This is a genomic window from Halomonas zincidurans B6 (assembly GCF_000731955.1).
Lineage (GTDB): Bacteria > Pseudomonadota > Gammaproteobacteria > Pseudomonadales > Halomonadaceae > Modicisalibacter > Modicisalibacter zincidurans.
Genome location: NZ_JNCK01000001.1, coordinates 3,119,852 through 3,546,937 on the forward strand (window position 1 = coordinate 3,119,852; position 427,086 = coordinate 3,546,937).

General features: G+C 63.1%; 375 protein-coding genes, 2 tRNA genes, 13 pseudogenes, 1 CRISPR repeat array and 1 riboswitch (1 of these 392 running past the window's edge). Of the genes and pseudogenes, 225 read left to right on the forward strand and 165 right to left on the reverse strand.

The annotated features are described in order from the left end of the window. The 5 genes from HALZIN_RS0114660 to rdgB form a co-directional block, all read right to left on the reverse strand. Positions 1–212, reverse strand: partial view of an HAD family hydrolase gene (locus HALZIN_RS0114660; RefSeq protein WP_231662943.1) — the start only. Its footprint begins 565 nt before the window's first position; 212 of the gene's 777 nt are visible here — the first part of the coding sequence; it begins with the start codon at positions 210–212; its stop codon lies beyond the left edge, outside the window. A gap of 152 nt (positions 213–364) precedes the next feature. Further along, complete coding sequence (locus HALZIN_RS0114665) at positions 365–1,216, reverse strand: 23S rRNA (adenine(2030)-N(6))-methyltransferase RlmJ (protein WP_031384942.1); 852 nt, start codon at positions 1,214–1,216, stop codon at positions 365–367. Between the two features lie 67 nt (positions 1,217–1,283). Further along, positions 1,284–1,958 carry a YiaD family glycine zipper/OmpA-like lipoprotein gene (locus HALZIN_RS18615; RefSeq protein ID WP_031384943.1) on the reverse strand — a complete coding sequence of 225 codons (675 nt, stop codon included), beginning with the start codon at positions 1,956–1,958 and terminating at the stop codon, positions 1,284–1,286. Between the two features lie 49 nt (positions 1,959–2,007). Beyond that, the gene (gene hemW, locus HALZIN_RS0114675; RefSeq protein ID WP_031384944.1) at positions 2,008–3,183 is read right to left on the reverse strand and encodes a radical SAM family heme chaperone HemW; all 1,176 of its coding nucleotides are present in this window, start codon (positions 3,181–3,183) and stop codon (positions 2,008–2,010) included. Next, on the reverse strand, positions 3,180–3,770 hold the full coding sequence (gene rdgB, locus HALZIN_RS0114680; protein ID WP_031384945.1) for an RdgB/HAM1 family non-canonical purine NTP pyrophosphatase: 591 nt from the start codon (positions 3,768–3,770) through the stop codon (positions 3,180–3,182). Before rdgB ends, hemW begins: the two co-directional genes overlap by 4 nt. 428 nt (positions 3,771–4,198) lie before the next feature. Here rdgB and HALZIN_RS0114685 point away from each other — a divergent pair, with 428 nt between their 5' ends. From HALZIN_RS0114685 to HALZIN_RS17650, 6 genes are all read left to right on the forward strand, one after another. Next, positions 4,199–4,867: a LuxR C-terminal-related transcriptional regulator gene (locus tag HALZIN_RS0114685; protein WP_031384946.1), complete on the forward strand. Its 669-nt coding sequence runs from the start codon at positions 4,199–4,201 to the stop codon at positions 4,865–4,867. A 45-nt stretch (positions 4,868–4,912) separates the two neighbouring features. Next, the gene (locus tag HALZIN_RS0114690) at positions 4,913–5,440 is read left to right on the forward strand and encodes a CsgE family curli-type amyloid fiber assembly protein (RefSeq protein ID WP_035575390.1); all 528 of its coding nucleotides are present in this window, start codon (positions 4,913–4,915) and stop codon (positions 5,438–5,440) included. A gap of 19 nt (positions 5,441–5,459) precedes the next feature. Then, entirely contained in the window at positions 5,460–5,864 is a 405-nt protein-coding gene (locus tag HALZIN_RS0114695; protein ID WP_031384948.1) for a curli assembly protein CsgF, read from the forward strand. 39 nt (positions 5,865–5,903) lie between these two features. Further along, a complete protein-coding gene (locus tag HALZIN_RS0114700) occupies positions 5,904–6,734 on the forward strand; it encodes a CsgG/HfaB family protein (RefSeq protein ID WP_031384949.1) in 831 nt (276 codons plus the stop codon). 363 nt (positions 6,735–7,097) lie between these two features. Beyond that, positions 7,098–7,673, forward strand: a complete 576-nt coding sequence (locus HALZIN_RS17645; protein ID WP_160171099.1) for a hypothetical protein — start codon at positions 7,098–7,100, stop codon at positions 7,671–7,673. A gap of 62 nt (positions 7,674–7,735) precedes the next feature. Continuing rightward, positions 7,736–8,407 (forward strand): hypothetical protein, encoded by a 672-nt coding sequence (locus tag HALZIN_RS17650; RefSeq protein WP_084173616.1) that lies wholly within the window; start codon positions 7,736–7,738, stop codon positions 8,405–8,407. Between the two features lie 85 nt (positions 8,408–8,492). Here HALZIN_RS17650 and HALZIN_RS17970 read toward each other — a convergent pair whose 3' ends face one another. From HALZIN_RS17970 to HALZIN_RS0114740, 7 genes are all read right to left on the reverse strand, one after another. Then, positions 8,493–8,861 carry a hypothetical protein gene (locus HALZIN_RS17970; RefSeq protein WP_150113125.1) on the reverse strand — a complete coding sequence of 123 codons (369 nt, stop codon included), beginning with the start codon at positions 8,859–8,861 and terminating at the stop codon, positions 8,493–8,495. Between the two features lie 83 nt (positions 8,862–8,944). Continuing rightward, positions 8,945–10,513 (reverse strand): bifunctional aminoglycoside phosphotransferase/ATP-binding protein, encoded by a 1,569-nt coding sequence (locus tag HALZIN_RS0114715; RefSeq protein WP_031384950.1) that lies wholly within the window; start codon positions 10,511–10,513, stop codon positions 8,945–8,947. A gap of 27 nt (positions 10,514–10,540) precedes the next feature. Then, positions 10,541–11,827: a glutamate-1-semialdehyde 2,1-aminomutase gene (gene hemL / locus HALZIN_RS0114720; RefSeq protein ID WP_031384951.1), complete on the reverse strand. Its 1,287-nt coding sequence runs from the start codon at positions 11,825–11,827 to the stop codon at positions 10,541–10,543. 75 nt (positions 11,828–11,902) lie between these two features. Then, a complete protein-coding gene (gene thiE / locus HALZIN_RS0114725; RefSeq protein WP_231662938.1) occupies positions 11,903–12,562 on the reverse strand; it encodes a thiamine phosphate synthase in 660 nt (219 codons plus the stop codon). Next, positions 12,559–13,392 (reverse strand): bifunctional hydroxymethylpyrimidine kinase/phosphomethylpyrimidine kinase, encoded by an 834-nt coding sequence (gene thiD / locus HALZIN_RS0114730; protein ID WP_031384953.1) that lies wholly within the window; start codon positions 13,390–13,392, stop codon positions 12,559–12,561. The genes thiE and thiD overlap by 4 nt, the downstream gene beginning before the upstream one ends. Continuing rightward, positions 13,392–13,823 carry a protoporphyrinogen oxidase HemJ gene (gene hemJ, locus HALZIN_RS0114735; RefSeq protein WP_031384954.1) on the reverse strand — a complete coding sequence of 144 codons (432 nt, stop codon included), beginning with the start codon at positions 13,821–13,823 and terminating at the stop codon, positions 13,392–13,394. The genes thiD and hemJ overlap by 1 nt, the downstream gene beginning before the upstream one ends. 66 nt (positions 13,824–13,889) lie before the next feature. Then, a complete protein-coding gene (locus tag HALZIN_RS0114740; RefSeq protein ID WP_031384955.1) occupies positions 13,890–15,638 on the reverse strand; it encodes a chloride channel protein in 1,749 nt (582 codons plus the stop codon). A gap of 223 nt (positions 15,639–15,861) precedes the next feature. Between HALZIN_RS0114740 and erpA the strand changes: the two genes are divergently transcribed. Then, positions 15,862–16,215, forward strand: a complete 354-nt coding sequence (gene erpA, locus HALZIN_RS0114745; RefSeq protein ID WP_031384956.1) for an iron-sulfur cluster insertion protein ErpA — start codon at positions 15,862–15,864, stop codon at positions 16,213–16,215. Between the two features lie 155 nt (positions 16,216–16,370). On the opposite strand, the gene HALZIN_RS0114750 is transcribed toward erpA, so the two are convergent. Next, a complete protein-coding gene (locus tag HALZIN_RS0114750) occupies positions 16,371–17,627 on the reverse strand; it encodes an ISL3 family transposase (protein ID WP_031384182.1) in 1,257 nt (418 codons plus the stop codon). A gap of 108 nt (positions 17,628–17,735) precedes the next feature. Here HALZIN_RS0114750 and HALZIN_RS0114755 point away from each other — a divergent pair, with 108 nt between their 5' ends. The 18 genes from HALZIN_RS0114755 (at position 17,736) to glmS (ending at position 35,784) form a co-directional block, all read left to right on the forward strand. Continuing rightward, on the forward strand, positions 17,736–18,476 hold the full coding sequence (locus tag HALZIN_RS0114755) for a transporter substrate-binding domain-containing protein (protein WP_051907543.1): 741 nt from the start codon (positions 17,736–17,738) through the stop codon (positions 18,474–18,476). A gap of 108 nt (positions 18,477–18,584) precedes the next feature. Beyond that, complete coding sequence (locus tag HALZIN_RS0114760) at positions 18,585–19,256, forward strand: amino acid ABC transporter permease (RefSeq protein WP_031384958.1); 672 nt, start codon at positions 18,585–18,587, stop codon at positions 19,254–19,256. Positions 19,257–19,266: 10 nt separating this feature from the next. Further along, a complete protein-coding gene (locus HALZIN_RS0114765; protein WP_031384959.1) occupies positions 19,267–20,046 on the forward strand; it encodes an amino acid ABC transporter ATP-binding protein in 780 nt (259 codons plus the stop codon). Between the two features lie 587 nt (positions 20,047–20,633). Beyond that, the gene (gene mnmG / locus HALZIN_RS0114770) at positions 20,634–22,553 is read left to right on the forward strand and encodes a tRNA uridine-5-carboxymethylaminomethyl(34) synthesis enzyme MnmG (RefSeq protein WP_031384960.1); all 1,920 of its coding nucleotides are present in this window, start codon (positions 20,634–20,636) and stop codon (positions 22,551–22,553) included. After that, on the forward strand, positions 22,550–23,176 hold the full coding sequence (gene rsmG, locus HALZIN_RS0114775) for a 16S rRNA (guanine(527)-N(7))-methyltransferase RsmG (protein ID WP_031384961.1): 627 nt from the start codon (positions 22,550–22,552) through the stop codon (positions 23,174–23,176). Before mnmG ends, rsmG begins: the two co-directional genes overlap by 4 nt. A gap of 40 nt (positions 23,177–23,216) precedes the next feature. Then, on the forward strand, positions 23,217–23,984 hold the full coding sequence (locus tag HALZIN_RS0114780) for a ParA family protein (protein WP_031384962.1): 768 nt from the start codon (positions 23,217–23,219) through the stop codon (positions 23,982–23,984). Between the two features lie 58 nt (positions 23,985–24,042). Then, on the forward strand, positions 24,043–24,957 hold the full coding sequence (locus tag HALZIN_RS0114785; protein WP_031384963.1) for a ParB/RepB/Spo0J family partition protein: 915 nt from the start codon (positions 24,043–24,045) through the stop codon (positions 24,955–24,957). 213 nt (positions 24,958–25,170) lie between these two features. After that, positions 25,171–25,566, forward strand: coding sequence for a F0F1 ATP synthase subunit I (locus HALZIN_RS0114790; RefSeq protein WP_031384964.1), 396 nt, complete (start codon positions 25,171–25,173; stop codon positions 25,564–25,566). Positions 25,567–25,581: 15 nt separating this feature from the next. Next, complete coding sequence (gene atpB / locus HALZIN_RS0114795) at positions 25,582–26,448, forward strand: F0F1 ATP synthase subunit A (protein WP_031384965.1); 867 nt, start codon at positions 25,582–25,584, stop codon at positions 26,446–26,448. Between the two features lie 60 nt (positions 26,449–26,508). Continuing rightward, positions 26,509–26,757, forward strand: a complete 249-nt coding sequence (atpE, locus tag HALZIN_RS0114800; protein ID WP_011508579.1) for a F0F1 ATP synthase subunit C — start codon at positions 26,509–26,511, stop codon at positions 26,755–26,757. A gap of 66 nt (positions 26,758–26,823) precedes the next feature. Then, positions 26,824–27,294: a F0F1 ATP synthase subunit B gene (locus HALZIN_RS0114805; RefSeq protein ID WP_031384966.1), complete on the forward strand. Its 471-nt coding sequence runs from the start codon at positions 26,824–26,826 to the stop codon at positions 27,292–27,294. A gap of 11 nt (positions 27,295–27,305) precedes the next feature. Then, complete coding sequence (locus HALZIN_RS0114810; protein WP_031384967.1) at positions 27,306–27,845, forward strand: F0F1 ATP synthase subunit delta; 540 nt, start codon at positions 27,306–27,308, stop codon at positions 27,843–27,845. 16 nt (positions 27,846–27,861) lie between these two features. Next, positions 27,862–29,406 carry a F0F1 ATP synthase subunit alpha gene (gene atpA / locus HALZIN_RS0114815; RefSeq protein ID WP_031384968.1) on the forward strand — a complete coding sequence of 515 codons (1,545 nt, stop codon included), beginning with the start codon at positions 27,862–27,864 and terminating at the stop codon, positions 29,404–29,406. Between the two features lie 66 nt (positions 29,407–29,472). After that, on the forward strand, positions 29,473–30,348 hold the full coding sequence (atpG, locus tag HALZIN_RS0114820; RefSeq protein ID WP_031384969.1) for a F0F1 ATP synthase subunit gamma: 876 nt from the start codon (positions 29,473–29,475) through the stop codon (positions 30,346–30,348). Positions 30,349–30,399: 51 nt separating this feature from the next. Then, positions 30,400–31,776, forward strand: a complete 1,377-nt coding sequence (atpD, locus tag HALZIN_RS0114825; RefSeq protein ID WP_031384970.1) for a F0F1 ATP synthase subunit beta — start codon at positions 30,400–30,402, stop codon at positions 31,774–31,776. Positions 31,777–31,800: 24 nt separating this feature from the next. Next, positions 31,801–32,229, forward strand: a complete 429-nt coding sequence (locus HALZIN_RS0114830; RefSeq protein WP_031384971.1) for a F0F1 ATP synthase subunit epsilon — start codon at positions 31,801–31,803, stop codon at positions 32,227–32,229. 333 nt (positions 32,230–32,562) lie between these two features. Next, complete coding sequence (gene glmU, locus HALZIN_RS0114835) at positions 32,563–33,936, forward strand: bifunctional UDP-N-acetylglucosamine diphosphorylase/glucosamine-1-phosphate N-acetyltransferase GlmU (protein WP_031384972.1); 1,374 nt, start codon at positions 32,563–32,565, stop codon at positions 33,934–33,936. Between the two features lie 12 nt (positions 33,937–33,948). Beyond that, positions 33,949–35,784, forward strand: a complete 1,836-nt coding sequence (glmS, locus tag HALZIN_RS0114840) for a glutamine--fructose-6-phosphate transaminase (isomerizing) (protein WP_031384973.1) — start codon at positions 33,949–33,951, stop codon at positions 35,782–35,784. 191 nt (positions 35,785–35,975) lie between these two features. Here glmS and HALZIN_RS18485 read toward each other — a convergent pair. The 7 genes and pseudogenes from HALZIN_RS18485 to HALZIN_RS0114865 form a co-directional block, all read right to left on the reverse strand. Continuing rightward, positions 35,976–36,155, reverse strand: a pseudogene (locus tag HALZIN_RS18485) (type II toxin-antitoxin system RelE/ParE family toxin); the annotation flags it as partial. A gap of 92 nt (positions 36,156–36,247) precedes the next feature. Further along, the gene (gene relB / locus HALZIN_RS0114845) at positions 36,248–36,445 is read right to left on the reverse strand and encodes a type II toxin-antitoxin system RelB family antitoxin (RefSeq protein WP_031384974.1); all 198 of its coding nucleotides are present in this window, start codon (positions 36,443–36,445) and stop codon (positions 36,248–36,250) included. Between the two features lie 252 nt (positions 36,446–36,697). Next, positions 36,698–38,170: an NAD-dependent succinate-semialdehyde dehydrogenase gene (locus HALZIN_RS0114850; RefSeq protein ID WP_031384975.1), complete on the reverse strand. Its 1,473-nt coding sequence runs from the start codon at positions 38,168–38,170 to the stop codon at positions 36,698–36,700. 20 nt (positions 38,171–38,190) lie between these two features. Next, positions 38,191–39,633, reverse strand: a complete 1,443-nt coding sequence (locus tag HALZIN_RS17660; RefSeq protein ID WP_201448202.1) for a purine-cytosine permease family protein — start codon at positions 39,631–39,633, stop codon at positions 38,191–38,193. Beyond that, positions 39,630–40,304, reverse strand: a complete 675-nt coding sequence (locus HALZIN_RS0114855; protein WP_031384976.1) for a cysteine hydrolase family protein — start codon at positions 40,302–40,304, stop codon at positions 39,630–39,632. The genes HALZIN_RS17660 and HALZIN_RS0114855 overlap by 4 nt, the downstream gene beginning before the upstream one ends. 89 nt (positions 40,305–40,393) lie before the next feature. Continuing rightward, on the reverse strand, positions 40,394–41,437 hold the full coding sequence (locus HALZIN_RS0114860; RefSeq protein WP_031384977.1) for an LLM class flavin-dependent oxidoreductase: 1,044 nt from the start codon (positions 41,435–41,437) through the stop codon (positions 40,394–40,396). A gap of 19 nt (positions 41,438–41,456) precedes the next feature. Continuing rightward, on the reverse strand, positions 41,457–43,037 hold the full coding sequence (locus tag HALZIN_RS0114865) for a BCCT family transporter (RefSeq protein ID WP_031384978.1): 1,581 nt from the start codon (positions 43,035–43,037) through the stop codon (positions 41,457–41,459). A gap of 364 nt (positions 43,038–43,401) precedes the next feature. Here HALZIN_RS0114865 and HALZIN_RS0114870 point away from each other — a divergent pair, with 364 nt between their 5' ends. From HALZIN_RS0114870 to HALZIN_RS0114900, 7 genes are read left to right on the forward strand one after another with little or no spacing between them, the layout of a single operon-like run. Continuing rightward, the gene (locus HALZIN_RS0114870) at positions 43,402–43,998 is read left to right on the forward strand and encodes an amino acid synthesis family protein (protein ID WP_031384979.1); all 597 of its coding nucleotides are present in this window, start codon (positions 43,402–43,404) and stop codon (positions 43,996–43,998) included. Further along, complete coding sequence (locus HALZIN_RS0114875; RefSeq protein WP_201448203.1) at positions 43,995–44,846, forward strand: alpha/beta fold hydrolase; 852 nt, start codon at positions 43,995–43,997, stop codon at positions 44,844–44,846. The genes HALZIN_RS0114870 and HALZIN_RS0114875 overlap by 4 nt, the downstream gene beginning before the upstream one ends. After that, on the forward strand, positions 44,843–46,321 hold the full coding sequence (locus HALZIN_RS0114880; RefSeq protein WP_031384981.1) for an aldehyde dehydrogenase: 1,479 nt from the start codon (positions 44,843–44,845) through the stop codon (positions 46,319–46,321). The genes HALZIN_RS0114875 and HALZIN_RS0114880 overlap by 4 nt, the downstream gene beginning before the upstream one ends. A gap of 14 nt (positions 46,322–46,335) precedes the next feature. Next, entirely contained in the window at positions 46,336–46,845 is a 510-nt protein-coding gene (locus HALZIN_RS0114885) for a flavin reductase family protein (RefSeq protein ID WP_031384982.1), read from the forward strand. A 10-nt stretch (positions 46,846–46,855) separates the two neighbouring features. Beyond that, the gene (gene pcaC / locus HALZIN_RS0114890) at positions 46,856–47,236 is read left to right on the forward strand and encodes a 4-carboxymuconolactone decarboxylase (protein WP_031384983.1); all 381 of its coding nucleotides are present in this window, start codon (positions 46,856–46,858) and stop codon (positions 47,234–47,236) included. A gap of 49 nt (positions 47,237–47,285) precedes the next feature. After that, positions 47,286–48,023: a GntR family transcriptional regulator gene (locus HALZIN_RS0114895; RefSeq protein ID WP_031384984.1), complete on the forward strand. Its 738-nt coding sequence runs from the start codon at positions 47,286–47,288 to the stop codon at positions 48,021–48,023. 9 nt (positions 48,024–48,032) lie between these two features. Beyond that, positions 48,033–48,590, forward strand: coding sequence for an NUDIX hydrolase (locus HALZIN_RS0114900; RefSeq protein ID WP_031384985.1), 558 nt, complete (start codon positions 48,033–48,035; stop codon positions 48,588–48,590). Between the two features lie 18 nt (positions 48,591–48,608). On the opposite strand, the gene ribBA is transcribed toward HALZIN_RS0114900, so the two are convergent. After that, positions 48,609–49,703 (reverse strand): bifunctional 3,4-dihydroxy-2-butanone-4-phosphate synthase/GTP cyclohydrolase II, encoded by a 1,095-nt coding sequence (gene ribBA, locus HALZIN_RS0114905; RefSeq protein WP_031384986.1) that lies wholly within the window; start codon positions 49,701–49,703, stop codon positions 48,609–48,611. 96 nt (positions 49,704–49,799) lie between these two features. Here ribBA and HALZIN_RS0114910 point away from each other — a divergent pair, with 96 nt between their 5' ends. The 8 genes and pseudogenes from HALZIN_RS0114910 to HALZIN_RS0114945 all read left to right on the forward strand — a co-directional run bounded on the left by HALZIN_RS0114910 (position 49,800) and on the right by HALZIN_RS0114945 (position 57,027). Then, a complete protein-coding gene (locus tag HALZIN_RS0114910) occupies positions 49,800–50,090 on the forward strand; it encodes a DUF1330 domain-containing protein (protein ID WP_031384987.1) in 291 nt (96 codons plus the stop codon). Positions 50,091–50,635: 545 nt separating this feature from the next. After that, positions 50,636–50,926: pseudogene (locus HALZIN_RS0114915) on the forward strand (DUF6444 domain-containing protein); the annotation flags it as partial. Between the two features lie 210 nt (positions 50,927–51,136). Beyond that, on the forward strand, positions 51,137–52,681 hold the full coding sequence (gene istA, locus HALZIN_RS0114920; RefSeq protein ID WP_031384989.1) for an IS21 family transposase: 1,545 nt from the start codon (positions 51,137–51,139) through the stop codon (positions 52,679–52,681). Between the two features lie 14 nt (positions 52,682–52,695). Beyond that, the gene (gene istB / locus HALZIN_RS0114925) at positions 52,696–53,451 is read left to right on the forward strand and encodes an IS21-like element helper ATPase IstB (RefSeq protein WP_031384990.1); all 756 of its coding nucleotides are present in this window, start codon (positions 52,696–52,698) and stop codon (positions 53,449–53,451) included. Positions 53,452–53,463: 12 nt separating this feature from the next. After that, positions 53,464–54,488 (forward strand): annotated as a pseudogene (gene tnpC / locus HALZIN_RS17175) (IS66 family transposase); the annotation flags it as partial. 330 nt (positions 54,489–54,818) lie between these two features. After that, complete coding sequence (locus tag HALZIN_RS17975; protein WP_150113126.1) at positions 54,819–55,415, forward strand: hypothetical protein; 597 nt, start codon at positions 54,819–54,821, stop codon at positions 55,413–55,415. 251 nt (positions 55,416–55,666) lie between these two features. Next, positions 55,667–56,095, forward strand: a complete 429-nt coding sequence (locus tag HALZIN_RS0114940; protein ID WP_031384992.1) for a phage holin family protein — start codon at positions 55,667–55,669, stop codon at positions 56,093–56,095. Further along, positions 56,092–57,027 (forward strand): YtxH domain-containing protein, encoded by a 936-nt coding sequence (locus HALZIN_RS0114945; RefSeq protein ID WP_051907547.1) that lies wholly within the window; start codon positions 56,092–56,094, stop codon positions 57,025–57,027. Before HALZIN_RS0114940 ends, HALZIN_RS0114945 begins: the two co-directional genes overlap by 4 nt. A 96-nt stretch (positions 57,028–57,123) precedes the next feature. Here HALZIN_RS0114945 and mltA read toward each other — a convergent pair whose 3' ends face one another. Continuing rightward, positions 57,124–58,089, reverse strand: a complete 966-nt coding sequence (mltA, locus tag HALZIN_RS0114950) for a murein transglycosylase A (protein WP_051907548.1) — start codon at positions 58,087–58,089, stop codon at positions 57,124–57,126. A 349-nt stretch (positions 58,090–58,438) separates the two neighbouring features. On the opposite strand from mltA, the gene HALZIN_RS17665 reads away from it, so the two are divergent. Both HALZIN_RS17665 and HALZIN_RS0114960 read left to right on the forward strand, forming a co-directional pair. Beyond that, a complete protein-coding gene (locus tag HALZIN_RS17665) occupies positions 58,439–59,038 on the forward strand; it encodes a DUF72 domain-containing protein (protein ID WP_422723639.1) in 600 nt (199 codons plus the stop codon). Between the two features lie 95 nt (positions 59,039–59,133). Next, positions 59,134–60,474, forward strand: a complete 1,341-nt coding sequence (locus tag HALZIN_RS0114960; RefSeq protein ID WP_031384996.1) for a sodium-dependent transporter — start codon at positions 59,134–59,136, stop codon at positions 60,472–60,474. A 92-nt stretch (positions 60,475–60,566) separates the two neighbouring features. On the opposite strand, the gene HALZIN_RS0114965 is transcribed toward HALZIN_RS0114960, so the two are convergent. After that, a complete protein-coding gene (locus tag HALZIN_RS0114965; protein ID WP_031384997.1) occupies positions 60,567–60,767 on the reverse strand; it encodes a PA3496 family putative envelope integrity protein in 201 nt (66 codons plus the stop codon). Positions 60,768–60,986: 219 nt separating this feature from the next. Here HALZIN_RS0114965 and hexR point away from each other — a divergent pair, with 219 nt between their 5' ends. The 3 genes from hexR to HALZIN_RS0114980 all read left to right on the forward strand — a co-directional run bounded on the left by hexR (position 60,987) and on the right by HALZIN_RS0114980 (position 65,534). Further along, positions 60,987–61,844, forward strand: a complete 858-nt coding sequence (hexR, locus tag HALZIN_RS0114970) for a transcriptional regulator HexR (protein ID WP_031384998.1) — start codon at positions 60,987–60,989, stop codon at positions 61,842–61,844. Between the two features lie 243 nt (positions 61,845–62,087). Continuing rightward, positions 62,088–64,325, forward strand: coding sequence for a DNA helicase II (gene uvrD / locus HALZIN_RS0114975; protein WP_031384999.1), 2,238 nt, complete (start codon positions 62,088–62,090; stop codon positions 64,323–64,325). Positions 64,326–64,445: 120 nt separating this feature from the next. Beyond that, a complete protein-coding gene (locus HALZIN_RS0114980; protein ID WP_031385000.1) occupies positions 64,446–65,534 on the forward strand; it encodes a TRAP transporter substrate-binding protein in 1,089 nt (362 codons plus the stop codon). Positions 65,535–65,544: 10 nt separating this feature from the next. Here the strand turns inward: HALZIN_RS0114980 and HALZIN_RS0114985 are convergent, their stop codons facing one another. Further along, positions 65,545–65,952 carry an acyl-CoA thioesterase gene (locus HALZIN_RS0114985; protein ID WP_031385001.1) on the reverse strand — a complete coding sequence of 136 codons (408 nt, stop codon included), beginning with the start codon at positions 65,950–65,952 and terminating at the stop codon, positions 65,545–65,547. 327 nt (positions 65,953–66,279) lie between these two features. Between HALZIN_RS0114985 and phoU the strand changes: the two genes are divergently transcribed. The 5 genes from phoU to HALZIN_RS0115010 all read left to right on the forward strand — a co-directional run bounded on the left by phoU (position 66,280) and on the right by HALZIN_RS0115010 (position 74,231). Beyond that, positions 66,280–67,008: a phosphate signaling complex protein PhoU gene (phoU, locus tag HALZIN_RS0114990; protein ID WP_031385002.1), complete on the forward strand. Its 729-nt coding sequence runs from the start codon at positions 66,280–66,282 to the stop codon at positions 67,006–67,008. A 57-nt stretch (positions 67,009–67,065) separates the two neighbouring features. Then, a complete protein-coding gene (gene cysZ, locus HALZIN_RS0114995; RefSeq protein WP_031385003.1) occupies positions 67,066–67,791 on the forward strand; it encodes a sulfate transporter CysZ in 726 nt (241 codons plus the stop codon). 236 nt (positions 67,792–68,027) lie between these two features. Continuing rightward, on the forward strand, positions 68,028–69,599 hold the full coding sequence (locus HALZIN_RS0115000) for a class I SAM-dependent DNA methyltransferase (RefSeq protein WP_031385004.1): 1,572 nt from the start codon (positions 68,028–68,030) through the stop codon (positions 69,597–69,599). Continuing rightward, the gene (locus HALZIN_RS0115005) at positions 69,589–70,914 is read left to right on the forward strand and encodes a restriction endonuclease subunit S (RefSeq protein WP_031385005.1); all 1,326 of its coding nucleotides are present in this window, start codon (positions 69,589–69,591) and stop codon (positions 70,912–70,914) included. Before HALZIN_RS0115000 ends, HALZIN_RS0115005 begins: the two co-directional genes overlap by 11 nt. Before the next feature lie 95 nt (positions 70,915–71,009). Next, positions 71,010–74,231: a type I restriction endonuclease subunit R gene (locus HALZIN_RS0115010; protein WP_031385006.1), complete on the forward strand. Its 3,222-nt coding sequence runs from the start codon at positions 71,010–71,012 to the stop codon at positions 74,229–74,231. An 87-nt stretch (positions 74,232–74,318) separates the two neighbouring features. Here the strand turns inward: HALZIN_RS0115010 and HALZIN_RS0115015 are convergent, their stop codons facing one another. The 6 genes from HALZIN_RS0115015 to HALZIN_RS0115040 form a co-directional block, all read right to left on the reverse strand. Beyond that, on the reverse strand, positions 74,319–74,780 hold the full coding sequence (locus tag HALZIN_RS0115015; protein WP_031385007.1) for an RES family NAD+ phosphorylase: 462 nt from the start codon (positions 74,778–74,780) through the stop codon (positions 74,319–74,321). After that, positions 74,777–75,193: an antitoxin Xre/MbcA/ParS toxin-binding domain-containing protein gene (locus HALZIN_RS0115020; RefSeq protein ID WP_031385008.1), complete on the reverse strand. Its 417-nt coding sequence runs from the start codon at positions 75,191–75,193 to the stop codon at positions 74,777–74,779. Before HALZIN_RS0115020 ends, HALZIN_RS0115015 begins: the two co-directional genes overlap by 4 nt. Positions 75,194–75,316: 123 nt before the next feature. Next, positions 75,317–76,663, reverse strand: coding sequence for a phosphate regulon sensor histidine kinase PhoR (gene phoR, locus HALZIN_RS0115025; protein WP_051907549.1), 1,347 nt, complete (start codon positions 76,661–76,663; stop codon positions 75,317–75,319). Between the two features lie 9 nt (positions 76,664–76,672). After that, the gene (phoB, locus tag HALZIN_RS0115030) at positions 76,673–77,362 is read right to left on the reverse strand and encodes a phosphate regulon transcriptional regulator PhoB (RefSeq protein ID WP_031385010.1); all 690 of its coding nucleotides are present in this window, start codon (positions 77,360–77,362) and stop codon (positions 76,673–76,675) included. A gap of 104 nt (positions 77,363–77,466) precedes the next feature. Further along, positions 77,467–78,372, reverse strand: a complete 906-nt coding sequence (gene ubiA, locus HALZIN_RS0115035; protein ID WP_031385011.1) for a 4-hydroxybenzoate octaprenyltransferase — start codon at positions 78,370–78,372, stop codon at positions 77,467–77,469. Between the two features lie 29 nt (positions 78,373–78,401). Then, positions 78,402–78,965 carry a chorismate--pyruvate lyase family protein gene (locus HALZIN_RS0115040; RefSeq protein WP_031385012.1) on the reverse strand — a complete coding sequence of 188 codons (564 nt, stop codon included), beginning with the start codon at positions 78,963–78,965 and terminating at the stop codon, positions 78,402–78,404. Positions 78,966–79,059: 94 nt separating this feature from the next. Between HALZIN_RS0115040 and HALZIN_RS0115045 the strand changes: the two genes are divergently transcribed. The 4 genes from HALZIN_RS0115045 (at position 79,060) to yccS (ending at position 83,352) form a co-directional block, all read left to right on the forward strand. Next, a complete protein-coding gene (locus tag HALZIN_RS0115045) occupies positions 79,060–80,223 on the forward strand; it encodes an FAD-dependent oxidoreductase (RefSeq protein ID WP_031385013.1) in 1,164 nt (387 codons plus the stop codon). A gap of 87 nt (positions 80,224–80,310) precedes the next feature. Next, positions 80,311–80,616, forward strand: a complete 306-nt coding sequence (locus HALZIN_RS0115050) for an HU family DNA-binding protein (RefSeq protein WP_474600444.1) — start codon at positions 80,311–80,313, stop codon at positions 80,614–80,616. Positions 80,617–80,717: 101 nt separating this feature from the next. Further along, positions 80,718–81,077 carry a hypothetical protein gene (locus HALZIN_RS0115055; RefSeq protein ID WP_031385015.1) on the forward strand — a complete coding sequence of 120 codons (360 nt, stop codon included), beginning with the start codon at positions 80,718–80,720 and terminating at the stop codon, positions 81,075–81,077. A 100-nt stretch (positions 81,078–81,177) separates the two neighbouring features. Further along, positions 81,178–83,352 carry a YccS family putative transporter gene (gene yccS, locus HALZIN_RS0115060; RefSeq protein ID WP_031385016.1) on the forward strand — a complete coding sequence of 725 codons (2,175 nt, stop codon included), beginning with the start codon at positions 81,178–81,180 and terminating at the stop codon, positions 83,350–83,352. Positions 83,353–83,375: 23 nt separating this feature from the next. Here the strand turns inward: yccS and recG are convergent, their stop codons facing one another. Both recG and HALZIN_RS0115070 read right to left on the reverse strand, forming a co-directional pair. Next, positions 83,376–85,436, reverse strand: coding sequence for an ATP-dependent DNA helicase RecG (gene recG / locus HALZIN_RS0115065; protein WP_031385017.1), 2,061 nt, complete (start codon positions 85,434–85,436; stop codon positions 83,376–83,378). Beyond that, entirely contained in the window at positions 85,433–86,359 is a 927-nt protein-coding gene (locus HALZIN_RS0115070) for a hydrogen peroxide-inducible genes activator (RefSeq protein ID WP_031385018.1), read from the reverse strand. Before HALZIN_RS0115070 ends, recG begins: the two co-directional genes overlap by 4 nt. Positions 86,360–86,428: 69 nt before the next feature. Here HALZIN_RS0115070 and HALZIN_RS0115075 point away from each other — a divergent pair, with 69 nt between their 5' ends. Next, positions 86,429–87,304 carry an SDR family oxidoreductase gene (locus tag HALZIN_RS0115075; protein WP_031385019.1) on the forward strand — a complete coding sequence of 292 codons (876 nt, stop codon included), beginning with the start codon at positions 86,429–86,431 and terminating at the stop codon, positions 87,302–87,304. A gap of 28 nt (positions 87,305–87,332) precedes the next feature. Here HALZIN_RS0115075 and HALZIN_RS0115080 read toward each other — a convergent pair whose 3' ends face one another. The 4 genes from HALZIN_RS0115080 to gmk all read right to left on the reverse strand — a co-directional run bounded on the left by HALZIN_RS0115080 (position 87,333) and on the right by gmk (position 91,051). Further along, a complete protein-coding gene (locus HALZIN_RS0115080) occupies positions 87,333–87,722 on the reverse strand; it encodes a RidA family protein (RefSeq protein WP_031385020.1) in 390 nt (129 codons plus the stop codon). A 117-nt stretch (positions 87,723–87,839) separates the two neighbouring features. Then, the gene (gene spoT, locus HALZIN_RS0115085; RefSeq protein ID WP_031385021.1) at positions 87,840–89,978 is read right to left on the reverse strand and encodes a bifunctional GTP diphosphokinase/guanosine-3',5'-bis pyrophosphate 3'-pyrophosphohydrolase; all 2,139 of its coding nucleotides are present in this window, start codon (positions 89,976–89,978) and stop codon (positions 87,840–87,842) included. 108 nt (positions 89,979–90,086) lie between these two features. Further along, positions 90,087–90,344, reverse strand: a complete 258-nt coding sequence (gene rpoZ, locus HALZIN_RS0115090) for a DNA-directed RNA polymerase subunit omega (RefSeq protein ID WP_031385022.1) — start codon at positions 90,342–90,344, stop codon at positions 90,087–90,089. A gap of 74 nt (positions 90,345–90,418) precedes the next feature. Then, positions 90,419–91,051, reverse strand: coding sequence for a guanylate kinase (gmk, locus tag HALZIN_RS0115095; RefSeq protein WP_031385023.1), 633 nt, complete (start codon positions 91,049–91,051; stop codon positions 90,419–90,421). 100 nt (positions 91,052–91,151) lie between these two features. On the opposite strand from gmk, the gene HALZIN_RS0115100 reads away from it, so the two are divergent. Beyond that, positions 91,152–92,354: an MFS transporter gene (locus HALZIN_RS0115100; RefSeq protein WP_031385024.1), complete on the forward strand. Its 1,203-nt coding sequence runs from the start codon at positions 91,152–91,154 to the stop codon at positions 92,352–92,354. A 20-nt stretch (positions 92,355–92,374) separates the two neighbouring features. Next, a complete protein-coding gene (gene pyrC, locus HALZIN_RS0115105; RefSeq protein ID WP_031385025.1) occupies positions 92,375–93,424 on the forward strand; it encodes a dihydroorotase in 1,050 nt (349 codons plus the stop codon). A 188-nt stretch (positions 93,425–93,612) separates the two neighbouring features. Here pyrC and HALZIN_RS18090 read toward each other — a convergent pair. The 10 genes and pseudogenes from HALZIN_RS18090 to HALZIN_RS0115155 form a co-directional block, all read right to left on the reverse strand. Then, positions 93,613–93,772, reverse strand: a pseudogene (locus HALZIN_RS18090) (transposase); the annotation flags it as partial. A gap of 61 nt (positions 93,773–93,833) precedes the next feature. After that, a complete protein-coding gene (locus HALZIN_RS0115115) occupies positions 93,834–96,881 on the reverse strand; it encodes a type III restriction-modification system endonuclease (protein WP_031385027.1) in 3,048 nt (1,015 codons plus the stop codon). Next, positions 96,878–97,939, reverse strand: a complete 1,062-nt coding sequence (locus HALZIN_RS0115120; protein WP_031384502.1) for a virulence RhuM family protein — start codon at positions 97,937–97,939, stop codon at positions 96,878–96,880. The genes HALZIN_RS0115115 and HALZIN_RS0115120 overlap by 4 nt, the downstream gene beginning before the upstream one ends. Next, positions 97,936–99,333, reverse strand: a complete 1,398-nt coding sequence (locus HALZIN_RS17670) for a site-specific DNA-methyltransferase (RefSeq protein WP_268871186.1) — start codon at positions 99,331–99,333, stop codon at positions 97,936–97,938. Before HALZIN_RS17670 ends, HALZIN_RS0115120 begins: the two co-directional genes overlap by 4 nt. A gap of 26 nt (positions 99,334–99,359) precedes the next feature. After that, a complete protein-coding gene (locus tag HALZIN_RS0115130) occupies positions 99,360–99,866 on the reverse strand; it encodes a hypothetical protein (protein ID WP_031385029.1) in 507 nt (168 codons plus the stop codon). 235 nt (positions 99,867–100,101) lie between these two features. Beyond that, a complete protein-coding gene (locus HALZIN_RS0115135) occupies positions 100,102–100,530 on the reverse strand; it encodes an organic hydroperoxide resistance protein (RefSeq protein ID WP_031385030.1) in 429 nt (142 codons plus the stop codon). Between the two features lie 92 nt (positions 100,531–100,622). Continuing rightward, positions 100,623–101,072 carry a MarR family winged helix-turn-helix transcriptional regulator gene (locus HALZIN_RS0115140; RefSeq protein WP_031385031.1) on the reverse strand — a complete coding sequence of 150 codons (450 nt, stop codon included), beginning with the start codon at positions 101,070–101,072 and terminating at the stop codon, positions 100,623–100,625. A gap of 58 nt (positions 101,073–101,130) precedes the next feature. Then, the gene (locus tag HALZIN_RS0115145; protein ID WP_031385032.1) at positions 101,131–101,439 is read right to left on the reverse strand and encodes an XRE family transcriptional regulator; all 309 of its coding nucleotides are present in this window, start codon (positions 101,437–101,439) and stop codon (positions 101,131–101,133) included. Continuing rightward, positions 101,436–102,782, reverse strand: coding sequence for a type II toxin-antitoxin system HipA family toxin (locus tag HALZIN_RS0115150; RefSeq protein WP_031385033.1), 1,347 nt, complete (start codon positions 102,780–102,782; stop codon positions 101,436–101,438). Before HALZIN_RS0115150 ends, HALZIN_RS0115145 begins: the two co-directional genes overlap by 4 nt. Before the next feature lie 122 nt (positions 102,783–102,904). Continuing rightward, positions 102,905–103,828: a LysR family transcriptional regulator gene (locus HALZIN_RS0115155; RefSeq protein ID WP_031385034.1), complete on the reverse strand. Its 924-nt coding sequence runs from the start codon at positions 103,826–103,828 to the stop codon at positions 102,905–102,907. 130 nt (positions 103,829–103,958) lie between these two features. Here HALZIN_RS0115155 and HALZIN_RS0115160 point away from each other — a divergent pair, with 130 nt between their 5' ends. After that, positions 103,959–105,017, forward strand: coding sequence for an SDR family oxidoreductase (locus tag HALZIN_RS0115160; RefSeq protein ID WP_031385035.1), 1,059 nt, complete (start codon positions 103,959–103,961; stop codon positions 105,015–105,017). Positions 105,018–105,310: 293 nt separating this feature from the next. Here HALZIN_RS0115160 and HALZIN_RS0115165 read toward each other — a convergent pair whose 3' ends face one another. The 3 genes from HALZIN_RS0115165 to HALZIN_RS0115175 form a co-directional block, all read right to left on the reverse strand. Beyond that, positions 105,311–106,153, reverse strand: a complete 843-nt coding sequence (locus HALZIN_RS0115165; protein WP_031385036.1) for an inositol monophosphatase family protein — start codon at positions 106,151–106,153, stop codon at positions 105,311–105,313. Positions 106,154–106,504: 351 nt separating this feature from the next. Further along, positions 106,505–106,891, reverse strand: coding sequence for a type II toxin-antitoxin system VapC family toxin (locus HALZIN_RS0115170; RefSeq protein ID WP_031385037.1), 387 nt, complete (start codon positions 106,889–106,891; stop codon positions 106,505–106,507). Position 106,892: 1 nt separating this feature from the next. Further along, positions 106,893–107,132 (reverse strand): type II toxin-antitoxin system Phd/YefM family antitoxin, encoded by a 240-nt coding sequence (locus HALZIN_RS0115175; protein WP_031385038.1) that lies wholly within the window; start codon positions 107,130–107,132, stop codon positions 106,893–106,895. Positions 107,133–107,875: 743 nt separating this feature from the next. On the opposite strand from HALZIN_RS0115175, the gene HALZIN_RS18490 reads away from it, so the two are divergent. The 5 genes from HALZIN_RS18490 (at position 107,876) to HALZIN_RS17980 (ending at position 110,426) form a co-directional block, all read left to right on the forward strand. Next, complete coding sequence (locus tag HALZIN_RS18490) at positions 107,876–108,238, forward strand: hypothetical protein (RefSeq protein ID WP_236254997.1); 363 nt, start codon at positions 107,876–107,878, stop codon at positions 108,236–108,238. Beyond that, positions 108,231–108,482, forward strand: a complete 252-nt coding sequence (locus HALZIN_RS0115185) for a hypothetical protein (protein WP_236254998.1) — start codon at positions 108,231–108,233, stop codon at positions 108,480–108,482. Before HALZIN_RS18490 ends, HALZIN_RS0115185 begins: the two co-directional genes overlap by 8 nt. Next, positions 108,479–108,718, forward strand: coding sequence for a hypothetical protein (locus HALZIN_RS0115190; protein WP_236254999.1), 240 nt, complete (start codon positions 108,479–108,481; stop codon positions 108,716–108,718). The genes HALZIN_RS0115185 and HALZIN_RS0115190 overlap by 4 nt, the downstream gene beginning before the upstream one ends. Positions 108,719–108,807: 89 nt before the next feature. Continuing rightward, a complete protein-coding gene (locus tag HALZIN_RS0115195; RefSeq protein ID WP_031384847.1) occupies positions 108,808–110,169 on the forward strand; it encodes an IS1380 family transposase in 1,362 nt (453 codons plus the stop codon). 35 nt (positions 110,170–110,204) lie between these two features. Continuing rightward, positions 110,205–110,426: a hypothetical protein gene (locus HALZIN_RS17980; protein ID WP_150113127.1), complete on the forward strand. Its 222-nt coding sequence runs from the start codon at positions 110,205–110,207 to the stop codon at positions 110,424–110,426. A 280-nt stretch (positions 110,427–110,706) separates the two neighbouring features. Here HALZIN_RS17980 and HALZIN_RS0115200 read toward each other — a convergent pair whose 3' ends face one another. The 19 genes from HALZIN_RS0115200 to mobI all read right to left on the reverse strand — a co-directional run bounded on the left by HALZIN_RS0115200 (position 110,707) and on the right by mobI (position 140,860). Continuing rightward, the gene (locus tag HALZIN_RS0115200) at positions 110,707–112,098 is read right to left on the reverse strand and encodes a hypothetical protein (protein ID WP_425563488.1); all 1,392 of its coding nucleotides are present in this window, start codon (positions 112,096–112,098) and stop codon (positions 110,707–110,709) included. Position 112,099: 1 nt separating this feature from the next. Next, a complete protein-coding gene (locus HALZIN_RS0115205) occupies positions 112,100–115,375 on the reverse strand; it encodes an AAA family ATPase (RefSeq protein ID WP_031385042.1) in 3,276 nt (1,091 codons plus the stop codon). An 11-nt stretch (positions 115,376–115,386) separates the two neighbouring features. After that, positions 115,387–116,631, reverse strand: a complete 1,245-nt coding sequence (locus HALZIN_RS0115210) for an exonuclease SbcCD subunit D C-terminal domain-containing protein (RefSeq protein WP_031385043.1) — start codon at positions 116,629–116,631, stop codon at positions 115,387–115,389. 52 nt (positions 116,632–116,683) lie between these two features. After that, the gene (locus HALZIN_RS0115215) at positions 116,684–118,213 is read right to left on the reverse strand and encodes an AAA family ATPase (protein WP_031385044.1); all 1,530 of its coding nucleotides are present in this window, start codon (positions 118,211–118,213) and stop codon (positions 116,684–116,686) included. 72 nt (positions 118,214–118,285) lie between these two features. Then, the gene (gene brxL / locus HALZIN_RS0115220; protein WP_031385045.1) at positions 118,286–120,355 is read right to left on the reverse strand and encodes a BREX system Lon protease-like protein BrxL; all 2,070 of its coding nucleotides are present in this window, start codon (positions 120,353–120,355) and stop codon (positions 118,286–118,288) included. Positions 120,356–120,367: 12 nt separating this feature from the next. After that, positions 120,368–122,866: a BREX-1 system phosphatase PglZ type A gene (gene pglZ / locus HALZIN_RS0115225; protein ID WP_031385046.1), complete on the reverse strand. Its 2,499-nt coding sequence runs from the start codon at positions 122,864–122,866 to the stop codon at positions 120,368–120,370. Then, positions 122,863–123,498 carry a retron system putative HNH endonuclease gene (locus HALZIN_RS0115230; RefSeq protein ID WP_031385047.1) on the reverse strand — a complete coding sequence of 212 codons (636 nt, stop codon included), beginning with the start codon at positions 123,496–123,498 and terminating at the stop codon, positions 122,863–122,865. The genes pglZ and HALZIN_RS0115230 overlap by 4 nt, the downstream gene beginning before the upstream one ends. Further along, positions 123,495–124,775, reverse strand: coding sequence for an AAA family ATPase (locus tag HALZIN_RS0115235; RefSeq protein ID WP_031385048.1), 1,281 nt, complete (start codon positions 124,773–124,775; stop codon positions 123,495–123,497). The genes HALZIN_RS0115230 and HALZIN_RS0115235 overlap by 4 nt, the downstream gene beginning before the upstream one ends. A 10-nt stretch (positions 124,776–124,785) precedes the next feature. Then, the gene (gene pglX / locus HALZIN_RS17985) at positions 124,786–126,531 is read right to left on the reverse strand and encodes a BREX-1 system adenine-specific DNA-methyltransferase PglX (RefSeq protein ID WP_150113128.1); all 1,746 of its coding nucleotides are present in this window, start codon (positions 126,529–126,531) and stop codon (positions 124,786–124,788) included. Beyond that, a complete protein-coding gene (locus tag HALZIN_RS0115245) occupies positions 126,524–128,635 on the reverse strand; it encodes an ATP-binding protein (protein WP_031385050.1) in 2,112 nt (703 codons plus the stop codon). The genes pglX (HALZIN_RS17985) and HALZIN_RS0115245 overlap by 8 nt, the downstream gene beginning before the upstream one ends. Beyond that, complete coding sequence (locus HALZIN_RS0115250) at positions 128,632–130,011, reverse strand: SIR2 family protein (RefSeq protein ID WP_031385051.1); 1,380 nt, start codon at positions 130,009–130,011, stop codon at positions 128,632–128,634. Before HALZIN_RS0115250 ends, HALZIN_RS0115245 begins: the two co-directional genes overlap by 4 nt. Next, entirely contained in the window at positions 130,008–131,234 is a 1,227-nt protein-coding gene (locus HALZIN_RS0115255; RefSeq protein WP_031385052.1) for a Shedu immune nuclease family protein, read from the reverse strand. Before HALZIN_RS0115255 ends, HALZIN_RS0115250 begins: the two co-directional genes overlap by 4 nt. A 118-nt stretch (positions 131,235–131,352) precedes the next feature. After that, positions 131,353–133,155: a BREX-1 system adenine-specific DNA-methyltransferase PglX gene (pglX, locus tag HALZIN_RS0115265; RefSeq protein ID WP_031385053.1), complete on the reverse strand. Its 1,803-nt coding sequence runs from the start codon at positions 133,153–133,155 to the stop codon at positions 131,353–131,355. An 84-nt stretch (positions 133,156–133,239) separates the two neighbouring features. Then, the gene (locus HALZIN_RS0115270; RefSeq protein ID WP_031385054.1) at positions 133,240–134,913 is read right to left on the reverse strand and encodes an ATP-binding protein; all 1,674 of its coding nucleotides are present in this window, start codon (positions 134,911–134,913) and stop codon (positions 133,240–133,242) included. Between the two features lie 40 nt (positions 134,914–134,953). Next, positions 134,954–138,535 carry a BREX system P-loop protein BrxC gene (gene brxC, locus HALZIN_RS0115275; RefSeq protein WP_031385055.1) on the reverse strand — a complete coding sequence of 1,194 codons (3,582 nt, stop codon included), beginning with the start codon at positions 138,533–138,535 and terminating at the stop codon, positions 134,954–134,956. Between the two features lie 43 nt (positions 138,536–138,578). Continuing rightward, positions 138,579–139,190, reverse strand: a complete 612-nt coding sequence (locus HALZIN_RS0115280; protein WP_022988851.1) for a DUF1788 domain-containing protein — start codon at positions 139,188–139,190, stop codon at positions 138,579–138,581. Next, positions 139,187–139,801, reverse strand: a complete 615-nt coding sequence (locus HALZIN_RS0115285; RefSeq protein WP_031385056.1) for a DUF1819 family protein — start codon at positions 139,799–139,801, stop codon at positions 139,187–139,189. The genes HALZIN_RS0115280 and HALZIN_RS0115285 overlap by 4 nt, the downstream gene beginning before the upstream one ends. Further along, positions 139,798–140,007, reverse strand: a complete 210-nt coding sequence (locus tag HALZIN_RS0115290) for a helix-turn-helix domain-containing protein (protein ID WP_031385057.1) — start codon at positions 140,005–140,007, stop codon at positions 139,798–139,800. Before HALZIN_RS0115290 ends, HALZIN_RS0115285 begins: the two co-directional genes overlap by 4 nt. A gap of 250 nt (positions 140,008–140,257) precedes the next feature. Next, entirely contained in the window at positions 140,258–140,860 is a 603-nt protein-coding gene (gene mobI, locus HALZIN_RS0115295) for a conjugative transfer protein MobI(A/C) (RefSeq protein WP_031385058.1), read from the reverse strand. 745 nt (positions 140,861–141,605) lie between these two features. Between mobI and HALZIN_RS17675 the strand changes: the two genes are divergently transcribed. Genes HALZIN_RS17675 through HALZIN_RS17680 form a run of 3 tightly spaced genes read left to right on the forward strand, consistent with a single transcriptional unit; the run spans position 141,606 to position 143,768 of the window. Beyond that, entirely contained in the window at positions 141,606–141,797 is a 192-nt protein-coding gene (locus HALZIN_RS17675) for a helix-turn-helix transcriptional regulator (RefSeq protein ID WP_031209892.1), read from the forward strand. Between the two features lie 11 nt (positions 141,798–141,808). Continuing rightward, a complete protein-coding gene (locus HALZIN_RS0115300) occupies positions 141,809–143,533 on the forward strand; it encodes a DUF927 domain-containing protein (RefSeq protein ID WP_022987608.1) in 1,725 nt (574 codons plus the stop codon). After that, entirely contained in the window at positions 143,526–143,768 is a 243-nt protein-coding gene (locus HALZIN_RS17680; protein ID WP_023008356.1) for a helix-turn-helix transcriptional regulator, read from the forward strand. The genes HALZIN_RS0115300 and HALZIN_RS17680 overlap by 8 nt, the downstream gene beginning before the upstream one ends. Before the next feature lie 10 nt (positions 143,769–143,778). On the opposite strand, the gene HALZIN_RS0115305 is transcribed toward HALZIN_RS17680, so the two are convergent. Further along, the gene (locus tag HALZIN_RS0115305; RefSeq protein ID WP_031385059.1) at positions 143,779–145,020 is read right to left on the reverse strand and encodes a tyrosine-type recombinase/integrase; all 1,242 of its coding nucleotides are present in this window, start codon (positions 145,018–145,020) and stop codon (positions 143,779–143,781) included. Positions 145,021–145,206: 186 nt separating this feature from the next. Continuing rightward, a complete protein-coding gene (locus HALZIN_RS0115310; protein ID WP_031385060.1) occupies positions 145,207–146,070 on the reverse strand; it encodes a YicC/YloC family endoribonuclease in 864 nt (287 codons plus the stop codon). Between the two features lie 155 nt (positions 146,071–146,225). Between HALZIN_RS0115310 and rph the strand changes: the two genes are divergently transcribed. After that, positions 146,226–146,963 carry a ribonuclease PH gene (gene rph / locus HALZIN_RS0115315; RefSeq protein ID WP_031385061.1) on the forward strand — a complete coding sequence of 246 codons (738 nt, stop codon included), beginning with the start codon at positions 146,226–146,228 and terminating at the stop codon, positions 146,961–146,963. Positions 146,964–147,068: 105 nt separating this feature from the next. Here the strand turns inward: rph and HALZIN_RS0115320 are convergent, their stop codons facing one another. Then, positions 147,069–147,836: an exodeoxyribonuclease III gene (locus HALZIN_RS0115320; protein ID WP_031385062.1), complete on the reverse strand. Its 768-nt coding sequence runs from the start codon at positions 147,834–147,836 to the stop codon at positions 147,069–147,071. Between the two features lie 177 nt (positions 147,837–148,013). Between HALZIN_RS0115320 and pyrE the strand changes: the two genes are divergently transcribed. From pyrE to HALZIN_RS16975, 5 genes are all read left to right on the forward strand, one after another. Further along, positions 148,014–148,697: an orotate phosphoribosyltransferase gene (gene pyrE, locus HALZIN_RS0115325; protein WP_031385063.1), complete on the forward strand. Its 684-nt coding sequence runs from the start codon at positions 148,014–148,016 to the stop codon at positions 148,695–148,697. A gap of 110 nt (positions 148,698–148,807) precedes the next feature. Then, positions 148,808–149,362, forward strand: coding sequence for a YfaZ family outer membrane protein (locus tag HALZIN_RS0115330; protein WP_031385064.1), 555 nt, complete (start codon positions 148,808–148,810; stop codon positions 149,360–149,362). A gap of 236 nt (positions 149,363–149,598) precedes the next feature. After that, positions 149,599–150,147 carry a tRNA (uridine(34)/cytosine(34)/5-carboxymethylaminomethyluridine(34)-2'-O)-methyltransferase TrmL gene (gene trmL / locus HALZIN_RS0115335; RefSeq protein WP_084173624.1) on the forward strand — a complete coding sequence of 183 codons (549 nt, stop codon included), beginning with the start codon at positions 149,599–149,601 and terminating at the stop codon, positions 150,145–150,147. Positions 150,148–150,150: 3 nt separating this feature from the next. Next, a complete protein-coding gene (gene rep, locus HALZIN_RS0115340; RefSeq protein WP_031385066.1) occupies positions 150,151–152,196 on the forward strand; it encodes a DNA helicase Rep in 2,046 nt (681 codons plus the stop codon). 101 nt (positions 152,197–152,297) lie between these two features. Next, entirely contained in the window at positions 152,298–155,822 is a 3,525-nt protein-coding gene (locus tag HALZIN_RS16975; protein WP_051907552.1) for a DEAD/DEAH box helicase, read from the forward strand. A gap of 50 nt (positions 155,823–155,872) precedes the next feature. On the opposite strand, the gene hepT is transcribed toward HALZIN_RS16975, so the two are convergent. From hepT to HALZIN_RS0115370, 5 genes are all read right to left on the reverse strand, one after another. Continuing rightward, positions 155,873–156,280: a type VII toxin-antitoxin system HepT family RNase toxin gene (gene hepT / locus HALZIN_RS0115350; RefSeq protein WP_201448205.1), complete on the reverse strand. Its 408-nt coding sequence runs from the start codon at positions 156,278–156,280 to the stop codon at positions 155,873–155,875. A gap of 79 nt (positions 156,281–156,359) precedes the next feature. Further along, a complete protein-coding gene (gene mntA, locus HALZIN_RS0115355) occupies positions 156,360–156,761 on the reverse strand; it encodes a type VII toxin-antitoxin system MntA family adenylyltransferase antitoxin (protein WP_051907553.1) in 402 nt (133 codons plus the stop codon). Positions 156,762–156,858: 97 nt separating this feature from the next. Next, positions 156,859–157,728 (reverse strand): hydroxyethylthiazole kinase, encoded by an 870-nt coding sequence (gene thiM, locus HALZIN_RS0115360; RefSeq protein WP_051907554.1) that lies wholly within the window; start codon positions 157,726–157,728, stop codon positions 156,859–156,861. 85 nt (positions 157,729–157,813) lie between these two features. After that, positions 157,814–159,175, reverse strand: coding sequence for an NCS1 family transporter (locus HALZIN_RS0115365; protein ID WP_031385071.1), 1,362 nt, complete (start codon positions 159,173–159,175; stop codon positions 157,814–157,816). A 150-nt stretch (positions 159,176–159,325) separates the two neighbouring features. Continuing rightward, positions 159,326–160,066, reverse strand: coding sequence for an aspartate/glutamate racemase family protein (locus HALZIN_RS0115370; protein ID WP_031385072.1), 741 nt, complete (start codon positions 160,064–160,066; stop codon positions 159,326–159,328). 287 nt (positions 160,067–160,353) lie between these two features. On the opposite strand from HALZIN_RS0115370, the gene puuE reads away from it, so the two are divergent. The 7 genes and pseudogenes from puuE to HALZIN_RS18495 form a co-directional block, all read left to right on the forward strand. Continuing rightward, positions 160,354–161,289, forward strand: a complete 936-nt coding sequence (puuE, locus tag HALZIN_RS0115375; protein ID WP_031385073.1) for an allantoinase PuuE — start codon at positions 160,354–160,356, stop codon at positions 161,287–161,289. A 35-nt stretch (positions 161,290–161,324) separates the two neighbouring features. Further along, positions 161,325–162,149: a bifunctional allantoicase/(S)-ureidoglycine aminohydrolase gene (locus HALZIN_RS0115380; protein WP_031385074.1), complete on the forward strand. Its 825-nt coding sequence runs from the start codon at positions 161,325–161,327 to the stop codon at positions 162,147–162,149. Between the two features lie 179 nt (positions 162,150–162,328). Continuing rightward, positions 162,329–162,817 (forward strand): ureidoglycolate lyase, encoded by a 489-nt coding sequence (locus tag HALZIN_RS0115385; protein ID WP_031385075.1) that lies wholly within the window; start codon positions 162,329–162,331, stop codon positions 162,815–162,817. A 230-nt stretch (positions 162,818–163,047) separates the two neighbouring features. Then, positions 163,048–164,826 (forward strand): glyoxylate carboligase, encoded by a 1,779-nt coding sequence (gene gcl, locus HALZIN_RS0115390; RefSeq protein WP_031385076.1) that lies wholly within the window; start codon positions 163,048–163,050, stop codon positions 164,824–164,826. Between the two features lie 74 nt (positions 164,827–164,900). Then, positions 164,901–165,707, forward strand: a complete 807-nt coding sequence (hyi, locus tag HALZIN_RS0115395) for a hydroxypyruvate isomerase (RefSeq protein ID WP_051907555.1) — start codon at positions 164,901–164,903, stop codon at positions 165,705–165,707. Positions 165,708–165,726: 19 nt separating this feature from the next. Then, positions 165,727–166,611, forward strand: coding sequence for a 2-hydroxy-3-oxopropionate reductase (locus HALZIN_RS0115400; protein WP_031385078.1), 885 nt, complete (start codon positions 165,727–165,729; stop codon positions 166,609–166,611). A gap of 110 nt (positions 166,612–166,721) precedes the next feature. Then, positions 166,722–166,914 (forward strand): annotated as a pseudogene (locus tag HALZIN_RS18495) (pyruvate kinase); the annotation flags it as partial. Positions 166,915–166,975: 61 nt separating this feature from the next. Here HALZIN_RS18495 and HALZIN_RS0115405 read toward each other — a convergent pair. The 6 genes from HALZIN_RS0115405 to HALZIN_RS0115430 form a co-directional block, all read right to left on the reverse strand. Continuing rightward, positions 166,976–167,683, reverse strand: coding sequence for a GntR family transcriptional regulator (locus HALZIN_RS0115405; RefSeq protein ID WP_084173626.1), 708 nt, complete (start codon positions 167,681–167,683; stop codon positions 166,976–166,978). 52 nt (positions 167,684–167,735) lie between these two features. Then, on the reverse strand, positions 167,736–168,557 hold the full coding sequence (locus tag HALZIN_RS0115410; protein WP_084173628.1) for an aspartate/glutamate racemase family protein: 822 nt from the start codon (positions 168,555–168,557) through the stop codon (positions 167,736–167,738). Positions 168,558–168,660: 103 nt separating this feature from the next. Beyond that, positions 168,661–169,941: a TRAP transporter large permease gene (locus tag HALZIN_RS0115415; protein ID WP_031385081.1), complete on the reverse strand. Its 1,281-nt coding sequence runs from the start codon at positions 169,939–169,941 to the stop codon at positions 168,661–168,663. Beyond that, positions 169,938–170,492: a TRAP transporter small permease gene (locus tag HALZIN_RS0115420; RefSeq protein ID WP_051907556.1), complete on the reverse strand. Its 555-nt coding sequence runs from the start codon at positions 170,490–170,492 to the stop codon at positions 169,938–169,940. The genes HALZIN_RS0115415 and HALZIN_RS0115420 overlap by 4 nt, the downstream gene beginning before the upstream one ends. Further along, positions 170,489–171,490, reverse strand: a complete 1,002-nt coding sequence (locus HALZIN_RS0115425) for a TRAP transporter substrate-binding protein (RefSeq protein WP_035575401.1) — start codon at positions 171,488–171,490, stop codon at positions 170,489–170,491. The genes HALZIN_RS0115420 and HALZIN_RS0115425 overlap by 4 nt, the downstream gene beginning before the upstream one ends. 250 nt (positions 171,491–171,740) lie before the next feature. Then, entirely contained in the window at positions 171,741–172,448 is a 708-nt protein-coding gene (locus tag HALZIN_RS0115430) for a GntR family transcriptional regulator (RefSeq protein ID WP_051907557.1), read from the reverse strand. Between the two features lie 194 nt (positions 172,449–172,642). Between HALZIN_RS0115430 and HALZIN_RS0115435 the strand changes: the two genes are divergently transcribed. The 5 genes from HALZIN_RS0115435 (at position 172,643) to hydA (ending at position 177,937) form a co-directional block, all read left to right on the forward strand. Further along, positions 172,643–173,380, forward strand: a complete 738-nt coding sequence (locus HALZIN_RS0115435) for a maleate cis-trans isomerase family protein (protein ID WP_031385085.1) — start codon at positions 172,643–172,645, stop codon at positions 173,378–173,380. Positions 173,381–173,448: 68 nt separating this feature from the next. Continuing rightward, positions 173,449–174,507: a TRAP transporter substrate-binding protein gene (locus tag HALZIN_RS0115440; RefSeq protein ID WP_051907558.1), complete on the forward strand. Its 1,059-nt coding sequence runs from the start codon at positions 173,449–173,451 to the stop codon at positions 174,505–174,507. Positions 174,508–174,563: 56 nt separating this feature from the next. Next, on the forward strand, positions 174,564–175,178 hold the full coding sequence (locus tag HALZIN_RS0115445; protein ID WP_051907559.1) for a TRAP transporter small permease subunit: 615 nt from the start codon (positions 174,564–174,566) through the stop codon (positions 175,176–175,178). Further along, on the forward strand, positions 175,175–176,476 hold the full coding sequence (locus tag HALZIN_RS0115450; RefSeq protein ID WP_031385088.1) for a TRAP transporter large permease: 1,302 nt from the start codon (positions 175,175–175,177) through the stop codon (positions 176,474–176,476). The genes HALZIN_RS0115445 and HALZIN_RS0115450 overlap by 4 nt, the downstream gene beginning before the upstream one ends. A gap of 33 nt (positions 176,477–176,509) precedes the next feature. Then, on the forward strand, positions 176,510–177,937 hold the full coding sequence (hydA, locus tag HALZIN_RS0115455) for a dihydropyrimidinase (RefSeq protein ID WP_031385089.1): 1,428 nt from the start codon (positions 176,510–176,512) through the stop codon (positions 177,935–177,937). Between the two features lie 146 nt (positions 177,938–178,083). On the opposite strand, the gene HALZIN_RS0115460 is transcribed toward hydA, so the two are convergent. From HALZIN_RS0115460 to HALZIN_RS0115470, 3 genes are all read right to left on the reverse strand, one after another. Next, positions 178,084–178,419: a hypothetical protein gene (locus HALZIN_RS0115460; RefSeq protein WP_031385090.1), complete on the reverse strand. Its 336-nt coding sequence runs from the start codon at positions 178,417–178,419 to the stop codon at positions 178,084–178,086. Positions 178,420–178,451: 32 nt separating this feature from the next. Further along, positions 178,452–178,640 (reverse strand): hypothetical protein, encoded by a 189-nt coding sequence (locus tag HALZIN_RS0115465; protein WP_031385091.1) that lies wholly within the window; start codon positions 178,638–178,640, stop codon positions 178,452–178,454. Between the two features lie 85 nt (positions 178,641–178,725). Continuing rightward, the gene (locus HALZIN_RS0115470) at positions 178,726–179,100 is read right to left on the reverse strand and encodes a MurR/RpiR family transcriptional regulator (RefSeq protein WP_051907560.1); all 375 of its coding nucleotides are present in this window, start codon (positions 179,098–179,100) and stop codon (positions 178,726–178,728) included. A 56-nt stretch (positions 179,101–179,156) separates the two neighbouring features. Here HALZIN_RS0115470 and HALZIN_RS0115475 point away from each other — a divergent pair, with 56 nt between their 5' ends. The 5 genes from HALZIN_RS0115475 to HALZIN_RS0115495 all read left to right on the forward strand — a co-directional run bounded on the left by HALZIN_RS0115475 (position 179,157) and on the right by HALZIN_RS0115495 (position 184,957). Beyond that, the gene (locus HALZIN_RS0115475; protein ID WP_236255000.1) at positions 179,157–180,413 is read left to right on the forward strand and encodes an amino acid deaminase; all 1,257 of its coding nucleotides are present in this window, start codon (positions 179,157–179,159) and stop codon (positions 180,411–180,413) included. A gap of 187 nt (positions 180,414–180,600) precedes the next feature. Continuing rightward, on the forward strand, positions 180,601–181,278 hold the full coding sequence (locus tag HALZIN_RS0115480) for a cupredoxin domain-containing protein (RefSeq protein ID WP_031385093.1): 678 nt from the start codon (positions 180,601–180,603) through the stop codon (positions 181,276–181,278). A 1-nt stretch (position 181,279) separates the two neighbouring features. Next, on the forward strand, positions 181,280–183,631 hold the full coding sequence (locus HALZIN_RS0115485; RefSeq protein WP_031385094.1) for a putative bifunctional diguanylate cyclase/phosphodiesterase: 2,352 nt from the start codon (positions 181,280–181,282) through the stop codon (positions 183,629–183,631). Positions 183,632–183,644: 13 nt separating this feature from the next. Next, positions 183,645–184,502 carry a DUF3034 family protein gene (locus HALZIN_RS0115490; RefSeq protein WP_150113129.1) on the forward strand — a complete coding sequence of 286 codons (858 nt, stop codon included), beginning with the start codon at positions 183,645–183,647 and terminating at the stop codon, positions 184,500–184,502. A 14-nt stretch (positions 184,503–184,516) separates the two neighbouring features. Then, the gene (locus tag HALZIN_RS0115495) at positions 184,517–184,957 is read left to right on the forward strand and encodes a group I truncated hemoglobin (RefSeq protein WP_031385096.1); all 441 of its coding nucleotides are present in this window, start codon (positions 184,517–184,519) and stop codon (positions 184,955–184,957) included. A gap of 68 nt (positions 184,958–185,025) precedes the next feature. Here the strand turns inward: HALZIN_RS0115495 and serA are convergent, their stop codons facing one another. Continuing rightward, the gene (gene serA, locus HALZIN_RS0115500) at positions 185,026–186,276 is read right to left on the reverse strand and encodes a phosphoglycerate dehydrogenase (RefSeq protein ID WP_031385097.1); all 1,251 of its coding nucleotides are present in this window, start codon (positions 186,274–186,276) and stop codon (positions 185,026–185,028) included. Positions 186,277–186,598: 322 nt separating this feature from the next. On the opposite strand from serA, the gene xseB reads away from it, so the two are divergent. The 5 genes from xseB to HALZIN_RS0115525 are packed head-to-tail and all read left to right on the forward strand — an operon-like array spanning position 186,599 to position 191,537. Further along, positions 186,599–186,892: an exodeoxyribonuclease VII small subunit gene (xseB, locus tag HALZIN_RS0115505; RefSeq protein ID WP_031385098.1), complete on the forward strand. Its 294-nt coding sequence runs from the start codon at positions 186,599–186,601 to the stop codon at positions 186,890–186,892. Beyond that, positions 186,882–187,772, forward strand: coding sequence for a farnesyl diphosphate synthase (locus tag HALZIN_RS0115510; RefSeq protein ID WP_051907561.1), 891 nt, complete (start codon positions 186,882–186,884; stop codon positions 187,770–187,772). The genes xseB and HALZIN_RS0115510 overlap by 11 nt, the downstream gene beginning before the upstream one ends. Before the next feature lie 9 nt (positions 187,773–187,781). Further along, entirely contained in the window at positions 187,782–189,722 is a 1,941-nt protein-coding gene (gene dxs / locus HALZIN_RS0115515) for a 1-deoxy-D-xylulose-5-phosphate synthase (RefSeq protein WP_031385100.1), read from the forward strand. 39 nt (positions 189,723–189,761) lie between these two features. Then, a complete protein-coding gene (gene djlA / locus HALZIN_RS0115520) occupies positions 189,762–190,532 on the forward strand; it encodes a co-chaperone DjlA (protein WP_031385101.1) in 771 nt (256 codons plus the stop codon). A 45-nt stretch (positions 190,533–190,577) separates the two neighbouring features. Continuing rightward, on the forward strand, positions 190,578–191,537 hold the full coding sequence (locus tag HALZIN_RS0115525) for an alpha/beta fold hydrolase (RefSeq protein WP_031385102.1): 960 nt from the start codon (positions 190,578–190,580) through the stop codon (positions 191,535–191,537). 193 nt (positions 191,538–191,730) lie between these two features. Here the strand turns inward: HALZIN_RS0115525 and trhA are convergent, their stop codons facing one another. Both trhA and ribA read right to left on the reverse strand, forming a co-directional pair. Then, positions 191,731–192,420 carry a PAQR family membrane homeostasis protein TrhA gene (gene trhA / locus HALZIN_RS0115530; protein WP_051907562.1) on the reverse strand — a complete coding sequence of 230 codons (690 nt, stop codon included), beginning with the start codon at positions 192,418–192,420 and terminating at the stop codon, positions 191,731–191,733. A gap of 45 nt (positions 192,421–192,465) precedes the next feature. Continuing rightward, positions 192,466–193,101, reverse strand: coding sequence for a GTP cyclohydrolase II (ribA, locus tag HALZIN_RS0115535; protein ID WP_031385104.1), 636 nt, complete (start codon positions 193,099–193,101; stop codon positions 192,466–192,468). Positions 193,102–193,283: 182 nt separating this feature from the next. On the opposite strand from ribA, the gene hemE reads away from it, so the two are divergent. From hemE to HALZIN_RS0115560, 5 genes are all read left to right on the forward strand, one after another. Next, positions 193,284–194,348 (forward strand): uroporphyrinogen decarboxylase, encoded by a 1,065-nt coding sequence (gene hemE, locus HALZIN_RS0115540; protein ID WP_031385105.1) that lies wholly within the window; start codon positions 193,284–193,286, stop codon positions 194,346–194,348. A 348-nt stretch (positions 194,349–194,696) separates the two neighbouring features. Beyond that, positions 194,697–195,725: an amino acid ABC transporter substrate-binding protein gene (locus tag HALZIN_RS0115545; RefSeq protein ID WP_031385106.1), complete on the forward strand. Its 1,029-nt coding sequence runs from the start codon at positions 194,697–194,699 to the stop codon at positions 195,723–195,725. Positions 195,726–195,799: 74 nt separating this feature from the next. Beyond that, positions 195,800–196,990, forward strand: a complete 1,191-nt coding sequence (locus HALZIN_RS0115550) for an amino acid ABC transporter permease (protein ID WP_031385107.1) — start codon at positions 195,800–195,802, stop codon at positions 196,988–196,990. Position 196,991: 1 nt separating this feature from the next. Further along, positions 196,992–198,101 (forward strand): amino acid ABC transporter permease, encoded by a 1,110-nt coding sequence (locus tag HALZIN_RS0115555; protein ID WP_031385108.1) that lies wholly within the window; start codon positions 196,992–196,994, stop codon positions 198,099–198,101. Between the two features lie 71 nt (positions 198,102–198,172). Then, the gene (locus HALZIN_RS0115560; RefSeq protein WP_031385109.1) at positions 198,173–198,943 is read left to right on the forward strand and encodes an amino acid ABC transporter ATP-binding protein; all 771 of its coding nucleotides are present in this window, start codon (positions 198,173–198,175) and stop codon (positions 198,941–198,943) included. A gap of 24 nt (positions 198,944–198,967) precedes the next feature. On the opposite strand, the gene HALZIN_RS0115565 is transcribed toward HALZIN_RS0115560, so the two are convergent. Beyond that, complete coding sequence (locus HALZIN_RS0115565) at positions 198,968–199,468, reverse strand: hypothetical protein (RefSeq protein ID WP_035575402.1); 501 nt, start codon at positions 199,466–199,468, stop codon at positions 198,968–198,970. 338 nt (positions 199,469–199,806) lie between these two features. Between HALZIN_RS0115565 and HALZIN_RS16980 the strand changes: the two are divergent. The 6 genes and pseudogenes from HALZIN_RS16980 to HALZIN_RS0115600 all read left to right on the forward strand — a co-directional run bounded on the left by HALZIN_RS16980 (position 199,807) and on the right by HALZIN_RS0115600 (position 205,828). Then, positions 199,807–200,231: pseudogene (locus tag HALZIN_RS16980) on the forward strand (pyridoxamine 5'-phosphate oxidase family protein). A 229-nt stretch (positions 200,232–200,460) separates the two neighbouring features. Further along, positions 200,461–201,336, forward strand: a complete 876-nt coding sequence (locus HALZIN_RS0115575; RefSeq protein WP_031385111.1) for a DMT family transporter — start codon at positions 200,461–200,463, stop codon at positions 201,334–201,336. Positions 201,337–201,469: 133 nt separating this feature from the next. Beyond that, the gene (locus HALZIN_RS17195; RefSeq protein ID WP_051907563.1) at positions 201,470–202,231 is read left to right on the forward strand and encodes a hypothetical protein; all 762 of its coding nucleotides are present in this window, start codon (positions 201,470–201,472) and stop codon (positions 202,229–202,231) included. 1 nt (position 202,232) lies between these two features. Then, the gene (locus HALZIN_RS0115590) at positions 202,233–203,261 is read left to right on the forward strand and encodes a substrate-binding domain-containing protein (protein ID WP_031385113.1); all 1,029 of its coding nucleotides are present in this window, start codon (positions 202,233–202,235) and stop codon (positions 203,259–203,261) included. After that, on the forward strand, positions 203,258–204,766 hold the full coding sequence (locus tag HALZIN_RS0115595) for an ABC transporter permease (RefSeq protein ID WP_031385114.1): 1,509 nt from the start codon (positions 203,258–203,260) through the stop codon (positions 204,764–204,766). The genes HALZIN_RS0115590 and HALZIN_RS0115595 overlap by 4 nt, the downstream gene beginning before the upstream one ends. A gap of 42 nt (positions 204,767–204,808) precedes the next feature. Beyond that, positions 204,809–205,828, forward strand: a complete 1,020-nt coding sequence (locus tag HALZIN_RS0115600; protein WP_031385115.1) for an ABC transporter ATP-binding protein — start codon at positions 204,809–204,811, stop codon at positions 205,826–205,828. A 219-nt stretch (positions 205,829–206,047) separates the two neighbouring features. On the opposite strand, the gene HALZIN_RS0115605 is transcribed toward HALZIN_RS0115600, so the two are convergent. From HALZIN_RS0115605 to HALZIN_RS0115640, 8 genes are all read right to left on the reverse strand, one after another. Beyond that, positions 206,048–206,350 carry a DsrE family protein gene (locus HALZIN_RS0115605; protein WP_031385116.1) on the reverse strand — a complete coding sequence of 101 codons (303 nt, stop codon included), beginning with the start codon at positions 206,348–206,350 and terminating at the stop codon, positions 206,048–206,050. Continuing rightward, a complete protein-coding gene (locus tag HALZIN_RS0115610; protein ID WP_084173630.1) occupies positions 206,347–207,159 on the reverse strand; it encodes an ABC transporter ATP-binding protein in 813 nt (270 codons plus the stop codon). The genes HALZIN_RS0115605 and HALZIN_RS0115610 overlap by 4 nt, the downstream gene beginning before the upstream one ends. Further along, a complete protein-coding gene (locus HALZIN_RS0115615; protein WP_031385118.1) occupies positions 207,147–207,908 on the reverse strand; it encodes an ABC transporter permease in 762 nt (253 codons plus the stop codon). The genes HALZIN_RS0115610 and HALZIN_RS0115615 overlap by 13 nt, the downstream gene beginning before the upstream one ends. Continuing rightward, on the reverse strand, positions 207,905–208,939 hold the full coding sequence (locus tag HALZIN_RS0115620) for an ABC transporter substrate-binding protein (protein WP_031385119.1): 1,035 nt from the start codon (positions 208,937–208,939) through the stop codon (positions 207,905–207,907). The genes HALZIN_RS0115615 and HALZIN_RS0115620 overlap by 4 nt, the downstream gene beginning before the upstream one ends. A gap of 462 nt (positions 208,940–209,401) precedes the next feature. Beyond that, the gene (locus HALZIN_RS0115625; protein WP_031385120.1) at positions 209,402–210,034 is read right to left on the reverse strand and encodes a peroxiredoxin; all 633 of its coding nucleotides are present in this window, start codon (positions 210,032–210,034) and stop codon (positions 209,402–209,404) included. Positions 210,035–210,233: 199 nt separating this feature from the next. Then, entirely contained in the window at positions 210,234–210,791 is a 558-nt protein-coding gene (locus tag HALZIN_RS0115630; RefSeq protein ID WP_031385121.1) for a ferritin-like domain-containing protein, read from the reverse strand. Between the two features lie 99 nt (positions 210,792–210,890). Further along, a complete protein-coding gene (locus HALZIN_RS0115635) occupies positions 210,891–211,082 on the reverse strand; it encodes a hypothetical protein (protein ID WP_031385122.1) in 192 nt (63 codons plus the stop codon). After that, a complete protein-coding gene (locus HALZIN_RS0115640; RefSeq protein ID WP_031385123.1) occupies positions 211,079–211,432 on the reverse strand; it encodes a DUF488 domain-containing protein in 354 nt (117 codons plus the stop codon). Before HALZIN_RS0115640 ends, HALZIN_RS0115635 begins: the two co-directional genes overlap by 4 nt. 364 nt (positions 211,433–211,796) lie before the next feature. On the opposite strand from HALZIN_RS0115640, the gene HALZIN_RS0115645 reads away from it, so the two are divergent. The 3 genes from HALZIN_RS0115645 to HALZIN_RS0115655 all read left to right on the forward strand — a co-directional run bounded on the left by HALZIN_RS0115645 (position 211,797) and on the right by HALZIN_RS0115655 (position 216,133). Beyond that, positions 211,797–212,759: an ABC transporter substrate-binding protein gene (locus HALZIN_RS0115645; protein WP_031385124.1), complete on the forward strand. Its 963-nt coding sequence runs from the start codon at positions 211,797–211,799 to the stop codon at positions 212,757–212,759. 473 nt (positions 212,760–213,232) lie between these two features. Continuing rightward, positions 213,233–214,132, forward strand: a complete 900-nt coding sequence (locus tag HALZIN_RS0115650; RefSeq protein WP_031385125.1) for an MBL fold metallo-hydrolase — start codon at positions 213,233–213,235, stop codon at positions 214,130–214,132. Between the two features lie 240 nt (positions 214,133–214,372). Then, positions 214,373–216,133, forward strand: coding sequence for a SulP family inorganic anion transporter (locus tag HALZIN_RS0115655; RefSeq protein ID WP_031385126.1), 1,761 nt, complete (start codon positions 214,373–214,375; stop codon positions 216,131–216,133). 123 nt (positions 216,134–216,256) lie between these two features. Here the strand turns inward: HALZIN_RS0115655 and HALZIN_RS0115660 are convergent, their stop codons facing one another. From HALZIN_RS0115660 to HALZIN_RS0115675, 4 genes and pseudogenes are all read right to left on the reverse strand, one after another. Continuing rightward, positions 216,257–217,426, reverse strand: a complete 1,170-nt coding sequence (locus HALZIN_RS0115660; RefSeq protein WP_035575404.1) for a lipocalin-like domain-containing protein — start codon at positions 217,424–217,426, stop codon at positions 216,257–216,259. Continuing rightward, entirely contained in the window at positions 217,423–219,993 is a 2,571-nt protein-coding gene (locus HALZIN_RS0115665) for an ABC transporter permease (RefSeq protein ID WP_051907564.1), read from the reverse strand. Before HALZIN_RS0115665 ends, HALZIN_RS0115660 begins: the two co-directional genes overlap by 4 nt. A gap of 152 nt (positions 219,994–220,145) precedes the next feature. Next, a pseudogene (locus HALZIN_RS0115670) lies at positions 220,146–220,655 on the reverse strand (ABC transporter ATP-binding protein); the annotation flags it as partial. A gap of 85 nt (positions 220,656–220,740) precedes the next feature. Beyond that, a complete protein-coding gene (locus HALZIN_RS0115675) occupies positions 220,741–221,670 on the reverse strand; it encodes a LysR substrate-binding domain-containing protein (RefSeq protein WP_031385130.1) in 930 nt (309 codons plus the stop codon). A 104-nt stretch (positions 221,671–221,774) separates the two neighbouring features. Between HALZIN_RS0115675 and HALZIN_RS0115680 the strand changes: the two genes are divergently transcribed. Further along, entirely contained in the window at positions 221,775–222,701 is a 927-nt protein-coding gene (locus HALZIN_RS0115680; protein ID WP_051907565.1) for a DMT family transporter, read from the forward strand. A gap of 37 nt (positions 222,702–222,738) precedes the next feature. On the opposite strand, the gene HALZIN_RS0115685 is transcribed toward HALZIN_RS0115680, so the two are convergent. From HALZIN_RS0115685 to HALZIN_RS18720, 5 genes are all read right to left on the reverse strand, one after another. Then, the gene (locus tag HALZIN_RS0115685) at positions 222,739–223,656 is read right to left on the reverse strand and encodes a metal ABC transporter solute-binding protein, Zn/Mn family (RefSeq protein ID WP_031385132.1); all 918 of its coding nucleotides are present in this window, start codon (positions 223,654–223,656) and stop codon (positions 222,739–222,741) included. A 40-nt stretch (positions 223,657–223,696) separates the two neighbouring features. Then, positions 223,697–224,650: a metal ABC transporter permease gene (locus HALZIN_RS0115690; protein WP_051907566.1), complete on the reverse strand. Its 954-nt coding sequence runs from the start codon at positions 224,648–224,650 to the stop codon at positions 223,697–223,699. After that, positions 224,647–225,402, reverse strand: coding sequence for a metal ABC transporter ATP-binding protein (locus HALZIN_RS0115695; protein WP_031385134.1), 756 nt, complete (start codon positions 225,400–225,402; stop codon positions 224,647–224,649). Before HALZIN_RS0115695 ends, HALZIN_RS0115690 begins: the two co-directional genes overlap by 4 nt. Further along, positions 225,402–225,548 (reverse strand): hypothetical protein, encoded by a 147-nt coding sequence (locus tag HALZIN_RS18230; protein ID WP_201448206.1) that lies wholly within the window; start codon positions 225,546–225,548, stop codon positions 225,402–225,404. The genes HALZIN_RS0115695 and HALZIN_RS18230 overlap by 1 nt, the downstream gene beginning before the upstream one ends. A 224-nt stretch (positions 225,549–225,772) precedes the next feature. Then, positions 225,773–225,934, reverse strand: a complete 162-nt coding sequence (locus HALZIN_RS18720) for an MgtC/SapB family protein (RefSeq protein ID WP_422723640.1) — start codon at positions 225,932–225,934, stop codon at positions 225,773–225,775. Positions 225,935–226,169: 235 nt separating this feature from the next. On the opposite strand from HALZIN_RS18720, the gene HALZIN_RS0115710 reads away from it, so the two are divergent. Then, positions 226,170–227,492: a hypothetical protein gene (locus HALZIN_RS0115710; protein WP_236255024.1), complete on the forward strand. Its 1,323-nt coding sequence runs from the start codon at positions 226,170–226,172 to the stop codon at positions 227,490–227,492. A gap of 301 nt (positions 227,493–227,793) precedes the next feature. Here HALZIN_RS0115710 and HALZIN_RS0115715 read toward each other — a convergent pair whose 3' ends face one another. Continuing rightward, positions 227,794–228,477: a hypothetical protein gene (locus HALZIN_RS0115715; RefSeq protein WP_031385136.1), complete on the reverse strand. Its 684-nt coding sequence runs from the start codon at positions 228,475–228,477 to the stop codon at positions 227,794–227,796. Positions 228,478–228,788: 311 nt separating this feature from the next. Here HALZIN_RS0115715 and betT point away from each other — a divergent pair, with 311 nt between their 5' ends. From betT to betC, 3 genes are all read left to right on the forward strand, one after another. Continuing rightward, on the forward strand, positions 228,789–230,852 hold the full coding sequence (gene betT / locus HALZIN_RS0115720) for a choline BCCT transporter BetT (protein ID WP_031385137.1): 2,064 nt from the start codon (positions 228,789–228,791) through the stop codon (positions 230,850–230,852). 234 nt (positions 230,853–231,086) lie between these two features. Beyond that, complete coding sequence (locus tag HALZIN_RS17700) at positions 231,087–231,506, forward strand: CRISPR-associated endonuclease Cas3'' (protein WP_231664325.1); 420 nt, start codon at positions 231,087–231,089, stop codon at positions 231,504–231,506. A gap of 409 nt (positions 231,507–231,915) precedes the next feature. After that, entirely contained in the window at positions 231,916–233,430 is a 1,515-nt protein-coding gene (gene betC / locus HALZIN_RS0115730; RefSeq protein ID WP_031385138.1) for a choline-sulfatase, read from the forward strand. 281 nt (positions 233,431–233,711) lie between these two features. Here the strand turns inward: betC and HALZIN_RS17705 are convergent. Together HALZIN_RS17705 and HALZIN_RS0115745 are read right to left on the reverse strand one after the other, a co-directional pair. Next, a pseudogene (locus HALZIN_RS17705) lies at positions 233,712–234,147 on the reverse strand (BCCT family transporter); the annotation flags it as partial. Positions 234,148–234,567: 420 nt separating this feature from the next. Beyond that, complete coding sequence (locus HALZIN_RS0115745; protein ID WP_031385141.1) at positions 234,568–235,854, reverse strand: aromatic ring-hydroxylating oxygenase subunit alpha; 1,287 nt, start codon at positions 235,852–235,854, stop codon at positions 234,568–234,570. Between the two features lie 356 nt (positions 235,855–236,210). On the opposite strand from HALZIN_RS0115745, the gene HALZIN_RS0115750 reads away from it, so the two are divergent. Continuing rightward, positions 236,211–237,317, forward strand: coding sequence for an FAD-binding oxidoreductase (locus HALZIN_RS0115750; protein WP_031385142.1), 1,107 nt, complete (start codon positions 236,211–236,213; stop codon positions 237,315–237,317). Positions 237,318–237,405: 88 nt separating this feature from the next. Here the strand turns inward: HALZIN_RS0115750 and fdhA are convergent, their stop codons facing one another. Then, on the reverse strand, positions 237,406–238,593 hold the full coding sequence (gene fdhA, locus HALZIN_RS0115755) for a formaldehyde dehydrogenase, glutathione-independent (protein ID WP_031385143.1): 1,188 nt from the start codon (positions 238,591–238,593) through the stop codon (positions 237,406–237,408). Positions 238,594–238,968: 375 nt separating this feature from the next. On the opposite strand from fdhA, the gene HALZIN_RS0115760 reads away from it, so the two are divergent. From HALZIN_RS0115760 to HALZIN_RS0115775, 4 genes are all read left to right on the forward strand, one after another. Continuing rightward, positions 238,969–239,289, forward strand: a complete 321-nt coding sequence (locus HALZIN_RS0115760; protein ID WP_150113131.1) for a hypothetical protein — start codon at positions 238,969–238,971, stop codon at positions 239,287–239,289. 22 nt (positions 239,290–239,311) lie between these two features. Beyond that, positions 239,312–240,520: a M24 family metallopeptidase gene (locus HALZIN_RS0115765; protein WP_031385145.1), complete on the forward strand. Its 1,209-nt coding sequence runs from the start codon at positions 239,312–239,314 to the stop codon at positions 240,518–240,520. 69 nt (positions 240,521–240,589) lie between these two features. Beyond that, positions 240,590–242,179: a BCCT family transporter gene (locus HALZIN_RS0115770; RefSeq protein WP_031385146.1), complete on the forward strand. Its 1,590-nt coding sequence runs from the start codon at positions 240,590–240,592 to the stop codon at positions 242,177–242,179. 77 nt (positions 242,180–242,256) lie between these two features. Beyond that, complete coding sequence (locus tag HALZIN_RS0115775; RefSeq protein WP_031385147.1) at positions 242,257–243,021, forward strand: creatininase; 765 nt, start codon at positions 242,257–242,259, stop codon at positions 243,019–243,021. A 112-nt stretch (positions 243,022–243,133) separates the two neighbouring features. Here the strand turns inward: HALZIN_RS0115775 and HALZIN_RS18620 are convergent, their stop codons facing one another. Then, the gene (locus tag HALZIN_RS18620; protein ID WP_328286642.1) at positions 243,134–243,745 is read right to left on the reverse strand and encodes a LysR family transcriptional regulator; all 612 of its coding nucleotides are present in this window, start codon (positions 243,743–243,745) and stop codon (positions 243,134–243,136) included. A 272-nt stretch (positions 243,746–244,017) separates the two neighbouring features. On the opposite strand from HALZIN_RS18620, the gene HALZIN_RS0115790 reads away from it, so the two are divergent. Further along, entirely contained in the window at positions 244,018–245,472 is a 1,455-nt protein-coding gene (locus HALZIN_RS0115790) for a sodium:solute symporter family protein (protein WP_031385149.1), read from the forward strand. A 44-nt stretch (positions 245,473–245,516) separates the two neighbouring features. On the opposite strand, the pseudogene HALZIN_RS17990 reads toward HALZIN_RS0115790, so the two are convergent. Both HALZIN_RS17990 and HALZIN_RS0115795 read right to left on the reverse strand, forming a co-directional pair. After that, a pseudogene (locus tag HALZIN_RS17990) lies at positions 245,517–245,641 on the reverse strand (2Fe-2S iron-sulfur cluster-binding protein); the annotation flags it as partial. Between the two features lie 245 nt (positions 245,642–245,886). After that, entirely contained in the window at positions 245,887–246,750 is an 864-nt protein-coding gene (locus HALZIN_RS0115795; protein ID WP_031385150.1) for a LysR family transcriptional regulator, read from the reverse strand. Between the two features lie 176 nt (positions 246,751–246,926). Between HALZIN_RS0115795 and HALZIN_RS0115800 the strand changes: the two genes are divergently transcribed. The 7 genes from HALZIN_RS0115800 (at position 246,927) to purU (ending at position 255,878) form a co-directional block, all read left to right on the forward strand. Further along, a complete protein-coding gene (locus tag HALZIN_RS0115800) occupies positions 246,927–247,964 on the forward strand; it encodes a GlxA family transcriptional regulator (RefSeq protein ID WP_031385151.1) in 1,038 nt (345 codons plus the stop codon). Between the two features lie 284 nt (positions 247,965–248,248). Further along, positions 248,249–249,556 (forward strand): serine hydroxymethyltransferase, encoded by a 1,308-nt coding sequence (gene glyA, locus HALZIN_RS0115805; RefSeq protein ID WP_031385152.1) that lies wholly within the window; start codon positions 248,249–248,251, stop codon positions 249,554–249,556. Positions 249,557–249,603: 47 nt separating this feature from the next. After that, positions 249,604–250,854, forward strand: a complete 1,251-nt coding sequence (locus tag HALZIN_RS0115810) for a sarcosine oxidase subunit beta family protein (protein ID WP_031385153.1) — start codon at positions 249,604–249,606, stop codon at positions 250,852–250,854. 12 nt (positions 250,855–250,866) lie between these two features. Further along, positions 250,867–251,259, forward strand: a complete 393-nt coding sequence (locus tag HALZIN_RS0115815; protein WP_031385154.1) for a sarcosine oxidase subunit delta — start codon at positions 250,867–250,869, stop codon at positions 251,257–251,259. Next, the gene (locus tag HALZIN_RS0115820; protein WP_031385155.1) at positions 251,256–254,330 is read left to right on the forward strand and encodes a sarcosine oxidase subunit alpha family protein; all 3,075 of its coding nucleotides are present in this window, start codon (positions 251,256–251,258) and stop codon (positions 254,328–254,330) included. Before HALZIN_RS0115815 ends, HALZIN_RS0115820 begins: the two co-directional genes overlap by 4 nt. Next, complete coding sequence (locus HALZIN_RS0115825) at positions 254,323–254,955, forward strand: sarcosine oxidase subunit gamma (RefSeq protein WP_031385156.1); 633 nt, start codon at positions 254,323–254,325, stop codon at positions 254,953–254,955. The genes HALZIN_RS0115820 and HALZIN_RS0115825 overlap by 8 nt, the downstream gene beginning before the upstream one ends. Positions 254,956–255,011: 56 nt before the next feature. Next, positions 255,012–255,878: a formyltetrahydrofolate deformylase gene (gene purU / locus HALZIN_RS0115830; protein WP_031385157.1), complete on the forward strand. Its 867-nt coding sequence runs from the start codon at positions 255,012–255,014 to the stop codon at positions 255,876–255,878. Positions 255,879–255,942: 64 nt separating this feature from the next. Here purU and HALZIN_RS0115835 read toward each other — a convergent pair whose 3' ends face one another. Beyond that, on the reverse strand, positions 255,943–257,979 hold the full coding sequence (locus tag HALZIN_RS0115835; RefSeq protein ID WP_031385158.1) for an NADH:flavin oxidoreductase: 2,037 nt from the start codon (positions 257,977–257,979) through the stop codon (positions 255,943–255,945). A 146-nt stretch (positions 257,980–258,125) separates the two neighbouring features. Between HALZIN_RS0115835 and HALZIN_RS0115840 the strand changes: the two genes are divergently transcribed. From HALZIN_RS0115840 to HALZIN_RS17715, 11 genes and pseudogenes are all read left to right on the forward strand, one after another. Further along, entirely contained in the window at positions 258,126–258,815 is a 690-nt protein-coding gene (locus tag HALZIN_RS0115840; RefSeq protein WP_031385159.1) for a TetR/AcrR family transcriptional regulator, read from the forward strand. Positions 258,816–259,134: 319 nt separating this feature from the next. Further along, positions 259,135–260,109: a type I-F CRISPR-associated endonuclease Cas1f gene (gene cas1f, locus HALZIN_RS0115850; protein WP_031385160.1), complete on the forward strand. Its 975-nt coding sequence runs from the start codon at positions 259,135–259,137 to the stop codon at positions 260,107–260,109. Then, on the forward strand, positions 260,106–263,021 hold the full coding sequence (cas3f, locus tag HALZIN_RS0115855; protein WP_236255003.1) for a type I-F CRISPR-associated helicase Cas3f: 2,916 nt from the start codon (positions 260,106–260,108) through the stop codon (positions 263,019–263,021). The genes cas1f and cas3f overlap by 4 nt, the downstream gene beginning before the upstream one ends. Before the next feature lie 111 nt (positions 263,022–263,132). Continuing rightward, a complete protein-coding gene (gene istA / locus HALZIN_RS0115860) occupies positions 263,133–264,656 on the forward strand; it encodes an IS21 family transposase (protein ID WP_031385162.1) in 1,524 nt (507 codons plus the stop codon). Continuing rightward, entirely contained in the window at positions 264,643–265,383 is a 741-nt protein-coding gene (gene istB / locus HALZIN_RS0115865) for an IS21-like element helper ATPase IstB (RefSeq protein ID WP_031385163.1), read from the forward strand. The genes istA (HALZIN_RS0115860) and istB (HALZIN_RS0115865) overlap by 14 nt, the downstream gene beginning before the upstream one ends. Before the next feature lie 84 nt (positions 265,384–265,467). After that, the gene (locus HALZIN_RS0115870) at positions 265,468–265,899 is read left to right on the forward strand and encodes a hypothetical protein (RefSeq protein WP_201448207.1); all 432 of its coding nucleotides are present in this window, start codon (positions 265,468–265,470) and stop codon (positions 265,897–265,899) included. An 84-nt stretch (positions 265,900–265,983) separates the two neighbouring features. Next, a complete protein-coding gene (csy1, locus tag HALZIN_RS0115875; protein ID WP_031385165.1) occupies positions 265,984–267,375 on the forward strand; it encodes a type I-F CRISPR-associated protein Csy1 in 1,392 nt (463 codons plus the stop codon). Further along, positions 267,362–268,354: a type I-F CRISPR-associated protein Csy2 gene (csy2, locus tag HALZIN_RS0115880; RefSeq protein ID WP_031385166.1), complete on the forward strand. Its 993-nt coding sequence runs from the start codon at positions 267,362–267,364 to the stop codon at positions 268,352–268,354. Before csy1 ends, csy2 begins: the two co-directional genes overlap by 14 nt. Positions 268,355–268,371: 17 nt before the next feature. Continuing rightward, positions 268,372–269,403 (forward strand): type I-F CRISPR-associated protein Csy3, encoded by a 1,032-nt coding sequence (gene csy3, locus HALZIN_RS0115885; protein WP_031385167.1) that lies wholly within the window; start codon positions 268,372–268,374, stop codon positions 269,401–269,403. Positions 269,404–269,406: 3 nt separating this feature from the next. Further along, on the forward strand, positions 269,407–269,976 hold the full coding sequence (gene cas6f, locus HALZIN_RS0115890; RefSeq protein ID WP_031385168.1) for a type I-F CRISPR-associated endoribonuclease Cas6/Csy4: 570 nt from the start codon (positions 269,407–269,409) through the stop codon (positions 269,974–269,976). 130 nt (positions 269,977–270,106) lie between these two features. Next, positions 270,107–275,721: direct repeats of the CRISPR family, unit length 28 nt; unit sequence GTTCGCTGCCGCCCAGGCAGCTCAGAAA. Positions 275,722–275,780: 59 nt separating this feature from the next. Beyond that, positions 275,781–276,079: pseudogene (locus HALZIN_RS17715) on the forward strand (transposase); the annotation flags it as partial. 77 nt (positions 276,080–276,156) lie between these two features. Here the strand turns inward: HALZIN_RS17715 and HALZIN_RS0115900 are convergent. Further along, complete coding sequence (locus HALZIN_RS0115900) at positions 276,157–277,092, reverse strand: LysR family transcriptional regulator (protein WP_051907569.1); 936 nt, start codon at positions 277,090–277,092, stop codon at positions 276,157–276,159. Between the two features lie 106 nt (positions 277,093–277,198). Between HALZIN_RS0115900 and HALZIN_RS0115905 the strand changes: the two genes are divergently transcribed. Together HALZIN_RS0115905 and HALZIN_RS0115910 are read left to right on the forward strand one after the other, a co-directional pair. Next, positions 277,199–278,086: a HalD/BesD family halogenase gene (locus tag HALZIN_RS0115905; RefSeq protein ID WP_031385170.1), complete on the forward strand. Its 888-nt coding sequence runs from the start codon at positions 277,199–277,201 to the stop codon at positions 278,084–278,086. Between the two features lie 67 nt (positions 278,087–278,153). After that, positions 278,154–279,437 carry a M24 family metallopeptidase gene (locus HALZIN_RS0115910; RefSeq protein WP_031385171.1) on the forward strand — a complete coding sequence of 428 codons (1,284 nt, stop codon included), beginning with the start codon at positions 278,154–278,156 and terminating at the stop codon, positions 279,435–279,437. 18 nt (positions 279,438–279,455) lie between these two features. On the opposite strand, the pseudogene HALZIN_RS18505 reads toward HALZIN_RS0115910, so the two are convergent. The 5 genes and pseudogenes from HALZIN_RS18505 to HALZIN_RS0115935 form a co-directional block, all read right to left on the reverse strand. Then, positions 279,456–280,562 (reverse strand): annotated as a pseudogene (locus tag HALZIN_RS18505) (IS5 family transposase). Positions 280,563–280,904: 342 nt separating this feature from the next. Further along, positions 280,905–281,219, reverse strand: a complete 315-nt coding sequence (locus tag HALZIN_RS17720) for a hypothetical protein (RefSeq protein WP_084173638.1) — start codon at positions 281,217–281,219, stop codon at positions 280,905–280,907. Between the two features lie 2 nt (positions 281,220–281,221). Beyond that, complete coding sequence (locus HALZIN_RS0115925) at positions 281,222–281,458, reverse strand: addiction module protein (protein ID WP_031385173.1); 237 nt, start codon at positions 281,456–281,458, stop codon at positions 281,222–281,224. Positions 281,459–281,586: 128 nt separating this feature from the next. Further along, complete coding sequence (locus HALZIN_RS0115930; protein WP_031385174.1) at positions 281,587–281,904, reverse strand: CcdB family protein; 318 nt, start codon at positions 281,902–281,904, stop codon at positions 281,587–281,589. Continuing rightward, on the reverse strand, positions 281,904–282,149 hold the full coding sequence (locus tag HALZIN_RS0115935) for a type II toxin-antitoxin system CcdA family antitoxin (protein WP_031385175.1): 246 nt from the start codon (positions 282,147–282,149) through the stop codon (positions 281,904–281,906). Before HALZIN_RS0115935 ends, HALZIN_RS0115930 begins: the two co-directional genes overlap by 1 nt. Positions 282,150–282,474: 325 nt before the next feature. Between HALZIN_RS0115935 and HALZIN_RS0115940 the strand changes: the two genes are divergently transcribed. Genes HALZIN_RS0115940 through tnpC (HALZIN_RS0115950) form a run of 3 tightly spaced genes read left to right on the forward strand, consistent with a single transcriptional unit; the run spans position 282,475 to position 284,682 of the window. Beyond that, complete coding sequence (locus tag HALZIN_RS0115940) at positions 282,475–282,684, forward strand: hypothetical protein (RefSeq protein WP_031382454.1); 210 nt, start codon at positions 282,475–282,477, stop codon at positions 282,682–282,684. Beyond that, a complete protein-coding gene (gene tnpB / locus HALZIN_RS0115945; protein WP_031382455.1) occupies positions 282,681–283,037 on the forward strand; it encodes an IS66 family insertion sequence element accessory protein TnpB in 357 nt (118 codons plus the stop codon). The genes HALZIN_RS0115940 and tnpB overlap by 4 nt, the downstream gene beginning before the upstream one ends. A 43-nt stretch (positions 283,038–283,080) precedes the next feature. Continuing rightward, positions 283,081–284,682, forward strand: a complete 1,602-nt coding sequence (gene tnpC, locus HALZIN_RS0115950) for an IS66 family transposase (protein ID WP_031382456.1) — start codon at positions 283,081–283,083, stop codon at positions 284,680–284,682. Here tnpC (HALZIN_RS0115950) and HALZIN_RS17725 read toward each other — a convergent pair. The 5 genes and pseudogenes from HALZIN_RS17725 to HALZIN_RS0115965 form a co-directional block, all read right to left on the reverse strand. Next, on the reverse strand, positions 284,671–285,222 hold the full coding sequence (locus HALZIN_RS17725; protein WP_201448209.1) for a restriction endonuclease subunit S: 552 nt from the start codon (positions 285,220–285,222) through the stop codon (positions 284,671–284,673). The two genes, tnpC (HALZIN_RS0115950) and HALZIN_RS17725, sit on opposite strands and share 12 nt — an antisense overlap. Continuing rightward, on the reverse strand, positions 285,219–286,199 hold the full coding sequence (locus HALZIN_RS0115955; RefSeq protein WP_035575407.1) for an Abi family protein: 981 nt from the start codon (positions 286,197–286,199) through the stop codon (positions 285,219–285,221). Before HALZIN_RS0115955 ends, HALZIN_RS17725 begins: the two co-directional genes overlap by 4 nt. A gap of 154 nt (positions 286,200–286,353) precedes the next feature. Further along, positions 286,354–288,402, reverse strand: coding sequence for a type I restriction-modification system subunit M (locus tag HALZIN_RS0115960; RefSeq protein WP_031385177.1), 2,049 nt, complete (start codon positions 288,400–288,402; stop codon positions 286,354–286,356). 187 nt (positions 288,403–288,589) lie between these two features. After that, a pseudogene (locus HALZIN_RS17995) lies at positions 288,590–288,787 on the reverse strand (IS1380 family transposase); the annotation flags it as partial. Between the two features lie 138 nt (positions 288,788–288,925). After that, positions 288,926–290,422: an alkaline phosphatase gene (locus HALZIN_RS0115965; RefSeq protein ID WP_031385178.1), complete on the reverse strand. Its 1,497-nt coding sequence runs from the start codon at positions 290,420–290,422 to the stop codon at positions 288,926–288,928. Between the two features lie 210 nt (positions 290,423–290,632). On the opposite strand from HALZIN_RS0115965, the gene tnpC (HALZIN_RS0115970) reads away from it, so the two are divergent. Next, positions 290,633–292,072: an IS66 family transposase gene (gene tnpC / locus HALZIN_RS0115970; RefSeq protein ID WP_031385179.1), complete on the forward strand. Its 1,440-nt coding sequence runs from the start codon at positions 290,633–290,635 to the stop codon at positions 292,070–292,072. Between the two features lie 111 nt (positions 292,073–292,183). Continuing rightward, positions 292,184–293,623 carry an IS66 family transposase gene (gene tnpC / locus HALZIN_RS0115975; protein ID WP_031383644.1) on the forward strand — a complete coding sequence of 480 codons (1,440 nt, stop codon included), beginning with the start codon at positions 292,184–292,186 and terminating at the stop codon, positions 293,621–293,623. Between the two features lie 73 nt (positions 293,624–293,696). Here tnpC (HALZIN_RS0115975) and HALZIN_RS0115980 read toward each other — a convergent pair whose 3' ends face one another. The 4 genes from HALZIN_RS0115980 to HALZIN_RS0115995 are packed head-to-tail and all read right to left on the reverse strand — an operon-like array spanning position 293,697 to position 297,478. Next, positions 293,697–294,407: a trimeric intracellular cation channel family protein gene (locus HALZIN_RS0115980; protein WP_084173640.1), complete on the reverse strand. Its 711-nt coding sequence runs from the start codon at positions 294,405–294,407 to the stop codon at positions 293,697–293,699. Between the two features lie 50 nt (positions 294,408–294,457). Further along, positions 294,458–295,795, reverse strand: coding sequence for an amidohydrolase (locus HALZIN_RS0115985; RefSeq protein ID WP_031385181.1), 1,338 nt, complete (start codon positions 295,793–295,795; stop codon positions 294,458–294,460). Positions 295,796–295,812: 17 nt separating this feature from the next. Beyond that, on the reverse strand, positions 295,813–297,273 hold the full coding sequence (locus tag HALZIN_RS0115990) for a sodium:solute symporter family protein (RefSeq protein WP_035575410.1): 1,461 nt from the start codon (positions 297,271–297,273) through the stop codon (positions 295,813–295,815). Next, a complete protein-coding gene (locus HALZIN_RS0115995; RefSeq protein ID WP_031385183.1) occupies positions 297,266–297,478 on the reverse strand; it encodes a hypothetical protein in 213 nt (70 codons plus the stop codon). Before HALZIN_RS0115995 ends, HALZIN_RS0115990 begins: the two co-directional genes overlap by 8 nt. Positions 297,479–297,631: 153 nt before the next feature. Here HALZIN_RS0115995 and HALZIN_RS0116000 point away from each other — a divergent pair, with 153 nt between their 5' ends. Next, positions 297,632–298,519, forward strand: coding sequence for a LysR family transcriptional regulator (locus HALZIN_RS0116000; protein WP_031385184.1), 888 nt, complete (start codon positions 297,632–297,634; stop codon positions 298,517–298,519). Positions 298,520–298,588: 69 nt separating this feature from the next. Here the strand turns inward: HALZIN_RS0116000 and HALZIN_RS0116005 are convergent, their stop codons facing one another. After that, positions 298,589–299,491 carry a LysR family transcriptional regulator gene (locus HALZIN_RS0116005; RefSeq protein WP_031385185.1) on the reverse strand — a complete coding sequence of 301 codons (903 nt, stop codon included), beginning with the start codon at positions 299,489–299,491 and terminating at the stop codon, positions 298,589–298,591. Positions 299,492–299,594: 103 nt separating this feature from the next. Between HALZIN_RS0116005 and HALZIN_RS0116010 the strand changes: the two genes are divergently transcribed. From HALZIN_RS0116010 to ltrA, 14 genes are all read left to right on the forward strand, one after another. Further along, positions 299,595–300,716, forward strand: a complete 1,122-nt coding sequence (locus HALZIN_RS0116010; protein WP_031385186.1) for a muconate/chloromuconate family cycloisomerase — start codon at positions 299,595–299,597, stop codon at positions 300,714–300,716. A 40-nt stretch (positions 300,717–300,756) separates the two neighbouring features. After that, the gene (catC, locus tag HALZIN_RS0116015) at positions 300,757–301,047 is read left to right on the forward strand and encodes a muconolactone Delta-isomerase (RefSeq protein WP_031385187.1); all 291 of its coding nucleotides are present in this window, start codon (positions 300,757–300,759) and stop codon (positions 301,045–301,047) included. Positions 301,048–301,118: 71 nt separating this feature from the next. Further along, a complete protein-coding gene (gene catA, locus HALZIN_RS0116020; protein ID WP_031385188.1) occupies positions 301,119–302,054 on the forward strand; it encodes a catechol 1,2-dioxygenase in 936 nt (311 codons plus the stop codon). Between the two features lie 130 nt (positions 302,055–302,184). Continuing rightward, positions 302,185–303,555 (forward strand): Rieske 2Fe-2S domain-containing protein, encoded by a 1,371-nt coding sequence (locus tag HALZIN_RS0116025; RefSeq protein ID WP_031385189.1) that lies wholly within the window; start codon positions 302,185–302,187, stop codon positions 303,553–303,555. Positions 303,556–303,568: 13 nt separating this feature from the next. Then, entirely contained in the window at positions 303,569–304,060 is a 492-nt protein-coding gene (gene benB, locus HALZIN_RS0116030) for a benzoate 1,2-dioxygenase small subunit (protein ID WP_031385190.1), read from the forward strand. A gap of 77 nt (positions 304,061–304,137) precedes the next feature. Next, positions 304,138–305,181 (forward strand): benzoate 1,2-dioxygenase electron transfer component BenC, encoded by a 1,044-nt coding sequence (gene benC, locus HALZIN_RS18000; RefSeq protein WP_031385191.1) that lies wholly within the window; start codon positions 304,138–304,140, stop codon positions 305,179–305,181. Continuing rightward, entirely contained in the window at positions 305,178–305,957 is a 780-nt protein-coding gene (gene benD / locus HALZIN_RS18005; RefSeq protein WP_031385192.1) for a benzoate diol dehydrogenase BenD, read from the forward strand. The genes benC and benD overlap by 4 nt, the downstream gene beginning before the upstream one ends. Positions 305,958–306,083: 126 nt before the next feature. Beyond that, positions 306,084–306,254: a hypothetical protein gene (locus tag HALZIN_RS18115; protein ID WP_160171103.1), complete on the forward strand. Its 171-nt coding sequence runs from the start codon at positions 306,084–306,086 to the stop codon at positions 306,252–306,254. Continuing rightward, positions 306,251–307,558, forward strand: a complete 1,308-nt coding sequence (salA, locus tag HALZIN_RS0116050) for a salicylate 1-monooxygenase (RefSeq protein WP_051907570.1) — start codon at positions 306,251–306,253, stop codon at positions 307,556–307,558. Before HALZIN_RS18115 ends, salA begins: the two co-directional genes overlap by 4 nt. Further along, positions 307,551–309,017, forward strand: coding sequence for a benzaldehyde dehydrogenase (locus HALZIN_RS0116055; protein WP_201448211.1), 1,467 nt, complete (start codon positions 307,551–307,553; stop codon positions 309,015–309,017). Before salA ends, HALZIN_RS0116055 begins: the two co-directional genes overlap by 8 nt. A 53-nt stretch (positions 309,018–309,070) precedes the next feature. Then, on the forward strand, positions 309,071–310,195 hold the full coding sequence (locus HALZIN_RS0116060; RefSeq protein ID WP_031385195.1) for an NAD(P)-dependent alcohol dehydrogenase: 1,125 nt from the start codon (positions 309,071–309,073) through the stop codon (positions 310,193–310,195). Positions 310,196–310,258: 63 nt separating this feature from the next. Further along, on the forward strand, positions 310,259–311,503 hold the full coding sequence (locus tag HALZIN_RS0116065) for a benzoate/H(+) symporter BenE family transporter (RefSeq protein WP_084173642.1): 1,245 nt from the start codon (positions 310,259–310,261) through the stop codon (positions 311,501–311,503). A 96-nt stretch (positions 311,504–311,599) separates the two neighbouring features. Next, positions 311,600–312,802: a benzoate/H(+) symporter BenE family transporter gene (locus HALZIN_RS0116070; protein WP_031385197.1), complete on the forward strand. Its 1,203-nt coding sequence runs from the start codon at positions 311,600–311,602 to the stop codon at positions 312,800–312,802. Between the two features lie 845 nt (positions 312,803–313,647). Further along, positions 313,648–314,871, forward strand: a complete 1,224-nt coding sequence (ltrA, locus tag HALZIN_RS0116075) for a group II intron reverse transcriptase/maturase (RefSeq protein ID WP_084173644.1) — start codon at positions 313,648–313,650, stop codon at positions 314,869–314,871. Here ltrA and HALZIN_RS18010 read toward each other — a convergent pair. Then, the gene (locus HALZIN_RS18010) at positions 314,825–315,328 is read right to left on the reverse strand and encodes a hypothetical protein (RefSeq protein WP_150113133.1); all 504 of its coding nucleotides are present in this window, start codon (positions 315,326–315,328) and stop codon (positions 314,825–314,827) included. The genes ltrA and HALZIN_RS18010 overlap by 47 nt on opposite strands. Positions 315,329–315,363: 35 nt before the next feature. Beyond that, entirely contained in the window at positions 315,364–316,725 is a 1,362-nt protein-coding gene (locus HALZIN_RS0116080; RefSeq protein ID WP_031384847.1) for an IS1380 family transposase, read from the reverse strand. 221 nt (positions 316,726–316,946) lie between these two features. Here HALZIN_RS0116080 and HALZIN_RS0116085 point away from each other — a divergent pair, with 221 nt between their 5' ends. The 7 genes from HALZIN_RS0116085 (at position 316,947) to etfB (ending at position 326,243) form a co-directional block, all read left to right on the forward strand. Continuing rightward, positions 316,947–317,912, forward strand: coding sequence for a zinc-binding metallopeptidase family protein (locus tag HALZIN_RS0116085; protein ID WP_031385199.1), 966 nt, complete (start codon positions 316,947–316,949; stop codon positions 317,910–317,912). A 315-nt stretch (positions 317,913–318,227) separates the two neighbouring features. After that, positions 318,228–319,205 carry a dipeptidase gene (locus HALZIN_RS0116090; RefSeq protein ID WP_031385200.1) on the forward strand — a complete coding sequence of 326 codons (978 nt, stop codon included), beginning with the start codon at positions 318,228–318,230 and terminating at the stop codon, positions 319,203–319,205. A 128-nt stretch (positions 319,206–319,333) separates the two neighbouring features. Beyond that, positions 319,334–319,879 (forward strand): 4-vinyl reductase, encoded by a 546-nt coding sequence (locus tag HALZIN_RS0116095; RefSeq protein WP_031385201.1) that lies wholly within the window; start codon positions 319,334–319,336, stop codon positions 319,877–319,879. Positions 319,880–319,895: 16 nt separating this feature from the next. Further along, positions 319,896–321,968, forward strand: coding sequence for a dimethylglycine demethylation protein DgcA (gene dgcA / locus HALZIN_RS0116100; RefSeq protein ID WP_031385202.1), 2,073 nt, complete (start codon positions 319,896–319,898; stop codon positions 321,966–321,968). Positions 321,969–322,073: 105 nt separating this feature from the next. Continuing rightward, positions 322,074–324,095 (forward strand): (Fe-S)-binding protein, encoded by a 2,022-nt coding sequence (locus tag HALZIN_RS0116105; protein ID WP_031385203.1) that lies wholly within the window; start codon positions 322,074–322,076, stop codon positions 324,093–324,095. Continuing rightward, on the forward strand, positions 324,092–325,444 hold the full coding sequence (locus tag HALZIN_RS0116110; protein ID WP_031385204.1) for an electron transfer flavoprotein subunit alpha/FixB family protein: 1,353 nt from the start codon (positions 324,092–324,094) through the stop codon (positions 325,442–325,444). Before HALZIN_RS0116105 ends, HALZIN_RS0116110 begins: the two co-directional genes overlap by 4 nt. Continuing rightward, a complete protein-coding gene (gene etfB / locus HALZIN_RS0116115; protein WP_031385205.1) occupies positions 325,434–326,243 on the forward strand; it encodes an electron transfer flavoprotein subunit beta in 810 nt (269 codons plus the stop codon). Before HALZIN_RS0116110 ends, etfB begins: the two co-directional genes overlap by 11 nt. A gap of 162 nt (positions 326,244–326,405) precedes the next feature. Here etfB and HALZIN_RS0116120 read toward each other — a convergent pair whose 3' ends face one another. From HALZIN_RS0116120 to HALZIN_RS0116150, 7 genes are all read right to left on the reverse strand, one after another. Continuing rightward, the gene (locus HALZIN_RS0116120) at positions 326,406–327,797 is read right to left on the reverse strand and encodes an alpha,alpha-trehalose-phosphate synthase (UDP-forming) (RefSeq protein WP_031385206.1); all 1,392 of its coding nucleotides are present in this window, start codon (positions 327,795–327,797) and stop codon (positions 326,406–326,408) included. After that, complete coding sequence (locus HALZIN_RS0116125) at positions 327,794–329,623, reverse strand: glycoside hydrolase family 15 protein (protein WP_051907572.1); 1,830 nt, start codon at positions 329,621–329,623, stop codon at positions 327,794–327,796. The genes HALZIN_RS0116120 and HALZIN_RS0116125 overlap by 4 nt, the downstream gene beginning before the upstream one ends. Then, positions 329,590–330,357: a trehalose-phosphatase gene (gene otsB, locus HALZIN_RS0116130; RefSeq protein WP_051907573.1), complete on the reverse strand. Its 768-nt coding sequence runs from the start codon at positions 330,355–330,357 to the stop codon at positions 329,590–329,592. The genes HALZIN_RS0116125 and otsB overlap by 34 nt, the downstream gene beginning before the upstream one ends. Before the next feature lie 193 nt (positions 330,358–330,550). Next, positions 330,551–330,727, reverse strand: a complete 177-nt coding sequence (locus HALZIN_RS18240) for a hypothetical protein (RefSeq protein ID WP_201448212.1) — start codon at positions 330,725–330,727, stop codon at positions 330,551–330,553. A 35-nt stretch (positions 330,728–330,762) separates the two neighbouring features. Beyond that, complete coding sequence (locus HALZIN_RS17000; RefSeq protein ID WP_035575414.1) at positions 330,763–330,966, reverse strand: hypothetical protein; 204 nt, start codon at positions 330,964–330,966, stop codon at positions 330,763–330,765. 79 nt (positions 330,967–331,045) lie between these two features. Further along, a complete protein-coding gene (locus HALZIN_RS0116145; RefSeq protein ID WP_031385209.1) occupies positions 331,046–331,351 on the reverse strand; it encodes a hypothetical protein in 306 nt (101 codons plus the stop codon). Positions 331,352–331,553: 202 nt separating this feature from the next. Beyond that, positions 331,554–332,477, reverse strand: a complete 924-nt coding sequence (locus tag HALZIN_RS0116150) for a LysR family transcriptional regulator (RefSeq protein ID WP_031385210.1) — start codon at positions 332,475–332,477, stop codon at positions 331,554–331,556. A gap of 102 nt (positions 332,478–332,579) precedes the next feature. Between HALZIN_RS0116150 and HALZIN_RS0116155 the strand changes: the two genes are divergently transcribed. Next, positions 332,580–333,041, forward strand: coding sequence for a DoxX family protein (locus HALZIN_RS0116155; RefSeq protein ID WP_031385211.1), 462 nt, complete (start codon positions 332,580–332,582; stop codon positions 333,039–333,041). A gap of 33 nt (positions 333,042–333,074) precedes the next feature. Beyond that, complete coding sequence (locus tag HALZIN_RS0116160) at positions 333,075–333,884, forward strand: DODA-type extradiol aromatic ring-opening family dioxygenase (RefSeq protein WP_031385212.1); 810 nt, start codon at positions 333,075–333,077, stop codon at positions 333,882–333,884. Positions 333,885–333,943: 59 nt separating this feature from the next. Here HALZIN_RS0116160 and typA read toward each other — a convergent pair whose 3' ends face one another. The 3 genes from typA to HALZIN_RS17210 form a co-directional block, all read right to left on the reverse strand. Further along, complete coding sequence (gene typA, locus HALZIN_RS0116165) at positions 333,944–335,770, reverse strand: translational GTPase TypA (protein WP_031385213.1); 1,827 nt, start codon at positions 335,768–335,770, stop codon at positions 333,944–333,946. Between the two features lie 92 nt (positions 335,771–335,862). Further along, positions 335,863–336,858 (reverse strand): polysaccharide deacetylase family protein, encoded by a 996-nt coding sequence (locus HALZIN_RS0116170; protein WP_031385214.1) that lies wholly within the window; start codon positions 336,856–336,858, stop codon positions 335,863–335,865. Between the two features lie 114 nt (positions 336,859–336,972). After that, complete coding sequence (locus HALZIN_RS17210) at positions 336,973–337,536, reverse strand: glycosyltransferase family protein (protein WP_150113134.1); 564 nt, start codon at positions 337,534–337,536, stop codon at positions 336,973–336,975. A gap of 612 nt (positions 337,537–338,148) precedes the next feature. Between HALZIN_RS17210 and glnA the strand changes: the two genes are divergently transcribed. From glnA to glnG, 4 genes are all read left to right on the forward strand, one after another. Beyond that, positions 338,149–339,555 (forward strand): glutamate--ammonia ligase, encoded by a 1,407-nt coding sequence (glnA, locus tag HALZIN_RS0116180; RefSeq protein WP_031385216.1) that lies wholly within the window; start codon positions 338,149–338,151, stop codon positions 339,553–339,555. A gap of 131 nt (positions 339,556–339,686) precedes the next feature. After that, positions 339,687–340,307 (forward strand): DUF4124 domain-containing protein, encoded by a 621-nt coding sequence (locus HALZIN_RS0116185; RefSeq protein ID WP_031385217.1) that lies wholly within the window; start codon positions 339,687–339,689, stop codon positions 340,305–340,307. 197 nt (positions 340,308–340,504) lie between these two features. Further along, on the forward strand, positions 340,505–341,548 hold the full coding sequence (gene glnL, locus HALZIN_RS0116190) for a nitrogen regulation protein NR(II) (protein ID WP_031385218.1): 1,044 nt from the start codon (positions 340,505–340,507) through the stop codon (positions 341,546–341,548). A gap of 87 nt (positions 341,549–341,635) precedes the next feature. Next, positions 341,636–343,045, forward strand: coding sequence for a nitrogen regulation protein NR(I) (gene glnG, locus HALZIN_RS0116195; protein WP_031385219.1), 1,410 nt, complete (start codon positions 341,636–341,638; stop codon positions 343,043–343,045). A 100-nt stretch (positions 343,046–343,145) separates the two neighbouring features. On the opposite strand, the gene HALZIN_RS0116205 is transcribed toward glnG, so the two are convergent. From HALZIN_RS0116205 to HALZIN_RS17735, 3 genes are read right to left on the reverse strand one after another with little or no spacing between them, the layout of a single operon-like run. After that, positions 343,146–343,472: a type II toxin-antitoxin system RelE/ParE family toxin gene (locus HALZIN_RS0116205; protein ID WP_031385220.1), complete on the reverse strand. Its 327-nt coding sequence runs from the start codon at positions 343,470–343,472 to the stop codon at positions 343,146–343,148. Then, positions 343,469–343,744, reverse strand: coding sequence for a type II toxin-antitoxin system Phd/YefM family antitoxin (locus tag HALZIN_RS0116210; protein ID WP_031385221.1), 276 nt, complete (start codon positions 343,742–343,744; stop codon positions 343,469–343,471). The genes HALZIN_RS0116205 and HALZIN_RS0116210 overlap by 4 nt, the downstream gene beginning before the upstream one ends. A gap of 55 nt (positions 343,745–343,799) precedes the next feature. Beyond that, the gene (locus HALZIN_RS17735; protein WP_084173646.1) at positions 343,800–344,180 is read right to left on the reverse strand and encodes a Wadjet anti-phage system protein JetD domain-containing protein; all 381 of its coding nucleotides are present in this window, start codon (positions 344,178–344,180) and stop codon (positions 343,800–343,802) included. Between the two features lie 201 nt (positions 344,181–344,381). Between HALZIN_RS17735 and HALZIN_RS0116220 the strand changes: the two genes are divergently transcribed. From HALZIN_RS0116220 to nrdF, 5 genes are all read left to right on the forward strand, one after another. Next, on the forward strand, positions 344,382–345,434 hold the full coding sequence (locus HALZIN_RS0116220) for a class I fructose-bisphosphate aldolase (protein ID WP_031385223.1): 1,053 nt from the start codon (positions 344,382–344,384) through the stop codon (positions 345,432–345,434). Positions 345,435–345,740: 306 nt separating this feature from the next. Next, entirely contained in the window at positions 345,741–345,962 is a 222-nt protein-coding gene (gene nrdH / locus HALZIN_RS0116225) for a glutaredoxin-like protein NrdH (RefSeq protein ID WP_031385224.1), read from the forward strand. Positions 345,963–346,034: 72 nt separating this feature from the next. Further along, positions 346,035–346,451: a class Ib ribonucleoside-diphosphate reductase assembly flavoprotein NrdI gene (gene nrdI, locus HALZIN_RS0116230; RefSeq protein WP_031385225.1), complete on the forward strand. Its 417-nt coding sequence runs from the start codon at positions 346,035–346,037 to the stop codon at positions 346,449–346,451. 7 nt (positions 346,452–346,458) lie between these two features. Then, positions 346,459–348,618, forward strand: coding sequence for a class 1b ribonucleoside-diphosphate reductase subunit alpha (gene nrdE, locus HALZIN_RS0116235; protein ID WP_084173732.1), 2,160 nt, complete (start codon positions 346,459–346,461; stop codon positions 348,616–348,618). A gap of 77 nt (positions 348,619–348,695) precedes the next feature. Beyond that, positions 348,696–349,676 carry a class 1b ribonucleoside-diphosphate reductase subunit beta gene (gene nrdF, locus HALZIN_RS0116240; RefSeq protein WP_031385227.1) on the forward strand — a complete coding sequence of 327 codons (981 nt, stop codon included), beginning with the start codon at positions 348,696–348,698 and terminating at the stop codon, positions 349,674–349,676. Between the two features lie 112 nt (positions 349,677–349,788). On the opposite strand, the gene tkt is transcribed toward nrdF, so the two are convergent. Further along, on the reverse strand, positions 349,789–351,789 hold the full coding sequence (gene tkt / locus HALZIN_RS0116245) for a transketolase (protein ID WP_031385228.1): 2,001 nt from the start codon (positions 351,787–351,789) through the stop codon (positions 349,789–349,791). Positions 351,790–352,152: 363 nt separating this feature from the next. Between tkt and metK the strand changes: the two genes are divergently transcribed. The 13 genes from metK to HALZIN_RS0116310 all read left to right on the forward strand — a co-directional run bounded on the left by metK (position 352,153) and on the right by HALZIN_RS0116310 (position 366,914). Next, a complete protein-coding gene (metK, locus tag HALZIN_RS0116250; protein ID WP_031385229.1) occupies positions 352,153–353,373 on the forward strand; it encodes a methionine adenosyltransferase in 1,221 nt (406 codons plus the stop codon). Between the two features lie 123 nt (positions 353,374–353,496). Beyond that, a complete protein-coding gene (locus HALZIN_RS17215) occupies positions 353,497–353,895 on the forward strand; it encodes a hypothetical protein (RefSeq protein WP_031385230.1) in 399 nt (132 codons plus the stop codon). Positions 353,896–354,032: 137 nt separating this feature from the next. Beyond that, a riboswitch (S-adenosyl-L-homocysteine riboswitch) is annotated at positions 354,033–354,124 on the forward strand. Between the two features lie 20 nt (positions 354,125–354,144). Next, entirely contained in the window at positions 354,145–355,557 is a 1,413-nt protein-coding gene (ahcY, locus tag HALZIN_RS0116260) for an adenosylhomocysteinase (protein WP_031385231.1), read from the forward strand. 102 nt (positions 355,558–355,659) lie between these two features. Then, the gene (locus HALZIN_RS0116265) at positions 355,660–356,895 is read left to right on the forward strand and encodes a cation:proton antiporter (protein WP_031385232.1); all 1,236 of its coding nucleotides are present in this window, start codon (positions 355,660–355,662) and stop codon (positions 356,893–356,895) included. Between the two features lie 187 nt (positions 356,896–357,082). Further along, positions 357,083–357,430: an NADH-quinone oxidoreductase subunit A gene (locus HALZIN_RS0116270; protein ID WP_031385233.1), complete on the forward strand. Its 348-nt coding sequence runs from the start codon at positions 357,083–357,085 to the stop codon at positions 357,428–357,430. After that, positions 357,421–358,710, forward strand: a complete 1,290-nt coding sequence (locus HALZIN_RS0116275) for an NADH-quinone oxidoreductase subunit D-related protein (RefSeq protein WP_150113137.1) — start codon at positions 357,421–357,423, stop codon at positions 358,708–358,710. Before HALZIN_RS0116270 ends, HALZIN_RS0116275 begins: the two co-directional genes overlap by 10 nt. Beyond that, a complete protein-coding gene (locus HALZIN_RS0116280; RefSeq protein WP_031385235.1) occupies positions 358,707–359,621 on the forward strand; it encodes a complex I subunit 1 family protein in 915 nt (304 codons plus the stop codon). Before HALZIN_RS0116275 ends, HALZIN_RS0116280 begins: the two co-directional genes overlap by 4 nt. Further along, positions 359,621–360,235, forward strand: a complete 615-nt coding sequence (locus HALZIN_RS0116285; protein WP_031385236.1) for an NADH-quinone oxidoreductase subunit J — start codon at positions 359,621–359,623, stop codon at positions 360,233–360,235. The genes HALZIN_RS0116280 and HALZIN_RS0116285 overlap by 1 nt, the downstream gene beginning before the upstream one ends. Positions 360,236–360,276: 41 nt before the next feature. After that, the gene (nuoK, locus tag HALZIN_RS0116290) at positions 360,277–360,582 is read left to right on the forward strand and encodes an NADH-quinone oxidoreductase subunit NuoK (RefSeq protein ID WP_031385237.1); all 306 of its coding nucleotides are present in this window, start codon (positions 360,277–360,279) and stop codon (positions 360,580–360,582) included. Continuing rightward, positions 360,582–362,450: an NADH-quinone oxidoreductase subunit 5 family protein gene (locus HALZIN_RS0116295; RefSeq protein WP_031385238.1), complete on the forward strand. Its 1,869-nt coding sequence runs from the start codon at positions 360,582–360,584 to the stop codon at positions 362,448–362,450. The genes nuoK and HALZIN_RS0116295 overlap by 1 nt, the downstream gene beginning before the upstream one ends. Then, the gene (locus tag HALZIN_RS0116300) at positions 362,447–363,931 is read left to right on the forward strand and encodes a complex I subunit 4 family protein (RefSeq protein WP_084173648.1); all 1,485 of its coding nucleotides are present in this window, start codon (positions 362,447–362,449) and stop codon (positions 363,929–363,931) included. Before HALZIN_RS0116295 ends, HALZIN_RS0116300 begins: the two co-directional genes overlap by 4 nt. Then, positions 363,931–365,337 (forward strand): NADH-quinone oxidoreductase subunit N, encoded by a 1,407-nt coding sequence (locus HALZIN_RS0116305; protein ID WP_031385240.1) that lies wholly within the window; start codon positions 363,931–363,933, stop codon positions 365,335–365,337. Before HALZIN_RS0116300 ends, HALZIN_RS0116305 begins: the two co-directional genes overlap by 1 nt. A 413-nt stretch (positions 365,338–365,750) precedes the next feature. Continuing rightward, entirely contained in the window at positions 365,751–366,914 is a 1,164-nt protein-coding gene (locus HALZIN_RS0116310) for a mandelate racemase/muconate lactonizing enzyme family protein (RefSeq protein ID WP_031385241.1), read from the forward strand. A 126-nt stretch (positions 366,915–367,040) separates the two neighbouring features. On the opposite strand, the gene HALZIN_RS0116315 is transcribed toward HALZIN_RS0116310, so the two are convergent. Further along, positions 367,041–367,970 (reverse strand): AEC family transporter, encoded by a 930-nt coding sequence (locus HALZIN_RS0116315; protein ID WP_031385242.1) that lies wholly within the window; start codon positions 367,968–367,970, stop codon positions 367,041–367,043. Between the two features lie 237 nt (positions 367,971–368,207). Between HALZIN_RS0116315 and metF the strand changes: the two genes are divergently transcribed. Beyond that, on the forward strand, positions 368,208–369,047 hold the full coding sequence (gene metF, locus HALZIN_RS0116320; RefSeq protein ID WP_031385243.1) for a methylenetetrahydrofolate reductase [NAD(P)H]: 840 nt from the start codon (positions 368,208–368,210) through the stop codon (positions 369,045–369,047). A 122-nt stretch (positions 369,048–369,169) separates the two neighbouring features. Here the strand turns inward: metF and HALZIN_RS0116325 are convergent, their stop codons facing one another. Continuing rightward, entirely contained in the window at positions 369,170–369,781 is a 612-nt protein-coding gene (locus HALZIN_RS0116325) for a superoxide dismutase (protein ID WP_031385244.1), read from the reverse strand. A gap of 466 nt (positions 369,782–370,247) precedes the next feature. On the opposite strand from HALZIN_RS0116325, the gene HALZIN_RS0116330 reads away from it, so the two are divergent. The 5 genes from HALZIN_RS0116330 to ilvN all read left to right on the forward strand — a co-directional run bounded on the left by HALZIN_RS0116330 (position 370,248) and on the right by ilvN (position 376,052). Next, positions 370,248–371,246: a TRAP transporter substrate-binding protein gene (locus tag HALZIN_RS0116330; protein WP_031385245.1), complete on the forward strand. Its 999-nt coding sequence runs from the start codon at positions 370,248–370,250 to the stop codon at positions 371,244–371,246. A 70-nt stretch (positions 371,247–371,316) separates the two neighbouring features. Continuing rightward, the gene (locus tag HALZIN_RS0116335; RefSeq protein ID WP_201448215.1) at positions 371,317–371,874 is read left to right on the forward strand and encodes a TRAP transporter small permease; all 558 of its coding nucleotides are present in this window, start codon (positions 371,317–371,319) and stop codon (positions 371,872–371,874) included. Continuing rightward, positions 371,871–373,253 carry a TRAP transporter large permease gene (locus HALZIN_RS0116340; protein ID WP_031385247.1) on the forward strand — a complete coding sequence of 461 codons (1,383 nt, stop codon included), beginning with the start codon at positions 371,871–371,873 and terminating at the stop codon, positions 373,251–373,253. The genes HALZIN_RS0116335 and HALZIN_RS0116340 overlap by 4 nt, the downstream gene beginning before the upstream one ends. A 583-nt stretch (positions 373,254–373,836) precedes the next feature. After that, positions 373,837–375,561 (forward strand): acetolactate synthase 3 large subunit, encoded by a 1,725-nt coding sequence (locus HALZIN_RS0116345; RefSeq protein ID WP_031385248.1) that lies wholly within the window; start codon positions 373,837–373,839, stop codon positions 375,559–375,561. Further along, on the forward strand, positions 375,561–376,052 hold the full coding sequence (gene ilvN / locus HALZIN_RS0116350; RefSeq protein ID WP_031385249.1) for an acetolactate synthase small subunit: 492 nt from the start codon (positions 375,561–375,563) through the stop codon (positions 376,050–376,052). The genes HALZIN_RS0116345 and ilvN overlap by 1 nt, the downstream gene beginning before the upstream one ends. 109 nt (positions 376,053–376,161) lie before the next feature. On the opposite strand, the gene recN is transcribed toward ilvN, so the two are convergent. Beyond that, on the reverse strand, positions 376,162–377,835 hold the full coding sequence (recN, locus tag HALZIN_RS0116355) for a DNA repair protein RecN (protein WP_031385250.1): 1,674 nt from the start codon (positions 377,833–377,835) through the stop codon (positions 376,162–376,164). 188 nt (positions 377,836–378,023) lie between these two features. Between recN and grpE the strand changes: the two genes are divergently transcribed. From grpE to greA, 8 genes are all read left to right on the forward strand, one after another. Further along, positions 378,024–378,665, forward strand: a complete 642-nt coding sequence (grpE, locus tag HALZIN_RS0116360) for a nucleotide exchange factor GrpE (protein ID WP_031385251.1) — start codon at positions 378,024–378,026, stop codon at positions 378,663–378,665. Positions 378,666–378,772: 107 nt separating this feature from the next. Then, positions 378,773–380,698: a molecular chaperone DnaK gene (gene dnaK / locus HALZIN_RS0116365; RefSeq protein ID WP_031385252.1), complete on the forward strand. Its 1,926-nt coding sequence runs from the start codon at positions 378,773–378,775 to the stop codon at positions 380,696–380,698. Between the two features lie 88 nt (positions 380,699–380,786). After that, on the forward strand, positions 380,787–381,926 hold the full coding sequence (dnaJ, locus tag HALZIN_RS0116370) for a molecular chaperone DnaJ (RefSeq protein WP_031385253.1): 1,140 nt from the start codon (positions 380,787–380,789) through the stop codon (positions 381,924–381,926). Between the two features lie 86 nt (positions 381,927–382,012). Continuing rightward, positions 382,013–382,966 (forward strand): DMT family transporter, encoded by a 954-nt coding sequence (locus tag HALZIN_RS0116375; protein ID WP_051907574.1) that lies wholly within the window; start codon positions 382,013–382,015, stop codon positions 382,964–382,966. A gap of 237 nt (positions 382,967–383,203) precedes the next feature. After that, positions 383,204–384,019 (forward strand): 4-hydroxy-tetrahydrodipicolinate reductase, encoded by an 816-nt coding sequence (gene dapB / locus HALZIN_RS0116380; protein ID WP_031385255.1) that lies wholly within the window; start codon positions 383,204–383,206, stop codon positions 384,017–384,019. Between the two features lie 314 nt (positions 384,020–384,333). Beyond that, on the forward strand, positions 384,334–385,479 hold the full coding sequence (gene carA / locus HALZIN_RS0116385) for a glutamine-hydrolyzing carbamoyl-phosphate synthase small subunit (protein WP_031385256.1): 1,146 nt from the start codon (positions 384,334–384,336) through the stop codon (positions 385,477–385,479). Positions 385,480–385,542: 63 nt separating this feature from the next. Then, positions 385,543–388,773 (forward strand): carbamoyl-phosphate synthase large subunit, encoded by a 3,231-nt coding sequence (carB, locus tag HALZIN_RS0116390; protein WP_031385257.1) that lies wholly within the window; start codon positions 385,543–385,545, stop codon positions 388,771–388,773. Further along, on the forward strand, positions 388,770–389,246 hold the full coding sequence (gene greA / locus HALZIN_RS0116395) for a transcription elongation factor GreA (RefSeq protein WP_031385258.1): 477 nt from the start codon (positions 388,770–388,772) through the stop codon (positions 389,244–389,246). The genes carB and greA overlap by 4 nt, the downstream gene beginning before the upstream one ends. 95 nt (positions 389,247–389,341) lie before the next feature. Here the strand turns inward: greA and yhbY are convergent, their stop codons facing one another. After that, positions 389,342–389,668, reverse strand: a complete 327-nt coding sequence (gene yhbY / locus HALZIN_RS0116400; RefSeq protein WP_031385259.1) for a ribosome assembly RNA-binding protein YhbY — start codon at positions 389,666–389,668, stop codon at positions 389,342–389,344. Between the two features lie 212 nt (positions 389,669–389,880). On the opposite strand from yhbY, the gene rlmE reads away from it, so the two are divergent. From rlmE to pnp, 15 genes are all read left to right on the forward strand, one after another. Beyond that, a complete protein-coding gene (gene rlmE / locus HALZIN_RS0116405) occupies positions 389,881–390,555 on the forward strand; it encodes a 23S rRNA (uridine(2552)-2'-O)-methyltransferase RlmE (RefSeq protein ID WP_236255004.1) in 675 nt (224 codons plus the stop codon). A 91-nt stretch (positions 390,556–390,646) separates the two neighbouring features. Next, complete coding sequence (gene ftsH / locus HALZIN_RS0116410; RefSeq protein WP_031385261.1) at positions 390,647–392,617, forward strand: ATP-dependent zinc metalloprotease FtsH; 1,971 nt, start codon at positions 390,647–390,649, stop codon at positions 392,615–392,617. 121 nt (positions 392,618–392,738) lie between these two features. Then, on the forward strand, positions 392,739–393,602 hold the full coding sequence (gene folP, locus HALZIN_RS0116415) for a dihydropteroate synthase (protein ID WP_031385262.1): 864 nt from the start codon (positions 392,739–392,741) through the stop codon (positions 393,600–393,602). After that, on the forward strand, positions 393,599–394,948 hold the full coding sequence (gene glmM, locus HALZIN_RS0116420) for a phosphoglucosamine mutase (RefSeq protein WP_031385263.1): 1,350 nt from the start codon (positions 393,599–393,601) through the stop codon (positions 394,946–394,948). Before folP ends, glmM begins: the two co-directional genes overlap by 4 nt. 71 nt (positions 394,949–395,019) lie before the next feature. Continuing rightward, a complete protein-coding gene (gene tpiA / locus HALZIN_RS0116425; RefSeq protein WP_031385264.1) occupies positions 395,020–395,769 on the forward strand; it encodes a triose-phosphate isomerase in 750 nt (249 codons plus the stop codon). A gap of 2 nt (positions 395,770–395,771) precedes the next feature. Then, positions 395,772–396,134: a preprotein translocase subunit SecG gene (secG, locus tag HALZIN_RS0116430; protein ID WP_031385265.1), complete on the forward strand. Its 363-nt coding sequence runs from the start codon at positions 395,772–395,774 to the stop codon at positions 396,132–396,134. Positions 396,135–396,256: 122 nt separating this feature from the next. After that, positions 396,257–396,343 (forward strand) — tRNA-Leu (locus tag HALZIN_RS0116435). A 109-nt stretch (positions 396,344–396,452) separates the two neighbouring features. Beyond that, positions 396,453–396,529, forward strand: a tRNA-Met gene (locus tag HALZIN_RS0116440). 157 nt (positions 396,530–396,686) lie between these two features. Further along, positions 396,687–397,148 carry a ribosome maturation factor RimP gene (gene rimP, locus HALZIN_RS0116445; RefSeq protein ID WP_031385266.1) on the forward strand — a complete coding sequence of 154 codons (462 nt, stop codon included), beginning with the start codon at positions 396,687–396,689 and terminating at the stop codon, positions 397,146–397,148. 28 nt (positions 397,149–397,176) lie between these two features. Beyond that, entirely contained in the window at positions 397,177–398,670 is a 1,494-nt protein-coding gene (nusA, locus tag HALZIN_RS0116450) for a transcription termination factor NusA (protein ID WP_031385267.1), read from the forward strand. A 27-nt stretch (positions 398,671–398,697) separates the two neighbouring features. Next, on the forward strand, positions 398,698–401,268 hold the full coding sequence (gene infB / locus HALZIN_RS0116455) for a translation initiation factor IF-2 (RefSeq protein ID WP_031385268.1): 2,571 nt from the start codon (positions 398,698–398,700) through the stop codon (positions 401,266–401,268). 45 nt (positions 401,269–401,313) lie between these two features. Continuing rightward, the gene (rbfA, locus tag HALZIN_RS0116460; protein ID WP_031385269.1) at positions 401,314–401,721 is read left to right on the forward strand and encodes a 30S ribosome-binding factor RbfA; all 408 of its coding nucleotides are present in this window, start codon (positions 401,314–401,316) and stop codon (positions 401,719–401,721) included. Next, entirely contained in the window at positions 401,721–402,629 is a 909-nt protein-coding gene (truB, locus tag HALZIN_RS0116465) for a tRNA pseudouridine(55) synthase TruB (protein ID WP_031385270.1), read from the forward strand. Before rbfA ends, truB begins: the two co-directional genes overlap by 1 nt. A gap of 112 nt (positions 402,630–402,741) precedes the next feature. Beyond that, positions 402,742–403,011: a 30S ribosomal protein S15 gene (rpsO, locus tag HALZIN_RS0116470; protein WP_031385271.1), complete on the forward strand. Its 270-nt coding sequence runs from the start codon at positions 402,742–402,744 to the stop codon at positions 403,009–403,011. A gap of 155 nt (positions 403,012–403,166) precedes the next feature. Next, positions 403,167–405,290, forward strand: a complete 2,124-nt coding sequence (pnp, locus tag HALZIN_RS0116475; RefSeq protein WP_031385272.1) for a polyribonucleotide nucleotidyltransferase — start codon at positions 403,167–403,169, stop codon at positions 405,288–405,290. A gap of 120 nt (positions 405,291–405,410) precedes the next feature. Here the strand turns inward: pnp and hisC are convergent, their stop codons facing one another. Beyond that, the gene (gene hisC, locus HALZIN_RS0116480; RefSeq protein WP_031385273.1) at positions 405,411–406,466 is read right to left on the reverse strand and encodes a histidinol-phosphate transaminase; all 1,056 of its coding nucleotides are present in this window, start codon (positions 406,464–406,466) and stop codon (positions 405,411–405,413) included. A 172-nt stretch (positions 406,467–406,638) separates the two neighbouring features. Here hisC and HALZIN_RS0116485 point away from each other — a divergent pair, with 172 nt between their 5' ends. Continuing rightward, entirely contained in the window at positions 406,639–407,526 is an 888-nt protein-coding gene (locus tag HALZIN_RS0116485) for an AEC family transporter (protein WP_031385274.1), read from the forward strand. Between the two features lie 82 nt (positions 407,527–407,608). On the opposite strand, the gene HALZIN_RS0116490 is transcribed toward HALZIN_RS0116485, so the two are convergent. The 8 genes from HALZIN_RS0116490 to dksA form a co-directional block, all read right to left on the reverse strand. Then, a complete protein-coding gene (locus HALZIN_RS0116490) occupies positions 407,609–408,787 on the reverse strand; it encodes an acetyl-CoA C-acetyltransferase (RefSeq protein ID WP_031385275.1) in 1,179 nt (392 codons plus the stop codon). A gap of 145 nt (positions 408,788–408,932) precedes the next feature. After that, on the reverse strand, positions 408,933–409,784 hold the full coding sequence (gene panC, locus HALZIN_RS0116495; RefSeq protein ID WP_031385276.1) for a pantoate--beta-alanine ligase: 852 nt from the start codon (positions 409,782–409,784) through the stop codon (positions 408,933–408,935). Further along, a complete protein-coding gene (gene panB / locus HALZIN_RS0116500) occupies positions 409,784–410,575 on the reverse strand; it encodes a 3-methyl-2-oxobutanoate hydroxymethyltransferase (protein ID WP_031385277.1) in 792 nt (263 codons plus the stop codon). Before panB ends, panC begins: the two co-directional genes overlap by 1 nt. A 148-nt stretch (positions 410,576–410,723) precedes the next feature. Continuing rightward, on the reverse strand, positions 410,724–411,224 hold the full coding sequence (gene folK / locus HALZIN_RS0116505; RefSeq protein ID WP_035575422.1) for a 2-amino-4-hydroxy-6-hydroxymethyldihydropteridine diphosphokinase: 501 nt from the start codon (positions 411,222–411,224) through the stop codon (positions 410,724–410,726). Between the two features lie 4 nt (positions 411,225–411,228). After that, the gene (gene pcnB, locus HALZIN_RS0116510) at positions 411,229–412,644 is read right to left on the reverse strand and encodes a polynucleotide adenylyltransferase PcnB (RefSeq protein WP_031385279.1); all 1,416 of its coding nucleotides are present in this window, start codon (positions 412,642–412,644) and stop codon (positions 411,229–411,231) included. A gap of 934 nt (positions 412,645–413,578) precedes the next feature. Then, positions 413,579–414,970, reverse strand: a complete 1,392-nt coding sequence (locus HALZIN_RS0116515; protein ID WP_031385280.1) for a sigma-54-dependent transcriptional regulator — start codon at positions 414,968–414,970, stop codon at positions 413,579–413,581. Between the two features lie 208 nt (positions 414,971–415,178). After that, positions 415,179–416,069 (reverse strand): tRNA glutamyl-Q(34) synthetase GluQRS, encoded by an 891-nt coding sequence (gene gluQRS / locus HALZIN_RS0116520; RefSeq protein WP_031385281.1) that lies wholly within the window; start codon positions 416,067–416,069, stop codon positions 415,179–415,181. 184 nt (positions 416,070–416,253) lie between these two features. Further along, positions 416,254–416,691, reverse strand: coding sequence for an RNA polymerase-binding protein DksA (gene dksA / locus HALZIN_RS0116525; protein WP_031385282.1), 438 nt, complete (start codon positions 416,689–416,691; stop codon positions 416,254–416,256). Between the two features lie 399 nt (positions 416,692–417,090). On the opposite strand from dksA, the pseudogene HALZIN_RS18725 reads away from it, so the two are divergent. Then, positions 417,091–417,249: pseudogene (locus HALZIN_RS18725) on the forward strand (aminotransferase); the annotation flags it as partial. Position 417,250: 1 nt separating this feature from the next. After that, on the forward strand, positions 417,251–418,009 hold the full coding sequence (gene sfsA / locus HALZIN_RS0116535) for a DNA/RNA nuclease SfsA (RefSeq protein WP_031385284.1): 759 nt from the start codon (positions 417,251–417,253) through the stop codon (positions 418,007–418,009). Here the strand turns inward: sfsA and metW are convergent. From metW to HALZIN_RS0116560, 5 genes are all read right to left on the reverse strand, one after another. Beyond that, a complete protein-coding gene (gene metW, locus HALZIN_RS0116540; protein WP_031385285.1) occupies positions 417,993–418,589 on the reverse strand; it encodes a methionine biosynthesis protein MetW in 597 nt (198 codons plus the stop codon). The two genes, sfsA and metW, sit on opposite strands and share 17 nt — an antisense overlap. Continuing rightward, on the reverse strand, positions 418,589–419,746 hold the full coding sequence (gene metX / locus HALZIN_RS0116545; RefSeq protein WP_031385286.1) for a homoserine O-succinyltransferase MetX: 1,158 nt from the start codon (positions 419,744–419,746) through the stop codon (positions 418,589–418,591). The genes metW and metX overlap by 1 nt, the downstream gene beginning before the upstream one ends. 84 nt (positions 419,747–419,830) lie before the next feature. After that, positions 419,831–420,421 carry a YggT family protein gene (locus HALZIN_RS0116550; protein ID WP_031385287.1) on the reverse strand — a complete coding sequence of 197 codons (591 nt, stop codon included), beginning with the start codon at positions 420,419–420,421 and terminating at the stop codon, positions 419,831–419,833. A 233-nt stretch (positions 420,422–420,654) separates the two neighbouring features. Beyond that, on the reverse strand, positions 420,655–421,482 hold the full coding sequence (proC, locus tag HALZIN_RS0116555) for a pyrroline-5-carboxylate reductase (RefSeq protein ID WP_031385288.1): 828 nt from the start codon (positions 421,480–421,482) through the stop codon (positions 420,655–420,657). A gap of 67 nt (positions 421,483–421,549) precedes the next feature. Then, positions 421,550–422,257, reverse strand: a complete 708-nt coding sequence (locus HALZIN_RS0116560; RefSeq protein WP_031385289.1) for a YggS family pyridoxal phosphate-dependent enzyme — start codon at positions 422,255–422,257, stop codon at positions 421,550–421,552. Between the two features lie 40 nt (positions 422,258–422,297). Here HALZIN_RS0116560 and HALZIN_RS0116565 point away from each other — a divergent pair, with 40 nt between their 5' ends. Then, on the forward strand, positions 422,298–423,347 hold the full coding sequence (locus HALZIN_RS0116565) for a type IV pilus twitching motility protein PilT (protein ID WP_031385290.1): 1,050 nt from the start codon (positions 422,298–422,300) through the stop codon (positions 423,345–423,347). Positions 423,348–423,365: 18 nt separating this feature from the next. Further along, the gene (locus tag HALZIN_RS0116570) at positions 423,366–424,514 is read left to right on the forward strand and encodes a PilT/PilU family type 4a pilus ATPase (protein ID WP_031385291.1); all 1,149 of its coding nucleotides are present in this window, start codon (positions 423,366–423,368) and stop codon (positions 424,512–424,514) included. 30 nt (positions 424,515–424,544) lie between these two features. Here the strand turns inward: HALZIN_RS0116570 and HALZIN_RS0116575 are convergent, their stop codons facing one another. Continuing rightward, positions 424,545–425,663, reverse strand: a complete 1,119-nt coding sequence (locus HALZIN_RS0116575; RefSeq protein WP_031385292.1) for an anhydro-N-acetylmuramic acid kinase — start codon at positions 425,661–425,663, stop codon at positions 424,545–424,547. 121 nt (positions 425,664–425,784) lie between these two features. Here HALZIN_RS0116575 and tyrS point away from each other — a divergent pair, with 121 nt between their 5' ends. Beyond that, positions 425,785–426,996, forward strand: a complete 1,212-nt coding sequence (tyrS, locus tag HALZIN_RS0116580) for a tyrosine--tRNA ligase (RefSeq protein WP_031385293.1) — start codon at positions 425,785–425,787, stop codon at positions 426,994–426,996. Positions 426,997–427,086 lie beyond the last annotated feature (90 nt).

The following is a 427,086-nucleotide window of genomic DNA, read 5'->3' on the forward strand; positions in this document are numbered from 1 at the left end:
TAGGCGGCCAGCGGAAAACGCTGCGTATAGCGGTCGTGCTCGGCGAACAGCTCGCCGAGCGGCGAGGCGCCCAGCCAATCGGCCAGCGCCGCGTCGAGCCAGGCATAGTGCGTCGACTCGGCATGCTCCATCACCGGCCGGTTGTCCCACAGCGTGTCGTCAAGATCGAAGGTCAACGCCTCGATGCGGGCATGATCTGTCATCGCGTTCATGGGCGCTCCGGGAATCCATCGTCATTTGCCGTCATGTACGAATCTGCCATAGATCGGCCTCGGGCACTTGCGGGTCCGACGTCGTAGCGGGGGTAACGGCTTGCGAAAATGCACGCCCAAGACCCTAGGAGTTTCTTCATCGGCAGTAACCGTTATTCCGCCACCCACCAACCGGCTCGCTGGCGAGCCGGCGGCCCGAATAGCGGCAGCAGGCAGGCCAGCGCCTCCTCGAGCTCGTCGCCCAGCCCCCAGGGCGGATTGAGCACCAGCAGGCCGCTGCCGTACATGCCGTGCGTCGCGCTATCCAGTGAATGCACCTCGAACTCGCTGCGCCAGACCTTGCGTAGTTCGGCCTTGCGGACCGCCTCGAGCAGCGTCGTGTGACGCCCCGCCGGCAGCAACGGGTACCAGAGCATGACTACCGCGTGGCGCGCCTTGCGGGCAACGAAGCGTAGCGACTCGGCCACTTCGGCGTATTCAGCCTTGCGTTCGTAGCTCGGATCGATCAGCACGCACAAGCGGGGCGTCGCGACCGGTAGCACACGCTGCAGCCCGGCCAGACCATCGCCATGGATCCGCCTGGCCGCCTGCAAGAGCGGCTGGCCCTCGAGGTGATCATGCTCACCGGGATGCAGCTCGAACAGCGATAGTCGATCGTGGCTTCTCAGGCCCTGAGCCAGCCACCATGGCGAGCCGGGGTAATGGCTGAGCGCCTTTGCGCCAGGCTGCAGGCGCTGCAAGGCCGCCAACCAGTCATCGAGCAGTTCATGGCAGCCCGAGAGCGCCTGACGCGCCGACCATAGCGTCCCCACACCCGTTTCATACTCCTTGAGCTTCTGCGTCTCGGGTTCGGCAAGGCGATACAGGCCACGGCCGGCATGCGCATCAATATACGTAACAGGTGATTTTTTACGTAACATATGACGCACCAGGGAGAGCAGCGCCAGATGCTTGTGAATGTCGGCAAAGTTGCCGGCATGATAGGCATGTTGGTAAGCGAGCATGTGTCGTCCTGCGTAAAGAGCCCACCGTCGGCGAGACGATGGGCTCGTTGACAATCGCTGCCGACGTTTACTGCTGCTGGATCGGCGTTACGATAACCTCGACACGACGGTTCCGGGCACGACCCTGTTCGGTATCGTTGCTGGCGACCGGACGGCTTTCGCCATAGCCGACCCGGCTGAGACGTTGGCTTTCCACCCCGCCCTGAACCAGGTAGTCGCCGACCGCCGCGGCACGCCGCTCGGAGAGCTGCTGGTTATAGGCCTCGGCGCCGGTACTGTCGGTATAGCCCGCGACGGTGATACGCGTTTCGGGATACTGGCGAAGCACGGCGGTCACGTCATTGAGCGCCTGACGAGCCTCGCCGGACAACTCACTGGAATCGACACCGAACGTCACCTGATTGGGCATGTTGAGGACGATGTCGTTGCCCTGACGGTCAACACCGATGCCGGTGCCCTGGAGGCGCTCGCGCAGCTGCTGTTCCTGACGATCCATGTAATAACCGATGCCACCACCGGCAGCGGCACCCACCGCCGCGCCGATGGCCGCACGATCGCGCCGGCTCGCGGTGCTATCGCCACTCAGCAAGCCCGCCACGGCGCCTACGGCCGCGCCGATGCCCGCGCCGGTGGCGGTATTGTTGCGCTGGGTGTCACCGGCCTGAGGGTTGGTCGTGCTGCAACCGCCAAGCGCCAGCACGCTCGCCAACGGTATGGCCATCCAGAGTCGTTTATCGATCATCCTGAACAAAACTCCTATTTTCCTGGTTTGCTTTATCGCTTGCAAAGGATCACTCGGCTTCATCGAGCATGCCCAGCAAGTCGTTCAAGAATAACAGACCCGTCGGGGTCGCCTGCAGCCGCTCGTCGGAATCCATCAGCAGTCCCTTCTTGCGTGCCTGCTGCAAGTGTCGCTCGAGTACGGCGGGTGAACGTCCGGTGTGGGCCGACCACAACGTCAGCGGTACACCCTCCATCAGGCGCAGGGCGTTCATGGCGAACTCGAGCGGTAGCTCGTCGGCTTCAACGCGCCGGCGGTCGGCAATGAAACCGCGCGGGTCGTCATGGCGACGCAAGTAGGCATCGGGCTGACGGCTCTTCCAGCGCCGTTCCACGATCAGCTCGGCATGTTCGTTCCAGGCACTCAGCTTGCCATGGGCGCCCGCGCCGATGCCCAGATAGTCGCCGAACTGCCAGTAATTGAGATTATGCCTGGACACCCTACCCGGCCGGGCATAGGCGGATATCTCGTAACGAACCAGGCCTGCCGACTCGAGGCGCTGATGACCGGCATCCTGGATTGCCCAGAGCGTCTCGTCGTGGGGCAACACCGGCGGCTTAACGTAGAATTCCGTGTTGGGTTCGAGGGTCAGCTGATACCAGGAGAGGTGCTCGGGCGACAGCGACAGGGCCTGGTCGATGTCGGCCAGGGCCCGCTCGATATCCTGCCCCGGCAGGCCGTGCATCAGGTCCAGATTGATGTTGTCGAAACCCGCCCGCCGCGCGCTACCCACGGCTCGGTAAGCCTCGTCACCGCTATGAATTCGCCCCAGTTCCGCCAACTGTTCCGGCTGAAAGCTTTGAATGCCCAGCGACAGACGATTGATACCGGCCGCGCGAAAACCCTCGAAACGCGACTGCTCCACGGTGCCGGGGTTGGCTTCCAGAGTGATCTCGCAATCCTCGTGAAAGGCCAGGCGCTGGTGTAATCCCTCGAGCAACTGGTGAAAGAAATCAGGCGACATCAAGCTCGGCGTACCGCCGCCGATAAAGACACTCTGCACTGCACGCTCGCCCACCAGCGCCAGATCGCCGTCCAGATCGGCGAACAGTGCCGCAAGATAGTCCTGTTCGGGGAGCGCGGCATTACGGCCGACCCCATGGGAGTTGAAATCGCAGTAAGGACACTTGCGCACGCACCACGGCACATGGACGTACAGCGATAAAGCGGGTAGCGGTAGCGTCAAGACACCTGCTCCAGGAGCGCACGAAGTGCGCGACCGCGATGGCTGAGTTGATTCTTTTCGCCAGCGCTCAGTTCAGCGGCGCTCATCCCGCGCTCCGGAACCCAGAACAGCGAATCGTAGCCGAAACCGCCCTCGCCCCGCGGATACGCCAGTATCTCGCCGGCCCAGCGTGTCTGGACGATGCGCGGGACAGGGTCCTCGGCGTGGCGCAGCCACACCAGTACGCACCAGTAACTGGCTGTGCGCTGGCCTTCGGGAACATCCGCCAGTGCTTCAAGCAGCTTGCGGTTATTGGCAGCGTCACTCTTGGGTTCACCGGCATAACGGGCCGAGTGGATGCCCGGCACACCGTCCAGCGCATCCACCGCCAGTCCGGAATCGTCGGCCAGCGCGGGACGGCCACTGATGCGGCAGGCATGTCGGGCCTTGATCAGCGCATTTTCCAGAAATGTCAGTCCTGTCTCATCGGCCTCACTGACGTCATACTCACCTTGTGGCTCTATGTGGTAGCCCAGCGGCTCCAGCAGGTGCCTGAACTCATTCAGCTTGCCGGGGTTGCCGCTGGCCAGTACCAGGGATTTTTCCATGTGCTTGTGCTCTTGAATGGGTCTATACCCATTCTAAAGGCCGAGGAGCTTGACCGCGAACAGCTTTCAGTCAGCAAGAAGGCTATCCAAAAGTGTGGCAAACATAATACTTACTGAATTAGAAAAATAATCCTTATCTAGCTAAAAATTATTGCTTAAAAAGGATTACTGAGCTGATTTTTTGCCTACCCAGGTCTTGTATCCGTCGAAAGCGACAACAAAGTTGACCTTTAAAAGCTTATTAGGAAATAGATTTTATAAAAAAATCATAATTATTAATTATCATATATCAAAAATGCATAAGCAATAGTTTGTAACTTAACTTTACAAAAAATGAAAATAGTACAACGCTCAGTCAAGCCTAAGCATGAGTGCGCAGGGACAGCAATAAAACTCAAAGATCGGCCCATACTTCGGGAGCAATAAAAATGAGCCAAGGGAACGCAACAATCATTCTGGTCACTGACTGCAACCCACAAACGCAGCTATTCATGGAGTACATCGCCGAACGACTGGATTGCCCGATTTCGGCGGTGGCCCCGCACGATACGCAGGAAACCCTCGAAAGCGGCAAGACCCTGATCCTCCTGGATGCCGATCATGTCGATGAGAGCAGCATGCAGCAATGGCACACCAAGGCTGCCGAGAGCGAATCCATGACCCTGGCGGCTATCAACCTGCGCGACGAGGACCATGCCGCCGATGTGCTCTCTTCACTGCACTTGAAGGGCGTCTTCTATCGTCGTGACAGCATGGCACTCATCTGCAAGGGCATCGGTGCCCTTCTGGATGATGATCTGTGGATGTCTCGTTCGCTGATGACGCGATTGATCGAGTTCTACCGTCGTCAGCAGCTCAATGCCTATCGGCCCGTCTGCGGCCTGACCCACCGTGAACTCGAGATCATCGGCCTGCTGGGTTCGGGCGCATCCAATACCGAAATTGCCGATAAGCTGTTCGTCAGCGAGCACACCGTCAAGTCTCATCTGTACAACATCTTCCGAAAGATCAAGGTGCATAACCGCATCCAGGCCATGAACTGGGCACGACAGAATCTGGGCGCACCGCCACCGGCACAAGCCACCAGAAAACGCTAGCCAATTCTCATGGAATGAGCCGAACGCATAAAACGGTAGCTGCACATGACCAATAAAACCAAACGCTGGATTGCCTTCAGAGATATTTTTCTGACAATCCTGTTGACGCTGTTCAGCATGGTAGCTAATGCGCAGGATGCGATTACAGCACCCGACCAGAGCAAAGAAGCGATTAAGGATCCATCGGGAATCAATCGACTCGAAAGCCCCGATGGCCCGAAGATCGAGTCCAGCTACAACGGCAGCAGTGAATTGACCGGCGTGCTGGTCGATCGCACGCTCACTGTGATGGGTCAGAATTTCTATCGGGCATTCAGCCAAATCGGCATGGCACGTCCGATCATTCGCGGGGCAACATTAACGATCCATGAAAGACCGGATGCTCGCTGGGGCATCCAGCTCTGGATTACCGAAGGCTCGCGTATGTATTTCCGTACGCAACTGTCACCACGGCTCAGCGACGCCAATGATATAGCACGGCAAGCAATCGATATTGTTGAGAAGGCCATTCTGAAACGACGGCTTTCGGCGGCCTTGAATCCAAGTATCGATCTTGGAAAAGAAGAATTCTGATTCTGAATGGAGAATGAACATGAAAACTCTGAAAGCCGCTGCCTTTAGCCTGCTATGCGCTTCGCCCCTGGCGAGCGCCGGCGAGCTGATCTATCAACCCATCAACCCCTCCTTTGGTGGCGACCCTTTCAATGGCAGCTATCTACTGGGAAAGGCACAAGCACAGGATACCAATAAGGATCCCAGTGCCTCCCGTTACGAGCCAATGACAACGACTGAACGTCTGGTCCAGAGTTTGCAAAGCAGCCTGGTTAATCAACTGATACGTGATGTCAATAGTGGAGAAGTCGAACAGGGCGTCTTTGACACCAGCGAGTTCGGTGTGGTGATCAACGACGATGGCGGTCAATTGAGCATTGATGTCACCGACAAGATCACGGGTGATGTGACTACCATCAATGTCGGTGGCCTGGCGGACTTTTAAAAATCCAGTAACCAATAATTTATAACCAGGGAACGAGACATGAAGTTAATATTTTTGTGCTTGGCACTTATAAGCCTCAGCGGCTGTGCCAGCATGGTAGCCAACTCGGAAGGGCTGCAGGGCGAGCCCGCAACACTCACCCCCCGCAGCGGAACCTATCAGGACCTGATCGCACTGCCGCCGCCAGCCGGCAAGATTTACGCGTCAGTCTATGACTTTCGCGATATGACCGGTCAATATAAACCCGCGCCTGCCAGTACTTTTTCCACGGCGGTAACCCAAGGGGCCGCCGCCATGCTCACCGGGGCGCTGGCCGATTCGGGCTGGTTCATTCCGTTGGAGCGTGTCGGGCTACAGAATTTGTTGACCGAGCGACGCATCATCCGCGCCGAGTTCGAGCGTTTCGGCCAGCCCGATACATTGCCGTCGTTACGCGCGGCATCAGTCATGTTAGAAGGTGGCATCATCGCCTACGAATCGAATATCCGTACCGGCGGTGCGGGGGCCGAATACTTCGGCATCGGCGCCTCGGGGCAATATCAAGTCGACCAGGTAACCGTGAACCTGCGCGCCATCGAAATTTCCTCGGGTGAAGTACTGGCCAATGTCACTACCACCAAGACCATCTATTCCAAGGAGCTACGGGCCGGCGTCTACCGGTTCATTGATTTCAGTCGCCTGCTGGAAGCCGAAGCCGGTATCACCAATAACGAACCGGTCCAACTTGCCGTCATGTCAGCGATCGAATCATCGGTCATCCATCTGATCGCCCGTGGAGTGACTACCAACCTATGGAATCTACCTGAAGGCACGGATATCCAGGGCACCATTCTCGGCGAATATCTGGAAGCCCCGACCCCCATGCTTTGATCTCTCCTGTGATGAAGGCGGCAGGCTCAGCCTGCCGCCTCTAGCTCGAGCCAGTTTCTCCCACCCTGTCGATCGAAGCCAGTAACGTAAGTAATCAAGCTTTCAAGTGAGACAATCCAAGCCTCCCAAACCACTCTGACAGCACTCTTGAATCGGCATCAATTATTCAAACCTCATTAGTACCAGTAATTCAATACCAACAATATTGAAGTTTTAATTAAATATTAAAATTTGGCACTAGAAAAACAATCCTTATAATTGGCTAATATTTCTTATGGAAAAAGCCTCCAAATGTATCAAACTGTACATATAGGGTTAAGAAAAATTACATCTTGTAATAAAACAGATGGAACGCGGAATATCATGAGCGCGACGCATAAATTAATCTGGAAACATAACTACGCTAGGATGTTTGCGCCCTCGCTATGTGTGCTTTTACTGATGGCATTAAGCCAAGTGACTCATGCGCAGGAACCAAACCTGAAAAATGAAAATAATAGCAACCCCGGACGGGAAAAAATACAGATTTTCATTGCTGCCCCAGGGTTGCAATCTTCTTTTGCATGGCCAAACTCTTGGCGTAGCAATAGCAGCGTTATTACCCAGGTGGGTAACGGTAACCAGGCTCGTGTAGACCAGCGGCGTGATAGGACAAATTTTGATTACGGTAATAATGCAAAAATTTATCAAAATGGTAACTATAACGAAGCCAACATTATCCAGTCGGGCGGCAACAATATCGGCTTGATTGGTCAGATAGGTAATGGCCATCAAGCAACAATCGAGCAATCCGGCAACAGCTTCGAAGCCCAAGTCAATCAATATGGCTATCAGAGCGAAATTAATATTTCACAATCGGGAAGTGCCCAGCGCAGCATATCCGTGAGCCAAAGAGCCAATTCGGGTGCTACTGCGCCGGTTACTATCCGTACAAACTGAACAAGCCAACTTGTTCAGCAACCTAAGCAATACCAAGTCAACTGAAGGAAAGGGAACCACACATGAAAATGCAGCTTACTTCACTCGCCGCCGCCGCTGTTATGCTATCAATGGCCTCATTAGCTATGGCAGGCAGTACTTCTAATATTAATCAAGAAGGGGCAGGTCATTTTTCAGATGTTGATCAGCAGGGCGCATCAGAATCAAAAATCGATCAATCTGGTGGTGGGGATGATGCGCGAGTAAAGCAGATTGGCACAAGTTATTCTGAAATCAATCAGGTCGGCGGCGGCAATGCTGCTGATGTGAATCAGAATGGCCAAAGTTCATACTCCCAAGTAAACCAGTATGATGTTAATAACACAGCCGATATTACTCAAACTGGCAACAATCTTTGGTCACGCGTCAACCAAGCCGAAGGAAGAAACGGTCATGGTAATTACGCTGAGGTTGATCAGCGCTCATGGGAGAATGATTCAAATATCACACAACTCAGGAGCGATAACGAAGCATACGTTAAACAGTATGGCGCCTATAACGAATCTGATATTCTCCAAGCTGGTGGAAACGAAGCTTATATAGGGCAGTATGACGACAACAATACCTCTTATGTATCCCAATATACTTCTGGCGGTGATGCTAACTACACTAAAGTCACACAAAGCAGCAACTATAACTATTCTTCTGTTGCTCAGCGCGGCACAGGTAACGAAACTGTAGTTTACCAACACTAAAATAGTCATTAATAGCCTCGTGATAAGCGAGGCTATTATTTTTTATTTTCAATCCTAATTTAAGAATTACGTTCACATAAAATTGCTAACGAACTGAAATTTTAACCTCACTCCCCTTGCCCTGAGTCGACGAACGCGAGCGATTGCCATCCTTGCGAATCTCGATTTCAATCCGTCCCGAGTCATTCAGCACCGTTACAGTCCCGGCAATCGCTTCACCGCTATAGGCATAACTGGCCGGAACACTACCTGACTCCTCGAATTGCTGCTGCTTACCATTACTGCCGTTTACCGTCCAGGTTGCGCTATAGCGCGTTTCGTCGGTTCCGGTGATATTGATTTGAATGTTGTTCTCCGCATCCGATGCTGCTGACGACATATCGCCTCCCCATGCTGTGCTGATGGCGCCAAGACATGCCGTCAGCAGTATTAAGCGTCGCAACCCGTTTGGCATGATCTCTCCTGTTAACAGGACGTATCCGAGACAGCCAGAGGCAATTTTTCCTGTCCGCCTACAGACTCGGCTTCGTCATGGAATTACAAAAGACGCAATCGCTCCTGAATCAGCCCCACCAACGTCAGGTTGGCATTCTCGGCGGTGGTGTCCAGATGCAACAGGTGCAGCCGCTCATCCTCTTCGAAGGCTTCGAAATCGCGCTGCTGGCGCTCGAGCACGGCCAAACCGGCTTCCGAGGGATCGCCCCCACGCTTGGCACGCTTGACGATGCGAGCCCGCAACGTCTGATCATCGGCTTCGAAACTGACCATCAACACCGGCAATCCCCGCGCTTCGGCCTGTTGGCGCAGCAAGTCGCGCTGCTCGCGCTTCAGGCAGGTCGCGTCGATACATACCGGAAAGCCGGCCTCCAACAGTACGCCACTCAGTTGCGCCAGGCGTCGATAGGTCTGCTCGGTGGCTTGGCGGTTGTAGATATCCACCTCCGCCTGTCCGGTCTCGGCCTGTGGATTAAAGCCATACAGCCGCTTGCGCTCGACGTCGGAACGTAACCGGATTCCACCCAGGCGCTGGACCATCTCGCCGGTGAAACGGCTCTTGCCGCTGCCCGACACGCCCACCCCGATAACCAGATAAGGAAAGTTGAATTCGGCGTACTGCCCGGCCAGGGCGATGTAGCGGCGATAATCGGCCATGATCGCCTGGCGGTCGACGCGGTGCAGTTCCGGCTGGTGATAGCCCAGCATCGCCACCTTGGCGCGTACCAGCGCACGATACAGCTTGTAGAAAGGCAACAGCCGCACCAACGTGTAATCGCCCGACAGTTCCAGATAGCGATTCAGGGTGTGATTGGCGAACGTCTGCTCGCCGCGCGCCTCGAGATCCATGAGCAGGAAGGCAAGGTCGCTGCCGACATCGTTCCAGCGCAGCTCATCATTGTACTCGATACCATCGAAGAGCAGTACCTGACCCTCGTGCTGGACGGCATTGCCCAGATGGACGTCGCCGTGGGTTTCGCGCACGAAGCCTTCGCGATGGCGCCGATCGAACTCGCCGGCCAGCCGTTCGAAGGCTTCCGTCACCCAGGTGCTGAGATGTTCGAGGCGGCGCTGATCGGCGCCGCTCGGCAATCGCGCTGCGATCAGCTCGAACTCGCGGGTGAGGATGGCCCGCAGTGCATTCCGCGAGCCATGATCACTCTCGGAGGACAGGCACTCGGCGCCTTCATGAAACGCCACCAACTGGTCGACCAGATTGTCGAGCAATTCCAGCGAGAGTTCGCCGCTGGCCTGCAAGTGGCTGAAAAGATGGCGATTGCTGAACTGACGCATCTTCACGGCGTATTCGAAGGGCGCACTGGCGTCGTTGACCCGGGGGCGCTTTTCATCGCCGGACAGCGCCACCACGCCGAGATACAGATTGGGCGACAAGCGGCGATTGAGGCGCACCTCCTGCTCGCACAAGCGCAGGCGCTTTTCGCATGTGGAAAAGTCCAGGAAGCTGCCGTAATCGAGGGGCTTCTTGATCTTGTAGGCGAAATCGCCGGTCAGCACGATCCACGAAATGTGCGTTTCGAAGACCTCGATGGCCGTGACCGGGTGGTCGTAGCACACGGGGTCTCTGAGGGCATCGATCATCACCTGGCTCACGGCAGTCTCCGACAGTCTGCAAATGGTTCAGCTTGCCATCCCCGCAAAAACGCCCGCCGCGGCGTCCAGCGTCTGACGGATATCCTCATCGCCATGGGCGCTCGACATGAAGCCGGCCTCGAAGGGCGAGGGCGCCAGGTAGACGCCATGGTCGAGCATCGCGACGAAGAAGCGGCAAAACTGAGCGGCGTCGCAGGCGGTCGCCTGGGCGAAATTCTCGACCCGGGACTGGCCGGTAAAGAAGACTCCGAACATGCCTCCGGCTCGCTGCGTGATCAGTTCGATACCGGCATCGGCGGCGCGCTGCTCGAGCCCGTCGCACAAGGTTGCCACCCGTGCGGCCAACGCCTCGTGGAAACCCGGCTCGCGCACCTTGCCGAGCAGCGTGACCCCGGCGGCCATGGCCAGCGGATTGCCGGACAGCGTACCGGCCTGATAGACCGGCCCCAGCGGCGAGATCTGCGCCATGATTGCCTGCTTGCCACCGAAGGCGCCCACCGGCATGCCGCCACCGACGATCTTGCCCAGGCAGGTCAGATCCGGGGTCACCGCGTAATGCGCCTGAGCGCCGCCCAGCGCAACGCGAAAACCGGTCATCACCTCGTCGAAGATCAGTACGCTGGCGTACTGGTCGCAGCGTTCGCGCAGCGCCTCGAGAAAGCCCGGCTTCGGCGGGATGCAATTCATGTTGCCGGCGACCGGTTCAACGATCAGCCCGGCGATCTCGTCGCCGATCTCGGCGAAACAGGCATCCAGCGCGTCGATGTCGTTGTAGGGCAGGGTGATGGTGTGCTCGGCGAGCGAGACAGGGATGCCCGGCGAACTCGGCTCGCCATGGGTCAGCGCCCCCGAGCCGGCCTTGACCAGCAACGAGTCGGTATGGCCGTGGTAGTTGCCCTCGAACTTGACGATCTTGTCGCGCCCGGTATAACCACGCGCCAGACGCACCGCCGACATCGTCGCTTCGGTGCCGGAATTGACCATCCGCACCATCTCGATCGACGGAATGATCTCGCAGATCAGATCCGCCATGGTGGTCTCGATGGCGGTCGGCGTGCCGAACGACAGCCCGGCATCGAGCCGCTCGCGCACCGCGCCGAGCACCTCGGGGTCGGCATGGCCGGTGATCATCGGCCCCCACGAACCGACGTAGTCGATGTAGCGCTTGCCCTCGACGTCGAACAGATAGGCGCCCTGGGCGCGTTCCATGAACAGCGGCGGACGATCCATGCCCTTGAAGGCCCTGACCGGTGAATTCACGCCCCCCGGGATATGCCGGCAGGCCTGTTCGAAAAGTTCGGCGGATGTGGTCATGTCGGCCTCGCGTCAGGTTTGTGGATAACTCTCTGGACAGTTGGAATAACTTACGGTTGGCAGCTTGTGGACAACCTATGCGTAACCGGCATGCTGCCGCAACCCGGCGACACGGCCAGTCGGGTCGTCACCGCCGAATACCGCGTAAACCGTCGCCAGCAGGTCGCCCCCGGCATGCCGCACCCTGGCCACATTGTCGACGTCCAGCCCACCGATGGCCACCCGCGGCAGGCCGAAGCGCGCCGCCTCGGCGAGCAGTTCAAGTGGCGCCGGCGAAGCCTCGGGCTTGGTCTGCGAGGCGAAGAAGCGGCCGAAGGCCAGGTAGCTGGCGCCTGCTGCGGCGGCCCGCTCGGCGATGGCCAGACTGGCATAGCAGCTGGCGCCGATGATCGGTTCGCTGCCGAGTAGACGGCGCGCCTCGTCCAGCGAAGTATCTTGCTCGCCGAGATGCAGGCCGACGCCGTCGAAGCCGGCCACGCGCAAGCGACGCGTCAGCGCGAGGTCGTCGTTGATGATCAGCGGCACGTCGAAGCGCCGGCACAGGGCGGCCAGTGCCTGCGATTGTCGCCAGCGGCGTGCGTCGTCGGTGGACTTGTCGCGATACTGCAGCAGCGCCAGGCCGCCCTGCAACGCCGCCTCACAGGCCGCGATCAATCGCTCATCGTCGGGCAACAGGCTGCTGTCGGTAATCGCGTAGATACCCCGCTGCCAGCTCATGCTTCGTTGCCAACTCATAGACTGTCTTCCTCGACGGTGAACGGCGTCGGCTGCTGCCACAGCCGACGCGGCAGGACTTGGCCATTGCCGCCTGGCCGCCAGCCGTGACGCAGGCTGTGCCAGGCAAAACGCTGGGCCTGTTCGCAAGCGCTTACCAAGCGTTCGCCGGCCGCCAGCCGGGCGGCCAATGCGGAGGCCAGGGTACAGCCGGAGCCATGGTAGTGATTCGCCAGCCGCGGCCATTGCCATTGGCGGCTACTGTCGGGCGTGTGCAGGGTATGCACCACCTGGTCGGCAGCGGTGCCGGGGACCGGCTCGTCGGTGGCGGTGATCAGCAACGCCTGGCAGCCCAGCGACAGCAGCTCGACGACGCGCTCGACATCCTCGCTCTGATTACCGGCCAGACGCGCCAGCTCGCGGCGATTGGGAGTCAATACATCGACCAGCGGCAGCAGCCGGCGGCGCAGGTCGTCGACCAGCTCGCGGGAACTCAGTTCGCTGCCGCCGCCGGCGCTGAGTACCGGATCGATCACCACCGGTACCCCAGGGCAGGCGCGGATCACGTCCTCCACGGCATCGAGGGTTTGCTCGGCGGCGATCAGACCCACCTTGATCGCAGCGATCTCGAACTCGTCGAGCAGCGGCCAGACCATGTCGCGCACGCTATCGCCGGGGCACGGCATGACCCGCAGTACATCGCGGGTAGTCTGTACCGTCAGACTGGTCGGCACGGTGAGCGCCCAGCCGCCACAGGCGGCGATCGCCTCGCCATCGGCGATCAGTCCGGCGCCGCCGGTGGGGTCGTGGCCGCCCAGCGCGAGCACCACGGGAAGCTTGGCATCGTGCATCAGAACGGCTTCACCACGACCAGGATGAGGATCAGCACCAACGCAATGGTCGGTGCCTCGTTGAAGGCCCGGAAGAAGCGCTCCGACTTTTCGCAGGTACCCGCTGCCAGGCGCTTCATGTAGACCAGGCACATATGGTGGTAGCCGATCAACGCAGCGACCAGCAGCAATTTGGCATGCAGCCAGGCTTGTGTGAGGAAACCGGGCACCAGGTAGATCAGCCAACCGCCGAACAGCACCACGGCGATCATCGAGGGAGTCATGATCGCGCGATACAGCTTGCGCTCCATCACCTTGAAATAGTCGATGGCTTGCGTATCGCCCTTGTCACGTGCCTGGGCGTGGTAGACGAATAGTCGCGGCAGGTAGAACAGCGCCGCGAACCAGGTCACCACGGCCAACAGGTGAAGGGCTTTTATCCATGGATACATGGCATCTCCTCGATAGGACTGGCTGAATTCAGCGCTTGTAACGCCAATCAGGGCTTGTAGCGCCGGTCAGGGTTTATAGCGATAGTAGCTCTCGATGGCGCTGCGGGTGATGATACCGGAAATCTTCTGGATCATCGGCGCCGTGGTGTGCTGAACGTAGAGCGCGTCGACGCCATAGTCGTTGAGACGATCGAAGGCTTCGCTGAGCGTCGCCTGGAGATGAATGGGCGCCAGCTCGAGGCGCTGACCGGGGATTTCCAGCAGATCGATACCGCGCTCATCGAGCTCCTGCTCGTCGAGCAGCGCCCGCGCCAGGTCGGCGGCCTTGAGCGCCAAGGGCGACTTGTCGTCGCTGGAACGGATGATCACCAGCCAGGTGGGCTTGTCGTCGAGCAACTTGCGCGCCTGCTCGGGGGTGATCCTGCGCTGGGTGCGCGCCACGCTGCGTTCCATCACCGCCGGCACCGCGACCCGCGACAGCGCCTGCATCAATGGCTGCTGCAACCGATGCAGGCCATGCTGCGTCTGGGTCACGAAGAATCCCTGGCATCCACAGATCTGACGTGAAGTGAGCATCGCCACCGCCACCGACAACATGCCCGGCAGGATGATATTGGGATTGTGGGTCAGCTCGAGCAGTGCCATCAGCGCCGCCAACGGCGCCTGCAGCACCGCCCCCATCATCGCCGCCATGCCCAGCATGGCGTAGAACGTGGCATCGGAGGCGACCTGTGGCCACAGCCAGCCTCCCAGCATCCCGCACAGCGCCCCCGCAGCGGCACCCACCACCAGTATCGGCCCGATGATGCTGACCGACACGCCACAGGCAACGGCGCCGGCGGTCAGCAACAGCTTGCCGATGGCAACGGCCACCAGAACGTCCGTGGCCACGTTGCCGGCCAATGCGGCACCCAGCGTGTCATAGCCCATGCCCTGGACCTGGGGATACCACCAGGCCACGGCGCCGACGCTCACACCGACCAAGGCCAGGCGCAACCATCCCGGCACGGACTTCAGGTATGCGTCGCTGCGGGCCATGTGGACGAACAGACCGGCAAGCAGCCCGATGATCAAGGCGGTGACGATGATCCACGGTAAGTCGATCAACGATCCCAGGCTCACCGGCGGCACCTGGAAGGCCGGCGTGCTGCCGTAAACCAGCTGCGCGACCACCGCTCCCGTGCTCGATGCCAGGATCACCGGCAGGAAACCGGCCGTGGTGTATTCCATCATCACCACTTCCATGGCGAAGATGACCCCGGCGATGGGTGTGTTGAATGACACCGCGATGCCTGCGGCCGTGCCGCACCCGACCAACACCCGCAAGCTGTTGTGAGGCAGGCGCAGACCCTGACCAAGCCCACTGGAGGCCGCCGCAGCGAGATGGATAGCCGGCCCCTCGCGCCCGGCAGAGAGCCCGCCGACGACGGAAACGATCCCGATCCACCACTGGTTGATCCAGTTGCGTAGCGGAAAACGACCCTGATGATAACTGAGCCGATCGATGACATGAGCAACGCCGATCTTGCGTGCCTGGCGTGGCTGGCGCCACAGCCAGACGCCGATCAGCGTGACCGCGGCGATCGGCAACAGCGAGCGCAGGTAGGGCGACAGTGCCTCGAAGGATTCGATGTTGCCTTGTGGCATCAGCAGCCAGGCACCCACGCCGAGAAGCAACCGGAAGATGACCATCACGCCACCGGTCACCAGACCCGATGCAACCCCGAGCACACAGAGCTGGGGCAGCGCGTCGACACTGGCCAACTGGCGACGAAAACGCTCGAGGCTAAGATCGGGCAAGGGCAGACGAGGCAAGACATGTTCCTTACAGTCTGGCTGGGAAGACTGGCGATTAGGCCAGAGAAGTCACCCACACCCTGTGTATCATATTTCAAGGTCAACGTCTTAGCCGCCGGCGGCCACTTGTGCGCTGGCAAAAGTTGACCCTTTTGCTGGGGATTGTGGATAATTGGCCCAGTCACCGACGAAAGTAAGTCACCGACGAAATAAGTCACTCACGGATTCCTGGAGGCCCCACATGAGCGGTGCCGCATCCTTCGCCCCCACGCCGTTGCTGATGACCGATTCGGCCGTTCATCGCCTGCGCGCGCTGGCCGACGAGGAGAGCAATACGTCCCTCAAACTGCGCGTCTACGTCACCGGCGGCGGCTGCTCGGGCTTTCAATACGGCTTCGATTTCGCCGACACCGTCGCCGAGGACGATACCCTGATCGAGATCAATGACGTCGCGATGGTCGTGGATCCGCTGTCCTATCAGTATCTGGTCGGCTCGACCGTCGACTTCGAGGAAGGACTGGCCGGCGCGCGGTTTCTGATCAAGAACCCCAATGCCAGCTCGACCTGCGGCTGCGGCGCCTCGTTCATGGTCTGAACCGCCGGTTCCTACATCGACCGAGTCAAGGCTCGCACCAACCCCTGCTTGACGGCTTCCCGGGAACTCGCCAAGGTAAAAGGCGTGTTCCAATGAATAAAATTTCCAACTGGGGAACCCCATGAAAAGCAATACATTCAAGGCTCTTCGACGTTTCATGTGGATTTGGCCTGATCCAGCAGGCTCCCCACCGGGCTGCCAATCAGATAGATCATGGTGATGAAGTAGCCCTCGTTGCGGTACCCGCGAGCCCGTGATCGGGCGGCTTGAAACAAGCTGTTCATCCCTTCCAGTCGTGCATTGGTCAGCGCCGATAGCCAGCGCCGAATGACCCGGTCGGCATGCCGTTCCAGGGTGTTCAACGCCTTCCTGACCGGCGCCAACAGGGCCTTGTCCGCGATCGCCTCCCGGGCGAAATTAAGGAAGTGGGTGATCCGCCAGCGGGCCCCGCGAGGGGTGGGCGCCTGCTGAATCCAGCGCAGCTTCTCCTTGATGATCCAGGCATCGGCCGTGGCGCTTTCGTCAGCCAGCAGTTCCTGCAAGGCGGTGATCTGGTGGGGCGTCAGGTTGTCGGATTCCGCGTTGCGCAGGACGGCCCAGCGCAGGTGCTTGGGGTGTGGCTGTTCGCGCCGCTCACGCTTTCTGACCTCATCCAGGGCGCGCGTGAAGGTCTGCACGATATGAAACCAGTCAACGGTGACCTCGGCGTTGGGTAACTGCGCTTCCACACCCTTGAGGAACGCCGGCGACATGTCGCAGACCACCTCCAGCACGTTGCCGGGATCGCCCTGATGCGCGGCCAGGAAGTCGCTGAAGGCCTCGACCGTGGCCTTGCCACGGCCCGGCACGGCGAAGAGCACGGGCTCGGTCTTGCGCTGCATGTCGAGGAACACGGTGACGTAACGATGGCCGCGCTTGGCCGCGGTTTCATCCAAGCCCACGGCCTTGACCTCGGATAAATCGAGTTGCTCGAGCATGCAACCGACATAGTGATGCACGATGCGCCACAGACGCTTGTCGGTGATCTCGATCAGGCGGGCGGCGGCCAGCACCGGCATCTCCCGGACCAGGGCCATGGCGGCCTGCTCGAACAGCAGGGTGAAGTCGCTCCCGGGACGCGCCCAGGGCACCTCGACACGTTTGATGCCATGTTCGGGACACTTGGCGCGGGGCACCCGAGCATGCAGGTAACAGTGATGCTGAAAGAAGTTCAGATGGCGCCAGGTCCTGGTGGTGAAGTCATGCGCAGGACAGGCCTTGCCGCACTCAGGGCAGGGGTAAAGACTACCTCGCTCGGCTTCGACATGGAGGTCCAGACGGTGAGGTGACACGGCAGTATCCAGGTGCTGATCCTTGAGAGTCCAAGGTGCTTCAAGGCCCAGGCCAAGGGTCAGAATCTGCGTACTGTTCATGTCCTGCCTCCTGTCCATGTGGAGGTCATATCCTGGCCCAGTTCAAGGGACGAATTCCACACCCAACGACGAAGAGCCACATTCAAGCAGGCTACACTGATTACCGCCATGGCCTTGGGACTGGGCATTTCGGCCTTGGCGCCCGCCCAGGAAACTGTCAGCGCCGTTACCGACCCGAGCTTCGTGCCGTTCGAAATGATGGACAAGGAAAGCGGCGAGATGGTCGGTTTCGACATGGACATCCTGCGCGAAGTGGCCAAGCGTGCCGGTTTCGACATCAACCTGCGCACCATGGATTTCAACGGCATCATCCCTGCCGTGCAGACCGGCAATGCCGACCTGGCCATCGCCGGCATCACCATCACCGATGAACGCGAGAAGATCGTCGACTTCAGCGATCCCTACTATGACTCGGGCCTGCGCATCCTGGTGGCCGCCAGCAACGACAAGGTCGACGAGCTGAGCGATCTGGAAGGCATGAGCATCGGCACCAAGATCGGCTCCACCAGCTACGACTATCTTCAGAAAAATCTCGGCGACAGTGCCGAAATCAAGCCCTACCCGGGCAGTGCCGACATGTACTTGGCGTTGATGGGGGGTAGCGTCGACGCGGTGTTCTATGATGCACCCAACGTCGGCTACTTCGCCAAGACCCAGGGTGAAGGCAGGGCCAAGGTCGTCGGCCCACTCTACGAGGGCCAGCAGTACGGTATCGCCTTCACCTCCGGCAGCCAGTGGCTGGAGCCCACCAACAAGGCGCTGGCTGCCATGAAGAAAGATGGCACCTACGACGAAATCTACACAAAGTGGTTCGGCGAGGCGCCCAACCAGGACAATACCGCCAAGTAACCACGCGCCGTTAGTCACGGGGCCGGGTGGCCGAAGCGCGCCCGGCCCCGCTTCGTTTCATGCCCAACAGGCGCTCCGTTGGCGGGGCGCCCATCCGGAGACCACGACGTGGACGTCACTTTCCAGTTCGACTGGCAGGCGGCCATCGCCTCGATCCCTTATCTCCTCGAGGGGATCCCCTGGACGCTGCTGATCTCGTTCGGTGGCCTGGCCATCGGCTTCATCATCGGCATCGTCTTCGGCCTGCTACGCATCAATCCGATCCGCCTGCTGCGCTGGCCGGCGATCGCCTACATCGAAATCTTCCGCGGCACCCCGGTACTCGTCCAGGTGCTGTTCATCTTCTATGGCCTGCCACAGGTCATCGGCGGCCCGATCAATGCGCTCACCGCCGGCATCGCCGCCATCGCCCTCAATTCCGGTGCGTACATCTCGGAAATCGTCCGTGGCGGCGTGCAATCGATCGAGAAGGGTCAGCGCGAGGCCGGCCTGTCGCTGGGCTTGTCGCGCACCCAGGCATTTCGCTACATCATCTGGCCACAAGCCCTGCGACGCATGATTCCGGCACTCGGCAACCAGGGCATCGTCAGCATCAAGGACACCTCGCTGTTCTCGGTGATCGGCGTCGGCGAGCTTGTTCGCCAGGGTCAGATCTACATTGCCACCACTTTCACTGCGCTGGAGGTCTACTTCATGGTCGCGCTGATGTATCTGGCGATCACTCTGAGCCTGTCATTCGCCCTGCGGCTGCTCGAGCGCCGCGGTCTGGTCGGCCAATAAGGAACACGCCATGAACGATTCACAGCGTCACGAGGCCCTCCACAAGGCGCCCATCGTCAAGATGGACAAGGTCAACAAGCATTTCGGTTCGCTGCACGTCATGCAGGACATCGATCTCGAGGTGGCCCCCGGCGAGGTGGTGGTGATCGTCGGTGCCAGCGGCTCCGGCAAGTCGACCCTGATTCGCTGCGTCAACGGTCTCGAGGAGTTCCAGAGCGGCGCCATCGAAGTCGACGGCAATCAGCTGTTGCCCTACGGCAAGAGCGGCAGGTCGCTACAGACCATTCGCACCGAAGTCGGCATGGTCTTCCAGCAGTTCAACCTGTTTCCGCATCTGTCGGTGCGCGACAACGTCACCCTGGCACCGCTCAAGGTACGTGGCTGGAATCGCCAGCATTCGACCGAGATCGCCGACCGGCTGCTCGAGCGGGTCGGCATCAGCGATCAGGCCGACAAGTATCCCAGCCAGCTCTCCGGCGGCCAGCAGCAGCGCGTCGCCCTGGCCCGGGCGCTGGCCATGGAACCGCGCTTGATGCTGTTCGACGAGCCGACCTCGGCGCTCGACCCGGAGATGATCGGTGAAGTGCTCGATGCCATGCGCGAGCTGGCCAACGAGGGTATGACGATGATGATCGTCACTCACGAGATGGGCTTCGCCCGGGAAGTCGCCGACCGGGTGATCTTCGTCCATGGCGGCCGCATCGTCGAGCAGGGCCCGCCGGACGAGATCTTCGACAACCCCCGCCACGAACGTACGCAATCCTTCCTCGCGCGAGTGCTCAAGCACTGACCGTTCGACTTTGCCCAGGCAGGCAATGAGCAATCGTTCGCCTGCCTGGACGCAGCGACTCCCTCGATTTCCAGAATCCACCTCACCAAGAAGCCGCCCACAGCGGCTTTTTTGGCTTGTGGATAAGATTTTCTGCCAGCCGCCTCGAATCGGGCCGCAAGCCGTATCGCAGGCGGTTTCCACACTTCGAGACAGGGCTGTTGATCATTACCGGCAATGCCCCGGTACGTATCGGTGGATAAACGGGGTACAATCTCGGCTGTGGATATCCGGGCCATCCATCCACAGTCTCACGACAGCCTGTACCGTTCCGGTCGACTTGTTTTGCAATGCACCATCAACAATGCAAATTTTTGTTTTTGCTACTTTAAAAGTACTTTTCCACAAAAAATGTCCACACCAGTAGTAACAACCACAACAGAACTTCTTCTTTATATATCTACGTTGTTATTGATAGTCGTACGCTCAGCGCGTTGTGTCCAAGGCGGTGTGGAAAACCCCTGACGGTTACCCACAGGGACGTTATACTGGCGCGCTTCATCACACTCGCCAGAACGTACGCGCACCGCGCAAGTCGAGGTAAAAACGTGGATTATCCCAACCGCTTCGATGTCATCGTCATCGGCGGTGGTCATGCGGGAACGGAAGCCGCATTGGCCGCTGCCCGCATGGGTTGCCAGACGCTGCTGCTGACGCACAACATCGAGACGCTCGGACAGATGTCCTGCAATCCGGCCATCGGCGGCATCGGCAAGAGCCACCTGGTCAAGGAGATCGACGCCCTGGGCGGCGCGATGGGGCTGGCAACCGACCAGGCCGGTATCCAGTTCCGGGTACTCAATGCCCGCAAGGGACCGGCGGTGCGCGCCACGCGTGCCCAGGCCGACCGTGTTCGCTACAAGGCGTCGATTCGCGGCCTTCTGGAGAACCAGCCCAACCTGACGCTGTTCCAGCAGGGGGTGGATGACCTGATCGTCGACGGCGACACTGTCCGCGGCGCGGTGACCCAGACCGGAATCCGCTTTCTCGGTGAAACCGTGGTGCTGTGTACCGGCACCTTCCTCGGCGGCATCATCCACATCGGTCTGGATACCCATACCGGCGGCCGTGCCGGCGACCCGCCGGCCAATGCCCTGGCACAACGCCTGCGGGCACTGCCGTTTCGTGTCGATCGGCTCAAGACCGGCACACCGCCGCGCATCGATGCCAAGAGCGTCGACTTCAGCGTCCTCGAGGAGCAGCCCGGCGACGCGCCTAGCCCGCTAATGTCCTACATGGGTTCGCACGCGATGCATCCGCGTCAGGTGAGTTGTCACATCGCCCATACCAACGCGCACACCCACGAGATCATCTTCGCCAACCTCGACCGCTCGCCGATGTATTCCGGCGTGATCGAGGGCGTCGGGCCGCGCTATTGCCCGTCGATCGAGGACAAGGTCCATCGCTTCGCCGACAAGGCGAGCCATCAGGTATTCATCGAACCCGAGGGACTGGAGACCAACGAGCTCTACCCCAACGGCATATCCACCTCGCTGCCGTTCGACGTGCAGCTCGAGGTGGTGCGCTCGATCAGGGGGCTGGAAAACGCCCATATCACCCGTCCGGGCTACGCCATCGAATACGATTTCTTCGATCCGCGCGATCTCCGGCATTCGCTGGAAACCAGATTTATCCATAACCTGTTTTTCGCCGGACAGATCAACGGCACCACGGGTTACGAGGAGGCCGGCGCCCAGGGACTGCTGGCCGGCGTCAACGCCGCACTGCGCGTGCGCGGTGAAGCCAGCTGGTGTCCGCGCCGCGACGAGGCCTACCTTGGCGTGCTGGTCGACGATCTGATCAGCATGGGCACCCAGGAGCCCTACCGCATGTTCACCTCCCGCGCCGAATACCGCTTGCTGTTGCGCGAGGACAACGCCGATCTGCGGCTTACCGAGACCGGACGTTCGCTGGGGCTGGTCGACGATGCCCGCTGGGCGGCGTTCAGCGCCAAGCGCGAGGCGATCGTCGTCGAGCAGGCGCGGCTCAAGGCGACCTGGATTCAGCCGGGCTCGAGCGAAGCCGGGCAACTCGCCGCCAAGTTGCCCAAACCGCTTAATCGCGAGTACAACCTGCTCGAGCTGCTCAAGCGTCCGGAGCTGAACTACGCCGACCTCGTCACTCTCAAAGGCCAGCTCAACGGCGAGGACGTGACCGACGAGCGCGTCGCCGAACAGGTCCAGATCCAGGCCAAGTATCAAGGCTACATCGAGCGTCAGCAGGGCGAGATCGACAAGCTCAAGCGCCACGAGGCGACGCCGCTGCCGGCCGATCTCGATTACACCCGGGTCGAGGGGTTGTCCAACGAGATTCGCGACAAGCTCAATGCGGCTCGCCCGGAGACGCTGGCGCAGGCCGGGCGCATCTCGGGAGTTACCCCGGCGGCGGTATCGCTCCTGCTGATCTACCTGAAGAAGCGCCGGCTGGTGGGTGACGCCCGCGGCGGCGATCGCGCGGTGAATGCATGACACCGGGCTGCGAATGGCTGCTCGACAGCGGTCTCGACGAACTGCGCATCGGCGCCGACGGCCAGGCCCGCGAGCGGCTGCTGGCACTGCTGGCGTTATTGCACAAGTGGAACCGCGCCTATAACCTCACCGCAGTGCGCGACCCCGAGACCATGGTCACCCGGCATCTGCTCGACAGCGCCTCGGTGGCGGCGGCGGTGCGCGGCCCCCGGCTGCTGGATGTCGGCGCCGGGCCCGGATTGCCCGGGCTGGTGCTGGCGATTCTCGATCCGGCGCTCGCCGTGACGCTGCTCGACAGCAACGGCAAGAAGGTGCGCTTCCAGCGTCAGGCGGTGCTCGAACTGGGGCTTGCCAACGTCGCGCCGGTACAGACCCGGGTCGAGGATTACACGGCCACACCGTTCGACCAGATCATTTCGCGGGCCTTCGCCAGCCTGGCCGACTTCGTCGCCCTCAGCGACCGGCTGCTGGCCGTTGACGGCGAATGGCTGGCGATGAAGGGGCCGGCCTGCGAGGATGAGGTCAGCCGGTTGCCGGCCTCGGTCGTGCTCGGCGAGCGCTGTCGCCTTAACGTGCCCGGCGATTCGGCCGTCCGCCACCTGCTGCACCTGCGTCGACGCTAGCCGGCGACTTGGGGATCATCGTCGAGATAGGGAGTCACCCGTGACCAAGATCATCGCCTTGACCAACCAGAAGGGCGGCGTTGGCAAGACCACTACCGCGGTCAACCTGGCGGCCTGCCTGGCGGCGCTCGATCGCCGCGTGCTGCTGGTGGATCTCGATCCGCAGGGCCACGCCACCATGGGCAGCGGGGTCGACAAGCATGAACTGGACGGCAGCGTGCTCGACGTGTTGCTCGGCGAGAAGCGCGCCGCCGAGGTGATTCTCGACTGCCCCGAGGCCGGCTACGCGCTGTTGCCGGGCAATGCCGACCTGACCGCCGCCGAGGTCGATCTGCTCGACCGCGAGGGTCGCGAGCGTTGTCTGCACGAGGCGATCAGCGGCGTGGCCAGCGAATACGACGTGGTGCTGATCGACTGCCCGCCGTCGCTCAACATGCTCACCGTCAATGGCCTGACCGCCGCCGATGGCGTGCTGATTCCGTTGCAGTGCGAGTTCTATGCCCTCGAGGGGCTCTCGGCGCTGCTCGATACCGTCGAGCAGATCCAGGCCAGCGTGAATCCCGCGCTGCAGGTATTCGGCATCGTCCGCACCATGTACGACAACCGCAACAGCCTGACCCGCGACGTCACCAAGCAGTTGCGTGAATACTTCGGCGATACCCTGCTCAAGGCCGCCATTCCCCGCAACGTGCGGGTCGCCGAGGCGCCCAGTCATGGCCTGCCGGTGACCAAGTATGCGCGCTTCTCGCGTGGCAGCCAGGCCCACCGGGTACTGGCCAAGGAACTCATCCGTCGCCTTTCGCTATGACCTGTCGTCATCAATCGGCCAACCTTGCCGAGCCGGGCCAACAATCAAGGAGCGCCCCATGACTCGTAAACGTGCCCTGGGCCGTGGCCTGGATGCCCTGATCGGGGCGAACGCCCGTCGCCGCGACCTGCTCGATACCGATGTGCAGATCGATGGGCCGCTGGAAAGCCGCGAGGAGCCACCGTCGGCAAACGGCGAAGAGCGGCTGGCGCGTCTGCCGCTGGGTCAGCTGAGTCGCGGCAAATATCAGCCGCGTCGCGAGATCCAGCCGGAAGCGCTCGAGGAGCTCACCGACTCGATCCGCAGCCAGGGCGTGATGCAGCCGATCGTGGTGCGCCCGATCGGCGAGGATCGCTACGAGATCATCGCCGGCGAGCGACGCTGGCGGGCCGCCCAGCTTGCCGAGCTCGACACCATCCCGGCGGTGGTGCGCGAGGTCAGCGACCAGAGTGCGTTGGCGCTGGCGCTGATCGAGAACATCCAGCGCGAGAATCTCAACCCGGTCGAGGAAGCCATGGCGCTCAAGCGTCTGCTCGAGGAGTTCGAGCTGACCCAGCAGCAGGTCGCCGACGCGGTGGGCAAGTCCCGCGCCCAGGTCGCCAACCTGCTGCGGCTGCTCGCGCTCGATCCCGAGGTGCAGACGCTGCTCGAGCGCGGCGATCTCGACATGGGACATGCCCGGGCGCTGCTGGTACTGCCCGCGGCGAAACAGCGCAAGGCCGCCCACGAGGTGGTCAACAACGATCTCACCGTGCGTCAGACCGAAGCGCTGGTGAAGAAGTACCAGGAGGGCAAGTCCGCGGAAAAACCGCCCGCCAGGCCCTCGACCGACGTGGCGCGGCTGGAGAGCAAGCTCGGCGATCTGCTCGGTGCGCCGGTGAAGATCCGCCACGGTCAGGGCGGCAAGGGCCGGGTAACCATTCACTACGCCAGTCTCGACGAGCTCGACGGCATCCTCGGGCACATCCGCTGAACCGGGACGACGGATTCTTAGTTAGCCTGTTAACAGGTTTTTCCCGACGATCCTCGCGCTTCGGTCGTAAGGTCGTCCAACTTCGCGTAAATTAGCCGCAGACTCGGTTGAAGGCGGCACGCCGCTTCCCTATAATCCGCCGAGGTCTGACGCCGAGGGTGCGTCGGGTTCGGATTGAAGCTGCGAATGGCGCCGCACAACACGTGAGACTCTATGCCTGATCCGTTACCGGCCCAGATAAAGCGCCCTCAGTTCAAGCGTCTATTGATAGCTCAGACGGCGGTCGTGCTGGTCGCGACGATTATCGGAGCTATCCTGTCAGGCGCAGCAGCGGTTTCGGCATTGTTCGGTGGTCTGGTTTGCCTGCTGCCCAGTGCCTATTTTGCCTGGCGTGCCTTTCGTTATCAGGGGGCTCGATTCGCCAGGGATATCGTCAAGAGTTTCTACCGTGCCGAGGCCGGCAAGTTCGGTTTGACGGCGGCATTGTTTGCCCTGGTGTTCATTGCAGTGCCCCCTTCAAACCCCGCTTTATTCTTTGGCGCTTACGTGGCGACGCTAAGCACGCAGTGGCTGGGCCCCTGGCTGCTGCAACGCCCGTCGCACATCTGACATCGAGGCAGTGCAATGGCAAAAGGCGACAATCTAACGCCCACGGCGTACATCGAGCACCATTTGCAGAACCTGACCTTCGGTCTGCATCCGGAAAACGGCTGGTCATTCGCCAAGAATGCAGAACAAGCCGCCGAAATGGGCTTCTGGGCGATCCACGTCGACACCATGGCCTGGTCGATCGGTCTGGGCATCCTGTTCCTGTGGATTTTTCGCAAGGCCGCCAAGATGGCGAGCACCGGCGTGCCCGGGGGGCTGCAGAATTTCGTCGAGATGATGGTCGAGTTCGTCGACAATTCGGTGAAGGAGACCTTTCATGGCCGCAGCAAGCTGATTGCGCCGCTGTCATTGACGATCCTGTGCTGGATCTTCCTGATGAACCTGATGGATCTGGTGCCGGTCGATTTTCTGCCGACGCTGGCGCAGAAGGTCGGTGTGATGTTCGGCGCCGACCCATCGAGTGTGTATTTCAAGGTGGTGCCGACCACTGATATCAATGTCACCCTGGGCATGTCGCTGTCGGTCTTCGCGTTGATCATCTTCTACGCGATTCGCTCCAAGGGGGTCTCGGGTTTTATCGCCGAATTGACGCTGCATCCGTTCAATACCCCCAACAAGTTTTTTCAAGTTCTGCTGATACCTGCCAACTTCCTGCTCGAGGTGGTGACGTTGCTGGCGCGGCCGATTTCGCTGGCGCTGCGTCTGTTCGGTAACCTCTATGCCGGTGAGTTGATCTTCATCCTGATTGGCCTGCTCGGTCTGTGGCAGCTGCCGTTGTATTTTCCCTGGGCGGTCTTCCATATCCTGATCATCGTTCTTCAGGCGTTTATCTTCATGATGCTGACGATCGTCTATCTGAGCATGGCGACCGAAGAGCATTAACCATGTAATCCCATTAACCCGTAACCCGCTAAACCACTTGACTTGAAATTGGAGTGAACCATGGAAGCACAAGTTCTGGGCATGACCGCTATCGCCGTGTCTCTGCTGATTGGCCTGGGTGCCCTGGGTACCGCCATCGGCTTCGGTATTCTGGGTGGCAAGTTCCTCGAGGGCGCTGCACGCCAGCCGGAGATGATTCCGCAACTGCAGGTGAAGATGTTCATCGTCGCCGGCCTGCTCGACGCCGTGACCATGATCGGTGTCGGTATCGCGCTGTTCTTCACCTTCGCCAACCCGTTTGTCGGTTAAATCACGGGCGGTCGCAAGACCTTCCGGGACGTTAACCCACAAACCTGTGAAGCGAGAGGTGCTGGCGTGAATCTGAACCTAACCCTGATCGGTCAGGCCATTGCCTTCGCGGTGTTCGTCTGGTTCTGCATGAAGTACGTATGGCCTCCGGTCATACAGGCGCTGCAGGAACGCCAGAAGAAGATCGCCGATGGCCTGGACGCTGCCAGCCGTGCCGCCCGCGACCTCGAAGTGGCCCAGGAACAGGCCAACGAGACGTTGCGCGAGAGCAAGGAACAGGCAGCCGAGATCCTTGAACAGGCCCACAAGCGGTCCAACCAGCTGGTCGAGGAGGCGCGCGAAAACGCCCGCCAGGAGGGCGAGCGGCTGGTGGCCAACGCCCGTTCCGAGATCGAGCAGGAAATCAACCGCGCGAAGGAAGAGCTGCGTTCGCAGGTGGCGCGACTCGCCGTCGAAGGGGCGGAACGCATCCTGGAATCCTCCATCGACGAGGCCAAACATCGCGAGCTCGTCGACAAGCTCGCCGCCGAGCTCTGAGGAGGTGACCCATGGCTGAGACGTCTACCGTCGCCCGGCCCTACGCCAAGGCGGCGTTCGAGTTCGCGCACGCCCAAGGGCAGCTCAAGGCCTGGTCCGAGATGCTGACATTGGCGGCCCGCGTGGTCGCCGATGACGACATGCAATCCCGCGTGCTGGGCAACCCCCGGTTGTCCGGCGACGACAAGGCCGATGTGATCGTCGGCGTCGGCGGTGAGGCATTCGGCGAGGAAGCGACGAACTTCCTGCGGATTCTGGGCCAGAAGAACCGCCTGGCGGCGCTGCCGGCCATCGCCGAGCAATTCGAACTGCTCAAGGCGCAGCAGGAGAAGCGCATGGACGTGACCATCGTCTCTGCCTACCCGCTCGACGCCACGCAGCAAGAAACGCTCGCGAGTGCCCTGGCCAAGCGCCTGAACCGCGAAATCTCCATTACCACTCAGGTGGACAGTGCCCTGCTGGGCGGCGTCATCCTGCGTGCCGGCGACACCGTCATCGACGGTTCGGTACGCGGTCGACTGGCCCGCTTGCGCGATTCACTTTCCGTCTGAGTTTGAGGGACATGGCATGCAGCAACTGAATCCTTCCGAAATCAGCGACATCATCAAACAGCGTATCGAGAAGCTGGATGTCGCATCCGAAGCCCGTAACCAGGGCACCATCGTCAGCGTTTCCGACGGCATCGTGAAGATTCACGGTCTGGCGGACGCGATGTTCGGCGAGATGATCGAATTCCCCGGCAGCATCTTCGGCATGGTGCTCAACCTCGAGCGCGACAACGTCGGCGCCGTGGTGCTCGGCGACTACCAGGAGCTCGAAGAGGGCATGACCGCGCAGTGTACCGGTCGCATCCTCGAAGTACCGGTGGGCCCCGAGCTGGTCGGTCGCGTGGTCGACGCGCTGGGCACGCCCATCGACGGCAAGGGCGAGATCAACGCCAAGCTGAGCGACGCGGTCGAAAAGGTCGCGCCGGGCGTGATCACCCGCCAGTCCGTCGACGAGCCGATCCAGACCGGTCTCAAGTCGATCGACGCCATGGTGCCGATCGGCCGCGGTCAGCGTGAGCTGATCATCGGCGATCGCCAGATCGGCAAGTCCGCCATCGCGGTTGATACCATCATCAACCAGAAGGGCAAGGGCGTTACCTGCATCTACGTGGCGGTGGGCCAGAAGCAGTCGACCATCGCCAGCGTGGTGCGCAAGCTTGAAGAGCACGGTGCGATGGAGCACACCATCGTCGTCGCCGCCGGCGCCGCCGACCCGGCCGCGATGCAGTTCCTGGCGCCCTACGCCGGCTGCACGATGGGTGAATACTTCCGCGATCGCGGCGAAGACGCGCTGATCGTCTACGACGATCTGACCAAGCAGGCCTGGGCCTACCGCCAGATCTCGCTGCTGCTGCGCCGCCCGCCGGGTCGCGAAGCCTACCCGGGCGACGTCTTCTACCTGCACTCGCGGCTGCTCGAGCGCGCCGCGCGGGTCAACGTCGACTACGTCGAGAAGTTCACCAATGGTGAAGTCACCGGCAAGACCGGCTCGCTGACCGCACTGCCGCTGATCGAGACCCAGGGCGGCGACGTCTCGGCATTCGTACCGACCAACGTGATCTCGATCACCGACGGCCAGATCTTCCTCGAGACGGGGCTGTTCAACTCGGGCATCCGCCCGGCGATCAACGCCGGCCTGTCGGTGTCCCGCGTGGGTGGCTCGGCGCAGACCAAGATCATCAAGAAGCTGGGCGGCGGCGTGCGTCTGGCGCTGGCCCAGTATCGCGAACTGGCGGCGTTCTCGCAGTTCGCCTCGGATCTCGACGAAGCCACCCGCAAGCAGCTCGAACATGGCCAGCGAGTCACCGAGCTGATGAAGCAGAAGCAGTACTCGCCGATGTCCGTCGCGGAGATGGCGCTGTCGCTGTTCGCTGCCAACGAAGGCTTCCTGGATGATGTCGACGTCAGCAAGGTGCTGGACTTCGAGAGCGCGCTGCACGACTACATGAAGTCGGAAAACGGCGAGCTGCTCGACAAGATCAACCAGACCGGCGACTACAGCGACGAGATCAAGCAAGGTCTCAAGTCCGGCGTCGAGCAATTCAAGGCTACTCAGACCTGGTGATCGTTCGGGCCCGCTACACGGCGGGCCCGAGATTTCCCTGAGGGGCCACGAATAAGGTAGATCGCGATGGCAGCTGCAAAAGAGATTCGCACCCAGATCGGGAGCATCAAGAATACGCAGAAGATCACCAGCGCCATGGAAATGGTCGCTGCGTCGAAGATGCGTAAGGCGCAAGAGCGGATGTGGGCCAGCCAGCCGTATGCCAAGCAGATCCGCAAGGTCGTCGGTCACGTCGCCCGGGCCAACCCCGAGTACCGTCACCCGTACACCCTCGAGCGCGAGGTCGAACGGATCGGTTACATCGTGGTGTCCAGCGACCGCGGCCTGGCCGGTGGCTTGAACGTCAATCTGTTCAAGACCCTGGTCAGGGATGCCCGCGAATGGCGTGACAAGGGCGCCGAGATCGACTTCGTCGCTATCGGCGCCAAGGCCGGAACCTTCTTTCGCAATCATGGCGGCAATTTGCTCGCCGCCAAGAGCGGACTCGGCGAGTCGCCGGAGCCGAAGGATCTGATCGGTAGCGTCAAGGTGATGCTCGACGCCTTCGATGAAGGCACGCTCGACCGGATCAACGTGGTGTACAACGAGTTCGTCAACACCATGTCGCAGAAGCCGGTGGTGCGCCAACTGGTGCCGCTGGCCACTTCCGACGAGGGTGGCGACGAGGAACAAAACCGTCCCGACAGCTGGGACTACCTGTATGAGCCGGATGCCCAGGACCTGCTCGACAAGCTGCTCAAGCGCTATGTCGAGGCCCAGGTCTATCAGGCGGTGGTCGAGAATGCAGCCTGCGAGCAGGCGGCGCGCATGATCGCGATGAAGAACGCGACCGACAACGCCGGCGACCTGATCGACGATTTGCAACTGGTGTACAACAAGGCCCGTCAGGCGGCCATTACCCAGGAAATCTCCGAGATCGTAAGTGGCGCCGCCGCGGTATAGCGCGCCGGTGAGGCTAAGCAGGTTTCATTTGCAGGTATAAGAGGAACCAAGATGAGCGGACGTATCGTACAAATCATCGGCGCGGTGATTGACGTAGAGTTTCCGCGGGACGACGTGCCCAAGGTCTACGACGCGCTGAAGGTCTCGGAAACCGGGACCGTTCTCGAAGTCCAGCAGCAGCTGGGCGATGGCGTGGTGCGAGCCATCGCCATGGGCTCCACCGAAGGCCTGAAGCGTGGCTATGAAGTCACCAACAGCGGCACGGCGATCTCGGTGCCGGTGGGCAAGGCCACGCTGGGGCGGATCATGAACGTGCTCGGCGAGCCGATCGATGAAGCCGGCGAGATCGGCGAAGAAGAGCGCATGCCGATCCACCGCAAGGCGCCGACTTACGCCGAGCAGGCGGCGTCCAACGAGCTGCTCGAGACCGGCATCAAGGTCATCGATCTGGTCTGCCCGTTCGCCAAGGGCGGCAAGGTCGGCCTGTTCGGCGGCGCCGGTGTCGGCAAGACCGTCAACATGATGGAGCTGATCCGCAATATCGCCACCGAGCACAGCGGTTACTCGGTGTTCGCCGGGGTCGGCGAGCGGACCCGCGAGGGCAACGACTTCTACTACGAGATGCAGGAGTCCAACGTTCTCGATAAGGTCTCGCTGGTCTACGGCCAGATGAACGAGCCGCCGGGCAACCGCCTGCGCGTGGCGCTGACCGGGCTGACCGTCGCCGAGAAGTTCCGCGACGAAGGCCGCGACGTGCTGCTGTTCATCGACAACATCTACCGCTACACGCTGGCGGGGACCGAAGTCTCGGCGCTGCTGGGCCGCATGCCCTCCGCGGTCGGTTACCAGCCGACGCTGGCCGAGGAGATGGGGGTGCTGCAGGAGCGCATCACCTCGACCAAGACCGGCTCGATCACCTCCGTGCAGGCCGTCTACGTGCCCGCGGACGACTTGACCGATCCGTCGCCGGCGACCACCTTCGCCCACCTCGACGCCACCGTGGTACTGGCGCGCTCGATCGCCGAGCTGGGCATCTACCCGGCCATCGATCCGCTGGATTCCACCTCGCGTCAGCTCGACCCGCTGGTGGTCGGCGACGAGCATTACGACACCGCGCGCGGCGTGCAGAACGTGCTGCAGCGTTACAAGGAGCTCAAGGACATCATCGCGATCCTGGGGATGGACGAGCTGTCCGACGAGGACAAGCAGTCGGTCAACCGGGCGCGCAAGATCCAGCGCTTCCTGTCGCAGCCGTTCTTCGTCGCCGAGGTCTTCACCGGCGCACCCGGCAAGTACGTGTCGCTGAAGGACACCATTCGTGGTTTCCAGGGGATCCTCAACGGCGAGTACGACGAGCTGCCGGAACAGGCTTTCTACATGGTTGGCACCATCGACGAGGCTGTCGAGAAAGCCAACAAGATGAAGTAAGCCGTCCACCAGGGGGATCAAGGTATGGCGAACAGCTTCCAATGCGAGATCGTCAGCGCCGAACGCTCGATCTTCTCCGGCGAGATCCGCCAGATCGTCGCCGCGGGGATGATGGGCGACCTGGGCATCATGCCCGGTCATGCGCCGCTGCTGACCGAGCTCAAGCCGGGTCCGCTGCGGATCCTCGGCGAGGATGGCGAGGAGAGCATCTACTATGTCGACGGCGGTTTCATCGAAGTCCAGCCGACGCTGGTATCGGTGCTCGCCGACAGTGCGGTGCGCGCGCGCGACCTCGACGAGGCCGAGGCCGAGTCGGCGCGCCAGGAGGCGCAGAAGTCGCTCAACGAGAAACAGTCGGACCTGGACTATACCCGGGCCGCGGCGGAGCTCGCCGAGGCGGTGGCCAAGCTGCGCACCCTCGATCAGCTGCGCCGCTTGGGCGGCAAGCGCTGATCCGCGCAAAGGCTGCAATGAATACCCCGTGGGCCGCCACGGGGTATTTTTTTGTCTGGCTGAAGCCGGCGGTACATGAACGACCCTCAACAAGGCTTATGCCTATAAGCCGGTCGAGTCCGACAAGGCGGGACGGGGTTACGGCAAAACGCTGAAACAAGGCAGGCAATGGTCGCGATCGCCTGCTGGCGTTGGTAGCGTCAGGCGCTGCGCCGTAGAATGTCACGCAAGCGATCGGCGGTAATCTGGAACGCGGTACGTTGCAACAGCGCGGTACTTTGCAACGACGCGGTACTTTGCAACGACCCGGTACTTTGCAACATAGGAGCGGTAATGACTCTCGATGTAGTGATCCTGGCGGCGGGCCAGGGGACACGGATGCGTTCGGCACGGCCCAAGGTACTGCACGAGCTGGCGGGCAGGCCGCTGATCAATCATGTCATCGCCACCGCGTCCGGCCTCGAGGACGCTCGGCTGCACGTGGTGATCGGTCACGGCGGCGAGCAGGTCCGCGAGGCGCTCGCCGACGCCGAGGTCAATTTCGTCGTCCAGGCCGAACAGAGGGGCACCGGCCATGCCGTGGCCCAGGCGCTCGAGGGGCTCGGCGATGGCAAGGTGCTGGTGTTGTACGCCGACGTGCCGCTGATTCGCCGTGACACGCTGGCGGCGCTGCTCGAGCGGGTCGGCGAGCAGTGCATGGGCCTGCTTACCGTCGAGCTGAACGAGCCCGCCGGCTACGGGCGCATCAAGCGTGACGCCGGCGGCGAGGCGGTGGCGATCGTCGAGCACAAGGACGCCAGCGCCGAGGAGCGCGCCATCGGCGAGTGCAATACCGGGATCATGGCGATGACGGCCGCGCACCTGCGGCGCTGGTTGCCGCAGCTCTCGGCCGATAACGCGCAGGGCGAATACTACCTGACCGACGTGATTGCCATGGCCGCCGCCGAAGGCACCGCGATCGCCACCACCCAGCCCGGCTCGCCCGGCGAGGTCGAGGGCATCAACGACCGCGTCCAGCTGGCGCGCCTGGAGCGCGTCTATCAGGCCGGCGAGGCCGAGCGGTTGATGCGCGAGGGCGTGGCACTGGCCGATCCGGCGCGCCTCGACGTGCGCGGCGAACTGCTCTGCGCGCGCGACGTCGTCATCGACGTCGGCTGTGTCTTCGCGGGTCGCGTCGAGATAGCCGGTGACGTGAGGGTGGGGCCTTACTGCGTGATCCGCGACAGCCGCATCGGCCCGGGCAGCGTGATCGAGGCGCATAGCGTGATCGATGGCGCGGTGATCGACGGCGATAGCCAGATCGGCCCGTTCGCGCGGCTGCGTCCCGGTACGCAGCTGGCGCGCGGCGCCAAGGTCGGCAACTTCGTTGAAACCAAGAACGCCACGCTCGGCGAGGGCGCCAAGATCAACCATCTCAGCTACGTCGGCGACGCGCGGCTGGGTCGTGGCGTCAATGTGGGCGCCGGCACCATCACCTGCAACTACGACGGCGCCAACAAGCACCGTACCGAAATCGGCGATCATGCCTTCATCGGCTCCAATACCGCGCTGGTGGCGCCGGTATCGGTGGGCGAGGGGGCGACCGTGGGGGCCGGTTCCACGATCAGCAAGGATGTCGAGGCCGGCGCGCTGGCACTGGCGCGTGGTCGTCAGATCAGCAAGTCCGACTGGGTGCGACCGCAGAAGTCGCCCAAGCGCGATCATTGAGGAGTAGCGAACATGTGTGGAATCGTTGGCGCCGTTGCCGAGCGCAATGTGCAGGAGATCCTGCTCGAGGGCCTGCGACGGCTCGAGTACCGGGGGTACGATTCGGCGGGCTTGGCGGTGCTGTCCGACGATGCGCGGCTCAATCGCCAGCGAGCGATCGGCAAGGTCGCGGCTCTCGAGCAGCGCCTGCACGAGGCGCCGCTGATCGGTACGGTGGGCATTGCCCATACACGCTGGGCGACCCATGGTCGGCCCAACGAGGAGAATGCCCATCCTCACCAGTCCGGCGAGAGCCTGGCGGTGGTGCACAACGGCATCATCGAGAACTTCGAGCCGCTCAAGCGTGAACTCGAGGGCCAGGGTTACGTCTTCACCTCGCAGACCGACACCGAGGTCGTCGCGCATCTGCTGGCGCGTGAATTCAATCGTACCCAGGACCTGCTCGCGGCGGTACAGACGGTGGTCGCGACCCTCGATGGCGCCTATGCGCTGGCGGTTCTCCACAGGGCCCAGCCCGACGTGATCGTCGGTGCCCGCCAGGGCAGCCCGCTGGTCGTCGGGGTCGGTATCGGCGAAAGCTTTCTGGCATCGGATCCGATGGCCTTGTTGCCGGTCACGGATCGTTTCATCTACCTCCAGGAAGGCGATGTGGTGCGTATCGCTCGCGGCGAGCCGGTAGCCGTCTTCGATCGTCGTGGCGAGCGTCAGCAGCGCAGCGTGCAGACCTACGAGCATGGCGACGGCACGGTCACCAAGGGCGGCTATCGGCATTTCATGCTCAAGGAGATCCACGAGCAGCCGCAGGTCATTGCCGCCGCGCTGGAAGGCCGGCTCAGCGAGCGTCACGCGCTGATCAAGAGCTTCGGCAGCGAGGCCGAGGCGGTATTCGCCGAAGCCCGCCAGATCCATATCATCGCCTGTGGCACCAGCTATCACGCCGGGCTGGTGGCACGCTACTGGCTGGAAAGATACGCCGGCATCCCCACCCAGGTCGAGGTCGCTTCGGAGTATCGCTATCGTCGGGTCGTGGTTCCCGAGGGAACGCTGTTCGTGACCCTCTCGCAGTCCGGTGAAACCGCCGACACGCTGGCCGCCCTGCGCTTCGCTCGTGAGCGCGGTTACCTGGCCAGCCTGGCGATCTGCAACGTGCCGGGCAGTTCGCTGGTACGCGAGTCGGATCTGGCGCTGATGACGCATGCCGGCCCCGAAATCGGCGTGGCCTCGACCAAGGCGTTCACCACTCAGTTGGTCGCGCTGATGCTGTTGACGCTATCGCTGGGACGATTGCGCGGCATGGACGAAACCCGCGAGAGCGAGATCGTCCAGGCCCTGCATGGCTTGCCCCAGGCCATCTCTCAGGTGCTCGGCCTGGACGGCGCCATCGAGGAACTGGCCATGGCCTTTGCCGAGAAGGAACATGCGCTGTTCCTCGGCCGCGGCGCGCACTTCCCGATCGCCCTGGAGGGCGCGCTCAAGCTCAAGGAAATTTCCTACATCCACGCCGAAGCCTACCCGGCCGGCGAGCTCAAGCACGGTCCGCTGGCACTGATCGACAGCGACATGCCGGTGATTTCCGTCGCCCCCAACGACGAGCTGCTCGAGAAACTCAAGTCCAACCTTCAGGAGGTTCGCGCCCGCGGTGGCGAGCTGTTCGTGTTCGCCGACGAGGCGGTTGCCCTGGAAGAGGCGGAAGGCGTCACCGTGATGCGACTTGCGCACATCGACGAGGCGCTGGCACCGATTCTCTACACCGTGCCGCTGCAGTTGCTTTCCTACCATGTCGCCGTGCTCAAGGGCACCGACGTCGATCAGCCGCGCAACCTGGCCAAGTCGGTTACCGTCGAATAAGTTGTCGGGCGGCTATGACCAACTGTTGGGAAATGAAAATATAGATTCATCCTCTTTGTTCTCATAACCCATTGATTCATCGTGAACGCACGGGAGTGCCAAGGTCCAAAGTATCATCCTATGGGACTGAGCATGGAACACCGTGCCCAACAATCAAGCCAGTGTCCCGGCCAAGGCCTCGCCCTGGCGGGTCAAGGGTAGTTTTGGCGAGCGTGAACTACGGACGTGACTTCGATGCGGTCAGTTACCTGGTAGACCACGATAAAATTCGGATGGGCCACGATCTCCCGTGTGCCTGATACGCGGCCGACTCGGTGAAGGTAGGGGTGCTCTGCTACCGACTCTACTATGGATTCTAGGCGGCCACGGAGCCGCTTGGCGGCCTATGGGTCACGTGCAGCGATGTAGGAGACAATTTCTAGCAGGTCTGCGATTGCATCGTCATGCCAGTGGATCGGCAGCGTCACGAATCCGCGCCGCCCTGGTGCTTCTTCGCCTCAGCAATGATCGCGTCTGACTTGGCCATGACCTGATCATGGGGCATTCCTCGGCCAGGGTTGTCGATGCTGTGCTGTACCTTGGTATGGAACCAGCGGTCGTAGCTATCGGCCTGCTCCTGCGTCTCGAACTCCGAGACGATGGGGTCTAGCTGGGTGCTCATAGGGCTACCTCCTCGGTTGCTACCAGTCTAATCGGAGTCGTCCGGTTTGTCGCTCCTGAGTGCTTGAACAGTCCTTGTTGCGAGCAAGCGCGCCAGTAGCTCCGGCTCGTTGATTGCATGCAAGGATGAATCTTTATTTTCAAGATGACACTTTATTCTCATCCCACACCTGAGAGGTATCTATGGAAGGGCGGCCCGAATTGCCAGGCCACCTCTTCGCGGGGCGCGTTCGCCGCGCATCCAACCTCTTATTCAGTCATCGATTCCACCCATGCAGATATATTTTATTTCCAGGTAGTCATCGACACCGTACTTGGAACCTTCGCGACCGAGACCTGACTCCTTGATGCCACCGAAGGGGGTCGCCTCATTGCTTATGGCCACTTCATTCACCCCTACCATGCCGTACTCGATGCTCTCGGAGACACGCCAGGCTCGGCCGATATCACGGGTGTAGAGGTAGGAGGCGAGCCCTACTTCGGTATCGTTGGCCATGGCAATGGCTTCGGCTTCATCCTTGAAGCGAAAGATCGGTGCCACCGGCCCGAAGATCTCTTCTCGGAACACGCGCATCCGACTATCCACATGGGTCAATACGGTGGGCTGATAGAAGCACGCGCCCTGGCTATCGGGCGCCCCGCCGGTAGTCGCCACTGCGCCCCCTGCTAGCGCGCTCTCAACCATGGCGTGAACATCCTTAACTGCGGCTTCGTTCACCAACGGTCCCATGGTGACGCTCGCGTCCAGGCCATTGCCCAGCGTGAACTCGTTCACCTTGGCGGTGAATTTCTCGACGAAGGCATCGTAAACGCCGTCCTGTACTAGGATGCGGTTGGCACAAATACAGGTCTGCCCCGCATTGCGATATTTGGAGGCCAGCGCGCCGGCGACGGCCTTGTCCAGGTTGGCATCGTCGAACACGATGATCGGCGCATTACCTCCCAGTTCCATCGATACCTTCTTAACGCTATCGGCGCACTGCTTGAGCAGCAGCTTGCCTACCGGCGTCGAGCCGGTGAACGTCAGCTTACGCACGGCCGGGTTACTGGTCAGTTCGTTACCGATGGCGCTGGAGCTGGAGCTTGAACCCACTACCAAATTCAGTACCCCAGCAGGCACACCGGCACGCTCGGCCAGCTCGATCATCGCGAGTGCCGAGAGTGGTGTTTCCTTGGCCGGCTTGATGACGAAGGTACAGCCCACCGCCAGTGCCGGCCCAGCCTTGCGTGCCAGCATGGCATTGGGAAAGTTCCACGGCGTGATCGCCGCCACCACACCCACCGGTTGCCGGGTGGTCATCAGGCGACGGTCGTTGGCGATGGTCGGAATCACATCGCCATAGACGCGTTTGGCCTCCTCGGCGAACCACTCGATGAAGGATGCACCGTAGGCTACCTCGCCCCTGGCTTCGGCAAGCGGCTTGCCCTGCTCGCTGGTCATGATCAACGCCAGGTCGTCCTGATGTTGCATCATCAGGTCGTGCCAGCGGCGCAGGATGACGCTGCGTTCCTTGGCGGTCCGGGCTTGCCAGGCCGGCATCGCGCGCTGGGCCGCCTCGATGGCGAGCCGGGTTTCCGCGGCACCTACGCTGGCCACCCGGGCGATCACTTCGCCGGTAGCCGGATTAGTCACCTCGAAGGTGTCTCCCTGGGCTCCGTCCACCCACTGACCATCGATATAGGCCTGTGTTTTCAACAGGCCGGGGTCCGTCAATTGCAGTGTCATTTTCAGCCTCAAAATTGGATTTAGGGTGAGCAGGTTTTCGCTTTTCTATCCGGAAGAGAAACAATGGCATAAACCACTGCGGTAAGAAGTACCGTTGGATACACAGCTCCGGTATAATCCGCAAGAAGTGGCAAATCAACCATCAACAAATACGCGACAACACCCACGACCCATACTGCGACCGCCTTCAGATTAACCCCTTTATAGTACCAGTAAACACCACCTTCTTTTTCCAAGCTATTTACATCATATTTTCTTTTTCGAATAAAAAAATAATCAGAAATAAGAATTCCAAGCAATGCGCTCAGCGCCATCCCTACATAACTCAGGAACCACATGAAAGCTCCTAGAAAACTATCCATGTAAAGCGGAATAAGCATAAGTACACCGGATAGGATGGTAACCGTCCATATGGCATGTAGTGGCTTCAATTTTTTCGTCACATTGGTCACTGATATCCCAGCTGCCATTAGATTGACAACATTGGTAGTCACGCTAGCAACGATGATAAACACCAGTGCGACCCAACCAAGCCCCATCCCGCTAACGAGCGAGCTAGGATCAGAATTATCTGGATTAAACTCCCCTGTAGCCAAGGCAACTCCGATGGTTGCAACAACACCTACAAAGATAAACCACACCAATGAGACAGTCGCACCGATAAGAGGGGCTAACGTCGCCGACTTTGAAGTTCGGGTATATCGCGTAAATTCGGCTATCCCAAGCACCCACGCCAAACTGAATGCAGCCATGATGTCTACTGCTGTTCCAGTTTTCATTGTATTTTCCGGGGAGGGCCTCCAAGCCATGATATCTGTAAGGGAATGTTGCTTAAAAACGATGAAAGTAACTAATGCACCTAACGCAAGTATAATAAAAACCCCTGCCCTTTCAACAATCTTCACCGATTTACGGCCAAGAGATACGGCAATGAAATTCAACGCACTCATGAATATTATCCCTACTATCATCGGCCCAGTACTCCCCGGCTCTCCGAACGAGGCCCAGCCAAATAATTCTGAAAATATAATACTCATGGAAATTACAGCAATAAACGTATTTACAACTGCCCACCCTGTAAACACAATTGTGTTCAATAAAGTGGGTAGGGCGCTACCCTTAACACCGAATGCCGGACGCGTCAGAGCCATTGTTGAGACGCCAATTTTAAACCCCATCAGCCCAACAAGCGCAAGAACAAGATAGGCTATCGGATTGGCGATTAAAGCGACAATGATGGCTCCGCCAAACGTGGCACCGGCAACAGACCCACCTAAATACCAAGACGCATTATTAGTATTCGCCCCAAACCATAAGAACACCATGTCCCAGAACCCCATGTTCCTTTGTCGCATGGGAACTTCCTCTGTTGCATAGTACTCCACGGAGGTTTCACTCAAACTCTCGCTGCCTTGGGCTACTTTGCTTTGACTTACATTTTGTTTTAGTCCCATAACCGTCATCTACCTATCGCTTGTTGTATTTTATCAAAAGCATCTCTCATGCTTTCTGGAGTAAAGCTCAATTCATCAGGCACGTGAGACTCCCACACATAATGCTCTTTCCCTAACAGCATATTTTTCAGCTGAATCGATTCCCAAACCCTTATATCGTATATCCAATTTGCCATTATTAAGATGGCAGCCATATGCGCTCCTTCCGTCGTAGCCCCACATATGTCATTAACGATATTGACTTGATAATCTCGTGAATAGGCATCCAGCACCGTAGACAACACGCAGACATCCGTAAGAACCCCGCCAACCATCAAATGCTCAACACCCAGTTCTTGAAGCACTGCATCTAAATTTGAGCCAAAAAAACCACTATAGCGATATTTGTCAATCACGATGTCATTTTTCGCGGGCGACAATTCATCAAGTATCTCAACGGCCTTTGTATGAGAATTATAATAAATCGGATTTCCAGCCTCTTTTACCGGCTCATTGTTTGCCAAACCAATGCCATCGGATCGGTTTATATGGCGCGTATAAATAACAGGAATGCCCAGCTCTCGACATGTTTTTTCGAGAGCTTTCGTTCCTTTTATTATATCTTCCAGACCAACAACGTCAGAGGTCCCCTCCTCTTTTTGAAGGTCTATCAAGAGCAATGCTGTTTTTTTTATTTCCAAGCCTTTCTCCTTTAAAGCCAGAGGAATCTCAGTCTGCTATTAATTGGTGCCAAGCTGCGAACGCCTTGCTTAGCACCAACCGCCATCACTCAACGAAAGTGCGGCACGACCTCGCGGATGAACAGCTCCAGCGAGCGCTTCTTCTCCTCGAAGGGCAGCGTATTGTCGGTCCAGAAGCTGTATTCGGTGATGCCCAGTCTTTCGTAGTGCTTGAGCCGCTCGACGAGTTCCGCCGGCGTGCCGATCATCATGTTGCGACGCAGGCTGTCGAGGTCGAACTCGGGGTTGTCGGCGACGGACGCCGGCGAGACGGGATCGATGAAGCCGTCGACCGCCGCCTGGTCGTTCTTGAACCAGGCCAGGAAGTAGCGATAGAAGCGATTGAGGGCCTCGGCGCCCCGACGCCAGCCTTCCGGCTCGCCCTCTTCGTGGACGAAGGTATGCCGCAGCAGCATCAGGTCGGGCCGCGCGACGTCGGGGTGGTTGTCACAGGCGGTGTCGAACTTGCGCGCCAGGTCGGCCACTTCCTCGTCGCCCTTCATCAACGCCGTGACCATCACGTTGCAGCCATTGGCGACCGCAAAGTCGTGGGAGTTGGGGTCGCGGGCGGCGATCCACATCGGCGGCAACGCGGCCTGCACCGGCTTGGGCACACTGGTCGTGGTGGGGAAGCGATAGACCTCGCCTTCATGGGCGTAGTCGCCCTGCCACAGCCGGCGGATCGCCGGCACCATCTCGCGCAAGGCCTGCCCGCCATCCGCCGCCGACATGCCATCGACGAGACGATCGAACTCGAACTGATAGGCGCCCCGCGCGATGCCGAACTCCAGGCGACCCTCGCTGATCACGTCGAGCATCGCCGCCTCGCCGGCGAGGCGCACCGGGTCCCAGAACGGCGCGACGAAGGTGCCGGCGCCGAGGCGGATGCGCTCGGTCTTGCCCGCCAGGTAGGCCAGCTGGGCCAGCGGGCTCGGCGACGAGGTGAATTGCATGCCGTGGTGCTCACCGATCCAGGCGGTGCGAAAGCCCCCCGCCTCGGCGATCTTCACCAGCTCGCAGAGTTCCTCGAACAGCTGCCGATGGTCCTGTTGCGCGTGGTAGCGCTCCATGTGCACGAAAAGCGAAAACTGCATCTCTATTCTCCCGATGTCGTCAGGGTGTCTCGGTCAGGCGGGTGTTCATCGCCGCCTCGCCGGCGGCCTCTTCGCGCAGTGCCTTGATCATGCAGTAGCACATGATCAGCAGCGCCAGCGAGAATGGCAGGGCCGCAGCGATGGCTGCCGTCTGCAGGGCCTCCAGGCCACCGGCCAGCAACAGCACCGCCGAGGTGGCGCCGAGCCCCAGGCCCCAGATCACGCGATAGAGCTGCGGCGGATGCGGATTGCCCTTGGCCAGAATGGTGCAGATGACCAGGGTCCCTGAGTCGGCGGACGTCACGAACCAGGTGACGATCATCAGTGTCGCCATGGCGGTCATAAAGCCTGTGGCCCAGGGTACGTCAAGCGCTTCGATGGTTTGGAACAGCACCTTGGTGACGTTCTCGTTAGCCACTGAGGCCAGGTCGACACCACCGAATAACTGCAGATGTAACGCAGTACCGCCGAAGATCACGATCCATGCGGTGGCACCTAGGGTTGCAGCCAGCATGCCACCGAAGAGCACTTCACGAATGGTACGGCCGCGGGAAATACGGGCGATGAACATACCGACGTAGGGGCCCCAGGACAGCCACCAGCCCCAATAGAACAGCGTCCACCAGCCCTGCCACTGGCTCTCGGGGTCGGGGTCGGTCCAGAACCCCATGCTGACGATGTTGGCCAGATAATCGCCCAGGCTGGTAGTGAACATGGTCAACAGGAACACGGTGGGGCCGGCCAGCACGAAAAAGGCGAACAGGATCATGCTGAGATGAATGTTCCATTCGCTGAGCAGGCGGATCCCCTTCTTGAGCCCCGACACCGCCGAAAGGGTCGCCGCCACGGTCACCCCCATCACCAGCAGCACCTGATTGGTACTGGAGATTTCCAGACCGAACAGGCTATTGAGGCCGGCATTCATTTGCGACACGCCAAGCCCCAGGGTGGTAGCGGTGCCGAACAGCGTTGCAAAGATCGCTAGCAGGTCGATGGCGTGCCCGATCGGCCCGTAAATGCGCTCACCGAGCAAGGGGTAGAACGCCGAACGAATGGTCATCGGCAGGCCGCGCCGGTAGGCGAAATAGGCGAGGATGGTGCCGACCAGGATATAGATCGCCCAGCCGTGCAGGCCCCAGTGGAAGATGGTGATGCGCAGGGCGGTCTGCGCCGCCGCCAGGGTGTTGGGTTCGACCCCGGCCATGGCGATGAAGGGGTTGCCCTGCAGATGGGTGAGCGGCTCGGCGATGCTCCAGAACAGCAACCCGGTACCCACCGCGGCACTGAACAGCATGGCGAACCAAGTGAAATTAGAGAACTCGGGGCGTTCGTCGTCGCGCCCCAGGCGCAGCTTGCCATACGGGCTGACGATGATGGCGATGGCGACGATCAGCACCACGTTGACCGTGAGGATGTAGTACCAGCCGAGCTCCTGCTCGATGAACTGCTTCACGCCCTGGTAGAGGCTATTGGCCAAGGTCGGCTGGAGCACGGTGAATAGCACGAAGGCGATTACCATCGCTATCGAGGCGATCGCCAGGGTCCTGTCCACGCCGGCGAACACACCGCGGCTTGACGTGACCTGTCTAGAGTCTTGCATGAGGGCACTCTCCCTAAATGGGACTTTTGTAGTTATCGCTGGCGCCTGGACGCCGCACGAATCCAAAGCGTTATCGAGCCGCCTGCGCAACTCACTGCGCAGAGCGTGTTGGCTGTCGTTTATATTGGTATACCATATTACGGCATGCAAAGACTTTTTTCTTCCACGCACCCTGCCAGTGACCGGAGCTCACTACTTTATTATTAAATTTCATATGCTTACCTATTATTAAATTCGCTATTCCCGTAGATCGTCAGGCGGTCCTCCGGCATATATCCATTGCTGGTTTTGGATTTTGGTATTACGGTATACCAAAAGCACAGAGGCCTCGGCACGCTGCCAGGTCGCCACCCGGGAGAGAGCGATGAGCTTCGAGATCCGCAAGATAGTGACCTACCGCGAGACGACCTACATCGAGGGCGGCAAGCCGGGGGAGCGCCCCGTCACCCAGCTTGGCGTCGCCGCCGTGATCGCCAACCCGTGGCACGACCAAGGCTTCGTCGAGGACCTGGGCCCGGAGATCCGCAGCGGCTGCTCGGCGCTGGGCGAGCGCATCGTCGAGCGGGTGCTGAAGGAAATCGACGGCGAGACCATCGAGGCGTATGGCAAGGCGGCGGTGGTGGGTGCCGATGGCGAGATCGAGCATGCCTCAGCGATCATCCATACCCTGCGCTTCGGCAACCACTTCCGCGACGCAGTAGGCGCCAAGAGCTACCTGAGCTTCACCAACAAGCGTGGCGCGCCGGGCACCTCGATCCAGATTCCCATGATGCACAAGCACGACGAGGGCTATCGCTCGCACTACATCACCCTGGAGATGCGCATCGAGGACGCGCCGCGCCATGACGAGATCGTGGTGGCCCTGGGCGCCGCCGACGGCGGCCGCCTGCATCCGCGCATCGGCAACCGTTATCAGGATCTGCAGGAACTGGCCGCCGAGGCCGAGCAGTCCGGCGTATGAGCGAGGGGAACGTCGCCATGGACCTCACCCACGCCCAGCACAGCCCCGACGGCACGCGCTACTGGCGCCAGGGCCGGGGCGCGCCGCTGGTGCTCGTCCACGGCGTGGGCCTCGACGCGCGCATGTGGCGAGCCCAAGTCGATGCCCTGGCGCGCGAGCATGAGGTCATCGCCTATGACATGCTCGGCCACGGCGACAGCCCCCTGCCGGCAGCGGCAGCCGGGCTGGACGACTACGCCGATCAGTTGGCGACGCTGCTCGATCATCTGGCGCTCGAGCGTGTCGCCGTGGTCGGCTTCTCGATGGGCGGCCTGGTGGCCCGTGCCTTCGCACTACGCCACCCGCAGCGTCTGACGGCGATGGTGATACTCTCCAGCGTCTTTCGGCGCGATGCCGGCCAGCGTGCCGGGGTGCGCCAACGCCTGGCCCAGGCCCGCGAACAGGGCCCGGCAGCCAACGTCGATGAGGCCCTGAAACGCTGGTTCAGCCCGGACTTTCGCCGCAGCCACCCGGAGCGAGTCGCGGCAATTCATGCCACTGTCACCAACAACCATCCCGAGGGGTACTATCGCAGCTACGCGCTGTTCGGCACCCAGGACGACTTCGCCGCCGACCGGCTCGCCACGATCCACGCCCCGGTGCTGGTCGCCACCGGCGAGCTGGACCCGGGCTCCACGCCCCAGATGACACGCGCACTGGCCGACTGCCTGCCCAACGCCGAGGCCCATATCCTGCCCGGCCAGCGGCACATGGTACCTGTGGAGGCGCCCGAGGCGGTCAATGCACTGCTGCGGCGCTTCCTGGCCAGTGTCGATTCCCAGTATGCACCCAAGGAGGTTTCCCGATGAGCCTGGAAACACACCAGATGTGGATCGGCGGCGAGTGGGTCTCGTCCCGCGCCGGCGCCACCTTCGACAGCTACGACCCGGCCACCGGCGAGGCCTGGTGCCGCCTGCCCGATGCCAACACCCAAGACGTCGACGACGCCGTGCAGGCCGCTCAGCGCGCCTTCGAGGCGCCGGCCTGGGCCGGGCTCAGCGCCACCGTACGCGGCAAGCTGCTGCATCGGCTCGGCGTGCTGATCGCCGAGCACGGCGAAGAACTCGCCCAGCTGGAAAGCCGCGACAACGGCAAGCTGATTCGCGAGACACGCGGCCAGGTCGGTTACCTTCCTGAGTTCTTCTATTATTTTGCCGGACTGGCCGACAAGGTGGTCGGCGAGACGCTACCGCTCGATAAGCCGGACATGTTCGGTGCCACCGTGCGCGTACCGCTCGGCGTGGTCGCGGCGATCATTCCCTGGAACAGCCCGCTCTACCTGACCGCGATCAAGCTGGCACCGGCGCTGGCCGCCGGCAACACGGTGGTCATCAAGCCTTCGGAGCACGCCTCGGCCAGCCTCATCGCGCTGATGCGCCTGGTTGAGCAGGCCGGCTTTCCGTCCGGCGTGGTCAATCTGGTCACCGGGTTCGGCCCGACCACCGGCGCGGCGCTGACCGGCCACTCGCTGGTGCGCAAGATCGCCTTCACCGGCGGTGCCGGCGCCGCTCGCCATGTGGTGCGCAACAGCGCCGAGAACTTCGCCAAGCTGTCGCTGGAGCTCGGCGGCAAGTCGCCCAACATCCTGTTCGAGGACGTCGATCTGGACAGCGCCATCAACGGCGTGGTGGCCGGCGTGTTCGCCGCGGCCGGGCAGAGCTGCGTGGCCGGCTCGCGGCTGCTGGTCCAGCGCAGCATCTACACCGAGGTCGTCGAACGCCTGCGCGAGCGCGCCAGCACCATTCGCATCGGCGACCCGGCCGATGCCGAGACCGAGATGGGCCCGATGGCGACCCAGGCGCAGCGCGACGTGGTCGAGCGCATGGTCGCCCAGGCCCAGGCCGACGGCGCACGCCTGATCCACGGCGGCAAGCGCCCGGACATCGCCCGCGGCTGGTACTACACCCCGACCATTCTGGCCTGCGAGTCGCACGCCATGCCGATCATGCAGGAGGAGGTCTTCGGACCGGTGGTGGCGGTGATCCCCTTCGATGACGAAGCCGAGGCACTGCGCCTGGCCAACGACACCGAATACGGCCTGGCCGCCGGCATTTGGACCCGGGACATCGGCCGCGCCCATCGCCTGGTGCGCGACATCCGCGCCGGCATCCTGTGGGTCAATACCTACCGTGCGGTCTCGGCCATGGCGCCCATCGGCGGCTTCGGCGCCAGCGGCTACGGCCGCGAGTGCGGCATCGACGCCGTGCACGACTACACCGAGCTCAAGGCGATGTGGATCAACCTGTCCACCCAGCCCATGCCCGATCCCTTCATCATGCGTTGAGAGCGAACAGACCCATGATCGATAGCCAAGCCTACAAGCAAGTTCTCGGCGCCTTTCCCACCGGCGTCACCGTGGTGACCGCGCTTGATGCCAACGACCGCCTGGTGGGTTTCACCGCCAGCGCCTTCTCGGCGGTGTCGATGGACCCGCCGCTGGTGCTGGTCTGCCCCAGCCTCGGCTCGGACTCCTACCCGGTCATCCGCGACAGCGGCCACTTCGCCATCCATATCCTCGGTCACGAGCAGGAGAGCATCGCCTACCGCTTCGCCAGCAAGGGCAGCGACAAGACCAAGGGCATCGCCTGGCACCGCTCCGCCCATGGCAATGCACTGCTCGACGGGGCCGCGGCCTACCTGGAGTGCCGACTGTGGGAAGACTACCCGGGCGGCGATCACGCCATCCTGGTCGGTGAAGTGCAGGCGCTTTGGGTCGACACCGCCGAGCAGGCCGACCCGCTGCTTTACTGTCGTGGCAAGATGGGCAAGCTGCCACCGACTTTGAGCCTGATGGCCGCCACCGCCTGAGGAGAACCACATGACACAAGACCGTTTCGAACGCGGCCTGGACAAACGCCGCCGCGTGCTTGGCGCCGACTACGTCGACCAGTCGATGCGCAACGCCGACGATTTCACCCGACCGCTCCAGCAGCTGGTCACCGAGTACTGCTGGGGCGAGGTCTGGCAGCGCGAGGGGCTCAGTGATCGCGACCGCAGCATGATAAACTTGGCCATGATCACCGCCCTGAATCGCCCCCACGAGCTGCGTCTGCACGTGCGTGGGGCGATCAACAACGGCCTTAGCGTCGAGGAGATACGCGAGATTCTGCTGCAGACCGCGATCTACTGTGGCGTGCCGGCCGCCATCGATGCCTTCCGTCAGGCCCGCGAGGTGCTGACCGAGATGGGCGAGATCTAGGCCAGCGGCCAGCCCGGCCACGGCGCCACCACGGACGAGGGAGAGAGCTATGCAACGAATGCCGCTGGACGACAGCCTGAAGGTGACACGCAACCAGCCCACCCTGCGGGAGATGGTGCTCGACAAGTTGCGCGGCGCGATCATGAGCTTTCAGTTGCTCCCCGGGGATCGCCTGGTCGAGCGCGACCTGTGCGACCGCCTCGGCGTCAGCCGCACCTCAGTACGCGAGGCGTTGCGCCATCTCGAAGCCGAGGGGCTGGTGGAGCATAGCGGCAGCCGCGGCCCGCGGGTCGCCGTCATCACCCTGGAGGACGCCCGCGACATCTACGAACTGCGCTGCGTGCTCGAGAGCATGGTCGTGCAACTGTTCACCCAGAAGGCCAATCGCCGCCAGATGGGGGAACTCGACCGGGTCTGGGAAATCCTCAAGGACGCCCTGCGCAGCGGCCAGACCCTCGACATCGTCGAGGCGGTCAGCGATTTCTACGGCGTGCTCTACGACGGGGCCGGCAACCGCGTCGCCGGCCAGTTCCTCAGCCAGTTGCAGGCCCGAGTCAGCTATCTGCGCGCCACCTCGGTGTCCCAGGAGGAGCGTTACACCGACAGCTTCCGCGAGATGGCACGCATCGTCGAGGCGATCAAGGCCCGCGACCCGGCCGCCGCCCACGAGGCCTGTGTGGCGCATATCCAGGCCGCCGCCAAGGTCGCCTTGGCGGCGCTGGCCGCCAAGAGTGGCCAGACCGAAGAGACAATCCCCCCGCCACTGCGCGTCGAGACCAGCCTGTAAGAGGCACCCATGCCCCACTACTGCTGCCGCTGCGGCCATCACCCCCTGGTTCGCCGGGTTCCCGACGGGGACACGCACGAGCGCGATTGCTGTAGCACCTGCGGTTACATTGCCTACGACAATCCCCGCGTGATCGCCGGCGCCATCCTCGAGCGCGAGGGTCGCTTGCTGCTCTGCCAGCGCGGCATCCCGCCCCGGGTCGGCACCTGGACCCTGCCGGCGGGTTTCATGGAGCGTGGCGAAAGCGTCGAGGAAACAGCCCACCGAGAGGTATGGGAGGAAACCGGGATTCATGCCGAGATCCTCACCCCCTACTCGATCTTTAGCGTACCGCCGACCAACGAGCTCTACATCATCTACCGCGCGCGGCTGCTGGGATGGAACGATGCACCGGGTCATGAGACCCAGGCCGTGGACTGGTTCCGCGCCGAGGAAATCCCCTGGGACGCGATTTTCTATCCGGCCATCCGCCAGATCCTCGAGCGCTATATCGACGAGCACGCTGGCGGCACCTATGGCATCTACACCGGCAGCATGGAGAGCGGCACCATCCATTTCATGCGCTGATCGCTGGTGCCCATCGCCTTAGGGCGAAACGACCTCGACCACTTCCAGTTCGAAGCCCGCCAGGCCCTTGTAGTTCAGCGGTGCGCCCATCAGGCGCAGCTTGCCGACGCCGAGATCGGCGAGGATCTGCGAGCCGGTGCCGGTGGTGGAGTAGCACCGCGGTGGGTTCTCCACCGCTGGCTGGTTGAGTCGGGTGGCGCGCGACAGCAGGCTCTGCGACGACTCATGACTGGCCAGGATCACCACCACCCCATGCCGCGCCTCGGCCACCGCCTCCAGCGCCGACCATAACGACCAGGCCCGGGGGCCCTGATACTCGGCCCCCACCAGGTCTCGCAGAGGGTCCATGGCATGCACCCGCACCAGGGTCGGCCGCACGCTGCCCAGTTCCCCCATGGTCAAGGCGAGGTGCGCCTCGCCGCTGATGGTGTCCTCGTAGGTATGCAGGGTGAACTCGCCATGCACCGTCTGCAGCGGCTCCTGCCCGGTATGCACGACGGTCTTCTCGGTCGCCAGGCGATACTGGATCAGATCGGCTATGGTACCGATGCGCAGGCCGTTACGGTGGGCAAAGGCCTCCAGCTCGGGGCGCCGCGCCATGCTGCCATCGTCGTTCATGATCTCGACGATTACCGCGGCCGGTTCGTGGCCGGCTAGGCGCGCCAGATCACAGCCCGCCTCGGTGTGGCCGGCACGACTCAATACGCCGCCAGCGCGGGCACGCAGCGGAAAGATATGCCCGGGCTGCACCAGGTCGCGCGGGTGGGCCTCGGGCGCCACCGCCGCGCGCACCGTGGTCGCCCGGTCCGCCGCGGAGATACCGGTGGTCACGCCCTCGCGCGCCTCGATGGACACGGTGAACGCTGTGGCGAAGCTGGCGCCGTTGTTCTCGACCATCGGCGTCAGCCCCAGCTGCTCGCAGCGCACACCGGTCAGCGTCAGGCAGATCAGGCCCCGGGCGTGGGTGGCCATGAAATTGATCGCCTCGGGGGTGACGTGCTCGGCGGCCATGACCAGGTCGCCCTCGTTCTCGCGATCCTCGTCGTCGAGCAGGATGACCATTCGCCCTTGGCGAATGTCATCGATGATGTCCTCGATACGATCGAATGCCATAACAGTCCGGCCCTGCAGAAGTGGGTGATAAGCAGCACGTGTCAAACGCCCGCATTTTGGCATACCATAATACAAACGACCACCGCCGGAGGACACATGCCCAAGGGTTATTGGATCGCCAAGGTCAGCGTGACCGACCCACAACGCTATGCCGCCTACCAGGTGCTCGCGCCCGAGGCGCTGAATCGATACGGTGCACGCTTTCTAGCGCGAGGTGGGGAGCGGATCGTCCTCGAGGGAGGCGAAACGCCAGAGCGCTGCGTCATCCTCGAATTCCCCAGCTACCAGCAGGCGCTCGCCTGTTATCACTCCGAGGCCTACCAGCGCGCCAAGGCCGCGCGCCAGGACGCTGCCGACGTGGAGATCGTTATCACCGAGGGGTTATAAGACCCCCTGACACGTCAGTTCCATCTCATCCTGCTAGACACCTGTGCCGGTGTCCGATAACCGAGTGTCAGCAACGGCGCTATAAGTCCGTTTACGAAATAGCTGCAATCACCATGCGCTAAGAAAATCATCTTGACCCAAGCATGCAAAAAAGCTGACTTCGCTCATTAGCTCTATCTATTGCACTACATTGGCAGCAGCTACTGAATCGCCCCGGAAATTCTAGACACCCGCCAAGCTCTAGAAATAGCGCCGTTCGTAATCGACCGGTGACAGGTCATCACTCGTGCCGTGACGGCGCTACGCTCATGCCTCCCGCGGCCTTATGTCAAAAATCGGTCCATTCCTCTGCGGTCTCGGGGCGCGGGCTTGCTGCCGCTTTACACGAAGCGGTAGGGAAAGAGAGGCGGCTCGCCATAGCGCAGCATTCGTGTGTGGCGATCAAGATTGGGTGTAACTATTCAGGTGGTTTCGGATAAGGAGTCGCCAATCCTCTGTTTTTTCTGGCACAGTGTGCCCAAACAACCGGCACGCCATGCGATGACATGACCATCAGCGACATCAACGTCGACGAGGCCCTGGAACGGGTCCGGCAGCAGCTCAAGGAAGACCGCACGGTCTCCCCGTCGCTGCGTGCCGCCATCGACGTGCTGATGCTGCTGGTCAAGCTCATGGCCGACCGGCTGGCCACCGGCAGCCGCAACAGCAGCAAGCCACCGTCCCAGGATCCCAACCGCCAGCGCCGCTCGCGTGCCAAAGGCGAACGCCGTCCCGGCGGGCAGCCAGGGCATGCGGGCAAGACGTTGGCGCCGGTGACGGATCCCGACGAGGTGGTTGCATATTCCGGCCCATCGTGACCGACCATTCCGTTTGAACGTGACCGCCTGTTCCGGGTGATCGTGACCGCTCATTCCGTTTTATCGTGACCGATTTCGGGTAGTTTTCCGTAATCACCGGTCACGTTCCTCCGGAATCACTGCCAAAGCGCTGGAATTCTTCAACTTAATCCGACATACCCGTTCTTTTTTCAACACGAGGAAGAGCGGATGCCGGCAACGAGGATTTCCGTGCGACAGATTATCGAGGTCTTGCGCCTCAAGTACGAAGCGGGCCTGAGCCATGAGCGCATCGCCCGCGCCTGCGGTCTCTCCAAAGGTGTTGTGGGCAAGTATGTCAGCCTGGCCCAAGCTCAGGGCATCACCTGGCCGTTGCCGGAAGGCACGGACGAAGCGCGGCTGGAAGCCCAGCTGTTCCCGGCCAAGACGCCGCCTGCACGCTTTGCCGAGCCCGACTACTTCCAGGTTCACCAGGAACTCAAGACCAAGGGCGTCACCCTGCAACTGCTGTGGGCCGAGTATGTGGAACGCCACGGCGACAAGGCTCGCCGGTACAGTCAGTTCTGTCATCATTACCGGCTCTGGCGTGGCCGGCAGCGGCGCAGCATGCGCCAGGTTCACCGGGCCGGTGAGAAGATCTTTATCGACTACTGCGGCCCCACGGTTCCGGTGGTGGATCGCAGCACCGGCGAGATGCGTAAGGCCCAGGTCTTTGTGGCGGTGCTGGGCGCGTCCAGTTATACCTTCGCCGAGGCCACCTGGAGCCAGTCCCTGCCGGACTGGATCGCCTCCCATCAGCGGATGCTGACGTTCTACGGCGGGGTAGCTGAACTGTTGGTTCCCGATAACCTCAAGGCAGCGGTCACCAAGGCGGACCGCTACAGCCCGAAGATCAATGAGACCTACGCCGAACTGGCCGCCCACTACCAGACCGCTGTATTACCGGCACGCCCCTACAAACCCAAGGACAAGGCGAAGGCGGAAGCCGCCGTACTGCTGGTCGAGCGCTGGATCCTGGCCCGGTTACGACATCAGACGTTCTTCTCCCTGGCCGAGCTAAACGCAGCCATCGCCGGGTTGTTACCGGCGCTGAACCAGCGTCCGTTCCAGGGGCGGAGCGAGAGCCGCCAGAGCCTGTTCGAGACACTGGACCGACCCGCACTCAGGTCGCTACCCGCGACGCCCTACGTCTACGCCGAGTGGCGCAAGGCACGACCGGGCATCGACTACCACATCGAGATCGACAAACGCCTGTACAGCGTGCCTCACGCTCTGGTGGGCGTAAAACTGGACGTACGCGCCACCGATACCGCCGTGGAAGTCATGCACAAGGGACAGCGGGTTGCCCTGCATCCTCGGCATGGCAAGAGCCGCTTCGTCACCCTGACCGAGCACATGCCCAAGGCGCACCAAGCCCACCAGAACTGGTCTCCCGGGCGGTTCCTGAACTGGGCCACTGACATCGGCCCCGCCACGCTCGACGTGGTGCAGCGCCAGCTCAAGGATCGCCCGCATCCAGAGCATGGCTACCGGGCCTGCCTGGGGCTGTTGAACCTGAGCCGACGTTACAGCCGTGACCGGCTTGAGCAGGCCTGTGCACGGGCGCTGTCCATCAACTCGGCCAGCTACCAGAGCATCACCTCGATCCTGAAGCAGGGGCTGGACCAGCTCCCGCTGCCCTTGACTGAAGAGGAACCGGAACTGACCGACCTGCCCGTCCACACCAACGTTCGCGGCCCCCGCTACTACCACTGATCCCGGAGAAACTGATGCTGACTCAAAATACCCTCGAGGCCCTGCGCCAACTCAAGCTGACCGGCATGTGCGATGCCCTGGAACAGCAGCGGGCACAGCCCGACACCCACGACCTGGCGTTCGAGGAACGCCTGGCCCTGTTGGTGGACCGCGAAGTGCTGCACCGCGAAAGCCGGCGACTGGAGCGGCTGCTCAGGGCCGCCCGACTGCGCATGCCGGCCTGCATCGAAGACATCGACTACCGCCATCCACGGGGGCTGGAGCGCTCCCGCATGGCAGGGCTGGCCAGCTGTGACTGGACCCGACAGTCCCTGAACCTGTGCATCACCGGCCCCACCGGTTCCGGCAAGACCTGGCTGGCGTGTGCCCTGGGTAATCAGGCTTGCCGGCAGGGCCTCTCGGTACGCTACCTGCGGGTCCCGCGCCTGTTCGAACAGCTGCGCATCGCTCACGGCGATGGCAGCTACGCCCGGCTGATGAACCAGCTGATGAAGACCGATCTGCTGATCCTGGATGACTGGGGCATGCAGAAGGTCACGGCACCGCAACGGCAGGACCTGATGGAGGTGATCGAGGACCGACATGGCCGGGGCTCAACACTCATTGCCAGCCAGCTACCCACCGAACACTGGCATGACTACATCGGCTCCGCGACACTGGCCGACGCTATCCTGGACCGACTCCTGCACGGCGCTCATCGACTCAATCTGAAAGGGGAATCACTGAGAAAAGCCCAAGCACAAAAAGCGGAATCGGTTGACCCAACGTGACCGCTCAGAGTACAAAACCGACTCCAGCGTGATGGCCGCGTGCAAACCGGTCACGATCACCGGAATGACCGGTCACGTTCGCCGGAATATGCAGTGGTCAAGCTCCGCGTCGATCGCCGGCGTTTGCCCACAGGGCGCACCTATCGCAGCGTTGGCGTCGAGACCCGCCAGGTGCAGGACATCGTGATCCAGGCCGTGGTCACCGAGTACCAGGCCGAGATAGTGGAAGATGACCAGGGGCAGCGCCATGTGGCGCCGTTTCCCGAAGGGGTGACGCGGCCCATCCAGTATGGCCCGCGCCTCAAGGCACACGCGGTCTATCTCTCGCAGTACCAGCTGCTGCCCTATGCGCGCATTCGGGAGTTGCTGGCCTCGCAGTGTGGCCTGGCGTTGAGCACCGGCACGCTGTTCGCCTTCAACCAGGAGGCCTACCAGCGGGCCGAGACGTTCGCCGAGTGGGCGGTCCCGGCGCTACGCCAAGCGCCCACCGTGCATGCCGATGAAACCGGGATGCAGGTCGGCGGCCAGCGTTACTGGCTGCACAGTGCCTCCAATGACGGCCTGACCTGGTTGGCCCCGCACCCCAAGCGCGGCCAGGAGGCGATGGACGCCATCGGCGTATTGCCCCTGGTGCGTGGCGTGCTGGTACATGATCACTGGAAGCCCTACTACCGCTACCCGGATTGCCGGCACGCCCTGTGCAACGCCCACCACCTGCGGGAATTGACGGCGGCCTGGGAAAACGACCACCAGCACTGGGCCAAGTCGCTCCATGACCTGCTGTTGGCCATGAACCGAGCCCCGCTGCCCCCTTCACCAACAACCAGGGGGAGCGCGACCTGCGAATGACCAAGGTGCAGCAGAAGATCTCGGGCTGTTTTCGCGCCTGGGAGGGCGCCGAGATCTTCTGCCGGATGCGCCGCTTCCTCTCGACCGCGGTCAAGCAAGGCATGGCGGCGCATACGGCGCTGGAGCAACTGTTTGCCGGCGAGGTGCCCACCTTCATGCGACAGGATGACCAGGATCAGGCGGCATGAGCTGAATAGTTACGATACTTTAACAACCTGATTGGTCAAATAATGATCATTTCAGGTGGTTTTATCGTAATATAGGATGACACTTTATTCTCATCCCACAGCAACCCTGGTTGTAGCCTGCCGGGATCGCTTGCTTGCTGTTTGGTCCAGAGATTCATTCTGGCGTGCCGTCCGCTGCTTCATGGATGGCTTCCCGCGCCCGTCCGGCCACTTGGTAATAAAGAGGCTTGTTGACAGATAGGTAATGAAAACTATTTTGAGGAGTATGGAAGCGGTCATGAATCCAACAGTTAAAGTTAATTTAACTTGGATTAAATAGGGAGATACCACATGACAGAGCCAGAAGAGCATAAGAGCCAATACACTCGTTCACCGGGAGTTACTCAAGATTCACCGGACGTTACTTCTTCGACTAGAGGCAGTGAATCGAGTACCGGCGAAAATCTTGGCAGAGACTCATCCCATCAGCATGAAGCCAAGGAAAAGGGTCGCGAAACCGCCGATAAGGTCAGAAACGCCGCGCGAACGAAAGCCGAAGGCATGTTCGACGAGCAGAAGTGGGTGTTCGCGGACCATACCGAAAGGATGTCGACGGTATTCCGCAAGATGGCGAAAGAGTTCGATGAACAGGACCAGCACTATTTTTCCGTTTACGCTCATAATATTGCCCGCTGCACGGACGCCCTGTCTCAGCGGTTAAGGGAGCAAGACTTAGGCAGTCTCGTCAACCAGGTCCAGCGTTATAGCCAACGCCAACCGGCGATCTTTCTGGGCGGCGCGATTGCCGTCGGATTCTTTTTGGCACGTTTTTTGAACAGTTCTCAGCGTACCACGGACCATGCTCCCCAAGCCGGTAATCCAGTGGCCTCATCGGGCATGGCGGAACCCGGCAATACCAGCGGCACTCCGAATGCCAGTGCTTACTGAGGTTTGCTGGCGAACTCGCCAATTTACTAACACCACACGTTTATTACCGCTTTTATCGCAACGAGCATGAACTGCAAGAGGCTGTCTGTAGCAAGAGGCTATCTGTAGCAAGAGGCTATCTGTAGCAAGAGGCTATCTGTAGCAAGAGGCTATCTGTAAGTAATTATTTTTGCTGATTTTCATGAGCGGGCCTTGCGGCCCATGAGCTAGAACGCTTGAACGGTTCATTGATAGCCAGGGAGGCTAGAGGTATGGATACGGAGAACAGGAATACGCGGGAAGGCAATTCGTTAGGTTCGCTTATTTCGACCGTGACCCAGGAAGTCACCGCCCTTATCCGCAATGAAGTCGAGCTTGCCAAAGCCGAGATACGCCAGAAAACCTCGCAACTCGGGACCGGCATCGGTTCGGTCGCGGCAGGGGGCGGTGTCCTGCTGTGCGGCTTTCTCGTCTTGCTCGCCTCGGCGGTGTTCGGCCTGAACATCGTGGTGCAGGCCATGTGGCTTTCCACACTGATCGTCGGTGCGATCGTGGTTATCGTCGGGTTCATCATGCTTCAGGGCGGCAAGAAGAAGCTGAAAGCCACTAATCTGACCCCCGACAGGACCATGGCCAGTCTTCAGAAGGACCAGGGGATGGCGAAACGGCACCAGAGCCAGGCTAAGGAGCAGCTGAAATGAGCGAACGGCGCAATCAGCGTAACCCTGAAGAGATCGAAGCGGATATCGCACAACACCGTGAGCGGTTGGATGAGTCTCTGGAAGAACTCGAGGAAAGATATTCTCCCCAGCAGTTGATCAACAGGACGTTCGATTACGTGCGTCATGGAGGGGCCAACGAGTTTGCAGCCAACCTGGGCGAGACCATCAAGCAGAACCCGGCCCCATTTATGGTCACCAGTGTGGGGCTGGGTTGGCTGATATGGTCGTCGCAGCGCAGCGCGAACGGCCGGCCCCACTCCGGGAACGGGACTCGTGGCGTGGAAGGTTATTACCCATCGAAACCGGTAGCCACCACGAGCGGTAATGATTCGCAAGGCCATGGTCGTACGGCCGCGGCCAAGGAAAAGGCACAGCATATGTCCGATAAGGCACAGCATATGTCCGGTAGCATCAAGGACCGAGCTCGGGGAATGTCGGATGGCATGCGCGAGCGCACCTCGCGGGCCAGGGCCGGTTCACGAAATGCCATGCACGGCGCCTCGAGCAGAGCGCAGAGTGTGGGTCAGCAAACGACCCATTTCATCAAGGAGCATCCGGTGATGGCCGGCGCGCTGGGCATCGCCCTCGGTGCGGCCATCGGCAGCCTGCTGCCCTCGACGCGCACCGAGGATGAACGCCTGGGAGCGATGCGCGACAAGACGGTCGATCGGGCTACCGAAGAGGGTGAGCGCTATGCCGAGGAAGCCCGCGCCAAGGCGAATGAAAAGGCCGAGCAGGCAGGCAGCCAGAATAGCGCGGAATCGGGCCGCTCCGGATCGGGTGGGGCTTCTGAAACGGGCGGAAACAGCGCCTTCAGAGAAGCCACCACCCCCGGCTCCGCAGCGGAGGCGACCGAGCCTCGGCAATCCGGCGTGAACGGCGACGATTCTCGCTCAGGCGGCAGTCGTTGACGATGAGCCATTGACGATAGTGGCAGGTGGCAACAACCGGGAGCCAGGCTCCCGGTTGTTGCGTCTGACTGTGATTTCCTTGAATAACGAGCGCGTTTAACGCGTTCTGGGCATCAATACCCAAATCTTTCCGGGCTGTTTCATGCGACCGGCATTTTCGCCGGCTTCGTCGCCGTAACCCCAGAAGAAGTCGGCCCGTACCGAGCCCTTGATGGCGCTACCGGTGTCCTGAGCGACCATCAGCCGCCTTAGCGGCTCCTCGGAGAGCGGCTGCGTGGTGGCCAGGAATACCGGCGCCCCCAGCGGAATGCGCGAAGGGTCGACGGCGAGGCTGCGCTGCGAGGTCAGCGGCACCCCCAGCGCGCCGACCGGGCCTTCGCTGGTGGCCTGGGGATCGATGCCTCGCGACTGGAAGAACACCATGCGGGGATTGACGTCGAGCGCGCTTTCGGCCTGCTGAGGGTTACGCCGCGCCCAGTCGCGTATGCCGGCGAGCGTTGCCTCGCCGGGCGTGATCTCCCCGCGATCGATCAGCGCCCGGGCGAACGAGCGGAATGGCTGGTTATTGGTACCCGCGAAGCCCACCCGCATCATGCCGCCCTCGGCCAGCTCGACACGCCCCGAGCCCTGAATCTGCAGGTAGGCGGCTTCCACGGGATCATCGACCCAGACCAGTTCCTGGCCACGCAGGACCCCCGAGGCCAGCAATTCGGCGCGCGGTGGGCGAGTCTTGCCGGGGGTTTGCGCCCAAGCCGCCGGCAGGCGATAGAGCGGTATCTGATAGCGTCCATGACGCTGAAGCGATCCCTGCAGGCGCGGCTCGTAATAACCGGTGATCGTGCCGGTGGTCGAGCCGTCGTCGTTGATCATCAGATAAGGCGCGAAGCGCTGCTCGAAGAAACGGATGATGGCACGATTGTCGAGCGGATCGACGCGCCGGGCGTCGGCGCAGACGCCGCTCCAGGCGGGCTTGTCGGCGAGTCGGGTGCAACTGGCGCGAAAGGCGCTCCAGGCACTGATGGCATTGTCCTGCGGCCAGCCGGGCAGGGCCTGCCACGACATCGGCTGCATCCGTCCGTTGAGATCGCCTCCGGCCGAGGGCGGCGGGGCTGGCGAAGGGGGGCGACTGCTGCAGGCGGCCAGCAGCAGCAAGAGACACAATCCAGCAAGGCGTGAGCCGAATTTATGGGGTAGGCCGGACGATCGCCGGTCGATAGCCAGATTGCGCACGCAGATTACCTTTGTTCCGTTCTCTGAAAGCGGCCGCTACCCGGCCGGCCGTCAGCGATTATAGGCCAAGCCGGGCGTTACGCTATACGCCAAGGGTCGCGGCACTCTAACCGGGCTCCCAGGGTGGGGTATAGTAAGGCTGATAATGGCAGCGAGCACAGAGGGCCGCCTCGGGCCGTTGATGATTCAGTTGCCGCGTGACTTCGGCCATGACGAGTTGCCCCGGTTGGCCGCATTGCTCGAGCGCTGGCCACGGAATATTCCCTGCGCCGTCGAGGTCAGGGCCAGTGGATTTTTCCACAAGGGGGCTGGCGAACAGCAACTCAACCGCTTGTTGATAAGTCACGGCGTCGATCGTGTGATGCTCGACGTCAGGCCGCTGTTCTCGACACCCTCCGGCAGCGACTCACGCCTGTTCAAGGCCCGGGATGAAAAGCCGCGACGCCCGCCACATGTGCTTTCCACGCCAGATCGGCCGATCGTCCGCTTTATCGGACATCTTGACACGGCCATCAATCAGCGTTATTTCGCGCCCTGGATCGAGCGCCTTAGCCTGTGGATAAAACAGGGGAAAAGCCCTTTTCTCTTTGTGCATGCACCGGACAATCGCGAGGCGCCGCAGTTGGCAAGGCACTTTTATTCATGGCTCGCGAGCGGGCAGGCATTACCGGCACTTCCCGGTTCCCGGGGAGTATCAAACGTCGCTTTTCTAAGGCATCAAGGGAAAAGCGTGGGCTATCGGACTGGCCATCGGCCTCGTCATCGGATAGTTTTGTCGTGAACTTATGGCCGCGCAGCTTCAATTCGTGGCAACAACAAGACAAGCGTCGCCTCTCGATGAAGGATTGGCGACGATAGGCGATATCAGGGTACAAAATGGCAAAAATCTCCCACGCGCAGTGGTCCTCGAAGCTGACTTTCATACTGGCCGCCACGGGTTCCGCCGTCGGCCTGGGTAATATCTGGAAATTTCCCTATATGGTGGGCGAGAGCGGTGGCGCTGCCTTCGTGCTCGTCTACCTGATCTGTATCGCCTTGGTGGGCTTGCCCATTCTGGTCGCCGAATGGTTGATGGGCCGCCGCGGCCAGAAGAACCCCATCAATACCATGGCGGATCTGGCCGAGCGGGAAGGGCGCAGCAAGGCTTGGGTCCTGATGGGCATCAGCGGCGTGCTGGGGGCCTTCCTCATTCTGTCGTTCTATAGCGTGATCGGTGGCTGGTCGCTTTTCTACACGCTGGGCTCCGTCACCGGGTCCTTCAGCGGCCAGGATGCCGATGGCATCGGCGCGCTGTTCGACGATCTGCTGGCCAGTCCGGGAACGCTGCTGCTATGGCATTCGGTATTCATGGTGCTGGTCATCGGCATCGTTGCTCGCGGCGTGACCTTGGGCCTGGAGGGGGCGGTACGCACCCTGATGCCGGCTCTGGGCATCATATTGGTAGTGCTGGTGGGCTACGGTCTCTTTTCGGGCTATTTCGGCGAAGCCCTCGTCTTCATGTTCAACCCCGATTGGGGAGCACTGGACGGCGACGTGGTGCTGGCCGCCATGGGGCAGGCGTTCTTCACCCTGTCGCTGGGGATGGGCATCATGATGGCTTACGGCTCCTATCTCGGAGCGGACGTCGACCTGCTCGGCACCGCCCGTACAGTGATCATCCTCGATACGCTGTTCGCCCTGATCGCGGGCCTGGCGATCTTCCCCATCGTGTTCGCCAACGGCCTCGATCCGAGTTCGGGGCCGGGCTTGATCTTCGTGACCCTGCCCCTGGCCTTCGGCAACATGACCGGTGGCGTGATCATCGGGCTGCTGTTCTTCCTGCTGCTCACCTTCGCGGCCTTGACCTCGGCGATCTCGCTGCTCGAACCGGTCGTGGAGACCGTCGAGGAGCGTACGCCGCTGTCCCGGGTCGGTGCGACGCTGGTGGCCGGAGCGGCGACCTGGGCCCTGGGCATCGCGGCGCTGCTCTCCTTCAATGCCTGGTCCGAGGTCAGCATTCTGGGGCTGAGCATCTTCGACTTCCTGGACACACTGACCAGCAAGTACCTGCTGCCCTTGACCGGCCTGCTGGCGGTGGTATTCGTCGGCTGGTTCCTGGATGGCGACAAGGTGCGCCGAGAGCTGAGACTCGGGGAGACCGGAAGCAAGTTGTGGACCTTGATCACCCGTTTTATTGCGCCCATCGGGGTCGTGGTGGTCTTTATCAGCAGTTTGTAGGAGGGCGGACCAGCCCCGACACGCCATTTCGGCCCCGACCGATCGGGCCGAAATGGCAATGCCGAGCGTGGCGTCAGCGCGGCACGGCAGGACTACTGCATGAGATCGTCGAAGTCGGCGATATCGCGCTCGAGACGCTTTATCTCGTTATGCATCTCGATGCCGCGGCGGGCCCTGAGATAACGGACGGTGGCGTTCTGCTTGCGCGATTCATGATCGGCGACTTCAAGGTCCATGAAAATGTCGAGGAGTTCACGTTTCACGGCGCCAAGCTGTTGCGTTGCGTTAGGCATGATCGACTCTCCTTTCTTCTTGCGGTGTCACTGTGACAGCTTTTTTACTATACCCCAGTTGACAAAACCGCGACATTGGCGTCCAAGAACGCGTTTTAACGCTTGATTGCCGGTGCAGGGTCGGTCAGCCTGAGCGGACGCGATCGCGACCCGGCGGCTGCCTTCCGTTCGTCAGGGCGCTACTTTCCATGCCGCAAGGCCATCACCGAGGAGCCCGCCGTGAGCCGTGCCCTGTTCGATGAAATGAGACGTCGCATGGAGCTGTTCCGGCGCTCCGAGCAGAAGGTCGCGCGCTTCGTGCTGCGCAATCCCGATGAAGTGATCCACATGCGCATCGTCGATCTGGCTACCGAAGCCAAGGTCAGCGAGCCGACGGTGGTGCGTTTCTGTCGCGCGCTGGGCTGCGACGGCTTCCAGGACTTCAAGCTCAAGCTGGCGCAGATGCTGGCCACCGGCAGCCAGTTCGCGCAGTTCTCGATGAACGACAGCGACAGCGTCGCCGAGTTTTCCCACAGCATCTTCGATTCCACCGTGGGCACGCTGCTGTCGATACGCGATCGCCTCGACAACGAGGCGCTGGGCCGCGCGGTCAACGCCCTGGCGATGGCCAACCGGGTGGAATTCTATGGCTTCGGGGCGTCGGGGGCGGTGGCCTTCGATGCCCAGCACAAGTTCTTCCGCCTGCAGATCTCGACATCGGCCTATGCCGACCCGCACATGCAGAACATGTCGGCGGCGACCCTCAAGGAGGGCGACGTGGTGGTGGCCATCTCGCAGACCGGGCGCACCCGGGCGCTGGTCGACAGCGTGCGCCTGGCGCGCGAGACCGGGGCCACGGTGATCGGCCTGTGTCCCAGCGCTACGCCGCTGGCCGAGGAAGTCGGCCTGCCGCTGTATATCGACGTCCACGAGGACACCGAGATCTACACGCCGATGAGCTCGCGCATCGCTCATCTGGTGCTGATCGACGTGCTGGCGGTGGGCGTGGCCAAGACCCGCGGGCCGCATCTCACCGAGCAACTCAAGGCGGTCAAGCGCAGCCTCAATCCGCTGCGCTTTCCCGAACAGGAATCATAAGCTGTAAGCTATAAGCTATAAGCTATAAGCTATATGTTAAAACCTGGCACAAGCTACATGGCTTACGGCTTACGGCTTACGGCTTACGGCTTACGGCTTACGGCTTGCGGCTTGCGGCTTGCGGCTTGCGGCTTGCGGCTTGCGGCTTGCGGCTTGCGGCTTACGGCTTGCGGCTTGCGGCTCCCCGCCGAAGGCGGCGGATATGCTAAGCTGGGCGTCCATTTCGACACCCCGAACATTCCCATGGACGACGTTTCGCCGGGCGACGTTTCGCCGCTTCTCGACGCTCTCAACCCTGCCCAGCGCGAGGCCGTCAGCGCACCGATGGGCAACATGCTGGTGCTGGCCGGCGCCGGCTCGGGCAAGACCCGGGTGCTGGTTCACCGCATCGCCTGGCTGATGCAGGTCGAGCAGCTCTCGCCCTACGCGATTCTCGCCGTGACCTTCACCAACAAGGCGGCCCGCGAGATGCGCACCCGCCTCGAGGCGCTGCTGGGCCTGTCGTTGCGCAACATCTGGGTCGGCACCTTCCACTCCATCGCCCATCGCCTGCTGCGCACCCACTGGCAGGACGCGAGGCTGCCCCAGCACTTCCAGATCATCGATAGCGACGACCAGCTGCGCCTGATCAAGCGGCTGCTCAAGGACCACGACATCGACGACGAGCGCTATCCGCCGCGTCAGGTCCAGCATTTCATCTCGGGCTGCAAGGAGGAGGGCCTGCGTGCGCACCAGGTGCAGACCCACGGCGACGTCTACCTGGGCCAGATGGTCGAACTCTACGAGCGCTACCAGCTGACCTGCGAGCGCGGCGGGCTGGTCGACTTCGGCGAACTGCTGCTCAGAAGCCTCGAGCTGTTGCGCGACAATCCGCGGCTGCTGGCCCACTACCGCGAGCGCTTCGCCCACCTGCTGGTCGACGAGTTCCAGGACACCAACACCCTGCAGTACGCCTGGCTCAAGCTGCTGGCCGGCGACAGCGCCGGGCTCACCGTGGTCGGCGATGACGATCAGTCGATCTACGGCTGGCGCGGGGCACGGGTCGAGAACATCCGCCGCTTCGAGCAGGAGTTCGCCAATACCCGTACCGTGCGTCTCGAGCAGAACTACCGCTCGACCAGCGCGATCCTCGATGCCGCCAACGCGCTGATCAGCCACAATGCCGGGCGCATGGGCAAGGAGCTGTGGACCGCCGGCGCCAAGGGCGAGCCGATCTCGGTGTATGCCGGCGTCAACGACCTGGACGAGGCGCGCTTCATCGTCGACACCATCAAGGCCAAGCTCGACGAGGGCTTCAATCGCCGCGAAGTGGCGATCCTGTATCGCTCCAATGCCCAGTCGCGGGTGCTCGAGGAGACACTGATCCGCCAGGGCATGCCGTATCGCATCTACGGCGGCCAGCGCTTCTACGAGCGCCTGGAGATCAAGAACGCACTGGCCTACCTGCGCCTGCTGATCAACCGCGAGGACGACGCCTCGCTGGAGCGAGTGATCAACGTGCCGGCGCGCGGCATCGGCACCCGCACCGTGGAGATCCTGCGCGAGCGGGCCCGCGATCACGGCGTCTCGCTGTGGCAGGCGCTGCATGACAGCGTCAGCGACGGCACCTGCAAGGGCCGCGCCGGCAACGCGCTCACGGCGTTCGCCAACCTGATCGAGCGTCTCGACAACGAGACCGCGGGAATGGCGCTTTACGAGATCATCACCCACGTCAACGCGGTCACCGGGCTGATCGAGCACCACCGCAGCGATAAGGGCGAGAAGGGCAGTCAGTCCAAAGGAGAAATGCGGGTCGAGAACCTCGAGGAACTGGTCAACGCCGCGCGGGCCTTCACCCAGGGCGACGCCATGAACCTCGCGGAAGTCGGCGAGGGCAGCGCGGCGCTTGCGCCGTTTCTTGCCGAGGCGGCGCTCAACGCCGGCGATCACGAGGCCGACGAGTTCGAGGACTGCGTGCAGTTGATGACCCTGCACTCGGCCAAGGGTCTGGAGTTCCCCATCGTGTTCGTCGCCGGCGTCGAGGAAGGGCTGTTCCCGCACAAGATGTCGCTGGAAGAGCCGGGGCGCCTCGAGGAGGAGCGCCGGTTGTGCTACGTCGGCGTGACCCGCGCCATGCACAAGCTCTACCTGACCCACGCCGAGATGCGTCGCCTGCATGGCAAGGAAACCTTCCAGCGCCCGTCGCGATTCATCCGCGAACTGCCCGAGGAACTGCTCGAGGAGGTGCGCCTGCGCGGCCAGATCTCGCGTCCGGTCACCGCGACGCGCGCGGGGCGCGGCCTGTCGCAGCAGACCACGGTCTCGGCCGGCGACGACCTGCCCGCGCTGTCGCTGGGCCAGCGGGTCAGCCATCCGCTGTTCGGCGAAGGCGTGATCCTCAATGCCGAGGGTCAGGGCGAGCGGGCCCGGGTTCACGTCAGCTTCGAGGGCGAAGGCGACAAGTGGCTGGTGCTGGGCTTCGCCAAGTTGACGCCGCTCTGACGCCATGCCCAGACGCCGCCTATTCGCTTGCCCCTGAAAACGCCCTTCGCGCATACTCCGAAACGGAGCTTTGCGCCCCTCGGGGGCCAAACAGAACAATCACCTGGAGTCACGCCCGTGATGCAACGTCGCAAGTTTCTTACCGCGCTCGGCGCCGGTGCCGCCGGCGCGGTCGCCGCCCCCTTCGTTTCCACCGCTCGCGCGCAGGACACCGTGCGCTGGAAGATGGTCACCTCCTGGCCCAAGAATTTTCCGGCGCTGGGTACCGGCGCCAACGATTTCGCCAAGCGCATCGGCGAGCTGTCCGGCGGACGCATGCAGGTCGATGTCTATGGCGCCGGCGAGATGGTTCCCGCCCTGGAAGTGTTCGACGCGGTGTCGTCGGGCACCGCACAAATGGGCCACTCGGCCTCCTACTATTGGCTCGGCAAGGTTCCGGCGGCGCAATATTTCACCGCCGTGCCGTTCGGCATGAACACCACCGAAACCAACGCCTGGCTGTACCAGGGCGGCGGCTTGAAACTGTGGGACGACCTCTACGCCGAGTACAATCTCAAGCCGTTCGCGGTGGGCAACACCGGCACTCAGATGGCCGGCTGGTTCAAGCAGGAGATCGACTCGCTGGAGGACATGCAGGGGCTCAAGATCCGCCTTCCCGGGCTTGCCGGCGAGGTCATGAACCGCATCGGCGCCACGGCGCTGACCATTCCCGGTTCGGAGATCTTCACCTCGATGCAGACCGGCGTGCTCGACGCCGCCGACTGGGTAGGGCCCTACAACGACCTGGCCTTCGGTCTGTATCAGGTTGCTGACTACTACTACACCTCGGCATGGAACGAGCCCAGCGCGATACTCGAGGGAACCGTCAATCTCGAGGCCTGGCAAGCGCTGCCCGACGATCTCAAGATCGTGGTCGCCGAGGCGGCGCGCAGCGCCAATCTGGCGATGATCGATGAATTCACATTGCGCAACGCCGAGGCGCTCAAGACGCTGGTCGACGAGCATGGCGTCAAGCTGCGCTCGCTGCCCGACGACGTGCTCAAGGCGCTGTACGGGGCCTCGCAGAAGGTGCTCGAGAAGCAGGCGGCAAGCGATCCCGCCTCGGCCAAGATCTATGAGTCGTATCGCGCCTTCCAGCAGCGCATTCGGCCGTACACCGATATCGGCGAGTTCGCCTATCTCAAGAACCGCGCCTTGGTGCGCGGCTAGGCGGCCGGGGTCAGGGCTCGGTCGGTACCGCGCGGATGCGCCCGTTGTCGTCCAGCGCGACCATCACGAAGCGTGCCTCGGTAACCTTGTAGAGCTCGTCGGGGTTGCGTTCGTGGGGCGAGCGTATCCATACCTCGGCATCGATGGTGATCGAGCTGTGACCGATATCGCGCACGGCGGTGAAGATGTTGACCACCGAGCCGATACGCACCGGGCACAGAAAATCCATCGATTCGACGGCCACCGTGGCGGTGCGCCCATGGGCCAGGCGGCCGGCGCACAGCTCGGCGGCCTGGTCCATTTGATCGATCAACCAGCCGCCGCTGATATCGCCGTAGAAATTGGTGTCCTGGCGCCGCGCCAGGACCTTCAGGGTCAGATCGCCCTGCGGGGCCGGTACGTCATCGAGGTCGGTCATGCTCGCTCCTATCCAGCGCTTGTTGTTATCCACCTGCTCGGCCTCATCTTAAACGGCGGGCGGCCCGCTCGACCACTCTCCCATCGGCCCCGGCGACGTGGCAAGTGCGCTGCCACTGGTGTCGACGGTGATCGGGGCTTAACCTGACTGCAATATTTCTGCGGCAACATCTGCGGGCACATCACCGTGGCCTGCATCGCGAGGAGCTTCGCTAGCGTTGTCTGACATCCACAGCTGTCCACTCATTCGCGCCTGACGCGCACCGAAAATTACATCACCGGCCGCCTGAACTGAGCGTTTACAAACCCTCGCGGCCCCGGAGGAAACATGGATATCACCAGCGATACTCACAGTCAGCACATTTCCAACCAGTTCAACCAGGAGCTCGAGGCGCTCAAGACCCATTTGATGGCGATGGGCGGGCTGGTCGAGAAGCAGGTCCAGGACGCCATCTCGGCGCTGCTCGAGGGCGACAGCCGGCTGGCCGAGCAGGTCCGCGACAACGACACCGCGGTCAACGACATGCAGCTCAGGATCGACGAGGAGTGCACCCGGGTGCTGGCGCGCCGCCAGCCGGCGGCCTCCGACCTGCGCCTGGTGCTGGCGGTGATTCGCGCCACCTCGGATCTCGAGCGGATCGGCGACGAGGCCAACAAGATCGCCCGCAACGCGCTGGCACTGGCCGAATCGGGGCGCTCGGCGCGCGGCTTCGTCGAAGTCCGCCACATCAGCGAGCACGTGCGCGGCATGGTCCGCGACGCGCTGACCGCCTTCGCCCGTTTCGATACCGAACTGGCGCTCAAGGTGGTCCGCGAGGACGACGCGGTGGACAGCGAATACACCTCGGCGATGCGCTCGCTGGTGACCTTCATGATGGAGGACCCGCGCTCGATCACCTCGATCTTGAGCGTGATGTGGATCCTGCGCGCGCTGGAGCGCATCGGCGATCACGCCGACAATCTCGCCGAGTACGTCATCTACCTGGTCAAGGGCCTGGACATTCGCCATAGCGACGTCGGCGCGCTTGACGAGCAGGGGTTGGGCAGTAAAGGTTAGGCCTCGTCCGCCGCCGCGCTGGCGGCCTACTTGTACGTCGGCCTACGGATCGCTGTCATGCTCAACGCCTTTGGCGCCCTGGCGCAGGGCACCCGGCTGGTACTCTCGCCGGGCCTGCGCCGTTACGTGTTTCTGCCGGTCGTCGCCAACCTGGCGCTCTACGTCGGCACCATCGTCTATCTGCTGAACAATTTCGGCGGCTGGCTCGATTACTGGATGCTCAAGGTGCCGGGCTGGCTCAGCTGGCTCGAGTGGCTGATCTGGCCGCTGCTGGTGGTCAGCCTGGTGGTGGTGGCGTTCTTCACCTTCACGCTGGTCTCCAGCCTGATCGCCGCGCCGTTCTACGGCTTTCTCGCCGAGAAGGTCGAGATCCGGCTCACTGGCCAACCGCCCGTCGACGAGCGCAGCCTGATGCGCGGCGGGCTCGACGCGCTGGGCCGCGAACTCATCAAGCTGGGTTACATCCTGCCGCGCATGGCGCTGCTGTTCCTGATCGGCTTCGTGCCCGGACTCAACCTGGCGATGCCGTTCCTGTGGGCGGCGTTTTCGGCGTGGATGATGGCGATCACCTACCTCGATTACCCCATGGACAACAATCGCGTGGCCTTCGCCGACATGCGCCGCCGGCTGCGCGCGCGCTGGTGGCCGACGCTGACCTTCGGTGGCTGGGTGCTGGCGGCGACCTGGCTGCCGCTGATCAATCTGATACTGCTGCCCGGCGCGGTGGCCGGGGCGGTGTTGATGTGGCAGCAGCACTATCGCCAGCTGCCGGTGCGTACGTGAGTCACTAGCTTACTTTCGAACTCGGCTCGGCCATGCTCGGGGCGGTCATCAACGCGCTTGGATGCACGTCCATGCGCGATCCATAGCGTGTGCGCCTTGCCTATGCCTGCCTGAAGGCTTTCTGGCGTTTCGACGGGCTCCCGGAGCCTCGAGCATTTCCGCTATACTCCAGGCATTTTTTCTTACCGCGGCCGGGCACCGCGCCGGCCGGATTTTCACAGAGAGCAGTCACCGTCATGGCCAAAGCGCAAGCAAGCAACAAGCCCGCCAAGGGCTTTGAAGAAACCCTGTGGGACAGCGCCAACAAGCTGCGCGGCAGTGTGGAATCGGCCGAGTACAAGCACGTGGTGCTGAGCCTGATCTTTCTGAAGTTCATCAGCGACAAGTTCGAGCAGCAAAAGCAGCGCGTGATCGACCACTACGGCGCGGACTACGTCGACATGGTCGACTTCTACGCTCAGGACAACGTCTTCTATCTGCCGGAAGAGGCGCGCTGGGAATACATCCAGAAAAACGCCAAGCAGGACAACCTGGCGCTTACGATCGACACCGCCATGCGCACGGTGGAGAAGAACAACGCGACGCTTGCCGGCGCCTTGCCCGACAACTACTTTTCGCGGCTCGATCTGAGCGCCAGCAAGCTCGCCTCGCTGATCGACACCATCGACAATATCGAGACCATCGCCAAGGCGCAGCACCAGAGCGAAGAGGATATCGTCGGACGGGTCTACGAGTATTTTCTCGGCAAGTTTGCCGCCAACGAGGGCCAGCGCGGCGGCGAATTCTATACCCCCAAGAGCGTGGTGACGCTGCTGGTGGAGATGCTCGAACCCTATCAGGGCAAGATCTACGACCCCTGCTGCGGGTCGGGCGGAATGTTCGTGCAGTCGCTCAAGTTCATCGAGGCGCACAAGGGTAGCCGCCTCGCCGTCTCGATCTACGGGCAGGAGTACGCCAACACCACCCGCAAGCTGGCCAAGATGAACCTCGCGATTCGCGGCATCGCCGGCAACCTGGGCGAAGCGGCGGCGGACAGCTTCTTTCGCGACCAGCACCCCGATCTCAAGGCCGATTTCATCCTCGCCAACCCGCCCTTCAACCAGAGCCAATGGCGCGCCCCGGCCGAGTTGACCGACGACCCGCGCTGGGCCGACTTCGACGTGCCGCCCACCGGCAACGCCAACTACGCCTGGATCTTGCACATGCTCTCCAAGCTGAGCCACCAGGGCGCGGCCGGTTTCGTGATGGCCAACGGCTCGATGAGTTCGAGCACCAGCGGCGAGGGCAAGATTCGCCAGCAACTGATCGAGGATGACCTGGTCGAGTGCATGATCGCGCTGCCGGGGCAGCTGTTCTTCACCACCCAGATTCCGGTCTGCCTGTGGTTCCTCACCAACAGCAAGCAGGCCAACGCGGCGAAAGGCTACCGCGACCGCGAGGATGAAACGCTGTTCATCGACGCCCGCCAGCTGGGCAGCATGATCAGCCGCAAGCAGAAGGACCTGAGCGACGACGACATCGCCACCATCGCCCGCACCTTCCACGCCTGGCGCGGCCAGCCGGAGGCCGGCGTCTATGAAGACATCGCCGGTTTCTGCAAGAGCGCGAGCTTCGACGAGATCAAGGGTCACGATTTCGTGCTCACCCCCGGGCGCTACGTCGGCGCCGCCGAAGTCGAGGACGACGGCATTCCCTTCGAGACCAGGATGGCCGAACTGACGACCCGGCTCGGCGAGCAGTTTGCCGAGTCGGCGAAATTGGAGAAGCAGATCAAGCAGAATCTGGCGGGGTTGGGTTATGGAATTTAAATGGCTAGAAACCCAATTAGGCGAGTTTATAGAATTGAAGAGGGGCTACGATCTTCCTAACAAAGATCGTGCAGAGGGAGATGTTGAAATTATCTCTTCATCTGGGTCGAGCGGCTTTCACTCTAAAGCAAAGGTGAAAGGGCCCGGAGTTGTAACAGGTCGATATGGAACCATCGGTAAAGTTTTTTATTCTGAAAGCGATTTCTGGCCATTAAACACAACGCTCTATGTAAAAGATTTCAAAGGCAATCATCCTGAGTTTGTTTATTATTTTTTAAAAACACTGAATTTCTTGCAGTATAGCGACAAAGCTGCAGTTCCTGGGGTTAATAGAAACCATCTGCATAAAACTTGGATTAAAGTGCCTGCAGATTCCTCAGGTCAAAGAAAAATAGCTGAGAGCTTATCTGCTCTAGACAAAAAAATCACTCTCAACACACAAATCAACCAGACCCTCGAACAGATGGCCCAGGCGCTGTTCAAAAGCTGGTTCGTCGACTTCGACCCGGTGATCGACAACGCGCTGGAAGCGGGTAACCCGATTCCCGAGCCGCTGGCGGAGCGCGCTGCCAAGCGGCAGGCAATGTGGGCCGCTGACAATGAGGCGGCTCCTGAGCGCCTGCCGGCCGAGACGCGCCGGCTATTTCCCGATCGGTTCGAGGAAGATGAGGCGTTGGGATGGGTGCCGGCGGGATGGAGTAGTGGCTGTATAAGCGATATTAGCGAGATAAATGCTAAGTCATGGACGGCTAAAAACAGCCCGCCCTCTGTTGAATACGTCGATTTAGCAAATACTAAAAACGGTGTTATTGAAGAAACAGCTTGTTTTGGTTTTGATGAGGCACCCTCGCGTGCTCGTCGAGTACTGTCTCCGGGAGATACTATTGTTGGCACTGTTCGCCCCGGCAATCGTTCCTATGCACTTATCGGAGAAGCTCATGGTCAGCTAACGGGTAGCACTGGATTTGCAGTATTGACACCAAAATCAAAAGAATTGGTTGAGTTTGTATATCTGGCGATAACTAGGGACGAGGTTATAGAAGAATTTGCGCGCCTAGCTGATGGCGGGGCGTACCCTGCAATAAAGCCGTCGGTCGTTACAGAAGTTAAAATTGTAATTCCTGGGTATAGTGTGTTGCTTTGCTTTAATAAATTGCTGGCCCCGATGTTTACAAAGCGCCAATCCAATTTTTGCGATAATTACACTTTAAAAAAACTCCGCGACACCCTGCTCCCCAAGCTGCTCTCCGGCGAACTCCAGTTGCCGGACGCCGAAGCGGCGGTTGACGCCGCGCTGGAGGCGGAAACCGCATGAACCAGACCACCCGCGTGCGCTGAGCGCTGCGGCTCAAGGCCCGAATAGATAAGCCGATAATTCTATGTTGATCCAATAACAGACGGCGTGAGTGCATGAAGTTCACCGAAGCGAAACTGGAAGCGGCCATCATCGCCCTGCTCGGCGAGCAGGGCTATCCCCACCGGCTGGGCGCGAGCATCGAGCGCGCACCGGACGCCGTGCTGATCGAGGCCGATCTGCGCGACTTCCTGCAAATGCGCTACGGTGATGCCGGCATTACCCCGGGCGAAATCGAATCGGTCATCGCGCGCCTCAAGGGGCTTTCGCCGGGCGATCTTTACGAGAGCAACAAGACCTTCTGCGGCTGGCTGGCGGATGGCTTTGTGCTCAAGCGTGAAGATCCCGCCCGACAGGATCTGCACGTTCAGCTGTTCGACGACGCGGGGCTCGAACGGCTCGGCGCCCGGCCCCATGCCGAGCCACTGGCGCAGGTGGCCGAGCCGCCGGAGGCGTATACGGCGGACACCAACCGCTATGCGCTGGTCAGCCAGTTGAAGATCGAGGGCAAGGAGAACGTCCGCATTCCCGATGCAATTCTCTATATCAATGGCCTGCCGCTGGTGGTGTTCGAGTTCAAGAGCGCCATCGGCGAGCATCAGACCTCCATTTTTGAAGCCTACAAACAGCTGACCGTTCGCTACCGGCGCGATATTCCCCAGCTTTTCGTCTTCAACGCGCTGTGCGTGATCAGCGACGGCGTGAATTCGCGAATGGGCAGCCTCTTTGCGCCCTACGAGTCCTTCTATAGCTGGCGCAAGGTGAGCGGCTTCGATTCCGTCGACAAGGAGGGTATCGATTCGCTGCACACCATGCTGCGGGGGCTTTTCGACCGGGATCGGCTGCGGCTGGTACTGCGCGATTTCATCTTCTTTCCCGACAAGTCCCATCAGGACGAGAAGATCGTCTGCCGCTATCCGCAGTTCTATGCGGTCAACAAGCTCTATCACAGCATCATGGCCGCACAGCGGCCCGCGGGCGATGGCAAGGGCGGCACCTATTTCGGCGCGACCGGTTGTGGCAAGAGTTACACCATGCAGTTTCTGGCCCGGCGCTTGATGAAGAGCCTGGCGTTTGCAAGCCCGACCCTCGTGCTGATCACCGATCGCGCGGACCTCGATGACCAGCTGTCGCGGCAGTTCACCAACGTGCGGGGCTATATCGGTGATGACACTATCGTCGAGGTCCAGAGCCGTGAGCATCTACGCGAGCAGCTGGCCGGACGCCGCAGCGGTGGCGTGTTCCTGACCACGATCCACAAGTTCACCGAAGACACGAAGCTTCTGACCGAGCGCAGCAACGTGATCTGCATCTCGGATGAAGCGCACCGCAGCCAGATCAATCTGGATCAAAAGGTGCAGATCACCGAACAGGGGGTGCGCAAGGCCTACGGCTTCGCCTTCTATCTGCACCGCTCGCTGCCCAACGCCACCTACGTCGGTTTCAGCGGCACGCCGATCGACGCCACGCTGGACGTGTTCGGCGCGGTGGTCGACAGCTACACCATGAGCGAGTCGGTCAACGACGAGATCACCGTGCGCATCGTCTATGAAGGTCGCGCCGCCAAGGTGACGCTGGACGATGCCCGGCTGCGCAAAATCGAAAGCTATTACGACGAGTGCGCCAAGGCCGGCAGCAACGAGCATCAGATCGAGGAGAGCAAGAAGGCGATGGCCTCGATGAACTCGATTCTGGGCGATTCGGATCGTATCCGGGTGCTGGCCGAGGATTTCGTGGCCCACTACGAGCGTCGCCTGGAAGAAGGCTCGACCGTGCGCGGCAAGGCGATGTTCGTCTCCAGTAGCCGCGAAATCGCCTGGCAGCTTTACCAGGAGATTCAGGCATTGCGGCCTGGGTGGTTCGAGGTCAGAGACTTCGAAGCGGGCAACGAACCCACCGCAATCGAGCGTGAGAAGCTCAAGCCCATGGCGCGGGTCAACCTGGTCATGACGCGGGGCAAGAACGACGCGAAAGCGCTCTACGATCTGCTCGGCAGCAAGGAGTACCGCAAGACGCTGGATCTACAGTTCAAGAACGAGAAGTCCAACTTCAAGATCGCCATCGTGGTCGATATGTGGCTGACCGGCTTCGATGTGCCGAGCCTCGACACGCTGTATATCGACAAACCCGTGCAGCGCCACAACCTGATCCAGACCATCTCGCGGGTCAATCGCAACTACGCGGGCAAGGACAAGGGCCTGGTAGTCGATTACATCGGCATCAAGCGTCAGATGAATCAGGCGCTGGCGCAGTTCTCGAAGGCCGATGAAACCAGCTTCGAAGATATCCAGACCTCGCTGATCGCGGTGAAGAACGATCTGGATCTGCTGGCGACATTGATGCATGGCTTCGACGACAGCGGCTATTTCCAGGGCGAGCCGTTGGTCCAGCTCGATTGCCTCAACCGTGCTGCCGAATTCGTGCTGAGTGTGGGCAAGCGCGAAAAGCGCTTCATGACGTTGGTCAAACGGCTCAAGACGGCTTATGACGTCTGTTGTGGCAGCGAGAAGCTGAGTCAGGTTGAGCGCGATCGGGTGCATTTCCATCTCGCGGTGCGTTCGATCGTCTTCAAGCTGACCAAGGGCGACGCGCCGGATACCGCGCAGATGAATGCCCGGGTGCGGGAGATGATCAGTGAAGCGCTGCGCGCTGACGGCGTCGAAGCGGTTTTTGCGCTGGGCGAGGAGAGCGCCGAGAAGATCGATCTCTTCGACGAGGATTACTTGGCCCGCCTGGACAAGATCAAGCTGCCCAATACCAAGATTGAGCTACTGAAGCAGCTGCTGGCAAAAGCGCTCAACGAGTTCAAGAAGACCAACCAGCACAAGGCGATCGAGTTCTCGAAGAAGTTTCGCTCACTGGTGGAACTCTACAACGAGCGCAAGGAAGATGACGCCTTTACCAGCGAGGTCCATCAGGAGGCGGTCGATAGTTTCCTGGAACTGATGGAGCAACTGAAGCAGGAGATGGGCTCGTTCGAAGCACTGGGGATTACCGTCGAGGAGAAGGCGTTCTACGACATCCTCAAGGCCGTCGCGGTGAAGTACCAGTTCCCCTATGAAGAACAGCGGCTGCTCACCCTGGCGGCCGAGGTCAAGGCGGTCGTCGATGACAAGACGAAGTACCCGGACTGGAACAACCGGCAGGACATCAGGGCTTCGCTCCGCGTCGAGCTGATCATGCTGTTGTCCAGAAACGGCTATCCCCCGGTAACCCACGCCGAAGTCTATCGAGACGTGTTCGAGCAGGCGGAAAACTTCAAGAAATACAGTGCATAGGCAACTACTGAGCGAAGAATTTTGCTTGCCTGCCTGTAAGGCATGGCAGCGTCTCGTCGCCTTCCGGCAGACCGGCTTCAGTCATCCTCAACCCTCGGCCGGGAACAATCGCGGATCGGGGGGGAACTCGAAGTGGGTCAACGTGACCTTGGCCGCGTCGGGATGGAGCGGGTTGAAAAGGTAGTTGCAGTTGTGGGGGACGATCACGGTTGGCACTTGCAGCAGCAGGGTCTTCGCTTCCTTCAGCCAGGCATCGCCGATGCCTCGGGTGGTAGCCGGCTCGTCGCTCCATTGTGCCGGCAGGCTGCCGCGGGCATCTCGCACACTGGCGATTTGGGGCAGATCGACACGCAGCAGCGTGAACGCCTCCGGCAGCTCATCCAGGCTCAGCTCGAAATGCACGAGCACCTCCAGGAGAGCGGTGGCCGGACAATCGGCAAGGTACACGACCGGGCGCCCCTTATGGTGCCAGCGCCCCGCTACCTGGGTCCCACCAATGCCGGAAAGATCCTTGAAATTCGAGATGCGCCACAGGGTTTGCCTCGTCACGCGGCGAACCCATGGCGTAGCTGCTCCAGGAGCTGCCCGGCGGCAATGTAGCCTGGCGTTGTCGCGATGGCCTCCAGGGCGCTGATGCCACCCAGCGCTTTTCTGGGCTTCTGCAACCATCGGGAGGCTTTCTCCTGACTGCCAAAGACCTCCTCGGCGAGCAGAATGATCCTGCCGGCGCGATACAGGCGATCGCCTTCCGCCGGGGAGAGCGTCTCGCCCCGGGAGCGGCGATGGCTCAGCGTGCGCGGCTTTATAATGCCCAGACCCACGACGTCTACCCCATGCTTGGCTAGCCGGTCGAGGGCCACCAGTGGCACTCCTTGGCGGATCAGTTCATCGGCCTGCACGCCACGACGCCCACCCATGAGCAGGGTGACTTCGTTTTCAACGTCGCTATCGAGTGCTTGCATATTCAACTTCCAGGCTCTGGCAATATGCCTAAGAGAATAAGGCATGTTGCCGAAACGCCCAAGTCGCTCTCAATCGGTGCTCATCAATCGATGCCCATGCAGCCAGTGGTCTTGGGATCACACCTAATCGGACGTGCTGCGCATGGCGTTCGGCGTTTCGCCGGCTTCCGGCAGGTATAGCCGCGCGGCGGGAAACACGCAGCGAAACAGCGCGCCTTTGCCGGGCTGCGAGACGATCTCCAGCTGCGCGTCGTGGCGCAGCAGCACGTGCTTGACGATCGCCAGCCCCAGCCCGGTGCCGCCGGTGGCCTTGCTGCGGCCCTGATCGACGCGGTAGAAGCGCTCGGTCAGTCGCGGGATATGCACCGGGTCGATGCCTTCGCCGTTGTCCTCGACCTCCAGGGCGGCGCCGTCCCGCCAGGGCCGCCAGCGCAGCGTGATGGTCGATTCCGGCGGCGTGTAGCGCACCGCGTTGAAGGCCAGGTTGGACAGCGCGCTGTGCAGTTCCTGCTCGATGCCGGCGAGTCCCCGGTGCGTGTCGGTCTCGATGCGCACGACATGCCCTGCTTCGCTCAGCGCGCGGGTATCGGCGGCGACCTGCTCGAGCAGCGCGGCGACGTCGACGCGGCTTTCCTGTTCCAGGCGATGATCGGTTTCCAGCCGCGACAATAGCAGCAGGTCGTTGACCAGATTCTGCATGCGCGTGGTCTGCTCCTGCATCTGGGTCAGGCCGCGTTGCCAGCGCGGCGGCAACTGCTCCTCCGGCATGTCCTCGGTCAGGGCGGCGTAGGTTTCCAGGTAGCCGGAAAGCACGGTCAGCGGCGTGCGCAGCTCGTGGGAAACGTTGGCGACGAAGTCGCGGCGCATCTGCTCGAGGCGGTGCAGGCGGGTGATGTCGCGAGCCATCACCAGCCGTTCGTCGTCGCCGTAGAGAGTGATCTGAAACTGCAGGATCAGGTCGTCGCGCAGCGGCGAGGGCAGTGTCAGCGGCTCGCGGTAGTCGCGAGCATTGAAATAGTCGACGAAACGCGGCGAACGCAGCAGGTTGGTGATGTGCTGGCCGCGATCGTGGCGGGTCTGCAGGCCGAGCATGCGCTCGGCGGCGCTGTTCCACCACTCCAGGTCGCCACGGCTGTCGAGCATCACCACGCTGTCGCGCATCGCCTCGGAGGATTCCTGGACGCGGCGGATCACGTCGCGCAGGCGCTGCTGGGTCAGCCGCTGGCTCTTCTGGTACTTGTACAGCCGATCGAACAGATCGCCCCACACGCCGCTGCCCACCGGCGGCTCGCGCCCGGGATGATAGGTCAACCAGACGTACAGCTCGCGCAGATGGCGCAGGTGAATGAACAAGAACAGCCCCAGCCCGACCGCCAGCCCCCAGCCCGGCTCGCCGAGCACCCAGCCCAACAGCCCCAGCCCGCCGACCAGATAGCCCAGCCGCCAGAGTTCGTTGGTCCAGTAGTACATCGCGGTCCCTCAGAGTCTGGCCGAGAAGCGATAGCCGGTCCCGCGCACGGTCTGGATCAGGTGCTGATGGGGCTCGCCGAGCGCCTTGCGCAGGCGGCGGATATGCACGTCGACGGTGCGCTCCTCGACGTAGACGTTGCCGCCCCACACCTGGTCGAGCAGTTGGCCGCGGGTATAGGCGCGCTCCTGGTGGGTCATGAAGAACTGCAGCAGGCGGTACTCGGTGGGGCCGATCTCCAGCGACTGGCCATGCGCGGAGACCCGATGGCTGGCCGGGTCGAGCGTGAGTCCCTCGACCTCGACCGCGTCCTCGATACCGCGCGGCGTGGTCCGGCGCAGCACCGCCTTGAGCCGGGCGACCAGCTCGCGCGGCGAGAACGGCTTGGTGATGTAGTCGTCGGCGCCGGCCTCGAGGCCGAGGATCTTGTTGTCCTCCTCGCTCTTGGCGGTGAGCAGGATGATCGGCAGCTCGGCGGTGGTTTCCTCGCGCTTGAGCCGCCGCGCCAGCTCGATGCCGCTGGTGCCGGGCATCATCCAGTCGAGCAGCAGCAGATCGGGCTGATCGTCGACGATCAGGGCGTGGGCGCTCTGCGCGTTGTCGGCCTCGAGCACGCGATAATCGGCCATCTCCAGCGCCACGGCAATCATCTCGCGGATCGCGGACTCGTCATCGACGATCAGTACGGTCTTGGATGTCATGTTGCCGGGCCTCCACCAATGACAGGTCGATGACGATTACACCGTCTCGACATGACAAGCTTGTGACAAGCGCCGCGCCGCTGCAATCCTGGCGTGGCGGGAAGTCACCCGGCGCTCGGCCACAGCGTCAACGCCAGGCCGGCCCACAGCACCAGTCCCGCCCAGTGGTTGTTGAGAAACGCCCGGAAGCAGCGCTCCCGCGAGCGCTCGCGAATCAGCCAGTGCTGGTAGACGAAGATCAGCGCCATGGCCGCGAGGCCGGCCCAGAAGAACCCGCCCAGCGCCTGGCGGGTGCCGACCACCGCCAGCAGCGTCAGCGTGGCGAGTTGCAACAGGCCGATCATCAGCCGGTCGTAGTGGCCGAACAGCACCGCGGTGGACTTGATGCCGATCCTGAGATCGTCGTCGCGGTCGACCATCGCGTACTGGGTGTCGTAGGCCACCGTCCACGCCACGTTGGCGAAGAACAGCAGCCAGGCGTCGGCCGGCAACTCGCCGAGTACCGCGCCGAAGGCCATGGGGATCGCCCACGAGAAGGCCGCGCCGAGGAATAGCTGCGGCCAGTGGGTGTAGCGCTTCATGAACGGGTAGATGAACGCCAGCGCCACGCCGCCCAGCGACAGCATGATGGTGAACGGATTGGTCAGGTAGACCAGCACGAAGGCAAGCGCCACCAGCACGCCGAACAGCACCTTGGCCTCGCCCTCGCCGATTCGCCCGGTGGCCAGCGGCCGGTCCCGGGTGCGCTTGACGTGGCCGTCGAAATGGCGATCGGCGTAGTCGTTGATCACGCAGCCCGCGGCGCGCATCACGTACACCCCGGCGATGAAGATCAGCAGCGTGGCGCGCTCGGGCAGGCCCTCGGCGGCGATCCACAGCGCCCACAGCGTCGGCCACATCAACAGCCAGGTGCCGATCGGCCGGTCGAGGCGGGTCAGCTGCAGGAAAGCGGGCAGGCGCGCCGGGCTGAAGCGCGCAAGGCCGGTGGGGGGCGAGCTGGGTTGCTGCATGAGTGCCTCCGGAGACGATCCCCGCTAGTCTAGCGTTTGGCCAGCCCCAGTTCATCCGCCATGCGTACCAGGAAGAATTCCTGCACCAGCACCGCGAAACGCCCGTGACGCAGCAACGAGCGGCGCGACCAGCACGTCTCGCAGAGTCCCGCTTCGCCGTGCAGGGCGGGCGGCTGGCGGATGATCTCGATCGGACCGCGGACCAGCCCCGGCTGGCGAAACAGCCAACTGCCCAGCGAGCGCTCGCCGAGCTGATTGAGGCGTTGGCCGCGCAGGCTGGCGAGTCGCGCCACCGAGCGGGCGACGACCCAGGGCCGGCCGCCGACACACAGCGCCACCTCGCGACACCAGACCCGCTGGCCGGGCGCGATGCCCAGCGCCCGCGCTTCGTCGGCGCGGGCGCGCGCGATGCGCTGCGTCAACAGACGTACCCGGAAGTCGCCGCCGCCGGCCGCGACCAGCCGCCTCGTCAGCGAGTCGCGGCTCGCCAGCCACTGCCACCAGGCCGGGCTCATCGCCATGCGCCAGGCCGCCGCGGGGCGCCAACGGGGCCAGCGTGGCGGTGCGGCATGGCGGGGCTGGGCCTCGTGCACGGTGCTCTCCTGTGGTCTCGGGCCGGGTCAGATTGGGCGCGCTAGTGTACCATGGGCGGCCCACTCCACGGCCTAGGAGCCTGTCGGACTGCGCATGAATGCACCCCTGACCATCCTCGGCAGCGGCATGGCCGGACTGGGCCTGGCTCGCCAGCTACGTGCCCGCCAGCCCGGCCGGCCGATCACCCTGATCACCGCCGACGGCGGCGACGAGTATGCCAAGCCGCTGCTCTCCACCGGCTTCGCCAAGCGCCTGGCACCGGGTGCGCTGGCCACGCGCTCGGCGCTGGCCGTGGCCGACGAACTGCAGCTGGTGGTACGCACCTATACCCGGGTCGAGGCGCTCGATCCGGCCGCGCGCGAGCTGCACATCGGGGCCGAACGGCTGGCCTACAGTGAGCTGGTGATCGCCACCGGCGCCGCGCCGCAGCCACCCTTCGCGATCGATGCGGCGCTCAGGCACCGGCGGGTGTTCACGATCAACGACCTCGACGACTATCGCGCCTTTCATGCCGCGCTCACCGCACTCGAGCGGCCGGCACGGGTCGCCATCGTCGGCGCGGGCCTGGTGGGTTGCGAGTACGCCAACGATCTGGCCGCCGGCGGACACGGCGTGGCGCTGGTGGCCCCGGAAAGCGCACCGCTGGCGCGCCTGCTGCCCGAGCCGCTGGGCCGGGCGCTGGCCGGGGAGCTGGCCGCTGCCGGCATCGATCTGCACCTGGGGCGCAGCGTGACCGCGCTCGCCCACGACGGCAGCGACCTGCGCCTGGCGCTGGACGACGGCCACGGTCTGGACGCCGATCTGGTGCTGGTCGCCACCGGCCTGGCGCCGCGCCGCGAGCTGGCGCACGCGGCCGGACTCGAGACCAGCGCGGCGGGCATCCATACCGACCGTCAGCTGCGCACCTCGGCGCCGGGGATCTACGCGCTGGGCGACGTGGCCTGCGTCGACGGGATCAATGCGATGTACGTGCAGCCGCTGCAGGCCAGCGTCAAGGCGCTGGCGGCGACGCTGGCCGGCACCCCGAGCGCGGTGCGCTACGGGCCATGGCCGGTGATCGTCAAGACGCCGTGCTGCCCGGTGGTCGCGCTGCCCCCGCGCACAGCCCCCGCGCGCTGGCGGATCGAGGGCCAAGGCAGCGATTTGACCGCGCTTGCCGAGGACGAAAACGAGCGTTTAATGGGCTTTGCGTTGACAGGCGCCTGCGTGCGGCGGAAAGTCGAACTGGCGCGGGCCGCACCGGCATTGCTAATCTAGTGGCGTCATATCGCCCGCCGGCCTGCCGGCCGCGGTTACATCGCACACACCCACGACATGAAAAACAACAAGCGGCGGTAGCGACCGCTGTCTTATCAGCCAAATCAGGAGGGCTTTATGCGCAAGCCAGAACTCGCGGCGGCGATCGCCGAGCGTGCCGATCTTTCCAAGGACAAGGCCAGTCAGGTACTCAACGTCATCCTCGACGAGATCACCGGTACCGTGGCCAAGGGCCAGGACGTGTCATTGATCGGCTTCGGCTCCTTCACCGTGCGCGAGCGGGCGGCCCGTACCGGCAAGAACCCGCAGACCGGCGAGTCGCTGACCATCCCGGCCAGCAAGACCGTCGCCTTCAAGGCCGGCAAGGCCCTCAAGGACGCCGTCTCCAAGTAGACGGCGTGTTGCGGAGAACCCGCTGACCCGGGTTTCTCCGCCAGGCCGGCTGCCCGGCAGCCGGCACGCGCTCTGCGCTCATCGTCAATTCTGGATGCTTCATGAAGCTGCGAATGCTGCTGTGGCTACTCGGCTGGATGCTCAAGCGCGCGCGTCGCCGTCAGGGGCGCTTTGGCGAGCTGCTGCGCGACAACGGCCGCCTCGACTGGGGCATCGCCACCGAGGACCTGCGCATCGCCCGGCACTATCGAATGACCGCCGAAGCTATCGACAGCGCACCCGGGCTGCCGGTGGATCTCGATCTGGAACTGCGCTTTCGCGACGCCGACAGCGCCCTGGCCATTCTCAAGAAACCCACCCAGCGGGCCTTTCTCGACGGCATGATCGACGGCCGGGTCCGGCTGGTCGGCGACTCCCGCGATCTGCAACGTCTGCAGAAGCTGCTCGGCCAGCTGCGCTGAGCGAGCGATTATCCGCACGACTCGAACGGTGATTGACGTTAAACTAAAGTCGTAGTTTGGAGAAGCCAGCCCTTCCCGCAACAGGACACGATTTCCGCTTATGTTGCCCCGCCTGCTCGATCAGCCGCTCAGACGCCTGTGGACCCTGGATACCTTCGCCTACAGCCTGCGGGTGTTCATTGCGCTGGTCGGGGCGCTGCTGGTCTGCTGGCAGCTCGGCGACATGGCCAAGCTGATCCCGCTGTTTCTGGGCATCATCGCCAGTGCGCTGGCCGAGACCGACGACAGCTGGCAGGGCCGACTCAAGGCGCTGGGCGCGACTCTCGCCTGCTTCAGCATCGCCGCGCTGTCGGTGGAAATGCTGTTCGGCTACCCCTGGGCGTTCGCCGTGGGCCTGGCGCTGTCGACGTTCGCCATGACCATGCTCGGTGCGGTGGGCCAGCGCTACGCCACCATTGCCTACGCCACGCTGATCCTGGCGATCTATACCATGATCGATCTTGAGCGTCATGACAGCGTGGCGCTCGGCGAGCTGTGGCGCGAGCCGTTGCTGCTGGTGATCGGTGCGGCCTGGTACGGCGTGATCTCGGTGGTCTGGTGCGCGCTGTTCTCGCGCCAGCCGCTCAAGCTGAGCATGGCGCTGGTGTTTCGCGAGCTGGGCGAGTACCTGCGCCTCAAGGCGCTGTTGTTCGAACCGCTGCGCGGACTCGACATCGAGGCCCGCCGGCTGGCGCTGGCCGAGCAGAACGGCCGGGTGGTCAATGCCCTGAACCAGGCCAAGGAGATGATCTTCCGGCGCCTCGAGGGCCAGCGCAGCGCGCACAAGCTCAATCGCTACCTGCGGCTGTACTTCATCGCCCAGGACATCCACGAGCGCGCCAGCTCCTCGCACTACCCCTACGGTGAGCTGGCCGAGGCGTTCTTTCATCACGATGTGCTGTTTCGCTGCCAGCGGCTGCTCGACCAGCAGGGCCGGGGCTGCCGCTCGCTGGCCCGGGCGCTGCTGATGCGCCGGCCGTTCGAGCATGGTCAGAGCGAACAGGCGCTGCGCGATCTGAGCGCCTCGCTCGACTACCTGCATGCCCAGCGGCGCCCCGAATGGCGCGGACTGCTGCACTCGCTGGACGCGCTGGCCGACAACCTGGCCACCCTCGAGCACCAGCTGAGCGGGGCGCAGAACCCCGACGCCCGCGACGAGCATCCAGACAGCAGCCTGTACGACCGCTCGCCGCGCGGGCTGCGCGACGTGCGCGACCGCCTCCTGTCGCACCTTACCCCGGCCTCGCCGATCTTCCGTCATGCCCTGCGGTTGTCGGTGACGCTGATGGTCGGTTACGGCGTGCTGCACCTGGTGCATCCCGCCCAGGGCTACTGGATCCTGCTCACCAGCCTGTTCGTGTGCCGGCCCAATTTTGGCGCTACGCGGCGTTTCTTGTGGCAGCGCATCGTCGGCACGGTGGTCGGGCTGGTCGCCGGCTGGGCGCTGATCTCGCTGTTTCCCGGCCAACTGATCCAGTTGTCGATCGCGGTACTCGCCGGGGTGGTGTTCTTCGCCAGCCGGACGCGGCACTACATCGTCGCCACCGCCGCCATCACGCTGCTGGTGCTGTGCAGCTTCAATCAGGTGGGCGACGGCTTCGGGCTGATCTGGCCACGGCTGTTCGATACCCTGGTCGGGGCACTGATCGCCGGCCTGGCGGTGATGCTGATCCTGCCCGACTGGCAGGGCCGGCGGCTGCATCGCCAGGGTGCCGAGACGCTCATCGCCAGCGTGCGCTACCTGCGCGAGATCGTCAGCCAGTACATCGGCGGCAAGCAGGACGATCTCGACTACCGGCTGGCGCGGCGCAACGCCCACAACGCCGACGCCGCGCTGTCCACACTGCTCGCCAACGTGCGCCTGGAGCCCGGGCATTTCCGCAAGGACGCCGAGGTCGGCTTTCGCTTCCTTGGCCATTCGCACACCCTGCTCAGCTATCTTTCGGCGCTCGGCGCGCATCGCGGCGAGACCCGCGCGCTGGCCGACGACGCCACGCTGCGCCAGGCCGCCGAGGCGATCGGCGACGATCTCGAGGCGATCGCCGGGCGGCTGCGCGAACGCGGCACGATGCCGGCGCTGGATGATGCCGAAGCGCGCGGCCTGGCGCTGCAGGCCCAGGCGATGGAGGAAAGCAGCGAGGAGCGCCGCTTGCTGCAGACTCAGCTGTCATTGATCAGCCGTCAACTGGTGGCGCTGCGCGATGCGGCGGCGCGGCTGGCGGCCCAGGAGGGCTGAGCGAGACGTAGTAAGGGCGCGTCTCACACCTGGCCGTAGCGGCCCGCTTCCTCGCCCAGCCAGCGGCGGATCAGCGGCGCGCTGGCATCCGGCGCTTCCTCGAGCAGCGCCCGGGCCAGCGGGCTGACGCGCTCGAGCAGATCGCGGTCGCGCTCCAGATCGGCGATCTTCATCTGCGCCAGGCCGGTCTGGCGGGTGCCCAGCACTTCGCCGGGGCCGCGCAGCTCGAGATCCTTCTCGGCGATGCGAAAGCCGTCGGTGGTCTCGCGCATCACCCCCAGCCGCTCGCGGGAGTGCGCCGACAGCGGCGGCCGGTAGAGCAGCACGCAGAAACTCTCGGTATCGCCGCGCCCCACCCGCCCGCGTAACTGATGAAGCTGCGACAACCCCAGGCGTTCGGGATTCTCGATGATCATCAGGCTGGCGTTGGGCACGTCGACGCCGACCTCGATCACCGTGGTGGCGACCAGCAGGTCGAGCTCGCCGCGCTTGAAGGCGTCCATCACCGCGGCCTTCTCGGCGGCCTTCATGCGCCCGTGGACCAGGCCGACGGCGAGTGCCGGCAGCGCCTCGGTCAGCGCGTCGCGGGTCGCTTCGGCAGCCTGGCACTGCAATGCCTCTGACTCCTCGATCAGCGTGCAGACCCAGTAGGCCTGGCGACCGGCGTCGCAGGCCCGGCGAATGCGCTCGACCACCTCGGGGCGGCGTTCGTCGGGCACCGCCACGGTCTGCACCGGGGTGCGCCCCGGCGGCAGCTCGTCGATCACCGACAGGTCGAGATCGGCGTAGGCGCTCATCGCCAGGGTGCGCGGGATCGGCGTGGCGGTCATGATCAGCTGATGCGGGGTCAGCCCGCCGGCTTCGCCCTTCTGGCGCAGCGCCAGGCGCTGGTGGACGCCGAAGCGATGCTGCTCGTCGACGATCGCCAGGCCCAGGCGCTGGAAGTGCACGTCCTCCTGGAACAGCGCATGAGTGCCCACCACTACCTGCGCCCGGCCGTCGGCGATCGCCGCCTTGGTGTCGAGGCGCGCCTTGCCCTTGAGCTTGCCGGCCAGCCAGGCGACGTCGATGCCCAGCGGCGTGAACCAGTCGCGGAAATTGCGAAAATGCTGCTCGGCGAGGATCTCGGTGGGCGCCATGACCGCCGCCTGGCAACCGCCGGCGATGGCGGCCAGCGCGGCCAGCGCGGCGACCACCGTCTTGCCCGAGCCGACGTCGCCCTGCACCAGGCGCAGCATCGGCTGGGCGGTTTCCAGGTCGCGGGCGATCTCGTCGAGCACCCTCCGCTGGGCGCCGGTCAGCGAGAACGGCAGCTGGGCGACGAAGCGCGTCTGCAGGCCGCGGCCGCTGGGCAGCGGCGGCGCGCCGTCGGCCTGGATGCGCAGGCGCACCTGACGCAGGCTGAGCTGGTGGGCGAGCAGCTCTTCCAGGGCCAGCCGGCGCTGGGTGGGGTGGGTGCCGGCGGCGAGCCGCTCGAGATCGGGGTAACGCAGGCAGGCGTGCAGCTCGGGTAGCCGGAAGCGTTCGCGCAGCGGTTCGGGAATGCCGTCGGGCAGCGCCTGCGGCGCGCCGGCAAGGATTTTCAGGGCCTGGCCGATCAGTCCGCGCAGGCGCGGCTGGGTCAGCCCCACGGTGGTCGGGTAGATCGGCGTCAGATGGTCCTCGACCGGGGTCTCGCCGGATTTCAGCAGGCGATACTCGGGATGATAGATCTCGAGCCCGGTGGCGCCGGCGCGCGCCTCGCCGAAGCAGCGCACGTGCGCTCCGGGGGCGAACTGCTGCTGCTGGGCCGGCGAGAAGTGGAAAAACCGCAGGCTGATGATCCCCGAGCCATCCTTGAGCCGCACCAGCAGGCTGCGTCGGCGGCCCTTGACCACGTCGGCGGCGGCCACCTCGCCCTCGACCACGCCCTCCATGCCGGCGCGCAGGGTGCCGATCGGGGTGATCCGCGTGCGATCCTGATAGCGCAGCGGCAGATGGAACAACAGGTCGCCGAGCGTATCGATGCGCAGCCGCGCCAACTTGGCGGAGAGCGCCTCGCCGACCCCGTCGAGCGCGTTGACCGGTTGGTCGAGCTCGCTCATGCCGGCACAGGGTCGACATGACGCTGCTGGCAGGCGTCGATCGCCGCGATCAGCGCATCGATCGCCTTGGGCCGCGGGAAGCTGGCCCGCCAGGCGATCGCCACGGTACGGCTGGGCGCGGTGGGTGTGAAGGGCCGGCTCTCGAGCAATCCGGACTCGTAATGATTGGTGCCGATCGCCGAGCGCGGCAGCACGGTGACGCCGAGCTTGGAGGCGACCATGTGGCGGATCGTCTCCAGCGAGCCGCCTTCGGCGGTCAAGGTGTTGCTCGGGCTGTTGAGGTGGGTGCCGATCGCCGGGCAGGCCTCGAGGATTTGATCGCGGAAGCAATGGCCCTCGCCGAGCAGCAGCAGGCGCTCGTCGAGCAGGTTCTCCTTGTCGATGGTCGCCTTGCGCGTCCAGGGATGATCGCTGGGCATCAGCACTTCGAAGGGCTCCTCATAGAGCGCTCGCGTGACCACGTCGGCCTCGGTGAACGGCAGCGCGACGATGATCGCGTCGAGCTCGCCGCTTCTGAGCTTGCGGCGCAGCTCGGCGGTGAAGCTCTCCTCGATGTACAGCGGCATCTGCGGCGCGCTGCGTGACAGCTCGGGGATCAGGTAGGGGAATAAGTAGGGGCCGATGGTGTAGATCGCACCGATGCGCAACGGGCTGGCCAGCTGATCCTTGCCTTCGTTGGCCAGCTCGCGGATCACGCTGGCCTGCTCGAGCACGCGCTGGGCCTGGCTTATCACCTTCTCGCCCAGCGGCGTGACCTGGACGGTGGACTTGGAGCGCTCGAACAACGCCACCCCCAGCTCCTCTTCGAGTTTCTTCACGGCCACCGACAGCGTGGGCTGCGAGACGAAGCAGCGCTCGGCGGCACGCCCGAAGTGGCGCTCCTGCGCCAAGGTTACGATGTAGCGAAGTTCTGTTAGAGTCATGAGTGGGGCCGAGAGGGCTATCCTATTGCATCGATGAATGACTTCGTTTTACCAAGGAGCCAGGTAAAGGTGAAGAATACGAGTCTTATTCTGGGCTGCGGCGACATCGGAACGACGCTGGGCCTGCAGCTGGCGGAAGCCGGTCATCGCGTGATCGGCGTGCGTCGCCATCCGCAATCCCTCGACGATACGCCGATCGAGCCATTGGCGCTCGATCTCAACGATTCGGCGGCGCTTGCGCAGCTGCCCGAGGCCGACATTATCGTTTATGTGGCCAGCGCCGACCATTTCGATGAAACGGCCTATCGGGCCGCTTACCTCGATGGCCTCAAGGCGGTGCTCGACGAGTTCGGCCGGCGCGAGGCGGCACCCAAGCGGGTGTTTTTCGTGTCCTCGACCGGGGTCTATGCCCAGCAGGACGGCGAACAGGTCGACGAGCACTCCCCGACCGAGCCGCACGGCTTTTCCGGGCAACTGATGCTGGCCGCCGAGCAGGCGCTGCAGGCGCACTCGCTGCCGGGCACCGTGGTGCGCTTCTCGGGCATCTACGGGCCCGGCCGCGACCGGCTGATCCAGCAGGTGCGCGAGGGCCGCATGGGCGCGGCGATTCCGCCGATGTATACCAACCGCATCCATCGCGACGATTGCGCCGGAGTGCTTGCCCACCTGATCGAAATGACGCTGGCCGAGCGCGAGATCGACACGCTCTACCTGGCCAGCGACTGCGAGCCGGTGCCATTGCACGAGGTCACCGCCTGGCTGGCGCAGCGGCTCAGGGTCGAGTCGAGCGCAACCATGCAGTCGCCGCTCAAGCGCCGCTCGAGCAAGCGCTGCAACAACACCCGGCTGTGCGAGACCGGCTACCGCTTTCGTTACCCGACCTTCCGCGAAGGCTACGCCGAACTGCTGGCCACCGGCGCCGCGACCCGCCCCGAGAAGGCCTGAGCGGCGCAGCGCCCTGTCGGCGACGAGGCTAGTCGCCGATCACCATGATTGCCTCGGCCTCGACCTGGCTGCCCTTGGGCAGCGCCGTGACGCCGACCGCCGCGCGCGCCGGGTAGGGCGACTCGAAGAATTCCTCCATGACCGTGTTGACCTTGGCGAAGTCGTCCAGATCGACCAGATAGAGGTTGAGCTTGACGATGTCCTGCAGCGAGCCGGCGGCCTCCTCGCAGACCGCGGCAAGATTCTTGAACACCTGGCGGGCCTGGGCCTGAATATCGCCGTCGACAAGTTCCATGCGCTGCGGATCGAGCGGGATCTGCCCCGACAGATAGATGGTGTTGCCGGCCTTGATGGCCTGCGAATAGGGGCCGATGGCGGCGGGCGCCTTGTCGGTCTGGATGACGGCCTTGTTGCTCATGGCGAGACTCCTTCAGTTATCGTTGTGCCTGGCCGGGGCCAGGCAACGCTTGCGAGAACACAGCAAAAACGCAACGCCCGCCCCGCCGCCGTCGGGCGGCGGGGCGGGCGAGATGCTTCAGTTGGGGATGCGGTTGATGCGACTGACGTGCGGCAGGTTGCGGATCCGCTTGATGATGCGTGCCAGATGCACCCGGTCGCGCACCGAGAGCGTGAGGTTGATGATCGATAGCCGCGCGTCGCGCTCCTCGATGCCCACTCGCTCGATATTGGCGTCGGCATCGGTGACCAGTCCGGCCAGTTCGGCGACCAGCCCGCGGCGCGTCTCCATGGCGATGCGCAGCGCCACCGGGAAATCGCCGCTGACCTCGTCCGCCCACTCCAGCGCGTACAGCTTGTCGGGATCGCTGCGCAGTTCGCGCACGTTGCGGCATACATTGCGGTGGACGACGATGCCCTTGCCCACCGACAGGTGGCCGATGATCGCATCGCCGGGCAGCGGGTGACAGCAGCGTGCGAAACTCAGCACCATGCCCTCGGTGCCGCTGATGACCATCGGGCCGGTCTGGTTGCCCTGGCCGCCGAGGCCTACGTTATCGGCCTCGGCGACCGGCTGCTCGGCCAGCTGGCGGGCGATGACATAGGCCATGCGCGTGCCCATGCCGATCGATTCCAGCAGGTCGTCGGGCGCCTTGAGCTCGAGCGCCTTGAGCAGCGCCGACAGCCGTGCCTCGGGTAGCTCCTCGAGGCTGGTGTCGAAGTCGGCCAATGCCTTGTTGAGCAGCCGCCGGCCGAGATGGATCGATTCGTTACGCTGCTGGTGCTTGAGCGCGTGACGGATCGCCGAGCGCGCCTTGGCGGTGATCACGAACGACAGCCAGGCGAGGTTGGGGCGCGCCCCGGGGGCGGTGATGATCTCCAGTGTCTGGCCGCTTTCCAGGCGGCTCGACAGCGGCGCCAGGTGGCGGTCGATGCGGCAGGCGATGCAGCTGTTGCCGATGTCGGTGTGCACGGTGTAGGCGAAATCGACCGCGGTGGCGCCCTGCGGCAGCTCCATGATATCGCCCTTGGGCGTGAACACGTAGATATCGTCGGGAAACAGGTCGTTCTTGACGTGTTCGATGAACTCCAGCGAGTTGCCGGCATGGCGCTGCATCTCGAGCAGCCCGCGCACCCACTCGCGGGCCCGGGCGTGGCTGCCGGCGGCGATCGGCCGATCGGTCTGGCCGGCCTTGTACAGCCAGTGCGCGGCGATGCCGTTGTTGGCCATCGCCTCCATCTCGCGAGTGCGGATCTGCACCTCGATGGGCATGCCGTTGGCGCCGAACAGCGTGGTGTGCAGACTCTGGTAGCCGTTGGCCTTGGGAATCGCGATGTAATCCTTGAAGCGCCCCGGAACCGGCTTGTAGAGGTTGTGCACCGCGCCGAGGATGCGATAGCAGGTGTCGACGTCGTCGGTGATGATGCGAAAGCCGAACACGTCCATGATCTCGGCGAACGGCTTGCGCTGGTCGCGCATCTTGCGATAGATCGACAGCAGGTGCTTCTGGCGACCGATCACCGTGCCCGGCAGCGCGTCGTCGTCGAGGCAGTTCTGCAGGCTGGTCTGAACCTGGCGGATCATCGTCCGGCGGTTGCCGCGGGCCATCGACACGGCGCGCTTGATGCGCTCGGCGCGCATCGGATAGATCGCCTGGAACGACAGATCCTCGAGCTCGATGCGGATGGTGTTGATGCCCAGCCGCCCGGCAATGCGGGCGTAGATCTCGAGCGTCTCGCGGGCGATGCGACGCTTCTTGTCGGGACGCAGCGCGCCCAGCGTGCGCATGTTGTGCAGTCGATCGGCGAGCTTGACGATGATCACTCGAATATCCTGGGACATCGCCAGGACCATCTTCTGGAAGTTCTCGGCCTGGGCGACTGCCTTGTCCTCGAAGGTGATCTGGGTCAGCTTCGAGACGCCGTCGACCAGCTCGGCGACCGGTTCGCCGAACTGTTGGGCCAGCGCTTCCTTGGTGACGCCGGTGTCCTCGATCACGTCGTGCAGCATGGCGGCCATTAGGCTCTGATGGTCCATGTGCATGTTGGCGAGGATATTGGAGACGGCGAGCGGGTGGGTGACGTAGGGCTCGCCGGAGCGGCGGCGCTGGCCGTCGTGGGCCTGTTCGGCGTAGTAGAAGGCGCGCTTGACCTGCTGGATCTCGTCCTGCGGGAGATATCCGCCGAGGCGGTCGGCCAAGTCATCGATGGTAAACATACAGCGCGCCTATTGGGTTAAGCCCTGACGTTGAAGCCCCTGACGTTAAAACCCGGTGCCTGGCGCGTTGCGGCAAGCCGCATGACGCCGCCAAGGCGACGGCGGGCCTCAGGACTCCGGGTCGTAGCTGGGCTCGGGGCGCGAGGGGCGTATGGGGGCTTCCACCGGCTCGTTGAGCACGTTCTCGTCGATCTGACCGGCGGCGATCTCGCGCAGCGCCATCACGGTGGGCTTGTCGTTTTCCCACGGCAGGCGGGCATCGCGGGTGCCGCGAGCCAGCTGACGGGCGCGCTGGGTGGAGATCATCACCAGCTTGAAACGGTTTTCGACGTGGTCGAGACAATCTTCTACGGTAACTCGCGCCATGGACGGTATTCCTGACTTGGCCGATAAAGCATGATTCGGGGGCGCGATCGCGTCGCGCGGTAGGACAGATCAGTCTACTCGACCCCCTCGATGCGTGACAAGAGCGCTTGTAGCAGGGCGCCGTGGCGTTCGCGCACCCGTGCGAGCCGCGAGCGCTCGGCGAGTACCAGGCCGCCCAGCTGGGCCAGCGCGTCGTCGAAGTCGTCGTTGATGATCACGTGCTGGTATTCGTCGAAGTGCGACATCTCGCTGACCGCGTCGCGCATGCGCCGGGCGATCACCTCGGGGCCGTCGGTACCGCGCGAGGCCAGCCGCTGATGGAGCGCCTCCCGCGAGGGCGGCAGAATGAACAGCGAGACCGCTCCGGGTATCTGCTCGCGGACCTGACGCGCGCCCTGCCAGTCGATCTCGAGGATCACGTCCTCGCCGGCGGCGAGGCGCGCCTGGACCGCCGGGCGCGAGGTGCCGTAGTCGTTGTCGAAGACCCGTGCATGTTCGAAGAAGTCGCCGCGCTCGACCATGCGCTCGAAGGTCGCGACGTCCACGAAGTGGTAGTTGACGCCGTCGACTTCGCCGGGGCGCATGGCCCGGGTGGTGTGCGACACCGAGACCTGGATGCCGTCGAGGCGTTCGATCAGTGCGCGCACCAGGCTGGTCTTGCCGGCGCCCGACGGCGCCGAGACGATGTAAAGCGTGCCATGGGACATAACGGGTCCGATTGAGCCGGTTCAAAGGAGCCGTAAATTATCGCATATTGTCGCGCTGGCTCTACACTAACCCGACCGATTCGCAACCTTAAGGACGCTCATGGCTTTCGCCACCGCTTCTTCCCCTGCCGGGCGTTCGCCGGCGCGGGCCTTTCTGGGCGCCGCTTTCGCCTTTCTGGTGATCATGCTGGGAACCACGCTGCCCACGCCGCTGTACCCGCTCTATCAGGCGCAGTACGGCTTCTCGCAGCTGATCATCACGGTAATCTTCGCCGCCTACGCGGTGGGGGTGATGGGTGCGCTGATCGTGACCGGGCGCTGGTCCGACCAGCTCGGCCGGCGCCCGCTGCTGTTCGCCGGGCTGGTTGCCGCGGCACTGAGCGATGCGTTGTTCCTGGCCAGCGATGGCTTGGCGCCGTTGCTGGTGGCGCGGGTCGTCTCGGGGATCTCCGCGGGGATCTTCACCGGCACGGCGACGGTGGCGGTGATCGAGCTGGCGCCGCCGGCCTGGCGGCGTTCGGCGACCTTCGCCGCCACCGCCGTCAACATGGGCGGGCTGGGCCTGGGCCCGGTGATCGCGGGGCTGCTCGGCGAGTACGTGGAGTGGCCGTTGCACTTGGCCTACGCCGTGCATCTGGGCCTGCTGGCGTTGGCGGTGGTCGCCGTCGCCTACGCCCCGGAAACGGTGACGCGCCCGGCGCGGCCGCGGTTGCGCATGCAGCGTCTGCGCGTGCCGGATACGGTGCGCGGGGTGTTCCTGCCGGCGGCGATCGCCGGGTTCGCCGGCTTCGCGGTGCTGGGCTTTTTCACCGCCACCGCGCCGGCCTTCATGCAACAGGTGCTGGGTCAGTCCAACCTGGCGCTGATCGGGCTGGTCGCCGGGTCGGTGTTCTTCGCCTCGACGCTGGGCCAACTGATGCAGGGCCGGCTGCCGGCGGCCTGGCGCTTGCCGCTGGGCTGCGCGGTGGTCATCGTCGGGGCAGCGCTGGTCGGCCTCGGCATCGCCCTGGCGACAATGGGGCTGTTTCTCGGTGGGGCGTTGATCGCCGGGTTCGGCCAAGGCATCGGCTTTCGCGCCGGGCTGGGCGCCATCGCCGCGGCGAGCCCGGCCGACCAGCGCGGTTCGGTGACCTCGACCTTCTTCGTGATCGCCTACGTGGCGCTGTCGATCCCGGTGGTGGGCATCGGCCTGGTCTCGCGTTCGATCGGCCTGGCGCCGACCGGGGTGGGATTCGCCGGCTTCGTGGCGCTGCTTTCCGGCGTGGCGCTGGTATTATTGCTGCGCCGTTCGCCCCCGGCCTAATCGATCTACAGGAGTCCGCCATGACCGTCCCCACCACGCTGCGCATCCGCCGCCCCGACGACTGGCACCTTCACCTGCGCGACGGCGAGCTGATGGCGGCGGTGCTGCCCTATACCAGCGCCGTATACGGCCGGGCGATCGTGATGCCCAACCTGGCGCCGCCGGTGACCACGGTGGCCGCCGCCGCGGCCTACCGCCGGCGCATCCTCGACGCGCTGCCCGCCGGGCATGACTTCACGCCGCTGATGACCTGCTACCTGAGCGAGAGCGTCACCGCCGACGAGCTCGAGCGCGGCTATCGCGAGGGCGTGTTCACCGCCGCCAAGCTCTACCCGGCCAACGCCACCACCAACTCCGCCCACGGCATTCGCGACGTCACGGCGATCTATCCGCTGTGCGAGGTCATGCAGCGCATCGGCATGCCGCTGCTGATCCACGGCGAGGTGACCCGCGCCGAGGTGGACATCTTCGATCGCGAGAAGGTCTTCATCGACACGGTGATGGCGCCGCTGCGGCGCGCCTTCCCCGAGCTCAAGATCGTCTTCGAGCACATCACCACCGGCGACGCCGCGCAGTACGTGCAGGCGGGCGACGACTGCCTGGCGGCGACGATCACCCCGCAGCACCTGGCCCACAATCGCAACGACATGCTGGTCGGCGGCATTCGCCCGCACCTGTACTGCCTGCCGATCCTCAAGCGCGGCAGCCATCAGCAGGCACTGCGCGCGGCGATCGCCAGCGGTCATCCACGCTTCTTCCTGGGCACCGACTCGGCGCCGCATCTGGCCCACACCAAGGAGACCGCCTGCGGCTGCGCCGGGGTGTTCAACGCGCCGACCGCGCTCGAGGTCTATGCCACGGTATTCGAGGAGGAGGGCGCGCTCGACTACTTCGAGGCGTTCTGTTCCGAGAACGGTCCGCGCTTCTATGGCCTGGCACTCAACCAGGGCCACGTCGAGTTGACCCGTCAGGCGCAGACGGTGACCGAATCGATTAGCTGCGGCGGCGAACGCCTGGTGCCGTTTCGCGCCGGCGAGTCGTTGGCCTGGCGGCTGACTGCCGAGCGCTGAACGCTCTTATGCTTAAGTCGTAATTCTGCAGGAATCACCCTGTTTCAATGAACCGCCGACAATACCGGACGCGCGGCCACGAGAGTCACGCGTCCTGCACGGATGCAGGCACCGCCGGCCATCCTTGCAATAGAGAGCTTTCATATGAGCGATGCCGCTTCGTCATCGGCGCCCTTGCCCAGAGCATCTGGCAGGCAGCGCCCTTCGGCACGGGCTTGCTTGCGCCACGTGTAGACGGTGCCCAGCGAGCTCCCTTCCTGCTCCGCGATCACCTGCGGGGAGAGGTTGCGGGGAGGCAGCAGCTTGGCTACCACGGCTTGCCGGCGCTCCCTCGGAGTAACGAGGCATGAGTGTCTCCTTTCGCCCCCTGGTCGGTTTATAAGGGTATCAGAGGGTGCTATCTCTCTATCTAACGGACTAGATCCAGCAGCTTGCCGAAAGAATCCACAACATCATATTGCACCTTAGCTGTCGCGATTGTTTCGAAGAACTCAGTGGCACATCTGATCTTGGCCTGCTCGATTTCACGCAGCTCCAGCGATGACATGCTGCCCTTGGTCTCGGCCACGAAGTAGACATGCTTGACGTCATTTTCGCTGAAGGCGATGGCCCAGTCAGGGTTGTAGTTGCCCACTGGCGTCGGGATGAAGAAGCTTTTCGGCAGCTTGGCGTAGACCACCACCTCCTTGCCAGTGTCGAGCTCTTCGACGAAGTCCCGCTCGATCCTGGAATCGGTCACCACGTAGTCGAAGACGTGGCGGTTGGCCTTGTAGGCTCGATCCAGCTGGTTCTCCGACTTCTCGAGAGTGAAGATTTCCCGACTGTGCTGCTCGTTGAGCGGGTCATAGCTGATGTGCTCGACCACCATGCTGGCCTTCTGCTCGTTGATCAGCCTGGCGGCCTGGGCCATGAAGTCCTCGGGGTTCATCTGGTACTGCTTGAAGGTCTTCGGCTGAACCTTGGAGAGAATCGTCGCCACGGTGCGCCGCGTCAGCTGCGTGGCCTCGGCCAAGCGGCCGATCAGGTCGTACTGGACTGCCGAATGCAGCGTTCCGTTATACTTGACACGCTCGCTCTCGTTGACGGTGAAGGCCTGCCCGCTGGTCAGGTCCTGGTAGCTGGCTTCCGCCTTCTGGCTGCCGCGCTCTACATGATACTCCAGACGTTTTACTTTGAGCTTCAGGTCCAGATAGCCCACGCACTTCTCAATCAGCTCGTCAGAGTCGAAGCTGACGGAGTAGGCCGCCTTGCGGTTGATGCGCTCCCAGAGCTGCTGAAATTCTTTCTTGTGGAAGTTGTCATTGAGCGGGTTCAACTTTGCCTTGCGGCCATCCTCGATGTGCGGCAACTGGGCGTTGCTGAAGACGCTGTCGATCAGCTGGAAGATCTGCTTTGCATGAGGCTGCAGCGGCTCCGGCAGCTCGGCCAAGGTGGCGTTCTCCTTAGCCTGGTGGTAGGCCTCGGTGATGTGGTCTGCGCTATCCGTATAGTCGTGCTTGAGTAAGTAACGATAGATCTCCTTGGCCATGGCCGGCGTGACCTCGATCTCGCCGTCATTCGACACGAGCAGCTTGCCGGTAAAGTAGGCCTCATCGGCGACCCGTGGGCGTTCAGAGAGCTCGTTGCTGATGTCGCGCTGCAAGGCGCTGACGAAGTCCTTGTAGCTCTCGCTGGCGACCACCGTCAGCTCATTGATGTCGTGCGCCGTCATGGGGTCGTCCATGCGGTCCCCCAGTTGGTTGACCGCCAGACGCAAGCCGCGTCCGACCTCCTGACGCCGGGAGATGGAGTTATCGCTGTGCTTCAGCGTGCAGATGACGAACACGTTGGGATTGTCCCAGCCCTCCCGCAGTGCGGAGTGGGAGAAGATGAAGCGCGTAGGCTCCTCGAAGGAGAGCAGGCGCTCCTTGTCCTTCAGGATCAGGTCGTAGGCATCGACATCGTCCGTCTCGGTGGAACGCGCCTTGGTTCTGGGGTCGACGAGGCGCTTGGACTTCTTGTCGATGGAGAAGTAGCCGTTGTGGGTGCTTGATGCGCTGATGCCCTTCAGGTAGCGATTGTACGCGCTATCCTCCAGAGTCAGCACCTGATTGAGCTGGCGGTTGTACTCCTCCTCGAAGATCCGGGCGTACTCACCCAGCACTTCACCGCCCTCATCGTACTGGCGATACTTGGCCACCTCATCGATGAAGAACAGCGTGAGCACCTTGACGCCTTGGGAGAACAGCCGTTGCTCCTTCTTGAAGTGCGCCTTGACCGCCTCGCGGATCTGGATCTGGCGCAGCGCCTTCTCGGTGACGTCGACGGTCACCTCTCCGGCGGTGAGCTCGACGCCGTTGGTGAAGCTGAGCTGGTCTACGCGAGCGTCAATATCCGAGACGACGAACCCCTTGTACTGATCCAGCCCACCCGATAGCTCATGTAAGTTGTCGCCCTTGCCCAGCTTGCGGCGTTTGCGCTTCACGCCGCTGGCCGACTTTTCCTCGTACTCGACCCATGCGACAGGGGGCTTGTTCTTGGCCGTCTCGATGTTCTCCAGATAGAGGTAGGCATCGGTGCCAGTGAGGCCCTTGGTGGTGACGCCATGCACCGAGATCTTCTTCACCAGCTTCTGGTTGTAGGCGTCCAGGGCGTCCAGGCGGTGGATCTTGTTGTAGGTCGTTTTATGGGTGGCCGAGTAGCGCACGATGAACAGGGGGCTGAACTCGCTCAGTGAGCCGAGCGTCTTGCCCCCTTCCATCTTCTGCGGCTCATCCAGGAACAGGATCGGCCGGTTGGCTTTGATCACGTCGATGGGGCGCCGCGACTGGAAGTCGTCCAGCTCGTCGTAGATGCGGCGGTTATCGGCGCCACGGGAGTTGAAGGCCTGCACGTTGATGACCATCACGCTGATGCCGGCATCCGAGGAGAAGCTCTCCAGGTTGTGCAGCTGCTTCGAGTTGTAGATGAAGAAGCGCGCCTTCTCTCCGTAGCTCTCCAGGAAATGGTCGGCGGTGATCTGTAGCGACTTGTAGACCCCTTCTCGTATGGCGATGCTCGGCACCACCACGATGAACTTGCTCCACCCGTAGCGCTGCTTCAGCTCGAACATGCTCTTCAGGTAGACGTAGGTCTTGCCGGTGCCGGTCTCCATCTCCACGTCCAGGTTGTAGGGGCAGCCGGTCTTGTCGTCCTTCTTCAGGCCGTCGGAGAGCGGCAGGTTCTGGCGGCGCTGCACGGTCCGGATGTTGTTCAGCAGCTCAAGCTCCGTCAGCTCCAGCGCGGCGTTCTTGAAGCCGGCATCGTCGGGATCTGGCGAGGCGTACATATCACGCTGCAGCGGCTGCGCCAGAGGGATGGTTTCGCCAGGGTCGATACGGTAGCGGATACCGCTGCTGAAGGGCTGGCCAGTAAAGCAATCCGCCAGCGCCTCGACGGCCCTTGTCTGGTATTGCTGAGTCTTGAACTTGAGCTTCATGACGTTTCACCCTCCCCGCCTTGCTCCGTATCACCATCCTTGAGAATGCGGTCAAAATCGCTCTCGAATAGACGATCCTGCAAGATGCGAAACTTTTCGAATTCGCTTTCCGCAAACGCCTTGGCGAGCTTGGCGGTTACCTTCCCGCTATCCTGCAACACCTCACGATCATCGAATTCCAGGAACATATCCAAACGCTTCGCCCAATCCTCCATCGTCATGGGGATGTTGCGGCGAGCGCGCTCCTCGGCAAGATCCAGGTAGGCATTGACGATTCGCCCCAGCGACTCCAACTCCTGCTGCGTCAGGTAGTTCTTGGCAATCGCCACATCCGTCTTGACCACCTTGCCAGCCGGCGCGTTACCCCATGAGGTAAGGCCCATGTGCGGCTTGTCGCTATCTGCCCTGGCCTGGATTAGCTCGGCAGCGGTATGGCCGTGGATGGCAAAATGGAGCTTGTTCTGAACCTTGGCAAAAAAGGCCTTGGTCGTAGGCGCTGCGGGGTTGTAATCCACACTGGTGGTGTAGATATCGGTGATCTTCTGATAAAAGCGCCGTTCACTGAGCCGAATCTCTCGAATCTCGGCCAGCAGATGCTCGAAGTAGTCTTCCCCCAGGAAGCTGCCGTTTTCCATCCGCTGCTTGTCAATGACATAGCCCCTGACAGCAAACTGCTTGAGCACCTGGGTTGCCCACTGCCGGAACTGTGTGGCGCGGATCGAGTTGACCCGGTAACCGACCGAAATAATGGCATCCAGATTGTAGTGCTCCAGCGTGCGAGTGACCTCACGCGGCCCTTCCTGCTGAACCGTTCGGAATTTCCTAACGGTTGCCTCCTGGGTGAGCTCCTCCTCACGATAAATATTCTTGAGGTGCTCATTGATCGTCGGCTTGGTGACCCCGAAAAGCTCGGCGATGAGTTTCTGCGAGAGCCAGATAGTGCCATTCTCGTAGCGGGCCTCTATGCTTTGCTCCCCACTCTGCCCGGTGAAGATGAGGAACTCCGCTGTGCTGTTGCGAATCAACCGGCCACCTTGTGGATGCTTATCCTGGGTCATAGCACCTTCACCTCAGTATTGGGCGACTTCTGGGCGAAGATCTGCTCGACGTTGATCTTGACGCTGTCGCTGGTAAAGCCGGCATCGCGGAACACCACGCGCAGCGGCTCGTACTCGGCGAGCTGCTTGACGAATGCCTCGTCGATATCCAGATCGAAGCAGGCGGCCAGCGCCATATGCTTCTCGGCCCCGTCGACGAAGAAGACAGTTTTTCCGTCAATGTCCTGGCGGGAGATGGGAAGCGACAAGTCTACCCCCCAGTCCAGCAAGATCTGGAAGAGCAGGTCTTCTGAACTCCGGCCCTCGCGGATATTATCAACATTTTCAGACAACAGGTCTTGAGAGAGCACGTCAGGTCTGTAATAGACATCTTCAAGATTAGAGCTGTCGACTTTTAATACACGAAAGCCGACATCAAGGGGACTTCCATGCAGACCAGTTTCATTCTGGATTTCATTTCCAGCACGGCGGATACGCTCTTTACCAATGTCTGCTATCGTAGCCATTCCTAGATTTTGAGCAGCTTTTCCATGTGGCTTTGTATTATCAATGGGCTCAGGCATTTGAATCATGATAAATGGACCAGGGCTCATTGAAGCTAGACGAGCGTGCGCTGTTGAGCAAGAGCCAGCGAAAAAATCGAGACATAAGTCGTCAGGTTGCAGGCCTGCAACCTGAAACATTCTGTCTATTAGCTTCAGTGGCTTTGCTGTGTCAAAGGGAGCGACTCCATTGAACAACCCTTTTAGCTCACTTGCCGCAGAGCGGGTATTCCCAACATCTTCGCTAAACCAAATTGTCTCTGGTGCTCGGCCAGATTGATCTTCCAAGTAAATCTTTCTAATTATCCGCGACTCATCAGTTGAGAAAACGATCTCACCATCTTGAATCTTTTTCTTGATTGTTGCTTTTTTCCACCGCCAGCCATTTTCTGGCGGATCTATAGTCTTTTCTGATGGAGTGACAATAGGGAAAATTAAGTTTGGTCGATAAAGGGCATTCCTTACATCCCCGGCGCGCCATGGGCCCCTTGGATCGTCATCAGGGTTGGAGTAATTCTTATTATCTTTTTCGGTGCGCTCTAAAGGTTGCACAACATACTCATCTGACCTGCTATAACATAAAATATGATTGTGGTGGACTGAGAACAGTTGCGTATATCCTTTTGGTTGCACGCTATGCTGCCAAACAATGTTTGCTACTAAATTGTTTTCACCAAACACCTCATCGCAAATATGCCGCAAGCTCGACGACTCACAATCATCGATACTGATAAAAATCACGCCATCTGGTCTAAGGAGGTTTCGAGCCAACCTGATGCGAGAATGCATCATTGTTAGCCAATCAGAGCCTTCCTTTCTGCACCGGCACCGGAGCCTGCAGAAAGGGCTCACGATGCTTTAATTTTAAAATCAACAACTTAAATAGAATTTCGTTCAGTCTCTTTCTGCAGAGCCGCCGTTTCTTTCTGCAGACCTTTCTGCATCAGCCTCTGCCAGCCGCCATTCCGGCGTACCGCGGCTGCCGGCATGCAGATCTGGCCAGCGCGTCGCAGCTTGGTCAGGATGTTTCTCACCTTGGCCTTCTTTTTTGGCTCATCCAGAGCATCGCTGAGCTTGTCCCACAGCAGGGTGTCAATCTCCTGGCGGCCAGCGGAGCCGAACTTGGCCAGGTAGTCGGTCACCAGCTTGGCGTAAAAGGCGTCATCCTGCCCGCGTGTGTGGATGTACTGAGCCTTGGTCGCTGTTGCGGTAGCGATCTCGGCGGAGACGCGCAGGTTGGGCTGCCGGCCTTCGATCAGCTTGGCGCGGCGCAGACGGCTCGCCATCTCCTTGTCGAGCGGCAGTACGGTCTGCGGCTGGTATTTCTTGATGACCAGCGTGCCGGCGAACGCCGTCACCGCCATGGCTATGAGAAACGCGACCATGATCGAATCCCTGGGTTATTGGAGTCGACACGGTAGACAGCGTCGGCGGAGCGAGGCTATTGCGTTATCGCTATGCCCGCATCGCGTTTTTGCATGTCACGATAACTTTTTGAAATTTAATCGATAATATCCGGTAGAAGTCTTATTTCGACCCGTGTTGCGACCAAAGATGTAACGGCTCGAGCCATCTCTCGATGCCTCGGGCCGTCAGTTTTCAGCCAAAGCTAGGCGATGCCTACACTTCGACGTTCAGGGTCACATCGATGTTGCCGCGAGTGGCGTTGGAGTACGGGCAGACCTGATGGGCCTTCTCGACCAGCGCTTCGGCTTGTTCCCGATCCATGCCCGGGAGCTTCACCGTCAGCGTCGCTTCGATGCCGAAACCCTCGCCCTTGGGGCCGATGCCGACTTCACCCTGGATCCGGGTATCGTCGGGCAGCTTGGCCTTCTCTTTCGAGGCGACCAGTTTCAGTGCGCCGATGAAGCAGGCGGAGTAGCCGGCCGCGAACAGCTGCTCCGGGTTGGTGCCGTCATCGCCGGCGCCCCCCAGCTCCTTGGGCGTCGACAGTTTGAGATCGATGGCACCGTCGGCGGCGGTGGCCCGGCCGTCGCGGCCGCCAGTGACAGTCGCTTCGGCACGGTAGAGGACTTTATCGAGTGACATGGTGAAACTCCTTTCGGGTTGATAATCGCGGTCTATTGAATCGTGCGCGATCTATTTGGGTAAAAATGTTCTTCGCCAATCGTGCGAACGCTTCACTGAGTGTCGAGTCGCTGACGCAGCCCATGCAACGCGTCGCGCAGCTCGGCGGCTTCCTCGGGTGTGCACTGGCCCGCACAGCCGGCGGCATGGGGGATCGCCTTGGCCTGCTCGCGCAGCGAACGGCCCTTCTCGGTCAAGGCGATCTCGACCTGGCGTTCATCCTGGCGCGAGCGCTGCCGGGTGATGAGCGCCGCCGCTTCCAGCCGTTTCAGCAGCGGCGTCAGCGTGGCCGAATCCAGATAGAGTTGCTCGCCGATCTCCGATACCGTCTGCCGGTCCCGCTGCCACAGCACCAGCATGGTCAGGTACTGGGGATAGGTCAGATCGAGCTCGCGCAGCAGACCGCGGTAGAGCTTGTTCATCGCCAACTGAGTCGAATAGAGCGCGAAGCAGAGCTGCGATTCCAGGGCCAGCGTGTCGTCGGTATCGTTGCGTGTCGTCATGCGGCCAATCTATATCGCGCACGACTCAATCGCTAATTAGGTTTTGCTATGAAGGTGATCACGAGGAGGATCGCGTCAACAGACGCTGGCGGGTCGACCGATCACGCGGGAGCAACCCCACGCTGAGCCCGAAAGGGCGAAAGGCGCGATTGAGAGAACCCAGTGATTGGGTCCCGCTGTCGTTCTCGATGGCCGAGAGCGTCCGGCGGCTCACCGACGCCAGTGCGGCATAGCGGGTCTGGTTCATCTCCAGAACCTCCCGGCGCAGTCGTTTCAGCAGTGCTCCCGTGGTGATTTTTTCCTCGAACAGCTGGTCGAGCAGATCGAACAGCAGCGCTTCGCGTTCCTGGGGAGAAAGACGGCTCATGTCAGCCCCCAGGCATCGAGTTTTCCGTCGAGATAATCGAACCCTAGCGCGGGCAGATCGAGAATCGAATTCGGAACGCCTCGCTGCCGCAGGCGAGCCTTCAGGCCTTTCAATCGTCTTCCCAGCTGGCGAAGCTCGGCGAGCAGGTCGTCGGCGGGAACCAGCGGATCGAGCCGTTGAGCGATCCCTTGCCAGTCGAAACGGCCGCCTTCTTCGTACGGCGCGCCCCATTGTGTGGTGCGTATGATGCCTTCGGGGTCCGCCTTCATGGGCGCGAAATCATAGACCGGCGCCAGCCCCAGGCCATCGGGCCGCTTGATCATCGCGGTATTGCGGCCATGATTGTCCGAGTTGCCGAAAGCGACGTTGAGAAGATCCCGCTTGACCCACTCCACGACGAAACGGGAAACGTCGAAGGGTTCGCCCATTTCTCTGACGCGATATTGCTGCTGACACTTGGCAACCAGCGTGTCGATCGCTTCGAAATGATTGAGGAAAGTGCCCGGAGGCTTCTCCAGCAGCGAATAAAGCGACTCCAGACCGAAGAGTGTGCGTTCTCCTTCGATGAAATCCACATCGAATCGAGGCAGCCAGAGGCTGGGGTAGCGTCCCCCTTCGATGAGTTCCATACCGCGGATATCGATGGTATCGACGCCCAGCGCCTGCAGCTCGTGATAGTAGTGGTACTCCGCGCGTAGAATGTTGCAATCCATGTCCGAGCGTTGCCCACGGGGGAATTTCACCAGGTAATGCGCATCGGTATTGCGGGGATCGTCCTGCCAGGTATCGATCCAGATCTCATCCAGCGGGCTGCGACGCAGCAGTAGTTTGGGTGCTTCACCGCCAGCGCCGGTCGCACCACCGCCGGCGGCGCCCACCTGCTGGGCGTATTCCAGAAAGTCGGTATGGCGTTCCACGACATCGTCCAGCGTGAATCGATGATGTTTCAGCTGGCTACCCGCCGGCAGTTGGGGCAGTGCCTGCTTGATGCGCAGGTTGCCAACGGGCGCTATCGTGCCTTGGGCCAGCAAGGCGTGATCCTGCTCATGCGGGGGAAGTGACTGAAGCCCCAGTCGATTGACCCAGTAACGACGGCTGGCCCCCGACGGCATGATGTCGTCGAGCATGGCGAACCAGTTCTTCCGGCGATACAGCAGCATCAGTTCGACCGGCAGATTCAGACTGCAGGCGTGCTCGTCGTCCCGGCCCATCCAGTCGATGGCGTAATCGGTCGAGTAGCCCAGCGCAATCGTGCCGCGTCGACCCGCCTTCGGATCGTCGATCTGAAGTTCTGCGGCATCGTGCCATTGGCCATGATGGAACAACTGTATCGTCAGTGACATATCGAGTGTGCTGGGTAAATTATTGCTCAAATTTAACATGCCCGACTGTGGATGAGCTATTTTTTGCTCATAAAATGCTTTTCTCGCCATTAGTGAGAAATAAAGTGCTCAAAATGGCGATGTCATCGCCAGCGATCCCAATGCGGGGTGGGGCCGATCGTTTCGAATAGGTGATCGAGGAAGGCGCGCACCTTGCGGGTGTGCAGACGGCGCTGCGCGTACAGCACGTGAATGTCGCGGCGGCCGGGCATGACCTCGCCGCGCCACGCTTCAAGCAGCGGCACCAGTTCCCCCCGCGAGAGCGCATCGCCGATCAGCCAGGTCGGAAACAACACCAGCCCCTGGCCCAGCAGCGCGGCGCGCACCAGGCTGTCGGCGTCGTTGCTATACAGGTTTCCGTCGACCTCGAAGGGAGTCGCCGACGGCTGTCCGGACTGCTGAAAGTACCAACGCTGACGCCCCATTTCGCCTTGATAGAGCAGGCATTCGTGACGGCTCAACGCTTCCGGGGTCGCCGGTGTGCCGCAACGTTGCAAATAGCTCGGCGCGGCGGCGACCACATAGTTCATGGCCGCCAGGCGGCGCGCCACCAGCGTGGAGTCGGACAGCGTGCCGACCCGAAAGGTGACATCGATGCCCTCGCGCACCGGGTCGGTGATCTGGTCGGTGAGCATCAGCTCGGCCTTGATGGCCGGGTAGCGACGCTGGAAGCGGTGCAGAACCGGCACGATCTGGCGCTGGCCGAAGGCGACCGGGGCGTTGACCCGCAGTACGCCACCGGGCTCGGCTTCGGGGGCGGTCAGCGCTTCGGTGGCCAGATCGAGTCGCTCGAGTATCTCGCGAACTTCCTGATAGTAGCGCCAGCCCGCCTCGGTCAGGGTGACGGCCCGAGTGTGGCGATACAGCAGCGGCTGGCCCAGCGCCTCTTCCAACGCGCTGATCTGGCGCGATACCGACGACACCGCGCGGTGGAAGTGGCGTGCGGTGGCGGTGAAGCTGCCGGTCGCGGCGACGCGCTCGAATGTGCGTAATGCATTGAGATCCATCGAGTTGCACCTTGCGCAATAAATATTTTCCATACTTTCGATTGTAGCAACGATGGGACGCTACCAGACTCCCCTCATCGATTCGGCATGTCCGCCGAGTCTCTATCCGTTTCGAAGGAGGGTATGGATCATGCGTAAAGGTACCGCGCTCGTGGTCGGCGCCACCGGGATCACCGGCGGCAATCTGGCGGCGTATCTGGTGGCCAGCGGCTGGACCGTCTACGGCCTGTCGCGTCGCGCCAGCGAGCAGAGCGGGGTGATTCCCGTCGCCGCCGATCTGCTGGACGAAGCCGCCACCGAGCAGGCGTTGGCCGGCCTGCCGATCACCCACGTCTTCTACTGCACCTGGATTCGTCGCGACAACGAGAAGGCCAACGTCGAGGCCAACAGCCAGATGATGCGCAACCTGTTCGCCGGACTCGACAGCGACAAGCTCGATCACGCCTCGCTGGTGACCGGCACCAAGCAGTATCTGGGTTCGTTCGAAGCCTACGGCAGCGGGCGTATCGAAACCCCGTTCCGCGAATCCGAGCCGCGCGTGCCGGGTGACAACTTCTACTATGCGCTGGAAGACGTGCTGTTCGAAGCCGCCGAGCGTCACGGCTTCAACTGGAACGTGCACCGCCCGCATACGGTGATTGGCTATGCACGCGGCAACGCCATGAACATGGGCACGACGATCGCCGTCTACGCCTCGATCTGCAAGGAAACCGGCAAGCCGTTCGTGTTCCCCGGCTCGCGGACCCAGTGGAATGCGCTCACCGACATGACCGATGCGCTGGTGCTGGCGCGGCAGATGGAGTGGGCGGCGACCGCGCCGGGCGTGGCCAATCAGGCCTTCAATGCCGTCAATGGCGACGTCTTCCGCTGGCGCCGGATGTGGCGCGAGATCGGCGAGTACTTTGATCTGGAGGTGTCGGATTGCCCCGAGACGCCCCAGCCGCTCGACGAGCAGATGGCGGGAGCCGAAGCCACCTGGCGCGAGATCGCCGCGAAGCACGATTTGATCGAACCGGATGTCGCCAATCTGGCGTCCTGGTGGCACACCGATGCCGATCTGGGTCGCGATCAGGAGTGTGTCAACGACACCACCAAGTGCCGCGACTTCGGCTTCGACCATTTGCGCGAGACGCGGGCGGCGTTTGTCGATCTGTTCGCCCGCCTGCGTGCCGAGCGGATCATTCCCTGATTCGGTCTGTCTGACCGGTTTGTCCCGACTGGCTATTGAAAAGAAAACCGGCGCCGAGAAGGCGCCGGTTTTCGTCGTCATGGAGCGTCAATGGTGGCCAGGTCACTATGCTCTGCTTGAAAAGTCGACGAGCGAAGGCCAGGCAAGGCAAAAATTGGCGAAATAGCGGAGTTTACGAGGTGTAAATGAGCACGTGACTCGCTCCGCTCGCCCTTCGGGCCGTCCTTCGGACGTTCTGAACTGAAGTTCAGTGAGCCAATTTTTAACGCCGTCTGGGCGAGTGCAGGCACTTTTCAGACCAGAAACGTGAACTTCTCGCGCAGCGCTTCCCAAAGCTCGCGCGAGCTGGCCGCCAGCACCGTGCCCTGGTGAATCGTCGGCCGATAGGGTGTGCCGTCGAGCAGCGCCGAATAGCCGCCGGCTTCGGCGTGGATCATCAGGCCCGCGGCGTGATCCCACGGCATCAGCTTGCCGGCGAGCATGAAGTCGACATGGCCGAAGGCCATGGTGCGGTATTCGTGGCAGGCGCAGCCGAACGCCATCATCCGCTGCACATCGGGAAAGGTGGCGGCGAGCTGATACTGCTGGGGTTTGGGGAACAGCCTGATCGAGGTAGCGCCGACCATCTCGGCGATGTCGGTGGTGTCGGAAACGCTCAGGCGACGCTGGGTGCCGTCGGGTCGGCCGAAGAACGCGCCCTCGCCGCGGCGGGCGACGACCCAGTCGTCGGCCAGCGGATCGTAGAGCAGCCCGAAGATCGTCTCGCCGAAGCTCGTCGCCGCCAGAATCACCCCGAACTGATTGAGCCCGCGGGCGAAGTTCCAGGTGCCGTCGACCGGATCGACGATCAGCGCCAGCTCGGCCCCGGCGATGTCCGCAAGCTGTGCGTCACCCGCCGCGACGGCCTCCTCGCCGATGATCGTCGCCGTCGGCAGCAGCTCGGCAATGGCCTGGCTGATCATCCGCTCCGCGCCCTGGTCGGCGTCGGTCACCAGGTCGTCCGGCGCGCTCTTCGAGCGGATCGCGTCCTCGGAGAGGTTGCGAAAGCGCGGCAGGATCTCCGCCCTGGCGGCGTGGCGGACGGTCTCGATGAGTTGCTGCTGTTGGCTTGGCGTGATGGTGCTGGCGGTCGTCATGGGGGTTCCTGTCGTGTCGGCGGTTGTTATCAGGATACTCGCTTACGTCAAAAAGATCGCAAGACCGCAGGCGGCGTTTTGTTGTCACCAGCAACCGTTCGATAAGGAACTGGAAATGAGCTTGGCCATTAACACTGGCAGCGCTCGGCAGCTGGACAAGGTGCTGGATGATCAGTTGGGTGCGGTGCTGAAGGGCATGGAAAAGAATCGGGCGGGCCTGCGCAAGCTGCCAGGTGCGGCGCACGAGGTCTATGAGAATACCGAAGCTGGCACGCTGGAGCGTCGTCCTGCTCCCAGGCCGAGTACAGCCTGTCGTTCCGGTACAAGATCGCGTTTTCGACTCCGCCGAGTTCAAACCCGACGAATCGGGCCAGGATAGCGAGCGATCAGCTCATCCGCCGTCAGCAGAAGAAAGCCTTCGGACTCGGCCTGAGCGACCAGAATGCGATCGAAGGGATCTTTATGAATGTCTGGTAAGTGGCTGACAGCCAGGGTGTGTTGATAGGTAATCGGTAGTTCCCGATAACCGTTCTCGATCAGGCCGCGACGCAGCAGGTGAGGGTTCACCTGAAAGTCCGGGCGCTGCAGACCGGTCTTGATAACGATCTCCCAGAGACTGGCCGCGCTGAAATATAGTTCGTTATCCTCATCGTTAATGAGCCTGATCGCTTCACTCGAGAGGCGGTCTGGCTCTGCGGCTGCCCAAAGTAGGATATGTGTGTCCAGGATCAGATTCATTTCAGCCCTCGAACAGGTCGGCTATCTCGTTTTGACCCATGCGGTCGAAATCTTCCGGGACCTTGAATTGGTCTTTCATGAAGCCAAGCCGTTTCTGCTGGTCGGCATCCGGACTGTTGATGGCTGTTACCTTGGCGATCGGCTTGCCAGCTCTGGCAATGACGAATCCTTCCCCCTGCGCTGCTTTGGCCAGGAGCTGGGAAAGTCGCGTCTTGGCTTCGTGGATGTTGACGGTTTCCATAAGGCTGCCTTCCCATGGCCTGGTTCAATAAACTTAGTCTATGCGAAACTACCGAGCCTGTCTCCACTGAGCCTTGCCATCACTCGATGTTCTGGATCTGCTCAAAGAATAATAAATTAAAATCCTTTAAAAACAGATGTTTACATTATTTTTGCATCGATATTCGCCCAGCACTACCCATTTTACTACCCATGGATAGAAACTTTATCTCTGATTGGCCCAATCGGTTACTACCCACGATTATAAACTGGGATAAGTGGGAAACTGGGAATTTCTGATCCTTTTCCGATTTACCAACACCTTGTCTCAACCGAAAAAACCTGCTGGCAAGTCTAGCAAGATCGGCACTCCCGATGCACCACTGCTGATACATCGAAGTTTGTACTGAAAGTACAAACCATTGATTTTATTAAATATTTTTTGATTTTCCTCTTGCGTATTTGAAACTTCGTGCAAGTATTTTAGAAAACGCAGGAGTTCAAAATGACCAAGTTGAAGACCATTTGTTTTGCTGTAACTACAGCCGCGCTCGCGGGTTGCGCTGCTACGCCTCGACACTATGACGACGAATCGTCCCGCGCACTGAACCTGGCCCGTGCCGGGGGCGTCTACGATCAGGACCTTCGAGACTCACCAGGCGGGACGCGCTCGTACCGAAAGAGTTTGTTGGTAAGCGCCCTCAACCTGGCCAGTCTGGCCACCTCATTAGATGCGCCACTCCATCATCTTACGGGCACCCGCTCATGCTGTGGTCGGTAACAGCCGAGCGATATGGCTGTTTCGATAGCAACTGCATCATCGCCTACAACATCCAACAGCCGAATCACTGGAAGACACCAAGCTATGTCATCGGCGGTGAAGCTGCCAGTTACAACATCGCTGCCAACCACCCCGAGAAATACTCCCGACTGGTATTTCGGCAGTCCGGCCATGAACTCACCTTTCCAGTAGATGAATTCTATGGCGCTGTCAGCGCCGGCATGCCTCCCTGGATAGTGATGTACTTTCCACCGAACACCGTGATCCAGGACGGCGAGCCGCTCCCCTATCCGGTGTTGTATGAACAGGGCCAACAGCTGATGTTCAGGGAGCCCGACCATGAGTGACTGGCACGATGAACTTGAGTTGGCACTGCTGCCGCTGGAGGACCTGAGAGTCGATAGTGTCTACATGACCTTTGTGATCAGCAATGCCCTGAGCGAGCGAGGCATCTTCCATCAATGCCGGATCGGATACGCGGAGGACCGACTGAGCCGAATGACCACCGCTCCCCATTGCTGGGTCGAGCTCGAACAAAGAAGGACGACACCGGTTTCACCGACTCCATTCTACGAGCGGTCAACGCCATGATGCTCGACATGCTGGCTGCCGTGGCCCGCAAAGATTACGAAGACCGCCGGCGCCGGCAGTTCCAGGGCATCCATAAAGCAAAAACGGAGGGTAAGTACCAGGGGCGGCAGCCAGACCTGAAGCGCAGGCAACACATCGCCAGCCTTCTCAAGAGCGGCCACAGCTACAGCGAAATCCAGGAGATACTGAGCTGCTCCCGGCACTTGATTGCGTCTGTCGCCAAAGAACAAACCTGAATCCGTGAGACTGACCCCCCCTGCAGCGCTTCTAACCTACTGACCTGCATGGCAATATAGCGAATATCGTCATTCACCCAGACAGTGCCATGCCCAACGTCACGTTTCGCGCCAGTCGCCGTACCCTCACCAGCCACGCCGGGCTATCCATCATCGGGCAGTGCCTTGAGATCGCCGGCGTCGACAGCATCGACGGTCGCTTCCCCACCACGCTGGGCATGCGCACCAGCGACGTGGTCAAGAGCTATCTGGGCCTGCTGTGTCTGGGCATGAGCGACTATGACGCCATCGAGAATTTCCGCCGCGACAAACCGTTCCAGCACCTGCTGGCCCTGCAGAAGGTGCCGAGCTCCGCCACGCTGCGCCAACGGCTGGAGAAGCTCGCCGCCAATGATCTGCAGGCACGTACCGCGACTTGGTCCACCACCTTGCTGTCGCTGGTGGAAGCACCGATCACCGCCGAGAAGACGCATGTCTGTCTGGACATCGACACCTTCGTCATGGACAACAGCAACTCGCACAAGGAGGGCGTCTCGCGGACCTACCAGAAGGTCGATGGCTACACGCCGATCGCCGCCTATCTGGGCAATGAAGGCTGGTGCCTGGGCCTGGAGCTGCGTCCCGGCAAACAGCACACCATGAAGGAGAGCAACGCCTTCCTGGAGCGGGTGCTGCCACGCGCCCAGGGCCTGACCGAGCAACCGATCCTGGTCCGCGAGGACAGCGGCTTCGACAGCCAGGCGCATCTGGCCCTTCTCGAACGGCAGCGGCAGGCCTTTGCCGACGAGGGCCGGCGGCTCGACTACCTCGTCAAATGGAACCCGCGGGACTCGGCCAAGGCCGATCTCGCCACCTGGTGCGCCGTCGCCGAAGACTGCTGGCAAGAAGAGCTGCGCCCCGGCAAGCGCCAGGCGTTGTGGACACAGACCGTCTCGATCCGCGATGGCCAGACCGAGGTCGAGGTCAGGCGTGTGATGCGCCTGGTGGAGCGCACCGCCGATCGCGATGGCCAGCTGCTGCTCGAACCGGACTATGAGCTGGAAGGCTGGTGGACCAGCCTGGACGAGGCGCCGGAGGCGGTGATCCAGCGCTATCAGGCGCATGCCACCCATGAGCAGTTTCACAGCGAGATCAAGACCGATCTCGACCTGGAGCGTCTGCCCTCGGGCAAGTTCGCCACCAACGACCTGATCCTGCATCTCGCCCAGCTGGCCTATAACATCCTGCGTCTGATGGGGCAACTGGGCATGACTGGCGAGCTGAGCCCGGTGCGCCATCCCGCCAAGCGGCGCCGGATACGCACCGTATTGCAGGAACTGGTCCATCGTGCCGCCGTGGTAGTCCACAAGGCCCGTCAGATCATCCTCGATTTCGGGCAGGACATTGGCCGCATGACGGTGTTGAACACCCTGCGGAGCCGGCTGCGTTACCCGCGAGGATCGCCCTGCTGATCGCCTGTCGGGGAATGTCACTTGGAAGAGGGCTGATGGTCACCAGCAGCCAGCATCGCCATGCCCGGCGGGTAGAAATGCATGACAAAACGGATCATCGTCGCCGGCCGACGCGGCAATGGTTGGCCATCGCAGACATGCGTTCGGCGATTGAGACGGGATCGGAGGTCAAAAAATGCTCGCTGGCGGTGATAGGGAAAGTGCCGACGCCGGCTTCACGGATTCAGGAACAAAGACAGGCCGCTGCTGCGGCTTGAAACCAACAAAGTGCCCTAAAAGGGCAATCAACTATTGGAGACCTGAATATGCTGAACCTATCTGCCACACTGATTGCATTCCTGAGCTTTGTCGCGGTTGTGCTTTTTATCTGCGTTATCGCCTACCGCAACGCCGAGCGACTGGAAGCGTTTGTGGAGCGAAAGTTTCCAAAAAGCGCTTCCCGACCGAACCGTAGCCACGAATAAATATTGGGCAAACTGTTGTTCGCTGCCGTTTCCATTATCCGCAGTCTTCGCGCTTTGACTCAACCGGACAGGTTCATTCCGGCTGCCAGGAGCAATCTACCCAGTGCTCTTTATAGCGTTTCACAAAGTTTTTCATCTCGCGAATGTTAGCGGCAGGTTCTCGGCAGGCTCGGGCACAGGTAGAAACGACATCCTGGTAGAACTTCGGAGCGACAGCCCTAACGCCGTCATAATTCATAAGCAGCTCCGGAAGGCGCTCCGTGATTTTGGCTCCACGGGGCGCCATCACGAGGCTTGGGGGCTCTCCATAGGTGTTGATCAACACGTATCGCCAGCTGGGGTCTGCGGCACCTTGGCGTGGGACTATCTCACAGGGGCGTGCATCTCCGCCGCCGGATATGCCTTCATAGACTTCCTTAAGGGCCAGTGGTTTGTGGGCTATCAGGACATAAGGCCCAGCCTCTACATATCTGCCCATTCGTTCGTCGTACTCGATGCCGAGCAATGCTTCCAGGTCAAAACGCGCATGCCGGTCAAGGGACACCTTTCCCGAGGTGAACCATTGAAGTTCCCGCAGGGTGATCCCGGCCCGCCTGGCAATCTCTGCAGGTGGATTGGGCCAGCACGCCACGAGGTTCTTGGCAATCTCGGCCGCGTTGTCATAGTCACTGTCATCCCAGAAATCATCATCCTCGACGATATCCTCCGGTGCCTTCTCACCTGTCAGCAGCCAGGTACTGCCATCAAACCTATCCAGAGCCAAATATCGGGGCTTACAGGGCGGTAGCGAGGTCTCCCAGGATGACAGCCATGGACCGGGTTTCCAGTCGAGCCCACCGGTCGCTGTAGGCACCGGCACTTGCACCGGTAACGCCAGCCACTGCTGGATTCTGTCTTCAACCTCACGGTTATTCACACCTCTGTGACCACCCCTGACACGAAAGTCGTGCTCATCCTGAGCGTACCGGCAAAGGGCCTGGATGGATCCGGCAGGAGACCGGTCTTTTCCGTTGTGCTTCCTCAGCGGCCACCGGCTGGAGTCCTGGGCTGAACGCAGAGACGCTGGGAGGGATTTCTCCTTGGCGTCGGCGACCTCAACCTGGACTCCGATTTTTGCCATGTCCTCTACCAGCCTAGGGCTGGCCGTCGCGATGTGGCGGTTGACCCGAAGGGTGTCGGGGCAACCACGCAAGCCTTCCGCGTTACGCCATGCATCCAGGAGAACATCCTGGAAAGCTCTGGGTTGATCGACTGGAGTGAACGTCATCCAGCGAATGGGCAACCCGCTAACAGTAATGCCATAGAGTATGAGGGGGCTGAGCCCGTACCGATTCGCGTCCTTGATCTTGATCGGGTCCCGCACTGACACAATGCCATGCTCCGGATGGTGGAAAAGGAACTTGGCAATCGCTACGTAGAAATGATGTTCTCGTGGTGAAAGCATCGCCTGTCGATTCATTTTCAAGTTAACCTGCCTCTACGGCCCGCTCTGTAGCGCTCAGCCCGCCGCATCCCGGCCCCGATATCTGGCTTCTCCCGCCAGTTTGAGGTGTAACCTGGATCTGCGTGCTGATACGCTCCTTCAAGGCAGGCACGTGTGAAATAACGCCGATCAGCTTGCCGTCCTGCTGCAGACCCGAGAGAGTTTCCAAGGCAGTATCAAGGGCTTCATCGTCCAGCGTGCCAAAGCCTTCATCCAGGAACAGCGAGTCCACACGGACATTCTTGCTGGCCATATGGGACAGACCCAGAGCCAGGGAGAGACTGACGATAAAGCTTTCACCACCGGAAAGATTCTTCGTGGGCCGAATCTCCCCAGCCTGGTAGTTGTCAACCACGTTGAGCTCCAGGGGCTGAGCATCATGACGGACCAGCAAGTAGCGGTCGGTCATTTTTTGCAGTTGTCTGTTGGCGTGGCCAATCATCATTTCGAAGGTCAACCCCTGGGCAAAGTTTCTATATTTTTTACCGTCTGCGGATCCGATCAATTCGTGCAGGTTTTCCCACCTGCGACACTCTTTGCCCTGGGCCTCAATAGCCGCTTGTTTCTCTTTTATCCTCTCTTTGGCGGCCGTATTTTCGCTCAGCTTGTGCTTGAGACCGGCAATGATGTCCCGCAATTCCCTCAGAGACTCCTCGTACTCCTTGAATTGGGGTTCGAGCTCTTCCAGAGATTTGTCGGTCACTTTTCGGGCCATCTCTGTGGCCAAGCGCGTCTCCCGATCCTTTTGCCTGGCTTTCAGATCTGTTTGACGCTCATCCAGTTCATTGGCCTTAACCGCCAGCTCACCTCTCCGCTCAGAGGTCAATCTGGCTCCCAGAAACTGTTCTTCATCTGAAAAACCAACTGGCGTAAGTGCTTCGGAGAAATCAGTTTCCATCCTTCCCAGTTCCGGCTCTCGCTGGTCGATCCGCTTTCTCAGGGATTCGACATGGGCCTTTGCGGTATGCCACCTTTGCTGTAGTTGATTATGCTGATCTCTGGCCTGCCTCTCGGCAACTTCGGTGTCAAATACCGCCTTATTCAAACCGCGCTCTTCTTCGTCGGGATTCCTGTCGTCGTAAAGTGCTTTGCGCTCATCATTTCCTGCGGCAAATTCCGTTTTCAGTGTTTCCAGGCGCTCCCGTTTTTCGGCAAGGGAAGTGCTTTGGGTTTCGATAACCGCATCCAGTCTCTTGATCTCACTGTCGAGGTCGGCAACCTGTTTCTCGATGTCTGCCTTCTTCTTGACTTGGGCCTGCCATTCCTTCAGCCGTGCTTTGAGGGTCTCGAGCAGCGATGAAATGTCCGTTTCAGGGATGTTCTCAATACCAAGCGGCAGGAGCCTGGAGGAAACGGCGTGCCTGCGTTCGGCAAAGTCTGCACGGAGCTTTTCCAAGCTGCCCTTTACCTCGGCAAGTGTTCTTTCGGCGGCCTTTTTGTCATTAGCCGCCGCTGACTCCAGCTTTTCAGCCTCCGTCAGGTTTTTACGGGCCAAGCTTTCAGCTACTTCGAGCTTCTTGATGGCGGCTTCCTGATCCTCGGCTTTGTTGATCAGTTTGGTCAGCGCTTCAATCTTCTGTTCGGTTTCATCAGAGGCAGGCACATTCCCTTCTGCGAAGGGATGCTCGGTGGCCCCACAAAGTGGGCAGGGCTTGCCGTCTTCCAGTTTCGCCCGGTGATCTTCAAGCTCCGCTATTTTCGTCAGGAAGGCCATTTCACGCAGCAGAGTTTCCTTCTCCGTGCGATATTCGCGCAGCAAGCGGCCCCCCAGTAGCTGGCTCAAAACATCTTTGCCTTGCTGAAGCTGCTTTGATGCGTCCTCCAGCTCCTGCTTCCGAATGCCGGATTGCTTCTGACAGTCGTCGAGTGACGTTGTCGCCTGTTTCAAAGCGTTCTCGGCCGTTTCTTGATCGCTCTCTTTTTGAAGGGCTTCGCTTTGCCTAAAGAGCAGGCCTCTCAACTGCTCTTCAACACCAGCCAGGCCGCCGATCAGCCATTCATCCCGGGCATGCTCCTTGAGATACCCTTCAACAAGCTCCAATGCCTGTTGGGCCTTAATACGCTTCTCCTGTTCCTTGAGCCGGGTTTGTGTATCTGCGTCAATCTTTGCCGAATCCTTCTTGCAGGCCTCATCACCCGCCGTAACTGCCTTTTCCTGATCGGCAAGCTTCTGATCGAGGGAGCGAACCTTTTGCAATATCGGTGCGGCCGCTTTCAGCTCTTCTTTGGCCCGAGCGGTTTGTTGCTCAGCCGCGCTCATCGTCTCGGCTTGCTCCTTGGCGGAGGATTCCAATCCAGGGAGCGCCTCTTCCTCAGTTTTCAATGCCTCTCTGTCATCTGCCTGCTGTTTGCGGGTGACCATAAGCGTTGCATATACGCCATCAAGCGAGGAGGCACTCAAAGCCCGGTTGAGCCTTTCACGATCGGGCTTGAACGCCCTAATATCAACATGCAGCTTGCTCTCCTCATCGGCAAGATTGACGATTTCCTTCTTTAATCCATCGATGATGGAGAGCCAGGCAATGGCCTTTCCGGCCTCGGCGGACTTGGCGGCGAGGTCTGTCTCCTCCTTCTGCCTTGTCTCGAGTGTCTGCGCAATCTCTTGTTCCTGCTCCGGCTCGAGAATCGCGATGCCTGCTGTTTCAGCCTGCAGTAGGCTCAGCTTTTCTCGCTCTTCTCGCTGTCGCTCATGGACGCGAACGGATATCTGGCTGTAGATCTCTGTGCCCGTGATCTGCTCCAGGATCGGAGCCCGATCATCCGGTGCCGCCTGAAGGAACGCGGCGAAGCCGCCCTGGGCAAGCAACATGGAACGGGTAAAACGATCAAAGTCCATACCGGTAGCCGACTCGATCTGGTCGGCTACACCTCTCATCTTGGATTCGAAGATCTCGCCGGAATCAGCATTGGCAATTTCATGTTTCGGAGCCTGGAGCTCGCCATCCGGCTTCTTGCGTGCCCGATGTTGGCTCCAATGACAGCGGTAACGCCCACTCTGGGTTTCGAAGGTCACCTCGGCAAAACATTCGCCGGTCTGCCGGGACATGATTTCGTTTCCGCTCTTGGTAACCTTGTTCAGGCGAGGCGTCCGCCCATAGAGGGCAAGACAGATAGCATCGAGGATCGTAGTCTTACCCGCGCCGGTCGGGCCGGTAATGGCGAAGATGCCGTCAGACGCGAAGGCTGGGTGCATCAGGTCGATTTCCCACTCGCCTACCAGGGAGTTCAGGTTTTTGAAGCGTACCTGCAGTATTCTCATCGACAGCCCCTCTATTCCGCTTTCACGTCGTCTTCATAGAGAGACGAAACAGTTTCCTGGTAGGCCCGTAGCAGTTCGGGCCGCTGGTCTTCAGGCACTTCATGAACGGCTAGGCAGCGCTCGAACACGTCGCTCACATCCAGGTCGTCGAGTGTCTCCTCTTCATGGATTTGTCCCAGCACGTGGTCGATGATGCGGTTGTTTTTGATCCGGAGGATCTCCACTCCAGTGCCAGAGACGGCGGTCTCCAGACGTTCGCGCAGGTCGCCAATGACCTCCTCACCTTCGTAGATGACTTCGACCCAGCCTTGAAAGTCTGTTGCCGACAGCTCGATCATACGGCTTGAGATGCTCTCCCAGTCTCCCTTAACGCGCTCCAGCTTTTGAAACACTGGCACGTCGATCAGTTGCACGGATGGCGGCTTGCCCTGGCCCTCTTCATGATTAAAAACAACCAGGCAAACGCTCTTTTGCTGTTTTGCCTCCCCGAACCCCATGGGCAGAGGGGAGCCACTGTACCTGATGGTCTCTAGGCCATTCACCTTCTGAGGGACGTGGAGGTGTCCAAGCGCCAGATAGTCAAAGCTCGCTGGAAAAATCCCGGCCGTCACATGAGCCAGGGAGCCAACGTAGAGTTCGCGTACACCATCACCATCGACGGTTTGTCCGCCGGCAGTAAACAGGTGCCCCATGGCCACAATGGGAATATCCACTCCGAGTTCCTCACGTTTCTGCTCAGCGAAGGCGGCGACTTCGGCGTAATGAGACCGGATCCCCGCAAGTAGTTTCCCCTCCTTGTCCTCGACACTCTCACCCGCCTCCGCCACCCGGATATCCCTGTCCCGGAGGTAGGGCACGGCGCAAACAATCAGCTCCGGAGCGTTCAGCTCACTGCGGAGCACCAGCACTTCGTCTTCCAGGGACTCAGAGCTACTGCCGACCACGTGGACATTCAGCGCTTTGAGCAGCTCCCTGGGGGCATTGAGGAAGGAAGGCGAATCGTGGTTGCCCGCGATAACGACAACATGCCGGCAGGAAGAGGCAGCCACCCGGCACAGGAACCGATAATAGAGCTCCTGGGCACGATTGCTCGGAGCGCTGGTGTCAAAGACATCACCGGCCACCAGCAGAGCATCGATTTCATTCTGCTGAATCGTCTCCGCCAGCCAGGTCAGAAAGGAATCGAACTCCTCGTAACGTTTTCTGCCGTAAAGAGTTCGGCCGATATGCCAGTCGGATGTGTGGAGGATTTTCATTTAGCCTCCTTTTCTAGCCACGGAAAACACAAAATTGCATGGAAGAAAAAGGCTAAGCATTTTGCTTCCCAACGATAAAGGTTCGCATTTCACTTATGGATTGCCGCAACTCTTCGGCTGTAAATCTCTGGTTCCGAGTATTTTCAGGGTGATGAATCTGGTGTCGGATATACTCACTCAGGATTATCTGAATCTCTGAAACATTTCCTTTCCAATCTTTCTTGTAGGCGCGATTAGACTTTCCATTTTTATATTCAGACAACCATCCTTCGCTCTCAATATATCCATACAACTCATTGTGATAGCCGTCGTCTGCTTCATTGAAGGCAAGGAAGTTTACTTCGTTGAGTGATGGGTATGGCAGATTATGTCTTTCGACAGTGACCACTTCTTTGCTCTGCTCCCCTTTTATTAACTTCAAATGTTCAAAATCCAACATTTTTACAATCGAAGGACTATGAGTCGTTAAAATTATCTGGGTGTGTTGGATCTTAGATAGCTCAATAAAAGCATCAATGAGTTTTTTCTGGTGATCAGGGTGCTGTGATGTTTCCGGCTCCTCAATTGCGTAAATGATGTCAGGAACATTTTTCTCTTTTTTTCTTCTCTCGGCTTCAGCTCTGAAAAAGTTCAACAAAACAAGCCGTTTCACGCCGCTTCCACGCTTATTTATTGGAATATCTTCATCGCCCGAAATAGAGACATTTTTAAAAACATCAGCCCATTTCAGAGTCTCCGCAGAAGGGATGACCGGATTCAAGCTGTTAGCAATTTCCGGGTTCATCTCTTTTAGCTTTTCCAGCGTTCGATCAGCGACCTCTTTAAGCTTAAAATCAACTTCAATTGCAACTTTATTGAGCGAAGATTGAATGGATGTGTCCTTCAAGATTTCTTGAACAGCGAGTTTCATGGGGTCTTGAATTTCACTGTCGCCATCACTATTTTTTCGGTCGGACTGAAATAGGGAATATAGTGGCATGTAGTTTTTGAGCTGATCCCAAATGTTCTTTGCATCTTCTTTAGTTACATCGATTTCAATATCCTGAAGCTGAAGATCTTCAGAAAAATGTTGCCAAATGGCTTTACGCATGACGGAATTTTTCTTTTGATCATCACAGAGGATTGAGTCTTTCTTAATGATCGCTTGCAAATCCTTCTGCCTTTTAAGTAGCAAATCAGCACAAGCGGGATTTAAGGGATGATGAGCCTTTACAGATACCTTTTCCTTCCCTGCACTCGGGTAAGTTTTGACGATCTCCAGTTTTCCTTGCCTATTCAGTAAATACTCATCTTGAAGCGTTGTTGCATTTGTACTGTCAATCACCAAACTGGTCGGCAAGTCCTCAAAAACAACAGCAATGCAGATAGCACTATTCTCCTCAGCAAGCCCTTGTTTGTTAATGTCCTCCTTATCCAGTTTTATTACTCCCTTGCTTTCATTGAAGAATACGTCAAGCGCCTCAAGAACAGTTGATTTGCCAACATCGTTTTTTCCAACAAATACTGTAAGTTCATCCAAATCAATGATTGTTTCGTCTTTATAGCCTCGAAAGTTTGCAATTTTAACCTGTGATATTTTCATTTGAACGCCCTTCTTGTTCGTGCGTTTTCTGCTAATCGTGGTCGTAACGGCTTTTGATTTTGCTTGCTCTTTTCAATAGCCATTGTCAGATTCTCCGGTTTTAATAAACGTCACCTCAAAGGCCTTGCTGGACCGAAACTGCTGCAACCTATTGGCAAACGCAAAGGCCTCATTCATCTCGTAGTGCTGGAAGATGTCCAACCCCCGATCCAGCGATATCTTCCAGCCGTGGTCCGTAACGATATGACGTGCGTGAATGGTGCCGCTTTCGTCAAACTCCCAGGTGAAGTCGATGCCCACGGTGCAAGCGGATTCTTGGATCTTTTCGAAACTCTCGTCTTGCAGATCACCCTTGAACTCGTCCCGGACGGTGACGAGGTGAACCGCCACTTCATCTTCCTCGGCCTTGTTCTTCACGATGGCCTCGAGAAACTCCATGAAATTGCGGATCTGGTAGAAAAGCCGGATGTAGGGGTCTGTGACGGTGATCTTGCTGGCTCCTTTCAGGTATGCGCCAAACAAGCCGTCGAATGAGATACCCTTTTGGTTCTCCTGGAAAGTCAGGTGTTTTTCCTCCAGCACAGGCTCAGGGGCGCGAGGCTCTCTGGGCTCGCCACCATTAACCTCTGCTGCTGGCTCAGGCTCTAATCCCCCGTCATCAGGGGTAGACACTGTCTGATGGTAGTAACCGGGGTACTCTTCTTCCTCAAGTGTCGTGACCAGTATTTCCTGGCCTTCCTGGTCCTGATAGGAAAATCGGACTTCGCCGTAAGTAGTATCAATCCGCTGTAACTGGTCCTTGACCCGCTTGCGCCCCTCGATGGCAAAACGCAGCACTTCTTCAACCTCATCCCTGGTTGCTCCGCCCTGGGGGAACAGGATCTTCATCAAGCCGGAAAAGGTCTTATTGATACCGTCCCGGTCTCGGGTCGAGATATCCGAAGAAAGGGTAAAGTGCTCCCGGTATTGATCGGAATAATCGTAGTTCCGCATCGAGCGCAGGATTTCTGCAAGGTAGTCCACCACGAAGCCATAGCCGTCGGAGAACATCTCGCCCCGGATGATGTCGACCTCCCACCCGGGGATGTAGAAGTGGATACGGTCCAGAAAGGCAGAATCGTAGAACTTGTCCGGCAACTCATCGAACAGGTCCGAATGCTTCAGCATGTAAGGAACGGTATGCCGGGTGTTCCCCACGAACACCATGGACGCCTCGGCGCCCAAGGTTTCCACGCCCCGGGAGAAGGACTTGTTGGCCATGTAGTTCTTCATGATGTCGACGAGTGCCTTGTCTACTCGCTTCTGCTTGCCGGCGAACTCGTCGAAGGCCACGCAATCCCAGTAGCCCACCAGGCCGATCTTGCCGCTGGAGTTATTCACAAACAACTTGGGTACGGTGACTTCACCACCCGATACCAGGATCCCATGGGGCGAGAATTCGGAGTAAACGTGGGATTTACCCGTCCCCTTGGGGCCAAGTTCAATAAGGTTGTAGTTCCGCTCGCAAAACGGAATCAAGCGGACCAGCTGGGTTAGCTTGCTGCGCCGTCCGAACATCTCCGGGTTAAAGCCGATGCTCTGTATCAGCAGGTCAATCCACTCATCGGTGCTGAACTGCTGCCGCGCGGCAACGTAGGCGTCGTAGTCGAAGTGGGATAGCTGAATCGGCTTGAGGGTGGACAGAATCCAGGGGCTGACGTTCTGGTCTTCAGAAAATACGTATTCGATGTCCGCAATGCACCAGACGCCGCTTACCAGCAGTTTGGGGTGGGCCTTCACGGTCCCAGAATCCACCAATACCTTCTTGATTCCCAGGTTGGAAAACTGCGCCTCGTAGGCATCCGTCTTCTCATTCAGGGCCACGCTGATCTTATCGATGACCTTGTAGCGCCCCTTTTCCTTGATATTCGAGCGCACCAGCCCGGCCTCGTTGCGGTGGACATAGTGCTTGGCCAGAATCTCCTTGACCGTCTCGATACCGGTCTGAATCGTGGCCTCGTCGTTAGTGGCGCAGTACTGGCCGAGCAGATACTCCAGCACATATGAGGGGACGATGGCGTTGCCCTTGACCGTTTTCACCAGGTCTTTGCGCACCACCAACCCTTGGAAGTGCTCGTTGATCTTTTGGTCAAGCGTGCTCATTGGCTATAACCCTCAGAAATCAAAATCGCTGGTAAAGGAGCGCCGCATCAAATATCGGAGCGACTTGTATTCCTTGTAGTGGGAGGTGCCGGCGTGCTGCTCTTCCAGCTTTAGGAAGACCTCCTGGCCGTTGGCCTCGTCCGCCTTGCGGCTGAGCACAAAGCGCACCTGAAGCTCCCGCTCGCGGGGGTTCTCCGAGGTCAGGTCAAACGACAGTTCGTGACTGTCCGAAATCAACTCCCCTGACTGGGTATAAATCCCGGCCCGCAGGTGGCGAGGCTGTACCTTCTCGGTAACCGGCCCGGACTGATACAAGGTGACGGCCAGTTGGCCGGAAGTGATCACCGAGCTGGCCCCACGCAGGATGTCCACCTCAACGGCGCTGACATCGCTCTGGCGCTTCTTGTTAACCTTCAGGACCGGAATCACAACTTCCTGAAGGGATGCGCCGCCATGCACAAAGCGGCTGCCAGAGCCTTTAAGGCGCAGCCGGTTGATGGACTTGGGAATCTGCACTTCCATATCGCCATCCAGCCCAAGCTGCTCGGACGAGAAGTGATGGAAGGCCGGAGAGGCGGACAGCCCCTTACCCAGCACGAACCGACGGTCCCGGTAGCGAATATCATCGCCAGAAACGGCATCGCCCAGGAAATCACTCTCATCCAGCTCACGGTTCTGGTAAATAAAGCCATGGTCAGCGGTGATCAGCAGGTTATTGGCGTTGGCCGCCGTGAGCTTCTTGATCAGTCGAATCAGGTCATCCAGGGTTTGTTCTGCGGCTTCAAAGGCCTGCCCCTCTGAATGCATCTTGTCGCCGGTGTGATCGATGCGGTTGTGGTAGATGTACAGCACATCATTACCCTTGAGCAGCTCACGGCTGTCTTCCCGGTTGAGCTGCATAAAATCCTCCGCCTTGACGGCCTGGCCCCGACCATCCAAGGCGGCCTGCAGGATTTTGGTACGGTTGACCGTACCCTGTGAGCTTTGGCCATCCACCAGTACCGTACCGGTATCGTTGTCGGCAATCGCCAAGGACTTGTTGGGCAGCAGTGCCGCCATACCGAGCTGCGTATAGCTGGGAAGGGTCGAGAGTGCCGGTTCAAGCTCCGCGCTGTAGCGATCTTCCTGCCGGATAAGGCCCAGCAGCTCATCACCAATCTCGTAGCGCATGGCGTCGGAAATGATCACGCAGATCCGCTTGTCCTTGCGCAGGTACGGGCGAACCCAGTACTCGAAAAAGGCCTTTTGCTGAATGACCGGATAGGCCTCCCAGCGCGTCACTGCGTCCACGTGAACCTGAAAACCATCGCCCAGCTTGAGCAGATAGTTGTTGGAATACAGATTCTCCACCTGCTCACTGAGTTCGCCCATCAACGAGGCCTGGCCGGACATGCGCACATGGTAGGTAAACTTGCGGTAGAGCTGATCCAGCTGGTACCAGGAGCGGCTGTATCGCTGGACGCCCTCTGAGAGGCTGTCCATGGTGAGACGAGCCTCACCCAGCATCTGGACAAAGCGCGCCGCAAACTCAATGGCTTCATACAGATGGCGGAACTCCCCGTACCAATGGCCCTGGCGCCGCTGCCGCACCCACAGTGCCACATCGCCACTAGTGACCGTGCGGCCAACCACCGCCCGCACCAGGTCACTGATAATCTTCTGATCGATTAGCCGGAAGTAGTCCAGCTCAACCAGGTCCCGGAAGTCCCGTTTACCGAGATCCTGCTCAATGCCCAGCACCCCGGCACACTCGGCAGACAGGGTTTCAAACCCCTGCTCGAACTGCCGGCTGTCTTTCCAGCGCTTGAGGAACACCAGGGCATCGCCGGTCAGTTTGACCTCGCCATCGGTACCCATGGCGTAGCAGGATTTGAACAGCTCGATCACAAAGTCGCGCAGGCTGGGTTCACTGGCCTCGTAGCCGTAGAAACGGGTCAGTTGTTCCCAAAGGAAGCTGTCCAGACCACAGCGCTCAATCAGCCGAATGCCATCATCACGCTCTTCCGCCAGTTGCTGCAGCAGGGTTTCCACCACCGAGTCCATACGAGGCTCACTGCCGGCACACACGGCCAGCATCTTCAGGCGCAGCTGGCCGGCGGTATCGTCCGGCTTCAGCAACTTCTTCAGTGCCTCCTTGCGCTTGATCGCCTGAAAGAACTCCGTATGGGCCTGAGCTATCTCGGCGAACTCCAGGCCCAACTCCAACTCGGACAGCCAGATGGCCACCTGGTCGGTCCGGAACTCGCCGTGGGTCAGCTGTACGTCCAGCAACCAGTTATCCAGATCCTCCGGTTGCGGCCCCTCCTTGTACAACAAGAATCTCTGTTCCGGTGACTCCCGAAGGATGCGATATTTCAGGCCGTACTCGTTGTTGGCGAGCTCCAGTTTCTCCACGTCCGGAATGGAAACCGCCTCGAAGTCACCGCGCAGCTCCTGCTTGCTGTCATACCAGAACACGACCCGGTGCCGCTCGAATAATTTTTTTAACGCCTGGGAAATTCGGTTACTCATGCGGCTGCGTAGTCTCCAAACAAATATTTGATAGTGGTCCAGAACTCACTGAAACGGCCGTCTGCTCCCATGGTTAAATAGCCCGACACGAACCTGCTCAGCTCGTCATGAGTCAAACTATCATCAAGGAAAGGCTCAATTGCGCCAGCCCTCAACTCACTCAGCTTGGGCAGGTTCAGACCCAGCCTGGTAATGGTTTCACGGGCCGCCCGGTCGTTACTGTCAGCAGGTTTAATCCAACCATCACCTTCAAAACCAAACCGGTGCTCACAACTCGCATCCAGCGGAGATATCAACAGCTCAGGATCAAACCAGTCGCCTTTGAGGTTACCGCAGTGGCGGGGCTCCCCTTTTCTGATCTGCTTTTGGCAAGAACACAAAAGATTGCCGTAATCCAACGGATCCACTGCCGGGTCACTCTGGGGCCGGAAGTGCTCTATGTGGGAATCACCCTCGGTTAACCGGCGTTCACAATAGCAGCAGATGTAGCCCTGCTCCTGCATCAACGCTCCCTTAACCGAAGCTTTTGTGTCACCGCTAAGGTCGTCATAGGTGGGCTGCCAGTCTTCATTGGTTAGAGCCCTCCATTGCGTATAAGCTTCAGGTTCGTGGCGCTTCTCCACATACTTCATCGGCCAATCAGCTCCTTGCGTTTGATCAGCACCTTGGCTTTAACCAGTTCCGGATCTTCGCCAATGTCTCGTTCCAATTCAGCAATGCCTTCTCTGGCAGTATCAAGCTCGCCATCATTGATTTGCCCGTAAATAGCTCGAAGAGCATCTTCCACTTGGTCAGGGCGTGTGGTCTCAAGGCCCATCAGATCTTCAAGTACCCTGTCCACCGTCTTCCCGTAGGACTCATTCGGGCGAACAATCTCCAATTCCCCGGCATCTGTCATGTTCATAAGGAACAGATTCTCCGGTTTCACATGGGTAATTACATGCGGTGAATGAGTGGAGATAAAAAACTGACAGTTCGGGAAAACCGCCCTCAAACTGGGCACCACCAAGCGCTGCCATTTCGGATGCAGGTGCAGATCAATTTCATCGATCATCACAATGCCATCTCCCAGCAGCGGATCTTCTCGCTCCGGGTTGGCTATGGCCATGCGCCTGGCAAGGTCGCCAACCATAGCCATCAAGCATTTTTCGCCATCGGAAAGCTGGTTTACTGTGAGTCGCTGGCCTTTCTTCGTTACCTCCATCCGCAGCGGTTGGCGCCTTACGGTCAGGTTTTGGAAGTCCGGCATGAAAATCTCAAGGGCCCGCCGCACCGCCGTTAGCTGCGAATCCGGGAACTCGAAATCGTCCGGCTTGATCAGATCATCTATGTATTTACGGTTCTCGTTCTCAAGGTCTTCACGCTCCCGGAACCATTCAAAGAAAGTACGGAAGTTGGCGCCACTGGTTAGCGACTCCTCGTAAGCAGAAAGAAGCCCGAACTGATGCTTTTCTCGGATACGCAGTGGAATATCCAACACAGCGCGATTCACCGGGTAGTAAGCAAACAAGGGGATGTTTACCTTCCCGTTGTGCTCGGTGATGCCGGCCTGAATACCCTTGGCCGTTTCGGATGCAGAAATCAGAACAGAGGCCAGGTCCTTTTTGCTGTACCCCTTACGCACCTTCGCCAGGTTCCAGCCGAAGGAAGTACCCTCATCACATAGCTGAATGGCCAGATTGGCGGAGGATTCACCATTCCTGATATCGGATTCGGCAATCGGACGCCCAGACGCACCCGCATGCTTAATCCGATTCGCCAGCCAGGACAGCATGATGGCCGAGGCATCCAGAATGCTGGATTTACCCGTGCCATTCATGCCGACAAACACATTAAGCTTGTCATCCAGATCCAGCGGTAGATCTTGAGCGCCACGAAAGCGCTGCAAGGTTAGTTTGTTGATATGCATGCCTGTGCTCCTAGCCAGAGAGGCCGGTAATCTTCTTTAAAGCTTCGCCAAATTTCGGATAATTGGTCTTCACCCCGTCATCGAGATCAATTTCCACCTGCTCGGTAGCCAGGGGATAAAGTACATCCCGCTCGTAGTCATCCAGCTCGGCGAGGATTTTGTTGATCTTCTCGATCTCTTTCAGGGCCTTGGTCTTCTCACCCTGGGAAGCCCCAGCACTGATACTGACGGCTTCCAGATGGCTTTTTCGGGCTTTCAGCTTCTCGTCTTTGAAATCGCGCAGATACTCCAGCACCGTGCCTACTGTGTGGGGCTGGTAGCGGTGCACATAAATCAGCGCATTGAAGGAACCTTTGGGTGAGGAGAACAACCAGTAGATGGGCCGTTTCTTGTAACGGCGCACGTGGTCGTTGTAGAAGTCTTTCAGGAAGTATTTGCGGATATCCTTGCCTAGTGCCTGCTCGACAAAGCGGAGGTTTTCGTCATAGTGTTCTTCGCCAAAGGCGATGCGCAGGAATTCACGGAAGCGCTCGGTTATATCGTCGGTGAACCAGTCACCGTCGAGCATGGGGATGACGTTATCCTCATCTGCCTGGAAGCTCGGCTCTGGGATCTGCTTCAAGTAATCATCTACGGTCTCACCCTGATTGGCGAGAATCAGGCCCGGTTTGTCCAGCGCGTACCGGCCAAATATGCAGCCCACGGCGTAGGAGACCATCTCGCGCATAGTGTCGCCCAGCAGCAGCGCCTCCAGCTCTTCCTCACTTTTACTGTTGCCGTAGCGGTAGTGGGGGTTGCAGGTCAGAGTGACCTCCTCCAGCGGTACATCTGGTGTCAGCTCATTCTGCAGACCGTAGGCATCGATGAAGATTCGGTTATTCTCTTCCTCCAAGCGTTGCATTTCCTGTGTTCTTTTGCGCCAGTGAGAGCGGAGCTTTTGGTAGGTCCTTTCTAAACTAGGCTGCCAGAAATCAGCATTCAGTAGGGGTAGATTAGAAAAATCCCACGAACCTTCATAGGAATCCCAATCTCTGGCTGCGATATCGATAAGCGTTATTGAGTTGGTTTTTGGAAATACCTCTAAGACGGGTAGCTTCTGGATTGCTCCGACTTCGTAACTCAAACTCTGGCTAGTAAACGAAAGAAGATAACTAGTAACTTTGCTATTCAAAAAACCAATAGCATTACGCAGATCAAAATCAGATGTAGAAAACAATCCAGGCCCTTTATGGCCAAATATTTGCCCCGGATCCTGCCAACGAAATGATGGCATGCCGCCAGATATAAGTGACCATGCAACCATTTCCTTGAAGTAAAACTTTATGTTTTTTATCGTTCGAGTGACAGAGCCATACAGAGATTCCGCATACTCTTTCACTTCTGAACCATCGTTTTCCCAATTAATAATAAATTCGTTATTTCCATACCATCGTCTTACGGCACCACCTTTAACAAAAGGGATCCACTTCTTGAGTGAACGGTCGTCTTCATTATCTTCAGAAGTTTTTAATGCGCAATCGTTAATCGCCACTTCATGCCACAGCCGAAGAAATCGTTGATCATCACTCGTTGCAAGCCCTTGTCTTGGGGAGGAGATATCACCCAAATACCCACCACTTGAAAAAAGTTTTACAGCCCGCTGGCTTACCCAGTAAGAGATTGGGTTGCCAGGGATCTTCTTAAAATCCGCGGCAGAGGCCTGGAAGAAATAGTTGTCAATAGGTTGACTGGTATCGCTTGCCTGTCTGTTACTCATCGCCTTTCTCCGAATCTAGCTCCTCAGCTGATATATTGACCTGCTGCCAATCATCCGCAATCGCCTTCCAATCTACCTCGCGCTCGACTGTCTCGCCGTCACTATCCTGACCTGACCATACGGCCCAAAAATCAGGATCATCCGATTTTGGTCGATGATGCTCAGGAAGTTGGTTCATCTGCACCAGTACCGGCAGCTCCGATGCCCAGCCGAGCAAAATGGCGTGTCGGGAGGGGAGCGAGGGCAAGTCCCGCAACAGGCCTCGCAAATTATCGGGCACAAGCTTGTGGACCAACTCCTGGTCGCGGTCGTTACTGATGCGATGCATCAGGAAACTATTGCACTGAGAAAGTACTGTGGGAGAAAGCTCACTAGGACGTTGCGAGGACAGCACTAAGCCCAACCCGAACTTGCGGCCCTCGCGGGCTATCTTCTCAAATATCTGGCAGCAAATAGTTGCCGAATTCTGATTTTCAGCGCCGTCGTTATAGCGCTTAATGAAGGTATGTGCTTCCTCCATTACCATTACCGTAGGTAAGATTTCGCCTCGGTTCAGGTTGCGGTAACGTTGCTGCGCCTCCAGTGTCATGCGGGCGATGACTGCAGTGATGATATGCACTACCTCTGCCGGCACCAGTGAGAGGTCAATTACGGTGATGGAACCATTAGATGCTTGGTTATCTCCAATATGGCTCTCAAGCCATTCGGCCAAGGATGCCTCTTCAGTACCCGTAACGATTCGTTTGACCCTTGCATCCGATAACATGGTCCGAATACGCATAATCAGAAAATCGAAAAACTGCGCATTAGTTTCTTGGCCTGCCAGTGCCTCTAAGTGATCGGCGAACTGAGCGCCGTCAAATTCTATAGGTGAGTCCTCATTAGGACCTTCCTGATAAACTGCTCCACCTAAGGTAGTGAGGAATCTTTGAAAATGAGCGATAACTTCTTCTACCGCTGTCGCTGGAAAATCGTTGTATCCAGTTTGGCCGTTCTGTTTACGGAACGTTTGTCGTGGGCGATCCAGTAGGGATTGCACCTTAGAAGCAAGAAATTCCAAGCTCTCCCTTTGATCAATGAACTCACGTGAAAATGCTTCAAGATCCTCAATAAATATCGGAAGCTTGGGTCCGAACTTCCAGCCCTCATACGTTTCACCGTTACGGACTTGCGACTTCAAAGTGATAAGGATGGAACTGAGTTTTCGGCGTAGAAGGAACACAGTATCTTCGGCGGCTTCGGAACTACTGCGCATTTCCCGAAGAGCTCTGCGTAGCAGCGGCCGTTGTGCACGTTCACTCGCCTGAGTAAATGCACTCCACTCTTCGCTATTCCAGAACCATAGCGGCACTTGCAGTTGTTCGATGCCTTCACTGGGCTCGACGGCACATACGCGCACATCACCCAGTCCTTCAAACGCATTAGCGTACTCTCCATTCGGATCGAGTACGATGAAGCGGGCGTTTGGCTTCTCGCCCCGTTTCCTTTCTGCGGCTTCCAAAGACCAACGGATCAAGCCGGCAACCGAGCAGGATTTTCCGCTACCAGTGTTCCCGAGGACAGCCAAATGGCGACCGAACAACCGGTCCGGGTCAACCGCGACTTCAGCGTTCGCGGCCAGCGGGCTGGTGCCGATTATTACGTGGCGGTTATCGCCTGACTCGACGATGGCGCGTAGTTGATTTTGTGTGGGGAGCACGACCGAATCACCCACGGTGGGATAGCTCTCGACACCGCGTCGGAAACGATATTTCTCTTGGCCGCTCGCTTCGCTGCCATCGTAATACAGACAGCCCAATGGATTCAGGCTCATCTTGCGCAGAGGATAAGGCAGGTCCACTAGGCCAAAGTCCTGCATGCCTCGGCGTTTGGGATACTGCGAGCGCTCGATAGTGATCCACTCCACTTGGGCGACCATGTGGCCTTCGTCACTGGGGATCAGCACATAGCCGTTAATGCGAGGAAATGGACGCGGTGTGCCCGTGTTGAGGGCAACACCATCGGGAGCATCTATTTCCAGCAGGACTTTAATTTCATCGGGCGAGACAAAATCAATGGTTCCGATGCGCAGAGAGTCAGCGTAAGCCAGTGGAGACAGGCTCATAGCGAGTCCCCCCTTTCAGTAGGCTGATCCTTTCCTGACGGGTTTTGATCACCTGGCCGTTCCGTTCCCCATCGTTGCTTAAGCAACTCGCTCATACGGAAAGTCGTCTTGTCGATGGCGGCCTTGGGCAAGTAGTTTTCAGTCAGTGTGCTCAGGTCGGCCAGTGCCGGACCGATCAGCAAACTAATTTGTGATGGCCTGCCTATCTCCTTGTAGGTCTGCATGATGCGACCGAGCGGGTCGTCGTAAGAGATAACGACCAGATGGGTTGAGGGGATGGTGAGCATATCTCGGATTACGCGATTGATATGCTCATCGCCAAAACTGTAACCGTAGGTCACCAGTGTACTGTTAGGACGGCATACGGCTGCTGCGAGATCGCGAAACAGCTCCACGTAGGGGTAATCTGCGGTTTCTCTATCCTTGGCTGCGTTTGGATAGATCATTAATTTCTGGGCAGTGGCGTCACCAAGACCAGGGGCTTGTAAATAGGGTTCGACGCTGCCGGCGCCGAAAGGCAAACCGAAACGGCGAATGTCTTTGCCGGTCTGCAACCAGTCCACCGAGCCATGCAACTTGGTATAGCGCGCTACGCCTTCCAGATAGCGTGGCTCACCGCGAATACCGGGTGGGTTGTAGTGCATGTCCAGATCCAGACGCGAAGAGCGGAAGATCGGCATGAGGTTGCCCAGAAAACGGTCCAGCAGGTGCAATCCAGCCAGCTCTGCTCCGGCTTCTATCAGCCGGTCGTAGTTGGTGGTAAAAATGTTCAGGCGATCACGAACCCCGGTGCGGCTTGCAAAGCTCATCAGAAAGGTGACCAGCGTATTGAAAGCCTGCTCGCGCCTTGCTTCTTCCGACGAAGCAATTGACGTTTCGTTTTTCAGTATCGAGGCTGAAAAATCCTCAAGGGTTTTTTCGATACGCTCTTTCAACGCTCCGCTCTTGTCCGATTCGACGATTTCCATGCCACGCAGTAGTTCGTTCGCAACACGCAGATCATCCTCGATATTGGCTTCCGCTCGCCCCACCTTGGGCGCTTCTTTGTCTGCCGCTGCAAAAATTTTCTCGCCTAGATCACCAAAGTCATATCCAGATCGATCCATTCCATGTGCACCAGAGCCCGTAGCAATACGGTGCACGGCATGGGTTATTCCGGAACCAATCAACAGCGAGAGGTGCTCCGACTGGACCAGTGAGGTCAGCCAAGGCTCGATGCGGTTTCGCAGATCTTTCTGATCGAACTCTTCAGACTTCAACCAGGAAGCATGTGTTCCCGCCTGTAGCCTAAAATTGTCGCCGTCCGACGCAAACTGAAGTGGCCCATGCTCATCTCGAACCTTGAGGATATTAAGCGGTTCTTTTTTCTCGCTCATTGTGAACTCCCTCCGGATACTCGCTGCTTCATCATGGCAATGATATTTTCCACTCTGCGCAGCAGATCATCGTAGGTCATGATGTCGACCATGTTGGCGTATTTGCGGCGGATGATTTCGAAGTCAAAACGCTGCTCATCAGTGAAGTCTTTGTCACGCCCCAGCAGGATGAGGGCCTTGGGATTTGTGATCTTCATTTGAATATCGACCGGGAGCTCGCTCTTGTGCTTTTTGTATATTTCCTGCTCACCGGTACAACCCCACTTGCTGAGGTGGAACAGGTACTTTTCGGCCTGCATGACGGCTCCGGCCAGTTCGGTTCTCGGTGTATGGTTGTCCCGGTACTTGTGGCGAGATAGCAATGCATTTGAAAAAGGCTTCTTGACCTCGATAATATCGACGCTTCCATTGGCATCAACCAGCATCAGGTCTATGTAGCGGTTGGTTGCCCGGCCCGGCTTCGAGTAAAAATCCTTGATCTGGACGTTTTCTAGAACAGCGATGTACTTGGGGAAGATGAAAAGCAACAGGTCCAGGATTTTCCTCTGCCAGTCCTTTTCCTGGTATTCCTCAGCTTCCCGCAGCATCTCTTTCAGCTCGGCGTGGATGTATTCGAACTTTTGCAGCTCGAAGGTCTCTAGAAGACCTCCCCGAGATGAGGTGACAAGCCTGGACTTTTTCTCCAAGTATTTGTTGAGGTGCCGCTCTGCATCCGAAAGGGTTCCGAAATAATCCTTCAGCACCCGGGCAATACGTGATCGGGCGTAGTGGGTCAGCTCAGTGCTTGTCGGAAATGTCTTCATAAGCTGATCAAAATCAGCCAGCGGAATCGCGCTTTCGTCAGCGCCACCTACTATGATGGGCTCATCGATCAACTCATCAATTTTGCGGAAAATCGAAATATCCCGGTTGGCAACAAAAGTTCGCGGCTCTAGCTTCATTGCCCGGTCGAGCCGCAAATCGTACTTCAGCCCCAGAACATCTTTGTTAACTTTGTAATAGTCACCCTCGGATACGCCCAGTACGAATACGCGTTCACTGTCGTCGTCAATCTGGAGCGGCTTGCCTATCGAGGCCAGACCGGCGTTTGTGAAGGTGAACGTTCTGCGCAGCGTGACGCTGCCATCATGTCTGAGCTTTTCATCCAGCCAGTGGGTATCGTTGAATCGATCAGGCTGGTAAGTCAGCAGCAAGCGGGCTTGTTCCTTGAATATCCCGATCACAGCCTGCCTCCTCTGTCCGCGTTTATTTCGCCCACAGTAGTGTTAGTGCCCGACAAGAACTTTATGGTCAGGTCGGTGACGGTGGCGAAATCGTCGGAGCGGAAATTACAGGTCATGCTTACCGGCTCCGCTCAACGGCCTTGGCCATCATGGCCATCTTCTCAGCTTCCGAATTGCCATCGACCAACCGGAGAAACGCGCCTCGATAGTGCGGCTTATGGGTGTTCTCTAGCACGAAAGCAGTCGTTGAGACCACTTCGCCACCGATGCTGTCAAAGGCTCGCGCTCCTAGATGGGCCATCGACAAAATAGTGTGCTGATCGAGAATGCGACCGCGCAAAGCCTCGAAGGAAGACAGAAACATCCAGCTCTGCATCGTGATCATGGCGACAGCGCCGCCAGTTACCGCCATATCCAGATTACGTTCTGTGAACATGGCAAACAGGTCGGACTTGCTCTTTGGGTAGTTCTCCTTGGCCCAGGCGCCAAGCCGTCCATTCATACCCTTACCGCCCATATAGGGCGGATTGGCGACGACCACGGCGTAGCGCGGGCTCAAGGCTTCGGCCATACGCAGTACTTTCAGTACTTTGCTGTGCGTGTCGGCCAGGAACAGGTTGCTACCCAGGTTCTTTGTCTCCAGCTCGGCCAGCACGTCAGTCACGTTGGTAAGCTTGGGCAAGATCAGGGAGCCGAAGCTGTCAGCTTCCTCGAACTGTTGCAAGGTTTCACGTAAGCCTTGGGTGAACAGGTCGCGGCCCACGGCGCTCATGTACTCTTCCAGTTCATCTGGAGTGAAGCTAACTTTTTCCAACACGCAGATGTTGGGCTTGATGCCTTTGTTGAAAAAACGCCGCTGACGCGCTCGGGCTTTCATGGTCAGAGCGAAGGCGGCCAGCTCACCGGCGCGTTCATCCAGCTCAATACCATAAAGGTTGTGTGTCAGGATCTTTTCCGGGATTTCGGACGGCTCGCAGCCTTCTTCTTCATAAATGGCGTAGAGCAGATCGAAAGCATAGGTCAGCATATGGCCGGAGCCGCAGGCTGGGTCGCAAACCTTGAGCTCTTCCGGGCCTTCGATTTTCAGAAAATCGGCCTCAGCCTCGTCCGGAGGAATGTAATACTCCATCTGATCCACCAAGGCTGAATTTGGTCTGTTAAGCATCCACAAGCGGCCGAGCGAGTTATCCACCAGGTATCGCACAATCCAGTGCGGCGTGAAAAGCTGGGTGGCGGCGGGGATATTGGCCGGTGTGATTTTCTGATTCTTCTTCAGCGCCTCGAATACTTGATCCTTTTTCTCAGAGATATAGAACTGGTACAGCCAGCCGATCACCTCAACATCCTCACAGGCGTCCGGCGTCATGGCTTCGCGGGTGTAGGCCAGAATTGAGTTACCCGAAAGCAAATCATCCGGCATCAACAGCTCGGTGTAGTCGTCAATACGTTCGAACAGGAACGGCATCGCGCTGTACCAATAGTTACAGGCCGCGACGACCAGCAGGCGATAGGCTTCCCCTTGGGGATCCTGGCTGGGCATTTTGCCATCGAGCAGGGCGAAGACCCGTTTTCGGGTGTTTTCCACGACCATCTCTTCATCGATATGGCCCATCTTGGCATCCGCCAGGATCTCGGGCTGAAACTGCCCCTCGGCGGGCGAGACCACGCCGATGCGGTTATATCGGTTCACGTCCATAAACCGCAGGGCTACGAGCCGGTTGAACCAGATATACGCCACCCGCTCGACAACCTGTCCTTTACCCTGCTCGGCTATCGCATCTTCCAGCTTTTTGATGGCCAATGGGCTTTCCCGCCGGGCGGGGCTTTCTTCGGCCAATACCAGCTTTAGCTTGGCGCCGACCTGTTCAATCAGGCTGCGGCGGGCGAACTGGGCGAATTTTCTGAGTTTTGCGGTTTCCATCGATTCATGCCTTGGTTTTGATCGTGACCGAGCGATATACGCTGACGCCTATATGAGCGCATATATTTACGCTGAGCGCATAAATTAACGCGCGCGCTTGTAAATAGCCCCTTTACGCTCGCCTATTTGCTCGATTTCTCCCCTTTTCTTCAATCTGGCCAACAACTTGTAGGCTTGATCCGGGCTGATATGGCACAGCTCAACCACGTCAGCACGCTTGATGCTGCCGTGCGTATCAATAAAGCTCATGACCATCTGCTCTTGCTGAATAGGATCAAACCCTGCCTGGCGCACATAGGCGGCCTTTTGCCCCGCCCCCCGGTACACCTTGGCGCTCAAGGTGTAGGTGCGGCCTTTTCCGGTGCCGTGGGCTTCCACCATGCCGGCTTCCACCAGTTTTTCCAGGGTGCCCCGGACCACGGTTTCGGGCTTCTGCACGGACTTGGCCAGGTCTGCCGTTCTTAAACGCCGTTCATTGCGCAGTCGGGACAGGATAATCAGGCTGTCAATGGGCATGGCGGCGCCGGTCTGTTCCTCGCGCTCGACGATCATGCGCAGGAACTCGGCGTCCGCGTCTGCCGCGCTCATACGCACAGAAACGGTGTGAGCGGACGACATGGAGTAGTCGGGAGCGGTACGCCCGTAACGGAGCATGCCTTCGAAGATCCGGTCGATGCCCCGGCCCGTGCGTTCGGCCAAGCCGATGCGCTTGATGATGTCGGCCAGCAATGGGTTACGGGAGCGAGGGTCAGCCACCAGCAGGTTGTCCAGATTAACGCCCTCCACAAAACCACCGGGATTGCTGATGCTCAGGCCGTCGTCGTCCAGTTTGACGTGTACGGCGCCCAGGGCGCTGTAGTCGCGGTGAACCAGAGCGTTCACGAAGGCTTCTCGGAAGGCCCGGCGGTCGAAGTTGGGGATGGGCACGCGAAACAGCCCGACCTGAATCTCCTCTTCCTCCACCCGGGCGCGGAATAGCACTTCGACCTCTTCGAAGGTCTCCAGCAGCGGTTTGCGGTAGAACTCATTGACCAACACATCGGTACCGCGCAGCACCTGGAAGGCTACCTCGTGGGAGGGCAGGTGTTGCCGGAGCTGCATTCCGTTCCCCAGCAGCAACAGGCCTGCAACCGTGGGGCGGCGCATGCCTCCCACGCTCACAGTCAGCCCCAGGGCGCCGTCCAGCTCATCGTCCGCCAGTGGCATCAGGCTCTGGTCGCCGCCGTACTTCTTGATGGCGTTGCGGATTCGGATGCGCTGAATCGGGTCCAGGTCCTCAACCGCCAGGTTTTCTACCGGCAACGCAGAGGGATCCGTCACCCCCAGGCTGGACTGGCGCTGAACAAACTCATGGGGGTAGAAGGGCACGGCCTCCGGAGTGCCGTCCATTCTCAGGCGCCGACGTTGCAGCAGGCCATCCGAGGTCGACACCAGCTGCCGGGACTTGGGAACCTGGATCCTGGCAATAGGTTGCCCCTCCAGCTCCAGGGCCTCAATGCGCACGGCCAGCGAGGGGATGGTCTTATTGGCAATCAGTGCGGGCAGGCCGGCGAGGTTGCGGTGGTTGGCATGCAGCCCAGTTGGGGTGCCGTCGTCTTCAACGCCCAGGAACAGGTCGCCGCCCTCGGTGTTGGCCAGGGCCACCACCGCGGCCACCAGATCCCGGTCCGGCAGGCTTTTGACGTCGCTCTTGAACTCGACGGCAAGGTTCTCGCCGCCGTGAATGAGTGCCTGGATTTCCTGTTCGGCTTGGTGCATGGCTATCCCCAACATCGACCGGTTAGACGGTTCGGCACGCTTAGATCTGGACCTTGCGTCCTTGCTGGACTTCTGCCAGCAGGGCTTCGCGCAGGGCATTCAGATAGCGGTCCACGTCACCCTCGTTGGCCAACCAGGCCTTGTCGAACGCGACACGGAGGTTGCGGGTGTGAACGTAGTCGGCGGGCGATTCCTTGACCTCGTGAGGCCCCCCGTCATTCTGGTCTTCACTCTGGCCACCTGGGGGCTGATCGGGGTCGTCTGCCGGTGCTGATTTCTGATTGGCCAGCGCCACCATTTTGCCCAGCAGCTTCTGGTAGCCCTCTTCTTCAAAGTACCGGGTCCGGTCCTTGATCACGGCAATCAGGCGCTCCTGTCCGATGTAATCGACCAGATCCCGGAACGGTTTATTGAGCTCATCCTGGCGCGGTTCCGGCAGGGACTGGTATTCGTCCATGCTCTGCATGCGCTCCTGCATGGTCTTCAGGGACGTTTCTGCCTGGGAGCGGGTTTGCTGCACTTTCTCGTCGATGCGCTCTTGCAGGCTATCCAGTTGGCCCTTGAGCTGCTGAATGCGATTCCCTTTGTAGCAGTTGGGGTCGTTCAGGATGGTGCGGATCTGCTCGATCTCATCCCCGGACACATAGATGAAGTTAGGCTCCTGGCTCTGCAGGAGGGACCGAGCCTGGTTGTAGATGTCTTTTTGTGAGCCCCCCATGAATTTGCGGATGGGGTCGATGACATCTTCTTTCAGGTCCAGCAGTTGGTCTTCCTGCTTGCCCAATTCCGTCAGGTGCCAGGTGTAGGGCTTTCCGGCGACTTCTTTCAGCGTCACCAGGGCAGGTTTCAAGGCATTGAGAAACGGGTACTGGTCGACCTGCGCTATCCTCCGGTCCAGGTCGTGGTACATGTCCTGGAAGGCTTCGCCGGCCTCTTTACCCAGGGCCTTGGCTTCGCTGCTGCGGGGCGGGCTGTCGAAGAAGTCCTCGTAGAATGACTTGAGGGCTCGGACCTGAGAGGCGGTGAACTCAATCTGTGGTTCCAGCACCACGTTGCCGTGGCCGTGAGTGTTACGCAGGGCGCGCTCCAGCTCGCTGTCCTCCAGGATATTCCCGTCGAGACGAACTTCCACCTTGCCACGGGCACACAGGTTGGCCAGGGTGCAGAGAATCGCGGCGTAATACCAGCCGTAGGGTTTGCGTTCGAACTTTTCCAGCAGGCTCTTGAGGGTGGTGCGAACACCGCCCCGGTTGTTGCTCTGAATGAACGCCAGCACCTCCTGCTCGGATTCCGCCAGGGCCGTGGCGTCGTTACCGAAAAGGCCATCGTCTGTACGGTTGAGGCAATTGCTGATGTCGTTTTCCGCGTAGGAAACGCCGCGCAACATGCGGAGGTTGGGGTAAGCCCGTGAAATCAGCTCATGGAAGCCCCGAATAATGCGGGTCTGGGGGTCCTCATTCGCCACTTCCACATCAGCGCCGCCAATGAGCAACTTGGACTTGCCAATGAGGGTCTGAACCTGCTGCCGGAGCCTGGCCTCGCGCTCACGGTTCTGAAAGCCCTTGTCATTCAGGATCCGCTTGACGGCTTCCTGCTGGGTAACGGAGATGTTCTGCTTGATGTACTTCTCGGTGCGCTTGAACATGAGCAGGTCCCGCACCAGGCGCTCGTCCGACGGCATGAGCACGAACAGCTCGTCCGCCTTGTAGGTCGAGGCTGTACGGAGCATTTGCTCGTTGTCAGTATGCTCGTGGAACGGGCTGATGACATTGATCGAGAGCTCGTATTCACGCCCATGCAGACGATCATCCAGTTTGCGCGAATAGGAGTAGTCCTGCCCCTGGTTTTGGGAGGAACCGGCGTCATAGCGGATTTTGCGCTGTTTTATAACAAAGTCGAAAACGATCTTTTCCAGCTCGTCCGCAACGTCCGATGACTCAACCTCTGTGTTCTTGATCTCCTGCTCGACGTCCTTTTCCTCGTCCGTCAGGTACTCATACTGGTCCCCGTTTCTCTGTATGTAGGTCTGCTGCTCCAGAAGGCTCAGGGCTTCCTCGACCTTGGTGCGAAGTGCCGGCAGATCCTGATCGAAGGCATCCAGCATCAGCACGCAAAGGTTGCGCACCGTGGGCTTGAATTCCTTGACATATTTGACCAGGAACAGGGCCTTCAGCAACCGGATAGCGAAGGCATTATCGAGGTGGTTTTCGGCCTGAATAATCGCCCGCTGTATTTGTGATTTCAGTGCGGAGCGGATGCCTTCAAACATCAGGTCAAAGGTGGCCAGCTGGCCCACCTCATGGTTGCCGATGTGGATGGCCACCTGCTGGAAAACCCCCAGCATGGAGCGCTCACCGACAGAACTGTGTTTACCCTCGAAGGCGTTGTGCTGCGACAGGTTCTGGATCGCCGATTGAAACAGCGCGAACTGGTAGGGGACGAAGGGGTAGCTGTGGATGAAGTGGTCCCTGTCCCGGAAGTTCCGGTAGGTGGCCGATCCATCCGCGAAGTCAAACAGGGTTTTGAAGTTGTTTGCCTGCGCGTGATAGACGTCCGACAGCTGATTGACACCATCTTCGGTCTTTGTCAGCAGGCGTTTCTGGATTACTTCCGCGACGTCCGCGCTGGAGAGCTTCATGCGGTTATTGAACCGCGCCTGAATTTTCGAGAAGTCGTGGCCCTGCTGCTTGCCCATTTCGCCAACCACGTTTTTCATTTCTTCCTGGGCGGTGACGATAATCCAGGCCCGGCCCCGACACTTGGTTGCGAGGCTCTCGGCAATAGTTTGCAGGTTGGTCATCAGCTTGGTGTTGTCGGCAATGTACTGGCCGACCTCGTCCACAAAGAAGTTCAGACGGAACTCTTTGTGGCCACCCTCTTTTGCCTGCTTCTCGATATAGGCATTCACATTGTCCGCGAAGTCTTCAATTGAAACGCGGTATTCGCTGCGGTACTTGTCCAGAATGCCCGCTGCCGACTGCGGGTCGCCACCGGTCACAGCGGCGTAGGCTTTGGCAATATTCGGGCCTTCCAGAAGGGCTTGCTCCCGGCCTTTCTGCCAGGGGCGGCCGGCGATGGCCTCGTACTCGGCTTTGAACTGCTCGTACAGGCCACGGCCGTCCAGATCGCGCTCAAACTGGGCGATGTGCCCTTGTTTGCCGTAGTAGCCGCACATTTCGTCAAAGACTTTAACGAACACGGCCAGAAGCGCATCGATCTGGGTTTTGCTGATGACATCGGCTTTCTGATCGATGTTGAACAGAATGCTTTTCGCCGGTATCGAGACAGCTCGCTTCAGGTCGCCCCGGAGAATTTCATTCTCGCTGCACTTGGGAAGGAACAGGTCCAGGGTTGTAGCACCGTCCATTTCCCGGTTTTCAAGCAAAAGGGCCAGCATCTTGAGGAGGTGCGACTTACCTGAGCCGAAGAAGCCGGATACCCAGACCCCGTTCGCCCCTTCGTAGTTGTTGTAGGCGTCCAGGAACTCTTCGAGGCGTTTCTCGACTTCGTTGGTCAGTACGTATTCTTCAATTTCGAGGCGAAGACTGGCTTCATCGTCGGCTTTGATAACGCCTTCAATGGGGCGGTCAACGGGCTTTAGAAAAATATTCTTCAATGTCATTGTACTTTCCCTTAATGATTACGCCTCGAATCGTATCGTCCGCTCAGGCTTCGTAATGAAAGATGTTGAACGCACGGTAGTACTTGTCGTCATGCAGCCTGCCGAACAGATCCAGAGATGCACCGGTTTCCAGCGAGTGGGTATAGGAGCCCGGGAAGAACATCACCGTTGGCTGGTCTTTGGCGGTGCTCTGCAAGTTGTTGAGCACGTTGTGGGAGCGTATGTAGGGGAAGACCTCCCCCACCCCTGAGAGAAACAGCACGTCAAACTCAACGGACTGGAGCTTTGCCGCAATAGCGGGCACCAAATGGGCTTCCGGGTCCAGCACTCCCTGTAGCAGTTCTTTCAGCTGATCCTTTGAGACCGTGGGCTCGAGCTCCAACACCTGCTCCCAGATGTCTCTTTCTTTCAAAATATCGACGGCCAGGTCATACAGATTGATGCTCAGGATCCGGATGCCCGCCTGCTCCAGTCGGTTAACCAACTGCCGCTGAAGACGCTCCATTTCGACCGCTTCTTCAGGCCGGTAGGGACAGATGAAGAAAGGCACTTCATTACCCAGCCCCTGTTTGTTCAGGAATCGCTGGCCGGAAACCACGCTGAACAGGTGCTGGAGTCGCTCCTGCATCGGCATTTTGGCAATGTCCTTTTTCAAGCTGACATCCCCCTGATATCGGATTCATAGACTGGGAAGTAGAAAAACTCGTCAGGATTGTTCTGACGCAGCAACTCAACCAGCCTGGGGCTTAGCAGAACTGCGTTTATGGTTTTGTCCTTAGCTAACAACCCTGCCTCCCGCAGCATTCTGAACAGGACCTGTCGCAATTTATCGCGCGTTGAGGCGCTGGCATTATCCAGTTCGTCATGCCATTCCGATTTACGGTTATAGAAGGCATCGAAATCCTCAAAACTGAGATCCAGCTTCATCGCGACAAACCGTTCGCGTAGCACTTCCACCGCAAAGTCCGCGATAAAGCGGTACAGGCGGCACACGGCAACCCACAGAAGGTGAGCCTGGTCCTGGTGGTTTGCCTCGGCCAGGAAAGTCAGTTCGCTTTCGGTCAATGTCTTCAGGCGTGCAATCGCCTCTCTACAGGTGCGCTTTGCCGTGCTTTCCGTTCTGGCCTGTAGCAGGTTGTCATGTAGAGCTTGAGCCCGCACCTCTTCCCAGTCACGGAGCGACAGGTACAGATCGGCCAGCTTCACCGATTCTCGGTGATACAGGCTGCCGGACGTGAAGGAGATGCGATACCGGCCTTGGGTCATTCGGAACGCTCGCCCCTGCTCGTTTCGGCGGCTCCACCGCCCTTGACCCACTCATCCACTTCGATTTTTTTGAACTTCCAAAATCGCCCCATGCGGTGGGCGGGCATTGCGTGCTTGTCGATCCAGCGGTACACGGTGTCATTGCTGACACCGAGGTGCTTGCCAATTTCGTCTACAGATAACCAGCGATCTTCCATCTCGGCCATGTTTTCGCTTCCTATGGGCGATGGTGTTGCCACCTCATCTGAGGTGGCACGGTCTCATGGGCGAAGCAGCCCTACACTACATTGACTGATCAATGTATAGAGGTACCACGCTGCATTCAACCGATTTGACCCGGATAGACCAGCAAAGAACGGCATATATAGCCACCTGAAATCTGGGCGATCCCATCAATAGCCCCACGCAATCAGCACCTGCGGTGTGAGCGGCATGCCTTTTACCGCCAAACAGCCCTCATCCCTCCTCGCTTGAGGGGCTTGCACTCCCGCTGGCAGCCTCCTTCAGTCCACCGAGGTGCTCCTCCAGATCTTTCAGGAGGCGTTCGCTTTTCCGCACGATTCGACAAAGCTCCGCCTGGTTGGCATTGAGCCTTCGCAACATTTCAAAACCGTCCTCAGTTTCCATGATGAGCGGTTTCTCCCAATCCTGTGCCCGCGTGAAGGCTGGTTTGTGATAGCGGAACCGACCTTCTTTGCGGATGTACTCACTGAACACTGATCGTCCCTCGCCGCTCTTCTTCTGGACGAAGCGATTGTAGTACCAGGACAACTCCAGCTTTCTTCTCCGGAGTCGGACGCGGCAGCCGAAGTGCCCGGGATAGCCGGGTGTCTGGTCGGTACGATGCGCGATGTTGTGGGACCAGAAGTGATCACAGAGCCGCTGCGCCAGATAGCGGTACCTCGCTTGCTCCACGTCCGCTTGCTGGTGAATCGCCGTCAGAAACTGACGGCATTGCGTTATGGCGGCTTTGATACCACGTTGGTGGTTCACATTTTGGGCTCGGCTGACCGCCTCCCACTCTTCGCAGATTTCCTGGTGGGTCATTCGTTTGCTCATGGCTGGCTCCTCGCTATGGATTTGCCATCAATCGTAAGCAACTGAGTGCTTGGAGCTGCCATGCGCTTTTGCCTTTTTCGGACGAAAAGACGGGGTTGGAGGCAGATTCCTTCCCCAAGCCATGGGACCTTTCCATTCCTGTCCACGTAACTACCTGATTTGGGACTTTGCCGCTGCGCTCCCACACTCCATGAAATAGCTCGCATGGGCTGAAGGGTCCGCGTTCCATTATTTATTTGGGACCCACAGCTTTAGCTGCTGTGACGGTACCGGTATGCGGCGGCTTGATGGAAACGCACAGACCGTCGTCGCCACAAGGATTCCCTCTATTTCCTTAGGGTACGGACAAAGGGCTTGGCAGAGTCCTTTTGGAGCCCCGGTATGATGCGGGCCTGTTCGGCGAAATAGCAGGGTCTCGAGAAGGTTCTTTAAGAGGCTGTTTGGATCACGTCCAGCATTGACTTTCACATGTGAAAGTCAATGCGCATTACCGCTTCACAAAATGATGCCGTGATGGTAGCGGGTGACAGCGGTTGTTCACATTTTCACCAGATTTCGCCCGAAAACCGATGAGGCTCCCATGAAAATCGCCTTAATGACAGAAGTTAACCTTTAATTTCATCTAGTTATAATTTTTTCCTCTTTGCGCCCAAAATGGCCAATTTCACGGTTCTGGTCCTGACTCCTGATTACTAATAATCACTCCTGCCGTTAATCAACGAACCAGGAGTAGATAATGAAACACATGTTTTCTAGCGAGACCAACGAGCGCTTGCTCACATACGAAGAAGTGTGCGCCGTCACTCAGCTATCGCAAGCCACGCTACGTCGATACGTCCGATCAGGTCGCTTCCCCGCCCCCATCAAGCCAAACCCGCAAGGTCGAGCCGTCAGGTTTCGGATCCAGGATGTTAGAAACTGGCTGGATCGGTTGTGACGGAGGGGCAAATGAAATTTCAATTGAGAGACTCTGGCCTGTACTGCTTCAGCTCTGATGAATGGCAAAGAGTTGGTGGATGGATTGAGGTTATTGCCAGAACCCGACTCTCCAACAAGAAGCACGGTCACGGTGCGCTGCTGCAGTGGAAAAATATGGACAACGTCCTGCTCCGCGAGGTGGTGTATGCGCGCAACCTGAACGGCGATAACGCCCGACAGATACGGGAGCTGCTCGTGGACAGCGGCTATCCGCTGGAGCCTGGCAATATCAGTTGGGCACGACTACAACGCTACCTGCTTGAGGAAATGGCAAAGGCGCCGCCGGCCACAACCGTCGACCGTACAGGTTGGCACGGCCCCATCTTCGCGACGAGTAGCTGGACGGCAGGTCAGGCGGATGAGCAGCACTACTTCGTCGGGCAGCTATCAACCTCCCCTCTACTTCAGGAAAACGGTTCTCTCCAGGATTGGCAAGCTCAAGTGGGGAAGCTGTGTGAGGGCAACCCGCTGGCGATGTTCAGCATTGGGGTAGCCCTTGCGGCACCACTGCTGAAGCATGCGGAGATTGAAAATGGGGCTTTTCACTTCGGCGGCAATAGCTCCAGCGGTAAAACGACACTACTGCAGGCGGCCGCGAGCGTGTGTGGTGCACCAACGTTTGTGCGGAACTGGGTATCGACTGCCAATGGCTTGGCAGCCGTGGCTGCTGAGCACAATGACATGTTGCTGGCATTGGATGAAATTGGCCTGGCGCGCCCGGAAGATGTCGATGTAGCGACGTATCATATAATGACCGGTGCCAGTAAGTTGCGTGCGAATATATCAGGGGACCTTACTGCACAAACGCACTGGCGAACTCTGGCTTTAAGTACCGGTGAGGTATGGCTATCGGAAGTATTTCAGGAAATAGGCAAGTCGGTTAAAGCCGGCCAAGAAACCCGACTTGTCGAGATTCCGATTTTTGGGAGGTTTGGAGCCTTTGACAAGTTGCATGGATTCAACAGTGCCCAAGAGTTCGTGGACACGTTGAAAAGCCGTACCGGGCACTACCACGGCACACTGTTCCGGCACTGGCTCGAGCGTCTTACAGAAGATGTGAATGACCTACCCAGCTACATCCAGAATGAGGTTGCCCGGTTGACGGAGCAATGGAAGACCCCTCATATGGCTTCGCAAGTCGTCCGAGTGATCAGGCGGTTCGCACTGATCACCGCTGCACTATGCCTGGCATGTCGGAACTATCTCCTCCCCTGGACGGAAGCGGAGTCGGTTCGAGCAGTACACCAAGTCGTTGGAGCCTGGCTTCGGAGCCGGGGTCACATCTTCAATTCGGAGGAGTACCGCCTGTTGGCCCGCCTTCGCGATGCTATTTACAAATGGAATCACCGTCTCGTTGACATAGAGCGGGGGGATTACGGAAGAGCAATTGGTCTGCGACGCAAAGTGGCCGGTGAGACGCAGTGGCTGATACCCAAAAATACTCTTATCAAGGAGCTTGGCCTTCGAAGTCGATACACCCGGGAAATTGAGCCGCTGATCCAGAGAGATTTCCTGGAAACCAATGAACAGAGCCGTGGCACCATGAAAATCAAGCTACGGGATCGATCGGAGCGTTTTTTCGCCCTGTGGCCTGATCGCATCAAGGCGTATTGGGAAGCGCTACCGGATGGAGATGGACTTTCCCAGTTTCCCACTTATCCCAGTGTTGATTCGGAGGTAACGGAGAATGAGTAACAAGACCTTCAGTCCGCCTTCGGAGGAGGTGCGCGCCAAGCTGCTGGCTCGTTCTGGACAGTGTGAGCGGCTGGTTCGGGAGTCGGACCGTCGAGCGATTACAGCCGTCAGCCGGACGCAGTGGTGGACCTTGGAACGAAAGCGAGTGGCTCCGGCACGACTCAAGCTGGGATGCAACTCAGTGGCCTGGCGCCTGTCGGATCTGTTGGCCTGGATTGAGCAACAAGGGGCCTGATCTGGCCCCTTTACCCTCCAGAGCTGACTTCACCTCTCACGATGGGCGCCAGCCACTCGCAGAGCGCCTCGTGAGCCTTTCTTCGTTCTTCAAAGTACGCATGCTTGTTATAAACCCGGTCCGTCCGGTTGCCGGGCAGTTGATTCAGGCAGCGCTGAGCCAGATTGTCATCAAAACCAAGCTTGCCCAGCTTCGTCCTGGCCGTGCCACGCAGATCGTGGACGCGGCGCTTGTCGAATGAGAAGAGTTTTTTCTCAAAGAGCTTTTTGAGCGCATGGTTCAGCGTGTTTTCACACACATGCGGAGTCCGTGCCTTTTTACTGATCCTGCGAGCTGGAAATACCCACTCACTACCGCAGGAACGTACCTTCAGCTCATTCAGCCATTCCACGGCGGGCTCCGCCAACGGGATATCGATGGCCCTTCTCTTTTTGGTCCTTTCCTCGGGCAGGTACCAGATACGGTTCTCCAGATCGAATTCCGACCAAGGCGCTGCCAGAAGCTCCATTTTTCTCGTACAGGTCGCAATCAACAAAGCACAGGCCAGGTAGTTTTCACGGCTGAACTGCGCCGGAATAACCCGGAGCTTGTTGAAGAACTCAATGACCTCTTCCTCATTCATCGGGTAGTTGGCGGCCTTCTCCTCCCCACCGGCATCCCTGGGGCGGAATGGCGAGGCGGGATTGAACCGGGTGACGTCCAGTTTGATGCCATGATCAAACAGGTTCCTCAGCAGACGCATCAAGTCATTTGAGAGGGTCGGGCGGGGCTTATTGTCGTCATAGCCGTTAGCGACGTCGCGCAGAATTTCACTGATATCCACTGGCCGGATCTTTTCCAGCTCCACCTTCCCGATGCGCCAAGCCACCTCGCGTTCGTACAGGCTCTTCTCTTTCTGGTGGGACGCAATTTCTCGTTTGCGAAGCTCGTAGTAGTCCGCGTACAGGTCATTGAGCGTTTTGAAGGGGTTTTGGTTGACCTTCTGCCGCTCCTGAACCGGGTCAGCACCCTCACGCTTGATCGCCAACCTCAGCTTCGCCGCCTCATCACGGGCGTCGGCCAGTGACCAGTCGTCCACTTTGCCGATGGTGTATTCACGCCGGAGCTTGGTAGCTGGAGTGGTGTAGCGCAGCATCCAGTAAGCGTCGCCGCGCTTCGGGGTCATGAGGTAGAGGCCGTTGCCGTCGGCATGCCGAACGGATGGCTTCTCTTTGATCAATTTCTTGACGGTTTTGTCGTGTAGCTTGCCCACTTTCCTGCCTTAAAACAAATTGGGGAGTACAATCTCGCTGATACAATATAGCGAGAAAATACTCCCCAATCTACTACCCATCACTACCCAAACTTGGCAGAACTTGCACGAACGCGGTGACCGTCAAAATTACATAACTATTTGATTTTTAAAGTGCTAAAGAACAACGACAAACACCCAAGAACATCACTCTATGTTCTGCACCTGCTCTCTCATCTGCTCGATCAGCACCTTGAGTTCCACCGCGCAGCGGGTGGTGTCGGCGACCACCGCCTTGGAGGAGAGCGTATTGGCCTCGCGGTTGAGCTCCTGCATCAGGAAGTCGAGGCGGCGGCCGATCGGGCCTTTCTGCTTGAGCTGGCGTTCGATTTCGGCGATGTGGATTTCCAGCCGGTCTAACTCTTCGTCGACGTCGGCCTTCTGGGCGAGCAGGGCGATTTCGGCTTCGAGGCGTTGCGGGTCGAGCTCGGCCTTGAACGCTTCGAGGCGTTCGATCAGCTGGTTGCGCTGACGTTCGAGGATCTGGGGGAGCAGTTCGCGCACCGTGACGACCTGCGCGCGCACGCCGTCGAGCCGGCTGCGAATCAGCTCGGCGAGGCGTTCGCCCTCTCGGGCGCGCCCGGCGATCAAATCGTCGAGCGCGGCATCGAACAGTATCAGCGCCTCGCGCTTGACGGTATCGAGATCGGCGCCCCGGGCGTCGACCACACCGGGATGATCGAGCAGCGCCAGGGCATCGGGCATCGGCGCGTCGGGCAGCTCGGCGCGGACCTCGTGCAGGGCGCGGGACAGTTCGGCGAGACGCTCGCGGTTGACGCTCAGCGATTCGCCGGCGGCGGCGGGATCGAAGCGCAGCTGGCATTCGATCTTGCCCCGCGCCAGGCGGGTACGCAGGGCCTCGCGGAAGGCGGGCTCGAGGTCGCGCAGGCTCTCGGGAAGACGAAAATGCGGCTCCAGGTAGCGCTGGTTCACCGAGCGCAGTTCCAGCTGCAGGCTGCCCCAGGCGGCATCCAGGGTCTGCCGGCTGAAGGCGGTCATGCTATAGGCCATGCGAATTCCTCGAAGACAACGGTGAAAGAGTGCGTCCAGGCGGTTCGCCGGAACATTGCTCAGTGTAACGGATCGACGCGGGTCAAGCGTGTAGAATGGCCGTCCACCGGGAGCTTCGCTCCGACGATTACCCAGCCAAGCGATTGAGAGGTGACATGCGCCCAGCGGCCATACGACCCAGCGGACGACAGCCCGATCAGCCCCGCGAGATCCAGCTGATCCGCGACTATACCCGCCACGCCGAAGGTTCGGTGCTGGTGGCCTTCGGTGATACCCAGGTGCTGTGCAACGCCAGCGTCGAAGCCGGCGTGCCGCGCTGGCTGCGCGGCAAGGGCCAGGGCTGGATCACCGCCGAGTACGGCATGCTGCCGCGCGCCACGCACAGCCGCAGCGGACGCGAGGCGACCCGTGGCAAGCAGGGCGGACGCACGCTGGAGATCCAGCGGCTGATCGGCCGCTCGCTGCGCGCGGCGGTCAATCTCAAGAAGCTCGGCGAATTCACCATCACCGTCGACTGCGACGTGATCCAGGCCGACGGCGGCACGCGCACGGCGTCGATCACCGGCGGCTGCGTGGCGCTGGTCGATGCCATCCGCTATCTGCAGCGCGAGAAGCAGATCAAGACCGACCCGTTCAAGCAGCTGGTCAGTTCTGTGTCGGTGGGCGTCTACAAGGGCACGCCGGTGGTCGATCTCGACTACCCCGAAGACAGCGCCGCGGGTACCGACATGAACGTGGTGATGACCGAGGACGGCGGGCTGATCGAGGTGCAGGGCACCGCCGAGACGGCGGCGTTCTCGCGCGACGAACTCAACGCCATGCTCGACCTGGCCGAGAAGGCCGGCCAGAGCCTGTTCGAGCATCAGCGCGAGGCGCTGCAGATTCGTCGTTGAGCCTGACGCGGGTTCCATCGCCGCCCTGCGAAAACGCCGGCTCAGGAGCCGGCGTTTTCGTGGGCGCTCGAAGGTGACGGGCGACGCGAGACCGAAGAAGCGTGTTCAGAGCGTCAGGTCGTACTCGACGATCAGCGGGGCGAACTCGGAGAAGGTCGCCTCGCGGTCGATCCAGGCGTCGACCACGTGACGGCGGAAGTTGGGGCCGACGATCTGGTAGTCGATGCGCCAGCCTTCCTGACGGCTGCGCGGCACGTCCTGATCGAGCTTGGGCCACCAGGTGTATTCGCCGGCATCGCGGTTGACTTCGCGGAAGGTGTCGATGAAGCCGGTAGGGCCGAACATCTGATCCATCCAGGCGCGCTCCTCGGGCTTGAAACCGGGGGTCGTCTGGTTGTCGGCCCAGTTCGCCAGGTCGACGGTCTTGTGGGCGATGTGCCAGGTGCCGCAGATGATGTACTCGCGGCGCTTGCGGGCCATCTTCGACAGGTATTCCTGATACTGGCTCATGAAGCTCTGCTTGGCGGTGTAGTCGCTGCCGTCGGGCATCAGGAAGCTGGCGATGCTGAAGCGGTCGTAATCGGCCTGCAGGAAGCGGGCCTCGTTGTCGCACTGCTCGAAGCCCAGCCCGTACATGATCGCCTTGGGGATCTTGCGACAGTACAGGCCGACCCCGGAGAAGCCGTCCTGCTCGGCATCGAGGAAATAGCCCTCGTAGCCTTCGGGATAGAGGATGCTGTCGTCGAGCTCGAAACTCTTGGCCTTCAGGTTCTGCACGCAGACGACATCGACATCCTGATCGGCCAGCCAATCGAGAAACCCTCGCTCGACCGCGGCACGAATTCCATTGACGTTGATGCTGGCGATTTTCATACATGGTCCCTTTTTCGTCGCGCGTGTATGATACCTGAGCTTTCGACGTTTGGGTAAATGACCCGAGGCAATCATTCGTTTAAAGCGCTCTCGTGTTTCAGAGTAGCCATTCGCGTCGAACCGTCACCCCGTCAGCCGTCTAGACAGTCAAGCAGTCTCTAAACAAGAGGAAGCCCCGTGGCCGGCCAGCTGCAAGCCTACCAGCGCGACTTCATCGCCTTCGCCATCGAGCAGGGCGTGCTCAAGTTCGGCGAGTTCACCCTCAAGTCGGGTCGCGTCAGCCCCTATTTCTTCAATGCCGGCCTTTTCAAGAGCGGTGCCGCCCTGGCGCGCCTCGGCCGTTGCTACGCCCAGGCCATCGCCGACAGCGGGCTCCAGGCCGAGGTGCTGTTCGGCCCCGCCTACAAGGGCATTCCGCTGGGCACCGCCACCGCCGTGGCGCTGGCCGAGCATCACGGTCGCGACCTGCCGTTCGCCTTCAACCGCAAGGAGGCCAAGGCCCATGGCGAGGGTGGCCAGATCGTCGGCGCCGCGCTCACCGGGCGGGTGCTGATCGTCGACGACGTGATCACCGCCGGCACCGCGATCGGCGAGGTCATGACGCTGATCGAATCGGCCGGCGCCAGCGCCGCCGGGGTGGTGATCGCCCTCGATCGCCAGGAGTGCGGCCAGGCCGACGGCGAGATGACCCGCCATAGCGCCATCCAGGAAGTCGAGGCGCGTTACGCCATGCCGGTGGTCAGCATCGTCACGCTCGATCAGGTGCTCGCCTACCTCGAGCAGTACGCCGGCAGCGAGCTTCAGCCGCATGCCGAGGCGATCCGCGACTACCGTGCCCGCTATGGGGTGCTGGCGCGCTGAGGGGGCGGGGAATTTGTTTAAAAACACCGTTTGATAACGCCGCCGTATCTGCCATAGTTGAATGGCAAGCCCACTCGTTGCAAGCCTATTCATTGCAAGGACATGCAGTCATGATCAAGTCATTCGGTTTGGCCCTTTCATCCGCCGGGCTCCTGCTGGCCGGTCATCAGGCCATGGCGCTCAGCGTTTCCGCCAGCGGCGGCCCGAACTCTCAGGGCATCGAAGCCAGCCAGACGGTCTTCCCCACCCTGCGCGCCGGGGTCGGCTATTTCACTTCCGACGACAGCGGCGAGGATGCCGATTTCTATTCCGGCTCGCTGATGTTCACGCCCTACCTGCCGGGCATCGATCTGGCGGTGGGCGGCCGCTACCAGTATCAGGACACGGCCTATGGCGACGGCGGCGGCCTGGGGCTGGGCGGCTCGGCGTTCGTCGACACGCCGATTCCGCTGACCTCGGTGGGTGGCTACGGCTTCTACACCCCCAAGGGGCTGAGCCACGGCGATATCGACAAGAGCTACGAATACGGTGCCCAGGCGCGCGTCAATATCGTCTCGCAGACCTATCTCTACGGCGGTTATCGTTACTACCGCACGGAGTTCGACGACCGCGGCGAGCATACGCTGCACAGCGGTCCGACGTTCGGCGTCAGCATCGGTTTCTGATGAGATACTGAGCTACGAGCTACGAGCTACGAGCTACGAGCTACGAGCTACGAGCTACGAGCTACGAGCCTTGGCGCCGGCTCCTCCGGGGCGCTGTAAAGCGCATTCGAGCGCTAGGTTCGGAGCGCCATAAAACGCTGGGTCCGGAGCGCCATAAAGAGTCATTCGGGGCGCCGATTGCGTATCATGCGTTACGACTCGCTGCCACCCGGCGTCGCCATCGGCTCAGGACTTTCATGCTCGATATCGTGCTCTTCGAACCCGAGATTCCGCCCAATACCGGCAACCTGATCCGGCTGTGCGCCAACACCGGGTTCCGCCTGCACTTGATCGAGCCGCTGGGCTTTACGCTGGACGACAAGCGCCTGCGCCGCGCCGGGCTGGATTACCACGAATGGGCGCGGGTGACGGTGCATGCCGACTGGTCGGCGTTCCTGCGCGACATCGCCCCCGAGCGGGTCTTCGCAATTTCCACCCGCGGGCGCACCGGCTACCATGAGCCGGCCTACAAGCCCGGCGATGCGCTGGTGTTCGGGCCCGAGACCCGCGGCCTGCCGCAGGCGATGCTCGACGCCCTGCCGGCGGAACAGCGACTGCGCCTGCCGATGCTGCCCGACAGCCGCAGTCTCAATCTGTCCAACGCCGCGGCGATCCTGGTCTACGAGGCCTGGCGCCAGCTTGAATTCGTTGGGGCCGGCCTTCCGGGGGCCGAAACCGGGAGCGAGCACCCGGCAGCCGATTCGACGGGCATACCAGACACAGCCGGAAACGCCGGCGACGAGTAACCGATGTCTATTCAGCAACGTCTCGCCACGCTCAACCCGCGCCAGCAGGAAGCGGTGCGCTTCATCGACGGCCCCTGCCTGGTGCTGGCCGGCGCCGGCTCGGGAAAGACCAGCGTGATCACCTCGAAGATCGCCTACCTGGTCCAGGAGTGCGGCATGAGCGCGCGGCGGATCGCCGCGGTGACCTTCACCAACAAGGCGGCGCGCGAGATGAAGGAGCGCGTCGGCCAGTTGCTCAAGGGCCGCGAGGGCCACGGCCTGACGGTGTCGACCTTTCATACCCTGGGGTTGAACATCATTCGCGGTGAGCTCAAGACGCTGGGCTACAAGCCGGGCTTCTCGCTGTTCGACCCCGAGGACGCCAAGGCGCTGCTGCGCGACCTGATGCAGAAGGACGCCCAGGTCGACGCCGACCAGATCAATCGCGTGCAGGGCCAGATTTCCACCTGGAAGAACGACCTGGTGCTGCCCGGTCAGGCGCTGTCGCACGCCGCCGACGAGGACGAGCAGTACGCGGCGCGGCTCTACGAAGCCTACGGCCGCCACCTCAAGGCCTACAACGCGGTCGATTTCGACGACCTGATCATGCTGCCGGTGGTGCTGCTCTCGAACGATCCCGAGGCGCTGGCGCGCTGGCGGCGCAAGATCCACTACATGCTGGTCGACGAGTACCAGGACACCAACATCAGCCAGTACCAGCTGGTACGGTTGCTGATGGCCGAGCGCGGCACCTTTACCGTGGTCGGCGACGACGACCAGTCGATCTACGCCTGGCGTGGCGCGCGCCCCGAGAATCTGGTTACCCTCGGCGAGGACTTCCCGCGCCTGCGGGTGATCAAGCTCGAGCAGAACTACCGCTCGACGCAGCTGATCCTGCGTGCCGCCAACACGCTGATTGCCAACAACCCCCACGTCTACGACAAGGCGCTGTGGTCGGACAAGGGCGTCGGCGCGCCGATCCGCATCGTCGTCAATCGTCACGAGGAAGCCGAGGCCGAGCGGGTGGCCAGCGAGATCCTCACCCGGCGCATCAAGGAGCGTGCCGAATGGCGCGACTTCGCGGTGCTCTATCGCGGCAACTTCCAGGCCCGGCTGCTGGAATTGAAACTCCAGCACTACCAGATTCCCTACAAGCTCTCCGGTGGCACCTCGTTCTTCTCGCGGGGCGAGATCAAGGACGCCATGGCCTACCTGCGGCTGCTGATCAACCCCGGCGACGACAACGCCTTCCTGCGCATCGTCAACGTGCCGCGCCGCGAGATCGGCCCGGGAACGCTCGAGAAGCTCGCCAACTATGCCACCGAGCGGGGCCAGTCGCTGTTCGCCGCCTGCCACGAAATGGGCCTCGAGCAGGTGCTGCCGGCCCGGGCCGTCGAGCGCTTGGGGCGCTTCACCCACTTCATCGACGGCGTGCGCAAGCGCATGGACCAGAATGAGGCGATCAGCGCGATCCGCGAGATGCTGCGCGACATGGACTACGAGGCCTGGCTTTACCAGAACGCCAGCGCGCCGACAGTCGCCGAGCGGCGCATGGCCAACGTCTGGATCCTCATCGACCAGCTCGAGAAGTCGATGCAGCGCGAGGCCGGCGACGACGAGGCCAGCGAGGAGACCGACGACGTCGAGTCGGCGATCTCGCGGCTGGTGCTGCGCGATATCCTCGAGCAGCAGGCCGAGGAGGACGACTCCGACCGCATCCAGCTGCTGACGCTGCACGCCGCCAAGGGCCTGGAGTTCCCCCACGTCTATGTGATGGGCCTCGAGGAGGAGTTGCTGCCGCACCGCAACGCCATCGAGCTCGACACCGTCGAGGAGGAGCGCCGGCTGGCCTACGTGGGCATCACCCGTGCCCGCCAGACGCTGACCCTGACCCTGGCTCGCCAGCGCAAGACCTACGGCGAGCTGATGGACTGCACGCCCAGCCGCTTTCTCGACGAGTTGCCGGCCGACGACCTGGAGTGGGAGGGCCGCGCCGACAAGGAAGATCCCGACAAGAAGCAGGCCCGCGGCAAGGATGCCATCGCCGGGCTGCGCTCGCTGCTGGGCTGAGGTGGACAACGCCCGCCCGGCCCATGCGAGTCGGCGGAGTTGCCAGTATCCGCCTGGTTCGCTCTCATAGCCTCTTTGAATGATCATGCCGAGGAGTCCCCGTGTCCGATCATCGCCATGTCGACCCCGCTATGACGCTGTTCACCGCCCTGCATCAGGCCGGTTGGCAGGATTTTTTCGACCCGGCTTCGCTGGAGCGCGGCCTGCGTTATGCCCGGCAAGGCCGCGTGGCCAGTGACCTGAGCCTGGCCTTTGAACACGACCAAGACTTGATCCTACTACTCAGCGGGGAGGTGGCGGGCAGCCGCAAGCAGGCTTATTTCACCGAGGTGGAAGTGTATGCGCACGACTCCAGAGGGCTCTTCTCCGACTGCAGCTGCCCGGTCGGCTCCGGTTGCAAGCATGCGGTGGCGCTGATTCAGACCTTTCTGGATCAGCTGAACAAGGAGACCAAGGTTGTTGCCGACAACCGGGTGGAAAGGGATTCGCCACGTGCAGCACACGCGCCAGCCGACACCAGAGGCACGCTGACCCGCGAGTGGGAGACTTGGCTGGAGTGGCTGCAGAATCCCCCAGGCACAGCACCAGGCGCTGAGTGTGTCGGCACGCAGTACCGGCTCGGACTGTTTCTGGATACCGCGAACCACTACGCCAGCGGAGCGATCCTCAAGGTGCTGCCGGTGTGGCTGCGTCCCTCGCGGCAGAGCAAGCGCGGTAACGGGTGGGTTTCGCCGAAGGTCATCGAGGTGCGCGGTTCGGGCGAGCTGATACCCGTGCCCGAGGCGGGCTGGAACCCCGAGCAGGAAGAGGCGATTGACCGGTTGCTGCATGGCGAAGTCGGTACCCATTGGAGCAGCGACCATCGCCAGTGGGCGGTGATGTCGCACGCCTTCCAGGTGCGCGGCCTGTGGTCGCTGCTGGAGAGCGATGAGCCGCCGCTGCTGTTCTTTCGCAAGCAGACCGGCAAGCAACTCGAGTTCGGAGCCGACGGCTGGCTGGCGCCGAGCTGGCAACCTGATGCCGAGGGCGTACAACACCTTCAGGCGACGACTCAGCCGGAAGGGCTGCTATCGGCTGAGGCGCTCATCGCCAGAGCGGGGCGCGGGCTCTGCTACATCGATCCTGCGCGTGGCCGATTCGGGCGCCTTGGGGGCGACCCCGAACTGCTGGTGGGGCTGCGTCGCGCACCGCCGCTGCCGCCAGCGATGAGCGAGTGGCTGGGCGAGCGGCTGCGCAAGACACCGGCCCTGGCCGCCAGGCTGCCGGCGCCGAAGCGGGTCGAGGAGCACACCCTGGCGGATGTCGCGCCACGCCTCAAGGTCACCATGCGGGTGGTGGAAGGCCAACTGGGGTTTCGCGACGGCGTGGCGGTTGCGCGCTGGTTCCGCGTGGGTGCCGGCGTGGTGGGTTTCGATTACGACGGCATGGAGGTGGCCCCTGAAGAGGGCGAAACGGCCCAGCTCTTCCATGCCGGTCAGCGGGTCACCATCAAGCGCAACAAGGCGGCGGAGCTGGCGCTGGTACGCAGCCTGCCGCCGGGCATGGTGGCTCTGGAGCGGCTGAGTCAGGCTCATCAACCACCGGCCTTTCTGGACCTGCCAAGCTGGTCGCTATTGCTGCCCGTTGCTGGCAAGCCGCCGTCCCGCGCCGCCGAGTGGCCCACTCATCTGGCCAAACCGGATGACTGGTGGCCAATGATTGCCGAACTGCGCCAAGCGGGCTGTCGGGTCGAGTTCAGTGACGAGTTCCCGCCGGAGCCGCGCTATATCGAGCCGGACGCCTGGCACGGCGAGCTGGAGCCGGCGGGTAACGGATGGTTCGATCTGGCGCTGGATATCGAGGTGGGGGGCGAGCGACTCAATTTGCTGCCGATCCTGCGCCAGTTGCTCATGGATCCGACTTTCCCGCTGGAAGTCGCGCCAGACGAGCCCGAGGAGGCGAGCTGGGAGCTGGCGCTGGATGAGCAGCGTCGCCTCGCGCTGCCGCTGTCACGGTTGCGCGCGCTGATGGCGCCGATTCTCGACTGGCTGAATGACGAGACCGACCCGCAAGCGGCGCTCAAGCTGCCGGTCTCCGCGGCCGAGCGCGTGGCACCGCTGGCCGAGCACGAGCGCTGGGCGGGTCGCGAAGATGTCACCCTCCTGGCCCGCCGCCTGCGCGAGCTGCCCGCCAGCCTGCCGGCACCGCAAGGCTTCACCGGCGAGTTGCGCGACTACCAGGCTCGTGGTATCGCCTGGATGCGCTTTCTCGCCGAGCTGGGTACCGGCGGCATCCTGGCCGATGACATGGGCCTGGGCAAGACCGTGCAAGTGCTGGCCCATGTGCTCGACGAGCGTGCCCGCGGCGCGCTGCAGGGGCCAGTGCTGGTGGTAGCGCCCACCAGCCTGGTGGGCAACTGGTGTGCCGAGGCGGCACGCTTTGCGCCGCAACTCGCGGTGCTGGCGCTGCAGGGCGGCAAGGCTCAGCGCCAGCGTCAGATCGACGAAAAACTGGCCACGGCCGATCTGGTGGTCACCACCTACCCGCTGTTGATCCGCGATCTTGATCGCTTGTGCGAGGTGGCGTTCGGGCTGTTGGTGTTGGACGAAGCGCAGGCGATCAAGAACGCCGCCAGCCAGACGGCGCAGGCGGTGCGTGGAGTCAACGCCGGGCGCGCCCTGGCGATGACCGGCACGCCGCTGGAGAACCATCTGGGCGAGCTGTGGGCGCAGCTCGACGCCGTGGCGCCGGGGGCGCTGGGCAGCCAGCAGTGGTTCGGTCGGCACTTTCGCACGCCGATCGAGAAGGACAGCGACGTGGCGCTGCGCGGGCGCCTTGCGCGGCGCATCGCCCCGCTGATGCTGCGACGTACCAAGCAGCAGGTGCTGACCGAGCTGCCCGAGAAGACCGAGAGCCGTCGCGAGATCACCCTGGCCGGCAGCCAGCGCGAGCTCTACGAGAGCCTGCGCCTGGCCCAGCACCAGCGGGTACAGCAGGCCATCGCCGAGCGTGGCCTGGCCGGCTCCGGCATCGTGATGCTCGATGCGCTGCTCAAGCTGCGCCAGGTGTGCTGCGACCCGCGCCTGGTCAAGCTCGACAGCGCAAGCAAGGTGAAGCGCTCGGCCAAGCTGGAGCAGCTGCGCGAGATTCTGCCGTCGCTGGTCGAGGAGGGGCGGCGCATTCTGGTGTTTTCGCAGTTTACCGAGATGCTGGGCCTGATTGGCCAAGCCCTGGAGCGCGACGGTATCTCTTACACCACGCTGACCGGCGATACGCCGGGCAAGACCCGCACTCAGCGGGTGGCGCTGTTCCAGCAGGGCGAGATACCGGTGTTCTTGATTAGCCTCAAGGCCGGCGGCACGGGCCTCAACCTCACCGCGGCGGACACCGTGATCCACTACGATCCCTGGTGGAATCCCGCGGTGGAGGCTCAGGCCACCGGTCGCGCCCATCGCCTGGGCCAGCAGAACCCGGTGTTCGTCTACAAGCTGGTGTGCGCCGGTACGGTGGAAGAGCGCATCCTCGGCCTGCAGGCGCGCAAGGCGGATCTTGCCGCCTCGATCCTGGAGGGCGGCACCGAGCGCAAGAGCGACGGTCCGCTGTTCGATGAGGAGGATCTGGCGCTGCTGTTCGCGCCGGTGGCGTAGAAGGTCGAGAAAGAGTTCCGGTTTTCGTGAGGCGGCTGTTGTCGAAGCCGCTAGTCAGTCCGCAATTGCCGCTCGGCGAAATCGAGCAGCGACCGGTAATCGCGCTGACGGATAATGGCCTTGACGATCTCGGCATCCAGATTCAGGTAATCGTGGACCAGGGCGTTGCGCAGGCCGATGATCTTGTTCCATGGCGTACCGCTACGGTCATGGTTCAGGCTCTGTAGCTTGGAGAAGGCCTGTCGGGCATCGCTGGGGACCACGACACCCAGCGACTTCAAGCGTTGTTTGGCGATGCCAATGCAGGCTTCGGTGAGCAGCTGCAGGTTGCGCTCCGCGGCACGGTAGAGCAGTGCATTCAATCCCTCGGGCGTGCTGGCGGCCTGGTGCAGCTGCTCGAGTTCCTCGGCCAGGGTGGCCAGATGCTCCCGCATGGCGTCGATGTATTCGGTTTCCACGTGATGCATACCTGTCGATTCAAGCCGTCATTCAAGCCGTCATTCAAGCCGTCATTCAAGCCGTCATTCAAGCCGTCATTCAAGCATAGTGCCGCTGATGATACTGGTGATCGATCTCCCACATCGAGGTGATGCGTTGTTCTTCACGAATCAGACGCAGCTTATCGTTGGCGAGCAGTACCCGGCCGGTGCGGTTCACTGCATGAGCCAAGGGGAGCGGCGCCAGGTTGATGTCCACGATGGAAAGTTGATCTTCCGAAAGGCCCAGTTCGTCCTGCCAGGTTTGTGCCAGCAGTTGGGGGCGTAGACGGCGTTCCAGGGCGTCCTTTTCGAAAGTGCGAAAGGCCACGGCAAGATCGTAGTCGCTGCCCTCGTTGGCAGTTCCCTTGGCGCGAGAGCCATAGAGCCACAACACGGCGATTTCATCGTTCCCGGCCGCCAGCTCGGCGAGACCCTGCAGTATGTCTGTCTGGTCGGGCATCATGGTTCCTTGGTAATCCAGCGCCTGTGTTGGCGACAGTCTAGCATTGTGGATGCGGATCAACGCTCACTAAGCAGGGCCGCTCAATGGCCATGGATCAATCGCCGGCCAACCACTCGGTGACGAGGCGTTGCTCGGCGAAGCCGGCCAGGTCGAGTGCGGGGTCGGCCAGTGCATCCAGCCAGGCCACCGCGAAGCTGCCCGGCCCGGCGGCGTGGGCTTCGGCCCGCTCGGCCGCTGCCGCGGCATGTACATGGGCGGCGAGCATGGCCCCGACGACGTCGTCGCAGACCGCGGCGTAGGCGGCGGCTATTGCCCCCAGCGCGCAGCCGCTGCCGGTCATGCGCGCCTGCCAGGCGCTGCCGCCGTCGAGGCGCAGCTCGAGCGGGCATGCCCGGCCATCGTTGTCGGCCCGCGCCACCAGGCGATCCTGCACCCCGGAAACCGCCACGCCGCCGCACCGCGCGAGCAATCGGCGGGCGGCGTCGCGGGCCTCCGCGCTGGCACGCGCGCTGTCGACGCCGCGCCCGCCGCCTTCCGCCTGACCACCCAGGGCGATGACCTCGGCGGCGTTGCCACGCAATAGCGTCGGCCGGTGCGCCAGCAGTTCCTCGGCCCAATGGCGGCGCAGCGTCAGCGCGCCGGCGCCCACCGGGTCGAGCACCCAAGGCACGCCCACCTCGCCGGTCGCGGCGATGGCGCGATGCATCGCCTCGATCTGGTGGTCGCTGGGGGTGCCCTGGTTGACCAGCACGGCGCCGGCCTGGCGCGCCACGTCGGCGGCTTCCTGGGGATGATCGGCCATCACCGGCGCAGCGCCGATCGCCAGCAGGGTGTTGGCGACCACGTTGATGGTGACCCGGTTGGTCAGGCAGTGAACCAGCGGCGAGCGCTCTTTCAAGCGCCGGTGAGCCTCGCTCACCGTCTGCGGTGTCGGGGGCTGGGCGGCGCACTTGCGTATGGTCATGGCGGCTCCCTGTCGCGAAGAGGAAACGGTACCGGCCAGCATGCCGCTGGCCGGTACCGGGCTCCCTACAGGATAGCGTGTCGAGCTAGTCGCGAAAGCGCCGGCAGGCCGGCCAGTGCTTCATCAGCAGGTAGTAGGTGAGGCCGGCGGGGGCGAGGCTGATGTACCACCCCAGATCCGTGAACGCGACCGCCGCCGCGAAGCCGACCAAGGAAGCGATGATGGCCGCTGGGTTAATGCCGCGATACGGGCCGTCCTTGTCGTACAGGGCGGTAAGGTCCAGGCTGCGGCGACGGGTGAGGTAGTAGTCGACCACCATGACGGCGAAGATCGGGCCGAGGAAGGCGGAGTAGATCTGGATAAACAGCTGCAGTCCGGCGGCGGAGTCGGGTTGCACCAGCTTCCAGGGGAAGGTGGCCACGGCGAGCAGCCCCACCAGGATGGTGGAGGTCTTGAAGGGGAGCTTGAAGACGTCCATGAATACGTAGGTCGGCGGCACCACGTTGTTGAGCACGTTGGTGGTGACCTGGGCGAAGGCGATGAACAGCAGGGTGGTGACCAGCAGCAGGGTGTTGTCCGTCGCGTTGCTGAACACGTCGATTGGATCGACCGTCCCCGTTGCACCCGAGACCATGAAACCGATCAGGCCCATGAACAGGGTGACCGGCAGAATGGCCATGGTATAGATGGTGGTTATCAGACCCGGGCCAGTATCGCGCACGTGCTCCCGAGAGTAGTCGCTGACGTTGAGCATCATGGTCGCGTAGATCCCCAGGTACAGCATGGTCGCAGACCAGAATGGCGCCCCCCATGTGCCCTCGATGTCGACCAGGTTGGCCCCGATTTGGTCACCGTATCGGTTGATAACGCTGATGAACATGTAGACCAAGGAGGCCAGGATGAAGACACTGCCGATGTTCTCCAGCCACTTGATGCCCTTGAATCCGAAGACCGACAGGCCGATCTGGAGCCCCTGGAAGACGATGAACCAGGCGACAATGTTGTCGAAGCCGAACAGGGTGGCCGTCACCAGGTTGAGGGCGCCCGCGCCGATCCAACTCTGGAATCCGTACCACACCAAGGCGGGGATGGCCCGCACCAGGCCGGGGATCTTGGTGCCAGCCATGCCGAAGGCGCTGCGCGCCTGGACCACGAAGGGGATGCCGTACTTGTGGCCGGCGGCGCCGTTGATGGCGAGTCCGATGCCGATAACCAGGCATCCGATGCTGACAGCCAGCACCGCCTGGAGCAGGTTCAAGGTCCCGACCAGGCTGGATCCGACGGTGAACGTCCCGATAGAGACGCACCCACCCATCCAGGCTGCCAGGTAGGAGGTGCGCCCCATGATGCGGGTCTTCTGCGGTGCCAGGGATTCGTCGCCGGGGGCCTTGGTCGCCGTGGCGACGGCGTCGGGCGCCGCCCCGGGCTGGGAGGTCGAAGTGGTCATACGTTGCCTCGCGGTGATTGCCGGTTTGTTGTCGTCGCCGCAAGCGGCGGGTCTTGGGTCTGAGGCGTGCTGCGTCGTTGTTGTAATTGATTGGCGTGTCGGATTTCTGGGTCTTGGGTGGCACCTTGTGTCGTAAGGTTGGCGGGCTCGTCAGTGGCGCGCGTCGCTCCAGTCGGCGAACCGGCCGCTGAACGGCTTGGGTCGTGGAAACGCCAGGTCGCCGTGCTTGCTGGTGTGAAGGCCCAGCCCGACCAGCGCCTCGGCGAGCTTGACCGAGGCGGTCACGCCCTCGATCACCGGCAGACCCACGGCGTCGCTGATCCGCCCGGTGAGATCGGCCATGCCGCCGCAGCCCAGCACGATCGAGCCGATGCCGTCCTCGTCGCGGGCGCGCCGGCACTCGGCGACGATGCGCTCGAAGGCCGCCTCATTGTTGTCTTCCAGTTCGAGCACCGGAATCTCGGCGGCACGCACCCGCCGGCAGTGGCCGGCGAAGCCGTAACTGGCGAGCAGGTGCTCGGCGATGATCGCGGTGCGCCCCAGCGTGGTGACCACCGAAAAGCGCGTGCTGACCAGCGTGGCCATGTGGAAGGCGGCTTCGGCGATGCCGATCACCGGCGCCCGGGTCAGCTCGCGCGCGGCCATCAGCCCGGGGTCGCCGAAGCAGGCGACGATATAGGCGTCGACCGATTCGCGCTCGCCGCGGCGCACCTCCTCGGCGACGCCGACCGCGCTGATCGCCTCGTCGAAGTGGCTCTCGATCGACACCGGGCCGTCCTGTGGGTTGACCGCGCTGATGCGCGTGCCCGGCGCGGCGATCGCCTCGGCGGCTTTGCCGATCCTGGCGGTCATGCTGGCGGTGGTGTTGGGATTGATGACGCGAATGTGCACGGTTGTCTCGCGGCTGAAGGCCGGCCTCACCTGGTTGTCTACGATATGAAAATACTTTGTACACAAAAGTTAGAGGCCGCTGGCAGCGAATGCAAGCAAAGAAGCGTTGGCCAGGCAGGAAGGTGTCAACGCGTCGTGGAGGATTCGCCGACTTGGCTGAGACCAGGACAAGAGCCAAGTCCAGCGTCCGGGAACGGCTTGCCGTGGAGGCGCGTTAGGCGCTAGGTTAGCCTTGTATACATTGGTCCCGGGCACTCGCCGCCTGTACAACGACAAGGAAAACCGTCATGTCTCTATCGGATGCCGCCTACCCCCGCGATCTGATCGGCTACGGCCGCACGCCACCGCAGGCCGACTGGCCGGGCAAGGCGCGCATCGCCGTGCAGTTCGTGCTCAACTACGAGGAGGGCGGCGAGAGCTGCGTGCTCCACGGCGACAGCCACTCCGAGCAATTCCTCTCCGAGATCGTCGGCGCGGCGGCCTATCCCGAGCGCCACATGAGCATGGAGTCGATCTACGAGTACGGCTCGCGGGCCGGTGTATGGCGGGTGCTGCGCGAGTTCGAGCGGCGCGGCCTGCCGCTTACCGTGTTCGGCGTGGCGATGGCTCTCGAGCGCAACCCCGAGGTCGCCCGGGCGTTCAAGGAACTGGGTCACGAAGTCGCCTGCCACGGCTACCGCTGGATCCACTACCAGAACGTGCCGGAGACGATAGAGCGCGACCACATGCGCCGGGCGGTCGAGATCTTCGAGTCGCTCTACGGCGAGAAACCGCTGGGCTGGTATACCGGCCGCGACAGCCCCAACACCCGGCGGCTGCTGCTCGACCGGGGCGGTTTTCTCTACGACAGTGATTACTACGGCGACGACCTGCCGTTCTGGAGCGACGTCAAGGACAGCCAGGGCCAGACGCACCGCCACCTGATCGTGCCCTATACGCTGGATACCAACGACATGCGCTTCGCCTCGCCCACCGGCTTCGACCACGGCGAGCCCTTCTTCCAGTATCTGCGCGATGCCTTCGACGTGCTCTATGAAGAAGGCGCGGAGACCCCCAAGATGCTGTCGATCGGCCTGCACTGCCGGCTGGTCGGGCGCCCCGGGCGCTTCCGCGCGCTGCAGCGCTTCCTCGATCACCTCGAGGCCCACGACCGGGTGTGGATAACCCGGCGTGTGGATATCGCCCGCCACTGGGCCGAGCATCATCCCGCGTCGCGCGGTTGAAGCGCTCGACCACCGTCAACGTTTCAAGGTAAGCCATGACACAACCGACCTATTACGCCCCACACGGCGGGCTGCCGCCGCAGACCCAACTGCTTTCGGACCGGGCGGTGTTCACCGAGGCCTACGCGATCATCCCCAAGGGCGTGATGCGTGACATCGTGACCAGCAACCTGCCGTTCTGGGACAGGACGCGGCTGTGGGTGCTGTCGCGGCCGCTGTCGGGCTTCGCCGAGACGTTCTCGCAATACATCATGGAAGTCGCCCCGGGCGGTGGCAGCGACAAGCCCGAGCTCGACCCGGCGGCCGAAGGCGTGCTATTCGTGGTCGAGGGCGAATTGAGCCTGACCCTGGCCGGTGAGCATCACATCCTGCAGCCGGGCGGCTATGCGTTCATCCCCCCGGGCTGCGACTGGCGGGTGCGCAACGAAGCCGATAGCGAGGTGCGCTTCCACTGGATTCGCAAGGCCTACGAGCGCGTCGAGGGCATCGCGACGCCCGAGCCGTTCATCGCCAACGAAGTCGACATCGAGCCGCTGGTGATGCCCGATACCGACGGCAAATGGAGCACCACGCGCTTCGTCGACCCTGGCGACATGCGCCACGACATGCACGTCAACATCGTCAACTTCGAGCCCGGCGGGGTGATTCCCTTCGACGAGACCCACGTCATGGAACACGGTCTCTACGTGCTCGAGGGCAAAGCGGTCTATCACCTCAACCAGGACTGGGTCGAAGTCGAGGCCGGCGACTACCTATGGCTGCGCGCGTTCTGTCCGCAGGCCTGCTACGCCGGCGGCCCGGGGCGCTTTCGCTATCTGCTCTATAAGGACGTCAACCGGCACATGAAATTGTGCCTGTAAAACTGTCTGCGCTCGGTCATGCAGTGTTGAAGATCAACTCGGGCGCGAGTCCGATCAAAATGCTCATTTACGACTTGTAAACTCGTGTGCGAGCCCAGTCCGCTTTTCGCCGATCTTCGCCTCGCCTGACCTTCGCTCGCCTAGTTTTACGAGACGTAGAATCGAACAGGGTTATGAACATGCTCGAACTCACCGCCCAGCCCCTCACCAACGAGGCCTTCGCGCCCTTCGGCGATGTCATCGACACGCGTACGGCCGAGTACTTTCACATCAACGCCGGGCGCACACGGCGCTATCACGACCTGGCCAGGGTCGAGACGCTGGGTGACGAGGCGCGCGCCCTGATCAGTATCTTCGTCAGCCAGCCGGTCACGCTGCCGCTGACGCTGGACTTCCTGGAGCGCCATCCCTTGGGCAGCCAGGCGTTCATGCCGCTGCACGAGGAGCGCTTTCTGGTCGTCGTAGCGCCGCCCGGCGAGACCATCGATCCGGCCGGCATGCGCGCCTTCGTCACCGACGGCCGGCAGGGCGTCAACTACCGCGCCGGCACCTGGCACGCCATTCAGTCGGTGCTCGAGCGCGAAGGCGAGTTCCTGGTGGTCGACCGCGGCGGGCCGGGCGACAACTGCGACGAGCACCCCCTGGCCGCACGCATCAGCCTGGCTTGATCATCATTTCATAATATTGGAAATATATTCTATATAATGGGTTCGGCATGATTCGCCGGACCCATTTTTCGTGAATATCGCCCAATATTAGTGGTTTATATGGTGTTTTTCCTGGTTTTCTTCACTGCTTGCATTTAATGGAAAATATTTCCATTAAATATTGACAGCCGTTGCGGCGATGCCTAGCTTGAGGTCAACAATAACGACCAAATCTCTCAGGAGGACCGCTCGTGACCAGGATGACCGCAGCAGAAGCCGCCGTTCACGTGCTCAGGAAGGAAGGCGTCGATGTCGCCTTCGGCCTGCCCGGCGCCGCTATCAACCCCTTCTATGCCGCCATGCGCAAGGTGGGCGGTGTCGATCACGTGCTCGCGCGCCACGTCGAGGGCGCCTCGCACATGGCCGAGGGCTACACGCGCACCAAGCCCGGCAACATCGGCGTGTGCATAGGCACCTCTGGCCCGGCCGGTACCGACATGATCACCGGGCTCTACTCGGCCTCCGCCGACTCCATCCCGATCCTGTGCATCACCGGCCAGGCGCCGTCGAGCAAGCTGCACAAGGAAGACTTCCAGGCGGTGAATATCACGGCCATCGCCGGCCCGGTGACCAAGTGGGCGATCACCGTGCTCGAGCCGGCTCAGGTGCCGCGTGCCTTCCAGCGGGCCTTCCAGCTGATGCGCTCCTCGCGACCCGGCCCGGTGTTGATCGACCTGCCGATCGACGTGCAGATGACCGAGATCGAGTTCGACCCGGACACCTACGAGCCGCTGCCGGCCTACAAGCCGAGCGCCTCGCGCGTCCAGATCGAGAAGGCACTGGAGATGCTCAACGAATCGGACAAGCCGCTGCTGGTGGCCGGTGGCGGCATCATCAACGCCGATGCCAGCGAGCTGCTCACCGAGTACGCAGAGATCACCGGTGTGCCGGTCATCCCGACCCTGATGGGCTGGGGTACCATCCCTGACGATCACAAGCTGATGGCCGGCATGGTCGGACTGCAGACCTCGCACCGCTACGGCAACGCGACCATGCTCGAGTCCGACTTCGTGATGGGCATCGGCAATCGCTGGGCCAATCGCCATACCGGTGACGTCGCCAGCTACACCGAAGGCCGCAAGTTCGTTCACGTGGACATCGAGCCGACCCAGATCGGGCGTATCTTCGGCCCGGACTACGGCATCGTTTCCGACGCCAAGGCGGCACTCGAGTTGTTTGTCGAGGTGGCCAAGGAATGGAAAGCCGAAGGCAAGCTCAAGGATCGCAGCGCCTGGGCCGAGGAGTGCCAGGAGCGCAAGCGTACCCTGCTGCGCAAGACCGACTTCGACAACGTGCCGGTCAAGCCGCAACGCGTCTATCAGGAAATGAACAAGGCCTTCGGCAAGAACACCCGCTACGTCACTGCCATCGGGCTGTCGCAGATCGCCGGGGCCCAGTTCCTGCACGTCTACAAGCCGCGTCACTGGATCAACTGCGGCCAGGCCGGCCCGCTGGGCTGGACGATTCCCGCTGCCCTGGGCGTGCGTCGTGCCGACCCGGAGGCCGACATCGTGGCGCTGTCCGGCGACTACGACTTCCAGTTCATGATCGAGGAGCTGGCCGTGGGGGCGCAGTTCAACCTGCCCTACATCCATGTGCTGGTGAACAACTCCTACCTGGGGCTGATTCGCCAGGCGCAGCGCAACTTCGACATGGACTACTGCGTGCAACTGTCGTTCGAGAACATCAACTGCCCCGAGATCAACGGCTACGGCGTGGACCACGTCGCCGTGGTCGAGGGTCTGGGCTGCAAGGCGATCCGCGTCACCGAGCCGGATCAGATCGGCCCGGCCTTCGAGCAGGCTCGCGAGCTGATGAAGCAGTACCGCGTGCCGGTGGTGGTCGAGGTTATCCTCGAGCGCATCACCAACATCGCCATGAGCGGCAAGGGGCTGGCCGACGTCAACGAATTCGAATTGTTGGCCGAGAACGTCTCCGACGCCCCGACGTCGATCGTGTCACTCACCTGAGCCACTGGCGCAGTGCCGGCCCTGCGCCGGCACTGCACCCATAATAAAGACCAAGCGCAAGAATAGGAGGCAACATGCCCAAGTTTGCTGCCAATCTCAGCATGCTGTTCACCGAGGAGGACTTCCTCGACCGCTTCAAGGCCGCCGCCGGTGCCGGCTTCAAGGGTGTCGAGTATCTCTTCCCGTATGACTACGAGCCTGGGCAGATCAAGGAGCGCCTGGAGGCCAATGGGCTGACCCAGGTATTGTTCAACCTGCCGGCCGGTGACTGGGGTGCCGGTGAGCGCGGGATCGGCTGCCACCCGGATCGTCTCGAGGAATTCCGCGCCGGGGTCGACCGCGCCATCAAGTACGCCAAGGTTTTGGGCAACACCCAGGTCAACTGCCTGGCGGGTATCAAGCCCGACGGCGTCAGCGACGACGAGGCCCGCAAGACGCTGGCCGACAACCTGCGCTTCGCCGCCGACAAGCTGGCCGCCGAAGGCATCCTGCTGATCGCCGAGCCGGTCAACACCCGCGACATCCCGGGCTTCTTTCTCAACCGTACCGAGCAGGCCCTGGCGCTGTTCGACGAGGTGGGCAGCGACAACCTCAAGCTGCAGTATGACATCTACCATATGCAGATCATGGAAGGGGACCTGGCCCCGACCCTCGAGACGCACCTTGATCGCATCGCCCACGTGCAGCTGGCCGACAACCCGGGCCGCCACGAACCGGGCACCGGCGAGATCAACTATCCGTTCCTGTTCGCCCACATCGACCGGCTGGGCTATGACGGCTGGATCGGTTGCGAATACAAGCCCAAGGCCTCCACCACCGAGGGGCTGGGCTGGCTGGATGGCGCGCTGAGCGCGCTCCGACAACGCATTCATCCTTACTGAGGCAGCGAGGAGACAGATTATGAGCAAGATCGGTTTCATCGGCCTGGGCATCATGGGCCGTCCCATGGCGGGTCACCTGCTCGACGCCGGCCACGAGCTGGCCACCGTCAAGCGCGACAAGCTGCTGGCCAGCGAGCTGGCCGACAAGGGCATGCAGGAGCTGGCCGACCCCAGGGCGGTCGCCGAGGCCTCCGAGGTGATCATCACCATGGTGCCGGACACCCCCGACGTCGAGCAGGTGCTGTTCGGCGAAGGCGGGGTGATCAAGGGGCTCAAGCCCGGCACCCTGGTGATCGACATGAGCTCGATCGCCCCGCTGGCCACCCAGGAGTTCGCCCAGCGCATCGAGGCGGCCGGCGGCGAATACGTCGACGCACCGGTCTCCGGCGGTGAGGGCGGCGCGATCAACGCTGCGCTGACGATCATGGTCGGCGCCACCGAGGAAGGCTTCGAGCGCGCCAACCCGCTGCTCGAACTCATGGGCAAGACCATCACCCACATCGGCGGCCACGGCGCCGGCCAGACCTGCAAGGTGGCCAACCAGATCGTCGTCGCGCTGACCATCGAGGCAGTGGCCGAAGGCCTGCTGTTCGCCTCGAAGGCCGGTGCCGACGTCGCCAAGGTGCGCGAGTCGCTGCTCGGCGGCCTGGCCCAGTCGAAGATCCTCGACGTCCATGGCCAGCGCATGATCGATCGCACCTTCGACCCGGGCTTCAAGATCAAGCTGCACCAGAAGGACCTCAACCTGGCGCTGGAGGGTGCGCGCAGCCTCGATCTGGCGCTGCCCGGCACCGCCAATGCCCAGCAACTGTTTCAGGCCTGTGCCGCCCACGACGGCGCCGACTGGGACCACGCCGGCATGGTGCGGGCCCTCGAGGCACTGGCCAACCACGAAATCGAGTGACCCTCGCGCGGGCCGCCCGGCCCGCATCCCTTCCCCGTGGTTTACGGCCCGCCGCCCTTGTGTTCCACCGCGGACGCACCGTGGTGTTCGCCGTTGCCAACCAACGGGTCGGTGCGATAGCTATCGCCTGCATGATCGCCACGGGGCTACACGCCGCTGATCGGCTCGCGCATTCGCTCGGGGTTGCCGATCGTCGGACTGGCTCACAGCCCATCGTCAAGCCTGGCGGATCATGTAATCCTGACCCGCGGCGATGCCATAAGCGCGCATGGTGGTACCAGCACGCTGAAGATTCTGATGTGAGTCGGACGAGTGAGGGGCTTGGTAACAGCTTGCTGGATAATCATCGGAAAATCGATTGGTATCAACGCGTATTAATGGCGGCAATGACATCGCCGGTATGCTGGACATGCTCCCCCAGTAGCCGCCTGGCGCGCTCGCCGTCGCGTGCCTTGAGTGCCTCGAGGATGGCGCGGTGCTCGTCGGTGGATTCCTGCCAGCGGCCGAGGCGGTCCAGCGCCAGATACCGGGCACGCTCCAGGCGGCCGAGCAGCCGGCGGTGGGTCTCCTCGAGGATAGGGTTCTTGGCGCCGGCCACCAGCAGGGCGTGGATGCGCTGGTTGAGCGCGAAGTAGCCGTTCCGGTCGCCCTTCGCATGGAGTCTCTCGAGCCGCTCCTGAAGGGCCTCCAGCTGCTTGAGCTCGGTGTTGGTCATGCGCTCGGCGGCCAGGCCCACGGCCAGGCTCTCGATGCCGGCCTCGACCTCGAAGAGGTGCTCCAGCTCGGTCGGGTCGATGCGGGTCACCACGGCGTTGCGGTTGCGCCGCAGGATGATGAGACCCTCGTTAGCCAGTCGCTTGATGGCCTCACGCAGCGGCGTGCGCGAGATGCCCAACTGCTCGCACAGCGTCGGCTCGATGATCCGCTCGCCCGGGGCCAACTCGCCGTGCACGATCATCCGTTGCAGGATGGGATAGGCTTCCTGGGCCAGCGAGGTGGTCTGGATGCGCCGCCGGCCGGCGGTCGCACTGCCGCCGTCGTCGACGACGGACGCCTCGGTGTCCGTGGTCATGGCATGGCCTCCTTGGGTCGAGGGGTCGCGAGGCGCGAGGGCCGGGATGCGTTCAGTATACGGTGCACGGCCGGGAACGGAGAAGCCGCCGGGGCGGCCTCCGCGCCCGTGGCGGGGCCTGGGTGGCGAGCGGCTGGCGACCGACCAGCCGCGACAGGGCCTCGGGCAGGCCGCGGCAGTCCTTGGCGGGGGGCGCGGCGAAGCTGCCGCCCCGGGCGACGGCAGGGGCCAGGTCGACCATCGCCTGGGCCTGGTGGAGGGCGCAGGTCACGCCGTCCAGGGCCGCTACCGGCAGACGGTGGGCCACCGTACGGGCGAGCCCCGCCAGGGGCGCGCCGGCCAGGATCAGCACGTCGGCACCGTCCTCGGTCACGGCCCGCTCGGCCAGCGCCACCAGGCGCTCGCCCTGATCCTCCTGGACGCGGCCGATGTGGGCCAATGGCTCGTCCAGGGCGCGGATGCTGGCCAGCCGGTCGGTGAAGCCGTAGGCGGCGATGGTCTCCCGGTACCAGGCCTGGATGCGTTGGGAGATGGCGATCACCGAGAAGCGGCTGCCCTGCTGGCAGGCGCTGACCAGGGCGGATTCGGTCATGCCGACCACCGGTATCGGCAGGATTTCGCGTAGAGCGACCAGCCCGGGGTCGCCGAAGGCCGCGACCACTACCGCATCATGCGCGGCGTAACGTGCGGCGGCGATTTGCATGGCCGCATAGCCGCCGATCAGTGCTTCGGCTCTAGTTTCGATGTAGGCGACGCCGAAGGGGGCGGTGGCCAGGGTCAGTTCGGTGCCGGGGCGGATGCTGCGTCGCGCCTCGGCCTCGATCAGGCGAGTCACGTCCGTGGAGATGTTGGGGTTGATGACGAGGAGTTTCATGGCGTGTTCTCTTGTCGTTCCTTGTAATCGTCGGTGCGGCGGGCAAGGGGCCCTGGCCCCGCCCGCGAGGGGCGGGGACGCATGACGCTTGATGGGGAATGGATCAGTAGCCCAGGGCGCGGGGCAGCCAGGTGACGAGGCCGGGGAAGGCAATGCAGGCAATCAGCACCACGTACTGGAAGGCGATGAACGGCCAGACGCTCTTCATCAGCTCGTTGAGGCTGATCTTGGAGATGCCGCACATCACGAACAGCAGCACCCCCACCGGTGGCGTCATCATGCCCACCACCAGGTTCATCACGAACAGGAAGCCGAACAGCAGCGGGTCGATGCCGTAGGCCAGGGCGATCGGGGCCAGCAGTGGCACCAGCATGATGTAGGCGGCATTCGACTCGATGAACATGCCCACCCCGATCAGCAGCGCCATCACCAGCAGCAGGAACATCAGCGGATCGGCGGTGACCCCCTGGATCCAGTTGGTGAGCTGCATCGGGATCAGGTCGATGGTGAAGGCGAAGGTCATGGTGGAGGCGAAGGCGATCAGCGCGCCGACCATGGCGGCGGTCACCGCGGCATTGAACATCGCCCTGGGCAGGTCGGCCAGGTGCAGCTGGCGGGTCACGAAGAAACCGATCAGCAGCGCGTAGACCACGGCGATGGCGGCCCCCTCGGTAGGGGTGAAGGCCCCGACGACGATGCCGCCGACCACCACGATGGGCATCAACAGGATCGGCAGGGCGCGCCAGGTCTGCACCAGCACGTGCCTGAGGCCGATCTCGCCGCCGGCCAGCGGGTAGCGACGGCGCATGGCGATGAAGCTGGCCAGCCCCATGAAGCCCACGGCCAGGATGATGCCGGGCACCACGCCGGCCATGAACAGCCCGCCCACCGAGACCGAGGAGCCGGCCATCAGCGCATAGACGATCATGGCATTGCTGGGCGGGATGATGGCGCCCAGGTTGGCGGCCGAGGCGACCACGGCGCTGCTGTAGCCGGTGTCGTACTGCTGGCGCATGGACGGCACCAGCGAGCTGCCCAGGGCGCTGGCGCTGGCCACGGCGGCACCGCTGACCGCGGCCAGCACCATGCCGGCGACGATGGCGACGTGGGCGAGGCCGCCATGGACGCGGCCGATCAGCGAGTTGGCGAAATCCACCAGGCGCTGGAGAATGCCGGCAGCGACCATCAGCTCGCCGGCCAGCATGAACAGCGGGATGGCCATCAGCGGGAAGCTGTTGACCGAGTACATCATGCGCTGGGGCAGCACCGCGAAGTCCATGCCGCCGACGTAGAGACCGACCAGCGAGGCCAGCCCCAGGGCGAAGGCCAGCGGCATGCGCAGCAGGGCGAAGCCCAGGAAGGTGAAGATGATGGCCGGGGTCATGATGTGGCTCCTCCACGGCTTTCGGGGGCGCTGGGCAGCGGTTCCAGTCGACAGGCCTGGGCGATCAGGTGCAGGCAGCCATGCCCGGCACAGATCAGCACGGCGATGTAGAAGACGGCGGCGGTGACCGGCAGGGTCGGCATCAGTTGTTGCCACTTGTCGACCACGGCGCCGAGGCTGATCCAGCACAGCGCGGCCATTAACACCGCGGCGACCAGCGCCATCAGTCGGGCCAGCCGTTCCTGGAGGGCCTGCGGCAGCAGGCCGACCAAGGCGTCGATGCCGACGTGGATGCCCACCTTGATGCCGTGGGGGATGGCCAGGAAGATCGCCCAGACGAAGAACAGGCGCGACAGCTCGTCAGCGGAGTCGATGGAGGTGCCAAGCACGTAGCGGGCGAACACCTGGGCCGAGACCAGCAGGGTCATCAGGGCCATGGCAATAAGGATGGTGTAATAGGAGGCGCGATCGAGCAGCGCCAGGCCATGCAGGAAGTGCCGCTTGAAGGGGCTGGAGGCGTACGCCTCCAGCCGATGCCAGGCGGGTGTCATGACGCGAGCTCCTCGAGCACCCGGTCGACGATGTCCGCGCCGATCTTGTCGCGCAGGTCATCGACCACGCCCTGGCTGGCCTCGCGCAGCGCGCTGCGGGTCTCGTCGTTGATCGGAGTGAACTGCATGCCGCGCTCGATCAGGGTCTCGCGGGCGGCCGCGTCTTCCTCGGCGGCGGTCTGGCGCTGCCAGGCCACGGCCTCGTCCATGGCGGCCTGAACGGCCTGCTGCTGTGACTCGCTCAGCGCCTCGAACTTGTCGCGGTTGGCGACCACCACGATGTAGTCATAGAAGTGCCGGGTGTCCGAGAGGTACTGCTGCACTTCGTCGAAGCGCTTGGTGCTGATGATGCTGTAGGGGTTCTCCTGCCCATCCAGCACGCCCTGCTGCAGGGCGCCGTAGACTTCCTTGATGTCCATCGACACCGGGTTGGCACCCAGCGCGCGGAAGGTGTCGATATGGGTCTGGTTGGGCTGCAGGCGGATCTTGAGGTTCTGGAAGTCTTCGATGGTTTCGAGCGGCCGCACGTCGTTGGTGACGTTGCGAAAGCCCAGTTCCATGTAACCCAGTGCAGTGAAGCCGGCCGCGGCGAGCTTCTCGTCGAGCAGGTCGCCGATTTCGCCATCGATCAGCGCGAAGGCCTCCTCGCGATTATCGAAGACGAAGGGCAGGCTCAGGGCCTCGAGTTCCGGCACGATGCGCGACAGGTAGGAGACGCCGATCCAAGTGCCCATGATGGCTCCGGAGCTGACCTGGTCGACATTCTCGCTGGCCCCGCCGAGCTGCATGTTGGGGAACAGCTGGGCGGTCAGCTCGCCGTCGGTGCGCTCGGCCAGCTGCTCCTGGAAGATTTCCATGGCCCGGCTGCTGGAGTGATCGCCGGTGAAGTTGCCACCGAAGCGCAGCGTCTCGGCGCTGGCCAGCAGGGGCGTGGACAAGCCCATGGCCATCAACAGGGCGGAACAGTAGCGGGTGAAGCGCGTTGTTGTTGTCGTCATGCGATTGTCCTCGGTTGGGATGCTTCGGTGGATGCGGTCGTGACCGCGATCCCTTTTGACCATAGACCCGAGAAATTTGAAATTCAAAACTTTGGATACTATTTTTTTAAAAAATGATATATATCAATTTATTATGTTTTTTAAAATCTTGAATGAGGAATGAAGAATGAGGAATGAGGAATGAGAGACGAGAAGGAGAGGTTCCGCGGCCGGCGAAAACGGTGACGGCCGGCGGAGCCAGGCAGGAGAGTCAGCCCTGACGAAGGCCCTGGAGGACGGCGTTGCCGGTCTTGTGCATGTGCAGGCTCAGCGCATCGGAAAGCGCCTGAGCGTCGCGGCGTTCCAGCGCCTCGACGAAGTATTCGTGCTCTCGGGCGGATTCCTCCCAGCGTCCCAACTGCATATTGGCAGCATAGCGGGCACGGGTGATCTTCAGTGACAAAGACGTCTCCAGATCCAGAAGCACACGATTCCCGGCGATCTCGGTGAGTCGGCGATGAATGGCCTGATTGACCTGGAAGTATTCGTGACGTTGATTGGCGTGGAAGTGCTCCATCATGCGCTCGTGCAGGGTGCGGATTTCAGTGATTTCGGCATCGCTGGCGCGCGTTGCCAGCAGTGAACCGGAAAGGCGTTCCAGTGACGCCATGACCTCGAACAGATCGGCGACCTCGGCCGGATCCACCACGGTGACCTTGGCGCCGCGATTGGACAGCAGCTCCACCAGCCCCTCGTTGGCCAGTACCTTGAGTGCCTGGCGCAACGGGGTCGGCGATACCTCGAAGGCATCGCACAGTTGCCGCTCGGAGATGCGGCTGCCCGGGGGAAGTTCACCTTCCAGGACCATTTCCCGAAGGCGCTCGGTGACCGCCTCGTAGAGGGTGTGGCGGCGCAGCGGTGTCGCCCGCGATGAGGTGTCGGCTCGGTCTTCGAACTTGATGGATGGTGTCTCTGACATTGGCGTGCTCCTTGTCTCGTGATTATCGGCGTCGGCGTGCGTCCTTCTGGCAGCGCGCAAAAAGCCGTTTGCAAAATTCTAGCGCTGTGCAATGCTGAAGTCAGGGAAGAAATTTGGAATTCCAAATTTCAAATCCCGTTTGGCAATGCCGACAGGCCAACAACAAACACAATGATGACAAGGATCTCTTCCGTATGGATCGCACGCTCATCGGTATGCTCACGCCCTCCTCCAATACCGTGCTGGAGCCCTACACCAGCGCGATGTTGCTGGAGCTGATGCCCGAAGTCACGGCGCACTTCCAACGCTTCACGGTCACGGAGATTTCCATGCGCGAGCAGGCGCTCGCTCAGTTCGATCCCGCCCCGCAACTCGCGGCGGCCCAGTTGCTCAACGACGCCCGCATGGATGTGATCGCCTGGAACGGCACGTCGTCCAGCTGGCTCGGCTTCGAGGCCGATCGTCGGCTGTGCGCGGCGATCACCGAGGCCACCGGTGTACCGGCGACCTCCAGCGTACTGGCGCTCAACGAGGTGCTGGCTCGCACTGAGGTGACCCGGCTGGGCCTGGTGACGCCCTACCTGGATGACATCCAGGCGGCGATCATTGCCAACTATCGGGCCGCCGGGCATGAGGTGGTCGCCGAGCGCCATCTCGACGATCGTGGCAACTTCTCCTTTTCCGAGTACGACGAGGCCACCCTGGTCGGGTTGGTGCGCGAGGTCGCCGAGGCACGTCCACAGGCGATCACGATCCTCTGCACCAATCTGCGCGGGGCCGGGATCGTCGCCGAACTCGAGCGAGAACTCGGCATTCCCATCTACGACTCGGTCAGCGTGACGGTCTGGATGTGTCTGAAGCTGGCGGGTGTCGATCCGGCTCGTATCACCGGCTGGGGGATGCTGTTCGCCGATCCCCGGTTACGGGACTGATTCGACGACTGCTTCCCCGACGAAACGCTGACCGACAATAACAAACCAATCGGCAATGAGGGACAACAATGCGATCTACAACATTCAAAAACGTCATGCTGGGTGCTTTCCTGATCTCTGGCCTGGTGCTGGGCGGTCTCGCCCAGGCCGAGATCCAACTGCGAGTGGTGGGAAATTTCTCCGGTAACAAGAAGCAGGTGGACGGTGTCGAGCGGCCGTTCTTTGCCAAGCTCGATGCGCGCGACGACATGCGCGTGACCTACAATACCATGGACGCCATCGGACTCGAGGCGGCCGATGCGCTGCGCAACCTGCGCTCCGGCGCCTTCGATGTGATGTCGGTGCAGATCGGCATGGCCTCCCGCGACGATCCTTTCTTCGAAGGCGTCGACCTGGCGGGCGTGGCCCAGAATCTCGACGAACAGCGCGAGGTGGTCGATGCGATTCGCGAGAAGATGGACGCGCGCCTTCAAGAGCGCTTCAACGCCAAGCTGATGACGCTGTGGCCGTTCGGTCCGCAGATGCTGTTCTGCAATGGCGACATCGAAGGCCTAGACGATCTGCAGGGCAAGAAGGTGCGCGTGTTCACGCCCTCCATGTCGCGTCTGGTGGAAGGCCTGGGGGCGACGCCGGTGACCCTGCAGTTCAGCGAGGTCTATCTCGCGCTGCAACGTGGCGTGGCCGATTGCGGCGTGACTGCGCCCACCGCCGCCAATAGCGGAAAGTGGCCTGAGGTCACCACCCACTTGGTGCCGCTACCGCTGTCCTTCTCCGTTCAGGGGCATTTCATGAACTTGGATGCCTGGAATCGCCTCGATGCGGCCCAGCAGGAAGAACTGACCGCGGCATTCAAGGAAATGGAAAAGCAGATGTGGGATCTCGCCCGTGACGTCAACGACGACGCCATCGCCTGCAGTACCGGCCAGGATTCCTGCCAGGACCACACCGCCTACGACATGACCCTGGTCGACATCGACGACTCGTCCTCGCAGCTGGTGAGCGAGGTCGCCAGTGAAGCGGTGCTGCCGGTCTGGGGCGAGCAGTGCAACGCGCAGTATCCCGAGTGCACCCAGGTATGGAACGAGACCGTGGGTGACGTGACCGGCTTCCAGATTCAGCGGCCGTAATCGCCGGCGGCAGGGGGCATTGGCCCTCTGCCGCGGCATCTTGGGAGACTTTCTTGATGCTGACGCAGAAATTCCAACTGGCCGCCCACAAGTTGGCCCATGGCGCGGCCATTGCGGCGGGTTATGCCGCCCTGGGCCTGTCGCTATTGATTGCCTTCGAGGTAATAGCGCGCAAATTCTTCAACTTTTCCTTGCAGGGCGTCGACGAGATCGGTGGCTACGTGCTGGCCATCGGCGTGGCCTTCAGCTTCGCCTATGCCTTGCTGCATCGTGCCCATACCCGGGTCGACATGCTGTTGGTCAAGCTACCGGTGCCTCTGCGCGCCTTCCTGAACACGCTGGCCATGCTGCTGCTGGCAGCCTTTGCCGCCTTCATGCTATGGCGGGCTGTCGAGACGCTACGCGAGACCCTGGAATTCGGCAGCCGCGCCAGCACGCCGCTGCAGACGCCGCTGTGGATTCCCCAGACCCTGTGGGGCCTGGGTCTTGGCGTGTTCGCCTTGCTGGCGGTGCTGCTGGCACTACGTGCTCTAAGTCTATTGCTGCACGGTTGTTTCGCGTCCATCAACGGCGAGTTCGATCCCCGCTCCGCGGATGATGAACTGGACGAGGCGCGTCAGGACTACGGCGCCAGCGTGCCCGAATCTCAGCAGAGGAGAAGCCCCTCATGATCGGTGCTTTCGAGGTCATGATTGGATTTTTCATCATGCTGGGCATGATGGCTCTGGGGATCCACGTCGCGGTGGCGATCTTTTTCGTGGCGGTGCTAGCGACGTTGATGTTTCTCGGCCTGCCGCTGCTGTACTCCTTCGGCGATACCCTGTGGGGCACACTCAATGACTTCATCCTCACGGCGATACCGCTATTCATTCTGTTGGGGGAGCTACTGCTGCGTAGCGGTGTGACCGAGCGCATGTACAGCGCCCTGTCGGTATGGCTCAACCGTCTGCCCGGTGGCCTTTTGCACACCAACATCGGCGCCTCTTCGGTATTCGCCGCCATGTCCGGCTCCTCGGTAGCCACCGCCGCCACCATCGGCACCGTGGCCTTGCCGGCCTTCGCCGAACGCGGCTACAGCGAGCGTCTAGCGCTGGGCACGCTGGCCGCGGGAGCGACGCTCGGCATTTTGATTCCACCCAGCATCAACATGATCATCTACGGCGCGATCACCAACACCTCGATCGGCAAGCTGTTCATTGCGGGGATCTTGCCTGGATTAGCTTTGGCTGGGGCCTTTATGCTGGCGATCATGGCCTTCAGCCTGCTGCGTCCCGGGGTGGCTGGAGAGCGCGAAGCGCGTGTTCCATTGCGCAAGCGCCTGGCGTCGCTGGTGGACCTGTTACCGCCGACTTTCGTCTTCGCCATTGTCATGGGCAGCATCTACGGTGGCTGGGCCACCCCCACCGAGGCGGCGGCGCTGGGAGTGGTGGCCGCATCGGTAGTGGCGGCCCTCAACCGCAAGCTGACCGTCAAGATGCTGCATGAGTGCTTCCTGTCCATGGCGCGCACCACGGCGATGATCATGCTGATCATCGTCGCCGCTTTCTTCCTCAACTACATCGTCGGCATCCTGGGAATCCCCAACACCCTGACGCGTTGGGTCGCGGACCTGGGGCTCTCGCCCATGGGGCTGATCCTGGCACTGGTGATCTTCTACCTGGTGCTGGGCTGCTTCCTCGAGACGCTCTCGATGATGATCGCCACCGTGCCCATCGTGGTACCCATGGTCGTGCAGTTCGGCTTCGACCCGGTGTGGTTCGGTATCTTCCTGGTGATCATGATGGAAATCTCGCTGATCACCCCGCCCATTGGCATGAACCTTTACGTGGTCCAGGGGGTGCGCGGCAAGGGCTCGATTGCCGATGTGATGCTCGGCAGTCTGCCGTTTCTCGCCATCATGCTGGCCTTCGTGGCGCTGATCATCGTCTGGCCGGGGCTGGTGCTGTGGTTGCCCAATGCCATGGGCTGACGCTATATCACGACATCAATGGGACTCGTAATCATGCGTTTCGACACCTTGATAAAAAACGCTCTGATCATTACTGCGGTCGACCGTTTCTCCGCCGACATCGGCATTCATGGCGGGCGTATTACGGCCTTGGGGCGGGATCTCGGCGAGGCCGATGACATCATCGATGCCGAAGGCCTATGGGTGCTGCCCGGCGGCATCGACGCCCATTGCCATCTGGATCAGCCCCTCGGCGATGGCGCGGTGATGGCCGACGACTTCCATAGCGGCACACGCTCGGCGGCGGCGGGAGGCACCACCACGGTGATTCCCTTCGCCGCTCAGCACAAGGGGCAGTCGCTGCGCGCCGCGGTGGAGGATTATCATCGGCGCAGCGAAGGCAAGGCCTTCATCGATTATGCCTTCCACATGATCGTCACCGATCCCAACGAAACGGTATTGAAGGAAGAGCTACCGGCGCTGATCGAGGAGGGCTACAGCTCCTTCAAGATCTACATGACCTACGATGATCTCAGGCTCAACGACCGCGAGATCCTCAATGTGCTGGCCCTGGCGCGGCGTGAGGGGGCCATGGTCATGGTGCATGCGGAGAATGCCGACTGCATCGCCTACCTGGCCGAGCTGCTTACCGAAAGCGGCCAGACCGGGCCCTATTACCACGGCGTGGCGCATTCGAGCATCGGCGAGCGTGAGGCGTCCCATCGGGCGATTTCGTTGGCGGAGCTGGTCGACGTGCCGGTGCTGATCGTCCACGTCTCCGGCCCCGAGGCCATCGAGCAGATTCGCTGGGCCCAGAACCGGGGACTGCGCGTCTACGGCGAGACCTGCCCGCAGTACCTGATGCTCACCGCTGCCGACCTGGACCGCGACGGCTTCGACGGCGCCAAGTACGTGTGCAGCCCGCCGCCCCGCGACCCGGCGGCCCAGGAAGCGGTCTGGCAGGGGTTGGAGACTGGCGTGTTCCAGGTGTTCTCCTCGGATCACGCGCCGTTTCGCTTCGACGATCCCCAGGGCAAGAAGCTGCACGGCGAACACGCCCACTTCGAGCACATTCCCAACGGCATTCCCGGCCTCGAGACGCGCCTGCCGATCCTGTTCTCCGAAGGCGTGGTCAAGCAGCGCATCGACGTCACCCGCTTCGTCGCGCTGACCGCGACCAATCCGGCCAAGATCTACGGGCTCTACCCGCGCAAGGGCACCATCGCCATCGGCAGTGATGCCGACCTGACCCTATGGGACGCGGCGGCGAAGAGCACCATACGCAACGCCGAGCTGCACCACGCCGTCGACTACACGCCCTACGAGGGACTGGAGCTCACCGGCAAGCCGGTTCTGACCCTGTGCCGTGGCCGGATGGTGTCCCGAAATGGCCAGCCCACCGCTGCGCCGGGCGACGGTATCTTCCTGCACTGCGACAGGCCGCAGCCGGCGCGCCCGCGTGGCGAGGCCAAAGGGTTCTGAGCTTGTCTCAGGGCGAAGGCATGTTGCCCTGAGGCCAAGCCGTCCAGGGGTAGTGCGCGACGATCTCGCGAATGACTTCGTCGAACAAAGCGAAAGCGGCCCCGGCGGTGCCGGGGCCATTGGCGAGCCGCTGAAGAGGCGCTCGGTCAGCTGGCCGGCGGGGCGCTCGGCTGGGTCAGCGTCGCCTTGGGGGCGCGCTCCATGCGCTCGCGCTCCTGGTCGAGCTTGGCCAGTGCCTCGGCCTCGCTGACCCGCGAGGCCGGCGTGGCCAGGCTGGCCACTACACCACCCAGCGTGGCGACCACGACGGCAGGAATGCTGGGGTTGCCCCAGAAGTCGCTCCAGCTGTCGTTCGAAATGACCGCCAGCGAGGTGACCGAGGCACTAATCAGGCTGGCTACCGCCCCTTGCCAGTTGTAGCGCGGCCAGAAGCGGCCCAGCATGCCGCACACGAACAGCCCGGCGAGCACCGTCGAGATCATCTTGGTGATATAGCTGATGACGTTGTCCGAGGTCAGCGCGAAGGCGCGGCGGCATCCACCGCGTCGGCGTAGGCCTCGAAGCTCGGGTAGCGGAAGTCCTCGGCGCGGCCCAGCAGGTTCATCGGGTCGGGCACGTCACCGCTGAGCGCCCCCGGCGCGGCGCTGATCCCGCAGTTGCCGACCACCACCGGGGTCACCCCCTGCGAGAGCTTGGGCAGCATCCCGGGGGGCGGATGACGTGGGTGTCGTCGTGGGTATGCACGTCGACGATCCAGGCGCCGCGGATCAGGGTGTCGTAACGCATGCTCAGTCCCCCAGCGGTTGGCGGTTGTCACCGCCGCGGTGGGCGTCGAGGGTGATCTTGAGCCGGCGCAGCTTGATGCGCGAGCGGTCCTGATGGCGCAGCGCCAATTCGAGGGCCAGCACGTCGATGGCGGCGAGCATGGCGTAGCGCGACGCCGAGGGGTGGTAGATGAAGTCGGTCTCGCGGGCCACCACCGGCAGCACCACGTCGCTGGGCTCCAGCGACGAGGCGACCATCCGCGGCAGCAGCGACTGCGGGTAGGCGCTGATCGCGTAGCCCAGCCGCACCAGCCGAAACTGCAGCTGCTGGGTGAGCATCGTCGAACTGCCGCCGGCGCCGAACGTGAGGATCTGGCGCGCGCCGTCGAGCAGTTCCACGGCACCGGCGACGGCGAACAGGGCGCCAGCCCGGGAGGAGGGGTATGAGAGAACCGATGACTGAACCGATGAGTGAACCGGCCAAGCGCAAGGCAATAAGCAACAAGGGCACGCCCGAGACGGGGCGCTCGCTGCTGAATGGGGTCAGCCTGCCGGCGGCGGCGATCTTCGAGGCGCCGCTTTCGCACAATCTGGCCTGGATGCAACGCTTCGCCGAGGCGCATGGCGCGCATCTCGCACCGCACGGCAAGACCACCATGACCCCGGCGCTGTTCAGGCGCCAGCTCGAGGCCGGCGCCTGGGGCATCACCCTGGCGACCGCCCCGCAGTGCCGCGCGGCCTTCGCCAGCGGCGTACCGCGCCTGTTGCTGGCCAATCAGCTGGTCGGCGAGGCCAACATGGCGATCGTCGCCGGGCTGATCGAGGCCGGCGCCGAGTTCTACTGCGTGGTCGACGGCGAGGCCAACGCCCGCGCGCTGGGACGGTTCTTCGCCGCGCGCGGGTTGACGCTCAACGTGCTGATCGAACTGGGTGTGCCCGGCGGGCGCACCGGCTGCCGCTCGCCGGAGCGGGTGTTCGAACTGGCGCGTCTGGTCGACGCCGAACCGGCGTTGCAACTGGCCGGCATGGAGGGCTACGAGGGCGTCGTGACTGACGCGTCGCAGGGCGCCGACCCGGTGCCGGCGATTCGGGATTATGCCGCACGGCTGGTCGAGTGCGCGCAGCGCCTCGATCGCGACGGCTTGATCGGTGTCGGCGAGCCGCTCGTCACCGCCTCGGGCTCGGCCTGGTACGACCTGATCGCCGAGGCCTTCGACGCCGCCGAACTGCGCGAGCGCTTCACGCCGGTGCTGCGCCCGGGCTGCTACGTGGTTCACGACCATGGCCTCTATCGTCAGGCCCAGCGCGGCGTGCTGGCGCGCCGCCCGGACCTGCACGAGGGGTTAAAGCCCGCGCTCGAGGTGTTCGCCCAGGTGCAGTCGCTGCCCGAGCCGGGACTGGCGATCGTCGCCCTGGGCAAGCGCGACATCGGCTTCGACCAGTTGCCCGAGCCGCTGCGTCGCTATCGAGAGCAAGGGCCGCGCGAGGGCGGCCGCGCCGACGAGACGCTGAGCGTCGCCGGCTGGCGGCTGACCCGGCTGATGGACCAGCACGCCTTCATCGAGCTGCCCGCGGGAAGCGACGACGTCGCGGTCGGCGACATCGTCGCCTTCGGCGCCTCGCACCCCTGCCTGACCTTCGACAAGTGGCGCCAGGTGCTGCTGGTCGACGACGCGCTTAGCGTTCGTGAGATGATGGAAACCCGATTTTGAGCGCCTGCGGCACCGCGGACTGGAGGCGGCGGGGCGTACTTTGTATGCCGGGCTGGGCGTGGAGTTCTGAGCCGGCCGAGGTGCCGCTGACGCTTCTCGTGAGTGGCGGCGCCTCAAGTTTGCCCCGGCTTCGGCCGATATCGCTGTGATGGGGCGATAGCAGTCTCGGCAAACGGCAGGAGGGGTGATGGCTCACAAGGCGCGTTGGATTGCATGGCTGGCATGGCCGCTGGCGCTGGTCTGCGTGACGCCGGCGTTGGCGGCAACGGTGACCGTCACGGACTCAGCCACCGGGCGTCCTTTGGCGGATGCGGTGGTCGAGGTCTATGCGTCGGGCACCATGCCGGTAGAACGCGATGCGCCTGCGTATGAAATGATGCAGCGTCAGACAACCTTCATTCCCTACGTGCTGGCGGTGCCGGTCGGTGCCGCCGTGGAATTTCCCAATCGTGACACCACGCGCCACCAGGCCTATTCCTTCTCGCCGGCCCATCCGTTCAATCTGGATCTCTTTCTGCGTGAGACTCCGCCGCCGGAGTATTTCGACAAGCCTGGCGTGGTGGTGGTGGGCTGCAATATTCACGATTCCATGCAGGCATTCATCATCGTCAGCGAGGCGCCCTATTTCGCCAAGACCGGCGACGACGGCACGGTGTCATTCGACTTGCCACCCGGTAACCATCGCCTGCGCATATGGCATCCGAAACTGGAAGACACCCACTACGAGTGGTGGGAGGGCGAGCTAGCGGGCAATACGTCACGCAGCGTGGCGCTGACGCTCAACGCCAGCCTGCCGGCGGTGGAAAAGCCCTCGGCGCTGGAGCGGCGTTTCCAGCAGGCCCTGCAACAGCGGCAGTCGAACTGACATGTCGTTTCGCCGGCGCTTGCTACTGGTCATGCTGGCGGTGGTGTGCGTCGCTCAGTTGGTGACGGCCGCCGCCACCTTGCTGACCATCCGCCAGGATGTGTTGCAAAAGGGTGAGCAGGAGTTGGATGTCAGCCTCGGCGTTATGCGTCAGCTACTCGATGAGCGTGGCCAGCAGCTACGCAACAACGTGGCCATCCTGACCGCGGATTTTGGCTTCAAAAGTGCTATCAGCTCGCAGGATGTCGGCACTCTGGCAAGCGTTCTTGCCAATCATGGCGCGCGTGCTGGTGCCGATATCGTGCTGTTGGCCGACCCCAAGGGCGATATCCTCGCCAGCAGCAACCATGCCCCCGGCACCCCGATCGGGTTTTCCCGACTATGGCAGCAGGCCCAGCGCGATGGTCAGGCGATCGGCGTAATCCTTGAGGCGGACCTGCCCTATCAGTTCGTGCTGCTGCCGGTGGGCGCGCCCAATCTGGTGGGCTGGGTGGGAATGGGCTTTTTACTCGATGGTCAACTGGCCGACGAGATCGGCCGCTTGACCCGTTTGCAGGTCAGCTTTCTGGTGGATGGCGGTGCGCCGGCGGGAAGCGCTGCAACGAAGTATGTCGCCGGTGCGCTGAAAAGCCAGCCGGACACCGCTATCGCCGGCTTGGCCGCCTCGCTGGCGCAAGGAAGCTACTTGAAGCACAGTGGTCTCGACGAATCGCTGGATGCCCTGACGCGGGCGGCGCTACTGAAGGAAGATGATTCCGCGGGGGCGGATGCGGGACGGGTCTATGCCATTATCCAGAACCCGTGGACCGACCTGCTGGCGATCTTCCAGGCATTGAGCTGGCAGTTGCTGGCCATCTTTGCGTTGACGCTGCTGCTGACCGTGCTGGCCGCCGCCATCAGTGCGCGGGGCATATCATTACCCTTGATGAGGTTGGCCGAAGCCGCTCAGCGTATCGGCCGCGGTGAGCGACTCGAGGGAATGCGGGTTGCCTCTCAGGGTGAGCTAGGCATGTTGGCCAACACCCTGATGACCATGCAAGAGGACATTGCCGAGCGCGAGCGACAGCAATTGTATCAGGCTTGTCACGACCAGCTGACCGACCTTGCCAATCGTCACTCGGCGCAGCAGGACATCGATGCCGCCGCGGCCCGTGAGCTGCCGTTTACGCTGTTGCGGCTGTCGATCAGCGGCTTTCGCGATATCAACGACACCTTCGGCTACGCCACGGGCGACCAAGTGCTGGTGCGGCTCGCCCAACGTCTGCGCGAGTTGCCGGCGCCGCTGCGCCAGGCCTACCGCCTGGGCGGCGATGAGTTCCTGCTGACCATCGACGGCCCCCAGACCCAGGACGATTGGCTGAAGGCGGTACGCAAGCGTCTTGCCCAGCCTATCGAGCTCGACCATGGCGCGCTGCGGCTCAAGCTGGTCTATGGCGAGGTAAACTTTCCACGCCACGGCAGCAATGGCTACTTGTTGTTGAGACGCGCGGAGGTCGCCATGGACATGGCGCAGCAGGCCAACCTCGGTTACCTGCGCTACATGGAAGGCCAGGACGAACAGCATCTGCGCCAGTTGACCCTGGCTCGCGATCTGCAGGAGGCGGCGGCGCGTCAGCAACTGAGCCTGGTCTATCAGCCCAAGATCGCCGCCGCAGGCGGTGAGCTGGTTTCTTTCGAGGCGCTGATGCGCTGGCGGCATCCCGAGCTGGGATTCATTGCGCCGGACGAATTCATCGCCCTGGCCGAGCGCTCCGGTTTCATCGGCCGGCTGACCCAGTGGATGCTCCACACGGTATGTCGTCAACTGGCCGACTGGCAGCGTCAGGGGCAGTGCGTGAACGTGGCGATCAACCTGTCGGCCCAGGACGTGGTTGATCCGGGTCTGCCGGGAATGGTCCGGCAGGCGCTCGACGAGCACGGCCTGGATGCCGGGCGGCTGGCGCTGGAAGTCACCGAGAGCGCGATCATCCAGGATCCCACGCTGGCTCGTACCATGCTCGGCGAGCTTTGCGACAGCGGCCTGCACATCGCCATCGACGACTACGGCACCGGCTATTCGTCGCTGTCGCAGCTCAAGAGCCTGCCGGTTCGCGAGTTGAAGATCGACAAGTCGTTCATCCTCAAGCTCGATCAGCAGTCCGACGACCGGATCATCGTGCGTTCGACCATCGAGCTTGGCCACAACCTGGGGCTCGAGGTGGTTGCCGAAGGCGTCGAGACCCTAGCCTCTCGCGAACTGCTGACGGCGCTGGGCTGCGACTATCTGCAGGGCTATCTGATTTCACGTCCCTTGCCGGCCGAGCAGGTGCTCGACTGGATCGACACCTATCGACGCTGCAAGGCCGACACTTGACCCGGAAATCACCATGATGCATCAGAACTTGAAGTGCCTCGCCCTGGCGGCCGGGCTGAGTGTGGCAGCGCTGATGGCGACCTCGGCCGAGGCGGGCAGCCGCCTGCTGGCGACTGGCGGAGTCACCCAGATCGAGGGTGCGGCGGGTGGGGGCCTCTCGCCATGGGGCGTGCTGGCCGGCACCGCCAGCGATACCGAAGTGGCGGTGACTGCCAGCGCGAGCGCGGCCGAGCTCGACGACTACGGGCTGCGGGTCGAGGGCGTGGCATTCAACTGGCGCGACCGGCTCGAAGTCTCCTATGCCCGTCAGCATCTCGATCTCGATACCCTGGGTGGCGATCTCGAGCAGGCAATCTACGGCGCCAAGCTGCGGCTGTTCGGCGACCCGCTCTACCACCCCTGGGGCAGCTGGAGCCTCGGCATCCAGCACAAGCGGCTCCGCGAAGGGCAGGCGCTGGCCCGCGCGGTGGGGGCCGAGGCGACCCAGGGCAATGACGTCTATCTGGCCGGCAGCAAGCTGCTGTTCGATGCGGTGGCCGGACGCAACCTGCTGGTCAATTTGACGCTGCGCTCGACCCGGGCCAACCAGGGTGGATTGCTGGGCTTCGGCGGCGATCGCGAATCGGAGCGCTCGCTGGTGATGGAAGGTTCGCTGGGGCTGTTCCTGACTCCCCGCTGGGTGGTAGGCATGGAGTATCGCCAGAAACCCGACAATCTCGGCTTTGCCGAGGAGGACGCCTGGCAGGATCTGTTCACGGCGGTATTCATCGACAAGCATGTCTCGTTGACCGGCGCGTGGCTCGATCTCGGCGACATCGCCGGGCTCGACAATCAGCGCGGCGGCTATCTGTCGCTGCAATTGGCCTTTTGATCGGGAGTACGACAATGACTCGCCTGCGTAGCGCTTTTCTCGTCCTTGTGTTGCTGTTGGCCGGCTGTGCCGGCTCGGGCGCCAAACCGCCACCGACACTGTATCAACAGCTCGGCGGCGAAGCGGGCGTTAGCGCCATCGTCGAGGACTTCGCCTATCGGGTCGCCGACGACCCGCAACTGGTGGGATTCTTCGCCAATACCAACATCGACCACCTGGTGGCGTCGCTGGAACAGCAGTTCTGCGCGGTCAGCGACGGCCCCTGCGTCTATCAGGGCCCGCCGATGGACAAGGTGCACCAGTACATGGGCATTCGCGAGACCGATTTCAATCGGCTGGTCGGCAAGTTGCAGGCGGCGTTGCTGGCACAGGGCGTACCCGCCGCGGCGCGCAATCAACTGCTCAAGCGCCTGGCAGCGATGCATGACGATGTGATGCGTCGTCAAGACGGCTAAAGCGGGCAAAGGCCCCGACAGGCAGCATGCCAGGGCGGGTGGGTATGGCTGGAAGTTTAAGCGGCGGCTTACTCTTCGAAATTGGTTTGCGAATAGAGCGCGCGGGTGCGCAGGGTGTGATCGACCTGCTTGATCGCCTCCAGCGCCTGGGCGCCGTAGGCCTTGTCGACGTCGACCACCACGTAGCCGACCTGCGGGTTGGTCTGCAGGAACTGGCCGGCGATGTTGATGCCGTTCTCGGACAGCACGCGGTTGATCTCGGAGAGCACCCCGGGCACGTTGTCGTGGATGTGCAGCAGGCGGTGCTTGTCCGGGTGGGCGGGCAGCGCCACCTCGGGGAAGTTGACCGAAGTGATGGTGGTGCCGTTGTCGGAGTAGGTGATCAGCTTCTCGGCGACCTCGATGCCGATGTTCTCCTGGGCCTCGAGGGTCGAGCCGCCGATGTGCGGAGTGAGGATCACGTTCTCGAGCCCGCGCAGCGGCGAGACGAACTCCTCGGCGTTGGCCTTGGGCTCGACCGGGAAGACGTCGATCGCCGCGCCCAGCAGCCGGCCGCTGTTGAGCGCCTCGGCGAGCTCCTCGATCACCACCACGCTGCCGCGCGAGGCGTTGATCAGGATGCTGCCCTGCTTCATCAGCGCCAGCTGTTCCTTGCCGATCATCCAGCGCGTCGAGGGCAGGTCGGGGACGTGCAGGCTGACCACGTCGGCGCGCGCCAGCAACTCTTGCAGGCTGCCGACCTGGCGGGCGTTGCCCATGCCCAGCTTGGTGATGGTGTCGTAGAAGATCACGTCGAGGCCCACCGACTCGGCGAGCACCGACAGCTGGGCGCCGATGTTGCCGTAGCCGACGATGCCCAGCGTCTTGCCGCGCGCCTCGTGAGCGTTCTTGGCCGACTTCAGCCAGCCGCCCTGATGCGCGCGGGCGCTCTTCTCGGGGATCCCGCGCAGCAGCATGATCGATTCGGCCAGCACCAGTTCCGCCACCGAGCGGGTGTTGGAGTAGGGCGCGTTGAACACCGGAATGCCGCGCGCCAGGGCGGCGTCGAGATCGACCTGGTTGGTGCCGATGCAGAAGCAGCCCACCGCGGTGAGCTTCTCGGCGGCGGCGAACACCCGCGCGTTGAGCTGGGTGCGCGAACGAATGCCGATGAAGTGGACGTCGCGGATCTTGTCGATCAGCGTGTCCTCGTCCAGTGAGGTCTGCAGATGCTCGATATTGGTGTAACCGGCGTTCAGGAAGTTATCCACCGCCGACTGATGAATGCCCTCAAGCAGCAGGATCTTGATCTTGCTCTTGTCCAGGGACGTTTTGGCCATTGTCGGTTCAACCCTTTTCGTCGCTGACGACGCGCTCGTTGGTGGGAAAGCGACCCGTTGGCTCCGGCTGAAAGAGGCCGCGACCGGTGGCAGGCCAAGCCAGGCAAGGGGTAGCGCAACAGGGCGCCTATCGTAGCACAGCGCCGGCGGGCGACGATGAAAATGCCGCAGCTTGACCATGAGCCCGGTTGATAGGGCGTGTCGGGCCAGCGCCTGCAGGCCGTGTCGGGGCAGGCACCCCGTTGCACAGCGTGTATACTGTCCGGCCAGACCCGTGCGGGCCGGCCATGCGGGCAGGCCCGTTTCGATGAGCGAGAATGGCATGCCAGACAAGGACCCCGCAGCGCCCGCGGATCGCGAGGCGCCGCCCGAGGATTTCGCCGCCACCCTGGAGCGGCTCGAGGCGCTGGTCGGCCAGCTCGAAGCCGGCGAGCTGACGCTGGAGGCGTCGCTGGCGGCCTTCGAGCAGGGCGTGCGGTTGACCCGCGATGCCCAGCGCCGGCTCGATGCCGCCGAGCTCCAGGTCCAGGCGCTGGTCGAACAGCCCGACGGACGCTTCGAAGCGACGCCGTTCACGGCTCCCAATCCGCCCTCGGAGAGCGGCAATGATCGATGAAACCATGGAATGGCCGCTGCGCCTGAGTGCCGATCAGGCGCGCATCAATGCCGAGCTCGAGGAGCTCTTCGCCCATCGCGACACGCCCGCCGATCGGCTCGAGGCGGCGATGCGCTACGCCGTGCTGGGCAACGGCAAGCGCCTGCGCGCGGTGCTGGTGTACACCGCCGGGCGCGCGCTGGGCGCCGACGATGAAACGCTCGATCCGGCGGCGGTGGCGATCGAACTGATCCATGCCTATTCGCTGGTCCACGACGACCTGCCGGCGATGGACGACGACGACCTGCGGCGTGGCCAGCCCACGGTGCACAAGGCCTTCGACGAGGCCACCGCGATTCTCGCCGGCGACGCCTTGCAGACGCTGGCCTTCGAATGGCTGGCCGACGCCGGCCATGGGCGGCTGGCGGCGATGATCCGGGTGTTGGCCCAGGCCGCCGGCCGCGATGGCATGGTCGCCGGCCAGGCGCTCGACCTGGGCGTGGTCGGCGGGCGCATCGACGCCGAGGCGCTGGCCCAGATCCATCGCTACAAGACCGGCGCGCTGATTCGCGCCGCGGTGCTGCTGGGCGGGCTGACGGCGGTGCCGATGAGCGACCCGCGACTGCAGCACCTGGAGCGTTACGCCAGCGCCATCGGCCTGGCCTTCCAGATCCATGACGACATTCTCGATGTCACCGGCGATACCGCCACGCTGGGCAAGGCCTCGGGCGCCGACGCCGCCCGCGACAAACCCTCCTATCCGGCCCTGATGGGCCTCGAGGCGGCTCGCGCCAAGGCCGACGAGCTGCTCGACGAGGCGCTGGCGGTGATCGCCCCGCTGGGCGAGGCCGGTGAGCCGTTGGCCGGTCTGGCCCGCTACATGATCGAGCGCGACTATTAAAGAGCCCTTATGAAGCTGTTCGACGAGATTCCTGTCGAGCGCCCGGCGACGCCGTTGCTCGACACCATCGATACGCCCGCCGCGCTGCGTGCCATGAACGCGGCCCAGCTCGATACGCTGGCCGATGAGCTGCGCGCCTACCTGCTCTACAGCGTGGGCTGCAGCGGTGGCCACTTCGGCGCCGGGCTGGGCGTGGTCGAGCTGACCATCGCCCTGCATCACGCCCTCGAGACGCCCCACGACCGAGTCGTCTGGGATGTCGGCCACCAGGCCTACCCGCACAAGATCCTCACCGGGCGCCGCGAGGCGATGCACAGCATCCGCCAGTTCGGCGGGCTGGCGGCGTTTCCGCGTCGCGCCGAGTCGCAGTACGACACCTTCGGCGTCGGCCATTCCAGCACCTCGATCAGCGCCGCGCTGGGCATGGCGCTGGCCGCGCGCACCCGCGGCGAGAAGCGCCGGGTGTGCGCGGTGATCGGCGACGGCGCGCTGACCGCCGGGATGGCCTTCGAGGCGCTGGCCCACGCCGGCCACGTCGACGCCAACCTGCTGGTGGTGCTCAATGACAACGAGATGTCGATCTCCGAGAACGTCGGCGGCATGGCCAGCTACCTGGCGCACATCTTCTCCAGCAAGACCTACATCAGCGTGCGCGAGGGCGGCAAGAAGGTACTCTCGCGGCTGCCCGGCGCGCTCGAGCTGGCGCGGCGCACCGAGGAACACATGAAGGGCATGGTCAGCCCGGCGACGCTGTTCGAGGAGATGGGCTTCAACTACATCGGCCCGATCGACGGTCACGATCTGCCGGGATTGGTGCAGACGCTGCGCAACCTGCGCGATCTCGACGGCCCGCAGTTTCTGCACATCAAGACCTGCAAGGGCAAGGGCTTCCGCCCGGCGGAGGCCGACCCGATCGGCTATCACGCCATCACCAAGCTCGAGAAGGGCGCCCCTGAACCGGCGCCGAAGGTGGAGCCGCTGTCGCCCAGCGACCAGCCCCCGGTAGTCCTCAGGGCCGAGCCGCGCAAGTATTGCAACGTGTTCGGCGACTGGCTGTGCGACATGGCCGCCGCCGATGCGCGGTTGATCGGCATCACCCCGGCGATGCGCGAAGGCTCCGACCTGGTGCGCTTCTCCAGGGAGTATCCCGAGCGCTACTACGACGTGGCGATCGCCGAGCAGCACGCGCTGACCCTGGCTGCCGGCTTCGCCTGCGAGGGCATGAAGCCGGTGGTGGCGATCTATTCGACCTTCCTGCAACGCGGCTACGACCAGCTGATCCATGACATCGCCGTGCAGCACCTCGACGTGACCTTCGCCATTGACCGCGCCGGGCTGGTCGGCGAGGACGGCCCGACCCATCACGGTGCGCTGGATCTTTCCTACCTGCGCTGCGTGCCGGGCCTGGTGATCCTGGCGCCGGCCGACGAGGCCGAATGCCGGGCGATGCTCAGCACCGCCTATCATCATATCGGCCCCGCGGCGGTACGCTATCCGCGCGGCAAGGGCCCCGGCTCACTGCTGCCCGAGAGTCTGGAGACTCTCGAGATCGGCCGCGCCGAGGCGCGTCGGACAGGCGGCGGCGACGTCGCCCTGCTGGCCTTCGGCAGTCTCAACGGCCCGGCCGCCGAGGTCGCCGAACGCCTCGACGCCACGCATATCAACATGCGCTCGGTGAAACCGCTGGACCGTCAGGCGGTGCTCGACGCGGCGCGCGCTCATCGGCTGGTGGTGACCCTCGAGGAGAGCGTGATCGCCGGCGGCGCGGGTAGTGGCGTCAACGAACTGTTGGCCGCCGAGGGCGTGCAGGTGGCATTGCTCAACCTGGGCCTGCCCGATGCCTTCGTCGAGCACGGCAAGCCCGGCGAGCTGCTTAAGTCCTGCGGGCTTGATGCCGGCGGCATCGAGGCATCGATTCGCCGTCGGCTGGCCGCCGATCCTTCATCATGAATCGGCGCACCCGCGTCTGACACAGCACACGAGGACACCATGGCAATCCTGATCGGGGCGATTCTGGGGTACATGATCGGCCGCTGGCCGGGGCTGTTGATCGGCGCGCTGCTCGGCTACTGGCTCGGCCGGCGCCTGGCCCGCGGCATCGGCGTCGCCCGGGTCGCCCAGTTGCAGATGCAGTTTCTGGATTCGACCTTCGCGGTGATGGGCTGCATCTGCAAGGCCGACGGCCAGGTCACCGACGCCGAGGTCCAGGTCGCCGAGACGCTGTTCACGCGCATGCGCATGAGCGGCGACATGCGCAACCGCGCCCGCGACGCCTTCGAGCGCGGCAAGGCCGACGACTTCGATCTCGACGCCGAGCTCGCCGAGGTACGGCGCGTCACCCGCGGCCAGCGTGCGTTGCTGCAGGTATTCCTGCAGGTCCAGCTGTCGGCGATCGCCGCCGACGGCAAGCTCGACCCGGCCGAGCACGAGATGATCCTGCGGGTGGCCCGCGGGCTGGGCTGCTCGGAGGCCGAGATCGCCCAGATCGAGGCGATGCTGCGTGGCGAGGCCGGCCAGGCGGGCGGTGGGCCGCCGTCCGGCCAGGCCCTGGAGGACGCCTACCGGGTACTCGGCGTCGAGCGCGACGCCAGCGATGCCGAGCTCAAGCGCGCCTATCGCCGGCTGATGAGTCAGAACCATCCCGACAAGCTGGCCGGCAAGGGCCTGCCCGAGAGCATGCGCGAGATCGCCGAGGCGCGGACCCGCGAGATCACTCACGCCTACGACCAGATCAAGCAGGCCCGCGCCGCCGGCAGTTGATCGCCGCCGGCGGGGCCGGGCAGAGGTAGAGCGAGGAGAGCACACATGGGCAACATTCTGCTGGCGCTGGGCGTCGTTCTGCTGGCGGCCAGCGCGCTGGGCCTGTGGGGGCTGCATCGCTTCAGCGCGCGCCTCGCCCGCCGCGCCGAGGCCGACGTGCCGCCGGCCGGGCGCTTCGTCGACACGCCCGAGGGGCGCGTGCATCTGGTCGAAGCCGGCCAGGGGCCGCCGCTGGTGCTGATCCACGGGCTGGGCGGGCAGCTGCAGCACTTCACCTACGCCCTGGTCGAGCGGTTGGCCGGCGACTTTCATGTGATCGTCGTGGACCGGCCCGGCTCGGGCTACTCCGAGCGCAGCGCAGACGATGCCGGCCTCGCCACCCAGGCCCGGCAGATTCGCGCTGCCTGGCGCGCCTTGGGCGTCGAGCGGCCATGGCTGGTCGGCCATTCGCTGGGCGGCGCGGTGGCGCTGGCGCTGGCCGAGGACTATCCCGACGAGGTGGCGGGTCTGGCGCTGCTGGCGCCGTTGACCGCTCAGGAAGCCGAGGTGCCGCCGGCCTTTCGCGGCATGGCGATCCGCTCGCCGCGCTGGCGACGCATCGTCGCCGACACCTTTGCCGCGCCGCTCGGCGTGCGCTATGCATCGCGCCTGCTGGCCGCGATCTTCGCCCCCGAGCCGGTGCCCGCCGACTTTGCGACACGCGGCGGCGGCCTGCTGGCGATGCGCCCGCAAGCCTTCTACGCCAACTCGAGCGATCTGGTGATGCTCGAGAGCGACTTGCCGGCACTGATTCGCCGTTATCCTGAGCTGCGCCTGCCGGTGACGATCCTGTTCGGCGAGCGCGACCGGATACTCGACCCGGCACGCCACGGCACGGCCGTGCGAGGCAAGGTGCCCGGCCTGAGCGTGGAGACCCTGCCTGGTGCGGGCCACATGCTGCCGCTCACCCGCCCCGACGAGACCGCGGCGTTCATCCGCCGGGTGGTGGCCCGAGCCTGCGAATGATTCGACCTGGTCGTCTGTGGCCTGGATGTTGCCTCAGGTGCCGTGATGATCGCGCGGATAATGGGTTTCACAGAGGTTTGTCCGATTGAGCGCCGTACCGGGGTGTACGGTCGAGTGAGGCAGAAATTGTCTGTGGAATCAAAGAGCAAGCGAGGGCGCGAGCGACCTGGTGCACTATTCGGGTTAGGGCGCCTCAGGCCTGGGGCGCGAGCACCGCGGTGTAGACCGCGAAGTAGTGAAACACGCTGCCGCCGAGCACGAACAGATGCCAGATGGCGTGGTGGAAGGGGATCGCGCGGATCGCGTAGAACACCACGCCCAGCGTGTAGGTGATGCCGCCGGCCACCAGCAGCGTAATGCTGGTATCGGAGAGATAGGTGCCCATGGCGTCGCTGGCGAGCACGATCAGCCAGCCCATCACCAGGTAGACCGCCACCCGCAGCACGCCGAAGCGCTGCGGCCAGATCAGCTTGAGGGCGATGCCGCCGATCGCCAGCGACCAGATGACGGCGAACAGCGTCCAACCCAGCGGGCCGCGCAGATTGACCAGTAAAAAGGGCGTGTAGGTACCGGCGATCAGCGCGTAGATCGCGCAATGATCGACCACCTTGAGCGCGCGCTTGAGGCGTGGCCGGCGCACGCCGTGGTAGAGCGTCGAGGCGCTGTAGAGCAGCACCAGAGTGGCGCCGTAGAGGCTGACGCCGACGATCTTCCAGGGGTCGACGTGGGTGGCGAGGCTGGCCAGCGCGATCAGCACCACCATGCCGGCCAGGGCGAGGGCCGCGCCGATGCCGTGACTGATGCAGTGCAGCAGCTCCTCGAGCAGACTGTAGGCATCGTCGCCCGGATGAGCGGTCGTATTGCGCAAACGGGAATCGGGCATTGCCTTGGCTCCTCGTTGGAAACGAAAACCCCCGACGGGCCCGCTTCAGGGCTTGCGCCGGCTTTCCACGTCGCCCGCCGGGGTGAAATCCTCCAGCGCCATCAAATGGCCGAGCTTGCCGGCCTTGGTCGACAGATAATGTTCGTTGTGGGGGTTGCGGCCGGTGGTTAGCGCCAGTCGCTCGCTGATGGTCACGCCGTCACGGGTCAGGGCGTCGACCTTGCGCGGGTTGTTGGTCATCAGCTTCAGCGAGCGCACGCCGAGGTGCTCGAGCATCGGCACGCACAGATCGTAGCGGCGCAGGTCGGCGTTGAATCCCAGGTGCTCGTTGGCCTCGACGGTGTCGTAGCCCTGGTCCTGCAGATGATAGGCGCGGATCTTGTTGAGCAGGCCGATGCCGCGACCTTCCTGGCGCAGGTAGAGCAGCACGCCGCGGCCCTCGGCGGCGATCCGCTTGAGCGCTTCCTGGAGCTGGTAGCCGCAGTCGCAGCGCATCGAGAACAGCGCGTCGCCGGTCAGGCACTCCGAATGCACGCGGCCGAGCACCGCCTCGCCGATCGACACGTCGCCCAGCGTCAGGGCGATATGGTCCTTGCCCGTCGCTTCGTCCTCGAAGCCGTGCATGGTGAAGGTGGCCCAGGGCGTGGGCAGTTGGGAGGCGGCGATGAAGCGTATCGTCACGATGATCCTCGACTGCGAACCGGCGGGCACCAGCGCCCGGCCGATGTAAACGACCCATGATAGCAGGTTAGTGGGCATGGCTCATCAGCGGCGCGTCGTGTTGGGTGCCCATAGGCAAGGGGGCGTCGGATGCCCGGCCATCCGCTACAATTGGCGCAAACTCACGAGTCGACGAGAGCCCGATGGAACTTCACAACGACCGCCTTCTTCGCGCCCTGGCCCGCCAGCCGGTGGATCGCACTCCGGTATGGATGATGCGCCAGGCCGGGCGTTATCTGCCCGAGTACCGCCGGGTGCGCGGCGAGGCCGGCAGCTTCATGGACCTGTGCCGGGATACCGCGCGGGCCTGCGAGGTCACCCTGCAGCCGCTCGAGCGCTACCCGCTGGATGCCGCGATCCTGTTTTCCGACATCCTGACCATCCCCGACGCGATGGGCCTGGGGCTGTACTTCGAGACCGGCGAGGGCCCCAAGTTCAAAAAACCGGTGCGTACCCAGGCCGATGTCGAGGCGCTGAGCCTGCCCGACACCCAGCGCGATCTCGATTACGTGATGAACGCCGTCGCCGCGGTGCGTCGCGAACTCAATGGCCGGACGCCGCTGATCGGTTTCTCGGGCAGTCCCTGGACGCTTGCCACCTACATGGTCGAGGGCGCCTCGAGCAAGGACTTCCGCCACGTCAAGGGCATGCTCTACGGCAATCCCGAGGCGATGCACCAGTTGCTCGACCTGCTGGCCCAGGCGGTCACCGACTATCTCAATGCGCAGATTCGCGCCGGCGCCCAGGTCGTGCAGATCTTCGATACCTGGGGCGGCACGCTGTCGACGCCGGCCTATCGGGAATTCTCGCTGCGCTACATGGAGCAGATCGTCGCCGGGCTGATCCGCGAACACGAGGGTCGTCATGTACCGGTGATCCTGTTCACCAAGAACGGCGGCCAGTGGCTCGAGCATCTCGCCGCCAGCGGCGCCGATGCGCTGGGCCTGGACTGGACCACCGAGCTCAGCGACGCCCGCGAGCGGGTCGGCCATCGCGTGGCGCTGCAGGGCAATCTCGACCCCAACGTGCTGTTCGCCCGGCCGGCGGCGATTCGCGCCGAGGTGGCGCGGATACTCGACAGCTACGGCGCCGGTCCGGGGCATGTCTTCAACCTGGGCCATGGCATCAGCCAGTTCACCGAGCCCGAGCGGGTCAGCGCCTTCCTCGAGGCGCTCCACGAACTCAGCCCGGCCTATCATGCCGACTGAGCGTGTGGCGCAGGCGATGACTCGCCATCGCCGCTGGCTGGCGCTGGTGCCTGGCGACGCTTGTGCCGGGCGCGTGGCTGACCCGTCCGGCGTGTCACGCGTTCTTCGAGTGGCGCGCGCATGCGGCGTGCTTGGCATTTCTCGAGCGCATCATCCTGGTGCCTGCCGCCAGCCTGCTGCGACTTTGCGGCGCGTCGGCTCTGGCGCTGACAGTGCCTGGTTGCGTTGGGTCTACGTTGACTGAAGGTGACTTAAGGATAGGCGACAGATTGGAACACTCCTTGCTAGCGTTATAGGGCCATGCTTGAGCATGCACTCAAATGACAACGCAAGGGAGTCGATTCCACTATGCGACACAAGAACAAGAGCCTGTTACTGCTGTCTGCCGCCGTGCTGGCTGCCTCCGTGGCCTCCCAGGCCCAGGCGGCCATGCTCGACGACGTCAAGAGTAACGGCGAGTTCCGCTGCGGCGTGAGTACCGGTCTGCCCGGTTTCTCCGCACCGGACGAGAACGGCAACTGGCAGGGGCTCGACGTGGAAGTCTGTCGCGGCGTTGCGGCCGCCGTATTCGGCGATCCACAGGCCGTGAGCTTCACTCCGCTGACCGCCAAGGAGCGCTTCACCGCGCTGCAATCCGGCGAAATCGACGTACTGTCGCGCAACACGACCTGGACCGCGACCCGCGACAACTCCCTGGGTCTGAACTTCGCCGGTACCAGCTTCTACGACGGCCAGGGCTTTTTGATCCGCAAGGAGCTGGGCATCAACAGCGCCACCGAGCTCGACGGCGCCTCGATCTGTGTGCAGTCCGGCACCACCACCGAACTCAACATGGCCGATTACTTCAAGGCCAACGACATGCAATTCCAGCAGGTCGCTTTCGACACCACCGACCAGACCGCGCAGGGCTTCGACAGCGGCCGCTGCGACGTACTGACTTCCGATTCCTCGCAGCTCGCCGCGCTGCGTCTGCAGCTCCAGGACCCGTCCAGCGTCAAGATCCTTCCCGAGCGTATCTCCAAGGAGCCGCTAGGCCCCGTGGTGCGCCAGGGCGACGATCAGTGGTTCGATATCGTCAAGTGGTCGCTGTTCGCCATGCTCAACGCCGAGGAACTGGGCGTGACCAGCGAGAACGTCGACGACATGAAGGCCAACCCGCCGAATCCCGATGTCGCGCGCCTGCTGGGTACCGACGGTCGCTACGGCGAGCAGCTCGGCCTGAGCAACGACTGGGCTTACAACATCATCAAGCTGGTGGGCAACTACGGCGAGATCTACGCCAAGACCGTGGGCGCCGATTCGCCGCTGGAGATCGAGCGCGGCATCAACGCCCTGTGGACGGACGGCGGCATCCAGTACGCTCCGCCGATTCGCTAAGCGCGACGTGATGTCCTCGCACCGCACGCCGTGAGCGTGCGGTGCATTTATTCTGCCCGAAGTAGAGACATTCCATGTTGCGTCCATCCACTTCCACCTCCCGCCGCGGGCGTGGTCCCCTGTGGCGTGATCCGGCCATCCGCGCCCTGATGGTGCAGATCGCGCTGTTCGTGGGGCTGGCTGTCGTCATTGGCTTTTTGGTCCACAATACGCTGGCCAACCTCGAGGCGCGCGGCATCCGTACCGGCTTCGACTTCCTCGGCGAGCGTGCGGGCTTCTCGATTCCACAGACGCCGATCGACTATTCCAGCGACGATTCCTACGGCCGCACCTTCGTCATCGGACTGCTCAACACGCTGCTGGTCTCGGCGCTGGGCATCATTGCCGCGACGATCATCGGCTTCACGGTGGGCATCGCCCGGCTCTCGCCCAACTGGCTGCTGGCCAAGCTGGCGGCGATCTACGTCGAAGTGTTCCGCAACATACCGCTGCTGGTACAGATCCTGTTCTGGTATTTTGCGGTTTTGCGCTCGCTGCCCTCGCCACGGCAGAGCCTGTCGTTGTTCGAGGCTTTGTATTTCAACGTGCGTGGCCTGGTGATGCCGGCCCCGCAGCCCCTGGAGGGCTTCGCCGCCACGCCCTGGGCGTTGCTGGTGGCGATCGTCGCCGCCGTGGCGCTGGGGATCTTCGCGCGCAAGCGTCAGGCCGCCACCGGCAAGGCGCTGCCCGTCTATTGGTTGGGCGCGGCGATCATCGTCGGTTTGCCGTTGATCGTGTTCGTGACCACCGGCATGCCGCTGGAATGGTCGATGCCCGAGATGACCGGCTTCAACTTTCGCGGCGGCATCAACGTCATGCCGGAACTGATGGCGCTATGGCTGGCATTGTCAGTCTATACCGCGGCGTTCATCGCCGAGATCGTGCGTTCGGGCATCCAGTCAGTACCCCACGGCCAGACCGAGGCCGCGCACTCGCTGAGCCTGCCGGGGGGGATCGCGCTGCGCAAGGTCGTGATTCCCCAGGCAATGCGCGTTATCGTGCCGCAGTTGACCAGCCAGTACCTGAACCTGATCAAGAATTCGTCGCTGGCCACCGCCATCGGCTATCCCGATATCGTCGCGGTATTCGCCGGCACCACGCTCAACCAGACTGGCCAGGCGATCGAGATCATCGCCATGACCATGGCCGTGTATCTGCTCATCAGTCTGATGGTATCGCTGCTGATGAACATCTATAACGCGCGCACGCTGCTCAAGGAGCGTTGAGATGGCCTCGACTATCAATCCCGTCCGTACCCCAATGATCGAGGCCCGCCAACCGCCCAACCAGAGCCGAGGTCTGGTCGGCTGGCTGCGTGCCAACCTGTTCTCCAGTCCCGTCAACTCGATCGTCTCGGTCGTCACCATCGTGTTGTTGGTTCGGTTGATCTGGCCGTTTCTGGAGTGGAGCTTGTTTGACGCCGACTGGCTCGGCACCACCCGCGAGGACTGCAGCGGCGACGGCGCCTGCTGGGTGTTCATCTCGGCGCGCTTCGAGTCGATCGTCTACGGCTTCTACCCGGACGTGGCGCGTTGGCGGGTCGATATCGTGTTCGCCTTGATGGCGCTGCTGATCGCCTGGCTGGCGATCCCGCGCTTGCCGGTCAAGCGTTGGGTGGGGCTGTTCACTCTGGTCGGTTTTCCGGTCATCGCCTATTTCCTGCTCCTCGGCGGCAGCTTCGGGCTGCTGTACGTACCGACCCGCGAATGGGGCGGGCTGATGCTGACGCTGACCATCGCCACGGTGGGCATCGTCGGCTCCCTGCCGCTGGGTGTGCTGCTGGCGCTCGGCCGGCGCTCGAAAATGCCGCTGATCAAGGGCGTGAGCGTGATCTTCATCGAGTTCTGGCGCGGTGTGCCGCTGATCACCGTGCTGTTCATGGCCTCGGTGATGTTGCCGCTGTTCGTGCCGTCGGAGATCGAATTCGACAAGCTGCTGCGTGCGCTGATCGGCATCATGTTCTTCTGGAGCGCCTACATGGCGGAGGTGGTCCGCGGCGGCCTGCAGGCGATCGACAAAGGCCAGAACGAGGCCGGCCAGGCGCTGGGTCTGGGCTACTGGCGGCGTATGGCGCTGATCATCCTGCCGCAGGCGCTGAAACTGGTCATTCCCGGCATCGTCAACACCTTCATCGCGCTGTTCAAGGATACTTCGCTGGTGCTGATCATCGGCCTGTTCGACCTGCTGGCGATTATCCGCGCGGGGCTGACCGACACCAACTGGCTGGGCTTCGCGATGGAAGGCTATGTGTTCGCGGCGCTGGTGTTCTGGATCTTCTGCTTTGGCATGTCGCGCTACAGCCAATACATCGAGCGCCGGCTGCACACCGGGCATTAGCATCGGCCAGTCGTCATCTCAAGGCGCCGCATGGACATACAACAAGACAATCCATTTCAGGAAGCACCTGCATGAGCGAAGCAACTGCCTCAAAGGACAACGGCACCGAGCCGATGATCGAGATCCAGCAGCTCAACAAGTGGTACGGCGATTTCCACGTGCTGCGCGATATCGACCTGACCGTCAAGCGTGGCGAGCGGATCGTCATCTGCGGGCCCTCGGGGTCCGGCAAGTCGACGCTGATCCGCTGCATCAACCACCTCGAGGCTCACCAGCAGGGTGATATCCTCGTCGGTGGCGTGCACATGACTCAGGACATCAAGCGCATCGAGCAGATCCGCCGCCAGGTGGGCATGGTGTTCCAGCACTTCAATCTATTTCCGCATCTCACGGTGCTCGAGAACTGCTGCCTGGCGCAGGTCTGGGTGCAGAGACAGCCGCGCCGCGAGGCCGAGAAGAGCGCCATGAAATACCTCGAGCGGGTACAGATCGCCGATCAGGCCAAGAAATATCCGGGCCAGCTGTCCGGCGGCCAGCAGCAGCGCGTGGCGATCGCTCGCGCGCTGTGCATGCGCCCCGAGGTGATGCTGTTCGACGAGCCGACCTCGGCGCTCGACCCGGAGATGATCAAGGAGGTGCTCGACGTCATGGTCGAACTGGCCCATGAGGGCATGACCATGCTCTGCGTGACCCACGAGATGGGCTTCGCCAAGACCGTCGCCGACCGGGTGATCTTCATGGACCAGGGCCAGATCATCGAGCAGGCGCCGCCCGAGACGTTCTTCAACAATCCGCAATCCGAGCGCACCCAGCTGTTCCTCAGCCAGATCCTCGGTCACTGACGTCGCACCGCGCCACACCCATCGCTACAGGCTGGGCTCCTGGCGGGACGGGGCGCCCTTGTTGCTGCGCGATGCCTTGCCTTCCTCGTCCAGCGCCTGGCGCGCCGAGAAGGGGCGACGAGGCTGAACGACCCGGACATTGCCGACGGCTTCCTCGTCCAGGATGGCGGGCTCGGTTGCGGGCCTGGCCTCGCTGACCCAGGCGCTGTCGGGGTCGTGAATCGCCGGTCGCCGGTCGAAGGCGCGCGTCACCACGGCGCCTGGGCCTTGGCGCAAGCCGGCGAGATGGTAGGGCAGCATCAACAGCTCGGCGAGCAGCCGCAGGCCGACCAGCGCCAGCAGCCACAGGCCGGTATCCAGCACCAGCGTCGGCCAGCGCTCGGCCCACGAGCCGCCGGCCAGCAACGGGCTGCGCATCGCCAGCCAGGCGAGTCCGGCGATCACCAGCGTGAGTTGGGCCACCACGTGGCAGAACACCAGGGTGCGCCGCGGCAGCGGGCGGCGCAGAAGCAAAAAATTGCGCATCGTGCTGTTTCTCTCCGATTGAATCTTCACGCATGACGGCGCGGTCGCTTTTCGGCAGTCCTTGCCGGTTAACCGATACTAACAGCTAAGCATGAAGGGAGAGAAACGCCTTTCAGGCGTTCGAGATCGGGCATGGCGGTCTCCTGGTGGCGTCGCTTGCAGCATAGCGTCTGCGATGTTTGCCACGCAGCATTCGCGGGACTAGGCTCAGCGGTGCAAGGAGCCAAGGAGCGTCGCGAGCCCGGGCGTTCCGCTATCCACCGGGAAGGAGGCGTTCGATGTCGAGCCCCGAGCACAAGCAGAAGATCTGGAAACTGATCAGCGACATCAAGGTCGGCATGCTGGTGACGCTGGACGGCCCGCAGCCGCGCGCCCGGCCGATGCATCTGGTCCAGGACGCCTACGACGGCACGCTGTGGTTCTACACCCGGCGCAGCGCCGAGAGGTCTTCGAGACCCAGGCCGACCAGGACGTGTGCCTCAGCTTTTCCGACCAGGAGGAGGGCGTGTATGTCTCGCTGTCCGGCACGGCGCGGCTCAACGACGATCGCGCGTTGATCGACAAGTACTGGAATCCGTTCGTCGCCGCCTGGTTTGCCGACGGCAAGGACGATCCCGACCTGACGCTGATGGAGATCAAGGTCGCGTTCGGCGAGCACTGGAAGGCCCGCGAGAGCAAGGTGTTCCAGCTCTACGAGGTCGCCAAGGCCAACGTCAAGAAGGGCAGCCAGCCCGATATGGGCGAGAACGAGAAGTTCGGCTGATTCTAGCGACCCGCAGCGTCATCCCCCACGCCCGGCTTTGTAGCCGGGCGTTTTTGTTGATCGGCATGCACCATCGCGGTGCGCTGCGCTTTCGGCTATGCTCGGGGGCCGGTCGCTCGGCCGGTAACCGTCATTCGGCGATACGCCCGGTTGTTGCATGGCGATGGCGGCTGACGCTGGGTGTCGCCACGTCATCGTCCGTCGTGGATCGCCGTTCGTGGAGAGTGCCATGTCCTCGTCGCTGCTGGGAATCCTGATCATGTGCGCGGGCGTGCTGTGCCTGGCGCTGGGCGATGCGATCTCGAAATGGCTGGGCGGCAGCTTCGACCCGATCCAGATCATCTTCTTTCGCACGCTGGTCTCGCTGCCGCTGATCGCTTTGCTGGCACGCTTCAATGGCGGCTGGGCCTCGCTCAAGACGCATCGCCCGGGCGTGCACCTGCTGCGCGGGTTGATCTTCACCGGCACCATGTTCTTCTTCGTCACCGGGCTGACCCTGCTGCCGCTCGCCGAGACCACGGCGATCGCCTTCGCCGCACCGCTGTTCGTCACCCTGCTCTCCGGGCCACTGCTCAAGGAGCGCGTCGAGGCGGTACCGTTCGTCGCTTCGCTGGTCGGCTTCGGCGGGGTGCTGATCGTGGTGCGGCCCGGCGCGGCGGGCTTTCAGTGGGGCGCGCTGATCGTCGTCGGCGCGGCGGTATGCTATGCGCTGATGATGATCACCGCGCGGCTCTATGGCGGCAAGGAGCGGCTGTGGGCGATGGTCTTCTACGCCACATTGGTGCCGATGCTGGTCAGTGCCGCCCTGCTGCCCGGCGTCTGGCGGACGCCGCACGGGCTGCACTGGCTGGGCTTTCTCGCCGCGGGGGTTCTCGGCGTGGGCGCGATTTCGTGCATCACCCTGGCCTTTCGTTACGCGCCGGCGGCGCTGGCCGCCCCTTTCGACTACACGGCGATGGTCTGGGCGGTACTGCTCGGCTGGTGGCTGTGGGGCGAAGTGCCGGACGTCTGGGTATTCGTCGGCGCCGGGGTGATCATAGCCAGCGGCGTGGCGATCGCCGTGCATGAGCGCCGGGTAGCGATCAAGGCGCGCCCATCGACATGAACGCCGGGTACTAGCGGCGACAAGAAAGTTGTGTCAAAGCTGGAAGTTAATAATAATCATTGTTATAAGATATTTCACCGCATGACGATTCATGCCGTGCCAACCGCAACGACAACAGAGACAGGAGTGACGCATGACACAGCGACACAATACGGGGTGGCTCAAGGTGTGCAGCCAGTCGGCGATGGGCCTTGTCCTGGGTGCCGTCGTCGGTACGGCCCAGGCGAGTGGAACGATGAGCGGCTATCAGGACGATGTCGAGTCCCTCGACGCTGCTCTGGGCAGCCTCGTCGAGTCCTACCGTGCCGATACGCAAACCGGCGACGAACTGGCGACCTTCAAGCAGCAGTGGGAGAGCGTCGAGTATCACGAGGCCGTGGAAGACAACGCCAAGCCGCTGTACCCGCTCATCTGGCAGGCCATAGGTCAACTCGAGAACACGCTGGACGACTCGGCGGCGCCGTCGGCGGTGGAAAGCGCCGCGAACCGTGTGCGGGCCACGTTGTGGCAGGGCCTCGGTGCCTTGCGACTGGCGACGTCCAAAGCCGCCGGGCAACCCCAGGAGGGCTCGGCTGAGAGTGGCGAGACGCCGATCACGGCTATCAAGGAGGCGCTCGATGAGGCACTGGGCGAGTATTACGAAGGCGAAATCGACGAGGCCAAGACGCTGGTCAGTGACGCCTACATGCAGCGTTTCGAGGGCCTCGAGGGTGGACTGATCGAGCTCGATCCCGAGCTGGTCGAAGGGCTCGAGGAAGACTTCAACGCGAGCTTGCCGAATGCCATGGAGAGCGGCAAGGACGAGCAGGTCGCCACGCTGGTAAAATCGATGAAGGCGCGGCTCGATCAGAGCCGCGAATTGCTTGCCGGACAGGAAACGGTCGAGGTCTTTTGACATGGACAGGCGAACCTTGCTGAAATCGGGCCTGGCATTGGGGTTGCTGGGCCCGGCGCGGGTCTTGGCAGCCTCCCAGGAGGCCCAGGCACTCTCGGTCGACGCCTTGCCCGAGCTGAAGGGTAGCCTGACCCTCTATCTGGGACGCGGTGAAGGGGGGCTGTACGAGACGCTCATCGAGGCAATCCGTAAGCGCAACCCGCAACTGGATCTCAACGTCCGGCGCGGGCCATCGGCGTCGCTGGCCAACACCTTGGTCGCCGAACATCAGGCCGGTGTGCAGCGGGCGGATGCCTTCTGGTCGATCGATGCCAGTTCGCTGGGACTGGTCGTCGACCAGGGGATGGCGCGAGCGGTGCCCGAGGCCTTGCGTGCGCCGGTCCGCGAGCCGTTTAGTGCTGACGCCTGGGTGCCGATCTCCGGACGCATCCGTACGCTGCCCTTCAATCCCCAGCGTGTCACGGCCGAGCGGCTGCCCGACGACATCATGGCCTTCGCCGACAGCGACCTGAAACTCGGTTGGGCACCGGCCTACGGTGCCTTTCAGTCGTTTCTGACGGCGATGCGCCTGCTCGAGGGTGAACAGCGCACCCTCGAGTGGCTACGGGGGGTCAAGCAGCGGGCCACCAGCTATGCTGGCGAGTTCGGCGTGGTAATGGCGGTGGAGCGTGGCGAGATCGATGCGGGTTTCGCCAATCACTATTACACGCTGCGTCTCAAACAGGGCAAGCCGTCGGCCTCGGTGGCCCTGGGCTTCACCGACGGCGATGCAGGCTCGCTGGTCAATGCCTCGGGCGTGGCACTGTTGAGCGACAATCCTGCCGCCGCCGGCCTGGTGCGTTATCTGCAAACTCAGCAGGCGCAGCGGTTTCTGGCCGAGGAAGCCTTCGAATTGCCGATGGTCAAAGGTGTGGCGATGCCCGCTGGACTGCCGCCGATGAGCGATATTAATCCTCCCCAGGTGGAACTTTCGCAGCTGGCTGACCTGCGGCCAACGTTGGCGCTGATGCGCGAAGCCGGTGTGCTGTGACGCCATCGCGGGTCAATGTATGGCTGAGCGGGCTTGTCGCGGCGGTGATCCTGGCCCCGGTGGCGGTGCTGTTCATGTTGAGCCTGAGTGCGGATGTCGACTTGGCTGGGCAGATCGCGGCCATCACCGTCAATTCCCTGGCGCTGGCGCTGCTGACGGTGCTGGGCTCCGTGGCGATCGGCGTGCCGTTGGCGTTGGTCACCAGTTATGCCGACCTTCCGGGGCGACGTTTCTGGGTGGCGACGCTTTCCGCGCCGCTGGCGGTGCCCAGCTATCTCGGCGCGTTCGCGTTCTTCGCTGCCTTTGGTCCGGGAGGCGAGTTGAGTGTGCTCAGCGGGTTGCCGCTGCCGCCGGTCAAGGGACTGGCGGGTGCCACCTTGGTGATGACCCTGTATACCTTTCCTTTCGTGCTGCTCAGCACCCGGGCGGCGCTGGCCGGGCTGGACGTCAGTGTGCTCGAGGCGGCGCGCACGTTGGGCATGCCGCTGCCCACGGCATTGTGGAAAGTGGTCTTGCCTCGCGTACGTAACGGCATTGCTGCGGGTGCGCTGCTGGTGGCGTTGTACACGCTCTCGGATTTCGGCACGCCGGCGCTTCTTCAACTGGATACCTTCACCCGGGTGATCTTCGTCGAGTACAACGCCTTTGGTCTCGATCGGGCGGCATTGCTGTCGTTGCAGCTGCTGGGCTTTGTCGCGCTGATCCTGTTGCTCGAGTCACGACTCAGGGCGTCGCGCGAACGCCCCGGCAGGACAATGACCCTCAAGTTGCCCGGTGCGATAAAGGTGCTTTGTCTGGTCGGCGCCAGCGTGATCGTGCTCGCGGCGCTGGCCTTGCCGGTGGCGATCTTCACTCTCTGGCTGGTCCGCGACGGGGCCGTCGGCTTCGATCCCGGCTACTTGTTGAATTCCGTGTATGTCTCGCTGCTGGCCGCCGTAGCGACCGTCCTGGTGGCCCTGCCGGTCGCCTTTGCAGCCTCGGCAGGGCGGCTTGGACGACTGTTCGAGCGCATCACCTATCTTGGCTTTGGCATCCCGGGTATCGTGCTGGGCACCGCGCTGGTATATCTGGGCTTGCAGCTGAGCTTTCTCTATCAGACCGTGACGCTGCTGGTGGTCGCCTACATGATCCGCTTCCTGCCGCTGGCGGTGGGTGCCGTACGCGCGACGCTGGCTCGGCGTAACAACGACCTGACCGGCGCGGCGCGCAGTCTGGGTGCCTCGCCTTTCGAGGTGTTCCGGCGGATCAGTCTGCCGCTGAGCCTGCCGGGGCTGGTCGCTGGCGCGGCACTGGTGTTTCTGGAGGCAATGCGCGAACTGCCCGCCACGCTGATGTTGCGTCCCACCGGGTTCGAGACCATCGGTACCTATCTATGGCGTACCTATGAGGCCGGTTACTTCGGGCGTGGGGCGATTCCCGGTCTGTTGTTGATGCTGGTCTCGGCCGTGGCGGTGATGATGATGGTGCTGGGCGAGGGGCGTCTGTCCCGGCGTCACTCCCGCTAGCCGCCAGGCTCGAATCCATTCAGGCGTTCAGGTGACGAGACGATGCTGACACTGCGAAACATGGGCGTGTGTTATGGACAGACAAGTGTTGTCAGCGGGCTCGACCTGACCCTTGGCGACGGGGAGATTTTAACCCTGGTCGGCCCCACCGGATGCGGCAAGTCGACGACTCTGCGCGCTATCGCCGGGCTGGAGCCGCTCAGCGAGGGCTCGTTGACACTGGCTGGCATGCAGATCGACAAGCACCGTTTCGTGGTCCCGGAAAAACGCGGTATCGGCATGGTATTCCAGGATTTCGCGCTGTTCCCGCACTTGAATGTCGAGCAGAACATCGGCTTTCGCGTCAAACGGCGCCAGCCCGTCGACTACTGGCTAGCGGTGCTGGGCATCGAAACGCTGCGCAAGGCCATGCCGGAGACGCTCTCGGGCGGCCAGAAGCAGCGGGTAGCGCTGGCTCGCGCGCTGGCGCACTCGCCTTCCCTGGTGCTGCTCGACGAGCCGCTGTCCAATCTGGATGCCGCGCTCAAGGACAGCCTGCGCTATGTGATCCGCGATGCGCTGAAGACAGCGAACGTGCCTGCCATCTGGGTGACCCACGACCAGGCCGAGGCGCTCTCGGTCGGTGACCGGGTAGGCATCATGCAGGCCGGTCGGCTGGCACAGATTGGCACCCCCGAAGCATGCTTTCGTGAGCCGGCCGATCGGTTCGTGGCTACCTTTCTCGGCGATGCGGCCTTCCTGCCCGGGCGGCGCTGCGGCGAGACGGTGCAGACCGTGCTGGGCAAGCTGCCCGTCACTGCCAAGGACGGGCCGAAAGAGTCGATGGAGTGCGTCGATTTGCTGGTGCGTCCGGACGACATCGGCCTGGCGCCGGCCGCCCCGGGAAACGCCTGCATCGACTGGATGCGCTACGAGGGCGAGCAGCGTCTGTTCGGGGTCACGCTCGACGACGGCACCGTACTCAAGAGTCGTCAGAATCACGAATGCCCGCTGCTGGCGGGTGAGCGAGTCGCGGCCCGCATCGTCGCCCGCCATCCGCTGGCGATGTTTGCGGCACAGTAATCCAGGCTGCCGAGCCGGACACCGACAATCGCAGATAGTGGTTAATCGAATAAAAGGATGAACAATGATTCCTTAAAAGCATCCGCGGCTTGCCACTAACCTATGTCGCCCCGAGCAGCTCAACGAGCTTGCCGAGACCATCGTCGCGATCCAGCGCGAGCGCTATCTGGCGTCGGTAACCACTCGGCGGCTACGGCAACGCGCGGGCCGGCGGCCGGCTTAGGCGTGGATATACCTCCAGCCCTCGGCCTGCCATTCGGCCAAGGCAACCACGGCGGCCTCGACCTCCTCGTGGCCGGCGGTGTTGTCGAGCCCTTGGGCGATCAGCGAGTTGCGGCACAGGTGCAGCCAGGAATCGGCCACCGGGTCGGGTTCAGCCAGGGCGACGGCCACCGCGGCGCCGTTGGCGACGATACGCACCTGGGCGTCGTCGTGCACCTTGACCAGGTTGCGGGCGTTACGCCGGGCGCGGGCCAGGCTGTCGGCGGTGGGGGCATGCAGGAGGACGCGTAGCGAGCTCATGAGGAACTCTCCTGGGGGGTGGAAGTGGGCGTATCGATGCCGATATGGCGCTCGAGCCGATGAATGTATTCGCGGAACGCCGGGTGTTCGCGGCGCCCTGACAGCGGCAGGTCGACGGCAACGATTTCGCTGACCCGCGCCGGCTCGCCCTCGCCGGGCTTGCCGAGCACCACCACGCGATCGGCGAGCAGTACCGCCTCCTCGATATCGTGGGTGACGAAGAGGATTGCCGCCTCGCTGCGCCGGCGCAATTCGCCGAGCTCGACCTGCAGGCGCTGGCGGGTCAGGGCGTCGAGTGCCGAGAACGGTTCATCCATGAACAGCACCCGGGGTTTTACCGCCAGTGCCCGGGCGATGCCCACGCGTTGCTGCTGGCCACCGGACAGGGTTCGCGGCCAGCGCTCGGCGAACGCCTCGAGGCCCACCAGGGCAAGCTGCTCCAGGGCCCGTGAGCGGCGCTCGCGGCGCGACAATGCCAGCCCCTCGAGACCCAGTTCGACATTGCCACGTACCTGGCGCCACGGAAACAGTCGCGGCGCCTGGAAGACCATCGACCACGGACGCGTGGCCGGCTCGTCGACGGCCGGCAAGTTCACCGTGCCGCGTTGCGGCGTTAGCAGCCCGGCCAGCGCGCGCAGCAGGGTCGACTTGCCGACCCCCGAGACACCGACCACGGCGACGAACTCGCGCGGCGCGATGTCGAGGCTGACGTCGTCGAGGACCACCTCGCCGGCGAAACCCAGGCGCACGCCACGCGCCTGCAGCACCGGCCGGCCGGGCGCCGGCGATGAAAGGCTCAGCTCTGCCACCGCAGGATCCTCCGCTGGATGCTCATGAACAGGAAGTCAAACAGCGCATAGAGCGCGGCGATCGTCAGCATGTAAACCACCACGATGTCGGTGGCGAGTAGGCCCGAGGCCTCCATCATCCGCTGGCCGATGCCGGGGATGCCGAACAGCTCGGCGGCGACTACCGTCATCCAGCCCTGGCCGAATCCGGCGCGAAGGCCGCCGAGAATGCCCGGTGCCGCCGCCGGCAGGCTGACCTTGCACAGCCGCGCCATGAAGCGCCCCTGACCGAAGGCCTGGGCGACTTCATAATAGCCGTCGTCCACCGCGCGTACCGCGCTATAGCTGGCGAAGTAGTTGATCCAGAACACGCCGATGCTGATGATGAATGCTGCCGCGGTCTCGGTGACGCCGAACCAGATGATCGCGAACGGGATCCACGCCAGCGGCGGGATCGGTCGTAGCAGTCGGGCCAACCAGCTTTGGATGGCGTCAAAAGTGGGCTCGAGCGCCGCGCCGACGCCCACCGCGATGCCCAGCAGCGAGCCGATCGCCAGGCCGGTGCTGTAGTGCGAGAGGCTGGCCAGCACCACATCGAGCCAGATGCCGTCGCGAATCTCGGCCCAGAACTCGGTGGGGATACTCGAGGGCAACGGCACCAGGTTGCCCGGCAGCAGGCCGAGGCGCAGGGCCAGTTCCCACAACGCCACCAGGCTGATGAGGCCGGCGGCACTGAGCAGGGTGCGTCGATGGTGGGACAGGCGCGTCATGGCGCCTCGGTCCCGAGCTCCTGAATGACCGCGTCATACACCGAGGTGTCGAACAGCGCGTCGACATCGACCGATTTCTTGAGGATGCCGGTGCGCTGCTGGAAGTCGGCCATGGTCTGCGTGGCGTCGACGATGGCGTGCGGGTCGGCGAGATAGTTGGACGACGGAGAGGCCAGCGCGGCCTTGACGGTATCTTCGCTGATCAGCCGCTTGCCGACGAACTCGCGCACGTAGGGTGCGGCCTCGTCGGGCCGTTCCTCGAGCAGGCGAGTGGCGCGCACGTGCAGCGCGACCAGCTTGCGGATCGCCTCGGGGTGATCTGCCATGACCGACTCGCGCACCGCCAACACCGCGCCGGGCTGATTAGGCAGCATGTCGCTGCCACGCGCCACCACCCGGGCGTCGGGATCACGCTGCTGGACCACGCTGAGGATTGGCTCGAGGGTCGAGGCGGCATCCACCGCGCCGGCGAGCAGCGACTGTTGGACGCGATCGGCGCCCATGGTGACGATATCGACCGCGTCGGAGTCGACGCCGGCCTGCTCCTGCAGCCAATAGCGCAGCACGGTGTAAGGTACCGAGCCGGCGGGGAAAGTGGCGATCTTGGGCTTGCGACCGTATTCCTCGGTGAAGCGGGCGATCGCTGCCGCCGGGTCGTTGCCGTCAAAGGCCTCGGCGAAGTCGCCGCGGGCGATCAGGCCGATCTGTTCCTCAATGCTGGCGGCCAGCACCTTGATCGGCACGCCGTTGGCGCGGGCCACCATCGCCGGACCGATGCCGAAGTTCACCACGTCGAGCTTGCCCGAGGCCAGTGCCTGGACCATCGCCGGGCCGCTGGAGAAACGCGTCAACTTGAGATTCAGCCCCGCCTCGTCGGTCCAGCCTGCGCCCTCCATGACGAACAGCTGGGCCACCGGCAGGATCGGCATGTAGCCGACCTCGAGGGAGGTCTCGTCGTCCTCGGCCAACGCCAGGGTCGGCAGCGTAACGGCCAGCGCAAGCGCGCAGAACAGGTGAAATAGGCGTTGCATCTCAGTCCTCCCGGGGAATCACGAATCTGGGAGGTGACTATAGCGACTGGCTGGGGTTCGAGGAAAATCCTCGCTCTACGATTTTCTTATATCTTTATGCGTTAGGGCCTGTTGACGTTTCAGCGTGAACCGCGTTGCTGCGCCAAAGGGCGCCAGGCAAGACGCGGGATGCAGGCAAGGGTTGTTTCCTTGCCAAGTCCCGCAACGCCGCATGGCGTCCTTTGACGCGCAACCCAACGGGACGGGGTCCATTGGGTGCAGTACTGCGTTGTTCGTCGCTCATTGGGAATAACCCAACCACGCTCCTCTCGCCTTGTTCTACACCCAATGGGCCTCCGTCGCGGCCGCGACGAAACGTCAACAGGCCCTAACTTCCGTGCGTGGCCAGCAGGGTGGCCATCGCGGACAGCGCCGGGAAGAGAAAAGGAGGAGTCGAGTCCCGGCCGGGGCCGGGACGTGGGCTCACTTGTCGAGCTTGACCATGCGCAGATAGGGTTTCTTCTCGTCCCAGCCCTGCGGGAACAGCTCCTTGGCCTGCTCGTTGCTCACCGCGGGCACGATGATGCAGTCGTCACCCTCGGTCCAGTTGACCGGCGTGGCGACCTTATGCCCGTCGGTCAGTTGCAGGCTGTCGATGACCCGCAGGATCTCGGCGAAGTTGCGACCGGTGCTGGCCGGGTAGGTGATGGTCAGGCGGATCTTCTTGTTAGGGTCGATGATGAACACCGAACGCACCGTCAGGGTATCGTTGGCGTTGGGGTGAATCATGTCGTAAAGATCGCTGACCGAGCGGTCGGCATCGGCGAGCAGCGGGAAATTCAGGCCGTAGCCCTGGGTTTCCTGGATGTCGCCGGCCCAGTTGCGGTGATCGTCGACCGGGTCCACCGACAGGCCGATGGCCTTGACGTTGCGCTTGTCGAACTCCGGCTTCAGGCGCGATACCTCACCGAGCTCGGTGGTGCAGACCGGGGTGAAATCCTTGGGGTGCGAAAACAGGATGACCCAGCTGTCGCCGGCCCATTCATGGAACTTGATCGGGCCTTCCGTGCTGTCCTGGGTGAAATCCGGGGCGGTATCGCCTAGATGCAGTGCCATGACGTGCTCCTTGAACATGACCAGTGAATGGCTTATTCGCTTTGCCGATATAAGCGCTTCGCTACTATGACATCGGGTCGGCCCTTGGGGGAAACAACCCTTGAGGCTATATAAATAGCCGGATGGTATGACTTAAGGCGCACCTGGCGTGACTCGCAGGACGATGCCGGCCGGCACGCCATTCAAGGTGGCAACGCGCTCAGGCGTTGCTCTGATTAAGCCTGTCCAGGCCTTCGAGCAGCCCGGCCATGTCGTCGGCGTGCTCCTCTTCCTGGGCGAGGATGTCTTCCATGATGCGCCGCGAGGTGGGATCGTTCTCGCCCAGGTAATTGACGATCTCGCGGTAACTGTCGATGGCGATGCGCTCGGCGATCAGGTCCTCCTTGATCATCTCCTTGAGCGAGTCGCCCTCGACATACTCGGCGTGCGCGCGGGTCTGGATGCCCTCCGGCGAAAAGTTGGGCGCGCCACCCAACTGGACGATGCGCGCGGCAAGCCAGTCGGCATGCTGCTGCTCTTGTTGGGCGTGTTCGAGGAACTCCTCGGCGGCGATATGCGCACTGAGCCCGTCGGCCATGTAGTAGTGGCGCTTGTAGCGCAGGTAGCAGACGATCTCGGTGGCCAGCGCCTCGTTGAGCAGGTTGATGACATTCTCGCGATCAGCGCGATAACCCTCAGTGACCGCGCCGCGCTCGATATGCTGGCGGGCGCGTTCGCGAATCGTCTTGATGTCGGTTAGAAACGGTTGGTCGGCCACGGTTGCTCTCCTTGTCGCGTCGGTGTGCCTGTGCCTATGCAGCGTAGAACATTCATCGCGAAGCGCGCGATGCCATGATGATTTTGCGCCTGGTTCGGTTCAAAGGTCGCCGGGTGGCGCGGAATCGATCAGGTTTTCCAGGTCGAGCATCTGGATGGCGCTGATGGCCGCCTCCAGCGCACCTTCGCTGCACAGGCCGGCGATTGCCGCTTCCTCATGGCCCGCCAGGGCGGCGGCGACGCAGGCGTCGCGTACGCGGGCGGCCAGTGCCAGGCGCTCGGCATCTTTCATTCGCTGTCCTCCAGATGCTCCTTGAGTACCCGGGCATTGTTGTGCTCGACATCGCGGGCGGCGAACAGCAGCGTCAGCCCGTCGCGGCGGGCATGCTCGCGCAGTCGCGCCAGCGTGTCAGCATCGCTTTCGCGCAACTCGGAGCGATAGGCTCGATAAAACTCGGTCCAGCGCTCCGGGTCGTGGCCGTACCATTGACGCAACGACTTCGAGGGCGCCAGCTCCCGGCACCATTCGTCCAGTGCGGCATCGCACTTGGCGACGCCCCGCGGCCACATCCCGTCGACGAGCACGCGGTAGCCGTCCTCGTCGCAAGCCGAGTCATAGATTCGCTTCAGGCCTACGTTCATAAGCGCTCCTCCTGGGTCGCCGTGCCCATCCTGCATCGCCTCCGGCGAGCGTGCTCGGTAGCAGGGTACGACACTCATCCTGGCACTGGGGGTTTAGCAGAGCATGTGCCTTTTGGCATCATCATGCCAATGGCCGAATAGTCAACTTCGCAGACAGTTCACTTCATCGCATAACATTTGACGCGTACGACGGCGATCGCTGGGCGGCTACTTTCATAGGGCGGCTACTTCCGTGACATCGAGGCGTCGTGACAGTGGGTCCGGCGGCGGTTGAAAATCGACAACGGAGAGTCAACGGCGCAAAGGATAAAACAATGTTATTGTTGTACCGATATACAATAAACCCTGATTAAGGAGACTGCTCATGTCCCTATCCCATCGTGCCAATAGACTGATCGTTGGTGCCCTGGCCAGCGCATCGCTGAGCCTGTCCGGCAGCGTGTTCGCGCAGGAAGACCCCGCCATTACCTTTTCCGCGCCGCCCTGGCCCGGGGTGACCATGAAGACCGAGATCGCCTCGCAGCTGTTCGAGGCGCTGGGCTATCAACCGAGCACCAAGCAGCTCGGCGCCCAGATCTCCTACGAAGCGCTCAACCTCGGTGAAGTCGATGCCTTCTTCGGCGCCTGGCTGCCGGCCCAGCAGGGCATGTACGACACCGTCAACGCCAAGGGCAGCCTGGCCGATCTGGGCAACAACGTCGACGGCGCGCGGATGGGCTTCGCGGTGCCCCGCTACGTCGCCGAGGCCGGCGTGAGTTCGGCGCGTGACATCGACAAGCCGGAGTTCGCCGAGAAGTTCGGCCGCGAGATGTTCTCCATCGAGCCCGGCTCGGCGACCAGTGATATCCTCAACGGCGCGGTCGCGGACGATACCTACGGCATGGGCGACTGGAACCTGCGCGAAGCCTCCACGCCGGCGATGCTCAGTGCGGTGGACAATGCGACCAGCAATAAAGAGTGGATACTGTTCTACGGCTGGACACCGCACTGGATGAACATCGAATACGACATCGTCTATCTTGACGATCCTGAGAACCTGTTCGGCCCCGGCGGCGGCAGCAGCGACGTGCGTACCCTGCTCAACAGCGATTTCGCCGACAGCCACCCCAACGCCAGGAAACTGCTCGATCAGATGGTCTTCAGCGCCGACGACCAGAGTCAGCTGATCCTCGACTTCAGCTACAAGGAGCGCGATGCCGACAAGGTTGCCGTGGAGTGGATGCAGAACAACGCCGACAAGCTCAAGGCCTACCTCGACGGCGTGACCACGCGGGACGGCGAGCCCGCCTGGCCGGTGGTTCAGAAGGCGTTCGACCTGAAATCCTGAGCGCTTGACTGAAAGCGCTTCGCGACACCGACGCGGCCCCCCCCCCCCCCCCCCCCGCACGCCGGTGTTGGCCATCAACGCCGGTTCGACGATCTCGATCCAGCAGCCGTCCGGGTCCTTGACCCGCAACATGCTGTGGTTGAGCGTAAAGCCCGCGGTTTCCTGGGGGGCGTGGGGCTCGACGCCCGGGTGTTGCTCGGTGAATAGCGCCATGCAGTGCTCCTGACAATGAGACGGACGGTTCACAGACCAGCATAGCCCGGGTAGGGGCGTGGCACAGCCGGCGAAGCGTGCCGGGGATGATAGCCAAGTGAGTCAGCTGAATGCGAGTTATCAGACTGGCGGCAATCTGTGCACCTTGGGTGCGTCGATAGCAGCATAGTATGCAAGCAGGAATTTTTATTTCTAAAAAATATAACAATATAACTAAAATAGCGCTATCCTGAGGAAAATTCTTTCCCCGAGGAGGCACCATGCAGACCTTCGCACTCTCGAAAGGCCAGCCCAATGTCGCTGGCTTTTTCGATCCCCGCACCTTCAGCGTTCAGTACGTCGTCAGCGACCCCGCCACGCGGCGTTGCGCGATCATCGATCCGGTACTGGATTACGATGAGAAGTCCGGGACGACGGCGACGTTCCAGGCCGATGAGCTGCTGGCCTACATCGAGCGCGAGGGGCTCGATGTCGAGTGGATTCTGGATACCCACCCGCACGCGGATCACTTCTCCGCTGCGCGCTACCTGCATGACAAGACTGGCGCGCCCACCGCCATCGGCCGGCCGGTGACCCAGGTGCAGGCGCTATGGAAGGAAATCTACAACTGGCCGGATCTGAAGGATGACGGCAGCCAGTGGGACCGTCTGTTCGACGAAGGGGACACCTTCAAGCTGGGCGAGATCGAGTGCCGCGTGATGCACTCGCCGGGTCACACGCTGGCCTCGATTACCTACGTGGTCGGCGACGCCGCCTTCGTTCACGACACCCTGTTTCAGCCCGACTTCGGTACCGCCCGTGCCGACTTTCCTGGTGGCAGCGCCCATCAGCTGTGGCATTCGATTCAGGCGATCCTCGCTCTGCCCGACGAGACGCGCCTGTTCACCGGTCACGACTACATGCCCGACGGCCGCGAACCGCAGTGGGAAAGCACGGTGCGCGAGCAGCGCGAGACCAATAAGCATCGCCTGGGCGAGAGCAGCGAGGCCGCGTACGTCGAGCTGCGCAAGCGTCGCGACAGCGAATTGCCGATGCCGAAGCTGATCCTGCACGCGCTGCAGGTCAACATTCTCGGCGGGCGCCTCCCCGAGCCGGAGGACAACGGCAAGCGCTATCTGAAATTGCCGTTCGACGCCCTGGAAGGTGCCGCTTGGGAGTAATGAGGAGGGTCGCCTCATGACGTCGATTCAATGAACGGGAGACAGCCTTCTGGCTCGACCAGACTACACGGCCAACCAGGCTCGGCTGGAACATCAAGGCGCAGCAGCTCCTCTTCAGCTACTGGAACCTGATGCTCAAGGGGCACGAATGGCTGGCCAAGCCGCAGGCGCGCTCTTGATCGAGGCCGTCGGCATGAATCCCCGGCTGCGACATGGCTCGGATAGCGAGGCCGGCAAATCATGAATCAGCCGCATAAAGCCGGGTTGGCACGCTGGTTCCCGATCCTGGACTGGGGGCGGCATTACAACGGCGAGTTGCTGAGCGAGGATCTGCTGGCGGCCATCATCGTGGCGCTGATGCTGATCCCGCAGGCGCTGGCCTATGCCATGCTGGCGGGACTCCCGCCGGTGGTGGGGCTGTACGCGAGTCTCGTGCCGCTGGTCGTCTATACCCTGCTGGGGAGTAGCACGACGCTCTCCGTCGGCCCGATGGCGGTGGTGTCGTTGATGACGGCGTCGGCGTTGTCGCAGGTTGCCGAATCGGGATCGCAGGACTATGTCGCCGCGGCTTTGGTGCTGGCGCTACTCTCCGGTGCCATTCTGCTGATCATGGGGCTCTTCCGGCTGGGTTTTCTGGTCAACTTCCTGAGTCACCCGGTTATGACCGGGTTCGTCACGGCGTCTGGCATTCTGATCGCCGCGAGTCAGCTAAAGCAACTGCTCGGTGTCGACCTCTCCGGCTCGACGCTGCCGGCGTTGTTGTCCCAGCTACCCTCGGCGCTGGACGGGGTTAGCCTGCCGACGGTAATCATCGGGCTGGGGTCGCTCCTGCTGTTGTGGCTGATACGGCGGTGGGGCAAGCCCGCGCTGCAACGCTGCCGTGTGCCGGCCAGGGCGGCGGGGGTACTGGTCAAGCTGGCGCCCATCGCCACCATCGTATTGGCGGCGTGGGTTGCCGGTGCGGCGGGGTGGTTGGGCCGCGAGGTTGCCGTCATCGGCGAGATCCCCGCCGGGCTGCCACCGCTGACCCTGCCCGACTGGGAGCCGGAGTTGTGGCGATCGTTGATCGGCTCGGCGGTGCTGATCAGCATTGTCGGCTACGTGGAGTCGGTCTCGGTGGCACAGGCGCTGGCGGTGCGCCGCGGCGAGCGCGTCGATCCGGATCAGGAACTGATCGGGCTCGGCGGGGCCAACCTGGCGGCCTCGGTCACCGGAGGGATGCCGATCACCGGCGGATTTTCCCGCTCCGTCGTCAACTTCGATGCCGGCGCTCGCACGCCGGCCTCCAGCGCGTTCACCGCTGTGGGCATCGCGCTGGCCATGCTGTTTCTGTCGCCCTGGCTGAGGGAACTGCCGATGGCGACGCTGGCGGCAACCATCGTTATCGCGACCCTCTCGCTGATCGATCTGCCGGCTTTCGCTCGTGTCTGGCGCTATGCTCGCGGCGAGGGCATCGCCATGGTGGCGACGGCACTGGCGACACTGATGCTGGGCGTTGACGTAGGTATCCTGGTCGGCGTCGCCATGTCGCTGGCGCTGCATCTCTACGGCACCAGCCGACCGCACAGTGCGGAAGTCGGCCGCATCCCCGGCACCGAACATTTCCGCAATGTCCGCCGTCATGCCGTGGAGACCGATGTCGGTATCGCCATCCTGCGCGTTGATGAAAGCCTGTATTTTGCCAACGTCCGTTATCTGGAGGACTGGGTCACGGCAGTAATCAATCGTGACCCGCCGCCACGCGATCTGGTGCTGGCCTGTCAGGCGATCAATGTCATCGATGCCACCGCACTGGAGAGTCTCGAGGCGCTCAATCGGCGTCTTCGGGACCGGCAAATCGGGCTGCATCTCGCCGAGGTCAAAGGGCCGGTGATGGACAGGTTGAGTCGTACCGAGCTGGTCGAGACGCTCAATGGCCGGGTCTTTCTGAGCACCTTCGATGCCTGGTGCGCGCTGCATGGCCGCGAGTCGGCGCCCCTGTCGACACCGGTCACCGCATAGGGGCGTTCAAAGGCGCGCTGGCGACGATCGACTACGCCGCCGTGAACGTGTCAATGAACGCGTTATGGGAATCGCGCTCGCTGGAAGGTGGCGTGCGGTCGTTGTCGACCAGGGCTTATCGGTTCAATAGCCGGTCATCTCCAGATAGCCCACGCCGGCGTGGCTGCCTGAGACCGAGACCATGCCCTCCCAGTAGGCGAACGAGGTGTCCATCCATTGGTCGGGATTCACTGCGCGCACCGTGACGTCGACGCCACGACCGGGCACCTCGAGGCGCCAGACGGTGGGCAGCCGGCGCCCGGCGACCTCGCGGGTCGCCTGCGGCGTCAGGCGCAGCGTGTCTGCGCCGAGCGGTGTGACGCGACCATCGGCGCTGATCCAGCTGCCGGACAGATAATCGCCGCCGCCCTCACCGGCGCCGCGCAGCCGGAATGCCATCAGCTTGGCGCCGCCGTCGAGATGCAGCGAGAACCAGTCCCAGCCCTGCTGGCCGGGGCCCAGCAGCTGGCTGCTCCATTCGCGATCCAGCCAGGCGCGGCCGCTCACCGTGATCGGCTCGCCCTTCACCTCAAGCGTGCCGCTGACCCGGTAGAACGGTTGGCTGTAATAGATCGAGCCCTGACCGTCGGCGGATTTCTGGCTGAAGCCGGCAGCGCCGTGTGCCACCAGCGGGCCCTGGGCATCGAGCGCCAGATCGTAGGCGAAGTTCTCGCCGGCGGCGCGCACCCGTAGCTGATCGAGCGCGGCGCCCGTCGAGGCGTCGTCGCTCGCGGCATCCGCCGGCGCGGCGAGCGTCCAGTCGTCCAGCCAGGCGGCGAACGGGGCGGTCTCGACGCCGGCCTGGCCGCGGGTGTCGTCCAGCGACATGCCACGCGCGAAGCGCTCGGCTTCGAAGTGCTGGCGGGACGTGGAGAGCGCGGCGTGGGCCATCCACAGCTGGCGACTCGCCCAGGGCGAGTCGGCGTTGGGGAAGTCGACGGCGCCGGGCGGCGCCAGCGCCTGGCGAAACAGCGTCCATTGCACGCCGAATGGCCGGCCGTCGTCGCTCTCGAGATTGGCGGTCAGATACCACCACTCGATGCGATAGTCGGGGTGGGTGCCGTGATCGGCGGGAAAGTCGAGCGTGATCCCCGGGCGCGCCTCGGCGAAGCCCGCCGCCGCTGGGTCACCGAGCCCGGCGTAGCCGCTCGAAGCGGGAGAATCCTGTGTCGTCCACGGTCGCCAGGCGGCGACGCTGGCGACCAGCACGACCGCCAGCAGCGCCCCGAAGAGTATCCATTGTCGCCGGGTCATGTCGCCGCGAACTCCTCGAGCAGTTGGCGGGGCGGGCTGCGCCATAGCCGCCGCGCCGGCAAAAGCGCCGCGCTGGCGGCGACCAGCACCGCCAACGCCAGGGTGATGGCCATTTCGTCGGGAAAAAGATGCAGCGGCAGGCGCCAGCCGAACGCCGCGACGTTGATCACCGCGACCAGCGCCCAGGCCAGGGCGATGCCCAGCGGCAGCGCCACCAGTGCGGTGGCCAGTGCCGCGCCGACCAGCTGGCCGAGCTGCACCGCGACCAGCCGCGAGCGCGGCACGCCGAGCGCCCAGAGCGGCGCGAGCTGGGCGCGCCGCACGCCGGCCTGGGCCAGCAGCGTGGTCAGCAGGGCCAGCGCCGCGACTGCCAGGGTCAGCGCGTTGAGCGCGCGGGTGATGGCGAAGGTGCGCTCGAAGACTGCCTTCGAGGTGGCCTTGAGCCGGCGCTGGTCGGTGAGTACCTCGCCGGAAATCGCCAGCTCCTCGGTGAGCCCGCTGCGCAGCCGCTCAAGCGCGGCATCGCGGGCCGCGCCGCTCGCGCTGCCCGCGGCGAGCACCACGCCCAGGCTGCCCGGCGGCGCGTCGAACTCGCGAGCCAGCCGCGCGGTGGGCATGACGATCTCGCCATGCGGATTGCCGTAGTCGGGGTAGATCGCGGCGATGGTCAGGCGGCGTTCGCGCCGGTCGGAGCCGCGCAGGGTCAGCGTTTCGCCGGCGTGTAAGCCGCGACGCCGGGCGAGCTGTTCGTTGATGAATACCGCGCCCTCGCGCAACGCCTGCCAGGCCGCCTCGCGGCCGGCGACACTGGATAGCAGCGGCCACTGGCGGGTCAGCGCCGGCGCCGGGTGGATGCCGAACAGCGCCACCGGCACGGCGCGTTCAGGCGTAGTGGCTGCTGTGCCGAGCACTAGCGTGGCCTGGGCCTGGCGCGCCGGCAGCAGCGTGGCGACTTCGGGCTGTGCGGCCAGCCAGTCGCGGAGCCTGGCGTAGTCGCCCTCCTCGGGGTGGACGTAAATATCGGCGAGCAGGCGTTGGTCGAGCCAATCGAGGAAAGTCAGCCGAAAGCCGCCGACCATGCTGCTCACCCCCAGGTTGGCGGCCAGCGCCAGCAGCAGCGCCATCATCGCCAGTTGCAGGCGCGGCAACTGGAGCTGCAGGTCGGCCACCGCCCACTGCCACAGCGGCCGGCGGCGCAGCGCGCGGCTGGCGAGCTGCAGCGCCATGGCGAGCAGCGCCGGCAGCCACAGCGCCACGCCGAGCAGCGCCGCGGTGACCATCGCGAAGCCGGCGATCAGCGTCGTCCGGCCGCCTTGAGCGAGCGGCGCACCGCCCGAGGCACTCAGCCATAGGCCGAGACCCAGCGCGCCGATCAGCAGCCCGCTGCCGGCCAGCGCCTGGCGTCGCCATTGCCGGCCCAGCCGCGCGCGCCAGGCCTGGGCCTGGCCCAGCGTCAGCACCTCGAGCCGGGCGACTCGCCACAGCACGCCGGAACCGGCGGTGGCCAGCCCGCCGAGGGTGATCGCCAAGCTGCCCAGCCAGTAGTACCAGGGCAGCGCAAGTTGGCCGCTCACCCGGCTGTCGTAGAGCGCGTCGAGGCTGGCGGCGACGTCCGGCAGCAGCCAGCGGGCCAGCGCCACGCCGCTGAGGATGCCGGCGAGCGCGCCGATCAGGCCGATCGCCAGTAACTCAACGATCAGCGCGCCGACCAGGGTGCGTGCCGGCACGCCCAGCGCGCGCAGCGTGCGCATCAGCCCCAGGCGCTGCTCGAGCGCCAGGCCCAGCGCGGCATGGACGATAAACAGCCCCACCACCAGCGCCAGCAGGCCCATCGCGGTGAGGTTGAGATGGAAGCTATCGGCGAGCTGGCCGGGGGAGGCCAGTTGGCGCGCGGAGATACGCACCAGATGCTCGGGTAGCGCGAACGTCGCCGACGGGGCGACGACCAGCCGGGTCAGTCGCCGGTCGAGCCCCAGCAGCGACTGGGCGACGCCGATGTCGGTGACCAGGGTGGCGGGCGGCAGGCTGGGGTCGTTTTCCACCGGCGGCAGCCGCGGGTCGGCGCGGGCGGCGGCGGCGACATCCGGCGCGGCGCGCAAACGGTGCGGCGGCAGCAACCAGTCGCGCAGTGCCGCGGCGCTGCTCTGCTGGCGCGCCAGGCCCGAGTCGCCGGGCAGCGTCAGCGGATCGATACCCAGCAGCGTCACCGTCGTTTTGTCATCCGGGGCGTCGCCCGTCAGGCTCAGCCGGCCCTCGACCAGCGGCGAGACCGGCGCGCCGGCACGACGTAGCGACAGGTAGTCGTCAAGGGTCAGCGCCTCGCCGTCGCGGCGCTCGATGCGGTCGAGCTGGTTCTCGAACAGCGCCTCGGCACGGGCGTAGCTGTCGCGGGCGGAGGCGTTGATCGCCTGCACGCCGCTCCACAGCGCACTGGCGACCCACAGCCCGAGCAGCAGCATGGCGAGCTGGCCGGGGTGACGGCGGTAATGCGACAGCAGCGTGGCTAAAGTGGTGACGAACACGCTGGTGGCGAACACGCCGCGGGCATGAGCGGCGGGCGCGCTCATGCGTCGTCGTCGGCCAGCCGACCGCGCTGCAAATGCACGCAGCGGTCGAGCGGGGCGGCGACCCGCGCGCTGTGGGTGACCATCAGCAGCGCGCAGCCGCTTTCGGCGATCAGTGCCTGCAGCAGCGCCAGTACGTCGTCGGCGGCGGCTTCGTCGAGGTTGCCGGTGGGCTCGTCGGCGAGCAGCAGATCGGGGCGTGCGGCTAGCGCGCGACCGATCGCCAGGCGCTGCTGCTGGCCGCCGGAGAGTTGTTCGGGGTAGCGCCCTTCGAGATCGGCGAGCCCCAGCCGGGCCAGCAGGTGCTGCGTCCAGGCCGGGTCCTCGCGCTTGGCGAGGCGCGCCTGCAGGGTCAGGTTGTCGGCCACCGACAGGCTGGGCACCAGATGGAACTGCTGAAAGACCAGCCCCAGGCGCTGGCGGCGCAGCGCGCTGCGCCGGGTCTCGTCGAGCGCCGAGAGGCGCTCGCCGCCCAACAGGATTTCGCCGCGATCGGGCACGTCGAGCCCGGCGGCGAGATGCAAAAGGGTCGACTTGCCGCTGCCCGACTCGCCCATTAGCGCGAGGCTTTCGCCGCGAGTGAGGCGCAGGTCGACGCCATCGAGCACGTAAAGCGGGCCTTGCGGGGTCGGGTAGCTCTTGGTGACGTCGGTCAGTTGCAGCATGGCATTGTCTTGTCGGCGCGTGTCCCCGCACAGTAGCAAAGGCTATGGATTAGCGCGTGTGGCGATCGTCTATTGCGACCGGGTTTCAGTATTCCCGCTGCAGGCTCTCCGGCGTGGTGAGGATGTCCGTCAGCCATTTTAGCACCTTGTCCACGGCCGGGCGGTCGCTGGCATGACGCGCGCGATACACCGACATGCCCGTTGGCATGTCGACACTCTCGATCACCGGGCGCACCAGCTCGCCACGGCGGACGAGCTGGCCGATCCCGCCGTAGCCGAGACAGATGCCCTGGCCGCTCATTGCCGCCTGCAGCATGACCGGGTAGCTATTGAACACCGTGCCGCTGTGTGACGGCGGGGGCGGTCGTGGACAGCCGACCCGTTCGAACCAGGTCCGCCAGTCCATCCATTGGTCGCCGCTGGCTTCCCGATAGTGCAACAGCGGGCGCGCCAGAAGCGACTCGAGCGTCCAGGCGTGCGGCTCGGCCAATGCTGGGCTGCAAACCGGAAAGACCTCATCGCGCACCGACAGCGTCGGGGCCAGCAGTCCGCTGGGGCGATCGGTGCACTGCATCGCCAGGTCGAAGGACTCCAGGGCCTGGACCAGTGGCTGGCTCGAGGCGTTGATGCGCACCGAAATCTCGGAATAACGGCGATTGAAGTCGCCCAGGCGGGGAATCAGCCAATACATCGCGACATAGAGCTCGGCGAACAGCACCACTTCGTGCGCGGGCTGGCGATGGCGCAGACGCTCGGCGCCACCGGCGATCTCGTCGAGGCCGCCGCGCACGGCCTCGGCGAACGCGCGCCCCGCCTCGGTCAACACGACCTGCCGATGGCGGCGTTCGAACAGCGTCGTCCCGAGCGCCTCTTCCATCGCGCGGATGCGACGGCTGATGGCCGCCTGGGTGAGGTTCAGCTCCTGGGCGGCGCGCAAGAAACTCTGGTGGCGGGCAGCCGCCTCGAAAGGCAGCAGGCTGGAAAGGGGCGGTAGCGCCTGGCGCAGTCGGCTCATGGCTGGCTTGATCTCCAGTAAAGCGAAGCGACTCGAAAGTCGTGTGAGGCAAGACCTCTATCCAGTCACACTTTACGCCAGCTATCGCAACCAGGGGAGGTCCGATGAGCTACCCGGCCACCGTTAGAGCCGTTGAGGCCCGCGCCGTCGCCGCCATCGTGATCGCTTCGCTGACGATCGCGTTGCATGACGCCTTGGTCAAGCGAATCAACGACGAACTCGGCATCTGGCAGCTGTATCTGCTGCGGGCGCTGTTCGCACTGCCGCTATTGACCGCACTGATGCGCATGCGCGGCGTTTCGCTGCGCCCCCGCCGCGCCGGCTGGGTGGCATTGCGTAGCCTGCTGATGGTGACGATGTGGGGGTTTTTCTATGCCGCCCTGGCACAGCTGAGCCTGCCGGTAGTGGCCGCCACCGCTTATACCTTCCCGCTGTTGCTGGCGCTGATGGCGGCGTGGCTGCCCGAGGAGCATCTCGACGCTCGACGGCTGCTCGCGGTGATCGTCGGCTTTATCGGCGTGCTGCTGATGCTGCGGCCGGGGCCGGAGGGCTTGTCGCCGTGGAGCCTGCTGCCGCTGGGGAGCGCGCTGTGCTATGCCCTGGCGGCACTGGTGACGCGCTATCGCTGCGTGGACGAACCGCCGCTGGTGATGTCGCTGGGGCTGAATCTGGGCTTCGTCGTGGCCGGGGTCCTGGGGCTGGCGGTAGTGGCCGGGATCGATGCGCAAAGCGTAACCGCCCAGCCTTTCATTCTCAGCGGCTGGCAGCCGGTAGGGGCCGGGCTGTGGAGCTTGATGGCGCTGCTGGGCGTGCTAATCGTCACCGCCAGTTCGCTGACGGCGCAGGCATTCCAGCAGGGCCGGCCGACCCTGATCGCCACCTGCGATTACAGCTATCTGCCGTTCGCGGCGCTGTGCAGCGGGGTGCTGGTGGGCGAGTGGCCCGGCCCGGCGACGCTCGCCGGCATGGCGCTGATCATCGGAGCCGGGATCTTGGCGATACATGCCCGGAAAGGGGAACGGCCCGAGTGAAGACCCGGGCGCCCCGCGCGACGCGTGCGGCGATCGTCTATTGCGATGCGGCGTCGCCGCTCAGGCCGTCGTGTATGGTCTGCGCGTTGTGGCGCATCATGCCGACGTAGCTGCCGGCCTCGCCGTCGCTGGCCAGCGCCCCGGAGTAGAGCGTTCCGGCGACCGGCAGGTCGGCTTCCTCGGCGAGCTGGCGGATCAGTGCGGGGCTGGTAATGTTCTCGTAGAACAGCGCCGGTACCTGATTGTCCTCGATGAAGTCGACCAGACGCGCCAGCTCGGCGGCGGCCGGTTCGGCGGCGGTGTTGAGCCCCACCGGCGACAGGAAGCGCACGTCGTAGGCCGCGCCGAAGTACGCGAAGGTGTCATGGCCGCTGACCACGGTACGCTGCTCGGCGGGGATGGCGCTCATCAGCTCGCGAATCTCTGAGTCCAGGGCGTCGAGCGCTTCCAGGTAGCGCTGGGCGGCGGTGCGGTAATCCTCGGCGTGCTGCGGGTCGACCTCGGTCAGGCCATCGCGGATATTGACGACATACTGCTCGGCGCGCGCCACGTCCAGCCAGGCGTGGGGGTCGAGCTCGCCCTGGCCGTGATCACGGTCGGCGCCGCTGAAGGCCAGCGGCTCGATGCCGTCGGTGGCGGTCACCGTGACGCCCTGGTAGTTGCCGGCGTCGAGCAAGCGGTTCATCCAGCCCTCGAACTGCAGGCCGTTGAAGACCACCAGGTCGGCCTCGGCGAGTTTGCGGGCGTCGGCCGGGCTGGGGCTGTAGACGTGACTGTCGCTGTCGGGGCCGACCAGCGAGGTGACCGTGACGTGCTCGCCGCCGACCTGCTCGACCATGTCGGCGAGCACGCTGAAACTGGTGACCACGTTCAGCGACTCGCGGGCCTGGGCACTGCCGGCGGCGCCCAGCGCGAGGGCGCCGCAAATCAGGCCGGAAAGGAGTCGGTGATGCATGACGGTTGTTCCTCGTGATTGCAGGGCAAAACGGTATCGATCAGCGCGTCGAGGCGCTCTCTCGACCAGCACTCTCTCGACCAGCACTCTCTCGATCAGCGCTCTCGCCGTCGGCGCTTTCCAGCGGCGTCGCGGTGCGTCGCCAGCGCGCCAACAGGCTGTGATAGCGGCCGCCCAGCGCGGAAAGGAGGTACACGGCGCCGGCCAGCAGGATGATGCTCGGCCCCGAGGGCAGGCTGAAGTGATACGACAGCAGCAGCCCGCCGGTACTGGCGAACAGCGCGATCAGCACGGCCAGGCCGATCAGCCCCTCGAGGCGCTTCGACCAGAAGCGCGCGGCGGTCGCCGGCAGCATCATCAGGCCCACCGCCATCAGCGTGCCCAGGGTCTGGAAGCCGGCGGTCAGATTGAGCACCACCAGGCCCAGGAACACGCCCTGGATCAGCCCGCTGCGCACGCCCTGGCCGCGCAGGAACAGCGGGTCGAGGCACTCGACGACCAGCGCGCGGAAGCTCAGCGCGAGAACCACCACGGTGACGCTGCACACCGCGGCGATCAGCCACAGCGCGGTAGTGTCGACGGCCAGGATCGAGCCGAACAGCACGTGGGTCAGGTCGACGCTGCTGCCGCCCAGCGAGACGAGCATCACCCCGGCGGCCAGCGAGATCAGATAGAAGCTGGCCATCGCCGCGTCCTCGCGGTGACCGGTGAGCTGCGAGACGCCGCCCGCCAGCCCGGCGACCACCAGCCCCGAGAGGATGCCGCCGAGGCTCATCGCCGGCAGCGAGAAGCCGCCGAGCAGAAAGCCCAGCGCCACGCCGGGCAGGATGGCGTGGGCCATGGCGTCGCCGATCAGGCTCATGCCGCGCAGCATCAAAAACACCCCCAGCGGCGGCGCGGCCAGCGACAGCGCCAGCCCGGCGATCAGCGCGCGGCGCATGAAGCCGTAATCGTTGAGCGGGGCGAGCAGCAAGCTATTGAGCGTGTCGATCATCGGGCGGCCCCCGGCGTTTTCAATCCCGATACGTTCAATGGCAGACGCGACGCGCGGGCACTGTCGGCATCGACGCCCGCGTCGATGCCGTAGTCGGCGAGCAGTTCGCGGGGCTCGCGCCAATGACCGTGGCCGCCGGCCAGTTGCAGCACGCAGCCGGCCAGCGCGGCGAGTTGGTCAAGATCGTGAAGCACGACGATGATGGTGGTGCCCTGGGCGGCCATCTCGCGCAGCACCTCGGCGATCACCCCGACGGTCTCGCTGTCGACGTTGGCGAACGGCTCGTCGAGCAGCAGCAGTTCGGCCTCCTGCATCAGCGTGCGGCCCAGCAACGCGCGCTGACGCTGGCCGCCGGAGAGCTCGCCGAGCGGACGGTGGGCGAGTCGCGAGATGCCCAGACGCTGCATGACCGTGCGGGCCTGGCGGTAGTGCGCCGGGTTGTAGCCCTTGAAGGCGCCGCGCACCGGCCAGCAACCGGTCATCACCAGCTCCTCGACGCTCATCGGAAAGCTCAGGTCCAGCGCCAGCTGCTGGGGCAGCCAGGCGCGCCGTTCACGCGGTACCTGACAGTCGATGCGCCCGGCCACCGGTGGCAGCACGCCCATGATCGCCTGGATCAGGGTGCTCTTGCCGGCGCCGTTGGCGCCGATCAACGCGGTGATGGCGGCGTCGGGGAAGGCGCCGTCGAGGTGTTCGATCACGCTGCGCCCGCCCTGGGCGAGTTGCAGGTCGTCGAGTCGCAAACGCGCCATCAGCCGAGCGCTCCGTTGGCCCAGGCCACCGCCAGCCACAACAGCGCCAGCGGGGCGAGCGCCATCGTGAGCCGGCGGCGCGCCGAGAGCGACATCAGCGAGAAATGACAGGGCCCATCGGGCTGGTGACGGTGTCGGTGTGCCATGCGAATACGTTCTTGGGTTGAATCAGTGGAAAAATCTGGAAAGGTTATAACATAACAAAACGCGCGCTGGCCAGCCGCAATCGCACAGCGGCTGGGCGGGCTCAGTAGCGGATGTTCACCCCGACCCGGTTGGGCGTGAGCACCCAGGCGTATTGATAGTCGAGGCGATTGTCGCCCAGCGACAGCGTGGCGGGCTGGAAGCGGTTGAGCGCGGCGCCGGCCTCTCAGTACTTACGGCTTAACCTGTCTTCAATCAGGCCGATTACGTACAGTATCAGCACGACGATCACCGCCAGTGCAACGGCCAGGACATGCATGCCAAGGCCCGCCACGATGCCGAGTCCGGCCGTAAACAAGACTGACGCCGCTGTCGTCGAGGGCTTCACGCAGCAACGCGTCGCTGTCGCTGATGGTGCGCTGGCCGCACAGCTCGACACCGACAGCGGCGTTGCGAAACGGAATCCAAGGGAATACGCTTTCACCTATAGCGGATGGTCTTCTGAAATAGCGGATGGTCTTCTGAAGTCAGGTTCTTGGTGGAACGTACTGACTTTCCAAGAGAATGCCATCCGCTATCTGCGTTTTCAGGTCGGTCTTATGGATAAGGCGGATAATGTCACTATGTCGAAAGCAAATGCGTCATCATCCGGTATACAAACAGGACAAGTTCTGCCGATAGCCATCGCTGTAGCGCTGTTGCTGCCGGCGCTGGCGCTGCTGTTGCTCGGCTTTGAGCCGGCTCCTCTTTTACGCGTCCTGGTCTTCGGTGCCGCCTTCATAGGGGCTGCACTGCTGCTTACCTGGGGAGCCGAACTGGCTCAGCTGGACCTCCCGCAGGGGCTGGCGGTCGCAATTCTGGCTTTTATTGCGATTCTTCCTGAATACGCGGTTGACCTGCTGTTTGCCTGGCAGGCCGCCGCCGACCCCTCTAAGGCGTCGCTGGCGCTGGCGAACATGACCGGGGCCAACCGACTGTTGATCGGTATCGGTTGGTCGCTCATCGTCATTGTCGGGGCGATTGGCGCCCGCCGTGCCTTCAAGAAGAATTCAAAATCTGACAAGTCATCGCGCAAGAGCTCTGACTCGACCGGCAGCTCCTGCTATAGCATGCAGCTGAGCCGGCTGGCTGCCGTCGATGTCGTGCTGCTGGGTTTTATATCGCTGTATATGCTGCAAATGCTGGTTCGTTCATCGCTGACCTTAGTGGACACCATTGTGCTGTTCGGAGCATTCGGTTTCTACGTATGGCGCCTATGGCGCGCGCCCAAGGAAGAGCCGGAATTTATCGGACCGCCGGCACTCATCAGTACATGGCGGCCGGCCTTGCGGCGGACTGCGACGATAGGGCTTATGGCAGTTGCGGCCGCAGTAATCCTGTTGTCGGCAGAGCCGTTTTCCAGCTCGCTGGTCATGGCTGGCAACCAGCTCGGCATACAGGAGTTCCTGATGGTGCAGTGGATAGCACCGTTAGCTACCGAGAGCGCGGAGCTTATCCCGGCAGCCATTTTTGCATGGCGTCAAAGTGCCGACGAAGGGCTGGGAACCCTGCTTTCATCTAAAATCAATCAGTGGACACTGCTGGTAGGAGCTATCCCGGTTACATACTCGCTGTCGGGCGGAACACTGAGCGGTCTCCCTATCGACACCATGCAGCAGCAGGAAATATTCCTGACCGCCGCACAATCCATCTTTGCGGTGCTTCTGCTTATCAACCTGCGGCTCAATACGCGTGAAGCCGGTCTGATCCTGACGCTGTTCCTGGCCGACTTCGCTGCCAGCGTCACCCTGTCCCCGGACGAGCAAATCTGGGCGCGCCTGGGCTTTTCAAGCCTGTACCTGATACTGGCAATCGGGATCGCGATTAAACGCCGTCGCCTGTTCGCTCCGGCCATACGGGACAGTGTAATGATCGATCCGAAGCAACTGGCCCGTGAGAGTTCATAACAAACAACACATTATCTTAACGCAGCATACGTCAGCCATTCAAAGAGAGCCAAACGCCGGGAAACCAGGGGTCTGTCCCCTGTTGTCTCGGATAGTGTGTTCAATATATGGAGAAGTTGGCTACAGGGTACAGCGACATCAGCGAAAAATGACAGGCCCATCGGGCCGGTGACGGTGTCGGTGTGCCATACGGGTACGTTCTTGATTGAACCGGTGGAAGAAGCCGAAAAGGTTATAACATAACAAAAACGCGCGCTGACCAGCCGCAAGGACCGCTGGTATGCAGTGCGGCTGGGCGGGCTCAGTAGCGGATGTTCACCCCGACCCGGTTGGGTGTGAGCACCCAGGCGTATTGATAATCGAGGCGATTGTCGCCCAGTGACAGCGTGGCGGGCTGGAAGCGGTTGAGCGCGGCGCCGGCCTGGGTCGGCTGGGTCCAGATCTGCATCTCGCCGACCAGCATGCCGGTGGCGAAGTTGACCAGACCATCGCGCGGACGATCGTCGCCGACGCCGATCGCCAGCCCGCCGAGGGTGTTGACCACCAGCGAGTCGAGCCGCGCCCGCCAGGCGTGCCGGGTACGCTCCTCGGCGGCGGTGGCACGCATCAGTTCGCGGGCCTCAACGAGCGCCTGGCCATCGCCCCGCTCGGCCAGCGTCTCGAAGCGCCGATGCGCCGCCGGATGCGGCTGCGGGTTGGCGATCACTCCGCCCAGCGCCAGCGCCGATTTCACCGCGCCGACCCGGCCGTCGAAGCGGTCTTCATCGTCGTCGGCTTCGCTGGCCTGGTAGATATTATTGGCCAGGCTGGCGGCGTAGATGCCGCCCCAGCCGTAACGCCACAGCGTCGCCTGGCGCTCGCCGCGGGCCAGAGCGTCGTCGTAGGTCTCCCACTCGGTGGCGGTCGGCTGCGCCGTCGCGGTGGCGCTCAGCAGATAACTAAAAAGCAGGGCGCTACACAGCGAAGCGGTACGTGGGGCGGGCATCGGAGACTCCTTGTCGTCTAGGGGCATGCACGGCAATGTGCGGTGAAGTATAGAGGAAACGTCCTCGGAGACGCGCCCTGCCGGCGAATTGCGGCTCGGGCCTTGACTCAGTCATAAATAATTGTTTCCGTGCGACGCTCAAACGATAAGCAGTTTTTTTCCGTATTGCTTCTAAGCTAATAGCTGCGGAAGTGGCTTACATACCCCGACATCGATAGGGCAGCGGGCGCATGTCGGTGGTGTGCGTGCCGAGCTTCGTGTGTGCCGCTATCGTGAACGCAAACCTTGCCTGAACCAAATCAGGAACTCCTATGACGACACAATCCAATAACGAGGCGCCGCCGCGCGACCGCCTCAATGGGCCGGTGTTCTACAGCTCGGTGGTCGGCATCGTCGCCTTCTCGCTGTGGGCGATGATTGCCACCGATCAGGCCAACACAGTCATCAACGCCATCCTCGGCTGGATCGCCAATACCTTCGGTTGGTACTACTTCCTGACCGTGGTGATCTACCTGGTCTTCGTGATCTACCTGGGGTTGTCGCGCTACGGCAACATCCGCCTGGGGCCCGAGCACTCGCGACCCGACTTCAACATCTTCTCGTGGTCGGCGATGCTGTTCTCCGCGGGGATCGGCATCGGGGTGATCTTCTTCGCCCTGGCCGAGCCGCTGACCCAATTCTACAACGCGCCCAACGCGCCTGAGGACCAGGTCGCCGCGGCGCGTCACGCCATGGAGCTGACCTTCCTGCACTGGGGGCTTTCCGGTTGGGGCATCTACACCCTGGTGGGCATGGCGCTGGCCTTCTTCAGCTATCGCCACAACCTGCCACTGACCATTAGCAGCGCGCTCTACCCGATCTTCGGCGACAAGATCTACGGCATGATCGGCCATGTGGTCGACACCGCCGCGGTGCTGGGCACGGTATTCGGCATCGCCGCCAGCCTGGGCATCGGCGTGATTCAGCTCAACTTCGGGCTGGACTACATGTTCGGCATTCCCGAAAGCACCTGGACCCAGGTCGTGCTGGTGCTGGCCATCGTGCTGTTCGCGACGATCTCCGCGGTGACCGGGGTGGAGCGCGGCATTCGCCGGCTTTCCGAGTTCAACATCCTGCTCGCGGTACTACTGCTGCTGTTCGTGCTGTTCGCCGGCAAGACGATCTTCCTGCTCAACGCGCTGGTGATGAACGTCGGCGACTACCTGTCCAACTTCATCAGCCTGTCGTTCAACACTTATGCCTTCGACCGGCCGACCCAGTGGCTGAACGGCTGGACGCTGTTCTTCTGGGCCTGGTGGATCGCCTGGGGGCCGTTCGTCGGGCTGTTCCTGGCGCGCATCTCGCGTGGCCGCACCATTCGCACCTTCGTGCTCGGCACCATGACGCTGCCGATCATCTTCATGTTCCTGTGGATGTCGTTGCTGGGTAACAGCGCCATCGACATGGCGATCAACGGCGCTACCGAATTCGGCCAGCAGGTGATGGCTAACCCGCCGTCCGGCATCTACCTGTTCCTCGAACAATATCCCTGGCCGATCTTCACGACCATTGCGGTGAGCATCCTGGCGATCGTGTTCTTCATTACCTCGGGGGATTCCGGGGCGCTGGTGCTTTCGAACTTCACCTCGAAGCTCAAGAACGTCAACAGCGATGCGCCGATCTGGATGCGCATCCTGTGGTCGGCGGTGATCGGCATCCTGACGTTGTCGCTGCTGCTCGCCGGCGGCTTGAGCACGCTGCAGAGCGCGGTGGTGATCACCGGCCTGCCGTTCTCGATCGTGCTGTTCTTCATGATGGCCGGGCTGCTCAAGGCGCTGAAACTCGAAGCCTTCAAGGAAGACAGCCGGCGCCTGAGCCTGGCCGGTCAGCTCTCGGGGCGTACCGGTAGCGGTGGCGAGCGCGATTCGCGCAACTGGCAGCAGCGCTTGAAGCGCGCCATGAGCTTCCCCGACAAGAAGCAGGCGCGGCGCTTCATGGACGAGACCTGCAAGCCGGCCATGGAAGCCGTGCGCGATTCGCTGCAGGAGCAGGGGGCGTCAGCCGAGATCCGCGAAGGCGAACAGAACGGCGACGACTACCTGTCGCTCAATGTCGACTTCGAGGACGAGCAGAATTTCACCTACCAGATCTGGAGTCAGGGCTTCGCGACGCCGGGGTTCGCCATGCACGCCCCGCACGCCGATTCGCGCTATTACCGGCTGGAGGTCTACCTGCTCGAGGGGAGTCAGGGCTACGATCTGATGGGCTACACTCGCGAACAGGTGATCGGCGACATCCTCGACCAGTACGAACTGCACATGCAGTTCCTGCACCTGAACCGGCTGGATCCGGGGCATACCAACATGCCCGACAGCCCGGAACAGCCGCCCTCGTAGGGCGAATCGGTGGGCCGATATTCGGCCCACCTTGCTGTATAAGAAGCTGAACCCCCCGGTCGCGATGCGGCCGGGGGTTCTTGCGTGGCTATCGTTTAGTTGTAAGTGATTTCATACAAATGCAGTTTTACGATAAAAGCGCTGTAAAAGCTTGGTAAGGTTAAGTAGCTTTGGTTGTATGACTCATGAGATGGCTAATAAATAACAACGACGTCGCGCAGGGATAAAAGCCGTATGTTTTACGCTCACTCCACCATGGATAGCTCCAAGGCTGATTGGCAAACATTGGCGAGTCATCTGAGCGATGTCGGCAAAATGGCCGCACAGCGCGCGGAGCGGTTTGGTGCAGGACCTTGGGGGGAAGCCGCAGGTCTACTTCATGATCTCGGTAAGTACTCAGTTCCTTTCCAGCGGCGTCTGGAAGGCTCGCCTGAGCGAGTAGACCACTCCACAGCTGGTGCGCATATCGCGATAGAGAAATACCCGAAAGTTGGCTACTTGTTGGCCTACCTGGTTGCTGGCCATCATGCCGGGCTGGCTAATGGTCGCGATACTGGGGAGCGCACGCCATTGGAGATGCGCCTAGGAGTCCGTCGGGCTTGGCCGATCGTCACGAGAAGCACGGGTTTCGAGTCGAATTTATCGATCGATTGAGGCCAATAGCGCGCTATTTAACGAAATGGATCGATGGAATTGGCCGAAAGACCGGGATTCGCAGTAGGTCAGTGTCAAGTCCGACGGGCTCCTAGAGGCGGATTTACCCCCGCTTGAGCAAGGGTGGGAAAAGGAGATCAACTTACCCGATAAGTTGCTACCGCCATCGCACTTCCAGATGTGTCGGGATCGAGGCTTCTTTCAATACGCTTTCTTGGCGCGAATAGTGTTTTCCTGTCTGGTCGCCAGACGCTTACGGCAAGCACGCTGGTTTTTTCTGCCTCGGCTATTGTCGGTGGCCTGAGACCCGGCTGAGCTGGGGCTTTGCCCCTGAATAAATCATTTGTGCCGATTTGCCCTCCGAGAGCAAGCTGAGGTTTCTTCAGTTAACAACAACCCGGAGATGGCAATGACAAAACCCAATATTCTGGTGCTGATGGCCGATCAGGTTAACGGGACACTGTTTGAGGATGGCCCGGCAGATTTTCTGCACATGCCGAACTTGAAGGCGCTGGCCGAGCGCTCGGTACGCTTTCGCAATGCCTATACCCCTAGCTATCTCTGTGCTCCCGGGCGTGCGGCCTTCATGTCGGGCCAGCTTCCCTCGCGCACCGGAGTCTATGACAACGCCGCCGAGTTCCCATCGAGCATTCCGACCTGGGCGCACCACCTGCGCCGCGCAGGCTATCAGACGTGTCTTTCAGGCAAGATGCATTACGTCGGCCCGGATCAGCTACACGGCTTCGAGTCGCGTCTGACTACTGATGTCTATCCGCCCGACTTTGGCTGGACGCCGGACTATCGCAAACCCGGCGTACGCATTGACTGGTGGTATCACAACCTGGGCTCGGTGACCGGGGCCGGTGTGGCCGAGATCTCCAATCAAATGGAGTATGACGACGAGGTGGCCTTCCACGCCGAACAGAAGCTCTATGATCTCGCGCGTGGCCAGGACGAACGTCCCTGGGCGTTATGCGTAAGTTTCACCCACCCGCACGACCCTTATGTAGCGCGACGCAAGTACTGGGATCTCTACAATGACTGCGAGCATCTCGAGCCCAAGATAGGCGAGATTCCCTACGACGAGCAGGATGCTCACTCGCAACGTATCTTCGATGCCAACGACTATACCCAGTTCGACATACAGCCCGAGAATATCCGCCGCGCGCGCCAAGGGTATTTTGCCAATCTCTCTTACATCGACGACAAGGTGGGTGGCATTCTCGACGTGCTCGAACGCACCCGAATGCTCGATAACACGATTATCATGTTCGTCTCCGATCATGGCGACATGCTCGGGGAGCGCGGCTTGTGGTTCAAGATGAGTCCCTTCGAAGGCTCCTCACGGGTACCGCTGATGATCAGCGCGCCGGGACTCGAATCGAAGCGCATCGATACCCCGGTTTCCGCGCTTGATGTCAATCCGACGCTGGCCGATCTGGTCGGCATCGACCTGAGTGCCATTGCCGATTGGACCGACGGGGAATCGCTGCTGCCACTGATCAAGGGCGAAGAGCGCGATACGCCGGTTTACCTGGAGTACGCCGCCGAGGGCAGCTACGCGCCGCTGGTCACCATTCGTCATCGGCAGTGGAAGTTCAACCATTGCGAGCTCGATCCGCCACAGTTGTTCAACCTTGAAGAAGATCCGCACGAGTTGAACAATCTGGCCGAGGATCCGGCGCATGCCGAACGGCTCGCCGACTTCCAGCAGCAATGCCGCGAGCGCTGGGACATGGCGCGCTTCGACGCCGAGGTGCGCGAGAGCCAGGCGCGTCGGCTGATCGTCTACGAAGCACTGCGCAACGGCCACTTCTATCCTTGGGATTACCAGCCGCTGCAGGTGGCCTCGGAACGCTACATGCGCAACCACATGGATCTCAACGTACTCGAGGAGGCCCAGCGTTTTCCACGCGGAGAGTGAGCGCCTTTCGGTCAGGTAACGCTTGGTCGCGCCTCGGCGATGCTTACAAGGCGGGCCGGTCGTTATTACCGGCACGGGATCCAGCCGGGTGCAGGTAAAAACCCACCGATTTCTTCGGTGGGTTCTTTCTGCGAGTCGTCTACGCGCTGAAGGGGAATGGCGATTCGGATGTCACACGGATTCAAGGCGCGCCAGAGCCTTCCATGACCAGCGATGCCATGACAGCGAAAGAGGAACCGCCCTTGAGGCGGTCCCGTTACGCGTGAGGCTATTCGGCTTTTTTACAGCGAAGTGGGCCTGAGCGCCTTGGCAAGTTGCCGCTGTTCCTTGTGGAGCCCCACGTACAGGCTGAAGCACATCACCAGGAGCACTACGGTAAAGGGCAGCCCCGTCGCCACGGCGCCCGCCTGGAGCGCGCCCAGGGCTGTGCTGCCACCGCCGTATAGCAGCACACCGGCGATCACGCCTTTGTTCGAGCATATAGAACATCGCCAGCGACACATCGCCGATGCCATTGGCCAGCTCACCGACACCGTTGGCCGCCTGATGCAGCGCAGTGCCGCCAAAGGTACTCATCCATACCAGCGTGACCAGCGTCGGCACCAACAGCACGGCGATCAGGAATTCGCGTACCGTACGCCCACGGGACACCCGGGCAATGAACATGCCGACGAACGGTGACCAGGAGATCCACCATGCCCAGTAGAAGATCGACCAGTCCTTGGCCAATCCCAACTGGGCGTTGGCGGCATCGGGGTAGACCAGGGCATAGACGATAAACAGCAGGATGATGACAGCAGAAAGCGGGAAGACGGGGTTGTGAAAGTCCAGCCCATGACCTGCTTGTTGTCCTGGCCGGTAGCCAGGACCGGCTCCTCTTGGTCCATAAGTCGTCCTCTTTTAGTTGTTGTGCAAGCCGCAAGCCGCACGCCGTTGCGGCAGGGACGGCCGCATTGCATTCTTGGCTGAGACGGTCCGCTGTGGTTGTTTGAAACCGACGCCGGCTTAACTACCGTCGCGCGTATGGCGCATCGCTTGTTGATCGCCGTTGCGTGTTTGAGACGTGGCCGCCCGACAGGCTGCCAGGAAAACACTGGCCCGCGCTTGAGCGGGCCAGACGATGAAACGCGGAGGGTGTCAGCCTTGCGCCAGGTGCAGGGAGGGCACCTCATGGCCGAGGTTGCTCAGCATCCGCTCGCTGTACCAGTCGATGAAGTCGATGACCCCGAATTCGTAGGTCTGCGAGTAGGGGCCGGGCTGATAGGCCAGCGAATTGATGCCGCGCTGATTCTCCTCGGCCAGGCGCCGGTCCTGGTCGTTGGTGGCGTCCCACACCCGGCGCAGCTGTTCGGGGTCGTAATCGACGCCTGCCACGGCATCCTTGTGCACCAGCCACTTGGTGGTGACCACGGTCTGCTGCGGACCCAGCGGCAGCACCCGGAACACCACGGCGTGATCGCCCATGAAATGGTTCCAGGAATTGGGCAGATGCAGGATGCGCAGCGAGCCCATGTCCGGATTCGTCAGGCGCCCCATCAGTTTCTTGCAGCCCGGCTGGCCATCCAGGGTCATCGACACGGTGCCGTCGAGCAGCGGCGTGCGGGTCAAGCGGTTGCGCTTGCCGAAGCGCTTGAGCTGCCAGGGCACGTGATCAAAGTCCCAGTCGGTCTGCTTGCGTGCGACCAGGGCCTTGTAGGCCGGGGTGGCGCGCGGATCGTCGGTGTCGTCGAACTCCTGCAGCGAGTTGAGCAGTTCCGGATGAGCCCCGTTGCAGTGATAGCACTCGCGGTTGTTCTCGACCACCAGCTTCCAGTTGGCCTGCTCGACGATGCTCGATTCCGCGGCGACCTTGACGTGCTCCATCTGGTAGGGCTCGAGATAGTGCTCCAGCGTGACCAGGAAATCGTCGATCGCCGGCGGTTCGTCGGCCAGGTTGATGAACATGAAGCCGCCGGCGGTCCTGACGTTGACCGGCTTCAAGCCGTAGCTGGCGAGATCGAAGTCGCCGCCCATGTCGCTGCCGGCGAACAGCAGCCGGCCATCGAGTTCGTAGGTCCACTGGTGATAGCCGCACACCAGCTTGGCCACCTTGCCCTTGTCCTTCACGCACAGCCGCGAGCCGCGGTGGCGGCAGACGTTATGGAAGGCATGCACCTTGCCCTCGGCGCCGCGCACCACGATCACCGGGTTGTCGCCGATGTCCAGGGTCATGAAGTTGCCCTTGGCGGGGATCTCGCAGGTCATGCCGGCAAACAGCCACTCCTTTTCGAAGATCTCCTGCATGTCGAGCGCGAACAGCCGCGCATCGTTGTAGAACGGCTGGGGCAACGAGAAGTTGCGTGCTCGGTTGCTGAGCATGTCGGCGGTCGCCTCACGCGCGGCGACCAGGGGATCCTCCAACTGGGAACGGGCAATCAGGTCCATATCAACGGTCCTCATCAATCGCCGCCTCCCCGCGAGGACGACGATACGGTCATTGGGGTTTGTTATCGGTGGGCATGTGCCGCGCACGACGCTCGGATGCCGGCTCTGGGATGTTGGCGAGTGTGGAGCATGCGTAATGAAAGGAGTTATCTGCCGGCGACATCAGCCGGTGTCACGGCGACGCGGGGGAGGATTCCGTGGCTCGCGGGTGGATGTGCGAGGCATGTCCGTGTCGCTGGCAGGCAAGTCGGTCGTGCGTCGCATGCGCAGAATGCGAGCATGAATAGGCGTTGGCGCATCAACGACGCTGAAGCGCCGACGGAGGCGTAGCCACGGCACTGCCAGGCAGAGACGACATGACAATGAACTTCTTCAACCCGGTCACTACCCAGACCTGGACCAACGGCCGTCACAACGTCCGCTGCGTCAAGGTGATTCAGGAAACCTGGGATGTGCGCACCTTTTGCTTCATGGCCGAACAGCCGGTGCTGTTCTTCTTCAAGCCGGGACAGTTCGTCACCCTGGAGCTGGAGATCGAGGGCGAGCAGATCATGCGCTCCTATACCATCTCCAGTTCGCCGTCGATTCCCTACAGCTTTTCGATTTCCGTCAAGCGCATGCCGGGCGGCAAGGTCTCCAGCTGGCTGCACGACAACATGAAGGTCGGCGACGAGCTGGCGGTGCACGGCCCGGTGGGCAACTTCAACGTGATGGACTTTCCCGCCGACAAGGTGCTGTTCCTGTCCGGCGGGGTGGGCATCACGCCGCTGATGTCGATGACGCGCTGGTTCTTCGACACCAATGCCAACGTCGACGTCGAGTTCATCCACAGTGCACGGGCACCGCGCGATGTCATCTACCACCGCGAGCTGGTACACATGTTCTCGCGGATCCCCGCGTTCAAGCTGCACGTGGTGTGCGAGAACAAGGACGACATCGGCGAGGCCTGGGCCGGCTATCGCGGCTACCTGACCCAGCCGATGCTGGAGCTGATGGCCCCGGACTACCTCGAACGCGAGATCTTCTGCTGCGGCCCCACGCCGTACATGAACGCAGTCAAGCGCATCCTGCGCGATAACGGCTTCGACATGAGCCACTATCACGAGGAGTCGTTCGGCGCCACGCCGGTCGAGGTCCAGGAGGAGGTGCTGGAGCTCGCCGAGCAGGCCGAGGCCGCCGCCGAGGAAGTCGATTACGCGGATCTGCTGTGTGTCGAATTTGCCAGCTCGGGAAAGAGCGTGCGTATCCAGCCTAGCGAAACGGTTCATGCGGCTGCATCGAAACTCGGCCTGCACATCCCCAAGGCATGCGGCATGGGAATCTGCGGTACCTGCCGCGTCGGGCTCAAGTCCGGAGAGGTGGAGATGGATCACAACGGCGGGATCACCGACGAGGATATCGAAGAGGGGTATATCCTGTCCTGCTGCAGCCGACCCAAGGGCAACCTGGTCGTCGACTTCTAGCCGAGCGACAGAGGAAAACCGTGGGAATCAAGAAAGCCAACCCCATGGGGGTTGGCTTGATCGCGTCAGGGGGGCGAATTCGCAGCGGTTACGCCGCGCCCAGCAGCCCGTGCGGATCGAGCACGAACTTGCTGGCCGCACCGGAATCGAATTGCTGGTAACCCTGCGGTGCGTCTTCCAGTGAAATGACCTGGGCGTTGACGATCTCGGCGATGTTGAGCCTGCCATGCAGGATCGCCTGCATCAGCTGACGGTTGTACTGCACCACCGGCGTCTGCCCGGTGTGGAAGGAGTGAGCCTTGGCCCAGCCCAGGCCGAAGCGCAGGCTCAGGTTGCCGGTCTGGGCCGCCTGCTCCGTCGCGCCGGGATCTTCGGTGACGTACAACCCGGGAATACCGATCGAACCGGCTTCGCGGGTCACCTCCATCATCTGGTTGAGCACCACGGCGGGCTGCTCCTTGCCGCCATGACCCACCGCCTCGAAGCCGACCGCGTCGATGGCGCTGTCCACCTGGGGCTCGCCGACGATCGCCGCGATCATCTCGCCCAGCCGGTCGTGCTTGCCAAGATCCACCGGCTCGAAGCCCATCTTGCGGGCATGTTCCAGGCGCTGCTGGTTGAAGTCGCCGATCATCACCACGGCGGCGCCCAGCAGGCGTGCCGAGGCCGCTGCCGCCAGGCCCACCGGCCCGGCGCCTGCCACATACACCGTCGAGCCGACGCCGACCTTGGCGTTCAATGCGCCGTGGAAGCCGGTCGGCAGGATGTCGCTCAACATGGTCAGATCGCGAATATTGGCCATGGCCTGGTCGCGATCGGGAAACTTGAGCAGATTGAAGTCGGCGTACGGCACCATGACATAGCGCGCCTGGCCGCCCACCCAGCCGCCCATGTCGACATAGCCGTAGGCACCGCCGGCCCGATCGTCGTTGACGTGCAGGCAGACGCCGGTATGCCCTTCCTTGCAGGTACGGCAGCGCCCGCAGGCGACATTGAAGGGCACCGAGACGAGGTCGCCGATATCGAGAAACTCGACGTCCTTGCCCTTTTCGATCACCTCGCCGGTGATCTCGTGACCCAGCACCATGCCGGACGGCGCTGTGGTTCGGCCCCGCACCATGTGCTGGTCCGAGCCGCAGATATTGGTGGAGACGACTTTCAGAATGACCCCATGCTCGATGGCGCGGCCATTGGGCGCTTCCATCCGGGGGTAGGCAATATCCTGCACTTCGACGTTGCCCGGACCGATATAAACGACACCGCGATTGTCCGACATGCTGATTCCTCTTGTTTGTATGTCGTTGCCTTGGATTCGAGATACAGCCGGAACTGGTTGAATGGCTGGTATCGGTAGTTCCTAGCTTGGCTCCAACAGAGTGGAACAGGCCCGCAGGAGGGAGTTGTCTATCGACGACGTCTGGCAATGCAATGACGACGCAGGCAAGCGAGGCCGACCGGCGCACCTCAGCAGGGTGCCTAGTTGGTCTGTAACGAACGTTTCAGGTGAGCGGCTCTTCATTCAGAGCATGGATAATGCCATTCAAGCCCTTGAAAGGAATAAGCATTACTTACAGAAATGCCTGCATTTGGACTAGTTATTTGCGTTGAGAAGGCGCCCTTGACGATAGTCAGTCAAGGCGGGAGCAAAGGCATGAACATGAAAGTCTGGGCATTGGTTTTCAGGGTTAAAGAAAAAGCGGCCGCTGGTCTGATGCCAAGAGGGCTGCAACGTGATGCAGACGCTGCGCTCAGGATAAAGGCTTCTTATGCGGCCAGTCTTTCAGGGGTGAAGCTAGTTGGTTTTGAAGTTCTGGTGGAAGAAGAGGAGTTTCCTCAGGTAATAAGAGTAATAAGGGTTTTGGAAAAGGATCACAATCTATCTTTGTTCGAGTTTTCTGCCAGAAGCGAAGCGGCAGCCGATGGTGCTTTTTCAATAAAGATCGGGTCGAAACCTACAATTAATGTGGCGTAAAATCAAGCAAGAGGAGAAGGAAATGCAGCTTCCATCCATCATTGAAATCTCTAACGGGGAAAAAGTAACATCAACTTTTTCGGGTGCCGAAATGCGCGGTCGCCTCGATAAGTTGAGAAGCTATATGGCGGACAACGGTGTCGATGCCGTGGTTATGACTTCCTATCACAACATCAACTACTTCACCGATTTCGTCTACTGCAAGTTCGGCCGCGACTACGGCCTGGTCATCACCCAGGACACCTTCACCACGGTGACCGCCAACATCGACGGCGGTCAGCCCTATCGTCGCACCCGCCTGGGTGACAACATCGTCTACACCGACTGGCAGAAGGACAACTTCTTCAAGGCCATCAAGCAGCTGTGCGAAGGCAGCAAGCGCGTGGGCATCGAGTACGACCACGTCACCCTGCAGAACCAGCAGAAGCTCAAGGATGCCCTGGGTGGCGTCGAGTTTGTCGACATCGGCGTGCCCACCATGCGGATGCGCATGGTCAAGTCGGTCGAGGAGATCGCGCTGATTCGCCAGGGTGCTCGGATCGCCGACGTGGGCGGCGTGGCTGTGCGCGATGCCATCCATGCCGGTGTGCCGGAGTACGAGGTGTCGCTGGCCGGTCAGGCCGCCATGGTGCGCGAGATCGCCAAGACCTACCCCAACAGCGAGCTGATGGATACCTGGGTGTGGTTCCAGTCCGGTATCAACACCGACGGCGCCCATAACCCGGTGACCAGCCGCCGTGTGCAGCCCGGCGATATCCTCAGCCTGAACACCTTCCCGATGATCTCCGGCTACTACACGGCCCTGGAGCGCACCCTGTTCCTCGGCCATGCCTCCGATGAGCATCTGCGCCTGTGGGAGGTGAACTGCGAGGTTCACCGCCGCGGCCAGGAACTGATCAAGCCCGGCGTGCGTTGCTGCGACATTGCCCATGAGCTCAACGAGATCTTCGCCAAACACGACCTGCTCAAGTACCGCACCTTCGGTTACGGCCATTCCTTCGGGACGCTGAGCCATTACTACGGTCGCGAGGCGGGCCTGGAGCTGCGCGAGGATGTCGAGACCGTGCTCGAACCCAACATGGTCATCTCCATGGAGCCGATGATCATGGTGCCGGAAGGCCAGCCGGGTGCCGGCGGCTACCGCGAGCACGATATTCTGGTGGTCAACGAGCATAGTGCCGAGAATATCACCGGCTTCCCGTATGGCCCGGAGCACAACATCGTGAAATAACAGACGGAAACGAAAGGGGAGCCAACACTCCCCTGCTATTTCCCATTAAAAAAACAACGGGAGCTGTCTATGATCCTGCATTCTGGGCCCTTCAGGGGCATCAATCCTTGGGTGACGGTGATATCGCTACTCATTGTCACTGCCTTCATCCTCTTCTCCATTCTCGTACCCGACGCCTTTCTGCGCCTAATCAACCTCGGGCGAACCTACATCACTCTCTATCTCAACTGGTGGTACGTGGGTCTTGCCGCGTCTTTCCTGGCTTTTTTGACGTACCTTGCCTTCAGCAAGCACGGCAATATCAAGCTTGGTGCCCCTGGCGACAAGCCGGAGTTCAGCTATTTCGCCTGGTTCGCCATGCTCTACGCGGCAGGACAAGGCATCGGCATCATTTTCTGGTCGATTGCCGAGCCGGTGATGCATTTCTCGGGGGGAACGCCGTTTTCCGAGGCGGTGGGCAATGCCGAGGCAGCCACGGTGGCGATGCGACTCGCTTACTTCCACTGGGGCTTCAACGCCTGGGCGATTTACTGCATCGTGGCCCTGGGCCTGGCGCTGATGGCCTATCGCTATAATAAACCTCTGAGTATTCGCTATACCCTCTATCCCTTGCTGGGCGAGAAGGTCAACGGCTGGATCGGCAATCTCATCGACGTGATCGCCATCTTCGCCACCCTGTTCGGCATCGCCACGTCCCTGGGGCTGGGCGTTCAGCAGATCAACGCGGGCATCAACTTTCTGTGGGAGGTTCCAGTAACGGTCCAGGTTCAGGTGGTGCTGATTGCGATCATCTCCGTACTGGCCTTGATTTCGGTCATGACGGGGCTCAAGCGCGGCATCAAGTACCTCTCTATTGCCAACATGTATCTGACCTTCGTGGTGCTGGCTTTCTTCTTCCTCTTCGGGCCGACCCGCTACATCATCACCAACATGTTCGATTCCTTCGGTGACTACCTGTTTAACCTGATACCGCTCAACTTCTATGCTGGTTCCACGGAGCTGGCCAGGAACCAAGGTGGTAGCTGGCAGGATGTCTGGCAGGGCTGGTGGACCATTTTCTATTGGGGCTGGTGGATATCCTGGTCTCCCTTCGTCGGTGTGTTTATCGCTCGTGTCTCCAGGGGCCGGACCATTCGCGAGTTTATCTTCGGTGTCATCGGCGTATCGGGCCTGCTTTCCTTCGTGTGGATATCTGCCTATGGTGGCTCGGCGCTGTACGTCGAACTGTTCGGCGACGGCGGTATTTCCGAAGCCGTCAGCGGTAATGTTTCGTTGGCCTTATTCGCCACATTTCAGGCGATTGATCCGGGCGTGGTGGGCATGATCATCGGCTTCATCGGTGCCGTTCTGGTCTCGACCTACTTCATCACATCATCGGATTCCGGGACGCTCGTCATTACCACCATTCTCAGCGAAGGTGAGCCGCACCCCCTGAGACGCCACCGCGTGACCTGGGGGGTGATACAAGGGGTCGTCGCTGCCGTGCTGCTGGTAGCCGGCGGCACCGCGGCACTGACCTCGTTGCAGACAGGGGCGATACTCGCGGCCTTGCCTTTCTCGATCATCATGGCGCTGATCGCCATATCGATCAACAAGGCGCTGAATGATGAGTATTATGCCCGGGAGCATGCCATGGTGGCGGTAAAGGATCCGGTATAACGCCTGCCCCGTCGCCGACCTTTCTTCAAGGTCGGCGGCTGGACCGCAATGAACCGAGAAATGACGAGTGAGTGTTTATGTGCAACGTGAAACTGGAAAATATGGACTGGATTTCCTATCGGGAAGCCATCCAGGACGGTCGTTGCAGGATCATCCTGCCGGTCGGGGCCATCGAGCAGCATGGCCCGCACATGTCCCTCAACCCGGACGTGCTGATTCCCAGCCATATCGCCGAGCAGGTGGCCCAGCAATGCGACGACGTGTTGGTGGCGCCGGCCATCGCCTACGGCTACAAGTCCCAGGTGAAGTCCGGCGGTGGCAATTTCTTTCCCGGCACCACCTGCGTTTCGGGGAGCGCCCTCGAGCAGTATGTCTACGATGTACTGATGGCCTATGTGAATCACGGCAACCGCGAGTTCGTTCTGATCAATGGCCATTTCGAGAATTCCATGTTCCTGTGCGAAGCCGCCGACAAGCTGGTCAAGCAGTGCACGCTACGTGGCCTGGAGGTCAGGGTCTATCTGCTTTCCTACTGGGATTACATCAGCGAAGAGACCATCGCCAAGGTATTCCCCGACGGCTTCACCGGCTGGGCCGTGGAACACGGTGGCATCCTGGAAACCTCGATCATGCTCGAGATTCACCCGGCACTTGTCGATATGGACAGGGCGGTGCATGTGGATCCGGCGACTTTCCCGCCTTACGACGTATTCCCCGCAGATCCGAGCTGGGTGGCCGAGAGCGGTACTCTGTCGTCGCCGGTGAAGGCTACGGCGGAAAAGGGCCGCCTGATACTCGATGAGTGTCTCAAGGGAATCGCCCGGCAACTGCGCAGCGCCTAGCGAAGGACGGGGCTGCCGAACTCATTCTTCTCCAGGTTGGCCAGTCCGGCACGCAGGAAGTCGAAGACGTATCGGCTGGTCACGCTCAGTTCTCGCTCGCGGTAGTGGAGATCTATGCTGACCGCTCCAGTTTTGGCAGGCTATCTGCTTCAAGCACATTGGATAGATGAGGTGGCACGACATAAGTGGCTATGGCGGCCAACCCGAGACTTTCTTCTACTATCGAGATGATCCAGGCCAACTCATCTATGCGGTAGTCGCGGCTATCCCGATCCTCCCGAGACCTTTCGGGCTCCATGATCAAGCCGATGTCGTATTGATGCTTCTGAAAGCGCTGATAGATAATCTTGCTGATATCGCAGTCTACCTCGACCATGATATCCGGGTAGGTGCGCGTAAGGTTTCTAACAGCCTTGGGCGGGAAGACAAGCTCAAAATCATTTGTGACTCCCAGTCTGGCACGGCCGGAAATATGCTCCCCTTTTAAGTGCGAAGCTGTACAGTCATTGACCTCGAGTATCTGCTTGGATGCCTGATAGAGATATTCACCATCTTCGGTTGTCTCAAGGCTGGATCCTCTCAGGAATACTTGGGTATAGAGAAGCGACTCAAGCTTCTTGACCTGGAGGCTAATGGCAGGCTGTGACTCCCCAAGAAATTCGCCAGCACTGGTTAATGCTCTATATCCTTGGTTATAAATGGTATTCTTATAATATCTGTCGATATGCCCTTATGTTGCATTCATTGATAGACGTTATGATGGCATTTATTTTTCAAATTTGTCGACGGGTTCCACGTGAAATAGCTTGAGGAATGACTTCGGAGGAAGTGTGAAAAATCCCTATGATTTTGGCCAACAAAAAAGGATAAGATATGAATTCCTGGGTATTAACCACTTTTTTAATATTGACAGGCTATATGCTTGTTCATGCCGGGGCAACTTACCTGCGTCGCGAACTCAAGCGCAAACAACAAGAGCACAGGAGGTAGTCGGCGATGGATTCCTACAAGCTATTCAACTGGGGACTTCTGTTTCTCACCTTCGGCCTGATGATCTACCTGGGCTTCCTTTCGTCCAGAATGATGAAGAAGGGCGATGAAGGAGGCTTTCTCGTCGCCGGGCGTTCGCTGGGCGCCTTCGTCGGCGCCAGTACCATCGTTGCTACCGGCTTCAGTGGCTGGGGGTTCATGGGCTCGCCAGGCGTGACCTATCAATTCGGGGCGATAGAGGTGCTCGGCAACTTCTTCTTCGCGCCGGCGATGATGATAGCGGTGCTGTATTTCGCGCGCTTCTTGCAGCGCAAGGCAGCGGACATGGGCAGCAACACGATTCCCGAGTATATCGCCCAGATTCATGGCGGCGGCAATATGGGCCGGCTTGTACAAGGGGTCGCGGCGCTCATCACCATCCTGCTGCTGCTGGTGTTCCTGACCAGCCAGATCAAGGCCGTCGGCCTGCTGGGCGCGAGCTGGCTGGGCATTGACCTGACCCAGAGCGCCCTGCTGATGGTCGGCGTTATCATCCTCTATACCATGCTGGGCGGCCTCGCTGCGGTGGCCTGGACCGATACCGTGATGGTCTGCGGCATGTCGGTTGCCGCTGTGCTCATAATGGTGCAGATCTTCGGCAGCGTGAACCTGGGGGAGTGGGAAGCCTCGCTCAATGCCATCGACCCGGAACTCCTGAATCCTGCCACCGGGGGGCCCTATGGCGATAGCGTGGCGACAGTATTCCTGGTGCTGCCCTATGCCTTCCTGTTTGCCGCGGTGCTGCCGTTCATGGCTATACGCTTCCTGGCCTTCAAACCGGACGTCAAGCTGCACAAGGCGGGTGTCTATGTGGCGATTCTGGGGGCTTTACTCAGCCTGGTGCCGCTGGTTGGCCTCTATGTCAGGGCCCAGGTGCCCGACCTGGCGGACCCGGATAATGCCATGCCGGTGTATCTGGAGCAGTTCATGCCGCCGGCGCTGGAAGGGCTGATAACACTGTTCATCCTGTTCGCCATGAAGTCTACCGCCAACTCACTGCTGCACACCGTGGCCTCGGCGACCTCTCATGACCTGCGCCTGGCGATTTTCAGCCACGCCTTCAAGAGCGCCGCGCTGGTGCTGTGGATCAACCGCTTCGCGGTGGTCATCCTGGGCGTGGTTGCGCTTTTGATGATGCTCTATGCACCGCCCTTCATGCTTTCGTGGCTGGGTATCCTGGGCACCGGCACCCTGCTGGCCAGTATGATCGGACCGGTGTTCATCTCCACCTTCTGGCAGGGCTCGGCCTGGGGCGCGCTGGTCGCCATGCTGACCGGCTTCGGCACCAGCGGCTACATGATGCTGTTCGCCGATGTGGGCTGGCTGATCGGGCCGCTGACCGGCTGTGTGGTGTCTTCGGTTTGCTACATCGGTGTTTCGTTGGTGACCAAACGCGTCGCCTTTCAGAGAGCATCGATATAACGTGGTTACCGCCAAAAAGCCGGGAGATAAAACGAATAGAGTCCGGTGATGCCGCCATTATGATCCATTACCACGTGGCCGAATCTGAGCCCATCCGGCAGGTGCCACAGATGCCCATGCCACAGGCCTTGGGAATATGCAGGCCGAGCTTGGCGGCTACAACCTGAACCTCGGGCTCTGAAATCGAGTTTAACTCACTGAGCCGGTGCATGGTTCAGGTTGACACACAGGGGACGTTTCAGGCATCTGACAGCCTCTGACAGCCCTGGCTTGTCACCCATCGGGGGTTCATGCTCGAGAATGACGTGCCCGAAGTGTCACCCTGAAGGCACCTGGCTTGCCGGCCATTATCTGACCGGCAGGTCAGTTTGCTATACGTATGCCGGCACTACCCGAGGGGAAGCAAGCCGCCGGTCACAGGTTGGCAATCCCCGATCTCAGAAAATCCAATACATGTCTTGAGGCTACGTTTAGTTCGGGTTCCTTGTAGTGAAGCCCGATGCAAACTTGCTCAAGGGAAGGAAGGTTCACGGTGCTCCCTACATGCTTGAGGTGGTCAGGTATGACGGAGCTAGCCATGGCGGTGATGCCGAGCCCTTCCTCCACTGCCGAAAAAATACCGAGCAGACTGGTGCTGGTATACATGAAACGATAGGAGTATTCCTGGGCCCGCAGCGCCCCTTCCATGATCGATCGATAGATGCATCCCTGTGGATAGGCGATTAGAGGAACCGGATCATCATCGTAGTTGGCCAAATGGCCTTCCTTGTAGACCCACTCGAGATGCTCCAGGCGGTAGTCTCGTGAATCCCTGCTCTCGCTCTCCTTCTCTCGCTCCATGGCCAGGGCGATATCGTAGTGTCCTTTCTGATAGCGCTGAAGGATCACCTTGCTGATCTCACAGTCCACCTCGATGAGGATGTTGGGGTAGACTCTTGAAAGATTTCTCAACGCCTTGGGGAGAAATGCCAGCTCGAAGTCGTTGGGTATGCCGAGACGGACTTTTCCCGAGACATTTTCACCTCTTACCTTGGCGATGATCTGGTCATTGATCTCCAGGATCTGTCTGGCTGCTTGGTAAAGATATTCTCCATCCTCGGTCAATTCCAGACTGGAGCCCCTGAGAAAGATCTTGGTATTGAGGATCTCCTCCAGCTTCTTGACCTGAAGACTGATGGCTGGCTGGGACCGGCCAAGCAACTCACCGGCACTGGTAAAACCGCCCAGGTCCTTGATCGTGATGAACGTTCTCAACAAGTCTGTAGGTATATTTGTCATCGTTCAGCCACAGAGTGATAGGTTTGAATTTCGAGTTTCTACTTTATTATGTTATGTAGCGCTCAGTTCATCCCTTCACCGTACTTTCGTGTCGTACAGCCGGATGGCAGGATACGCTAAATGCCCGGCCTGTCTCCGGGGGCGCGTGACGCCACGCCATGATGCCAGGAGCAATGATGAACCTCTCTCCCCGGGATGAACCCCTTTCCGTGGGCTTCGTCCTGTTGCACCGTTTCACGCTGCTGCCGTTTGCTGCCTTCGTCGATTGCCTGCGCCTGGCCGCCGACGAGGGGGATCGCAGCCGACAGTTGCGTTGCCATTGGACCTTCATGACCAGCACCGGCGAGCCGGCCCTGTCCAGCTGCGGCGCGACCGTCTCGCCCTGCGTGACATTCCGGGACCCGACCGAGTTCGACTATATCGTGGTCATCGGCGGCGTGCAGGATGAAAAGGCCCGTAGGGATGCCATGGCACTGGCCTACCTGCGTCGGGCGGCCGGTGCCGGGGTTCCACTGGTGGGGCTGTGTACCGGGGTCTTCGCCCTGATCCAGGCGGGGTTGATGACGGGGAGGCGTTGCTGTGTCAGTTGGTATCACCATCGAGACATGATTCAACGCTTCCCCGCCATCGAGCCGGTGGCCGATCGCTTGTTTGTCGACGACGGTGACCAAATCACCTGCGCGGGAGGTGCCGCGGCGGCGGACCTGGCGGCCTATCTGATCGAACGTCACCTGGGCAAGGCGTGGGCCATGAAGAGCCTGCATATCATGCTACTCGAGGAGGCTCGGGATGGCACGCAGCCTCAGCCGCAGCCGGTGGTCTTCGGCAAGATCGAGGACCGTCTGGTGCGCCGTTCTCTCGCGGTGCTCGAGCAACACCTGGGCGAAGCCATGTCGATGGACGTGCTGGCCGAGCGGGTGGGGACCTCGCGGCGCAATCTGGAACGCCGGTTTCGCGAGACGCTGGGTGTCGGTCCGCAAAAGTTCGCCCGGGACCTGCGCCTGCGCTACGGACTATGGCTGCTTCATTATACCGGCAAGAGCGTCACCGAGATCGGCGAGCGCTGCGGCTTCGCCGATACCGCACATTTCTCCCGCCACTTCCGCAGCGCTTTCGGCGTAACCCCGTCGGAAATGCGCAAACGTGCCAACGAGACCGGCCGCGATCAGGTCGACCCCTTCTTCCTGCATGTCGAGGGCCGCCCGGCACTCTAAGTGGTATCCCTTATCGTCGCGGCTCCTTGCGACTCAGGCATCCCGCCCCGGTCATCCCGGCGGTTGAAACGGGGCGATGACAAATCCCGCCATGGCCAGGACATTCAGCAAGCCTGTCGCATTTATTCAATCATTGGCGCGTCGGCTACCCTTTAATCAAGGCATGGGCTGGATGTGCCGGACAGCCGTTATCGAGGCATAAGGATTTCAAATTTTTCCCGTCTGCCGGTTGCCGATAGATTCAAGAGGCCTTCTGCCTACCACCAAAACAAGAGGATCCCGACATGAATCAGGTTGGTCTTGCCGCTTACGATTCCCAGGTCGCCGCCGCTATCGCCGATGAAAGCGCACGCCAGGAAGCGCACATCGAGCTGATCGCTTCCGAGAACTACGCCAGTCGCGCCGTGATGGAGGCCCAGGGCACCCAGTTGACCAACAAGTACGCCGAGGGCTATCCGGGCAAGCGCTATTACGGCGGCTGCGAGTTCGTCGACAAGGTCGAGACGCTGGCCATCGAGCGCGCCTGCGATCTGTTCGGCGCCGATTACGCCAACGTCCAGCCGCACTCCGGCGCCCAGGCCAACGCGGCGGTGTTCATGGCGCTGATCAAGCCCGGCGATACCGTGCTGGGCATGAGCCTGGCTCACGGCGGGCACCTGACCCACGGCGCCGCGCCGAACTTTTCCGGCAAGCACTACCATGCCGTGCAGTACGGGCTGAACCCCGACACCGGCGAGATCGACTACGCCGAAGTCGAACGCCTGGCGAAAAGCCATCGGCCCAAAATGATCATTGCCGGCTTCTCCGCCTATGCGCGAGTGGTCGACTGGCGGCGTTTTCGCACTATCGCCGACGAGGTCGGGGCCTATCTGATGGTCGACATGGCGCATGTCGCCGGGCTGGTCGCCGCCGGGCTCTACCCCAGCCCGCTGGCGCATGCCCACGTGGTGACCACCACCACCCACAAGACGCTGCGCGGCCCGCGCGGCGGGCTGATCCTGGCGGCGAACGCCGATGAGGCGCTGGTCAAGAAGCTCAACGGCGCGGTGTTCCCGGGCCAGCAGGGCGGCCCGCTGATGCACGTGATCGCCGCCAAGGCCGTGGCTTTCAAGGAAGCCATGAGCCAGGCGTTCGTCAACTACCAGCACCAGGTCATCAGCAATGCCCGCGCCATGGCGCAGGTCTTCGTCGAGCGCGGTTTTGATGTCGTCTCCGGCGGTACCGACGACCACCTGTTCCTGGTCTCGCTGATCAAGCAGGGCGTGACCGGCAAGGACGCGGATGCCGCGCTGGGCCGGGCGCACATTACCGTCAACAAGAACGCCGTGCCCAACGACCCGCAGAGCCCGTTCGTCACCTCGGGGCTGCGCATCGGCACCCCGGCGGTCACCACCCGCGGCTTCGGCGAGGCCGATTGCGAACAGCTGGCCGGCTGGATCTGCGACATCCTCGATGGACTCGCCGATCAGAGCGATACCGGGGCGGTGGAAGCCGAGGTGCGCGACAAGGTGGCCTCGCTGTGCGCGCGCTATCCGGTGTATGGCGACGCCCAGAACAGCGAGCCGGCCGAGAGCGCAACCTCAGTAGCCTGAGCCTGACCGTCAGCGGGCTCCGAGGGGGCCGATCGAGGAGAAAGTCCATGCAACGCTATTCCGGCTTCGGGTTGGTCAAGCACGCGCTCAGCCATCATGAAAACTGGCAGCGCCAGTGGCGCAATCCCACGCCCAAGAAAGACTACGACGTGATCATCGTCGGCGGCGGCGGCCACGGCCTGGCCACCGCCTACTACCTGGCCAAGGAGCACGGCATCACCAACGTGGCGGTGATCGAGAAGGGCTGGCTGGGCGGCGGCAATACGGCTCGTAATACGACGATCGTGCGTTCCAACTATCTGTGGGACGAGTCGGCGGCGCTCTACGAGCATTCCATGAAACTCTGGGAGGGGCTGTCGCAGGATCTCAACTACAACGTGATGTTCTCGCAACGCGGGGTGTTGAACCTCGGCCATACCCTGCAGGACATGCGCGACATCCAGCGCCGGGTGAATGCCAACCGCCTCAACGGCATCGACAGCGAGGCGCTCGACGCTCGCCAGGTGCAGGAAATCGTGCCGATCCTCGACTGCTCGAAGCGCGCACGCTACCCGGTGATGGGCGCCTCCTGGCAGCCGCGCGCCGGGGTGGCGCGCCACGATGCGGTGGCCTGGGGGTTCGCCCGCGGCGCCGACGCACGTGGCGTCGACATCCTCCAGCAGACCGAGGTCACCGGCTTCAAGATCCTCGATGGCCGGGTGATCGGCGTGCATACCAACCGCGGCGACATCGGCGCCAAGACCGTGGGTTGCGTGGCGGCCGGCAACTCCGGCGTGCTGGCCAGGATGGCCGGCTTCAAGCTGCCGCTGGAGTCGCATCCCCTGCAGGCGCTGGTCTCGGAGCCGCTCAAGCCGATTCTCGACACGGTGGTGATGTCCAACCACGTGCATGGCTACATCAGCCAGTCGGACAAGGGCGACCTGGTCATCGGCGCCGGCATCGACGGTTATCTCGGCTACGGCCAGCGCGGCAGCTACTCGACGGTGGAGCATACCCTGCAGGCGATCGTCGAGATGTTCCCGATCTTCTCGCGGGTGCGCATGAACCGCCAATGGGGCGGCATCGTCGATACCTGCCCCGACGCCTGCCCGATCCTCTCGGCCACCCCGGTCAAGGGACTCTACTTCAACTGCGGCTGGGGCACCGGTGGCTTCAAGGCCACGCCGGGCTCGGGCCACGTGTTCGCCGCCAGCCTGGCCAAGGGCGAGATGCATCCGATTGCCGCGCCGTTCTCCATCGACCGCTTCCACTCGGGGGCGCTGGTCGACGAACACGGTGCCGCGGGCGTCGCGCACTAAGGAGACACTGTCATGTTCCATATCTATTGCCCGTACTGCGAAGAGCACCGCGAGGAAGAGGAGTTTCATCCCAAGGGCCAGGCGCATATCGCCCGCCCGGCGGAGCCCGAGGCCTGCTCCGACGAGCAGTGGGGCGATTACCTGTTCTTCCGCGACAACCCGCGGGGCGTGCACCACGAGCTGTGGGTGCACGCCATCGGCTGCCGCAAGTTCTTCAACATCACCCGACACACCGCGAACTACGAGATCCTCGAGACCTACCGGATGGGCGAGCAGCCGACGATCACCGCCGAGAGCCTGGCGTGTGGCGAGAAAGCCGGTAACGTGCAGGTCGCCGAGGGCGGCCAGCAGACCGTGGGAGCCAGCGACGCCGCCCTGGCGTCGGTCAAGGGAGCGCAGGCATGAGCCAGTCATCATCACAGCCCAACCGTCTGGCGCAAGGCGGCCAGGTCGATCGCTCGCGCACGCTGAACTTCACCTTCAACGGCAAGCGTTACGTCGGCCACCCCGGCGATACCCTGGCCTCGGCGCTGCTGGCCAACGGCGTCGACGTCGTCAACCGCAGCTTCAAGTACTCGCGCCCGCGCGGGATCGTCGCCGCCGGGGCGGAGGAGCCCAATGCGGTGGTCCAGCTCGGCGCGACCGAGGCCGCCCAGGTGCCCAACGTGCGCGCCACCCAGCAGGCGCTCTACGAGGGGCTCACGGCGCGCAGCACCAACGGCTGGCCCAACGTCCAGCGCGATCTGATGGGCATGGTCGGCAAGCTCAGTGGCGCCTTCATGCCGCCGGGCTTCTACTACAAGACCTTCATGGCCCCGGCCTCGCTGTGGATGACCTACGAGAAGTACATCCGCAAGGGCGCCGGCCTGGGCAACAGCCCCGGCGAGCCCGACCCGGACAGCTACGACCATCTCAACCAGCACTGCGACGTGCTGGTCATCGGCGCCGGCCCGGCGGGCCTGGCCGCCGCGCTCACGGCGGCGCGCAGCGGGGTACGGGTGATCCTGTGCGACGAACAGGAGGCGATGGGCGGTTCGCTGCTGGATAGCCGCGAGCGGATCGACGAGGCGCCCGCGGGGCAATGGGTCGACCGCGTGCTCGACGAACTCGGCAGCCTGGAAAACGTGACATTGCTGCCGCGTACCACCGCCAACGGCTATCACGATCATAACTTCGTGACCCTGCACGAGCGCCGCACCGAGCACCTGGCCGACAGCGCGCCGACCCGCGACGGGCGCCGCCAGGTACGCTCGCGCCTGCATCGGGTGCGGGCCGGCCAGGTGGTGCTGGCCACCGGCGCCCATGAGCGCCCGCTGGTCTACGCCAACAACGACGTGCCCGGCAATCTGCTGGCCGGGGCCGTATCCAGCTACATCCGTCGCTACGGCGTGGTGCCGGGCAACAAGCTGGTGCTGTCCGCGACCAACGACCATGCCTACCGCGCCGCGCTGGACTGGCATGAGCTGGGCAAGTCGGCCGGCCGCGAGGTGGTGGCGATCGTCGACGCCCGCGCCAACCCCGACGGCGAGCTCGTCGAACAGGCGCGGGCGCTGGGCATTCGCGTCATCACCGGCAGCGCGGTGATCGAGGCCAAGGGTGCCAACCGTGTCAGCGCCGCCCGCGTGGCGAAGATCGATGCTCAGCTGTTCAAGCTGGCAGGCCGGGTCGAAGAACTGGCTTGCGATACCATCGCCAGCTCCGGCGGCTACAGCCCGGTCATTCATCTCTCCTCGCACACCGGTACGCGCCCGACGTGGCGCGACGACATTCTCGGCTTCGTGCCGGGCACGCTGAAGGGCATGACCCCGGCGGGCGGTGCGCAGGGCGTCTACTCGCTGGCGGCGGTGATCGCCGACGGCAGCGATGCCGGCAGCCAGGCGGTCCAGGCCAATGGGCAGTCGGCGGAGCCTTTCGAGGCGCCGCATGTGGCGCCCATCCGTGAAGGAGCGAGCGTGGCGCTCTATCAGGTGCCCCACGAAAAGCCGACCCTGCGGGCGCCCAAGCAGTTCGTCGACCTGCAGAATGACGTCAGCGCGGCAGGCATCGAAGTGGCCACCCGCGAGGGCTTCGAGTCCATCGAACACGTCAAGCGCTACACGGTGATGGGCTTCGGCACCGACCAGGGCAAGCTCGGCAACATCAACGGCATGGCGGTCGTCGCCCGCTGTCTGAGGCGATCGATTCCCGAGGTGGGCACGACCGTGTTCCGGCCCAACTACACGCCGGTCACCTTCGGCGCCATCGTCGGCCGCCACTGTCGCGAGCTGTTCGATCCCGAGCGCTACACCGCGCTGCATCAGTGGCATGTCGAGCAGGGCGCCGAGTTCGAGGATGTCGGGCAGTGGAAGCGCCCGTGGTACTTTCCACAACAACGCCGCGCAGAGAACGGCGAGCGTCTGGAGACGATGGAGGAAGCGGTAGCCCGCGAATGCCTGGCGGTGCGCGAGCGGGTCGGCATCCTCGATGCATCGACCCTGGGCAAGATCGATATCCAGGGGCCGGATGCCCGCGAGTTCCTGGGCCGCGTCTACACCAACAAGTGGGCCAAGCTGGCGCCGGGCCGGGTCCGCTATGGGCTGATGTGCAAGGACGACGGCATGCTCATGGACGACGGCACCACCAGCTGCCTGGGCGAAAACCATTTCCTGATGACCACCACTACCGGCGGCGCCGCCGGCGTGCTGGAGTGGCTGGAACTCTGGCATCAGACGGAGTGGCCGGAGCTGCAGGTCTACTTCAATTCGGTGACCGATCACTGGGCGACCATGACCGTGACCGGGCCCGACGCCCGCAAGCTGCTGGCCGAGATCACCGACATCGATCTTGACCGCGAGGCGTTCAAGTTTATGGACTGGCGCGAGGGCACGGTCGCCGGCGTGCCGGCCCGGGTCTTCCGGATCTCCTTCACCGGCGAGCTGTCCTTCGAGATCAACGTCCAGGCCAATTACGCCATGCACGTCTGGAAAACCCTGTTCGAGCACGGCGAGCAATACCAGCTGACGCCCTACGGCACCGAGACCATGCACGTACTGCGGGCCGAAAAAGGGTTGATCATCGTCGGCCAGGATACCGACGGCTCGGTCACCCCCGAGGATCTGGGCATGCAGTGGGCGATCGGTTATGACAAGCCGTACTCGTGGATCGGCAAGCGGGCCCTGTCGCGCTCCGATACCCGGCGCACCGACCGCAAGCAGTTCGTCGGCCTGAAGCCCAAGGACCCCAAGGTGGTGCTGGAGGAGGGCGCCCAGATCGTCTTCGACCCCAAGCAGGCCATCCCCATGGTCATGTCGGGTCACGTGACGTCCAGCTATTACAGCCCCTCGCTGGGACAGGGCTTCGCCCTGGCGGTCGTCAAAGGCGGTCACGAGCGCATGGGCGACACCGTCTACTTGCCGATGGTCGATGGCACCGTCCACGAGGCCGAAATCGTCAGCCCCGTCTTCATCGATCCCAAGGGAGAGCGCCAGAATGTCTGAGGTCAGAGAATTCGATACCCGGCCTGCCGGGCACCCGAGCGCCGAGTCGCCGCTGGCGTGGTCCTTTCATCGGCAGACGCCGCCTCGTGAAGCCAATGCGGGCGTGGCGCTGCGCGAGCACGCCTTCCTCGATCACCTGATCTTGCGCGGCGGCGCCATCGTGCTGGACGAGGCCGTGCGCGAAGTGCTGGGCCTCGCGTTGCCGGCCCGGCCCAACACGCTGACGCTGGATGACGGCGGGGAGCGTTCGATTCAATGGCTGTCGCCCGACGAGTGGCTGGTCATCGTGCCCGCCGGCGAGGCGTTTGCGCTGGAGCGCCGCCTGCGCCAGGCGCTGGGTCAGGCACACTTCAGCATCGTCAATGTCGGCGGCGGGCAGACCCTCGTCGAACTCTCGGGGCCGCAGGCCCGCGAGGTGTTGATGAAGTCCACGACCTACGATGTACATCCGCAGGCGTTCCCGGTGGGCAAGGGCGTCAGCGTGGTGTTCGCCAAGGCTTCGGTGGTGCTGCGCCGGCCGCGCGAGGATGTCTGGGAGCTCGTGGTGCGGCGCAGCTTCGCCGACTACTGCTATCGCTGGTTGCTGGATGCGGCTGAAGAGTTCGGCGCCAGCGTGGAGCGCTGATAGCCAGGCCGGCCCCGTGCCGGCCTTTCTAATTAGTCGATAACAAGTGGGACGTCATGAGCCGAATGGCCGATACCTGGATACTTGCCGCCCAGTGCCCCAGCCGTCTGGGCACGGTGGATGTGGTGACGCGTTTCTTGAAAGAGCAGCACTGCTACATCACCGAGCTCAACTCGTTCGACGATCGGCTGGGCGGGCGCTTTTTCATTCGCGCCGAGTTCCGCCCCGAACTGAAAGGCTTCCACGACGAGGCGTTTCAGCAAGCCTTTGCGCCGCGGGCCGCCGAGTTCGCCATGGAGTTCGAGCTGACCCCGCCGGGCAAGCGCACCGGGACCGTGATTCTCGTCTCCAAGGCCGATCACTGCCTGAACGATCTGCTCTATCGCTATCGCATCGGCCAGTTGCCACTGGATATTCGCGCGGTGATTTCCAACCATCCCGACCTCGAGCCGCTGGCGGCATGGCATGGCCTGCCCTATCACCACCTGCCGGTGACCGCCGAGACCAAGCCGCAGCAGGAGGCGCAGATCCAGGCAATCATCGAGCAGAGCGGGGCGGAGCTGGTGGTGCTGGCGCGCTACATGCAGGTGCTGTCGCCGGCCATGTGCGAGCGGCTGGCGGGGCGCGCCATCAATATCCACCATTCGCTGCTGCCCGGCTTCAAGGGCGCCAGGCCGTATCACCAGGCCTACGAGAAGGGCGTCAAGCTGGTCGGCGCGACGGCGCACTACATCAACAACGACCTCGACGAAGGGCCGATCATCGCCCAGGGCGTCGAGCCGGTCGATCACGCTCACTACCCGGAAGACCTGGTGGCCAAGGGGCGGGATGTCGAATGCCTGACCCTGGCTCGCGGCATTGGCTATCATCTCGAGCGTCGCGTATTCCTGCATGCGGGGCGCACGGTGGTGCTGGGCAACTGACGTGCCGGAGGGCCGATGCGCGAGATGCCATCGGCCCCGGGTGACGCGGCAATCTTACAGGGCCTCACAGGTCCTTGACCAACCTGAGTGCATCGTAAATGGCCGCATGGGTGTTGCGGTGAGCAATCGCGTCGCCGATTCGGAATAGCTGAAACGTGCCGTCCGGGTTGGTGTCGAGCGCCTGCGCTCTGCCGGCGATCAGGTCGTCGTAGTCGACCGCGCCCCGGTTGCTCGACAGCGGCTTGAGTTCCTCGTAGAGATCGTCCATCGGCAGGGTGCCGAAGTTGACCACCACCTGATCCACGCGGCGTTCCAGATCAAGCTGGGTATAGTCGCTGCTGATCGAGGCCACCAGGTCGCTGCCATCGCGGCGGATGCCGGTCAGCCGGAAGGTCGGCGTGAAGGTGACGTCAAGCTTCTGCAGGGCGCGCATGTAGGGAACCAGGTTCATGGCCATCACTTCCGGCGCCAGGGCGCGGTCGGCGGTCATGTACTCCACCTTGCTGCCCGCCTGGGCAATGATCTCCGCCGCCTGCAACGCGGTATGGTCGCCGGCGTCGTCGTAGACGAGCACATTGCTGCCCGGCTTGGCGTGGCCGGAGAGGATGTCCCAACCCGTCACCGCCAGTTCGTTGCCTTCCGCCAGCGCCTGCTCGTTGGGCAGGCCGCCGGTCGCCACGATGACCACGTCGGGTGACTCGGCGAGCACTTCGTCGTTTTCCGCGAACACGTTGAAATGGAAGGTGACGCCCATCGCCTGGCAGCGCTCGATGCGCCAGTCGACGATGCCCATCATCTCGCGGCGGCGCTCGCTCTGCGCGGTCAGGCGAATCTGCCCGCCCGGCGCGTCGGCGGCCTCGAACACCACGACCTCGTGGCCGCGCTCGGCGGCCACCCGAGCCGCTTCCAGCCCGCCGGGCCCGCTGCCGACCACCACCACCTTGCGCCGGGTTGCGGCGGGGGTAATGGTGTGCGGCAGGGTGGTTTCGCGACCGGTCGCCGCATTGTGGATGCAATACGCCGCCCCGCCCTGATAGATGCGGTCGAGACAGTAGTTGGCGCCGACGCAGGGGCGGATTTCCGCTTCGCGCCCCTCGATCACCTTCTTCATCAGATGCGGGTCGGCCATATGGGCGCGGGTCATGCCGATCATGTCCACCTTGCCGGAGGCGATCGCATGGCGCGCCGTGGCGACGTCCTGGATCTTGGCGCCATGGAAGGTGGGGAAGTCGACCTCGCGCTTGATCTCGCCGGCGAAGTCCAGGTGCGGCGCGCTGGGCATGCCCTGGATCGGGATGACGTCGGTCAGCCCGGGGTCGGTATCGATGTGCCCCTTCACCACGTTGAGGAAATCCACCAGGCCGCTGTCCTTCAACCGGTGTGAGATCGCCATGCCGTCGCGGGCATCGATGCCTCCCGGCAGGCACTCGTCGCCGGTATAGCGCACGCCCAGCAGGAACGTGTCGCCGACCCGCTCGCGGATGCTGGCGAGCACCTCGAAGGTGAAGCGCAGCCGGTTTTCCAGGCTGCCGCCGTAGGGCCCGTCGAGCTCGTTGGTCAGCGGCGACCAGAACTGATCCATCAGATGGCCGTAGGCCTGGATCTCGAGGCCATCGAGACCGGCGGCGTGCATGCGCTCGGCGGCGTCCGCATAATCCGCGATCAGCCGCTCGATGTCCCAGAGTTCCGCCTTCTTGGGATAGGCGCGGTGGGAGGCCTCGCGGTGATTCGACGCCGAGACGATCGGCAGCCAGTCGCCCTTGTCCCAACGGGTGCGGCGGCCCAGGTGGGTCAGCTGGATCATCACCGCCGTGCCATGTTCGTGGCAGGCATCGGTCAGCTCGCGCATCCACGGCACCACTTCATCCTTGTAGGCGAGGATGTTGTTGAAGACCGGCGGGCTGTCCCGCGACACCGCCGCGGAACCCGCCGTCATGGTGAGTGCCACGCCGCCCTTGGCGCGTTCCACATGATAGGCCCGGTACAGCGCCTTGGGCATGCCGTCTTCGGGGTAGGCGGGTTCGTGCGAGGTCAGCATGACCCGGTTCTTCAGCGTCAGGTGCTTGAGTTGCAGGGGCTGCAGCAGAGGATCGTTTTTCACGGCGAGCGCTCTTTATTGTTCTGATATCGAATCAAGCTAGTCTTCTCTGTACACTGGTGTCAACAATGGTGACATCGATGTACAGGGCGTACAGAGGGCATCGCTGCCAAGTATCATTGCCTAGGGGAAAACGGAGAGCAAACTGAGTGAAAAGCGACCGCCCCACTACCAACCGGATTGCCTGGATCGATGCGGCGTACGACTTGCTGATCGACGCCGGCGTCGGCGCCGTCAAGATCGTCCCGCTGGCCAAGAAGCTGGGCGCGTCGCGCACTAGTTTCTATTGGTTGTTCAAGGAGCGCGAAGAGGTTCTTGATGCACTGCTGGAACGCTGGGAACGCCGCAATACCTACGCGCTGGTCTTGCAGACCGAGAAGTATGCCTCGTCGATCGTCGAGGCCATGCTGAATGTCTTCGACTGCTGGTTCGATCCCGCTCTCTTCGACTCGGAGTTCGAGTACGCCGTCAGGAGCTGGAGCTTGCAGGATCGCGCCGTCGCCGGGCGGGTCCGCCGGGCCGACGAGCAGCGCCTGCAAGCGCTGCAGGCGATGTTCATCCGCTACGGCTATGACTCAGCGGAAGCCGATACCCGGGCCCGGACCGTGTACCTGATCCAGATCGGCTACATCTCGATGCATACCCAGGAGACCCGGGACACACGCATCAGCCGCGTGGCCCAGTACGTCGCCATCTTTACCGGGCAACCCTGCGTGCCCGCCGATCTGGAGCGTTTCGCCGCACGGCACACGGCCCGGTTTTCCGGCGAGGAATTGGCGGCTGCACAACGGCAGATGGCTCAAGAACCGGCAATCGACGCTGGGACTCATCGGGGGTGACGGCTGGCTTGGCAGCGCGCTGGTGGTAGAGAGCCCGACAGGGCTGAAACATTACACCACCGGTCCCCCGGCGACGGCGAGCCCGGAGGCTCGCCGTCTTCGCGATGGCCGCGGTCTCAGCCCTTGTTGGCGGCCTGGGCGGCGTCGATCACATCCTGTCCGATCTCGTCGGCGAATTCCTTCCACACCGGTTTCAGCAACCGGCCGGAAAATTCCCCTGGTGTTTTATCCATGGGGTAGTCGGGCTCAATCGACTTTGCTTATATGTGGGTAACAGAGCGTAATCGGTTGTAGCCGCTACTCCAATGCCGGAGGTTCCATGGATGATTTATCACCGTCGGATCTAAAGACGATCCTGCACTCGAAACGCGCGAATCTGTATTACCTCCAGCACTGCCGGGTCCTGGTCAATGGCGGCCGTGTCGAGTATGTCACCGACGAGGGCAAGCAATCGCGCTACTGGAACATTCCCATCGCCAACACCACTTCGTTATTGCTTGGTACGGGTACCTCGATTACCCAGGCGGCGATGCGTGAGCTGGCCAAGGCCGGTGTCTTGGTCGGCTTTTGCGGTGGTGGCGGGACGCCGCTTTTCGCGGCCAATGAAGTGGACGTGGATGTCGCCTGGTTGACCCCGCAGAGCGAATACCGGCCCACGGAGTATCTACAGCATTGGGTGCGCTTCTGGTTCGATGACGGCAAGCGCCTCGAGGCGGCCCGTGCTTTCCAGATGGCGCGGCTATCGCGCATCGAATCGCTCTGGCAAGGTCGGCCGCTCAAGGAAGCGGGTTTTGATATATCCGCCCAGCACTTGAGTGATGCATTGGCACAACACCGAGAAGCGATTGCCGGTGCATCCGATACCGTGGAGTTACTGACGCTCGAGGCGCGTTTGACCAAGACGTTGTTCAAGCTGGCGGCCCAGGCGGTGACGTATGGCCAGTTCACGCGTGCCAAGCGAGGCAGTGGGACCGATCCCGCGAATCGGTTTCTCGATCATGGCAATTATCTCGCCTACGGGCTGGCGGCAACGGCGACCTGGGTGCTGGGAATTCCCCATGGTCTGGCGGTATTACATGGCAAGACTCGCCGGGGCGGCTTGGTCTTCGACGTCGCGGACCTGGTCAAGGACGCCATCATCCTCCCGCAAGCGTTCCTGTCGGCCATGCGAGGCGACGAGGAACAAGAGTTTCGCCAGGCGTGCATTGAGAGGCTGACGCGCACCGAATCCCTCGATTTCATGATCGACACGCTCAAAGCCGTGGCCCTCGAGCTTGGAGGGCCTGACACATGAATGTGCTGCTGGTTTCCCAGTGCAACAAGAACGCGCTCAAGGAAACGCGGCGCATTCTCGACCAGTTCGCCGAACGCCGGGGAGAGCGTACCTGGCAAACCCCGATTACGCTCGAAGGGCTCGACACACTAAGGAAATTGCTACGCAAGACGGCGCGCAAGAATACCGCCGTGGCGTGCCACTGGATTCGCGGCCACGACCACAGCGAGCTGGTATGGGTGGTAGGCGATGCCAAGCGCTTCAATCTACAAGGGGCGGTGCCGACCAATACGACGTCGCGCGATATTCTCCGCCGCGAAGACGAAAACGACTGGCACAGTGGCGAAGATATACTGTTGCTGGCGTCCATGGCGGCACTGTTGCACGACTTGGGGAAAGCGACCGTAGCGTTCCAGCAACGCCTGCAAGGGAAATTGGAAGGGCGCAATCTGTACCGCCATGAGTGGGTGTCGCTGCGGCTTTTCCAAGCTTTCGTCGGGAATGACGATGACGCGACCTGGTTAATGCGGCTCGCCGAAGGCCGCTATCAAACGCAAGACTGGCTAAAGGCACTGGAGTGCGATGGGCTCGACCCCGAGCCCTCCGCCATATTCCGCCGCTTGCCGCCATTAGCGGCGGCGCTTGGCTGGTTGGTCATCAGTCACCATCGTTTACCTCTCAAGCCTCCCGATGACACGTCGGACCCGGCGACACGCTGGGGGAGCAGCAATGTCACGCTGCAAATGGAACAGTTGGATGATCTGCTAGGGCTCATCGACGCGCAATGGAATGAAATTCCCTCGACGCAAGAGCCGGCACGCATCACCCCCTATTGGCAATTCAAGCATGGCCTACCGGTGGACACGCGGCGTTGGCGGGAGCGGGCGGCCAAGCAAGCAAAGCGCCTATTGGCGCGTCTTTCCGGCGACGCAAGTTGGCTCGATAGCCCTTATGTCATGCATCTCTCCCGCCTGTGTCTGATGCTTGCCGATCATCACTACTCAAGCCTTGAAGACCCAACGCATCGTGTGGCCGGTGAGCCGCAGTATCCGCTGGTCGCCAATACCGTGCGCAAGACGGGGCAACCCAATCAATTGCTGGACGAACATATTCTGGGTGTCGAGAAGCATGCGGCAGTGGTTGCGCGGGCGCTCCCCAGTGTGGATAGCCATCTGCCACGCTTGGCACGACATAAAGGCTTCCGCAAACGTAGTAACCATGCGCGTTTCCGCTGGCAGGACAAGGCGTTCGATCTGGCCCAGTCGCTGCGTGAGCGCAGCCAGCGCCAAGGTTTCTTCGGTATCAACATGGCCTCCACGGGCTGCGGCAAGACACTGGCCAATGGACGTATCCTGTATGCGCTGGCCGACCCGGAGCAGGGCGCACGCTTTAGTATCGCGCTGGGGCTGCGCACGCTCACGCTGCAAACCGGCCAAGCCTTGCGTGAACGCCTCAACCTGGGAGAAGATGATCTCGCAGTGCGTGTCGGCGGCAGTGCCAATAAAGCCCTTTTCGATCACTACGAGCGTGAAGCCGAGGCCAGCGGTTCCGCCTCTCGGCAGGGGCTGATCGATGAAGACGCTCACGTCGTGTTCGAGGGCAACTTCGAGAGCCATCCGCTGCTCAAACGGCTGGGAGAGGAACCAGGGACACGCTCGCTGGTGGCCGCTCCCATTCTGGTATGCACCGTGGATCACTTGGTGCCGGCGACCGAAAGCACGCGAGGGGGCCAGCAAATCGTCCCCATGTTGCGTCTGATGAGCAGTGACCTGGTGCTTGATGAAATCGACGACTTCGATATTAACGATCTACCCGCGCTAACACGGTTGGTCCATTGGGCGGGGCTGCTTGGTTCGCGCGTGTTGCTGTCATCGGCCACCTTGCCCCCCGCCCTGGTGCGGGGGTTGTACGACGCCTACCGCAGTGGGCGCGAAGCGTACCAGCGCCATCGCGGCGAGCCTGGCTTGCCGGTGGATATTTGTTGCGCGTGGTTCGACGAAAATGACCGTCAGCATCATGATTGTGCCGATGGTGACGCGTTCAGCGCCGCGCATGCCGCCTTTGCCGAACGTCGGCTCAAGCGCTTGGCCGATAGCCCTGTGCGGCGGCGGGGGGAGCTCATCCCCATGCCGCCTCTGGGGAAACGGCCGGAAGAAATTCGCGCTGGCCTGGCCACATTGCTACGTGATCAAGCTGCTCAGCTACACGAGCGCCTCCATTCTTGTGATCCGAACACGGGCAAGCGCGTGAGCTTTGGCCTGATACGCATGGCCAATATCGACCCATTGGTGGATGTCGCTACCGAACTGTTTCGACTAGGCGCCCTCGATGGCCAACGGATTCACCTTTGTGTCTATCATTCCCGCCATCCGCTCGTCATGCGCTCGGCGATCGAACGACGCCTGGACCAAACGCTGCAACGTGCCGAGCCGGACCGAGTGTTCGAGCAGGCCGACATTCGGCGTTTACTCGATGGCAGTGACGAAGCCGATCATTTGTTTATCGTTCTAGGCTCGCCGGTAACCGAAGTCGGTCGCGACCACGATTACGACTGGGCGATTGTCGAGCCTTCCTCCATGCGCTCGATCATCCAGTTGGCAGGGCGTGTATGGCGCCATCGCGACAAACGCTGCGACACGCCGAACATTCAGCTCCTGGATACCAACCTCAGTCACCTGGAAAAACCTGGAGAACTTGCATTCCAACGCCCGGGGATCGAGACCGGTGAGGCTTGGCGACTCAGTAGTCACTCGTTGAGCGCGCTGCTCACGCCGGATGAATATCAGATCATCGACGCCCGGCCACGCGTGCTGGCGCGCGAGACGCTATCCCCACGCGATAGCCTGGTCGATCTGGAGCACCAGCGACTGATAACCCAAATGCTGGAGCCGCCCACCCAGCCGCTGACCAATGTTAATGGCCAAGTAAAGTGACCCAGTACCGGCCAACGCTTTTGACCCACCCCCGAGGTGGCAGCGCTGCCACCATCCACCTACCGTGTCGGCTCAGCCAAGGGTCGGGACGGAGATGTGAAGGATTGGGGAATGATTCACAAGATCAAAGCGTTACATGATGACGGACAGGGCCTGTCGATCCGCGCCATCGGCCAGGAGCTGGGCCTCTCCCGTAACACCGTGCGCAAGTACCTGCGCCAGGACGTAGCCGCCATCGAGGCGGCGCAGTCGAACCGGGAGCGCGAGAAGAAGCTCGATGCCCATCGCGACTACATCGCCTACCTGCTGCGCACCTTCCCTCGGCTGAGCAGCGTCAAGGTCGCCCGCAAGCTGCGTGAGAAGGTCGGGGAGCTGGCGGTTTCGGAGCGCACCCTGCGCCGTTACGTGCAGCAGGTGAAGAGCACCGTCGCCAGCCGACAGCGGCGCTACTACGAGCCGGTGCTCGACATGGTCCCCGGTGTGCAGTGCCAGGTGGATCCGGGCGAGCTGCGCGAGGTGAAGATCGGCGGCGAGCCGCGAACGCTGTACTTCGTGGTGTTCGTGCTCTCTTACTCGCGTCTGACCTACGTCGGTGTCAGTCTCTCGCCGCTCGACACCCTCACCTTCATCCGCCTGCACGACGAGGCCTTCCGCTACTTCGGCGGCCTGCCCGAGGAGTGCGTTTACGACCAGACCAAGATGGTGGTGATCAGCGAGCAGTTCCGCGAGCTGAAGGTGAACCAGCGCTTTCATGAGTACGCCACTACCGCTGGCTTCCGGATCCATGCCTGCTGTGGCTACGACCCGGAGAGCAAGGGTAAGGTCGAGGCCGGGGTGAAGTACGCCAAGCAGGACGCTTTCTACGCCGAGACCTTCCGCGACGAGGCCGACCTGCGCCGCCATGTGCAGCAGTGGCTCGATGAGGTCGCCAACGTGCGCACTCACGGCACCACCGGCCGGCAGCCGAGGGTCCACTTCGAGGCCGAGGAGCGGGCGCATCTTGGGCCCTACCTGACGCCGGCCTGTGTGGCGCGAGGCGTCGACGACCTGGCCCCGCGTAAGGTCGACAAGACCGGGCTGATCGCCTGGAAGGCCAACAAGTACTCGGTGCCCATGGCCTACCAGCAGGGGCGTGTCGGCGCCCGGGAAGAGGACGACCGCCTGGCGATTCACGACCTGGAGAGCGGTGACGAGATTGCCACCCATTCGCTGCACCTGGGCACGGGTCGTACGCGGCGCAACGAGAACCACTACCGCGATCACCGCCAGCAGGAGGCGGAGCTTGAGCAGGCCATCGAGCGGTGCCTCGGCGAGCCCTTGGGAGGCCAGCTCTGTGCGCGCCTGCGCGAGAGCATGCCGCGCCACTATAGAGACCAGCTGCGGGGCGCCAGGAAGCTGCTGGAAGGCGAGCCCGAGCTGGACCGGGTACTGATCGGCGACTGGGTCACCCGTGAGCGCCTCACCGCCGGCGGGCTCAAGGAGCGCCTGGCGGCGGCCCGGCTGGCCAAGGCGCGTGGGCGGGATCGCGACGCCGATGCCCCGGCGGGCCCCGTCACGCCGCCCCCGGACCTGAGCCAGTACGCCCGACTTGGCCGCTCCAGCGGCCAGCAGGAGGTGACCCATGGGGCAACTTGAGTTGACCGCCGGGCGCTACCGCAGCCTGCGCCTCGGCGCCATCGCCGGGGATCTCACCGTCCTGCTGGCCCAGGCCGAGGCCAACGAGGTCTCCTACCTGGCTTTCGCCGACATGCTGGTCGAGCACGAGCGCCAGACCCGTGAAGCCAAGCGAATCGACCTCTACCGGCGTCAGGCCGGTTTCCCCAGCGACAAGCGGCTGGAGGGGTTCGACTACCGGCACCAGACCACCATTACCAAGCGCCAAGTCAGCGCTCTGCTCGACTTCGCCTTCCTCGACAACCGCGAGAACCTGGTGTTCATCGGCCCGCCGGGCGTGGGCAAGACCCACTTGGCCATCGGCATCGGTCAGAAGGCCATCGAGGCTGGCTACCGGGTGCTGTTCCGCAACGCCCTGGACCTGGTCGAGGAGTTGGAACTCGCCGAGATGAAGGGCGCGCTGAAGAAGACGCTGCACAAGCTCGCCAAGGTCGACGCCTTGGTGATCGATGAGCTGGGCTACTTGCCGATGAGCCGGCAGGCGCGCTACGCGCTGTTCCAGCTGATCAACCGGTTCTATGAGCACCGCTCGCTGATCATCACCACCAACAAGGACTTTACCAGCTGGGGAGAGTTCTTCCACGACGACAACGTGGCGGTGCCAATCGTTGACCGGATCATCCACCACTCGCACCTCTACCTGCTCGGCGGGGAGAGCTATCGGCTGAAGCAGAAGGCGCTCAGCTGACGATCACGGGTGGGTCATTTTTGTTGGCCACTGGTGGGTCACTTCTGATGGCCATTGACAACCAAGAAAGAACGCAGGTTGGGCATGAAACCGTCGCCACCTCCCTTGGGCGCCTATAGCTGGTATGCCATGCCGCGCATGCACCTGACCGGCGTGCTCACCCAGCGTCAGCGTTTTCGCCAACCCACTCAGACCGACGTAGCACTCGCGTTATTGCCCGACGAGGGCGGCGAAACCTGGACGTTGCATCGCGTGGAAGACGGTGCCAAGCGTGGTGAAACGCTCTACGTGGAAGTCGAAGAAAGCCTGATGGCGCGGATAGACCTGGAGCATGAACGGGGCGAGCGCATTCAGCCCTGGGGCGCCGATGACTACCTGACCGCGCTTGCCGATCTCGCCGAGGACCTGGATATCTCGCTCGATAAAGCCGCACGCACCTTCGGCATCGTCAATGCGCCCGAGAGCACGCATGGCTGGCGCTACCATCCCGTGCTGGGGTTTGTGAAGAAGAGATGAGTGAATTGGTCAATAAATCAATATAAGGTAAACGGTAAATTATTATTAATTCAATGAGTGTATCGATTAAGGTGATCTATGGCAATGACACAACAAGCAGCAGGGATACGCGAAGTCATCGAGCGCTTCATGAAGGAGCGCTTCGATACCAAAGCGGAAAAGCTGGCCCCCGATGATCCCAAGTACCAAGCGCTGGTTGAACAGTTCCAGCGTGATACCTGGCTCAACGATGCTGCAAGCAGGATTCTATCATCTATGCGAGGTGAGAATCCGATAAAGTTTGCAACGCATACGGTCAAGGCTATCCATCCTGATGCTAGAGGCACTAACCTTTGGTGTCGAGAACGAAGTGATGATAGGTCGAACTTCGTTGGTACAGCCTCGTTAGGCAATGACTATTTTGTAGATATTGTTGGTAATGCGGCTTATAAGTTGAACGAATACAAGTTTTTGCTTCTTTTTGCGCCGAATGGGGAGCGGCTTTTAGATCTTGCGATGCAAGGAGATCAAGAGTTCTGCCAGGCAATCGGTGGCAGTCAAGAAGATGGGGAAAATTTAGCAAAGATATTTTCTAAGTTAGCACAGCCTGGCGCAGTATCTCACACCCTTGCCAAGCAAGTGTACTGGCTGACAGGCGAAGATGCGGTCGAGGATGACGACTTCCATCTACTGGCGCCGCTCTATGCGACCTCGCTGGCGCATCAGGTGTTTCAGACGATCAATCGTGATCGTTTCAGCGACGAGGCCAAGGAAGCGCGCAAGTCCAAACGAGAAGGGAAGCTGGGCGAACAAGAAGTGCATGACTATCCCAATATTGCTTCACAGAAGATGGGCGGCACCAAGCCACAGAATATCTCGCAACTGAATAGCGAGCGAGGCGGTAATAATTACTTGCTGGCCTCGTTACCACCTCGCTGGAACGTACGCGATATTCGTCCACCGCTAAAGGTTGAGTCGGTACTATCCGACCCCGGAATATTTGGTTGGCGCAAGGACGTGCGGTCGTTGGTGAGTGACCTGAAGCGCTTTCTGGAAACCAACCCCAACACGGATATGCATACCCGTGATCTGCGCGATGATTACACCGCGATGATTCTGGATGAACTCGCGCTGTTTACGATGGAGATGCATGAACTCTCGCCGGGCTGGAGTGCTGACGAGAACTGTCGCCTGTCGATGGAAGAAGCTTTCTGGCTTGATCCTGGCCGCACACAGGACGATAGCGACTTTCGTGAAGTGCGCAATAACACCGACTGGCCCGGCGAGATTCGGCGACGATTCGCCAACTGGCTCAACAAGGCGCTTGGCGGCAAGTTGCCCTTGGGCGATGTGGAGTTTCGGCATTGGCACCAGGAACTTGCTCGGGATGCGTCCCATCAGCGCTTGCTGGATAGTGATCGTCGCTGGATGAAAGCCTTGATGGACGACCTGGAAAGTATCGACGATTGGGGGGAGGAAGGTAATGAGCAACGTTAATAACCTTCTGATACTGCCGCGTCTCCGCATACAAAACGCTAACGCGATTTCGAGCCCGATGACGTGGGGCTTTCCGGCCATGAGTGCTTTTGTGGGCATGATGCAAGCGTTGGAACGCAAGCTCGCCGCAGCGGACATCAACGTATCGTTGGATCGTATTGGGGTGGTGTGCCATGACGTCGAGGCGCAAGCGACCGAGGGCGGTTACACCCGCGCCTTTCACCTCACGCGTAATCCCCTTTCAACACATGCCGAGAAACAGAAAATAAATACGGATGGAAGCTTTACGACGCCTTCCTTTGTTGAAGAGGGGCGCATGCACCTGGATATCACCCTGATATTCGCTATCGATGCCAAGGCGTCGGATGAACAGCGCCAGCATATTGCGCAACAGGCGGGGAATATCGTGGCCGGTATGCGCATAGCGGGTGGCAGCGTGATGCCGAATCCGCGTGTTTCCCCGGATCGGCAACGCCCGATGTGGATCGCATTGGATGACGACTCGAGTGAGCGTGAAGCGCGATTCAAGCGTTTGAAGCGTCGTTGGTTGCCAGGGTTCGCCTTGGTGTTACGCGATGATCGTCTGGCTGAACACACCGAGACGCTTCAAGCCCAAGATGAAAACGCCACAGCGCTGGATGCCTGGCTTGACCTTTCGCGCCTCAACCACGAATGCCAGGTCGATTCCGAGAGTGATCAGGTGCAGTGGGGAGTACGACGCCCTTACCCCGGTTGGTTGGTGCCGCTTCCGGTCGGTTATGGCGCCATCTCGGAACAGTTCGAGCCAGGTAGCGTGGCGAATACGCGAGATACGCAGATCCCGTTTCGCTTCGTGGAAAGCATTTATTCCATCGGTCAATGGATTAGTCCTCACCGTTTGACGTGTCCCGAAGACTTGCTCTGGTACGTCGATAACGATCTCGATGCCGGCCTTTATCGCCTTAACAACGACTATGCCCAGCGTGCACATAGCGCTTAATGACAAGGAGCCCAATAATGGCTAAGAAAGACGACGCTTTGAAAACCGCTTCCGTTCTCGCCTTCGAGCGCAAGCTCGATCCCTCCGATGCGCTGTTGTACGCCGGGCAGTGGTCCCAGCGCGACACACTGGACGATTGGAAGCCGGTTACGGTTCGTGAGAAGTCGGTACGCGGCACGATCTCCAACCGCCTCAAGGCCAAGGAGCAAGATCCTGCGAAGCTCGATGCCACAATCGAGAATCCCAACCTCCAGACCGTCGATGTCGCCACCTTGCCCCATGACACCGACACGCTGATGGCACGTTTCACATTGCGGGTGCTTGGTGGTGCGGGTACCCCTTCGGCGTGCAACAACGCCGACTATCAAGCCAAGTTGCAACAGGCCGTTGCGGACTATGTGAAGGCGCAAGGGTTTGGTGAACTGGCGCGGCGTTATGCCCAAAACCTGGCGAATGGGCGTTTTTTGTGGCGTAACCGTGTCGGCGCCGAGCAAGTTGAAGTGCGTATTCGGCGCATGGAAAAAGGCCACGTCGCCAAAGAATGGACATTCGATGCACTGAGTTTGTCGCTTCGCGGCTTTGACGGTGATACGCAGACTTCGGAGCTGACGCAGGATATTGCAGACGCTCTCGCGGGTGAGCGTCACTTGATTTTGGAAGTCATCGCCTTTGCGCATGTCGGCATGGGGCAAGAGGTCTTCCCCTCGCAAGAACTGATTCTGGAGCGTGGGCGCGGTGACAAGAGCAAGACACTGTATCAAGTAGGTGGCGTGGCCGGCATTCACTCCCAGAAGCTGGGCAATGCCATTCGTACCATCGATACCTGGTATCCAGCGCGGGAAGATGGCAGTGACCTCGGCCCCATCGCTGTCGAGCCTTATGGCTCCGTGACCACTCAGGGCAGCGCCTATCGCCAGCCCAAGCAGAAGGTGGACTTCTACTCGCTGCTGGATAACTGGATGCTCAAGGACCAAGTGCCGGATACCTCGCAACAGCACTTCGTTATGGCGACCTTGATCCGTGGCGGTGTCTTCGGCGAAGCGGGGTAAGCCATGGATCATTATCTCGATATTCGGTTACGACCGGATCCAGAGTTTCCGGCGTCAATGCTGATGAACGCACTCTACAGTAAGCTCCATCGGGCCCTTTTTGATCTGCAGGCCGATGATATCGGCGTGAGCCTGCCCGACCACAAGACCGGCGTGCGTGCGCGCACGCCGGGGGATCGGCTTCGGCTACACGCGCAGCAGAGCCGTCTTGAACAGCTCATGGCGCTCCCGTGGCTGGCGGGGATGCGTGACCATGTCGAGTTGGCGGACATTGCGCCGGTTCCGGCGGAAGTGAGTCATCGCCGCGTGGTACGCCGGCAGTTCAATACGGGCGGGCCGAGTCGGGTCAAGCGTTACGCGCGTCGGCACGACATCAGCGATGAAGAAGCGCGCCAATGCATGTCGGCATCTGCTGAGCGCAAGATCTCATTGCCGTTCGTACAAGTGAACAGCCGATCCAGTGGCCAGCGTTTTGCGCTGTTTATCGAGCACGGGCAACTGCAAGCCACACGGGTAGCAGGGCGCTTCAATCACTACGGGCTGAGCCGTGAAGCGACAGTGCCATGGTTTTGACCCTTTTTGGGGAGGCTCTATAGCACCCTTTTTAAATCAACAACCTAGCGCCACCTCCTGTGTAAGGGTGTGGCGCTTTCTTTAGGTGAATGCTCTTTAACAATTAGGCATTTAGCTGTGATAAGCTCTAGTTCGCTGCCGCCCAGGCAGCTCAGAAAACCTGGGCGAACGAGTTTCGCCTGATCCGCCAGTTCGCTGCCGCCCAGGCAGCTCAGAAAAGCGCCACTTGGATAGCCGAGACATGGACCTGGTTCGCTGCCGCCCAGGCAGCTCAGAAAACCGGCGTGGCGGCGAGTACCTCGACGGACACGTTCGCTGCCGCCCAGGCAGCTCAGAAATGGCACCCCGGCACCGAAAAGTGGCGGGCAAGGTTCGCTGCCGCCCAGGCAGCTCAGAAATTGCCTACGCCATCGCCAGCGCCTTTAAGTGCGTTCGCTGCCGCCCAGGCAGCTCAGAAACAGCTCGATGCGCCCGTATTTCGTCGGGTCGTGTTCGCTGCCGCCCAGGCAGCTCAGAAATGGATCAACGGCAATGGCTATACAAAAAAGCCGTTCGCTGCCGCCCAGGCAGCTCAGAAAGAGGATATTTCTCGACTCACGCTCCGGAAGAGGTTCGCTGCCGCCCAGGCAGCTCAGAAAGAAACAGCAACTCCCGGTTGAGCGACGAAACCGTTCGCTGCCGCCCAGGCAGCTCAGAAATGAGAGCGTGCTGTCGATGAACAGGGGCTGTACGTTCGCTGCCGCCCAGGCAGCTCAGAAAAATCGATGCACGAGTTTGGGCTGCTTCTTGCCGTTCGCTGCCGCCCAGGCAGCTCAGAAAACGCCTGCCCCGCCTCACCCTCGGCGTAGGGTGTTCGCTGCCGCCCAGGCAGCTCAGAAAAAGGGATCCCCGATTCGCCGAACACACCGGAAGTTCGCTGCCGCCCAGGCAGCTCAGAAATTGCGCGAGAACATGTCGACCAGCGAGCTACAGTTCGCTGCCGCCCAGGCAGCTCAGAAAAACGAGCGTGTCAAGGCGGATACAGCCAAGTTGTTCGCTGCCGCCCAGGCAGCTCAGAAATTGCGCGTCTGCTTAATACGTGCTGTGAGTATGTTCGCTGCCGCCCAGGCAGCTCAGAAAAGCCGAAAAACATGGACGACCCGACCGGCAGCGTTCGCTGCCGCCCAGGCAGCTCAGAAAAGAACAGCATCAGCGACCTGATGGGCGAGCCCGTTCGCTGCCGCCCAGGCAGCTCAGAAAGGTACCGCTATCGCCTTTGCGCGTGACTGCTGGTTCGCTGCCGCCCAGGCAGCTCAGAAAGCCGACTTCGGTCGTTTCCATACTTCGATGCCGTTCGCTGCCGCCCAGGCAGCTCAGAAACTAGAAACTCAGGCCGCACAGTTCATGGATCTGGTTCGCTGCCGCCCAGGCAGCTCAGAAAAGAAACTGAGATGCGGGACCGAATTGGATCGTGTTCGCTGCCGCCCAGGCAGCTCAGAAAGAAACCCTGCAGATAGAACGTCGCACATTGGTGTTCGCTGCCGCCCAGGCAGCTCAGAAAGCGAACGTGTATTGCCTGTCCTGCGCAAGGAAGTTCGCTGCCGCCCAGGCAGCTCAGAAATAACCGGTAGTAGACCTTCTGAGTGCCCAGTCGTTCGCTGCCGCCCAGGCAGCTCAGAAATGTACCGCCCGTTACCAGCCACGACAGATAGCGTTCGCTGCCGCCCAGGCAGCTCAGAAATTGACAGAAATCGGCTACAGTGATCACACCAAGTTCGCTGCCGCCCAGGCAGCTCAGAAATGGACGAGGAGTCGCGCCGGGTGATGAGTGTCGTTCGCTGCCGCCCAGGCAGCTCAGAAAACGCGAGCCGCAGAGTCGCGGAGCAACAGAGCGTTCGCTGCCGCCCAGGCAGCTCAGAAAAGGCACGACGGACGGAACTTATCCGTCGACTTGTTCGCTGCCGCCCAGGCAGCTCAGAAACAGCGCGAGAAGCGCCAACAGCGCCTGGCCGGGTTCGCTGCCGCCCAGGCAGCTCAGAAATGAAACAGGATGCCCGGCGGCACGGTCTTGCCGTTCGCTGCCGCCCAGGCAGCTCAGAAAAAGAAGGGCCGGCGTTTCGAAATCATCGTCGCGTTCGCTGCCGCCCAGGCAGCTCAGAAAAACGTCAGCGCCGCAGAAGCTCGTCGCCTCGCTGTTCGCTGCCGCCCAGGCAGCTCAGAAATTGACCGAATCCGACGACGCCGCCGAAGCTGCGTTCGCTGCCGCCCAGGCAGCTCAGAAAGGCATAAGACGCCGCGGCCTCGATGGTCGGGTGTTCGCTGCCGCCCAGGCAGCTCAGAAAATCACCTTCTACGGCGTGCCCGAGGCCAGCACGTTCGCTGCCGCCCAGGCAGCTCAGAAATGGCATGGGCGAGCGCCAGGCGTGCATCGTTGGTTCGCTGCCGCCCAGGCAGCTCAGAAAACCGCCGAGCAGCTCGAAACCCTGCGCTATCTGTTCGCTGCCGCCCAGGCAGCTCAGAAATCAGGATGCCGGTACCGTTCCGGCCATCTCCTGTTCGCTGCCGCCCAGGCAGCTCAGAAATCCTGGCGGGCGCGCTCGGCGTCCTCGGCGCGGTTCGCTGCCGCCCAGGCAGCTCAGAAAGCGCAACGATGGCCGATTTCTTCGCTTCACCGGTTCGCTGCCGCCCAGGCAGCTCAGAAAAATCACGATTGCGCTGGTGATTGTGGAAACCAGTTCGCTGCCGCCCAGGCAGCTCAGAAACCCTTACTTCATTAGATAGACGGCCAGCAGCAGTTCGCTGCCGCCCAGGCAGCTCAGAAATGGCCGTGGGCATCGCTGAATCGTGCCGCTTTGTTCGCTGCCGCCCAGGCAGCTCAGAAAACCATTCGCAGGTAGCGAGGCGTGACGCCCAGTGTTCGCTGCCGCCCAGGCAGCTCAGAAATGCTCAAGGTGCGCCCCTATTGGCGCTATCTGGTTCGCTGCCGCCCAGGCAGCTCAGAAATGGCTACCCTGAATACCCACGTTGCCCAGCATGTTAGCTGCCGCCCAGGCAGCTCAGAAATCACCCTGCTTTCGCTCAACCCGGCCGGGCTGGTTCGCTGCCGCCCAGGCAGCTCAGAAAGAGATGGGCCGCGTCGGCGATGTACTGACGGCGTTCGCTGCCGCCCAGGCAGCTCAGAAACTGGTGCAAGCCGATGGCCTGGGCCGCGACAGCGTTCGCTGCCGCCCAGGCAGCTCAGAAAACTGGACCCCCGCCGACTGCGCGGATTTCACAGTTCGCTGCCGCCCAGGCAGCTCAGAAAAACGCGGCATCTAGTCACATAAAAGCGATCTAGTTCGCTGCCGCCCAGGCAGCTCAGAAATACCTGATCTACAAGAACTGGGGCGCGATCAGGTTCGCTGCCGCCCAGGCAGCTCAGAAAAGCATCCGTGACCGGTACCGCCGTCGCCTTTGGTTCGCTGCCGCCCAGGCAGCTCAGAAAGGCACGCTGAAAGACACCCTCACCACCATCGGGTTCGCTGCCGCCCAGGCAGCTCAGAAAGCGAACAGGGCGACTCACCACCGTCTACGAGCGTTCGCTGCCGCCCAGGCAGCTCAGAAAAGTAGCCGGACGCGGCCGCTGTCTGCTTGGGAGTTCGCTGCCGCCCAGGCAGCTCAGAAAGTGTCTGACACCTGCATGACGAAGCGGATCGTGTTCGCTGCCGCCCAGGCAGCTCAGAAAACGACGACCGAGCTAGGCTTCGTCGAGAAAGCGTTCGCTGCCGCCCAGGCAGCTCAGAAAAGTACTCCCGGGCGATGAAGCGGCACAGCGCCGTTCGCTGCCGCCCAGGCAGCTCAGAAACGGTTGCGTTCCCGCGCTCCCGTTCCCCTCGGGTTCGCTGCCGCCCAGGCAGCTCAGAAATGAGTTAATCTCAGAGTACTAAGACATCTACCAGTTCGCTGCCGCCCAGGCAGCTCAGAAAATGAGCCGCATGAACAAGCAGTCTTCGCATAGGTTCGCTGCCGCCCAGGCAGCTCAGAAATAGTCGGTCTCGCCCCGCACCCGCTTCGAGACGTTCGCTGCCGCCCAGGCAGCTCAGAAAAGGTCGAGACGATCATCGAGGATCCGGCCACCGTTCGCTGCCGCCCAGGCAGCTCAGAAATCACCGCGCCCGACGTCACCGTCGACAGCCCCGTTCGCTGCCGCCCAGGCAGCTCAGAAAAAGAGGCGGCGGGGCGTGCCGACACCCTGGCAGTTCGCTGCCGCCCAGGCAGCTCAGAAATATCCCGATGGGCACGCTCTCCACCCTTGCTGGTTCGCTGCCGCCCAGGCAGCTCAGAAACAGCGAACCGATGCCGGCGAGACCCTGCCGACGTTCGCTGCCGCCCAGGCAGCTCAGAAAATGGAGCGCCAGAACGATCAGCAGCAGTTCACGTTCGCTGCCGCCCAGGCAGCTCAGAAAAAATAGCACGAGCATTGCGATTTTGGACGCTCGTTCGCTGCCGCCCAGGCAGCTCAGAAATGTAACGCTTGGTGCTGCATTGCAACCATCCGGTTCGCTGCCGCCCAGGCAGCTCAGAAATGCTACGCGACCGCCGAATCACTCGATCCCGAGTTCGCTGCCGCCCAGGCAGCTCAGAAATGGTATTGCGTAGTCCCGGGATCGGTACCCACGTTCGCTGCCGCCCAGGCAGCTCAGAAAGTCGCGCTGGCCCTGTTGGGGCGGCTGTTGGCGTTCGCTGCCGCCCAGGCAGCTCAGAAATGGCCATTGTGCCGGGGCGCTTTCGTTTGCAGGTTCGCTGCCGCCCAGGCAGCTCAGAAATCGCCATTGGCGAGCTCAACGGTCCGTGACCCGTTCGCTGCCGCCCAGGCAGCTCAGAAATACAGCGAGCGCAACGAGATCAAGGGCGACTTGTTCGCTGCCGCCCAGGCAGCTCAGAAAAGATCCGTGAGCAGGCTGAGCAGAAAGCTCGCGTTCGCTGCCGCCCAGGCAGCTCAGAAATGATGGACAACATTAAGGCAAAGGTGAAGTAAGTTCGCTGCCGCCCAGGCAGCTCAGAAATGCTGCAGCGCTGCCAGGGCCCCGCTCTCCTTGTTCGCTGCCGCCCAGGCAGCTCAGAAATTGACACGCTCGTTGGTGCTTTCCAGGCATTCTGTTCGCTGCCGCCCAGGCAGCTCAGAAACTGAGCGTCTGCTTAATACGTGCTGCGAGTATGTTCGCTGCCGCCCAGGCAGCTCAGAAAACGTCACGCCTCGAGTCACTATTGCAAGGCGCGTTCGCTGCCGCCCAGGCAGCTCAGAAAAACCAGCTGCACGCCAACGCCAGAGACGGCGTGTTCGCTGCCGCCCAGGCAGCTCAGAAAGCCAGCGCACAACGCCAGTTATCCACAACCTCGTTCGCTGCCGCCCAGGCAGCTCAGAAATTCGCAAAAAGATCAACGACACGCTGGGCACGGTTCGCTGCCGCCCAGGCAGCTCAGAAATTGACGACCCGGTCGTACCAATCCAGGTCGTCGTTCGCTGCCGCCCAGGCAGCTCAGAAATGATCTACGACGGCCGCATTCGCGAGGCCATCGTTCGCTGCCGCCCAGGCAGCTCAGAAAACATTGCAAAGCTCATGCGCTGCCGGTTCTTGGTTCGCTGCCGCCCAGGCAGCTCAGAAATCACCCCGTCGTCGTCATGCGCGAGCCGCCGCGTTCGCTGCCGCCCAGGCAGCTCAGAAAACCAAGAAGCTCCGCACGCTGTTTAGGTGGCAGTTCGCTGCCGCCCAGGCAGCTCAGAAACTAAAGGACGGGGTTTTTCGCGTTGCGGGGTGGACGGTTTGCTCCTTTTGCAGTATGTAGTGGTGGACTCTTCATTCGGTGATACCGCCCTGAGCGGATTGGTGGCCGGCCGTGACTATCCACGCACGTACCGTGAGTTCGTTGAGATGTATCCTGACGGTGCGGCCTGCGCTGCGTGGTTGGGCCAATTGCGTTGGCCCAGTGGCTTTGTCTGCCCGGCGTGCGGGACTGCTGCGTCGCCATGGCAGCACTCGTGGGGTGCCTCGTGTGCTCGTCCTGCCGCCATCAGGGAACAGTGACCGCTGGAACCCTCCTGGACAAGACGCGGACGCCGCTGACCACTTGGTTTGAGGCCAGCCGCAGCCTCGTATTCCGTCGGCTGCTCGAACAAGCCGTTGTCACCGGGCCTGTGACGCAAGCGCAGGTGACCCATGGCTATGACTGGTGACCACAAGATGTGGGGGGTGGAGGAGCAAACCGCCCACCCCGCTTGGGCAATATCTCCAAATCCACACTCTCCACGCTTTGCATCCCGGTCACAGTGGCCGCCAGGTCCGTACAGAAACTATCGAACGCTTCGCTCATGTGACCGGGGCTTCGATGAAGTTCGATTTCGATATACCCCAGGTCGGGCAGCCCTTCATCATCGCCGATGATCCGGCAGCCGGCGGGTACGCTACGTGGTGTCTTGACGGTCATGGCCAGGCCGCTCTGTACCGCGACGTTGATGCCGGTCGGCGATTGACTGATGTAGCGCACGTCCCACTGTCGTTCGTCTCTTCCCAGCGCCGCCAGGGCATGGGCGCGAAAGATACACCCCTCGGGGTTCAGGGCCAGCGGCAGGCGCTGCCAGTCGGCGGGGTCGGTGTCATCGGCGATGACCCAGACCATCGGCTCGCGGCCCAGCAATTCCCCGGTGTGCGTGGGTCCATGCCGCACCGCCAGGACGATGTCCAGCAGCCCCTCCTGGAAGCGAGCAATCAGGTTGGCGCTGATATCGCAATAGATCTCGATATGCACGGGCGAATGGGAATCGGCGAAGCGCGGTAGCAGGCTGGGTAGATAGGCGCTCGCCTGCTCCTCGGAAATGCCCAACCTGATCAGTTCACGCCGATTGTCGGCCCCCATCATGCGCTGGGCGTCGTCCTGCAACTTCAATATCTGCCGGGCGTAGGGCAGCAGCCTTTCGCCCGACGGGGTGAGCAGCACGCTGCGGCTGGTGCGCTCGAACAGCGACTCGCCCATGCGATCCTCGAGCCGCTTGATCTGCAGGCTGACCGCCGACTGGGTACGACAGAGAATCTTGCCGGCGGCGCTGAAGCCTTCACATTCGGCGACGGCCACGAAGGCACGCAGCAGGTCCGTATCCATCGTCTATGAGCCCCTGAAATTGATCGTATCTGAATCATTCATTTCTATTATCAGATTTCACGCCCTAGGCTGACACGGTGTCAAGATCGCGACCAGGAGACATCGCATGCACGCTACCGCCGACACCCGGCCGGACAGTCCCTCGTTGGAGGGCCTCGTCGATCTGGCGCGCTACCCGCTGACCGATCTTTCGAGTTCCGCCGGGCAAGCGCTGATCGAGCGTTGTCGTGAACAACTGGCCGACGACGGCTGCGTCGTGCTGCCGCGCTTCGTGCCGGACCAGGCGCTCGACCGCCTCGAGCGCGAGACCGAACGGCTCTCGCCGGCGGCGCATTACAACCAGAACGAAACCAATCCCTACAACTCCGACGGCGATCCCGGCCTGCCGGCCTCACACCCCAAGAACCGCTTCGGCGACCGCACCAACGGCTTCGTCGCCGGGGACCGGATCGATCGTGACACCATCATCCGCCAGGTCTACCAGCATCCGGATTTTCAGCGCTTCATCGCCGCGGTGGTGGGCATCGAGACGATTCATGAATACGCCGACCCGCTGGCGGATCTGGTCGTCAACGTGCTGCGCGAAGGCTGCCAGCACCCCTGGCACTACGACACCAACGAATTCATCGTCACCATGATGACGCGCCAGTCCGAGGGTGGTGGCCGGTTCGAGTACGCGCCGGGTATCCGCAGCCCCGAGGGGGAGAACTTCGAGGCGGTTCAGTCGGTGCTGGACGGCGACCGCAGCCGCCTGAAGACGCTGGACCTGCAGCCGGGCGACCTGCAGGTGTTCTTCGGCCGTTACTCGCTGCATCGCGTGACCCCGGTCGAGGGCACCCGCGAGCGGCACACGGTGATCTTCGCCTATGCCAAGGAGCCGGGCTTCGTCGGCCGCCCCGAGCGCGCCCAGCGCATCTTCGGGCGCATGGCGCCGGTGCATGAGCGCATGCTCGACGAGGGCCGGACCCAGCGCAGCGACAATCTCGCTGACTGAACGCAGGCCCCTGTTTCGACGCCCGGCGGTCCCTCGCCGGGCGCTGCTTTTGCCCAAAAGGATTGCCATGAACCGTATCGAATCCGCCCGGCTCAGCGACAGCGAGCCGTCGTCCATCCCGGTCGTCCCCTCGGCGCCGATGGCCAATACCGACAGCATCCCCACCGCCTTCGATCCGCTGCAACTGCGCGGTGGGCGCCTGGCGCGCCTGCGCGCGATGATGGCCGAGCAGGGCTATGCCGCGCTGGTGCTGTTCGACCCCTACAACCAGCGCTACGCCACCGGCTCGCGCAACATGTTCGGCTACTTCCTGCGCAACTCGACGCGCTACATCTACGTGCCGCTCGAGGGGCCGGTGATCCTCTTCGAATACCCGGGCAGCGCCCACGTCTCGACCTGGCTCGAGACCATCGACGAGGCGCGCACCTCCAAGGTGGTGTGGTCGGCGGTCAACCAGCGCGACAACCTGTCTTCGGACCCGTTCGGCATCGAGATCGCCGAGCTGATGGAAGCGCACGGCAAGGGCAACAAGAAGATCGGCCTGGACCGCTGCGCGCTGAACCTGGCCCGCTCGCTGGAGGCCCAGGGGCTCGAGGTGTTCGATTGCATGCAGGACACTCTGCATTGCCGGCGCATCAAGACCCCCGAGGAAATCGCCTGCCTGGCGCAGTCGATGGCGGGTTGCGAGGCCGCGGTCGCCGAAGTCGAAGCGGCAATCAAGCCCGGCGTGCGCGAAAACGACCTGTTCGCCACGCTCTACGGCAACGTCATCCAGCAGGGCGGCGAGTTCATCGAGACCCGCCTGCTCTCCTCGGGCCCGCGCACCAACCCTTGGTTCAACGAAGCCAGCGACCGGGTCATCCGCGCCGGCGAACTGGTGGCGCTGGATACCGATACCATCGGCTGCCACGGCTACTATTCGGACTTCTCGCGCACCTTCCACGTCGGCCCGGGCCGCCCCAGCGGCTACCAGCAGAGCCTCTACCGGATGGCCTACGAGCAGGTCCATCACAACATGCAGATCCTCAAGCCGGGCATGAGCTACCGCGAGATCGCCGAAAACGCCTGGAAGATTCCCGAGCGCTTTCTCGACCGTCGCTACCCGTCGATCATCCACGGCGTGGGCATGCACGGCGAGACGCCGCTGGTCGCCCACCACATGGATTTCGACCGTTTCTCCAAGGACGGCGTGCTCGAACCCGGCATGGTGGTCTCGGTGGAGAGCTACATCGGCGAGGTCAGCGCCGCCGACGGCGTCAAGCTCGAGGAGGAGGTGCTGGTCACCGACACCGGCATCGAGAAGCTCTCGCGCTATCCGTTCGATGAAGCCCTACTCGGCAGGGAGTTTTGAGAGGGTGTTTACAAATTATCAAGACAGGCGAGTTAATCGGTTAAGCAACTGACGACCCGCTGCCAGCCAGACCCAAGCCTCAGAAACGTCGACACGCCGGTCGTGATGCATCACCAGCCGCCGAGCCTTTTCGATCCAGGCATGAGTGCGCTCGACGACCCAGCGTTTCGGGAGCACCCAGAAGCCGTTGGCATCTGGCTGGCGCATGAACAGGTCTCCCTGGCCCGGTGTGCACCAACGGCCCACATTGGCGTTGGCGGGATGGTGCACGACCTCGACCGCAATGTCGTGCCGCTGGCGGATTGTCTGCGCACAGCGCCCTGCATAGCCCGCATCAACAAAAACCTTTGATATTCAGGCATATTTTTCCATGCCATTGGCCATCACAGGATGTGCGCCGTCACGGTCTTGTACGCTGGCGGCCGTCACGCTTACGGCAAGTATCAGCCCCAGGGTGTCGACCAGGACATGGCGCTTGCGGCCTTTGACCTTCTTCCCGGCATCGTAGCCACTCGTCCCACCTTGCGGCGAACTCCGCGTCGACTGGGCATCCAGAACAGCCGCGCTAGGCATTTGAGTACGCCCCTCACGCTCCCGCCATTGAATGCGTAACCGGTCGTGCATCTGCTCGAACTTGCCCTGTTGGCTCCATCGGCGAAACGTCCGGTACACGTTCTGCCAGGCGGGAAAGTCCTTGGGCAGCATTCGCCACGAGCATCCACTGCGGACCACGTAGCAACATGCATCGACCAACAGGCGACGAGGATAGCGAGGCGGTGTGCCACGATCGCCATCACTCTCGAAAATGTCGGCCACGAGGCGCCACTCCTCGTCGGTGAGCGAGCTGGGGTAGCGCTGTCCTGGCTGTTGCCGACGGTGGGCCGGCCGATAGCCATAACGCTGTTCCAACTCACCTTGAGGGGGTGGCAGCGTCGCCTGTTCACGTCGAATGCCCATCTCGTCCAAGCGCCTGCGTACGGTCATGTGGTGCACAGAGAGGCCCGTACGCGTGCAAAAGGCCTCGGTGATCTCGTCCAGCGTGGCAAGCGGCATCTCCTCAACTAACTGGCGTAACAGGCGCTTCTCCGCGTCACCGACCTTCCTGGGTCGACCGCCTTTCGACATGGATTCCTCTCCCCTGAAGGTAAGGCCCCATCGTCTCAATCACCTATTGTTTTTGTAAACATCTTCTTAAGGGCTTGATGACATAAACAATGGGCGAGGCGGTGAGGTTTATAGTCCCTCACCCTGGCGGTAGCGTGGTCGAAATGGTATGCGGGAGAGTGGGGAGAGCGGTGGCGACCAACCCGACTGTGCCGACAAAAGAAGCATGCGCGGTTATTGGTGCTATATAGCGAGATGAAGTGCATGGTCATTGGAAATCAGAGGGTTGGGTGCGCAGTATAAGAATCTTGAATGCGCGCGCTCGTTCAAGATTCTTATACGAGCGCGCTATCTAATCACCTGTTAGGGCTGACTGCGCTCCTGCCAATAGCCAGGTTTTCGGGAGTGGTGAGCGACAGCGATTACGACGGCTTCTTCCGGCAATTCGATTGCGACGATATCGTAGGGGAAACGTTCGAGAATCAGTCGTTTTGCACCAGTGTCGCCGGCTTCTTTGGGGAGGGGTGATAAGGGGATGAAGTTTTCTTCAATAACATCGATGGCAGCGTCAACAGCAGCGGAGAACTCGGCTCCGAGTCCAGCTTGCTCTGATTCGTACCACGCTGCGGCTTCTATCGCTTCCTGCGAGGCTTCTTCCAGTATCCTTACTATTCGCAACGTTACTGGCCTATCCTCGCTCGCATCTTCGTTCGGAATTCTTCGCGGCTAAGCAGCGTGGCCTTTCCGCTTTGAACCTTGGACACACGGCGAACAATTTCATCGTTCCAAGCTTTTTCAACAGAGTCGTCACGGGGGCCGTCCAAGCTCATTATAAGCTCGCGAGCCAGCGCTGCACGTTCTGACTCGGAGAGCGTCGAAATCTGGGAGCGTAAGTGATTAAATGCTTCGGTGGTCATGGTGCCTCCGCGAATGACGATACAGTTATGCTATCCCGATCCGAAAGCCCTAACAAGGCCATTAAGTTTGTTCCGGGCCTTCGGCCCTCCATCGGACGCCCTTGTCAGGGCGCCGCTTATGGCTGGCGTTAAATACCAGTGATAGCGAAATCTAGAGCTCCAACAATCTGGTCTGTGAAATGGGAGAGGGAGCCAACCGGGTTCTTGAGATGCTTTCCAGGGACTGAGGAAATTTGCGGTGTTAGCAATAGTAGTTCTTGATCGGCGAAGGTGATTTCCGGTGTGAGGCCTTGCATGGCTTGGCTGCCAAAGGCGAAGCGTTTACCCAAAGGGATGACGATACGCGTTGCGAGCTCTCTCAGCAGAGGGCTTTGAACATCCACCAGGTATGGGTAATACGCCTTGCTGGTTCGGCTGGGGTTCGGATAAACGTCGAACTGAGCCATCAAAACTCCCGAAATTTATCCCCGAAACAGCCATGCTGTTCGACGAACTCATTGTAGCTTTTGATCGCTGCCCGGTTTTCTTCAACCCATTGGTCAGCCTCGCGCTTCGCCAACTCCTCTTGCAATGCTCGCTCCAGAGTGGCCGAGAGGTTGATGTTCAGAGCGCGAGTTTTTTGCAGCAAATCGCTGTTAACTGACAGATTCGCGGCTTTTTTCGGTGCAGCTGTGTTGTAGAGTTCGGCCATGATAGCCTCCGGTTACAGTAACGCTTGAGCTTTTAGCTTATGCGCATGGTAATGCGCATGCAAGCGCGTTCAGCCACTGTTCGTATCGACGTTTGCCGGTGTGGCGGCCTTTCAGCGCCCCGAGCTTTGGTGAGTGGTCTACACGCACGGCTGAACGCCACGCCCGCGCCGATTCACTGAGCGCCATGTTAGTCGGTGTTAAGTCGTGCTAGTGTGACGTCCTGCAAATAAACAGTACAATAATGGTAAGCGCTCCACAAACCCCATCTTCTGCCGCTGAATAGTGTCCGTCAGACTGGTGTCACCCGATTCCAAGGAGGACACCATGACTGACCTGACCTCGACACAGGCCTTCTGGCTGGGCCATCTGTTCCATGCTTCCTCTCGGCACCTGTCGCTGAGCGAGTACGCCGCGGAGCAAGGGCTGGAGCTGGCGTCACTGCTGGCGTGGGAAAAGCGCCTGGTGGTGCAGAATGTGCCGGTGCCACCTCGCCATCGGCCGCTGCGCTTCGTCGCCGTGGAGGTGGCCCGATGATTCGGCCGGACACCGGACTGCGGGTCTACCTGTGCCGTGAGCCGGTCGATATGCGCAAGCAGATCGACGGGCTGGCCCTGCTCGTTCAGGAGGCCATGGAGCTCAACCCCTTCGAGGAAGCGGTGTTCGTGTTCGGCAACCGCCAGCGCGACAAGGTGAAGCTGCTGTTCTGGGAACGTAACGGCTTCGTGGTCTGGTACAAGCGCCTGGAACGGGAGCGCTTCAAGTGGCCCGACCGGCTGGAGGACGACACCGTCTCCCTGTCCGGCCAGGAACTGAACTGGCTGCTCGACGGCTACGACCTCAGTGCCATGCAGCCCCACAAGGCCTTGGATTTTCAGTCGGTTGGCTGACATTTTTGCTGCTGTCAGCAGGCCGTTTTGGTAAAATATCAGGATGACATCCCACGCTTTCTCACCCCCTGATTCCCGCTCTCAGCTGCAGCGCCAAGTGCGTTCTCAGCAGGAGGAGATCGCGCGTCTTCATCAGTTGATGGAGAAGAAGGAGGCTCAGTGGGAAGCCACCAAGGCGGCGCTTTTCGAGCAGTTCCGCCTGGCCATCGAGCGTCAGTTTGGCCCCTCCACCGAAAAATACCGTGTCGCGCAGGGGGATCTGCTCATCAACGAGGCCGAAGCGGCGGTCGACGAGGAAGACGCCAACGCTCAGGATGACGCGACCGACGACGAGGAGGACGCGCCGACCGAGCCCCGTCAGCCGGTCAAGCGCCGCAGCCGTGGCGGTCGGGTGGCTCTGCCTCCTGAGTTGCCGCGCGTCGAAGTCGTGCATGAGCTGCCCGAAGATGCCCGTCACTGCCACGATGACGGCACCGAGCTCAAGGAGATCGGCCAGGAGGTCAGCGAAGAGCTGCATGTCGTGCCGGCGCGGGTCGAGGTGATCCGCCATGTACGCGTCAAGTACGGCTGCCCGGCCTGCGAAGAGGGCGTGCAGATCGCCCCGGCACCGGCCAAGCTGCTGCCCAGGAGCAACGCCAGCGCCACCTTGCTGGCCTACGTGGCCACCGCCAAGTACCAGGACGCCTTGCCGCTCTATCGCCAGAGCCGGATCCTTGCTCGGCACGGTGCCGAGATCCCGCGCAACACCCTGGCGCGCTGGATGGTGCTGGTCGGCGAGCGGCTGATGCCCCTGGTTGAGGTCCTCCGACAGCAGCTGCTGCAGAGTCCGCTGATCCACATGGATGAGACCACGCTGCAGGTCAACGCCGAAGCCGACCGGCCGGCGAGCGCCACCTCCTACATGTGGCTGCAGCGCGGCGGCCCACCGAGCCAGCAGGTGGTGCTGTTCGACTACGACGCCAGCCGAGCGGGTCGGGTGCCGGTGCGCCTGCTGGGCGACTATGGCGGTCGCCTGGTCACCGACGGCTACGAGGGCTATGCCGAGGTGGTGCGGAAAAACGGCATCATCCATGCCGGCTGCTGGGCGCACGCCCGTCGCAAGTTCGTCGAGGCCCAGAAGGTGCAGCCCAAGGGCAAGACCGGCAAGGCCGACTGGGCGCTCAACCAGATCCGCAAGCTCTACGCCGTGGAGAAGCAGGCCAGGGCCCTGGAGCCCGAGGCGCGCCGGGCGCTGCGCGAGCAGAAGAGTCGCCCCCTGATCACCCAGCTGCGCACCTGGCTCGGCAAGTCGCTGACGCAGGTGCTGCCGAAAAGCGCACTGGGCAGGGCGCTGCACTACCTGGATGGCCAGTGGCAGCGCCTGACCCGCTTCCTCGATGACGGCCTGATCCCGCTGGACAACAACGCCGCGGAAAATGCTATTCGTCCCTTTGTCGTCGGCCGAAAGAACTGGCTCTTCAGCCATACACCGAGCGGTGCGCGGGCCAGCGCGGCGATCTACAGCCTGATCGAGACGGCGAAGGCCAACGGCCTCTCGCCCTACGAGTACCTGCAGTTCGTGTTCGAGACCCTGCCGACACTCGGCGAGGATGACGATCTCGACACGCTGCTCCCCTGGCGCTGGAAAGAGACTCTACCGGTCTGACTCAGGCCCAACAGATGGGGTTCGTGGATCGCTTACAAAATTTCTCAAGAAATCATCTGGTACTCGTTTCTGACCACCAGCACCGTACATATGCGATTCACCCAGCTCTCTAAAAGGCCGAGAGGAAATTACCCGGTAGAGATACTGACCGGTTACCTGTGTTGCATTTGGACGTGCGACTGTAAGTTCAGTCGTACCAAACCCTACCTCCTCACGCAGGCCCCGCATGATAGCTCCCTTGCCATTTTCAAAGCAGGGGGTGATTTTCGCAAAGGTAACGTCGCCTTCGCTGAAGTAAGTGTACCCATCAATTACGTCGCCAATAGGGCGAGATTGTGTAAGATCAAGAGAGCCTTCCTCGCCAACGGCCTCCATCGGAATGAAGCTGACTTCCCTTGTATCCGGCAAGTGTCGAACTTCCGACTTCGAGGGGTTGAGCGTGGCAATAAACCGCATGCGCTTGATTTGCCAATGAACCGGAACCTCCCCCAGCCATTCGACACCGGAGTCCTTGTGCTCGGGATATTGCGGAAAACTCATCTATCCACCTCCGGCCTTGCATTGTTCACGGCGTCCCGCCAGAGCGCTTCGTGTTCCCAGCCTTTCGGAAACCCCATATGGGGCTTGGAGACATGGGAGTATTGATCGAGTAGTGTCACGAGACGCTCGGCCCAACGGCTGGTAGGTGACACGACTTGCATCAGCGATTCCATCACCACCAGCTGCATATAGAGTCGACGGCGCGGGTCGAGACGCTGCTGCGGATGCTCTCTGGAGCCTGTTTCGATCATAGGTGGAATGGAAGGCCAATCCGCCGGGGCTTTCCTGGGCATCTCGGGGCGACTGCCGAACTCCCGGTTCCAGACCCGGCCATGGTGAGCGCAGACGTTGCGCAGGTCGGAGAGACTACGAAACCATGAGCGCAGAACAGGGAGTTTCCAGCCGAAATGGCGCTCGATACGCTGGGTATCCTCGGGAAGCCGCAGCCTGGCCAGCAGGGTCGAGACCTCTTTGAAGGTCAGCAGCTCCACGGCCATCCAGATGGGCGGTTGATTAGGCGCTGCCCAGTACTTCCTGCGATAGTGGGCCAGGAAGGTCTCGATCTCCCGCCCCTTGGCCGCGTTTTCCAGCTTCTCCAACAGCCACCCATGGTTGTAACGGGTGTCAAAGATGCCGGGGTCCAGGTAGCCGTGAGGGCCATGGTGCTCGGCCAGGGTATTGGTCAACTGGTCACGTAGCGCGACCTCCAGCCGCTCGATGGCATCAAGCAGCAGCAATCGCAGCTCGCGATCGAAGACATAGAGTCGCAGCACATCCTCGAAAGAGGCGCCCTCCAAGAAGCGGTGCTCTTGGAGGCCTGGCTGGTAGAAGGGGCGCGTGTAGGCTGAAAGGCGGAAATAGCTGATGTTGGCCAAGTAGTGACGTACCCGAGCCTCGTCGGGTATCGCCAGGCCACGGCTGCATAGCGTTGCGATCTGCTCTTCAATGCTGCGCGCAGGCTTGTGGAAGTCGCTCACACACGGCCTCCAGGCACAAAAAACCCGCCAAAGTGTGCTTCCGTGAGAGGCATGGCGGGTGTGTTGCCCGCAATACTAGGCTTTCCAGCAGAAAGCGTCAATGCGAATATCGTGCACAGCGCAGACGTGCGAGGAGAGGACAACAGGCCCATCGTCATGCCGACAGCTCCTCGATCATCGCCTTGATCCGGTCGGTGCAGGCTTTCAGGTCGGCGTCGATCTCGTCCAAAGGACGCGGCGGCACGAACGTGTAGAAGTGCCGGTTGAAGGGAATTTCGAAGCCGACGATACCGATGCGGCCATCCAGTTCGTCGCGTTTGCCTTCGTCGATCCAGGCATCGGGTACGTGAGGCTGCACCTCGCGCTTGAAGTAGTCGAATACCGACTCGTCAAGTGGCACGTTTTCAAAGTCGCGCAGGCTGGTGTCCGGCTCGGGATTGCCATTCTTGTTGGTGCAGATGTCCGCTTCCGAATCGCGCTCGGAGAGGGCGTTGAGAACGGCCTTGAGCGCCGGGGCACCGAGCTTGACGTGCTCTTGTTGCAGTTCGGCCTTGAGCGCGGCTTTCAGGGCCTTGGTGAAGGCGTCACGGTTGCGGTAGAGCGTAGTATCCCCATCCAGCGAGCGGCACGCCGTCAGGATCGCCTGTTGCTCGGCCTCATCAAGCTTCTGGAGGGGCTTCTCGTCGAGAAGCTTGCCGATGCGCTCGGGGCTGGCCTGGAAGTTGAGGCGCAGCGGGCGCTCCACGGTGATGCGCCGATAGCCGAACGCCTCGACCGGGAAGATCTTGCTCTCCTCGGTTTCCTCAAATACCCCGAACAGGCGCACGATCTCTTCGATGTTGCGGTCGTCGATGAACTGGCGCTTGCTGCCCAGCGACTTGCGCATCTTGCTGTAGCGCTCGGTGGCGTTGATCAGCTGCACCTTGCCCCGGCGCTCGTCCGGCTTGCTGTTGGAGAGAATCCACACGTAGGTGGCGATGCCGGTGTTGTAGAACATGTCGGTGGGCAGCGCGACGATGGCCTCGACCAGATCGTGCTGAAGTAGATAACGACGAATCTCGGACTCCCCGCTGCCGGCTCCGCCGGTGAATAGCGGCGAACCATTGAGGATGATGCCGATACGTGAGCCGCCGTCCTCGCGGGGGTCGGCCGCTCCCGGCATCCTGCCTTCCGCGGCACTTGTGCGTCCCTGCACATCGCGCATCTTGCTGACCAGGTGCATCAGAAACAGCAGCGAGCCATCCGACACCCGCGGCAGGCCGGGGCCGAAGCGACCATCGTAGCCGCGCTGCTTGTGCTCGTCGGTAACCTGCTTCTGGACCTTCTTCCACTCTACGCCGAACGGCGGATTGGCGAGCATGAAGTCGAACTTCTCGCCGGCCAGCTGATCGTCGGAGAGCGTGTTGCCCAGCTTGATCTGCGAAACGTCCTGGCCCTTGATCAGCATGTCCGCCTTGCAGATGGCGTAGGATTCGGGGTTCAGCTCCTGACCATGCAGCGAGACGGTGACGTTCTCGCTGACTTGCTGGACGTATTCATCGCTTTCGGAGAGGAAGCCGCCCGTGCCGGCGGTGGGGTCGTAAACGGTGACGATACGGTGCGGACGCAGCTTGTCGTCGCGCCCGGTGAGCGCCAGCGAGGTGGTCAGGTGCACCACATCGCGCGGGGTGAAGTGCTCCCCGGCTGTGTCATTGGAGCTCTCGGCGAACTTGCGGATCAGCTCCTCGAAGATCACGCCCATGCCGTAATTGCTGATACGTTGGGGATGTAAATCAATGCTCGCGAAACGCTGCATCACCTGATAGAGCAGGTTGCTGGCGCTGAGTTGCTGGACAAATTCCTCGAAGTGGAAGTGTTCGAAGATCTCGCGGGCGTCCTGGCTGAATGCCTGCACATAGCTCATCAGGTCGTCGGCGGGCTGGGTATCGGAGAGCGTGGCCAGACTCAGCGGCGAGGCGTTGAAGAACGGCTGACTGGCGGCGCGCAGCAGCAGCTTCTCGCGCACCGCCTCGGGTTTGCTGACGTGTTCCTGAGCGGCATCCAGAACCTGCACCTTGGTTGGCTCAAGCACGCACTCCAGGCGGCGCAATAGCGTGAACGGCAGGATGATGCGCCCGTACTGAGATTGTCTAAAATCGCCGCGCAGCAGGTCGGCGACGGACCAGATGAAGGCGGCCGTCTGAGAATGGCTTTCGGTGCTCACTGAATGTTCCCCGATGTCGATGCTGTGCTTCGCTGTAACGTCATGATACAGGGCTAAGGCCACTTAACGGCAAGCTGACTAACCGACCTCAAGAGCGATATGAAGTGGTCCAATTGGAGCGGACACCCCGATAAGCCTCATAATGGAGGCAGTGGAGGTGTTCATGAACAAGAAGACTCGACGTCGGTTTTCCGGTTAATTCAAGGCGGAGGCGCAGCGGGTGGCGCGGATCGACCAGAGTGTCTTCAAGCGCGTCGATCACGCCACTGCTGTCGAGGGCTTCACGCAGCAGCAAGGCGCCGCTGTCGCTGGTGGTGCGCTGGCCAAGCTCAACGCGAATGGACCCGTGGCAGGGCGGAATCCAGGGAGATACGCTTTCACCCATGGCGGATGGTCATCTGAAGTCAGGTTGTTGTAATAACTCACTGATTTATAAAAAGAAAACCACTCGCCATCTCATTTCCAGGCCGCCCTCATGAATAAGCCGGGATGAATAGCGACCCCCTTGCGTTGCCGCCGACCCTTATTGGGTGGCGGCGTGAAGCATCACGTTGAAGAGGTAGTTCTGCTCGATCTGGCCGTCGATCAGCTGCGACCACGGCCCCTTGGCGTAAACCGCCACATCTGCGGGCGAGTGGGACTCGGAGTCCTGCGGGATCAGTGCAAGCTGCTGATAGTCCAGCGCGGTTGCTTCTTGCTGGGTCACCACCGGGCGCCCCCCGTCAGGCCCGGCAGGCGCGCCTTCAGCGAGAATCGAGCTTTCCCCGTCGCCATACACGGCGGCGGTGTAGGGCTTGCCGTCCCCGGCCAGGTTGGGCTCGTCCAGCGCCTCGATGCCCTCGTTGTTGACCTGCATGCAGAGGCCGAGAATGTTCGAGCCGCGCCCGCAATAGCCGTTGAAGGCCAGCCCGTGGCTATGGTCGGCGGTGACGATGATCAGCGTGTCCTCGTCGTTGGTCATCTCGTCGACCAGTGCCACCGTGCGCGCGAATTCGGCTCCGTCCGTCACGGCGCGGGCGAGGTTGGTGCCGTGGTTGGCGTGGTCGACGCGTCCGCCCTCGATCTGCATGAAGAAGCCATTGTCGCCGGCCTTCGCCTGAAGATTCTTCAGCGCGATCCGGGTCATCTCCGAGAGCGACGGCTCGTCTTCGCGGTCGGCCTCGTAGGCCATGTGGCTGCTTTCGAAGAGCCCCAGGATCGGGGCTGAGCCGTCGGTAGGCAGATCGGCGGCCGTCGCGGCGTTCCAGGCATAGGCGGCGCCCATCTTCTTGGCTGCGTCGATCAGGTTGCGCCCGTCCTGACGGCGGCCGTCGTCGCCCTCGTCGCCCGTCGCGTCGGCAGGAAGGAAGCTGCGGCGCCCGCCGCCCATGGCGACATCGATGCGGCCGGCCTTCATCGCCTCGAGGAGCTGATCGGCGATATCTTTCTGGGTACTGCAGCCTTCGGGCACGGACGCCTCGAAGTCGCGGTCCACGCTGTGGGCGTAGGCTGCCGCAGGCGTGGCGTGGGTGACGCGCGTGGTGGTAACGATGCCGACCTCCTTGCCGAGATCGGTGAAGACCTCGGAGGCCGTTGCGACCGCGTTGCCCGGCAGGGTCGAGCAGTCGCCGCGATTGACGTTGGCGTTGACGCCCAGCACCCCGATGTCGGTCTTCACGCCGCTCATCATGGCGGTGCCGGTGCCCGCCGAGTCCGGCGTCTGCGCGTTGACGTTGTAGGTCTTGACCAGCCCGGCGGACGGAAATTGCTCCTGAGGCAGCGCGTAGTCGTCGCCGTAGCCGCCTGCCTGCTGGCCCATGAAGACGCGCGTGGCATAGTTGGTGGCCACGCCGTTGCCGTCGGCGATCATGATGATCACGTTCTTGGCGGTGTTGGTGTTCGGCTGCTGGGCCAGTTCGGCGTCAAGGCGCTTCTGACCGGCCTTGTACCAGTCGCTGTCGGCCTGGGGAAGGTCAACCTCCTGCGCCAGGACCGGTGTGGCGGCGAGAGTGGCGGCAAGTGCGATATACGAGGCTTTCATGGGCCCCCTCCTGTTTCAACGAGTGATTGCTACGTGAAGCCCGGCGTGCCCAATCCCGGCCCCGGTACCAGGCAGACGGTAATCAGCGGATGTAACAATCGTGTGAATGCAACAGGGTTTGTAACTATTTAGGTGGTTCTGAATTAGGGTCGCCAACCAGCTGATTTCTCTGGCATGGTGTCCCGAGATACCACTACGCCATGCGGTGACATGACCATCAGCGACATCAACGTCGACGAGGCCCTGGAACGGGTCCGGCAGCAGCTCAAGGAAGACCGCACGGTCTCCCCGTCGCTGCGTGCCGCCATCGACGTGCTGATGCTGCTGGTCAAGCTCATGGCCGACCGGTTGGCCACCGGCAGCCGCAACAGCAGCAAGCCACCGTCCCAGGATCCCAACCGCCAGCGCCGCTCGCGCGCCAAAGGCGAACGCCGTCCCGGTGGGCAGCCAGGGCATGCGGGCAAGACGTTGGCGCCGGTGACGAACCCCGACGAGGTGGTCAAGCTCCGCGTCGATCGTCGGCATCTGCCTACAGGGCGCACCTATCGCAGCATTGGCGTCGAGACCCGCCAGGTGCAGGACATCGTGATCCAGGCCGTGGTCACCGAGTACCAGGCCGAGATAGTGGAAGATGACCAGAGGCAGCGCCATGTGGCGCCATTCCCCGAGGGTGTGACGCGGCCCATCCAGTATGGGCCGCGCCTCAAGGCACACGCGGTCTATCTCTCGCAGTACCAGCTGCTGCCCTATGCGCGCATTCGGGAGCTGCTCACCTCGCAGTGTGGCCTGTCGTTGAGCACCGGCACGCTGTTCGCCTTCAACCAGGAGGCCTACCAGCGGGCCGAGGCGTTCGCCGAGTGGGTGGTCCCGGCGCTACGCCAAGCGCCCACCGTGCATGCCCGGTATGAAGTGATGCAGGTGGGCGGCAAGCGTTACTGGCTGCACAGTGCCTCCAATGACGCCCTGACCTGGTTGGCCCCGCATCCCAAGCGCGGCCAGGAGGCGATGGATGCCATCGGCGTATTGCCCTTCGTGTGTGGCGTGCTGGTGCATGATCATTGGAAGCCCTACTACCGCTACTCGGATTGCCGGCATGTCCTGTGCAATGCCCATCACCTGCGGGAATTGACGGCGGTCTGGGAAAACGACCACCAGCGCTGGGCCAAGTCGCTCCATGACCTGCTGTTGGCCATGAGCCGAGCGGTGGATGCCGCCGGCGACTGCCTCTGCGCCGATGAGGCCCAGCGCTGGCGAGCACGTTACCGACGCTGCCTGGCGGCGGGCGACGCCGAGTGCCCGCCACCGGCAAAGCCACCGCCCGGGACGCGCGGGCGTGCCAAACGCACAAAAGCGCGCAACCTGCTGGAACGTCTCCAGGCGTACGAGGACGACGTGCTGCGTTTTCTCGAGGATCCCGCCGCGCCTTTCACCAACAACCAGGGGGAGCGCGACCTGCGGATGACCAAGGTACAGCAGAAGATCTCGGGCTGTTTTCGCGCCTGGGAGGGCGCCGAGATCTTCTGCCGGATGCGCAGCTTCCTCTCCACCGCGGTCAAGCAAGGCATGGCGGCGCATACGGCGCTGGAGCAACTGTTTGCCGGCGAGGTGCCCACCTTCATGCGACAGGACGACCAGGATCAGGCGGCATGAGCTGAATAGTTACCAGGGTTGTAACTATTCAGGTGGTTCTGAATTAGGGTCGCCAACCACCTGATTTCTCTGGCATAGTACGCACATCCGCCCACTACGCCATGCGGTGACATGACCATCAGCGACATCAACGTCGACGAGGCCCTGGAACGGGTCCGGCAGCAGCTCAAGGAAGACCGCACGGTCTCCCCGTCGCTGCGTGCCGCCATCGACGTGCTGATGCTGCTGGTCAAGCTCATGGCCGACCGGTTGGCCACCGGCAGCCGCAACAGCAGCAAGCCACCGTCCCAGGATCCCAACCGCCAGCGCCGCTCGCGCGCCAAAGGCGAACGCCGTCCCGGTGGGCAGCCAGGGCATGCGGGCAAGACGTTGGCGCCGGTGACGAACCCCGACGAGGTGGTCAAGCTCCGCGTCGATCGTCGGCATCTGCCTACAGGGCGCACCTATCGCAGCATTGGCGTCGAGACCCGCCAGGTGCAGGACATCGTGATCCAGGCCGTGGTCACCGAGTACCAGGCCGAGATAGTGGAAGATGACCAGAGGCAGCGCCATGTGGCGCCATTCCCCGAGGGTGTGACGCGGCCCATCCAGTATGGGCCGCGCCTCAAGGCACACGCGGTCTATCTCTCGCAGTACCAGCTGCTGCCCTATGCGCGCATTCGGGAGCTGCTCACCTCGCAGTGTGGCCTGTCGTTGAGCACCGGCACGCTGTTCGCCTTCAACCAGGAGGCCTACCAGCGGGCCGAGGCGTTCGCCGAGTGGGTGGTCCCGGCGCTACGCCAAGCGCCCACCGTGCATGCCGATGAAACCGGGATGCAGGTGGGCGGCAAGCGTTACTGGCTGCACAGTGCCTCCAATGACGCCCTGACCTGGTTGGCCCCGCATCCCAAGCGCGGCCAGGAGGCGATGGATGCCATCGGCGTATTGCCCTTCGTGTGTGGCGTGCTGGTGCATGATCATTGGAAGCCCTACTACCGCTACTCGGATTGCCGGCATGTCCTGTGCAATGCCCATCACCTGCGGGAATTGACGGCGGTCTGGGAAAACGACCACCAGCGCTGGGCCAAGTCGCTCCATGACCTGCTGTTGGCCATGAGCCGAGCGGTGGATGCCGCCGGCGACTGCCTCTGCGCCGATGAGGCCCAGCGCTGGCGAGCACGTTACCGACGCTGCCTGGCGGCGGGCGACGCCGAGTGCCCGCCACCGGCAAAGCCACCGCCCGGGACGCGCGGGCGTGCCAAACGCACAAAAGCGCGCAACCTGCTGGAACGTCTCCAGGCGTACGAGGACGACGTGCTGCGTTTTCTCGAGGATCCCGCCGCGCCTTTCACCAACAACCAGGGGGAGCGCGACCTGCGGATGACCAAGGTGCAGCAGAAGATCTCGGGCTGTTTTCGCGCCTGGGAGGGCGCCGAGATCTTCTGCCGGATGCGCAGCTTCCTCTCCACCGCGGTCAAGCAAGGCATGGCGGCGCATACGGCGCTGGAGCAACTGTTTGCCGGCGAGGTGCCCACCTTCATGCGACAGGACGACCAGGATCAGGCGGCATGAGCTGAATAGTTACCCAGGGTTTTTCGATTCGGACAAGCTGGCTGAGCCTTATGCGTAACAAGGCAGCCATTTATCATCTGCGGCGGCGTCCAGGCGGAATCAGCCGTACGCGCGCCTTTACGCGGGGTTTGCTTGTCGCCTCGTGCTTTATCGAGGCCCCGGGTGACGAAGTGATCCAGGCAAATATAGGCAAGGATAGATGCCAATAAATGGCACTGAGGCGTAGCGTCAGGATAACGCCTATGGCCATGGCGACAGCCAGGTAGGGGGGAATCGGCAGGGTGTCGAAAACAACGTACGTGGTGGCACCAGCAATCGAGGCCGTGGCGTAGATTTCCTGGCGCAGCACCATCGGCACACGGCGAGCCAGCACATCACGCAGCATGCCGCCAGCGACACCGGTCAACACTCCCATGAGTACGGCAACGATACCCGCATGATCCAGCGCCAATGCCTTGTGAGCGCCGATGATGGTGAAGAGCGCCAGGCCGAAGGCGTCCAGCACCGGCAGAACGATACGCGAGAGCCGGTGAATATAATGAAAGCCCACGATCGATAACGTGACGGTGACAATGACTACCCATAGGTAGGTGGGGTCGGATACCCAGAACACCGGACGCACGCCGAGTAACAGATCGCGCAATGTCCCGCCGCCAATCCCGGTGACGGCGGCCAGCACCAGCATGCCGAAGGGGTCCATCCGCGAGCGGCAGGCCAGGATGACGCCCGAGAGCGCGAAGACGACCACACCCGCCAAGTCCAGCCAGTAGACCCATCCTGTCAATCTGCTGCTCCTCGGTTGCTTTGCCAGCCATTTTCAAGGCTGGAGTATTATCAATTCCCGTCATTATAGACGCACGTGTTCAGGCAGCCGAGCGCCCCGGCGGCCAGGGCCTCGATACCGGTGCGCAGCGTTACCTCGTTGCCCGGGAAGTAATAGGGCGAGTGCGGCATCTCCAGGTGACGCATCTTCTCCGCAACACTCTTGCCTGACGTCTCGGCCCAGCGCTCCTTGGGGGTCGCTCCGATGAACCAGTAGACGGAGGGAATGTCCTCGCCACTGAAGCCGCCCGCCTCGGCATTGGCGAAGTACGGAAAATCCTCGCTGCCATTGAGGCGCGGCATCTCGTAGAGGTTCGCCTCGCCGAAGTGTTCGGCATGGGCCCGGCGCACCCGCTCCACCGTCTCCGAATCGTTGTGCAGGGCGAGGGTCTCGTTGAGCACGCGGAATTCGGGGGGCTTGGGCGAGCGCCCGGCCTCGCACTCGGCGCGGATGATGCGCTCGATGGCCGCCACCACCTGGCGGTGCAGGGCGTTGTCGAAGCTGCGGATGTTGATCTCGAGCTCCGCCGAATGGGGGATGATGTTGGCCTGGGTGCCGGCGTGCAGCTTGCCGACGGTGACCACCACGGTCTCTTCCGGCGGCACCTCCCGCGAGACGATGGTCTGCAGGCGAGTGACCACATGGGCGGCGATCACCACCGGGTCCACCGTCTGGGCGGGCATGGAGCCGTGACCGCCGGCCCCATGAATCGTCACCGCCAGGTTGGTGCAGGCGGCCATGGCGCTACCGGCCCGATGGCCGACGGTGCCGGCCAGCGCCGGCATGTTGTGCTGGCCGAGGATGATGTCCGGCCGGGCGAAGCGCGTGTAGAGGCCGTCGTCCAGCATGGCCCTGGCCCCACCGAAGATCTCCTCGGCGGGCTGGCAGATCAGCATCAGGGTGCCGGACCAGCGTTCCTTCAGCCCCGCCATCACTGCGGCGGTGCCCACCACGCAGCTGCTGTGCAGGTCGTGGCCGCAGGCGTGCATCAGCGGCACCGTGCCGCTCTCGGTCTCCACGGTGCGCGTGCTGGCGAACTCGAGGCCGGTATCCTCCTTGATCGGCAGGGCGTCCATGTCGCCGCGCAGCATCACCGTGGGGCCCTCGCCGTTCTTCAGCAGCGCCACCACGCCGGTGCCGCCCACGCCGCGGGTTACCTCATAGCCCAGCGCCTCCAGGGCCTCGGCGAGGCGGGCGCTGGTCTCGTGCTCCTGGAAGGGCAACTCGGGATACTGGTGAATCTGGCGGTACAGCGCCTGAACGTTGTCGAGGGTCGCCTCCACCTGGGCGCCGATGGCGCCCTTGAGGTCGATGCCCTTGGGGTCAAGCGTATCGGTTTGCGTCGTCATCATAGTCTCCCGGGGTCTTAGTGGCTGTTGCGGATCTGGGGCTGGTGGTCGTGCGTGGCGCGATTGACACGCTGCCAGGCGGCGACCACAGCCACGTTCAGCAGCATCGCCCAGACGCCGGCGTGCCAGCCCAGCGGCGAGCTCCACACGAAGTCCATCAGCAGGTAGGCCAGGCTGCCTACCAGTGCCCCGGCCATCACGCTGGCGCGGCGCAGCCGCGGCAGGAACAGCGCCCCCAGCACCATCGGGAAGAGCTGCACGATCAGGCCATAGGCGGTGAGCAGTATCATCACCAGCGAGCCGGGGTTGAGCAGCGCGATCAGATAGGCGATCAGCGACAGCCCCAGCACGCTCCAGCGGGTGGCGCTCACCGTGGCCTTCTCGCTTGAGTGCTTCATGACGGTGGGGCCCATGACGTCGCGCACCAGCACGACGGCCGCGGTATGGGCCAGGTTGGCCCCGGTGGACATGGCGGCCGCCAGCGCGCCGGAGAGCATCAGGCCGATGACCCAGGGCGAGAAGTTGGCCACCTCCATCACCATCTTCAGCAGCACGGTGTCGGAGCGCTCCAGCGGGGCATCGGCGAACGCCAGGATGCCGGCGAAGCCGATGAACAGCAGCGGCACCAGCAGGTAGGCGTAGAGCGGATAGAAGACGCTCACCTTGCGCAGGGTCTTGCCGCTGTCGGCCGAGTAGAACTTCATGAACAGGTGCGGCCACATGGCGCCGCCGAAGGCGCTGACCAGCACGGCGGTGCTGAAGTAGCCCCAGCCCATGCCGGTGGCACCGGGCATGGTGAGGTACTCCGGCGCCTGTTGCTGGAGCTGGGTGAACATCTCCCCCACCCCGCCGTAGAGGCGCTCGGGGATGGCCAGGCCGAGGAACCAGGCGATGGCGATCATCATCACGCCCTGCACCAGGTTGGTCCAGCCGATGCCGCTCAGGCCGCTGGTGAAGACGTAGGCCGCCACCACCAGGAAGGCCAGCAGGCCACCCAGCCAGAAGGGCACCGCACCGTCGGTGGCGGCCTGGAACAGCAGGCCGGCACCGGCGATCTGGATGGTCAGGTAGGGCACCAGCGCGACCACGCCGATCACCCCGGCGAGCATGCCCAGCGGCCGGCTCTGGTAGTGGTCGGCGATCATGTCGCCCTGGGTCAGGTAGCCGCGTTCGCGGCCCAGCTTCGCCACCCGCGGCCCCAGGGCCCAGATGGTGATCGGCACCAGCGACAGGTAGGCCAGGATATAGAATGCCGGCGCGCCTTGCTGGTAGGCCCAGCCCGGCGTGCCGAGGAAGGCGAAGGCGGAGAAGATCTCGGCGCCCAGGATGAAGAACAGGATCACCACGCCGACGTGGCGTCCGCCGGCGACATAGCCCTCAAGGCTCGAGCTCGCCTGGCCCCGGGCGCGCAGGCCCACGGCCAGCACCATCACCAGGTAGGCCAGGGTGATGCCGATGACGATGGTGGTATCACTCATGGCGGCCACCCCCGTGACGGACGACGAAGGCGACCCACATGCCGGCGAAGAGCACCAGCATCCACAGGGTGTACCAGAAGAACAGGAAGGGCAGGCCGAGCACGATGGGCTCGATACGGTTGGCGATCAGGGCACCGGGCCAGATCATGGCCAGGGTGCATGCCGCGAAGTGCAGCGCGGTCAGCAGGTGATAGGTCTTGTTCATGGGAGAATCCAGCTCGCCGAGGCGAGTCTTGTTGTGGGTTGTCTCTAGACTATGAAACGCCTTGTTCGATATAAAAAATATAAGTTTGGCATCGCTGACATGCCATATTGATATGGATAACGTGGTATCCCCCTGGATAAGACGAGACGACCCGTGGAATTTCGCCAACTCAGCTATTTCATTGCCGTTTCGGAGACCGGCTCGATCTCCGCGGCCAGCCGCCAGGTACACGTCGCCCAGCCGGCGCTGACCCGACAGATTCGACTCTTGGAGGAGGACCTGGGCACCCGACTGCTGGAGCGTCATGCCCGTGGGGTCAGCTTGACGGTGGCCGGCCAGGCGCTCTACGACGAGGCTGTGCAGTTGCTCGATTCGCGCGCTAGGATTCGGGCACGTCTGGCGGCACTGGGCACCGGGCTGATCGGCAAGGTCAGCCTGGGGGTAACCGTGACGCATCTATGGGTCCCGCAAGTCGCGGGATTGTTGGGCAGCTACCGGCAGCGTTACCCGCAGGTCGGCTTCGAGGTCTTCCCGCTGCTCTCCGGCCCCCAGCTCGATCGTCTCCGTGAAGGCACGCTGGATGCTGGCATCCTCTACCTGGACAGTGCCGAACAGCCCGGCCTTGCGACCCGCCTGCTGCAGCACGACCACCTGATGCTGGCCGTGCCTGACGCCTCGCCGTGGGCGACAGAGCCACCGAGTCGGCTGGGAGAGCTGAGCGATGCCGACTTCGTCTGGGGCTTTCGCAGCGTCTCCCCGGTCTACTACGACCGGGTGATGGCGCATTTCGCGCGGCTCAGCTTCGCGCCGCGGGTGGTTCAGTACGGCGCCGACAACATCACCATCCTGAGCATGGTCGCCGCCGGGCTGGGTATTGCCATCGTGCCCTCGGCCAGCCGCGCCCACCCCATGCCCGGCATCCGCTTCGTGCACTTGGCGGAACTCGATGCCTGCGACATGCCGCTGTGGGTCGCCTGGAACAACAGCAATGATTCTCCCGCGTTGCATAACCTCATCGAGATGATCGGCACCGCGCAATGAGTCGCTCGTTCAGAGCCGAAGTCATCGGGTCTGATCATTCCATCGACGGCCGCCGGTTGAGCGCGGCGGTCACGGATAGCGCCCGCTGCGGCGGTTTTCCACGAGTATGTCGAGAATGGCGTTGGCGGCCAGCATGACCTCCGTGGGCGCTTCACCCTTGCGCCGGCTGCATAGAATCGGGCAGGTAATGTTTGTGTCCGCGAGATAGCTGTAGACGATGCCCCGGCGCGTCAGTTGGCTGACCTGTTCGGGCACTAGCGTAATTCCCAATCCCGAAACCACCAGGCCCAGCGCGGTCTGCAATTCATTGGCCTCCTGAGAGACGCGCACCTTCAGCCCGCGCCGCCGAAACAGACCGAGCATCATGTCGGCCAAGCTGGGGCGCGGCTTGGCCGGGTAGATAATCAAGGGAAACTCGGCGAGCTCGGACAATGACGGCGTCTTGCCGTCTAGCGGATGCCCGGCCGGCAGCGCCACCATCATCGGTTCCTCGAACAGTACCTCTTGCTCGACCTCCTCATCGTCGATCCTCAGTCGGCCGAAGCCCATGTCGATACGCCCGGCCTTGAGCGCCTGGATTTGTTGCACGGTGGTCAATTCGGCCAGTGTCAACTCGACGTCATCCTTTTGTCTCAATTCTCGGACCAGGCGCGGTAACTGGCCGTAGAACACCGAGGGCACGAAGCCGACGCCGAACAGCTGGCGTTTGCTGCGTGCCAGGCGACGGGTCGCGGCAACGGTGGCCTCGAGCTTGTCCAGTATCTGCAGGGTATGCTCATGAAAGAACTGGCCGGCCGGGGTGAAGGCCAGTCCCCGCGGGCTGCGGACAAACAGCCTGACGCCCAGCTCTTCTTCCAAATTGTTGATCTGTCTGGTTAAAGGCGGCTGGGCCATGTGTAGTCTGCGGGCCGCTCGGGTGAGGTTGAGCTCCTCGGCGACGACGCGGAAATAGCGCAGATGGCGTAGCTCCATGATACCTCCAGGGTATGGATGGCAACTCAAACGATATTGGTTCCTCGGCCGCGCGGCAATCAAACTCACCCCAATCGTTGTTATAGCCGTTTGTCCGGGAGCCCTGATGTCCAGCATTGAATCCATCGAGACGCTATTGGTCGACTTGCCGACCATCCGGCCGCACAAGCTGTCGATGACCACCATGGCTTGCCAGACGCTGGTGCTCGTGCGCATGCGTCATTCGGATGGCATCGAAGGGCTGGGCGAGGGCACCACCATCGGTGGGTTGAGCTACGGCCCGGAGAGCCCCGAAAGCATCAAGCGCAACATCGATAGCTACCTGGCGCCGCTGCTCATCGGGCAGCCGTCGGCCAACCTCAACGCCCTGCGCGCACGCCTGCAACGCCACGCGCGCGGCAACGCGATCGCCAAGTCGGCGCTCGAAACCGCATTGCTCGACGCCCAGGGCAAGCGCCTGGGGCTGAGCGTCGCCGAGCTGCTGGGCGGGGCTCGTCAAGAGCACCTGCCGGTGCTGTGGACACTGGCCAGTGGCGATACCCACAAGGATATCGACGAAGCCTTCCAGCGTCTCGACGACCGCCGCCATTGCGACTTCAAGCTCAAGATCGGCGCCAACGCCGTGGCCGACGACGTCCGCCACGTGGCGGCCATCAAGGCCGCACTGGGCGAGCGTGCCAGTGTGCGCGTCGACGTCAATCAGGCCTGGGACGAGGCGAGTGCCGTGCGCGGCATCGCCGCCCTGCAGGACGCCGGCATCGAGCTGATCGAACAGCCGGTCGCGGCCTGTCATCACGCCGCGCTGATCCGCCTGGCAAGCCGATTCCAGGTGCCGATGCTCGCCGACGAGGCGGTACAGGATGCCCACGACGGCTTCGCCCTGGCGGCCGGTGGGTTCAGCGGCGCCTACGCGCTGAAGATCGCCAAGGCGGCCGGTCCGCGTGGCGCGCTCGAACTGGCGCACGTCGCCCGGGCCGCGGGTATCGGCCTGTACGGCGGCACCATGCTCGAAGGCACGATCGGCACGGCGGCCGCGCTGCATGCCTGGGCGACGTTGGACGACCTGGTCTGGGGTAGCGAGATGTTCGGCCCGCTGCTGCTCACCGACGACATCGTCGCCGAGCCGCTGTACTACCACGACTTCGGCGTCGACCTGCCGCGCGGCCCGGGGCTGGGCGTTCGGCTCGACGAAGACAAGCTGGCGTACTACCGGCGCAAGCATTGACGCGCCGCGAAGCCTGACATCGACTCAAAAGGAGAGACCCATGCTCTTTCAGGTGGAAATGACCGTGCTGTTGCCGCCGGAGATGCCGGCCGAGCGCGCCGCCGAGATCAAGGCCGCCGAGAAGGCCTACGCCCAGGACCTGCAACGCCAGGGCAAGTGGCGGCATCTGTGGCGGGTCGCCGGCAGCTACGCCAACGTCAGCATCTTCGACGTCGAGGACAACGCCGAGTTGCAGGAGATCGTCGGCAACCTGCCGCTGTTCCCCTACATGCAAGTCAGCGTCAAGCCGCTGTGCCGCCATCCGTCCGCAGTCCGCGAGGACGATAGCTGACGCCGACCGAGCACGCCATACGCCCGCCGGTAGCGGGTATAAAACGACAAGATGAGAGATGAGGTGAAGCCATGAACGTCAAGATTTTCGACACCCCCGAAGTCCAGGACTTCCTCACGGCCGTCAGCGGCTTCGACCAGGCGGGCGGCAACGATCGCGCCAAGCAGATCATGCATCGCCTGCTGTCGGATCTTTACCGGCTGATCGACGACTTCGACGTCACTCCCGAGGAGTACTGGGCGACCGTCAATTTGCTCAACGAGCTGGGCGCCGAGAAGCAGGTGGGCCTGCTCTCGCCGGGGCTGGGTTTCGATCACTACCTGGACATGCGCATGGACGCCGCCGATGAACAGGCACGGCTGGATGGCGGCACGCCGCGCACCATCGAAGGGCCGCTGTACGTGGCCGGCGCCCCGGTCGCCGAGGGCGAGGCGCGCATGGACGACGGCTCTGATACCGACGCCGAGGTGATGTGGCTCACCGGCCAGGTGCGCGATACCGCCGGCCAGCCGATCCCGGGCGCCCAGGTCGAGATCTGGCACGCCGACTCCAAGGGCAACTACTCCTTCTTCGACCCGTCGCAGTCGGACTACAACCTGCGGCGCACCATCCTGGCGGATGCCGAAGGGCGCTACCGGGTGCGCAGCATCATCCCCTCCGGCTACGGCGTGCCGCCGGAAAGCCCCACCGATCAGGTGCTCTCCGCGCTGGGCCGGCATGGCCAGCGCCCGGCGCATATCCACTACTTCGTCTCCGCGCCGGGGCATAAGCACCTGACCACCCAGATCAACCTGGCTGGCGACGCGTACACCTTTGATGACTTCGCCTTCGCCACCCGCGAGGAACTGGTCATCGAGGGCACGCGCATCGAGGATGCCGCCGAGGTCGCCAAGCGTGGCCTGGAAGGCCCGTTCACCGAGGTGGTGTTCGACGTCGAGCTGGCGCCGACCGAGGCGCGCGAATTGCAGGATCGCCACAAGCGACCGCGCGCCCTCGAACAGGCCTGAAGCCGCTTTCGATACGCCACGACCTTTTCAATGCGAGCCGGCGCCATCGCCATGAGCGATGGGTTGGGGACGCCATGTCCCGAGGACGCCGGCCTGTAGAAAGGACTTGTCGAGAAACAGGAGCAAGATCATGACCTCACAGCTTGATCGTCTCGAGACCCGCGTTCGCGGTGCGGTGGTCGACGACCCGGAGAACGGCGTCTTCCGTTGCCATCGCAGCATGTTCACCGACCCGGCGTTCTTCGCGCTGGAAATGAAGCACATCTTCGAGGGCAACTGGGTGTTTCTGGCCCACGAGAGCCAGCTCGCCGAGCCCGGCGACTACATGACCGTGACCATCGGCCGCCAGCCGGTGATTCTCACCCGCGACAAGCAGGGCGAGCTGCACGCGATGCTCAACGCCTGTGCCCACCGCGGCGCCACCCTGTGCCGCAAGAAACGCGGCAACAAGGGCACCTTCACCTGCCCGTTCCACGGCTGGTCGTTCAAGAACGACGGCAAGCTGCTCAAAGCCAAGAACGAGAAGACCGGCGCCTACCCGGAAGGCTTCAAGCAGGACGGCTCGCACGACCTCAAGCGTCTCGCACGCTTCGAGAGCTATCGCGGCTTCCTGTTCGGCAGCCTGAGCGCCGACGTCAAGCCGCTCGCGGAGCATCTCGGCGAGACCACCAAGGTCATCGACAACATCGTCGACCAGGCGCCGGAGGGGATCGAGATACTGCGCGGCACCTCGTCGTACACCTTCAACGGCAACTGGAAGCTGGGCGCCGAGAACGGGGCCGATGGTTACCATGTCAGCACCGTGCACTGGAACTACTCCTCGACCATGGATCGGCGCAACTACGACGCCGGCGGCACCAAGGCGGTGGACGCCAACGGCTGGTCGAAGAGTCAGGGCGGGTTCTACTCGTTCGAGAACGGCCACATGATGCTGTGGACGCGGCTGCTCAACCCGGAGGTGCGTCCCGTCTACAACCAGAAGGACAAGCTCGAGACCGAGCTGGGCGAGGCCCGGGCCGATTCGATCGTCAACCAGACCCGCAACCTCTGCCTCTACCCCAACGTCTACCTGATGGATCAGTTCTCGACCCAGATCCGGGTGATCCGTCCGCTGGCCGTGGACAAGAGCGAGGTCACCATCTACTGCTTCGCGCCCAAGGGCGAGTCGGCCGAGAGCCGTGCGCTGCGAATCCGTCAGTACGAGGATTTCTTCAACGTCAGCGGCATGGGCACGCCCGACGATCTCGAGGAGTTCCGGGGCTGCCAGACCGGTTACCAGGCTTCACTGGCCGAGTGGAACGACCTGAGTCGCGGCGCCGAGCAGTGGATCGACGGCGCCGACGACAACGCCCAGGCCATCGACATGAAACCGCTGCTCAGCGGGGCGTCACCGGAGGACGAGGGCCTCTATGTGATGCACCACAAGCACTGGGTCGCCGAGATGCTGCGTGCCATCGACAAGGAACGCAGCCAGTTCATCGCCACCGCGCCGGCATCCTGAGGAGGGCTTCACCATGGATATGAACTTTCTCGACATTCAGGCCTTCATTCATCGCGAAGCGCGCCTGCTCGACGACCGCGACTGGGACGCCTGGCTCGAATGCTACAGCAAGGACGTGGTGTTCTGGATGCCGGCCTGGGACGACGACGACCGGCTGACCGAGGACCCGCAGTCCGAGATCTCGCTGATCTACTATCCCAATCGCGAGGGGCTCGAGGACCGCATCTATCGCATCAAGACCGAGCGCAGCGGGGCGACCAGCATTCCCGAGCCGCGTACCACCCACCAGGTCTCCAATCTGGAGGTGCTGAGCCAGGCGGGTGACAAGGTCGAACTGCGCTTCAACTGGCACACCCTGAGCCATCGCTATCAGCAGACCAACGCCTACTTCGGCACATCCTTCTACACCCTGGACGTGTCCGGCGGGCAGCCGCTGATCGAAAAGAAAGTCGTGATACTGAATAACGATTACATCCACCAGGTCATCGATATCTACCACATCTGATCTGGGCGCACGACCCGGTCCTTGCGGCCGGGGCACGCCGGCCGGACCATCGAGACCGGTGGAGGAGGAGAACGACCATGAGCTATACGATTGCACTCAACTTCGAGGACGGCGTCACCCGTTTCATCGGTTGCAAGGAGGGCGAGACCGTCCTCGACGCCGCCTACCGGCAGAAGGTCAACCTGCCGATGGACTGCTCCGACGGGGTCTGCGGCACCTGCAAGGGCCTATGCGAGAAGGGCGAGTTCGACCTGGGTGACGAGTATCTGGATGACGCGCTCTCCGACGAGGAAGCGGCCGATGGCCTGGTCCTGACCTGCCAGATGGTGCCGTCCTCCGATTGCGTGATCCAGGTGCCGGTGGCCTCGGCCCTGTGCAAGACTGCGGTCGGCAAGGTCGAGGGAACCGTGGCCATGGTCGAGCCGCTTTCCGAGGACAGCATCGAGCTGGCCATCGACCTGGACGAGGGCGCCGAGCTGGCCTTCCTGCCCGGCCAGTACATCCACATCGATGTCCCGGGTACCGGCGAGCACCGCTCCTACTCCTTCAGTTCCCGGCCGGGTGACTCGCGGGCCACCTTCCTGATCCGCAACGTGCCCGACGGCCTGATGAGCGGCTATCTCACCGACCGGTGCCAGCCGGGCGAGCGGCTCTCGCTGACCGGGCCGATGGGCAGCTTCTACCTGCGCGAGATCACCCGCCCGGTGCTGATGCTGGCCGGCGGCACCGGGCTGGCGCCCTTCCTGTCGATGCTCGAGCACCTGTCCCGGAAGCGGGAAGAAGGGCAAGGCTGCGAGCAGCCGATACACCTGATCTACGGCGTCAACAAGGACGATCACCTGGTCAAGACCGACGTCCTGGACGCGTTCCAGGAGCAACTGCCGAGCTTCAGCTACACCACCGTGGTGGCCGACGAGGCGAGCGAGCATCCGCGCAAGGGCTACGTCACCCATCACATGGACGCCGAGGTGCTTCACGACGGCGATGTCGACGTCTATCTGTGCGGCCCGCCGCCCATGGTCGATGCCGTGCTCAAGCACTTCGATACGCAGGGCATCGCCCCGCAGAGCTTCCACTACGAGAAGTTCACGCCCAACCAGGCCTCGGAGGAAGCGGCATGATGCGTTTCCAGGATCAGGTGATGGTGATCACCGGCGCCGCTCAGGGCATCGGACGGCGGGTCGCCGAACGGGCCGGGGCAGAGGGCGGGCGCCTGGTACTGGTCGATCGTGCCGAGGTCGTCGACGAGGTCGTGGCAACGATCCGCGAGCAGGGCGGCGAGGCGATCGCCGTCCGGGCCGATCTCGAGACCTTCGCGGGGGCCGAAGCGGCGATCAACGAAGCCTGCGCGCACTTCGGCCGGATCGACGTGCTGATCAACAACGTCGGCGGGGCGATCAACTTCAAGCCGTTCACCGAGTTCAGCGCCGACGAGATCTCGGCCGAGATCAACCGCTCGCTGATGCCCACCCTGTGGTGCTGCCGAGCGGTGCTGCCGACGATGGTCGCCCAGGGCGAGGGCGTGATCGTCAACGTCTCCTCGGCGGCGACCCGCGGCATCCATCGCATTCCCTACTCGGCGGCCAAGGGCGGGGTCAACGCCCTGACCGCCTCGCTGGCCTTCGAGGTTGCCGAGCACGGCATCCGCGTGGTCGCCACCGCCCCGGGCGGAACCGAGGCACCGCCGCGGCGCATCTCGCGCGGTACGCCCGAACCGCGCAACGACCGGGAACGGGCGTGGTTCCAGGCGCATATCGACCAGACCCGGCAGAGCTGCCTGTTCGACCGCTACGGCACCCTGGACGAGATGGCCGCGCCGATCCTGTTCCTGGCTTCCCGCGAGGCCAGCTACATCACCGGCAGTGTGTTGCCCGTCGCCGGCGGCGATCTCGGCTAGGCCGCGCTGAAAAGGCCGGCGGTCGGCAATGCTGCGGTGACCGATGAACGCCGGCCATGCGGCGGCCCCGGGGCGGGCGTCGATTCCATGGCCGGATATCCATGACAACAGTGCCAGGAGCTCAGCATGAAACAGGCCGAACAGGGCGTCGTACTGCAGCATCTGCCCGTCGACGAGATTCATGATCCCGACATCGCCAACGTCAGCAAGGGGCTCGTCGCCGGTATTGCCGGCCTGCCCCCTATTCGCACCGGGTCCGCTGCCGGGCTCGCTGGGTATCAAGGAGGCTGGTCATGACACAGGTCCCAACATCCGCACGCCTCAGGGTCGGTATCGTCGGTGGTGGCATCGGCGGAGTGGCCTTGGCCATCGCCCTGTCGCGCCGGGCGGACCTCGACGTGACACTTTTCGAGTCGGCCCCGGCATTCTCCGAAATCGGCGCCGGTGTCTCGTTCGGCCCCAACGCGGTGCGCGCCATCGAGCGACTCGAACTTGGCGAGGCCTACCGTCGGGTGGCCGATGGTTCGCCGGCGCCGTTCGAGGACGTGTGGTTCGAATGGCGACACGGCGCCGATGACCGCTATATCACTGCCACCCTGGCGCCGGGTTGTGGTCAGTCTTCGGTGCATCGCGCCGATTTTCTCGACAGCCTGGTGACCTGTCTGCCCGACGGTATCGCCCGTTTCGGCAAGCGCTGCTGTGAGGTGATCCAGCGAGAGGATGGTGTTCGCCTGTCGTTCAGCGATGGTATCCACGCCGAGTGCGATGTGGCGATCGGCTGCGACGGCATCAAGTCGGTCGTGCGTGGACATGTGCTGCCTGTCGAGGACGACGGCGACACCGGCCCGCGTTTCAGCGGCACTTACGCCTATCGAGGATTGATCCCGCGGAAGTCGCTCGAAGCCGAACTCTCGCGTCGGGGCGCGAGCGAGCGCCTGGCTCAAGTGCCGCAGATGCTGCTGGGCCAGGACCGTCACATCCTGACCTTTCCGGTCAAGGAGGGCGAGGTGGTCAACGTGGTGGCGTTCGAGACCGACAGTGCCCAGCCCCGCCCCCGTGCCGCCGTGACGGATGCCTGGGTCGAGGAGGTGTCGCAAGCGCAGATGCTGGCAGCCTTTGCCGACTGGGGCGATGCGACGCAGGCGATTCTGGGCTGCATCGAAAAGCCCACGCGCTGGGCGTTGCACGACATCGCACCGCTGTCGCACTACCACCGTGGGCGGGTGCTGCTGATCGGCGACGCCGCCCACGCGATGCTGCCGCATCAGGGCGCCGGCGCCGGTCAGGCGCTGGAAGACGCCTGGGTACTGAGCGAGCTGCTGGGCGATACCGCCTGTGACCGGGATCGGGTCAGTGCGGTATTGGCCGAGTTCGACCGGGTGCGCCGCCCGCACGCGAGCGAGGTGCAGCGAACCTCGTTCGAGGCCGGCGAACTCTACGAACGGCGCGGGCCCTGGCGTGACTGCGCTGACGCCGAACTCGCCCGCGAGCTGGAAACCCGCTTCGACTGGCTGTGGTCCGCCGACCCCGAGCGCGTTGTGACAGCGATACAGGCCACGATGGCGAATGCCCACCCCACCATGGAGCATGACAATGGCTGAAGAGCACCTGCTGGATTCGTCACTCTGGAAGGAACGTCTATTTACCGGGCACTGGGTCGAGGGCAACGGCGAGGCGCTGACCGTGCGCGCCCCGGGCAGCGGCGAGACGCTGGGACGGGCGGCCACCGGGGACGCCGCCCAGGTCGCCATCGCCGCTCAAGCCGGCCGGGACGCCGCCGCCGAGTGGTTCGAACACCCCTACGACGACCGGGCCGAGGTGCTGCGCCAGGCCGCCCGGCTGACCGAAACGCACCGTCAGGAGATCGAGCGGTGGCTGGTGCTCGAGAGCGGCTCGACACCGGCCAAGGCCGCGTTCGAAGTCATGCTGACGATCAAGGCGCTGCACAAGGCCTCGGAGCTGCCGTCGACGGCGGCTGGCGAGGTGCTGCCGTCGACGCCCGGTCGACTGAGCCTGGCCCGGCGGCGACCGCTGGGTGTGGTCGGCGTGATCGCGCCGTTCAACTTCCCGCTGTATCTGGCCATTCGCGCGGTGGCGCCGGCACTGGCGCTGGGCAATGGCGTGGTGCTCAAGCCCGATCCGCGCACCACGGTGTGCGGCGGCTTCTCCATCGCGCGGCTTTTCGAGCGGGCAGGCCTTCCGGCCGGTGTGCTGTCGGTGCTGCCGGGCGGCCGCGAGGTCGGTTCGGCGCTGGTCGAGGACGAGAACATCGCGATGATCCAGTTCACCGGCTCCACCGCCGCCGGGCGCAAGATCGGCGAACGCGCCGGCGCTCAGCTCAAGAAGGTCTCGCTGGAACTGGGCGGCAAGAACGCGCTTATCGTGCTGGACGATGCCGACATCGAGCAGGCGGTCAGCAACGCCAGTTGGGGCACCTATCTGCACCAGGGGCAGATCTGCATGTCCTGCGGCCGCATTCTGGTCCATCGGACCATCTACGACACCTTCGTCGAGCGGCTGACCGAGCGGGCGCGGGGCCTGAGCGTCGGCGACCCGGCCATCGAAGACGTGGCCCTCGGCCCCCTGATCGATGAGGGCCAGCGCGATCATGCCGTCGACCTGCTGGCCCGCGCCCGCGAGGCCGGGGCGAGCGTCCGGGTCGGCGGCGAGACCCGGGGGCTCTTTTTCCAGCCGGCGGTGGTCTGCGATGTGACGCCCGACAACCCGCTCTTTCACGAGGAAACCTTCGCGCCCGTGGCCGTGGTCATTCCCTTCGACAGCGACGACGAGGCGGTGCGCCTTGCCAACGACACCGAGTACGGCCTGTCCGCCGGCGTGATTTCCCGTGATGTCGGGCGCGCCCTGCGACTGGGCGAGCGGCTCAATACCGGGCTCTTGCACATCAACGACCAGACCGTCGATGACGAAGTGATCAATCCCTTCGGCGGCGTCGGGGCCTCCGGCAACGGCACCGCGGTCGGCGGCCCGGCCAATCTCGACGAATTCACCCAGTGGCAGTGGCTGACGCTGAAAAGCGAGGCGCCGGTCTATCCGTTGTAAACGTTCGCGCACGGCAGGAACCGGGCGCGTTTGATCCGACATCGAGGTGACTCATGACAACCAGCAATCAGATAGCCATCAAGGCAGCGGTAACGCGGGAAAAGGGCGGCGCGTTTCAACTGGAGGACATGACGCTCAGGGCGCCCCGCGAAGACGAGGTGCTGGTGCGGATCGTAGCTACCGGCATGTGCCATACCGACCTGATCGTGCGCGATCAGCTCTACCCGGTGCCGCTGCCGGCGGTACTGGGCCATGAAGGCGCCGGCGTGGTCGAGGCGGTGGGCCCGGCGGTGCACTCGCTCGAGGTCGGCGATCACGTGGTGCTGAGCTACGCCCACTGCGGCGATTGCCGACCCTGCGATGCGGGCTACGCCTCCTATTGCGACGAGTTCTTTGCCCGCAATTTCAGCGGCGCCGGCCCCGACGGACAGCAGGCGCTCCGTGACGCCAGCGGCCAGCCCGTGCACGATCATTTCTTCGGTCAGTCCTCCTTTGCCACCTACGCACTGAGTCGTGAAAACAACGCCGTGCGCGTGAGCCGGGAGGCGCCGCTCGAGCTTCTGGGCCCGCTCGGGTGCGGCATTCAGACCGGCGCCGGCGCGGTCATCAATACGCTGGGCGTCACGCCCGGCAGCCGCTTCTGTGCCTTCGGCGCCGGTGCGGTCGGGCTCTCCGCGGTCATGGCCGCCCGCGTCGCCGGCGCCACCACCATCATCGCCGTCGACATGATCGATTCCCGTCTCGAACTGGCCCTGGCGCTGGGCGCGACCCACGTGATCAATGCCGGCAAGGAATCCGTGGTCGAGCGCGTTCGCGAGCTGAGCGATGGCGGCGTGAACTTCGCGCTGGAATCGACGGGGCGGCCCGAGGTCCTGCGCCAGGGCGTCGATGCGCTCGGCGGCCTGGGCGTGCTCGGGGTGGTGGGGGCGCCGGCGCTGGGTACCGAAGCCGCGTTCGACGTCAACGACCTGCTGCTGGGCGGCAAGAGCATCCGCGGCATCGTCGAGGGCGACAGCGTGGCCCGGCGCTTCATCCCGCAGCTGGTCGAGCTGCACATGCAGGGGCGCTTTCCGTTCGATCGACTGGTGAAGTTCTACGACTTCGCCGACATCGAACAGGCAGCCGCCGACAGTGAAAAAGGAATCACGCTGAAGCCGGTCCTGCGGCTGTCGCGCTGACAGGGAGCGCCATTGCCGGGAAAGGCGCCGTCATTTATTCCAACAACAATCCGGGAGCACACCATGAAACATCTCGAAAAAGGCATCAGTCTGCGCCACGCACCTGCCGACTTCCTCAGAGATCTCAACGCCGACAACTTCAGCGCCGGCCTGGTGGCCGGTATCTTCGGTCTCAGCGCCGGTATCATCCATATCAGCGCCGGCATCGCCGCCGGACTCCCCAAGGAGTTCACCTTGCTGTGGGTGATCAGCTACCTTTTCATCAACGGCCTGTTCGGACTTTTTCTCCCGGCCTACTATCGGCTGCCGCTGCCGATGGCCAACTCCATTCCGGGGGCGCTGCTGTTTGCGGCCATCATCCCCACCGTAGGACTCAATGAGGCCCTGGGAGCGACGCTGATCGCCGGGGCGATCTCGCTGGTCGTCGGCCTGGCCGGGTGGATGAGCCTGGTCATGCGGCTGATCCCGATGCCCATCGTCATGGGCATGGTCGCGGGCATCCTGCTCAAGTTCGGCACCAACATGGTGATGCCGCTTCAGAACGCCATGCTGCCGGCGGTGGTGATGATTCTGGCCTTCTTCATGGCGCCGCGCTTTCTGCGCCGGGTGCCGCCGCTGGTCGTCGCCCTGCTGGTCGGGGTCGCCTACATGGCGCTCTCCGGGGCCGACTTCTCCGGGGTAACGTTCTCGATCAAGTTCCCCGAGTTCATCGTGCCCACGTTCACCCTGGAGGCTTTCCTGGCCTATGGGCTGCCGCTGGCGCTGATCCTGGTGGGCATGGAGACGCCGGCCGGCGTGGGCCTGGTGAAAGGCATGGGCTATCGCGAGGTGCCGGCCAACGGCATCACCGCCGTGGGTGGCATCGGCACCATGGTTTCGGCCTTCTTCAACCTGCACAGCACCTGCATCGCCGCGCCGATGACCGGCATCTGCTCTTCTCCAGAGTCGGGCGCTCACGACAAGCGCTGGGTGGCCGCGGTGATCGTCGGCATCATCTTCGTGGTGGCGGCCCCCTTCTACGGCTTCGTGTTCAGCCTGATCGAGGCGATGCCCAGCTACTTCATCGCCATCATCGCCGGCCTGGCGCTGCTGCGGGTGATCGGCTCGGCGATGCACATCACCTTCTCCGGCAAGCATGAGGTGGGCGCGATGTTCTCCTTTCTGATTGCGGTCTCGGGCCTGGAGATCCTGGGGATCGGCTCCTCCTTCTGGGCCCTGGTGCTGGGGGCGGGGCTGTCGATGCTCGTCGAGTTCAAGGACTTCGAATTCAGCCGTCGGGATCGGGTCGCGGACGAACCCGCGGCGTGACGCCGGGTGGGCGGACCCATCAGAGATTTCCGGTATCCTCCTTGGCCTGCGAGCCGTCCTGACAGCGCGGGCCTTTTTTGCGCTTCGAGGTGAGACATGCAGTTGCACAGGGACTGGTCGGTGTCGGCGACCACGGCGGGCTTTCTGGCCGTGCTGATCTCCTACGCCGGCCCGCTGGCGATCTTCTTTCAGGCCGCCCAGAGCGCCAATATTTCCCCGGCGATGATGACTTCCTGGGTGTGGGCCATCTCGCTGGGCGCGGCGATCTCGGGCATCGTGCTGAGCGCGTGGCTGAAGGTGCCGGTAATCACTGCCTGGTCGGCACCCGGTACCGCGCTGCTGGTCACGCTGTTTCCCGAACTGTCGCTCAACGAGGCGGTGGGTGCCTACCTGACCGCCGCACTGATCATCCTGGCGGTCGGCGTCACGGGCACCTTCGATCGGCTGATGCAGGCGCTACCCCGGGGTATCGCGGCAGGCATGATGGCAGGCATTCTATTCCAGTTCGGGCTGGGCGCCTTCCAGGCCATTGAAGGCACGCCCGCGCTGGCGCTGGGCATGCTGATGGCCTATCTGCTGTTCAAGCGCCTGGTGCCACGCTACTGCCTGATCCTGCTGTTGATCACCGGCGCCGGCCTGGCCGTCGGCTTGGAGGATGCCGCGTTGGGCGGTTTGCGCTGGCAACTGGCGTCGCCGATGTTCATCGCTCCCGAATGGAGCTGGCAAGCCACGCTGAGTCTGGCGATTCCGCTGGTGCTGGTGAGCCTGACGGGGCAATTCCTGCCGGGCATGGCGATCATGCGCGGGGCCGGCTATCACACCCGTGCCCGACCGATCATCGCTGTGACCAGCCTGACCTCGCTGGTCACGGCACTGTTCGGCGGTATCACCACGGTTGTGGCGGCGATCACCGCGGCGATCTGCACCGGCAAGGATGCCCACCCGGACCCCGACAAGCGCTATGTCGCCGGCATCGCCAACGGCTTGTTCTATCTGGTCGGTGGATCCTTCGCGGGCACTATCGTTGCCCTGTTCACCGTGTTGCCGGGAGCGTTCGTTGCCGTGCTGGCCGGCCTGGCATTGATCGGGGCGATCAGCGGCAACATCATGACGGTGATCGAGGCCGAGGATCATCGCGAGGCCTCCGTCATCACCTTCCTGGTCACCGCCTCGGGCCTGAGCCTTTTTGGTCTGGGCGCCGCCTTCTGGGGCGTGGTGATCGGTTGCGTGGCTTACGCGTTACTGCATCATCGTTACCGCAAGCGTCGAAACTATCACCGGCAGTTCGTTTCCAAGTAACCCGGACCTTCTTTTAAATGGTTCTTCGCAGATCAGCGTGAAACGTCAAGGCCTCGCTATTGGGAATAAATTGCCTCCCACGCGACCCGGCCTGGATGGCCATTTGGACCATGGGGCCGGGGATTTTTGTGGGAGGGAACTTGTTCCCGATTGGCGCCGCAGGCGCCCGGCATGGCCGGGAAGGTACAGTGCCCGCCGCCATCGCGAATACATTCGCTCCCAGTGCGCCCGTGAAGGCGTGCACACAACTCGGTGGAAGTCCGAGTCGGGGTAAGCCATGGCCCCGTAGTCGAAGGTAACTGCGTCGCCGCGAGGCGGGGTGGAGAGCAACCGGAGGCGAACTGGCGGTCCGTAGGATGACGAACTCGATTCGGCCGGGTCAGGTGGCGAGCTTGCTGGGAGACAGCGAAGCCTGAAACGCACCCGTCGCGCTGGGGTGGCGGCTAAAGCGACGGCGGGACCTGCCAGGTGGTTGGAGGCGGAACGTCAGGAAGGGTGCACGAGATAAGCGGGGAGTCCTAGTCACCGAGGTGACGGCGGCCAGGGGTCAGAGCCTTCATAGTACCGGCGTGCGGATCACGCCTTGGCCACGGCTCATCCCGGCGAAAGCAGGGATCTAGAGATGCGGGAGTGCTAACTCTGCCTACCGCCAAGACGCCGTACAGGAGGCGCAGAGAACAGAACCTGTGCCGAGGGAAGGGAGGCAGGAAGATGGATGCGAGAGACGACCAGAGATGAGCGAACGCAACAGCACAGCATCGATAGTGTCCCCCCGTGGGACTAAGCAAGGTGCGTCATCCCCCGCCGCTATGGCGGGGGTTGACCGCTCAATCTGGACGGACCGCATGTTGGCGGCGCTGGATAACGGCGTCAAAGGACGTAAATGGTTCAGCCTGATCGACAAGGTACACCGCTCGTCGACCCTAGCGAGTGCCTGGCTACAGGTCTACCGCAACCAGGGTGCAGCGGGGGTCGATCGGCAAAGCGTGTCACGCTTCGCCGCGCAGTCCGGACGCCACCTTGAGGAGCTCCAGGCCGACCTGGCGGCGGGGCGGTACCGCCCACAGGCGGTGCGGCGGATCGAGATCCCCAAGGGCGACGGCAAGACACGCCCGTTGGCTATCCCTACCGTCAAGGACCGCATCGTTCAGGCGGCGCTCAAGCGTGTCATCGAACCGATTCTCGAGCACGAGTTCCTGCCGATGAGCTATGGCTTCCGACCAGGAAGAGGCTGCAAGGACGCCTTGCGGGCCGTCGATGATGGCCTCAAGGCCGGCATGACCTGGGGGGTCGACGCCGACCTGCAGGGTTACTTCGACAGCATCCCGCATGACCGCCTCATGAGCCGTGTTGAGGAACGGCTCAGCGATGGTCGGTTGTTGTCACTGCTGCGTGCCTGGCTGACGCAGGACATCGTTAGCGAGATGAACTGCTGGAGCCCCACCGCGGGAGCGCCGCAAGGAGCGATCATCAGCCCCTTGCTGGCGAATCTCTACCTGCACCCGCTGGACCAGGAGATGACCCAGCGCGGCTATCGCATGGTGCGGTATGCCGACGACTTTGTCATCCTCTGTTACAGCGAGCAGGAGGCCCGGCAGGCCCTGGCCCACGTGCAGGACTGGGTGATGACGAATGGCCTGACCCTGCACCCCGACAAGCCCCATATCGGTGACTGTCGACAACGCGGCGAGGGCTTCGACTTCCTGGGCTACCGCTTCGAGGCGGGAAAGCGCTGGGTACGTAGGAAGAGTCTCAGAGCCTTCAAGGACAAGGTGAGAAGCAAGACGCGGCGGACGGAAGGCAAGAGTCTGCGGCAGATCATCGCCTCACTCAATCCTCTGCTAAGAGGCTGGTTCGGCTACTTCCGACACGCCTATCGGACAACGTTCCGGCCGTTGGATGGCTTCATCCGCCGACGGCTTCGCGCCATCCTGCGCAAGCAGGAGAAACGCCCTGGGCGTGGCAACACCGGAACAGACACGCGACGTTGGCCCAATAGGTTCTTCGCCGCTGCCGGGCTTTTCACCCTAGCCGAAGCCTGGCAGCAAGCGAGCCAATCACGATGTTGAAACCATCGACTGGAGAGCCGTGTGCGGGAGAACCGCACGCACGGTTCGGAGGGCGGGGAGGCGAAGCCTTCCCGACCCCTATCAAGGACAAGCTAACCGGCAGGGGGCTGTGGGAGGGAGCTTGTTCGCGATGATCTGTGCCGCATTTCCCGGCAAAATGCGATGAACCTTTTAAATGACTAACATCTGCCAGCTTTATCAATGACAATAAACATTGAAAATGGGTGTTAAAAATAGCCATCAAAGCGCTGGCATTTATATTTTCCTGAATCCGTGAAGCCGGCGTCGGCACTTTCCCTATCACCGCCAGCGAGCATTTTTTGACCTCCGATCCCGTCTCAATCGCCGAACGCATGTCTGCGATGGCCAACCATTGCCGCGTCGGCCGGCGACGATGATCCGTTTTGTCATGCATTTCTACCCGCCGGGCATGGCGATGCTGGCTGCTGGTGACCATCAGCCCTCTTCCAAGTGACATTCCCCGACAGGCGATCAGCAGGGCGATCCTCGCGGGTAACGCAGCCGGCTCCGCAGGGTGTTCAACACCGTCATGCGGCCAATGTCCTGCCCGAAATCGAGGATGATCTGACGGGCCTTGTGGACTACCACGGCGGCACGATGGACCAGTTCCTGCAATACGGTGCGTATCCGGCGCCGCTTGGCGGGATGGCGCACCGGGCTCAGCTCGCCAGTCATGCCCAGTTGCCCCATCAGACGCAGGATGTTATAGGCCAGCTGGGCGAGATGCAGGATCAGGTCGTTGGTGGCGAACTTGCCCGAGGGCAGACGCTCCAGGTCGAGATCGGTCTTGATCTCGCTGTGAAACTGCTCATGGGTGGCATGCGCCTGATAGCGCTGGATCACCGCCTCCGGCGCCTCGTCCAGGCTGGTCCACCAGCCTTCCAGCTCATAGTCCGGTTCGAGCAGCAGCTGGCCATCGCGATCGGCGGTGCGCTCCACCAGGCGCATCACACGCCTGACCTCGACCTCGGTCTGGCCATCGCGGATCGAGACGGTCTGTGTCCACAACGCCTGGCGCTTGCCGGGGCGCAGCTCTTCTTGCCAGCAGTCTTCGGCGACGGCGCACCAGGTGGCGAGATCGGCCTTGGCCGAGTCCCGCGGGTTCCATTTGACGAGGTAGTCGAGCCGCCGGCCCTCGTCGGCAAAGGCCTGCCGCTGCCGTTCGAGAAGGGCCAGATGCGCCTGGCTGTCGAAGCCGCTGTCCTCGCGGACCAGGATCGGTTGCTCGGTCAGGCCCTGGGCGCGTGGCAGCACCCGCTCCAGGAAGGCGTTGCTCTCCTTCATGGTGTGCTGTTTGCCGGGACGCAGCTCCAGGCCCAGGCACCAGCCTTCATTGCCCAGATAGGCGGCGATCGGCGTGTAGCCATCGACCTTCTGGTAGGTCCGCGAGACGCCCTCCTTGTGCGAGTTGCTGTTGTCCATGACGAAGGTGTCGATGTCCAGACAGACATGCGTCTTCTCGGCGGTGATCGGTGCTTCCACCAGCGACAGCAAGGTGGTGGACCAAGTCGCGGTACGTGCCTGCAGATCATTGGCGGCGAGCTTCTCCAGCCGTTGGCGCAGCGTGGCGGAGCTCGGCACCTTCTGCAGGGCCAGCAGGTGCTGGAACGGTTTGTCGCGGCGGAAATTCTCGATGGCGTCATAGTCGCTCATGCCCAGACACAGCAGGCCCAGATAGCTCTTGACCACGTCGCTGGTGCGCATGCCCAGCGTGGTGGGGAAGCGACCGTCGATGCTGTCGACGCCGGCGATCTCAAGGCACTGCCCGATGATGGATAGCCCGGCGTGGCTGGTGAGGGTACGGCGACTGGCGCGAAACGTGACGTTGGGCATGGCACTGTCTGGGTGAATGACGATATTCGCTATATTGCCATGCAGGTCAGTAGGTTAGAAGCGCTGCAGGGGGGGTCAGTCTCACGGATTCAGGATTTTGTTATGTTTCACGGTTACTTGCCGACAGCGTCGTGGAAAATTGCAATTCGCTTTAAAGCGGGAGGCAGCTATGCTTAACATCTGTCCTTCGACCTTGCTGCCCCTGCTACGGAATTTTTGATATGCGCGTTTTTTCCAACCCCGTCGGCTCGGGCTCACTGTGGTTCGACAACCTCGCCACCGCCGATGGCACGCCCGTAGCTTACGACCCGCAGGCGCGGGCCTTCCTGCCCACGCCACCGTTCTGTGCCAATCGCGAGGTGATCGGCTGTAACTGGATCGCTCCCGAGCAGGGCGCATTCTGCCAGTCGTGTGCAATGACCGCACTTGCCCCGGACCCTGAAATACCCGATGCCATTCCCAACTGGGCGCAGACCGAGGCCGCCAAGCGCCGGGTACTCGATAATCTGGGTCGCTGGCACTGGTTCCGGCCCGAGGATCCGGGCGTGCGTCCCCTTTTTCACATGCTCGCCGAAGGACCGACTCCGGTGCCCATGGGGCATGTCGAGGGCGTGGTGACCATCAGCGTGGCCGAGGCGGACCCGGTGCTGCGGACGACCCGTCGACAGGCGCTGAAAGAGCCCTACCGAACCATGATTGGCCATATGCGCCATGAAATAGCGCATATGCTCTGGTGGCGGCTCAGCTTGCGCGGCGATTTTCTCGACGCTTTTCGGGCCATGTTCGGCGACGAGCGTGCGGATTACCCGGCCGCACTCCAGCATCACTACGATGACGGCCCGCCGCCCGACTGGGAGCAACGCTTTTTGACCACCTACGCTTCTGCCCACCCCCACGAGGACTGGGCAGAGACCACGGCGCACCTGCTGCACCTGACCGATATCGCCGACAGCTTCGTTGCGGCGGGTCTGGCGTCGCCCCAGTTGCCGAGCCCCAGCTGGGACCCGTATGCGGAACCCGATGCCGAACGCCTGATCTATGTCGCTGCGTCGCTCGCCGTGGGAATCAACAACGTCAATCGCTCGATGGGGCTATCGGATCTCTATCCATTCGTGCTGTCGGATGTCTCACGCCGCAAGCTCGCCTTCGTGCATGACTGGTTGCGCCGGGGCGCTCAGGGGCGCTGACGCTTTCAGCGCCCGGGGGCTGGCTGTGCCGTGTCCGGTGAGCGCTGGCCCATGCGAAGGGGGAGCCGACGTTTGCCAGCGTGCCGCTGACCAACGGATGGCGCCAGGTCTGTATCGCCCGCTTGCACGCTATCATGCGAGCTGCCCGCACCAGGGCAGCTCGCATTTTTCGTCAGCTCGCCCCTGCAATGGCTACAGGATCGTCGTGTTCACGCAACAATGACGTTTTTGAAATTTTCACCGTCGCTTCCAAGCGCCGACCGGTAGCGAGGCAGGGCTATGCTCTCCGCATAAGACACCGCCTGGAGCGTCGCCATGACCCCCGCCGAACTGCACGATGATGCGATCGTCATCGATGGCCTGATCATCGCCAAATGGAACCGCGACCTGCTCGAGGACATGCGTCGGGGCGGCCTGACCGCGGCCAACTGTACCGTGTCGGTGTGGGAGGGCTTCCAGGCCACGGTCGACAACATCGTCGCGTCCAATGCGCTGATGGCCGAGTGCAGCGAACTGGTGCGCCCGGTACGCACCGCCGCCGACATCACCCGCGCCAAGGAAGAAGGCAAGACCGGCATCATCTACGGCTTCCAGAACGCCCATGCCTTCGAGGACCAGATCGGCTACGTCGAGGTCTTCAAGCAGCTCGGCGTGGGCATCGTGCAGCTGTGCTACAACACCCAGAACCTGGTCGGCACCGGCTGCTACGAACGCGACGGCGGGCTGTCCGGCTTCGGTCGCGAGATCGTCGCCGAGATGAACCGCGTCGGCATCATGTGCGACCTGTCGCATGTCGGCGCCAGGACCTCCGAGGAGGTCATCCTCGAATCGCAAAAGCCGGTCTGCTACTCGCATTGCCTGCCCTCGGGGCTCAAGGAGCATCCGCGCAACAAGTCCGACGCAGAACTCAAGTTCATTGCCGAGCATGGCGGCTTCGTCGGCGTGACCATGTTCACGCCCTTCCTGCGCGCCGGGGTCGACGCCACCATCGACGACTACTGCGAGGCGATCGAGTACGTGATGAACATCGTCGGCGAAGATGCCATCGGCATCGGCACCGACTTCACTCAAGGGCATGACCAGGGGTTCTTCGAGTGGCTGACCCACGACAAGGGCTACGCCCGGCGCCTGACCAACTTCGGCACGATCGTCAACCCGAAAGGCATCCGCACCATCGGTGAATTCCCCAACCTGACCGAGGCGCTGCTCAGGCGCGGGCTTTCCGAGAGTCAGGTGCGCAAGATCATGGGGGAAAACTGGGTGCGTGTCCTGAAGGATGTCTGGGGCGCCTGACAGCGAGCTGCGAGCTACGGGCTACGGGCTACGAGCAAGACTGCTACCGAAGCCCGAAGCCCGAAGCCCGAAGCCCGAAGCCCGAAGCCCGAAGCCCGAAGCCAACAACAATTTAGCGAGTGACTACCGTGACCAAACTGGCCCCCGAACTGCCCATCGACGTGGATTCGGAAACCGGCGTGTGGACCACCGATGCACTGCCGATGCTCTACGTACCGCGTCATTTCTTCATCAACAATCATCTCGCCGTGGAGGAGGCGCTGGGTGCCGAAAAGTACGCCGAGATCCTCTATCACGCCGGCTACAAGAGCGCCTGGCACTGGTGCGAGAAGGAGGCCGAGCTGCACGGCCTGAGCGGCGTCGAGGTCTTCGAGCACTACATGACGCGGCTGTCGCAGCGTGGCTGGGGCCGGTTCATCACCGAACGGATCGACCTGGAGGCGGGTACGGCGCGGGTGCGCCTGGAACACAGCGCCTTCGTCTATCAGCTCGGCAAGGTCGGCAGAAAGGTCGAGTACATGTTCACCGGCTGGTTCGCCGGTGCCATGGATCAGATCCTCAGCGCCCGGGACAGCGAGTTGCGCACCGTCGCCGAGCAGGTGCAAAGCGCCGCCGAGCCGGGCTGCGACGCGGGCATTTTCGACGTTCGACCGCTGACCGGCCAGCCGGGCTGATAAAGGAGGGAGCGCCATGGCATTCGAAGCCCTATTTCAGCCGATCCAGATCGGCAAGACGACCATCCGCAACCGCGTGGTCAGCACCGCCCATGCCGAGGTCTATGCCACCGACGGCGGGATGACCACCGAGCGCTACGTCAAGTATTACGAAGAGAAGGCCAAGGGCGGCTGTGGCCTGTGCATCTGCGGCGGCTCGTCGATCGTCTCCATCGACAGCCCGCAGGCCTGGTGGAGTTCGGTCAACCTGTCCACCGATCGCATCATTCCGCATTTTCAGAATCTTGCCGATGCGGTACACAAGCACGGCGGCAAGATCATGATCCAGATCACCCACATGGGCCGCCGCTCGCGCTGGGATGGCTTCAACTGGTCGACCTTGCTGTCGCCGTCGGGCATCCGCGAGCCGGTCCACCGCTCAACCTGCAAGACCATCGAGGAAGAGGAGATCTGGCGCATCATCAAAGACTTCGCCCAGGCCGCACGCCGCGCCAAGGAGGGCGGTCTGGACGGTGTCGAGCTGTCCGCCGTGCACCAGCATCTGATCGACCAGTTCTGGAGCCCGCGGGTCAACAAGCGGACCGACGAATGGGGCGGCAGCTTCGAGGGGCGCATGCGCTTCGGCATGGAGGTGCTCAAGGCGGTGCGCGCCGAGGTCGGCGACGATTTCGTGGTCGGCATGCGCATTTGCGGCGACGAATTCCACCCGGACGGCCTGACCCACGACGACATGAAGCAGGTCGCCGCCTACTACGACGCCACCGGGATGGTCGATTTCTTCGGCGTGGTCGGCTCGGGCTGCGACACCCACAATACGCTGGCCAACGTGATTCCCAACATGACCTATCCGCCCGAGCCGTTCCTGCACCTGGCGGCGGGGATCAAGGACGTGGTCAGCGTGCCGGTGATTCATGCCCAGAACATCAAGGACCCCAACCAGGCAAGCCGCATCCTCGAGGGCGGTTACGTCGACCTGGTGGGCATGACCCGCGCGCATATCGCCGACCCGCACTTCATCGCCAAGATCAAGCTGGGCCAGGTCGATCAGATCAAGCAGTGCGTGGGCGCCAACTACTGCATCGACCGCCAGTACCAGGGGCTCGACGTGCTGTGCATCCAGAATGCCGCGACCTCGCGCGAGTACCTGGGCGTGCCGCACATCATCGACAAGAGCGAAGGCTCCAGGCGCAAGGTGGTGGTGGTCGGCGGCGGCCCCGGCGGGATGGAGGCGGCCCGCGTCAGCGCCGAGCGCGGCCACGACGTCACGCTGTTCGAAGCGGCCGAGCAGCTCGGCGGGCAGATCACCCTGGCCTCGAAGGCCCCGCAGCGCGACCAGATCGCCGGGATTACCCGCTGGTACCAGCTCGAACTGACGCGCCTCGGCGTCGACCTGCGCCTGGGCACTCGCGCCGACGAGGCGACGCTCAAGGACCTGCGCCCGGAGATCGTGATCCTCGCCACCGGCGGGCAGCCGTTTCTGTCGCAGGTGCCGGAATGGGGCTACGCGGCGTCGCGCGAGGAGAGCCTGGTGGTCAGCACCTGGGACATTCTCAGCGGTGCCGTGGAGCCGGGCAACAACGTACTCATCTACGACACCATCTGCGAGTTCGCCGGCGTGTCGGCGGCCGACTACCTGGCCGACAAGGGGGCCAAGGTCGAGATCGTCACCGATGACATCAAGCCCGGCGCGGCGGTCGGCGGCACCACCTTCCCGACCTATTACCGCAGCCTCTACGAGAAGGAGGTGATCATGACCTCCGACCTGGCGCTGCACAGGGTGTATCGCGAGGGCGGCTCGCTGGTGGCGGTGCTCGAGAACGAGTACACCGGGGCCCAGGAGGAGCGCGTCGTCGACCAGGTCGTCGTCGAGAACGGCGTGCGCCCCGACGAGTCGCTGTACTACGCGCTCAAGGCCGAGTCGCGCAACAAGGGGCAGACCGATCTCGAGGCGCTCTACGCGATTCAGCCGCAGCCGTGCCTGTCCGAGAGCGGCGAAGGGTTTCTGTTGTTCCGCCTGGGCGACTGCACCGCACCGCGCAATACCCATGCGGCGATCTATGACGCCCTGCGGTTATGCAAAGACTTCTGAAGACGCTGCGCGCCAGAGCCGAGCTTCGAGTAGCGAGCGACGAGCCATCAAGCGTCTCGAAGCCCGTGGCTCGAAGCTCGCAGCCCGGAAACCGAGGTGGCTAATATGCTCGATACTCTCCTGCCGATACTGATCTTTGCCGCCCTGGCGCTGGCGGCGATCGGCGCCGTACGCCGCGTTCGCCTGTGGCGTCAGGGGCGGCCTTCGCCGGTGCCGCTCATGCGGGGCCTGGCGGCAATGCCGAGGCGTTACCTGGTCGATCTGCACCATGTCGTCGCGCGCGACAAGGCGATGTCCAACACCCACGTCGCCACCGCCGGCGGCTTCGTGCTGGCCGCCGTGCTGGCCATCGTCGTGCACGGCTTTGGCCTGGAAAGCGCGATCCTGGCCTGGGCATTGCTCGGTGCCACGGTCTGCATGTTCGTCGGCAGCCTGTTCGTCGCCAGGCGGCGCCGCAATCCGCCGCCGCGGCTGTCGAAGGGACCTTGGATGCGTCTGCCCAAGAGCCTGATCGCCTTCTCGCTGGGCGTATTCCTGGTCACCTTGCCCACGGCCGGCATGCTGCCGGAAGACCTCGGCAGTTGGGTGCTGGCGCTGGTGCTTGCCGGCGTGGTGGCCTGGGGGCTGGCCGAGCTGGTTTTCGGCATGGCCTGGGGCGGGCCGATGAAGCACGCCTTCGCCGGCGCGCTTCACCTGGCCTTTCATCGCCGCCCCGAGCGCTTTTCGGACAAACGCGGCGGCGCAGGACGCTCCACCGGGCTCAAGGCGCTGCGCCTGGAAGACCCCGCGGCGAAGCTGGGCGTCGAGACGCCGGCCGACTTCACCTGGAACCAACTGCTGGGTTTCGACGCCTGCGTGCAGTGCGGACGTTGCGAGGCGGCATGCCCGGCGTTCGCCGCCGGGCAGCCGCTCAACCCCAAGAAACTGATTCAGGACATGGTCGTCGGCATGGCCGGTGGCAGCGACGCCCATTACGCAGGTTCGCCGTACCCTTCACCCGACGGCGGGAGCAAGCCGGTGGGTGAGCATGCCGGCACGCCCCACGGGCCGATCGTGGCGCGTGAAGGAACGGCGCTGGTCGATGCCGAGACGCTGTGGTCGTGCACCACCTGCCGCGCCTGCGTCGAGGAGTGTCCGATGATGATCGAGCATGTCGATGCCATCGTCGACATGCGGCGCTTTTTGACCCTCGAGCACGGCAATACCCCCAACAAGGGCGCCGAGGTGCTCGACAACCTGATCGCCACCGACAACCCCGGCGGCTTCGATCCCGGCTCGCGGCTGCATTGGGCGGCGGATCTCGACCTGCCGCTGATGGCCGACAAGCGCGAAGCCGAGGTGCTGTTGTGGCTGGGCGACGGCGTCTTCGACATGCGCAACCAGCGAACGCTGCGCGCGCTGGTATCGGTATTGCGTGCCGCCCGGGTCGATTTCGCCGTGCTTGGCGTTGATGAGCGCGACAGCGGCGACGTGGCGCGTCGGCTGGGCGACGAGGCGACGTTCCAGGCGCTGGCCAGGCGCAACATCGCCACCCTGGCGCAGTATCGTTTCGCACAGATCGTCACCTGCGATCCGCACAGTTTTCATGTGCTCAAGAATGAGTACGGTGAGTTGGGAGGGAACTACGTGGTCTTCCATCACAGCACCTATCTCAACCACCTGCTCGAGAACGGCAAGCTGTCCCTGAAGGCCTGGAGGGGCGGTACCGTCACCTATCACGACCCCTGCTATCTGGGGCGCTACAACGGCGAGTACGAGGCGCCCCGCGAGGTACTCAAGGCACTCGGTATCGAGGTCAAGGAAATGGCCCGCTCCGGCTATCGCTCGCGCTGCTGCGGCGGCGGCGGCGGGGCGCCGATCACCGACATTCCCGGCAAGCAGCGGATTCCCGACATGCGCATGAACGACGTGCGCGAGACCGGCGCCGAATTGGTCGCCGTGGGGTGCCCGCAATGCACGGCGATGCTCGAAGGGGTAGTGGCGCCTGACAGCACGTCGCCAGGCGCTCCAACGAAAGCCGAGATCAAGGATATCGCCGAGCTGGTGGCCGATGCGTTGGTCGAGAACGCCGCGCCAGGCGAATCCTCCGACAAGACCCGCCGCAATGCCGAGGAGGTGGCGCCATGAGCGAGCTTGTCCGTCGCGATCCGCGCAAGGAGTGGATCGCCCGCAACCGCCTGCATCCCGAGCATCTCGCGGTGCTTGCGGAGATGAACGGCGACGTCTCGCCCAGCGAATGGATGGGTCCCAACGGGCTGACGCGGCGCGATCCGCATGCCGTGGGGTTCATCGGTCCCAATGGTCTCAAGCGCATCGATCGCAGCGGCGCGCAGCAGGCCGCCAGCCAATCCGCACGCCGCCAGGCTCAGCCCGGGGACGCGCGTCGCCGCGTCGACATCGAATCCCCCGCCTTCCTGGTCGCCGTGGTGCCCGACATGCCCGGCGGCCGTCTCTCCGCGCACGATCGTGACCTGCTGGGGCTGGCGAGGCAACTGGCCGATGCTGACCCGGACGCGCCCGGGGCGGTGCTGGCCATCGTCTTCGGAGAACGTCAGCAAGGCGAGGGCAGCGGCGAGCTTAAAGCGCAAGGCGAGGGCAACGGCGCGCATGAAACCTCCGTCTTTGGCGAGGCCGGTGTCGACCGCCTGTTGCGGTTGCCGATAGACAGCCGCGCCGGGTATCTGCCCGAAGCGCGCATTGCTGCGCTGCAGGCAGTCGAGCGCGAACTGGCGCCCCGCTACTGGCTGCTGCCCGATTCACCGCTCGGCGGGGGCGATCTGGGCCGGCGGCTGGCCGTGCGGCTGGGTGAGCGCCCGGCGGCGCAGGTCTGGCAGGTCGAGGCGGATACCGCCGGCGAAACTGGATGGCGCTGCACGGCGCGTGGTGCCGCGGGCAACAGCGATATCCTGCGCGCGCTGCCTCGCGTGGTGCTGGCGCTGGCCGAGTGCGCCGAACCGGTCAGCGAGACGCGCCATGCCGCTCAGCCGGTCGCGCTCGCTCAGGCACTGCCCGAGGTACTGGCACGCCTCGAGGATCTGGGCGAGGTCGCCGTCGATCCGGCCAGCGTGGCGTTGGCCGAGGCGGAATTCATCCTGTCCGCCGGTAATGGCGTCAAGGACTGGGATGGCTACCATCACGCCGCGCGGGTGCTCGGCGCGACCGAGGGGGCGTCGCGGGTTGCGGTCGATGACGGGTTCATGGCGAGGGACCGGCAGGTCGGCGCGACCGGCACCTGGGTTTCCGCGCGAGTCTACGTGGCGGTGGGCATCTCGGGCGCCATTCAGCATCTGCAGGGCATCCAGAGCTGCGACAAGGTCGTTGCCATCAACCTCAACCCAGGCTGCGACATGGTCAAGCGCGCCGATCTCTCCGTGATCGGCGATGCCGGCGAGATTCTCGCCGCGCTGGTAGCCCGCGTCGAGCGCTATCGTGAACAGCAGCGGGAGCAACAGCAGGAGAATCGCGATGCCGCGTAATCCCACGTCGTCGAATCACGCCATGCTCGATGTCGCCGTGCTGGTGTCGGTCGGCCGTCACCCGCTGACGGCGCGTACGCGGCGTGCCGACCAGGATGCCCGCGCAGTGGAAATGGCGCTGTCATTGAGTGACGCCGCCGTTCGCCTGATCCATGCCGGCGGCAATGACGCCGACCACCAGGAGGCCCTGCGCGGCTATCTCGGCATGGGGCTTGGCGGGCTCGACCTGATCAAGCAGGCCCCGAATGCCGATGTCGTCCCGGCATTGGCCGAGGCGCTGCGAGACACGCCCCTGCAGCTGGTGCTGACGGGCACGCGAGCCGAGACCGGAGAGAGCTCGGGGCTGGTGCCGTATCTTCTGGCCGAGGCGCTGGGGTGGCCGGTGATCAGTGGGCTTGCCGCGGTGGAAAGCGTCGACCAGGGCATGGCGACGGTGCTGCAAGCACTGCCACGTGGCAAGCGTCGTCGCCTGAGCGTGCGGCTGCCGGCCATCGCGACGGTGGATGCCAGCGCGCCCGCCGCGCGCCAGAGTGCCTTCGGTCCGGCACGCCGCGGTGAGCTCGCCACTCGCGCCTGCGCCGACGTGCCCGATGAGCTGCAAGCCCAGTGGCACGTGCAGCCGGCGCGTAAACGACCCAAGCGGCTCAAGATCGTCAAGGCGACCTCGGCCCGTGACCGTTTCAAGGCGGCAGCGGCCAAGGCGGACAGCGGCAGCGGCCAGTTGCTCAGCGATGTATCGCCGAAGCAGGGCGCCGAGGCGATATTCGCACTGCTCAAGGACGAGGGCGTGCTGCGCTGACAGCCGCCCGGCGACTACAGCAGGCAGAGCGCGATCTCGAGTGCCATGGCGGCGGTTGGCTCGGAAACGAGGAGTCCCGCTCGCTGAGTTGAGTATAGCGGGTAGTTCTTCGGACGACTGCCGAGGCCGTTTTGTACGCGCCGGCCGTGCGAGGCCCGGTTATTACGCGCTCGATTGGGCGTCGGCCTGCTGCTGGCTCAGGTGCTCCATGAAGCGCCGGCGCCATTCAAACAGGCTGTTGCGCCGGAGCATGCCGATCATCTGCTGGTAGCGCTCGCGGCGCTCGTCCAGCGGCATGTTCAGCGCCTGTTCGATGGCGCTGGCGATGGCGTGCACATCGTAGGGGTTGACCAGCAGCGCGCCACTCAATTCGTGGGCGGCGCCGGCCAGCTCGCTGAGTACCAGCACGCCGGGGTCGTCGGGGTCCTGGGCGGCGACGAATTCCTTGCAGACCAGGTTCATGCCGTCGCGCAGCGGGGTCACCAGGCCGACCCGGGCGGAGCGGAACAGGCCGATCAGCGCTTCGCGGGGATAGGTCTTGTTGAGGTAATGCACCGGTACCCAGTCGAGATCGGCGTAGGTGCCGTTGATGTGCCCGGCCATTTCCTCGAGCTGGCGGCGCAACTCGTCGTACTCGGGAATCGCGCTGCGCGAAGGGCTGGCGATCTGCATGAACATCGTCCGCTGGCGGCGATGCTTGAAGTGGGTGAGCAGCGCCTCGAAGGCATTGAAGCGCTGCACCAGGCCCTTGGAGTAGTCGAGCCGGTCGGCGCCGATGATCAGATCGCGCTCGCCGAGATCCTGCTTGAGCTGGCGGGCCTGCTCGTTGGCGCAGGAACGTTCGGCCTCGCCGGCCAGCTCGTCGACGTCGATGCCCACCGGATAGACGCCGGTGCGCACCTGCTTGCCGTTGCATTCGATGGTGTCGCCGAAGACCACGGCGTCGAAGGTCTCGATCACCGCCTGACGGAAGGCGTGCAGGTCGTTGTCGGTCTGGAAGCCGAGCAGGTTGTAATGCAGCAGGTCGTCGAGCAGCTCGCGATAGCCGGGCAGCGCGCGCAGCAGGTCGTAGCTGGGAAACGGGATGTGCAGGAAGAAGCCGATCGGGTCGCTGACGCCTTGCCCGCGCAACGCCTTGCCCAGCGGCAGCAGATGATAGTCGTGGACCCAGATCAGCTCGCCGCCCTCGAGCAACGTGCTCAGCGAGCTGGCGAAACGCTCGTTGACGCGCTGGTAGGCCTTGGCGTAATTCAGCCGGAAGTCCATGGCGCCGAGATTGAAGTGGAACACCGGCCAGACGACTTCGTTGGAGAAGCCGAGGTAATAGTCGTCGTAGTCCTCCTTGGACAGCGGCAGGGTGGCATAGGTGATGTTGTCGTGCTGCACGGTGGTGGGCCGGCTGGTCGACGACTGGCTGACCTTGCCGCCCCAGCCGAACCACAGCCCGCCGTATTCGTTGAGGGCGCCGGTGATCGCCACGGCCAGACCACCGGCCTGGGGCTTGCCGGATTCGGGGATGGATACGCGGTTGGAAATGACGACGAGACGGGTCATACGGCCTCCTCCCAGCTACGACTGAGGTGTAATGCCGAGTTGATCAACCCGACCATGCTGTAGGTCTGCGGGAAGTTGCCCCACAGTTCGTGATTGGCGGTGTCCAGGTCCTCGGAGAGCAGCCCTTGAGGGTTGCGGCAGGCGAGCATGTTCTCGAACAGGCGCCGCGCTTCGTCCTGGCGGCCGATCGCCCAGAGCGCGTCGATGTACCAGAAGGTGCAGATGTTGAAGGCGTTCTCGGGGCGGCCGAAGTCGTCGGCGGCGGCATAGCGGAACAGGTGATCACCGCGGCGCAGTTCGGCCTCGATGGCGCGGACCGTGGAGGCGAAGCGCGGGTCGTCGGCGCGGAGGAAGTCGAGTTCGTGCATCAGCAGCAGGCTGGCGTCCATGGTGTCGCCACCGAAGCTCTCGGTGAAGGCCTGGCGCGACTCGCTCCAGGCCTCGTGGCAGATGACCTCGTGCATGCGGTCGGCCTGCTGGCGCCAGCGGGTCGAGTCCTCGCGCAGTTCGAGCTGGCCGGCGATGCGCGCCAGCCGGTCGCAGGCCGCCCAGCACATGATCGACGAGTAGGTGTGCACGCGGGCGCGGCCGCGATATTCCCAGATGCCGGCGTCGGGCTTGTCGAACAGCCGTGCGGCCTGTTCGCCGAGCAGCGTGAGGCGGCGGAACAGCGCCTCGTCGCCGGGGCGTGCCAGGCGCTCGTCGAAGAACGCCTGGTTGGCCGCCAGCACCACGGCGCCGTAGACGTCGTGCTGGACCTGGCCGTAAGCGGCGTTGCCGGTGCGTACCGGACCCATGCCGCGGTAGCCGGCGAGCCCGGGGACGTCGTACTCCTCGAGCCGCGCTTCACCGCCGATGCCGTAGAGCGGTTGCAGTTCGTGCTCGGCGGCGCCGACCACCAGGTTGATGATGTAGTTGAGGTAATTCTCCATGGTGGCGGTGGCGCCCAGCCGGTTGAGCGCGTGGACCACGAAGTAGGCGTCGCGCAGCCAGCAGTAGCGGTAGTCCCAGTTGCGCTGGCTGTCGGCGGCCTCGGGCACCGAGGTGGTCATCGCGGCGATCACTGCGCCGGTATCCTCGAAGGTGCTCAGCTTGAGGGTGGTCGCCGCGCGGATCACCGCATTCTGCCAGTCGAAGGGAATCGCCAGTCCGCGGACCCATTCCTGCCAGTAGGTGGCGGTCTCGCTATGGAACCGCTGGCACATGGTGGTCACCGATTCGGTGACGCTTTCGTCGGGGCCGAGCAGGAAGTTGAGCTCGCCGTCGAGCACGATCGGCGATTCCTGCAGGACGTAGGTGATCGAGGCGTCGGTGGTCAGGCGGGTGACCCGGTTGCGGCCGATATAGCGAATATGATGGCTGCCGTGCGTGGTATGCGGCGTATGGGCGCCGTATTCGCTGGTCGGGCGCAGCTTGACGCGGATCACCGGGGTGCCTTCGAGGTGCTCGACGCGGCGTACCAGCGCCACTGGACGAAAGGCCCGGCCGAACTGGCGAAAGCGCGGGCAGAAGTCGTTGATGCGGATGCGCCCGCCGTACTTGTCGGTGAGTTCGGTGCACAGGATCGCGGTATTGCGCTGATAGTATTGCCGGGTATCGGCCAGGTCCTGCAGCTCGATCGAAAAGTAGCCGCGATCCTGGGTGTCCATCAGCCGCGAGAAAAACGGGTCGGCGTCGAAGCGTGGCAGGCAGCACCAGACGATGCGGGCCCGGGAATCGATCAGTGCGCCGATCTGGCAGTTGCCGATCAGGCCGAGTTCGAGGGTGTTTTGTTCCGTATCCTGGGACGGGGTCAAGGGTCTTGCGTTGTCAGGCTTTCCAGCCATGTCAGTACCTCCTGTACTGATTCAAGGTAGCAGGTTGCGACAGTCTCATCCCGGCTGCCGACGCGCACGGAATGCCCGCCACGCGCGTTGACGATGCGAAAGGCGTCCTCGTCGGTGACGTCGTCGCCAATGAACACCGGCGTGCGACCCCGGAAGGCCGGTGCTTCGTCGAGTAGCCGGGCAACGGAAGTGCCTTTGTGGTAGCCGCTGGGGCGCAATTCAAGCACGCATTTGCCGGGCACCAGCTCGAAGGTTTCGCCCAGCGCCCGATGCTGGGCTTCGAAGAATGCGCGGCACGCCTCGGCGAGTTCCGGGGCGCCGCGGTAGTGCAGGGTCAGCGAGACGCTCTTGTCCTCGTAGTACAGGCCGGGACGGGCCTCGACGAAGGCCGCCAGGGCATCGCGGCAGGAGGCCAACTGGGCGGGCTGGTCGACCGCCGTGTGGCGCGTGCCGTCGGCGTCGCGCCATTCCAGCCCGTGGATGCCCGCCATCGGCAGGGAAATCGGCGCGAGCAAGTCTTCGAGCTGGTCCAGCGAGCGCCCGCTGATCACCGCCACGGCGCCGTCGAAGGTCTTTTCGAGATTGCCGAGCAGCGTCTTCAGACGCGGCGATACGCGGACATCGTCGGGATGGGCGGCAAGCGATACCAGGGTACCGTCGAAGTCGAGAAACAGCGCCCAGTCGCGGCGCGGCAACGGCAGTTGCGAAGAAGAAAGATACATCGAGGTGGACATGGGGCTGCGCGAACTCGTCTTTGTCAATGGTCGGGTTCATCGGCGTACCTGCTTGGAGAGCCTCAAGCCGGCGCCAGGTGAGCCCCGCTCATGATAGACAAATCAGGGCGTCGGTTGGCAACGCCGGCTACACGCCGGTGTTGCCCGGGCGCGCCCTGTCTCGCAGGCAGCGGGTGGAAGGGGGTAGTGCGGCTCAGTGCTCGGCCTGTTCGAAGCGCTCGGCGGCGCGCAGCGCCTCGTCCTGAGTGGCATGTTCGGAGACGACGTTCTCGTTGTCGGGCTGGCTTTCGTCGATGACCACCCAGGCAGTGATCGTTTCTTTCAGGTCGCTGCTGTCGAAGACCGGTTCGATACGGGCTTGTTTCTGCATCTGTTTATCCTCCGTGATGAAGTCGCCGTGATGGCTTAAAAGCCTTCCCGAGTCAGCTCGCCGGACGGCGGGCGATTGAGTTCGGTACAAGGGCAGTCCGGGTGGACGCAGGGTAGCCCTTCCGGATGACCGGCGGCGCAGCCGGTGCAACAGAACGCCTGGCCCTCGCTGAGCGCGGCATTGTCGCTGGTGACCTCGTTTTCGCAGCCCGTGCAGGCGCAGGTTCCCAATTCGGCCATCGCGTCTCTCCTTGGCGTCGGTCGTGAATGGCCCTGTCAGCGTAGACACGCCGTCGAGCCGCTTGCCAGCCCGGGCTCCTCAGTCGTCGTCCACGGCGGCGGTCTGGAAGGCGCGCTTGTCGTCGGGCAGCCGCACGGTATCGCCCAGCGACAGCTCGTCCAGCGCGTTCATCCGCTCGCCGCTGGCGGCATCGATCAGCGCGACCACGTCGCCGATGCTGGTCGCGTCGCGATAGGCCTCGACGCGAATGCGCACGCTGGCGCCCTTGTAGCGGGCGGTGACGATGCTGCCGGGATGGGGCTCGCCATACTCGTTGGGGTCCTTGGCGTAATGCGAGGCAACGCTGCCGGAGCCGGGATTGTCCCAGTCGACGTGCTTGTGCATGGCGTTCTCCTGTCGATGAGTGTCTCTGTCAGGATAGCGCGCCCCGGCGAAGACGAAAAAGCCTACCCCGTCCCGCTCATGGCGTCAGTTGTCGACTCGAACAACCTGCAGGGGTTTACACGCTGTCCATGCACCACCGTATACCGAACGGTCGATCCGACACCTCGGCGGGCGGCGGTGCAAGAGGGGCTTCCAGACCTTTCTACAGGGCTCCCAGCTCCGTCCGCACGAAATCCCGAAACACCCGCACGCGCGCCGGCGCCGCGCGTCCGCTGAGACTGATCGCATAGAGTTTTCCCTCCGAGACACTCCACTCTGGAAGTACCCGCGATAGAGCCCCTGAAGCCACTGCCTTCGCGGCGACCAGATCTGGAATGGGGCCAATCCCGCCCCCGGCCAGTGTCAGGCGCAGCACGCTGGCATAGTCGCTGGTCCGAATGACCGGGCGGGCGATGACTTCGTTGGAGCGTCCCCGCCGGTCGGTCAGCCGGAGTTGCGCGGCCCCCGCGAATTCTCGCGAGACCACCCAGTCGTGCGCGGCGAGCGCCGATGGCGCATCGGGAGTGCTTCCGTGAGCCGCGAGGTAAGCCGGCGCGGCATACAGACCGATGCGGAACTGCGCCACCGCCGAGGCCCTGTACCCCATGTCCGGCAAATCGCCCACACTGGCGCGTAGCGCGATATCCACTCGATTGACGGCGAGATCGAGTGGCGCGTCGGTCACCAAGAGTTCGACCGTGATCTGCCGATGTCGGGCGCGAAACCGCACCACAAGCTCGGGCAAGACATCCATCCCGAGATCCACGGGAGCAGTCACCCGCAGGTGCCCGCGCGGCATTTCCTGCGATTGCCGTGCGCCTTCCACCGCATCGTCCAGCCACGTCAAGGCTTCTCTGGCCTTGGCATGGAAAGCCATGCCTTCCTCGGTTGGCGAGACCGCCCGCGGGGTGCGCGCCAATAGTGTGACCCCCAGACGCCGCTCCAGGCGCGAGAGCCGCCGACTGATACTGCCCTTGGTCTCTCGGAGGTGACGGGCCGCGGCCGACACGGTGCCAAATTCCGCGACCGCGCAGAAGGCGCGTAGATCTTCAAGGGCGCCCCCGATAGTTTCCGATTCGTCAACCATGAGTTCCAATCTTGTTGTCTTACACAGAGCGGGAAACTACCGCATTCTGCATCCCTGTTCCAACACGACGTGACCGAACCTTACTGATCGAGGAGCTACACGATGACGACTACGATGCTGAACCGCTCTACGCCCGCCACAGGCACACTGGACAAGCTCAGCATGCTGGCTTATCCACTGATACGGGTGACGACGGGGCTGCTGCTCATGCCTCACGGCGCGCAGAAGCTCTTTGGCTGGTTCGGCGGCTACGGCCTCTCCGGCACCGGCGCCTACTTCGGGGACACGCTGGGCATGCAGCCCGGCATTCTGTTCGCGCTGATCGCCGGGCTGATCGAGTTTTTCGGCGGGTTTGCGCTGGTGCTGGGCCTACTGACACGACCAGTGGCTGCGGTGGTCGCCGTCTTCTTGGCGGTTGCGCTGAGCGTCCATGTCCCCAACGGCTTCTTCTGGACCGATGGCGGTATCGAATATCCACTCATGTGGCTCCTCCTCGCAGTGGCGATCGTACTGCGCGGGGGCGGTGAATACTCGCTAGACCGGCGCCTTGGCCTGCGCTTCTAAGCGACCTTAAGAACGTTTCGGAGGATGCTATCCATGACGACGCAAGCTCTACCCACGCTGTTCGTTCCGCACGGGGCCGGCCCCTGTTTTTTCATGACCTGGGAGCCTGCCGATGCCTGGTCGCGCATGGCAGATTGGCTGCGCGCCGTGCCCGAACGGATCGGCACTCGGCCCAAGGCGGTGCTAGTGGTATCGGGGCACTGGGAGGCGCCGGTCTTTACGGTGAATGCGCAGCGCGCGCCGCCGCTCTTGTACGACTACAGCGGCTTTCCGCCGCACACCTATGAGTTGACGTATCCGGTGCCCGGATCGCCTGCGCTCGCCGAGCGGGTGCAGGCACTGCTCGGCGGTGCCGGCTTTACCAGCGAGGCAGAGTCTGCCCGGGGGCTGGACCATGGGGTGTTCATTCCCATGAAAGTGATCTATCCGGCGGCGGACGTGCCCATCGTGCAGCTCTCGCTCAGGCAGGGACTGGATCCTGCGGAGCATCTGGCCATGGGGCGGGCACTCGCCCCGCTGCGCCGTGAGGGCGTGCTCATCGTCGGTAGCGGCATGAGCTATCACAACATGCGCCGCTTTCGCTTCGACGACTCGACGCTGGATCCGGATTCGGTGCGCTTCGATGAATGGCTGGCCGAGACGGTGGCCTTGCCGGCGCCGGCGCGCGAGCAGCGGTTGAGCGATTGGGCGGCGGCCCCCGGTGGTCGTGCTGCGCATCCGCGCGAGGAGCACTTGCTGCCCCTGCATGTGGTGGCGGGTGCCGCCGGCGTTGATGCCGGCCAGCACGTGTTGCAGGACCGGGTGCTCGGCAGCCTCCAGTCAGCCTTCATGTTCGGCGGCTAACGGCGGTATTCGGCTGTCGCCACCGCGAGATCAGGACGGGCCTGGGGGCGCTCGAGCGCTTACTTCTTGCTGGCGCGCTTGCGCTCGTTCTCGGTGAGATGCTTCTTGCGCAGGCGAATATGGTTGGGGGTGATCTCGACCAGCTCGTCGTCGTCGAGGAATTCGATCGCCTGTTCGAGGCTGAAGCGGATCGGCGGGGTCAGCACGATGTTCTCGTCGTTGCCCGAGGCGCGCATGTTGTCGAGCTTCTTGCCCTTGGTCGGGTTGACCACCATGTCGCTGGCGCGGTTGTTGATGCCCACCAGCATACCTTCGTAGACCTCGGTGCCATGGTCGATGATCAGCTTGCCGCGCTCCTGCAGGGTGTAGAGCGCATAGGCCAGCGCCTTGCCGGGGACCATCGACACCAGCACGCCGTTGCGACGCTCGATGGAGGCGTCCGGCTTGAGCGGGCCGTAATGATCGAAGCGGCTGGTGAGGATGCCGGTGCCGGAGGTCAGGGTCAGGAACTGGCCGCGGAAACCGATCAGCCCGCGCGCGGGGATGATGAAGTCCAGGCGCACGCGGCCCTTGCCGTCGGGGTTCATGTTGGTCAGCTCGCCCTTGCGATAGCCGAGTTCCTCCATCACCGCGCCCTGGTGCTGCTCCTCGCAGTCGATGATCACCTCTTCGTACGGCTCCTGCCTGACGCCGTCGATCTCCTTGATGATCACCTCGGGGCGACCCACGGCCAGCTCGAAGCCTTCGCGGCGCATGCTCTCGATGAGTACCGAAAGGTGCAGCTCGCCGCGCCCGGAGACCTTGAACTTCTCGGGCGATTCGCCCTGCTCGACGCGCAGCGCGACGTTGTGGATCAGCTCCTGCTCGAGGCGATCCTTGATGTTGCGGCTGGTGACGAACTTGCCGTCCTTGCCGGCGAACGGCGAGTCGTTGACCTGGAAGGTCATCGACACGGTGGGTTCGTCCACGGTCAGCGCCGGCAGCGCCTCGACGGCAGCCGGGTCGCACAGCGTGTCGGAGATCGCCAGGTCCTCGATGCCGGTGATGCAGATGATGTCGCCGGCTTCGGCCTGCTCGGTCTGCACCCGCTCGAGGCCCATGTGGGTCATCACCTGGCCGATCTTGCCCTTGCGGGTCGCGCCTTCCTTGGTGATCACGCTGACCTGCTGGTTGGGCTTGACGCTGCCGCGCTTGATGCGGCCCAGCCCGATGACGCCGACGTAGCTGGAGTAGTCGAGCGCCGAGATCTGCATCTGGAAGGGGCCATCGAGTTCGACCTTGGGCGGCTCGACGATGTCGACGATGGACTGGAACATCGGCGCCATGTCGTCGGCCAGCTGGTCCGGCTCGGGACCGGCGATGCCGTTGAGCGCCGAGCAGTAGATGATCGGGAAGTCGAGCTGCTCGTCGGAGGCGCCGAGATTGTCGAACAGGTCGAAGATCTGGTCGATGACCCAGTCGGGGCGCGCGCCGGGGCGGTCGATCTTGTTGACTACGACGATCGGCTTCAAGCCCTGGTCGAAGGCCTTCTGGGTGACGAAGCGGGTCTGCGGCATGGGGCCGTCGACGGCGTCGACCAGCAGCAGCACGGAGTCGACCATCGACATCACGCGCTCGACCTCGCCGCCGAAGTCGGCGTGCCCGGGGGTGTCGACGATGTTGATGTGATAGACCTGCTCGTCGGGGGCCTGCCAGCGGATCGCCGTGTTCTTGGCCAGGATGGTGATGCCGCGTTCCTTTTCCTGGTCGTTGGAGTCCATGATCCGCTCCTGGCCCTCGGCTTTACGATCCAGGGTGCCGGACTGGCTCAGAAGCTTGTCGACCAGGGTGGTTTTGCCGTGGTCGACGTGAGCGATGATGGCTATGTTGCGAAGTTTCTCGATCACGACGGGATCCTGCAGGGAAATAAGGGCCGCATTATAGGGTCAGGCCGTTTCCACTGCTACCTTCGTGAGCCGTGCTTCGCCGCTGGCGGGGCTTACAGCTGACCCAGCAGATGATCGAACAGGCGTCCCGGGCTCCCGGCGAGATGCTGGTTGACGGCGATCCGCGGCAGCGCCAGGGGGTTGTCGTGACGGCCCAGCCAGCCGCCCTGACCGGCCAGGGCCAGCGAGACCCCGCAGCGATTGACCAGTTGCTGGACGCGCGGCGAGGGCTGGCTGTCCGGGTAGGCGAAGGCCGCCAGCGGCTCGCGGCACAGCCGGGCCAGTGCCTGGCGCGAGTGGCGCACCTGCCAGCGTATGGCGTCGTCGTCCTGGGTTTCGAGGGCACGCATGCCGACGCCGCGGGCGCCGAAGCGGATCAACCCGTCCCTTTCGAGCCGCCGAACGCTGAACGCATCGAGCCCTTGGCGAGGCTGGCCGAGCTCGCCGTGCAGGGCGTCGCCGATGGCCTCGAGGGTGCATGGATCATGCTGGGCGAGTTCCAGCAGGTAGCCCAGCAGGGCCCGGCTGTAGGCCGTGTCGGGGTGTTTGGGGGGCATGGGCGGCAACGGCAGCCCGGCATCGCCCAGCGCATCGCGAATCCGTGTCGGATGCTGGCGTTGCCACAGGCCTTCGCCGAGGGTCTCGCGCCAGGCGCCGTGCGGCCGGTGCAGCCAGCCGGTATTGATGAAGATGCTGGCGGGGATCGCGTAATGCTCGAGCAGCGGCGCGGCGACGTCGAGGGTGTCGCGCCAGCCGCCGTCGAAAGTCAGGCTGATGCACGCCTGAGGGTCGTGGTGGGGCTTGAGGGCGGTATCCAGGCAGACCAGTCGCGACAGCTCGCTGAGCGTCAGCAGCAGCCGCTCGAAGCGCTCGGGGCCGAGGCACCAGGGGGCGCGATGCGGCAGGCGGGCTTCGCCCTCGCCGGGCAATACCCGCGGCAGGGCGATGAGTGCGCTACGTCCCCATAGCGGCTCGCTCAGGCTGCGCCGCCAGTGGCCGCGCAGTCGGTACGCCAGATCCTGAGCCAGGGACAGCGCCAGCCCGGTCATCGTCCGGCTCCAACCGCTAACGCGCTACGACCAAGCATGCTGCTTTACTCCTTGTGCCCCACCGGCACAGCACATACCAGTAACCGACATTTTACCGCCAACCACACGCCAGTACTAACTCACCGATCGTCGGCACTCCTCGGGCCGGCATTGCAGCACCCGGGCATGGCAGGCTTGCAGGCGGCCCAGCAGGTCGCGCTCGGCTCGGCCTTCGAGTTCAGGGTCGAAGCCGCCGAGACGTTCGAACCAGACCCGCTGTACGGCGAATACCTGGGTATGGAGTCGGGCCCGGCCGATGCGCGAGAGCCAGGCGGAGACGGACCGGCGCTCGGCGACCAGAACCAGCGCGTCCCAGGCCTGGAGACGCAGCGCCTGGTCGATCTCGTGCAGCCAGGTGTCCGAGAGCTCGCTGGGCGACTCGATGAACACCAGTACGTCGCCATGACTGCAATTGGCGGCGGCATTGAGCCGCGCGCCGCGGGCCATGCCCGACAACGTCAAGGTCCGGGCACCGTAACGCTCCGCCAGCTTGCCCAGGGAGAGACGCGGGCGGTCGACGATGAACCAGCGTTCGACCTCACCATCGAGCCGCTCGGCCAGCTTTTCCAAGGCGGCCAGGCAGCGTTCTGCGCGGCTGTAGCCTCGTCGAAAATCAATGACCACACTGTATGTATTCATGAGCCTGGTGACCTGGAATCCGAAGGGCCCGGTTACCGTGACGCTTGCATAGGCCGTCCGGTGCCACGATGTGCAACGCATTATTGCCAATTCATCGCAATTGCCAATGTCTCGCAGGTCTCTATTCTCTCCCCTTGTCTACTGCGATAGTTATGTAAAGAAGAGTAGCTCTGAGTTTCCAGACGTTTCAATTGGCCGGCTGGCTGATTTTGTGAGCTCTCATGGTTGGTTTTCATCGAGTGCGCAAGGTTGAGGCGCTTAACCCGGCGGCGCGTTTCTGATAACTGGCGGGCGGATCAGTCTGTGCGTCGCCGCTGTGAACCGGAATGGTGCATGAAAGGAGGTTTGCGCTCAATCATGGTGCATTGGCGGAAGCCCTGCACCGCCATGATGCGACATCGGCCATTCGGGGCGCCCTCAAAGGCCTTCGTCCGGGGGCGCTTTCTTCACTATATTCATTGGTCTGGCCAGGATTCGCGATTGTTGTTGCGCCATTTTGGCACGGCTTCTGCATTCGTTTTTGTCAGAAATGGCATGCATGGGCAATCCGCGCCCCGACGTGCTAAAACGACGCTGGACACGCAAGCCAATGGCTCATCTATGGAGGACACCATGTCTGAGAAGACTCTAGCCCTGATCGAAGAACACGACGTCAAGTGGGTCGACCTGCGCTTTACCGACACCAAGGGCAAGGAGCAACACGTCACGATTCCGGCCAGTGCGGTCGATGATGAGTTCTTCGAGGACGGTCAGATGTTCGACGGCTCTTCCATCGAAGGCTGGAAGGGCATCAATGAATCCGACATGATCCTGCGCCCCGAAGACGGCACCGGCTTCCTCGATCCGTTCACCGAAGACGCGACCCTGGTGCTGCGTTGCGACATCATCGAACCGTCGACCATGCAGGGTTACGAGCGCGATCCGCGCTCCATCGCCAAGCGCGCGGAAGCCTATCTGGGCTCCACCGGCCTGGGCGATACCGCCTTCTTCGGCCCCGAGCCGGAATTCTTCATCTTCGACGAGGTGCACTGGAAGGCCGACATCGAAGGCGCCATGTACAAGATCACGTCCGAGGAGGGCGCCTGGTCGACCGATCGCAAGATCGAAGGCGGCAACCTGGCGCACCGTCCGCGGGTCAAGGGCGGCTACTTCCCGGTCCCGCCGGTGGATAGCTTCCACGACATACGCAGCGCGATGTGCAACACCCTCGAGGCGATCGGCCAGAGCGTCGAAGTGCATCACCACGAAGTGGCCAACGCCGGCCAGAACGAGATCGGCGTCAAGTTCAACACCCTGGTCAAGAAGGCCGACGAGGTCCAGGAACTCAAGTACGTGGTCCATAACGTGGCCCATGCCTATGGCAAGACCGCGACCTTCATGCCCAAGCCGCTGGTCGGCGACAACGGCTCCGGCATGCATGTTCACTCCTCCTTCTGGAAGAATGGCGAGAACCAGTTCGCCGGCGACGAATACGCCGGGCTCTCCGAGACGGCGCTGTACTACATCGGCGGCATCATCAAGCATGCGCGGGCGCTGAACGCCTTCACCAACGCTTCGACCAACTCCTACAAGCGGTTGGTGCCGGGCTTCGAGGCGCCGGTCATGCTCGCCTACAGTGCGCGCAACCGCAGTGCATCGATCCGCATTCCGTACACCGCCAGCCCCAAGGGCAAGCGCGTCGAGTGCCGCTTTCCCGACCCTACCGCCAACCCGTACCTGGCGTTCGCGGCGATGCTGATGGCCGGCATCGACGGGGTGAAAAACAAGATCCATCCTGGCGACGCGATGGACAAGAACCTGTACGACCTGCCGCCGGAAGAGGGCAAGTCGGTGCCGACCGTGGCCAGCAGCCTGGAGCAGGCGCTGGAAGCGCTCGACAAGGACCGCGCGTTCCTGACCGAGGGCGGGGTGTTCACCGACGACACGATCGATGCCTACATCGCGCTCAAGGGCGAGGACGTCGAGCGCCTGCGCATGACCACCCACCCGGTGGAGTTCGATCTCTACTACAGCTGCTGAGCGGCCGAGCGACACCGATCGCCGGATCATCGAGGCCCGCCTTTCTGGCGGGCCTTTTTGCATTACACTGGCGGATATCGCCAATCGCGCAAGTGGTGGCGACGCGGCGCTAGGCAAAGGAGTGAAGGGGCATGATCAAGCGCGTTTTCACGGTTGTGCTGCCGTGCGCCATTGCGCTGGGAATAGAGGGAATAGGGGGAATAGAGAGTGCCGAGGCGGCCAGCGTCTACCGTACGACCGATGCGCAAGGCAACGTGGTATTTACCGACAAGTCGGTCGACAACGCCGAACGGGTCGATCTCGAGCCGTTGACCGTGGTGCCCGCCGTGGGAGTCGATGTCGCGCCGCCGCCCACGCAGCGTGCCGAGCCGGCTGCCTCGCGCGCCGGGCAGCCGTTCATGCCCTATTCCACCTTCCGTATCGCCGCGCCCGAGGATGGGCAGACCCTGCCCACCGGCGCCGCCGGGAACGTTCAGGTACGACTGACCATCGAGCCGACGCTGCGCGAGGATAACCAGGTACGCTTGCTGGTCGATGGCGTGGTAAGCCAGTCGGCCCTGAACAGCAGCGCGTTCATGCTCACCAACCTGGACCGCGGCGAATATACCCTGGTCGCCGAATTGCTCGATGCCGCCGGCCAGGTGCGCCACCGCAGTGCGCCGGTCACCCTCTACGTGCAGCGCGCCAGCGTCAATCTGCCGGCCAATCCCAACAACCCCGCCGGCCTGCCACCGAGCCGCACCGGCAATTAACGGGTGTCGCTCCCTTCATTTCTGCACGCCGCGTTGTGTGTGCCGCGCCATCAAGCAGCTTTCCTCGTCTCGATGCACCATAATAGTGCAGTGCGCCCCGACGCCCTGTCCGCCATCCCGCTCGTTGCGGGCCTGGCCAGACTGGCGCGTATCTTGCAAACACCAAGCTAACGGATCTCAGGATGTCGAGACGCGCCATGTACCAACGCTTGCTGGAAAACCTGACCACGGCGGTCGTGCTGCTCGACGGGGCGTTACGCGCACGCTGGCTGAACCCGGCCGCCGAAGCGTTGCTGGCGGTGAGCCGCAGTCGGGTCGAGGGGACGCGTCTGGAATGCCTGGAAGGCGAAGGCGGGGCGATCGCCGAGGTGTTGCGCAAGGCGCTCGAGGAAAACCACCCTTTCACTCAGCGCGAGGCCATATTGCTGCTGGCCGGCGGCGAGGCGATCACCGTCGACTTCACCGTCACGCCGTTGTCGGACGCCGAGTTGCTGCTCGAGATCGAACCCCGCGACCGGCTGCTGCGCATCTCCCGCGAGGAAGCGCTGGTCACCCGTCAGGAGACCATCAAGGTGCTGTCGCGGGGCCTGGCCCACGAGATCAAGAATCCGCTGGGCGGGATTCGCGGCGCGGCGCAACTGCTCGAGCGCGACCTGCCCGACCCGCAGTTGGCCGAGTTCACCCGGGTGATCGTCGAGGAAGCCGACCGGCTGCGCGACCTGGTCGATCGCATGCTCGGCCCCAACCACCTGGTCCGCCACGAGCCGCTCAACGTGCACCGAGTGCTCGAACGGGTACGCGCGCTGCTCGAGGCCGAGCACCCCCGAGTCGCCTACGTGCGTGACTACGACCCCAGCCTGCCCGAGCTGCACGGCGACGAGTCGCAGTTGATCCAGGCGGTGCTCAACGTGGCACGCAACGCCGTCCAGGCGATGGATGAAAGCGGCACGCCCACCCCGCGGCTGACGCTGCGCACCCGGGCCCGGCGGCAGTTCACACTGGGCGCCGAGCGCCACCGCCTGGTCTGCGAGGTGGCGATCGTCGACAACGGCCCGGGGATTCCCGCGGCGCTGCGCGACACGCTGTTCTATCCGATGGTCTCGGGGCGTGCCGAGGGCAGCGGCCTGGGGCTGTCGATCGCCCAGTCGATCCTGCATCAGCATCAGGGGCTGGTCGAGTGCGACTCGCATCCCGGCTGTACCGAGTTTCGCCTGCTGATGCCGCTGGATGCCCATCAGTGACCGGGGCGGAACATTGCCAGAGCGCCGGACGTGCCGAGACTGCGACCATCGCCGAAGGCGAAACCATGCGACCCGCTGGAGGGCTTTATGAATGATCCCGCCCGTATCGTCATCGTCGACGACGACCGAGCCATACGCTGGGTGCTGGAGCGCGCCCTGGCCCAGCCGGATCTGGACGTGACCAGCTTTGACCGGGCCGATACCGCGCTCGAGGCGATCCTCAGCTATCCCCCCGAGGTACTGCTCACCGACATCCGCATGCCGGGGCTCGATGGCCTCGACCTGATGGCGCAGGTGCGCGAGGCGTGCCCGGACCTGCCGGTGATCGTGATGACCGCGCATTCCGACCTGGACAGTGCGGTGGCCTCCTATCAGGGCGGCGCCTTCGAGTACCTGCCCAAGCCGTTCGATGTCGACGACGCCCTGGCGCTGGTGCGTCGCGCGGTGGCCCACGCCCGCGAGCGCGCCTCGCCGGTGGTGGTGCCCGAGGGCTTCTCGGCGGATATCATCGGCGAGGCGCCGGCGATGCAGGAGGTCTTCCGGGCCATCGGTCGGCTGTCGCAATCGCACATCACCGTGCTCATCAACGGCGAGTCGGGGACCGGCAAGGAGCGCGTCGCCGAGGCCCTGCACCAGCACAGTCCGCGCAGGGCGCAGCCGTTCATCGCCCTGAACATGGCGGCGATTCCCAAGGACCTGATGGAGTCCGAGCTGTTCGGCCACGAGAAGGGCGCGTTCACCGGCGCCACCGCCCAGCGTCGCGGGCGTTTCGAACAGGCCGACGGCGGCACGCTGTTCCTCGACGAGATCGGCGACATGCCGCCGGACACCCAGACCCGGCTGCTGCGGGTGCTGGCCGACGGCGAGTTCTATCGGGTCGGCGGCCATCTCTCGGTCAAGGCCGACGTGCGGATCATCGCCGCGACCCATCAGAACCTCGAGGCGCTGGTCAAGGACGGGCGCTTTCGCGAGGACCTGTTCCACCGCCTCAACGTGATTCGCGTGCACCTGCCCAGGCTCGCCGAGCGCCGCGAGGACATTCCGCGGCTGGCCCAGCACTTTCTCGCCGAGGCCGCCAAGGAGTTGTCCACCGAGCCCAAGGTGCTGACCCGCGACGCCGAGCTGCACCTCACCAGGCTGCCCTGGCCGGGCAACGTGCGCCAGCTCGAGAACACCTGTCGCTGGCTGACGGTGATGGCCTCGGGCCGCGAGGTGCTGATCGACGACCTGCCGCCGGAGCTGCGCGACGTCGAGGGCACCGAGGCGGCCAGCGGCGATTGGCGCGGCGCCTTCCGCGAATGGGCCGATCGGGCGCTGGCTGCCGGGCATACCCACCTGCTGGAGGAGGCGGTGCCGGATTTCGAGCGCATCCTGATCGAGACCGCGCTCAAGCACACCGGCGGGCGCAAGGGCGAAGCGGCTGAACTGCTGGGCTGGGGGCGCAACACGCTGACGCGCAAGCTCAAGGTGTTGCTGCCGGCGCTGGCCGAGGAGTGAAAATGCTCCGAAGCGGCGGAACTGCTGGGCTGGGGGCGCAATACGCGCTCTTTACAAGGGCCTGCAAGCTCAAGGTATTGCTGCCGGCGCTGGCCGAGGATTAACCGCCGAGCAGGCGGCGTGCAAGCAGGCGCTGCATATCGCGTCGGCTGTCGGCGATGAGGTAGATCACGACCCGGTTACCATGCAGGCGATAGAGGATGCGTGCGGGAGGCTCGACCAACTGGCGATAGTCGCGAATGCCGAGTTCGAGCAGTTCCTTGGGGTGGCCGCCGCGCACGGGAAACTCGGATAGCGATTGCATGCGCGCCTGCAAGCGATCGAGCACGCCATCGGCGGCGGCGGGTGAATCGGTGTCGGCGATGAAGTCGTACAGTTCGCGCAGGTCAGCGGCTGCCGAGCGCGTCAGTTGTACGTGGTGGCTCAATGCTCGTCGTCCCGCGACTGGATCGCCGCGAAAGCGTCTTCGGCGTCGATGGTCTCGTCGCGCTCCACCTCGCGATTGCCCATTGCCAGAATCTTCAGCAGCGCCAGGGTCTCCTGGGTCTGTTCGTAACTTCTGATGTCCTGCACCACCATTTTGGCTTCGCCGTTCTGGGTGATGACCATGGGCTCGCGCAGTTCGTTGAGCGACCTGGCGACATCGGAGGCATGGGCCTTGAGATAGCTGATCGGCTTGATGTGCTCGGAGTATTTCATAAGGTGGATTCGCCAAGGTGAATATGACCGAATTTAGTCTTTTTTTGGTCAGGGCTCAAGCCGTATGTTGAGTCTGCTGCATCAGCGTCGTCAGCGCTCGCTCCAAACAAGCGAAGCCGACGCGCTCCTGCTCCAGACGCACCCGCTCGCCCCAGGCATCGCCGCGCAGGGCAGTGAACAGGGCGAACTCATCCTCGGTCAGGCGGCTGGGGGTAAGGAGGCGTCGTCGAGACGCTGGCGCAGGTGAAATAGCCAATCGTCGAGCAGGGCGGCCAGGGCCTGCTCGGGATGGCTGCGTACATTGGGGGATGATGAAAGTGCGGTGCAAGAAGCCGATCACCATGGGCGCATGCTCGGCGCGCAGTAGTGTCCAGGCGGGATGGGAGCGGTGCAGATAACGCAGATGATCGAAGTCCATGACTGTAAGATACTGCAAGGGATAACTCAGCCCAAGCCGCTGCTTTTATGCTTGGCTGTAGAAACCTATGAGGTTATTTCATGCAGAGGAGGGACAGTTCTCGTACCTGTAGGCCTGCGGTCATAAGGTGGAAAGCAGCGCCAGTTATCTTCAAGATGGGGCGTAAGAGCGAAAATTGCGGGAAGCAATGCCCATTCCAACGAGGGAGGAAATTGGACAATGACCGATATTGCCAAACTGCTGGGCGACGAGGCCGACAGCCTGCTCAATCACACCTGTCGCGGTTTCGACAAGCAAAGCCTCTACCTGCCCGGGCCGGACTTCGTCGACCGGGTGATGAGCGACACCGACCGTGGCCCGAACGTGCTGCGCAACCTGCAGGCGATCTACGATCACGGCCGCCTGGGCGGCACTGGCTACGTGAGCATCCTGCCCGTCGACCAGGGCATCGAGCACTCCGCCGGCGCCTCGTTCGCCCCCAATCCGCAGTATTTCGACCCCAAGAACATCGTCGAGCTGGCGATCGAGGGCGGCTGCAACTGCGTGGCCTCGACGCTCGGCGTGCTGTCCTCGGTGGCGCGGCGTTATGCCCACAAGATTCCGATGATGCTCAAGCTCAACCACAACGAGTCGCTGACCTATCCGGCGATCTACGATCAGACGTTGTTCGCCCAGGTCGAGCAGGCCCACGCCATGGGCTGCGTGGCGGTGGGCGCGACCATCTACTACGGCTCGCCCGATTGCCGCCGCCAGATCACCGAGATCAGCGAGGCCTTCGAGCACGCCCACCAGCTGGGCATGGTCACCGTGCTGTGGTCGTACCTGCGCAACCCCGAGTTCAAGAAGGACGGCACCGACTATCACGTCGCCTCGGACCTGACCGGCCAGGCGATCCACATGGCGGCGACCATCAAGGCCGACATCGTCAAGCAGAAGCTGCCCGAGAACAATGGCGGCTACCGGGCGATCGGCTTCGGGCATACCCACGACAAGGTCTATGACGAGCTGACCTCCGACAATCCCATCGACCTGGCCCGCTATCAGGTCGCCAACTGCTATATGGGACGCATCGGGCTGATCAACTCCGGCGGCGGCTCCAAGGGTCACAGCGATCTCGGCGAAGCGGTGCGCACCGCGGTGATCAACAAGCGTGCCGGCGGCATGGGGCTGATCTCCGGGCGCAAGGCCTTCCAGAAGCCGATGGCCGAGGGCGTCGAGCTGCTCAACGCGATTCAGGACGTCTACCTGGCCAAGGACGTCACCGTGGCTTGATAGGTGTCGTTGGCATTCGCCGGGTCGACGACCCGGCTGGTCTCGAGGCCCGGCTATTGCCGGGCCTTCTTGTTGCTGGAGCGCTGTTGGTGACCCCGGGGCGGGTTGCCGCATGGTATCCGCGGCACGCGTGACACCCATGCCACATGGGAGTGTTTTAGCGCCCGCTACCATATGTTTGACGTGAATCAGAGATTCGCTACTATATATAGTTAAAATGCATTGGCGGGTCACCTAGCCAAGCGGTAGGATCGAGTCATCGTCGAGCGATGCTTCGCTGTCTTAAACTAAAGCGGAATCATTGTCATGAGCATTAAAATCTACAGCAAGCCGGACTGCATGCAGTGCCACGCGACCTACCGGGCGCTGGACAAGCAGGGGCTCGATTACACCGTCGTCGACCTGACTCAGGACCGCGAGGCCATCGAAACCGTGGAGTCTCTGGGCTATCGCCAGTTGCCGGTGGTGGTCGCCGCGGGCGAGCACTGGTCGGGGTTTCGTCCCGAGAAGATCCGCAGCCTGGCGTGAGCCATGGCGAGTCCTCGGTCGCCGCTTGATGGCGAGTCTTCGGTCGCCGACCGAAAGCAGCGGGAGAGCGACGTGAGCGAACTGGTCTATTTTTCGACCAAGTCGGGCAATACCCGCCGCTTCGTGGAGAAGCTGGGCGTGCCCGCCGCGCGCATCCCGTCGAGTCGTGACGAGGGCGCGCTGCGGGTCGAGCAACCCTATGTGCTGGTGGTGCCGACCTACGGCGACGGCGATCCGCGCACGGCGGTGCCGGGCCCGGTGATCCGCTTTCTCAATGACGAACACAACCGCTCGCTGATCCGCGGCGTGATCGCCGCTGGCAACACCAACTTCGGTGCCGCCTACGGCCTGGCCGGTCGGGTCGTCGCCCATAAATGCCAGGTGCCGATGCTCTACCGCTTCGAACTGACGGGCACCCCCGAGGATGTCGTCGCGGTTCGCCGGCGCCTGGCGCCGCTTTTGCAAACCGAGCTCTCTCATGTTGGATGAAACGACGATGCAGACCCACGAACCCGGCGTGGCAGACGAGACGGTCCGGCCCAGGCAGTCGCTGGATTACCATGCGCTCAACGCCATGCTCAACCTGTACGACGCCGAAGGCCATCTACAGCTCGACAAGGACCGCGAGGCCGCGCGTCAGTACTTCCTGCAGCACGTCAATCAGAACACCGTGTTCTTCCACACCCTCGAGGAGAAGCTCGGTTACCTGATCGAAGAGGGCTACTACGAGCGCGCGGTGCTCGAACAGTACGATTTTGCCTTCGTCAGCGCGCTGTTCGATCAGGCCTACGCGGTCAAGTTTCGCTTCCAGAGCTTTCTCGGCGCCTTCAAGTACTACACCAGCTATACGCTCAAGACCTTCGACGGCAAGCGCTACCTGGAGCGTTTCGAGGATCGCGTGTGCATGGTCGCGCTGAACCTGGCGCGCGGCGACGAGCGGCTTGCCCGCCAGCTTGCCGACGAGATCCTCCATGGGCGTTTCCAGCCGGCCACGCCGACCTTCCTCAACTGCGGCAAACAGCAGCGCGGCGAGCTGGTGTCGTGCTTTCTGTTGCGTATCGAGGACAACATGGAGTCGATCGGCCGGGCGATCAATTCGGCGCTGCAGCTCTCCAAGCGCGGCGGCGGGGTGGCCTTTTTGCTGAGCAACATTCGCGAGGCCGGAGCGCCGATCAAGCGCATCGAGAATCAGTCGTCGGGCATCATCCCGATCATGAAGCTGCTCGAGGACGCGTTCTCCTACGCCAACCAGCTGGGCGCGCGCCAGGGCGCCGGCGCGGTGTATCTCAACGCCCATCACCCGGACATCCTGCGGTTCCTCGACACCAAGCGCGAGAACGCCGACGAGAAGATCCGCATCAAGACGCTGTCGCTGGGCGTGGTGATTCCCGACATCACCTTCGAACTGGCCAAGCGCAACGAGGCGATGTATCTGTTCTCGCCCTACGATGTGGAGCGCATCTACGGCGTGCCGTTCGGCGACATCAGCGTCACCGAGAAATACCAGGAGATGGTCGACGACGGGCGCATCCGCAAGACCAAGATCAACGCCCGCGAGCTGTTCCAGGCGATCGCCGAGCTGCAGTTCGAATCCGGCTACCCCTACATCCTGTTCGAGGACACCGCGAACCGCGCCAACCCGGTGGCCGGGCGCATCAACATGAGCAACCTGTGCTCGGAGATCCTGCAGGTCAACTCGCCGACCGAGTACCACGACGACCTGGGCTATCGGCGCATCGGCGAGGACATCTCCTGCAACCTGGGCTCGCTGAACATCGCCAAGATGATGGACTCGCCGGACTTCGCCGCCAGCGTCGAGACCGCGATCCGCGGGCTGACCGCGGTGTCCGAGATGAGCGACATTCGCTCGGTGCCGTCGATCGCCGAGGCCAACCAGCGCTCCCATGCCATCGGCCTGGGCCAGATGAACCTGCACGGCTACCTGGCCCGCGAGCACATCCATTACGGCAGCGAGGAGGGCCTGGATTTCACCAATCTGTATTTCTACACGGTGACCTTCCACGCGCTGCGCGCGTCCAATCGCCTGGCCATCGAGCGTGGCACCGCGTTCGCCGGCTTCGAAAAATCGCAGTACGCCAGCGGCGAGTATTTCGACAAGTACACCGAGCAGGCGTGGGCGCCCAGGACCGAGAAGGTGCGCGGCTTGTTCGAGCACAGTGGCATCGAGATTCCGACCCAGGCCGACTGGCGCGCGCTGAAGGAATCGGTGATGGCGCACGGGCTTTTCAACCGCAACCTGCAGGCGATTCCGCCGACCGGCTCGATCTCCTACATCAACAACGCGACCTCGAGCATCCACCCGGTGGTGTCCAAGGTCGAGATCCGCAAGGAAGGCAAGCTGGGGCGCGTCTACTACCCGGCGCCGTTTCTCGACGACGCCAACCAGGAATACTACCGCGACGCCTACGAGATCGGTCCCGAGAAGATCATCGATACCTATGCCGAGGCCACTCAGCACGTCGACCAGGGCCTGTCGCTGACGCTGTATTTTCGCGACAGCGCGACCACCCGCGACATCAACCGCGCGCAGATCTATGCCTGGCGCAAGGGCATCAAGACGATCTACTACGTGCGGCTGCGCCAGTCGGCGCTGGAAGGCACAGAGGTCGAGGGCTGCGTGTCCTGCACGCTCTGAGCCTTCGCCGCCGAACCAATGCCCCGTCGCGTCCCGACGGGGCCGAGCAACCCTATTTGCGAGTGAGAGTCCCGTCCATGACTGCCACTGTCTCTACCCCACGCCTGCGGCGCGTCGATGCCATCAACTGGAACCGGCTGCAGGACGACAAGGATCTCGAGGTGTGGAATCGCCTCACCAGCAACTTCTGGTTGCCCGAGAAGATCCCGCTGTCCAACGACATTACCTCGTGGAACACCCTGACCGAGCTCGAGCAGCAGCTGACCATCCGCGTGTTCACCGGACTGACGTTGCTCGACACCATCCAGGGCACGGTCGGCGCGCCGGTGCTGATCGAGGACGCCGTCACCCCCCACGAGGAGGCGGTGTTCACCAACATCGGCTTCATGGAATCGGTGCATGCGCGCTCCTACAGCTCGATCTTCTCGACGCTGTGCGCGACCCGCGACGTCGACGCCGCCTATCGCTGGAGCGAGGAAAACGGTCACCTGCAGAGCAAGGCCGAGCTGATTCTCGAGCGCTATCGCGCCGAGGACCCGCTGATGCGCAAGGTCGCCAGCGTGTTCCTGGAGTCGTTTTTGTTCTACTCGGGTTTCTATTTGCCGATGTACTTCTCGAGCCGCGGCAAGCTGACCAACACCGCCGATCTGATTCGGCTGATCATCCGCGACGAGGCGGTGCACGGCTACTACATCGGCTACAAGTTCCAGCGCGCGCTGGAGGCCGAGTCGGCACAGCGTCAGCGCCAGATCAAGGAGTACACCTTCGATCTGCTGCTCGAGCTCTACGACAACGAGGTGCACTACACCGAGTCGCTCTACGACGAGGTCGGGCTGACCGAAGAGGTCAAGGCGTTTTTGCATTACAACGCCAACAAGGCGCTGATGAACCTGGGCTACGAACCGTTGTTCCCCGGTGCCGTGGAGCAGGTCAACCCGGCGATCCTCGCCGCGCTCTCGCCGGGGGCCGACGAGAACCACGACTTCTTCTCCGGGGCGGGCTCGTCCTATGTGATCGGCAAGACGGTGCGTACCGAGGACGAGGACTGGGCGTTCTAGCCGCGCAGTTGCCAGTGATGCATAAAGCAGTTGCCAGTGGGCGCATAAAAAAGCACGGCCGGTCGGCCGCCGGTCGGCCGTGCTTTTGTGTTTCCGCTATTGTGACCGGGGTTTACTCGCCGCCTTCCAGCAACTCCCTGACCTGGGCAACGACGTTCTCGACGGTGAAGTTGTAGTACTTGAACAGGTCGCCGGCCGGCGCCGACTCGCCGAAGCTGTCCATGCCGACGATGCGCCCGTCCAGGCCCACGTACTTGTGCCAGTAGACACGATGGCTGGCCTCGATCGCCACGCGCTGGCGAACGTTCGGCAGCAACACCGCGTCGCGATAGCTCTGCGGCTGGGCGTCGAACACGTCGGTGGACGGCATCGACACCACGCGCACCGCCTTGCCCTCGGCTTCCAGCGCATCGGCGGCCTGTATCGCCAGGTCGACCTCGGAGCCGGTGGCGATCAGGATCGCCTGGGCCGGGTCGTCGCTGTCCTTGAGCACGTAGCCGCCGCGCTGGATGTCGGCCAGCTGGTGCTTGTCGCGCTGTTGCGGCGCCAGGTTCTGACGCGACAGCACCAGCGCGGTGGGCGCGCCGCGACGATGGATGGCGGCATGCCAGGCGGCGGCCGTCTCGGTGGCATCGCACGGGCGCCAGGTCGACAGGTTGGGCGTCGAGCGCAGGGCACTGAGCTGCTCGATGGGCTGGTGGGTCGGGCCATCCTCGCCGAGACCGATCGAATCGTGGGTATACACGAAGATCGCCTGACGATTCATCAGCGCGGCCATGCGCACCGCGTTGTGCATGTACTCCATGAAGGTCAGGAAGGTCGCACCGTAGGGGATGAACCCGCCATGCGCGCTGATGCCGTTCATGATCCCGCCCATGCCGAACTCGCGCACCCCGTAATGCAGGTAGTTGCCCTCGAAGTGATCGCGATTGATCGCTCGCGAGCCCTTCCAGAAGGTCAGGTTGGAGGGCGCCAGGTCGGCGCTGCCGCCGAACAGTTCGGGCAGGTCCGGGCCGAGTTCGTTGAGGCATGCCAGCGAGGCCTTGCGGGTGGCCAGCGTCTCGCCCTTCTCCTGGGCCTCCTCGATCAGCTTCTCGCTCTTCAGGGTGCTGGGCAACTGGCCCTTGAGACGCCGCTGCAGTTCCTTGGCGAGTTCGGGGTGGTCGGCCTGGTAGCGCTCGAAGCGCGCGTTCCAGTCGTTCTCGGCCTGGGCGCCGCGCTCGGCGGCGTCCCAGTCCTGGTAGACTTCCTCGGGCACGTGGAAGGGCGCGTGGGGCCAGCCCAGCTGGCGGCGCGCCGCGGCGATCTCGTCGTCGCCCAGCGGTGCGCCGTGGGCCTCTTCCTTGCCCTGCTTGTTGGGGGCGCCGAAGCCGATGACCGTGGTGCAGATGATCAGGCTGGGCCGGTCGTCGTGCTGACGGGCCAGCTCGATCGCCGCCTTGACCTCTTCGGGGTTGTGGCCATCGACGTTGGGCACCACATGCCAGCCGTAGGCCTCGAAGCGCTTGGCGGTGTCGTCGGTGAACCAGCCCTCTATCTCGCCGTCGATCGAGATGCCGTTGGAGTCGTAGAAGGCCACCAGCTTGCCCAGGCCCTGGGTGCCGGCAAGCGAGCAGACCTCGTGGGAGATGCCCTCCATCAGGCAGCCGTCACCGACGAACACATAGGTGTAGTGATCGACAATGTTATGGCCCGGCTGATTGAAATGGGCGGCCAGGGTGCGTTCGGCGATCGCCATGCCCACCGCGTTGGCCAGGCCCTGGCCGAGCGGGCCGGTGGTGGTCTCGACGCCAGGGGTATAGCCCAACTCGGGGTGGCCGGGCGTCTTGGAGTGCAGTTGGCGGAAGTTCTGCAGATCCTCGAGGGTGAGCTCGTAGCCGGTCAGGTGAAGCAGCGAATAGAGCAGCATCGAGCCGTGACCGTTGGACAGCACGAAGCGGTCGCGGTCGGCCCAGTGCGGATTGGCCGGGTTGTGCTTGAGGTAGTCGTTCCACAGCACCTCGGCGATGTCGGCCATGCCCATTGGGGCGCCGGGGTGACCGGACTTGGCCTTTTGTACGGCATCCATGGACAGTGCGCGGATGGCATTCGCCAACTCGAAACGGGACGGCATTCTTGAGCTCCTCGCTGCGGCAAATCGGCAATGGCAGTCGTCGGCGGGCACTCCTGTCGTTCAGCGCCGATCCACTGCCGCTTGGCTGGACCACGCCGCAGTACAGCGCGGCACGATAATCAGGCGGTTATTGTCGCCGAGATGCGAGTTGCCATCAAATGCCGAGATCGCCGGCATGCGGCGCTGCCCGGCGCGTTCGCTAGGCAGCTAAGCGGGCAGCGTGTAAACTCTTGACCCCCGAGCCGGACTCCACCAGCTATGCTGGCTCATCGTGCGTCGTCCTTGCCGTTGTGGCGGTCGCGGCGCTGTTTTCCCCTTTTCTCCGAAGCATCGGAACGCCTACCAGAGAGGGTCGAGGACGCCATGAGCGAATACTCCCTGTTCACTTCCGAATCCGTATCCGAGGGTCACCCGGACAAGATCGCCGACCAGATCTCCGATGCGGTGCTGGACGCGATCATCGCCCGCGACAAGCAGGCGCGGGTGGCCTGCGAGACGCTGGTCAAGACCGGCGTGGCGATCGTCGCCGGCGAGATCACCACCAGCGCCTGGATCGATCTCGAGGAGCTGGTGCGCAAGGTGATCCTGAATATCGGCTACAGCTCCTCGGATGTCGGCTTCGACGGCGAGACTTGTGGCGTGCTCAACCTGATCGGCAAGCAGAGCGTCGACATCGCCCAGGGCGTCGACCGCTCGAAGCCCGAGGATCAGGGCGCCGGCGACCAGGGCCTGATGTTCGGCTACGCGACCAACGAGACCGCCTCCTACATGCCGGCGCCGATCCACTATGCGCATCGCCTGGTCGAGCGTCAGTCGGAGCTGCGCAAGAACGGCATGCTGCCATGGCTGCGCCCGGACGCCAAGAGCCAGGTGACCTTTCGCTATGACGACAACGGCAAGCCGCTGGCGGTGGAAGCGGTGGTGCTGTCGACCCAGCACGACCCAGAGATCGACCAGGACGACCTGCGCAAGATGGTCAAGCGCGAGATCATCGAGCAGGTGCTGCCCGCCGAGTGGCTGACTGCATCCACCAAGTATCACATCAATCCGACCGGCAAGTTCGTGATCGGCGGTCCGGTGGGCGACTGCGGGCTGACCGGGCGCAAGATCATCGTCGATACCTACGGCGGCATGGCGCGCCACGGTGGCGGCGCGTTCTCCGGCAAGGACCCGTCCAAGGTCGATCGCAGCGCCGCCTACGCCGGGCGCTACGTGGCCAAGAACATCGTCGCCGCGGGGCTCGCCGACAAGTGCGAGATCCAGCTCTCCTACGCCATCGGCGTAGCCGAGCCGACCTCGGTGTCGATCGATACCTTCGGTACCGGCAAGGTCAGCGATGCCAAGATCATCGAGATGGTCCGCGAGCATTTCGACCTGCGCCCCTACGCGATCACCCGCATGCTCGATCTGCAGCATCCGATGTATCAGTTGACCGCCGCCTACGGCCACTTCGGCCGCGAGCCGTTCGAAACGAGCTACACCTGGACTGACGTCAACGGCGAGGCGCAGACCGAGACCTTCACCGCCTTCCCGTGGGAGAAGGTCGACAAGGCCGAAGCCCTGCGCGGCGCTGCCGGGCTCTAGCGTACTGCCAGGCCAGTGCGACGCCCCGCCACAACGGCGGGGGGGCGTCGTTTGTGGCTTTCGAGCCTTCTACGCTGTTTGTGGGAACTGGATTTCGCTAATCAATGGATGAGGAACGTGAACATGGAAAACCGCAAACTTGCTTGGTTCGCCGCAATGGCACTGTCCGGTGTGCTGTTGGCTGGCTGTAGTGACGATGGCGAAGAACAGCAGCCCGGCGGTGGCGATGAATCGGCTACCAGTTCGGAAACCACCAGTGGTGGCACGTCCGGTTCGAGCAGCGGCTCGACCTCCGGTTCAACGACGGGCTCTGGCGGCGGTTCGGCAACCGCTGCGGACGGGGGGGGGGCGTCAGGCTCCACTGCAACCGGCGACGCCTCCGGTGATCTGGGCATGAGCGAGGATCAGGCCAGCGGCGGTTCGTCGGACGCCACCAATGGCGACATGGCGGACGATCAAAGCGCTACCCAGGATGGCCAGAGCGGCCAGCAGCAGGACGAGGAGCAGCAATCCTCGCAGTAATCGCCGGCCATCGATGAATCGAGCGAAGCAGGCGGCCCACGTGGGCCGCCTTGTCGTCAGCGCGCAAGTCGATTGAAAAAGTGCTGCGCCTGTAGTGAACTGCCAGAACAGGGTCGTTGACCCCGGTCGCGTTGCCGCCGCTCGAGGGGCGCTGCAGCACACCGACGCCAAGCGTCGGTGTGCGAGGCTCGAGCGGCTTGCCGCAAGCAAGCAACGGCGCCCATTCCCTAGGAATGGAGTAAGACGACGATGACAGCCATGGCGAATGCCCAAGCCAACCTCGCCGAAGACTACCAGGTCGCCGATATCGCGCTGGCCGACTGGGGTCGGCGCGAGATCCGGATCGCCGAAACCGAAATGCCGGCGCTGATGAAGATCCGCGCCAAGTATCGAGACCAACAGCCGCTGGCCGGCGCGCGGATTGCCGGCTGCATTCACATGACCATTCAGACCGCGGTGCTGATCGAGACGCTGATCGAGCTCGGCGCCTCGGTACGCTGGTCCTCCTGCAATATCTTCTCGACCCAGGATCATGCCGCCGCGGCGATCGCCGCCGCGGGCATTCCGGTGTTCGCCTGGAAGGGCGAAAGCGAGGAGGAGTTCTGGTGGTGCATCGAACAGACCGTGGAAGGCCCCGGCGGCTGGACCCCGAACATGGTGCTCGACGACGGCGGCGATCTGACCGCGCTGCTGCACGACAAGCGCCCGGAGTTGCTCGACGCCATCCACGGCATTTCCGAGGAGACCACCACCGGCGTGCATCGCCTGCAGGAGATGCTGCGCGACCGGACCCTCAAGGTCCCGGCGATCAACGTCAACGACGCCGTCACCAAATCCAAGAACGACAACAAGTACGGCTGCCGTCACAGTCTCAACGACGCCATCAAGCGCGGCCTCGATCACCTGATGGCCGGCAAGCAGGCGCTGGTGGTCGGCTACGGCGACGTCGGCAAGGGCTCGGCGGCCTCGCTGCGTCAGGAGGGCATGATCGTCAAGATCAGCGAGATCGATCCGATCTGCGCCATGCAGGCGTGCATGGACGGCTACGAAGTCGTCTCACCCTATGTCGGCGGCGTCAACAACGGCGTCGATAGCATCGATCGCGAGCTGCTCGGCAGGATCGACCTGGTGGTGACCTGTACCGGCAACGTCGATGCCTGCGACGCGCCGATGCTCAAGGCGCTCAAGTCCGGCGCGGTGGTCTGCAACATCGGCCACTTCGACAGCGAGATCGACACCGCCTACATGCGTCGCCAATGGCACTGGGAGGAGGTCAAGCCGCAGGTCCACAAGGTCTATCGCGACAGCGACCCGGGCGACTTCGATCCGCAGAGTCGCGATTACCTGATCCTGCTCTCGGAGGGCCGGCTGGTGAACCTGGGCAACGCCACCGGTCATCCGTCGCGGATCATGGACGGCTCCTTCGCCAATCAGGTGCTGGCCCAGCTCCACCTGTTCGAGCGCAAGTTTGCCGATCTTGCCGACGACGACAAGGCCGGCGGCCTGAGCGTGACGGTGCTGCCCAAGCAGCTCGACGAAGAGGTCGCGCGCTACATGGTCGAAGGCTTCGGCGGGGTCGTCACGCGGATGACCCCGGAGCAGGCCGAGTACACCGGCGTGCCCGCCGAGGGGCCCTACAAGCCGGACGAGTATCGTTACTGAGACCGCTTTACAGGTTAGCCGACAACGCCGCCCGCAGGCGGCGTTGTCGCGTCGGAGCGTGATCCGCGGACAATCCGTCGCAAGCAGGCCAGGGAGGGCCTCATGCTCGATCTCGTCGCCATCATCATCACCCTGACCGCCTTGCTGGCGTGGTTCAACCACCGCTTTCTCGGCCTACCGCTGGCGATCGGCGTGATGGTCATCGCCCTGCTGCTGTCGGGCGTCATGCACGGGCTCACCGCGCTGGGCTGGACGGCACTCGAAGGCCAGGCCGAGGCCTGGCTCAACCAGATCGATTTCAATGCGCTGCTGATGGACGGCTTGCTTTCGCTGATTCTGTTCGCCGGGGCATTGCACGTCGATCTCGATCGGCTGCGCCGCTTTCGCTGGTCGGTCGGCTTCCTTGCCACGGCGGGGGTGGTGATCTCGACACTGGCGGTCGGCAGTGCCACCTATGCGCTGATTACGCTGTTTGGCTTCAATGTCTCCTGGCTGTACTGCCTGACCTTCGGCGCGCTGATCTCGCCGACCGACCCGATCGCCGTGCTGGGCATCCTGCGTAACGCCGGGGCGCCCAAGGACCTGGAGCTGCGCATCGTCGGCGAATCGCTGTTCAACGACGGCGTCGCGGTGGTGGTGTTCACGCTGTTGTTGGGCGCGGCGAGCGGCCAGGAAGCGCTCACGCTCTCGAACGCCAGCATGCTGTTCCTGCAGGAGGCCGGCGGCGGCATCCTGCTGGGGCTGGTCGTCGGCGGGTTGGCGTATGGCCTGATGCGCAGCATCGACGCCTATCGTATCGAAGTGCTGATCTCGCTGGCGGTGGTGCTGGGCGGCTACGCTCTGGCTCTGCGGCTGCAGTTCTCGGGGCCGCTGGCGATGGTCGCGGCCGGCCTGCTGATCGGCAACAAGGCTCGTGAAAGCGCAATATCGGATACCACGCGGCAATATCTCGACGCCTTCTGGGAGCTGATCGACGAGATTGTCAATACGCTGCTGTTCGTGCTGATCGGCCTCGAGGTGCTGCTGATTCCCTTCGAGGCCGGCTATTTCTGGGTCGGCCTGGGCGTGCTGATAGTGCTGCTCGCGGTGCGCCTGGTGACCATCGGCGTGCCGGTCATGCTGCTGCGCGAGCGGTTGGGATTTCGCCGCGGGGCGGTGCGTATCCTCACCTGGGGCGGCCTGCGCGGCGGCATCTCGGTGGCCCTGGCGTTGTCGCTGCCCGATGGCGAGAATCGCGATGTGTTGCTCACCGTGACCTATCTGATCGTGATGTTCTCGATCCTCGTCCAGGGGCTGTCGATCGGTCGTGTCGTCAAGCGCCTGTTGAGCGAGACATGAGGCAAGCATCGCGGCTGAGATCAAGGGCGCGGTGAGTAGGCTTGCCTATGTGCAGGGTATAGGTTCTATACTGAAGATAATTCATTGAAATGCGCTGGATCGCCCGAATCTTAGCTGGATTTTCCGAGCCTTAAGAGTTCGGCACAGGATCACGATCATGCGCTGATGTCAGGGACGAGGGGTTAGCATGGAGCTGCTGAGATTGCTGGTGGTACTGCTGGTTGCACTAGGCGTCGGTCTGGCGCTGCAGTGGCCGGCGCTACGCCGTCAGCCACTGCCGGGCTACTCCCAACGCGCGCCATTCCTGGGCGGCGGCACCCCGGATAGCCACGCCTGGAACCGTTATCACATCCGCTATTACCCGATGACCCTGCTGCTGATCGCCTTCGAGATGGAGATGATGTTCATGTACCCCTGGGCGGTGGTGTTCGTCGAGGAGGGGCTGGTGGCGGTGATGGAGATGGGCATGTTCCTGGCCATCCTGTCGGTGGGTATCGTCTACGCCTGGCGCGAGGGGGTGTTCAAGTGGCAGTGAACTGGCTGGCACGACTCGCGGCCCGTGCGCCGGTCCCGGTCTATCCGCTGCTGGGGATCGGCGGCGAGCGGGCGCTGTATCAACTGGCGCTGGCCGAGCGCGTCACGCGAGTCGATTCGCCGCGTCATGCCAGCGTGCTGCTGGTCGCCGGCCACGTGCCGGCGCACCACCACGAAGCGCTCAAGCGCGTCCACGACCAATTGCCGCGACCGTTCGCCACGCTGTGGTTTCGCAGCCAGGCGTTGCCGGGATTGGAGAGCGCCCGGCGCCTCGACGACCCCGCGAGACTGCCCGACGAACTGGTCGCCCTGCACCACGAGTTGCAGAGTGGTCAGCGCGGCAGCTCGCCGCGGCTGCTGCCCGATGAACCGCCCAACCCCTGGGAAGGGCTGGGCGATGACGGTCACGGCGGCGAGGGCATGATGGGCGGTACGCCCTATGGCCGGCCGATGGCGATGAACATGCAGGACGATATCCGCGACGGCCTGACACTCGACTCGCTGACCTTCCGATTGGGTCCGTTCTACCCGCTGCTGCCGCCCGGCCTGGCTGCGGAGATCACCTTGCAGGGCGACGTGATCCAGACCTGGACGAGCCAGTCGCCTGGCTATCCCCGGACTCTCGATGCAGTCTTCCAGCGGGCCCGCGAGCAACCGGTGGCGATCGCCGAGCTCGAGCTGGCGCGTGCCCGGCACCACCTCCGTCATCTCTATCAGGCGCTGCGTCTGGCCGGCCTCGAGGGGCTCGGCCTGAAGGCGCTGCGTCTGGCCCGTGAACTGACCCCGGCGAGCCGCCTGGACGGCCTGCGCCGGCAATTGCTGCGCTCGGGATTCTTCCGTCTGGCGGCGCTCGACGGCGGCGTGGTGGACGCCGAGACGGCACGTTGTCTCGGCGGTCCGACGGCCCGCGCCGCGGGCATCGACGCCGACCGGCGCCGCGACGATGCGCATTATCGGCGGCTCGGCTTTCGCCCGGTGCTGGGCCGGGATGGCGATACCCGGGCGCGCTGGCATCAGACGCTCGCCGAGATCGAGCAGTCGCTGGCGCTGGCCGGGCGCGCCGTCGCTGAAGGCGATTTGACCACCGCCGCCCCCGGCAACGCCGAGCCCCCGGGCGGCCCATGGCGCGAGCGGTCCGCGCAGGACGCCGCTGGCTGTCTCGAAGCGCTGCTGCCCGGCATGGAGTGGGACGGCGCGCTGGCGACGATCGCCAGCCTCGAGCTTGCCGAGGCCAGCGCCTCGCCACCACTCGGCGAGGCAAGTGCGGAGGGTCCGGAATGACGGCATGGGCAGCGTTGTTACTGACCTTCCTGGTCTTGGCGGTGGGTGGCTACGCGGTGGCTCTCGTCGACCGGCTGATCGCCGCGGCCTGCGGCTGGCCCCGCCAGGGCAACGCCTGGCTGGCCCCGCTGGCGCGCGGTGCCTGGCTGTATCGTCAGCACGCCAACGTCACCGAGGCGCCCGATCGGCGCGCCTGGCGGCTGGCCCCGGCGCTCTACCTGGCGCTGGCCGCCTTGGGTCTGGCGCTGGTGCCCTGGTCGCCGACCCTGATCGCCGCGGACCTGGCCACCGGCGTGGTGCTGTGGGGCAGTTTCGAGTCCTTGGCCACGGTGGTGATCTTCCTGCACGGCTGGTCGGCCAACGCGCCGCTGGCGCTGATCGGCGGCTATCGCTACGTGGCGCTAGGACTTTCCTACATCCTGATCAGCATGTTCGTGCTGATCGGTGTGGTGCTGCCCGCCGAGTCGTTGCGGTTCGCCCAGGTGGTGGCCGCGCAGGACGAGCTGTGGAATGTGGTGCGCCAGCCGCTGGGTCTGCCGCTGTTGCTGATCGTCGGGCTGGGGCTGACCTTCTGGGGGCCGCTTAACCTGGCCGACTCGACGGACCTGGCCGGAGGCACCGCCAGCGAGGTCTCGGGGCCGCCGCGGCTGGCCTGGGAGATCGCCCGGGTGGCGATGCTGGTGGCCTTCAGCGGCATCGCGGCAACTGCCTTCCTGGGCGGCTGGCTGGGGCCGTGGCTGCCCGGGCCGCTGTGGCTGGCGCTCAAGATGCTGGCGGTGCTGCTGGCGCTTGTGTGGCTGGGCCGGGTATTGCCGCGGCTGGCGCCGGAGCGCTGCGTCACCTTGATGTGGGTGGTATTGCTGCCGCTGTCGTTCGTGGACCTGATCTGGGCTGGACTGGAGGCGTTGTAATGCAAACGAGCCTGCTCGCCGATGTGATCTTCTGGGTGCTGGCCGCGCTTGCCGTGGTCAGCGGCTGGCGGGTGTTTTGCACCGATTCGATGGTTCGCGCGTCGTTCTTCCTGCTCGCCTCGTTCATCGCCGTGGGTGCGATCATGCTGTTGCTGGCGGCGGTTTACCTGGGGGTGGCAGTGTTCTTCATGATGGCCGTCGAGATGATGATCATGGCGCTGTTCATGGTGATGTTCATGATGAACCCGGCGGGGCTCAACCCGATGATGATGGTTCATCAGCATCGCCTGTCGATCGTCGCGGGCGGCCTGGCCTTTGCGGTGCTGGGGGCGCTGGCGCTGTTCGTCGAGTTTCCCGACCGGTCGCTGCCGGCGGGGCTCGACCCGGTGGCCTCGCTGGGCCGCGAGTTGCTCGGCGATTCGATGCTGGTGTTCGAGTCGGCGGGCATCGTGCTGCTGACGACGATGATCGGCGTGGTGGTGCTGTCGAGCCATCATGGACGCTTCGGCGCTGCCAACCAGGGTTCGTTGCCGCCGGGGCTCGAGCCGGGCGGCGAGCCGGCCGGCCCGCAGCAGGACTCGGGGGAAACGGCGGGGCACCAGCACTGCCATTAGTATTTTAGTATTCGCGAGCAACCGACACAGGGAGACGTGGAATGACCTTGGTTAGCCTCTTGCTGGTAGCCGCCGCGCTGATCGGCATCGGCCTGTACGGCGCGCTGTCGCAGCAGTCGTTCGTGATGCTGATGATGGGCCTGGAGCTGATGCTCAATGGGGTGATGCTCGCCGCGGTGGCGTTCTGGGCGCTGAGCGCTGCCGGCGTCCCGGAGGGTCAGTTACTGACGATCGTCGTCATGGCGGTAATGGCGATCGAGATGGCCATAGGCTTCGCCCTGGTGGTGGCGGTGTTCCGCACCAATCAGGCCGACATGACCGAAGCGCTCGGCGAGCTCAAGCACTGATGTTGTGGTCGCTGGGAGGATTGCCGATAGGTGCGGCGGCGCTGCTTTATCTGAGTGGCGCGCGGCTGGGGCGCGGCGCGCTGACATCCGCGGCGGCGCTGACCATGCTGGCCACGCTGGGGCTGGCGGCGCTCGCCCTGGCCGGCGACTGGGGCGAGACGAGCTATCGCTGGAGCGAGGCGCTGATGCTGACCCTGGCGCCGTCGCGCGCCGCGGCGGTGTTCACCCTGGCGGTACCGCTGATTGCATTGCCGATCATCGTCTACGCGGGTTGCCACGAGCTTCCGCCGGGTAAGGCCGGCCGTGACGGTACCCGGCTGATGACGCTGATCATTGCCTTCGTCGGCACCATGCAATGGCTGGTACTGGCTGATGATCTGCTGACGCTGCTGATCGCCTGGGAGCTGATCGGTGCCTGTTCGTGGGCGCTGATCGGTCACCGCTGGGGCGAGGCGGGAGTGACTCGCAAGGCGCTGACGGCCTTCGTGACCACGCGCTTCGGCGATCTGGGACTGTACCTGGCCGCCATGGCGGTGTTCGCCGGCAGCGGCGGCTTCGGCTACGCGGACCTTGCCACGCTCGACGGTCCGCTGCTGAACGTTGCGGTGGCGGGGATCGTGCTGGCAGCGGCCGCCAAGTCGGCGCAGCTGCCGTTTTCGGCCTGGCTGTTCGCCGCCATGGCCGGGCCGGTGCCGGTTTCGGCGCTGCTGCACGCAGCGACCCTGTTGGCCGCCGGTACCTTCCTGCTGGCGCGTTTGCAGCCGACCCTCGACGGCGTGGCCTGGTTCGCTCCGCTGGTCGTTGCGATCGGTCTGGCCACCGCGCTGGCGGGCGCCGTGACGGCGATGCATCAGGGCCATGCCAAGAAGCTGCTGGCGGCCTCGACCTCGTCGCAGTACGGGCTGATGTGGCTGGCGATCGGTGCCGGCTTTCCGGCGGTCGCGCTGGTGCACTTCGTCGCCCATGCCTTCATGAAAGCCGGGTTGTTTCTGTCCGCCGGGCTCGCCGCCAAGGAGTCCGGCGGCTATGCGTTGGCCGACATGCGCCTTGGCCGCCGGCTGCCGGGCGTCGCCGCGACCACGCTGATCCTGAGTCTGGCGCTGGCCGGGATGATTCCGCTGGGCTCGGCCTGGAGCAAGGAGCAGATCGCCTCGGCGGCGGGTCAGCAAGCGCTCTGGCTGGCTCTGGCGGTGGCCCTGGTCGGCGGGCTGGGCGCGCTCTACGCGACCCGTTTCCAGCGCCTGGCCTATGGCCGTGCCGATCGCCGGACACGCGATCGCCTGCCGTCGTCGACGTCTCCCACCCGCGGCGAGCTCGCCGCGTTGCACAGCCTGGCGATCGGCACGCTGTTGCTGTCGGTATTGTGGTGGCCGCCGGCGCGCCAGGTCGTTGCCGGCTGGCTGGCGACCCAGTGGCCGCCCAGCCACACGTGGTTGCTGCTGGTGTCGCTGGCGCTGGTGCTGGCAGGGATCGCCGCCGGCTGGTGGATGACTCGCCCCGGCCATCGGGTCGAGCCGGCCACGGCCGGCCAGGCGGTCATCGCCGAGTGGTTCGGCCTGAGCGCGCTGCTCGAGCGCGTGGCGGTCGCGGTGGCCGCGCTCGCCCGACACCTGGCGCGCTTCGATGACGCCGGGGTCGATGCCGGCCTGCACGCTTCGGCGCGTGTCGCCGAGGGCCTGGCACGGCTCAATGCGCAGCGTGGCGAGGCGTTCGCCGACGGCCTGCCCGGCGGCCTGGGCCGGTTGACCGACTGGGGCGGCGCGTGGGCGCGCCGTGCCCAGAGCGGCCAGACCCACCACTACTACAGCACCATCGTCATCGGTGTCGTGCTGATCCTGAGCTTGCTGGTGATAGGAGGCCTGCTGTGATCCTGACCCTCGCCCTGGCCGTGCCCTTGTTGGGGGCGCTCGCGTTGGCCGGTTACCCGCGCTGGAGTGCCGCCCAGGCGCGGCGCATCGCCATGGGCGCCGCCGGCGCCTCGCTCGCGGCGCTGATCGTCGCCTGGCTGGGCTTTGACCCGCGGGGGCCGCAGTTCCAGTACGTCGTCGAGCTGCCCTGGGTGCCGTCGCTGGGGGTGGCCTACCGGCTCGGGGTCGACGGCATCGCGCTGGCGGTGGCAACCATGAGCGCGCTGCTGTTCAGCGCGGCGGCGATCTACCCCGTCGATACCCGCGGCGAGCCGAGGAGCTACTATGCCTGGCTGCTGTTCATGCAGGGCGTGTCGCTGGGGGTGTTCCTGACCCTCGACCTGCTGCTGTTCTACGTGTTCTTCGATCTCAGCCTGGTGGGGATGTTTTTCCTGATCGGCCGCTGGGGGCATGGCCAGCCGCAGCTCTCGGCGCTCAAGTTCTTCCTCTACACCTTCGCCGGGTCGCTCTTGCTGCTGCTGGCAATCATCGGCCTGTATCTCTCGCTCGAGCCGCGCAGCTTCGACATGCGCCAGCTGATCGAGCAGCAGCCGTTGGCCGGCGGCGGGCTCTACGCCGGATTGGTATTTCTGGCGCTGATGCTGGGCCTGGCGATCAAGACCCCGCTGGTGCCGCTGCACACCTGGCTGCCGCAGGCCCATGTTGACGCCCCGGGGCCGGTCTCGGCGATTCTCGCCGGGGTGCTGCTCAAGATGGGCGTCTACGGCATGATCCGCTTGCCGCTGGCGATGATGGCCGAGACCTTCGCTCGCTACGCGCCCTGGATCGGGGCGCTGGCGCTGCTGTCGATCCTCTACGGAGCGCTGGTGGCGCTGGGCCAGCAAGACCTCAAGCGGCGCATCGCCTACACCTCGATCAACCACATGGGCTATAGCGTGCTGGGCATTGCCGCGGCGGCCGCCTGGGTGGGCGAGCCGGCCGCGCGGCAGCTGGCGTTGGCCGGGGCTTCGCTGCAGATGGTCGTGCATGGGTTGATCACCGGCTCGCTGTTCTTGATCAGCGGCTCGTTGTGGCAACGTACCGGCGACTACCAACTGGCGCACTACGGCGGGCTGGCGTATCAGGCGCCGCTGCTCACCGGCTTCACAGTGCTGGCGGCCTTCGCCAGCCTGGGCATGCCGGGGCTGGCCGGGTTCGTCGCCGAGATCCAGGTGTTCGCCGGCACCTTGGCCGTGTATCCCTGGCTGGCGGTACTGGCGATCGTCGGCATCCTGATCACCGCAGCGCTGTACCTGGACATGCTGCGGCGGCTGTTTTTCGGCCACCTGCCGGCCTCACTGGCCAGCTTCAGCGACCTGGGTCGTGCCGAGTGGCTGGTGCTGGGCGTGCTGTCGCTGGGCATCGTGGCGATCGGCGTCTACCCGAGCTTCGTGCTTGAGCTGCTCGAGGCGGCCTCGGCTGCACTGGTCGGGGGGCGCTGATGTCGGTCGGCGATCTGATTCCCGAGCTCATCTTACTGCTGGCGGCGGTAGCGATCATGCTGTTTGCGTCCTTCGCCGCGCAGCGTCATCAAGCCTGGGCCGCCGGGCTGGCGCTGGTCGCGCTGGCGGCGGCGGGCGTGGCCAGCGTGGCGCAGTGGGGGCAGGCGCCGCAGTTGAGCTTCGCCGGCGTGTGGGCGCTGGATCGCCCGGCGATCGTCGCGAAGCTGCTGATCCTGGTCAGCGGGGCGGTGTGCGTCGGGCTGTCGCCGGATTGGCTGCGCGGCGATCGGCGTCACGGCGAATATTACGCGCTGTGCCTGTTCATGCTGCTCGGTGCGCTGATGATGGCCGCGGCCCACGACACCATGGAACTGGTGGTCGGGGTGCTGCTGACCTCGGTGGCCAGCTATCCGCTGGCGGCCTTTCACCGCGGCTGGGCGCCGGCCCTCGAGGCGGCGATGAAGTACTATCTGATCGGCGCGCTGGCCAACGCGCTGTTGGTACTCGGCGTGGTGCTGCTGTTCGGGCTGGTCGGTGACACTGGCTATGCGGCCACCGCGGCGGCGCTGGCGGCCGGGGTCGACCCTTGGGGGCTGGTGGTGGCGGTGGCCTGCATGGTCATCGGCCTGAGCTTCAAGCTGGCGGCGTTTCCCGGTCATGCCTGGTTGCCGGACGTCGCCCAGGCCGCCCCGGCGCCGGCGGCGGCGCTGCTGACGGTGGTCCCCAAGATTGGTGCGGCGCTGGCGCTGGCGCGCTTCGTCGCGCTGTTGCCCGATGCCGTGGCCTGGCCGGCGATCGTCGCGCTGATCGCCGCTGTGACCATGACGCTGGGCAACCTGGCGGCATTGCGCCAGCGCGATCTGCGCCGGCTGCTCGGCTGGTCGTCGGTGTCGCAGTCCGGCTATGCATTGATGGCGATCGTGGTGCTCGACGCCGCGCCGCGTGCCCTACCGGCGCTGCTGGCGTTTCTTGTTGCTTATTCATTGGCCAATCTGGCCGCCTTCGCGGTGGTCACCCATTGGCGCGGACGCACCGCGCTCGACGACTGCCGCGGGCTCGCTCACAGCCGGCCGCTGGCCAGTGCGGTGTTGATCGTCGCGCTGCTGTCGCTGGTGGGGATTCCGCCGTTGGTGGGCTTCGTCGGCAAGCTGTTGCTGTTCGAGGTGACGATCGATGGCGGCTATACCTGGCTGGCCGTGCTCGCTGTGATCAATACCGTGATATCGCTCTATTACTACCTGCGCGTCGCCGCCACGCTGCTGTTCCACTCGCCCTCGGGCGAGATCGCCGTGCTGGGCCGGGCGTCCGGCTGGACGCTGGCGATGACGGCGGCGCTGCTGGTCGTCGTCAGCGTCGCGGTCCAGGCCCTGCTGGCGCCGTTGATGGGGATCGCCTTCGTGGCTTAGCAGCCTGTCGGACTTGACGCTGACCTACTGCGATCGGCCCACGCCATCGGTCCGTTTCGTTACATAGCGCGCTATTCGCCAATCGATCGATCAATTTGACTCGAAACCCGTGCTTCGCATGACGATCGGCCAAACCCGACAGACTGCTAGCACTGCTGGTGAAATGGGGTATGTTGGGAGCCTATGTTTTGTTATCGGCCGCTCATGATTCACGATAATTCCCCCGACTCCGGGCTTTCTTCCTTCAGCCTCTGAGGTGCGCATCCGGGCCGTCCCGTCGGGAGTGCCGATTGTCGCGGCGCTGATCGGGTCATTCTGTCGGGTCTTCACGCAGGTGCTGAGTGTCAGGTTGCCGTCCGGCATCTGGTGATGATCGCTCAATAACAACATCGGCCTCAAGACAAGGAGCACGCATGCGAATTACCGACATCAAGGAAGCGCGGGTCTCGATCGCCTCCGATATCGCCAATGCCTACATTTCCTTCGCCAGGATGGATGTCTCGATCCTGGCGATCTACACCGACGCCAAGGTCGACGGCCGGCAGGTGGTGGGATACGGCTTCAACTCGAACGGGCGCTATGCCCAGAGCGGCCTGCTGCGTGAGCGCTTTTTGCCCCGCCTCGAGGAAGCCGATCCCGCCTCGCTGCTGGACGACAGCAGCCGCAACCTCGATCCGTTCAAGGTCTGGGCGACGGTGATGGCCAACGAGAAGCCGGGGGGCCATGGCGAGCGCTCGGTGGCGGTGGGGATCATCGACATGGCGATCTGGGACATCGTGGCCAAGGTCGAGAACCAGCCGTTGGCGCAGCTACTGGCCGGGCGCTTCGGCGACGGCGAGGCGGATCGTCGCGTTTCGGTCTATGCCGCCGGCGGCTACTACCATCCCGGCAAGGAGATTCGCGGCCTTCAGGAGGAGATGCGCGACTACCTGGACATGGGCTACCTGGCCACCAAGATGAAGATCGGCGGGGTACCGCTGGACGAGGACCTGCCCCGGGTCGAGGCGGCACTCGAGGTGGTGGGCGAGGCGTCGCGCCTGGCGGTGGACGCCAACGGACGTTTCGACCTTAAGACCACGCTGGGCTTCGCCGATGGCCTGGCCCCCTACGGGGTGCGCTGGTACGAGGAGGCCGGCGATCCGCTCGATTATGCCCTGCAGCGCCAGCTGTGCGAGCACTATGCCGGCCCGACCGCCACGGGCGAGAACCTGTTCTCCCACCAGGACGTGCGCAACCTGTTGCGTCATGGCGGCATGCGCCCCGATCGCGACATCCTGCAGATGGACCCGGTGCTTTCCTACGGGCTGGTCGAATACCTGCGGATGCTCGACGAACTGCGTATCCGCGGCTGGTCGACCCGCCAGTGCATTCCCCACGGGGGGCACCAGTTCGCCTTGAATATCGCCGCGGGCCTCAGGCTGGGCGGCAACGAGTCCTACCCGCGCGTCTTCGCGCCCTTCGGCGGCTTTGCCGATTCCACGCCGGTCGAGGACGGGCTCGTCGCCCTTCCAGACCGGCCGGGTATCGGCTTCGAAGACAAGGCCGAACTCATGAAAGTCTTCAATGCCCATCTTTGAGCGGGGCCCAATGACAAAGAATATCCAGCATGTGTCAGCACAAGATCGGCGTGATTCCCGGCGACCGTATCGGTATCGAGGTCATCGAGACGGGCAGGTAGGTGCTGCAGGCCCTGGCGGCCGCCTCTATTCCAGCCCGACCAGCACCAGCAGCGCGCCGAGGTAGGGCGGGATCAGCAGCGGCGCCGCCAGGGTCGTCAGCAGTACCGCGATGGCGCCTTTCTCGGGGCGAATGTTGAGCTCCATGGCGACCACCACCACGTTGGACGCCATCGGCACCACGCCGAGCAATAGCAGTGCCGTGGCGAGGGTGGCGTCGATGCCCACGCTGGCCTGAAGCAGTGCCACCGCGGCGACGCTGAGCAGCGGCCAGACGATATAGCGCAACGTCACGCAGGCGGCGATGAAGCGCGTATCGAATTCGCGCAGGGTCACTCGGCCGAGCGTCATGCCGATGATCATCATGCCCAGCACGGTGTAGCAGTACTTGAAGTAGTCGAGCCCGTCGAGCAGCGCCCCGGGCAGCGGTACATCGATCCTGCTGACCAGCAGCGCGGCGAGAAACGCATAGATCAACGGCAGCCGGGCGATGCGCGACAGGCTATGGCGCACCGAGAAGCGCCCACGGGCGCTCAGGTAGAAACCCACGGTGAACTCGAACAGGTTGATTCCCAGCAGGCAGAACAGGTACTGGGTCACCCCCTCCGGGGGCAGCAGCACCATCGCGATCGGCAGGCCGAAGTAGCCGGTATTGCCGGTGCCCGAGGAGAACGCCAGCAAGGCGCTCTCCTCGGCGGCAAAGAACGGCCGGGCCAGCCGCGCGACCAGCAGGGCGATGGCGCTCGATAGCAGGAACAGCGCGGCGCTGAGCAACAGGTCGTCGGCACCGGGATCGCCGAGCACCAGGGCACGAAAGAAGGTCAGCGGGGCGATGACGTAGACCAGCAGGGTGGCGATGGGGCGCGGATCGAGTGCCAGCCGGCGGGCGCACAGCCAGCCCAGAGCGACGAACGCCAGCAGCATCCATAGCGGTTGGTAGAGATCGGCGTAAGACATCGATGATTCCGCGGCAAAAGCGCCATCATGCCTGCTCGCCGCGCCGATTGGCAGCGCGCTGAACCGTCGCCCGAGCGCTTGCGCGCAAAAAGCAGCAACATGACTGCCATTGAAGTTGCGGCGCGAAACTTTCATTGGTCCGCTTCCGGCTTGGCGGGCACAATGCATTGCATCGAGTGGCCGCGCAGAGCGGCCCGCCATGCCATTACGCCGCCAGCGCTGGACAAGGGTTGACCGATGAGCACACGTGAGTATCCGCTGGGCATCAGCTTCGAATTCTTTCCCCCCAACACCGACGCCGGCCGGGAAAAACTCTTGCTGGCCCGCGATGCCCTGGCCGAGCGCCGACCGCGCTTCTTCTCGGTGACCTATGGCGCCGGTGGCTCGACTCAGGCGCGTACCCACAACACGGTCAGGCAGGTCCGTGAATGCGGCATCACCACCGCGCCGCACCTGTCATGCATCGGCAGCGAGAAGGCGCAGATGCGCGAGTTGCTGAACCACTATCGTGACGACGGCATCGACAGTCTGGTGGCGTTGCGCGGCGACCTGCCGTCGGGCATGGGCGGCATCGGCGAGTTGCGCTATGCCAACGAGCTGGTCGAATTCATCCGCGCCGAGACCGGCGATCATTTCGAGATCGCCGTGGCTGCCTATCCCGAGGCGCATCCCCAGGCGCCGAGCTTCGAACACGACCTGCAGAATTTCGTGCGCAAGATGCAGGCCGGCGCCGACCTGGCGATCAGCCAGTACTTCTTCAGCGCCGACGCGTACTTCCATTTCGTCGAGCGGGCCCGCGCGCTGGGCGTCGAGGCGCCGATCGTACCCGGCATCATGCCGATCACCAACTACACCAAGCTGGCGCGTTTCTCGGATGCCTGCGGCGCCGACATTCCGCGCTGGATACGCAAGCAGCTCGAAGCCTATGGCGACGACGGCGAGAGCATCCGGGCGTTCGGCGAGGAGGTGGTGTCGAAGCTGTGTCAGCGTCTGCTCGATGGCGGTGCGCCGGGATTGCATTTCTACACCCTCAACCAGTCGGCGGCGAGCTTGCGCATTCTCGACAATCTGGCCTGATCGGCTCGCGCCCTCGGTGAGGAACACCAGCAAAAAGCCCTACCGCATGCGGTAGGGCTTTTTTGAAGTTCGCCTCTTGTGCAATGGGTCCAGGAGGCGTCATCGATCCTTCAGGCGATCACTCAGGACTTGGCCGCCTGGTAGAGCTCGTTGGCATATTCCCAGTTGACCACACGCCACCAGTTGTCGACGTAGTCGGGGCGCTTGTTCAGGTAGGTCAGATAGTAGGCATGCTCCCAGACGTCCAGGCCCAGTACCGGTTTGCCCTGGACACTGGCGACATCCATCAGGGTGTTGTCCTGGTTGGCGGTCGAGGTGATTTCCAGCTCGCCGTCGGCCTTGACCACCAGCCAGGCCCAGCCGGAACCGAACTGGCCGGTCGCGGCGCCCAGGAAGGCCTTCTTGAACTCGTCCAGCGAGCCGTACTTGGCGTTGATCGCTTCACCCAGCGCACCCTGCGGTTCGCCACCGCCGTTCGGCGACATCATCTTCCAGAACAGCGTGTGGTTGTAGAAACCGCCGGCATTGTTGCGCACCACCGGCTTGTGCTGGGAGATGTTGGCGAAGATCTGCTCGAGGGACTGGTTTTCCAGTTCGGTCCCCGAGATCGCATCGACGAACTTGTCGAAATAGGTCTTGTGGTGCTTGGTGTGGTGAACCCGCATGGTGGTTTCGTCGATGACCGGTTCCAGCGCGTCGTAGGCGTAGGGCAAGTCGGGAAACTCGTGTTGCATGATGCATCTCCTCCACTGTCGTTGCTTGATGGCGCATCCTGGCACCTTGGCTCGGATAATGCGATCGTCGTTACGGCGATGCCAAAAGAGACTGCCGCCCCGACCAATCCGTTGTAGATGTTTTGTCCTCAGTGTTGATGATAAGAATTCTGCTTTCAAACATAGATGGGATATCGGGGCGGCGACAGCGGAAATCAACTATGTGTGGATTTCCGCACGCCGGCTCGGCAAGTCTGTGTGGATATACGCACAGCGGGCTGGCCATGGGCGGCGGCGGTTATCTTCTGGATTTGGCAAATAATTGTTTAAATAATGCATTTATTTGTTGGCACAACTTTTGCTAAGGCGGCTATTGCTGACAAAGAGGCGACCGGTGCCATCGCAGGCGGCCAACCAGCGGCCGAGACAACAAGCCGGACGATCGCCAGAACTTTCACCGCCATAACATCCGCAAGGAACCAACAACATGCGTACGCTCACACTTGCTTCGCTCGCCTCACTGGCCGCCGGCATCATGCTGGCCGGGTCGGCCTTCGCCGCCGACCCGATCACCATCAAGTTCTCCCACGTGGTCGCCGAGAACACCCCCAAGGGCCAGATGGCCGAAAAGTTCAAAGAACTGGTCGAGAAAAGCTCGGTCGGCGATCAGGTCGAGGTGGAGATCTATCCCAATTCCCAACTCTACGGCGACGATCAGGTGCTCGAGGCCATGCTGCTGGGCGACGTCCAGCTCGCCGCGCCGGCGCTGTCCAAGTTCCAGAAGTATACCGACCAGCTCCAGGTCTTCGACCTGCCGTTTCTGTTCGAGGACATGGCCGCGGTGGAGCGCTTCCAGAACAGCGCGACCGGCAAGCAGTTGCTGACCTCGCTGCAGGACAAGGGCCTGGTTGGCTTGGGCTATCTGCACAATGGCATGAAGCAGCTGTCGGCTTCCGAGCCGCTGCGCGTGCCCGAGGACGCCGCCGGCAAGAAGTTTCGCATCATGACCTCCGACGTGCTCGATGCGCAGTTCGAGGCGGTCGATGCCGCGCCGCTCAAGAAGCCGTTCTCCGAGGTGTTCATCCTGTTGCAGACCGGGGCCATCGACGGCCAGGAGAACACCTATTCGAACATCTATTCGCAGAAGTTCTACGAGGTGCAGCCGTACATCACCGAGTCCAACCATGGGCTGCTCGACTATATGGTGGTGTCTTCCGCGCGTTTCTGGAACGGCCTGCCGGACGACGTGCGCCCGGTCGTCGAAGAGGCGCTGCAGAAGGCGATCGCTTATGGCAATGCCATCTCCGCCCAGGAGAACAAGGAGGCCAAGCAGGCGATTGTCGATTCCGGCAAGTCCGAGATCATCGAGCTGACCCCCGAGCAGCGTCAGCAGTGGGTCGACGCCATGAAACCGGTGTGGAAGGAATTCGCCGACGAGATCGGCCAGGATGTGATCGACGCCGCCCAGGCCGCCAACAAGGGTTGAGGCAGCGGCTTTTGCGAACGACGGCGAGCCTCCGGGCTCGCCGTCTTGGTGATCGAGCGAGGAAAAACCAATGATTGTGCGCTGGCTCAACAAGCTGGAAGAGACGGTCTTCTGTCTGCTGCTGGTCGCCATAGTGTTCCTGGTGTGCGTCGAAGTGTTCTATCGCTTCGTGCTCGCCGAGGGCATCAGCTGGGCGCAGGAGGGCTCGCTGTATCTCGCGGGCTGGTTCGTGCTGTTCGGGGTATCCTGGGGCGTCAAGCACGGCGTGCATATCGGCGTCGACGTGCTGGTCAAGAAACTGCCGAAACGCGGCCAGCGTATCGTCACGCTGATCGCCCTGGCCGTGTGCCTGGCCTATTGCGCCCTGATCCTGGTCGGCAGCTACGAGTATCTGTCACTGACCTACATGATCGGGATCGAGTTGCAGGACATCCCCATCCCTAAGTGGCAGGCCACGCTGATTCTGCCGATCGGCATGGCGTTGCTGGTCCTGCGCTTCGCCGAGCTGGGTTGGCGCGTGATCAAGGGCGAGGCCGATAGTTTCGGTTTCTCCGACGAGGGCCAGGAAAGCATGCATCTTGCCGAACAGCGCAATCCCGAAGACTACGACAAGGAGGGCCGCCCGTGACCATCGCGACCCTGTTCATTCTGCTGTTCCTCGGCATCTTCCTGGGCATGCCGATCGCCTTTGCGCTGGGTTTTTCCAGTGTGACGACAGTTCTGTTGTTCTCCGACGACTCGCTGGGCTCGATCGCCATCAAGCTGTTCGAGGCGGTGTCCGGTCAATATACGCTGCTGGCGATACCCTTCTTCATCCTGTCCAGCGCCTTTCTGTCGACCGGCGGGGTGGCGCGTCGCCTGATCAACTTCGCTACCGACAGCGTGGGGCATGTCAAGGGCGGGCTGGCGATGGCCTCGGTGATGGCCTGCATGCTGTTCGCCGCCGTTTCCGGGTCGTCGCCAGCCACCGTCGCCGCGATCGGCTCGATCACCATCGCCGGCATGGTGCGTCAGGGCTATCCGCAATCCTATGCCGCGGGGGCGATCGCCAACGCCGGTACGCTGGGCATCCTGATTCCCCCGTCGATCGTGATGCTGGTCTACTCGGCGGCCACCGAGGTCTCGGCGGCCAAGATGTTCATGGCCGGCCTGGTCCCCGGGCTGCTGATGGGCGGTATCCTGATGATCGCCATCTATATCTCGGCACGGATCATGAAGCTGCCGGCGCAGCCTTTCCCGGGATTCGGGCAGCTGTTCCGCTCGGGCGGCAAGGCCCTGGCCGGCCTGCTGCTGATCCTGTTGGTACTGGGCACGATCTATGGCGGTGTGGCCAGTCCCACCGAGGCGGCGGCGATTGCCGCGATCTATGCCTGGCTGGTGGCCGTGGTCGGCTACCGCGACATGGGGCCGCTCAAGGACGACCCGTGGAAACGCCCCGGCGAGAGCCTGGGGAGCGCTCTGGCGCGCAGTCTGTGGCAGGTGCCGCTGGCCATCGTGGGATCCTTTACCAACCGCGAGGTGCGCGGTGTGGTGTTGGATGGCGCCAAGGTGTCGATGATGTTGCTGTTCATCATCGCCAACGCCATGCTGTTTGCCCACGTGCTGACCACCGAGCGTATTCCGCATGCCATCGCCGAGGCGATCGTCTCCTGGGGGCTACCGGCATGGGGCTTTCTGATCATCATGAACCTGCTGCTGCTGGCGGCGGGCAACTTCATGGAACCCTCGGCGATCCTGCTGATCATGGCGCCGATCCTGTTCCCCATCGCCACGCAGTTGGGCATCGATCCGATCCATCTGGGCATCATCATGGTGGTCAACATGGAGATCGGCATGCTGACCCCGCCGGTGGGGCTCAACCTGTTCGTCACCGCGGGGATCACCGGGCGCTCGATCGGCTGGGTGATCAAGGCCTGCCTGCCGTGGCTGGGTCTGCTGCTCGGCTTTTTGATATTGATTACCTATGTGCCGGCGATCTCGCTGTGGCTGCCGAACCTGTTGTCCTGAAGTTATAGCCTGAAACGCAAAAGTTCCGCCCTGCACCGGCTGTGTCAAGCGTCAGCTCGACGGGCAAACCGCCCATCAGGCTTCCTGATGGGCGGTTTTCGTCATGGCACGCGCCGGCATCAATCATCACCTCACCGGCAAGCCCGAGTACGCCCTCTGGAGTGGGCTCATGATGACTCGCGGGCTTCAACTTTGGTCGCGCCCGGTGGCTGGCAACCCCTTGCGGCGCCTATCTCATCTCGGCTGACGGTTGACAGCCCCGTGGCGCTATTGGAATCTTGTCGGTTCCTGATTTATGGGCGTGGCATCGACGGGTGATCCCCGAGCGCTGCGTGACGGGTAGGCTGCAGGGCCTTTACCCGCCTTGAACGGATTTCCGGGCGCGGGCTAACCGCCTGGCCTGGCCCAACCCCCGACGCGGCGATCCGTCGCGATGAAGAGTGCAGGCCCCATCCGGGCCGAACAACGCCAGGGTTTGGCATCAGGTGCCGGCTTGACCGGCAGCGGCATACCGCCGCACTCGACTTTCGCGATCCATGCCGGGCCGCGAGACCGCACTCGAGACCTCCAGGGGAGAAACACAGTGGAACTGCTTTCCGGCGCCGATATGATCGCCCGCTTCCTTCAGGATGAGGGCGTCGAATATATCTATGGCTATCCGGGTGGCGCGGCGCTGCATATCTACGATGCGCTGTTCCGCCAGGATGCCGTCAAACACATCCTCGTGCGTCACGAACAGGGCGCGACCCACGCCGCCGACGGCTACGCGCGGGCCTCGGGCAAGCCGGGCACGGTGCTGGTCACCTCCGGCCCGGGGGCGACCAATGCCGTGACCGGGATCGCCACCGCCTACATGGACTCGATTCCGATGGTGGTGCTGTGCGGCCAGGTCGCCAGCCACCTGATCGGCGAGGACGCCTTCCAGGAGACCGACATCATCGGCGTGACCCGGCCGATCGTGAAGCACAGCTTCACGATCAAGCACCCGTCGGAGATCCCCACGGTGCTCAAGAAGGCCTATTACCTGGCCTCGTCCGGGCGCCCCGGGCCGGTGGTCATCGATATTCCCAAGGATATGACCGCGCCCACCGAGCGCTACGAATACGTCTATCCCAAGAAGGTCAAGCTGCGCTCCTACAACCCGGTGACACGCGGCCATGCCGGCCAGATCAAGAAAGCCGTGGAGATGATGCTCAAGGCGCGCCGCCCGGTATTCTATACCGGCGGCGGGGTGGTTACCGGGCGGGCCAGCGAGGCGTTGACCGACCTTGTACAGCGGCTGGGCTACCCGATCACCACTACCCTGATGGGGATCGGCGCCTACCCGCAGAGCGATCGTCAGTCGCTCGGCTGGCTGGGCATGCACGGCTCGTTCGAGTCGAACATGGCGATGCACCATGCCGATCTGATCGTTGCCGTCGGTGCACGCTTCGACGACCGGGTGACCAACAACACCTCGAAGTTCTGCCCCACCGCCAAGATCGTGCATGTGGATATCGACCCCAGTTCGATCTCCAAGACGGTGCGCGCCGACGTGCCGATCGTCGGTCCGGCGGGCAGCGTGATCAACGAGATGATCAGCCTGGTGCAGGGCCGCGAGCCGGCCAATCCCGAGGCGCTCGCGGAATGGTGGCAGAAGATCGACGGCTGGCGCGACGAGCGTCGCGGCAAGCTGTTCGACCCGGCCGCCTCGGGCGAGCCACTCAAGCCGCAGACGGTGATCGAGGCGATCTGTCGGGCGACCCGCGGCGAGGCCTTCGTGACCACCGACGTCGGCCAGCACCAGATGTTCGCCGCCCAGTACTACAAGTTCGACAAGCCCAACCGCTTCATTACTTCAGGCGGGCTCGGCACCATGGGCTTCGGTTTCCCGGCGGCGATGGGTATCAAGCAGAGCTACCCCGACGACGACGTGGTGTGCATCACCGGCGAGGGCAGCTTCCAGATGATGATGCAGGAGCTGTCGACCTGTAAGCAGTACGGGATCGGCGTCAAGATCGTCAATCTCAACAACGGGTCGCTGGGCATGGTGCGTCAGTGGCAGGATTTGAACTACAAGTCGCGTCATGCGCACTCCTACATGGAGTCGCTACCCGATTTCCAGCAGCTGATCGGTGCCTACGGCTTCACCGCGATCAAAGTGGAGCGTCAGGAGGATCTCGAGCCGGCGCTCGAGCGGGCCTTCGCCGACAAGGATGAACTGGTGTTCCTCGACATCTACGTCGACCCGCGCGAGCACGTCTATCCGATGCATGTGCCCTTGGGTTCCATGCGTGACATGCTGCTTTCGAAGACGGAGCGGACCTGATGCGCCATATCATCTCGATCCTGATGGAAAACGAACCCGGCGCCCTGTCACGCGTGGTGGGGCTGTTCTCGCAGCGCAACTTCAACATCGAGTCGCTGAACGTGGCGCCGACCGACGATGCCACCCTATCGCGGCTGACCGTGACCACGGTGGGCGACGATCGGGTGATCGAGCAGATCACCAAGCACCTCAACAAGCTGATCGACGTGGTCAAGCTGGTCGATCTGACCGAGGGCAACCACATCGAGCGCGAACTGATGCTGGTCAAGGTCAAGGCGCTGGGTGCGGCGCGCGACGAGGTCAAGCGCACCGCGGATATCTTCCGCGCGCAGGTCGTCGACGTGACGCCAAGCGTGTACACCGTGCAGATCACCGGCGATGCCGGCAAGCTCGACGCTTTTTTGCAGGCGATGGCGCCGATCGGCATCCTCGAGGTGGCGCGCACCGGGGTGTCGGGCATCTCCCGCGGCGACAAGGTGCTGAGCCTTTGAGCCCAGCCGCCGTCACGTCATTCAGGCCGCTCTTCGGAGCGGCTTTTTTTGTGGTGCGCCAGGCATGGCGCGCGATGGAAGCAAGACAAGCAAATCCAGGATCGTGAATCTAGTGGCGGGCTTGCTGACTGGCGTCGAGCATTTCGCGGGCGTGGGCGAGAGTGCGATCGGAGAGCTTGACGCCCCCCAGCATGCGCGCCAGTTCGCGAACCCGGCCGGCACTGTCGAGCAGCACCATCTGGGTCTGGGTGGTGTCTTCCTCGGCCTGCTTCTCGATATGCAGGTGATGATGCGCTTGGGCCGCGACCTGCGGCAGGTGGGTGACGGTCATCACCTGGCCGTTCTCGCCAAGGCGACGCAGCAACTGGCCGACGATTTCGGCGGTGGCCCCCGATACGCCGACATCCACCTCATCGAAGACCAGCGAGGGGATGGTGCTGTGACTGGCGGCGACCACCTGAATCGCCAGGCTGATGCGTGACAGCTCGCCCCCCGAGGCGACCTTGGTGAGCGGGCGCGGCGGCTGACCGGGATTGGCGCTGATCAGGAAATGCACCGTCTCCATGCCGTCGGGCTGCGGCGACACCCGGGTATCGACCTCGGCCTCGAAACGCGCCTTGCCCATCGCCAGAAAGCCCAACTGCGCCTGGACTTCCTCGGCGAAGGCCGTCGCCGCCTGGCGGCGGGCTTCGCCGATGGTGCGAGCCTGGGTGCGATAGTGCTCGCGCACCTCGGCCATGTCGGCGGTCAAGGCGTCCAGGTCGTGATCGCCGCCTTCCAGGGCGGCCAGCTCGTCGCGCAGACGGGCGTGCAGGGCAGTCAACTCATCAGGCATGGCGTGGTGCTTGCGAGCGATACGATGAACTTCGCCGAGACGCCCCTCGACATGCGCCAGGCGCTCGGGGTCGAGTTCGGTCTTATCGGCGAAGTGACGCAACTCGCGGGCGGCTTCCTCGATCTGGATGCGTGCCTCACCGAGCATGCCGCGGGCCTCGGCCAGTGCGCCACGCTCGGCGCCGGGCAGGACATCGAGGCGCGCCAGTGCCTGATGCAGCAGATGCAGGGCGCCGCCCTCGTCGTTTTCGCAGCAGTCGACGGCGAACTGGGTGTCGCTCAGCGTCTGTTCGGCGTGGGCGAGTTCTTCCTGGTCGCGCTCCAGGGTTTGCAGCTCATCTTCTGCCAACGCCAGCTGATCGAGTTCTTCGACCTGATAGCGCAACAGCTGGCGACGCGCCTGCAGTTCGTCGCTGGTGTCGGCCAGGCGCTTGAGCCGACGGCGCAGGGCCTGCCAGTGGCGATAGGTGGCGCCCAGTTCACCGACCGCGTCGGTCAGCCCGGCGAAGTCGTCAAGCAGACGACGATGCGTGTCCTCACGCAACAGCGCCTGATGGGCATGCTGGCCGTGGATCTCGATCAGGTGATCGCCGAGCGCCTTGAGATCGCCGATGGTGCAGGGCTGGCCGTTGATCCACGCCTTGGAGCGGCCGCTGGCGGTGACCACGCGACGCAGCAGGCAGTCTTCGCCGGGCAGCTCGCGCTCCTCGAGCCAGGCCTGCGCCTCGGGCAGGCGGGCGATATCGAAGCGCGCGCTGAGATCGGCGCGCTTGGCGCCGTGGCGCACGCTGCCGACGTCGGCGCGTTCGCCGAGGCACAGCCCCAGCGCATCGAGCAGGATCGACTTGCCCGCGCCGGTCTCGCCGGTGATGGCGGTCATGCCGGCATGCAGATCTAGATCGAGCGCATCGACGATAGCGAAGTCACGAATGGCGAGTTGTACCAGCATGGCCACCTCCGGATGGGGTTCGCCGCGTAGATGAACGAGTCTGTGTGTTTATACAGTATCTCGCGAGAAAGCTGCAATCCTCGGTCGAGTGTCCCGCATGCCTTGAGATCGTCCGCGACATCCCCATATAGGTGAGCAAACCGACAATGCCGCGGCCAGCGTGCCGCGGTCGATTTCAGGAGAGCGACATGGCCAAAGATCCCCAGACGCCGCTGGATGAAGAACTCGAACGCGCCGAGCAGGACGCCGAACCTCAGCAGGAGCCGCTCGCGGGCCAGCTCGACGAGGCGGATGCCAGCGAGCTAGCCGTGGACGACGAGGCGGCTGTCGATGCCGAGGCCATGGCCGACCCCGAAGCCGATGTGTTGGCGGCCAAGGTCGAGGAACTCGAGCAGGCGCTCAGCGACGCCAAGGATCAGGCGCTGCGCGAGGCCGCCGAGGCGCAGAACGTGCGTCGCCGCGCCGAGCAGGATATCGACAAGGCGCGCAAGTTCGCGCTGGAAAAATTCGTCAAGGAACTGCTGCCGGTGGTCGACAGCCTGGAAAAGGCCCTCGAGTCGATGGGCGAGGATGCCAGCGAAGTGCATCGCGAAGGGGTCTCGATGACCCTCAAGCTGCAACTCGACACGCTGGGCAAGTTCGGCGTCGAGGCGATCGAGCCGCAGGGCGAGCCGTTCGATCCGCAGTATCACGAAGCCATGGCCATGGTGCCCAACCCCGACATCGAGCCGAACTCGGTCATCGACGTGATGCAGAAGGGGTATCTGCTCAACGGTCGCCTGGTGCGCCCGGCCATGGTGGTGGTCAGCCAGGCGGCGAACGGCGGATGAATCGCCGCTAGCCCTTGAAAGGCGCGGTCGAGCCCCCACATAGACGACAAAGACGCGGCATCGCTGCCGCACGGATTGGCAAGCAACGATTCTTCGAGGTGTTTTACATGGGACGCATCATAGGTATTGACCTGGGGACCACCAACTCGTGTGTCGCCGTGCTCGACGGCGACAAGCCCAAAGTCATCGAGAACGCCGAAGGCGCGCGCACCACGCCGTCGATCATCGCCTATACCGATGACGGCGAGACGCTGGTCGGCCAGGCGGCCAAGCGCCAGGCGGTCACCAACCCGAACAACACGCTGTACGCCATCAAGCGCTTGATCGGTCGTCGCTTCAAGGACGAGGTGGTTCAGAAGGACATCAAGATGGTGCCCTACAAGATCGCCGAGGCCGACAACGGCGATGCGTGGGTCGAGGTCAACGGCAAGAAGCTGGCACCGCCGCAGGTCAGCGCCGAGGTACTGAAGAAGATGAAGAAGACCGCCGAGGACTATCTCGGCGAGGAAGTGACCGAAGCGGTGATCACCGTGCCGGCCTACTTCAACGATTCCCAGCGCCAGGCGACCAAGGACGCCGGACGCATCGCCGGGCTCGAAGTCAAGCGCATCATCAACGAACCGACCGCGGCCGCGCTGGCCTATGGCATGGACAAGGCGCGCGGCGACAAGACCATCGCCGTCTACGACCTGGGTGGCGGCACCTTCGATATCTCGATCATCGAAGTGGCCGATGTCGACGGCGAGACCCAGTTCGAGGTGCTGGCCACCAACGGCGACACCTTCCTGGGCGGCGAGGACTTCGATCTCAAGCTGATCAATTATCTGGTCGATCAGTTCAAGGCCGACAGCGGCATCGACCTGTCCGGCGACAACCTGGCCATGCAGCGCCTCAAGGAAGCCGCCGAGAAGGCCAAGATCGAGCTTTCGGCCGCGCAGCAGACCGAAGTCAATCTGCCGTACATCACGGCCGACAATACCGGGCCCAAGCACCTCAACGTCAAGATCACCCGGGCCAAGCTCGAGTCGCTGGTCGAGGAACTGGTCAAGCAGTCGTTGGGGCCGTGCAAGACCGCGCTGGCCGACGCCGGGCTGTCCAATTCCGAGATCGACGACGTGATCCTGGTCGGCGGTCAGACGCGCATGCCGATGGTCCAGGCCAAGGTCGCCGAGTTCTTCGGCAAGGACGCTCGCAAGGACGTCAACCCGGACGAAGCCGTGGCCGTGGGCGCGGCGATTCAGGGCGGCGTGCTCGGCGGTAACGTCAAGGACGTGCTGCTGCTCGACGTGACTCCGCTGACGCTGGGTATCGAGACGCTGGGTGGCGTGATGACCCCGCTGATCGAGAAGAACACCACCATCCCGACCAAGAAGACCCAGACCTTCTCGACCGCGGATGACAACCAGACGGCGGTGACCATTCACGTGCTGCAGGGCGAGCGCAAGCAGTCCGGCCAGAACAAGTCGCTGGGCCGTTTCGACCTGGCCGACATACCGCCGGCGCCGCGCGGCGTGCCGCAGATCGAGGTCGCCTTCGATCTTGACGCCAACGGCATCCTCAACGTGTCCGCCAAGGACAAGGCCACCGGCAAGGAGCAGTCGATCGTCATCAAGGCCTCCAGCGGCCTGACCGACGAAGAGATCGAGCAGATGGTTCAGGACGCCGAGGCACATGCCGCCGAGGACAAGAAGTTCGAGGAACTGGTTCAGCTGCGCAACCAGGCCGACGGCATGATCCACGCCGCGCGCAAGACCCTCGACGAGGCCGGCGACAAGGCCAGCGGCGAGGAGAAGCAGAAGATCGAGAGCGCGATCAGCGAACTTGAGGAGGCGCTCAAGGGCGACGACCAGGAGGCCATCCAGGCCAAGCTGGACGCGCTCACCGAAGCCTCCGGCGGTCTGGCCCAGAAGATGTACGCCGAGCAGGCCGAAGCAGGCCAGGGCGAGCAGGCCGAAGGCGACGCCAAGAAGCCGGAAGATGACGTGGTCGACGCCGAGTATGAAGAAGTCAACGACGATCAGAAGAAGCAGTAACCACGTCTGACACTACGGACCACGGCGGCGCGGGGGCATGACTCCCGCGTTGCTGTTTCCGTGACCGACACGGAGGCGGACTAGATCCATGTCCAAGCGCGATTATTACGAGGTACTGGGCGTCGAGCGCGGGGCCGATCAGAAAGAGATCAAGAAGGCCTACCGACGGCTCGCTCAGAAATACCATCCGGACCGCAATCCGGATGACGATTCCGCGGAAGAGAAGTTCCGCGAGGTCTCCGAAGCCTACGAAGTGCTGACCGACGACGAGAAGCGGGCCGCCTACGACCAGTTCGGCCATGCCGGGGTCGACGGCCAGGCCGGCGGCGGCTTCGGCGGTGGTGCCGGGGCCGGCGGCTTCAGCGACATCTTCGGCGACGTGTTCGGCGACATCTTCGGTGGCGGCGGTGGCCGGCGCAATCCCAACGCGCCGCAGCGTGGCGCCGACCTGCGCTACAACCTCGAGCTCGATCTCGAGGACGCGGTCACCGGCACCACCGTCGACATCCGCGTGCCGCGGCACGTGCCCTGCGGGCATTGCAATGCCAGCGGCGCCGAGCCGGGCTCCAGCAAGGAGACCTGCCCGACCTGTCACGGCATGGGCCAGGTGCGCATGCAGCAGGGTTTCTTCGCCGTGCAGCAGACCTGCCCGACCTGTCACGGCGCCGGTAAGAGCATCAAGGTGCCGTGCCGCGAATGTCACGGCGACGGCCGGGTACGCGAGACCCGCACGCTGTCGGTGAAGATCCCCGCCGGCGTCGATACCGGCGATCGCATCCGCCTCAACAGCGAAGGCGAGGCTGGCGCCAATGGCGGCCCCGAGGGCGATCTCTACGTTCAGGTGGCGATCAAGCCGCACCCGATCTTCGAGCGTGACGGTCGTCACCTGCATTGCGAGGTGCCGATCAACTTCGTCGACGCGGCGCTGGGCGGCGAGCTTGAGGTGCCGACCCTCGACGGCCGGGTCAAGCTCAAGATCCCCCCCGAGACCCAGACCGGCAAGCTGTTCCGGCTGCGCGGCAGGGGGGTCAAGCCGGTGCGTGGCGGCCCGGCGGGCGACCTGCTGTGCAAGGTGCTGGTGGAGACCCCGGTCAAGCTCAACGACGAGCAGAAGCACCTGCTGCGCCAGTTCCAGGACAGTCTGGACGGCAGCAACAGCCATCACTCGCCCAAGAAGTCGAGTTTCTTCGATGGCGTCAAGAAGTTCTTCGAGGACATGAAGCCGTAACCGTCCCGTTGGATGTTGGCTGACTTGGGCCCCTGGCGTGCTGGCATGCCGGGGTCTTTGTGTGTAACGGGTAGAGGCTGTCCACGATGTCTGATCGCAGCGCGGCACGTGCCCACGCCGGCCTGTTGTTATGGGCGCTGCTGGTGGGGCTGTCGTTTCCTGCCGTGGGGCTGATGAGCGAGGGGTTGCCGCCGCTGCTGCTGACCGCGATCCGCTTCACGATCGCCGCGCTGGCCCTCTGGCCGCTGGTCCGCCGTGCTCCGTCGCTGCGTCCCGGCCGCGCGGGGTTGCTGCTGTATGCGCTGATGGGTCTATGCCTGACCGGCTTCTTCGGGGCGATGTTCTGGGCGGCGCATCGCGCCTCGGCGGTGTCGATGGCGACGCTGTTCGTCAGCGTGCCGCTGCTGGCTTACTGCCTGGGCCTGGCGCTGCGCGTCGAGCGCCTGGCCTGGCGATTGCCGTCGATCCTGCTGACCGGTGCGCTGGGCGCCCTGGCGCTGGCCTGGGCGGAGTCCGGCGGCGACTGGGCGGCCCTGCGCTTCGGCCGCGGCGAGGCGGTATTCTTCGTCGGCTGCATCGCCTCGGCGCTGTATCCGGTGCTCAGCAAGTGGGGGCTCGAACGTGGCTGGCTGTCCACCTCGGCCGGGGTGAGAACGTTCTGGAGCCTGGCGCTGGGCGGGGCGCTGATTGCCCTTGCAGGGCTGGCTCGGGGCGGTGGTGCGGATCTGGCGCGGATGACACCCAGCGACGCGTTGATACTGGTCTATCTGGGGCTGTTTTCCAGCGGCCTGACCTTCTGGCTGCAGCAGCGCGCCACCGCCGTGCTGACGCCGGGGGCGGTAACCGCCTACAGCTACCTGGTGCCGTTCGTGTCGATGCTGCTGCTGTTCATCCGCGAACCTCAGCGCCTGGACTGGACGTGGCTGCCGGGCAGCCTGCTGGTCATGCTGGCGATCGCGCTGCTGCTCAGGCGCGACGTCACTCAGCGTCGGGCGGCGGCAGCGCGAAACAGCTCAGCAGCGTCGGTTGAGCGAGGCTAAAGCTGTCGCCGCTGATCATCAGAAAGCGGCTGTTGGACAGCGCCGCGAGCCCTCGAAGGTGGCGTTCAGCCCGATTGCCAGCGGAGGTAACGATGAGGCATGACGGCTCCAGCCATAGACGACGCCGGGCTGTTCTTTTTGAGCCGAGCATGGTCGGGGGCTTGCAGGACAGACGTCACCAGGGCGCATTGGTATACTGCCCGTCGAATCAACCCGCTGTCGCGCAAGGAGTTTCGCATGTCCGCTAGCCCTCGTATCGCCGTCATGGGCGCCGCCGGCCGCATGGGCCGTACGCTGGTCGCCGCCGCCGAGCAGCAAGCCGATGCCCGCCTGGCGGCGGGCATCGTCGCCGAGGGCAGTTCGCTGGTCGGCGCCGATCTGGGCGAACTGGCCGGCCTCGGCAAGCTGGGCGTGGTCGCCACGACCTCGCTGGAAAAGGTCGCCGATGAGTTCGACGTGCTGATCGACTTCACCAATCCGGCGACCACCCTGGCCAACCTGGCGTTCTGCGCCGCGCACGACAAGCGTATCGTGATCGGCACCACCGGCCTCGACGACGCTCAACTGGCCGAGCTCGACGGCTTTCGCGATCGCGTGGCGATGGTCTTCGCGCCCAACATGAGCGTCGGCGTCAACCTGACCCTCAATCTGCTCAAGACCGCGGCGGCGGCGCTGGGCGACGAGGGTTACGACATCGAGGTGATCGAGGCCCACCATCGCCACAAGGTCGATGCGCCGTCCGGCACCGCGCTGAAGATGGGCGATGTGGTCGCCGAATCGTTGGGCCGCACGCTCAAGGAGCACGGCGTGTTCGCCCGCGAGGGCCAGTGCGGACCGCGCAGCGAGAAGGAGATCGGCTTCGCCACGGTGCGCGCCGGGGACATCGTCGGCGAGCACACGGTGATGTTCGCCACCGAGGGCGAGCGCATCGAGATCACCCACAAGGCCTCGAGCCGCATGACCTTCGCGCGTGGCGCGGTGCGCGCGGCCCGCTGGGTGGCCGAGCGCGAGGCGGGACGCTACGACATGCAGGACGTGCTGGGGCTGAACTGAGGCCGGCGATCGGGCCTTCGCGAAGGCGCGGCGCTCGCAGGACTGGCCCCGGCGCGCGGATTCCGGTAGAATCCTGTCAATTTGGCCGGGCCAATGGGGCGACCCAGCAGTCTGGCCGCGTGGCAACCTGGCGATTGGCAAGGCCGCCGATGTGAAAATGCGGACAACAACAAGCGGGATGGAACCGGTCTTCTTCGGGTTTCGTCCCGCTTTTTTACGACCTGAGTGTCCGTGAGCGTTTTTACGGATACGCGGAGAAACGATGAGGCAGCACGCCGTGCCGCCTGGCGAAGTGAGCACTGGAGGACGTTGCGTTGACTAGACCCGCGATACTGGCCCTGGCAGATGGCAGCGTATTTCATGGCAGCGCCATCGGCGCCGATGGACAGACCAGCGGCGAGGTGGTTTTCAACACGGCCATGACCGGCTATCAGGAAATCCTTACCGACCCCTCCTACACCCGACAGATCGTCACGCTCACCTATCCGCATATCGGCAATACCGGCATCAACGAAGAGGATGTCGAGTCCGCGCGCATCAGCGCGGCGGGGCTGGTGATTCGCGACCTGCCGCTGATGGCCAGCAGCTTTCGCAGCCAGCGGACCCTGGACGACTACCTCACGAGCCAGAACGTGCTGGGCATCGCCGACATCGACACGCGGCGATTGACGCGCATCCTGCGCGACAAGGGCGCCCAGGACGGGGCGATTCTCGCCGGGCCCGACGCAGAAGGCGACGATGCCGTCGAGCGCGCGCTGGTCGCGGCGCGCGAGTTCCCCGGCCTCAAGGGCATGGACCTGGCCAAGGAGGCGAGCTGCGCCAGCGCCTACGAGTGGAGCCAGGGCGACTGGACGCTGGGCGAAGGTTACGCCGACACGTCTGCCGGTGAGCGGCCCTTCCACGTGGTCGCCTACGACTACGGCTGCAAGCACAACATCCTGCGCCTGCTCGCCGCGCGCGGCTGTCGGCTGACCGTGGTGCCGGCGCAGACCCCGGCCGCCGAGGTACTGGCGCTGAACCCCGACGGGGTGTTCCTGGCCAACGGCCCGGGCGACCCCGAGCCCTGCGACTACGCGATCAAGGCGATCGCCGAGATCCTCGAGACCGATACGCCGGTGTTCGGGATCTGTCTGGGGCATCAGTTGCTGGCGCTGGCCTCCGGCGCCAGGACGGTGAAGATGAATCACGGCCACCACGGCGCCAACCATCCGGTCCAGGATCTCGACAGCGGCCGGGTGATGATCACCAGTCAGAACCACGGCTTCGCGGTCGATGAGACCAGCCTGCCGGCGACACTGCGCGCCACCCACCGTTCGCTGTTCGACGGCACCCTGCAGGGTATCGAGCGTACCGACCGGGCGGCGTTCAGCTTCCAGGGCCACCCCGAGGCGAGCCCCGGGCCGCGCGACGTGTCGCCGCTGTTCGATCGCTTCGTGCGGGTCATGCGCGAACGCCGCTGAGCCGCGCCCACTCCATTCGCGTCATCCGCGTCGCCGTCTGTCACTTTTCTAGCGGGAATCGTCATGCCCAAACGTACCGACATCCAGAGCATCCTGATCATCGGCGCCGGCCCCATCGTCATCGGCCAGGCGTGCGAGTTCGACTACTCCGGCGCCCAGGCTTGCAAGGCCCTGCGCGAGGAGGGTTACCGGGTCATCCTGGTCAACTCCAACCCGGCGACCATCATGACCGACCCGGTGATGGCCGACGCCACCTATATCGAGCCGATCACCTGGCAGACCGTCGAGAAGATCATCGCCAAGGAGCGCCCCGATGCGCTGCTGCCGACCATGGGCGGCCAGACCGCGCTCAACTGCGCGCTGGATCTTGACAAGCATGGCGTACTGGCCGAGTACGGCGTGGAGTTGATCGGTGCCAACGCCGAGGCCATCAACAAGGCCGAGGATCGCGACCTGTTCGACAAGGCGATGAAGAACATCGGCCTCGAATGTCCCAAGGCCAAGGTGGCGCACACCATCGAGGAGGCGTGGGCAATCCAGGCCGAGCTGGGCTTTCCGACCATTATCCGCCCCTCCTACACCATGGGCGGCTCGGGTGGCGGCGTGGCCTACAACAAGGAGGAGTTCGACGAGATCTGCCAGCGCGGCTTCGAGCTCTCCAACAACCACGAGCTGCTGATCGACGAGTCGCTGCTGGGCTGGAAGGAATACGAGATGGAGGTCGTTCGCGACAAGAACGACAACTGCATCATCATCTGCGCGATCGAGAACTTCGATCCGATGGGCATCCATACCGGCGACTCGATCACCGTGGCCCCGGCGCAGACGCTGACCGACAAGGAATACCAGATCATGCGCGACGCCTCGCTGGCGGTGCTGCGCGAGATCGGTGTCGAGACCGGCGGCTCCAACGTGCAGTTCGGCATCGATCCGGACACCGGGCGGATGGTGGTCATCGAGATGAACCCGCGGGTGTCGCGCTCCTCGGCACTGGCCTCCAAGGCGACCGGCTTCCCGATCGCCAAGATCGCTGCCAAGCTAGCGGTGGGCTACACCCTGGACGAACTCTCGAACGATATCACCGGCGGCAAGACCCCGGCCTCCTTCGAGCCGGCGATCGACTACGTGGTCACCAAGATCCCGCGCTTCACCTTCGAGAAGTTCCCCCAGGCCAACGACCGCCTGACCACCCAGATGAAGTCGGTGGGCGAGGTGATGGCGATCGGCCGCACCTTCCAGGAGTCGCTGCACAAGGCATTGCGCGGGCTGGAAACCGGCAACGACGGGCTCGATCCCAAGATCACTGAGTTCACTGAGGCCAATCTGGCGCTGATCAAGGGCGAGCTGCAGGCCGCCGGCGCCGAGCGCATCTTCTTCATCGCCGACGCCATGCGCGCCGGGATGAGCGTCGACGAGATATTCGCGCTGACCAACATCGACCGCTGGTTCCTGGTCCAGCTCGAGGATCTGGTGCGCACCGAGCAATTGCTGGGCAGGCGCTCGCTGGGCGAGCTGGACGGCCCCGCGCTGTTCCGCCTGAAGCGCAAGGGCTTCTCCGATGCGCGGTTGTCCAGGCTGCTCGGCGTTTCCGAGAAGGAGTTCCGCAGGACCCGCCAGAAGGCCGGCATCCGCCCGGTCTACAAGCGCGTCGATACCTGCGCGGCGGAGTTCGCCTCGCACACCGCCTACATGTACTCCACCTACGAGGAGGAGTGCGAGGCCGAGCCCAGCGATCGCCAGAAGATCATGGTGCTGGGTGGCGGGCCCAATCGCATCGGTCAGGGCATCGAGTTCGACTACTGTTGCGTGCACGCCGCGCTGGCGATGCGCGAGGACGGCTACGAGACCATCATGGTCAACTGCAATCCGGAAACCGTCTCCACCGACTACGACACCTCGGATCGTCTCTACTTCGAGCCGGTGACCCTGGAAGACGTGCTGGAGATCGCCGACAAGGAGCGTCCGGTCGGGGTGATCGTGCAGTTCGGCGGTCAGACGCCGCTCAAGCTGGCCCGCGAGCTCGAGGCCGCGGGCGTGCCGATCATCGGCACCACACCGGACGCCATCGATCGTGCCGAGGACCGCGAGCGCTTCCAGCAGATGATCGACAAGCTCCGTCTCAAGCAGCCCCCCAACGCCACCGCGCGCAGCTTCGAGGACGCCTTCGCCAAGGCCGAGCGGATCGGCTACCCGCTGGTGGTGCGGCCGAGTTACGTGCTGGGTGGGCGGGCCATGGAGATCGTCTACGACGCCTCCGAGCTCGAGAATTACATGACCCACGCGGTCAAGGTCTCCAACGACTCGCCGGTGCTGCTCGACCATTTCCTCAATGCGGCGATCGAGATCGACATCGACGCGGTCTCCGACGGGACGCAGGTGGTGATCGGCGGCATCATGCAACATATCGAGCAGGCCGGCGTGCACTCCGGCGATTCCGCCTGCTCGCTGCCGCCCTATTCCTTGCCTGCCGAGGTGCAGGACGCGATGCGCGACCAGGTCAAGCGCATGGCCATCGAGCTCAACGTGGTGGGCCTGATGAACGTCCAACTGGCCTGGCAGGACGGCGAAATCTACGTCATCGAGGTCAACCCGCGCGCTTCACGCACCGTGCCGTTTGTCTCCAAGTGCATCGGCATCTCGCTGGCGCAGATCGCGGCGCGCTGCATGGCCGGCACGACGCTCGCCGAGCAGGGCTTCACCGACGAGCTGATCCCCGGCTACTACAGCGTCAAGGAGGCGGTGTTCCCGTTCAACAAGTTCCCCAGCGTCGACCCGATCCTGTCGCCGGAGATGAAATCCACCGGCGAGGTGATGGGCTCGGGCGCGACCTTCGCCGAGGCCTTCTACAAGGCGCAGCTGGGCGCCGGCGAGGCGATTCCGCCGCTGACCGGCGAGCGCACCGCCTTCCTGTCGGTGCGTAACCCGGACAAGGCCGGCGTTATCGAGGTTGCGCAATCTCTGCTAGCATTAGGATTTGATCTGATCGCTACCCGCGGTACCGCCCAGGCGCTCGACGAGGCCGGCTTGCCGGTCACGGCCGTCAACAAGGTCTTCGAGGGGCGTCCGCATATCGTCGACATGATCAAGAACGACGACGTGGCCTACATCGTCAATACCACCGAAGGCCGTCAGGCGATCAACGATTCCTCCGTGATCCGTCGCACCGCACTTGCCCACAAGGTCCCCTACGCCACCACGCTGGCCGGGGCGCGCGCCGTTTGCATGGCGCTCGAGTATGGCAATGAAATTACCGTGCGGCGGCTTCAGGAACTGCATGCAGGAGCAGGCACATGAACAAGGTCCCGATGACCGTCGCAGGCGAGCAGCGCCTGCGTGAAGAGCTCAATCAGCTCAAGGGAGTGGAACGTCCTCGGGTGATCAACGCCATCGCCGAGGCGCGCGAACATGGCGATCTCAAGGAAAACGCCGAATACCATGCCGCCCGGGAACAGCAAGGCTTCATCGAGGGGCGCATCCAGGAGATCGAGTCCAAGCTGTCGGCCTCGCAGGTGATCGACGTCACCAGGATGCCCAGGACCGGCAAGGTGATCTTCGGCGTCACCGTCGAGTTGATCAATCTGGATAACGACGAAGAGGTGCGTTATCAGATCGTCGGCGAGGACGAGGCCGACATCAAGGCCGGCAAGGTTTCGGTGACCTCGCCGATCGCGCGGGCGCTGATCGGCAAGGAAGAGGGCGACGTGGTGGGCGTCAGAACGCCCCGCGGCGACGTCGAGTACGAGATCTCGAGCGTCGAGCATCTCTGAGCTACGAGCTACGAGCTACGAGCTACGAGCTAAAAACGCTAGCGACGTCGCTGGCGTTTTTCGTTGCGGGGATTCTGCTTTTCGCGGCTCGCGACTTAGCGCCGCCCGTGGTGCTCCTCGAAGCGGGTAATGTTCGAGAGCTTGGCCTTGGCCTTGGGATTGTGGCGATACAGCAGCGCCATCTTGCCGATCGTCTGGACGAGTTCGGCGCCGCTGTCGCTGGCCAGCTGCTCGGCGAGCGCGTTGCGCTCGTCGCGTTCTGCGATGGCGATCTTGACCTTGACCAGCTCATGATCGTTCAGCGCGCGCTTGAGCTCGCCCACCACGCCTTCCGTGACGCCGTTGTCGGCGACCGTCACCAGCGGCGAAAGATGATGGCCGATGCTGCGAAATGCTTTCTTTTGTGCCTGTGACAAGCTCATGGTATCGTGATCGTTCCGGTTGGCGTGCGTAGGAGCGGCGGGTGCGGTCGGCGACGGTTCGTTCGTGTCGCGTCCACTGAACGCGCCATGGTAAGGCGAAAGACGGGCGATGCAAAGCGCTTCGCCGGATTGCCCCCACTCGCTGGTCCCTCGCTGCCATATTCCCCGCTTTCGAACGACCCATCCGCCGGATGGATGATCCAGGTGATCGTGTGGCCCGAAGCACTTCCAGCAGAAGCACTCCCGGCAAGAGCCCCTCAAGCAAGGGCGCGGTCGGCAAGAGCAAGACCGGCTGGCTCAAGGAACATTTCGACGATCAGTACGTGCAGCGCTCATGGCAGGACGGCTACCGTTCGCGAGCCAGCTACAAGCTGCTCGAACTCGACGCCAAGGACCGTCTCTTCAAGCCCGGCATGACGGTGGTCGACCTGGGTGCCGCGCCCGGCGGCTGGAGCCAGGTGGCCGCCGAGAGGGTGATGCCGGGAGGTGCGGTGATCGCCTCCGACATTCTCGAGATGGACGCGCTGGCCGACGTCGCGTTCATTCAGGGCGACTTCACCGAGGAGTCGGTGCTCGAGGCGATTCTCGCCGAGCTGGGCGGGCGCCCGGTGGATTTGATCATTTCCGATATGGCGCCCAACATGAGCGGTATGGCCGCCATCGACCAGCCCAAAGCGATGTATCTGGTCGAGCTGGCACTCGATCTGGCCCGTCAGACACTGAGTCCGGGCGGGCGGCTGCTGATCAAGGTCTTTCAGGGCGAAGGCTTCGATGGCTTCCTCGATGACCTGCGCGGCAGCTTCGCCAGGGTGATGACTCGCAAGCCGGAGGCCTCGCGCGCCCGTTCGCGGGAAGTGTATCTCCTGGCGGATGGATTCAAGCGCTGAGCTTGCAAAGCTGGTGGTACGCCCCCATTTGAGGTGTAGAGTCAGCGATGGGCATGCTTGGCAGACAGATTGATTCAATGAGGGTATTCCCTTGAACGATATGGCGAAGAACCTGATCTTGTGGTTGATCATCGCGGCCGTCCTGCTGACGGTGTTCAACAATTTCAGTGTCGACAATACCTCGCAGACGACGGTGAACTACTCCCAGTTCGTCGAGCAGGTGCAGCAAGGGCAGGTGCGCTCGGTCACCATCGATGGCTATACCATTACCGGTGAGCGTTCCGACGGCTCGCAATTCCAGACGATCCGTCCCGCCGCGCAGGATCCCAAGCTGATGGACGATCTGCTGGCCAACGACGTCAGCGTGACCGGCAAGCAGCCCGAGGAGCAGAGCCTCTGGACGCGGCTGCTGATCGCCAGCTTCCCGATCCTGATCATCCTCGCCATCTTTTTGTTCTTCATGCGACAGATGCAGGGCGGTGCCGGCGGCAAGGGCGGGCCGATGAGCTTCGGCAAGTCCAAGGCCAAGCTTCTGACCAACGATCAGGTCAAGACCACGTTCGCCGATGTCGCCGGTTGCGACGAGGCCAAGGAGGAGGTCGAGGAGCTGGTCGACTTCCTCAAGGATCCCAGCAAGTTCCAGCGTCTGGGCGGGCAGATTCCGCGCGGCGTGCTGATGGTCGGCCCTCCGGGTACCGGCAAGACGCTGCTGGCCAAGTCCATCGCCGGCGAAGCCAAGGTGCCGTTCTTCTCGATCTCGGGTTCCGATTTCGTCGAGATGTTCGTCGGCGTCGGCGCCTCGCGCGTGCGTGACATGTTCGAGCAAGCCAAGAAGCAGGCGCCGTGCATCATCTTCATCGACGAGATCGACGCCGTGGGCCGCTCGCGCGGCGCCGGCATGGGCGGCGGCAACGACGAACGCGAGCAGACTCTCAACCAGTTGCTGGTCGAGATGGATGGCTTCGAGGCCAACGAGGGCATCATCGTGATCGCCGCCACCAACCGGCCCGACGTGCTCGACCCGGCGCTGACGCGTCCGGGACGTTTCGACCGTCAGGTGGTCGTGGGGCTGCCGGATATCCGCGGTCGCGAGCATATCCTCGGCGTGCACCTGCGCAAGGTGCCGCTCGGCGAGGACGTCAAGCCGAGCATCATCGCGCGCGGTACGCCGGGCTTTTCCGGCGCCGATCTGGCCAACCTGGTCAACGAGGCGGCACTGTTCGCGGCGCGGCGCAACCGCCGGCTGGTCGGCATGGAAGAGCTCGAGCTGGCCAAGGACAAGATCATGATGGGTGCCGAGCGCAAGTCCATGGTCATGACCGAGAAGGAAAAGCTCAATACCGCTTATCACGAGTCGGGGCACGCGATCATCGGCCTGTTGATGCCCGAGCACGACCCCGTCTACAAGGTCACCATCATTCCGCGTGGCCGTGCGCTGGGCGTCACCATGTTCTTGCCGGAGGAAGACCGCTTCAGTCTGTCCCGTCAGCAGATCATCAGCCAGATCTGTTCGCTGTTCGGCGGTCGTCTCGCCGAAGAGATGACGCTGGGCCCGAACGGGGTGACGACCGGCGCTTCCAACGACATCAAGCGGGCTACCGAGCTGGCGCACAACATGGTCGCCAAGTGGGGGCTATCTGCCGAGATGGGGCCGATCATGTACGACGAGGACGAGTCGCATCAGTTCCTCGGCGCCCCGGGCCAGGGCGGCGGCAAGCTCAAGTCCGGCGAGACTACCACCCGGCTCGACAAGGAAGTGCGGCGGATTATCGACGAATGCTACACCCAGGCCAAGCAGTTGCTCGAGGACAATCGCGACAAGCTCGATGTCATGGCCGAGGCGCTGATGCAGTACGAGACCATCGATGCCGAGCAGCTCAGGGACATCATCGAAGGGCGCAAGCCGCGTCCGCCCAAGGATTGGGGCAACAGCGATGATTCGGGTGGCGGTTCGCCGATAGCCGACGCCCGTCCCGAGGCTGACGAAGACGGCGGTGAAGACGAGGGCGAGCGGCCGAGCCGCAAGCCGTCCGATCCGTTGGGTGGCCCGGCCGGTCACTGAGCCCGCCTGTCTGCCGACAACAAGATGTTCTGTGCAAGGCGCCCACGCGGCGCCTTGCAGCGTTTAGAATGGGCCATTACAGTGATCGTTTCTGTCGACAAGTCCTGCCATGAGCCACTCCATGAAGAACCGCGAGGGGAATGCCATGTTGTCGTGCGGTCGTCACCGCCTCGATATCTCCTACCCACGGGTGATGGGCATCCTCAATGTCACGCCGGATTCATTCTCGGATGGCGGCAATTTCAATGTGCTCGATGCAGCCCTTGAGCATGCGCAAACGATGCTCGCCCAGGGCGCGGCGGTCATCGATGTCGGTGGCGAGTCGACGCGCCCCGGTGCCGCGACGGTATCGGAGCAGCAGGAGCTGGATCGGGTGGTGCCCGTTGTCGAGGCGCTGGTGCGCGAGCTCGACGCGCTGGTCTCGGTGGATACCAGCAACCCGGCGGTGATGCGCGAGGTGATCGGTCGCGGTGCGGGGATGATCAACGACGTCCGCTCGTTGCGCCGTCCCGGCGCGCTGGAAGTGGCGGCAGCCAGCGGTTTGCCGATATGCCTGATGCACATGGTCGGCGAGCCGGGCGACATGCAAACGGCGACTGACTATGCTGAGCCTATCGAGCAGGCCGTCGCCGATTTTCTCAAGGCGCGGATCGCCGAATGCGAGCGGGCCGGCATACGCCGCGAGCGGCTGATCCTCGATCCGGGGTTCGGCTTCGCCAAGACCGTCGGCCAGAATCTGCGCCTGCTCAATAGACTGGATACGCTCGGCGACTTCGACTTGCCGTTGCTCGCCGGGATGTCGCGCAAGAGCATGATCGGCAAGGTGCTCGACCGTCCGGTCGAGGAGCGCCTGCCGGGCGGTCTGGCGCTGGTTTCCCTGGCGGTCGAGCGTGGCGCTCGGTTGCTGCGCGTTCACGATGTAGGGCCCAGCGTGGATGCCATCAACATGACCTGGGCCGTGCTACAGGAAGATGCTGACCGATGACGCGACGTTACTTCGGGACCGACGGTATTCGTGGCACCGTCGGGGAGTACCCGATTACCGCCGACTTCATGCTCAAGTTGGGCTGGGCCATGGGGTGCGTGCTGGAGCGCAAGAACCGCAACGCCAAGGTGCTGATCGGCAAGGATACGCGGATTTCCGGGTACATGTTCGAGTCGGCCCTGGAGGCCGGTCTCTCGGCGGCCGGTGTCGATGTCGCGCTGCTCGGGCCGATGCCGACCCCGGGGATCGCCTACCTGACCCGGACCTTCCGCGCCGATGCCGGGATCGTCATTTCGGCTTCGCACAATGCCTTCCAGGACAACGGCATCAAGTTCTTTTCGGCCGAGGGCACCAAGCTGCCCGATGCCATCGAGGCATGTATCGAGGATGAGCTCGACAAACCCCTCGAGACGGTGTCGGCGGACCGCCTGGGCAAGGCCGTGCGGATCAGCGATGCGGCGGGCCGCTACATCGAGTTCTGCAAGTCGACGGTGCCCAAGCGGCTGACCCTCGCGGGGCTCAAGGTCGTGCTCGACTGCGCCCATGGGGCGACCTATCACATCGCCCCCAGCGTGTTTCGCGAACTGGGCGCCGACGTCAGCCTGCTGGGCGTCAGCCCCGACGGGCTCAACATCAATCAGCAGGTAGGCTCGACGCATCCGGCGCCGCTGCGCGCGGCGGTAATCGAGCGGGGCGCCGACATCGGCGTGGCCTTCGACGGCGACGGCGATCGAGTGATCCTGGTCGATAGCGACGGGCGTGAGATCGATGGTGACGACATCCTCTATATCATCGCCCGCGATCGTCACGAGCGCGGCGTGTTGGGCGGTGGCGTGGTCGGCACGCTGATGAGCAATTTCGGTCTGGCCGCGGCCATGGAGTCGCTGGGCATTCCCTTCGAGCGGGCCAAGGTCGGCGACCGCTATGTCATGGAGTGCCTGGAGGCCAAAGGCTGGCAATTGGGCGGCGAGTCTTCCGGTCACATCGTCTGCAGCCATGTGCAGAGCACCGGCGACGGCATCGTCTCGGCACTGCAGGTACTGACGATCATGGTTTCCCGCGGCTGCTCGCTGACCGCGTTGCTCGACGGCTTCGAGAAGGCGCCGCAGGCGCTGGTCAACGTGCGGCTCACCGAGGGCGCCGACAAGCAGGCGCTGCTCGACAGCGAGGCATTGCGCCGCTCGGTGGCCGCCGTGGAAGGCGAACTCGGCGACTCGGGGCGAGTGTTGCTGCGCGCTTCGGGGACCGAGCCGCTGATCCGAGTGATGGTTGAAGGGCGTCCGCGCTTCGATGTCGCGGCCTTGGCACAGCGCATCGCCGTGGATGTCGAGACGCTCATGGCCTGAGGCGCGATGCCGGTTGTCTTGGCCGGGCCGCTCCTATACCATCTTGCACCACTCCGAGAAAGGGGCTCACCATGCGCATGCCGCTGATCGCCGGCAATTGGAAGATGAACGGATCCCTGACGCTGATCGAGCAGTTCGGCGAGGCCTTCGCGGCGGCCGAGCTATCGTCCTCGGTGGAAGTGGCCCTGTTGCCGCCGTTTCCCTATCTGCCGGCCGCGCAGGCAGCCCTCGGCGCGACGCCGGTGGTGCTCGGCGCGCAGACGCTGAACCCGGCGCACTCCGGGGCGCATACCGGGGAAGTCAGTGGTCGGATGCTCAAGGAATTTGGCGTCGAGTATGCCCTGGTCGGTCATTCCGAACGGCGTCAACTATACCGCGAAGCCGACGAGGCGGTCTACGACCGCCTGCTGGCGGCACTCAGCGCGGATATCCGGCCTATCCTGTGCGTCGGCGAGACGCTCGAGGAGCGCGATGCCGGCCGAACCCGCGATGTCGTGCTGCGTCAAGTGGGCCATGTCATGGCGAGGCTGGATCCGCAGCAGCGCACTCGGGTGACGATCGCCTACGAGCCGGTGTGGGCCATCGGCAGCGGTCGCACAGCCACGCCCGAGCAGGCCCAGGAGGTCCTGGCGGCGATTCGCGAGTATCAGGCCGGCTTCGACCGCGAATTGGCGGCCGGACTGCGCTTGCTCTACGGCGGCAGCATGAATGCCGGCAACGCGGCTGAATTGTTGTCTCAGCCCGATATCGACGGCGGCCTGGTGGGCGGAGCTTCGCTCAAGGTCGACGATTTTATAGCCATCTGTCAGTCAGCAGGTTAACCATGCAAGCCATCCTTCTCATGATTCATGTGGCGCTCGCCATCGCGCTGGTCGCGCTCATTCTGCTGCAGCAGGGTAAAGGCGCCGAGGCCGGCGCCTCCTTCGGGGGGGGGGCCTCGCAGACCGTCTTCGGCTCGCGCGGCAGCAGCAGCTTCCTGGCCACGCTCACCGGGGTGCTGGCAGCGGCCTTCTTCGTGACCTCGCTGGGCCTGGCTTACCTGGCTTCTTCCCAGGCCGATAGCGCGCCGGACGTGGGTATTCCCGACGCCGAGGTGATCGAACAGCAGAAAACGGTACCGACCCTTGACGACAGCAGCAATCAGCAGGATAATGCTGCGCCAGCCCTCGAGGAAGAAGGACAGTGATAGTCCGGTCTGATGATCGAGTAGCAGCAAGATAAACCAAGCGGAATCTTTCGAGGATGAAATGCTTGGTCTTGAACGGAAGGCAGTCGCAGGATTTATTCTGCCTCTTGTTCGCCCCTGATGCCGAAGTGGTGGAATTGGTAGACACGCTATCTTGAGGGGGTAGTGGCCTTATGGTCGTGGGGGTTCAAGTCCCCCCTTCGGCACCACCTGAGCGCCCCAGCAAGCGGTGCTCGGGAGCACGATTGGCTGGACATGGCGATCTGCTCGTTTCCTTGACCGGAGCGCGAGCGAGTTCCTATAATCGCCAACCTATGATGCGGGGTGGAGCAGTCTGGTAGCTCGTCGGGCTCATAACCCGAAGGTCGTCGGTTCAAATCCGGCCCCCGCTACCAAGTTTGTTGTGAAAGGCCCCTTCCTATGAAGGGGCTTTTTGTTAGCAGCCTGATTTTGGCCATCTGAGTTGTTGACACTAATGCCAATCAGCCACCTAGCTTTCCTCTTTACTCCTGGGTCAGGTGCCTGATGCAACTGCTGTAGGAGCCTTCGTCTGTGGCAAACAAGCACGCTGCGCTGAACGCACTCATCGAGCCGGTGGTCACGGCCATGGGCTTTGAACTCTGGGGGATCGAGCTTTTGCCCCAGGGCAAGCAGTCCCGGCTGGTGGTGTACATCGACAGCCCGGTGGGCATCACGGTCGATCACTGTGCCGACGTCAGTCGTCAGATCAGCGGGGTACTCGATGTCGAGGATCCAATTCCCGGCAAGTATCAGCTCGAGGTGTCGTCACCCGGCATGGATCGCCCCTTGTTTGATCTTGAGCAGTTCGCGCGCTTCAAGGGGTATCAGGTATCCCTGCGCTTGCGGGCGCCGTTCGAAGGGCGTCGCAAGTTCAAGGGGTTGCTGGCGGGCGTCGAGAATGACGAGGTGCTGCTGCAGCTGGACGGCGAAGAGTACTGCTTTCCCATCGATGGCATTGAACAGGCGCGGATCGTGCCGCAGTTCGGTGCATGAGGACTGGTTTTCTGGCGAGGCTTAAGGCATGAGCAAAGAGATTCTGCTGGTCGTTGATGCGATCTCGAACGAAAAGGGTGTACCCCGCGACGTTATCTTCGGCGCGGTCGAGGCGGCATTGGCCAGCGCATCACGCAAGCGTTTCGAAGGTCAGGAAGCGAGCGTACGCGTGCAGATCGATCGCGCCACCGGCGACTACGAGACGTTTCGTCGCTGGGCGGTAGTCGAGGACGATGACTTCGAGAATCCGGATGCCGAAATCAAGCAGTCGTACGCCGAGAGGCGCGACCCGCCGTTGACGCTCGGCGATGTGGTCGAGGAGCGCATCGAGAACGCCGCCTTCGGGCGCATCGCGGCACAGACCGCCAAGCAGGTCATCGTGCAGAAGGTTCGCGAGGCCGAGCGTGCCGAGATCGTGCGGCACTACGCCGAGCGTGAAGGTGAGTTGATCGCCGGCATCGTCAAGAAGACTACCCGCGATGGGCTGATCATCGACCTGGGCGACAACGCCGAGGGCTTCCTGCCGCGCAGCGAGATGATTCCCGGCGAGCGTTACCGGCTCAACGAGCGGGTCCGCGCGCTGTTGTGGAAGGTCGACGCCGAAGCCCGCGGCTCGCAACTGATCCTGACCCGCACGCGTCCCGAGCTGATCATCGAACTGTTCAAGATCGAGGTGCCGGAAATCGCCGAGCAGCTCATCGAGATCAAGGGCGCGGCTCGCGACCCGGGGTCGCGGGCCAAGATCGCGGTCAAGACCAACGACAAGCGCATCGACCCGGTCGGCGCCTGCGTCGGGATGCGCGGTTCCCGCGTCCAGGCGGTATCCAACGAACTGCGCAACGAGCGCGTGGATATCATCCTCTGGGACGACAACCCGGCCCAACTGGTGATCAATGCCATGGCGCCGGCGGATGTGGCCTCGATTCTCGTCGACGAGGATACCCACGCCATGGACGTGGCGGTCGCCGAGGACAATCTGGCCCAGGCCATCGGCCGCAGCGGGCAGAACGTTCGCCTGGCCAGCGAGCTGACAGGCTGGGCGCTCAATGTAATGACCGAAGACGAGGCTGAAGGCAAGCGCGAGCAGGAAGTCGACACGCTGGTCGAGTACTTCATCAATCATCTCGAGATCGATGATGAGCTGGCCCGGATACTGGTCGACGAAGGCTTCACTTCGCTCGAGGAGATCGCCTACGTACCGCTCGAGGAAATGCTGGAGATCGAAGAATTCGACGAGGACCTGGTAGAGGAGTTGCGCGCACGCGCAAAAGATGAGCTGTTGAACCTGGCAATCGCTTCCGAAGAGGCACTCGACGGCGCTCAGCCCGCCGAGGATCTCCTCGAGATGGACGGCATGGATCGTCACCTGGCCTTCACTCTGGCCAGTCGTGGCATCGTCACCATGGAAGACCTTGCCGAACAATCTGTCGATGACCTCAAGGACATCGAGGATGTAGACGAAGAGCGCGCCGCGGCACTGATCATGACCGCCCGTGCGCCCTGGTTCGAGAGTCAAGAGTAACTAGGTCACGGGCTCAGGAGGGTCGTAATGGCAGAGATGACAGTTAAGGATTTTGCAGCCAAGGTGGGGCGTGAGGCGCCCCGCCTGCTGGAACAGATGCAGGAAGCCGGGCTTCCCCACAAGGCGGAAGGCGACGCGGTGTCCGAAGAGGACAAGCAACGCCTGCTCGACCACCTCACTCAGAGTCATGGCGGCGGCCAGGTACCGAAGAATCGCGTCACCCTGACACGCAAGACCAAGAGTCGCATTCGCTCGGGCGACGGTCGCGGCAAGTCGATCGAGGTTTCCGTCCGCAAGAAGCGTACCTACGTCAAGCGCGAGGAAGCCGAGGAGCCGGCGGCGCAGGCCCCCGAACAGGGCCCGCGTCAGCTGGTCGGCGACATGGCCGATGCCTCTCAGGCGCGCGAACAGGCGGAGCGTGAGGCCCAGGCCAAGGCCGCCGAGGCTCAGCCGGACGTTTCGGGCGCCGCCGCGTCGGGCGCCACTGCGTCGGGCGTCGAGGTCCCGGCAACGTCCGATAACAGCGCCCAGGCGGAAACTACCGCGCCGGCCGCCGACGAGATCCGCTCCGAGCAGGATCTTGCCGCTGGCGAGCCGCCTGCGGAGCCGATCGTCGAGGCACCGCCCAAGGAGCCGCGCAGCGACAACCGCCGCGCCAATCCCAAGAAGGCCGCCGCCAAGAAGGATCGCGACACCAGTCGTGACGAAGATCGCGAGGAGCGCGCCGAGCGCCGTCGCGGTGGCGGCAAGAAGGTCAAGCGTGCCGAGCGGCGTGGTAGCCGGCGCGGCGGCCGCGACAGCGGCGGCGGTGGCAAGCACAGCTTCCAGCGTCCGACCCAGCCGATCGTGCGCGAGGTGGCGATCCCCGAGTCGATCAGCGTCGCCGATCTGGCCGACAAGATGGCGATCAAGGCCAACGAAGTCATCAAGGCCATGTTCACCATGGGCGCGGCGGTGACCATCAACCAGACCATCGACCAGGACACCGCGGCGATCGTCGTCGAGGAGATGGGCCACAAGCCCAAGCTGGTCAAGGACGACGCGCTGGAGACCGAAGTCCTCGAGGGCATTTCCTACGAGGGCGAGGAGATCACGCGTTCGCCGGTGGTCACGGTGATGGGTCATGTCGACCACGGCAAGACCTCGCTGCTCGACTTCATCCGGCGCACCAAGGTCGCCACTGGCGAGGCCGGCGGCATCACCCAGCACATCGGCGCCTACCACGTCGAGGATCAGCACGGCGGCGTGACGTTCCTCGACACCCCGGGCCACGCGGCGTTCACCGCCATGCGTGCCCGCGGCGCCCAGGCGACCGACGTGGTCATCCTGGTGGTCGCGGCCGACGACGGCGTGATGCCGCAGACCATCGAGGCGGTCGAGCACGCCAAGGCGGCCGAAGTGCCGCTGGTGGTCGCGGTCAACAAGATCGACAAGCAGGGCGCCGATCCCGACCGGGTCAAGAACGAGCTGTCCCAGCACGGCGTGATCTCCGAAGAGTGGGGCGGCGATACCCAGTTCGTGCACGTCTCGGCGAAGACCGGCGAAGGCATCGATGCCCTGCTCGAGGCGGTATTGCTGGTCTCCGAGGTGCTCGAGCTCAAGGCCGTTCCCGCGGCGCCCGGCAAGGGCGTGGTGGTCGAGTCGCGGCTTGACAAGGGGCGCGGCCCGGTGGCCACCGTGCTGGTCCAGAACGGCACCCTGAAGAAGGGCGACATCGTGCTGGCCGGCCTGCACTACGGCCGCGTTCGCGCGCTGACCAACGAGCTCGGCAAGCAGGTCGACGAAGCCGGCCCGGCGATGCCGGTGGAGATCCAGGGCCTGGACGGCACGCCCGAAGCCGGCGAGGACTTCATGGTCCTGGCCGACGACAAGAAGGCCCGCGAAGTCGCCAACTTCCGTCAGGGCAAGTACCGCGAGGTGCGTCTGGCGCGTCAGCAGAAGGCCAAGCTCGAGAACATGTTCTCGCAGATGGGCCAGGACGAGGTGGCCAAGGTCAATATCGTCCTCAAGGTCGACGTGCAGGGCTCGCTGGAAGCGATCCGCGGGGCGCTCGAGGAGCTCTCCACCGGCGAGGTCGAAGTCGCCGTGGTGTCCTCCGGGGTCGGCGGCATCACCGGCACCGATGCCAACCTGGCGCTGGCCTCCGACGCCATTCTGGTCGGCTTCAACGTGCGTGCCGACGCCGCCGCGCGCGAGATCGTCGAGCGCGAAGGGCTGGACCTGCGCTACTACAGCGTCATCTACCAGTTGGTGGATGAAGTCAAGCAGGCGATGAGCGGCATGCTGGCGCCGGAGTGGAAGGAAGAGATCGTCGGTATCGCCGAGGTCCGCGACGTCTTCCGCGCGCCCAAGATCGGCTCGGTGGCCGGCTGCATGGTCGTCGAGGGTAGCGTCCATCGCCACAAGAAGATCCGCGTGTTGCGCGACAACGTGGTCATCTACGAGGGCGAGCTGGAATCGCTGCGCCGCTTCAAGGACGACGTCAGCGAAGTGCGCAACGGCATGGAGTGCGGTATCGGCGTCAAGAACTACAACGACGTCCAGGTCGGCGACAAGATCGAGGTCTTCGATCAGGTCAAGGTCGAGCGCAGCCTGTGACGAATGGTATGTCGACGCCGATGACGCAGCGAGGAGAGTGAGCCGATGCGCGAGTTCAAGCGTACCGACCGGGTGGCCGACCAGCTCCAGCAGGAGTTGGCGGTGCTCATCCAGCGCGAGATCAAGGACCCGCGGCTGGGCATGGTCACCGTCAGTGGCGTGACCGTCAGCCGCGACCTGGGCTACGCCGACGTCTATGTCACCCTGTTGGGCGACGACGAGCCTGAGCGGATCAAGGAGAACCTCGCGGTACTCAAGCGTGCCGGGGGGTTTCTGCGCAGCCAGATCGCACGCCGGATCAAGCTGCGCCACGTGCCGGAACTGCGCTTTCACTTCGATGAGAGCGTGGTTCGCGGACACAAGCTGTCGTCGCTGATCGACGAGGCGGTCGAGACCGACCGGGCGCGTCACGGCGATGTGGCCGAGGGCGACGAACCGGAAGGCCAACGCTGATGGCGCGTCGTCGCCGCGGCCTGCCGATCGATGGCGTGCTGTTGCTGGACAAGCCCCGGGGCGTGTCCAGCAACCATGCCCTGCAGCGTGTACGCCGGCTTTACCAGGCGCAGAAGGCGGGGCATACCGGCACGCTGGATCCGATGGCCACCGGGCTGTTGCCGGTGTGCTTCGGCGAGGCGACCAAGTTCTCGTCGCAGCTGCTCGAGGCCGACAAGGTCTACCGCACCTACGTGCGACTCGGCGAGATCACCGACACCGGCGATGCCGACGGCGAGGTGATCGAGCGGCGTCCGGTACCGGCACTCGAGGCGGCCGACATCGAACGGGTGCTGGGCGATTTCCGCGGCGAGATCGAGCAGATCCCGCCGATGCATTCGGCGCTCAAGCATCAAGGCAAGCCGCTTTATCAACTGGCCCGCGAGGGCAAGACGATTGCGCGTGCGCCGCGCCGCGTGACGGTTTACGATACGCGGCTGATCGGCCGCGAGCCGGCGGGCTTCGAGTTGGAAGTCGCCTGCAGCAAGGGCACCTACATTCGTACGCTGGCCGGGGACATCGGTACGGCGCTGGGCTGCGGGGCGCATATCAGTGCGCTGCGCCGGCTCAAGACCGGGCCCTTTAAGGCCGCTGACATGTTCGACTTCGCGACCCTGGAGGCCGGGCTGACGGATGGCGGGCACCAAGCGTTGTTGCCGATGGACGTGCTGGTTGCGCATCTGCCGCGTCTGGACGTCGATGACGCCACCGCGCAGCGCGTGCTTCATGGCCAGCGGGCGCCTGTTGATACCATCGGGCTGACCAACGACAGCCTGGTTAGACTCTATCGCGATGCGGCCTTTCTGGGCCTGGTCGCGGTAACGGCGGCAGGGGAGATCGCTCCGCGCCGCCTGGTCGCCGCCGCCTGACCGCGGCTGGCGGCTCTCGCCACTGGGATTTAAGTGGCGCGACCCTGGAGACTGCAAATATGCGTGGTCTCCGACATTCAATGCTCAGGCATATTGCTTACTGGAGAGACAGATGGCTTTGACCGCTGAAAAGAAGGCCGAGATCGTCAACGAATACGGCCGTGGTGACAACGACACCGGTTCCCCCGAGGTTCAGGTGGCGCTGTTGAGTGCCAACATCGATGGCCTGCAGTCGCACTTCAAGACCAACAAGCAGGACCACCACTCGCGTCGTGGCCTGATCCGCATGGTCAACCAGCGCCGCAAGCTGCTCGACTACCTCAAGCGCAAGGATCTGGGGCGCTACCAGTCGCTGATCCAGCGTCTGGGCCTGCGTCGCTAAGCAAGGCCTGTCCGCGGATGATGATGAACAAGCAACCCCTCGGGGTTGCTTGTTCTTTTATGGGGGTGCGGTAGCCCTTGACCCCGTGAACTCCTAAAATGGTCGCCGAGTCAAAAAGACCCCAACATGAAACAGACAAGTTGAAGGAAGTCACCGTGAATCCGGTCAAAAAGACATTCCAGTACGGTCAGAGCACCGTCACCCTCGAAACCGGGCGCATCGCCCGTCAGGCCACCGGCGCCGTGCAGGTCACCATGGACGGCGCGGTGGTGCTGTGCACCGTGGTCGCCAGGAAGGACATCAAGCCGGGGCAGGACTTCTTCCCGCTGGCGGTGTTCTATCAGGAAAAGACCTACTCGGTGGGCAAGATCCCCGGTGGCTTCTTCAAGCGCGAAGGCCGTCCGACCGAGAAGGAAACGCTGACCTCGCGGCTGATCGACCGGCCGATTCGCCCGCTGTTTCCCAAGGGCTTCATGAACGAAGTCCAGGTCGTCTGCACCGTGCTCTCCGCCGATCGTAACCAGGACCCGGACATCGCCGCGATGCTCGGCACCTCGGCGGCGCTGGCGATCTCCGGCGTGCCGTTCAGCGGGCCGATCGGCGCCGCACGGGTGGCCTTCAGCGAAGATCGCGGCTACTTCCTCAACCCCAGCGTCGAGGAACTGGCGGTCTCCGAGCTGGACATGGTCGTCGCCGGTACCGACAAGGCCGTGCTGATGGTTGAATCCGAGGCCAAGGAACTGCTCGAGGACGAGATGCTCGGCGCGGTGCTCTACGGTCACCAGGAAATGCAGGTGGCGATCAGCGCGATCAACGAGTTCGTCGCCGAGGCCGGCAAGCCCAAGTGGGACTGGCAGCCGGCGACGGAAAACGCTGCACTCAAGGAGGCGCTGGCCAGCGGCTTCGAGAGCCAGGTCGGCGAAGCCTACCGGATCACCGACAAGATGGCGCGTCAGGATGCCCTCGGCGAACTCAAGCGTCAGGCGGTGGAGCAGCTGTCCGGCGATGGTGAAGGTCAGTTTGATGCCGACGAGGTGGGTGGCGCCTTCGCCAGTCTCGAGAAGCGCGTGGTGCGCCGCCGGGTGATCGACGGCGAGCCGCGCATCGACGGCCGTAACCACAAGACCGTGCGCCCGCTGGACATCGAGGTCGGCGTGCTGCCGCGCACCCACGGCTCGGCGCTGTTCACTCGCGGCGAGACCCAGGCGATAGTCATCGCCACGCTGGGCACGCTGCGCGACGCCCAGTTGATCGAGTCGCTGGAAGGCGAGCGCAAGGATCGCTTCCTGCTGCACTACAATTTCCCGCCGTACAGCGTCGGCGAAGCCGGCTTCATGGGCGGGCCCAAGCGGCGCGAGATCGGTCATGGGCGTCTCGCCCGGCGCGGCGTCCAGGCGATGCTGCCGAGCGACGAGGCGTTTCCCTACACCATTCGCGTGGTGTCCGAGATCACCGAATCCAACGGCTCGAGCTCGATGGCCTCGGTGTGCGGCTCGTCGCTGGCGCTGATGGATGCCGGGGTGCCGCTCAAGGCGCCGGTGGCGGGCATCGCCATGGGTCTAGTCAAGGACGGGGACAAGTTCGCCGTGCTTACCGACATTCTCGGCGACGAGGACCACCTCGGCGACATGGACTTCAAGGTGGCCGGCTCGGCGGAAGGCGTCACCGCGCTGCAGATGGACATCAAGATCGAGGGCATCAACGAAGAGATCATGGAGACCGCCCTGCAGCAGGCTCACGAAGCCCGCCAGCATATCCTCGGCGAAATGAACCGGGTGATCGCGCAGAGTCGCGAGGAGGTCTCCGTCAACGCGCCGTCGATGGCAACCATCAAGATCTCGCCGGACAAGATCCGCGACGTGATCGGCAAGGGCGGCGCGACGATCCGCAAGATCTGCGACGACACCGGCGCGTCCATCGATCTCGACGATGACGGCACCGTGCGCATCTACGCCGAGGACAAGGCGGCCGCCAAGCGCGCCATCGACACCGTGCTGGGAATCACCGCCGAGGCGGAAATCGGCAAGCTCTACCAGGGCAAGGTGGTGCGGATTGCCGACTTCGGCGCGTTCGTCAACTTCATGCCGGGCACCGATGGGCTGGTGCATATCTCGCAGATCGTGCCCGAGCGGGTCAATGACGTGCGCGACTTCATGAACGAAGGCGACGAAGTGATCGTCAAGGTGCTCGATATCGACAACCGCAACCGCGTGAAGCTGTCGATCAAGGAGATCACCGCCGAAGAGAAGGCAGCCTTCGAGGCGAGCCTGGCCGAGTAACGGATCAGTCCGGCCGGGACAACCCGGCCTGGCCGTAAGGCCAAACAACGGAACGGCCCATCCGCCAAGCGGATGGGCCGTTTTTCATTCAGGCGTACGCGTTTGTGCAGAGCGATGCGCTCAGCGGCAGATCGCCTCGAGCGCCTCGATCAGGCTGTCCATCTCATCGTCGGTGCCGATGCTGATGCGCAGGAAGTCGCGCAGCGCCTCGCTGTTGAAATGGCGCACCAGGATGCCGCGCTCGCGCAGCCCGCCGAACAGTTCGCCGGCATCGAGATCGTGGTGCCGGGCAAGCAGGAAGTTGGTCTGCGACGGCAGCACCTCGAAGCCCAGTTCATCGAGCCGGCGGCGGGTGCGCTCGCGGGTGGCGATCACCCGTTCGCGGCAGGCCTCGAAATGCCCGCGATCGGCCAGCGCCGCAATCCCCGCGGCGCTGGCCAGGCTGTCGATGGGGTAGGAGTTGAAGGAATCCTTGACCCGCTCGAGGCCCTCGATCAACTCGCGCGAACCGAACGCATAGCCCAGCCGCAAGCCGGCCAGGCTGCGCGACTTGGAAAAGGTGCCGACCACCAGCAGGTTGGGATGGATGTCGATCAGCGGAACCGCACTTTCGCCGCCGAAGTCGACATAGGCTTCGTCGACCAGCACCACACGCTCGCTAACCTGTTCGAGCAGTCGGGCGATGGCCGAGCGCGGGTGGCCGTGGCCGGTGGGGGCGTTGGGGTTGGCGAACACCACGCCGCCGCTGTCGGCGCTCAGGGCATCGAGCGGCACCTGCCAGTGATCGTCGAGCGCCAGCGTGCGGTAGCTGATGTCGTAGAGCCGGCAGTAGACAGGATAGAAGCTGTAGCTGATGGCCGGCATCAGCAGCGGTCGCGACTGGCGGAAGAAGGCCTGAAAGGCCAGTGCCAGGACTTCGTCGGAACCGTTGCCGACGAAGACCTGGTCGACGTCGACGCCGTGTTCGCGGGCCAGCGCCTCGCGCAGGGCCCACGATTCGGGGTCGGGGTAGCGGCGCAGATGAGCGGCGGGAAATTCGCGCAGCGCGCGCTCCACGCCAGGGGCCGGCGGATAGGGATTCTCGTTGGTGTTGAGCTTGACCAGTCGCTGGCGCGGCTGCTCCCCGGGGACGTACGGCGTCAGCTCGCGAACTTCCGGGCTCCAGAACTTGCTCATGGTATCTCGGTATCGTGATCGTAAGAATCGGTTGGCGCTCGTCGAGCGCGCTTCAGGACAGTGCTTCAAGTCGCTGTCTCGAGAGGATGCTTGGGTTATGGTGACGTGCCCGAACGAGCCGCGCAAGCCACGGCATGCTAGGCTGCCACTCTTTGATCGCCGAGTCGTATGCATGCTGGCCAAGATTCTCTCGACCCTGCTGCCGGTGTTCCTGATTGCCGGCTGCGGAACGCTCTACGGGCGCTTTCGCACCCCCGACATTCGCAGCCTCAATACGCTCAACATGGAGCTGTTCGTGCCCATGCTGGTGTTTGCGGTGCTGGCCGATCGCCAGGCGCCGCTTGCGGAGTACGCCAACCTGGCGCTGGCCGCCGGGCTGATTGTACTCGGTTCGGGATTGCTGTTGTGGCCGTTGGCGACGCTGCTCAAGCTCAACCGGCGAACCTTCCTGCCGCCGATGATGTTCAACAACACCGGCAACATGGGCATACCGCTGCTGGTGCTGGCATTCGGCGAAGCTGCGCTGCCCGCGGCGGTGGTGGTGTTCGTCGTCGAGATGCTGCTGCATTTTTCGCTGGGGCTGTACATGCTCGACCCGCGCACCCCCTGGTGGCGGCTGTTGCGTATGCCGATCGTGCTTGCCAGCCTGGCTGGGCTGGCGGTCAATCTGAGCGGCCTCCACCTGCCCGGCTGGCTGCTCGAAGCGCTCGACATGCTCGGCGGGGTGAGCATTCCACTGATGCTGTTCGCGCTCGGGGTGCGCATGCTCGACGTCGACTTCAGCGACTGGCGGATGGGCGTGCTGGGCGCCGTGGCCTGCCCGGCGAGCGGTCTGGCGCTGGCCTGGCCGTTGATCGCCTGGCTCGACCTGTCGGGCCTGCAGGCGGCGACGCTATGGGTCTTCGCGGCCCTGCCTCCGGCGGTGCTCAACTATCTGGTGGCCGAGCAGTATCGCCAAGAGCCGCACACGGTGGCCTCGCTGGTGCTGATCGGCAACCTGGGCAGTCTGGTAGTCATGCCGATCGTGCTGGCGGTGCTGTTCGCTCAAGGCGCCGGCTGAACCAAGCGAGGAATCCGCCGGAAACGACGACGCCAGCGGCTCGAGCCGCTGGCGTCGCTTTGCTGCAGTCTCCGCTTCGGCGTCAGCGTTCGATGGCCAGCGCCACCCCTTGGCCGCCACCGATGCACAGTGTCGCCAGGCCCTTCTTGGCATCGCGGGCGATCATCTCGTGGAGCAGCGACACCAGCACGCGACAGCCCGAAGCGCCGATCGGGTGGCCCAGGGCGATGGCGCCGCCGTTGACGTTGATCTTGCTGACGTCCCAGCCGAGCTCCTTGTTGACCGCCATGGCCTGGGCGGCGAACGCCTCGTTGGCCTCGACCAGGTCGAGATCGTCGATGGTCCAGCCGGCCTTCTCCAGGCAGCGCCGCGTTGCCGGTGCCGGGCCGAGGCCCATGATCGCCGGATCGACGCCGGCGTTGGCATAGGCCTTGATGTGGGCCAGCGGTTCGAGGCCCAGCTCGCGGGCCTTGTCGGCGGAGCAGATCATCGTCACCGCGGCGCCGTCGTTGATCGATGAAGCGTTACCGGCGGTGACCTTGCCATCCTTCTTGAAGGCGGGCTTCATGGCACCGAGCTTCTCGGCGGTGATGCCGGCGCGCGGCCCTTCGTCGGCGGCGAAGGTGACCGGATCGCCCTTGCGCTGGGGAATCTCGATCGGCACGATTTGGCTGTCGAAGCGTCCCGACTCGATGGCGGCGCTGGCGTTGCGCTGCGACTGGGCGGCGAAGTCGTCCATCTGCTCGCGGGTGATGCCGTACTTGTCGGCGAGATTCTCGGCGGTGATGCCCATGTGATAATCGTTGAAGGCGTCCCACAGGCCGTCGTGAACCATCGAGTCGATGGCCTTCCAGTCGCCCATGCGCTGGCCGATGCGCGAATGCGGCAACAGGTGAGGCGCCAAGGACATGTTTTCCTGGCCGCCGGCGAGGATCAGCTCGGCATCGCCGCAGCGGATCGCCTGGGTCGCCAGGTGTAACGCCTTGAGACCCGAGCCGCAGACCTTGTTGATGGTCATCGCCGGCACGCCTTCGGGCAGGCCGGCACGGATCGATGTCTGGCGGGCGGGGTTCTGCCCGCAGCCGGCGGTAAGCACCTGGCCGAGCAGGACTTCGTCGACCTGCTCCGGGGCGACGCCGGTACTCGCCAGGATATCCTGAATCACTTTGACGCCAAGCTCGGTGGCAGGAATGCCGGCGAGCGAGCCGCCGAAAGTGCCGATAGCGGTGCGGCGCGCCGCGACAATGACCACGTCTTGCATGGGAGACTCCTTGATACGAGGCGAACGTTTACCTGTTCAGCATAGGGGACTCGGGCGCATGGCGACAATCGACAATCAGGCGGAAAGCGCCGGCGGCGTCTCCGCCGGCTAAAAGGGCTTGGGCAAGAGCTGGGTTCGGCCGGTTTCAGTGCGGCAGCGTCACCGCGAGATTGTCGATCAGTCGCGCCGGACCCAGGTGGGCGGCGCCGAGCAGCACCGCCATGCGGGTGTCGTCGCTGACCGCAGCCAGGTCGTCGTATCGGCGCAGCTCCAGGTAATCGGGCTTGAAGCCGTCCTCGGCTAGCCGGGCGAGCCCTTGACGCAAGGCCTCTTCGCGTGCGGTGCCCCGCTCCAGCGCATCACGAACCTGGCATAGCGTGGCATACAGGCGCGGCGCTCGGGCCCGTTGCTCGGCACTGAGATAGCCGTTGCGCGACGACAGCGCCAGGCCATCCTCGGCGCGCACGATCGGCACGCCGACGACCTCGACCGGGAAGTGCAGGTCGGCGACCAGCTTGCGGATCACCGCGAGCTGTTGGAAATCCTTGCTGCCGAAGCAGGCCAGGTCGGGCTGGAACAGGTTGAACAGCATGCTGACCACGGTCGCCACGCCGCTGAAATGCCCCGGCCGGTTGGCGCCGCACAGACCCTCCGAGACCTCGGGCACCTGAACCGTGGTCTGTGCCGTGGTGCCCTGCGGGTAGAGGGTCTCGTGGCCGGGCGCGAACAGCAGGTCGCAGCCGGCGCGGGCGAGCCGTGCGCGGTCCTCGTCCAGGGTGCGCGGATAGCTGGCGATGTCCTCGCCGGCGCCGAACTGCAGCGGGTTGACGAAAATGCTCGCCACCACGTAGTCGGCGCGCTCGCGGGCGGCGGCGACCAATGCCAGGTGGCCGTCATGCAGGTTGCCCATGGTCGGCACCAGGCCGATGCGCCGGCCTTGGCGGCGCGCTTCGGCGAGGCTTTCACGCAGCGTGGCGATGTCGGTCACGGTGTGCATCAGAAGCAATGCTCCTCGGCCGGAAAGCGGCGTGTCTTGACTGCTTCATGGTAAGCCGTGAAGGCGCCCTGGATCGAGTCGGCCTCGCGCATGAAGTTCTTCACGAAACGCGGCGTGCGCCCTTGGCTGATGCCGAGTATGTCGTGCATGACGAGTATCTGACCGTCGGTGTCGGCGCCGGCGCCGATGCCGATCACGGGAACCTCGAGGGCCTGCTGCATGGCCCGGCCGAGGCTCGCCGGCACGCACTCGAGCAGGATCGCCGAGGCGCCGGCATCGACCAGCGCGCGGGCATCGGCGATCAGCCGTTCGGCCTGCGCGGCGTCGCGCCCCTGGACCTTGTAGCCGCCCAGTTGATAGACGGTCTGCGGGGTCAGCCCGAGATGGGCGCAGATCGGCACGCCGCGCCGCGTCAGCTCCCTGACGCCGTCGGCCATCCACGCCTCGCCCTCGATCTTGATCAGTTCGGCCCCGGCGCGCATCAACTCGCCGGCATCCTGGAGCAGGCGTTCCTGGCTCGAGTTGCTCATGAACGGCAGGTCGACCATCAGCAGGCTGGCACCCTTGCTACGCGCCACGCAGCGGGTGTGATAACAGATGTCGGCGAGGGTGACCGGCAGGGTGCTGGCGTGGCCCTGCAGGACCATGCCCAGCGAGTCGCCGACCAGCAGGACTTCGATGCCGGCCTGACTGGCGACATGGGCGAAGGAAGCGTCGTAGGCGGTCAGGCAACTGAACGGTTCGCCGGCGCGCTTGGCCGCCTGCAGCGTACTCACGGTGACGGTTTTCATGGCGTGCGGTTCTCGTATTGCGCTCCGGGCGTGCGGCTATGCCCGGAACTGGCGTGTATTGCGAAGGTTGTTACCATGCAGGGCGAAAGTGTGGAATGGTAACAATCACGCTGCAACTCGACTTTGGCGAAGCTCGACTTTGGCGAAGTCAGTGGCCCGGCGCTGTCAGCACTTGGAGATCGCTGCCGGCGAAGTTCCTGGCGCGTTGTGCCGTGCAAGCGCCATCCAGCACGAGCCCGGGAGCGATATCGGCCAGCGGGATCATGACGAAGGCGCGCTCGAGCAGGGCCGGATGCGGCAGCGTCAGGCGCGCTGACGCCCAGTGCCGGTCGGCGAACAGCAGCAGGTCCAGGTCCAGAGTGCGGGGGCCCCAGTGACGCTGGCGCACCCGGCGATGACGCTGTTCGAGGGCCTGCAGCTGATCGAGCAGGGCGAGTGGCGACAGGCGGGTGACGATACGCGCCACGGCGTTGACGAAATCGGGCTGGTCCTGGGGGCCGACGGGGCGGCTGCGATACAGCGGCGAGCGCGCCGCTAGCCGAGTGAGCGGCAGACCATCCAGCTCATCGAAGGCCTGCTCGACCTGCCTGACGGGATCGGCAAGGTTGCTGCCCAGGCCGATATAGACCGTGTGCCGTACCGCCGCCATGCGCTCAGTCAGTGCCGTCGCCGGGGTTGCTGCCCTGGCGGCGGCCACCGCGACGTTTGCGCGGCCGGTGCTTGCGCGGCCCCGCGCTACCCGCCGGATCGGCGTCGACCTTGTTCAGCAGGCGACACTGTTCATGCTCGTCTCCGTCCTGAAAGGCGCTCCACCAGTCGCCGAGTCCGGGGGCAATCTCGCCGGCATGTTCGCGCAGTAACAGGAAATCGTACGCGGCGCGAAAGCGCGGGTGTTCCAGGATCTGGAAGGCGCGTTTGCCGCGCCGCTTGGGCAGGCGCTCCTGAAGATCCCAGATGTCGCGCATCGGCAGGCTGAAGCGCTTGGGGATCGAGGTATGCTGGAGCTGGCGCGTAATGACCTGCTGGGCGGCGGTCTGCTGGGCCGGGATCGGCGGCATGCCCTCGGCCCTGAGGCACTGCGAGCGCCACTGCACGCTGGGCCAGAGCAGGGCCCCGAACAGGAAGGCCGGGGTGACCGGGCGCTCGTTGAGAATCCGCTCGTCGGTATTGGCCAGCGCCTGCAGAAGTAGCGGTTCGGCCCACTCGAGCTCGGCCATGGCCTCGTCGGCTTCGGGAAACAGCATGGCGAACAGCCCGTATTCGCGCAGGTGCTGAAAGCTCTGCACGCCGTGGCCCGACATGAATAGCTTGAGCACCTCGTCGAAAAGCCGTGCCGGAGGGATCTGCAGCAGCAGCGGTGCGAGTTCGTGAATCGGGGCTTCGGTGTCGGGGGCGAAGGTGAAGTCCAGCTTGGCGGCGAAGCGCATCGCGCGCAGCATGCGTACCGGATCTTCCCGGTAGCGGGTCGCCGGGTCGCCGATCAGTCGCAGCACCCGCGCGTCGATGTCGGCGAGGCCGCCTGCCCAGTCATGCAGCGAGAAATCGGCGATGTTGTAGTACAGCGCATTGACAGTGAAATCGCGGCGCAGCGCGTCTTCCTCGATATTGCCCCAGACGTTGTCGCGCAGCAGCAGGCCGTCCTCGGACTGGTGGGCGAGATGTTCGCCATGGTCGTCGCCGGGGCGCCCACGGAAGGTGGTGACTTCGATGACTTCCCGGCCGAAGCGCACATGCACGATGCGAAAGCGCCGGCCGATGATCCGTGAATTGCGGAACAGGTCGCGAAGCTCCTCGGGCGTGGCGTTGGTGGCCACGTCGAAATCCTTGGGGGGCTTGCCAAGCAGCGCATCGCGCAGGCAGCCACCGACCAGGTAGGCCTCGAAACCGGCATTGTGCAAGCGGTAGAGAACCTTGAGCGCGCCAGCGCTGAATAGCTGCCGGGAAATGCTGTGCTCTTCCCGGGGAAGGATGTTAAGACCGGAGGGTTCGCCGCCCCCCTCGTGGTTGCCGAACAGAGTCTTCAAACGTTCACCGGGGCGTTGGAGAAAGCGGGTAAATCCTTTGAACATGCCGCGATAGTGCTCGCAGTCTGAGGGAAAGCGCCCAGTGTAGCCGAGCCCCCCCGGCTTGCAAAGCGCCGCCGACAAAAGCGTGGGCTGGTGAAGGGCGGCGCGGAGAATTGCGAACCGATCGCATGCCGATACGCGCCGAGACCTTAAAAGCTCCGATGTGGCAGGAAGGGATAAAAGCGGCTGGGCGGAAAGTAGAAAGGGAAGGCCGGTGGCCTTCCCTTTTAAGCAGTCTGACAGCGTCCGTGCTGTTGATTCTTCTTCGTGATGGCGCATCGCCTTGAATACGCACCACAGTCACCAATCGAATCATCAGGCAAGCATCATGTTGTTGTTCTTGGGTCTCTTCCTGATGGCGACCGCCTCGTATTCAAAACAATAATCCAACCACGACGGCAGGTGTCTGCCTCCCTCGGCGTGTTGTTGTTGTTGCCAAGGGTACTCCTCAGACAGGCCTATTGTTGTTGTTGAACCTGTGCGCGAAGTGTCGCGTCCCGATGATATTGACACCGGAATGTCCCGACGCTGTTGTGCTTCTTGTCGTCGGTGCTGCTAACCGGAATTTTTTGTTGTTGGGCCCGGAAACTCTGCCTCGGCTGTGTTGTCCTTAGTGTTGCCCAGCCTCTGACTGCGGCGGCGATTCTGTTGTTGCTGTTGTTGTGCGCCGCCGCAGTTGTTGTTTTTCTTGTCCTGGTAAAGTAGCAGCGACCATGCCACTTACCGGCTTTTTAATTTTTATCAATCTCTTGCAACTCCTGAGGCTCAAGGCCAAAGTTCTCTTCGGTGCTTCTGTTACCGCCGTTGCGCCACAATGGTGAAATGTGTGGGTGAAGCAGTAACAAGTGGTGCGCTCAGGTCGTCTCGAACTGGCTTTATCATCCATACAAGCGCTGCGGCATGCTGTTAGACCATGGTCGCGAATCCTGCGAAAGGATTATGCCGAGCGGCTCCGCGGCGTCTTCTTGCGAGGAATCCCCAGGCGCTGACGACGTTCCCACAGACACTTGCGACTGATGCCCAGCTTGCGGGCGAGCTCGGTTTCGCTCATCTGGTCCTGATGCTCGAGGACGAAGTGCTGAAAGTAATCCTCGAGGGACAGGTCCTCTTGCTGGTCGCTGACAAAGCTGTCCGGGCAGCTGGCGCCGGCCGCGACGGCGCTGCGTGCGGGGGCAGGGCGAGCGATGACCGGGCCGAGGCCCAGGTCGTCGGAATGGATGAGACTGCCTTCGGCGAGAATCACCCCGCGTTCAAGTGCGTTTTCCAACTCCCGGACGTTGCCCGGCCAGGGGTAGTCGCGGATGTCGCGGCGGGCGGTGCGCGACAGCTTGAGACCGCTGCGCGCGTGGCGTCGGCAGGCGGCGGCCAGCAGCACGTCGGCGATCTCGAGGATGTCGTCCTCGCGTTCGCGCAGCGGCGGCAGATCGATCTGCATGACGTTGAGGCGGTAATAGAGATCGAGGCGGAACTCGCCGTTCTTGGAAAGCGCGTTGAGGTCGCGGTGGGTCGCGGCGATCAGGCGCACGTCGACATGGCGGGTCTCGACCGAGCCGATCTTGCGGATCTCGCCTTCCTGCAGCACGCGCAACAGCCGTGCCTGAGCATCGAGTGGCAGCTCACCGATCTCGTCGAGGAACAGCGTGCCCCCGTCGGCGGCCTCGACCAGTCCGGTGCGCGCCGCGCTGGCGCCGGTGAAGGCACCTTTCTCGTGGCCGAACAGCTCGGATTCGATCAGCGTCTCGGGGATCGCCGCGCAGTTGACGCAGATCAGCGGTGCCTTGACGCGCCGGCTCTGACGATGGATGGCGCGCGCCACGAGTTCCTTGCCGGTGCCCGATTCGCCCTGAATGAGCACCGTCACGTCGGCGGGTGCGGTCTTGCGGATCCGTGTATAGACCGCGAGCATGCCGGGACAGTGCCCGATCATTCCCGAAGGTGTGGCGTTGCCGCGTTGCGAGTCGGTCCCTGCGCCGCGGCGCGGCGCGTGCTCATCGAGCGCCTGGGCGACGCTGGCGAGCAGCTCGTCGGGAGCGTAGGGCTGGGTGACAAAGTCCACCGCGCCTTGCTTGAGCGCCTCGACCGCCGTACGGACGCTGACGTGGCGGGCCGTGATCAGCACCGGCAACGAATCGACGGCATCGATCAGCGCGGTGCCCGGCTCGCCCGGCAACTGCAGGTCGCTGATGATCAGGTCGAATTGCGTCAGATCCAGCTGGTGGGCCTCGATGACCGAGGTGGCCTCGCTGACGCGGTGCCCTCCGCGCTCGAGCAGACGGCGCAGCGCCAGTCGAGGAGTGGCTTCGTCGTCGACGATCAGAATCTGGGGCATCGTTTTTCAACCATCTTCGGTTCGGGGGCGGCCACAGGGACGATGCGCTTGCCGCGGCGCTGGCCGGCCTGGCGATATCCTGACCCGCCCGGCTGGCAACGATCAAGTCCTCGGCCGTGCCGGCTGGAAAGGCAAGCGCGAGTGTAGGGACATCCCGGCCGGATACTCAACCCGACCTGAGTCGTATTCGCGGCGATGGCCGATGTCGTCAGGCCGGGTCCGGCGCCTGGCGCTTGGCCTCGCGATGCAGGCGGGCAGGGTCCCAGGCGGCGATCGCCGCAGCAAGCTGGTCGGTAACCGACGCTCCGGTTAGTTCGCGGGGCGGCGCCTGGTCGAGTGCGACGAGGGCCCGGTGCAGGTAGTCGCGCGGGGCGTCGCCACCCACCGGGATCGCGGCGGCTCGGTTCTGCTTGGAAAGCTTCTGGCCGTTGGCGGCGACGATCAGCGGCAGGTGCAGGTAGCGAGGTTGTGGATAGCCTAGCGCCGCCTGCAACTGCAGCTGCCAGGGCGTGTTGTCGAGCAGATCGGCGCCACGTACCACGTCGCTGATGCCCTGCTCGGCGTCGTCGACCACCACCGCGAGTTGGTAGGACCACAGGCCTTCCTTGCGCTTGAGCACCACATCGCCCAGCGCTGCGGGATCGTAACGCTGCTCGCCGAACAGCCGGTCGTGCCAACTCACCGGGCGCAACGCCAGTTCGCTGCGCAGACGCCAGGCCAATGCTCGTTCGGGACGCAGCGGGCCGCTGCGACACCAGCCGGGGTAGATCGGGTAGTCCCGCCACTCCTTGCGCGAGCAGCTGCAGGGGTAGGCCAGGCGCTGTTCGGCCAGCCGCGCCAGCACGGCCTGATAGGGCGCGTCGCGCTCGCTCTGGATCATCACCGCGGCGTCCCAGCTGAGGCCGTAGGCCTCGAGCTGGCGGCGGATGGTGTCGCTGGTGCCTGGCGGGCAGCGTGGCGGATCGACATCCTCGATCCGCAACAGCCACTCGCCGCCGACGTGGCGGGCGTCCAGAAAGCTGGCCAGCGCGGCGACCAGCGAACCGAAATGCAACGGCCCCGAGGGGGTCGGGGCAAAGCGTCCACGGTACCCGGACATCGCTATCTCCTCGCAGTGGCCAGCAGAGCAATCGCAGTTGAACTGACGAGGGGCGCTGGGGATAAGCCCCGAGCGACAACGCTATCTGCGATAGCCCTGCAGTGGCCAGGCCATGACCTGGCATTCGGCGGTTCTGAAACGCAAACGGGCGCCACCGGGGCGCCCGTCTCGACCCACCGATCACTCAGCCGCCAAGCTGCTTTTCCTTGAGTTCCGCCAGCGTCTTGCAGTCGACGCACAAGGTGGCCGTGGGGCGCGCTTCGAGCCGGCGGATGCCGATCTCGACGCCGCAGGCCTCGCAGAAGCCGTAATCGTCCTCGTCGATCTTCTCGATTGTTTCGTTGATCTTCTTGAGCAGCTTGCGTTCACGGTCACGGGTGCGCAGCTCCAGGCTGAAGCCCTCTTCCTGAGTCGCCCGATCGGCCGGATCCGCATAGTTGTTGGCGTCTTCCTGCAGGTGACGCACGGTGCGGTCGACCTCTTCCATGAGATCCTGTTTCCAGCCGAGCAGGATCTGTCGGAAGTGCTCCAGCTGCTGCTCGTTCATGTACTCTTCACCCGGTGCCGGCTCGTACGGGGTGAATTTCTTTGGCGCTTCCGTCTTCTGTTCTGCTACTGGCATGGGGCTGCCTCATTACTCAAGTGACTGGGGCCGATGCCCGGCCGCTCGGACCCGCCACGTCGAATCGGCGGCTCCGCGGATGGCATGCCCACCCGAAGCCTTGCTTATTTAGCGAAAAAGCGCCGGCATTGCAACCATTGAACGTCCGCCCAGCGAGGAATCTTGACGCGTGTCGTCGGGCGTGGACAACTGACTGCCGCCGTCGGCGCTGAAGGCGCGACCAAGGAAGCAATCATGCACTGGAGTGAACGCATCGAGCGGATGCAGGCGTTTCGTGTCATGCAGCTTTTGGAGCTGGCTCAGGCCCGCGAAGCGGCGGGCCACGACGTCATCCATCTGGAAGTCGACGAGCCTGATTTCGCCACGCCGCCGCCGGTCGTCGAGGCCGGTCAGCGGGCGCTGCTGGAAGAGGAAAACGTCGCCATCACCCCGGGCGTCGATTTCGCGGTGCGCGGCGGCGAGCATCACGTGCGGGTCGCCTTCACCAACGACGTCGCCCGGCTCGAAGAGGCGCTTGTCCGCCTCGAGCGCTTCCTGGCGCGTCAGACGGGAGGCTGATGTGGACTACCCCGACCTGGTGCCGGGCATTCTGCGCCGGCGCTACAAGCGCTTTCTCGCCGACGTCGAGCTGGCCAACGGCGAGACGGTGGTGGCGCACTGTCCGAATACCGGCTCGATGCGTGCGGTCAACGTGCCGGGCTGCCGGGTGTGGCTGGCGCCGAGCGACAACCCGGCGCGCAAGCTGGCCTGGACCTGGGAACTGGTCGAACTGCCCCAGGCCGACGGCACGCTGGCGAGCGCCTCGGTGCATACCGGGCGCACCAATGCGATCGTCGCCGAGGCGCTCGCGGCGGGGCGGGTGGCGGAGCTGGCCGGCTACACGCAGCTCAAGCGCGAGGCCCAGGTCGCCGGCTCGCGGCTCGACTTTCGGCTCGACGATCCGCGCCGCGGCTCGGCGTTTGTGGAGGTCAAGCAGGTCACCTTGCGCGAGCCCGACGGCCACGGCTATTTCCCCGATGCGGTCAGCGTGCGCGGCACGCGCCACCTGGAAGCGCTGGCCGAGCTGGCCGCCGGCGGCCAGCGGGCGGTGCTGCTGTTCTGCGTGGCGCACACCGGGATAACCGCCGTCGCGCCGGCGGCGCACATCGATGCGCACTATGCGACGACGCTGCGGCGGGTGGCGAAGCGCGGCGTCGAGATACTGGCCTATGGTTGCCGGGTAAGCCATCAGGCGTCGCGCCCAGCCTCGATCAGCCTGGCTGGACGCCTGCCGGTGGCGCTCGAGCGCGAGCTGGTGACGGCTAACGACGCCGACTGACGCGGAAGATGGCGATCTCGCCGAACAGGTTGGGCCAGATGCGGCTGGCGCGGTTGCGTTTGTGCTCGCCGGTGCCGACTGCCCGGTCGGTGATCACCAGGCCCTTGTCGCGGCACAGTTTCTCGAAGTCGTTGAAGGTCGACAGGTGGATGTTGGGGGTGTCGTACCAGGCGTGCGGCAGCGAGCGCGACACCGGCATGTAGCCCTTGAAGCCGAGATAAAAGCGATGGCGCCAGTAGGCGAAGTTGGGGAAGGTGATGATCGCCTCGCGGCCGACCCGCAGCATCTCGTCGAGCATCAGGTCGGGGCGGCGCAGCGCCTGCAGCGCCTGGGTCATGACCACCAGGTCGCAGGCGTCGTTCTCGAAATTGGCCAGGCCCTGGTCGAGATCCTGCTCGATGACGTTGACGCCGCGCTCGAGGCACGCGGTGATGCCCGCGGGGGCGATCTCCAGGCCATAGCCGAACACGTCCTTTTCGCGGGCCAGCGCGTCGAGCAGCTCGCCGTCGCCACAGGCCAGGTCGAGCACCCGGGCGCCTTCGGGCACCCAGCGGTAGATCAGTTCGAGATCGGCGCGCATCATTTGCCCTCCAGGCCGAGTTCACGGGCCACGCGCTTCATGAAACCGCCGAAGACCGCCTGGTAGCGAGCATCGGGAAGCAGAAAGGCGTCGTGACCGAACGGCGAGTCGATCTCCGCGTAGCTGACCGGCTTGCCGGCGCGCATCAGCGCGTCGACCAGTTCCCGCGAGCGCTCCGGCGCGAAGCGCCAGTCGGTGGAGAAGCTGACCACCAGGAAACGACAACTGGCCGGCGCCAGGGCGGCGGCGAGATCGCCGTTGTGGGCCGCGGCGGGATCGAAGTAATCGAGCGCCTTGGTCATCAGCAGGTAGGTGTTGGCATCGAAGGCGATGGAGAAGGCGTCGCCCTGGTAGCGCAGATAGGACTCGACCTGGAATTCGACGTCGTAGCCGAAGTTGAGCTCGTCGCTGCGCAGGTCGCGGCCGAACTTGGCGCCCATCGAGTGCTCGGACAGATAGGTGATGTGGCCGACCATGCGCGCCAGCTTGAGGCCGCGCTTGGGCAGCGTGCCGTGTTGATCGTACCAGCCGTCGTTGAAGTCGGGGTCCGAGCGGATCGCCTGCCGGGCGACCTCGTTGAAGGCGATGTTCTGCGCCGACAAGCGCGGCGTGGCGGCGATGACCACGGCATTGGCGATGCGCTCTGGGTAGGCGAGCGCCCACTGCAATACCTGCATGCCGCCGAGGCTGCCGCCGACCACCGCGGCGAAGCGCTCGATGCCCAGCCGGTCGGCCAGCCGCGCCTGGCTGTGCACCCAGTCGGCGACGGTCATCACCGGAAAGTCCGGGCCCCAGGGCCGGCCGGTCTCGGGGTTGACGCTGCACGGCCCGGTGCTGCCATGGCAGCCACCGAGGTTGTTCAGCGAGACGACGAAGAAGCGGTTGGTGTCGAGCGTCTTGCCCGGGCCGATGTGCGCATCCCACCAGCCGGGCTTGCGTTCGTCCGGGCTGTGATAGCCGGCGGCGTGGTGGTGCCCCGACAGCGCGTGGCAGATCAGCACGGCGTTGTCGCGCCGGGCGTTGAGCTCGCCGTAGGTCTCGTAGACCAGTTCGTAGGCCGGCAGCGTCTTGCCGCAGGCCAGCGGCAGCGGCGCCTCGAAGTGCTGATGCTGTGGCGTCACCAGGCCCACCGAGTCGGCGGGAAGCGATTCATTCATCAAGCGTGTCGTGTCCAGTGTTCGGCACGGGGCTCGTCGGCCCCGTCTTGTATTGGCGATCGGCCGGCGGGCGGCGGCTAGCGGCTAGAAGCCGACCAGCATGCCGGAAATACCGGCGGCGCGGGTCAGCGAGCCGACTACCAGGCCATCGACCAGGTTGATAATGATGAATACCACGATCGGCGACAGGTCGATCATGCCCAGCGGCGGTATGACCTTGCGCACCGGCGCCATGACCGGCTCGACCAGTTGCATGATCAAGATCGCCCCGGGATGGCTGGCCTGGGGGGCGACCCAACTGAGAATGATCATGCCGATCAGCGCGAAGAAATAGATCTTGAGGATCGCGCTGGCCAGCGCCGCCAGCGAGGCGATGGCGATCCCCGCCAACGGCGGTAGCCCGCCGATCGCCAGCCACATGATCAGCACGATGCTCAGCGCCTTGAGAATGAAGCCGGCCGCCAGCGTCGCCAGGTCGAACGGACCGACCGGGCGCAGAAAGCTTTGCAGCGGCTTGACCGCCGGCTGGGTGACCTTGACCACCGACTGGCTGAGCGGGTTGTAGTAATCGGCTCGCGACGCCTGCAGCAGAAAACGCAGCATCAGCAGAAACAGGTAGATGTTGATCAGCATGTTGACCAGCATCAGGCCGGCGCCGCCCAGTTGACTCCCCATGGAACTCCTCCGTGTCGATTCGAACCGTCAGGCCGATTCACGCGCGCGCCGGGTTCGGGCGCGGGGTGGGCGTGTCGCGGCGTGTGAATTTAGGCTTTGTCCGAAAAGTGCCTGCACTCGACCATGCGGCGTTAAAAATAGGCTCAAAGTACTCATTTACAACCCGTAAACTCCGCCTTTTCGCCCATTTTTTGCCTTGCCTGGCCATCGCTCGTCGACTTTTCAGACGAAGCCTAGTCCTTCTTGCCGAGCTCGGCGGCCATTTCGCGGGCCCGCGCGGCACAGGCCTCGGTGGCCTCGGCGAACAGCTCGCGCAGGCCGCCGTCTTCCAGGCAGTGCACGGCGCGTTCGGTGGTGCCGCCCGGCGACATCACGTTGCGGCGCAGCTGGGCCGGCTCGAATTCGCTCTGCTGGGCCATCCTCGCCGCCCCGAAGCCGGTCTGCAAGGCCAATCGTCGCGCACTGTCGGCGGGCAGGCCGAGTCGCTTGCCGGCTTCCTCGAGCGCCTCGAAGATCAGGAAGAAATAGGCCGGACCGCTGCCCGACACCGCGGTGACCGCCTCGATCAGCGTTTCGTTGTCGACCCACTCGACCAGCCCCACAGGCTCGAGCAGGCTGGTGGCAAGCCGGCGCTGCTGCTCGCTGACCCGGGCGTTGGCGTACAGCCCCGAGGCGCCGGCGCCGACCAGCGACGGTGTGTTGGGCATGCAGCGTACCACCGCCAGCCCGCCGCCGAGCCATTCATCCAGCGTCTCGGCATTCAGTCCGGCGGCCACCGAGACGATCAGCGGGCGGCGCGCCTGCACGACGTCGCGCAGGCGCTCGCAGACCTCGCGCATGAGCTGCGGCTTGACCGACAGCACCACGACGTCGGCGTTGGCCACGGCGGCATCGTTGTCGGTGCTGACATTGATGCCATAACGCGCCTCGAGCGGCTCGAGCGTTTCACGGCGCCGCGCGGTGGCGGTGATCGCCGTGGCCGGATAGCCGGCTTCGATCATCCCGCCGAAGATGGCGCTGGCCATGTTGCCGGCGCCGATGAAGGTGACTTGGCTTGCCATGGGTGTGTCCTTTGTCGCTGTGTACGGAGCCGTAGCGCTCGTGGTCGGCACTCGCCCGGCGCCGCGTTCAATGACGAACGGCGCGGGCGCCGAAGATCGCCGTGCCCAGGCGAACCAGCGTGGCGCCCTCGAGAACCGCCGCTTCCAGGTCGTCGCTCATGCCCATCGACAGGGTGTCGAGAGTAAGCTCGGGCAGGCGCTCGGCGAGGCGCTCCTTGAGCCGTCGCAGCTCGGCCAGCGGTCGGCGCTGGGCGTCGAGCCCCACGGCCGGCGCGGGAATCGCCATCAGCCCGCGCAGCCGCAGGTTGGGCAGCCCGGCGACCTCGCGGGCCAGCGCCTCGAGATCCTCGGGGGCGATCCCCGCCTTGCTGGCTTCGCCACTGACGTTGACCTGCAGGCAGACGTTCAACGCCCCGAGGGCGGCGGGGCGCTGCTCGGATAGCCGCCGGGCGGTCTTGGCACGCTCGATGCTGTGGACCCAACTGAAGTGCTCGGCGACGGCGCGGGTCTTGTTGGATTGCAAAGGGCCGATGAAATGCCAGACGATGGCCTCCAGGTCGGCGAGTTCGTGCTGCTTGTCGAGTGCTTCCTGGAGATAATTCTCGCCGAAATCGCGTTGCCCGGCCCCGTAGGCCTGGCGAACGAGACCAGCGGACTTGGTCTTGCTGACCGCCAGCAACTGTGCCGCATCGCTGTCACGCCCGGCCTGCGCCAAGGCGTCGGTCAGCCTGCGGCGCGCATGAGCGAGTGCCTCGCTGACCGGAACGTCTGGCATACTGACATCGACCTTATAAGAAATGTAAGCAGGGAATCGAATGGATATTACCGAACTCCTGGCATTTTCGGCAAAGCAGAATGCCTCGGACTTGCACCTTTCCGCCGGGCTGCCACCGATGATTCGCGTCGACGGCGACATTCGCCGCCTCAACGTGCCGGCGATGGACGACCGCGACGTCCGCAAGATGATCTACGACATCATGGGCGACCGGCAGCGCCGTGACTACGAGGCCCAGCTGGAAACCGACTTCTCCTTCGAGGTGCCCGGGGTGGCGCGCTTTCGTGTCAACGCCTTCAATCAGGACCGCGGCGCCGGGGCGGTATTCCGGACCATCCCCGGGCGGGTGATGACCCTCGAGGAGCTCGATCTGGGCGATGTGTTTCGGCGCTTCGCCGCACTGCCGCGCGGACTGGTGCTGGTGACCGGGCCGACCGGCTCGGGCAAGTCGACGACCCTGGCGGCGCTGATCGACCACATCAACGACACCCAGCATCACCATATCCTGACCATCGAGGATCCGATCGAATTCGTCCACGTCAGCAAGCGCAGTTTGATCAACCAGCGCGAGGTACATCGCCATACCCAGGGCTTCACCCAGGCGTTGCGCTCGGCGCTGCGCGAGGACCCCGACGTGATCCTGGTCGGCGAACTGCGCGACCTGGAGACCATTCGCCTGGCGCTGACCGCGGCGGAAACCGGCCACCTGGTGTTCGGCACCCTGCACACCACCTCGGCGGCCAAGACCATCGACCGGATCATCGACGTGTTTCCCGGCGACGAGAAGTCGATGGTGCGCTCGATGCTCTCCGAGTCGCTGCAGGGCGTCATCTCGCAGACCCTGCTCAAGCGCAACGGCGGCGGGCGGGTCGCCGCCCACGAGATCCTGGTGGCGACCTCGGCGGTACGCAACCTGATCCGCGAGGACAAGGTGGCGCAGATCTACTCGGCGATCCAGACCGGCGGCAACCAGGGCATGCAGACACTCGATACGGCGCTCGCCAAGCTGGTCAGCCAGCACGTGATCAGCCGCGAGGAAGCCCAGAGCAAGGCCAAGGGGCATCTGCCCGAGGCGAGCAGCGCGCAATAACCGGCCACAGGAGAGTGCATGACACCGGGTAAATGGCTGCATCAGTTGCTGGATATCATGATCGACAAGCAGGCCTCGGACATGCTGCTGTCGACCAACGCCCCGCCGTCGCTGAAGATCAGCAGCAAACTGGTGGCGCTGGGCGACACGGCGTTGAGCGTCGACCAGGTGCGCGAGCTGGTCCTGGCGGCGCTGCCCGAGGGCGCCCGCGAGCGTTTCGAGGCCCGGCGCGAGGCCAACTTCGCGCTCAGCCTGCCGGGCAAGGGTCGCTTTCGCATCAGCGCCTTTTATCAGCGCAGCCAGATGGCGATGGTGGTGCGGCGCATCGCTTACGATATTCCGTCGCTGGAAGCGCTGTCGTTGCCGGCCACGCTGGGCGAACTGGTTTCGCTCAAGCGTGGCCTGGTGTGCGTGGTCGGCGGTACCGGGGCCGGCAAGTCGACGACACTGGCGTCGATGATTCAGCACCGAAACGAGCACGCCGGTGGCCACATCATCTGTATCGAAGATCCCATCGAGTACATCCACCAGCATCGCCGGGCGATCATCAACCAGCGCGAGGTGGGCATCGACACCGAATCCTTCGAGGTGGCGCTGAGAAACGCCCTGCGCCAGGCCCCCGACGTGATCATGATCGGCGAGATCCGTTCCCGCGAGACCATGGAGCAGGCGCTGACATTCGCCGAGACGGGCCATCTGTGCCTGGCGACGCTGCACGCCAACAACGCCAATCAGGCGCTCGATCGGATCATTCACTTCTTCCCCAACGAACGCCACGAGCAGGTCTGGCTCGATCTGTCGCTCAACCTGCAGGCGATCGTCGCCCAGCAGTTGCTGCCGCGTCAGGACGGTCAGGGGCGTGCGCCGGCGATCGAGGTGCTGCTGCGCTCGCCGCTGGTCAGCGAGCTGATCCGCAAGGGCGAGGTCGGCGAAATCAAGGCGCTGATGGCGCGCTCGCGCGATCTGGGCATGCAGACCTTCGATCAGGCGCTGTTCGAGCTCTACCAGCGTGGCGATATCAGCCAGGAGGTCGCACTGGTGCATGCCGATTCCGCCAACGATCTGCGCATGATGATCAAGTACGGCCAGGGTGACGGGCAGGGCGTCGGCCAGGCGCTGGACGCCGCGAGCCGGCTGTCGCTGCGGGCCAGCGACGACTTCGAGTGATGATGGCCCGAGCGAACCCCGGGCCTGGGTTCAGGCGCTATACAGTCCGCCAAGGACCCGTTCTCCCGCGGCGCCGGTGACGCTGGGCAGGTTGCCGGGCAGCCCTTCCAGGCGGCACCAGGCCAGCCAGGCGAAGGCGCCGGCTTCCAGCCAGTCGGCCGACCAGCCGAAGTCGTCGCAGCGCGCCAGGGCCAGCGCCGGTTGGCGACGTTGCAAACGCGCCAGTAGGTCGGCGTTGCGTGCCCCGCCGCCGCAGGGGATCAACGTCAGCGGTCCTTCGGCGCCTTGCCGGGCGAGCGCCTGTTCGATGCCCAGGGCCACGCTGGCGGCGGTCAGTTCGGCCAGCGTGGCCTGAATGTCCTGCGGCGCCTCGCGGCCGCTGGCGTATGCTGCCAGCCAGTCGAGATGAAAGTACTCGCGCCCGGTACTCTTGGGCGGCGGCTGATGAAAGAACCGGTCGTCGAGCAGGCGCTTCAGCAGCGATTCGTCGACCTCACCCGTCGCGGCCCATTGCCCGTCAATATCGAAATGGCCGCCCTGGTGGCGCGCATGCCAGGCGTCCAGCAGGGCATTGGCCGGGCCGGTGTCGAAGCCGATGACCGGCGTGTCGATTTCTGTCGGGGGCAGCAGGGTCAGATTGGCGAAACCGCCGAGATTGAGTACCACCCGCCACTCCCGGGCGCCGCGAAACAGTGCGGCATGAAAGGCCGGGGCCAGCGGGGCGGCCTGCCCGCCGGCGGCCAGGTCGCGGCGCCGGAAGTCGCCGACCACCGGGCAGCCGGTGAGCTCGGCCAGCAGACTGGGATTGTCCAGCTGCCAGGTATAGGGCGATATGCCGTGCGGGGCGTGCTCGATGGTCTGGCCGTGACTGCCGATGGCCGTGATCGCGCCGGCCTCCAGATCGTTGGCGGCGAGCAACCGGGCGACGGCCTCGCCCTGCAGTTCGCAGAATGCCTGCTCGGCATAGGCAAGATCGGCGAAGCTCGCCTGGCGTGACTGGCAGAGCATCAACAGCACCTGGCGCAGACTGTCGGGGATGTCGATGCCCAGCGCATCGACGAGCTCGGGGCGGCCTTCGCCGCAGCGCACCAGGGCGGCATCGATTCCGTCCAGGCTGGTTCCGGACATCAAGCCAACGAACAACGGCATAAGGGCCTCTCTCTGCGTGAATGGCGCTCAACCGCCAAGTCAAGACATGCTAACATCCTGCCCTATTCTTCCAGGCAAGCGCTTTAATGCCAGGCAACTGTTTATAAATGGAGAGGGCACGATGACCGACGTCGCCGATGCGCTGGCGCTGCTCAAGCGCGGCGCCCACGAGATTCTGCTCGAGGAGGAGCTGGAGCAAAAGCTGGCCTCCGGGCGCAAGCTGCGTATCAAGGCCGGCTTCGACCCCACCGCGCCCGATCTGCACCTGGGGCACAGCGTGCTGCTGACCAAGATGCGCCAGTTTCAGGAACTGGGTCACGAGGTGATCTTCCTGATCGGCGATTTCACCGGGCGCATCGGCGACCCCACCGGCAAGAACGTCACCCGCAAGCCGCTCACCGAAGGCGAGGTCAAGGCCAACGCCAAGACCTACCGCGAACAGGTCTTCAAGATCCTCGACCCCGAGAAGACCATCGTCGCCTTCAATGCCGACTGGATGAACAAGCTCTCCGCGGCCGACATGATCGAGCTGGCCGCCCAGTCGACCGTGGCACGGATGCTCGAGCGCGACGATTTCGAGAAGCGCTACCGTGCCAATCAATCGATCTCGATCCATGAGTTCCTCTATCCGCTGGTCCAGGGCTACGATTCGGTGGCGCTGGAGGCGGACGTCGAACTCGGCGGTACCGACCAGAAGTTCAACCTGCTGATGGGGCGCGAGATCCAGAAGCACTTCGGCCAGCCGCCGCAGGTGGTGATCACCATGCCGTTGCTCGAAGGGCTTGACGGCGTGCAGAAGATGTCCAAGTCGCTGGGCAATTACGTCGGCCTCGACGAGGCGCCGGGGGCGATGTTCAACAAGCTGGTGTCGATGCCCGACAGTTTGATGTGGCGCTACTTCGAACTGCTCTCGCTTAAAAGCAACGAGGCGTTCGAGACGCTCAAGCGTGACGTCGAGGCCGGGGCCAACCCGCGCGACGTCAAGATGGAGCTCGCCCGCGAACTGATCACGCGCTATCACGGTGAGGAAGCCGCCGCCAACGCGCACCGCTCGGCCGGCAACCGGCTGGCCGAGGGCGAGTTGCCGGAGGACCTGCCGGAAGTGACGGTCGACTTCGAAGGCAACGCCCAGGCGCCGATCGCCGCCGTGCTCAACCGTGCCAATCTGGCCAACAACAGCGCCCAGGCCAAGGACATGCTCGGCAATGGTCGGGTCAAGGTCGATGGCGAGGTGGTCGCGCGCGATCATATGCTCGATACCGGCAGGAGCTATGTGATCCAGGCCGGCAAGAAGCGCTATGCGCGGGTCACGCTGAGCGGACCGCTGTCGTGACTCGTTCCGGCGCCCGCCCCGCGCGGGCGTTTTATTATCCACAGCCGGTTTACCCGAAGACCGGCCCGGCGGATGTGGACAAGCGCGCAG

Excerpts from the sequence above, each read along its gene's own strand:
- HALZIN_RS0114665 (WP_031384942.1), bottom strand. The coding sequence starts at position 1,216 with ATGCTCGCTTACCAACATGCCTATCATGCCGGCAACTTTGCCGACATT.
- HALZIN_RS18615 (WP_031384943.1), bottom strand. The coding sequence starts at position 1,958 with ATGATCGATAAACGACTCTGGATGGCCATACCGTTGGCGAGCGTGCTG.
- rdgB (WP_031384945.1), bottom strand. The coding sequence starts at position 3,770 with ATGGAAAAATCCCTGGTACTGGCCAGCGGCAACCCCGGCAAGCTGAAT.
- HALZIN_RS0114685 (WP_031384946.1), top strand. The coding sequence starts at position 4,199 with ATGAGCCAAGGGAACGCAACAATCATTCTGGTCACTGACTGCAACCCA.
- HALZIN_RS0114690 (WP_035575390.1), top strand. The coding sequence starts at position 4,913 with ATGACCAATAAAACCAAACGCTGGATTGCCTTCAGAGATATTTTTCTG.
- HALZIN_RS0114695 (WP_031384948.1), top strand. The coding sequence starts at position 5,460 with ATGAAAACTCTGAAAGCCGCTGCCTTTAGCCTGCTATGCGCTTCGCCC.
- HALZIN_RS0114700 (WP_031384949.1), top strand. The coding sequence starts at position 5,904 with ATGAAGTTAATATTTTTGTGCTTGGCACTTATAAGCCTCAGCGGCTGT.
- HALZIN_RS17645 (WP_160171099.1), top strand. The coding sequence starts at position 7,098 with ATGAGCGCGACGCATAAATTAATCTGGAAACATAACTACGCTAGGATG.
- HALZIN_RS17650 (WP_084173616.1), top strand. The coding sequence starts at position 7,736 with ATGAAAATGCAGCTTACTTCACTCGCCGCCGCCGCTGTTATGCTATCA.
- HALZIN_RS17970 (WP_150113125.1), bottom strand. The coding sequence starts at position 8,861 with ATGCCAAACGGGTTGCGACGCTTAATACTGCTGACGGCATGTCTTGGC.
- hemL (WP_031384951.1), bottom strand. The coding sequence starts at position 11,827 with ATGACCACATCCGCCGAACTTTTCGAACAGGCCTGCCGGCATATCCCG.
- thiE (WP_231662938.1), bottom strand. The coding sequence starts at position 12,562 with ATGAGTTGGCAACGAAGCATGAGCTGGCAGCGGGGTATCTACGCGATT.
- thiD (WP_031384953.1), bottom strand. The coding sequence starts at position 13,392 with ATGCACGATGCCAAGCTTCCCGTGGTGCTCGCGCTGGGCGGCCACGAC.
- hemJ (WP_031384954.1), bottom strand. The coding sequence starts at position 13,823 with ATGTATCCATGGATAAAAGCCCTTCACCTGTTGGCCGTGGTGACCTGG.
- erpA (WP_031384956.1), top strand. The coding sequence starts at position 15,862 with ATGAGCGGTGCCGCATCCTTCGCCCCCACGCCGTTGCTGATGACCGAT.
- HALZIN_RS0114750 (WP_031384182.1), bottom strand. The coding sequence starts at position 17,627 with ATGAACAGTACGCAGATTCTGACCCTTGGCCTGGGCCTTGAAGCACCT.
- HALZIN_RS0114755 (WP_051907543.1), top strand. The coding sequence starts at position 17,736 with ATGGCCTTGGGACTGGGCATTTCGGCCTTGGCGCCCGCCCAGGAAACT.
- HALZIN_RS0114765 (WP_031384959.1), top strand. The coding sequence starts at position 19,267 with ATGAACGATTCACAGCGTCACGAGGCCCTCCACAAGGCGCCCATCGTC.
- rsmG (WP_031384961.1), top strand. The coding sequence starts at position 22,550 with ATGACACCGGGCTGCGAATGGCTGCTCGACAGCGGTCTCGACGAACTG.
- HALZIN_RS0114785 (WP_031384963.1), top strand. The coding sequence starts at position 24,043 with ATGACTCGTAAACGTGCCCTGGGCCGTGGCCTGGATGCCCTGATCGGG.
- HALZIN_RS0114790 (WP_031384964.1), top strand. The coding sequence starts at position 25,171 with ATGCCTGATCCGTTACCGGCCCAGATAAAGCGCCCTCAGTTCAAGCGT.
- atpB (WP_031384965.1), top strand. The coding sequence starts at position 25,582 with ATGGCAAAAGGCGACAATCTAACGCCCACGGCGTACATCGAGCACCAT.
- atpE (WP_011508579.1), top strand. The coding sequence starts at position 26,509 with ATGGAAGCACAAGTTCTGGGCATGACCGCTATCGCCGTGTCTCTGCTG.
- HALZIN_RS0114810 (WP_031384967.1), top strand. The coding sequence starts at position 27,306 with ATGGCTGAGACGTCTACCGTCGCCCGGCCCTACGCCAAGGCGGCGTTC.
- atpA (WP_031384968.1), top strand. The coding sequence starts at position 27,862 with ATGCAGCAACTGAATCCTTCCGAAATCAGCGACATCATCAAACAGCGT.
- atpG (WP_031384969.1), top strand. The coding sequence starts at position 29,473 with ATGGCAGCTGCAAAAGAGATTCGCACCCAGATCGGGAGCATCAAGAAT.
- atpD (WP_031384970.1), top strand. The coding sequence starts at position 30,400 with ATGAGCGGACGTATCGTACAAATCATCGGCGCGGTGATTGACGTAGAG.
- HALZIN_RS0114830 (WP_031384971.1), top strand. The coding sequence starts at position 31,801 with ATGGCGAACAGCTTCCAATGCGAGATCGTCAGCGCCGAACGCTCGATC.
- glmU (WP_031384972.1), top strand. The coding sequence starts at position 32,563 with ATGACTCTCGATGTAGTGATCCTGGCGGCGGGCCAGGGGACACGGATG.
- glmS (WP_031384973.1), top strand. The coding sequence starts at position 33,949 with ATGTGTGGAATCGTTGGCGCCGTTGCCGAGCGCAATGTGCAGGAGATC.
- relB (WP_031384974.1), bottom strand. The coding sequence starts at position 36,445 with ATGAGCACCCAGCTAGACCCCATCGTCTCGGAGTTCGAGACGCAGGAG.
- HALZIN_RS0114850 (WP_031384975.1), bottom strand. The coding sequence starts at position 38,170 with ATGACACTGCAATTGACGGACCCCGGCCTGTTGAAAACACAGGCCTAT.
- HALZIN_RS17660 (WP_201448202.1), bottom strand. The coding sequence starts at position 39,633 with ATGACGGTTATGGGACTAAAACAAAATGTAAGTCAAAGCAAAGTAGCC.
- HALZIN_RS0114860 (WP_031384977.1), bottom strand. The coding sequence starts at position 41,437 with ATGCAGTTTTCGCTTTTCGTGCACATGGAGCGCTACCACGCGCAACAG.
- HALZIN_RS0114865 (WP_031384978.1), bottom strand. The coding sequence starts at position 43,037 with ATGCAAGACTCTAGACAGGTCACGTCAAGCCGCGGTGTGTTCGCCGGC.
- HALZIN_RS0114870 (WP_031384979.1), top strand. The coding sequence starts at position 43,402 with ATGAGCTTCGAGATCCGCAAGATAGTGACCTACCGCGAGACGACCTAC.
- HALZIN_RS0114875 (WP_201448203.1), top strand. The coding sequence starts at position 43,995 with ATGAGCGAGGGGAACGTCGCCATGGACCTCACCCACGCCCAGCACAGC.
- HALZIN_RS0114880 (WP_031384981.1), top strand. The coding sequence starts at position 44,843 with ATGAGCCTGGAAACACACCAGATGTGGATCGGCGGCGAGTGGGTCTCG.
- HALZIN_RS0114885 (WP_031384982.1), top strand. The coding sequence starts at position 46,336 with ATGATCGATAGCCAAGCCTACAAGCAAGTTCTCGGCGCCTTTCCCACC.
- pcaC (WP_031384983.1), top strand. The coding sequence starts at position 46,856 with ATGACACAAGACCGTTTCGAACGCGGCCTGGACAAACGCCGCCGCGTG.
- HALZIN_RS0114895 (WP_031384984.1), top strand. The coding sequence starts at position 47,286 with ATGCAACGAATGCCGCTGGACGACAGCCTGAAGGTGACACGCAACCAG.
- HALZIN_RS0114900 (WP_031384985.1), top strand. The coding sequence starts at position 48,033 with ATGCCCCACTACTGCTGCCGCTGCGGCCATCACCCCCTGGTTCGCCGG.
- ribBA (WP_031384986.1), bottom strand. The coding sequence starts at position 49,703 with ATGGCATTCGATCGTATCGAGGACATCATCGATGACATTCGCCAAGGG.
- HALZIN_RS0114910 (WP_031384987.1), top strand. The coding sequence starts at position 49,800 with ATGCCCAAGGGTTATTGGATCGCCAAGGTCAGCGTGACCGACCCACAA.
- istA (WP_031384989.1), top strand. The coding sequence starts at position 51,137 with ATGCCGGCAACGAGGATTTCCGTGCGACAGATTATCGAGGTCTTGCGC.
- istB (WP_031384990.1), top strand. The coding sequence starts at position 52,696 with ATGCTGACTCAAAATACCCTCGAGGCCCTGCGCCAACTCAAGCTGACC.
- HALZIN_RS17975 (WP_150113126.1), top strand. The coding sequence starts at position 54,819 with ATGACAGAGCCAGAAGAGCATAAGAGCCAATACACTCGTTCACCGGGA.
- HALZIN_RS0114940 (WP_031384992.1), top strand. The coding sequence starts at position 55,667 with ATGGATACGGAGAACAGGAATACGCGGGAAGGCAATTCGTTAGGTTCG.
- HALZIN_RS0114945 (WP_051907547.1), top strand. The coding sequence starts at position 56,092 with ATGAGCGAACGGCGCAATCAGCGTAACCCTGAAGAGATCGAAGCGGAT.
- mltA (WP_051907548.1), bottom strand. The coding sequence starts at position 58,089 with ATGTCGTGGCAGGCCCTGCCCGGCTGGCCGCAGGACAATGCCATCAGT.
- HALZIN_RS17665 (WP_422723639.1), top strand. The coding sequence starts at position 58,439 with ATGATTCAGTTGCCGCGTGACTTCGGCCATGACGAGTTGCCCCGGTTG.
- HALZIN_RS0114960 (WP_031384996.1), top strand. The coding sequence starts at position 59,134 with ATGGCAAAAATCTCCCACGCGCAGTGGTCCTCGAAGCTGACTTTCATA.
- HALZIN_RS0114965 (WP_031384997.1), bottom strand. The coding sequence starts at position 60,767 with ATGCCTAACGCAACGCAACAGCTTGGCGCCGTGAAACGTGAACTCCTC.
- uvrD (WP_031384999.1), top strand. The coding sequence starts at position 62,088 with ATGGACGACGTTTCGCCGGGCGACGTTTCGCCGCTTCTCGACGCTCTC.
- HALZIN_RS0114980 (WP_031385000.1), top strand. The coding sequence starts at position 64,446 with ATGCAACGTCGCAAGTTTCTTACCGCGCTCGGCGCCGGTGCCGCCGGC.
- HALZIN_RS0114985 (WP_031385001.1), bottom strand. The coding sequence starts at position 65,952 with ATGACCGACCTCGATGACGTACCGGCCCCGCAGGGCGATCTGACCCTG.
- phoU (WP_031385002.1), top strand. The coding sequence starts at position 66,280 with ATGGATATCACCAGCGATACTCACAGTCAGCACATTTCCAACCAGTTC.
- cysZ (WP_031385003.1), top strand. The coding sequence starts at position 67,066 with ATGCTCAACGCCTTTGGCGCCCTGGCGCAGGGCACCCGGCTGGTACTC.
- HALZIN_RS0115000 (WP_031385004.1), top strand. The coding sequence starts at position 68,028 with ATGGCCAAAGCGCAAGCAAGCAACAAGCCCGCCAAGGGCTTTGAAGAA.
- HALZIN_RS0115005 (WP_031385005.1), top strand. The coding sequence starts at position 69,589 with ATGGAATTTAAATGGCTAGAAACCCAATTAGGCGAGTTTATAGAATTG.
- HALZIN_RS0115010 (WP_031385006.1), top strand. The coding sequence starts at position 71,010 with ATGAAGTTCACCGAAGCGAAACTGGAAGCGGCCATCATCGCCCTGCTC.
- HALZIN_RS0115020 (WP_031385008.1), bottom strand. The coding sequence starts at position 75,193 with ATGCAAGCACTCGATAGCGACGTTGAAAACGAAGTCACCCTGCTCATG.
- phoR (WP_051907549.1), bottom strand. The coding sequence starts at position 76,663 with ATGTACTACTGGACCAACGAACTCTGGCGGCTGGGCTATCTGGTCGGC.
- phoB (WP_031385010.1), bottom strand. The coding sequence starts at position 77,362 with ATGACATCCAAGACCGTACTGATCGTCGATGACGAGTCCGCGATCCGC.
- ubiA (WP_031385011.1), bottom strand. The coding sequence starts at position 78,372 with ATGCAGCAACCCAGCTCGCCCCCCACCGGCCTTGCGCGCTTCAGCCCG.
- HALZIN_RS0115045 (WP_031385013.1), top strand. The coding sequence starts at position 79,060 with ATGAATGCACCCCTGACCATCCTCGGCAGCGGCATGGCCGGACTGGGC.
- HALZIN_RS0115055 (WP_031385015.1), top strand. The coding sequence starts at position 80,718 with ATGAAGCTGCGAATGCTGCTGTGGCTACTCGGCTGGATGCTCAAGCGC.
- yccS (WP_031385016.1), top strand. The coding sequence starts at position 81,178 with ATGTTGCCCCGCCTGCTCGATCAGCCGCTCAGACGCCTGTGGACCCTG.
- recG (WP_031385017.1), bottom strand. The coding sequence starts at position 85,436 with ATGAGCGAGCTCGACCAACCGGTCAACGCGCTCGACGGGGTCGGCGAG.
- HALZIN_RS0115070 (WP_031385018.1), bottom strand. The coding sequence starts at position 86,359 with ATGACTCTAACAGAACTTCGCTACATCGTAACCTTGGCGCAGGAGCGC.
- HALZIN_RS0115080 (WP_031385020.1), bottom strand. The coding sequence starts at position 87,722 with ATGAGCAACAAGGCCGTCATCCAGACCGACAAGGCGCCCGCCGCCATC.
- spoT (WP_031385021.1), bottom strand. The coding sequence starts at position 89,978 with ATGTTTACCATCGATGACTTGGCCGACCGCCTCGGCGGATATCTCCCG.
- rpoZ (WP_031385022.1), bottom strand. The coding sequence starts at position 90,344 with ATGGCGCGAGTTACCGTAGAAGATTGTCTCGACCACGTCGAAAACCGT.
- gmk (WP_031385023.1), bottom strand. The coding sequence starts at position 91,051 with ATGTCCCATGGCACGCTTTACATCGTCTCGGCGCCGTCGGGCGCCGGC.
- HALZIN_RS0115100 (WP_031385024.1), top strand. The coding sequence starts at position 91,152 with ATGGCTTTCGCCACCGCTTCTTCCCCTGCCGGGCGTTCGCCGGCGCGG.
- pyrC (WP_031385025.1), top strand. The coding sequence starts at position 92,375 with ATGACCGTCCCCACCACGCTGCGCATCCGCCGCCCCGACGACTGGCAC.
- HALZIN_RS0115115 (WP_031385027.1), bottom strand. The coding sequence starts at position 96,881 with ATGAAGCTCAAGTTCAAGACTCAGCAATACCAGACAAGGGCCGTCGAG.
- HALZIN_RS0115120 (WP_031384502.1), bottom strand. The coding sequence starts at position 97,939 with ATGACCCAGGATAAGCATCCACAAGGTGGCCGGTTGATTCGCAACAGC.
- HALZIN_RS0115130 (WP_031385029.1), bottom strand. The coding sequence starts at position 99,866 with ATGGTCGCGTTTCTCATAGCCATGGCGGTGACGGCGTTCGCCGGCACG.
- HALZIN_RS0115135 (WP_031385030.1), bottom strand. The coding sequence starts at position 100,530 with ATGTCACTCGATAAAGTCCTCTACCGTGCCGAAGCGACTGTCACTGGC.
- HALZIN_RS0115140 (WP_031385031.1), bottom strand. The coding sequence starts at position 101,072 with ATGACGACACGCAACGATACCGACGACACGCTGGCCCTGGAATCGCAG.
- HALZIN_RS0115145 (WP_031385032.1), bottom strand. The coding sequence starts at position 101,439 with ATGAGCCGTCTTTCTCCCCAGGAACGCGAAGCGCTGCTGTTCGATCTG.
- HALZIN_RS0115150 (WP_031385033.1), bottom strand. The coding sequence starts at position 102,782 with ATGTCACTGACGATACAGTTGTTCCATCATGGCCAATGGCACGATGCC.
- HALZIN_RS0115155 (WP_031385034.1), bottom strand. The coding sequence starts at position 103,828 with ATGGATCTCAATGCATTACGCACATTCGAGCGCGTCGCCGCGACCGGC.
- HALZIN_RS0115160 (WP_031385035.1), top strand. The coding sequence starts at position 103,959 with ATGCGTAAAGGTACCGCGCTCGTGGTCGGCGCCACCGGGATCACCGGC.
- HALZIN_RS0115165 (WP_031385036.1), bottom strand. The coding sequence starts at position 106,153 with ATGACGACCGCCAGCACCATCACGCCAAGCCAACAGCAGCAACTCATC.
- HALZIN_RS0115170 (WP_031385037.1), bottom strand. The coding sequence starts at position 106,891 with ATGAATCTGATCCTGGACACACATATCCTACTTTGGGCAGCCGCAGAG.
- HALZIN_RS0115175 (WP_031385038.1), bottom strand. The coding sequence starts at position 107,132 with ATGGAAACCGTCAACATCCACGAAGCCAAGACGCGACTTTCCCAGCTC.
- HALZIN_RS18490 (WP_236254997.1), top strand. The coding sequence starts at position 107,876 with ATGCTGTGGTCGGTAACAGCCGAGCGATATGGCTGTTTCGATAGCAAC.
- HALZIN_RS0115185 (WP_236254998.1), top strand. The coding sequence starts at position 108,231 with ATGAGTGACTGGCACGATGAACTTGAGTTGGCACTGCTGCCGCTGGAG.
- HALZIN_RS0115190 (WP_236254999.1), top strand. The coding sequence starts at position 108,479 with ATGATGCTCGACATGCTGGCTGCCGTGGCCCGCAAAGATTACGAAGAC.
- HALZIN_RS0115195 (WP_031384847.1), top strand. The coding sequence starts at position 108,808 with ATGCCCAACGTCACGTTTCGCGCCAGTCGCCGTACCCTCACCAGCCAC.
- HALZIN_RS17980 (WP_150113127.1), top strand. The coding sequence starts at position 110,205 with ATGGTCACCAGCAGCCAGCATCGCCATGCCCGGCGGGTAGAAATGCAT.
- HALZIN_RS0115205 (WP_031385042.1), bottom strand. The coding sequence starts at position 115,375 with ATGAGAATACTGCAGGTACGCTTCAAAAACCTGAACTCCCTGGTAGGC.
- HALZIN_RS0115210 (WP_031385043.1), bottom strand. The coding sequence starts at position 116,631 with ATGAAAATCCTCCACACATCCGACTGGCATATCGGCCGAACTCTTTAC.
- HALZIN_RS0115215 (WP_031385044.1), bottom strand. The coding sequence starts at position 118,213 with ATGAAAATATCACAGGTTAAAATTGCAAACTTTCGAGGCTATAAAGAC.
- brxL (WP_031385045.1), bottom strand. The coding sequence starts at position 120,355 with ATGAGCACGCTTGACCAAAAGATCAACGAGCACTTCCAAGGGTTGGTG.
- pglZ (WP_031385046.1), bottom strand. The coding sequence starts at position 122,866 with ATGAGTAACCGAATTTCCCAGGCGTTAAAAAAATTATTCGAGCGGCAC.
- HALZIN_RS0115230 (WP_031385047.1), bottom strand. The coding sequence starts at position 123,498 with ATGAAGTATGTGGAGAAGCGCCACGAACCTGAAGCTTATACGCAATGG.
- HALZIN_RS0115235 (WP_031385048.1), bottom strand. The coding sequence starts at position 124,775 with ATGCATATCAACAAACTAACCTTGCAGCGCTTTCGTGGCGCTCAAGAT.
- pglX (WP_150113128.1), bottom strand. The coding sequence starts at position 126,531 with ATGAGTAACAGACAGGCAAGCGATACCAGTCAACCTATTGACAACTAT.
- HALZIN_RS0115245 (WP_031385050.1), bottom strand. The coding sequence starts at position 128,635 with ATGAGCCTGTCTCCACTGGCTTACGCTGACTCTCTGCGCATCGGAACC.
- HALZIN_RS0115250 (WP_031385051.1), bottom strand. The coding sequence starts at position 130,011 with ATGAGCGAGAAAAAAGAACCGCTTAATATCCTCAAGGTTCGAGATGAG.
- pglX (WP_031385053.1), bottom strand. The coding sequence starts at position 133,155 with ATGGAAACCGCAAAACTCAGAAAATTCGCCCAGTTCGCCCGCCGCAGC.
- HALZIN_RS0115270 (WP_031385054.1), bottom strand. The coding sequence starts at position 134,913 with ATGCACCAAGCCGAACAGGAAATCCAGGCACTCATTCACGGCGGCGAG.
- brxC (WP_031385055.1), bottom strand. The coding sequence starts at position 138,535 with ATGACATTGAAGAATATTTTTCTAAAGCCCGTTGACCGCCCCATTGAA.
- HALZIN_RS0115285 (WP_031385056.1), bottom strand. The coding sequence starts at position 139,801 with ATGACCCAAGGCCGGTATCGCATCTCCTTCACGTCCGGCAGCCTGTAT.
- HALZIN_RS0115290 (WP_031385057.1), bottom strand. The coding sequence starts at position 140,007 with ATGGCCGAGATGGAAGATCGCTGGTTATCTGTAGACGAAATTGGCAAG.
- mobI (WP_031385058.1), bottom strand. The coding sequence starts at position 140,860 with ATGAGCAAACGAATGACCCACCAGGAAATCTGCGAAGAGTGGGAGGCG.
- HALZIN_RS17675 (WP_031209892.1), top strand. The coding sequence starts at position 141,606 with ATGTTTTCTAGCGAGACCAACGAGCGCTTGCTCACATACGAAGAAGTG.
- HALZIN_RS0115300 (WP_022987608.1), top strand. The coding sequence starts at position 141,809 with ATGAAATTTCAATTGAGAGACTCTGGCCTGTACTGCTTCAGCTCTGAT.
- HALZIN_RS17680 (WP_023008356.1), top strand. The coding sequence starts at position 143,526 with ATGAGTAACAAGACCTTCAGTCCGCCTTCGGAGGAGGTGCGCGCCAAG.
- HALZIN_RS0115310 (WP_031385060.1), bottom strand. The coding sequence starts at position 146,070 with ATGGCCTATAGCATGACCGCCTTCAGCCGGCAGACCCTGGATGCCGCC.
- rph (WP_031385061.1), top strand. The coding sequence starts at position 146,226 with ATGCGCCCAGCGGCCATACGACCCAGCGGACGACAGCCCGATCAGCCC.
- HALZIN_RS0115320 (WP_031385062.1), bottom strand. The coding sequence starts at position 147,836 with ATGAAAATCGCCAGCATCAACGTCAATGGAATTCGTGCCGCGGTCGAG.
- HALZIN_RS0115330 (WP_031385064.1), top strand. The coding sequence starts at position 148,808 with ATGATCAAGTCATTCGGTTTGGCCCTTTCATCCGCCGGGCTCCTGCTG.
- trmL (WP_084173624.1), top strand. The coding sequence starts at position 149,599 with ATGCTCGATATCGTGCTCTTCGAACCCGAGATTCCGCCCAATACCGGC.
- rep (WP_031385066.1), top strand. The coding sequence starts at position 150,151 with ATGTCTATTCAGCAACGTCTCGCCACGCTCAACCCGCGCCAGCAGGAA.
- mntA (WP_051907553.1), bottom strand. The coding sequence starts at position 156,761 with ATGCCCGACCAGACAGACATACTGCAGGGTCTCGCCGAGCTGGCGGCC.
- thiM (WP_051907554.1), bottom strand. The coding sequence starts at position 157,728 with ATGACCATACGCAAGTGCGCCGCCCAGCCCCCGACACCGCAGACGGTG.
- HALZIN_RS0115365 (WP_031385071.1), bottom strand. The coding sequence starts at position 159,175 with ATGACCACTTCGACCTCCCAGCCCGGGGCGGCGCCCGACGCCGTCGCC.
- puuE (WP_031385073.1), top strand. The coding sequence starts at position 160,354 with ATGTCTCTATCGGATGCCGCCTACCCCCGCGATCTGATCGGCTACGGC.
- HALZIN_RS0115380 (WP_031385074.1), top strand. The coding sequence starts at position 161,325 with ATGACACAACCGACCTATTACGCCCCACACGGCGGGCTGCCGCCGCAG.
- HALZIN_RS0115385 (WP_031385075.1), top strand. The coding sequence starts at position 162,329 with ATGCTCGAACTCACCGCCCAGCCCCTCACCAACGAGGCCTTCGCGCCC.
- hyi (WP_051907555.1), top strand. The coding sequence starts at position 164,901 with ATGCCCAAGTTTGCTGCCAATCTCAGCATGCTGTTCACCGAGGAGGAC.
- HALZIN_RS0115400 (WP_031385078.1), top strand. The coding sequence starts at position 165,727 with ATGAGCAAGATCGGTTTCATCGGCCTGGGCATCATGGGCCGTCCCATG.
- HALZIN_RS0115405 (WP_084173626.1), bottom strand. The coding sequence starts at position 167,683 with ATGACCACGGACACCGAGGCGTCCGTCGTCGACGACGGCGGCAGTGCG.
- HALZIN_RS0115410 (WP_084173628.1), bottom strand. The coding sequence starts at position 168,557 with ATGAAACTCCTCGTCATCAACCCCAACATCTCCACGGACGTGACTCGC.
- HALZIN_RS0115415 (WP_031385081.1), bottom strand. The coding sequence starts at position 169,941 with ATGACCCCGGCCATCATCTTCACCTTCCTGGGCTTCGCCCTGCTGCGC.
- HALZIN_RS0115420 (WP_051907556.1), bottom strand. The coding sequence starts at position 170,492 with ATGACACCCGCCTGGCATCGGCTGGAGGCGTACGCCTCCAGCCCCTTC.
- HALZIN_RS0115425 (WP_035575401.1), bottom strand. The coding sequence starts at position 171,490 with ATGACGACAACAACAACGCGCTTCACCCGCTACTGTTCCGCCCTGTTG.
- HALZIN_RS0115430 (WP_051907557.1), bottom strand. The coding sequence starts at position 172,448 with ATGTCAGAGACACCATCCATCAAGTTCGAAGACCGAGCCGACACCTCA.
- HALZIN_RS0115435 (WP_031385085.1), top strand. The coding sequence starts at position 172,643 with ATGGATCGCACGCTCATCGGTATGCTCACGCCCTCCTCCAATACCGTG.
- HALZIN_RS0115440 (WP_051907558.1), top strand. The coding sequence starts at position 173,449 with ATGCGATCTACAACATTCAAAAACGTCATGCTGGGTGCTTTCCTGATC.
- HALZIN_RS0115445 (WP_051907559.1), top strand. The coding sequence starts at position 174,564 with ATGCTGACGCAGAAATTCCAACTGGCCGCCCACAAGTTGGCCCATGGC.
- HALZIN_RS0115450 (WP_031385088.1), top strand. The coding sequence starts at position 175,175 with ATGATCGGTGCTTTCGAGGTCATGATTGGATTTTTCATCATGCTGGGC.
- hydA (WP_031385089.1), top strand. The coding sequence starts at position 176,510 with ATGCGTTTCGACACCTTGATAAAAAACGCTCTGATCATTACTGCGGTC.
- HALZIN_RS0115460 (WP_031385090.1), bottom strand. The coding sequence starts at position 178,419 with ATGATCTCGACGGTGCTCGCCGGGCTGTTCGTGTGCGGCATGCTGGGC.
- HALZIN_RS0115465 (WP_031385091.1), bottom strand. The coding sequence starts at position 178,640 with ATGCTGCCCAAGCTCTCGCAGGGGGTGACCCCGGTGGTGGTCGGCAAC.
- HALZIN_RS0115475 (WP_236255000.1), top strand. The coding sequence starts at position 179,157 with ATGACTGAACCGATGAGTGAACCGGCCAAGCGCAAGGCAATAAGCAAC.
- HALZIN_RS0115480 (WP_031385093.1), top strand. The coding sequence starts at position 180,601 with ATGGCTCACAAGGCGCGTTGGATTGCATGGCTGGCATGGCCGCTGGCG.
- HALZIN_RS0115485 (WP_031385094.1), top strand. The coding sequence starts at position 181,280 with ATGTCGTTTCGCCGGCGCTTGCTACTGGTCATGCTGGCGGTGGTGTGC.
- HALZIN_RS0115490 (WP_150113129.1), top strand. The coding sequence starts at position 183,645 with ATGATGCATCAGAACTTGAAGTGCCTCGCCCTGGCGGCCGGGCTGAGT.
- HALZIN_RS0115495 (WP_031385096.1), top strand. The coding sequence starts at position 184,517 with ATGACTCGCCTGCGTAGCGCTTTTCTCGTCCTTGTGTTGCTGTTGGCC.
- serA (WP_031385097.1), bottom strand. The coding sequence starts at position 186,276 with ATGGCCAAAACGTCCCTGGACAAGAGCAAGATCAAGATCCTGCTGCTT.
- xseB (WP_031385098.1), top strand. The coding sequence starts at position 186,599 with ATGCCAGACAAGGACCCCGCAGCGCCCGCGGATCGCGAGGCGCCGCCC.
- HALZIN_RS0115510 (WP_051907561.1), top strand. The coding sequence starts at position 186,882 with ATGATCGATGAAACCATGGAATGGCCGCTGCGCCTGAGTGCCGATCAG.
- dxs (WP_031385100.1), top strand. The coding sequence starts at position 187,782 with ATGAAGCTGTTCGACGAGATTCCTGTCGAGCGCCCGGCGACGCCGTTG.
- djlA (WP_031385101.1), top strand. The coding sequence starts at position 189,762 with ATGGCAATCCTGATCGGGGCGATTCTGGGGTACATGATCGGCCGCTGG.
- HALZIN_RS0115525 (WP_031385102.1), top strand. The coding sequence starts at position 190,578 with ATGGGCAACATTCTGCTGGCGCTGGGCGTCGTTCTGCTGGCGGCCAGC.
- trhA (WP_051907562.1), bottom strand. The coding sequence starts at position 192,420 with ATGCCCGATTCCCGTTTGCGCAATACGACCGCTCATCCGGGCGACGAT.
- hemE (WP_031385105.1), top strand. The coding sequence starts at position 193,284 with ATGGAACTTCACAACGACCGCCTTCTTCGCGCCCTGGCCCGCCAGCCG.
- HALZIN_RS0115545 (WP_031385106.1), top strand. The coding sequence starts at position 194,697 with ATGCGACACAAGAACAAGAGCCTGTTACTGCTGTCTGCCGCCGTGCTG.
- HALZIN_RS0115550 (WP_031385107.1), top strand. The coding sequence starts at position 195,800 with ATGTTGCGTCCATCCACTTCCACCTCCCGCCGCGGGCGTGGTCCCCTG.
- HALZIN_RS0115555 (WP_031385108.1), top strand. The coding sequence starts at position 196,992 with ATGGCCTCGACTATCAATCCCGTCCGTACCCCAATGATCGAGGCCCGC.
- HALZIN_RS0115560 (WP_031385109.1), top strand. The coding sequence starts at position 198,173 with ATGAGCGAAGCAACTGCCTCAAAGGACAACGGCACCGAGCCGATGATC.
- HALZIN_RS0115565 (WP_035575402.1), bottom strand. The coding sequence starts at position 199,468 with ATGCGCAATTTTTTGCTTCTGCGCCGCCCGCTGCCGCGGCGCACCCTG.
- HALZIN_RS0115575 (WP_031385111.1), top strand. The coding sequence starts at position 200,461 with ATGTCCTCGTCGCTGCTGGGAATCCTGATCATGTGCGCGGGCGTGCTG.
- HALZIN_RS17195 (WP_051907563.1), top strand. The coding sequence starts at position 201,470 with ATGACACAGCGACACAATACGGGGTGGCTCAAGGTGTGCAGCCAGTCG.
- HALZIN_RS0115590 (WP_031385113.1), top strand. The coding sequence starts at position 202,233 with ATGGACAGGCGAACCTTGCTGAAATCGGGCCTGGCATTGGGGTTGCTG.
- HALZIN_RS0115600 (WP_031385115.1), top strand. The coding sequence starts at position 204,809 with ATGCTGACACTGCGAAACATGGGCGTGTGTTATGGACAGACAAGTGTT.
- HALZIN_RS0115605 (WP_031385116.1), bottom strand. The coding sequence starts at position 206,350 with ATGAGCTCGCTACGCGTCCTCCTGCATGCCCCCACCGCCGACAGCCTG.
- HALZIN_RS0115615 (WP_031385118.1), bottom strand. The coding sequence starts at position 207,908 with ATGACGCGCCTGTCCCACCATCGACGCACCCTGCTCAGTGCCGCCGGC.
- HALZIN_RS0115620 (WP_031385119.1), bottom strand. The coding sequence starts at position 208,939 with ATGCAACGCCTATTTCACCTGTTCTGCGCGCTTGCGCTGGCCGTTACG.
- HALZIN_RS0115625 (WP_031385120.1), bottom strand. The coding sequence starts at position 210,034 with ATGGCACTGCATCTAGGCGATACCGCCCCGGATTTCACCCAGGACAGC.
- HALZIN_RS0115635 (WP_031385122.1), bottom strand. The coding sequence starts at position 211,082 with ATGAAAGATGCCGAGCGCCTGGCACTGGCCGCCCGCGTACGCGACGCC.
- HALZIN_RS0115640 (WP_031385123.1), bottom strand. The coding sequence starts at position 211,432 with ATGAACGTAGGCCTGAAGCGAATCTATGACTCGGCTTGCGACGAGGAC.
- HALZIN_RS0115645 (WP_031385124.1), top strand. The coding sequence starts at position 211,797 with ATGTCCCTATCCCATCGTGCCAATAGACTGATCGTTGGTGCCCTGGCC.
- HALZIN_RS0115650 (WP_031385125.1), top strand. The coding sequence starts at position 213,233 with ATGCAGACCTTCGCACTCTCGAAAGGCCAGCCCAATGTCGCTGGCTTT.
- HALZIN_RS0115655 (WP_031385126.1), top strand. The coding sequence starts at position 214,373 with ATGAATCAGCCGCATAAAGCCGGGTTGGCACGCTGGTTCCCGATCCTG.
- HALZIN_RS0115660 (WP_035575404.1), bottom strand. The coding sequence starts at position 217,426 with ATGACCCGGCGACAATGGATACTCTTCGGGGCGCTGCTGGCGGTCGTG.
- HALZIN_RS0115665 (WP_051907564.1), bottom strand. The coding sequence starts at position 219,993 with ATGAGCGCGCCCGCCGCTCATGCCCGCGGCGTGTTCGCCACCAGCGTG.
- HALZIN_RS0115675 (WP_031385130.1), bottom strand. The coding sequence starts at position 221,670 with ATGAGCCGACTGCGCCAGGCGCTACCGCCCCTTTCCAGCCTGCTGCCT.
- HALZIN_RS0115680 (WP_051907565.1), top strand. The coding sequence starts at position 221,775 with ATGAGCTACCCGGCCACCGTTAGAGCCGTTGAGGCCCGCGCCGTCGCC.
- HALZIN_RS0115685 (WP_031385132.1), bottom strand. The coding sequence starts at position 223,656 with ATGCATCACCGACTCCTTTCCGGCCTGATTTGCGGCGCCCTCGCGCTG.
- HALZIN_RS0115690 (WP_051907566.1), bottom strand. The coding sequence starts at position 224,650 with ATGATCGACACGCTCAATAGCTTGCTGCTCGCCCCGCTCAACGATTAC.
- HALZIN_RS0115695 (WP_031385134.1), bottom strand. The coding sequence starts at position 225,402 with ATGGCGCGTTTGCGACTCGACGACCTGCAACTCGCCCAGGGCGGGCGC.
- HALZIN_RS18230 (WP_201448206.1), bottom strand. The coding sequence starts at position 225,548 with ATGGCACACCGACACCGTCACCAGCCCGATGGGCCCTGTCATTTCTCG.
- HALZIN_RS0115710 (WP_236255024.1), top strand. The coding sequence starts at position 226,170 with ATGTCGAAAGCAAATGCGTCATCATCCGGTATACAAACAGGACAAGTT.
- HALZIN_RS0115715 (WP_031385136.1), bottom strand. The coding sequence starts at position 228,477 with ATGCCCGCCCCACGTACCGCTTCGCTGTGTAGCGCCCTGCTTTTTAGT.
- betT (WP_031385137.1), top strand. The coding sequence starts at position 228,789 with ATGACGACACAATCCAATAACGAGGCGCCGCCGCGCGACCGCCTCAAT.
- HALZIN_RS17700 (WP_231664325.1), top strand. The coding sequence starts at position 231,087 with ATGTTTTACGCTCACTCCACCATGGATAGCTCCAAGGCTGATTGGCAA.
- betC (WP_031385138.1), top strand. The coding sequence starts at position 231,916 with ATGACAAAACCCAATATTCTGGTGCTGATGGCCGATCAGGTTAACGGG.
- HALZIN_RS0115745 (WP_031385141.1), bottom strand. The coding sequence starts at position 235,854 with ATGGACCTGATTGCCCGTTCCCAGTTGGAGGATCCCCTGGTCGCCGCG.
- HALZIN_RS0115750 (WP_031385142.1), top strand. The coding sequence starts at position 236,211 with ATGACAATGAACTTCTTCAACCCGGTCACTACCCAGACCTGGACCAAC.
- fdhA (WP_031385143.1), bottom strand. The coding sequence starts at position 238,593 with ATGTCGGACAATCGCGGTGTCGTTTATATCGGTCCGGGCAACGTCGAA.
- HALZIN_RS0115760 (WP_150113131.1), top strand. The coding sequence starts at position 238,969 with ATGAACATGAAAGTCTGGGCATTGGTTTTCAGGGTTAAAGAAAAAGCG.
- HALZIN_RS0115765 (WP_031385145.1), top strand. The coding sequence starts at position 239,312 with ATGCAGCTTCCATCCATCATTGAAATCTCTAACGGGGAAAAAGTAACA.
- HALZIN_RS0115770 (WP_031385146.1), top strand. The coding sequence starts at position 240,590 with ATGATCCTGCATTCTGGGCCCTTCAGGGGCATCAATCCTTGGGTGACG.
- HALZIN_RS0115775 (WP_031385147.1), top strand. The coding sequence starts at position 242,257 with ATGTGCAACGTGAAACTGGAAAATATGGACTGGATTTCCTATCGGGAA.
- HALZIN_RS0115790 (WP_031385149.1), top strand. The coding sequence starts at position 244,018 with ATGGATTCCTACAAGCTATTCAACTGGGGACTTCTGTTTCTCACCTTC.
- HALZIN_RS0115795 (WP_031385150.1), bottom strand. The coding sequence starts at position 246,750 with ATGACAAATATACCTACAGACTTGTTGAGAACGTTCATCACGATCAAG.
- HALZIN_RS0115800 (WP_031385151.1), top strand. The coding sequence starts at position 246,927 with ATGAACCTCTCTCCCCGGGATGAACCCCTTTCCGTGGGCTTCGTCCTG.
- glyA (WP_031385152.1), top strand. The coding sequence starts at position 248,249 with ATGAATCAGGTTGGTCTTGCCGCTTACGATTCCCAGGTCGCCGCCGCT.
- HALZIN_RS0115810 (WP_031385153.1), top strand. The coding sequence starts at position 249,604 with ATGCAACGCTATTCCGGCTTCGGGTTGGTCAAGCACGCGCTCAGCCAT.
- HALZIN_RS0115815 (WP_031385154.1), top strand. The coding sequence starts at position 250,867 with ATGTTCCATATCTATTGCCCGTACTGCGAAGAGCACCGCGAGGAAGAG.
- HALZIN_RS0115820 (WP_031385155.1), top strand. The coding sequence starts at position 251,256 with ATGAGCCAGTCATCATCACAGCCCAACCGTCTGGCGCAAGGCGGCCAG.
- HALZIN_RS0115825 (WP_031385156.1), top strand. The coding sequence starts at position 254,323 with ATGTCTGAGGTCAGAGAATTCGATACCCGGCCTGCCGGGCACCCGAGC.
- purU (WP_031385157.1), top strand. The coding sequence starts at position 255,012 with ATGAGCCGAATGGCCGATACCTGGATACTTGCCGCCCAGTGCCCCAGC.
- cas1f (WP_031385160.1), top strand. The coding sequence starts at position 259,135 with ATGGATGATTTATCACCGTCGGATCTAAAGACGATCCTGCACTCGAAA.
- cas3f (WP_236255003.1), top strand. The coding sequence starts at position 260,106 with ATGAATGTGCTGCTGGTTTCCCAGTGCAACAAGAACGCGCTCAAGGAA.
- istA (WP_031385162.1), top strand. The coding sequence starts at position 263,133 with ATGATTCACAAGATCAAAGCGTTACATGATGACGGACAGGGCCTGTCG.
- istB (WP_031385163.1), top strand. The coding sequence starts at position 264,643 with ATGGGGCAACTTGAGTTGACCGCCGGGCGCTACCGCAGCCTGCGCCTC.
- HALZIN_RS0115870 (WP_201448207.1), top strand. The coding sequence starts at position 265,468 with ATGAAACCGTCGCCACCTCCCTTGGGCGCCTATAGCTGGTATGCCATG.
- csy1 (WP_031385165.1), top strand. The coding sequence starts at position 265,984 with ATGACACAACAAGCAGCAGGGATACGCGAAGTCATCGAGCGCTTCATG.
- csy2 (WP_031385166.1), top strand. The coding sequence starts at position 267,362 with ATGAGCAACGTTAATAACCTTCTGATACTGCCGCGTCTCCGCATACAA.
- csy3 (WP_031385167.1), top strand. The coding sequence starts at position 268,372 with ATGGCTAAGAAAGACGACGCTTTGAAAACCGCTTCCGTTCTCGCCTTC.
- cas6f (WP_031385168.1), top strand. The coding sequence starts at position 269,407 with ATGGATCATTATCTCGATATTCGGTTACGACCGGATCCAGAGTTTCCG.
- HALZIN_RS0115900 (WP_051907569.1), bottom strand. The coding sequence starts at position 277,092 with ATGGATACGGACCTGCTGCGTGCCTTCGTGGCCGTCGCCGAATGTGAA.
- HALZIN_RS0115905 (WP_031385170.1), top strand. The coding sequence starts at position 277,199 with ATGCACGCTACCGCCGACACCCGGCCGGACAGTCCCTCGTTGGAGGGC.
- HALZIN_RS0115910 (WP_031385171.1), top strand. The coding sequence starts at position 278,154 with ATGAACCGTATCGAATCCGCCCGGCTCAGCGACAGCGAGCCGTCGTCC.
- HALZIN_RS0115925 (WP_031385173.1), bottom strand. The coding sequence starts at position 281,458 with ATGACCACCGAAGCATTTAATCACTTACGCTCCCAGATTTCGACGCTC.
- HALZIN_RS0115930 (WP_031385174.1), bottom strand. The coding sequence starts at position 281,904 with ATGGCTCAGTTCGACGTTTATCCGAACCCCAGCCGAACCAGCAAGGCG.
- HALZIN_RS0115935 (WP_031385175.1), bottom strand. The coding sequence starts at position 282,149 with ATGGCCGAACTCTACAACACAGCTGCACCGAAAAAAGCCGCGAATCTG.
- HALZIN_RS0115940 (WP_031382454.1), top strand. The coding sequence starts at position 282,475 with ATGACTGACCTGACCTCGACACAGGCCTTCTGGCTGGGCCATCTGTTC.
- tnpB (WP_031382455.1), top strand. The coding sequence starts at position 282,681 with ATGATTCGGCCGGACACCGGACTGCGGGTCTACCTGTGCCGTGAGCCG.
- tnpC (WP_031382456.1), top strand. The coding sequence starts at position 283,081 with ATGACATCCCACGCTTTCTCACCCCCTGATTCCCGCTCTCAGCTGCAG.
- HALZIN_RS17725 (WP_201448209.1), bottom strand. The coding sequence starts at position 285,222 with ATGAGTTTTCCGCAATATCCCGAGCACAAGGACTCCGGTGTCGAATGG.
- HALZIN_RS0115965 (WP_031385178.1), bottom strand. The coding sequence starts at position 290,422 with ATGAAAGCCTCGTATATCGCACTTGCCGCCACTCTCGCCGCCACACCG.
- tnpC (WP_031385179.1), top strand. The coding sequence starts at position 290,633 with ATGACCATCAGCGACATCAACGTCGACGAGGCCCTGGAACGGGTCCGG.
- tnpC (WP_031383644.1), top strand. The coding sequence starts at position 292,184 with ATGACCATCAGCGACATCAACGTCGACGAGGCCCTGGAACGGGTCCGG.
- HALZIN_RS0115985 (WP_031385181.1), bottom strand. The coding sequence starts at position 295,795 with ATGACGACGCAAACCGATACGCTTGACCCCAAGGGCATCGACCTCAAG.
- HALZIN_RS0115990 (WP_035575410.1), bottom strand. The coding sequence starts at position 297,273 with ATGAGTGATACCACCATCGTCATCGGCATCACCCTGGCCTACCTGGTG.
- HALZIN_RS0115995 (WP_031385183.1), bottom strand. The coding sequence starts at position 297,478 with ATGAACAAGACCTATCACCTGCTGACCGCGCTGCACTTCGCGGCATGC.
- HALZIN_RS0116005 (WP_031385185.1), bottom strand. The coding sequence starts at position 299,491 with ATGGAGCTACGCCATCTGCGCTATTTCCGCGTCGTCGCCGAGGAGCTC.
- catC (WP_031385187.1), top strand. The coding sequence starts at position 300,757 with ATGCTCTTTCAGGTGGAAATGACCGTGCTGTTGCCGCCGGAGATGCCG.
- catA (WP_031385188.1), top strand. The coding sequence starts at position 301,119 with ATGAACGTCAAGATTTTCGACACCCCCGAAGTCCAGGACTTCCTCACG.
- HALZIN_RS0116025 (WP_031385189.1), top strand. The coding sequence starts at position 302,185 with ATGACCTCACAGCTTGATCGTCTCGAGACCCGCGTTCGCGGTGCGGTG.
- benB (WP_031385190.1), top strand. The coding sequence starts at position 303,569 with ATGGATATGAACTTTCTCGACATTCAGGCCTTCATTCATCGCGAAGCG.
- benC (WP_031385191.1), top strand. The coding sequence starts at position 304,138 with ATGAGCTATACGATTGCACTCAACTTCGAGGACGGCGTCACCCGTTTC.
- benD (WP_031385192.1), top strand. The coding sequence starts at position 305,178 with ATGATGCGTTTCCAGGATCAGGTGATGGTGATCACCGGCGCCGCTCAG.
- HALZIN_RS18115 (WP_160171103.1), top strand. The coding sequence starts at position 306,084 with ATGAAACAGGCCGAACAGGGCGTCGTACTGCAGCATCTGCCCGTCGAC.
- salA (WP_051907570.1), top strand. The coding sequence starts at position 306,251 with ATGACACAGGTCCCAACATCCGCACGCCTCAGGGTCGGTATCGTCGGT.
- HALZIN_RS0116055 (WP_201448211.1), top strand. The coding sequence starts at position 307,551 with ATGGCTGAAGAGCACCTGCTGGATTCGTCACTCTGGAAGGAACGTCTA.
- HALZIN_RS0116060 (WP_031385195.1), top strand. The coding sequence starts at position 309,071 with ATGACAACCAGCAATCAGATAGCCATCAAGGCAGCGGTAACGCGGGAA.
- HALZIN_RS0116065 (WP_084173642.1), top strand. The coding sequence starts at position 310,259 with ATGAAACATCTCGAAAAAGGCATCAGTCTGCGCCACGCACCTGCCGAC.
- HALZIN_RS0116070 (WP_031385197.1), top strand. The coding sequence starts at position 311,600 with ATGCAGTTGCACAGGGACTGGTCGGTGTCGGCGACCACGGCGGGCTTT.
- ltrA (WP_084173644.1), top strand. The coding sequence starts at position 313,648 with ATGTTGGCGGCGCTGGATAACGGCGTCAAAGGACGTAAATGGTTCAGC.
- HALZIN_RS18010 (WP_150113133.1), bottom strand. The coding sequence starts at position 315,328 with ATGGTCACCAGCAGCCAGCATCGCCATGCCCGGCGGGTAGAAATGCAT.
- HALZIN_RS0116080 (WP_031384847.1), bottom strand. The coding sequence starts at position 316,725 with ATGCCCAACGTCACGTTTCGCGCCAGTCGCCGTACCCTCACCAGCCAC.
- HALZIN_RS0116085 (WP_031385199.1), top strand. The coding sequence starts at position 316,947 with ATGCGCGTTTTTTCCAACCCCGTCGGCTCGGGCTCACTGTGGTTCGAC.
- HALZIN_RS0116090 (WP_031385200.1), top strand. The coding sequence starts at position 318,228 with ATGACCCCCGCCGAACTGCACGATGATGCGATCGTCATCGATGGCCTG.
- dgcA (WP_031385202.1), top strand. The coding sequence starts at position 319,896 with ATGGCATTCGAAGCCCTATTTCAGCCGATCCAGATCGGCAAGACGACC.
- HALZIN_RS0116105 (WP_031385203.1), top strand. The coding sequence starts at position 322,074 with ATGCTCGATACTCTCCTGCCGATACTGATCTTTGCCGCCCTGGCGCTG.
- HALZIN_RS0116110 (WP_031385204.1), top strand. The coding sequence starts at position 324,092 with ATGAGCGAGCTTGTCCGTCGCGATCCGCGCAAGGAGTGGATCGCCCGC.
- etfB (WP_031385205.1), top strand. The coding sequence starts at position 325,434 with ATGCCGCGTAATCCCACGTCGTCGAATCACGCCATGCTCGATGTCGCC.
- HALZIN_RS0116120 (WP_031385206.1), bottom strand. The coding sequence starts at position 327,797 with ATGACCCGTCTCGTCGTCATTTCCAACCGCGTATCCATCCCCGAATCC.
- HALZIN_RS0116125 (WP_051907572.1), bottom strand. The coding sequence starts at position 329,623 with ATGGCTGGAAAGCCTGACAACGCAAGACCCTTGACCCCGTCCCAGGAT.
- otsB (WP_051907573.1), bottom strand. The coding sequence starts at position 330,357 with ATGTCCACCTCGATGTATCTTTCTTCTTCGCAACTGCCGTTGCCGCGC.
- HALZIN_RS18240 (WP_201448212.1), bottom strand. The coding sequence starts at position 330,727 with ATGCAGAAACAAGCCCGTATCGAACCGGTCTTCGACAGCAGCGACCTG.
- HALZIN_RS17000 (WP_035575414.1), bottom strand. The coding sequence starts at position 330,966 with ATGGCCGAATTGGGAACCTGCGCCTGCACGGGCTGCGAAAACGAGGTC.
- HALZIN_RS0116145 (WP_031385209.1), bottom strand. The coding sequence starts at position 331,351 with ATGCACAAGCACGTCGACTGGGACAATCCCGGCTCCGGCAGCGTTGCC.
- HALZIN_RS0116150 (WP_031385210.1), bottom strand. The coding sequence starts at position 332,477 with ATGGTTGACGAATCGGAAACTATCGGGGGCGCCCTTGAAGATCTACGC.
- HALZIN_RS0116155 (WP_031385211.1), top strand. The coding sequence starts at position 332,580 with ATGACGACTACGATGCTGAACCGCTCTACGCCCGCCACAGGCACACTG.
- HALZIN_RS0116160 (WP_031385212.1), top strand. The coding sequence starts at position 333,075 with ATGACGACGCAAGCTCTACCCACGCTGTTCGTTCCGCACGGGGCCGGC.
- HALZIN_RS0116170 (WP_031385214.1), bottom strand. The coding sequence starts at position 336,858 with ATGACCGGGCTGGCGCTGTCCCTGGCTCAGGATCTGGCGTACCGACTG.
- HALZIN_RS17210 (WP_150113134.1), bottom strand. The coding sequence starts at position 337,536 with ATGAATACATACAGTGTGGTCATTGATTTTCGACGAGGCTACAGCCGC.
- glnA (WP_031385216.1), top strand. The coding sequence starts at position 338,149 with ATGTCTGAGAAGACTCTAGCCCTGATCGAAGAACACGACGTCAAGTGG.
- HALZIN_RS0116185 (WP_031385217.1), top strand. The coding sequence starts at position 339,687 with ATGATCAAGCGCGTTTTCACGGTTGTGCTGCCGTGCGCCATTGCGCTG.
- glnL (WP_031385218.1), top strand. The coding sequence starts at position 340,505 with ATGTACCAACGCTTGCTGGAAAACCTGACCACGGCGGTCGTGCTGCTC.
- glnG (WP_031385219.1), top strand. The coding sequence starts at position 341,636 with ATGAATGATCCCGCCCGTATCGTCATCGTCGACGACGACCGAGCCATA.
- HALZIN_RS0116210 (WP_031385221.1), bottom strand. The coding sequence starts at position 343,744 with ATGAAATACTCCGAGCACATCAAGCCGATCAGCTATCTCAAGGCCCAT.
- HALZIN_RS0116220 (WP_031385223.1), top strand. The coding sequence starts at position 344,382 with ATGACCGATATTGCCAAACTGCTGGGCGACGAGGCCGACAGCCTGCTC.
- nrdH (WP_031385224.1), top strand. The coding sequence starts at position 345,741 with ATGAGCATTAAAATCTACAGCAAGCCGGACTGCATGCAGTGCCACGCG.
- nrdE (WP_084173732.1), top strand. The coding sequence starts at position 346,459 with ATGCAGACCCACGAACCCGGCGTGGCAGACGAGACGGTCCGGCCCAGG.
- nrdF (WP_031385227.1), top strand. The coding sequence starts at position 348,696 with ATGACTGCCACTGTCTCTACCCCACGCCTGCGGCGCGTCGATGCCATC.
- tkt (WP_031385228.1), bottom strand. The coding sequence starts at position 351,789 with ATGCCGTCCCGTTTCGAGTTGGCGAATGCCATCCGCGCACTGTCCATG.
- metK (WP_031385229.1), top strand. The coding sequence starts at position 352,153 with ATGAGCGAATACTCCCTGTTCACTTCCGAATCCGTATCCGAGGGTCAC.
- HALZIN_RS17215 (WP_031385230.1), top strand. The coding sequence starts at position 353,497 with ATGGAAAACCGCAAACTTGCTTGGTTCGCCGCAATGGCACTGTCCGGT.
- ahcY (WP_031385231.1), top strand. The coding sequence starts at position 354,145 with ATGACAGCCATGGCGAATGCCCAAGCCAACCTCGCCGAAGACTACCAG.
- HALZIN_RS0116265 (WP_031385232.1), top strand. The coding sequence starts at position 355,660 with ATGCTCGATCTCGTCGCCATCATCATCACCCTGACCGCCTTGCTGGCG.
- HALZIN_RS0116270 (WP_031385233.1), top strand. The coding sequence starts at position 357,083 with ATGGAGCTGCTGAGATTGCTGGTGGTACTGCTGGTTGCACTAGGCGTC.
- HALZIN_RS0116280 (WP_031385235.1), top strand. The coding sequence starts at position 358,707 with ATGACGGCATGGGCAGCGTTGTTACTGACCTTCCTGGTCTTGGCGGTG.
- HALZIN_RS0116285 (WP_031385236.1), top strand. The coding sequence starts at position 359,621 with ATGCAAACGAGCCTGCTCGCCGATGTGATCTTCTGGGTGCTGGCCGCG.
- nuoK (WP_031385237.1), top strand. The coding sequence starts at position 360,277 with ATGACCTTGGTTAGCCTCTTGCTGGTAGCCGCCGCGCTGATCGGCATC.
- HALZIN_RS0116295 (WP_031385238.1), top strand. The coding sequence starts at position 360,582 with ATGTTGTGGTCGCTGGGAGGATTGCCGATAGGTGCGGCGGCGCTGCTT.
- HALZIN_RS0116305 (WP_031385240.1), top strand. The coding sequence starts at position 363,931 with ATGTCGGTCGGCGATCTGATTCCCGAGCTCATCTTACTGCTGGCGGCG.
- HALZIN_RS0116310 (WP_031385241.1), top strand. The coding sequence starts at position 365,751 with ATGCGAATTACCGACATCAAGGAAGCGCGGGTCTCGATCGCCTCCGAT.
- HALZIN_RS0116315 (WP_031385242.1), bottom strand. The coding sequence starts at position 367,970 with ATGTCTTACGCCGATCTCTACCAACCGCTATGGATGCTGCTGGCGTTC.
- metF (WP_031385243.1), top strand. The coding sequence starts at position 368,208 with ATGAGCACACGTGAGTATCCGCTGGGCATCAGCTTCGAATTCTTTCCC.
- HALZIN_RS0116325 (WP_031385244.1), bottom strand. The coding sequence starts at position 369,781 with ATGCAACACGAGTTTCCCGACTTGCCCTACGCCTACGACGCGCTGGAA.
- HALZIN_RS0116330 (WP_031385245.1), top strand. The coding sequence starts at position 370,248 with ATGCGTACGCTCACACTTGCTTCGCTCGCCTCACTGGCCGCCGGCATC.
- HALZIN_RS0116335 (WP_201448215.1), top strand. The coding sequence starts at position 371,317 with ATGATTGTGCGCTGGCTCAACAAGCTGGAAGAGACGGTCTTCTGTCTG.
- ilvN (WP_031385249.1), top strand. The coding sequence starts at position 375,561 with ATGCGCCATATCATCTCGATCCTGATGGAAAACGAACCCGGCGCCCTG.
- recN (WP_031385250.1), bottom strand. The coding sequence starts at position 377,835 with ATGCTGGTACAACTCGCCATTCGTGACTTCGCTATCGTCGATGCGCTC.
- grpE (WP_031385251.1), top strand. The coding sequence starts at position 378,024 with ATGGCCAAAGATCCCCAGACGCCGCTGGATGAAGAACTCGAACGCGCC.
- dnaK (WP_031385252.1), top strand. The coding sequence starts at position 378,773 with ATGGGACGCATCATAGGTATTGACCTGGGGACCACCAACTCGTGTGTC.
- dnaJ (WP_031385253.1), top strand. The coding sequence starts at position 380,787 with ATGTCCAAGCGCGATTATTACGAGGTACTGGGCGTCGAGCGCGGGGCC.
- HALZIN_RS0116375 (WP_051907574.1), top strand. The coding sequence starts at position 382,013 with ATGTCTGATCGCAGCGCGGCACGTGCCCACGCCGGCCTGTTGTTATGG.
- dapB (WP_031385255.1), top strand. The coding sequence starts at position 383,204 with ATGTCCGCTAGCCCTCGTATCGCCGTCATGGGCGCCGCCGGCCGCATG.
- carB (WP_031385257.1), top strand. The coding sequence starts at position 385,543 with ATGCCCAAACGTACCGACATCCAGAGCATCCTGATCATCGGCGCCGGC.
- greA (WP_031385258.1), top strand. The coding sequence starts at position 388,770 with ATGAACAAGGTCCCGATGACCGTCGCAGGCGAGCAGCGCCTGCGTGAA.
- yhbY (WP_031385259.1), bottom strand. The coding sequence starts at position 389,668 with ATGAGCTTGTCACAGGCACAAAAGAAAGCATTTCGCAGCATCGGCCAT.
- folP (WP_031385262.1), top strand. The coding sequence starts at position 392,739 with ATGAAGAACCGCGAGGGGAATGCCATGTTGTCGTGCGGTCGTCACCGC.
- glmM (WP_031385263.1), top strand. The coding sequence starts at position 393,599 with ATGACGCGACGTTACTTCGGGACCGACGGTATTCGTGGCACCGTCGGG.
- tpiA (WP_031385264.1), top strand. The coding sequence starts at position 395,020 with ATGCGCATGCCGCTGATCGCCGGCAATTGGAAGATGAACGGATCCCTG.
- secG (WP_031385265.1), top strand. The coding sequence starts at position 395,772 with ATGCAAGCCATCCTTCTCATGATTCATGTGGCGCTCGCCATCGCGCTG.
- nusA (WP_031385267.1), top strand. The coding sequence starts at position 397,177 with ATGAGCAAAGAGATTCTGCTGGTCGTTGATGCGATCTCGAACGAAAAG.
- infB (WP_031385268.1), top strand. The coding sequence starts at position 398,698 with ATGGCAGAGATGACAGTTAAGGATTTTGCAGCCAAGGTGGGGCGTGAG.
- rbfA (WP_031385269.1), top strand. The coding sequence starts at position 401,314 with ATGCGCGAGTTCAAGCGTACCGACCGGGTGGCCGACCAGCTCCAGCAG.
- truB (WP_031385270.1), top strand. The coding sequence starts at position 401,721 with ATGGCGCGTCGTCGCCGCGGCCTGCCGATCGATGGCGTGCTGTTGCTG.
- rpsO (WP_031385271.1), top strand. The coding sequence starts at position 402,742 with ATGGCTTTGACCGCTGAAAAGAAGGCCGAGATCGTCAACGAATACGGC.
- hisC (WP_031385273.1), bottom strand. The coding sequence starts at position 406,466 with ATGAGCAAGTTCTGGAGCCCGGAAGTTCGCGAGCTGACGCCGTACGTC.
- HALZIN_RS0116485 (WP_031385274.1), top strand. The coding sequence starts at position 406,639 with ATGCTGGCCAAGATTCTCTCGACCCTGCTGCCGGTGTTCCTGATTGCC.
- HALZIN_RS0116490 (WP_031385275.1), bottom strand. The coding sequence starts at position 408,787 with ATGCAAGACGTGGTCATTGTCGCGGCGCGCCGCACCGCTATCGGCACT.
- panC (WP_031385276.1), bottom strand. The coding sequence starts at position 409,784 with ATGCACACCGTGACCGACATCGCCACGCTGCGTGAAAGCCTCGCCGAA.
- panB (WP_031385277.1), bottom strand. The coding sequence starts at position 410,575 with ATGAAAACCGTCACCGTGAGTACGCTGCAGGCGGCCAAGCGCGCCGGC.
- folK (WP_035575422.1), bottom strand. The coding sequence starts at position 411,224 with ATGGCGGCGGTACGGCACACGGTCTATATCGGCCTGGGCAGCAACCTT.
- pcnB (WP_031385279.1), bottom strand. The coding sequence starts at position 412,644 with ATGTTCAAAGGATTTACCCGCTTTCTCCAACGCCCCGGTGAACGTTTG.
- HALZIN_RS0116515 (WP_031385280.1), bottom strand. The coding sequence starts at position 414,970 with ATGCCCCAGATTCTGATCGTCGACGACGAAGCCACTCCTCGACTGGCG.
- gluQRS (WP_031385281.1), bottom strand. The coding sequence starts at position 416,069 with ATGTCCGGGTACCGTGGACGCTTTGCCCCGACCCCCTCGGGGCCGTTG.
- dksA (WP_031385282.1), bottom strand. The coding sequence starts at position 416,691 with ATGCCAGTAGCAGAACAGAAGACGGAAGCGCCAAAGAAATTCACCCCG.
- metW (WP_031385285.1), bottom strand. The coding sequence starts at position 418,589 with ATGCGCGCCGATCTCGAACTGATCTACCGCTGGGTGCCCGAAGGCGCC.
- metX (WP_031385286.1), bottom strand. The coding sequence starts at position 419,746 with ATGAATGAATCGCTTCCCGCCGACTCGGTGGGCCTGGTGACGCCACAG.
- HALZIN_RS0116550 (WP_031385287.1), bottom strand. The coding sequence starts at position 420,421 with ATGGGGAGTCAACTGGGCGGCGCCGGCCTGATGCTGGTCAACATGCTG.
- proC (WP_031385288.1), bottom strand. The coding sequence starts at position 421,482 with ATGGCAAGCCAAGTCACCTTCATCGGCGCCGGCAACATGGCCAGCGCC.
- HALZIN_RS0116560 (WP_031385289.1), bottom strand. The coding sequence starts at position 422,257 with ATGCCAGACGTTCCGGTCAGCGAGGCACTCGCTCATGCGCGCCGCAGG.
- HALZIN_RS0116565 (WP_031385290.1), top strand. The coding sequence starts at position 422,298 with ATGGATATTACCGAACTCCTGGCATTTTCGGCAAAGCAGAATGCCTCG.
- HALZIN_RS0116570 (WP_031385291.1), top strand. The coding sequence starts at position 423,366 with ATGACACCGGGTAAATGGCTGCATCAGTTGCTGGATATCATGATCGAC.
- HALZIN_RS0116575 (WP_031385292.1), bottom strand. The coding sequence starts at position 425,663 with ATGCCGTTGTTCGTTGGCTTGATGTCCGGAACCAGCCTGGACGGAATC.
- tyrS (WP_031385293.1), top strand. The coding sequence starts at position 425,785 with ATGACCGACGTCGCCGATGCGCTGGCGCTGCTCAAGCGCGGCGCCCAC.